This is a genomic window from Flagellimonas alvinocaridis (assembly GCF_004916895.1).
Lineage (GTDB): Bacteria > Bacteroidota > Bacteroidia > Flavobacteriales > Flavobacteriaceae > Flagellimonas > Flagellimonas alvinocaridis.
The window spans coordinates 1-461,373 of the sequence record NZ_SNTZ01000001.1; the positions used below are offsets into that span (position 1 = coordinate 1).

At 42.7% G+C, this 461,373-nt stretch carries 405 protein-coding genes, 5 tRNA genes and 4 pseudogenes (1 of these 414 only partly in view); 240 read left to right on the forward strand and 174 right to left on the reverse strand.

Annotated elements, in window-relative coordinates:
* Positions 1-257: 257 nt before the first annotated feature.
* Positions 258-899, reverse strand: coding sequence for an N-acetylmuramoyl-L-alanine amidase family protein (locus tag EZV76_RS00005; protein ID WP_308419840.1), 642 nt, complete (start codon positions 897-899; stop codon positions 258-260).
* A gap of 183 nt (positions 900-1,082) precedes the next feature.
* Here EZV76_RS00005 and EZV76_RS00010 point away from each other — a divergent pair, with 183 nt between their 5' ends.
* Genes EZV76_RS00010 through EZV76_RS00050 form a run of 9 tightly spaced genes read left to right on the forward strand, consistent with a single transcriptional unit; the run spans position 1,083 to position 8,192 of the window.
* The gene (locus tag EZV76_RS00010) at positions 1,083-1,370 is read left to right on the forward strand and encodes a hypothetical protein (RefSeq protein WP_136564557.1); all 288 of its coding nucleotides are present in this window, start codon (positions 1,083-1,085) and stop codon (positions 1,368-1,370) included.
* 1 nt (position 1,371) lies between these two features.
* Positions 1,372-1,656, forward strand: coding sequence for a hypothetical protein (locus EZV76_RS00015; RefSeq protein WP_136564558.1), 285 nt, complete (start codon positions 1,372-1,374; stop codon positions 1,654-1,656).
* A complete protein-coding gene (locus EZV76_RS00020) occupies positions 1,643-4,048 on the forward strand; it encodes a TraG family conjugative transposon ATPase (protein WP_136564559.1) in 2,406 nt (801 codons plus the stop codon). Before EZV76_RS00015 ends, EZV76_RS00020 begins: the two co-directional genes overlap by 14 nt.
* 2 nt (positions 4,049-4,050) lie before the next feature.
* The gene (locus EZV76_RS00025; protein WP_136564560.1) at positions 4,051-4,638 is read left to right on the forward strand and encodes a conjugal transfer protein; all 588 of its coding nucleotides are present in this window, start codon (positions 4,051-4,053) and stop codon (positions 4,636-4,638) included.
* Between the two features lie 2 nt (positions 4,639-4,640).
* Positions 4,641-5,483, forward strand: a complete 843-nt coding sequence (locus EZV76_RS00030; protein ID WP_136564561.1) for a hypothetical protein — start codon at positions 4,641-4,643, stop codon at positions 5,481-5,483.
* A 10-nt stretch (positions 5,484-5,493) separates the two neighbouring features.
* Positions 5,494-6,123, forward strand: a complete 630-nt coding sequence (locus tag EZV76_RS00035) for a conjugal transfer protein TraK (RefSeq protein WP_136564562.1) — start codon at positions 5,494-5,496, stop codon at positions 6,121-6,123.
* A gap of 22 nt (positions 6,124-6,145) precedes the next feature.
* On the forward strand, positions 6,146-7,087 hold the full coding sequence (gene traM / locus EZV76_RS00040; RefSeq protein ID WP_136564563.1) for a conjugative transposon protein TraM: 942 nt from the start codon (positions 6,146-6,148) through the stop codon (positions 7,085-7,087).
* Between the two features lie 16 nt (positions 7,088-7,103).
* Complete coding sequence (locus EZV76_RS00045; RefSeq protein WP_136564564.1) at positions 7,104-7,928, forward strand: DUF4138 domain-containing protein; 825 nt, start codon at positions 7,104-7,106, stop codon at positions 7,926-7,928.
* 6 nt (positions 7,929-7,934) lie between these two features.
* Positions 7,935-8,192: a hypothetical protein gene (locus tag EZV76_RS00050; protein ID WP_229660168.1), complete on the forward strand. Its 258-nt coding sequence runs from the start codon at positions 7,935-7,937 to the stop codon at positions 8,190-8,192.
* A gap of 170 nt (positions 8,193-8,362) precedes the next feature.
* On the opposite strand, the gene EZV76_RS00055 is transcribed toward EZV76_RS00050, so the two are convergent.
* From EZV76_RS00055 to EZV76_RS00110, 12 genes and pseudogenes are all read right to left on the reverse strand, one after another.
* Positions 8,363-8,833 (reverse strand): Dps family protein, encoded by a 471-nt coding sequence (locus EZV76_RS00055; protein ID WP_136564565.1) that lies wholly within the window; start codon positions 8,831-8,833, stop codon positions 8,363-8,365.
* A gap of 17 nt (positions 8,834-8,850) precedes the next feature.
* On the reverse strand, positions 8,851-9,543 hold the full coding sequence (locus EZV76_RS00060; protein WP_136564566.1) for an alpha/beta hydrolase: 693 nt from the start codon (positions 9,541-9,543) through the stop codon (positions 8,851-8,853).
* A 65-nt stretch (positions 9,544-9,608) separates the two neighbouring features.
* On the reverse strand, positions 9,609-10,184 hold the full coding sequence (locus EZV76_RS00065) for a Crp/Fnr family transcriptional regulator (RefSeq protein ID WP_229660169.1): 576 nt from the start codon (positions 10,182-10,184) through the stop codon (positions 9,609-9,611).
* A 107-nt stretch (positions 10,185-10,291) separates the two neighbouring features.
* Complete coding sequence (locus EZV76_RS00070) at positions 10,292-11,542, reverse strand: type II toxin-antitoxin system HipA family toxin (RefSeq protein WP_136564568.1); 1,251 nt, start codon at positions 11,540-11,542, stop codon at positions 10,292-10,294.
* Positions 11,543-11,547: 5 nt separating this feature from the next.
* A complete protein-coding gene (locus EZV76_RS00075) occupies positions 11,548-11,835 on the reverse strand; it encodes a helix-turn-helix domain-containing protein (RefSeq protein ID WP_136564569.1) in 288 nt (95 codons plus the stop codon).
* Between the two features lie 75 nt (positions 11,836-11,910).
* Positions 11,911-13,491 carry a type IV secretory system conjugative DNA transfer family protein gene (locus EZV76_RS00080; protein WP_136564570.1) on the reverse strand — a complete coding sequence of 527 codons (1,581 nt, stop codon included), beginning with the start codon at positions 13,489-13,491 and terminating at the stop codon, positions 11,911-11,913.
* 1 nt (position 13,492) lies between these two features.
* Positions 13,493-14,524 (reverse strand): MobB family relaxase, encoded by a 1,032-nt coding sequence (mobB, locus tag EZV76_RS00085; protein WP_136564571.1) that lies wholly within the window; start codon positions 14,522-14,524, stop codon positions 13,493-13,495.
* Positions 14,525-14,535: 11 nt separating this feature from the next.
* Positions 14,536-14,916, reverse strand: coding sequence for a BfmA/BtgA family mobilization protein (locus EZV76_RS00090; protein WP_136564572.1), 381 nt, complete (start codon positions 14,914-14,916; stop codon positions 14,536-14,538).
* Between the two features lie 420 nt (positions 14,917-15,336).
* Positions 15,337-15,533: pseudogene (locus EZV76_RS00095) on the reverse strand (hypothetical protein).
* Positions 15,534-15,670: 137 nt separating this feature from the next.
* Positions 15,671-16,120 carry a JAB domain-containing protein gene (locus EZV76_RS00100; protein ID WP_136564573.1) on the reverse strand — a complete coding sequence of 150 codons (450 nt, stop codon included), beginning with the start codon at positions 16,118-16,120 and terminating at the stop codon, positions 15,671-15,673.
* Between the two features lie 84 nt (positions 16,121-16,204).
* Positions 16,205-16,549 (reverse strand): single-stranded DNA-binding protein, encoded by a 345-nt coding sequence (locus tag EZV76_RS00105; protein ID WP_136564574.1) that lies wholly within the window; start codon positions 16,547-16,549, stop codon positions 16,205-16,207.
* 450 nt (positions 16,550-16,999) lie between these two features.
* Positions 17,000-17,311, reverse strand: coding sequence for a hypothetical protein (locus tag EZV76_RS00110; RefSeq protein WP_136564575.1), 312 nt, complete (start codon positions 17,309-17,311; stop codon positions 17,000-17,002).
* Between the two features lie 577 nt (positions 17,312-17,888).
* Here EZV76_RS00110 and EZV76_RS00115 point away from each other — a divergent pair.
* Entirely contained in the window at positions 17,889-18,977 is a 1,089-nt protein-coding gene (locus EZV76_RS00115) for an adenylate/guanylate cyclase domain-containing protein (protein WP_136564576.1), read from the forward strand.
* 294 nt (positions 18,978-19,271) lie between these two features.
* On the opposite strand, the gene EZV76_RS00120 is transcribed toward EZV76_RS00115, so the two are convergent.
* From EZV76_RS00120 to EZV76_RS00140, 5 genes are all read right to left on the reverse strand, one after another.
* Positions 19,272-22,391 (reverse strand): efflux RND transporter permease subunit, encoded by a 3,120-nt coding sequence (locus EZV76_RS00120; protein ID WP_136564577.1) that lies wholly within the window; start codon positions 22,389-22,391, stop codon positions 19,272-19,274.
* A 16-nt stretch (positions 22,392-22,407) separates the two neighbouring features.
* Positions 22,408-23,493, reverse strand: coding sequence for an efflux RND transporter periplasmic adaptor subunit (locus EZV76_RS00125; RefSeq protein ID WP_136564578.1), 1,086 nt, complete (start codon positions 23,491-23,493; stop codon positions 22,408-22,410).
* 14 nt (positions 23,494-23,507) lie between these two features.
* Positions 23,508-25,850 carry a TolC family protein gene (locus tag EZV76_RS00130; protein WP_136564579.1) on the reverse strand — a complete coding sequence of 781 codons (2,343 nt, stop codon included), beginning with the start codon at positions 25,848-25,850 and terminating at the stop codon, positions 23,508-23,510.
* Between the two features lie 309 nt (positions 25,851-26,159).
* The gene (locus EZV76_RS00135) at positions 26,160-27,947 is read right to left on the reverse strand and encodes a ParB/RepB/Spo0J family partition protein (RefSeq protein WP_136564580.1); all 1,788 of its coding nucleotides are present in this window, start codon (positions 27,945-27,947) and stop codon (positions 26,160-26,162) included.
* Positions 27,948-28,342: 395 nt separating this feature from the next.
* A tRNA-Leu gene (locus tag EZV76_RS00140) sits at positions 28,343-28,424 on the reverse strand.
* Between the two features lie 173 nt (positions 28,425-28,597).
* Here EZV76_RS00140 and EZV76_RS00145 point away from each other — a divergent pair.
* On the forward strand, positions 28,598-29,986 hold the full coding sequence (locus tag EZV76_RS00145) for a dipeptidase (protein ID WP_136564581.1): 1,389 nt from the start codon (positions 28,598-28,600) through the stop codon (positions 29,984-29,986).
* Here the strand turns inward: EZV76_RS00145 and EZV76_RS00150 are convergent.
* Complete coding sequence (locus EZV76_RS00150) at positions 29,983-30,561, reverse strand: PhnA domain-containing protein (protein WP_136564582.1); 579 nt, start codon at positions 30,559-30,561, stop codon at positions 29,983-29,985. The genes EZV76_RS00145 and EZV76_RS00150 overlap by 4 nt on opposite strands.
* Positions 30,562-30,700: 139 nt before the next feature.
* Here EZV76_RS00150 and EZV76_RS00155 point away from each other — a divergent pair, with 139 nt between their 5' ends.
* The gene (locus EZV76_RS00155; RefSeq protein WP_136564583.1) at positions 30,701-31,801 is read left to right on the forward strand and encodes a DUF4407 domain-containing protein; all 1,101 of its coding nucleotides are present in this window, start codon (positions 30,701-30,703) and stop codon (positions 31,799-31,801) included.
* On the opposite strand, the gene EZV76_RS00160 is transcribed toward EZV76_RS00155, so the two are convergent.
* From EZV76_RS00160 to EZV76_RS00215, 12 genes are all read right to left on the reverse strand, one after another.
* The gene (locus tag EZV76_RS00160; protein ID WP_136564584.1) at positions 31,798-33,567 is read right to left on the reverse strand and encodes a MutS-related protein; all 1,770 of its coding nucleotides are present in this window, start codon (positions 33,565-33,567) and stop codon (positions 31,798-31,800) included. The two genes, EZV76_RS00155 and EZV76_RS00160, sit on opposite strands and share 4 nt — an antisense overlap.
* A 7-nt stretch (positions 33,568-33,574) precedes the next feature.
* Entirely contained in the window at positions 33,575-33,934 is a 360-nt protein-coding gene (locus tag EZV76_RS00165; protein WP_136564585.1) for an MmcQ/YjbR family DNA-binding protein, read from the reverse strand.
* Complete coding sequence (locus EZV76_RS00170; protein ID WP_136564586.1) at positions 33,931-34,332, reverse strand: Dabb family protein; 402 nt, start codon at positions 34,330-34,332, stop codon at positions 33,931-33,933. Before EZV76_RS00170 ends, EZV76_RS00165 begins: the two co-directional genes overlap by 4 nt.
* Positions 34,333-34,336: 4 nt before the next feature.
* On the reverse strand, positions 34,337-34,960 hold the full coding sequence (locus tag EZV76_RS00175) for a DUF4230 domain-containing protein (protein WP_136564587.1): 624 nt from the start codon (positions 34,958-34,960) through the stop codon (positions 34,337-34,339).
* Positions 34,953-35,312, reverse strand: a complete 360-nt coding sequence (locus EZV76_RS00180; RefSeq protein WP_136564588.1) for a DUF4260 domain-containing protein — start codon at positions 35,310-35,312, stop codon at positions 34,953-34,955. The genes EZV76_RS00175 and EZV76_RS00180 overlap by 8 nt, the downstream gene beginning before the upstream one ends.
* The gene (locus EZV76_RS00185; protein WP_136564589.1) at positions 35,312-36,061 is read right to left on the reverse strand and encodes a cyclase family protein; all 750 of its coding nucleotides are present in this window, start codon (positions 36,059-36,061) and stop codon (positions 35,312-35,314) included. Before EZV76_RS00185 ends, EZV76_RS00180 begins: the two co-directional genes overlap by 1 nt.
* On the reverse strand, positions 36,058-37,209 hold the full coding sequence (gene hemW / locus EZV76_RS00190) for a radical SAM family heme chaperone HemW (protein WP_136564590.1): 1,152 nt from the start codon (positions 37,207-37,209) through the stop codon (positions 36,058-36,060). The genes EZV76_RS00185 and hemW overlap by 4 nt, the downstream gene beginning before the upstream one ends.
* Before the next feature lie 34 nt (positions 37,210-37,243).
* The gene (locus tag EZV76_RS00195; protein ID WP_136564591.1) at positions 37,244-37,600 is read right to left on the reverse strand and encodes a four helix bundle protein; all 357 of its coding nucleotides are present in this window, start codon (positions 37,598-37,600) and stop codon (positions 37,244-37,246) included.
* A 44-nt stretch (positions 37,601-37,644) separates the two neighbouring features.
* Positions 37,645-38,196: a crossover junction endodeoxyribonuclease RuvC gene (gene ruvC / locus EZV76_RS00200; protein WP_136564592.1), complete on the reverse strand. Its 552-nt coding sequence runs from the start codon at positions 38,194-38,196 to the stop codon at positions 37,645-37,647.
* A 4-nt stretch (positions 38,197-38,200) separates the two neighbouring features.
* Positions 38,201-38,677: a hypothetical protein gene (locus EZV76_RS00205; RefSeq protein ID WP_116217105.1), complete on the reverse strand. Its 477-nt coding sequence runs from the start codon at positions 38,675-38,677 to the stop codon at positions 38,201-38,203.
* Between the two features lie 111 nt (positions 38,678-38,788).
* Positions 38,789-41,014, reverse strand: a complete 2,226-nt coding sequence (locus EZV76_RS00210) for a TonB-dependent receptor (RefSeq protein ID WP_136564593.1) — start codon at positions 41,012-41,014, stop codon at positions 38,789-38,791.
* A 109-nt stretch (positions 41,015-41,123) separates the two neighbouring features.
* On the reverse strand, positions 41,124-41,588 hold the full coding sequence (locus EZV76_RS00215; RefSeq protein ID WP_136564594.1) for a hypothetical protein: 465 nt from the start codon (positions 41,586-41,588) through the stop codon (positions 41,124-41,126).
* Between the two features lie 108 nt (positions 41,589-41,696).
* Between EZV76_RS00215 and EZV76_RS00220 the strand changes: the two genes are divergently transcribed.
* Positions 41,697-42,209, forward strand: coding sequence for a DUF456 domain-containing protein (locus EZV76_RS00220; protein WP_136564595.1), 513 nt, complete (start codon positions 41,697-41,699; stop codon positions 42,207-42,209).
* On the opposite strand, the gene EZV76_RS00225 is transcribed toward EZV76_RS00220, so the two are convergent.
* A complete protein-coding gene (locus tag EZV76_RS00225) occupies positions 42,206-42,760 on the reverse strand; it encodes a nitroreductase family protein (RefSeq protein ID WP_136564596.1) in 555 nt (184 codons plus the stop codon). The genes EZV76_RS00220 and EZV76_RS00225 overlap by 4 nt on opposite strands.
* Before the next feature lie 182 nt (positions 42,761-42,942).
* Positions 42,943-43,830 carry a LysR substrate-binding domain-containing protein gene (locus EZV76_RS00230; protein ID WP_136564597.1) on the reverse strand — a complete coding sequence of 296 codons (888 nt, stop codon included), beginning with the start codon at positions 43,828-43,830 and terminating at the stop codon, positions 42,943-42,945.
* A gap of 218 nt (positions 43,831-44,048) precedes the next feature.
* Here EZV76_RS00230 and hutH point away from each other — a divergent pair, with 218 nt between their 5' ends.
* The 8 genes from hutH to EZV76_RS00270 all read left to right on the forward strand — a co-directional run bounded on the left by hutH (position 44,049) and on the right by EZV76_RS00270 (position 57,524).
* Positions 44,049-45,626: a histidine ammonia-lyase gene (gene hutH, locus EZV76_RS00235; RefSeq protein ID WP_136564598.1), complete on the forward strand. Its 1,578-nt coding sequence runs from the start codon at positions 44,049-44,051 to the stop codon at positions 45,624-45,626.
* 1 nt (position 45,627) lies between these two features.
* Entirely contained in the window at positions 45,628-46,854 is a 1,227-nt protein-coding gene (gene hutI / locus EZV76_RS00240; RefSeq protein ID WP_136564599.1) for an imidazolonepropionase, read from the forward strand.
* A gap of 10 nt (positions 46,855-46,864) precedes the next feature.
* Entirely contained in the window at positions 46,865-48,868 is a 2,004-nt protein-coding gene (gene hutU / locus EZV76_RS00245) for a urocanate hydratase (protein ID WP_136564600.1), read from the forward strand.
* Positions 48,869-48,872: 4 nt separating this feature from the next.
* A complete protein-coding gene (gene hutG / locus EZV76_RS00250; protein WP_136564601.1) occupies positions 48,873-49,838 on the forward strand; it encodes a formimidoylglutamase in 966 nt (321 codons plus the stop codon).
* Positions 49,839-50,463: 625 nt separating this feature from the next.
* Positions 50,464-51,678, forward strand: a complete 1,215-nt coding sequence (gene dinB / locus EZV76_RS00255) for a DNA polymerase IV (RefSeq protein WP_136564602.1) — start codon at positions 50,464-50,466, stop codon at positions 51,676-51,678.
* A gap of 130 nt (positions 51,679-51,808) precedes the next feature.
* Positions 51,809-54,808, forward strand: a complete 3,000-nt coding sequence (locus tag EZV76_RS00260; protein WP_136564603.1) for a DNA polymerase III subunit alpha — start codon at positions 51,809-51,811, stop codon at positions 54,806-54,808.
* A gap of 43 nt (positions 54,809-54,851) precedes the next feature.
* Complete coding sequence (locus EZV76_RS00265; protein WP_136564604.1) at positions 54,852-55,220, forward strand: DUF7009 family protein; 369 nt, start codon at positions 54,852-54,854, stop codon at positions 55,218-55,220.
* 6 nt (positions 55,221-55,226) lie between these two features.
* The gene (locus EZV76_RS00270) at positions 55,227-57,524 is read left to right on the forward strand and encodes an FdhF/YdeP family oxidoreductase (RefSeq protein WP_136564605.1); all 2,298 of its coding nucleotides are present in this window, start codon (positions 55,227-55,229) and stop codon (positions 57,522-57,524) included.
* Positions 57,525-57,530: 6 nt separating this feature from the next.
* Here the strand turns inward: EZV76_RS00270 and EZV76_RS00275 are convergent, their stop codons facing one another.
* Complete coding sequence (locus tag EZV76_RS00275) at positions 57,531-58,709, reverse strand: acyl-CoA dehydrogenase family protein (protein ID WP_136564606.1); 1,179 nt, start codon at positions 58,707-58,709, stop codon at positions 57,531-57,533.
* Between the two features lie 50 nt (positions 58,710-58,759).
* A complete protein-coding gene (locus tag EZV76_RS00280) occupies positions 58,760-59,476 on the reverse strand; it encodes a tRNA1(Val) (adenine(37)-N6)-methyltransferase (protein ID WP_136564607.1) in 717 nt (238 codons plus the stop codon).
* Positions 59,477-59,698: 222 nt separating this feature from the next.
* Here EZV76_RS00280 and EZV76_RS00285 point away from each other — a divergent pair, with 222 nt between their 5' ends.
* A complete protein-coding gene (locus tag EZV76_RS00285) occupies positions 59,699-60,274 on the forward strand; it encodes a hypothetical protein (RefSeq protein ID WP_136564608.1) in 576 nt (191 codons plus the stop codon).
* Positions 60,275-60,351: 77 nt separating this feature from the next.
* Here the strand turns inward: EZV76_RS00285 and EZV76_RS00290 are convergent, their stop codons facing one another.
* The 4 genes from EZV76_RS00290 to EZV76_RS00305 form a co-directional block, all read right to left on the reverse strand.
* Positions 60,352-61,782 carry a sulfatase family protein gene (locus tag EZV76_RS00290; RefSeq protein WP_136564609.1) on the reverse strand — a complete coding sequence of 477 codons (1,431 nt, stop codon included), beginning with the start codon at positions 61,780-61,782 and terminating at the stop codon, positions 60,352-60,354.
* A 47-nt stretch (positions 61,783-61,829) separates the two neighbouring features.
* Complete coding sequence (gene rimM, locus EZV76_RS00295; RefSeq protein ID WP_136564610.1) at positions 61,830-62,360, reverse strand: ribosome maturation factor RimM; 531 nt, start codon at positions 62,358-62,360, stop codon at positions 61,830-61,832.
* An 11-nt stretch (positions 62,361-62,371) separates the two neighbouring features.
* Positions 62,372-62,941, reverse strand: a complete 570-nt coding sequence (locus EZV76_RS00300) for a 30S ribosomal protein S16 (protein WP_136564611.1) — start codon at positions 62,939-62,941, stop codon at positions 62,372-62,374.
* A 117-nt stretch (positions 62,942-63,058) separates the two neighbouring features.
* The gene (locus tag EZV76_RS00305) at positions 63,059-64,483 is read right to left on the reverse strand and encodes a sulfatase family protein (RefSeq protein WP_136564612.1); all 1,425 of its coding nucleotides are present in this window, start codon (positions 64,481-64,483) and stop codon (positions 63,059-63,061) included.
* Positions 64,484-64,636: 153 nt separating this feature from the next.
* On the opposite strand from EZV76_RS00305, the gene dnaE reads away from it, so the two are divergent.
* From dnaE to EZV76_RS00420, 23 genes are all read left to right on the forward strand, one after another.
* Positions 64,637-69,022, forward strand: a complete 4,386-nt coding sequence (dnaE, locus tag EZV76_RS00310) for a DNA polymerase III subunit alpha (protein ID WP_136564613.1) — start codon at positions 64,637-64,639, stop codon at positions 69,020-69,022.
* 103 nt (positions 69,023-69,125) lie between these two features.
* Positions 69,126-69,443, forward strand: a complete 318-nt coding sequence (gene trxA, locus EZV76_RS00315) for a thioredoxin (RefSeq protein WP_136564614.1) — start codon at positions 69,126-69,128, stop codon at positions 69,441-69,443.
* An 82-nt stretch (positions 69,444-69,525) separates the two neighbouring features.
* Positions 69,526-70,455 carry a DUF58 domain-containing protein gene (locus EZV76_RS00320; RefSeq protein ID WP_136564615.1) on the forward strand — a complete coding sequence of 310 codons (930 nt, stop codon included), beginning with the start codon at positions 69,526-69,528 and terminating at the stop codon, positions 70,453-70,455.
* Between the two features lie 125 nt (positions 70,456-70,580).
* Positions 70,581-70,657 (forward strand) — tRNA-Asp (locus EZV76_RS00325).
* 211 nt (positions 70,658-70,868) lie between these two features.
* Positions 70,869-71,138, forward strand: coding sequence for a helix-turn-helix domain-containing protein (locus EZV76_RS00330; RefSeq protein WP_136564616.1), 270 nt, complete (start codon positions 70,869-70,871; stop codon positions 71,136-71,138).
* A gap of 2 nt (positions 71,139-71,140) precedes the next feature.
* Positions 71,141-71,410: a hypothetical protein gene (locus EZV76_RS00335; protein WP_136564617.1), complete on the forward strand. Its 270-nt coding sequence runs from the start codon at positions 71,141-71,143 to the stop codon at positions 71,408-71,410.
* A 129-nt stretch (positions 71,411-71,539) separates the two neighbouring features.
* The gene (locus tag EZV76_RS00340; protein WP_136564618.1) at positions 71,540-72,331 is read left to right on the forward strand and encodes a type IV toxin-antitoxin system AbiEi family antitoxin domain-containing protein; all 792 of its coding nucleotides are present in this window, start codon (positions 71,540-71,542) and stop codon (positions 72,329-72,331) included.
* On the forward strand, positions 72,328-73,119 hold the full coding sequence (locus EZV76_RS00345; protein ID WP_136564619.1) for a nucleotidyl transferase AbiEii/AbiGii toxin family protein: 792 nt from the start codon (positions 72,328-72,330) through the stop codon (positions 73,117-73,119). The genes EZV76_RS00340 and EZV76_RS00345 overlap by 4 nt, the downstream gene beginning before the upstream one ends.
* 14 nt (positions 73,120-73,133) lie before the next feature.
* On the forward strand, positions 73,134-74,171 hold the full coding sequence (locus tag EZV76_RS00350) for a helix-turn-helix transcriptional regulator (protein ID WP_136564620.1): 1,038 nt from the start codon (positions 73,134-73,136) through the stop codon (positions 74,169-74,171).
* Between the two features lie 57 nt (positions 74,172-74,228).
* Complete coding sequence (locus EZV76_RS00355; protein ID WP_136564621.1) at positions 74,229-75,488, forward strand: DUF2130 domain-containing protein; 1,260 nt, start codon at positions 74,229-74,231, stop codon at positions 75,486-75,488.
* Between the two features lie 139 nt (positions 75,489-75,627).
* Positions 75,628-75,840, forward strand: coding sequence for a helix-turn-helix domain-containing protein (locus tag EZV76_RS00360; protein ID WP_201741801.1), 213 nt, complete (start codon positions 75,628-75,630; stop codon positions 75,838-75,840).
* Complete coding sequence (locus tag EZV76_RS00365; RefSeq protein WP_136564622.1) at positions 75,840-76,448, forward strand: DUF1819 family protein; 609 nt, start codon at positions 75,840-75,842, stop codon at positions 76,446-76,448. The genes EZV76_RS00360 and EZV76_RS00365 overlap by 1 nt, the downstream gene beginning before the upstream one ends.
* Complete coding sequence (locus EZV76_RS00370; RefSeq protein ID WP_136564623.1) at positions 76,445-77,029, forward strand: DUF1788 domain-containing protein; 585 nt, start codon at positions 76,445-76,447, stop codon at positions 77,027-77,029. The genes EZV76_RS00365 and EZV76_RS00370 overlap by 4 nt, the downstream gene beginning before the upstream one ends.
* Entirely contained in the window at positions 77,026-80,520 is a 3,495-nt protein-coding gene (gene brxC / locus EZV76_RS00375) for a BREX system P-loop protein BrxC (RefSeq protein ID WP_136564624.1), read from the forward strand. The genes EZV76_RS00370 and brxC overlap by 4 nt, the downstream gene beginning before the upstream one ends.
* On the forward strand, positions 80,521-83,928 hold the full coding sequence (gene pglX / locus EZV76_RS00380; RefSeq protein ID WP_136564625.1) for a BREX-1 system adenine-specific DNA-methyltransferase PglX: 3,408 nt from the start codon (positions 80,521-80,523) through the stop codon (positions 83,926-83,928).
* A gap of 4 nt (positions 83,929-83,932) precedes the next feature.
* Positions 83,933-85,042: a phospholipase D-like domain-containing protein gene (locus EZV76_RS00385; RefSeq protein ID WP_136564626.1), complete on the forward strand. Its 1,110-nt coding sequence runs from the start codon at positions 83,933-83,935 to the stop codon at positions 85,040-85,042.
* A 5-nt stretch (positions 85,043-85,047) separates the two neighbouring features.
* Positions 85,048-87,990: a hypothetical protein gene (locus EZV76_RS00390; protein ID WP_136564627.1), complete on the forward strand. Its 2,943-nt coding sequence runs from the start codon at positions 85,048-85,050 to the stop codon at positions 87,988-87,990.
* On the forward strand, positions 87,983-89,506 hold the full coding sequence (locus EZV76_RS00395; RefSeq protein ID WP_136564628.1) for a S1 RNA-binding domain-containing protein: 1,524 nt from the start codon (positions 87,983-87,985) through the stop codon (positions 89,504-89,506). Before EZV76_RS00390 ends, EZV76_RS00395 begins: the two co-directional genes overlap by 8 nt.
* Positions 89,507-89,509: 3 nt before the next feature.
* On the forward strand, positions 89,510-92,005 hold the full coding sequence (gene pglZ / locus EZV76_RS00400) for a BREX-1 system phosphatase PglZ type A (protein WP_136564629.1): 2,496 nt from the start codon (positions 89,510-89,512) through the stop codon (positions 92,003-92,005).
* A 5-nt stretch (positions 92,006-92,010) separates the two neighbouring features.
* Positions 92,011-94,029, forward strand: coding sequence for a BREX system Lon protease-like protein BrxL (gene brxL / locus EZV76_RS00405; RefSeq protein ID WP_136564630.1), 2,019 nt, complete (start codon positions 92,011-92,013; stop codon positions 94,027-94,029).
* A gap of 295 nt (positions 94,030-94,324) precedes the next feature.
* Positions 94,325-94,942, forward strand: coding sequence for a Cap15 family cyclic dinucleotide receptor domain-containing protein (locus tag EZV76_RS00410; RefSeq protein WP_136564631.1), 618 nt, complete (start codon positions 94,325-94,327; stop codon positions 94,940-94,942).
* 12 nt (positions 94,943-94,954) lie between these two features.
* A complete protein-coding gene (locus EZV76_RS00415; RefSeq protein WP_136564632.1) occupies positions 94,955-95,962 on the forward strand; it encodes a CBASS cGAMP synthase in 1,008 nt (335 codons plus the stop codon).
* Positions 95,952-96,605, forward strand: coding sequence for a hypothetical protein (locus tag EZV76_RS00420; protein WP_136564633.1), 654 nt, complete (start codon positions 95,952-95,954; stop codon positions 96,603-96,605). The genes EZV76_RS00415 and EZV76_RS00420 overlap by 11 nt, the downstream gene beginning before the upstream one ends.
* A 106-nt stretch (positions 96,606-96,711) precedes the next feature.
* Here EZV76_RS00420 and EZV76_RS00425 read toward each other — a convergent pair whose 3' ends face one another.
* The gene (locus EZV76_RS00425; protein ID WP_136564634.1) at positions 96,712-97,266 is read right to left on the reverse strand and encodes a hypothetical protein; all 555 of its coding nucleotides are present in this window, start codon (positions 97,264-97,266) and stop codon (positions 96,712-96,714) included.
* Between the two features lie 544 nt (positions 97,267-97,810).
* Here EZV76_RS00425 and EZV76_RS00430 point away from each other — a divergent pair.
* Together EZV76_RS00430 and EZV76_RS00435 are read left to right on the forward strand one after the other, a co-directional pair.
* Positions 97,811-98,197 carry a hypothetical protein gene (locus tag EZV76_RS00430; RefSeq protein ID WP_136564635.1) on the forward strand — a complete coding sequence of 129 codons (387 nt, stop codon included), beginning with the start codon at positions 97,811-97,813 and terminating at the stop codon, positions 98,195-98,197.
* Positions 98,194-100,500: a relaxase/mobilization nuclease domain-containing protein gene (locus tag EZV76_RS00435; RefSeq protein WP_136564636.1), complete on the forward strand. Its 2,307-nt coding sequence runs from the start codon at positions 98,194-98,196 to the stop codon at positions 100,498-100,500. Before EZV76_RS00430 ends, EZV76_RS00435 begins: the two co-directional genes overlap by 4 nt.
* A gap of 197 nt (positions 100,501-100,697) precedes the next feature.
* On the opposite strand, the gene EZV76_RS00440 is transcribed toward EZV76_RS00435, so the two are convergent.
* Positions 100,698-101,918, reverse strand: a complete 1,221-nt coding sequence (locus EZV76_RS00440) for a site-specific integrase (protein WP_136564637.1) — start codon at positions 101,916-101,918, stop codon at positions 100,698-100,700.
* Between the two features lie 286 nt (positions 101,919-102,204).
* Between EZV76_RS00440 and EZV76_RS00445 the strand changes: the two genes are divergently transcribed.
* The 4 genes from EZV76_RS00445 to EZV76_RS00460 are packed head-to-tail and all read left to right on the forward strand — an operon-like array spanning position 102,205 to position 104,705.
* Entirely contained in the window at positions 102,205-102,828 is a 624-nt protein-coding gene (locus tag EZV76_RS00445) for a Crp/Fnr family transcriptional regulator (protein ID WP_136564638.1), read from the forward strand.
* A 35-nt stretch (positions 102,829-102,863) separates the two neighbouring features.
* Positions 102,864-103,313, forward strand: coding sequence for a DMT family transporter (locus tag EZV76_RS00450; protein WP_136564639.1), 450 nt, complete (start codon positions 102,864-102,866; stop codon positions 103,311-103,313).
* Positions 103,310-104,041 (forward strand): GNAT family N-acetyltransferase, encoded by a 732-nt coding sequence (locus EZV76_RS00455; protein ID WP_136564640.1) that lies wholly within the window; start codon positions 103,310-103,312, stop codon positions 104,039-104,041. Before EZV76_RS00450 ends, EZV76_RS00455 begins: the two co-directional genes overlap by 4 nt.
* A gap of 1 nt (position 104,042) precedes the next feature.
* The gene (locus EZV76_RS00460) at positions 104,043-104,705 is read left to right on the forward strand and encodes an NAD(P)H-dependent oxidoreductase (protein WP_236640817.1); all 663 of its coding nucleotides are present in this window, start codon (positions 104,043-104,045) and stop codon (positions 104,703-104,705) included.
* 70 nt (positions 104,706-104,775) lie between these two features.
* Here the strand turns inward: EZV76_RS00460 and nagB are convergent, their stop codons facing one another.
* The 6 genes from nagB to EZV76_RS00490 all read right to left on the reverse strand — a co-directional run bounded on the left by nagB (position 104,776) and on the right by EZV76_RS00490 (position 117,132).
* Positions 104,776-106,698: a glucosamine-6-phosphate deaminase gene (gene nagB / locus EZV76_RS00465; protein WP_136564641.1), complete on the reverse strand. Its 1,923-nt coding sequence runs from the start codon at positions 106,696-106,698 to the stop codon at positions 104,776-104,778.
* Between the two features lie 189 nt (positions 106,699-106,887).
* A complete protein-coding gene (locus EZV76_RS00470) occupies positions 106,888-110,229 on the reverse strand; it encodes a VCBS repeat-containing protein (RefSeq protein ID WP_136564642.1) in 3,342 nt (1,113 codons plus the stop codon).
* 134 nt (positions 110,230-110,363) lie between these two features.
* Positions 110,364-111,884 (reverse strand): SusD/RagB family nutrient-binding outer membrane lipoprotein, encoded by a 1,521-nt coding sequence (locus tag EZV76_RS00475; protein WP_136564643.1) that lies wholly within the window; start codon positions 111,882-111,884, stop codon positions 110,364-110,366.
* An 11-nt stretch (positions 111,885-111,895) separates the two neighbouring features.
* Positions 111,896-115,018, reverse strand: a complete 3,123-nt coding sequence (locus tag EZV76_RS00480) for a SusC/RagA family TonB-linked outer membrane protein (protein ID WP_136564644.1) — start codon at positions 115,016-115,018, stop codon at positions 111,896-111,898.
* Between the two features lie 586 nt (positions 115,019-115,604).
* Positions 115,605-116,063, reverse strand: a complete 459-nt coding sequence (locus EZV76_RS00485; RefSeq protein ID WP_161594375.1) for a glycoside hydrolase family 20 zincin-like fold domain-containing protein — start codon at positions 116,061-116,063, stop codon at positions 115,605-115,607.
* 7 nt (positions 116,064-116,070) lie between these two features.
* Positions 116,071-117,132, reverse strand: coding sequence for a carbohydrate-binding family 9-like protein (locus tag EZV76_RS00490; protein WP_136564646.1), 1,062 nt, complete (start codon positions 117,130-117,132; stop codon positions 116,071-116,073).
* Positions 117,133-117,628: 496 nt separating this feature from the next.
* On the opposite strand from EZV76_RS00490, the gene EZV76_RS00495 reads away from it, so the two are divergent.
* Together EZV76_RS00495 and EZV76_RS00500 are read left to right on the forward strand one after the other, a co-directional pair.
* Positions 117,629-118,453 (forward strand): sensor histidine kinase, encoded by an 825-nt coding sequence (locus tag EZV76_RS00495; protein ID WP_313790937.1) that lies wholly within the window; start codon positions 117,629-117,631, stop codon positions 118,451-118,453.
* The gene (locus tag EZV76_RS00500; RefSeq protein WP_136564648.1) at positions 118,450-119,184 is read left to right on the forward strand and encodes a LytR/AlgR family response regulator transcription factor; all 735 of its coding nucleotides are present in this window, start codon (positions 118,450-118,452) and stop codon (positions 119,182-119,184) included. Before EZV76_RS00495 ends, EZV76_RS00500 begins: the two co-directional genes overlap by 4 nt.
* A gap of 29 nt (positions 119,185-119,213) precedes the next feature.
* On the opposite strand, the gene EZV76_RS00505 is transcribed toward EZV76_RS00500, so the two are convergent.
* The 3 genes from EZV76_RS00505 to EZV76_RS00515 form a co-directional block, all read right to left on the reverse strand.
* On the reverse strand, positions 119,214-120,245 hold the full coding sequence (locus EZV76_RS00505) for a sialidase family protein (RefSeq protein ID WP_236640818.1): 1,032 nt from the start codon (positions 120,243-120,245) through the stop codon (positions 119,214-119,216).
* 68 nt (positions 120,246-120,313) lie between these two features.
* Complete coding sequence (locus EZV76_RS00510; protein WP_136564650.1) at positions 120,314-121,027, reverse strand: gluconate 2-dehydrogenase subunit 3 family protein; 714 nt, start codon at positions 121,025-121,027, stop codon at positions 120,314-120,316.
* A gap of 3 nt (positions 121,028-121,030) precedes the next feature.
* On the reverse strand, positions 121,031-122,752 hold the full coding sequence (locus EZV76_RS00515; RefSeq protein WP_136564651.1) for a GMC family oxidoreductase: 1,722 nt from the start codon (positions 122,750-122,752) through the stop codon (positions 121,031-121,033).
* A 363-nt stretch (positions 122,753-123,115) separates the two neighbouring features.
* On the opposite strand from EZV76_RS00515, the gene EZV76_RS00520 reads away from it, so the two are divergent.
* The 32 genes from EZV76_RS00520 (at position 123,116) to EZV76_RS00675 (ending at position 162,798) form a co-directional block, all read left to right on the forward strand.
* Complete coding sequence (locus EZV76_RS00520) at positions 123,116-123,985, forward strand: AraC family transcriptional regulator (RefSeq protein ID WP_136564652.1); 870 nt, start codon at positions 123,116-123,118, stop codon at positions 123,983-123,985.
* Between the two features lie 103 nt (positions 123,986-124,088).
* Positions 124,089-125,405, forward strand: coding sequence for an L-fuconate dehydratase (locus tag EZV76_RS00525; RefSeq protein ID WP_136564653.1), 1,317 nt, complete (start codon positions 124,089-124,091; stop codon positions 125,403-125,405).
* The gene (locus tag EZV76_RS00530) at positions 125,402-126,742 is read left to right on the forward strand and encodes an alpha-L-fucosidase (protein ID WP_136564654.1); all 1,341 of its coding nucleotides are present in this window, start codon (positions 125,402-125,404) and stop codon (positions 126,740-126,742) included. Before EZV76_RS00525 ends, EZV76_RS00530 begins: the two co-directional genes overlap by 4 nt.
* A 47-nt stretch (positions 126,743-126,789) precedes the next feature.
* Complete coding sequence (locus tag EZV76_RS00535) at positions 126,790-128,346, forward strand: sulfatase family protein (RefSeq protein WP_136564655.1); 1,557 nt, start codon at positions 126,790-126,792, stop codon at positions 128,344-128,346.
* Positions 128,347-128,358: 12 nt separating this feature from the next.
* The gene (locus tag EZV76_RS00540; RefSeq protein ID WP_136564656.1) at positions 128,359-129,129 is read left to right on the forward strand and encodes an SDR family NAD(P)-dependent oxidoreductase; all 771 of its coding nucleotides are present in this window, start codon (positions 128,359-128,361) and stop codon (positions 129,127-129,129) included.
* An 11-nt stretch (positions 129,130-129,140) separates the two neighbouring features.
* Positions 129,141-130,616 (forward strand): alpha-L-fucosidase, encoded by a 1,476-nt coding sequence (locus EZV76_RS00545; RefSeq protein WP_236640819.1) that lies wholly within the window; start codon positions 129,141-129,143, stop codon positions 130,614-130,616.
* 24 nt (positions 130,617-130,640) lie between these two features.
* A complete protein-coding gene (locus EZV76_RS00550) occupies positions 130,641-131,498 on the forward strand; it encodes a fumarylacetoacetate hydrolase family protein (protein WP_136564657.1) in 858 nt (285 codons plus the stop codon).
* A 24-nt stretch (positions 131,499-131,522) separates the two neighbouring features.
* Positions 131,523-132,995, forward strand: a complete 1,473-nt coding sequence (locus EZV76_RS00555; RefSeq protein WP_136564658.1) for a sulfatase family protein — start codon at positions 131,523-131,525, stop codon at positions 132,993-132,995.
* 11 nt (positions 132,996-133,006) lie between these two features.
* The gene (locus EZV76_RS00560) at positions 133,007-133,834 is read left to right on the forward strand and encodes an amidohydrolase family protein (protein WP_136564659.1); all 828 of its coding nucleotides are present in this window, start codon (positions 133,007-133,009) and stop codon (positions 133,832-133,834) included.
* Entirely contained in the window at positions 133,831-136,239 is a 2,409-nt protein-coding gene (locus tag EZV76_RS00565) for a glycoside hydrolase family 95 protein (protein ID WP_236640820.1), read from the forward strand. Before EZV76_RS00560 ends, EZV76_RS00565 begins: the two co-directional genes overlap by 4 nt.
* Positions 136,236-137,630 (forward strand): alpha-L-fucosidase, encoded by a 1,395-nt coding sequence (locus tag EZV76_RS00570; RefSeq protein ID WP_236640821.1) that lies wholly within the window; start codon positions 136,236-136,238, stop codon positions 137,628-137,630. Before EZV76_RS00565 ends, EZV76_RS00570 begins: the two co-directional genes overlap by 4 nt.
* Before the next feature lies 1 nt (position 137,631).
* On the forward strand, positions 137,632-139,182 hold the full coding sequence (locus tag EZV76_RS00575) for a sulfatase (protein WP_136564660.1): 1,551 nt from the start codon (positions 137,632-137,634) through the stop codon (positions 139,180-139,182).
* Positions 139,182-141,335 (forward strand): glycoside hydrolase family 36 N-terminal domain-containing protein, encoded by a 2,154-nt coding sequence (locus EZV76_RS00580; protein WP_136564661.1) that lies wholly within the window; start codon positions 139,182-139,184, stop codon positions 141,333-141,335. Before EZV76_RS00575 ends, EZV76_RS00580 begins: the two co-directional genes overlap by 1 nt.
* A gap of 10 nt (positions 141,336-141,345) precedes the next feature.
* Complete coding sequence (locus EZV76_RS00585; protein ID WP_136564662.1) at positions 141,346-143,442, forward strand: alpha-L-fucosidase; 2,097 nt, start codon at positions 141,346-141,348, stop codon at positions 143,440-143,442.
* A gap of 3 nt (positions 143,443-143,445) precedes the next feature.
* Positions 143,446-144,225 (forward strand): L-fucose dehydrogenase, encoded by a 780-nt coding sequence (locus EZV76_RS00590; protein ID WP_136564663.1) that lies wholly within the window; start codon positions 143,446-143,448, stop codon positions 144,223-144,225.
* 10 nt (positions 144,226-144,235) lie between these two features.
* Complete coding sequence (gene fucP / locus EZV76_RS00595; RefSeq protein WP_129655777.1) at positions 144,236-145,543, forward strand: L-fucose:H+ symporter permease; 1,308 nt, start codon at positions 144,236-144,238, stop codon at positions 145,541-145,543.
* Complete coding sequence (locus EZV76_RS00600) at positions 145,540-145,869, forward strand: L-rhamnose mutarotase (RefSeq protein WP_136565511.1); 330 nt, start codon at positions 145,540-145,542, stop codon at positions 145,867-145,869. Before fucP ends, EZV76_RS00600 begins: the two co-directional genes overlap by 4 nt.
* 11 nt (positions 145,870-145,880) lie before the next feature.
* Entirely contained in the window at positions 145,881-147,578 is a 1,698-nt protein-coding gene (locus EZV76_RS00605; RefSeq protein ID WP_201741802.1) for a beta-N-acetylhexosaminidase, read from the forward strand.
* A 47-nt stretch (positions 147,579-147,625) separates the two neighbouring features.
* Entirely contained in the window at positions 147,626-148,783 is a 1,158-nt protein-coding gene (locus tag EZV76_RS00610) for an alpha-hydroxy acid oxidase (RefSeq protein WP_136564664.1), read from the forward strand.
* 347 nt (positions 148,784-149,130) lie between these two features.
* A complete protein-coding gene (locus tag EZV76_RS00615; protein WP_136564665.1) occupies positions 149,131-149,574 on the forward strand; it encodes a GNAT family N-acetyltransferase in 444 nt (147 codons plus the stop codon).
* An 8-nt stretch (positions 149,575-149,582) separates the two neighbouring features.
* Positions 149,583-149,777: a 30S ribosomal protein S21 gene (rpsU, locus tag EZV76_RS00620; protein ID WP_116217044.1), complete on the forward strand. Its 195-nt coding sequence runs from the start codon at positions 149,583-149,585 to the stop codon at positions 149,775-149,777.
* A 22-nt stretch (positions 149,778-149,799) separates the two neighbouring features.
* Complete coding sequence (locus EZV76_RS00625) at positions 149,800-149,991, forward strand: hypothetical protein (protein WP_116217043.1); 192 nt, start codon at positions 149,800-149,802, stop codon at positions 149,989-149,991.
* Positions 149,992-150,018: 27 nt separating this feature from the next.
* Entirely contained in the window at positions 150,019-150,825 is an 807-nt protein-coding gene (gene proC, locus EZV76_RS00630; protein WP_136564666.1) for a pyrroline-5-carboxylate reductase, read from the forward strand.
* 3 nt (positions 150,826-150,828) lie between these two features.
* The gene (gene proB / locus EZV76_RS00635) at positions 150,829-151,599 is read left to right on the forward strand and encodes a glutamate 5-kinase (RefSeq protein ID WP_136564667.1); all 771 of its coding nucleotides are present in this window, start codon (positions 150,829-150,831) and stop codon (positions 151,597-151,599) included.
* Positions 151,600-151,608: 9 nt separating this feature from the next.
* Positions 151,609-152,808 carry a glutamate-5-semialdehyde dehydrogenase gene (locus EZV76_RS00640; protein WP_136564668.1) on the forward strand — a complete coding sequence of 400 codons (1,200 nt, stop codon included), beginning with the start codon at positions 151,609-151,611 and terminating at the stop codon, positions 152,806-152,808.
* A 147-nt stretch (positions 152,809-152,955) separates the two neighbouring features.
* Positions 152,956-153,285: a YegP family protein gene (locus EZV76_RS00645; protein WP_136564669.1), complete on the forward strand. Its 330-nt coding sequence runs from the start codon at positions 152,956-152,958 to the stop codon at positions 153,283-153,285.
* A gap of 731 nt (positions 153,286-154,016) precedes the next feature.
* The gene (locus EZV76_RS00650) at positions 154,017-157,604 is read left to right on the forward strand and encodes a T9SS type B sorting domain-containing protein (protein ID WP_136564670.1); all 3,588 of its coding nucleotides are present in this window, start codon (positions 154,017-154,019) and stop codon (positions 157,602-157,604) included.
* Positions 157,605-157,612: 8 nt separating this feature from the next.
* A complete protein-coding gene (locus tag EZV76_RS00655; protein ID WP_136565513.1) occupies positions 157,613-158,563 on the forward strand; it encodes a PorP/SprF family type IX secretion system membrane protein in 951 nt (316 codons plus the stop codon).
* Positions 158,564-158,585: 22 nt separating this feature from the next.
* The gene (locus EZV76_RS00660; protein ID WP_136564671.1) at positions 158,586-159,593 is read left to right on the forward strand and encodes a dienelactone hydrolase family protein; all 1,008 of its coding nucleotides are present in this window, start codon (positions 158,586-158,588) and stop codon (positions 159,591-159,593) included.
* A gap of 231 nt (positions 159,594-159,824) precedes the next feature.
* A complete protein-coding gene (locus tag EZV76_RS00665) occupies positions 159,825-160,202 on the forward strand; it encodes a hypothetical protein (protein WP_136564672.1) in 378 nt (125 codons plus the stop codon).
* A 249-nt stretch (positions 160,203-160,451) separates the two neighbouring features.
* Positions 160,452-161,117, forward strand: a complete 666-nt coding sequence (locus EZV76_RS00670) for a hypothetical protein (RefSeq protein WP_136564673.1) — start codon at positions 160,452-160,454, stop codon at positions 161,115-161,117.
* A 928-nt stretch (positions 161,118-162,045) separates the two neighbouring features.
* Entirely contained in the window at positions 162,046-162,798 is a 753-nt protein-coding gene (locus EZV76_RS00675; protein ID WP_136564674.1) for a LytR/AlgR family response regulator transcription factor, read from the forward strand.
* Positions 162,799-162,805: 7 nt separating this feature from the next.
* On the opposite strand, the gene EZV76_RS00680 is transcribed toward EZV76_RS00675, so the two are convergent.
* From EZV76_RS00680 to EZV76_RS00725, 10 genes are all read right to left on the reverse strand, one after another.
* Positions 162,806-163,408, reverse strand: a complete 603-nt coding sequence (locus EZV76_RS00680; protein WP_136564675.1) for a precorrin-2 dehydrogenase/sirohydrochlorin ferrochelatase family protein — start codon at positions 163,406-163,408, stop codon at positions 162,806-162,808.
* Between the two features lie 51 nt (positions 163,409-163,459).
* Complete coding sequence (locus EZV76_RS00685) at positions 163,460-164,293, reverse strand: GIN domain-containing protein (protein ID WP_161594376.1); 834 nt, start codon at positions 164,291-164,293, stop codon at positions 163,460-163,462.
* Between the two features lie 39 nt (positions 164,294-164,332).
* The gene (locus EZV76_RS00690) at positions 164,333-164,515 is read right to left on the reverse strand and encodes a hypothetical protein (protein WP_136564677.1); all 183 of its coding nucleotides are present in this window, start codon (positions 164,513-164,515) and stop codon (positions 164,333-164,335) included.
* The gene (locus EZV76_RS00695; protein WP_136564678.1) at positions 164,505-165,161 is read right to left on the reverse strand and encodes a hypothetical protein; all 657 of its coding nucleotides are present in this window, start codon (positions 165,159-165,161) and stop codon (positions 164,505-164,507) included. Before EZV76_RS00695 ends, EZV76_RS00690 begins: the two co-directional genes overlap by 11 nt.
* A gap of 76 nt (positions 165,162-165,237) precedes the next feature.
* Positions 165,238-166,326, reverse strand: a complete 1,089-nt coding sequence (locus EZV76_RS00700) for a hypothetical protein (RefSeq protein WP_136564679.1) — start codon at positions 166,324-166,326, stop codon at positions 165,238-165,240.
* The gene (locus EZV76_RS00705) at positions 166,307-166,852 is read right to left on the reverse strand and encodes a hypothetical protein (RefSeq protein WP_136564680.1); all 546 of its coding nucleotides are present in this window, start codon (positions 166,850-166,852) and stop codon (positions 166,307-166,309) included. The genes EZV76_RS00700 and EZV76_RS00705 overlap by 20 nt, the downstream gene beginning before the upstream one ends.
* Entirely contained in the window at positions 166,849-167,388 is a 540-nt protein-coding gene (locus tag EZV76_RS00710; RefSeq protein WP_236640822.1) for an RNA polymerase sigma factor, read from the reverse strand. The genes EZV76_RS00705 and EZV76_RS00710 overlap by 4 nt, the downstream gene beginning before the upstream one ends.
* A 164-nt stretch (positions 167,389-167,552) precedes the next feature.
* The gene (locus EZV76_RS00715; protein WP_136564681.1) at positions 167,553-168,482 is read right to left on the reverse strand and encodes a PorP/SprF family type IX secretion system membrane protein; all 930 of its coding nucleotides are present in this window, start codon (positions 168,480-168,482) and stop codon (positions 167,553-167,555) included.
* A 36-nt stretch (positions 168,483-168,518) separates the two neighbouring features.
* Positions 168,519-172,622 (reverse strand): T9SS type B sorting domain-containing protein, encoded by a 4,104-nt coding sequence (locus EZV76_RS00720; RefSeq protein WP_161594377.1) that lies wholly within the window; start codon positions 172,620-172,622, stop codon positions 168,519-168,521.
* 412 nt (positions 172,623-173,034) lie between these two features.
* Positions 173,035-173,409, reverse strand: coding sequence for a Fur family transcriptional regulator (locus EZV76_RS00725; protein WP_136564683.1), 375 nt, complete (start codon positions 173,407-173,409; stop codon positions 173,035-173,037).
* A gap of 78 nt (positions 173,410-173,487) precedes the next feature.
* On the opposite strand from EZV76_RS00725, the gene EZV76_RS00730 reads away from it, so the two are divergent.
* Entirely contained in the window at positions 173,488-174,396 is a 909-nt protein-coding gene (locus EZV76_RS00730; protein WP_136564684.1) for an NAD(P)/FAD-dependent oxidoreductase, read from the forward strand.
* Between the two features lie 10 nt (positions 174,397-174,406).
* Positions 174,407-174,731, forward strand: a pseudogene (locus EZV76_RS17270) (DUF4625 domain-containing protein).
* A gap of 10 nt (positions 174,732-174,741) precedes the next feature.
* On the opposite strand, the gene EZV76_RS00745 reads toward EZV76_RS17270, so the two are convergent.
* From EZV76_RS00745 to EZV76_RS00755, 3 genes are all read right to left on the reverse strand, one after another.
* Positions 174,742-175,437, reverse strand: a complete 696-nt coding sequence (locus tag EZV76_RS00745) for an LrgB family protein (RefSeq protein WP_136564687.1) — start codon at positions 175,435-175,437, stop codon at positions 174,742-174,744.
* Entirely contained in the window at positions 175,434-175,769 is a 336-nt protein-coding gene (locus EZV76_RS00750; RefSeq protein ID WP_136564688.1) for a CidA/LrgA family protein, read from the reverse strand. Before EZV76_RS00750 ends, EZV76_RS00745 begins: the two co-directional genes overlap by 4 nt.
* Before the next feature lie 122 nt (positions 175,770-175,891).
* Positions 175,892-175,973, reverse strand: a tRNA-Leu gene (locus EZV76_RS00755).
* A 160-nt stretch (positions 175,974-176,133) separates the two neighbouring features.
* Between EZV76_RS00755 and EZV76_RS00760 the strand changes: the two genes are divergently transcribed.
* The 3 genes from EZV76_RS00760 to pth all read left to right on the forward strand — a co-directional run bounded on the left by EZV76_RS00760 (position 176,134) and on the right by pth (position 178,461).
* Positions 176,134-177,075: a ribose-phosphate pyrophosphokinase gene (locus tag EZV76_RS00760; protein ID WP_136564689.1), complete on the forward strand. Its 942-nt coding sequence runs from the start codon at positions 176,134-176,136 to the stop codon at positions 177,073-177,075.
* 19 nt (positions 177,076-177,094) lie between these two features.
* A complete protein-coding gene (locus EZV76_RS00765) occupies positions 177,095-177,739 on the forward strand; it encodes a 50S ribosomal protein L25/general stress protein Ctc (RefSeq protein ID WP_136564690.1) in 645 nt (214 codons plus the stop codon).
* Between the two features lie 92 nt (positions 177,740-177,831).
* Entirely contained in the window at positions 177,832-178,461 is a 630-nt protein-coding gene (pth, locus tag EZV76_RS00770; protein WP_136564691.1) for an aminoacyl-tRNA hydrolase, read from the forward strand.
* On the opposite strand, the gene EZV76_RS00775 is transcribed toward pth, so the two are convergent.
* Together EZV76_RS00775 and EZV76_RS00780 are read right to left on the reverse strand one after the other, a co-directional pair.
* The gene (locus tag EZV76_RS00775) at positions 178,462-179,148 is read right to left on the reverse strand and encodes a hypothetical protein (RefSeq protein ID WP_136564692.1); all 687 of its coding nucleotides are present in this window, start codon (positions 179,146-179,148) and stop codon (positions 178,462-178,464) included.
* On the reverse strand, positions 179,145-182,921 hold the full coding sequence (locus tag EZV76_RS00780; protein WP_136564693.1) for a zinc-dependent metalloprotease: 3,777 nt from the start codon (positions 182,919-182,921) through the stop codon (positions 179,145-179,147). The genes EZV76_RS00775 and EZV76_RS00780 overlap by 4 nt, the downstream gene beginning before the upstream one ends.
* Before the next feature lie 56 nt (positions 182,922-182,977).
* Here EZV76_RS00780 and EZV76_RS00785 point away from each other — a divergent pair, with 56 nt between their 5' ends.
* The 19 genes from EZV76_RS00785 (at position 182,978) to EZV76_RS00875 (ending at position 196,884) form a co-directional block, all read left to right on the forward strand.
* Complete coding sequence (locus EZV76_RS00785) at positions 182,978-183,910, forward strand: bifunctional riboflavin kinase/FAD synthetase (protein WP_136564694.1); 933 nt, start codon at positions 182,978-182,980, stop codon at positions 183,908-183,910.
* Complete coding sequence (locus EZV76_RS00790; protein WP_136564695.1) at positions 183,911-185,227, forward strand: HTTM domain-containing protein; 1,317 nt, start codon at positions 183,911-183,913, stop codon at positions 185,225-185,227.
* Positions 185,228-185,278: 51 nt separating this feature from the next.
* Positions 185,279-186,550, forward strand: coding sequence for a serine--tRNA ligase (gene serS / locus EZV76_RS00795; RefSeq protein ID WP_136564696.1), 1,272 nt, complete (start codon positions 185,279-185,281; stop codon positions 186,548-186,550).
* A 76-nt stretch (positions 186,551-186,626) separates the two neighbouring features.
* Positions 186,627-188,414: a tetratricopeptide repeat protein gene (locus EZV76_RS00800; RefSeq protein WP_201741803.1), complete on the forward strand. Its 1,788-nt coding sequence runs from the start codon at positions 186,627-186,629 to the stop codon at positions 188,412-188,414.
* Positions 188,415-188,446: 32 nt separating this feature from the next.
* Positions 188,447-188,764: a DUF4286 family protein gene (locus EZV76_RS00805; RefSeq protein WP_136564697.1), complete on the forward strand. Its 318-nt coding sequence runs from the start codon at positions 188,447-188,449 to the stop codon at positions 188,762-188,764.
* 3 nt (positions 188,765-188,767) lie between these two features.
* Positions 188,768-189,076, forward strand: a complete 309-nt coding sequence (locus EZV76_RS00810) for a gamma-glutamylcyclotransferase family protein (protein WP_136564698.1) — start codon at positions 188,768-188,770, stop codon at positions 189,074-189,076.
* The gene (rsmA, locus tag EZV76_RS00815) at positions 189,057-189,965 is read left to right on the forward strand and encodes a 16S rRNA (adenine(1518)-N(6)/adenine(1519)-N(6))-dimethyltransferase RsmA (protein WP_136564699.1); all 909 of its coding nucleotides are present in this window, start codon (positions 189,057-189,059) and stop codon (positions 189,963-189,965) included. Before EZV76_RS00810 ends, rsmA begins: the two co-directional genes overlap by 20 nt.
* Complete coding sequence (mgtE, locus tag EZV76_RS00820; RefSeq protein ID WP_136564700.1) at positions 189,952-191,304, forward strand: magnesium transporter; 1,353 nt, start codon at positions 189,952-189,954, stop codon at positions 191,302-191,304. The genes rsmA and mgtE overlap by 14 nt, the downstream gene beginning before the upstream one ends.
* A gap of 9 nt (positions 191,305-191,313) precedes the next feature.
* On the forward strand, positions 191,314-191,679 hold the full coding sequence (locus EZV76_RS00825) for a cupin domain-containing protein (protein WP_136564701.1): 366 nt from the start codon (positions 191,314-191,316) through the stop codon (positions 191,677-191,679).
* 18 nt (positions 191,680-191,697) lie between these two features.
* On the forward strand, positions 191,698-192,630 hold the full coding sequence (locus EZV76_RS00830; protein ID WP_136564702.1) for a 2-hydroxyacid dehydrogenase: 933 nt from the start codon (positions 191,698-191,700) through the stop codon (positions 192,628-192,630).
* Between the two features lie 9 nt (positions 192,631-192,639).
* Positions 192,640-193,056, forward strand: coding sequence for a response regulator transcription factor (locus EZV76_RS17425; RefSeq protein ID WP_136564703.1), 417 nt, complete (start codon positions 192,640-192,642; stop codon positions 193,054-193,056).
* A gap of 100 nt (positions 193,057-193,156) precedes the next feature.
* A complete protein-coding gene (locus EZV76_RS00840; RefSeq protein WP_136564704.1) occupies positions 193,157-193,663 on the forward strand; it encodes a DUF4199 domain-containing protein in 507 nt (168 codons plus the stop codon).
* A 7-nt stretch (positions 193,664-193,670) separates the two neighbouring features.
* Positions 193,671-194,129 (forward strand): iron chaperone, encoded by a 459-nt coding sequence (locus EZV76_RS00845; protein ID WP_136564705.1) that lies wholly within the window; start codon positions 193,671-193,673, stop codon positions 194,127-194,129.
* Positions 194,126-194,512, forward strand: coding sequence for a VOC family protein (locus EZV76_RS00850; RefSeq protein WP_136564706.1), 387 nt, complete (start codon positions 194,126-194,128; stop codon positions 194,510-194,512). Before EZV76_RS00845 ends, EZV76_RS00850 begins: the two co-directional genes overlap by 4 nt.
* 53 nt (positions 194,513-194,565) lie before the next feature.
* Positions 194,566-195,006, forward strand: a complete 441-nt coding sequence (locus tag EZV76_RS17280) for a YtxH domain-containing protein (RefSeq protein WP_236640823.1) — start codon at positions 194,566-194,568, stop codon at positions 195,004-195,006.
* Between the two features lie 104 nt (positions 195,007-195,110).
* Entirely contained in the window at positions 195,111-195,434 is a 324-nt protein-coding gene (locus EZV76_RS00860) for an ArsR/SmtB family transcription factor (RefSeq protein WP_136564707.1), read from the forward strand.
* Between the two features lies 1 nt (position 195,435).
* Positions 195,436-195,933, forward strand: coding sequence for a DUF6428 family protein (locus EZV76_RS00865; protein WP_236640824.1), 498 nt, complete (start codon positions 195,436-195,438; stop codon positions 195,931-195,933).
* A gap of 10 nt (positions 195,934-195,943) precedes the next feature.
* Entirely contained in the window at positions 195,944-196,435 is a 492-nt protein-coding gene (locus tag EZV76_RS00870; RefSeq protein ID WP_136564708.1) for a GNAT family N-acetyltransferase, read from the forward strand.
* 26 nt (positions 196,436-196,461) lie between these two features.
* Positions 196,462-196,884, forward strand: a complete 423-nt coding sequence (locus tag EZV76_RS00875; RefSeq protein WP_136564709.1) for an arsenate reductase ArsC — start codon at positions 196,462-196,464, stop codon at positions 196,882-196,884.
* Here EZV76_RS00875 and EZV76_RS00880 read toward each other — a convergent pair.
* The 3 genes from EZV76_RS00880 to EZV76_RS00890 form a co-directional block, all read right to left on the reverse strand.
* A complete protein-coding gene (locus tag EZV76_RS00880; protein WP_136564710.1) occupies positions 196,881-198,701 on the reverse strand; it encodes a GNAT family N-acyltransferase in 1,821 nt (606 codons plus the stop codon). The genes EZV76_RS00875 and EZV76_RS00880 overlap by 4 nt on opposite strands.
* A gap of 84 nt (positions 198,702-198,785) precedes the next feature.
* Positions 198,786-200,036, reverse strand: a complete 1,251-nt coding sequence (locus EZV76_RS00885) for an aspartate kinase (RefSeq protein ID WP_136564711.1) — start codon at positions 200,034-200,036, stop codon at positions 198,786-198,788.
* Positions 200,037-200,060: 24 nt separating this feature from the next.
* Complete coding sequence (locus EZV76_RS00890; RefSeq protein ID WP_136564712.1) at positions 200,061-200,543, reverse strand: GNAT family N-acetyltransferase; 483 nt, start codon at positions 200,541-200,543, stop codon at positions 200,061-200,063.
* A gap of 109 nt (positions 200,544-200,652) precedes the next feature.
* Between EZV76_RS00890 and fbp the strand changes: the two genes are divergently transcribed.
* Positions 200,653-201,660: a class 1 fructose-bisphosphatase gene (fbp, locus tag EZV76_RS00895; protein ID WP_136564713.1), complete on the forward strand. Its 1,008-nt coding sequence runs from the start codon at positions 200,653-200,655 to the stop codon at positions 201,658-201,660.
* Here fbp and EZV76_RS00900 read toward each other — a convergent pair whose 3' ends face one another.
* A complete protein-coding gene (locus EZV76_RS00900) occupies positions 201,661-202,086 on the reverse strand; it encodes a tellurite resistance TerB family protein (protein WP_136564714.1) in 426 nt (141 codons plus the stop codon).
* A 111-nt stretch (positions 202,087-202,197) separates the two neighbouring features.
* Here EZV76_RS00900 and EZV76_RS00905 point away from each other — a divergent pair, with 111 nt between their 5' ends.
* The 4 genes from EZV76_RS00905 (at position 202,198) to EZV76_RS00925 (ending at position 210,140) form a co-directional block, all read left to right on the forward strand.
* Positions 202,198-204,660: a ligase-associated DNA damage response DEXH box helicase gene (locus EZV76_RS00905; RefSeq protein WP_136564715.1), complete on the forward strand. Its 2,463-nt coding sequence runs from the start codon at positions 202,198-202,200 to the stop codon at positions 204,658-204,660.
* A gap of 281 nt (positions 204,661-204,941) precedes the next feature.
* Positions 204,942-205,574, forward strand: coding sequence for a ligase-associated DNA damage response endonuclease PdeM (gene pdeM / locus EZV76_RS00910; RefSeq protein WP_136564716.1), 633 nt, complete (start codon positions 204,942-204,944; stop codon positions 205,572-205,574).
* Between the two features lie 427 nt (positions 205,575-206,001).
* Positions 206,002-209,421, forward strand: coding sequence for a transcription-repair coupling factor (gene mfd / locus EZV76_RS00920; RefSeq protein ID WP_136564718.1), 3,420 nt, complete (start codon positions 206,002-206,004; stop codon positions 209,419-209,421).
* A gap of 14 nt (positions 209,422-209,435) precedes the next feature.
* Positions 209,436-210,140 carry a Dph6-related ATP pyrophosphatase gene (locus tag EZV76_RS00925; protein WP_136564719.1) on the forward strand — a complete coding sequence of 235 codons (705 nt, stop codon included), beginning with the start codon at positions 209,436-209,438 and terminating at the stop codon, positions 210,138-210,140.
* An 8-nt stretch (positions 210,141-210,148) separates the two neighbouring features.
* Here the strand turns inward: EZV76_RS00925 and EZV76_RS00930 are convergent, their stop codons facing one another.
* Positions 210,149-211,303: a serine hydrolase domain-containing protein gene (locus EZV76_RS00930; RefSeq protein ID WP_136564720.1), complete on the reverse strand. Its 1,155-nt coding sequence runs from the start codon at positions 211,301-211,303 to the stop codon at positions 210,149-210,151.
* Positions 211,304-211,388: 85 nt separating this feature from the next.
* On the opposite strand from EZV76_RS00930, the gene EZV76_RS00935 reads away from it, so the two are divergent.
* Positions 211,389-211,889 (forward strand): VOC family protein, encoded by a 501-nt coding sequence (locus EZV76_RS00935; protein WP_136564721.1) that lies wholly within the window; start codon positions 211,389-211,391, stop codon positions 211,887-211,889.
* On the opposite strand, the gene EZV76_RS00940 is transcribed toward EZV76_RS00935, so the two are convergent.
* A complete protein-coding gene (locus EZV76_RS00940; RefSeq protein WP_136564722.1) occupies positions 211,886-212,545 on the reverse strand; it encodes an aspartate kinase in 660 nt (219 codons plus the stop codon). The genes EZV76_RS00935 and EZV76_RS00940 overlap by 4 nt on opposite strands.
* A gap of 61 nt (positions 212,546-212,606) precedes the next feature.
* The gene (locus EZV76_RS00945) at positions 212,607-212,966 is read right to left on the reverse strand and encodes a YraN family protein (RefSeq protein ID WP_136564723.1); all 360 of its coding nucleotides are present in this window, start codon (positions 212,964-212,966) and stop codon (positions 212,607-212,609) included.
* 169 nt (positions 212,967-213,135) lie between these two features.
* Between EZV76_RS00945 and EZV76_RS00950 the strand changes: the two genes are divergently transcribed.
* The 6 genes from EZV76_RS00950 to EZV76_RS00975 all read left to right on the forward strand — a co-directional run bounded on the left by EZV76_RS00950 (position 213,136) and on the right by EZV76_RS00975 (position 222,662).
* The gene (locus EZV76_RS00950; protein WP_136564724.1) at positions 213,136-214,650 is read left to right on the forward strand and encodes a DUF1800 domain-containing protein; all 1,515 of its coding nucleotides are present in this window, start codon (positions 213,136-213,138) and stop codon (positions 214,648-214,650) included.
* Positions 214,651-214,660: 10 nt separating this feature from the next.
* The gene (locus tag EZV76_RS00955) at positions 214,661-216,382 is read left to right on the forward strand and encodes a DUF1501 domain-containing protein (protein WP_136564725.1); all 1,722 of its coding nucleotides are present in this window, start codon (positions 214,661-214,663) and stop codon (positions 216,380-216,382) included.
* Positions 216,383-216,540: 158 nt separating this feature from the next.
* Positions 216,541-218,646 (forward strand): methionine--tRNA ligase, encoded by a 2,106-nt coding sequence (metG, locus tag EZV76_RS00960; RefSeq protein ID WP_136564726.1) that lies wholly within the window; start codon positions 216,541-216,543, stop codon positions 218,644-218,646.
* A 109-nt stretch (positions 218,647-218,755) separates the two neighbouring features.
* The gene (locus EZV76_RS00965; protein WP_136564727.1) at positions 218,756-220,879 is read left to right on the forward strand and encodes a Tex family protein; all 2,124 of its coding nucleotides are present in this window, start codon (positions 218,756-218,758) and stop codon (positions 220,877-220,879) included.
* Positions 220,880-220,888: 9 nt separating this feature from the next.
* Entirely contained in the window at positions 220,889-221,791 is a 903-nt protein-coding gene (locus EZV76_RS00970) for a histone deacetylase family protein (RefSeq protein ID WP_136564728.1), read from the forward strand.
* A gap of 31 nt (positions 221,792-221,822) precedes the next feature.
* Positions 221,823-222,662, forward strand: coding sequence for a phosphatase PAP2 family protein (locus EZV76_RS00975; RefSeq protein WP_136564729.1), 840 nt, complete (start codon positions 221,823-221,825; stop codon positions 222,660-222,662).
* 275 nt (positions 222,663-222,937) lie between these two features.
* On the opposite strand, the gene EZV76_RS00980 is transcribed toward EZV76_RS00975, so the two are convergent.
* Together EZV76_RS00980 and EZV76_RS00985 are read right to left on the reverse strand one after the other, a co-directional pair.
* Positions 222,938-223,354 carry a hypothetical protein gene (locus tag EZV76_RS00980; RefSeq protein WP_136564730.1) on the reverse strand — a complete coding sequence of 139 codons (417 nt, stop codon included), beginning with the start codon at positions 223,352-223,354 and terminating at the stop codon, positions 222,938-222,940.
* 134 nt (positions 223,355-223,488) lie between these two features.
* Positions 223,489-223,821 carry a single-stranded DNA-binding protein gene (locus tag EZV76_RS00985; protein ID WP_136564731.1) on the reverse strand — a complete coding sequence of 111 codons (333 nt, stop codon included), beginning with the start codon at positions 223,819-223,821 and terminating at the stop codon, positions 223,489-223,491.
* Between the two features lie 216 nt (positions 223,822-224,037).
* Here EZV76_RS00985 and EZV76_RS00990 point away from each other — a divergent pair, with 216 nt between their 5' ends.
* The 4 genes from EZV76_RS00990 to EZV76_RS01005 all read left to right on the forward strand — a co-directional run bounded on the left by EZV76_RS00990 (position 224,038) and on the right by EZV76_RS01005 (position 226,311).
* Positions 224,038-224,286, forward strand: a complete 249-nt coding sequence (locus EZV76_RS00990; RefSeq protein WP_136564732.1) for a hypothetical protein — start codon at positions 224,038-224,040, stop codon at positions 224,284-224,286.
* Between the two features lie 283 nt (positions 224,287-224,569).
* Complete coding sequence (locus EZV76_RS00995; protein ID WP_136564733.1) at positions 224,570-225,064, forward strand: Dps family protein; 495 nt, start codon at positions 224,570-224,572, stop codon at positions 225,062-225,064.
* A 51-nt stretch (positions 225,065-225,115) separates the two neighbouring features.
* Positions 225,116-225,583 (forward strand): hypothetical protein, encoded by a 468-nt coding sequence (locus EZV76_RS01000; protein WP_136564734.1) that lies wholly within the window; start codon positions 225,116-225,118, stop codon positions 225,581-225,583.
* 122 nt (positions 225,584-225,705) lie between these two features.
* Entirely contained in the window at positions 225,706-226,311 is a 606-nt protein-coding gene (locus EZV76_RS01005; RefSeq protein WP_136564735.1) for a GNAT family N-acetyltransferase, read from the forward strand.
* Here the strand turns inward: EZV76_RS01005 and EZV76_RS01010 are convergent, their stop codons facing one another.
* A complete protein-coding gene (locus EZV76_RS01010; RefSeq protein WP_136564736.1) occupies positions 226,312-227,448 on the reverse strand; it encodes a glycerate kinase in 1,137 nt (378 codons plus the stop codon). It lies immediately after the preceding gene.
* A gap of 131 nt (positions 227,449-227,579) precedes the next feature.
* On the opposite strand from EZV76_RS01010, the gene EZV76_RS01015 reads away from it, so the two are divergent.
* Both EZV76_RS01015 and EZV76_RS01020 read left to right on the forward strand, forming a co-directional pair.
* Positions 227,580-228,281, forward strand: a complete 702-nt coding sequence (locus EZV76_RS01015; protein WP_136564737.1) for an SIMPL domain-containing protein — start codon at positions 227,580-227,582, stop codon at positions 228,279-228,281.
* Between the two features lie 33 nt (positions 228,282-228,314).
* Positions 228,315-228,806 (forward strand): DUF6265 family protein, encoded by a 492-nt coding sequence (locus tag EZV76_RS01020; RefSeq protein WP_136564738.1) that lies wholly within the window; start codon positions 228,315-228,317, stop codon positions 228,804-228,806.
* A gap of 6 nt (positions 228,807-228,812) precedes the next feature.
* Here EZV76_RS01020 and EZV76_RS01025 read toward each other — a convergent pair whose 3' ends face one another.
* Together EZV76_RS01025 and EZV76_RS01030 are read right to left on the reverse strand one after the other, a co-directional pair.
* Positions 228,813-229,394 (reverse strand): TetR/AcrR family transcriptional regulator, encoded by a 582-nt coding sequence (locus EZV76_RS01025; protein ID WP_161594378.1) that lies wholly within the window; start codon positions 229,392-229,394, stop codon positions 228,813-228,815.
* A 37-nt stretch (positions 229,395-229,431) separates the two neighbouring features.
* A complete protein-coding gene (locus tag EZV76_RS01030; protein ID WP_136564740.1) occupies positions 229,432-230,181 on the reverse strand; it encodes an SDR family NAD(P)-dependent oxidoreductase in 750 nt (249 codons plus the stop codon).
* A 186-nt stretch (positions 230,182-230,367) separates the two neighbouring features.
* On the opposite strand from EZV76_RS01030, the gene EZV76_RS01035 reads away from it, so the two are divergent.
* Positions 230,368-230,940: a pentapeptide repeat-containing protein gene (locus tag EZV76_RS01035; RefSeq protein ID WP_136564741.1), complete on the forward strand. Its 573-nt coding sequence runs from the start codon at positions 230,368-230,370 to the stop codon at positions 230,938-230,940.
* A gap of 10 nt (positions 230,941-230,950) precedes the next feature.
* The gene (locus EZV76_RS01040; protein WP_136564742.1) at positions 230,951-231,304 is read left to right on the forward strand and encodes a hypothetical protein; all 354 of its coding nucleotides are present in this window, start codon (positions 230,951-230,953) and stop codon (positions 231,302-231,304) included.
* Positions 231,305-231,311: 7 nt separating this feature from the next.
* On the opposite strand, the gene EZV76_RS01045 is transcribed toward EZV76_RS01040, so the two are convergent.
* Positions 231,312-231,782 (reverse strand): CBS domain-containing protein, encoded by a 471-nt coding sequence (locus EZV76_RS01045; protein ID WP_136564743.1) that lies wholly within the window; start codon positions 231,780-231,782, stop codon positions 231,312-231,314.
* Between the two features lie 100 nt (positions 231,783-231,882).
* Here EZV76_RS01045 and EZV76_RS01050 point away from each other — a divergent pair, with 100 nt between their 5' ends.
* The 3 genes from EZV76_RS01050 (at position 231,883) to EZV76_RS01060 (ending at position 235,764) form a co-directional block, all read left to right on the forward strand.
* The gene (locus tag EZV76_RS01050; protein ID WP_236640825.1) at positions 231,883-234,183 is read left to right on the forward strand and encodes a M20/M25/M40 family metallo-hydrolase; all 2,301 of its coding nucleotides are present in this window, start codon (positions 231,883-231,885) and stop codon (positions 234,181-234,183) included.
* Positions 234,176-234,985 (forward strand): NAD-dependent epimerase/dehydratase family protein, encoded by an 810-nt coding sequence (locus tag EZV76_RS01055; protein WP_136564745.1) that lies wholly within the window; start codon positions 234,176-234,178, stop codon positions 234,983-234,985. Before EZV76_RS01050 ends, EZV76_RS01055 begins: the two co-directional genes overlap by 8 nt.
* An 83-nt stretch (positions 234,986-235,068) precedes the next feature.
* On the forward strand, positions 235,069-235,764 hold the full coding sequence (locus EZV76_RS01060; RefSeq protein WP_136564746.1) for a tetratricopeptide repeat protein: 696 nt from the start codon (positions 235,069-235,071) through the stop codon (positions 235,762-235,764).
* Here EZV76_RS01060 and EZV76_RS01065 read toward each other — a convergent pair.
* Positions 235,761-236,261, reverse strand: coding sequence for a nuclear transport factor 2 family protein (locus EZV76_RS01065; protein ID WP_136564747.1), 501 nt, complete (start codon positions 236,259-236,261; stop codon positions 235,761-235,763). The genes EZV76_RS01060 and EZV76_RS01065 overlap by 4 nt on opposite strands.
* Positions 236,251-236,748 carry a hypothetical protein gene (locus tag EZV76_RS01070; protein ID WP_136564748.1) on the reverse strand — a complete coding sequence of 166 codons (498 nt, stop codon included), beginning with the start codon at positions 236,746-236,748 and terminating at the stop codon, positions 236,251-236,253. The genes EZV76_RS01065 and EZV76_RS01070 overlap by 11 nt, the downstream gene beginning before the upstream one ends.
* Before the next feature lie 64 nt (positions 236,749-236,812).
* Between EZV76_RS01070 and EZV76_RS01075 the strand changes: the two genes are divergently transcribed.
* Positions 236,813-237,757 carry an NAD-dependent epimerase/dehydratase family protein gene (locus EZV76_RS01075; protein WP_136564749.1) on the forward strand — a complete coding sequence of 315 codons (945 nt, stop codon included), beginning with the start codon at positions 236,813-236,815 and terminating at the stop codon, positions 237,755-237,757.
* A gap of 2 nt (positions 237,758-237,759) precedes the next feature.
* On the opposite strand, the gene EZV76_RS01080 is transcribed toward EZV76_RS01075, so the two are convergent.
* The 3 genes from EZV76_RS01080 to EZV76_RS01090 all read right to left on the reverse strand — a co-directional run bounded on the left by EZV76_RS01080 (position 237,760) and on the right by EZV76_RS01090 (position 239,033).
* Positions 237,760-238,086 (reverse strand): hypothetical protein, encoded by a 327-nt coding sequence (locus EZV76_RS01080; RefSeq protein ID WP_136564750.1) that lies wholly within the window; start codon positions 238,084-238,086, stop codon positions 237,760-237,762.
* Between the two features lie 74 nt (positions 238,087-238,160).
* Positions 238,161-238,589, reverse strand: coding sequence for a cyclic pyranopterin monophosphate synthase MoaC (gene moaC, locus EZV76_RS01085; protein WP_136564751.1), 429 nt, complete (start codon positions 238,587-238,589; stop codon positions 238,161-238,163).
* Positions 238,590-238,592: 3 nt separating this feature from the next.
* Positions 238,593-239,033 (reverse strand): molybdenum cofactor biosynthesis protein MoaE, encoded by a 441-nt coding sequence (locus EZV76_RS01090; protein WP_136564752.1) that lies wholly within the window; start codon positions 239,031-239,033, stop codon positions 238,593-238,595.
* A 144-nt stretch (positions 239,034-239,177) separates the two neighbouring features.
* Between EZV76_RS01090 and EZV76_RS01095 the strand changes: the two genes are divergently transcribed.
* The 3 genes from EZV76_RS01095 (at position 239,178) to EZV76_RS01105 (ending at position 243,768) form a co-directional block, all read left to right on the forward strand.
* Positions 239,178-241,874 (forward strand): glycoside hydrolase family 3 C-terminal domain-containing protein, encoded by a 2,697-nt coding sequence (locus EZV76_RS01095; protein ID WP_236640826.1) that lies wholly within the window; start codon positions 239,178-239,180, stop codon positions 241,872-241,874.
* A gap of 51 nt (positions 241,875-241,925) precedes the next feature.
* Positions 241,926-242,150 (forward strand): helix-turn-helix domain-containing protein, encoded by a 225-nt coding sequence (locus EZV76_RS01100; RefSeq protein WP_136564753.1) that lies wholly within the window; start codon positions 241,926-241,928, stop codon positions 242,148-242,150.
* An 88-nt stretch (positions 242,151-242,238) separates the two neighbouring features.
* Positions 242,239-243,768, forward strand: a complete 1,530-nt coding sequence (locus EZV76_RS01105; RefSeq protein ID WP_136564754.1) for a sulfatase family protein — start codon at positions 242,239-242,241, stop codon at positions 243,766-243,768.
* 43 nt (positions 243,769-243,811) lie between these two features.
* Here the strand turns inward: EZV76_RS01105 and EZV76_RS01110 are convergent, their stop codons facing one another.
* A complete protein-coding gene (locus tag EZV76_RS01110; RefSeq protein ID WP_136564755.1) occupies positions 243,812-244,138 on the reverse strand; it encodes a DMT family transporter in 327 nt (108 codons plus the stop codon).
* 112 nt (positions 244,139-244,250) lie between these two features.
* Here EZV76_RS01110 and EZV76_RS01115 point away from each other — a divergent pair, with 112 nt between their 5' ends.
* The 4 genes from EZV76_RS01115 (at position 244,251) to EZV76_RS01130 (ending at position 251,033) form a co-directional block, all read left to right on the forward strand.
* Positions 244,251-244,583, forward strand: a complete 333-nt coding sequence (locus tag EZV76_RS01115; RefSeq protein ID WP_136564756.1) for a hypothetical protein — start codon at positions 244,251-244,253, stop codon at positions 244,581-244,583.
* Positions 244,584-244,658: 75 nt separating this feature from the next.
* On the forward strand, positions 244,659-246,836 hold the full coding sequence (locus EZV76_RS01120) for a TonB-dependent receptor (RefSeq protein ID WP_136564757.1): 2,178 nt from the start codon (positions 244,659-244,661) through the stop codon (positions 246,834-246,836).
* Positions 246,837-247,306: 470 nt separating this feature from the next.
* Positions 247,307-248,209, forward strand: coding sequence for a serine hydrolase (locus EZV76_RS01125; protein ID WP_136564758.1), 903 nt, complete (start codon positions 247,307-247,309; stop codon positions 248,207-248,209).
* 88 nt (positions 248,210-248,297) lie between these two features.
* Positions 248,298-251,033, forward strand: a complete 2,736-nt coding sequence (locus tag EZV76_RS01130) for an MFS transporter (RefSeq protein WP_136564759.1) — start codon at positions 248,298-248,300, stop codon at positions 251,031-251,033.
* Here EZV76_RS01130 and EZV76_RS01135 read toward each other — a convergent pair.
* Positions 251,020-252,285 carry a serine hydrolase gene (locus EZV76_RS01135; protein ID WP_136564760.1) on the reverse strand — a complete coding sequence of 422 codons (1,266 nt, stop codon included), beginning with the start codon at positions 252,283-252,285 and terminating at the stop codon, positions 251,020-251,022. The genes EZV76_RS01130 and EZV76_RS01135 overlap by 14 nt on opposite strands.
* A complete protein-coding gene (locus EZV76_RS01140) occupies positions 252,286-255,195 on the reverse strand; it encodes a PEP/pyruvate-binding domain-containing protein (protein WP_136564761.1) in 2,910 nt (969 codons plus the stop codon). It abuts the gene before it with no gap.
* 598 nt (positions 255,196-255,793) lie between these two features.
* Between EZV76_RS01140 and EZV76_RS17495 the strand changes: the two are divergent.
* The 4 genes and pseudogenes from EZV76_RS17495 to EZV76_RS01160 all read left to right on the forward strand — a co-directional run.
* A pseudogene (locus tag EZV76_RS17495) lies at positions 255,794-255,853 on the forward strand (RagB/SusD family nutrient uptake outer membrane protein); the annotation flags it as partial.
* 2 nt (positions 255,854-255,855) lie between these two features.
* Entirely contained in the window at positions 255,856-257,463 is a 1,608-nt protein-coding gene (locus tag EZV76_RS01150; protein WP_136564762.1) for an aminotransferase class V-fold PLP-dependent enzyme, read from the forward strand.
* A gap of 63 nt (positions 257,464-257,526) precedes the next feature.
* Positions 257,527-258,768: an amidohydrolase/deacetylase family metallohydrolase gene (locus EZV76_RS01155; protein ID WP_136564763.1), complete on the forward strand. Its 1,242-nt coding sequence runs from the start codon at positions 257,527-257,529 to the stop codon at positions 258,766-258,768.
* Positions 258,769-258,807: 39 nt separating this feature from the next.
* Positions 258,808-260,430, forward strand: coding sequence for an L-lactate permease (locus EZV76_RS01160; RefSeq protein ID WP_136564764.1), 1,623 nt, complete (start codon positions 258,808-258,810; stop codon positions 260,428-260,430).
* A 492-nt stretch (positions 260,431-260,922) separates the two neighbouring features.
* Here EZV76_RS01160 and pafA read toward each other — a convergent pair whose 3' ends face one another.
* Positions 260,923-262,572 (reverse strand): alkaline phosphatase PafA, encoded by a 1,650-nt coding sequence (gene pafA, locus EZV76_RS01165; RefSeq protein WP_136564765.1) that lies wholly within the window; start codon positions 262,570-262,572, stop codon positions 260,923-260,925.
* Positions 262,573-262,880: 308 nt separating this feature from the next.
* On the opposite strand from pafA, the gene EZV76_RS01170 reads away from it, so the two are divergent.
* A complete protein-coding gene (locus tag EZV76_RS01170; RefSeq protein ID WP_136564766.1) occupies positions 262,881-263,642 on the forward strand; it encodes a DeoR/GlpR family DNA-binding transcription regulator in 762 nt (253 codons plus the stop codon).
* Positions 263,643-263,754: 112 nt separating this feature from the next.
* Complete coding sequence (locus EZV76_RS01175; protein WP_201741805.1) at positions 263,755-264,435, forward strand: GDSL-type esterase/lipase family protein; 681 nt, start codon at positions 263,755-263,757, stop codon at positions 264,433-264,435.
* Between the two features lie 41 nt (positions 264,436-264,476).
* On the opposite strand, the gene EZV76_RS01180 is transcribed toward EZV76_RS01175, so the two are convergent.
* The 5 genes from EZV76_RS01180 to EZV76_RS01200 all read right to left on the reverse strand — a co-directional run bounded on the left by EZV76_RS01180 (position 264,477) and on the right by EZV76_RS01200 (position 273,487).
* Positions 264,477-265,193 (reverse strand): glycerophosphodiester phosphodiesterase, encoded by a 717-nt coding sequence (locus EZV76_RS01180; protein WP_236640827.1) that lies wholly within the window; start codon positions 265,191-265,193, stop codon positions 264,477-264,479.
* Positions 265,194-265,334: 141 nt separating this feature from the next.
* Positions 265,335-267,302, reverse strand: a complete 1,968-nt coding sequence (locus EZV76_RS01185; protein WP_236640828.1) for a calcineurin-like phosphoesterase C-terminal domain-containing protein — start codon at positions 267,300-267,302, stop codon at positions 265,335-265,337.
* A gap of 33 nt (positions 267,303-267,335) precedes the next feature.
* Positions 267,336-268,565 carry a BACON domain-containing protein gene (locus tag EZV76_RS01190; RefSeq protein ID WP_136564770.1) on the reverse strand — a complete coding sequence of 410 codons (1,230 nt, stop codon included), beginning with the start codon at positions 268,563-268,565 and terminating at the stop codon, positions 267,336-267,338.
* 44 nt (positions 268,566-268,609) lie between these two features.
* A complete protein-coding gene (locus EZV76_RS01195; protein WP_136564771.1) occupies positions 268,610-270,175 on the reverse strand; it encodes a SusD/RagB family nutrient-binding outer membrane lipoprotein in 1,566 nt (521 codons plus the stop codon).
* Positions 270,176-270,184: 9 nt separating this feature from the next.
* On the reverse strand, positions 270,185-273,487 hold the full coding sequence (locus EZV76_RS01200; RefSeq protein ID WP_136564772.1) for a SusC/RagA family TonB-linked outer membrane protein: 3,303 nt from the start codon (positions 273,485-273,487) through the stop codon (positions 270,185-270,187).
* Positions 273,488-273,671: 184 nt separating this feature from the next.
* Between EZV76_RS01200 and EZV76_RS01205 the strand changes: the two genes are divergently transcribed.
* Genes EZV76_RS01205 through EZV76_RS01215 form a run of 3 tightly spaced genes read left to right on the forward strand, consistent with a single transcriptional unit; the run spans position 273,672 to position 277,572 of the window.
* Positions 273,672-275,312 carry a glycerol-3-phosphate dehydrogenase/oxidase gene (locus EZV76_RS01205; protein ID WP_136564773.1) on the forward strand — a complete coding sequence of 547 codons (1,641 nt, stop codon included), beginning with the start codon at positions 273,672-273,674 and terminating at the stop codon, positions 275,310-275,312.
* Between the two features lie 20 nt (positions 275,313-275,332).
* On the forward strand, positions 275,333-276,826 hold the full coding sequence (gene glpK, locus EZV76_RS01210) for a glycerol kinase GlpK (protein WP_136564774.1): 1,494 nt from the start codon (positions 275,333-275,335) through the stop codon (positions 276,824-276,826).
* A gap of 11 nt (positions 276,827-276,837) precedes the next feature.
* A complete protein-coding gene (locus tag EZV76_RS01215; RefSeq protein ID WP_136564775.1) occupies positions 276,838-277,572 on the forward strand; it encodes an MIP/aquaporin family protein in 735 nt (244 codons plus the stop codon).
* 367 nt (positions 277,573-277,939) lie between these two features.
* On the opposite strand, the gene EZV76_RS01220 is transcribed toward EZV76_RS01215, so the two are convergent.
* The 5 genes from EZV76_RS01220 to EZV76_RS01240 form a co-directional block, all read right to left on the reverse strand.
* Positions 277,940-278,596, reverse strand: a complete 657-nt coding sequence (locus tag EZV76_RS01220; RefSeq protein WP_136564776.1) for a response regulator — start codon at positions 278,594-278,596, stop codon at positions 277,940-277,942.
* A gap of 29 nt (positions 278,597-278,625) precedes the next feature.
* Positions 278,626-280,584 (reverse strand): tetratricopeptide repeat-containing sensor histidine kinase, encoded by a 1,959-nt coding sequence (locus EZV76_RS01225; protein WP_136564777.1) that lies wholly within the window; start codon positions 280,582-280,584, stop codon positions 278,626-278,628.
* Positions 280,585-280,653: 69 nt separating this feature from the next.
* A complete protein-coding gene (locus EZV76_RS01230; RefSeq protein ID WP_136564778.1) occupies positions 280,654-281,664 on the reverse strand; it encodes a hypothetical protein in 1,011 nt (336 codons plus the stop codon).
* A gap of 97 nt (positions 281,665-281,761) precedes the next feature.
* On the reverse strand, positions 281,762-282,100 hold the full coding sequence (locus EZV76_RS01235) for a hypothetical protein (RefSeq protein ID WP_136564779.1): 339 nt from the start codon (positions 282,098-282,100) through the stop codon (positions 281,762-281,764).
* A gap of 9 nt (positions 282,101-282,109) precedes the next feature.
* Entirely contained in the window at positions 282,110-283,120 is a 1,011-nt protein-coding gene (locus EZV76_RS01240) for a hypothetical protein (RefSeq protein ID WP_136564780.1), read from the reverse strand.
* A gap of 123 nt (positions 283,121-283,243) precedes the next feature.
* Between EZV76_RS01240 and EZV76_RS01245 the strand changes: the two genes are divergently transcribed.
* Complete coding sequence (locus tag EZV76_RS01245) at positions 283,244-284,905, forward strand: MORN repeat-containing protein (RefSeq protein ID WP_136564781.1); 1,662 nt, start codon at positions 283,244-283,246, stop codon at positions 284,903-284,905.
* Positions 284,906-285,562: 657 nt separating this feature from the next.
* Here the strand turns inward: EZV76_RS01245 and EZV76_RS01250 are convergent.
* The 12 genes from EZV76_RS01250 to EZV76_RS01300 form a co-directional block, all read right to left on the reverse strand.
* Entirely contained in the window at positions 285,563-286,831 is a 1,269-nt protein-coding gene (locus EZV76_RS01250; RefSeq protein ID WP_136564782.1) for a site-specific integrase, read from the reverse strand.
* A gap of 231 nt (positions 286,832-287,062) precedes the next feature.
* A tRNA-Arg gene (locus EZV76_RS01255) sits at positions 287,063-287,134 on the reverse strand.
* 97 nt (positions 287,135-287,231) lie between these two features.
* Complete coding sequence (locus tag EZV76_RS01260; RefSeq protein ID WP_136564783.1) at positions 287,232-287,639, reverse strand: response regulator; 408 nt, start codon at positions 287,637-287,639, stop codon at positions 287,232-287,234.
* Positions 287,640-287,742: 103 nt separating this feature from the next.
* On the reverse strand, positions 287,743-288,156 hold the full coding sequence (locus EZV76_RS01265; RefSeq protein WP_136564784.1) for a DUF6691 family protein: 414 nt from the start codon (positions 288,154-288,156) through the stop codon (positions 287,743-287,745).
* On the reverse strand, positions 288,153-288,710 hold the full coding sequence (locus EZV76_RS01270; protein ID WP_136564785.1) for a YeeE/YedE family protein: 558 nt from the start codon (positions 288,708-288,710) through the stop codon (positions 288,153-288,155). The genes EZV76_RS01265 and EZV76_RS01270 overlap by 4 nt, the downstream gene beginning before the upstream one ends.
* A 56-nt stretch (positions 288,711-288,766) precedes the next feature.
* A complete protein-coding gene (locus tag EZV76_RS01275; RefSeq protein WP_136564786.1) occupies positions 288,767-288,970 on the reverse strand; it encodes a YgaP family membrane protein in 204 nt (67 codons plus the stop codon).
* Positions 288,971-288,980: 10 nt separating this feature from the next.
* Positions 288,981-289,286: a hypothetical protein gene (locus EZV76_RS01280; RefSeq protein WP_136564787.1), complete on the reverse strand. Its 306-nt coding sequence runs from the start codon at positions 289,284-289,286 to the stop codon at positions 288,981-288,983.
* A gap of 34 nt (positions 289,287-289,320) precedes the next feature.
* Positions 289,321-292,518 carry an efflux RND transporter permease subunit gene (locus EZV76_RS01285; protein ID WP_136564788.1) on the reverse strand — a complete coding sequence of 1,066 codons (3,198 nt, stop codon included), beginning with the start codon at positions 292,516-292,518 and terminating at the stop codon, positions 289,321-289,323.
* Positions 292,519-292,534: 16 nt separating this feature from the next.
* Entirely contained in the window at positions 292,535-293,623 is a 1,089-nt protein-coding gene (locus EZV76_RS01290; protein WP_136564789.1) for an efflux RND transporter periplasmic adaptor subunit, read from the reverse strand.
* A gap of 7 nt (positions 293,624-293,630) precedes the next feature.
* Entirely contained in the window at positions 293,631-294,935 is a 1,305-nt protein-coding gene (locus EZV76_RS01295) for a TolC family protein (protein WP_136564790.1), read from the reverse strand.
* A 216-nt stretch (positions 294,936-295,151) separates the two neighbouring features.
* Positions 295,152-295,280, reverse strand: a complete 129-nt coding sequence (locus EZV76_RS17385) for a hypothetical protein (RefSeq protein ID WP_262709742.1) — start codon at positions 295,278-295,280, stop codon at positions 295,152-295,154.
* Between the two features lie 151 nt (positions 295,281-295,431).
* A complete protein-coding gene (locus EZV76_RS01300) occupies positions 295,432-295,638 on the reverse strand; it encodes a YgaP family membrane protein (RefSeq protein WP_136564791.1) in 207 nt (68 codons plus the stop codon).
* Between the two features lie 162 nt (positions 295,639-295,800).
* Here EZV76_RS01300 and EZV76_RS01305 point away from each other — a divergent pair, with 162 nt between their 5' ends.
* The 3 genes from EZV76_RS01305 to EZV76_RS01315 are packed head-to-tail and all read left to right on the forward strand — an operon-like array spanning position 295,801 to position 298,360.
* The gene (locus EZV76_RS01305) at positions 295,801-297,021 is read left to right on the forward strand and encodes a sulfite oxidase (protein ID WP_136564792.1); all 1,221 of its coding nucleotides are present in this window, start codon (positions 295,801-295,803) and stop codon (positions 297,019-297,021) included.
* 2 nt (positions 297,022-297,023) lie between these two features.
* Positions 297,024-297,476, forward strand: a complete 453-nt coding sequence (locus tag EZV76_RS01310; protein ID WP_313790939.1) for a monoheme cytochrome C — start codon at positions 297,024-297,026, stop codon at positions 297,474-297,476.
* A gap of 2 nt (positions 297,477-297,478) precedes the next feature.
* Positions 297,479-298,360, forward strand: coding sequence for a sterol desaturase family protein (locus EZV76_RS01315; protein WP_136564794.1), 882 nt, complete (start codon positions 297,479-297,481; stop codon positions 298,358-298,360).
* 16 nt (positions 298,361-298,376) lie between these two features.
* Here EZV76_RS01315 and EZV76_RS01320 read toward each other — a convergent pair whose 3' ends face one another.
* The 12 genes from EZV76_RS01320 to EZV76_RS01375 form a co-directional block, all read right to left on the reverse strand.
* Positions 298,377-298,715 (reverse strand): rhodanese-like domain-containing protein, encoded by a 339-nt coding sequence (locus EZV76_RS01320; RefSeq protein WP_136564795.1) that lies wholly within the window; start codon positions 298,713-298,715, stop codon positions 298,377-298,379.
* Between the two features lie 77 nt (positions 298,716-298,792).
* Positions 298,793-299,176 (reverse strand): rhodanese-like domain-containing protein, encoded by a 384-nt coding sequence (locus tag EZV76_RS01325; RefSeq protein ID WP_136564796.1) that lies wholly within the window; start codon positions 299,174-299,176, stop codon positions 298,793-298,795.
* A gap of 4 nt (positions 299,177-299,180) precedes the next feature.
* Positions 299,181-300,590, reverse strand: a complete 1,410-nt coding sequence (locus EZV76_RS01330; RefSeq protein ID WP_136564797.1) for an MBL fold metallo-hydrolase — start codon at positions 300,588-300,590, stop codon at positions 299,181-299,183.
* Between the two features lie 57 nt (positions 300,591-300,647).
* A complete protein-coding gene (locus EZV76_RS01335; RefSeq protein WP_136564798.1) occupies positions 300,648-302,381 on the reverse strand; it encodes a SulP family inorganic anion transporter in 1,734 nt (577 codons plus the stop codon).
* A 63-nt stretch (positions 302,382-302,444) separates the two neighbouring features.
* Positions 302,445-303,077: a Crp/Fnr family transcriptional regulator gene (locus EZV76_RS01340; RefSeq protein ID WP_116216910.1), complete on the reverse strand. Its 633-nt coding sequence runs from the start codon at positions 303,075-303,077 to the stop codon at positions 302,445-302,447.
* A gap of 151 nt (positions 303,078-303,228) precedes the next feature.
* Complete coding sequence (locus tag EZV76_RS01345) at positions 303,229-304,302, reverse strand: sulfatase-like hydrolase/transferase (protein ID WP_136564799.1); 1,074 nt, start codon at positions 304,300-304,302, stop codon at positions 303,229-303,231.
* Positions 304,303-304,305: 3 nt separating this feature from the next.
* Positions 304,306-305,895, reverse strand: a complete 1,590-nt coding sequence (locus EZV76_RS01350) for a fibronectin type III domain-containing protein (protein WP_136564800.1) — start codon at positions 305,893-305,895, stop codon at positions 304,306-304,308.
* The gene (gene pbfA, locus EZV76_RS01355) at positions 305,895-307,265 is read right to left on the reverse strand and encodes a (R)-1-hydroxy-2-aminoethylphosphonate ammonia-lyase (protein WP_136564801.1); all 1,371 of its coding nucleotides are present in this window, start codon (positions 307,263-307,265) and stop codon (positions 305,895-305,897) included. The genes EZV76_RS01350 and pbfA overlap by 1 nt, the downstream gene beginning before the upstream one ends.
* Positions 307,243-308,481: a ComEC/Rec2 family competence protein gene (locus EZV76_RS01360; protein ID WP_236640862.1), complete on the reverse strand. Its 1,239-nt coding sequence runs from the start codon at positions 308,479-308,481 to the stop codon at positions 307,243-307,245. Before EZV76_RS01360 ends, pbfA begins: the two co-directional genes overlap by 23 nt.
* Positions 308,482-308,517: 36 nt before the next feature.
* Positions 308,518-310,173: an alkaline phosphatase family protein gene (locus EZV76_RS01365; protein WP_136564803.1), complete on the reverse strand. Its 1,656-nt coding sequence runs from the start codon at positions 310,171-310,173 to the stop codon at positions 308,518-308,520.
* A 78-nt stretch (positions 310,174-310,251) separates the two neighbouring features.
* Positions 310,252-311,700, reverse strand: a complete 1,449-nt coding sequence (locus EZV76_RS01370; protein WP_136564804.1) for a SusD/RagB family nutrient-binding outer membrane lipoprotein — start codon at positions 311,698-311,700, stop codon at positions 310,252-310,254.
* 20 nt (positions 311,701-311,720) lie between these two features.
* Positions 311,721-314,930 carry a SusC/RagA family TonB-linked outer membrane protein gene (locus tag EZV76_RS01375; RefSeq protein WP_136564805.1) on the reverse strand — a complete coding sequence of 1,070 codons (3,210 nt, stop codon included), beginning with the start codon at positions 314,928-314,930 and terminating at the stop codon, positions 311,721-311,723.
* A 280-nt stretch (positions 314,931-315,210) separates the two neighbouring features.
* Here EZV76_RS01375 and EZV76_RS01380 point away from each other — a divergent pair, with 280 nt between their 5' ends.
* On the forward strand, positions 315,211-315,777 hold the full coding sequence (locus EZV76_RS01380; protein WP_129655114.1) for a helix-turn-helix domain-containing protein: 567 nt from the start codon (positions 315,211-315,213) through the stop codon (positions 315,775-315,777).
* On the opposite strand, the gene EZV76_RS01385 is transcribed toward EZV76_RS01380, so the two are convergent.
* Genes EZV76_RS01385 through EZV76_RS01395 form a run of 3 tightly spaced genes read right to left on the reverse strand, consistent with a single transcriptional unit; the run spans position 315,774 to position 318,813 of the window.
* Positions 315,774-316,448, reverse strand: a complete 675-nt coding sequence (locus EZV76_RS01385) for a phosphonatase-like hydrolase (protein ID WP_136564806.1) — start codon at positions 316,446-316,448, stop codon at positions 315,774-315,776. The genes EZV76_RS01380 and EZV76_RS01385 overlap by 4 nt on opposite strands.
* A 9-nt stretch (positions 316,449-316,457) precedes the next feature.
* Positions 316,458-317,615: a TIGR03364 family FAD-dependent oxidoreductase gene (locus EZV76_RS01390; protein WP_136564807.1), complete on the reverse strand. Its 1,158-nt coding sequence runs from the start codon at positions 317,613-317,615 to the stop codon at positions 316,458-316,460.
* Positions 317,605-318,813: a DUF5690 family protein gene (locus tag EZV76_RS01395; RefSeq protein ID WP_236640829.1), complete on the reverse strand. Its 1,209-nt coding sequence runs from the start codon at positions 318,811-318,813 to the stop codon at positions 317,605-317,607. Before EZV76_RS01395 ends, EZV76_RS01390 begins: the two co-directional genes overlap by 11 nt.
* Before the next feature lie 280 nt (positions 318,814-319,093).
* Between EZV76_RS01395 and EZV76_RS01400 the strand changes: the two genes are divergently transcribed.
* From EZV76_RS01400 to EZV76_RS01410, 3 genes are read left to right on the forward strand one after another with little or no spacing between them, the layout of a single operon-like run.
* Complete coding sequence (locus tag EZV76_RS01400; RefSeq protein ID WP_136564809.1) at positions 319,094-320,584, forward strand: xylulokinase; 1,491 nt, start codon at positions 319,094-319,096, stop codon at positions 320,582-320,584.
* A 13-nt stretch (positions 320,585-320,597) separates the two neighbouring features.
* On the forward strand, positions 320,598-321,923 hold the full coding sequence (xylA, locus tag EZV76_RS01405; RefSeq protein WP_136564810.1) for a xylose isomerase: 1,326 nt from the start codon (positions 320,598-320,600) through the stop codon (positions 321,921-321,923).
* 34 nt (positions 321,924-321,957) lie between these two features.
* Entirely contained in the window at positions 321,958-323,610 is a 1,653-nt protein-coding gene (locus EZV76_RS01410) for a sodium:solute symporter (protein ID WP_136564811.1), read from the forward strand.
* Positions 323,611-323,682: 72 nt separating this feature from the next.
* Here EZV76_RS01410 and EZV76_RS01415 read toward each other — a convergent pair whose 3' ends face one another.
* Together EZV76_RS01415 and EZV76_RS01420 are read right to left on the reverse strand one after the other, a co-directional pair.
* Positions 323,683-324,378, reverse strand: coding sequence for a LytR/AlgR family response regulator transcription factor (locus tag EZV76_RS01415; RefSeq protein WP_136564812.1), 696 nt, complete (start codon positions 324,376-324,378; stop codon positions 323,683-323,685).
* A 3-nt stretch (positions 324,379-324,381) separates the two neighbouring features.
* A complete protein-coding gene (locus EZV76_RS01420) occupies positions 324,382-325,380 on the reverse strand; it encodes a sensor histidine kinase (RefSeq protein WP_136564813.1) in 999 nt (332 codons plus the stop codon).
* Between the two features lie 47 nt (positions 325,381-325,427).
* Here EZV76_RS01420 and EZV76_RS17390 point away from each other — a divergent pair, with 47 nt between their 5' ends.
* From EZV76_RS17390 to EZV76_RS01440, 5 genes are all read left to right on the forward strand, one after another.
* Complete coding sequence (locus EZV76_RS17390) at positions 325,428-325,556, forward strand: hypothetical protein (protein ID WP_262709743.1); 129 nt, start codon at positions 325,428-325,430, stop codon at positions 325,554-325,556.
* Between the two features lie 67 nt (positions 325,557-325,623).
* A complete protein-coding gene (locus EZV76_RS01425; protein WP_136564814.1) occupies positions 325,624-326,184 on the forward strand; it encodes a YceI family protein in 561 nt (186 codons plus the stop codon).
* 44 nt (positions 326,185-326,228) lie between these two features.
* The gene (locus tag EZV76_RS01430) at positions 326,229-326,738 is read left to right on the forward strand and encodes a PepSY domain-containing protein (protein WP_136564815.1); all 510 of its coding nucleotides are present in this window, start codon (positions 326,229-326,231) and stop codon (positions 326,736-326,738) included.
* Positions 326,739-327,023: 285 nt separating this feature from the next.
* Complete coding sequence (locus EZV76_RS01435; RefSeq protein ID WP_201741806.1) at positions 327,024-328,037, forward strand: transporter family protein; 1,014 nt, start codon at positions 327,024-327,026, stop codon at positions 328,035-328,037.
* Positions 328,024-329,568 (forward strand): vanadium-dependent haloperoxidase, encoded by a 1,545-nt coding sequence (locus EZV76_RS01440; protein ID WP_236640830.1) that lies wholly within the window; start codon positions 328,024-328,026, stop codon positions 329,566-329,568. The genes EZV76_RS01435 and EZV76_RS01440 overlap by 14 nt, the downstream gene beginning before the upstream one ends.
* 131 nt (positions 329,569-329,699) lie before the next feature.
* On the opposite strand, the gene EZV76_RS01445 is transcribed toward EZV76_RS01440, so the two are convergent.
* Positions 329,700-330,140 (reverse strand): hypothetical protein, encoded by a 441-nt coding sequence (locus EZV76_RS01445; protein ID WP_136564816.1) that lies wholly within the window; start codon positions 330,138-330,140, stop codon positions 329,700-329,702.
* A gap of 119 nt (positions 330,141-330,259) precedes the next feature.
* Here EZV76_RS01445 and EZV76_RS01450 point away from each other — a divergent pair, with 119 nt between their 5' ends.
* From EZV76_RS01450 to EZV76_RS01465, 4 genes are read left to right on the forward strand one after another with little or no spacing between them, the layout of a single operon-like run.
* The gene (locus tag EZV76_RS01450) at positions 330,260-330,499 is read left to right on the forward strand and encodes a helix-turn-helix domain-containing protein (protein WP_236640831.1); all 240 of its coding nucleotides are present in this window, start codon (positions 330,260-330,262) and stop codon (positions 330,497-330,499) included.
* Between the two features lie 4 nt (positions 330,500-330,503).
* Positions 330,504-330,737 (forward strand): helix-turn-helix domain-containing protein, encoded by a 234-nt coding sequence (locus EZV76_RS01455; RefSeq protein WP_129655086.1) that lies wholly within the window; start codon positions 330,504-330,506, stop codon positions 330,735-330,737.
* A gap of 10 nt (positions 330,738-330,747) precedes the next feature.
* Positions 330,748-330,999: a helix-turn-helix domain-containing protein gene (locus EZV76_RS01460; RefSeq protein ID WP_136564817.1), complete on the forward strand. Its 252-nt coding sequence runs from the start codon at positions 330,748-330,750 to the stop codon at positions 330,997-330,999.
* Positions 331,000-331,003: 4 nt separating this feature from the next.
* Entirely contained in the window at positions 331,004-331,405 is a 402-nt protein-coding gene (locus tag EZV76_RS01465) for a hypothetical protein (protein ID WP_136564818.1), read from the forward strand.
* Positions 331,406-331,472: 67 nt separating this feature from the next.
* On the opposite strand, the gene EZV76_RS01470 is transcribed toward EZV76_RS01465, so the two are convergent.
* On the reverse strand, positions 331,473-332,576 hold the full coding sequence (locus EZV76_RS01470; RefSeq protein ID WP_136564819.1) for an acyltransferase family protein: 1,104 nt from the start codon (positions 332,574-332,576) through the stop codon (positions 331,473-331,475).
* A gap of 139 nt (positions 332,577-332,715) precedes the next feature.
* Between EZV76_RS01470 and EZV76_RS01475 the strand changes: the two genes are divergently transcribed.
* From EZV76_RS01475 to EZV76_RS01485, 3 genes are read left to right on the forward strand one after another with little or no spacing between them, the layout of a single operon-like run.
* A complete protein-coding gene (locus tag EZV76_RS01475) occupies positions 332,716-334,113 on the forward strand; it encodes a sulfatase (protein WP_236640832.1) in 1,398 nt (465 codons plus the stop codon).
* A 6-nt stretch (positions 334,114-334,119) separates the two neighbouring features.
* Entirely contained in the window at positions 334,120-334,527 is a 408-nt protein-coding gene (locus tag EZV76_RS01480) for a VOC family protein (protein ID WP_136564820.1), read from the forward strand.
* A gap of 58 nt (positions 334,528-334,585) precedes the next feature.
* Positions 334,586-335,611: a serine hydrolase domain-containing protein gene (locus EZV76_RS01485; RefSeq protein ID WP_136564821.1), complete on the forward strand. Its 1,026-nt coding sequence runs from the start codon at positions 334,586-334,588 to the stop codon at positions 335,609-335,611.
* A 186-nt stretch (positions 335,612-335,797) separates the two neighbouring features.
* On the opposite strand, the gene EZV76_RS01490 is transcribed toward EZV76_RS01485, so the two are convergent.
* Both EZV76_RS01490 and rseP read right to left on the reverse strand, forming a co-directional pair.
* A tRNA-Asn gene (locus EZV76_RS01490) sits at positions 335,798-335,871 on the reverse strand.
* A 69-nt stretch (positions 335,872-335,940) separates the two neighbouring features.
* Positions 335,941-337,296, reverse strand: a complete 1,356-nt coding sequence (rseP, locus tag EZV76_RS01495; RefSeq protein WP_136564822.1) for an RIP metalloprotease RseP — start codon at positions 337,294-337,296, stop codon at positions 335,941-335,943.
* 151 nt (positions 337,297-337,447) lie between these two features.
* On the opposite strand from rseP, the gene EZV76_RS01500 reads away from it, so the two are divergent.
* The 11 genes from EZV76_RS01500 to EZV76_RS01545 all read left to right on the forward strand — a co-directional run bounded on the left by EZV76_RS01500 (position 337,448) and on the right by EZV76_RS01545 (position 344,743).
* Positions 337,448-338,122 (forward strand): SCO family protein, encoded by a 675-nt coding sequence (locus tag EZV76_RS01500; RefSeq protein WP_136565522.1) that lies wholly within the window; start codon positions 337,448-337,450, stop codon positions 338,120-338,122.
* An 88-nt stretch (positions 338,123-338,210) separates the two neighbouring features.
* Positions 338,211-338,453, forward strand: a complete 243-nt coding sequence (locus tag EZV76_RS01505; RefSeq protein WP_136564823.1) for a FeoA family protein — start codon at positions 338,211-338,213, stop codon at positions 338,451-338,453.
* A complete protein-coding gene (feoB, locus tag EZV76_RS01510; protein ID WP_136564824.1) occupies positions 338,450-340,672 on the forward strand; it encodes a ferrous iron transport protein B in 2,223 nt (740 codons plus the stop codon). The genes EZV76_RS01505 and feoB overlap by 4 nt, the downstream gene beginning before the upstream one ends.
* Positions 340,672-340,818 (forward strand): hypothetical protein, encoded by a 147-nt coding sequence (locus EZV76_RS17165; RefSeq protein WP_201741807.1) that lies wholly within the window; start codon positions 340,672-340,674, stop codon positions 340,816-340,818. Before feoB ends, EZV76_RS17165 begins: the two co-directional genes overlap by 1 nt.
* A 78-nt stretch (positions 340,819-340,896) precedes the next feature.
* Positions 340,897-341,298 (forward strand): TonB-dependent receptor, encoded by a 402-nt coding sequence (locus tag EZV76_RS01515; RefSeq protein ID WP_136564825.1) that lies wholly within the window; start codon positions 340,897-340,899, stop codon positions 341,296-341,298.
* Between the two features lie 92 nt (positions 341,299-341,390).
* Positions 341,391-341,909, forward strand: a complete 519-nt coding sequence (locus tag EZV76_RS01520) for an RNA polymerase sigma factor (RefSeq protein WP_136564826.1) — start codon at positions 341,391-341,393, stop codon at positions 341,907-341,909.
* Between the two features lie 2 nt (positions 341,910-341,911).
* The gene (locus EZV76_RS01525; protein WP_136565523.1) at positions 341,912-342,700 is read left to right on the forward strand and encodes a HEAT repeat domain-containing protein; all 789 of its coding nucleotides are present in this window, start codon (positions 341,912-341,914) and stop codon (positions 342,698-342,700) included.
* 19 nt (positions 342,701-342,719) lie between these two features.
* Entirely contained in the window at positions 342,720-343,472 is a 753-nt protein-coding gene (locus EZV76_RS01530; protein ID WP_136564827.1) for a DUF4097 family beta strand repeat-containing protein, read from the forward strand.
* A gap of 30 nt (positions 343,473-343,502) precedes the next feature.
* The gene (locus EZV76_RS01535) at positions 343,503-344,216 is read left to right on the forward strand and encodes a DUF4097 family beta strand repeat-containing protein (protein WP_136564828.1); all 714 of its coding nucleotides are present in this window, start codon (positions 343,503-343,505) and stop codon (positions 344,214-344,216) included.
* 3 nt (positions 344,217-344,219) lie between these two features.
* Positions 344,220-344,480, forward strand: coding sequence for a Cif family virulence factor (locus EZV76_RS01540; protein ID WP_136564829.1), 261 nt, complete (start codon positions 344,220-344,222; stop codon positions 344,478-344,480).
* Complete coding sequence (locus EZV76_RS01545; RefSeq protein WP_136564830.1) at positions 344,477-344,743, forward strand: hypothetical protein; 267 nt, start codon at positions 344,477-344,479, stop codon at positions 344,741-344,743. Before EZV76_RS01540 ends, EZV76_RS01545 begins: the two co-directional genes overlap by 4 nt.
* A gap of 4 nt (positions 344,744-344,747) precedes the next feature.
* Here the strand turns inward: EZV76_RS01545 and EZV76_RS01550 are convergent, their stop codons facing one another.
* Genes EZV76_RS01550 through EZV76_RS01570 form a run of 5 tightly spaced genes read right to left on the reverse strand, consistent with a single transcriptional unit; the run spans position 344,748 to position 350,140 of the window.
* On the reverse strand, positions 344,748-345,140 hold the full coding sequence (locus EZV76_RS01550; protein WP_136564831.1) for a DUF423 domain-containing protein: 393 nt from the start codon (positions 345,138-345,140) through the stop codon (positions 344,748-344,750).
* A gap of 15 nt (positions 345,141-345,155) precedes the next feature.
* Positions 345,156-345,563, reverse strand: a complete 408-nt coding sequence (locus EZV76_RS01555) for a DUF2141 domain-containing protein (protein ID WP_136564832.1) — start codon at positions 345,561-345,563, stop codon at positions 345,156-345,158.
* A gap of 49 nt (positions 345,564-345,612) precedes the next feature.
* Complete coding sequence (locus EZV76_RS01560) at positions 345,613-346,047, reverse strand: hypothetical protein (RefSeq protein ID WP_136564833.1); 435 nt, start codon at positions 346,045-346,047, stop codon at positions 345,613-345,615.
* Positions 346,040-348,082 (reverse strand): S9 family peptidase, encoded by a 2,043-nt coding sequence (locus EZV76_RS01565; protein ID WP_136564834.1) that lies wholly within the window; start codon positions 348,080-348,082, stop codon positions 346,040-346,042. The genes EZV76_RS01560 and EZV76_RS01565 overlap by 8 nt, the downstream gene beginning before the upstream one ends.
* 54 nt (positions 348,083-348,136) lie before the next feature.
* Positions 348,137-350,140 carry a tetratricopeptide repeat-containing sensor histidine kinase gene (locus tag EZV76_RS01570; protein WP_136564835.1) on the reverse strand — a complete coding sequence of 668 codons (2,004 nt, stop codon included), beginning with the start codon at positions 350,138-350,140 and terminating at the stop codon, positions 348,137-348,139.
* On the opposite strand from EZV76_RS01570, the gene EZV76_RS01575 reads away from it, so the two are divergent.
* From EZV76_RS01575 to EZV76_RS01600, 6 genes are all read left to right on the forward strand, one after another.
* On the forward strand, positions 350,131-350,973 hold the full coding sequence (locus tag EZV76_RS01575; RefSeq protein ID WP_236640833.1) for an SDR family NAD(P)-dependent oxidoreductase: 843 nt from the start codon (positions 350,131-350,133) through the stop codon (positions 350,971-350,973). The two genes, EZV76_RS01570 and EZV76_RS01575, sit on opposite strands and share 10 nt — an antisense overlap.
* Positions 350,974-350,977: 4 nt before the next feature.
* Positions 350,978-351,448, forward strand: coding sequence for a hypothetical protein (locus tag EZV76_RS01580; protein ID WP_136564836.1), 471 nt, complete (start codon positions 350,978-350,980; stop codon positions 351,446-351,448).
* An 81-nt stretch (positions 351,449-351,529) separates the two neighbouring features.
* Positions 351,530-354,637: a VPS10 domain-containing protein gene (locus EZV76_RS01585; protein WP_136564837.1), complete on the forward strand. Its 3,108-nt coding sequence runs from the start codon at positions 351,530-351,532 to the stop codon at positions 354,635-354,637.
* Positions 354,638-354,730: 93 nt separating this feature from the next.
* Positions 354,731-355,129: a hypothetical protein gene (locus tag EZV76_RS01590; protein ID WP_136564838.1), complete on the forward strand. Its 399-nt coding sequence runs from the start codon at positions 354,731-354,733 to the stop codon at positions 355,127-355,129.
* Positions 355,130-355,207: 78 nt separating this feature from the next.
* Entirely contained in the window at positions 355,208-359,545 is a 4,338-nt protein-coding gene (locus EZV76_RS01595; protein WP_136564839.1) for a CusA/CzcA family heavy metal efflux RND transporter, read from the forward strand.
* A gap of 4 nt (positions 359,546-359,549) precedes the next feature.
* On the forward strand, positions 359,550-360,683 hold the full coding sequence (locus EZV76_RS01600) for an efflux RND transporter periplasmic adaptor subunit (RefSeq protein ID WP_136564840.1): 1,134 nt from the start codon (positions 359,550-359,552) through the stop codon (positions 360,681-360,683).
* A gap of 2 nt (positions 360,684-360,685) precedes the next feature.
* Here the strand turns inward: EZV76_RS01600 and EZV76_RS01605 are convergent, their stop codons facing one another.
* Both EZV76_RS01605 and EZV76_RS01610 read right to left on the reverse strand, forming a co-directional pair.
* The gene (locus tag EZV76_RS01605; RefSeq protein ID WP_136564841.1) at positions 360,686-361,507 is read right to left on the reverse strand and encodes a ZIP family metal transporter; all 822 of its coding nucleotides are present in this window, start codon (positions 361,505-361,507) and stop codon (positions 360,686-360,688) included.
* Positions 361,507-362,163, reverse strand: coding sequence for a metal-dependent transcriptional regulator (locus EZV76_RS01610; protein WP_136565525.1), 657 nt, complete (start codon positions 362,161-362,163; stop codon positions 361,507-361,509). The genes EZV76_RS01605 and EZV76_RS01610 overlap by 1 nt, the downstream gene beginning before the upstream one ends.
* Before the next feature lie 79 nt (positions 362,164-362,242).
* Between EZV76_RS01610 and EZV76_RS01615 the strand changes: the two genes are divergently transcribed.
* From EZV76_RS01615 to EZV76_RS01635, 5 genes are all read left to right on the forward strand, one after another.
* The gene (locus EZV76_RS01615) at positions 362,243-364,513 is read left to right on the forward strand and encodes a TonB-dependent receptor (protein ID WP_439107286.1); all 2,271 of its coding nucleotides are present in this window, start codon (positions 362,243-362,245) and stop codon (positions 364,511-364,513) included.
* A gap of 119 nt (positions 364,514-364,632) precedes the next feature.
* Entirely contained in the window at positions 364,633-365,499 is an 867-nt protein-coding gene (locus tag EZV76_RS01620; protein WP_136564842.1) for an inositol oxygenase family protein, read from the forward strand.
* A 3-nt stretch (positions 365,500-365,502) separates the two neighbouring features.
* Positions 365,503-367,107, forward strand: coding sequence for a solute:sodium symporter family transporter (locus EZV76_RS01625; RefSeq protein WP_136564843.1), 1,605 nt, complete (start codon positions 365,503-365,505; stop codon positions 367,105-367,107).
* A 77-nt stretch (positions 367,108-367,184) separates the two neighbouring features.
* On the forward strand, positions 367,185-367,541 hold the full coding sequence (locus EZV76_RS01630; protein WP_136564844.1) for a nuclear transport factor 2 family protein: 357 nt from the start codon (positions 367,185-367,187) through the stop codon (positions 367,539-367,541).
* 34 nt (positions 367,542-367,575) lie between these two features.
* The gene (locus tag EZV76_RS01635; RefSeq protein WP_136564845.1) at positions 367,576-368,718 is read left to right on the forward strand and encodes a lycopene cyclase family protein; all 1,143 of its coding nucleotides are present in this window, start codon (positions 367,576-367,578) and stop codon (positions 368,716-368,718) included.
* Here EZV76_RS01635 and EZV76_RS01640 read toward each other — a convergent pair.
* Positions 368,715-369,698, reverse strand: a complete 984-nt coding sequence (locus EZV76_RS01640; protein WP_136564846.1) for a polyprenyl synthetase family protein — start codon at positions 369,696-369,698, stop codon at positions 368,715-368,717. The genes EZV76_RS01635 and EZV76_RS01640 overlap by 4 nt on opposite strands.
* A gap of 168 nt (positions 369,699-369,866) precedes the next feature.
* Between EZV76_RS01640 and EZV76_RS01645 the strand changes: the two genes are divergently transcribed.
* From EZV76_RS01645 to EZV76_RS01670, 6 genes are all read left to right on the forward strand, one after another.
* Positions 369,867-370,412, forward strand: coding sequence for an RNA polymerase sigma factor (locus EZV76_RS01645; RefSeq protein WP_136564847.1), 546 nt, complete (start codon positions 369,867-369,869; stop codon positions 370,410-370,412).
* Between the two features lie 2 nt (positions 370,413-370,414).
* Positions 370,415-370,843: a hypothetical protein gene (locus tag EZV76_RS01650; RefSeq protein ID WP_136564848.1), complete on the forward strand. Its 429-nt coding sequence runs from the start codon at positions 370,415-370,417 to the stop codon at positions 370,841-370,843.
* Between the two features lie 220 nt (positions 370,844-371,063).
* Positions 371,064-371,669, forward strand: a complete 606-nt coding sequence (locus tag EZV76_RS01655; protein WP_136565527.1) for a TetR/AcrR family transcriptional regulator — start codon at positions 371,064-371,066, stop codon at positions 371,667-371,669.
* Positions 371,670-373,001 carry a TolC family protein gene (locus EZV76_RS01660; RefSeq protein ID WP_136564849.1) on the forward strand — a complete coding sequence of 444 codons (1,332 nt, stop codon included), beginning with the start codon at positions 371,670-371,672 and terminating at the stop codon, positions 372,999-373,001.
* Between the two features lie 23 nt (positions 373,002-373,024).
* On the forward strand, positions 373,025-374,200 hold the full coding sequence (locus EZV76_RS01665; RefSeq protein ID WP_136564850.1) for an efflux RND transporter periplasmic adaptor subunit: 1,176 nt from the start codon (positions 373,025-373,027) through the stop codon (positions 374,198-374,200).
* Positions 374,201-374,210: 10 nt separating this feature from the next.
* On the forward strand, positions 374,211-377,720 hold the full coding sequence (locus tag EZV76_RS01670; protein WP_136564851.1) for an efflux RND transporter permease subunit: 3,510 nt from the start codon (positions 374,211-374,213) through the stop codon (positions 377,718-377,720).
* Positions 377,721-377,775: 55 nt separating this feature from the next.
* On the opposite strand, the gene EZV76_RS01675 is transcribed toward EZV76_RS01670, so the two are convergent.
* Entirely contained in the window at positions 377,776-378,126 is a 351-nt protein-coding gene (locus tag EZV76_RS01675; RefSeq protein WP_136564852.1) for a toxin-antitoxin system YwqK family antitoxin, read from the reverse strand.
* Positions 378,127-378,461: 335 nt separating this feature from the next.
* Between EZV76_RS01675 and aspS the strand changes: the two genes are divergently transcribed.
* From aspS to EZV76_RS01705, 6 genes are all read left to right on the forward strand, one after another.
* Complete coding sequence (gene aspS, locus EZV76_RS01680; protein ID WP_136564853.1) at positions 378,462-380,210, forward strand: aspartate--tRNA ligase; 1,749 nt, start codon at positions 378,462-378,464, stop codon at positions 380,208-380,210.
* Positions 380,211-380,288: 78 nt separating this feature from the next.
* Complete coding sequence (locus EZV76_RS01685) at positions 380,289-380,837, forward strand: hypothetical protein (protein WP_136564854.1); 549 nt, start codon at positions 380,289-380,291, stop codon at positions 380,835-380,837.
* Positions 380,809-381,645, forward strand: coding sequence for a tetratricopeptide repeat protein (locus EZV76_RS01690; protein WP_136565528.1), 837 nt, complete (start codon positions 380,809-380,811; stop codon positions 381,643-381,645). The genes EZV76_RS01685 and EZV76_RS01690 overlap by 29 nt, the downstream gene beginning before the upstream one ends.
* An 83-nt stretch (positions 381,646-381,728) precedes the next feature.
* Positions 381,729-383,429, forward strand: a complete 1,701-nt coding sequence (locus EZV76_RS01695) for a chloride channel protein (RefSeq protein WP_439107538.1) — start codon at positions 381,729-381,731, stop codon at positions 383,427-383,429.
* Positions 383,426-383,689 carry a hypothetical protein gene (locus EZV76_RS01700; protein ID WP_136564856.1) on the forward strand — a complete coding sequence of 88 codons (264 nt, stop codon included), beginning with the start codon at positions 383,426-383,428 and terminating at the stop codon, positions 383,687-383,689. Before EZV76_RS01695 ends, EZV76_RS01700 begins: the two co-directional genes overlap by 4 nt.
* A gap of 81 nt (positions 383,690-383,770) precedes the next feature.
* A complete protein-coding gene (locus EZV76_RS01705) occupies positions 383,771-383,965 on the forward strand; it encodes a cold-shock protein (protein ID WP_116216857.1) in 195 nt (64 codons plus the stop codon).
* Positions 383,966-384,019: 54 nt separating this feature from the next.
* On the opposite strand, the gene EZV76_RS01710 is transcribed toward EZV76_RS01705, so the two are convergent.
* Entirely contained in the window at positions 384,020-384,469 is a 450-nt protein-coding gene (locus EZV76_RS01710) for a nucleoside deaminase (protein WP_136564857.1), read from the reverse strand.
* Positions 384,470-384,520: 51 nt separating this feature from the next.
* On the opposite strand from EZV76_RS01710, the gene dxs reads away from it, so the two are divergent.
* Positions 384,521-386,332 carry a 1-deoxy-D-xylulose-5-phosphate synthase gene (dxs, locus tag EZV76_RS01715; protein ID WP_136564858.1) on the forward strand — a complete coding sequence of 604 codons (1,812 nt, stop codon included), beginning with the start codon at positions 384,521-384,523 and terminating at the stop codon, positions 386,330-386,332.
* Positions 386,323-387,381, forward strand: a complete 1,059-nt coding sequence (locus tag EZV76_RS01720; RefSeq protein WP_136564859.1) for a DUF3078 domain-containing protein — start codon at positions 386,323-386,325, stop codon at positions 387,379-387,381. Before dxs ends, EZV76_RS01720 begins: the two co-directional genes overlap by 10 nt.
* On the opposite strand, the gene dgt is transcribed toward EZV76_RS01720, so the two are convergent.
* Positions 387,378-388,736, reverse strand: a complete 1,359-nt coding sequence (dgt, locus tag EZV76_RS01725; RefSeq protein ID WP_136564860.1) for a dGTP triphosphohydrolase — start codon at positions 388,734-388,736, stop codon at positions 387,378-387,380. The two genes, EZV76_RS01720 and dgt, sit on opposite strands and share 4 nt — an antisense overlap.
* Before the next feature lie 335 nt (positions 388,737-389,071).
* Here dgt and EZV76_RS01730 point away from each other — a divergent pair, with 335 nt between their 5' ends.
* The 3 genes from EZV76_RS01730 to EZV76_RS01740 all read left to right on the forward strand — a co-directional run bounded on the left by EZV76_RS01730 (position 389,072) and on the right by EZV76_RS01740 (position 393,439).
* The gene (locus EZV76_RS01730) at positions 389,072-390,286 is read left to right on the forward strand and encodes a porin (RefSeq protein WP_136564861.1); all 1,215 of its coding nucleotides are present in this window, start codon (positions 389,072-389,074) and stop codon (positions 390,284-390,286) included.
* Positions 390,287-390,362: 76 nt separating this feature from the next.
* Positions 390,363-392,660 carry an inorganic phosphate transporter gene (locus EZV76_RS01735; RefSeq protein ID WP_136564862.1) on the forward strand — a complete coding sequence of 766 codons (2,298 nt, stop codon included), beginning with the start codon at positions 390,363-390,365 and terminating at the stop codon, positions 392,658-392,660.
* Between the two features lie 23 nt (positions 392,661-392,683).
* On the forward strand, positions 392,684-393,439 hold the full coding sequence (locus tag EZV76_RS01740) for a DUF6503 family protein (RefSeq protein WP_236640834.1): 756 nt from the start codon (positions 392,684-392,686) through the stop codon (positions 393,437-393,439).
* Between the two features lie 16 nt (positions 393,440-393,455).
* Here the strand turns inward: EZV76_RS01740 and nadD are convergent, their stop codons facing one another.
* The 6 genes from nadD to EZV76_RS01770 all read right to left on the reverse strand — a co-directional run bounded on the left by nadD (position 393,456) and on the right by EZV76_RS01770 (position 398,129).
* Positions 393,456-394,040 carry a nicotinate (nicotinamide) nucleotide adenylyltransferase gene (gene nadD, locus EZV76_RS01745; protein WP_136564863.1) on the reverse strand — a complete coding sequence of 195 codons (585 nt, stop codon included), beginning with the start codon at positions 394,038-394,040 and terminating at the stop codon, positions 393,456-393,458.
* A gap of 3 nt (positions 394,041-394,043) precedes the next feature.
* Entirely contained in the window at positions 394,044-394,643 is a 600-nt protein-coding gene (gene gmk / locus EZV76_RS01750; RefSeq protein WP_136564864.1) for a guanylate kinase, read from the reverse strand.
* Positions 394,640-395,497: a YicC/YloC family endoribonuclease gene (locus EZV76_RS01755; protein ID WP_136564865.1), complete on the reverse strand. Its 858-nt coding sequence runs from the start codon at positions 395,495-395,497 to the stop codon at positions 394,640-394,642. The genes gmk and EZV76_RS01755 overlap by 4 nt, the downstream gene beginning before the upstream one ends.
* Before the next feature lie 84 nt (positions 395,498-395,581).
* A complete protein-coding gene (locus EZV76_RS01760; protein ID WP_136565530.1) occupies positions 395,582-396,334 on the reverse strand; it encodes a 3-keto-disaccharide hydrolase in 753 nt (250 codons plus the stop codon).
* Positions 396,335-396,336: 2 nt separating this feature from the next.
* On the reverse strand, positions 396,337-397,080 hold the full coding sequence (locus EZV76_RS01765; protein WP_136564866.1) for a 3-keto-disaccharide hydrolase: 744 nt from the start codon (positions 397,078-397,080) through the stop codon (positions 396,337-396,339).
* On the reverse strand, positions 397,077-398,129 hold the full coding sequence (locus EZV76_RS01770; protein WP_136564867.1) for a sugar phosphate isomerase/epimerase family protein: 1,053 nt from the start codon (positions 398,127-398,129) through the stop codon (positions 397,077-397,079). Before EZV76_RS01770 ends, EZV76_RS01765 begins: the two co-directional genes overlap by 4 nt.
* Positions 398,130-398,272: 143 nt before the next feature.
* Between EZV76_RS01770 and EZV76_RS01775 the strand changes: the two genes are divergently transcribed.
* Positions 398,273-399,976 (forward strand): GMC oxidoreductase, encoded by a 1,704-nt coding sequence (locus EZV76_RS01775; RefSeq protein WP_136564868.1) that lies wholly within the window; start codon positions 398,273-398,275, stop codon positions 399,974-399,976.
* A gap of 9 nt (positions 399,977-399,985) precedes the next feature.
* Complete coding sequence (locus tag EZV76_RS01780; RefSeq protein ID WP_136564869.1) at positions 399,986-400,450, forward strand: ASCH domain-containing protein; 465 nt, start codon at positions 399,986-399,988, stop codon at positions 400,448-400,450.
* A gap of 47 nt (positions 400,451-400,497) precedes the next feature.
* On the opposite strand, the gene EZV76_RS01785 is transcribed toward EZV76_RS01780, so the two are convergent.
* From EZV76_RS01785 to EZV76_RS01800, 4 genes are read right to left on the reverse strand one after another with little or no spacing between them, the layout of a single operon-like run.
* Positions 400,498-401,634 carry a Gfo/Idh/MocA family protein gene (locus EZV76_RS01785; protein WP_136564870.1) on the reverse strand — a complete coding sequence of 379 codons (1,137 nt, stop codon included), beginning with the start codon at positions 401,632-401,634 and terminating at the stop codon, positions 400,498-400,500.
* 12 nt (positions 401,635-401,646) lie between these two features.
* Positions 401,647-402,876, reverse strand: a complete 1,230-nt coding sequence (locus EZV76_RS01790; RefSeq protein ID WP_136564871.1) for a nucleoside permease — start codon at positions 402,874-402,876, stop codon at positions 401,647-401,649.
* A gap of 15 nt (positions 402,877-402,891) precedes the next feature.
* Positions 402,892-403,335, reverse strand: a complete 444-nt coding sequence (locus tag EZV76_RS01795) for a DinB family protein (RefSeq protein WP_136564872.1) — start codon at positions 403,333-403,335, stop codon at positions 402,892-402,894.
* A 24-nt stretch (positions 403,336-403,359) separates the two neighbouring features.
* Positions 403,360-404,358 carry a sugar phosphate isomerase/epimerase family protein gene (locus tag EZV76_RS01800; RefSeq protein ID WP_136564873.1) on the reverse strand — a complete coding sequence of 333 codons (999 nt, stop codon included), beginning with the start codon at positions 404,356-404,358 and terminating at the stop codon, positions 403,360-403,362.
* A gap of 136 nt (positions 404,359-404,494) precedes the next feature.
* Here EZV76_RS01800 and EZV76_RS01805 point away from each other — a divergent pair, with 136 nt between their 5' ends.
* Together EZV76_RS01805 and EZV76_RS01810 are read left to right on the forward strand one after the other, a co-directional pair.
* A complete protein-coding gene (locus EZV76_RS01805; RefSeq protein WP_136564874.1) occupies positions 404,495-406,213 on the forward strand; it encodes a GMC oxidoreductase in 1,719 nt (572 codons plus the stop codon).
* Entirely contained in the window at positions 406,213-406,866 is a 654-nt protein-coding gene (locus EZV76_RS01810; RefSeq protein WP_136564875.1) for a gluconate 2-dehydrogenase subunit 3 family protein, read from the forward strand. Before EZV76_RS01805 ends, EZV76_RS01810 begins: the two co-directional genes overlap by 1 nt.
* 171 nt (positions 406,867-407,037) lie before the next feature.
* Here the strand turns inward: EZV76_RS01810 and EZV76_RS01815 are convergent, their stop codons facing one another.
* The 3 genes from EZV76_RS01815 to EZV76_RS01825 all read right to left on the reverse strand — a co-directional run bounded on the left by EZV76_RS01815 (position 407,038) and on the right by EZV76_RS01825 (position 411,357).
* Positions 407,038-409,506: a ribonucleoside-diphosphate reductase subunit alpha gene (locus tag EZV76_RS01815; protein WP_136564876.1), complete on the reverse strand. Its 2,469-nt coding sequence runs from the start codon at positions 409,504-409,506 to the stop codon at positions 407,038-407,040.
* A gap of 132 nt (positions 409,507-409,638) precedes the next feature.
* Entirely contained in the window at positions 409,639-410,625 is a 987-nt protein-coding gene (locus EZV76_RS01820) for a ribonucleotide-diphosphate reductase subunit beta (protein ID WP_136564877.1), read from the reverse strand.
* A 486-nt stretch (positions 410,626-411,111) separates the two neighbouring features.
* Complete coding sequence (locus tag EZV76_RS01825) at positions 411,112-411,357, reverse strand: hypothetical protein (protein WP_136564878.1); 246 nt, start codon at positions 411,355-411,357, stop codon at positions 411,112-411,114.
* Between the two features lie 166 nt (positions 411,358-411,523).
* Here EZV76_RS01825 and EZV76_RS01830 point away from each other — a divergent pair, with 166 nt between their 5' ends.
* Positions 411,524-412,258: a LytR/AlgR family response regulator transcription factor gene (locus tag EZV76_RS01830; protein WP_136564879.1), complete on the forward strand. Its 735-nt coding sequence runs from the start codon at positions 411,524-411,526 to the stop codon at positions 412,256-412,258.
* 13 nt (positions 412,259-412,271) lie between these two features.
* Positions 412,272-414,239 carry a tetratricopeptide repeat-containing sensor histidine kinase gene (locus EZV76_RS01835; RefSeq protein ID WP_236640835.1) on the forward strand — a complete coding sequence of 656 codons (1,968 nt, stop codon included), beginning with the start codon at positions 412,272-412,274 and terminating at the stop codon, positions 414,237-414,239.
* Here EZV76_RS01835 and EZV76_RS01840 read toward each other — a convergent pair.
* On the reverse strand, positions 414,229-414,807 hold the full coding sequence (locus tag EZV76_RS01840; RefSeq protein WP_136564881.1) for a DUF3109 family protein: 579 nt from the start codon (positions 414,805-414,807) through the stop codon (positions 414,229-414,231). The two genes, EZV76_RS01835 and EZV76_RS01840, sit on opposite strands and share 11 nt — an antisense overlap.
* Before the next feature lie 121 nt (positions 414,808-414,928).
* Between EZV76_RS01840 and EZV76_RS01845 the strand changes: the two genes are divergently transcribed.
* A complete protein-coding gene (locus EZV76_RS01845) occupies positions 414,929-415,513 on the forward strand; it encodes a MarC family protein (protein WP_136564882.1) in 585 nt (194 codons plus the stop codon).
* A gap of 8 nt (positions 415,514-415,521) precedes the next feature.
* The gene (locus tag EZV76_RS01850; protein WP_136564883.1) at positions 415,522-415,725 is read left to right on the forward strand and encodes a hypothetical protein; all 204 of its coding nucleotides are present in this window, start codon (positions 415,522-415,524) and stop codon (positions 415,723-415,725) included.
* On the opposite strand, the gene EZV76_RS01855 is transcribed toward EZV76_RS01850, so the two are convergent.
* The 4 genes from EZV76_RS01855 to EZV76_RS01870 all read right to left on the reverse strand — a co-directional run bounded on the left by EZV76_RS01855 (position 415,722) and on the right by EZV76_RS01870 (position 419,283).
* Entirely contained in the window at positions 415,722-417,353 is a 1,632-nt protein-coding gene (locus EZV76_RS01855; RefSeq protein ID WP_136564884.1) for a S41 family peptidase, read from the reverse strand. The genes EZV76_RS01850 and EZV76_RS01855 overlap by 4 nt on opposite strands.
* A gap of 18 nt (positions 417,354-417,371) precedes the next feature.
* A complete protein-coding gene (locus EZV76_RS01860; protein ID WP_136564885.1) occupies positions 417,372-417,809 on the reverse strand; it encodes a deoxycytidylate deaminase in 438 nt (145 codons plus the stop codon).
* 87 nt (positions 417,810-417,896) lie between these two features.
* On the reverse strand, positions 417,897-418,481 hold the full coding sequence (locus EZV76_RS01865; RefSeq protein WP_136564886.1) for a HupE/UreJ family protein: 585 nt from the start codon (positions 418,479-418,481) through the stop codon (positions 417,897-417,899).
* Positions 418,482-418,545: 64 nt separating this feature from the next.
* Positions 418,546-419,283 carry a TerB family tellurite resistance protein gene (locus EZV76_RS01870; RefSeq protein WP_136564887.1) on the reverse strand — a complete coding sequence of 246 codons (738 nt, stop codon included), beginning with the start codon at positions 419,281-419,283 and terminating at the stop codon, positions 418,546-418,548.
* A gap of 123 nt (positions 419,284-419,406) precedes the next feature.
* Here EZV76_RS01870 and EZV76_RS01875 point away from each other — a divergent pair, with 123 nt between their 5' ends.
* From EZV76_RS01875 to EZV76_RS01895, 5 genes are all read left to right on the forward strand, one after another.
* Positions 419,407-419,817: a BrxA/BrxB family bacilliredoxin gene (locus EZV76_RS01875; protein WP_136564888.1), complete on the forward strand. Its 411-nt coding sequence runs from the start codon at positions 419,407-419,409 to the stop codon at positions 419,815-419,817.
* Between the two features lie 90 nt (positions 419,818-419,907).
* Positions 419,908-420,645, forward strand: a complete 738-nt coding sequence (locus tag EZV76_RS01880) for a lysophospholipid acyltransferase family protein (protein ID WP_136565531.1) — start codon at positions 419,908-419,910, stop codon at positions 420,643-420,645.
* Positions 420,642-421,301 carry an HD domain-containing protein gene (locus EZV76_RS01885; protein WP_136564889.1) on the forward strand — a complete coding sequence of 220 codons (660 nt, stop codon included), beginning with the start codon at positions 420,642-420,644 and terminating at the stop codon, positions 421,299-421,301. Before EZV76_RS01880 ends, EZV76_RS01885 begins: the two co-directional genes overlap by 4 nt.
* 55 nt (positions 421,302-421,356) lie before the next feature.
* Positions 421,357-422,781, forward strand: coding sequence for a Gfo/Idh/MocA family protein (locus EZV76_RS01890; RefSeq protein WP_136564890.1), 1,425 nt, complete (start codon positions 421,357-421,359; stop codon positions 422,779-422,781).
* A gap of 89 nt (positions 422,782-422,870) precedes the next feature.
* Complete coding sequence (locus EZV76_RS01895) at positions 422,871-424,346, forward strand: vanadium-dependent haloperoxidase (protein WP_136564891.1); 1,476 nt, start codon at positions 422,871-422,873, stop codon at positions 424,344-424,346.
* A gap of 18 nt (positions 424,347-424,364) precedes the next feature.
* Here the strand turns inward: EZV76_RS01895 and EZV76_RS01900 are convergent, their stop codons facing one another.
* The 9 genes from EZV76_RS01900 to EZV76_RS01940 form a co-directional block, all read right to left on the reverse strand.
* Positions 424,365-425,612 carry an RNA polymerase sigma factor gene (locus EZV76_RS01900; protein ID WP_136564892.1) on the reverse strand — a complete coding sequence of 416 codons (1,248 nt, stop codon included), beginning with the start codon at positions 425,610-425,612 and terminating at the stop codon, positions 424,365-424,367.
* Positions 425,613-425,740: 128 nt separating this feature from the next.
* A complete protein-coding gene (locus tag EZV76_RS01905; RefSeq protein WP_136564893.1) occupies positions 425,741-426,091 on the reverse strand; it encodes a YciI family protein in 351 nt (116 codons plus the stop codon).
* Positions 426,092-426,235: 144 nt separating this feature from the next.
* Positions 426,236-427,309, reverse strand: a complete 1,074-nt coding sequence (locus EZV76_RS01910; protein WP_136564894.1) for a PA0069 family radical SAM protein — start codon at positions 427,307-427,309, stop codon at positions 426,236-426,238.
* A 1,318-nt stretch (positions 427,310-428,627) separates the two neighbouring features.
* Positions 428,628-429,716: a hypothetical protein gene (locus EZV76_RS17170; protein ID WP_201741809.1), complete on the reverse strand. Its 1,089-nt coding sequence runs from the start codon at positions 429,714-429,716 to the stop codon at positions 428,628-428,630.
* Between the two features lie 160 nt (positions 429,717-429,876).
* Entirely contained in the window at positions 429,877-431,427 is a 1,551-nt protein-coding gene (locus EZV76_RS01920) for a hypothetical protein (protein ID WP_136564895.1), read from the reverse strand.
* A gap of 27 nt (positions 431,428-431,454) precedes the next feature.
* Complete coding sequence (locus EZV76_RS01925) at positions 431,455-432,237, reverse strand: enoyl-CoA hydratase/isomerase family protein (RefSeq protein ID WP_136564896.1); 783 nt, start codon at positions 432,235-432,237, stop codon at positions 431,455-431,457.
* A gap of 44 nt (positions 432,238-432,281) precedes the next feature.
* Positions 432,282-433,691: a sensor histidine kinase gene (locus tag EZV76_RS01930; protein WP_136565532.1), complete on the reverse strand. Its 1,410-nt coding sequence runs from the start codon at positions 433,689-433,691 to the stop codon at positions 432,282-432,284.
* Between the two features lie 170 nt (positions 433,692-433,861).
* Entirely contained in the window at positions 433,862-434,407 is a 546-nt protein-coding gene (locus EZV76_RS01935) for a CopD family protein (protein ID WP_136564897.1), read from the reverse strand.
* Between the two features lie 203 nt (positions 434,408-434,610).
* Positions 434,611-437,745 carry a VPS10 domain-containing protein gene (locus EZV76_RS01940; protein WP_136564898.1) on the reverse strand — a complete coding sequence of 1,045 codons (3,135 nt, stop codon included), beginning with the start codon at positions 437,743-437,745 and terminating at the stop codon, positions 434,611-434,613.
* A 105-nt stretch (positions 437,746-437,850) separates the two neighbouring features.
* On the opposite strand from EZV76_RS01940, the gene EZV76_RS01945 reads away from it, so the two are divergent.
* The 9 genes from EZV76_RS01945 (at position 437,851) to EZV76_RS01985 (ending at position 446,510) form a co-directional block, all read left to right on the forward strand.
* Complete coding sequence (locus EZV76_RS01945) at positions 437,851-438,639, forward strand: 3-keto-disaccharide hydrolase (protein ID WP_136564899.1); 789 nt, start codon at positions 437,851-437,853, stop codon at positions 438,637-438,639.
* A 17-nt stretch (positions 438,640-438,656) separates the two neighbouring features.
* Positions 438,657-440,084, forward strand: a complete 1,428-nt coding sequence (locus EZV76_RS01950; protein WP_136564900.1) for a Gfo/Idh/MocA family protein — start codon at positions 438,657-438,659, stop codon at positions 440,082-440,084.
* Between the two features lie 12 nt (positions 440,085-440,096).
* Positions 440,097-441,215 (forward strand): DmpA family aminopeptidase, encoded by a 1,119-nt coding sequence (locus EZV76_RS01955; protein WP_136564901.1) that lies wholly within the window; start codon positions 440,097-440,099, stop codon positions 441,213-441,215.
* A gap of 125 nt (positions 441,216-441,340) precedes the next feature.
* Positions 441,341-442,480 (forward strand): SPFH domain-containing protein, encoded by a 1,140-nt coding sequence (locus tag EZV76_RS01960; RefSeq protein WP_136564902.1) that lies wholly within the window; start codon positions 441,341-441,343, stop codon positions 442,478-442,480.
* Between the two features lie 145 nt (positions 442,481-442,625).
* On the forward strand, positions 442,626-443,717 hold the full coding sequence (locus EZV76_RS01965; RefSeq protein ID WP_136564903.1) for a TFIIB-type zinc ribbon-containing protein: 1,092 nt from the start codon (positions 442,626-442,628) through the stop codon (positions 443,715-443,717).
* 45 nt (positions 443,718-443,762) lie between these two features.
* Positions 443,763-444,527, forward strand: a complete 765-nt coding sequence (locus EZV76_RS01970) for a LytR/AlgR family response regulator transcription factor (RefSeq protein ID WP_136564904.1) — start codon at positions 443,763-443,765, stop codon at positions 444,525-444,527.
* A 90-nt stretch (positions 444,528-444,617) separates the two neighbouring features.
* Complete coding sequence (locus EZV76_RS01975; RefSeq protein ID WP_161594379.1) at positions 444,618-445,082, forward strand: DUF4440 domain-containing protein; 465 nt, start codon at positions 444,618-444,620, stop codon at positions 445,080-445,082.
* A gap of 71 nt (positions 445,083-445,153) precedes the next feature.
* Positions 445,154-446,086, forward strand: coding sequence for an SMP-30/gluconolactonase/LRE family protein (locus tag EZV76_RS01980; RefSeq protein ID WP_136564906.1), 933 nt, complete (start codon positions 445,154-445,156; stop codon positions 446,084-446,086).
* A 7-nt stretch (positions 446,087-446,093) separates the two neighbouring features.
* Entirely contained in the window at positions 446,094-446,510 is a 417-nt protein-coding gene (locus EZV76_RS01985) for a hypothetical protein (protein ID WP_136564907.1), read from the forward strand.
* A gap of 7 nt (positions 446,511-446,517) precedes the next feature.
* On the opposite strand, the gene EZV76_RS01990 is transcribed toward EZV76_RS01985, so the two are convergent.
* The 4 genes and pseudogenes from EZV76_RS01990 to hemH all read right to left on the reverse strand — a co-directional run bounded on the left by EZV76_RS01990 (position 446,518) and on the right by hemH (position 450,972).
* Complete coding sequence (locus EZV76_RS01990; RefSeq protein ID WP_136564908.1) at positions 446,518-447,630, reverse strand: lactonase family protein; 1,113 nt, start codon at positions 447,628-447,630, stop codon at positions 446,518-446,520.
* A gap of 35 nt (positions 447,631-447,665) precedes the next feature.
* On the reverse strand, positions 447,666-449,054 hold the full coding sequence (locus tag EZV76_RS01995; protein ID WP_136564909.1) for an MATE family efflux transporter: 1,389 nt from the start codon (positions 449,052-449,054) through the stop codon (positions 447,666-447,668).
* 54 nt (positions 449,055-449,108) lie between these two features.
* Positions 449,109-449,899 (reverse strand): annotated as a pseudogene (locus EZV76_RS17500) (DUF3050 domain-containing protein).
* Between the two features lie 26 nt (positions 449,900-449,925).
* A complete protein-coding gene (gene hemH / locus EZV76_RS02005; protein ID WP_136564910.1) occupies positions 449,926-450,972 on the reverse strand; it encodes a ferrochelatase in 1,047 nt (348 codons plus the stop codon).
* Between the two features lie 203 nt (positions 450,973-451,175).
* Here hemH and EZV76_RS02010 point away from each other — a divergent pair, with 203 nt between their 5' ends.
* Positions 451,176-452,027, forward strand: coding sequence for an N-acetylmuramoyl-L-alanine amidase-like domain-containing protein (locus EZV76_RS02010; protein ID WP_136564911.1), 852 nt, complete (start codon positions 451,176-451,178; stop codon positions 452,025-452,027).
* Here the strand turns inward: EZV76_RS02010 and EZV76_RS02015 are convergent.
* Positions 452,013-452,765 carry a ThuA domain-containing protein gene (locus tag EZV76_RS02015; RefSeq protein WP_136564912.1) on the reverse strand — a complete coding sequence of 251 codons (753 nt, stop codon included), beginning with the start codon at positions 452,763-452,765 and terminating at the stop codon, positions 452,013-452,015. The two genes, EZV76_RS02010 and EZV76_RS02015, sit on opposite strands and share 15 nt — an antisense overlap.
* Before the next feature lie 10 nt (positions 452,766-452,775).
* Entirely contained in the window at positions 452,776-453,654 is an 879-nt protein-coding gene (locus EZV76_RS02020) for a helix-turn-helix domain-containing protein (protein ID WP_136564913.1), read from the reverse strand.
* 210 nt (positions 453,655-453,864) lie between these two features.
* Here EZV76_RS02020 and hemA point away from each other — a divergent pair, with 210 nt between their 5' ends.
* From hemA to EZV76_RS02065, 9 genes are all read left to right on the forward strand, one after another.
* The gene (gene hemA, locus EZV76_RS02025; RefSeq protein WP_136564914.1) at positions 453,865-455,121 is read left to right on the forward strand and encodes a glutamyl-tRNA reductase; all 1,257 of its coding nucleotides are present in this window, start codon (positions 453,865-453,867) and stop codon (positions 455,119-455,121) included.
* The gene (gene hemC / locus EZV76_RS02030; protein ID WP_136564915.1) at positions 455,118-456,044 is read left to right on the forward strand and encodes a hydroxymethylbilane synthase; all 927 of its coding nucleotides are present in this window, start codon (positions 455,118-455,120) and stop codon (positions 456,042-456,044) included. Before hemA ends, hemC begins: the two co-directional genes overlap by 4 nt.
* Positions 456,022-456,687: a uroporphyrinogen-III synthase gene (locus EZV76_RS02035; protein ID WP_136564916.1), complete on the forward strand. Its 666-nt coding sequence runs from the start codon at positions 456,022-456,024 to the stop codon at positions 456,685-456,687. The genes hemC and EZV76_RS02035 overlap by 23 nt, the downstream gene beginning before the upstream one ends.
* Positions 456,680-457,705 (forward strand): uroporphyrinogen decarboxylase, encoded by a 1,026-nt coding sequence (gene hemE, locus EZV76_RS02040; protein WP_136564917.1) that lies wholly within the window; start codon positions 456,680-456,682, stop codon positions 457,703-457,705. Before EZV76_RS02035 ends, hemE begins: the two co-directional genes overlap by 8 nt.
* Positions 457,706-457,767: 62 nt before the next feature.
* Positions 457,768-458,193, forward strand: a complete 426-nt coding sequence (locus tag EZV76_RS02045) for a DUF6973 domain-containing protein (protein WP_136564918.1) — start codon at positions 457,768-457,770, stop codon at positions 458,191-458,193.
* Positions 458,190-459,092: an oxygen-dependent coproporphyrinogen oxidase gene (gene hemF / locus EZV76_RS02050; protein WP_136564919.1), complete on the forward strand. Its 903-nt coding sequence runs from the start codon at positions 458,190-458,192 to the stop codon at positions 459,090-459,092. The genes EZV76_RS02045 and hemF overlap by 4 nt, the downstream gene beginning before the upstream one ends.
* A gap of 27 nt (positions 459,093-459,119) precedes the next feature.
* Positions 459,120-459,908 (forward strand): PhzF family phenazine biosynthesis protein, encoded by a 789-nt coding sequence (locus EZV76_RS02055; protein ID WP_136564920.1) that lies wholly within the window; start codon positions 459,120-459,122, stop codon positions 459,906-459,908.
* An 8-nt stretch (positions 459,909-459,916) separates the two neighbouring features.
* Entirely contained in the window at positions 459,917-460,906 is a 990-nt protein-coding gene (gene hemB / locus EZV76_RS02060) for a porphobilinogen synthase (protein ID WP_136564921.1), read from the forward strand.
* 34 nt (positions 460,907-460,940) lie between these two features.
* Positions 460,941-461,373: the 5' end (the start) of a serine hydrolase domain-containing protein gene (locus EZV76_RS02065; RefSeq protein ID WP_136564922.1), read on the forward strand. 866 nt of this gene lie beyond the right edge of the window; only the first 433 of its 1,299 coding nucleotides appear in the window; the start codon lies at positions 460,941-460,943; its stop codon lies beyond the right edge, outside the window.

Genomic DNA, 461,373 nt, shown 5'->3' on the forward strand with positions numbered 1-461,373 from the left:
ACAGAATAGATATAAAAGGAGAATCGATGAGAAGAAAATTAAAAAATAAAAACTAAGTTTAACCCAAGGATAGATCAAATCTGGGCAGTTCGTTTGCTATGGTCAGTTTTATCCGGCGAAGGTGGGTCAGTTTACCCGGCTTATCCAATAAGAGGAAGTGATTCAGCTTTTGAACGATTTGTACAGTAAGATAATTTCTGAAACAAATTCAATTATAATCGCTTTCAAACTCTTTACCAGCTCCAAAAATAATTCCTTCATAGCATTGATTTTAATGTTGTTAAAATGAGGTTGGCCACAAGCCGTAGATTCTTTGAATCCGAATAATAATTTTCCTCATCCCCATTACTCAAAAAACCCAATTCCACCAATACAGAGGGCAAATAACCTATCGTTTCCCTTAGCACCTGAAAATTGGCAAACTTTACGCCCCTACTCTCAAAACCCATCTTCTTATTAAGGTTCGCTTGTAAATTAAAGGCAAGCCAAGTAGCATTATCGGAATACTGGGTTTGTTGACTTCCCACGTAAACTTCAATACCCCTTGCATAGGGATTATCGGAATGGTTGCAATGCAACGACACGAACAAATCAACTTTTAAGGTTTTGGCCAGCTTGGTTCTATCGGACAAATAAATTAATGTATCGTTATATCGTGTCAAATAGATTTCCATTGGCGATTTTGACTTTTCGTTAAGCTCTAAAATGGCCTTGGCAATATTCAAAACAACCTCTTTTTCCTGTACGCTATTTTCACCGATTGCACCCGAATCTTTTCCACCGTGTCCGGGGTCGATCACAACTACTTTTTTTGCATCCAAATCCTGCCCCGAAAGCAAGCAACTTTTGAAGAGCAAAATGGCAAAACTGACGTTTTTGAGCAGATTTTTCATTTTCATTTTTCGGGTTATCAACAGTCGGGTTTCAAAATCGCATAGAATTTGATGCCAAATAATAGCAACGGAAACCAAACAATATCAAATAATATTTTATTCACAATTAATTGATTTACAATATTTTACCCTCAAATATATGTAAATTTCCCATAACGAAAACAATACAAATTTTTAAACTTATTCGTTATGAAAAAATCACATTATTTGGCAGGCGTTCTTTCGTTATTGACCACATCCCTTTTTGCCCAAATCGGTGGCATCGAGGATTCGGTCAATGACGTTTCCGATACCATCCGAACCATTTTCCCCATCATCCTTGGGGTCATCTTCCTTATTGGCTTCCTCTTCAATGCCGGACACTTTTTTGGTGAAAACGCCGACCTCAAAAAAGGCATTACCCGTGTACTGGTCTTTGTGCTTATCGCCGGGGCGGTTGTGGGCATCTTTACTTATTTAATTGGCATCGTAGTTTAAAATGAAGAAGTACGAGGTCTATAGAAATATGCGGAAAGGGGCGGTCATTTTTGGCCTGCCCATTTCTTTGTTCGCCTTGATGATGGTTTCCATTTTGGGATCCTTGCTCATCATCATCTTTTCTTTTGGTTTTGGTATCATCATAGGACTATTGCTGTTCAATGCCGTTCTCTATATCGCCCTGATACGGATGGCCAACAACCCACAACTCTTTCAAATGGGAAACCCCTTCCCGAAAATCATCAGTAACAAGCGTAACTCAGGATTTGATTATGAACAAGATTAACCTTTCGGCATATCGACCTATTGCGGATATTCAAGATAATATCGTCTTTGCCAACAATGGCAATGTGGTATTGTGCTTTAAGGGCAATCTACCTGAAATCTATTCGCTTTCCGAAAAGGACTTTGAGGATATGCACGGGGCTTGGTTCCAGGCTTTAAAGTCTCTACCCGTGGGTACTGTAGTCCATAAACAGGATATTTATTTAAAGAAAACCTATTCCTCGGAACAACTGCCGAACAGCACCTTTTTAGAAAAGGCCACGCACGACCATTTTAAAGGTCGAGAATATATCGAACATCAATGCTATCTGTTCTTTATCCTTACCAAGAACAAGGCACTCAACAATCCAAAATACGTCAACCCCTTCCGAAAGGTGTCCAAAAGTATCGTTCAGGAAATGGACGATAACGTAAAGGGCTTCGCCAATGCGGTCAATGATTCGGTTTCCTATATCAGCAACAGTCGCAGGGTGTCCCTGAGACCATTAAAAGAGACGGAAATAATGGAGTTTACCCGAAATTATTTCAATGGGTTCAGTGAGGGATTTGACACCGACATCTTATTGGAAAAGAAAAACGTCGCCATTGGCGACAACCATTTTGATGCCCTGGCCATTAACAGCGAACTGTGCTTTGGCGAAAGTGTACAGAGCAGCAAGACCAATGAGAAATTCACTTCGGACGATTTTGTATTTCATCAGGGGTTTATCGATGGCTTAGGGCTTACGCTCTACGAAAACCATATCGTCAACCAAATCCTATATCTTGACGACAAGCAAAAGTGGCGCAAACTGCTCGACAAAAAAGTGGAGGAACTGAACAAAAGCTCCAATTTCGGTTCTCAGAACAAAGTGGTGCTTGGTAAAATCCAGCACATCCTTGACCAAATCAATGCCGACGACAATGCTCGGATTATTCGTGGTCATCTCAATGTAGTGTATTGGGCAAAAGACAAAAAGGGTCTTGATTCGATTACCTCAAAAATCAAGACCGAGTTTAAGGAACTCGATATCATCCCATACTACCCAAGAGGCGAAGAACGAAAAAATTACATTCTAAATAGCTTCTGCTGTTTCTCATCCAACTTTTCAAACAACGACTTGTATGTCACCGATTTAAAGCACGCCCTTTGCCTGTTCATCAACAATACCAACTACAAATCGGATGCAACCGGAATCATCTTCAATGACCGAGAGCATAACATTCCTGTTTTAAAAGATGTTTGGGACGAACGCAAAAAGCGCATCAAGGCACGGAACTTCGCCATATTCGCCCCAACGGGCGAGGGCAAATCCTTTTTGGCCAATAACATCCTGCGCCAATATTTTGAAAACGGTGTCCGTCTGGTCATTATCGATTTGGGCGGTTCGTATACGAAATTCGCCAAGCTCTATCCCGAAAAATACACCGTGCTACGTTATGAAAGCGGAAAAAATCTGGGTATCAATCCATTTTACATCAGCGACCAAAACGACCTGACACCGGAACGTCTGGAGGATTTGTCCGTGTTCCTTTTTGAACTCTTCGCTTCGGATTTAAAGGTAACCAAGGCACAATCCGTTTCTGTCAAGAAGATTCTGAGCCATTATTACGATAGCGTTTCGGAAAACCATTCCCTTGACGGGTTCTACCATTTTATAGAAAGGCACCATAAGGATATTCTGAACGACCTAAAAATCCATCCCGACTACTTTAATGTAACGAGCTTTTTGCACGTAATGTCAGAGTACGTCGGCGATGGTCTATATAGTTTTTTGTTCGAGGTCAGCGAAGACCAGACCTATAAAATAGAGGACAAACGGTTGATTGTTTTTGAGCTTGATGAAGTGAAGGACAACAAGGAAATCCTGTCCGTGATGCTCAAGCTCATCAAATCCTCCATCCAACGCACCATTTGGCGGAACCGTGCCGAAAAAGGCATCATCCTATTCGATGAGTTTGCCAAACAGTTGAAGTTTGAAAACGTGTTGGAAAGTGTGGAGTTCTACTATCAGGCCATTCGAAAGCAGAACGGTGCCATAGGAATTATTTTACAGTCCATCAACCAATTGCCGAACAATTCCACATCGGCAAGCATCCTCGAAAACACCCAGGTCATCTATAGCCTGAACAATGAAAAGGGCTATGAGGAACTGGTCAAACGGTTGAACCTATCCAGTCACGACCTGAACCAGTTAAAATCCATCAAGAACAACCTTTCAGGGCCGAGAAAGTACACCGAAATGTTCATCAAAATTGGCAAGGAAAGCAACATTTTCCGATTGGAAGTCCCCAAGGAAGTCTATGCGGCTTACCTAACGGACGGAACAGAAAACGAGGTCATAATGGCCATTTATAACAGAACAAACAATATGGAACAGGCCATAAAAGAATTCACATCTAAATCACAATAATTATGAAGACAAAAATCAAAATTTATTCAATCGGGATATTCCTTGCAATTTCCCTTTTAATGCCCGGTCGTGCCACCGCCCAGGGGATGCCCGTTTATGACAACACCAATTTCATCAGCTTGGTAAAACAGCTTTTGGAATCAGGAAAGCAGACCGCACAGCTCATCAAATCCGTGAAGTTTTTAAAAGATGCCAAAGAAAGCATCGAGAAGGTATCAAACGTGGTACAACAACTTAGAGCTGTTCAGGAAATTGCCAGCAACAACCAACGCCTTATCCAAATAATGCAGGACGATATGCAGGACATTCTCAATTCACCCTATATCAAGCCGGAAGAGGTCAGTCGTGTGGTGGAATCCTTTGAGGCCATTGTTCAAAACTCCTTGGACACGGTGGATTTTATTGATGAAGTACTATCCAGTGACTACCTCAAAATGAGCGATGCTGAACGTGCGGCCATTTTAAAGGCCAAAGAAATAGAATCTAAGGAAATGGTGTCAGCTGTTAACACCAAAACCCGAAGGTATCGGGATATTATTTCCTTCAGGAAAATGCAGGATAAGGTCAATAACCGCGAAACTAATTATTAACGATGACCACCACCATCATTTTAGGGATTGGTCTCGAATACGTCGATACCATTTTTCAGACCATACAGAACAGCGCATTCTCGCAATACACCATTGCCGGGATGAAAACGCTTGCCGTGCTGTTCTTTTTGGTCAACATCCTTAAAAAATATAACGAAGGCGTGGCTGATAGGGATGGCTATTCCTGGGGATTGAGTCCGGGCGAGCTGGCCAAGAATTTTGCCATTGTTCTTTTGGTCATTTTCTCTACGCAAATTTTAGGTTTTTTTGACGATATTTTGGTGGCCATAGAAGGTCAATACAGGGGAACGGCACCTGCCTTGTTACCATTGCAAATGCAGGATATTCCCATTGAAGAGGAAATCGGGTTTGTACAGGCCGCACAAGCGGCAATGGCATTGTTGTACGAAGCATTGGTAACACCGTTGTACGGTTTCAAGATATTTGCATTCATCGTCAGTATTATTCTGTGGATTTTGGATTTGTTCATTTATCCACTTTTCCTTGCTGAACGCTTTTTCTTGTTAGGCATAATGCAGGCATTCTTTCCTTTGGTCATCAGCTTGGCGGTCTTTGAAAAATTCCGGTCGCTTGCGTACAACTTCTTCAAACTGTATGCAGCCGTTTATATGCTCGTGCCGGCTTTCTTTTTGGTCAACGTCTTTATCAATGCCATCTACAACGAAATCAATACCAATTTCTGGACCAATCTATTCGGTACGGATGTTGGCCAAGGCTTTTTTGCCCCTGTGGTGCAATTAGGCTCCGTTGTGTTCATTGTGTTCCTAAAGTTTAAGTTATATAGGCGTGCCACCTCATTTACCCTCAGATTGTTCAGCAACTAAACCTATCAAAATGAAAACACCGTACAAAAACATTTATGCCGTCCTAAAAACAAATCGGTTCATCGTGCTTGCCGTGGTTATCTCTGCGGCATTGTCGAGCTTCTTTTCGGTTTGGATGGCTCATACCATTAACAAAAGGGCATTAAACAGTGCCTTTGCCGTCAACACCGATGGTTCGGTGATTCCATTAACGTTGGTCGTGCAACAAGAAAATTTTAAGGTCGAGGCCTTGTCGCACTTGCAACTGTTCCACACCTATTTCTATAACATCGATGCGAGCAATTATGAAAAAAATCTGGAAAAGGCACTTTGGTTGGGCAACAGTTCTGTAGATAACCTCTATCGTCAGAAAAAAGCGGACGGGGTCTATAACCGATTGCTGCAATATTCCCTGGTTCAAAAAGTGTTGAGTATCGATTCCCAAATCGAGAAACGGGATGACACCTATGCATTCAGAACGGTAACCATTTTTGAAATCAACCGTGGTTCTACCATTGACACCTACGAATTGGTCTCTATTGGAAACCTGATTACCGTTGATAGGAACTTTCCCAACAATCCGCACGGGCTGCTCATCACCGAATATTTCGAGAACTCATTAAGAAAAATTGAGCCGACCAGCCTGCCGTCGGGCAGGTAATCGGCAATTAAAAACTACTATTATGAAAGTTAAAGTTGAAAAGAACAAAATAGTATTTGCCATTGTCCTGGCCACGCTGCTCATTTTCCTTATTTCCTATTCGGTTATGGTTATGGGCGATGACGAAAGCGACAATGAAAATCTGGAACAGACCTTGGTGCCCGAGCTGGAAGAAGAACAAAAGGAATATGATTCCAAACTGGATGCCATCAATGATTTAAAAGAAGTACGGGAAACCAATGCACCAAGCATTTATGATGAAAAGCTGTTGGATTCTACCGGACTTTACAATCCCGACCTACCCGAATTGGAAAAACAGCGCATCGTGGACAGTATCTATAAATCCAACAGGATTAACTATTCCGAAAGGACGTATCGGAATATCGGAACAAAAAGGGTTGTCCAAAAAACCGAACAGAAAATTGATTCTTCCGAAATCATTGCCGAACAAAAAATCAAGGCCAAGGAACTCGGTCTAGAACATCAATTGTTCTTTGCCTCGGATCCAAAGCGAAATGAAATTTCTGTGCTTGGTGCAACGGATGATGTTATTTATGTCGTGGTCAATGGCGACCAGACCGTTATGGTCAATTCCCGTTTACGGATGCGTTTGATGCAGGATGCGACCATTAACGGCAAGCGCATTCCGAAAAATACCGATGTCTTTGGTTTTATAAGCTTTCAGCCTAATCGTGCCCTTATCGAAATAGAAAATATCGACCATCATCCCACAAGCCTAAAGGCAATTGATTTTCAGGATGGCAGCGAGGGCATCTATGTACAGAATAGTTTCAGGGCAGAGGCCACGGGCGAAGTGCTGGACGATATTATTCAGGACATCAACGTGCCTGGTGTTCCCCAAGTCGGCGGTGTCAGTAAAGTGCTTCGCCGAAGAAACCGAAACGTAAAGGTGACAGTGCTCAATAATTACAAACTCATTTTAAAATCCGACAATCGGCAATAATTTAATTCCTATCACAATGAAAACTTACATCCTATCACTGCTATTGATTTGCCCAATCTTTATAACGGCACAACAAACCCTGGACACCATATATGCCAATGACCAAAAGAACGTTGCCCTGTTCTTTCCAGAACCAATTCGTCAGGGCATCACAGGTTCAGAGAATTTTGTCTTTACCTATAACCGGGAAAAGGAACAATATTTTGGCTTGTTGCAGGCCAAGCCCGGAAAGGAAAGTAATCTGCTAGTAATCAACCGAAATGGCGCCATTTTTTCGTATATTGTATGTTACAGAGAGCAGCTTGAAAAGCTGAATTATTTTATCCCGATGGATAGCAGTATAGGCAATGAAAGGCCTGTATTTATTGAAAACGAGGGGCAGCTAAACCCTGTAAGGGAAATTGGAAATCGGACTTATTATTATCAAAAATTCTGTTCCTATCTGCTGACCCGAAAACATCGCATCGGAAGGATAAAAAAACGAAGCGAGGGCATTGTTCTGAGCATCGAAAATATTGTTTTTGACAGAGAGGAACTGTACTTCGTGATTCGCATTGAGAACAAATCCACATTGGATTACGATTTGAATTTTTTGAACTTTTCGGTCGAGACCCGACAAAAGGGAAGGAAAAAATCCTTGCAAAGCCTGCATCAAGAACCGCTCTTTGTCCACGACCGACCTAGCAAAATAGCTGAAGGCGAAACCTCCAGATTGGTTTATGTGATGCCTAAATTTTCGTTGAGCGATGACCGCAGGGTGATTCTGGAACTGAACGAAAACAATGGCGAACGCAACCTGAAATTGAAGGTGTCCCATAATTTTATCAATAACCCAAATTAGAATATTATGAAAAGATTGGTCATTTATGCGTTGGTTCTGCTGCTTTTTGCCTGTGCAGAACAAAAGGAACTTTCCCCTGTCGAAACGGCTCAAATTGTTGCTGAAAGTTTTTACACTAAAGACAACACAACCCTAAAAAACCATACGACAAAAGAAGGCTATGACGGTATGGTGAGCATCCAGAATTTTGTGCCGGATGGAAATTCAAACGATTCAGATTTTAAGATATTGAATGAGAAAACCGATGGTGAAATTGCCTGGTAAAATTCTCTACTTCTTACGATTCAAAACCTGAAACCTTCAAGCTGGTCAAACAAGATGGGCAATGGAAAGTTACACAGCAAGGTGTTAGGGAAAAAACGCCTTTTTAAACTTTCTCAATAGAAATGGCGACTCGGTTTTAAAAGCTCAAATCGCCATTTTTCATTTTCCGTTTATAGATGGGAACGCAGCATCCACGCCATTTTTTCGTGTTCTTCCAATAGTCCTCCCAACATTCCGGCAGAGCCCTCGTCCTTATACTTGTCGCTACATTGCCCTATGTTTTTACGGATTTCAACGATGATACTTTCGTGGTCTGATAGCAATGTTTTGATAAAGTCTTTTGATGTCGTGCCCTCTTCGTACTTTTCGGTCAACTGGGTCAATTCCAACATTTCCTTTAAGGATGAAGGTGGGAAATGCCCCAACGAGCGAATTCGTTCTGCCAAATCGTCCACAAATCCGTCAATTTGGTCGAACTGTTCCTCAAAAAATTCGTGCATCGGTTTAAAATCGCTTCCTTGAACGTTCCAATGCGCCTTTTTTGTCTTTAGGAAAAGTGCAAATTCGTCCGCCAAGATTTTGCCCAATATGTCCGAGACCTCTTGTCTGTTTTCTGCGGAAATGCCAATGTTAACTTTCATTTTCAGATTGTTATTTGTTATGACAACGACTCTGCTGCTTCAAGAATCAATTTCGATATTTCGTCTGCCTTTGAAGCCAATGAAGCGTGGCTTGCATCCAGTTCAATCGTTTTTTTCGGGTTCATCCTTGCGCTCATTTCACGTTGCGTGTCGGGATGTATCATTTTGTCCCGGGTGGAAACTTGGTACCAAACGGGCTTTTTATTCCACGCAGGATTTTCCATTTCGTCCCCAAAACATTGTCCGCTAATCGCCTTTTGCGATAATGACATTACCAGAGCATCTTCATCGTTTACATCGGGACAGAATTCTCTTTGGAACTCATCATATTTTATCCATAAAAAGCCTTTGTCGTCAGGGGCAATGCTTCCACCACCAGAGGTTGGGCGCTTTGCCAAAAGTCCGCCCAAACTTTCGCCTTTGTCGGGCGCAAATGCAGCTATATAGACCAATCCGGTTACCTTGTCGTTGTTTCCAGCACCGGTTATCACGGCACCCCCGTAGGAATGACCGACCAACAGCACTTTGCCGTCCTGAGCATTTACCAGGTCGGTCGTTTTTTGCACATCGTCCGCCAACGAGGTCAGAGGGTTTTGTACCGCACGAACTTTGTAACCCGCCTTTGCGAGTTTTGGGATTACGCCTTTCCAATGTGAACCGTCACCCCAGGCACCGTGTACCAATACGATTGTTATGTTTTTTGTTGCCATAGTATAAATGTTTTTAGTTAAGACATTAAGGTAGGATATACTGGACAGAATTTCGTTACCTTAAGTTAAGTTTTTTGCAGTCGCCTTCTAATCCTGCTCAAAGACTGTGGGGTGATGCCCAAATAGCTTGCAATGTGCTTTTGAGGCACGTTCCGGAAGATTTCGGGGCTTTCTTCCAGAAGGTTGATATACCTTTTTTCGGCCGAAAAATAAAGTAGGTTCTCGATTCTTTTTATGGCATCCAGATAAATCCGTTCCGCCATTTTGCGCCCAAATTCCTGCCAATAGGCTTCTTTAAGATAAAGTTTTTGTAAATCGTTTTTGTGCAATAAAAGCATTTCTGTTTTGCGCAATGCCTGAATATTGAGTTTGGAAGTTTTATTGTTCAGTATGCTTTCGTAATCCGTGAAAAATTGGTTTTTTGAGTGGATGTTGAAACTTTGATCCTCACCACTTTCATTGATGTAGAAACTTCGCAATGTTCCACTTTTCACAAATCCGAGGTGTTTGCATTTTTTTCCCTGTTTTAGGAAGAACTCCGACTTTTTGAGCGTTCTTTCCTTTAACAATCCGTAGAATTCATCGAAATGTTCAAGGTCCACTTGGAATAGGTCGCCATATTTTTGAAAATTGTCGTTCACTTTGTCTTTTTGGAATTGTACTTCGATAGGTTCATAATTTTAGTTCGCATCCGTTTTATATTTTCATTTTAAATGAAGTCCATTCGATATTTGGAATCTTATTTTTTTTACCATTTAAAAGCTACTTCCATCAATTCCATTTCCGCATTTTTTATTCCCAATTCTTTGGCTACTATTTTCCAATCTTTGACCACTGAAAGCACTTCATCCAGAATAGTATTCATCTCTTCTTCGCTCAGGCGAAAATATTCGCCCACGCTTTTCACCAAATCAAAGTCCAGAGCATTATCGTCCATATCGATATTTAGTGACAAGCCGTCCTTTTCTATGGATGGGTTTAAATCATAAGCTGGTGACAATACCCAGCCCTTATCCGTCAAAATAAACCCGTGATTTCGCAAGTGGTCGTCTGTGTTGGAAATCGCAATATTGAACACGATGCGCCGCCAAAGTTGGTGCAAGTTCGCTTCAACATCAACACCATAATTTTCAATAAACTCGACAATCTCAAGATAGCTTGGTGAGGCATTCTTTATTGAATCTTCGGTATTGCCGGTCATCGTCATTGCCGAGGCAAAGTGTATCCGTTTTTCAACTTTTCTATCGAATCGTTTGGTCAAGAAGGTATGGTATTGTCCGCTAATTTTTTCAACTTTGGATGCTGCCATATCGATGCCGGCAGCTATGGCCAATCGATAAGCCAAAAACTCCCAAAGGGCTTTGTCAATGGTATCGGCTTTTGATGGAAACTTGGCAATCCACAGATTTTTTTGTGCGTCGAAAATATTGGCTTTGGGTCTGGCTCCACCCAAGGATGAACCAGGTGCTATTAAAACCGCAATCCATTTTCTGATGGCCTCACTTTGGTCATCACTTTCCAGTTGTTTAGCGGCTTCCTGTAAATCGCCTAACGATGACCAAGGCGGTGTTGGGGCTTGGGCATCGTTATCCAAAAAAGGACCGTCCAAATCTGTTTTAAAGCGTAAGGCCCCCATTCGGCTTTCATCGAACACACCAAGCAAATAATCCAGTTCATAAAGATTTTTTGGTTTTTCATTGTTTGCCCTTGCGTCTTGTGCTGCTTTTCGCTTCATCAAGGTCTTGCCCCAAGTGTCCGGCATACTATCAAGGAAGATTCCAAAATTCTCTTTGTTGGCAGGAAACTGTGGCCCGGAATAAAACTTAATATCAGGGTCAAGCAAACGTTGTGCATCTGTTTTTAACCAATCTTTGTCATATTCAAAACTGAAGGCTTTCTTTCCTTTGGCAAAATGTGCGGATAACGTACCTATGAGGGTCGGACCTTCCAAGCCCCCCCAGTCAGCAAAAACGTATATGTCAAATTTTCCTTCTGCCATCTTTATTATAATAAATCCAGATCTTGTAGTTTTCTGCCAAAGGCATCGTCATTGGCAAGCTTCAAGAAATCATCTTGAAGATTCAGTACCCTGAGCACATTAAAATACAGGCCAATGGCCACGGCCGGGTCTCCCTTTTCTATGCGATAAAGGGTAGCCCTGTGAATGCCCGCACGTTCGGAAACTTGCTCTGTCGTGAGCTTTCTTCGCTTTCGTGCCAGTTTGATGTTTTCACCGATCTGGTCAAAAATCTTCTGGTATTTGGGAAGCAATATGGTTTTCTTAGAATTCATAATGTTGCTCTTTAACGACAAAAATACATTTTATGTTGTAAATAAGCAACTTTTTAAAATGATACAGACGTGCTTTCAACCAAATATCGACCTAGCCTCATCATAAATCCGCTCAAAATTGGCTTCCAAATCCGAACTTGAATATTGCTTTTTCGGATTAGGAAGTTTCTTTTGGATTTTAGCCAGTTTGAAATGTACTTTCTTATCCTTCCCATCGGCGTAGGTAATAAACTCGCCCTGTTTTAATCGGAAGAACACATCTGCCCGAATCTTCGGAATTTCCTTTTCGCCCGTAGTAATCCGGGTATCAAAATCGAGGTTATGGCCACGACTGATGCTTTTAGTCGGGTCTTTGATGATTTCAAAAAAGCGTTCGTAATATTTTGCCGTGTCCGGGTCGTTTACCTTTCCAAAGAATTGATAGGACAGATTGCTCAAAATCGCCCGGCTTGCCTTATCACCGTACATCATATCGTTTTGGATTTTGTCTTGCATCACATAGATTGTGGCGATATCATAGCTTCTCAATGTTGCCGGAATCCGGTGCATATTTAATAAACGAATGGTGGGTGCTTCCTCCATCAACAAAAAAGACGGTCGGGAATTGCGAACGCTCATCTGTTTGGTGATGGTGTGGACGATGGTGGCAATAACCGGTGCATAAGATGTCTCGTATTTGGGATTGTTCACCACCGAAATAACCCCTGGATTTTCTTCGCTATTGATATTTAACGGTACTTCATCTGCGGACAATGCCATAAATATGCGTTGGGTGCTGATGCGTTTTAGCGCATTGGCCAAGGTACTTTTTACACCTGCCGTTTGCCGTTCGGAATCTTTGCCACTAATGAACGCATCCGCCATAGCCCGAGACGTGGTATTGGTTTCCAAAAATTGGATGAGGCTGTCAGTGTCCAACAATTGATAAATGGCAATCAAATGGGGCAGGGTGCAATATCTAGGGTAATCGGTTTTCAGCTTCCATATCAGTCCACCGACCAAGCCCTCGGCGGCATCGTTAAAGAATTTTGTCGTTCCAGTCGAACCACTTTCCCGTTGCTCCAAAAGGTTTTCAATCAACACCCTAGAAACCTCGTTTACACTTTCCTCGTTCTCCAGATAACGAGGTGCAATCGGGTTTACCCTGTGGATGATACGGTCAAAGGAAATGACCTTAAAGGGAATGTCGCCATCCTTAAAAAGCGGATAGGCCATTTCGGTAAGTTCAAAATCCTTGTAATCGTGGATGATGCCACAGAACCGATGTTTTTGGAAGTGTTTCAGAAACCCATAGACCACACTTTCCGTCTTTCCGCTTCCCGCAGAACCGATGACCGAAGCCCCTCGTTTAATGTTGTGGAGTTTGAATTGGCCTTTGGTCGTAGCAAAACTTACACTAAAACTTTCATTTCCATTGTTGAGTTCATTCGGACTATGCAGAAATACATAGAACACTGTATTGATAAGCAATAACGGACAGCCATAATACAAGGAAGCCAATGGCCATCCCAATTCCTTTGAAACATAAAAAACCAGTAAACCGATTAGCAAGATATTCAGGGCAAAGGCATATTTGACCACCCGAAAACAGCCGTAAAAAACAATACTCAGACTGCCAACTATTATTAGAATCGATATAAGGTTGTCCGTTTGCATATTAGATTCCGATTGAACTTGATTTGATGGCGATTTCCGCACCACGCTGCAACCGTTTAAAGGCACGAAGTGCCAATTGTGCTTTGTTGGTGGGAATGTTGGGCAGCATCGGAACGCCCGATTTTCCGATGATTTTAAAGGCCAATGCCTTTTCGTTGGCTGGCAGTTTCATCAAGGCGGCAAAGTAGCCTTTCGGATTCTTTACAAATTCCTTTTTGGCCTTGTAGGTCTCTGCAAAGTTGCGCTGATAACCGAAAGTTTTGTCAAAGGTCTTTTCGGCTCGTTCAAAGAATTGGTCTCGGTCAAACCCCCGATTTACGGTCTTGCCGTGCATCTCCACTTTGGATGCCTTGTGCTTGCTTCCAGGGGAAAGGCTGAACGAATTGGAGGCATCCTTTCGGCTGATGATGATATGAATATGACTTTGGTTGCCAGCTTTTTTCATTCCTTGGACGATGCGCTTGCCGTTCTGTTGGTGCGGTGCTTCCTTTTTGAGTTTGGCTATTTCCTTTTGTCGTTTTTTGATTTTGCCTTCCATCGTTCCTCTTTGAATGTTCCGGATTTCGGTTTTAAGCTGAAGAATCTTTGTGGCATAAGGTTGGTTTTCTCGAATCTCCCTGTCCGTTCCCTTAAAGCTGCGTTGGTGCTCGATTTTTGCAAAATATTTGATGTCATCGACCGAAACTGGGCGACCGTCTATTTCCCTGTTGAAACTTGCCACATAGTCCTTCATCAGCTCACGGGTGTACCGTTTCAAATCCTCGCTGTTGTCCTGAAGTCTCCGTAGCTCGGATTTGGACGGGCTGACCGTGATGGAATAGAACTTGGGTTCGTCCCGTTTGAGCTTGGCGGTATTGCCATCGATTTCGCGTACCACTTCGGCTGCGGAAATCTCATCGCCATACTGGTTGAAAAAATGCTCCATATCCTCTTGTTCCAAACCTTGGTTTTCCTTTTCCAGATACTTCACGAAATCCGCCGAGCTTTGCGAGTAGTTCTTCCCCAAATTCTGTGCTGTGATGGTGATGTACATTGTTTAAAATTTTAAAGTTCGTTGGTGGTGTTTTTCTTCTCCCTGAATTTGACCTCTTGCTTTTCTTCGGCATATTTCTTTTCTAGAATGAGCGGTTTCTTTTTAGGCTCATCAACCTCAAACAGGGATTGCAGCATGGCGACCGTGGGCTTGGTCTGGGTCTTTTCCACATCACGCATTATGGCGATAACGGCATTGATTCGCTTTAACAATTTGGCCTCAATGGTACGTCCCGTTGGCCCAAAATTTTCCTTTGGGGAAATCTCGTTGTAGTGGAAAAAATCGAGAATGGTTTCCATTGCCTCGGTGTGAGTTTTGAAATGGGTGCGTGAGAATGCCTGGAAACGCTTTGCGGTTTCCTTTTTGAACCTGATACCGATGAATGAGTCCATATTTCGCCGATTTGTCGCAAAATCTTCCCTGAAAATGGGCGTTTGGAGGCCGTTTGTCGCAAATCGTTGAAACCCAATACAATTCAATAATTTTCAACTACCTAAAAACCAATTAATTGCACTAAAAACGGAATACGTAACATCGCTCCGCGTGTTACCCTCTTGCTATTCCATTTCGTCCCGCTCGCGGGACAAAATTCCATACAATCTGCTTCCCATCCAGATTGCCATTTCAGGGAAAATAATTTTCCGATATGTTATTTTCCGATGTAAAGGATTATCGGCGAAAGTCAAAAATTGGATAATCCCTTTTAAAAATTTGATGCTGGATTTCAGCGAAGTAAAGATACGGTTTTCAATCTTTTGAGCATAGAAAAAGCCCTCATTTAATAAGGGCTGTTTTGGTTCGTTTTAGTGTTCCTAAATATTGAATACAAAGGTATAGGAGTATAAATTCCGTATCGCTTCCTCTTCCAAAAGGGTATCGTAATTCATGTAATGTTTCTGAGTATATCCTTTATCTGTTCCCCGAACCGCTTTTCCACATCCTTTCTTGACATGGCAAGCAGTCGGCTCTGTGTCTCGTCATCGAGATTGTTATAATTGAGGTAAATCATTGTTCAAGATGTTTATAGGTCGTACAAATCGGGGTCAAAACCAAGGGGGTAATCCCCTTGGTCATGTTGTTCGTCCGACCAGAATTCTAAATCGGTATGGCGACTTTCTTTTTCCTTGCTTTCCATAATGTCGGTTTTTATAAATCGCCATTATCGGCAAAACTGTAATAGTCACCATTTGGTGTTATTATCAAATGGTCGAGCAACCTCACGTCAAAAAGCTGTGCCGCCTTTTTAATTTTTTTGGTCAGGGTCAAATCCGCTTCACTTGGTCGGGTCTTATAACTTGGATGGTTATGTGCAAGCAAAATCCCAACGGAAAGTGTCTTTAGCACAATAGCAAAAAGAATCCTCACATCGACCACCGTACCCGTTAGACCTCCCGTGGACAATGGAAAAACCCCTTTGACCTTATTGGAATTGTTCAACAACAGGATTTTAAAGGTCTCGTGCAAGCCTATCGTGTTCTTGTCCCAATGCTCGTAGAGCAATCTTGCTGCATCTTGGGAACTATTTATAGGTTCTGATTTCAAGGTTGAAATCTTTTCCCGGTAACTTATCTGAATTTCGTTAACTTTACTCTTCATTATTCTAAATTTTAAAGTGGATAATGAAAAGAGGGCACGCACTAATTGAAAACTGGTTTAAGTGCCCTCTTTCTTTTTTTGGTTTTACTTATCGCCTTTGTTTCCAAGCAATAGGATTTCATCGGCTACTACTTCGGTTACGTAGCGTTGGTTGCCGTCTTCGGTGGTGTAGGTTCTTGTTTTCAATTTCCCCGTAATGCCCACTTCCTTGCCTTTTTCTACATACTTTTCAACAATTTCGGCGGTCTTTCCCCAAGCGACAATCGTATGCCAATTGGTGTCCGTTTGTTTTTCGCCCTTGCCGTCCTTGTAATACTCGTTGGACGCCAATGAAAAGCGGGCTACTTTCTTTCCGCTTTCAAGGTTCGTAATGGTTGGTTCTTGCCCAACATTTCCGATTAACTGTACGTGATTTTTAATGGTACTCATAACTAAAAGATTTAAAAGATTAATAATTTCCCTTTTCAATTCAACTTAAATTTTAAGGGGTGTTTGTTTGATTTCTTTCGTGCGCAGCACAATGGATAAAGTGGGTTTTGTCAAGACTTTCGGTGAAAAATCAGGAGTGTCTGCGACGTAGTAAAATGCTCGCATTTTCAAGGAAGTAGAAACCTTATTTTTTGCCGGAACCTGCCTTGGTCTTGACAAGTTCCATAAGGGCATTAGCAATTCTTTTAAACCATTTGCAAGGAAGCGTACAGGCAGTTAAGCGCGTGCGGCAAATAGGGTTTAAATTAGAATTGGTTATGCACTGCCTGCTTTTCGACGCCCCGAAAAGCAATACAGGCTTTATCCATTATAAACCCCTTAAAATGTGTAAGACAGCGGTTCGTTTTTTAGGGATTTTCGAGCAAGGGCTCAAGAAGAACTTGCCGAATATCACGTTGGGAAAACCGAAGCGGTGGCTTTCCGTTGGCAAGCGGACTCCATCCCCTTTTTGGCTCGGGAATGCAGTGTCCCTGTCCAGTCCCGATAGCTATCGGGACGGACAGGGGTAACGGAATGGAAAGCCAAAAACGGGGATGGTGTCCAAGATGTTTTTGAGTGAAGCGCTTTTCCCGAAGTGGAGTGGCTATCCGTCTTTTTGCGGAAAGCCGCGGAACGTAGGGGAATGTGCTGAACGTCTGAAAAAATAAGGTATACTCTTTCTGTCAGGATTTTACTACTGGAACTGTAAAATCTGTTCCTCAATTTCTGTATTAAGCCATCCCGAGTTAGTCTTTAGGTTATTTTATCATGTTGGGTTTAAATATTGAATTTCAGATTATCGAACTGAATCTAAACAAGTCCAATCACAATTAAATTCCATGAGCAAACTTATAAATGATGCGAACCATTTTCACTCAGTATACTCTCTACATAAATGATAATTTTTCTCTTATTTTTTTGTAAATTATAGAGCGAAAACGTTTAGTCTTCCCTGTTCATTCTATCAATGCATATGAACCGTCAGGTAAGGCACAATTGTGGGCAATCATGTATAAATTAGATGTATTTAAAACTCATTAGACCAAAGCTTTATACTAAAAAATAGATGAAAGTTGAAAAAGTCAAATTGGGTGAATTTTACAACAAAAGTGTCATCTCTATTAATGGCATGATTAAATTACATGAATATGAGAGTTTTATGAAATCCCTCATGCAATAAATTTTTGAAACAAATAATATAATTGTGCTTTATAACCAGCTAAGGATTCATCTATATTTGAATTTAGGGCATAAAACTAATAAAGTAAACTGAGGTAATGACCAGCTGGGTTTAATCCATATGAATAGAGAATTAAAAAAATACTTAATTATCCTCATAAAATCATTGCTATTTTGGACAATAGCAATGTGTCTGCATGTATTTATAAGATACCTCGGTGTATATGACGAACCTGGCATTCATGTAAATTTTGAATACGAATTGTCTTTGATAGATAATCTAAAATATGGATTTCTTTCAGGAATGCTAATTGGATTTTTTTTATCGCTTGTTGAATATGTGTTCGAAAAATATTTGGCTTACAGAATTCCTATGTGGTTGTATTTTATTTTCGAGACCATTGCGTATTTTATCGTTTTGGCTTTTGTTTTAATTATCGCCTTCTTCTTTTTTAACAAAGAAAACAATACAAATTATTTCACGAAAGAGTATCTGCGATTGGACAATAAAGTTTATTGGGCTTATTTAATTTATGCATTATATATATCCATAGGTTTGTCATTTATACGAATTTCCACTGAATTTTTAGGAGGTAATACTTTTTGGAAAATTCTTCAAGGCAAATATCAAACTCCAAAAGAAGAAACGCGCATATTTATGTTCCTTGATTTAAAATCTTCAACAACCATAGCTGAGAAATTAGGGCATTTTAAACATAGCAAATTAATTAAAGACTGTTTTTTTGATTTGAATGAAATATTATTGAATTTTAAAGGCGAAATCTATCAATACGTTGGAGATGAAGCAGTTATTACATGGATTTACACTTTAGGAATTCAGAATAATAATTGTACAGAATTATTTTTTTCATTTAGGGACAGATTAAAAAACAGGAGTCCCTATTACCTAAAGAATTACGGTATAATACCTGAATTTAAGGCTGGTATACATGGCGGGAAAATAATAACTGTAGAGGTAGGAACAATAAAAAAAGAAATAGCCTATCACGGCGACACCATAAATACTGCAGCACGTATTCAATCAAAATGTTCTGAATACCAACAACAGGTTATTATATCAAAAGAATTGTTCGAGGCTCTAAATAAGGACAATAGCTATAAAACTATTGACCTTGGTTCAATTCTGCTTAGGGGCAAGGAAGTTCAACTGAACTTACTCGGCTTGAAAAAGTATCATAATAAAAAGTGACCTACCGTACAATTTGGCAAACTCCCAGTTACTGACTACTACAGATTGAGTTGGAAACTTTAAGTGAAAAAAGCTGTATGCGTTACCGTAGTCTCCAGATTCTCTTCAATTTTTATATAACCCATAGAAAAAGACAAAATACTACATACGGTAAAAACCTGATTCAAAATCTCATTTGTAACATAACCAAGGTCGTATTTATCCATCTAAAGTATGTGAAGAAAAAAACAACAAATCAAATAAGAGGTGTTTTCAATTTGATAAATTGTGTACTCACAATTTTAGCACCACTTGCTATTCTTCTATAAGTTTTTCATTGAACTCATAGCTCTTATAATCCACTTTAAAAAGCGCACTGTATACAGTAGGAATAAACAATAGTGTTATAACGGTCCCAAACAATAAACCCACCATGATTCCTATAGCCATTCCTTCCCACATTTCTCCTCCAGAGATATATAGCGGCAATAAACCGAGTACTGTTGTAAATGTTGCTAAAAGTATAGGTCTGAATCGTTGCAAGCAAGCGGCGATTATGGCATCTTGTTCTGTTCTTCCCAAATCACGCTGTTCAATTTCCATTCTATCAATAAGAACAATGGCATTGTTAATTACAATTCCTGCAAGGGATATTAAACCTAGAAAAGGCATAAATCCAAAGGCTTCACCAAATACTAATAAGCCAATCACCACACCAATGATACCTAAAGGAATAGTCATCACTACCATGGCCATTTTTCTAAAAGAATTGAATTGAATAATCAATAGCAGCACAATTATAAATCCTGATAATGGCAAATACCCAATGACGGATCCCATATTCTCTTCAGATTGCTTAGCCTCTCCGCCAAACTCATAACTATAATCAGAGGGCCAATTCTTTCTTTGCTCTTCCAGCCATGGTATAATTTCATTGATTATATCAGAAGAATTACCTTCAGGGCGTAAATCACTAGATATGATTACAGTTCTTACCAAATTAAAACGCTTAATTTTTGAGTATTGCCACATAGGGACTATAGATGCTACTTGTAACAATGGCACAGTCCTCCCAGTTGTCTGCGAATAAACATTTAGTGTTTCAAGCGAAGCCAAAGATTGTTGCTGATTGTCATCACTACGCATAACTATTGGTATGGATTTATCATCCTCTCTATACTCTCCCGTCTGAAAACCATCTAAAACGGTAAGCAATGAAGTTGCGATATCCAAGCTTGTGATTCCTGCTGATTGAGCTCTGTTTTGGTCTATTTCAATAATAAATTTCTTGCTTTTAGGGCCCCAATCGTCCTTGACATTTTTTGTGCCACTAATGCTGGACAATTTTAATTTTACTGCCTGACTAATCTGAGACAATTCATCAAAATTATTGCCAGAAACTTTAATCTCAATAGGTATGCCGCCGCCACCAGCAGATAAAGCCCCGACTTTAATATCAGCATTAGGAAAGTTTTTGAATGCAAAATCATCAATTTTGGCAATCATCTTATTATTTTCATTGAAAGATGATGTATTTATGAGAATGTGGGCATAGTTTGAATTAGCTTCATCAGGTGTATATCCTAAATCATATGATTCTGGCCCTTCTCCTATGTAAGAAGACCAATCTAAAATTCCAGTCAATCGTTTGTTATTTACCTGCAATGAATCTGCTATATAGCTTTCAATTCGTTCCACAACCTCAGAAGTTCGCTCAATTTTGTTACCTTCTGGTAAGTTGATATCAACTGTGATCATATTACGGTCACTATCTGGAAAAAACACGAAAGGTATTTTAGTGAATCCATATAGAGAAGCTAAAAAAATAAGAAAAATGCCAATTATCACTTTCCATTTGTTCTGTAGCGCAGTCAATATCATGTCTTTATAATAAATCTTCAACTTGTTAATGACAACATCTATGAATCCTGGCTTCTTTTCCGTTTTTGGAGACACCTTTAAAAATAGGTAACAAAACAATGTTATAACTGTGAGTGCAATAATCCAAGACGACAAAAGAGCAATGGTAATTACAACAAAAATTGGACCTACAATATCTCCCATAGCTGTAGGTGATAGGTAAAATGCCAAAAATGCTGCCGATGTTGTTAATGTTGAAATCAATAAAGGCATCCATAATTCTGAAAATGCTTCTACCGTAGCTTTTTTTCTTTCTATGCCTTCCTCCATTTTTACCATAATGGTTTCTGCCACTACAATAGCATTATCAACAAGCATCCCTAGCGCCATAATCAAAGCTGCTAGGGTCACCTGGTTTAAGCCCATATTAATTACCCCCATAACCATTAATGTCATAATGGTTACTATTGGTATTAAACTAGCAATAACAAAACCTGTTCTAATACCTAAGAAAATAAGCATGACGAGCAAAACAATCGCAATAGATTGCATCAGGTTTACAATGAAATCGTTTACCTTAAAATCTATATAATTATCTAATGACGACACTCTTATCAGTTCTAATCCAACAGGCAACTTTTCTTGCCAATGATCAACCACCTTGTTAACTTCTTCACCCAACGCTATTACATTGGCATTTTCTTTTAGGTTCACGTGTAATGAAATAGCATTTTTACCATTGATACGTACTTCTTGAGAAGGTGGGTCTATATAGCCTTTTTTTACCGTTGTTATATCACCTAGTTTAATAAGCTGAGAACTGTTCTCGTTCCCTACGGAAATTAGCATGTTATCAATATCCTTTACAGAATTAAAATTTCCCGTTGGTTCCAAAATTATACGCTCATCACCTAAATTAACTTGCCCGCCAGAGTTCAGAATATTAGTAGCAGCAATAGCCTGCTGAAGTTTGGAGGCCGACAAACCATATTCTTTTAATCGCGAATTTTCAAACTCTACAAAAACCCGTTCTTCTTGCTCACCACCAATTTCCACTTTGGCTGCATCCGGTAAGCTTATTAGTGCATCCTTTATATCATCAGCGTATTCTTTCATCTCTGCATAAGAATATCCATCAGATGTTAAACCAACCACAATGCCATAAACATCACCAATACCGTCATCGTTCAAAAAGGGAACTACTCCTTCAGGTAAACCTTCCAATACATTTAATTTCCTACGCAATCTATCCCAAACAGATTGCATTTTCGTTGGAGGCACTTCATCCTTTAAGGTTACGCTTACCACAGACAATCCTGTTCTTGAGATACTGCTTACCTCTTTAAGTTCAGGTAATTCTTGAGCCGCTTTCTCAATTTTGTCTGTAACCAATTGCTCAACGCGTTCAGGGCTTGCCCCAGGAAATTCAGAAACAACAGTGGCTAAACGTACAGTATAAGGAGGCATGCTATCTCGGGACAAACCCGAATACATTACTAAACCCATGAGCACGATTGTTGTCAATACCATGAAGATTATTCTGTTTTTGTCTATAGAAAATTGTGCTAGATTCATTTGGGTCGGGTTTTAATTACTTCAACTTCACTTCTTGGCCGTCTAATAATATTTGTAAACCTGCTGTAGCAATTTTTTGTCCCGCTTCTAATCCGGAAACAATCTCAAAACCCTCAGTGTTTAAGTTGCCAATCTTTATTGGATGTTTTTTGACAATAGTTCTATTTTCATGTTCTACAATCAAGAATACAAATCGTCCATTACTATCTTCTCCAACCGCATTTGCAGGCACAACTAAAATATTGTCATATGTACCACTCTCCTTAAAATCGAAAGTTACATTAGCCGCCATGCCACTTTTTATTTCTTCACTAGTATTTACTAAGCGAATACGGATAGGGTATGTTGCTGTATTTATATCAACGGAAGGGGATATTTCTGTCACCTTGGCTTTAAAAACTTTACTTGGCAAAGAAGAAAAGTTCACAAGAACTTCCATATCTTGTTTTACACCGTTAATTATACTTTCAGGTATTCCCAAGACTATTTCCATATCCACTCCTGCATTAAGGATTGCAATGGTCTGACCTGGGCCAACATTTTCATCCATTTCGGCATTAACTGCTGAAATCACACCATCTGATGGTGCATATAGAAACCCAAAACGCACTTGTTCACGCTGAATGTCCACACCTCTTTGTGCAGATTGATAGCTTTCTTGGGCTGTTCTATAGGCATTTTTTGCGGATTCAAAATCACTTAAAGAAGAACTTCCTTTTTCATACAATGAACGTATTCGGTTCAGGCTTAACTTTGCTGTATTCATTTGTGATTCTGCACTATTCAATTGTGTTAATGCTTGCTCATAAGCTAAGCGAGACTGCACATTGTCCAACTTTGCAATTAATTGTCCTTTTTTTACTTTTTGCCCAAGCTTGATATCAAACAACGTTATTATTCCACTGTTCCTAAAACTTAAATTAATGACTTTGTCCGTTTGAGCTGTCCCACTAAACGTCCTTATTTTCTCCCCTCCCGAATAGCCTATTTCCTGATACTTTACAGGTCGCACAGGCTTTTGTGTTTCTTGTTTCTTTTCTGAACAAGAAATGAGTCCAATTGCAAACAATGCAATCCAAAATGTATAGATTGTGTATTTCATCTTAATATGATGTTTTATTCCTTATTATTTAAAAATTCTAAAAAGCGCTGCTCAAATTTCTCATTGTCATCGTCTGAATTAAGTATAAAATAATAACCTAAAAAACGTTCCAAATGCAAAGAGCTAATTAAAAAACTGTATACAGCAGTCGTTCTTGCCAATTGTGCGTTTAAATAATTATTTTGAGCATCGATTAATTGGACTATATTGACAGCACCACTTGAATATCCGGTTTGTGTAAGTTCTAGAGCCTCTTTTGCAGCTTCTTCTGATACTTTTGACAACTTAATGTTTGCCATTTCATTTATAACATTTAACACTGCCTTTCTCACATTGGCGGCAATTTCCAATTCAGTATTTTCCCTATTGATTTGTAGTTGGTCTTTTTGAATTGTTGCTGTTTGCTTATCAATATTATTTTTATTTTGGTTAAAAATGGGAACCGAAATATTTACGCCTACATTATAGTTCTCGTCTAACAAAGAAAAACCTTGAATTGGTGTACTACCTGCCCCGCTCCGGCTAAAGATTCTATTGAATTGCCCCTGCAAACCTACGGTTGGCAAAAAGCGGCCTAAGCCACTTAGCTTGATACTTCTATCTATGGCTTCCATATTATAGTTAATGGATTTAAGCTCGGGGGCATTTTTTTTTGCTTCTATAACAAGAAATTCTATAAAATGTTCCCTGATATTAGGGCTATCTAAGAAATTGGAAAAATGCTCATAATTGTATTTTTGGAAGACTCCTTCATTCAAGGCCACTTCTTCAATTCCAACTTTGTCACCAATATTATTGTTTAAAAGCTGGTTGACATTGACAAATCCTTCCTCTAAACTATTTATTGCCTTAATCAACTCTAATCTGTTTTGCGCCATCTCACTTTGAAAACGCAACATATCAGACTTTCCTGCTTCCCCTGCATTATAGTTTTGTTCTGCTATCTGAAGATTCTTTTTAGTGAGTTCTAAATTGCTTACTTGAATTTGCTTATTTGCATTTAAAATCAAAATTGTAAAGTAATTACTTGAAGCACTAAAAATGGCATCTAATTGTGCCGCATTAAAGTTTTCTTGTTGGGCTTTCTGCAATTTTTTTTGAATAGCGATGTTTGCACTTGCTCTTGCAGAAAAAATTGTTTGATTCAAAGTGATATTTCCAGTTGTAGAATACTCTGCGTTTTGGCCAAAGCTATTTTCTGCCATGTCGGGATCCACGTAAGTACCCATTCCTCCAATCGTTAAATTAGGCAGATAATCACTTTTTGCCTTTTTCACCTCCTGCTGACTTAATTCTATTTCCTTTTGATTTGATTGCAAGAAAAGATTGTTTTCAAGCACCTCATCTATAAGTTCAAATAAATTGTATTTTTCCTTTGATGATAGATTCTTAAACCCTCCCACAAAATGCGCATCAGCCATCAAGCTGTATTTAATAGGGACATCAATTAAATCAGCTGTATCGAAATTAATACTTAACTGATTTGTAAAATCAATATAAATTGGCATATCCTCCAACGGTGTTCCATTTATATAAGTTTCAATAGTTAGTGAGATTCTCCGAAAAAATTGATCGAAATTATCCTGATTTTGATAAGTAGCCATTAAGCCACCTTCAACTTGTTGTACGTCATTCAATGTAAAGGAAGGTATTTTTTTATCTATTAAAACCTGTGCTAGGGTACCAACTTCTTCATTGGAAAGAAAAAACCCACCAGCAAGGTATAAAGCATCTACATTGTCTAAATTAGATGTAATATCATCGATTGTTGTGAAGGGAATAATTTGGTATTGAGACTTTAATTCTCGCAAAGCATCATCGAAGATTTTTTCGAATGGAAGAGTTGAAACGACCTCTTTGTCCAAGGCAATTCCAACTTTACTGAAACCACTTATCTCATGCAACATTTTCAAATCATCTCTGTATGATTCTTTTTCAACTAGATACGCAAGGTTTTTAATACCAGAGGTTTTGTTTGTTAAATCAACATTTAACAAATCGCTATTGACCGCCCCAAAGACAATTGTAGGTTTTATGAATGACTCTATCTGGCTTATAAATTGATTGTTGATAATGCCAAATACTAAAATAATATCTGTTTCATTTTCAAGGATTTTTTTATAATTCAATTCTGCCAGCTCGAAATTAAATTCATTAGCTAGAATATTTTTTTCTAAAAAATGAATGTTAGCATCCTCACCGACAACAGCTTTGACTTCATCCTCTAAACGTTCAAGCAGTGAATTGATTTTTTTGTTTCTATTATCTAAAAGGATACCAATGTTATAGTCCCGTTTAATTTGAGAATTGCCAATTCCATAGAAAATGAGAAAGAAAATTATTATTAGTTTTTTCATTTGGTTTTTTATTTAGAAAAACGAAACATTTATAACTAGCACAATAATGAACATATGCTATTATTGTAACTTTTTCGATTGGTAATTTAACAAAATTTTTGGAAAAACAAATTAAAATATTTGCCCATTTCTTTACTTAAACTATCAATTTGAAACCAATTGACGCGATTTCCTTTAGATACATATTTAGCAACAAATAATTTAAAATGTTATGCGCAAGGTGTACCCTTCATAAAATAAACAATGTAAACTACCCCATTTAAATCATAAAAGTTGAAAATCTTTTTTGGTTTTTCATGTGAGCAAAAGCTAATCGTTTAATTCTTGAATTTTCTTTTCAAGAACAGCGATACGCTCTTTCAAACGTGTTTCACGCTTGTCCCGTTTTTCGGTATATTCCTTTTCAATTACTGCAATCTTCGATTTGAAGTATCCCTGAATGGCATTATAGAATGAAATGTTCGTCAGGTTATTAACGTGATTGCTTTCACCAAAATGCACTTGCTTTGTAAGCAGGTACCGTATTAGCTTATGAAAAACATCTTTCTTGAAATTTTTCTTGAAATGTTCAACAGTTTCCACTTCTGTCATCTTTGAAGTACCCGTCAGCAGTTTGGAAAAATACTTCTGACGACCCATATAATCCACATTGTTTTCAAAAAGTGAGATTGAAAAGGCGACCATTTCATCCACAGACAGTGCTTTCTTGGTATTGATATAATCGGTTTCACGAATCATCTGTACCACTTCTTCAAACTGCTTGTTGTTCTCAATCTGTTTTTTGCGGATTTCTCGCTCATTAATTTTGATGATTTGTTCTTGGGGTGTACAATCTGCCATTTTCCTGTTGGCCAATGGTGCAGAATATTCAGTGGAATCGTTCTCTGTCTCCTCAATAACTTTTACGAAAGCATTTTTGTGTTGGTAGGTTTCAGTATTGAAAACGATACCATTCACGAAGCCGTTGTCCTTGGCTGAATTGTACATTTCCAGGTCATCTTTATAGCTCTGTATAGCTTCGTCCAATTCTGCTTTCAGTTCATCCTCGGAATAATCATAATGCTGGTATTCAACCTTTATGGCATCCATTGTTGGTTCAGTAGGACATTCTATGATTTCGACATCATCCAGCAAATAGACTTTCAATCCATTACTTTCAAGTTGGGAAATGACCAGTTGGTTGTTTTCTTCATCTGCCCAATACTGTCGTATTCCAGGAATCAACAGAACGCTTTCTTTCTTGGATTTTTCAATGAGGTTCAAGAACGATTTGGACTTTTTCGTTTCAAAACAAGCCGATTTGGTGCAGACCATTTTACCTTCGCCAAAAAGATTCCCTTGATTTGCGGCATTGAACGGACATTCTACACAGGTACCAGATTTTAAAACCAAGGTTTTATCTGCAACATCAAAAGGTGCTTTTTCTAAATCGTAGGTCTGGTTGTTTATCATTCGGTTTATCTGATGTGCGTTGAATTCTTCGCCCATCGTTTCCAGCATCATCTGCTGCTCTTCTGGCTCAAAGAGCGCAACGCCAACACCTAATGAAATGGTCATTTCACCGCTGCGAACAAAGTGTTTGAAGCCATCAATCAATCCGGAAAGCTTTAAGCGTTGTCGAATAAAATTGTCTGTTCTTCCCAAACGCTTCGCGATTTCTGACGGGGAATACTTCTCGTTTAAATAGGCTATTGCATCAGCTTCTTCTGTAGGTTCAACATCCTGTCGTTGTAGGTTTTCGATAATTTGAACTTCGAGAACCTCATTGTTCTCATAGGTTCTCACGATACAGGGAATAGTTTTCTTTTTGGCCAGCATACATGCTCTGTAACGACGTTCGCCCATTACGATTATAAAATCCCTTCCAGATTTTCTTACCGTTATGGGCTGTAATACACCGTGCGCTTTGATGCTTTCTGAAAGTTGGCTCAGCAATTTTTCATCAAAGGTTTTTCTTGGCTGGTCTGGGTCTGGCTTGATTTTGCCAATGTCCAGGTTCTGGATTTGAATTGTTTGTACTTTCTTTCCATTCACTTCTTTGTTCGCTGTAGTCGTTTTACTTCTACGCATTCTTGTGGTACTCGCTTTTGTTGTCATAATACTCAAATTTTAGATTAAACAATATTTGAGCAGAAACCAAACTGAAGATAAAATCTTGGCTCAAAAGGAAACGGAATAAATTAGTAAAGGCAGAAGTGATGGCTTTATGCCGTAGTCTTTTGATGCAAATATTTTACGAGTTTAACTTGCGGGGATATTGCACAAATAAATACATTTCATATCGCGGATATAAAGAAGAGAACTAGTAAAAAATATTATTTCGAGCATAAGTAAAATAATATTTTCTACCAATTGAAAGCATATAACATTAATCAAAATGGGAAGAGAAAAAAAGTAAAATGTTGTACCTATGTTGTACCTGAAGAGAAATTTAGCAACAAAAACCACTCTATTTAAAATAAAAAAGCCGAAGATTTCTCCTCGGCTTTTCGTGCGGGCGAAGGGACTCGAACCCCCACACCTTGCGGCATCAGATCCTAAGTCTGACGTGTCTACCAATTCCACCACGCCCGCATTTTAACAATATTTTAAGAACCTATACTTGGTTAAATCCTAAGTCTAGCGTGTCTACCAATTCCACCACACCCGCGGAAAGGAGTGCAAATATAGCCCAATTTTCCGATTTGCAAATGGACTACATGCAAAAACTTGTTTTTTGTACTTTTAGGGCACTTTTTAAATGAAATATGGAACAAATCAATACCTACATCAATACCCACAAAGACCGATTCATCAATGAGCTCAACGACCTGCTACGACTTCCTTCCATTAGTGCCGACCCGGCCTATGCCGAGGATGTTCTGGCAACCGCAAAAGCCGTTGAGTCATCACTTATAGCTGCTGGTTGTGAAAATACCGAAATCTGCGAGACCAAAGGTTATCCTGTTGTTTATGCCGAGAAAATGATAGACCCCAACCTGCCAACTGTATTGGTTTACGGACACTACGATGTACAACCACCGGACCCTATGGACCTTTGGGACTCCCCGCCATTTGAACCGGTGATCAAACCCACCAAACTACACCCCGATGGCGCCATTTTTGCCAGAGGTGCCTGCGACGACAAAGGACAATTCTTTATGCACGTAAAGGCTGTGGAGTTCATGATCAAAAACAACCAATTGCCCTGCAATGTCAAATTTATGATCGAAGGTGAGGAAGAAGTGGGCAGCGATAGTTTGGGTGATTTCCTAAAGAAAAACCGTGAGAAATTAAAGAACGACATTATTCTTATTTCCGACACGGGAATGATTGCCAATGATGTTCCTTCCATTACCACAGGACTTCGGGGACTCAGTTATGTGGAAGTGGAAGTGACCGGGGCCAACCGCGACCTACATTCTGGCATTTACGGAGGCGCAGCGCCCAACCCCATTAATGTACTGGCCAAAATGATCGCCACCTTACACGACGAGAACAACCACATCACCATTCCAGGTTTTTATGATAAGGTTGAAATCATTTCCGATGAGGAGCGTGCCGAGATGGCCAAAGCCCCTTTTGACCTTGAAGAATATAAAAAAGCCTTGGATATTGGCGATGTACATGGTGAAAAAGGCTATACCACCACAGAACGTTTCGGCATTCGCCCTACATTGGATGTCAATGGTATTTGGGGTGGCTACACTGGAGAAGGGGCCAAAACCGTGATTGCCAGCAAAGCCTACGCCAAAATCTCCATGCGCTTGGTTCCTGATCAGGATTGGCATGAAATCACAGACCTCTTCACCAAATATTTTGAATCCATTGCCCCAAAAAGTGTCAAGGTAAAGGTAAAACCGCACCACGGCGGTCAAGCTTATGTGACTCCGATAGACAGCATAGGATACCAAGCCGCCGCCAAGGCCATGGAAACCACTTTTGGAAAAACCCCTGTACCCCAACGTACCGGTGGAAGTATTCCCATTGTGGCCCTTTTTGAAAAAGTATTGGAAAGCAAGACCATTTTGCTGGGGTTTGGGTTGGACAGTGATGCCATACACTCCCCCAACGAACATTTTGGTGTTTGGAATTTTCTAAAGGGAATTGAGACCATCCCTTACTTTTATAAGTACTTTACAGAAATGAACGCCTAGAGCTTCTTTACATATTTGGTGATGATCACTATGTGCTGACCATCCACTTTGCCTTCAATATATTCGGCATTATCGCGATCCAGGGAAATCCGTCTTACGGCGGTTCCCTGTTTGGCGACCATGCTGGAACCCTTTACTTTTAGATCCTTCACCAATACCACATTGTCCCCGTTTTCCAGAACAACCCCGTTCACATCTCGGTGGATGACATGTTCACTCTCTTCCTCACCTTCACCGGTAGCTTTGGCCCACTCCAAAACCTCATCTTCCAGATACATCATATCCAAAAGGTCTTGTGGCCATCCTTCGGACTTTAAACGGTTCAGCATACGCCATACCACCACCTTTACGGCATCATGCTCACTCCACATACTGTCGTTCAAACAGCGCCAATGGTTGGCATCTGTGGTTTCCGGGTTTTCTATTTGGTTTTTGCATGTGGCACTTATCAAAATGCTACCATCCAATCCTCCTGTGGATACGGGCGAAACTTCATAAATAACCAAGTCATCGGTAGCACCACTTAGTTCACATACGCCCCCACTTCTTTGTTGCAAATCCTCAAAAAGACCCATTTCATTTTGTTTAAGAGGCGTAAAATTAGGTTTTTAAAATGACCTCAACCAGAGGTTCACGCTCAATTTCCCGGCTATTCATGTAACAAATTACCACAAATTGCGTTCTAATACTCTATCAATCAAAGAGAACACAATCATGTTGCAACGTTTTTTTATTTTCTGCTCTGGGGCAGATACAGACCTTCTATCCACTTGTTCCAATGGGGAACGAAACAAATATGCCGGAATTGGCGCCACCGTATTCTTTACCGCCGTCATGGCATTCATCGCCAGTGGGTATGCTCTTTACACCGTTTTTGACAATATCTACACTTCCCTATTCTTCGGATTGATCTGGGGACTGTTGATTTTCAACCTGGACCGATACATTGTATCGACCATAAAAAAGCGGGACAATATCAAAAGTGAACTGCTCCAAGCCACCCCACGAATCCTTTTGGCGATTATCATTGCCGTGGTGATTTCGAAGCCTTTGGAGATGAAGATTTTTGAGAAAGAAATCAATCAAGTGTTGTTGGAAGAAAAAAACGCCATGACCTTGAACAACAAGGAACAATTGGCCCTTCAATACACTCCAAAAATAGAGGCACTCCAACAAGAGATAGCAGCCCTTAAATCCGAAATTGTCCAGAAAGAAACTGAAACCAATGCACTGTACGACACCTACATTTCCGAAGCGGAAGGTACGGCAGGAACCGGTCTATTGGGCAAAGGCCCCGTATACCAAGAGAAACGCGAAAAGCACGATGCCTATTTGGCGGAACTCAACACATTGAAGGAAACCAATGCCTCCAAAATTGAAGATATAGAAGCCCAAATTGCGGCTTTGGAAACCGATTACAATACAGCGGTCTCCAATTCACAACCCATTATTGATGGTTTTGATGGTTTGATGGCCCGCATCAATGCCTTGGGCAAATTACCTTGGTTTCCCTCGTTCTTTATTTTCCTGTTGTTCCTCGCGATTGAAACGGCCCCTATCATTGCCAAATTATTGGCCCCAAGAGGCGAGTACGATTACAAATTTGAGGAGCAGGAAAGTGTAGTGGCCACATGGGTGACCCAAAAAGTGGAACACCGAAAGCTACTGTTGGCAACGGATGGTGAAATCAATGAAAGCATCTATGCCGATATCAAGAATGAGGAAGAACTATACCGCTACAAAAAGGAAAAAGCAGAGGAACTGCTCCGGTTACAGGCCGATTCTTTTCACAAAGTACAGGTAAAAGGACTTTAATCCACTATTCTCATATTTTTGAGCAGGAAAGACGCATTCATATTTTGGCAAATACCCTCTTTAAACTTGTAGTCGAAGTAGAGTTCGCCATCTACAATCTGAGCATCAAAATATTTGTTTTCCACTTGTGAAAGTTGGTCGGACAATGTGCAAAGGCTTAAATCGTGGGTGGCGACCAAACCTGTGGCTCCAATCCGAACCAAACGCTCCACAAACTTTTTGGAGCCTTCGGCCTTGTCCACACTATTGGTCCCTTTCAAAATTTCATCGAGCACCACAAAGCAATTCCCCTTCTCCAATTCTTCCACAATAAACTTTAAGCGCTTAAGCTCAGCATAAAAATAGGAGGTTTCATCCGCCAACGAATCCGAAGAACGCATGCTCGTCAACAAACGGACGGGCGCATATTTTACCTCTTTTCCTTTTACGGGCAACCCCATGTTTGCCATAACAATTTGCAAGGCAACAGCTCTTAAAAAAGTACTCTTCCCCGCCATATTGGCTCCGGTAACGATACAAAAACGCCCTTTTCCTATTTCGAAATCGTTAAGTACGTTCTTTTTTGGGTCTACCAGCGGATGTCCCACAGCTTTGGCGGTTAAAACAGTATCGCCTTCCACCAGATCAGGATAGGTGTGGTCGGGATGGTTAAAGGCGTAATTTCCAAGGCTGATATACGCATCAAATTGTGCAATGGCAGAAAACCAATCCTCGATATCCTTGCCGTATTTTTCTATCCAAGCTTCAACCTTATAGGTGTAGTAGAGACTCCATAAACCAAGGCCTTGCGCAAACATTGCAATGAGCAAATTTTGCTGCTGTTCCAACATCATCATATCTTGGTAGAAGCGTTTTACGATTTTGGAGGTCTTCTCCCCTTCTACCTCCAACTTTTTTTGAAGTTCCTGCAAAAGTTCCGAAGTAAATTGTTGCCCTTCCAGTTCGGAAATCAGCCTTTGATGTTGCTGAATGGTTTCCTGTGCCTCCGAAACCTTTGTTGCAAAGCTTAGAATCTTCTTGGCGTATCGCATCACAATTCCCAATCCCAAAAAATACCATACCAGCACCAAACTTTCGGGCACTTTTCCCAAGAAGGCCAAGATGATCCATAAAATGGAGAGCAGTACAAAGATCGGGGCCACTATCCCAACCCATTTTGACGTGAATGTTTTGTGGTCTTTCATCCATTTGGAAACCACATTAGGGTCAATTTTAGGCTTTGTTTCCCCGGCCAAGGCCAAAAAATGTTGCCTCCATTCAGGAAGCTTTGCCAATTCCTTGATGGCTTCCTGTTTTTTGAGAATATCCTTGGGTTTATCATCCAATAACAGTTGGGCCAGCACGCCGCTCCCCTGTTTCAAAACGGTTCGGTTGCCATACTGATAGAAAGACCCCCTACCGAACAAATCCAAATCTTGTGCGTAGGGATGCTCGGGTTGTAAAAACTCCTTTCCATCTGGCAAATGGTGAAATTTACGGTCCAACACCTTCAATTCCGTCTCATTGAGGGCCACCAACCGTTCCAAATAGGCTTTTTCCCTTTTCAGGTTGACAAACCGGGCCACGAGATATAAAAACAATGTGGTGCCAAACACAAAAATTCCAACTACAGCGGATTGCCCCCAAAAGAAATAGATGCCTACCACTAGGGCCAAAAAAACAGAAAGTCGGATAGTAGCCAAAAGGCCCAATCGCTTTTTTACTTGTTGAAGATGGGTAGTATGTTTATCCCGTTGTTGGGTATAGAACTGTTTTACTTTGCTCATTCAAAAATCAATCTAAATCCTCCAATTCCTGTCTTATTTTTTTGGTAAGACTGGCCACCACCAAATCATAGGAATGGTCCAACAATTCTTTAATCAACTGTGGCGGAAGATTGTCCAAAAACAAGGTATTCCAATGCTTTTTACTCATGTGGTAGCCCGGAATAATGGCCCCATCGTGTTCTTCCCGAAGTTCAATGGCCCTTTCCGGGTCGCATTTTAGGTTGCACTGCGCCGGAAGACGTTCCAAGGCCACCAAGGCAAACATTTTGCCCATCACCTTGAATACCAATGTGCTCTCATCAAAAGGAAATTCTTCGGTAATCCCTTTTTTATTCAGGCACAGGTTGCGAAACTCCTCAATGTTCATGGTCTCACGCCTTCGGAATCATACACAATCACCTTTTCCCACAAGTCTTTGCACTCCTCAATAAAAATCAGATGAGCCTCCTCTTCCTGATAGGCTTCTTGGGCCTCTGCAGATTCAAAAGTCACGATAAGGGAATAGGTAAAGGAATCGTCCACCACATCCCTGACCGCTTTGGGCGGAGTGCCCATAAAATTGGTCTTCGCGTATTTGGAGTTGTCCAAAAACTTCTGCAACGAAGCTTCAAACTTGGTCCTCTCCGCATGACTGTCCGGATTCTTGAACCAGAAGTAAACGGTGTGTGCAAAAGCGTGGTCAAAATTTTCCTCGCCGTTTTTGATCTGTACGCAACTCGTTGCAAATACCCCAACCAAAAGCAGGGTCAAAATTTTTGTTTTCATACTGTTATTCTTCTAAAAAGTGTTTTTCCCTATTGGAGATTTCCAAAGCGGAGTAGTCCAATCTCCATCCGATGGTCTCCACAATTTTTTCCACCAAAAGAACGGCCTGCAACGCTTCTTTGCGAGCGGTATCCATCAATCCACTTTCCGGAATTTTCTGTTTGATGTGTTCCTTGGCCTCTTGATTGAGTTTGGTAAGATCATCTGGCGAAAAGCTGTTGAACAATCCATTTTTAATGTCATAAAACTGCAGGTCCGGCTCAATGGAAAGCACTTCGGGCTCTGGAAAATTATTTAAAATGATGCGCTTCTTCTCCGTATCGGCCTTCAGGTCCAATTTGGTCAAATCGTACCCAATATGTGCCTTTGCCTTGACCACGATCAGTGCCTTTTTTTTGCTTCGCAACAGGCTCATGAATCGGTCTTTGGTGTTTTCGTAATGGTAGATTTCGGCGAAATCCCCTTCCACAGAAACCAGTTTGCAGACGCTCCTAATCTTGTCCAGCAACACGGTGGACTGCTGTTTGGTGAGTTCTTTACTTCTCTTCTTCCGGAATAGCGAGAACAGCCAATACATGAGTATGGCTCCCAGTATCAATCCAAGAAATACGTCGATGATATCACCCATTCTTTTTCCCTATTTCACCCAAATGGGTAAACTTAAACCCCTTTTCATATTTTAATCCGTAGCCCAAGGCCCTGTCCAAGGCAGAGTGGGAAAACAAGATGATCCCGATGAGCTGGCATAAAGGTATTGAAAAGTAACTTCCCAGCAGATATACCAAAACGGCCACTCCCTTATGGTGAAAGAAATTGTACGCAAACGCCCCTACCTTGTTCCCAAAAAGGTAGCCCAGCGCACCAATGTCCGGGGCCAAGATCAAGACCAGGAACCACCACCAAGCGTAATCCAAGAGACTGAAAAGATAGATGCCCAAAATGAACATCATCACCTCTTCCAATTTTAAGGTTGTTCTCACTAGTCTTCAATTTTATATAAAATGGGCCTGCTGGGGCTGGCATCATTCTCGAAAGGGGCCACCTGAAGGTCCAAAAAATAGGTGCCGTCCAATACGGTGTTGGGCACATAGATGAACTCGGTAATGGTTGCCGATTTTCTCTGCTTCCCATTCACATTCCAAAAGGCTTTGTGCGCCAATAATTCTCCATTGTCCCGTTCCTTGTCCACCGAGGGAAGGTCCACCAACAGATGGTACACTCCCTTTTTCACCAAATACTGCACCGCTTCTTCCAAAAGGTATGGCGGGTTGGTATCTGAATATTGTTTGGAACGCTTATCCCCAAGATTGGGCAGGGTACGAATGACCAGCGCTTCCCTTTTCTTGTTGCCCAAGGCGTATTGGAGCTGCTTTTCGGAAATGACAAAATCGTCTCCCTGCTGTTCCGGGGCCACCGTGATGACTTCGGCCAGAAAGAAAAACCTTTTAAGCTTTTGATTGATGGAATGGAACGCTTCGGTGATATGGCCCAAACACTCGGTATGGGTAATATGGGAATGCGGGTTGAACCAGATATCGTTAAAGTTTACCGGTGCCCCTTGGGCCACACTCCCCACAAAATCCCCTTCTTGATGGGCCTCGATCTTGGGCGGACCCAAATACCATGCGTTCACATTGGTTTTCTTCCCGGTCAGGGGAATGGAAATATCCAAGGGGTTGGCCAAATCTATCTTGTAATTCTTGGAATTGTATTTTATGGTTGCAATCATTTTTCCAAGTTAACCATAAAAAGATCGGACGCAATCCCATCCACCAAAAACTTTCCTTTTTTAGTAGCCAGCAGTTTTCCATCTGCTATTTGTAACAAGCCTTGCTCAATGTATTTCTGGGCTTGTTGATTAAGGTAGTCCAAGTAGTCAGGCCCGAATTCTTTTTCAATATTCTCCAAAGAAACACCCCAAATGGTGCGCAGGCCTGTCATCACAGCCTCGTTGTACCTGTCGGTTTGGGAAAGGGTCTCGATTTCTAGGGGCAATATCCCTTCGGTAATTTTTTTAATATAGATAGGGTTGTTTTGGATGTTCCAACTTCGGTTTTTGCCATCAAACGAGTGGGCAGACGGACCTACCCCCACATAGGTTTTCCCCAACCAGTACGCTGTATTGTTTTTGGAGAAGAAACCGGGTTTTCCAAAATTGGAAATTTCGTAGTTCACAAAACCGTGGGCTTCCAAGGTATCCACCAAAATATAAAACTGTTCTTGGGCCTGTTCATCGTCTACATTGGGCACCACGCCTTTTTCTATAAACTTTTGGAGGGCGGTCCGTGGCTCCACCGTCAATGCATAGCTGGAAATATGAGGCAATCCAAAATCGAGGGCTTTTTGGATGTTGGCCTTCCATCGGTCATTATCCATTCCCGGAATGCCGTAAATCAGGTCGATGGTGATGTTGTCAAAATATTCAGTGGCCTCTTGAATGCATTTTTCGGCTTCGGAGGCATTGTGGGCCCGGTTCATCAGTTTCAGGTCTTCATCAAAAAAAGATTGTATGCCGATGCTGAGGCGATTGACCCCCGACTTTTTATATGTTGAAAAGAAATCTCTCGACTGCGCTCGAGATGACACCAAATCATCCGGATTGGCTTCCAAGGTGATTTCGGGCTGGTCCATTACTTTGTAATGGTCGTATACGGTTTGGATCAGAAATTCAATCTCTTCATTGGAAAGCACCGAGGGGGTACCTCCTCCAAAATAGATGGTCTCCACGACATCATCGACCTCCGATTTCCGCAACACCAATTCCTTGGCAATGGCCTGTACCATGGCTTCCTTTTTTCCCAATTGGGTAGAAAAATGGAAATCACAGTAATGGCATGCTTGTTTACAAAAAGGTATGTGAAGATATATCCCGGACATCAATTGTCAATTAACAATAAACAATTTACAATGATCATTTCGCCCTTTTTGTGGTTTTTAGGATGGAGAACATGATTTTCGATAGTTCATCAGCTTGCGCAATCAATATATTGGCATTTGTTTTAGTAACGTAATCGGCATCTTTTAAGAGGGACAACCAATATTTCACTTCCAAACTTTCTTTATAGGCTATTGAAATCTTCGCCGAAAAATCAGCGGTGGAAATGGCCCCATTGGCTTCACTGATATTTGCTCCAATGGATGTTCCAGAACGCAGCATTTGCTTGGACAGCACAAACTCTTTTTTTGATGCTACTATGCGCTTGTACAAACTGACCGTCTGCAAGGCAAAATCATAAGATTTTTCCAATAAAGGATTTTCGTTTTTCATAAAGTAAGTCCATTTGGGTATTATTAATTGGTCATTGTAGACTGTTACTTAATTTTATCTGGATTTTGTTTGATGAAAGCCTCCCAGCCTGTATAACTTTTCCCAACGTCCACCCTACCTTCGTTGTAAAAATGACAGACAGCCGCGGCCAAACCATCGGTACTGTCCAAGTTTTTGGGAAGTGATTTTAATTTTAAGACACTTTGAAGCATTCGCGCTACTTGCTCCTTACTGGCGTTTCCGTTTCCGGTAATGGCCATTTTTATCTTCTTGGGCATGTACTCGGTGATAGGGACCTGTCGGGAAAGCCCAGCGGCCATGGCCACACCCTGTGCACGGCCCAATTTGAGCATGGACTGTACGTTCTTTCCATAAAATGGGGCTTCAATGGCTATTTCATCGGGGTGGTAGGTGTCGATGAGTTCCAAGGTGCGTTCAAAAATCAGTTTGAGTTTGGTGTAGGGATCGTCATATTTTTTGAGCATCAACTCGTTCATCTGCACAAAGTGCATCTGTTTGTTGACGACCTTGATGATCCCGAACCCCATGATGGTGGTTCCCGGGTCTATCCCTAAAATGATTTTTTCTGTTGCCAAATCGTTATTGGGTATTTAGTACCAAAGGTAGCCTAAATCGAAGACCAACTGGATTTCCCTGTTTTAGGGCCGGTGCCACGGTGGTCAAATCGTTCAAGCGTTCGGAGACCCGTAAGTTAAAATCCGATATTTCATTGAGCACGGTGTTCTTTTCCTCCACGTTCAACACGGAGATAAAACCGTGTTCATCAATGAGAAAATCAATGTAGACCGTATCGTTCATATCGTTATCCACCTGAAATTCCAAACCGGAGAGCGCTTCGGAAAAATAGTCCAACATCACACTTTGAAAGCAATCCCGCTGGACAGGTTTTGTGGCCATTTCATCACAATCTTCGAAAAGAGGGTATTGGTCCACATCGTTCCAGTCTATGGCCAGTAGTTTTTCATTGACCACTTTCTGGGTCTGTTCTTCCTTGGACATAAAGAGTTCACAGGAAACCAGCAAACCAAAAAAGGATAACAACATGTACTTCTGCATAACAGCCCCGAGAATTTGGCTGAAATTACGACTTTTTAACGAAGGACGGTAAAATGCGAAAGCCCTGAAATTCATTTCAGGGCTTCTCCCTATTATTCTTTTAAACAGATTTTAAAAAGCCAGACTCACCTTCCCTCGAAGATAAAAAGGCATTCCCGGGGTAAAATGTATTTCTTCCACGGGGCTAGGTTCACTGAACAGTCTACTCTCAGTAGCAAATTGGGTTTCGTTCCATTCTGAGTCAAACAGGTTTTCCACAATTATACTGAACGTCCAATTATTGAGACCGTAGTTCAGGGTGGCATCGGTCACAAAATAGCCTTCGGCCACAATGGAATTGTCCTCGTTTGCGGGTCTGTCGTCCACAAATCTGTAGTTGAGCCCCCCTGAAAACCCTTGGTCCATTCCTGCTGTAAATCCACCTGCCACGGTAAAATCCGGGGCCAAGGGAATATAATCTTCCCCATCGGCCTCTTCCGTACTTCTGGCATGGGTATAGTTGGCATCGGTATAGAGATAGAGTCCCTCAAAAGGTTGGTATCTGGCCCCCACTTCCAATCCCAATCGACGGGTCTTGCCACTGGGTTCCACCACACCGGCATCGCCCACGTATACAAACTCTTGATCTAAGAACAAACTCCAAACTGTAGCGTTCAATACTAGCCTGTCCACAGGCTTTAGGATGGTTCCCAAATCCACGCCATAGGCCGTGGGAAGAATATCTTCGCCTTCATTGGCCACTACGACCCTGGCATCGTTGGAATGGAACCCCATTCCTGTTTTGAGGAAGAACTGGGTGTTTGCCGTTGGGCTAAAAATAGTATTGAACTTGGGACTGAAGGCCACTTTTTCCTCACTTCGGTTATCATACAGCTCACTGAGCTTGTTCACATAATCGAACTTGAAATAATCCAACCGTAAGGCAGGTTCGAATGTAAATTTCCCGGATTTGAATGCTGCCCCGGCAAACGCATAGGTATTTACTTCATCCACATCACCATAGGCCAAACGCTCCAAAAGCTCTTGCCGGTTCAAGGTGTGCGAAAGTTCATTGTCATCCACATTGTAGTACCGAAATCCTACTCCTGCCTGATACTTGAAATTGGTGGACCCTAATTGCGCCGTATTATTTTTAAATATGGTCCTGGCCCCCAACATCATGCGGTCTTCATATTGTTTGATTTGATCTCCATTCACTGGGTCGTCCAAGAAAAAGGTAAAGTTGGAGTACAGTTCAAAATCGTAGTGCGACAAAAAAGCCATGGTGTTGAACGATTTCCCATCGTTTAGATTTTTATTGTGATTCACCACAAAATTGGTCCGGCTGGTCTGTCCGCCTTCGGTATCGTCAATGGAGCCAAAACGACTTATCAATCCTTGATCAACGGCTCGCTGCGGAATCTGTCCCGAGGCATCCCACTTGCTTTGAAAATGTGAAGCGGTCAACAACAACTCCTGATCGCCGGGTAGGGCGTAGCGGTATCTTCCCAAAATATTAAGGCGATTAAAATTCTGTGGCGATTCCACCGGGCCATTGGTCAGATACAGCTCGGAGGCCAAATAGGCACTGCTATTCCCTTGCTCCAAAATATTGAACATCCCCAGAAACCGTCGCGTATCAAACTGTCCCACTTCGGTGGACACCATACTCTTTGATAAACTTTTTCTCAACCGTAAATCCACATAACCGGCCGTGTTGAAATCACCTTGCTCCATATAATATGGCCCCTTGCCAAAGTTGACATTTTCAATGGTTTCGGGAATTACAAAGTGAAGGTCGGCATACCCCTGACCATGGGCATGCGAGACCATGTTCACGGGCATCCCGTCCACATTGATGGCCACATCGGTCCCGTGATCCACGTCAAAACCGCGCAAGAAAATTTGCTCGGCCTTACCACCACCGGCATGTTGCCCTATGATCAGTCCAGGGACTTTTCGCAGGATTTCTTGGGATGATTTCACGGGGTCGGTCTTTACATCCACATCCACCAAACGGCTCAAGGCATTTACCTCCGAAACCAAAACCACTTGGTCCAAGGAGATGGAACTTTCATTGAGCACGATCCGAACGGGTTGCTGTAAATCTTGAGCATTCACTACCCTAGTTTGGGTGGCATAACCCAAACGCGAAAAATAAATGGTGTCGTTCACCGAGGTGCGGTCCAGAACAAAATGTCCGGTACTATCAGTGTGGCTGTGTTGGCCATTGGTCTTATTGAATATGCCCGCATCTTCCAACGGGGAGCCATCGTCAGTTACCAATTGACCCTTATAATCTTGCGCGGCAATTGCCCCCATGACAAATAGGGAACATACCGCCATAAAATATTTCATGTCGTTGTCTTTTTAATTTGATTTATATAAATAGATCTGAACTATGGAAACACTAGACCCGTTCCAAAGAAGATTGGAACCTGTTCTCAAAAATTTGGCCTAGCCTTTTTCAGCAATATTTAGGAGGAGGCGTAATCACACTTTGGCGCCAAAAAGAAGTTATGCCCTGATACGCCCAATCTCTATCATTGACTTGCAGCGTATTTATTTCCGATGTAATACGGGCTTCTTCAACAAAATGTTTATCCAATTTAAAAAGGACTTCATCTTTCGACTTTTGTTCATCAGGCTGATTGGCCTCCAATAAATCCTTTAAGGCCTCCAAAGCTTCGTGAGAGTGGCCCGCCATGGCCTCCAAGGACGAATAGTCAATGGTTTGATGATTTGCAAAAAAGCTATGGTGTTCCTCATTCCCATGTTGATGGGTGCCGGCATCCAGAGCATGGGATGCTTCGTGCAATACTTCAATTACGAGTCCATTAAAAAGTCCCACCAAATAAAAAAGGCATAGTGTAAGGCAGCTTGCTCGTGTGAGTCTGGATTTGGAATATGTCGGTATCGGTTTCAAAAGCATTGCTTTCTGGGTTTCAAATCTACTTACGAAATCTTTACCAAGTCGGTTTTATTCCATTTTCTTTGTAACAATTGTGCCCTACATTTGTCTAACCATAAACACCATACCATGGATATTGTCTTATTGATTTTGGGGTTTGTTCTGATGCTGGTTGGGATATTGGGCAGCTTTTTGCCTGTGCTCCCCGGTCCTCCTGTTAGTTGGGTTGGACTATTGTTATTATATCTAACCAAGGCTGTCCCCGATAATTGGTGGATACTTGGAGTTACTTTTGTCATAGCCATCACCATTACCGTATTGGACTACGTGATTCCTGCCATGGGAACCAAAAAATTTGGCGGTAGTAAGGCAGGTATGTGGGGTACCATTGTTGGATTGTTGGTAGCCATCGTTTTTCCCGTTTTTGGCCCATTCGGAATCATTATCTGGCCCTTTATCGGTGCTTTGGTGGGTGAATTGTTGAACAAGGCCAACCAAAAAACCGCCCTTAAGGCGGCATTTGGTTCGTTTTTGGGATTTTTAACGGGCACCTTTATGAAACTGGTCTTGACTGTTTTCTACGCCATATTCTATGTCTACATTGCCGTAAAATATGCGGGTGATATTTTCACTTTCAGTTAATCCAACCACTCCACTTTTTCTGTAATTGGAGTTCTACCGGAAGGTTCCACATCTCCTTCATAATGGCCCATATAGAAAAAGCCCAAACATTGTTCTCCGTCATTCAAATTGAAGAATTCATCCATGTATTTAATAAGTCCGGGAGAAGACCAATAACAGCCAATGCCCAATTCGGTGCAACACAACCACATGTTTTGGACGGCCATGGCTACGGAGGCAATCTCTTCCCACTCGGGCAAACTCTCCTTGGGATCTCGTTGCATACAAATGGCAATCACCGCTCCCGAATTGGATGGATTGAATTGCAACTTTTTAATTTTTATTTGCTTTGGATTTGGGTCCGTTTCTTCATATTTATTGGAAAGAAAAATACCCAACTCTTGCTTCTTATCCCCTGTCAATACCTTAAAGCGCCACGGTTCTGTTTTCTTATGCGTAGGCGCCCAATTGGCAGCTTCCAAGATTTTTTCCAGGGTTTCTTTGGGAATGGGCTTATCAATATATTGTGGAGGGAAAATACTCCTTCTCTGTTTGATCAAATCAAAAATCATGTTTATAAAAATTAAATCCTTCTTCTTTTCAAAACTTTAAGTCAGTTCGAGTTTTTCCTTTAGGAAAAGTATCGAGAACTGGGTTTCAATACCAATTACAATTCTCGATACAATTTTCTTCGTTTCACTCCAAAAATCACTCGAATTGACGAATTTCAAATTTACGTTCCAAATTGTTCCCATCATAATTTCATAAGTAAATCCATGCATTTTTGAAGTGCAGGATTTCTATTATCGGTCTTCCAGACCATGCTCAATATGGCTCGTTGCTTTATGTTCTTCATTTCTATGAACTTCACCTTCATTTGAAAACCATGCTGAAGCGTTGTGGGCACAATGGCAATCCCCAATTTATTCTCCACCAGTTTAAAAATGGTCTGCGCATGCACCGATTTATGGGAAACATGGGGCACAAACCCACTATCCTCGCAAATACTCAGTACCGTATCGTAGTACATAGGACTATAATCTTGGGAAAAAAGAATAAAATCCTCATCGGCTACTTGATCAATATTCTTGAAACTCGATTCATCCAAAGAATGGTCCTCAGGCAACACCAAAGAAAAGGTATCCTCAAAAACCGGTTTTACATCCAGCCCCTTGGGCACGCGTGACAATCGTACAAAACCTAAATCCAATCGATCGGCCAATATCGCATTGATTTGCGCCCGGTTGGAAAGTTCTTCCAAGGTGGTATGTACGGTAGGATACTTTTCTTTCAGCCCCAATAATAAGTTCGGCACCACATTTTGCATGGCGGAACCCAAAAAACCGATGCGAACCTCTCCCAATTGTCCATCCCCAATGAGTTTTACCTGTTTTTTGGTTTGTTCCAGATGATTGAGGATAAATTCAACCTCTTTTTTTAAAAACTCCCCTGCCTGGGTCAAACTCACCTTTTTCTTGTCCCTCACAAAAAGTTGGGTGTCCAATATCCCCTCCATTTGTTTGATTTGCGTGCTCAAACCTGGCTGGGAGATAAACAACCGTTCCGCCGCTTTTCTGTAGTGGAGTTCTTCGGCCACAGCCAAAAAATAAATGAAATGTCGAAGTTCTATTTGATAATTCATACTTATTGATTATTACAAAAATAAGTATTGGTAATTATTAAACCTAATTTATACTTTTGAATAACAATGATGTATCATGTAAACAAAAAGTTGTCAGGTCGAGCGCAGTCGAGACCTCACTTTTAAGACATTGGGTCCTATAACTTCTCGACTGCGCTCGAAGTGACACTTCACCATTAACAATTGCAGACAATCTGTTAGTAAACCAATTTAAAAACATGGCGATAGACCGAACATTTCAATTTGGTGAGGACCATTTAACCGCAAGCATAGCTTTGGGTTTGGCTCATGGCACTATTACAGGTATTTTCTCCGAAGTATGCCTAAAAAATGTGAACGCAAGCTACGAGCGGGTACAGCGTATTGTGGAAAAGGGTGATACAGTGTACGGCATCAACACGGGGTTTGGTCCTTTGTGCAACACCAAGATATCCAAAGCCGACACCAAAATCCTACAGTCCAATATACTCCAGAGTCATAGTGTTGGTGTCGGCGAACCCATCTCCAAAGAATTGGCTAAAATTATGCTGATCCTTAAAATCCATGCCTTGGCCAAAGGGTTTTCAGGCATTGCCGAAACCACCTTGCAACGGATGCTTTGGCATTTGGAAAACGATGCCATTCCCGTGGTTCCCTCCCAAGGTTCGGTTGGGGCTTCCGGAGATTTGGCCCCACTTTCCCATTTATTTTTGCCATTGATAGGCTTGGGCAAGGTGGAATACCAAGGAAGGACCATCTCCACCCAAGAACTTTTTAAACAAACGGGATTAAAACCCCTCGATTTGGGTCCAAAAGAAGGACTTGCCTTAATCAACGGAACCCAATTTATTGCCGCGCATGGGGTAATGGTGGTATATAAATTGCAACATTGTTTACGACATGCCGATATTATCGGCGCCATGATGCTTGAGGGGCTACAAGGTTCCATGAAACCATTTTTCAAAGAATTGCATGAGTTACGTCCTTTTAAAGGCAACCAACATGTGGCGGGTAGAATCCGAACCTTACTTCAAGGCTCCGAGATTTTGGAAGACCATATTGACTGTGAACGAGTGCAAGATCCTTACTCACTTCGTTGCATGCCACAGGTGCATGGAGCATCACGAAATGCTTGGTTACACCTGAAAGAATTATTGGAAGTCGAACTCAATTCGGTTACCGACAATCCTGTCATCATTAATGATGAACTCACCATCAGCGGTGGGAATTTCCATGGGCAGCCTTTGGCCATGGCTTTGGATTATGCCGCTCTGGCCGCCTCGGAAATTGGAAATATCTCAGACCGACGCATCTATTTGGCCCTTGAGGGCAACAGTCCCGGAGTTCCCAAATTGTTGATGAACGATACGGGTATAAACTCCGGCTATATGATCTTGCAGTACACTACTGCTGCCTTGGCCAGTGAGAACAAAAGTTTGTGTTTCCCCGCCAGTTCCGATAGCATTCCCACCTCTTTGGGACAGGAAGACCATGTGAGTATGGGGTCTATCAGTGGTAGAAAAGCGCTCAATATTATTAACAACGTCGAAAAAATCCTTGCCATAGAATTATTGACCTCTGCCCAAGCATTCGAGTACAGAAAACCCTTAAAATCGGGGATTGTGTTGGATGAAATCCACACATTCCTTAGAACCAAGGTCGCTTTTGCCGAAAACGACCGCGTTTTTGCAGATGACATCGAAAAAGGAATCGAAATTATCCAAAACCACGAAATCATTGATTTGGTAGAGTCGGTGATGAAAGAAAAAGAACTGACTTGGGACGCACCACATCTCGACGAATTTGAAACATACTAAAATGAACAGACCACTATTAATAGGACCCTTTGCCCAATTGCTACCCATGACAGGACTCCCTTTAAAGGGAGCACTCAAAGACGAGCAACTGCCCATCATCGAAAATGGGGGTATTTTGGTTGCTGATGGGAAAATCCTCGAGGTTGGGGCTTTTGATGACTTAAAATCTGGTGATGTCGATGTGCACCACATCGAAGGTGACCATGTTTGCTTACCAGGGTTTGTGGATTCCCACACCCATATTTGCTTTGGTGGAACCCGTGCACGAGACTATGCCTACCGAAATGCCGGAAAAACCTATTTGGAAATTGCCAAAGCAGGCGGTGGTATTTGGGACACGGTGACCCAAACCCGAAAAGCATCACAGGCAGAGTTAGTGAAAGACATCATTTCCAGAAGTAAAAAGCACCTCAAAAACGGAATCACAACCATCGAGGTTAAAAGCGGTTACGGTCTTTCTGTTGATGAAGAACTAAAAATGCTACGTGCCATCAAACAGGCCAATGAAACCTCCAACGCTACTTTGGTCCCAACTTGTTTGGCGGCGCACATGAAGCCGAAAGATTGGAATCAAGACAAAGATTATCTGGACGTAATCATCAACGAATTGTTCCCCATCATCAAAGCAGAAAACTTGGCCCATCGGGTAGACGCCTTTGTAGAAGAAAGTGCTTTTTCTCCGGAGGAAATCAAACCCTATTTTCAAAAAGCGAAGGAAATGGGATTCGATATCACAGTACATGCGGACCAATTCACCGTAGGAGGTAGTCAAGTAGCCGTAGATTTTGATGCCGTGAGTGCCGATCATTTGGAAGCCAGCACCGAAAAAGAAATCCAATTATTGGCCAAGAGCAATACCATTGCGACAGCTTTGCCCGGGGCATCCATCGGTTTGGGATGTGCCTATACGCCTGCTCGCAGAATTTTGGATGCAGGTGGTGCTTTGTCCATTGCTAGCGATCACAATCCAGGCTCTGCCCCAATGGGCGACCTGTTGACCCAAGCCAGTATTTTGGGGACGTTTGAAAAACTATCGAACACCGAAGTGCTTTCCGGAATCACCTTTAGGGCGGCCGCGGCATTACGAATGGCGGACCGAGGAAAACTCGAACCGGGTGCACAGGCAGATTTTGTGGTTTTCCCGACGGACAACTATCAAGAAATCACCTATCACCAAGGGCAATTGAGACCTAGCGAAGTCTGGAAAAAAGGAACACCCATCCACTAAAATTTGAATCATGACTGAATTTCAGCAACAGATATTACAAGGGATCCCTGAGCAACTTCCAGCTAAAAAACCATATCCCAAAAACGGGAATCCAGCTCCAAAACGGAAAGATATTCTGTCCAAGGAGGAGAAAAAACTGGCTGTTCAAAATGCGTTACGTTATTTTCCCGAGGCATGGCAAAAGGAACTCGCATCCGAATTTGCCGAAGAACTAAAAACCTATGGCCGCATTTACATGCATCGGTTCAAACCCGATTATACAATGCATGCGCGACCTATTTCAGAATATCCAGCGAAAACTCATCAGGCAGCAGCCATTATGTTGATGATCCAAAACAATTTAGATCCAGCCGTGGCTCAGCACCCCGAGGAACTCATCACGTACGGAGGAAATGGAGCGGTTTTCCAAAACTGGGCACAGTACCTGCTTACCATGAAATATTTGGCGGAAATGACTGAAGAACAGACCTTGAACATGTATTCTGGGCATCCGATGGGACTTTTTCCATCATCCAAAGAAGCACCAAGAGTCGTGGTCACCAATGGGATGATGATTCCGAACTACTCCAAACCTGACGATTGGGAACGCTTCAACGCACTTGGGGTCACTCAATACGGGCAAATGACGGCTGGCTCCTATATGTATATTGGTCCACAAGGCATTGTCCATGGAACGGCTATTACAGTCATGAATGCTTTCCGAAAAGTATTGGAGAAAAACGAATCCCCCGAAGGCAAGATTTTCTTGACTGCTGGATTGGGCGGCATGAGTGGTGCACAACCTAAAGCCGGAAATATTGCAGGTGGAATTACCATTTGTGCGGAAGTCAACCCCGAAGCTGCCAAGAAACGTCACAATCAAGGTTGGGTAGATGAATTGTTGGTGGATTTGGATTTATTGGTGGTTCGCACCAAAGAAGCTGTAAAAAATAAAGAGGTGGTTTCTTTGGCTTACATCGGTAATGTGGTAGATGTTTGGGAGCGTTTTTACGAAGAGGACATTTTCATTCATTTAGGTTCAGACCAAACCTCCTTACACAATCCTTGGGCGGGTGGTTATTATCCCGTTGGACTTTCTTTTGAGGAATCCAACACCTTAATGGTAGACAATCCCGAAGCATTCAAGGAAAAAGTACAGGAATCGCTACGCCGACAAATCAATGCCATTAACAAACACACCGCCAAAGGCACTTACTTTTTTGACTATGGCAATGCCTTTTTGTTGGAAGTTTCCCGAGCGGGCGGTGATGTGATGGCTGAAAACAACATCGACTTTAGGTATCCGTCCTACGTGCAGGATATTTTGGGACCCATGTGTTTCGATTACGGATTTGGCCCATTCCGTTGGGTGTGTACCTCGTGCAATCCAAAGGATCTTCAAAAAACTGATGCCATTGCCCTTGAGGTGATGCAAAAGATAAAATCCGAAGCTCCCGAAGAAATCCAACAGCAGATGCAGGACAACATCAAATGGATCTCGGAAGCGGAACAGAATAAATTGGTGGTCGGTTCTCAAGCGCGAATCCTTTATGCTGATGCCGAGGGACGAAGCAAAATTGCCGATGCATTCAACACGGCTATTGCCAATGGGGAAATCAGTGCTCCCGTGGTATTGGGTCGCGACCATCACGATGTCAGTGGAACCGATTCTCCCTTTAGGGAGACCAGCAATATTTACGACGGCAGCAAGTTCACCGCCGACATGGCCATTCAAAATGTAATCGGCGACAGTTTCAGAGGCGCTACTTGGGTTTCCATCCATAACGGCGGAGGCGTTGGTTGGGGCGAAGTCATCAACGGTGGGTTCGGAATGGTGCTCGATGGTTCCGAAGAAGCTTCCATCCGCTTGAAGAAAATGTTGTTTTTTGATGTGAACAATGGGATTTCCCGCAGAAGTTGGGCCAGAAACAAAGAAGCAAGATTTGCCATTGAACGAGAAATGAAACGAACTCCAAATTTAAAAGTAACTTTACCCCATCTGGTTCAACCGGATATTTTGGACCATCTTTTTTAATGCGATGAAGTACTACGACTCCCCGAAAATAGATCTTTGGACAGGCAGGGTTTCCAACAAATGGTTGTACCTACATGAAAAGGTACATTGCACTCCCTTGACCGAACTTTCGGAACCCCATAAAAAATCGATTGCCCTTTTGGGCTACGCCTGTGATGAAGGAATCCGTCGTAATCAAGGTAGGGTTGGCGCAGTGAACGGTCCAGATACCATTAAAAGTAGTTTTGGCAAAATGCCCAATCATCTGGCCAGTCATGTATTATTGCAGGATGTAGGTTCCATCAGCTGTACCGATGGTGATATGGAGGCTGCGCAAGAAGCCCTCTCCAATGTCGTCACTTCCCTTTTGACAAAAAAACAGTTCCCCATTGTTTTGGGAGGTGGTCACGATATGGCTTATGGACATTACAAGGGCATCAAAAACCATTTGGATGCAAAGGGTGGGAACCAAACCATTGGCATTATCAACTTTGATGCGCATTTTGACCTTCGAAAGAACACGGAGCAAAACAATTCGGGGACTCCTTTTTACCAGATTGCCAAGGATTGCCAAAAGGAAGATATTGATTTCAACTATCTCTGTTTGGGCATTCGCAAGGACGCAAACGACCGTATCCTATTTGAAACCGCTCGCGACCTTAAGGCCAATTACATTCTTATTGACACCTTCCAAATCCCATTTTTGGAGGAAATCACCACATGGATCAATGCCTTCGTTAAAAATGTGGACCATGTGTACGTGACCATTGATCTGGACGGGTTTTCATCGGCCTATGCACCAGGGGTAAGTGCTGCCTCTCCCATGGGCTTTACCCCCCATATTGTTTTGGAATGTTTAAAAACGATCATAGGTTCTGGAAAGTTGATCAGTCTGGACATTGCCGAAATGAACCCTACCTACGACATTGATGGACAAACGGCTAAACTGGCCGCTTCCTTGATGCACTATGTAGCCCACAATATTTATTGAAAGGCATTATCCGGAATTCTCATTTTGAGTAGTGTGAAAGTTTGACACGAAAATTGCACAAATTTTCACTAACAGGTTATCATCTGTGGGGGCGAGCGAAGTCGTGCCCCTAAGCGAATACCTTTTTGGACATTTCTCACACTCTCTTTGGTCGGTTTGTAATAACTCCATCATTATAAAAATGAGCCGCATGTCATTTCGAAATGAGGAGCATAGTGACGATTGAGAAATCCAATTGTCATTCAGAACTACGTAAAGAATCTTTATCAGGATAATAGTTCGACACGAATTGCACAAATCAGCACAAACAGGTTATCATCTGTGGGCTAGCAAAGTCGTGACCGTAGACAGTAAGACCTCTCGACTGCGCTCGAGGTGACATCTATACCTGTCTTTTCCTCACCGCAAACAAAAAAAGCCTTCCAAACGGAAAGCCTTTCATTGGCGAGCATCGGCTGATGCTTCAACCTGATTCCAATCATCGCGACTGGAATCCAACACAACAGGACAAAGATATGTGATTTTTCTAAAAAAATAGCCGCTGGAGTTGTTCATATTTATTTTATGGATTATATCCATTTTATAGTAATATTTCCATAAATTAGCTTTCCTCTTCAACTAAACAATGAAAAAGACCATTTTACACTTGGACTTGGACACATTTTATGTTTCCGTGGAGCGACTTATCAATTCAGAGCTCAAAAACAAACCACTTTTGGTGGGTGGCACCAGTGACCGTGGCGTGGTAGCCGCTTGCAGTTACGAGACCCGGGGTTTTGGGGTACATTCGGGCATGCCCATGAAAATGGCAAAGGAACTTTGCCCGGAGGCCGTGGTGATTCGAGGCAACGCAGGCACCTATAGCAAGTATTCGGATGTGGTCACCGACATTATCAAAGAACATGTTCCGCTTTTTGAAAAATCCAGCATTGATGAATTCTATGCCGACCTATCGGGGATGGATCGCTTCTTTGGCTGCTACAAATACGCCACGGAAATGCGACAGAAAATCATTCGGGAAACGGGCTTGCCCATTTCGTTTGGATTATCGGTGAACAAAGTGGTTTCCAAAGTGGCCACCAATGAGGCCAAGCCCAACAATCAGCTAAAAATCGATTTTGGCCTGGAAAAATCTTTTTTAGCCCCGCTTTCCATCAAAAAGATTCCGATGGTGGGTGATAAAACCTATCAAACCCTCAGAAATTTGGGCATACGACAGGTGAAGACCATCCAAGAAATGCCCATGGACATTATGCAACGTGTATTGGGCGCCAACGGTCAAGTCATCTGGAAACGGGCCAACGGTATTGACAACACCCCCGTGATTCCTTTTCATGATAGAAAATCCATCTCCACGGAACGGACTTTTGACCGGGACACCATTGATGTCATCAAATTGAGGGGCATTTTGCTGGCCATGACCGAAAATTTGGCCTATCAGTTACGTCGTGGGGATAAATTGACGGCCTGTATTGCCGTAAAAATCCGGTATTCCGATTTTAACACCTATTCCAAGCAGCTCCGTATCCCCTATACCAGTGCCGACCACGTGCTCATCCCAAAGATTTTGGATTTGTTCAATGGTCTGTACAACAAGCGGATGTTGGTGCGACTCATCGGGATTCGATTCAGTCATCTGGTATCCGGGAATTACCAAATCAATCTGTTTGAGGACACCGAAGAGACCTTGAACCTCTACCATGCCATGGACTATGTCCGAAACCGGTTTGGAAGCCGAAGTGTGTTGCGTGCTTCCGCTATGGGCGCCAAGACTATTGGAAGCATGCACAATCCCTTTAATGGGGAACCCCCTGTGGTTTTGGCACATCGGAAACAGTAATTTCTTGTCACCTCGAGCGCAGTCGAGAGGTCATTTGAATTCAAAACTCACATGTCGGTCTCACATCTTGACTGCGCTCGATATGACAGCTCGACCTCATAGTTGAACATTGATAATTGATAACTGACGATTGTATTTAAACTGCCATTCATATTACAGTCTACGGTTCGGGACTTTCTCGGAGGTGGAGCTATTGCAATTGGCCCAGCAAAACCATGTGACCCAATTGGTGCTCACCGACATCAACAACACCTCCGCATGCTTAAATTTTGTTCGGAAAGCACCCGAGTTTGGGGTCCGACCCATTTTGGGCATCGATTTTAGGAATGGTGTCAATCCTTGTTTTATTGGGATTGCCCAAAACAATGAAGGATACCTGGAACTCAACAACTTTCTATCGCACCACCTTCATCACCAATTGAAAATCCCGCAACAGGCTCCCTCTTTTAAAAATGCTCTGGTCATCTATCCTTTTGAGCAAGTTTTGTTGCATGACTTGGACGATTTTTCGGAGCATGAATTTGTGGGGATTTCCATCAAAGACCTTCGCCGATTGCCCTTTTCCAGGTTGGTCAACCTAAAGCATAAACTGGTGGTGCAGCAGCCCGTCACCTTCAGGAATAAACAGGATTTCAATGCCCACCGATTGCTTCGGGCCATTGACAACAATGTGTTGTTGAGCATGCTCTCCAAAGAGGAAGAGGCCAACGAGGATGAAAAAATGTATCCCATCCAAAATTTGGCAGCCGCCTTTTCCGAAGTTTCCTTTATTCTGGAGAACACGGAAAAAATCCTCAGCAGTTGTAGCATTCATTTTGATTTTTCAAAGGGAAGGAAGCCCCAAAATCTGAAAACGTTTTTGGGGAGTGTGGAAGAAGATGAACAGCTCTTGGAGAACCTCTGTGCCGAAGGCCTTCCGTATCGCTATGAAAATGTGGATGATTCCATCAAGACCCGATTGGAAAAAGAATTGCAGCTCATCAAAAAAATGGGCTTTGTCTCCTATTTTTTGATCAATTGGGACATTGTTTCCGAAGCACGCCGAAGGGGATTCTACTACGTGGGCCGTGGTAGTGGTGCCAACAGTATAGTGGCCTATCTGCTTCACATCACCGATGTGGACCCCATGGAACTCGACCTCTATTTTGAACGTTTCATCAACCTGTACCGGGCCAATCCACCTGATTTTGACATCGATTTTTCATGGAAGGACCGCCCAGCCATGACCGAATATATTTTTGGGCGATTCAAGCATGTCGCCCTGCTCGGCACCTACGTTACCTTTAAGGAACGGGGGGTGATTCGGGAGTTGGGAAAGGTCTTCGGACTTCCACCCCATGAGATTGATTTTCTTTCAGAAGGCAGGTACAACTATGACGAGCTGGACAGCATTTCCAAATTAGTCCTCAAGTATGGATTGCTCCTAAAAGGAAAACCCAATTATCTGAGCATTCATGCCGGAGGAATCCTGATCAGTGAAAAGCCATTGCATTGGTTTTCGGCCACCCATCTTCCCCCAAAAGGATTCCCCACTACACAATACGATATGGTCATCGCCGAGGATGTGGGCCTGTACAAGTTTGACATTTTGGGTCAGCGTGGATTGGGGAAAATCAAAGAGGCCTTGGAAATTATCGCCTACAATCAACCGGAAAAACACCAAGAAATCGACATCCACGACATCAAGGGTTTTAAGGCCGATGCAACCATCAACAACCTCATTAAAACTGCCCAGTGCATGGGTTGCTTTTATGTGGAATCGCCCGCCATGCGCATGTTGCTCAAAAAACTGGAAGTAGACAATTACTTGGGGTTGGTGGCGGCCAGTTCCATCATTCGCCCCGGGGTGGCCAAAAGTGGCATGATGCGGGAATATATTCTTCGTCATCGCAACAAAGGACGTGCCGAGGAAAAAGCGCACCCCGTGATGCTGAACATTATGCCGGACACCTATGGTGTTATGGTCTATCAGGAAGATGTAATCAAAGTGGCCCACCATTTTGCGGATTTGGATTTGGGTGAGGCCGATGTCCTCCGCAGGGGGATGAGCGGTAAATTTCGTTCACGGGAAGAGTTCCAAAAAGTAAAGGACAAGTTCATTTCCAACTGCAGAAAAAAAGGCTATTCGGACATAATCATTTTTGAGGTATGGAACCAAGTGGCCAGTTTTGCAGGCTATGCCTTCGCCAAGGGACACTCTGCCTCCTATGCCGTGGAGAGTTACCAAAGCCTATTTTTAAGGGCCTACTACCCTTTGGAGTATTCGGTGGCCGTGCTCAACAATGGAGGAGGGTTCTACCGCCCTGAATTTTACATCCATGATGCCCGCATGATGGGCGCCACCATACACCCTCCTTGCGTGAACAACAGCGTGGCGGTCAACCGAATCTATGGGAGTCACATTTATCTGGGAATGATGTATCTCCGGGATCTGGAAAACAGGGTCATGGAGCGCATCATTAAGGAACGATACAAAAATGGGGGATTTGCTTCATTGGAAGATTTTCTGGACCGTGTCTTTATTTCGATGGAACAATTGGCCATCCTTATTCGGATTGATGCCTTTCGTTTTACGGAAATCAACAAACACGAACTGCTATGGAAGGCCCATTTGATGCTGTCCAAAAATGACCGATTGGAACACCCGAAGCTTTTTCCGCCCCGTCATCAGGGATTTCAAATTCCAAAATTGCATACCACATCCTTGGAAGCTGCCTTTGACCAGTTGGAACTCTTGGGATTCTGTTTGTGCAGTCCGTTTGACCTATTAGCGGAACCTCCCAAAAATACCAATGGACAAAAAGATCTGCATCGTTACCTCAACAAGCACATCGACATTTATGGGTATCTGGTCACCGTAAAAAATACATCCACCCATAATGGCAAACGCATGCATTTTGCCACCTTGGTAGATCAACACGGTGAAGTGTTCGACACGTTGCTCTTCCCCCCTGTTGCCGCCAAATACTTTTTTAGGGGCAAAGGAATCTACCGATTCTATGGCAAGGTGGTGGAAGAATTTGGCTTTCCGAGTATTGAAGTCATCAAAATGCAAAAAGAAAGCTATATCCCCGATCCCAGATATGCCGATATGAAAACCAGCAAAAAACTTTTCAGTCCCAACAAATAAATAGGAATACCGTACCTTAGGGAAACCAATAGGCCAGAAATCCATGAAAATTCGCATCAAAGGAAATTCCGTACGGTTCCGGTTGACACAGTCTGAAGTAAAGCAACTGTCCGAAACAGGTTCGGTAATGGAAACCACCGAATTTGAGCAGACCACTTTTGTCTACGAAGTACAATTGGAACCAACAATCACGGAATTACAGGCAAGCTTTTTTGAGAACACCATCATCATGAAGGTACCCAAAGATATGGGCATCCATTGGTTTGATTCCGATACCGTTGGATTTGAAAACCGGGTTGTTCTTACCAATGGAAATCAGCTTCACTTACTATTGGAAAAAGATTTCACCTGCTTGGAAAACACTTCAGAAGACCAATCAGACAATTATCCGAATCCAAAATTGCAGTGCTAAGCAACTATGGAAAAAGAATTCAAACGAAACATTTCACTTACGGGGAATATCCAATTTACAGGATTGCGCCTTAAGGAACCCATGCATACCGCTGCCGGTTTTTTGGGGGTAAAAGAAGCCCTAAGGCACGGTTTTAAGGAAATGGGCATTGTACGCTCCATGAAGGCATTGCTAGAGATGAACCAAGAAGACGGTTTTCGTTGCCCCAGCTGTGCGTGGCCCGTTCCCGAACATCCCTCCAAGGTTGCGGAATATTGCGAAAACGGGGCCAAGGCGTTGGCCGACGAAGCCACCCATGAACATATAGGTGCCGAGTTTTTCAGTAAGCACTCGGTAGAGGAACTATCCCAACTAAGCGATTATGAACTCAACAAGTTGGGTCGAATCATAGAGCCCATGGTCCTTAAACCGGGAAAAGTACATTACGAGCCTATCGCATGGCAGGAGGCTTTTGATTTACTATCTGATGAACTCCATCAGTTGAACGACCCCAACGAGGCCATTTTTTATACTTCGGGGCGATCTAGCAACGAAGCCGCTTATTTGTATGGCATGTTTGCCCGTGCCCTAGGCACCAACAACATGCCCGATTGTTCCAATATGTGCCATGAGTCATCTGGTGTGGCACTATCCGAAACCCTGGGTATTGGAAAAGGTTCAGTAACCTTGGATGACCTCTATGGTGCCGAAGTTATTTTGGTCGTGGGCCAAAACCCGGGCACCAACCACCCCAGAATGCTCTCTGCCCTTGAAAAATGCAAAAAGAACGGAGGAAAGGTCATCAGCATCAATCCCTTGGCGGAAACAGGACTGGCGAACTTTAAAAACCCGCAAAACGTATCGGACATGTTGGGCGGTGGACAGCCCATTGCGGACCTGCACCTTCCTGTTCGAATCAACGAGGATATTGCACTCGCCAAATTGATCTTAAAGAAACTGGTTGCCCTCGATGCCAAAAACAGCAATGTTCTGGACCATGAGTTCATTGTGGAATATGTGGACGGCTATGATGAACTACTCGAAGATTTAAAACGCTACGATTACGAAACACTTCAGCGGAGAATTGGGGTTTCTATGCGAAAAATTGACAAGACCGTCCGGTTATTGGCCGAAAACTCCAAAATTGTTATCTGCTGGGCGATGGGTATCACCCAACACAAGAATGCCGTGGAATGCATCCAGGAATATGTGAACATTTTACTGCTGAAAGGAGCCATTGGGAAACCATTTGCGGGCACTTGTCCCGTTCGGGGGCATAGCAATGTGCAAGGGGACCGCTCGGTGGGCATCCACCACTTTGTCAATGAAGGATTGAACCACCGAATTCGGGAACATCTTGGTTTTGAGCCTCCTGCCCAACGAGGATACGATGTTGTGGAGGCCATCCATGCCATGCACGAAAACAAGGCCAAGGTCTTTGTCTGTTTGGGCGGGAATTTTGCCATGGCCGCCTCGGATACGGCATACACGGCCAAAGCGCTTCAGAACTGTAGTTTAACGGTACAAATCAGCACCAAACTCAACCGCAGCCATTTGATTACGGGCAAAACTGCACTGTTGCTTCCCACTTTTGGTCGCTCGGAGAAAGATGAAAAGAACGGCTCCCTTCAGTTTCTGACCATGGAGAGCAGCACAGGAAAAGTACGTCAAAGCAAAGGTTTGCTGAAACCTGCTTCGGAGCATATCAAAAGTGAACCGGAAATCATCGCATTATTGGCCCACACCTATTTTAAAGGGAAACACCCGATGGACTGGAAGGCTTTAGGAGCGGATTACAATCTTATCCGAAGTTTAATCGATAAAACGGTAAAAGGATTCAAAAACACCAGTGAACAGTCCAAAGGTTTTGGATATTACCTGCCCAACAATGTACGGAATCGGGATTTTAGAATGTTGCCCAACGGCATGGCGCAGCTTACCATCAATACATTGCCGGACCATGGCCTAAAGATGAATGAATTCTTGTTGATGACCATTCGGTCCCACGACCAGTTTAACACCACCATTTATGGTTTGAATGACCGCTATCGAGGTGTTCACAATGAGCGTCGCGTGGTGTTCATGAACCAAGATGATATGGAACAACACCAATTGAAAAAACTGGATGTTGTAAATCTACATAGTGAATATGATGGTATCCAACGGACCGCAGAACAATTTTTGGTCATTCCTTATGAAATTCCCAAAGGGAACATGGCCGCTTATTTTCCAGAAACCAATCTGCTGGTACCCCACAACCATTTTGCGGACAAGAGCCAAACCCCTATCAGCAAATCCATCAAGGTAACGGTTGAAAAAATATAGTGTCGATTATTTAAACGCTGGAATTCCGGTAATATCAGCCCCAGTGATCAACAAATGAATATCATGGGTGCCTTCGTAGGTAATCACGCTTTCCAAATTCATCATGTGGCGCATGATGCTATACTCCCCGGTGATTCCCATTCCACCCAACACCTGTCTGGCTTCGCGGGCAATCTTTAAGGCCATGTCCACATTATTACGTTTGGCCATAGAAATTTGGGCCGTGGTAGCACGTCCCTCATTTTTTAATTGTCCCAAACGAAAGGCCAACAGCTGGGCTTTGGTGATCTCGGTGATCATTTCGGCCAATTTCTTTTGCTGTAACTGATAGGCCGCAATGGGTTTCCCAAATTGGATGCGCTCCTTGGCATATCGCAAGGCTGTATCATAGCAATCCATAGCAGCTCCGATAGCGCCCCAGGCAATACCATATCGGGCGGAATCCAAACAGCCCAACGGGGCACCCAACCCACTTTTACCGGGCAACAGGTTTCCTTTGGGCACCTTTACATTGTCAAAAATAAGTTCCCCCGTGGCCGAGGCTCGAAGTGACCATTTGTTGTGGGTTTCCGGAGTGGAAAAACCTTCCATGTTCCTTTCCACGATCAAACCATGGATACGGCCTTCTTCATTCTTGGCCCAAACTACGGCAACATCGGCAAAAGGGGAATTGGAAATCCACAATTTGGCCCCGTTCAATACATAATGATCACCTGCATCCTTGAATTTGGTTTCCATACCCCCTGGGTTTGAACCGTGGTTGGGTTCCGTTAAACCAAAACAGCCCATCCATTCACCCGTGGCCAGTTTTGGCAAGTATTTTTTACGCTGTTCCTCCGATCCGTAGGCAAAAATGGGATACATGACCAAGGAAGACTGTACCGAAGCCGTGGAACGCACCCCGCTATCCCCCCGTTCAATCTCCTGCATAATCAATCCATAGCTTATCTGATCTAAGCCCGCCCCTCCATATTCTTCCGGAATGTATGGCCCAAAAGCGCCTATCTCCGCCAAACCATGGATGATTTGTTTGGGGAACTCCGCCTTTTGGGCATATTCCTCTATGATGGGGGAAATATCCCGCTTTACCCACTGACGGGCAGCATCCCTCACCAACTTATGCTCCTGAGATAGAAGGTCATCAAGGTTATAGTAATCCGGTGCTTCAAATAGATCAGGCTTCATTCGGAAAAAATTTATCTAGAAGTTATGCCGAAATTTAACAATTTAATCCTTCACTGTTGCATTTTCAAATAAAATGATTTGGTCAGATCTATATACTGCTCGGTGTATTGGTGCCGTTCGGTTTCAATAATGAGCTCATCAACCAAAGTGTTGGTTTCTGAACATCCAAACTCCAACAAACTCCTCTTGAAATTTGCTTTTGGGTTTCCCTTTACCCTAGTAATCCTGTTGGCGAACAATCCGGACTCCTTGGCCATGGCAACAAACCCTTTCTCTTCCTTAAAAGGAACAATAACTGAAAAAACACCCGTATCGGAAAGAAGTTTTGCCGCTCCTTCAATAAGTTCATCAAAGGGCAATGAGCTATTTTGTCGGGCTTGATCTCGTGAAGCATCCCCACTGGACACATTCTCCGAATAGAACGGTGGATTGGAAACTATCAAATCGTATTGATTATCAATCTCATCCACGAATTCATCCAAACCGGCATGATAACAGAACAGCCGGTCTGACCATGGAGAGGCCTCGAAATTAGCAACACATTGCTCGTAAGCGGCTTCATCCAACTCAATGGCATCAATAAGTTCGGCAGGGGAACGTTGCGCCATCTGTAAGGCAATCAATCCCGTCCCCGCTCCAATATCCAGAATGGAATAGGGCTGGTGCTCCAAAGAGGTCCATGCCCCAAGCAAAACACCATCTGTGCCCACTTTCATGGCACATCGGTCTTGGTGTACCGTGAATTCTTTAAAAACAAATGGCTTCATGCAATCAAAAATAAATGTATAATCCGTAGCAAAAAAACTGTATCGTATGTAAACGAATCCAGTATACGCCTTACACACGTCAATCCAAACAATGAATTGATCAATTCATATGCCCCAACGGTCAATTCTACCCTTTTCATTCTGACCAAACACAGTTACTTGGCACCTTGTGAGCTAGGAAAAGCTTCACTCTAAAATCATTACCAATTTTAATTTTTAACTATGAAAAAAGCTTTTTATGCTATTATTGTCTTAATGTCAATGAGCCAATTAACCTTTGGGCAAGAACAAGGAAAGTTCCGTGTAGGACTTGATTTAGGTTACGCCATGCCAGATGGCGGTGGAGGTATTTTAGCTTCCCTTGAACCCAAATACAACGTTGCGGACAACATGAACATTGGTTTAAGAATTGAATCAGCAGCTATGGCCAAAACCATTTCTGCAGATGGGGTATCCCTTGAAGCCAGTTTGGCCGCAAGCATATCTTATTCAGGTACTTTTGACTATTACTTCAATTCAGGAAGTTCTTCATTTGCGCCTTTTATGGGTGCTGGTGTAGGATACAATTCCTTAGCCAATGTTGGACTTGACATAGAAGGGTTTGATTCCAGTGATGAAGTAGAAGTAGACGGTAAATTTGGCGGGCTTATCAGAGCTGGTTTTGAAGCTGGAAAGTTTCGTGTAGCTGCCACATATAATCTCGTAGGAAAAACAGAAATAGAAGATTCTGAAATCAAAAACTCTTACTTTGGTATTTCCCTTGGCTTTTATGTAGGAGGCGGCAAGTGGAATAAATAGTCACACGAATAAATAGATTCCATTGAACAAAAAGGGAAACCCTAGGGTTTCCCTTTTTTGTTCAAGTATCATCTCGCCTATTCATCCACTCTGCCTGGCTCCCGGGTTTCAGAACCTTCCTGTTCCATGAGTGAATCTCCCAAACGCTGTCTCATGTTATCCGCCAACACCTTTATCTCGGCCACAATTTCAGGATGCGCTTCGGCAACATTGCTGGTCTCACTGACATCGTTCACTACGTCATAGAGTTCAATTTCCTCCATATCAACATATCTGTAGTTTCCTGGCTGTCCATCCTTGCCCGGTTCCTGACCATCCATGGTCCGGTAGCGATGCGGGAAATACATTTTCCATTTTCCGTACCGTACCCCGAACATTTCGTTCACCCGATAGTAGAAAAAGTAGGCATCCTGTACGGGCTCTGTACGCTCACCCGTTAAAATGGACCATGCATTTTTACCATCGATCACTTGTTCCGGCAATTTGGATTCGGTGACATGGGCAATGGTAGGCAAAATGTCGATGGCCATCATGGGCACATCCACTGTTCTCCCTGGTTTGAGCTTTTTGGGGTATTTCATAATAAATGGCTCTCGTTGCCCCCCTTCCCAAGCGGTACCCTTTCCTTCCCGAAGGGGGAGGGCACTTCCGGCATGGTTTCCATAGGAAAGCCAAGGCCCATTGTCCGAGGTAAATATGACCATGGTATCCTCTTCAAGCCCATTATCCTTAAGCGCCTGTATGATCTGACCCACAGACCAGTCAATCTCCATGATCACATCACCATAGAGCCCTCTTTCCGACTTACCCTTAAACTTGTCCGAAACGAACAGTGGCACATGTGGCTGCGGATGGGGTACATACAAAAAGAAGGGTTTATCCTTGTTTCTCTTGATAAAATCCACACTTCGCTCTGTAATCTGTGTGGTCAATTGGGACTGCTCCACCAAAGTATCGATTACGGTCTCATTTTCATAGAGTGGGAGGTCCGGGAAATTAAAAATAGGTCCCTGTTGGGGATGATAGGGCCACATATCATTGGAATATGGAATTCCGAACCACTCATCGAACCCATGACGTGTGGGCAAAAACTTTTTGTGGTGTCCCAAGTGCCATTTCCCATAGATGGCCGTTGCATATCCCTTCTCCTTCAACATTTCGGCAAGGGTAGTCTCTGTGTCATTGATGCCATGGGTGTTATCGGGGCCCAAAGCATTATGGATGCCAATCCGATTGGGATAACAACCGGTTAAAATTCCAGCTCTGGAAGCAGAACATACGGCTTGGGCCGCATAGTAGTGGGTCATTCTTACCCCATCTGCTGCCATTTGGTCCAGATTGGGAGTTTTGATATTCGGCGAACCATAAACGCCAACATCTTGGTAGCCTTGATCATCCGTAAAAATCAATACTATATTGGGTGAACGCTCTTCCTCCTTGACGGGAGCCTTCTTTTCTCCACAAGAAATCAGTCCTAAAACAAGAAATACAAAGAAATATCGAAGCATATCGTAAAATAAAAGGTTGCCCTAAATATAGGCCAAAACCGCATATCTTACGAATCCAAGTACAATTCCACGAGACCTTCTGGTGTTCTTACATGGATTTCCTTCTTTTCCCGATCTACTTTTTTTATGATGTCATCGGTGATGGGAATCAGAAGTTCCTTCCCATCCTTTTCAGCTTCAAACAGTTCCTGCGAAGCGCTATCGTTTATGGAGACTATGGTCCCGATATTCCCATGGACCTCATCCATCAATGCAAACCCAATGACTTCATGGAAATAAAACTTATTTCCGGTAAGCGGCGGAAGCATTTCCAACGGAAGGTATAACTCCGAACCTATAATCTTATCCGCGGTGGCCTCATCCTTGACCTCTTCAAAATCGATGCGGAGCAGGTTGGATTTGTGCAATCGACAACGGTCAATAAAAAATGGAATCAGATTGTTTCCCAATGAAACAAAAACTGATTCCATGTTTTCGTAGATTTCGGGTTCATCAGTGTCCAATTTTACCAACACCTCACCCTTAAAACTATATTTTGAAACGACTTTGCCCAGGTAGAAGCAATCTTCCTTGTGCATCGCCTTCTCTTCTATTCTTCTTCTTTGGCAGCTTCCTCAGCGGCAGAAGCCTCCTCAGCAGGAGCTTCAGCAGCAACTTCTTCGGTAGCGGCCTCGGCAGTCTCTTCGGCAACTTCTTCAGCTACTTCCTCTTCCGGCAAGGCGGCAGCGGCTCTTTTCTCGTTTACTTCCTTCTCTGCTTCCAAAGCCTTTGCCTTGGCTTCAGCTTCAGCTTTGCTCAATCCATCTTTCTTGGCTTGGATAGCACCTTCTTTTTCTTCCAACCAAGCTTTGAATTTCTCCTCAACTTGCTCTTCCGTCAAAGCGCCTTTGCGAACACCGCCCAACAAGTGGTGCTTCAACAAAACTCCTTTGTAAGAAAGAATGGCTCTGGCAGTATCGGTAGGCTGCGCACCATTCTGTAACCATTTTACAGATCCGTCAACATCCAAATCGATAGTGGCAGGATTGGTGTTTGGGTTATAAGTACCCAATTTTTCCAAGAATTTACCGTCTCTTTTTGCTCTGGAATCTGCGGCAACCACCCAATAAAATGGTTTACCTTTTTTACCGTGTCTCTGAAGTCTAATTTTTACTGGCATATCACATTAATTTGTAGGGTGCCCGACCCTTGTTATTAATTCTTTTTAATCGCTTGTCTCTTAAGCGGGTGCAAATATACTTGATTTCTTTTAATGCACAATGTTTGTGCAAACTTTCTATTCCCTTTCAGCCAATTGGTCCTTGCCCCTTACCAATTTTGTTTGATGCTCGCGGACCACCGTATTGATTTGCTGGATGATGGCATCATTTCCTTCTGCAATATTGAATTGTTCAGCCGCATCATGGTTCAGATTAAAGAGCAAAGGTGTTGCATGTTCTGTTCGCTCTCCGAATTGCCCATAGGCACCTTGGGTAATAAAATGCGCTTTGTAATCTCCTAATCGAGCCGCGTACAGATCAGTACCCCGATAATATAAGACACTTTTCCTAGGGCTTGGATTTTTATAGAGCAAGGTTTCACTCAAATCCACACCATCCATGATGCGGTCTTTCGGAATTTCCACCCCGGCCATCTTGCTAAATGTGGTGAAGAGGTCCATCGTAGAACCCAAATCCGGGACCAATCCCGGCTTGATGTACCCTGGTCCCCAAAAAATGGTGGGTTCCCGCATTCCGCCTTCCCATGTGGTTCCTTTCCCGGCTTTTAACAAGCCGGCACTACCCCCATTGGTTTTAAAAGGCAACCAAGGTCCATTATCAGAAGTAAAGACCACGATGGTATTTTCAGTCAACCCTTTCAACTCAAGGGCCTTCAAAATTTTTCCGACACCGTCATCAATCTCTTCCACCACATCGCCATACAGTCCACGCTTGCTCTTGCCCATCGCTTCTTGGGAAGCAAACAAGGGAATATGGGGTAAATTATGGGCCAAATACACAAAAAATGGCTTGTTTTTATTCTCCTTGATGTAAGAAATGGTCTCTTCCGTGTATCGTTTGGTAATGGTATTCTGATTGGCAGGCCTTTCTATGATTTCTGTCCCACGCATCAAAGGCACATTGAAATGCTCGGTTTTGATATCCTCATTCTGCTGATTCCAATAGCCTCCTTGGGGATAGTCCGCAACCCGGTCCATGTCATTGGAATAGGGGATTCCAAAATAATAATCGAATCCATTGTTGGTGGGCAAATACTGTTCTTTATGCCCCAGATGCCATTTTCCGATACAGGCAGTGGCATACCCCGCCTTTTTTAATTGCTCAGCCAAAGTGATCTCGCTGCCGGGCAACCCATTTTTCGAATCCGGGAAGAGCACCCGGTACTTATTGCCGGCCATACCGCTTCTAACCGGGAGTCTTCCTGTAAGCAATGCCGCCCTACTGGGGGTACAGACACTGGCACCCACATAAAAATTGGTCCATTTTTGTCCCTCAAAGGCCATTTGATCCAAATGGGGCGTATGGATGGTCGGATTTCCAAATACACTTAAATCCCCGTACCCAAGGTCATCAGCAAAAATAATGATGAAATTTGGAGGGCGTTCCGGACTTTCTTGGGCATTACCACTAAAAAAGCTTCCCAAAAAGATACAGTGAAAAGCAAGTATTATTGACAACGACAACTTGATGGATATTTTCATTCAAACGGACTTTATTCCTTAAATATAGGGAATGCCATTATAAAATGCGAGACCCAAAGATTAGTTGATAAATCTTAAAAACTACATTTTCTAAAACCTGCATGTTTGTATATTTTTAGACATTGATTTTTCCACCTCGAAAACGGCAAGCACATGTACCTAATATTTGATACCGAGACCACAGGATTGCCCAAGCGCTGGGACGCCCCCATCACCGATACGGATAATTGGCCGAGGTGTGTTCAGATTGCATGGCAACTGCACGATGAAATGGGCAATGTGGTGGAGCATCAAGACTTTTTGGTACGGCCCGATGGGTTCAACATTCCTTATGAAGCAGAACAGGTACACGGTATCTCCACAGCCTTGGCCGAACAAGATGGGGAATCATTGGAATTTGTTCTGGAAGCTTTCAACAAAGCATTGGCCCAAGCAAAATTTGTTGTTGGACAAAATGTAGGTTTCGATGTGAATATCATGGGATGTGAATTCCACAGAAAAGGGGTGGATAGCCTCTTGACCGAACTCCCTGTTCTGGACACCTGTACCGAACATACCGCGGAACTCTGTAAAATTCCCGGGGGCCGTGGGGGTAAATTCAAGCTGCCCACGCTTACCGAGCTTCACGAATTTCTTTTTGGGGAGCCTTTTGCCGAGGCCCACAATGCCACCGCCGATGTTGAAGCCACCACAAGATGTTTTCTGGAATTGGTTCGAAAAAAACAGTTCACCGCCCAGGAACTGGATGTTCAACCCGACTATTCTGAACGTTTTTCAGAGGCCAATCCACAGGAAATCCAACTCATTGGATTAAAGCACATCAACCTAAAAGCGGCATCCAAAAAAATTGCTGATGCCCTTTGGGCACAAGATACCGGTGACATTTCCGAGGCTGAAATCCAAGAGAACATAGAAACCTTGGAAGATGCTCCTTTTGTGCATCTTCACAACCACTCCCAATTTTCGGTCCTCCAATCCACCATCAACATAAGGGATTTGGTGAAGGCCACCGCAGACCATCACATGCCCGCCGTTGCACTAACAGACCATGCCAATATGATGGGCGCCTTTCACTTTGTGAAAGAAATCATGACCCACAATAAAGGTGTCAAGGAACGAAATGCCGAACTGGAGGAAAAAGGAGAACCAGCCACCGAAAAGGAAATCACTCCGATTGTGGGATGCGAATTTTACGTTTGTGAAGACCACACCAATAAAAATGTAAAGGACTACGGCTATCAAATTGTGCTATTGGCCAAAAACAAGGCAGGTTACCAAAATCTGGCCAAAATGTCCTCCATTGCCTATACCAATGGGTTTTATTATGTGCCCCGTATCGACAAAAAGATTGTAGAACAGTACAAAGAAAATGTCATTGCCCTCACCGGAAACCTTTATGGTGAGGTGCCCAACAAAATATTGAACGTTGGTGAGAAGCAAGCCGAAGAAGCCCTGTTGTGGTGGAAGGAACAGTTTGGCGATGACCTCTACATAGAAATGATGCGCCACGGTCAGGAAGATGAAGACCGGGTGAACCAAGTTTTGGTGCAGATGGCCAAAGACCACAATGTAAAACTGGTGGCAACCAACAACACCTATTATTGTGATAAAAAAGATGCAGAGGCACACGATATCCTGCTCTGCGTAAAAGACGGTGAAAAACAGGCCACACCCATTGGTCGAGGTCGAGGATATCGCTACGGACTGCCTAATCAAGAGTACTACTTCAAATCTTCAGATGAGATGAAGGAACTCTTCAAGGACATTCCCGAAGCCATTCTGAACATCAAAGAAATTGTGGACAAAATAACTCCATATGACCTCGCCAGTGACATCCTTCTTCCCAAGTTTGAGATTCCAGAGGAATTCAAGGTCAAGGAAGATGAGGCAGACGGAGGAAAACGGGGTGAAAATGCCTATTTGAGGCATATCACCTATGAAGGGGCCAAGAAACGATATGGGGAAATCACCCCTGAAATCTCGGAACGTATCGATTTTGAGCTGGCCACCATTGAAAATTCGGGATATCCCGGATATTTCCTTATCGTGGAAGACTTTATCCGCGAAGCTCGGAACATGGGGGTTTCCGTTGGACCCGGAAGGGGTTCGGCAGCAGGTTCGGTTGTGGCCTACTGTTTGACTATTACCAACATTGACCCCATCAAATACGACCTCCTTTTTGAGCGTTTCCTGAATCCAGACAGGGTGTCCATGCCCGATATCGATATTGATTTTGATGATGAGGGCCGGGGAAGGGTCATGGATTATGTCATCAATAAATATGGAGCGAATCAGGTAGCACAGATCATCACTTATGGTACCATGGCAGCCAAATCTTCCATCCGGGATACGGCAAGGGTCTTGGATTTACCTTTGAATGATGCCGATCGCATTGCCAAGCTCATTCCCAACATGTCCAAATTGGGCAAAATATTTGGGGTTGATGAGGCCGATTTGCGTAAAAAGTTCAGATCGGATGAATTGGAAAAGGTCCATGAATTATTGAACATCTCCGAAGGGGATGATCTCGAAGGCCAGACGGTGAATATGGCCAGGGTTCTGGAAGGGTCCTTGCGAAACACCGGAATCCATGCTTGCGGGGTCATTATCACCCCAGATGATATTACCAACTTCGTTCCCGTATCCGTCGCCAAGGATTCGGACTTATATGTGACCCAGTTCGACAACTCCGTTGTGGAAAGTGCGGGACTCCTAAAAATGGATTTCTTGGGCCTCAAAACCTTGACCTTAATCAAGGATACGGTAAAAATCGTAAAGGCACGGACCGGAGTGCATTTGATCCCGGATGATTTTCCGTTGGACGATGAAAAGACGTATGAGCTTTTTCAGCGCGGGGATACGGTAGGGATATTCCAATACGAATCGCCCGGGATGCAAAAACACATGAAAAACCTGAAACCTACGGTTTTTGATGACCTTATCGCCATGAATGCCCTATACCGTCCGGGGCCCATGGAATATATCCCCAGCTTTATTGCCCGTAAGCATGGTGACGAGGAAATCACCTACGACCTTCCTGAAATGGAGGAGTACCTTCAGGAAACTTATGGCATCACGGTATACCAAGAGCAGGTGATGTTGCTTTCCCAAAAGCTGGCCGGTTTCTCCAAAGGTGATGCGGACGTACTACGTAAAGCAATGGGAAAAAAGATTTTCGCCCTGCTACAAAAATTGAAACCCCAATTCTTGGACGGTGGTGAGAAAAATGGACACCCCCGCGATATTCTGGAAAAAATTTGGAAGGACTGGGAAGCATTTGCCTCCTATGCGTTCAATAAAAGTCACTCCACCTGCTACGCCTATATTGCCTATCAAACGGCATATTTAAAGGCCCACTACCCGGCCGAATATATGGCCGCCGTACTGTCCAACAACATGAACGACATTAAACAGGTTACCTTCTTCATGGAGGAATGTAAGCGTATGGGCTTGGAAGTTTTGGGTCCGGATGTCAACGAATCCTATTACAAGTTTGCCGTGAACAAGGACAATGCCGTTCGTTTTGGCATGGGTGCCATTAAAGGTGTGGGACGTTCCGCAGTGGAAACCATTGTGGAACAAAGAAAAGAAGGTGGCCCCTATAAATCCGTATTTGATTTGGCCAAGCGGGTCGATTTAAGGGCTGCCAATAAAAAGGCTTTTGAAAACTTGGCCTTAGCCGGTGGGTTTGATTCATTTGGGGACACCCATAGGGCACAATATTTCCATCATGAAGGGGACGAGGTCACCTTTTTGGAAAAAGCCGTCAAGTATGGTGCAAAATTCCAGGAGAATGAAAATTCTTCCCAAGTAAGCCTTTTTGGGGATGCCAGTGAGGTACAGATTCCCGAACCTGTGGTACCACCTTGTGAGGATTGGGGCACCATGGAAAAGCTACGCAGGGAAAAAGAAGTGGTGGGCATCTATATTTCAGGCCATCCTTTGGATGATTTTAAAAAGGAAATCACCGCCTTTTGCAATAGCAGTGTTTCTGCATTTACCAACTTGGAAGAATATGTAAACAGAGAGCTATCCGTTGCTGGCGTCATTACGGATGTGCAACATCGGGTATCCAAAAACGGAAAAGGATGGGGCCTCTTTACCCTTGAAGACTACACCGACTCTCATGAATTCCGAATTTTTGGCGAAGAGTACCTCAAATTTCGCCATTTTTTAATGATCAACTCCTTTATCTATATCAAAGCCTATGTGCGTGAAGGTTGGGTAAACCGTGATACAGGCAAAAGAGGGGAACCTCGTTTACAGTTCAATGATTTTAAACAACTGCAAGATGTCATGGATGCCTATGCCAGAAAGCTGACCATTAAACTGGATATAGCCCGCTTGCAGGAAAAAAGGATTCAAGCACTGAAAGACACTTTACATTCCTACAAAGGAGATCATCCCCTTAATTTTGTGGTATACGAAATGCAGGATGAGATAAAACTGAACCTATCCAGCCGAAAACAGAAAGTAAAGATCAGTAGCGAACTACTATCCGCATTAGAAGAAAGTGAAATTCATTATAAGTTAAACTGAGCCCATAATTTAAGTTGATAGCACAATAACTAAAACGAATACTTTAACAGTAAGGATGATGCGTAATATTTGACTAACTTTGCGTAATAATAAAACAAGTGAGATGGCACTAGAAATAACAGATGCAACTTTTGACGAAGTAGTTTTAAAAAGCGACATACCTGTCGTAGTGGATTTTTGGGCAGCATGGTGCGGCCCTTGTAGAATGGTCGGACCGATCATCGAAGAGGTAAGCCAAGAATATGAAGGAAAGGCTGTAGTAGGAAAGGTAGATGTAGACGCCAATCAACAATTTGCCGCCAAATATGGTGTGCGTAACATTCCTACCGTTTTGGTATTTAAAAATGGTGAGATTGTAAACCGTCAAGTGGGCGTATCTCCCAAAAAAGTATATACTGACGCCATTGATGCGGCACTATAAAACAATATTCCTATTTGGATTTTAAAAAAGGTTTGGCAAATGCCAAACCTTTTTTGTTTTATATTGAGACCAGAATCTATTTATGGATATCCGATCAGAACTTCATAAGGCCCCCTTATTTAAAAACCTTGAACTTTTGGCCAACCAAATTGTTGAAGGTTTTATCAGTGGTATCCACAAAAGCCCGTTTCATGGGTTTTCTGCTGAATTTGCCGAGCATAAAATCTACAATCCCGGGGAAAGCACCAAACATTTGGACTGGAAGCTGTTTGCAAGAACAGACCGCCTCTACACCAAGCGATATGAGGATGAGACCAATCTCCGATGCCATATGATCTTGGACAATTCGGCCTCCATGTACTACCCAGAGACAAAAAATCCATCCATAGACAACCTCAACAAAATAGGTTTTGGGGTTCTGTCCATCGCCGCTTTGATGCAAATCTTAAAAAAACAGCGCGATGCCGTGGGCCTGAGTATATATTCGGACCATTATAATTTTTATGCAAACGAAAAAAGCAGTGAGCGTCATTTTCAGATGCTGTATTCCAAATTGAATGAGGTATTCAATACCAAGGATAAATCTCAGGTGACCAAGACCTATACCTTTCTACACCAAATTGCAGAAAAGATTCATCGCAGAAGCCTTATCTTTTTATTTTCCGATATGTTCCAAACCGAAACCGAGGAAGAGAAGTTATTTGAAGCGCTCCGCCATTTGAAGTACAACAAACATGCCGTGGTCCTCTTCCATCTTTTGGACCAGGAACATGAAATGGACTTTAATTTTGAGAACACCCCCAAACGTTTTGTGGATGTGGAAACCGGAGCCCACATAGATCTCTATGCCGAAAACATCAAAAAAAGCTACGCCCAAGAAGTACAAAACTACACAAATGCCTTACGGTTAAAGTGCGCCCAATACAAAATCAAATATGTGGGCGTGGATGTCCGTTCCAATTTCTCACAAGTATTGAATACCTTCATGGTGGAACGGCAAAAATTTGTTTAGTCATTATTTTTAAAAAATGTTTTGTTGAATACGAAATGAGAGTGTATATTTGCACTCGCTTTAAAAAAGCAAATGAACAAGATTTGAATCCCGCTGTTGCAGGAGTCTAACAAGATAAAATCATTGGTCTGGTAGTTCAGTTGGTTAGAATACCTGCCTGTCACGCAGGGGGTCGCGGGTTCGAGTCCCGTCCAGACCGCCAATAAAATCAAGCCCTCACAGATGTGGGGGCTTTTTTATTTTTTCGTTTATAAACTATTTATAAACATTCTTAAAGGATTTAAACGGCTTAATCTAAAGACGTGCTGCTTTTAGAAAATCTTTGCTTCTCAACGAATTTAACGAGTGATTTGTCGAAATCCAAAGCTCTAGGATAATAGAAAACATACCTTTTATGGGTTAAAACTATCACAATGGAGGTCGTCCTTTTAGAAAAAGAAGCTTTTTTTGCCTTGTTTCGTAAGGTAGTCGAACACGTTGAAGCCAATAGAAAGGATACTGAGGACAAATGGATCGATGGGGCGGAGGTGATGTCCGTACTTAGAATAAAGTCTACCACCACATTGCAAAAATTAAGGGACGAGGGAAAAATCAGGTATTCCCAACCTCAGAAAAAGATTATCCTTTACGATAGGGAATCTGTTATGGAATATATTGAGAAACACGCCCGAGAAACCTTTTAGTTATGGAAGAAGAAATTAGAGTAGACAAAGATTTTAAAAATGCTTTTAACTTAGGCTACTGTGTAGCGAAGGAGCTGAAGCTAAAAACCACAATTCTTAAGGATCAGGAAAAGCTGATGTCAAATAGTCCAATACATATGGGTATGCAGCAGTTTATTGATGAATCTAAACTTTCAAAAAACATCAAAAAGAAAGAATCTTTGAATCAAAGAGCGGGTGATAACCTAAAAAGGAAAAAAGGTAAATCTCGTGGCAAGGGGCCTAGCCTTTAGTTGTTATAAAATGTTGACCTTATCGATTCATTGGTAAAACCTGTAAGATAGGCACAAAAATTATCTATGTATTTAATATTTGTTTGCAATTAACTACATTTAATGTAAATTTACGCAAATAGATTTATTGTGATAGGCCAGGCCATATCAGACTATTTATACGAAATACAAGCTCAGGGCAGATATGCTGTTAGCCTACCTGAACTAAGGGAACGCATTGGTTCTAACGAAATGGCGATAACCCAAAAACTGCATCGTCTAAAAAAAGAGAACAAACTCGCCCAAGTACGGAAAGAGTTTTATGTAATTATCCCACCTCAATACTCTCATCAGGGCATATTGCCGACTACATATTATTTGGATGATATGATGAAATTCCTGAAAAGGGAATATTATCTAGGGCTATATTCTGCTGCTGCATTGCACGGAGCGGGACACCAACAACCCATGCAATCACAGATTGTCATTCAAAAGCCGCCCTTAAGGGATATAAAAACCAAGAACCAACATTTAAATTTTTTTACGAAAAGTTCATGGAACAACGACTGGTTGGAGAAAAAGAAGACGGATGCCGGATATGTTCAGGTCTCATCCCCAGAATTGACCGCCATGGATTTGGTGTATTATCACAAGCAAATAGGCGGATTGAATAGGGTCATCTCTGTTCTGGAAGAACTGGTTGAAAACTTGAAATCGTCAAAACTTACGGCAATTGCCGCAGCATCTTCCCTCCCAACTGTTCAACGATTGGGCTATATATTGGAGGGGCTTTCGGAAACGAAATTAGCGGAAGGGCTGTCAAAACTGTTGTCGACAAAAGAGACCAATACAGCCCCTTTGTCCTTATCCCATAAAAATAAAGAGGGATTCAAAGATGAAAAATGGAATCTAATTGTTAACGCTGAATTGGAATTTGCATGATACCAAGAAGATATATCACGGAATGGAAAGCGAACGCTCCGTGGCCGACCGATGCCCAAGTGGAACAGGATCTGGTCATAGAACGGGCTTTGATCGCTTTGTTTTCAGACCCTTTTTTAAAGGAGCATGTAGCTTTTCGTGGTGGAACGGCCTTGCATAAAATATATTTAAAACCGCAAGCTCGTTATTCTGAAGACATTGATTTGGTACAAATAAAAGAAGTCCCGATAAAGCCCATTTTACAGGCAATTAGAAAGCAGCTGGATTTTTTGGGAACCAAAAGAAACATCAAGCAGAATATAAACATGAATACGGCCTCCTACCGTTTTGAATCTGAAATTCCCCCAGTGGTCAATATGCGATTGAAAATTGAAATCAATACACGGGAACATTTTACCGTCATGGGGTATACCGAGTTGGAACATAGCATGGAAAACGGATGGTTCTCTGGGAGCTGCTCCATGAATTCCTTTTCTATTGAGGAATTATTGGCCACGAAACTACGGGCTTTATATCAACGAAGAAAGGGACGGGACTTATTTGACTTATTTCACGCCATGACCCAGCTTGATGTTAATACCCAGAAATTAGTGAATACTTATAGAGAGTATATGAACTTTTCCAGAGGACAATCACCTACCCAAAAACAGTTTTTGTTGAATATGGATGAAAAAATAGAAGATCCTGATTTTGGCGGTGATATTTATGCACTATTAAGGCCAGATGTAACCTATAATCAAAAAGAGGCGTATCAACTGATAAAATCTGAACTCCTTGAGCAAATTTAACGATATGCTAAATTATGCCGCCAAATAAAAATTTTCAAAGAAGGATAACAATTTTAGACGAGTGCTTCGCCAGTCGAACGGGTCTGTTTACATTAGAAAGATTAGGAGATATCTTATATGAAAGAATGGGCTTCACAATATCGAGAAGAACAATTCAAAATGATATAGATTATATAAGAGGAATTATTGAGGAAAACCTTAGCAAAACATCTAGTATTGATGAGTTCACGGTTTTTGTACCAAAGTTATTTGATGGTAAGAAAACGGCTTTTAGATATTCCGACGCAGATTATGCGTTGGGCAATCAATTGTTAAGCAAATCAGACCAGGAACAACTTGAAGAAACTTTAGCGATTCTCTCCAGATACCGTAATAGAGCAGATTTTGACTGGCTTGATGCCCTATTTCCTAGAATTGAAACTTCTTTTAATCTAGCTCATGAAGATTATAATGGTTTAATAAGTTACCAATCCAATAGAGATTATGTCGGCCAGCCTCTGGTAGGTAAACTTTATAATCAATTACTGAGAAAAAAAGTGCTCAAAATTTCGTACAAGCCTTTTGATAACCTTGACAGTTATTTAAGAATTATACATCCATATCATCTTAAACAATACAACAACAGATGGTTTCTCTTTGGCCTTCAAGACGATGAAAACTACAAGGGCATTACCAATTTGGCATTGGATAGAATCCAAGACTTTACCGAGACCAATGAAAACATTAAGAAAGACCAAATCGAGTGGGGCGACTATTTTGATGATATGATAGGCGTATCAAAGAATGAAGACGATAAACCAATACAAGTCAAATTAAAGTTTGATAAAAAAAGAATCAAATATGTCTTGACTAAACCAATTCATGGAGCCACACAAAAACTGGACGTTGCTGATTCGGATAAGAGTACGATTCTAATTGAAGTTGTTCCCAACCGAGAGCTGTATCAAACATTACTGTCTTTTGGTAAGGATGTAAGGGTGATTGAGCCCGACTTGGTCAAAGAAGAGATGAGAAAGCATGCGATGGTATTGATTGAGTACTATAAAATTTAGCTACGCAAATAGCTTGCACACCTTTAAACTATCTTTGTTATGTTAAAACAAAATATTATGAAAGACCATACAACGATACAATGCCCTGATTGCGGAAGCCAAATAAATGTAGATGACATACTGAAACATCAGTTGGAGGATAGCATACGCAAAGAATTTCAACAAGAAAAAGCTAAAACAGCAAAGGAATACCAACAAAAGTTGGAGTTGTTTAAAAAAGAAAAAGAAGCGTTTGAAGCTAAAAAAGAGCGTGAAAATGAATTGTTCAAAGAACGATTGGATAAAGAAAAAAAGGAAGCCGAAAAACGCATTGAAGAACGACTAAAAACCAAACTTGACGGAGAACAGAAGGATAAGAATGATGCCATGGAGAAGGAGCTGGCCGAAAAGTCGGAGAAAATAAAAGAGCTTTATAAGAAAGATGCTGAAATCGCTAAACTACAACGTCAAAATGATGAGATAAAGGTTGCCGCAGAGGCCGAGGCAGAAAAGAAAATCAATGCCCTCTTGACTATTGAAAGAGAAAAGATTCGTAAGCAGGAGGATGATAAAAACGAATTGAAGTTTAAAGAATTGGAGAAACAATTGGAAGACCAGAAGAAGCTGACCGAAGAAATGAAGCGTAAGCAAGAGCAAGGCTCCATGCAGTTGCAGGGTGAAGTTCAAGAACTTGCCATTGAAGAATGGTTGGCCGCTCAATTTCCACTTGACACGGTGGATGAGATAAAAAAAGGAGCAAATGGTGCAGACTGTTTGCAAATCGTAAATACGCGAGACAACCAGAATTGCGGTAAGATTTACTATGAGAGTAAACGGGCTAAAAACTTTTCCCCTTTATGGATTGAAAAGTTCAAGAATGATATTCGTGATAAGGGTGCACATATCGGTGTATTGGTCACAGAGGTCATGCCGTCAGGTATGGAGCGAATGGGACTTAATGAAGGTGTTTGGGTCTGTACCTATGAAGAGTTCAAAGGGCTTAGTGCGGTGTTGCGGCAATCCATTATACAGCAGAGTGCCGCAATTGCTACACAAGAGAATAAAGGAGACAAAATGGTTATGCTCTATGATTTTCTAACCAGCAATGAGTTTCGCTTACAAGTCGAAGGTATTGTTGAGGGCTTTACTCAAATGCAGCTGGCACTTATAACCGAAAAGAATGCTGCAAAACGTCATTGGAAGCAACGTGAAAAGCAGTTGGATAAAGTAATTACCAATACGGTGCATATGTATGGTTCTATAAAAGGAATCGCCGGTAATGCCATTCAAAATGTAAAGGCTTTAGAGTTAGAGGCAGCCACAGAGGTTGAAGATTAGAATCGCATACTACCAAAGAGAGGCCTCCTCACCGATCATACAAAAGTTGATTCTTAAATATCCTAAGTTCCCATCTATTTTTATTATGAAAAATAATCTGTTCTTATAACTAAGAAGCAAGTTTACTTCAATATATTTGATGCGAAGAGAAACTTTAATTTTTATTAAAGACATGATGCTAAAAGAACTTTTTAAATCAAAAGGAGTAAAACAAAAATGGCTAGCTAATAAAATTGGTGTTAGTGAAGTTACTGTGAGCAATTGGGTAATGAAAAAAACAGAACCGAGTCTTAAGAATTATCAAAAAATTAGTGAGGTTCTTGGAGTTCCACTTAAAGAATTGATGGAGTAATGGTGGCACCAAATACATATAAGTTTTCTTTCACTGCATCTTCTTTACGAACAAGGGATTTGGTAAAAGTAATCAGATACCAAGATACCAAAAGCGATGAAGAGCTCGAACTGATACTGGGTAATGGCAAGCAATCAACGGGAAGGCGTTTATTGCGCGAAATGAAAGGATGGAGTAAGTCACTCACTGATAGACAGAGAGAATTACTTCTCCACAGTAGCTTTAAAACTCAAAATGAAATTGCTTTCATTGCAGTTTGTAAATATTTTGATTTTATCAGGGATTTTGTGATTGAAGTAGTTCGTGAAAAGTATCTAGTGTATGACTATGTGATTTCCGATGGAGATTATTACTCGTTTTTTAGTCGAAAATGTGAATACCATCCGGAAATGGAATCGCTAACAACAGTCACCCGAAAGAAAGTAAGACAAGTACTTTTTAGAATGTTGGAACAGGCAGGATTGATAGATAGCGTCAAATCAAAGACAATACAACCACAATGGATTGATTTTGAAACACGAAAAGTTATTTTAGAGGATAATCCAGAGATGTTCAAAATCTTCTTATTTGGAGATGTTGATATTGAAATTATTAAAGAAAATAAATGAGTAACCTAACACAGAAATTTGAGCATCTCTTCAAGGTAATATCTTCATCGAATTTCTTGAATAAAGAATCTTTAGGAGGTGAGATTCCCTTTTTTATATCGGCCTATGATTGTAAGGAAGAAATAGCTTGCCGTGATGAAATAAGACTCTTGATACGAAAACTTGAAGATAATGGTGTTCACGTTTTAGAATTGAATCTTTACAGTCTGACTTGCGAAATTCTAGAGGATAAAGGCGGTATGGAGCGAATGTTCAAAGTTGAGCAAGCAAAACCAAAAGATAAGTTTCTCAATGCCTTACAGTCTTCCTTAAATATGCATCAGGTGTTGATGCCGTTGATAAAGGAAAAAATAAAAGCTGCCAATGCCAAGGTATATTTTTTAACCGGAATAGGTCTGGTATTTCCCTTTATCCGTTCTCATAACGTTTTAAATAATTTACAAAATATAGCTAAGGAGGCTCCTACGGTTGCTTTTTTTCCTGGGGATTACAATGGTCATACGCTCAACCTTTTTGGAATGTTGAAGGATGATAATTACTACCGTGCATTTAATATGGACAAAATTGAAGCCAAACTATGATAAAGAATTTTTTCGAAAAAAATATCAATCGTGATATTGAAACTGTTATTAAGGCCGATGATCGTGATAATATTTCGACAGAGGTAACCGAATATGTGATTACCGAAGAAATAGCAAAAAAGGCAAGGGATTTTTTCGATGCTTATAATGACTTTTCAGGAGCAAACGGAGTATGGATATCAGGTTTCTTTGGAAGCGGTAAATCACATTTGCTAAAGATTTTGTCCTATGTATTGGAAAACAAGGAATGTGATGGCTGGAAATCGGGAGAGTTATTTGCAGAAAAGGTAGATCATGATGAAATGTTAAAAGGGGACATCCTTAATGCGACACGCATACCCTCTGAGTCTGTGCTATTCAACATTGACCAACAGGCGCAAATAACAAGCAAAGAAGACGCTAACGCCATCCTCTCCGTATTCTATAAAGTTTTTTACGACCATCTTGGGTATTACGGTTTTCAACCTCATGTTTCCGAATTTGAAATGTGGCTAGAAAAACAGGGAATCTACGCTCAATTTATTGAGCTGTTCGATGCAACAAATAAACTGCCTTGGCAAAAGGCGCGCATTGATTACTTCGACCCCGCAGTTACCGATGATATCGCCAAAGTTTTGGGAGAAATCAATAATGCGAGTCCTAGCAAGTATGAAAGCATACTAGATGATATTGAAAATAAACAGAAACAGTCTATAGAAGATTTTTGTAACCGTGTGAACGATTACATCTTATTGAAACCAAAAGGTTTTAGACTCAATTTCTTTGTTGACGAAGTAGGTCAATACATTAGTGATAATACTAAGCTAATGCTCAATTTACAGACTATAGCAGAGACTTTGGCGACAAAAACCAAGGGAAACTCATGGATTTTGGTAACCTCGCAAGAAGACATGGAAACCGTCGTCGGTGATATGAACAAAAGCCAACAAAATGATTTTTCGCGTATTCAAGCCCGTTTTAAAATCAAAATTCCTCTTACTTCTGCAAATGTTGATGAAGTCATCGAAAAACGCTTGCTTGATAAAAAAGATGCTGCACAAAAAGAACTGGTCAGCGCTTATAAGAAGAATGGTACGCATCTGAAATCCTTATTATCGTTCTCCGAGGCAGGCGTTCAATTTAAGGCCTTTGATGGAGACGATGATTTTGCCAATAAATACCCATTTGTTCCTTACCAGTTTGATCTATTTCAGCAATGTAGAATTGCGTTATCAAAGCACAATGCCTTTCAGGGTAAACACGCTTCCGTAGGGGAGCGTTCTATGTTGGGAGTTTTCCAGCAGGTTATTAAGGCCATTGAAGATCGTGACAATAATGCCCTAGTAAGCTTTGATTTGATGTTCGAAGGCATACGCAATGAATTGCGTGGAGACATTCAGCAATCATTGATTTTAGCAGAACGTAATTTGACCAACCCTTTTGAAATAAAGGTTTTAAAAACGCTCTTTTTGGTTAAGTATTTCAACAATTTTAAGACGACCAAACGAAATATTTCGGTACTCTTGATTGATGATATCCATGTGGATTTAAAATCACATGAAGCCAAAATAGATGAGGCACTGAGAGTGCTGGAAGACCAAAGCTATATACAGCGTAGTGGTACTATTTACGAGTTTTTGACAGATGATGAAAAAGATATTGAGGAAGAAATCAAGCATACCGATATAGATGATCAAGCCATCACACATTTACTCAAGGAAATCTTGTTCGATGAAATCATTGGCGACAGCAGGATCAAGTATCTTGAAAATAAGCAAGATTACGAGTTTACCAGCAAATTAGACGGAACTTTCTTCGGAAGGGAAAAAGAACTGGAAATCGAAATTATTACGGATAATTATCAAGACTACGATAATGAATCATTTATTCAGTCCCAGACGATGGGTAGTACAGGCATGAAGTTGGTCTTGGCTCCGAATGCCACATTTATGCGCGATGTGCGTATGCATATAAAAACGGCAAAGTATGAGAAGCAGCATCGGGGTTCTGCGACAAGACCTCAAATAGCTCGAATTCTTCAAGAAAAGTCGATGCTCAATGTAACCAGAAAAAGAAATCTTATCGTTATGGCGGATAAGGCCTTGGGAGAAGCTAAGGTATATTTAAACGGCAGCAATTTGGAGATGCCCAACTCCAGCGATGGCAAAACCAAAGTGGTGAACGCTTTCCAAAAATTGGTTGCAGTAGTGTATCCGAATTTACGAATGCTAAAATCGGCTGCTTTTTCCGAAGACAGCATAAAAAGTATGGTACATAGCACTCCCGATGCATTGTTTGCAGAAGATGATGCTACTATTTCAGAAGCCGAAAGTGAGGTGTTAAATGAAATTTTAAGACGAAAAAAACGTAGTGACCGCACCACCCTGAACGACCTTAGGGCTGTTTTTACCAAAAAGCCATATGGTTGGCACCCTAATGCGATATGGACCGTGACTGCCAAACTTTTCAAACGAGGGAAGATCGAGGCGAAACAAGATTCCAATTTGTTGGAAAACAATGCCTTTTTAAATGCCTTGCTCGTCAGTTCAAATCATGGAAATACGTTACTGGTTCCTCAAACTTCTTTTGATGCCTCGGCAATCAAAAAATTGAAAGAGATTTACAAAGATGCTTTTGATCAAAGTTGCTCGCTTCGGGAAGCTAAAGATGTGGCTACCACTTTTAAGCAGAAACTTACCGAGATGAGTATAGAAGTGAATCAATTACTGGCTCAAAAACAAGGGTATCCTTTTTTAAGTAACCTCGAACCGTTTTCGGAAAAATTGTCCAAATGGTCGCAAAAGGATTACAGCTATTTTATCACAAGTTTTTCCGAATTTGAAGATGCTCTTTTAGATGCAAAAGAAGATATGCTCTCCCCAATAAAGCGCTTCATAAATGGGGAGCAGCGTAAAATCTATGATGATATTAAATCGTTGTTGGCATTGAATACGGCAAATTTCGATTTCATACAAAGCGATGAGCTGAGCACTTTAAGGGAATTGATGAAGAGTGATACCCCGTATAAAGGCAACCATATTAAAAATGCCAAGGCGGCAAAGGACACCTTAAAGGAGAAAGTGACCGTTCTAATAAAATCCGAAAAAGACGAATTTGAAAAAACTACCAACGAACTTATCACTGATATTAAGGGTCGAGAAGTATTTAAAGAACTTAGCGCTTCAGAACAAGCGGACGTACTAGGGGCCTTGGAATATCGAAAAACGAGTATAGCACAAGAGCGATACATTGCCAATATACGACAGGCCAAGCAAGAATTATCAGAAATGCATACCAATGCGCTTAACCGTATGGGCAACCTTATCGCCGAAAAAGAAAATAAAGGCCAAGTAAATGAACCTGCGGCCAAATACATCAAGCGTTCTAGCATTCACATCGAGTTCGACAAGAACGAACTTGTAACTGAAGATGATGTAAATGCCTATGTTGAAGCAGTCAGAACGGCTATGTTAAATCGAATTCATCAAAATCTGAAAATCAACTTGAAGTAAATGAACACCAACAGATTAAAGCATTTTGCGCAAGAAGCGCGTGTAAAGTTGTTAGACCAGATAGGTGCCAAGCTCGAAAAGGTACTGACTTCAGATAGTGCTGAGCTTCGCGAAAAAGCAGGACATCTGCAAAAACTGCAAGAAGCCATTAATAAAACCTCCAAGGAGCAAGTAATAGATACCGTGGCCTATACATGGTTCAATCGTTTTGCGGCTTTGCGATTTATGGATGTAAACGGATACGAACCTCTTGGCATTCCTGTAGTTTCTCCAATAGAAGGAGGGACTTTGCCAGCTTTGTTGCAAGAAGCTAAACAAGGTGCCATACCTGAAGAATTACCAGTAATGCACCAAAGCGTTTATGATGTGCTCGATGGTAAGATACCGAGTGCAGATGCTCAAAACGAGGCATACCGAGCATTGTTGGTGGGCGCATGTAACCATTTGAACAAAATGTTGCCTTTTTTGTTTGAACGTATTAACGATTATGCCGAGTTGTTGTTACCTGATGATTTGACCTCCCAATTCTCTATTCTACAAGATGTAAGAGATGGTATGCCTAAAGAAGATTGCAAGGAAGTAGAGATTTTAGGATGGTTGTATCAGTACTACATTTCTGAGAAAAAGGATGAATTGATCAACGCAAAAAAGAGATACAAGGCCGAGGAGATAGCACCGGTAACACAACTTTTTACCCCAAAGTGGATTGTGCAGTATATGGTGGACAACACATTAGGCCAACTGTGGAAGGAGGCCAAGCCAACCACTAACCTTACGAAAGATTTAGAGTTTTACATAGAACCCAACAATCAAGAGCTAATACCAGATAGAAATATTGCGACTATAGAGGACATTACCTTTTTTGACCCTTGCGTAGGTTCGGCACATGTATTATGCTATGCTTTCGACTTGTTTTATAAAATTTATGAAGAAGAGGGATACAATCCAACGGAGATTCCAGGGCTTATTATTTCAAAAAATCTGTATGGAATAGATATCGATGATAGGGCAGCGCAAATAGCGGGTTTTGCTTTGATGATGAAAGGCAGAAAGGCAAATCGTCGATTTTTCAAAAAACAGGTAGTACCCAATATAACAGCTTTTCAAAATATTGGAGCGCATCCAAAGTTTGAAAACGCCAAAGTGCTTGGGTCACTTATTAAGATTGATGAAAAAGAATTCAATGCCATTACGGTCGATAAATCTTCATTGTTTGCCTATGAAGAACTTCAATTAAAGAAACAGGCACATCTATTATCGACTACTTATGATATTGTAGTTACCAATCCACCATACCTGAACTCTTCCTATATGGAAGGTACTTTAAAGCAATATGTTGAAAAAGAGTACAAAGAAACAAAAACGGACCTATTTGCCTGTTTTTTGGTGCAAGCCTCAAACTTTGCCAAAGAGGATGGTTTAATCGGTTTTATCTGTCCTTATGTATGGATGTTCATAAAATCTTATGAATGGTTACGTCAATATGTGATTCAAAGTAAAACGATTTCAACATTGGTGCAATTGGAGTATAATGCTTTTGGACCTGCCGTAGTACCAATAGGAACATTCGTGTTGAGAAATGCCACTTATGAAGGTTATTCTGGGAGTTATATTCGACTTTCTGATTTTAAAGGCGTGGAAAACCAGAAACCTAAAACACTAGAAGCATTAAAAAATAGAAATTGTGGTTGGTTTTATCTAGCTTCTCAAGAAGATTTTACTGCTATTCCAGGATTCCCAATTGCTTATTTTGCCTCAAACTCAACCATAGAAATTTTTAATGGTTGCGAAAGTATGGATAGCGTAATTAAAGCCCGTCAGGGGATATCCACTGCAGATAATGAAAGATTCTTGAGAGCATGGCATGAGGTAAACTTTAATAAAAGCAGCTTGGTTTCGGAAGATGCTTGCTGGGTTCCTCATAACAAGGGCGGGACATTTAGGAAGTGGTATGGAAACCATGAATATTTTATTAATTGGGCAAATGATGGATTTGACATTAAGAACTTTTTTGATGCCAAAGGGAAACGAAGGTCAGTAATTCGAAATCCAAAATATTATTTCGAACCGTCAGTAAGCTGGAGTGATGTAACATCTAGTACCAATGCGTTCCGAGTTTTTCCAGAGGGATTTATACACAATGGATGTGCTCCTTCTGCATTTGGAGAAAATGAGGAATTTAGAAATTGTTTAGCTGCATTTGGGAACTTGAAATACACTGCCGATTTAGTACAGTTAATTAACCCAACCATGCATTTCTCTGAAGGATACTTTTCTAAGTTGCCATTCACAGAAAAATTCTGGAATAGAGAAGTTAGTTCTCTCTCGGAGTTGTGTATACAGATTTCAAAACAGCAATGGCACTCTAGCGAAATCTCATGGAATTTCCAACAAAATGAGCTTCTTCGTATTAACGGCCAAGATATGGAAGAGGCCTACGACAGTTATTGCCAGTATTGGCAAAAAAAGTTTTTTGAGCTACATACTAATGAAGAAGAATTGAACCGTCAATTTATTGAAATATATACGTTACAAGACGAGCTTACTCCAGTGGTTCCGTTAGAAGACATTACCATTCTCAAAGATGAGACCACCATTGAGAATGGACAATTGCATTTTCGGTCAAATGAGATTATGGCGCAGTTTATCAGTTATGCTGTAGGTTGTATGTTCGGCCGTTATAGCCTCGATAAACCCGGGTTGGTATTGGCCAATCAAGGAGAAACCTTAGAAGACTACCTAAAAGCTGTTAGCATAGATAAAGTAGATATATCATTTATGCCAGACGATGACAATATCATTCCCGTTCTAGACAATGAATGGTTCGAAGACGATATTGTAGGTCGCTTTTACGAGTTCTTAAAGGTCACTTTCGGCAAAAAAGACTTTGAAAAAAACATTGCCTTTGTTGAAGATGCCGTGGGTGATATCCGTAAATACTTTTTGAAGTCCTTCTATCCTGATCATATCAAGCGATATAAGAAGCGCCCTATTTATTGGATGTTTTCCTCGCCTTCAGGGGCTTTCAATGTGTTGGTCTATATGCATCGCTACACGCCTGATACCCTCAATACCATACTCAACGGCTACGTTAAAGAGTACCGTGAAAAGTTAAGTGCCCATAATGAACAATTGAATCACGTAAAAAGTGTAGGTACGGCACGTGAGCAGAACCAAGCGGCCAAAGAACAAGAGCGCATCAATAAAGTATTGTTAGAGCTTCAAGAATACGAACGCGACCTTTACAAACTGGCAACGGAGCGTATTGCCATTGATTTGGATGATGGGGTGTTGGTCAATTACAACAAGTTTGGGAGTGTGATAAAGACAGTATCAGGTTTAAACGATAAAAAAGCCAAAGCAAAGGTCAAAAAGTTTGATTGGATAGATGTAACCCAGATTCAATAACAGAATGAGTGTAGTAGTAACTAGTTTAAAAGATGGGTTAATTCAGGAACTTCAAAGTGCAGATGAAATCTGGATTGGGGTTGCTTTGATGACAAACAGCGCTTTTAATCTTATCCAACGTTATATATCCGCTGAGGTTAGGCAACATTATCTATTAGGCATTAGCCTGCCAACTGAACCACAAGTATTGCGTAAGTTATATAAACTTGAGGCAAAACCAAATATCGGAACACGACTATATGTTGAAAGGGAATTTTACCACCCAAAAGTATATATCATACGACGAGTTAAATCGTATGCAGCTTTTATAGGTTCTGCGAATTGCACAACTAGTGGCCTATCAAAAAATATTGAAGTTTCTTATAAGATCACAAATACAAAAGATTGTAAAGAACTAATTGGCTGGTTCAATACGTTAAATGAAAATTCCCTTTCGCTATCTTCTAAGTTTATAGATACCTATGAAAAACGCTTTCAAAAAAGACTTGATCGTAAAAGAGAAGATGAGCGGGAAGTACATGAACTTAAAGCCAAAATCCAGCAGGAGCATGTAGCCACCATGAAGGCCCGGGCAGAACTTTTGGAAGTTTTAAAATGGCATCGTAGACAACCGGAATACGATGAGGTCAAAAGAAAAAGAAAACGAAACGTATCTGAGTTAAGAGAAGCACTGGGCTATCCTTCTTATGAGAATATCAATGTGGACGCTTTTTTTGGAATATGGGATCTAGGACATTTAATTGCTATCGCAATTCCACCGATTAAAAGAGAAAAAAATAAGTTCCGTAATATTCTGACCTATCTATCTGATGATACCATAGATATAAGCGAAAGAGTTGACAGAGTGCTTTCCGGAGATTTAAAAATGAGGGGTGTAGGGGAAGCAACGGTCTCAAAAATTTTGACTATTCATGACCCCAAGAAATATGCGGTTCGTAATGATAGAATAGATAGTTTGTTGGTTTCATACGGAATTGAAACTCCGAGGGGTATATCTAAAGGTGCGCGTTACAAAGCGATAAATACCTTCCTAAATCACATTTGTAAAGAATCCGGCATGAACAATCTAGCTGTTTTGGATTACTACTTGTACCTGGAAGCAACTGAGGAATAAAGATTATGGCACTCGAAATTCTATTTAATAAAGCCGAACATCATCACGAAAATGTACAGTTTCGTCGTGTGGCGAACGGTTTGCTCAAACTTTTTGAAGAGCAAGGGTGGAATGGGTTATTAATAGGAAACCCCAGTAGCGAAGATTATTACCGATTTAGGGCGGATGCCATCTTGCTGTATGACAATGGTCTGGTAATCATAGATTTTAAAGATTATGAGGGCCAAATTGAAATGCCGTTACGTGACGAGGCATTTGAAAAAAAACCTTGGTTTTTGAATACTAAAAACGGCGAGCGTATCAAAATATATGGTGGTGAGCATTTTCCGAATCCTTTTAGGCAATTGAAATCGTACCGGCAGGTGATGTATGGGGTAATCAATGACGATTCTTTACTAAAATATGTTCTTGACCCCTCGCGAGTTTGTGCATTGAATATTTTTTCAGGACCAATAACCGCCAACCGTTCCACTTCAAGAAAAGTACCCTACTATCAACTGGTAGAAGAGGCCGATTTACATACCTTTTTGTACGACTATAGCAGTAAAAACAATTACGATGAAAGTATTGCAAGAAAACTCAAGTCTATCTTTCCTTCAGATGCCTGGCAGAACGATATTATTGTTCCAGTAGATCAGCCTATTGCACCCGAAGTTCATTTTAAGGATGGCGAACTAGAACCTGTACTTAAAGACTTTTTTGCGAGTGATGCGGCCGGTATTCTTGTGTTGGAATCAATGGACATAAACCTGCGTGACAAATGGATGAAAATAGTGAATACCTATGTGCAAGATAACATTGGTTCTGAAACGCACTTATGGTCACACTCCACCCGTATAGCAAGTCGTATCGCGAAACGGACGTTCTTACAAACTCAAAGCTTGTATGTAGCACTTTATAGCGGTAAGGAAAAAACGAAAGTTAAGGAAGATACTTTAGAGGGAGAGGAGGAGTTACAGGAGAATATTGAACAAGAAGTCATTGGCCTTCGAAGCGATGCCGATATTGATATTGCCGATGTATTCATTATACCTGACGCCCATTTGGTATCTCGAAGCCTACATCAATCCGATTTGATTCGCTTTGGTACAGGCAGATTGTTGGAGGATTTATTTAACTATTTAAAGCTGGATAAAACGCAGCGTAAACTTGTGTTGATTGGCGATCCATACATGTTATCGTATGGACGAACAGAGGATGCCGCACTTAATATTGAATTGTTGAATGAGCTTTTTGAAGATGGCAATATTATACCCTATCGTAGTAAGGCTGATGAGGCCTTTTCCGAAACACAATTATTTAAAACAAGAAATGGAATCGCAGCTTCCATTGATCATGACCTGTTCAATAGGCTAAATTATCAGTATGATGAGTCATTGGAAGAGGTGCAACAAGAACAGGCAAGTCAATTAATTACGAAATGGTTTTCAAATCTCATTGAAAGTGAACCCGGCAACGCTGTACTGTTTTATTCGAAGCTTGATGCTCGTAAGACCAATCTCTGGATCAAGGAGCACTTGCTAAAGAATGGAAGGGAACTAGCGGCAGGCGATTTGTTGCTTATCAACAACAACATAACTATCCCTGATTTGACAGGGCTTGGTCATCCGACGAATATCAGCAACGGTAGTTATTTGAGAGTTATAGAGGTCTATAGTGCAGAAAATCTGCCAATTTCTTCCAAATCTAAAGGATATTTGGCAACCTTAACCTTTCGTAAATTAAGAGTAAAACTTCTAAGTGCAATACAACAGCCTGTCGTTGATATCCTAATGCTTGAAAATTATTTTCAAAACTTGGAAGATCTGGGGCGGGAAGAACAAATAGCCATAAAGATTTTTACCAGTCAAAGACTTGGAGAACTCAGAAAGAAATATCCTTTTGAAAAAAGCAGTAAGTGCCAAGACTTACAATCGAACAGGGACTATATAGAGACCTCCAAACTGTTCGGCGAATTGGAATTGAAAAAAAGCACAGGTGAAAAGGTATTGAAAAAAGACCAAGAAGCATTCAAAGTAAAACGCAATAAGATAGAACGCTCTTATAAAAAGGACTACAATAGGTCATTGATGATGACCTTGCGTAAGCAAGATCCTTATGTAAATGCAGCGCACGTAAATTATGGCTGGGCTATTACGGTACACAAGTCGGTTGGTTCACAATTTGAAAACGTTCTATTTAAAACGCTGCAGTCGGAAGATGCAGGAATAGCAAACCAGAGTTACTTCAGATGGCTCTACAGCGGTCTTACGGCGGCAAATAATAAAGCCTTCATTATTCATCCACAATTGATAAATCCATTTTCGGAATGTGAGTTTATCGATGCTGTGGAAATCACGGAAGGGGTCGAAACCCACACGAATAATGAATTGTTGGATTATTCATCTGAGGAATTGAGCGACGAGAGCAAACATTGGTTTTCTGTAGGGTTTAATCATAATGCTGCCATGGCCATTGTAAAACTAATGGAGCGGCTTAGTGGATTGCAAATAAGTTCAGTTCGGAGATATTCTGATTTCTTGAACAAAGTAATTTTTTCTGACCAAGAGAAGCGTTCGGCGACCATAGCATTGAACAACAGAGGTAACTTAAAGATATCGTCTATTCGAATTGAGACCTGCCATTCAGACCTAAAAGATATAATTCAAAACGCTATAGATAGTCTTTATCAACTCTCTTCGGAAAACGCCTTCCCCAACGATTACAGAGGAGAAATATATCAAGATTGGCGGCATAAACTTTCAGTTATGGGGATTGAACTAGAGTTACTGGAAGAGCATAATAACGAAGATAGACTTCATTTAAAAAATGGCAACGACCAAGTTAAATTTAATCTGCGTTACACAAGTGGTGTAAGAAATCGTGGGCATTTTACTTCGACGACAATCACGAGAAAAACAAACCAAGATCTAGTTTTGGAACTTAAAAAGTTGTTGTCGCATGGATGATAAAAGCACCATACAAGAAGAGGCCCGACAAGTGGCCGATACCAATCCATTAAGGGCAATCGAATTGTACTTAGGTATTTGGAATAAATATGATTCGCAATTCAATAATTACGATGCTATAGCTTTACTAAAAGCGTTGAGAAAAGCGAAAAAACGGCACGTTACCCAGTTGCCAGAAATTCTTGAGCGTTATAAGGAGATGGAAATAGTCACAGGTCTAACAGGATGGTATCTTTTTGACTGTTACATCAAGGCAAGACAGCCCCAAGAAATTTTGAACGATGAAAATTGGATTGTCAAGCTCGTTCAACACATACCTCAAAAAGATACAAGGTCAAATGACAAGTACCCCTGTCCTCTTTTTCTGATTATAAAAGGTTTGGTAACCGCACATTCGAACAACCTTTTTAATGCAGGCATGGTATATCAACATCTATCTATGCTGAACCCTGATTTACTATCATTAGATTGTTCGGAATATACGGACAAGGACGGGAAAGCAAAAACCAACCCGTCGGCATGTGAAGAGTATTATCAAGGTTTTACCAAGGCTACTTTTAAGTTGGGAAAGTTTGAGGAGTGTATCGCGGCTGCCAAATCGGCTTTAACTGTGCTTAGAGACTTTCATTACGACAATGATCTTTGGTTTAAAATGAGAATCGCCCAAAGTGAATTTAACCTCAAAAATTTTGATGCTAGCGAACGTGTTTATCTAGAAATATTAAATTCCCGGACAGGGTCAAGCAAATGGTTTCTCTTCAAGCAGTATTCTGAATTGCTTTTTACTCAAGGGCGATATAAGGAAAGTTGGGAACAAAGCTTAAAAGCTGGTAGTTTAATATTCGACATTAAGTACAGTGCTTCACTATGCCTATTGCAAGCAAGAATTCTATTTCGCCTAGATCGAGGGAATGAAGGAGAGATATTTGCAAAAATGATTTCTATTGGAGCGAATGAGAATTTGTGGAATATTTCGCAGGAATATCAAAAGCTGATTGACTACTACACCTTTGATATAACAGATTTGGGCGCAAGTAGACACTTTCAAAGGCTACGTGATTTTTGGAATAAAGAAATGTATGATAATTTTCATGAGTACGAAGGTGCTATTGTTTTTGTTCATAACAACAACAAAGTAGGAAAGATAAAAACCGCAACTGAAACCATCAACTTCAAAAAGAGCAGTTTCTATCCACCCCAAAAGAATATTTCCAAGTTGGAAGGTAGTTTCGTGAAATTTGTAGTTGACCTAGATTACAATGGAAATAAACTGGCAAAAAATGTCAAAATCGTAAAAAGGAAAAACGTTGAATTTGTTGTTAACAAAACAATGAGGGGAAAGATTAAGAACATAGTTGATTTTGGGATTTTCGTGACTTTTGAAAATGCCAAAGACGGCCTGCTACATAAAACAAAGCTAAAAGATACTTTTAAGGATGATTTCGAAATAAACCAAATCATTGAAGTAGTGGTAGTTAAAGAGACCGATAAAGGGTTGGAATTAAATCTAGTTTAATACATGAGTTCTAAGATAAAGGAAGCATTGGATAAGAAGTTTCAGGAAAATGATGTGATTTTCTGGTATGATGAGCATGATGAACTCAAGGAAAGTTTTGATAAGCTACACATAAGCGGCGTTCAAAAATGTCATGTTCAAGATAACCAGTTTGAGATAAAATATAAACTAACCTCCAAAAATGAAAATGAAAAGTTTCTTGTTTATTTTAACACGCCCAAGCCTAAACCAAACGAAAACTGGCTCTTAGATTTAGAGTTGGCCTACCACGTTTTTCATACCGATCAAGAGGCCATAATTCTACAAGATTTAGGCCTTGACTTCGGATTTAAAAAATTGGTTGAAGAGCATATTGCATTTTTTAAATCAAAAGAACGTCAGGATAATCTAAAGGAACTTCTTGGTAAAGGAGATTCGCACAAAGATGTGCGCTATAAGATGATAGCCGTCGCCTTTAATACGGAATATGTAAACTTAAACACCTTCATTCATGCGCATGGAACGGCATTCGCAAATGGAAACGAAAAGCTTCAGCGCGATTTAGAGCGATTTGAATTAACCGATTTTTATTGGAAAGAAATTTCAGAAAAGTTCAACTACGACAGCGACACCCCCTCTATTTATGACTTTTTGGTTGAAGCATTTATGGATAACTTTCAGAATAACGGAAAATCTAAGCTATCAAAAGAAACTAGATTATTATTGTCATTATGGAAAGATACGATTACCTATCGGGATGGCTTTAACAAAATATCTCTTCAAATTTCCGATGATCTCCAGATTGAAAGTAAACTAAATCAGCTTTCTCTCGAAATGGTTGTAAATGATGAATTATTTAAGCTTACGGATAACAAAATTCTGCACGATTTGGTGCAAAGGTTATTAAATAGTGAAATATCCGACGACACTCTGCAAGTTTTTATAAAGCAAAGAGAAAATAAATTTTGGTATTCGAAATTTGAATCTTATTACCAGAGTATCTCTTTTGCATCAAAACTGAAAAATCAAATAATTTCCTTATCAGTCAATTTTAAATCTTTTGAAGATGGGTTGAGGCTTTACACGACTAAACTCTACAGAGTGGATTTTCTATATCGCAAGTTTATTTTGAACTTCCGAAAAACGAATCAGGATAATGTGCTTTCTGAATTGGCAAAAAGTATCGATAAATTATATTCCAATGACTGGTTGTTAAATCAAAATGACAATTGGCAGAAGGTAATCGACAGCACTGAGATATGGCCAACGAAGGAAAATTTCTGTCAAAGAAGATTTTTTGATCAACACATAAGACCGTTTACTGAAAAAAACCAACGTGTTTTTGTGGTCATATCGGATGCCTTGCGCTATGAATGCGGTACTGAATTAAATCAACTATTGACCAAGGAAAACAGATATGACAGCGAAATTGATGGTTTAGTTTCTTCTTTACCGTCATATACTCAATTGGGAATGGCCTCTTTACTTCCGCATGATACTTTGTCAATGAAAAAAGGCAGTGACCAAGTCCTAGTTAATGATATGTCCTCAGTCGGAGTGGTGGCAAGGTCTAAGATATTGTCTGCCAACACTGGTGCAAGGGCCACGGCAATTCTTGCCGAAGATTTTATGAAGTTTAGTGTCCATGGCGACGGAAGGGAGTTTGTTAAGAATTATGATGTTATTTATATCTATCATAATGTTATTGATGATACAGGCGACGACACCACTTCACAAGATAGAATTTTCGATGCGGTGGAGGGCGAACTATCTTTCTTAATGGAGCTGCTTAAAAAGATAGCTAATATGAATGGTAATAATATGATTGTTACATCTGACCATGGATTTTTATATCAATATGAAGAATTAGAAGACAGTGATTTTACAAACGCCGAGGTACAGGGGGATGTTGATAAACAAAATCGAAGATTTGTAATCGGGAAAAATATCACTGGTAATGCTTCAGTTAAAACATTTACGTATCAGCAATTAGGCTTGACAGGCGAGGGTAATATACTAATACCAAAATCAATCAATAGGCTTCGGGTAAAGGGAGCAGGTTCTAAGTTTATACACGGTGGTGCATCTCTTCAGGAAATTGTCGTACCTGTTATTAAGGTAAACAAGAAGCGAAAAGACACAACCACCCAAGTTGAAATAGACATAATAAAATCGACGGATAAAATCACTACAAACTTATTGCCCGTTTCTTTTATTCAAACCTTGGCGACAAATAAGACCAGAATAGCTCGAAGAATTCGGGCATCGATTATGGCAGCGGATGGAACGGTTTTGAGTGACCAATTCAGTTATAATTTTGATAGCAAAGAAGACAGTCAAAGGCAAAGAGAGGTAAAGCATCGTTTTCAGCTACTTTCGCTGGCAAGTGGTAAATATAAGAACCAACGTGTTAAATTGGTTTTGGAGGAGCCTATGGATCGCGCAAACAAATGGAAAGCTTACAAAGAATACTATTATACATTGAGCATTTCTTTCACAAACGATTTTGATGAAATTTAATTGATATGAACGAACTAAATCAGAAAATAAATGAGCACTTTGCCGGCAAAGTCGTGCGCAAAGATTTGACGAAGCTCGTTAAAGGCAATGCAATTGTACCCACCTATGTATTGGAATACCTTTTAGGGCAGTATTGTGCAACAGACGATATTGAAACCATTGAGCAGGGTGTTGAAACGGTTAAGAATATAATAGCGAAACACTTTGTGCATCGTGATGAATCCCAAATCATTAAATCAAAAATTAGGGAAAAAGGTTCTCATAGAATCATTGATAAGGTAGCGGTCCAACTTAATGATAGGCAAGACAGATACGAAGCTAATTTTGCTAATTTAGGGTTAAATCGGGTTCCAATTTCAGATGCAATTGTTAAAGAACATCAAAAATTACTATCAAGTGGTGTTTGGTGCATATTAACTTTGGCCTATATCTCCTCTGATGAAAGAGATAATACACCTTGGATGGTAGAAACCTTAAAACCAATCCAAGTTTCGAATGTAGATATAGACGAGTACAAAAATGTGAGGAAATACTTCGGCAAGGAGGAGTGGATAGATGTTCTTTTACAATCCATAGGTTTGAATCCAGAGGAGTTTACCTTTCGTTCAAAATTAATCCAATTGACTAGACTTGTGCCATTTGTTGAAAATAATTTCAATCTCATCGAATTGGGTCCTAAGGGCACAGGAAAGTCCCATATTTATTCAGAAATGTCTCCACATGGCATACTTATCTCTGGAGGTGAGGTTTCAAAAGCCAAGCTGTTTGTTAATAATAGTTCAGGAGAAATCGGTTTGGTTGGTTATTGGGATGTAGTGGCCTACGACGAATTTGCCGGTAAAACAAAAAGAGTAGATAGAGGTTTGGTAGATATAATGAAGAACTATATGGCTAATAAATCCTTTTCAAGAGGAACACAGGTTTATGGTGCATCGGCTTCAATGGTTTTTGTTGGGAATACGGATCATTCAGTATCTTATATGATGAAACACAGTGACTTATTCGATGCATTGCCTAAAGACTATTATGACACAGCATTTTTGGATAGAATGCATTGTTATCTACCTGGGTGGGAAGTACAAAAGTTAAGAAATGAAATGTTTACATCTGAATATGGGTTTATTGTAGATTACTTGGCTGAAATACTAAAAAATCTGAGAAAAGAAGATAGAACTCATGACTATTCAAAATATTTCGAACTTTCCAGTACGATTACAACGAGGGATAAAACCTCAATTGCAAAGACATATGCTGGATTGGTAAAAGTAATCTATCCTGATGATGACTACGGCGAAGAAGATGCCAAAGAAATTTTGAATTTTGCCATCGAAAATAGAAAAAGAGTTAAGGATCAGCTGCAGAAAATGGATGAAACTTTTTTAGAGGATCTGGTCGAGTTTAGTTATACTAGCAAGACCACAGGAGAAAACATTACAATTGTAACCCTGGAAGAAATTGAGAATACCATTAAAACAGTCTCTCCTTCGGAAGTGGAGACTGATGAAAAGACTTCAACACCAAAAGTAACAGCCAAAAATTTAGAGACAGGTCAAAAAATTATTATTGACAATCAATCTGGTATTTCGTACGAAAATTTATTTGGTGACTATCTACTCAGTGCCACGGATATCAAGATTACGGATCCTTATATTCGGTTACCATACCAATTGCGAAATCTCATGGAACTTGCCAAGCTGATTAGTGAAAAGAAAGAACAGGAAGAAGAAGTACGACTACATCTAATTACCAGTAATAACGAGGATTTTATTGAAAATGCTAGGGGAGCATTTGAACAGATGAGGTATTCATTAGAATCGATGGATATACTATTTTCATATGAGTTTGATGAAAATATTCACGATCGGTCAATCGTTATGAACAATGGTTGGAAAGTTGTTTTAGGGAGAGGTTTGGATATTTGGCAAAAAACTGGAGGTTGGTACGATATAAATGAATATGTCCAAGAGAAACGACTTTGCAAGGCATGCGAAATTACCTATTTGAAGGTCGCAAACACCAAATAGATTTTTTTTAATTTATTTTTTGATTGAGACATTTATGTACAGAGCATTGTCGTTCCAACTTGGATTGCCAGTCATTTAAATTCAAGTAAAAAAGTTTAGAACTACCAATAGGCTTACCACAAAAAGCATGTCTTTTTAAGCCATTAAATTAACTTCTTCCATTTGGCTAGACAAATCCATTTTTAAAATATAAGACGAATTTCGATAACATGTAGAATTCATTTTACAGATATGCAAATACATTGCATAGTTGTGTTTCATATTTGCAGTATTAATCTTAATACAGAATGTAAATATGGAAAAAGACTATTTGAAATATTATCATCCCAAATTTTTAATAGGCATGGTCATACTCGGCTTTGCCCTAATTTATCTAGCTAATCAATCGTTCGGTTGGTCAGTATCAATTTTCAGCTTTCTCACAATTCTCATTACGGTAATTACTAGATACCTATGGAAGTATGCACCGTTTAAATGGCTTTTTTGGGTCGATGATTTTTCCGGTAGATACGAAGGTAAATTGATTTATCAGTTCCAAGATGATAATGGTAAAATTCAAACAGGTGAATTGGAACACGTTAAGATTGTAACTCAGACAGGTAGTAATATCAACGTTTCGTCATTCACAAAGAAAATCGACGGTTCATTATCCTCTCCTTCTACAAACAAGGGAATGTATGTAGAACATACACAAGACGGCCAACATTACAATTTGATCTATAACTACCTAAACGAAGGCAGTTCTGAACAAGGTTTTCCACCACATCATGGTACTGAGGTTGTGAAGTTTATCAAAGACGGTGACAATAAAAGATTATCTGGCGGGTATTATACAAATAGGTCGCCTTTTCAAACTAAAGGTGAGTTCAAGGATTTAAAATGGGTCAGTAACAACAAAAAACATGATTTTTAAAAACTAGATATTATGGCAGTATTAAATAAAGAATATAACAATTTTGACAAGGATGTAAGATTGAACAAATCACGAAAAGAGTCATTGGCAAAAAGCAGAAAAGATCTCCGAAAAAAAATTAAAAAGTGGTTTAAGGAAAATAAGCCGGATGAGATTCAACCTAAATCTCACGCACAAGGATCGTCTGAAATGAATACTACGATTAATCCAATTGTAGAATATGATGAAGGTGGAAATATTCTTCGCAAGTATGATTCCGACGATGGTGTATATTTCATCAAAACTGACGAGGATGATAAGAAACAATCCATTAGTACATGGCACGATTGGGTTTTTAAGGCTACAGAAAATCACACTGGAAAAGACTCAATTAAGAAGACAACGTGTGTTAGGGTAGTATTCGTTGATGGACATCATATTGATTTACCTATTTATTATAAAGAAGGCGAGGTTATTAAACTGGCTCATAAATCGAAAGATTGGATTGAAAGTGACCCCAAAGCTTTTTATGAATGGTTTAATAAGAAGAAGAGTACCAGATTCAGGCTTGAGGCTATTGTACGTATTTTGAAAGCGTGGAAAAATTATAGGGAAAATAAGAATACCATGCTTAAACTCCCTAGCGGTTTTGAGTTAACGATTCTTGCCACAAATAACTACGTCGATGCAGACAATTTAGATGAAGCTTTCAGGAAAACTATCAATGCTATGGATAGTGAACTTAATAAAGAGGGGGGATTTAAATGTTTCAGACCTACGATCCCTTCAGACGAGGACGTCTTTGAAAGTTATAGTGAGACTAGAAAAGTAAATTTTCTTTCTGCTCTTAAAAGCCTTAAAGAGGATTGTGCTAGGGCCTCAGATGAAAAGAACTTCAAAAAGGCTTCTGAATTCCTTCGAGATAATCAATTTGGGACACGTTTCCCTCTGGGCGAAGACAAGGATGAAGAAACCAAGTCAAAAGCTTTGAGCGCTTCATTAGGTGCGGCCATTATAAAACCGAAGCCATATGCCAATTAGCCATGAGATTAATGCCGTCCTGACGAATTATAGTGGTTTAAAACAAATAAACGAAAATTTGGTTTGTGGCACTATTGGACTTTCTGACGGCGACAGTTATGAAATTGAAGCAAACTTAAGTCAATACCCAAAATTTTTTCCTTCGGTCAAAGAGGTTGGAGGAAGAATTCCGGTCAAAATGGATAGGCATGTTTATCCCAGCTCAGGTAATTGTTGTTTTACTACAAGAGCAAAATCCCAAATACTCCTGAAGACCAAGGTTAAATCTCTATTACAATTTTTCGATTGGATTCTAGTTCCTTTCTTCGAGAATAATTCATTTTATGAGATACATTCCCATTATTTTGGCGAAGAATATTCACATGGCGAAAACGGTATAATTGAAAGTTACAAGGATATATTAAAAATTGATGATACCCTAATCACGGCAAAAACTATGATTCAGGCGACCAAGAGCAAATTTTTTAAGGAACATCAAAACTGCTATTGTGGTTCTGGTAGAAGACTGCGAAAGTGTGCAAATGGAAAGCATATAAACTATTTGCGACACCTGTATTTAGTTGATAAAGATGTTATTCAATCAGATTTAAATAGTTTCAAAGATTCAATCGATGAGTTTTTGGAAAGTAGGCAAGGATATTAACAAACTGACTGGCCTAAATCCACTAGTTTGAAAATTTAAAATGCTAGATTTCCAGTGATGGGATATGACTTAAATAGAGCATTAGGTATGTGAACATAATATTAAGCTAGAAAACAGGTATAGAATTATTTGATGATAAGCAGTATAAGTCAATTATTTCAATAATATGCTCATAGGTATATTCATCCACTAGCGATAAATCGAACTCACCAGCAAAATTACATAGAAGCACTTTGAGCTCTTCCATGGTTTCTTCTTCCAGACCGCTATTATTCGGTTCGTAGATTTTATAGGCCAAAGACCTGCCAAATTCCCAGTCGAATTCCTTATCGGAATACGTGTCATCACCATATTCGAAATCTTCCAGATAATGCAAATATTTCTGGTTGACACCCCAAAAATATAAAGCGGTAAGCTCTTCTTTGTCCAGATTATTTTTAAAACGCCGTAGCCTTTCAAATAGGGCAAGTTCAATTTCATAAGGCAGGTCAAAACCATAATAGTTAACACTTTTGAACAAGTCGGTAATAGCCCTGTTATTTGATTGCGGTCCGAAGGAAAAGTCCATCAATGATTTGCGAAGTACTATCTTTTTGAAATAGGCTATGGTAGCCAAATTGACCTCTTTAGTGATGAACATTTTGTCGCTGATACTGATCAAAAGGCTTTAAAGTTTGAAGTTGTTTGGAGAATAAAATCTTGAGATTTTCCAAAGATACCGAGTAAAGAATTTATCCGAGGATACTATTCACAATTTAACTTTTGTATCCTATCGTATTTTCCCCAAGCCGCTGCGGAAGTAGCGCAAAAATTCCACTCCAATCCTCCCGAGCGGGCGACCTTCGCCCGCCCACTTCCGGTCGTCTTTCCGTTCCAGTTTTGCCCAACCCCCTCGCGGCCGCGCAAAAGCCCAAGCGGCTAAATAGCCGCTTGCCCTTTTCTCCCCCTACCCACAAAAAGATTGAACATTTCCGTATTTCATTCTATTTTTTCAACACCATATTAGACCGGATAAATCTACTAGCTGTACCCATTTATATTGATATGGTCTTATATGATATATCAAGTTAAATAACTGATTATAAGTTAGTTGAAATCAAATATGATTATCTATATTTATCCGTGAAACGGATAGCGAGGTGCATTCTGAGTAACTCAGAATTGTCTACTTCTTGCGAAGTGTTTTGCCTTGAAAAGCAATAAAAATGAAAGAACGGAAAAGAGGCCGAAAACGATTGGGAAACAAGAAGCGTTACCATAACATAATGCTGCGGTTCAACGATACGGAATATGATAAATTGAGGCAACTATGCCAATCCTATAATCTGGATATTTCGCAAAGGGGAACGATAAGTCCGCTTTTAAGAAGATTGGTTTTGCAAAGTGAATCCGAAGAAAAGGATATGCTCCCGGACACCTCTAACCTTGCCTACCATATCAATAAAATTGGCAACAATATCAACCAACTGGTAAAGATTGCGCACCACAAGAACCTAAGAAGTCCGAACAGTAGTTTGCAAAACGAGATACAAAGAACAAACGAATTGCTTTATGCACTTTTGGAAATTACGAGGGAAGATAAATCGAGATGATAGCGAAAATCATTTACGGCGAAACCTGTACCGGAACATTGAACTATGTCCTCGGCAAGGAAGGTATGCAAGTACTCGGTTACGGCAATACGTTTTCCCAAAGTATATCGCCAAAGTTCTTCGGGAGCGTTCTGTATTTTCAGGGACAGCGCAACGCCACCAAGAACCGCTATGCACATATCAGCCTGAACCTTCCGCACGGGGAACATCTGGACGATAAGACCTTTTATAAGGTTTCCAAGGAATATATGGAAAATATGGGCTTTGGGCATCAACCCTATGTAGTGGTACGGCACACGGATACGAAACACGAACACGTCCATATAATAACGACCACAGTAAAGGAAGATGGCAAAGTACTCGGAATCTTCAATAGCCATAGAAGGAGCATGGCGACACGGCAACATCTCGAAAAGAAATATGGCCTGACACCTGCTCCTACAACTAGACGAAAGGAACAGATACAGATACACAGATTGCCCGAACTAAAAGTAGGTACGGACGCAACGCAAGGAACGCGGTATTATTTACAGGATGTGCTCAACAGTATCAACCAAAAATACAAGGTGCGTAGTTTCGAGGAACTGGCAAGACTGGTCAGACCCTATCATATTGAAGTAAAGACCGCCAAAACCGAATCGGGAAGGATAGGCCTAAAATATGGACTGGACAATCAAAAAGGATATCGAACGAGTTTCATCAACGGCTCCGAGGTGCACCGTAACCTGAGCGGCCCGAAACTACAAAAGGTGTTCGACATCCATTCCAACTCGAAGCTGTTGCCCATGCACCGCAAACGCCTGTTGAAGCAGATAGAAACTACCTACGATCTTTTCCAAACCATCCATCCGTATGAACTGGAAGAAGTCTTAAAGGACTATCAGGACATCGACATCAAACTGGACAAGAACGAAAATGTCATCGAAGGATATACCGTCTATGACAAATCGATGTATGTTTTCAGGTCAAGAGAACTTTCCCAAAAAACCCGAATGCAGAACCGTTTGGACATATTCGGGAACGGCAACGAACCCACACGAATCGATACAGAAAGCAAGCAGTTTAAACTGGAAGTGCAGAAACTGATAAAGGAAGCGTTCACAACATCCTATCTGAAATTCCCAAAACAAACAGGACTGTTATCGGAACATATCATGACCAAGAATTTCGGAGATATTGGTCCCGTTCTTATAGCTTCCAAAAAATATAGTTTCTTGGAGCGATATATTCCAAAGAGTCAGCAAAAAGAATTCAGGACGGCATTACTTGCCGCCTTTCCCATGATAAGAAAGAAATTATTTGAAATTGAGACCAAAAAGGAAAAGACCGCCCTGCAAAATAAGTTCGACCTGATAGGAAAGGTATTGAAAAACAAGATTTTCGATGTCGGCACGGAGAATGGAAGCGTTCGTCTTTTGTTCCAGTCTTTAGGCGTAAAATATCACGATAACAACTTGTTCTTTACGAATTCGAACAGGCATACGGTTCCGGTAGAATTAGGAAAACTGTCTTTTCCGGAAAATATGGAAAACTATGTGTCCTCCGGATTCGTCCATCAGAACCATCTGATGCTCGAAGCATTGTCCGAAAAGTCTTCCGAAAACAGTACTAAGCTAACGGCAATTGCCATGTTCCTGCCGATGATATTCCCGAAGCTGTATAAAAGAATGAACTCCGAACACAAAAAGTTATATGAAAGTTTGGCGTTAAGCGCTTATCTGAAAAATGCAGAACGAACACATGCACCTTTTGAGAAATCCCCAAAGGACTATATCGCTTTTTTCAATGCAAAGGGATTCTATTTTACGCGAGGCGAGAAAGGGTTCAAAATCAAATCCATTTATACGGGCAACGAATCGAGTCATGCACTTTCCAAAAGAACAAGTCTCTATTTGAGTTCGATTCCCAATTTAAATGCTGTTTTAAATGAACAAAGGCCTGTCATCAAAAATCTATTGGAAGAGGGCAGGAACGATCTGAAAAATCTCTGGGCAGGACATCTTTTGGAAAAAGGATTATATGACAATGTCACTTATATGCTAACGGCGGAAAATGTGCGACCAAACTTGCACCGCGAGGTAATTCAGCATCATATGGATAATGGGCTACAACAATGTCTTGTTCAAGTGTCCCAGAGACAATCCAGTTTTAAACGGAACCGTGCGCTCAGAAAAGGAGTTTATGCCATTGGCAATTGGATAGGTGGTAGCAGCTATAAAGAGGAAGAACTGTTCAATGGGTTCAAGGATGAGTTTACGGATTTTACAAAATTCAAGGGCAATGGTAAGGGGTTATCTTTTTAGTCTAAATAAAAGGCTTTTGACACAAAATTTAGCGCCCTAACGGGCGCTTTTTGTGTGGATAGGGAGAAGAAGAAAAACGCAAAAAAAATGAGTCCTTTCAAATATTTGTTAGAGAAAATAGGCGCATTCCATGAAAAATGAGCGCAAATATCTATTACACAGGAAAAACGAGTGCAATAACGAATTTATGACCTCTATTACATAATCTGAGCATCATAATCGTCGATGACAGTAGTTTCGAATGAATTCAGATAGGTTTGGGTCATAGCTTCGGTCGTATGCCCTAAACTATCCTGTATGACATTACTTGGAGCACCGCTACGCTTTAAGATATTGGCATAGGTGTGTCTGGCAGTATATATGGTTACTCTTGGAAGCTTCAATCTTTCCGATAACCGCTTTAGATAAATATTCTGCCTTTTTCTTTTGTTCTTAATGGTTTCATGCATTTGATTTTGGGTCACATTCTTCGAAAGGATAGGTAAGACAAAATCATCTTTCTCTATTGTACCATCATTAAAGGAGAGAAGTATTTGCTTCAAGGCAGGGGTAATTTTAACGGAGAACATTTTATTTCTTGTTTTGGCCCGGATGTACATTATCCGTTCGAGATTCCCATGAATGTTGTCGCCTTTCAACAAGGCCATATCCATCCAATTCATGCCCCTAAGGTAAAAGGAGACCATATAAAGGTCTCGGGCTTTTGCTAAATGTGGCTCTTCAATAGAAGCATTCTTTAAGGTCTCTAGCTGCTCCCTATTTAAAAACTCTCTTTTAGGCGTTCCATTTTTTATAGAATAATCATTAAAGGGGTTATGGTTTTCTTTGGCAATCCCATGTTTGATAGCCTTTTTGTAAACGGACCTTAAGGTTCGTAGGTACACGCTTAAACCGCCTGCCGTGTTTCCGGCAGCGTAGTGTTGAGTCTCCAATTTCTTCACAAAGGTGTAATTGATTTGACGAAAGGGAAGGGAAGGTTTTCCATGAAATTTCTCTATTTTGCCACGAAGGTTCTTATAGATTTCCGCATTCCCGAATTTCCCTGCTTTTTTTAAATCGTTTATTACAGAATCGATGAAATCGAAAAAGTCCATGTTGCCAACGGATTTGCCCTCTATTTCTTTTTTGAGGGACGACATAGACAGACTGTCTATTTTACCCTCTTCCTCTAGTTGGGTAACCGTATCATAAATCTTTTTCAGTTTTTCTTGTATGCCATTGTTAAGACGGGTAATATTGGAAGCTATTTTACTAGATGGTCTTATCCGTTGATTCTTGGCATCGAAGTCTTTTTCAGCCAGATTGTAACCTAGAGGCAGATAAATTGATTTCCTGTTATAGGTAATGCGTATGACCAATGGAAATGTTCCATCCTGTTTTTGGCGGACTTTGTTCAGTAGGACTTTTGTAGTGAGCATGTGTTTATAAATTTATAAACTATTTATAAACAAATATAGGTATAAAATGGTTTAATATGGTTCAATAAAATTTTTAATTTACTGAAAAACAGTATTTTATATATTTTTAAAATCAAATAAAACCAAAAAAAATGTGCCTGTCACGCAGGGGGTCGCGGGTTCGAGTCCCGTCCAGACCGCAAAAAGCTCCGATTTCTCGGAGCTTTTTTGGTTTTTAATATTCTGTAAATTCCACTCTTTCCTATTTCTATAAGAAAACTGTAACTTGATTCCTTATTAAGCTCAAATGGAGGACAATCCAATAGAAACGTACAGGGAATTTATCATAGAGGTGTTCAACCGGTACAGCCCAATCAGTGAGGCGTCCATTTCCTTATTGATTTCAATGGGGAAGATCCAGCATCTGGACAAAGGCTCCATATTACTTTCCATTGGGGAAACATCGAGGCATATCCACATTCTGTACCAAGGGGCCATTGTTTCCTATTATTTGAACAAGGAGGGCGATATGTACCACAAGAACATTTTCCTGGAGGGCAACATTGTAGGTTCCATGGTCTCAGCCCTAAAAAATAAACCCTCCCATTTTGCGCTTGAGGTGGTTGAAAAGTCAACCCTCATCAGTTTTGACTACAGAAAATATAGAGAACTGATAGACTCCCAATCGGACCTCAAGAATTTTTACATTTCCTACCTTGAAAAGAACTGGGTCATCGATAAAGAAAAAAGGGAAGTCGAAATTGTATTGAAAGAGGCCAAGGAGCGTTATCTTGACTTTATAACCCTTCACCCAAACATTGAAGCCCGGATTCCACTACAATTTATCGCTTCGCATTTGGGCATCACCCCTACCCAATTGAGCCGTATTCGAAAAAAAATCAAAGAAAAAAGCTCCAATCAACATATGTAAAGACAAAAGTCCGTTTCCTTACTGACCTTTGTCCCATGAAATTGATTTTTCTTTACGTATTGGCATTCACAGGCGGTATTTTTCTTGCCATACAGGCTGGTTTCAATACCCAATTGGGGGCTTTGGCCAAACACCCCGTTGTGGCGGTGGTATCCACTTCCATTGCCAGTGCTATTTTCGGGAGCTGTTTTATATTTTTCACGAATAAAGGGGAAGTATCGGCACAGATGGTATATGAAGTACCTTGGTATTTGTGGTTTGTGGGCGGATTGTTCAGTATGATCGGTATTTCGCTGTATTTCTATACCATCCCCAAATTGGGAATTTCCAAAATGATTGCTTTGGGACTATGTGGACAACTGCTCTTTTCCCTTTTGGCGGGTAAGTTTGGTTGGCTGAACCTTCCTATTGAACCCATTACACCCAAAAAATTAATTGGCGTTTTTGCCATGATCACAGGAATATTTTTAATCAATTCAAAATGAACACTGCGCTATTAAATATTGACAACTTGACCCAACTGTGGAGCATGGCAGGGGAAACGTTTCATGGCTATAAAAATCATGAGGGTATCCATACCTCAATCATAGAAAATTCCCAGTGGCCCAATCGTGTTTGGACCGATGCCGTCCTTTCCGAAAAAACGCTACAAAAAATTGAAGCTCAAATGGGGAGCAATAAGGGTATGACTTTTTCAAACTTCAACTTGGATTCCACAAAGAATCCATCAATAACCGAAACGGGCCTTTCCCTTAAATCCATACAATATGGGATGAGCCTTCCGCTCGAGACAAAGTTTGAAACCGAGAAAAAAGTTGAATTTGTCCGCGTAACCCTTGATTTGGAAGCAGAACTATGGAGTAACATTTTTTTTAAAGCCTTCAATTATAAGATAAGCGCGGAAACCATCCTAAAAACCGCCAATGATATTCTCTTTTTCTTGGTCTATCATGAAGAAGAACCAGTTGGCACCGTTATTATGTACACTACTGGAACTATCTTGGGAGTACACGCTCTGGGCATTGATCCCGACCACCGCAAACAAGGCTATGCCACTGAAATTATGCGCCATGTTTTGAATATGGGCCTTGCCCAAGGAGCATCAATGGCAACTTTACAAGCCTCAGGAATGGCCAAGAACATGTATCTAAAAATGGGATTTTCACATGACTTTTTAATGGAAAACTACCACTTGAAAACACAAAATAACTGATATGCAACCTAGTACAACCCCTAAAATCGCAGAAATGGAATTCATCAAAAAACAAGAATGGCGGTATGCCACCAAAAAGTTCGACCCTCACCAAAAAGTATCCGAAGAAAATCTTGAAATCATAAAACGGGCCGTGCAGCTGTCCACATCCTCATATGGACTGCAACTGTACAAAGTATTGATCATAGAAGACCCCAAGACCCGTGAAAAATTGCTACCAGCATCATGGAACCAGAGTCAGATCGTGGATGCCTCACACCTATTTGTTTTCTGTAATTACGCTGAAGTGAAGCCGCATCATATTGACAAGTATATTGATCTTACAGCAAAAACAAGGCAACTCAATGTGGAAGATCTGAAGGGCTATGGAGATTTCATGAAGTTGAAAATTGGGGAGCAATCCAACGAGACCCAAGCTTCATGGACCAAACATCAAACTTATTTGGCCTTGGGTAATTTATTGGCCGTGTGCGCCGATCTACAAATTGATGCCTGTCCCATGGAAGGCTTTGACGTCGAAAAATACAATGAGATATTGGGATTGACCGAAAAAGGCCTTAATGCTTCCTTAGTGGCCCCCATTGGCTATAGAAGTCCGGACGACAACACGCAGAACTTGCCAAAGGTGAGAAAACCCTTAGAACTCCTATTTGAATCCATTTAAATTCTTGAAAGCAGAAATTAAAAGGCCCATAACATAGTTATGGGCCTTTTTGCTATATAAATTCTAGTTTTTAGTAGTGATACCTCACAAAGGCCTCCATGGCCGCATAGCTTGCCAATCCCAAAGACTGGTATTTTTGTGCAGTTTCTTTGTTCCTATCTTCAGCTCTTACCCAAAACTCCCTTAGGTCTTCTCCTTGGAACATAACTCCGTCTTTTTGAGTTTGGTGATAAAAAATGGCTTTTCGCTTTCTTAATACCTGTGCAGGGCTCATGGGCACAGCCATCTCAATCTCATGGATTTCCCACTCATGCCATGCACCGCGGTATAACCATACCCAGCAATCTTTCATAAAAGATTTGCTTTTTAACTGCCCCAATGAAGCAAACAAGGCTTCAAGGCATACCCGGTGTGTGCCATGGGGGTCTGCCAAATCGCCCGCTGCATAAATTTGATGGGGTTTTACCTTCTCGATAATATCGTTCATGATATTGATATCCTCTTCTCCTAATGGTTTTTTACGGATTGCTCCGGTTTCATAAAAGGGGAGATCCAAAAAGTGTACCTGACTGTCTGGGATTCCCATATAACGGGTAGCACCATAACTTTCACTTCTTCTGATGTTGCCTTTGATCTTTCTTACCAATTCTGAATCAAAGTCTTCCTCGGTTTTACCATTCAGGTCTTCAATGACTTTTGAGAATGTATCTGTTTTGGTAATAGAGTTGGCCACTTCGGCTATCTTCAATGCTTCATGATCTGCCACGGCAATGTTCCCTGAAGTTTGATATGCAATATGCACCTCATGTCCTTGGGAAACCAAGCGATCAAAAGTACCCCCCATTGAAATTACATCATCATCCGGGTGCGGACTGAATATGATCACACGTTTCTTTTCCGGTGTAGCCCGTTCTGGACGGTTGGTGTCATCCGCATTGGGTTTACCACCTGGCCATCCGGTAATGGTATGTTGCAAACGGTTAAAGGTCCTAATATTGATTTCGTAAGAGGATTGTTCCGTACTCAACAAATCGGACATTCCAGAATCATTGTAATCCTTATCCGTTAATTGCAATACAGGTTTTTCTTTTTGCAAGCTGAGCCAAACCACTGCTTTATGGGTAAGATCTTTGGTCCAGTCACAAGTGCGTACCAACCAAGGTGTATCTATACGTGTAAGGTGCGCTGCAGCCTCTTTATCCAATACAAAGGTAGCATTGGAGTGTTCCTGAAGATATGTTGCGGGCACTTCGGAGCTTATCTCCCCTTCAATGGTTTCCCGAACAATCTCTGATTTGTTCTGACCCCAAGCCAAAAGAACAATCCGCTTTGCTTTTCTAATGGTACCAATACCCATGGTAACCGCTTTTCTAGGCACATTTTCAAGGCCTTTGAAAGCGGGAGCTGCATCCACACGGGTAATGTGGTCTAGTGTTATATCCCGTGTAGCCGAATTAAAGTGGGAACCCGGTTCGTTAAAACCAATATGCCCGGTTCGGCCTATCCCCAATAATTGAAAGTCCAATCCTCCAGCCTTTTCAATCTGGCTTTCATAACTGCGACAATATTTTTGTAGTTTATCAGGTGATACGGTACCATCTGGGATGTTTACGTTTGCCGGATCTATATCCACGTGATCGAACAAATGCTGGTGCATAAAGTAATGGTAGCTTTGAATATTGTTCCGTTCCATGGGATAATATTCATCCAAATTGAAGGTTACCACATTTTTAAAACTAAGTCCCTCTTCCTTGTGCATACGCACCAACTCTTCATAGACTTTTATGGGTGATGACCCCGTTGCCAATCCCAATACACATTTTTTGCCTGCTTCCTGCTTTTTCCGAATCAGCTTTGCAATTTCCTTGGCCACTTCGAACGAACCTGTTTTGGAATCGTTGAAAATAACATTGTGGATTTTCTCAAAGCGGGTATCTTCAAATTGACCCGCAGGTTGGTACTGGATTGATTTTGGTTCTATGGCTACTTCCATAACAGTTGCTTATAGTGTTAATTGACAAAGATACTTCAATTTTTCCCCAAGTCCTTATCAAAACAAGGTGAAATAGGTTATGATAATGCTATGTTTTTATGCCATTTGTTGTATCTCAAATTCTTAAGTTTATCTTGATTAAAAGTTAACCTCAAAATCACAAGGGTCATCTTTCGACCTCTGATCTAACTATTCTGGGTTCATCTCAAAAACTTGCAATGGTCCATCATTGTTTACCACGATTACAAAGTTGCGGTCCAATATTTTCATTGCCGTCATTTTTCTGGCATCGGCATTATTAAAGAATCCGCTTTCATTTCCCATCAGTGCTTTAAAAGTCCCTTGGCCATCTCCCAACAATAAAGCACCAGTACCGGCATCGTTTCTTGGGGTTTCTATTTCCGAAACAAAAAGGTTCCCTACTACCAATGCATCCAGATTACCGTCTCCATTAAAATCCTTGACCAAAATATCATTGATGTTGGACAACTGGGCCATTCTGGGCAGTTGATGTATCTTAAAGTCACCATTCCCCAAATTTTCAACATAAGAGGAAGCAAAAGTACTTGCTGTATAGTGCAATGCGCTTTTTAGATTTTGATTTCCATACACCTCATCCAATTCCAAAGCGGCAAATACATTGTACTTCTTAAATTTTTCCTTGAGCATGGGCACCTGCTCTGACGAACAAGAAAATCCTCGCAAGGGATAATGCTTGTCATCATTGTAGTATCCCAAAACTATGTCATACTTCTCATTGCCATCAAAATCATTATAATAGATGTCAAAGGGTTTTTCCTTGGAAGTTTTGTACTTGTAGTTGAGCCCTAAGTTTCCGGCAATGTAATCCATATCACCATCATGATCAAAATCACCCTGTTCAATACTAAACCACCACCCCGAAGATTCCATTAAACCATTTGCGGTAACTTTACTCAAATGACCATTTTCGTTGTTAAAGATTGTAATGGGCATCCATTCGCCAACGAGGGTAAGGTCCAAATCCCCATCTGCATCATAATCACTCCAAACCGCATCGGTCACCATACCAAGATTTTCCAATTCAGGAGCCACTTGTCTGGTCACATTCACCAATTGGCCATTATTGTTCTGAAGAAGCATGCTACTGGCAGGTAACGGATATTGATGGGGCCAAAGCCTACCTCCCACAAAAAGATCTATATCCCCATCCATGTCATAATCGGAAGCTTTCACCACAGATCCGCTATCCCTTCCAATGTTGGGGATTGCCGCTTTTGAAAAATTTCCCTTGCCATCATTCATGTAAAGGCGATCTACATAGCGAAAATCGTTCACTGGATATTCATTGCCTCCACTTACCACATATAAATCCAAATGCCCATCACCATTGATATCAACAAAAAGTGCATCGACATCCTCAAAAGGTTTTTCCTTATCCCAAAGTGTCTCGTTACTTTTTATAAAGTTTCCATTGCTTTGCTGGACAAATAAATTTGCAGGAAGCCCTGTGGCACCACCCACAAAGACATCATCCAAACCATCTCCATTTACATCTCCCTTGGCCAGAGAAGGGCCAAACTGGGACATTTTATGGGGCAACAGCACTTGTATATCATAATCATCAAACTTGTTTTCTTCGTGCTGATATTGCAATCCCACTATCTCACTTCCATCACTAAAGATTGGTACTTTTTCCTTATCTTTTATTGTATATGGTTTTCCTTCATCCATGGAAAGCTCCAATACTGAATTGGCCTTAACGTTGTACAAGAGAGTTTTGGTACCATTGGGCCATAGAACTGAAACGCTGTCCACCTGGGCATGATTACCTACTCCAAAATGCACATAGGGTTCACTGGTGGAGTAAATCCCCCTCACATTGGTTGTTTCCCCCAATTGGGATTCATTACCCAAATACACATTGACCTTGGCCCCAAAAACCGACTTATGGTCTTTGTCCTTTAACTTAATCCTGATGTAATTGGAGTTGCCCAATGACTCTGAATTGTTTCGATATACAAATGCTATTTCATTGATATTGTTGACCACCAAATCCAAGTCTCCATCATTATCAAAATCGGCGTATGCCGCTCCGTTGGAAAAGGATTCTTGGCTTAAACCCCATTCCTCCCTGACTTTCTCGAACTGTAAGTTTCCCTTGTTTTTAAAAGCGTAGTTTTTTAGAGGTTGTGATGGAATTGGTTCAAGCGCCTTTTTAAGATCGATAATATCAAAGATTGAGGCCAAATTTCCTCCATCAGGATGGTTTTTAATCCAATCTGCCCTTGTCTTTGCAATATATTCCGCTACTTTTTTATCTGCATCTGTGTTCCGTATTTCGCGTAGCAGACCATTGGTAACAAAGGCGTCTTTTAGACCATCATTATCAAAATCGGCAATAAGGTTTGACCAGCTCCAATCGGTTGCCTCCATTCCCGTTATCTGTGCCACATCGCTGAATGTTCCATTCCCATTGTTCAGCTGAAGACTGTTGTACATGTATTGATAGTAACCACCATCGTTATACACATCCCAAAAAGAGTTGCGATCCATGCCGCTCATATTGGATTTCAGCCTATAATTGTCTTCAGAAACCATGTCCACCACAAAGATGTCCAAAAGGTTGTCGTTATTGATATCTGCAATATCCACTCCCATACTGAAGTATGAGATATGGTTCATGGCATTTTCTAGAGCATTTGTGAACGTACCATCTTGGTTATTGATGAACAAAAAGTCCGGGGCATAGAAATCATTGGCCACATAAAGATCAGTCCATCCATCATTGTTTATGTCACCCGCACAAACTCCATTGGGAAACCCAACCATATCCAAACCTGCAGAAGCGGTAACATCCTCAAATTTATCATCTCCAAGGTTCCGATAGAATTTGAGATTGTATTGCTCTTGTAAGAGTGTTGTTCCCTTATAATCGGATAAGCTACCGGGATTGGGCGGTTGGATCAAAAGAAAAAGGTCTAACCATCCATCTTTGTCATAATCCAAAAAAGTGGCATGCCTAGTGCGCTGGTCATTGTCCACGCCAAACTTTTTGGCACTCTCCTCAAAAGTGCCATCCCCTTTGTTGATATAAAGAAGATTGGTACGCCATTTTGGTTTATCATCATAGAGTTCTCGGCTTACATAGATATCCAAATGGCCATCATTGTTTACATCTGCAACGGTAACACCTGTGGACCAGCCACCGTCATCCTTTATTCCAGATTGCTCCGTGACATCCTTAAACTTTAAATTTCCTTGGTTAAGGTAAAGTTTGTCTGGAACCATGTTTCCAGCAAAATACAGGTCTTGGAGGCCATCATTGTTAAAATCCCCAACCCCCACACCAGCACCTCCATAAAAATTGGCATAGCGAAGAATATTGTGCTCTTTAAGATCTCTTACCTCGTTAGAAAAAGATATTCCCGTGTATTCGGAATCCATCAATGTAAAACGAGGCGAATCTTTCTTTTCCTGTGCAATGGCCACCCAAAAAGGGATAGCTGCCAGAGTCACCGTAAAAAACTGGCAAAGAGATAGCTTTAGCATTGATCAAATGAATTTATTTCCTTGAAAATATAGCAAAAATAAAGGGAAGTTTCCTTCCCTTTATCAACTACTAACTCAGCTTAAAATTAACTTGAAAATTAAACTTAAAGTTTATAAAAACTACTGATTGGTTCCTACTGAGCATCCCACCAAACACGAGTGGTCAAGACGTCTGGTCCTTGACGTGAAATGGCCTCGTTATAGTTTTCAGGGTTGTTTACCTGCTCACTTTCCGAATAGGTCAACCTTCTTGGAATGGTACCATTGGTAACATTACCAGGATAGTTTACGGGAACCAAAACTGGGAAACCAGTTCTTCTCCAGTTGGAGAATGATTCGTACTCATTCAAGAAAGTGGCGGCCCAATACTGTGTATTGATTTGCTCCAAGGCATTACCAGCATCATAAGGGTTATTAGCCAAATAGTCATCAATGTCGGCAGAGGCAATTTCACCTCCAGGTCCGTACATGGCCAACATTTCCATAGCAGCCCTAACGCCATTGTTGTAATGGGTCTCGGCATCACCAGCAAGTCCCCATCTTACATTGGCCTCAGCCAACATAAACTCAACTTCGGCATAGGTTTGGAAGAACATTGGAGCATCAACTCCTGTAATTAACAACCTATTAGGCTCTGAATATGCTTGAACATTGGTTTCTCCTGTAAGATCTTCCAACAATCCAGCATCCAATCCATTAGGAAGTCCTTTTTGCGCTGCAGGATCTAAACGCTCAGCATCAGTCCTTTCTGTATCATCACCAACACTTAGAGGCAAGGATCCCAAAACGGTCAGTCTAGGATCACCGTTGTTGATCATAAAATCAACAAATGTCTTACTTAGACGTGGATTTCCATCAGCAAGGAAAACTTCTCCGTTTCCATTTTGGTTGATTCCCTCTGGACCATTGGAATGAGGCACATAAAAAATATCTGCGTTAGACTCCATAACCCCACCATTGATAGCTTTGGTTACCCAAGCTTGGGCACCGGCAGGATCTACTTTGATCAAACGGAATCCCAATCGTAACATTAGGGAATTTGCCAAACGCTTCCATTTGCCTTGATCCCCATTATAAATTACATCTGCCGAACCAAAACCTGAAGTTCCAGACCCTAAGGCAGCAGCAGACTCTTCCAATTCTTTTAGCATGTCTGCATAAATTTCACTCTGCGGATCATATTTAGGCTGCACAATCTGTCCAATTACAGCCTTACCTGCTTCGCTGTAAGGGATGTCTCCGTAAAGGTCTGTCAATCTGGAAAAAGCAAAAACTCGCAAAATACGTGTAATGGCTTTCATTTCATCAGGACTACTTTCGGTATCCAATTGAAGCAACATATCTTCAACTTGCTTCACTACCCCAGTATAATATCTGTCCATTAGAGAGGAAGCATATCCTCTGTTCCAAGTATACTTATCACCACTCCAGTACCCAGCCGTTGTAGCAATGTGCTGCATCATGGTGGATTGGTATATTAAGTTGGCCCTCCAGTTGTCGTAACGCTCACTGGACGCCAACAATATTGCCGCTGTAAGTTTATTGGCAACATCTACCTGGACCGGTTTCGTTGGATTAACGTTCACGTCTTCAAAGCCCTCGTCACATGCTCCGAGCAAGAAGACAAACAATATGATATAAATTGATCTTTTCATAATTCTTTTTTTTAAAACTTAATGTTGCAACTTACTCCATAGCTTCTAGACGAAGGAACACCAAAATATTCAAGACCTTGTGAATTTCCAGAGTTATAAGCACTTTCTGGATCCACATTATCTATACTTCTCTTGATGTAAAATAGGTTCTGACCTATTAAACTCACATTAACACTGCTCAAGAACGTCTTATCCAATATTTTGCTTGGAAGTGAATAGCCTAAGCTTATTTGTCTAAACTTGATATAATCTGAATCTTCCACGAAATACTCAGCAATATCGTTTACACGACCGTAGTAAGTTTCCAAATTCGCTGGAGTTACGGTAGTCGTAAAGGAAGTTCCCGTACCAGTATCCGCATTGAAAGTAGAACCATCGATTCCCGTAACGCTCAAGCCATTTTCCCTACCATTAAGAGTCTCTTTATGAAGTCCAGCCCCATAAGCAACAGTATTGGTACCTGAGAACAATTGACCTCCAAACTTACCATCAATCAAGAAACTTAAACTTAAGTTCTTATATCGGAATGTATTGGTAAAACCTACTTGCCAAGGTGGAACACCTTGACCCAAGATTTTTCTTTCTCCTTGTCTTGGGATTGGAACACCATCTCCATCCAAATCATATACAATGTTTCCGTCGTTATCCCTAACAAAAGAAGTTCCGAATATTACACCGTAGCGCTCCCCAACAACATGGGAAATGTTCACGTTCTGCGTACGTGGCTCATCCAAGGTCACATTTCCGTTCTCTGGGTTGGTTGCCGTTACCAAACCTTCGTTGAATGAAGCGTTTACAGAAGTATTCCACTCAAAGTTGGCATTACGTATTGGAGTACCGGAAAGCAACACTTCCACACCTTTGTTCTCAATCTTACCAAGGTTTGCAGTTGCATTGTTGTACCCTGAAGCTATGGAAGTTGTAACATTTACAATATCATCTGTAGTTTCATTGGTATAGTACGCCAAATCCAAGGACAGTCTGTTTCCAAAGAAGCGAGCATCAACACCTACTTCCACTTCACTCTTATTCCATGGCACCAAATTGGCATTTGGAACAGTACCACCAGTAACCCTACCTAGAGGCTGACCCAAGTGCCCTTGACCAAATATCTCATAAGTCAAGGCCAACTGATAGGCCGAATCAGCTCCACCAGCTGTTTGCGCATAACCACCACGTAACTTCAAGAAATCTATGGCAGTTGGCATTTCAAACATGTCCGAAAGAATCAAACTGGCATTCACCGAAGAGTAAAAATCATTGTTTGGTGTGGTCTTGCCTGGGAAAGAAAGTGTGGAGAACCAGTCATTTCTTCCTGTGAAGGTCAAGAACGCATAGTCTTTATATGAGAATTCAACAGACCCGTAAAGCGACCCTATTTCTCTTTCGCTATACTCCCTACTTCTTCCTTGATTGGTCAAGTTTGCAACATCTTCCAAACCAGGAACGATGAATTGGGAACCATCCAGTCTAAGTCTTTCAAACTCAATAGAGTTTTTGTTGGCACCAAAAAATGCAGAAACACCAAATGCATCTGTGATATCCTTATCAATACCCAACATCAAGTCAGAATCTATCTGGGAATATATACGTTCTTCTTCGTTCATGGCTCCAAGAGGAGTATAAGCTGTTCCCCAAGGCTCCACACCTGTAGACTTTCTTGTATAGTGGTCAATACCAACCCTACCTGTTAAATATAACCAGTCTAAGATGTCGTAACGAAGCGACGTAGAAGCAATAATCCTGTTCTTGGTATCCTCATTCCTAAAATTATAGGCGGCCCAATATGGGTTTTGGGAGAATGTATTATCAGAATATGACCTTTCCCTACCATCTTCATCCGCACCAGGATTCATAAACCTTACATCCACGTTGGGAGAAAGAAGTCCCACAGTATAGTTGGCATTACCAGGTGCATCTGAAAGTCTTGGTCTGTTCATTACATCTTCCACGATGTATTTGGCATTGATCTGCGCAGTAAGTTTTTCATTCAATACTGCCCCGGCATTCAAGGAGAATGTTTTTCTGTTCAAACCAGAATTGGGAACAACATCATCATTGGAAAGATCAGAGGCCGAAAACCTAAAGTTCAAATCTTCCGATCCACTGGACAATGCCACAGTGTTAATAAAGGTAGAACCTGTCCTGTAGAAGTGATCGTAGTTGCTTCCCACATATGAATATGGTCTTTCAACACCATCCCACTGCACCACAGAGGACCCATCCAATCTAGAACCCCAAGCGGAGTTACCAAAAGCCAAAGCTTCAGCTTGGGAAGTAGGCGCTTCACCAAATCTACCTTGACCATACTCGGTCTGAAAATCAACAAGACTGGTGTTGACCTTATCAAACTGGACTGAGGTACTGAATTCAACCCCAAAACCTTTTTGATCTCTACCACTCTTTGTAGTAATCAAGATTACACCGTTACCACCCCTAGATCCGTAGAGTGCAGTAGCCGAACCACCTTTTAGCACAGATACCGACTCGATATCATCTGGGTTGATACTGGAGATACCGTCACCTCCATCATTACCTCCCCACAAACTTGCGGCTCCGTTGTTGTCGTTTCCAATAGGAATACCATCAACAACATACAATGGCTGGTTGTTTCCTGTAAGAGTACTGTTACCCCTAATGATAACCCTACTGGAACCTGCGGCCCCTGTTGAGTTTTGGGTAATGTTCACCCCCGCAATCTTACCTTGAAGCGCATTGATCGCGTTTGGGGTTTTGATCGAAGAAATTTCTTCGCCCCCAACTTCAGTAAGGGAGTACCCCAATGCCTTGGTTTCTTTCCTGATACCCAAAGCGGTCACCACCACTTCACCAAGTTGCTCTGCATCTTCCTGCATAGTCAGGTTGATTGAGGTTCTTCCGTTCGCCGGAACCTCAACAGTTCGCATTCCCAATGAAGAAAACACCAAGGTTGCATTTCCGCCTGATACGGTTATGCTGTAGTTTCCATCAAAATCCGATGATACACCATTACTGGTTCCTTTTTCAACAATGTTGACTCCAGGAAGCGGAACCCCCGCTTCATCAGAAACCGTTCCGGTAATTGTTTGCGCCAAAGCCCCCTGTATAGAGAACAACACCGCAAAAACAAGTACATACTTTAGTTTTTGAATCATGTTAGTTTTTTTTGTTTGATTGTTAGATAATAGTCGAGTTTAATTAACTTAAAGTTAACACAAAAAGTGAAAATCCCCAATACTTGGAGATTCCTGAAAAATTTTCGACCAACAACGGAGGTGAAAGGCCGAATGGCATATTTATTTCTTAAAATGACAAATGATTAGTTTTTAAAATGGCAATGCCCTAAAATAAGCGTTTACAAATTGCATTTTTATTAATGCGTCTTTTAAGGTAGAACCACGCAATATCCCTACCAAGACCCAAACCCCTTAAGATTATGACCATTAGGCAAAAGCTTTCGCCAAACAATTATTTTACATTGCAGAGACCACACAAAATAAGACCGGCCAACTTAAAAAGTTGGCCGGTCTTTAGGCAATTAACTAAAACTAAAGTATTCATACTGATTACTAGTCTTAAAAGTGCTACAATAGAATCTAGTGGAGAAAAAATTTAGACCAACGACTACGCTTGATAGCTCAACATCAAGGACCTAGATTACAAAAAGATTCCCGAACAGGTTTAATCCGGTAACTCCCTCAATTTTAATTGATAATAAAAAACATGTGGATTCTCTACCTATTAGCGATAGCTTTCCTGAATTTCAATTGCAGGTACTTTCCAAACCATTTCCTTGGTTTCTGGTATATTGGAAAGCAAGGTTGCCAGCTTTTCCTGCGCATGTTCAAACCCTTCCCGGGAAGAGGATTCCATGATAATACGATTGGATGTTACGGACAAAAGGTAAGCCCCTTCTTCCAACTCAGGGTTCATTTTAAGCAAAACATAGTTCTTCTCGGGCTCTTGCGCTGCAATTTTTGGCTCCCATCCCATCACTTCTTGAAACATGGGCTTCAGCACAAACAAAGAAGTGTCATCGGTTTGGGAGTCAAACACAAAATAGGTTTCCCTTGTAAGCTCAAATTGCTGTTTGCTTCCATTTTCTTTAGCCTGAACATGTCTTGGTGGTGCCCCTATATTATCCAAACAAGATAAGGCCAAAAGAGCTACAAGAAACGCAATAACCACTTGTTTGTTCATAAGCATGTTATTTTATGGGATAATATTTACCATCTTCAGTAATGATATATGACTTGCCTGTAAATGGACTTTTGGCTTGTATGGACCATCCAACCCTATGCACCTCCATATCCAATTCAACTTTTGTCCCATCCTCCAATACTGGCCTTGAATCAAGTTCAGCCAAATCCGTAGCCCATTTCCCATTCTTTGAACGATGTTCTTTCTGTGCCCTGTATAATTTGTACAGCAGCCATCTGATTTGCTCGTCTCGTGGAATAACAAAGGAATCCTCATCACCTGCAACATTTGGGGAAAAATAGGCATATCCCCAATGTTCTGGCTCGTGCATGTTGATTACCCCTTGTGGGGACCACACCCAATTATATTCCCTGAGAAACTTCCCATTGACATCCTTTTTTCTACCATATTTCCCATTCGTCAACTCAAAGTCCCAGTTAACCCTGGAAAAGTTTACCCGCCAAAACTCACCTTCCGGTATTTTGTTACCTCCACTGGCCTCTGTAAGGACAGACCAAGGCATGGCCACCTCCACGCTCCAACCTTTGTCCATATCACTTGGATCATTAAGGGAGCCATCAATATGTACCGCCGATTTAAGACCAAGAATTTCCCAACTATCCACTACGGGGCTATGCTCCCTGTAAGGCTTGGTCAGATAAAGATCCCAAACCGTGTTGAGGGCATTCATTTCAAATTCATAATAATTATGGGTGTCTCCATCTGGGTCAATAAATATCTCAAAATCGTTGTTGTAAAAAATAACCGTATCCCTTTGTTTCAGGTTTGCCCATACATGGGGCTCCTTAAGCTCGGCAAAGAAGTACATATAATTTTCATCCCACAACATGCGCACGTTAGTTTGGTAGGCAGGTGATTTAACACCTTCGATATCTATGAAGTTTTCGGAGACTTGGGCTTTTTCCCATGCCATCTCTTTGGCTTGCCCATCTATGGTAAGAGGTTCTTCAGCTTTATACACTACTATGGACCGGGGTTCTTTTATTCCCTGACCCAAGCCTATTGCATACCCACACATTACCAAAATAAAAAAAAGCCTTTGAGCCATGCCCTTCATTTATCCACTATTGTTTTCGCATCTAGTATTACATTGATTGCAAACACATTATGACCGGGACTCCTTCAATGAAAATAAATTCCTTTCTTTGCCAAAAATGGAACCTTGGGCCAAAATGGTGTTTGAATCATGGTAAAAATTCCTAATTTAATCTGTATTTACAGTTCTTTATTAGACCAATGACAGCTGACCGAGGACAAATGTTTAAAAAAAGTAACCTTTTGTTTTAATGTATCTTCAAAAACAAATCAAGAATAAATTTTTAGTGAACGCCGTGGCAGAATACAAAATCACGGCATGGCATCATGTTGTGTTCTGGGCCATTTATTTCACTTTTAATTTTCTGAGGTGGGGGAGCTATTTTAACGATTACCTGTATTCTTTCAAGTCGAATCTCTTAGGGTTTCCGATTCATATTTTCCTTACATATTTTACCATTTATTATTTAATCCCAAAGTTCATATTTAAACGGAAGTTCTTCACTTTCATGATCATTCTCATATCGAGTATTTTTCTGATGGTGTTCCTTAAATATCTTCTTACCTATAGCCTGATAAGCTACAACGTTTGGCCAGAAGGCCCTGAAACCCATAGCCTTACATTTAATTACGCCATAGTAATGATGCTCGGCGAACTCTATGTAATCACTTTTGTAGCTTCCATAAAACTGACCATTGATTGGTTGCGTGAGACAGGGCGGGTTGCCAAACTTGAAAAAGAGCAACTGGAGACCGAGCTTCGATTTCTACGGGCACAAATATCCCCACACTTCTTTTTCAACACGCTCAACAACATTTACTCCCTTAGTCTTGAAAAGTCGGACAAAACCCCTGAGACCATCATAAAATTGTCTGATCTTATGCGATACGTACTGTACGAGACAAAGGATAAGGACCAAAGCCTGGCCAAGGAAATTGTTTTCATAAAGAATTATCTAGATCTGGAGAAAATAAGATACACCCAGAACCTTCAACTTGATTTCAATGTTATTGGAAATCCAAAAGGCAAAAGAATCGCCCCTATGTTGCTGGTCCAGTTCATTGAAAATGCTTTTAAGCATGGCGCCAATCAGAATATTGGGAAAGTCAAAATAAGCATCGAGATAAAAATCGAAGAAAAATTCCTATACTTTAGAATTAGCAACACAAAACCCAAAAACCATATCTTGCCGACCAAAAAGAAAACGGGCGGCATAGGACTTTCCAATGTGGAGAAAAGATTAAAACTGCGTTATGGAGATGAAGAATACCGTTTGGGTATCTATGAGGAATCAGACGAATATGTTGTAAACTTAAAGCTCAAGCTCAGATGAAGTTAAAATGTGTGATTATTGATGATGAGCCCTTGGCAGTAAAGGTCATTCAAAACTATATTTCCCAAGTAAAGGAACTGGAAGAAATAAAGGCTTTTAACAATGCTATTGACAGCCTTCCCTTTATCAGGGAACACAAACCTGATTTGCTTTTCTTGGACATAAACATGCCCATTATTGACGGTTTTAGTTTCTTGGACAGTTTGGACACCAAGCCCATGGTAGTCATTACATCGGCCCATGCGGAATACGCGGCAAAAGGTTTTGACTTGGAGGTGTTGGACTATTTGGTAAAGCCCATAGCCTTGCCCCGATTTATAAAGGCTGTGAACAAAGCCATGACACATGCACAAAAACATCAAACATCCGCAACTGTACGGGAACATGTCTTTGTAAAGGTGGACAAGAAAAAAATGAAGAAAATCCATTTGGATGAAATCATTCTAGTGGAAAGCCTTAAGGATTACATTAAGATCATAACTGCCAATGGCAACTATGTTGTGCACAAAACTTTAAGTGCCTTTACCGAAGAGATCTCCAATGAAAAGTTTATCCGCATACATAGATCCTATACGGTTTCTTTGGACAAAATTGAGGCTTTGGAAGGGAACAGTGTAGAGATTGCTGGCAAAAGATACGTTATAGGTCGTAGCTATTTAGAAGATGTTAAAGCCAGTATATTAGATCGTTCCATATCCCATACTGGAAGCAAATCCGATTCAACCGAATAGAAAAGCCAACACTTTTGCGCAATCTTATCTTAATCAAGCGCTATTTTTAGATATTTAATCTTAGACCTATCGTAGGTATAGGTTATATGGACAGTACCTTGAGTATCTTGAATAATGGCCGGATAGCTAAATTCTCCTTTTTCATGATCCTCCAACTTCAAAATATCGTGCCAAAGATTGCCATCACTACTATATGCCAAATTTAATTTTTCCCTGCCATTGGACCAATCCTCCCCACTGACTCCAGGATTGTACACGAGCAAATACCCGCCTTTCTTCAAGGAAACTGCATCTATGCCACTATTAGGATTGGGAACAGAAGTTGTAGACGCCTTGGACCACGTTAATCCAGAATCACTACTCACACTTTCCATAATCACATCTTGATTACTCCGCAACAGCGCCTTTATATTTCCATTCGGGAGGTGTAACAATGTAGGTTGAATTGTTTTAATGCCTTCCCCTGAGGGGATATGGGACTTGGTCCATGTAGTTCCACCATCAGCGGATATTTCCACATGGGATTTCCAAATGGCGCCATCTTCAATTTCTACGCTGGAGGGACTCAAAACAAGCTCATCACCAATTTGTATGGGCTTATTTTTGATTGGACCCAATATTCCATCAGGTAATCGACGGGATTCAGACCAAACTTTTTTATTATCATCCATAATAGAGTACATACCCCACCATGTGGAAGGAGAAGGTCCTACCTTGTAGAACATTACAACTTGATCTCGATTGTTTGCAAACAGTACGGGATTCCAACAGGGATATCTTAGGGTATCACTGACCACTCCATTGGCAATCAATCTTGGGGCACTCCAATTCCCAGAGGTATTAGAGCTTGCATAAATGGCCACGTCGGGATGTCTTTCGTGGGTTCCCCCAAACCAAGCCGCCATGACCGAGCCATCCGCCATCCCAACCAAAGTGGAGGCATGGCATTGGGCAAACGGAGCTTCTTCAAAAATAAATTCTTCCGAAAGAAGCTTTACTTTCGGAACAAGAGGATTTTGGGAAAAACCAAAGGCCCAGAACAGACAAACAAATGTCCACATACAGGGCCTTATCATTTTATATATTCCTGCACTGGACAGGATCAATGAACTATTTTTTAAAGACAAAATCAGCTAATGAGGTTACCGTCCTCGTCCCATTCTGCTACAATGTTCCGCTTGCTCTGGTCCACACATTTGGCCAACCACTCCGGCTCGTAGGACACCCCATGCTGATCAAGGACATCTTGGGGAACACCATCCCATACATTGGGCATATTTCCTTTGTAACCCAGTTCCTCTATCCCAATTTTTGAGGTATAGAAACCTGTCATGGTATGGTTCCTGACCAAAGAGAAGAAGTTCACCTCAAAGGGTCTTTCGCTTGAAGGCACATCTGGATCGTAATAGGCAATCCCGTCCAGAATACTTTTTTGCTGTTCTTCCGTAGCTGATTTGAACTCGGTTCCAAATTCGGTATTGCTCTTATGGTCCAACCACATCAATCCACCCCTAAGATCCACCTGCATTTGCGGTAGGTCCTTAGCCATGAATTCTATAAAAGGTACCACCTCAGCATCGGAAGCACTCTTGAACTCCGCACCTCCCGGTAAGATCAAATCACAAAGCACGGTCATGGTGGCCGCCTCATGGTCATTGAAAAAACGTTCCCGTTCCAATTCGGCCACATGTTCATTTTCCCTATCGGTGCGCCATTTTACAGCAGTGGGGTCCAAAGCGACCTCTTCAACCGGGGTTTCCGCTCCAGGCTTACATCCATTGATGGCCAGACCTCCGGCCACGGAACCCAATACAATCGATTTTAAACTTTTCCTTCTATCCATGACCTACAGGTTTTGTTTTTTCAATTGGTCCACTATATATTCTGAGGCCCTCCATGAGAGTGCCAAAATTGTCCATGTACAGTTTTTGTCGGCCTGGGACACAAATGGCCCTGCATCAACTACAAATACATTGTCCGCATCGTGCAATTGCTGATACTTATTGGTAACCGATGTCTTAGGATCATCTCCCATACGGGTAGTTCCCACTTCGTGAATGATTCGCCCGGGAGTATGCAGACCGTAATCTGCCTCTTTTCCGGGCTTGCTTCCGAGCACTTCACCACCAAGATTGGTAAGTATTTGCTCAAAGGTATCGTGCATGTGAATGGCTTGCTTATGCTCATATTCGGACCATTTGTAATGGAAACGCAATACAGGGATACCCCATTCATCGACCGTGTTGGGGTCTATTTCACAATAGTTGTCCTTATAGGCAATAGACTCTCCCCGTCCACTTAGCCCCACCAAGGCCCCATAATATTTTTTGGCATCGCTACGTAGCACATCTCCATAACCGCCGACCTTGGTTCCGAAGAATTTATTGAACTCGTTGACATTAAAGCCAAAACCGTAGCTTGGCATACCCATACCGCCCCATATTTCAATATGGTAGCCTCGTGGGAAATCCAGTTTGGAGTTATCGCCCCACCAAGGTGAATACACATGCATTCCGCCTACCCCATCTTCATTGTATGACACCTTTCGGTTCATCAAATCGGGAACGAAGGCCATTCTGTCCGCCCCAGTGGAATCATGGAGATATTTACCCACAATATCACTACTGTTCCCCAATCCATTGGGGTGTTGTGGACTCTTGGAATTCATCAGAATCCTAGCGGTACTACAGGCAGATGCACCCAATACCACTACTTTGCCCTTGAGCTTATATTCTTTTCTGTCTTCTTTATTGATATAGGAAACTCCGGTTGCCTTACCTTCATCATCAACCGTTACTTCACGAACCACACAGTTCACGAACAAATCCACTTGACCCCTACTCTTCTGGGCCGGGAAAATCAAACAGGTCCCTGCTGAAAAATCAGCATATACCTGACAGGCACGGCTACACTGTCCACAATAGAAACAGACCCCTCTGTCATTGTTGATCCGCTTGGTAAGCATGGACATCCGCGATGGATATACCGGAACTCCGGTTTTTCTCGCTCCCTTGATATAGAAAAGCTCATGCAGCCTTGGTTTTGGGGGAGGAAGGAAAAATCCATCTGGATTATTGTGGATGTTCTCCTTGGTTCCAAACACCCCTATCATTTTGTCCACCTTGTCGTAGTATGGCTTTACGTCATCGTAGCTTATGGGCCAATCATCCCCGTGGCCATCAATACTTTTGTGCTTAAAATCGTCCGGACCAAAACGCAAAGAGATACGCCCCCAGTGGTTGGTACGCCCTCCCAACATGTGGGAACGAAACCAATCGAACTTGGTGCCATCCTTGTGTGTATAGGGCTCCCCTTCAATCTCCCAACCTCCGTAGGCAGAATCAAAATCTCCAAAGGGTCTTACTGTGCCAGCCCCTCTTCTGGGCGACTCGTAGGGCCACCTTAATTGTGTTTTCTGTTCTGGATCGGCTGGATCAAAGAACGGACCTGCCTCCACCACGGCCACTTTCAGGCCTGCATCGGCCAGTACTTTTGTGGCCATACCTCCTCCTGCTCCAGAGCCTACAACTATGGCATCATATACCGTTGAATCTTCTATTATCTGCATTGCGACTTTTAATTCTTTCTATTATACATTAAAGCGGGTTAGCTCCCAAAGATGAAAAATAGGGGTAAAAATTTAATACAACAATAAATCTGTATCAAATTCTTAACTTTTGATAGCCAAACCAACACTTTCTTGACATATCGTTAATATTCTTACTTTTCCGCATAGCATTTTAAATTTTTTAGACCAACGACGAATCCAAATAGATTAATGTACCAAGAGAACTTCCCCAACACTCAATGGTTTTATCTTGACCAATACAGCATTTACTATCAAAACAAATTCACTTAAGCGTACTATTTATACCTTTTTAAAGAGGTTTTAATAAAATCTGTACATTTATGCACACTGAATTGTGCAATCATGAAACTTCATTTGCTAAATCGGAGAAGCAACACCGGCTCTTCTTTTACCATTACCCATAATTGCCATCCTCATTTTTTAAAAATTTGGCACTATCATGCCGAACTCGAACTGGTATTGATTAAAAAAAGTACCGGCACACGGTTTATTGGAGACAGTATTCAAAAATTTCAAGTTGGCGAAGTAGTACTTTTAGGGAAGAACCTACCCCATATGTGGTTAAATGATGAATCTTATTTTGAAGAAGATATTCCCGACGCGGCCGAAGCCATATCCATCCATTTTACCGAAGATTTTTTGGGGGAGCATTTTTTCAAATCTGCCGAATTTTCACATATTGGCCTTATGCTGCGCACAGCATTGAGAGGCATTAAATTCCATTCCATCCCTCCTGTCTTATACGAGTCTTTCGAAAACATGCTCTCCATGAACGCCTTCTCCAAAGCAATAGCTTTGATTGAACTATTGAACCAATTGGCCAGACATAAAGAATATGAACTGTTGTCCAGCATTGGATATGTGAACAGCTTTGGGCAAATTGAAAATGAAAGACTTCGCAAGGTATATGAATACATTTTTGACAACTTCAAGAGTGATGTCAACCTAAACAATGTAGCAGAATTGGTAGGGATGAATCCATCAGCCTTTAGTAGATTCTTTAAAAGAATACACCGAAAACCATTTACGCGATATCTCAACGAGATACGCATTGGGTATGCTTGCAAACTGTTGCTTGAAAGCGAAAACAGCATTGCAGGAGCAGCTTATGAATCAGGGTTTAATAACATTTCCAACTTTAACAGACAGTTCAAGGCCATTAAAGCTACATCCCCTACTGATTACATCAAATCATACAAAAAATCCGGGTGATTTTGCATTAAGGCAAAAAAAGTATTGAATTCGGTACTTTTTTAGGTAGTGTATAAGCACCAACACTTCTAATTTTGGTAAGATTCACACTAGTATAATCTTTATGCCTACAATAACAGCACTAGAAGTGCGCGACATCCGCTTCCCCACAAGCCAATCGTTGGATGGTTCGGATGCCATGAATCCTGACCCCGATTATTCGGCGGCTTATGTTATTCTTAAAACCGATCATCCAAAAAATCTTGAAGGCCATGGGCTCACTTTTACCATTGGTCGAGGTAACGAAATTTGCGCAGCTGCCATTAAAGCCATGTCCCACTTAGTAGTGGGTAAAAGCTTGGAAAGTTTTACGGCCAACATGGGGGAATTTTGGAAAATGGTCACAGGCGACAGCCAATTGAGATGGTTGGGGCCGGAAAAAGGAGTCATACACTTGGCAACCGGGGCCTTGGTCAATGCCGTTTGGGACCTGTATGCCAAAATCGAGGGGAAACCACTTTGGAAACTCATAGCAGATATGAGCCCAGAAGAACTACTCTCCTGCGTTGATTTCACATACATTACCGATGCCATTACGCCTACAGAGGCCTTGGAGATCCTTAAAAAGCAAGAATCCACCAAAAAGGAACGCATTGATGCCCTATTGAGCAACGGTTACCCTGCCTACACCACCTCAGCAGGTTGGTTGGGCTATTCCGATGAAAAAGTAAGACGCCTATGCCGTGAAGCCAAAGAGGAAGGCTTTACCCATATGAAGATGAAAGTGGGTTCCGACCTGCAGGATGACATGCGAAGGGCTGCTCTTATCCGGGAGGAAATTGGCAATGATCTTAAATTGATGATGGATGCCAATCAAAAATGGGATGTACAGGAAGCTATCGATAATATGGCCCAACTGAAAAAGTTCAACCCATATTGGATCGAGGAGCCTACAAGCCCAGATGATATCTTGGGACATGCCAAAATAGCCAAGGCCGTTGCCCCCATCAAAGTAGCCACTGGAGAACACTGTCAAAACCGGGTCATTTTTAAACAATTCATGCAAGCTGGGTCTTTTGAGATTTGTCAGATAGACAGCTGCAGGGTTGGTGGTGTCAATGAAAACTTGGCCATATTGCTCATGGCCGCCAAATTCAATATTCCCGTATGCCCCCATGCCGGGGGAGTGGGGCTATGCGAGTATGTACAGCACCTCTCCATGATAGACTACATCTGTATAAGTGGTAGCATGGAAGGCCGGGTCATTGAATATGTGGACCACCTCCACGAGCATTTTCTGGACCCAGTGGTCATCAAAAATGGGGCCTATATGCCCCCGAACATGCCTGGGTATAGCATCCAGATGAAAGAACAATCTTTGGAAGACCACGCCTTCCCAAGTGGAAAAGTGTGGAACACCCTTCAAACCTCAACGATATGAAACCTCTAACAAAAATCTGTACTGCCCTAATTCTTTTTTGCAGCCTATTGGTCCAAGGCCAAGGCCAAAAAAACTATCAACCCTCTCCCGAGAACCTTGAGGCCAGGCAATGGTTCCAAGATGCCAAATTTGGGTTGTTCGTGCACTGGGGAGTCTACAGCATTCTAGGCGATGGCGAATGGGTCATGAACAACCAGAACATTCCCGTTGACGCTTATGAGAAATTGCCCGCATTTTTCAATCCCATCGATTTTGATGCCGAAGAATGGGTTAAAATGGTAAAGGATGCCGGGATGAAATATATAACCATCACCAGCAGACACCATGACGGTTTTTCCATGTTCGATACCAAGGCTAGCGATTACAATATTGTGGATAGCACTCCCTATGGGAAAGATGTATTGAAGCAATTGGCCGATGCTTGCAAAAAAGAGGACATCAAACTATTTTTCTATTACTCTCTGTTGGATTGGAACCGGGACGATTACTATCCAAGGGGAAGAACAGGAACAGGCATTCCTGGGAGAGGAGAAGGAGAATGGAAAAACTATATTGAATTCATGAAGACCCAGCTCACCGAGCTTTTGACCAATTATGGAGATATCGCCGGAATTTGGTTTGATGGCCATTGGGACCAAAAAGAATGGGATGGCAAAAAATTTGGAAAATTGAAGGTAGATTGGCATTATAACGAAATCTATAAACTGATCCACGACCTTCAGCCCCAATGTCTGATTGGGAACAACCACCACATTGCCCCAATTGAAGGGGAAGATTTTCAGATGTTCGAAAAAGACCTTCCCGGAAGAAATACAACAGGCTTTGGCACCTCGGAATCCGACATAGGCCAACTGCCGTTTGAAGTTTGTGAGACCATCAATGGATCGTGGGGTTTCAACCTTCAAGATAGAAAACATAAATCCGAAAAAGAGCTGGTACAGTACATTGTAAAAGCCGCCGGCTATGGCAGCAACCTATTACTGAACGTAGGACCAATGCCCAATGGAAAAATTCAGGACGAACACAAGGAATCCCTGAAACAAATGGGAGATTGGTTGCGTAAAAATGGAGAGACCATCTACGGGACCAAAGCGGGACCTTCGGGCCCAACCGATGAATATGCCACCACCCAAAAAGGGAAAACGATCTACGTACATCTGTTGCAGAACAAGGACGTGGTTTTTATTGAAGGATTCAACCAGCGGATCAAGCAGATAACCTATTACGGCACCCAGCAAAAAGTGACCCATGAATTCAACGATTATGGCCTATTGCTGAAAATTCAGGAAGACCGACAAGACCCTATAGACACCATTATAGAAATTACCCTCAGGTGATCGCGTATGGCAAACATATAATCACACTACTGATACTGGCCTTACCTATGTTGGGCTGCAAAAAGACCGCACAGGAAAGCAGTCAAGTTGAGGTACACCCCAATATCATCTATGTATTGGCGGATGATTTGGGCTATGGGGATATTGGGGCCTTTAACCAGCATGGGAAAATAAAGACCCCGGCCATAGATCAACTGGCCGCAGAGGGAATGAGGTTCACCGATGCCCACACTTCATCAGCGGTATGCACACCAACCCGTTATGGCATTCTCACTGGCCGATACAACTGGCGAAGCCCATTAAAAAGCGGTGTACTCACCGGGGCTTCAAAAGCACTCATTCCAAAGGAGAGGACCACTGTGGCTTCTTTGCTCAAAAAGCAGGGCTACCACACCGCATTCATCGGAAAATGGCATTTGGGTTGGGACTGGGCACTTCAATCAACCGATAGTACTCTTGGGGAAGGATGGAACCACGAAGATTTCAATAACATCGATTTTTCCAAACCCGTTTCAAACGGCCCCAACACCCTTGGTTTTGATTATGCCTATGGTCATTCGGGCTCTTTGGACATGGCTCCCTATGTCTATGTTGAAAATGGAAAGGCCACCATGGTTCCGGATTCCATCACGGAAGATACTGGAAAGTACACGTGGTGGCGCAAGGGCCCTACCTCCAAGGATTTTATCCATGAAGATGTGACCCCCAACTTTTTCAGAAAGTCTTTCGCCCACATCAAGGAAAGGGCCAACAAAGAAGAACCCTTCTTTTTATATCTAGCCTTGCCCTCACCGCATACGCCCATCCTACCCACTGAGGAATGGCAAGGAAAGAGCGACATAAATCCCTACGCGGATTTTATGATGATGATCGATGATTATATGGGGCAACTGACCGAAGTTTTAAAGGAAGCCGGGATTGAAGAGGAAACCATGGTCATCTTTACCAGCGACAATGGGTGTTCCCCCCAGGCGGATTTTGCCGTTTTGGCTGAAAAAGGACACGACCCCAGCTATGTGTTCCGAGGACACAAAGCTGATATCTATGAAGGAGGACATCGGGTTCCCTTTATCGTGAAATGGCCTAAAAAAGTACAGCCGGGCAGCTCTTCGGACCAGACCATCTGCACCACGGATTTCTTTGCAACTGCTGCAGAAATCACTGGGACTCAACTTCAGGAAAATGAAGGCGAGGATAGTTTTTCCATGCTTCCTCTACTGTTGGATTCCTCCACATCCAGCTATGGACGTACTTCAATCGTCCATCATTCCATAAATGGCAGTTTTGCCCTGCGGAAAGGAAAATGGAAATTGATTTTCGCTCCGGGTTCCGGAGGATGGAGTTCTCCCAAACCAAATTCTGAGGAAGAGAAAGGCCTTCCGTCGTATCAATTATATGACCTGACCACCGACATATCAGAGCAAGAAAACCTTCAGGAAAAATATCCCGAGGTTGTGGAAGAACTAAAAACGGAGATGGCATCTTTGATCCGCAATGGACGAAGCACTCCGGGCCACACCCAATCCAATGAAATGCCTTTGAATGGGCAGGCATGGATGCAGATAGCACAATTTACCGACGAGAACAGTTCGGCTTCAAACTAAAACCGATTATAGATGAGTGCATTCAATTTAAAAGGAAAAATAGCTTTGATCACCGGTGGCGCCAGTGGTATTGGAAAAGCCATTTCCCTAAAGTTTGCCGGAAATGGGGCTACGGTCCACCTCTTGGAATATAACAGTGAAGAAGGAGAGAAAACCGCCCAAGAAATACAGGATTTGGGAGGCACTGCCCATTTTCACCAATGCGATGTTTCCAATCACCAACAGGTAAAACAAGTGATCGACGGGATTCCCAAAGTGGACATTTTGGTCAACAATGCCGGAATAGCCCATGTGGGAAATATAGAGGGCACTTCGGAAGCTGATATGGACCGACTGTACCAAGTGAACATCAAAGGAGTCTACAACTGCATCCATGCTGTTATTGGCAAAATGAAGGAACAAGGTTCTGGGATTATCCTAAACATGGCCTCAATCGCTTCATCAGTTGGGATTCCGGATAGGTTTGCCTATTCCATGACCAAGGGAGCCGTACTCACCATGACCTATTCCGTGGCAAAGGATTATGTGGAACAAGGCATCCGATGCAACTGTATATCCCCGGCCCGGGTGCATACGCCTTTTGTGGATGGTTTCTTGGCCAAGAACTATCCAGGCAAGGAAAAGGAAATGTTTGAAAAATTGTCCAAGACCCAACCCATTGGCCGTATGGGAAAACCTGAGGAAGTGGCCAATCTTGCCCTTTACCTATGTTCCGACGAAGCCTCGTTCATTACGGGCACGGATTTTCCCATTGATGGTGGTTTTATCAAATTGAACGCATAATACACAACAATATGACCCAACTAAAAACTATAGCTACCCTTTGTCTCTTGATGATTATCGGAGAACTTTCCGCCCAAGCCGTTTATGAAGATGAGCGCTACGTACCCGAGACCGACCCCTTGGTCCTAAAAAAACTGGACGAATGGCAAGATTTGAAATTCGGACTGCTGATGCACTGGGGACCGTATAGCCAATGGGGCATTGTAGAATCTTGGTCTATCTGCCCGGAAGAATACGGCTGGTGTGAACGAAAAAAAGGTGACAATCCCGATAATTACTTTGCCTACAAGAAAGAATACGAAGGCCTTCAGACCACCTTCAATCCTGTAAAATTCAACCCAGAAAAGTGGGCCAATGCCGCCAAGAACGCCGGGATGAAATATGTGGTGTTCACCACGAAGCACCACGATGGTTTCAGTATGTTCGATTCAAAATACACGGATTATAAAGTCACCGATTCCAAAACCCCATTCAGTACCCACCCCAAGGCGAATATCACCAAGGAAATTTTTAATGCGTTCCGTGGTGAAGGACTCTGGGCCGGGGCCTATTTTTCAAAACCGGATTGGCACCACCCCAGCTATTGGGACCCCTATTATCCGCCAAGGGACCGAAACGTGAACTATGAACCCGAAGCCAATCCTGAAAAATGGAATCAATTTATTGATTTCACCCACAACCAAATTTTGGAATTGCTCACGGATTATGGGAAAGTGGACATTTTATGGCTCGATGGCGGATGGGTGGCAAAGACCCCAAAATCCCAAATCAACAGTTGGTACGACCAACAGTTGGTGAACAATGACAATGGCTATCTGAAGCATCGAATCGTAAACCAGGACATCCGCATGGATGAATTGGTGGAGAAAGCCCGGGAAAAACAACCCGGCCTCATTGTGGTGGACAGGGCCGTTCATGGAAAAAACCAAAACTACCTCACTCCCGAAAATAGGGTTCCGGAAAAAGCATTGCCCTATCCATGGGAATCCTGCATCATCGCTGGGGGCGGATGGTCCTATGCCTTCAATGCGAAATACATGACCACAAACAAAGCGGTTCACACCTTGGTGGATATTGTCGCCAAAGGGGGCAACCTATTGTTGAACATTGCCCCAAGTCCAGAAGGCGAATGGGACCAAGGCGCCTACGACCTGCTCCAAGGGATTGGGGGTTGGATGGATGTCAACAACGAGGCCATCTATGGCACCGAGGCTATTGCCCCATACAAGTTTGAGAAGGTGTGCCTCACCTCCAAACCGGATGGAAGTCTGTATCTGATCTATTTAATGGACGAAAATGAAGAAGTGCTCCCGGACACCGTGGTGTTTAAAGACCTTCCTATGGAAAAAATTCGAAAAGCAACGATTTTGGGGGTCAATGGCAGGGTGAAATGGCAGAAAAATGGGGACAATACCGTCTTTACCATTCCATCTTCAGCCAAAACCAGCCTAAAGGGAACCGTTGCCTTTACAATCAAGTTAAAATAAAACACAAATAAAGAACACTTATCTATGAAACTGATACGATTTGGTGAAGAAGGAAAAGAGAAACCCGGTGTACAGACCGAAGATGGCAAATGGTTGGATGTTTCAGCCTTTGGCCAAGATTACAACGAAGATTTTTTTGGAGGTGACGGCCTGGCCAGATTAACCGATTGGCTTAAGGAAAATGGTTCCAATTGCCCAGAGGTTTCAAAGGAGACCCGCTTGGGAGCTCCGTTGCGCAGACCATCCAAAATGGTTTGCGTAGGACTAAATTATGCCAAGCATGCCGCCGAAGGTGGTATGGCTGTGCCCAAAGAACCTGTGCTGTTCTTCAAGGCCACCTCGGCCATTGTCGGACCCAACGATGATTTGGTCATCCCCAAGAACAGTGAAAAGACGGATTGGGAAGTGGAACTTGCCATTGTCATCGGCAAAAAAGCATCCTATGTTTCCAAAGAACAGGCCTTGGACCATGTGGCCGGTTATGTATTGCACAACGATTACAGCGAACGTGCATTTCAGTTGGAACGTGAAGGTCAGTGGGTAAAAGGAAAAAGCTGTGACACCTTTGCTCCTCTTGGTCCTTTCATTGCCACTCCCGATGAAATCAAAGACCCTCATGCACTTCGCCTCTGGCTCAAGCTGAATGGGAAGATGATGCAGGACAGCAGCACTTCCGATTTCATTTTTGACATTCCAACGCAAATCAGTTACATCAGTCAATTTATGACCCTGTTGCCCGGCGATGTCATCTCAACAGGAACTCCATTTGGAGTGGGACTGGGCTTAAAGCCCCCTACTTACTTGAAACCGGGTGATGTAGTGGAATTGGGCATTGATGGACTGGGAAGTTCAACGCAAACGGCGAAAGCCTACGGACAATAATTATTTCAACCGTAAAATGAAAAAATGAATTGGCCCAAACCAACATACACACTTTTAATCAGCACTTTAGTTTTTTTGGGATGCAAGAACACTCCCAAGGATAGTGCGGATACCACTTTGGAAAAGCCCAATATCATTTTTCTGTTTACGGACGATCAAAGTTATCGCGACCTCCATGCCCTTGGTAATTTGGAGGTCCGCACCCCGGCCATGGACCAATTGGTGGAAGAAGGCACCACATTTACCCACGCCTACAATATGGGAGGTTGGAACGGTGCCATCTGTGTGGCCTCAAGGGCCATGATCATTAGTGGACGGTCGGTTTGGCGCGCCCAAGAGGTTTCCAAATCCTTTGCCCAAAACAAGGAATTTGACAAGACTTGGCCCCAGTTGCTGAAAACCGTGGGCTATGAAACCTATATGACGGGCAAGTGGCATATCTCGGCCCCTGCCGATAGTATTTTTGACCATGTGGCACGTTCGCTCCGAGGCATGCCTTTTGACACCCCGGAAGGTTACAATAGACCGCTAAGTGTAAACGACACCCTTTGGCAACCATGGGACACGGATAGAGGAGGATACTGGCAGGGCGGAAAGCATTGGTCCGAACTGGTTCGGGACGATGCCCTCGGTTTTATTGACACGGCGGCCAATGCCCCTGAACCGTTTTTCATGTACATCGCCTTTAATGCTCCGCATGACCCGCGACAATCACCCCGGGAATATGTGGAAAGCTATGATGTTGAGGATATTGCCCTTCCCGAGTCGTTTTTACCCAAATACCCCTATGCAGAAGCCATGGGAGCAGGGCCAAACCTGCGGGACGAAAAACTGGCGCCTTTTCCACGTACCGAGTATGCCATAAAAAAGAATCGTCAGGAATACTACGCCATCACCACCCACTTGGATGATCAAATTGCCATGATCCTTTCCAAACTGAAAGAGAAAGGGCTCGACAAAAACACCTATATCTTTTTTACGGCTGATCATGGACTTTCTGTGGGTGAGCACGGCCTACTGGGAAAACAGAACATGTACGACCATAGTGTACGGGTACCCTTGATGGTAGTAGGCCCAAACATTCCCAAAGGGAAAAAAGTGGAAAACGATGTATACCTACAGGATATTATGGCCACAACCTTGCAATTGGCAGGAGTTGAAAAACCCAATTATGTTGAGTTCAATAGTCTGTTGCCCCAAATCAATCAGGACACCGAAGGGCTGGCAGAGGTATATGGGTGTTATGAAAAAGGATCACAGCGTATGATCCGAAAAGACGGTTGGAAACTTATTGTTTATCCTCGGGCCGCAAAACTGCGCTTGTACGATCTAACAAACGACCCCAATGAGCTGTCGGATGTATCGGAACATCCTGACCAGCAGGAAAAAGTGAAGACATTATTTACCGACTTGGTAAAACTCCAACAAAAAATGGGCGACACTTTACAACTTGATTCAAATACATATCCACAAACCAAGGAAATGAAAACACTATAAGATCGGAGCGGATGAAAATTGACAGCCATCAACATTTTTGGAGATATAACCCCAGCAGCCATGCTTGGATAGATTCCACCATGGGAGTCCTTAAAAAGGACTTTTTGCCCGAGGACTTGGAACCCTTGCTCCAAAACCATGAATTGGAGGGTTGTGTTGCCGTGCAGGCCGATCAATCCGATGCCGAAACCGATTTCCTGTTGAAATGCGCCGAGGAGCACCCCTTTATCAAGGGAGTAGTAGGATGGTTGGATCTCTGTGCCGAAGACATCGAGGAAAAACTACAACTGTATTCAAAAAACCCTTTGTTGAAGGGATTAAGACATATTGTCCAGGATGAACCGGACGACTATTTTATGCTTCGCCCAGAATTCTTGAGAGGTATTTCCCTTCTGGAAAAATACGGGCTTACGTACGACATCCTCATATTCCCAAAACATTTATCCTCTGCCTTGGAACTCGTAAAATTGTTTCCCAATCAACCTTTTGTGGTAGACCATATTGCCAAACCCAAAATAAATGGCAAAATAGAACCCTGTTGGGAACACTACATGAACCAACTTGGCCAACAAGACCATGTATATTGCAAGGCTTCCGGCATGGTCACCGAGGCCAAATGGGGCAAATGGTCCAAAAGTGATTTCATCCCCTATTTGGATGTGGTGTTCCAGTCCTTTGGCGCTGAGCGAATCATGTTTGGTTCGGATTGGCCCGTTTGTCTGCTTTCGGCCGAATACAAGCAGGTAAATTGTATTTTGACCCAATATCTGACCAAATACCCAAGGGAATCTCGAAAACAAGTCATGGGATTAACCGCTGAAAAGTTTTATAAGCTATGATGACCAAATCCTTTTCTTTTGTACCGAAGAACCCCATCACATTAAAATTGACATTGGGGCTGGTTTTTATTTTGACCAGTATCCTATCTACATTGAATGCCCAAGATTCCGAGGATATTTTATGGTACTCCAGTCCCGCCGAAGAATGGATGCAGGCCCTTCCCATTGGCAATGGCCGTTTAGGCGCTATGGTTTTTGGAGACCCTCTCAAGGAGCGCCTTCAACTGAACGAGGATTCCATGTGGGCCGGAGGACCCGATTGGGAAGACGCGCAGGGAACCCCAGAAGATCTCGAAATGTTGCGGCAATTGTTGCGTGAGGGTAAAACTGCAGAAGTGGACAGCTTGATTGTTGAAAAATTCTCCAAAAAGACCGTCCTACGCTCACACCAAACCATGGGCGACCTTTTCATTGATTTTAAAGAAACCGGCGAAATCAGTGACTACCGAAGAGAATTGGATCTCAACCAAGCATTGGCCTCCACCTCCTATATGTTAAACGGCAACCAATACACCCAAAAAGTGTTCGCCTCCCAGCCCGATGATGCCATGGTGATGGAACTTACCACCACCTCCCCGAAAGGTTTGAATCTGGAACTTTCCCTCAATAGACCTGAGGATCATGGCAAAGCCACAGTACGTGTTTCCAACCCTTCCCAAAATCAAATCAGTATGTCGGGTCAAGTGACCCAATATGGCGGAAAGCGGTTCTCCAAACCCTTGCCCATTGATCATGGGGTGCGTTTTGAGGTGCGGTTACAAGTGGTAGCCCCTGATGGAAAAGTCACTGCCAGAGATGGCAAGGTTTCTGTAAAAGGAGCCCAAAAAGCCCTGATCTTTATCGTGGGCAATACCTCTTTCTATCACGGGGACAACTATATTGGAAAAAATGACAAGACCCTTGCAAGCATCACACAGAAGCCCTTTAAATCGCTTTTGGAACAACATGTTTCGGACTACCAAAAACTTTACAACAGGGTCAGTTTTGAATTGGAAGAAAACAATTTGGACCACGTTCCTACCGATGAACGCTTAAAACGCTGCAAGGATGGAAACACTGATTTGGGGTTGCAATCCTTGCTTTTTCAGTATGGAAGGTACTTGTTGATTTCCTCTTCGCGACCCAACACCAATCCGGCCAATTTACAGGGAATTTGGAACGAACACCTTGAAGCACCTTGGAATGCCGATTACCACCTCAACATCAACCTGCAAATGAATTATTGGCCCGCGGAGGTCACCAATCTCAGTGAACTCCATCAACCTTTTTTCAACCTTATCGACAGGGTGCTGGAACGAGGTCGAAAAACCGCCAAGGAACAATACGGGATTACCAGAGGCACCATGGCCCACCATACCACAGACCTTTGGGCCACCCCGTTTATGCGAGCCGAAAGAGCCTATTGGGGGTCGTGGATCCATGGAGGTGGATGGTGCGCACAGCATTATTGGGAACATTATCAATTTACCCAAGACAAGGATTTTTTACGTAATCGGGCCTACCCTGTCCTTAAGGACATTGCCTCTTTTTACTTGGATTGGCTGACTTGGGACCCCAAAAGCGAAAAATGGATTTCCACTCCGGAAACCTCCCCGGAAAATTCCTATTACAACCCAAACGGAAAATCGGCCGCAGTTTCCATGGGAAGCGCCATGGGACATCAAATCATCGGGGAAGTGTTTGATAATTTTCTGGAAACGGCCCAGATTTTGAACATCGAAGACGAGCTTGTGGAAGAGGTAAAAACCAAGAGAGCTGATCTACATCCCGGAGTGATCGTTGGAAAGGATGGACGCATCTTGGAATGGAACGAACCCTATGATGAACCTGAAAAAGGACATCGGCACATGTCCCACCTCTATGCCCTTCACCCTGGGGACGACATTACGGAAAACAATCCCGAAGCTTTTGCCGCTGCGCAAAAAACCATTGATTACCGATTGGAACATGGTGGTGCGGGAACCGGCTGGAGTCGCGTCTGGATGATCAATTTGAATGCCCGCTTGTTGGATGGTGCCTCGGCTGGGGAAAACATCCAAAAATTCTTTGAGGTCTCTTTGGCAAACAATATGTTCGATATGCACCCCCCTTTCCAGATTGATGGTAATTTTGGATATACCGCCGGGGTGGCGGAACTGCTGATCCAGTCGCATGAAGGATTTATTCGATTGCTGCCGGCCCTCCCTCCCAACTGGAAGGATGGAAAAATAACCGGCCTAAAGGCCAGAGGCAATATTGAGGTGGATATAAGCTGGAAGAATGGCACCTTGGAGGAAGTTGCTTTTCGTTCCCCATCCGACACGAACATCGCCGTAAAATATGGCTCGTCCGTGGTTGACCTACCAATAAAGGCCAACGAAGAAATCAAACTAAATACAAACCTTACAAGACAAACGATTAAATGACCCTATATAAAATGACATCACCATTGCGAAAGAACACTATCCGGATAGTCCTTGAAAAGGTGACTCTATTGGGTATTCTAACCTTGCTCTTTTTGACATCACTTCCCGGACATGCACAGAACAATACACATCTGGAAGAAGAGAAAATGCAGTGGTTCCAAGATGCCAAGCTGGGTATTTTTATCCACTGGGGGCTATATGCCGTAAACGGCATTGATGAGTCTTGGTCTTTTTTTAACGGGTATATTTCGCACAACGATTACCTGAAACAGACCAATGGATTCACCGCCAAAAACTATGACCCCGTGGCTTGGGCCGACCTCATCAAAAAGAGTGGGGCGCGTTACTCGGTCATCACCTCCAAACACCATGATGGGTTTGCCCTTTGGGACAGCAAGTTTGGTGATTTTAACGCCAAAAAGGCTTCAGCGGCCAAAAGGGATGTGCTCTCCCCTTTTGTGAGTGCTTTGAGAAAGGAAGGATTAAAAGTGGGCATCTATTATTCACTTCCAGATTGGTCCTATCAAGACTACACCCACCACACTAGGGACTCCATGCGATATAAACCAGCAGATGACCCCAAACGATGGAACACCTTTTTAAACTATTACCAAGGACAGCTCAAGGAACTTTCAAAAACCTACAATCCCGACCTGTGGTGGTTTGATGGGGATTGGGAGCACAGTTCCGCGGAGTGGGAAGCCCCCAAGGTGCGACAAATGCTGCTAGATCAAAATCCCGGCACCATTATCAATTCCAGATTGCAGGGGCACGGGGATTACGCCACTCCCGAGCAGGGTATGCCCGTTACCCGTCCCAAGGACAATTATTGGGAACTCTGCATGACCATGAACAATTCGTGGGGGTATCAAAAAAATGACCATGACTATAAAAGTCTGGACCAATTGATAGGCATTTTTACCGATGTGATTTCATCAGGTGGAAACTTGTTGTTGGATATCGGCCCCAAAGGGGATGGTTCCATCCCAAAAGAGCAGGAAGAACTCTTGACAGGTTTGGGACGTTGGACCCAAAAACACAAAGAGGCCATTTTTGGCACCGTTGCAGGCATATCTAAAGATCACTTTTATGGCCCCACTACACTTTCAAAAGATAAAAGCATCCTGTATCTGTTCGTAAAAGGAAATCCGAACGGGGAAATTGTACTGCGGGGAATAAAGAACAAGATCAACCGCATATGGGTTGTGGGTGATGGCACCAAACTGTCCCACAAGGTGGTAGGTAAAATCTATTGGAGCCATTATCCGGGCATCAAATACATCCAAGTCCCTGATTATGTGTTGGACGAAAACATGACCGTTCTGGCCGTACTCTTGGATGGTAAAATAGACTTGTACCGCGAAGACGGTTCTGTAATTGAAAGCAATTAAGATGAAAACTTCACTACAAAACTTTGCCTTTATCCTACTCTTTGGAGCGCTACTTTTAGGCTGTAAGGAGCAAGTAAAGGAACAAGAAACTTCACAACCCAATATTGTCCTCTTTTTGGTGGATGACATGGGGTGGCAGGACACCTCCGTACCTTTTTGGAACAAAAGAACTCCTTTCAATGACCTATATCGTACCCCGAACATGGAGCGTTTGGCCGCCGAGGGGATGAAATTCACCCAGGCCTACGCCACTCCGGTCTGTTCCCCTACTAGGATAAGCCTTATCACCGGTATGAATGCCGCCCGACATAGGGTCACCAACTGGACCTTGCACAAAAATGCCATCCAGCCCATGGAGAACAACCATCAAACCTTGGGCTTTCCAAAGTGGAACACGAACGGCATCAACCCGCAAAACAATAGGGATTCACTAGCGGTATACGCCACCCCATTCCCGCAAATTTTAAAGGATGCCGGGTATTTCACCGTCCATACAGGAAAAGCACATTTTGGAGCTATTGGAACCCCTGGGGAAAACCCCTTGAATCTAGGTTTTGATGTGAATATTGCCGGACATGCCGCAGGGGCACCGGAAAGCTATTACGGGATGCAAAACTTCGGAAATGGAAAAAAAGGCAAGGAAATTTGGGCGGTACCTGGATTGGAGAAATACCATGGTAAGGACATTTTCCTCACCGAAGCATTGACTCAAGAAGCCTTGCAAAAATTGGATTCCAAACCGGACCAAAAGCCTTTTTTCCTATACATGGCACACTATGCCGTACACACCCCCATCATGGGCGACCCAAGGTTCGTTCAAGGATATTTGGACAAGGGTTTGGACAGCACTGAGGCCAAATACGCTTCCATGGTGGAAGGAATGGACAAAAGCTTGGGGGACATCATGGACTATCTGGAGGAAAAGCAGCTTACAGAAAATACCATTATTCTCTTCATGTCGGACAATGGGGGATTGAGTGCCGTGGCACGAGGCGGGGAACCCCACACCCACAACAAACCTCTGGCCAGTGGAAAAGGATCTATCTACGAAGGGGGAATCCGAGAGCCCATGTTGGTGAAGTGGCCCGGAAAGACCACTCCCGGTTCTGTGACCAATACTCCGGTTATCATAGAGGATTTCTTCCCTACCATTTTGGAAATGGCCGGTGTTGAAAATCCAGAAGTCGTGCAAATGGTGGATGGACAAAGTTTCACCTCTCTATTGCAAGGTGACGACATCTCTGCCGATAACCGACCTTTCTTCTGGCACTACCCCAATGAATGGGGACCGGAGGGACCTGGAATCGATGCGTTCAGCGCCATCCGATTGGGAGATTGGAAGTTGATTTATTTCCACAAAAACCAACAGATGGAACTCTATAACATCAAGGAAGATATTGGGGAAACCCAAAACAAAGTGGGGGAACATCCTGAAAAAGTTGAGGAATTGGCCAACATCCTCATGGAACACTTGAATGCAGTTGACGCCCAAATGCCTTTTGACAAAGCAACTGGGGAACAAATTCCCTGGCCCAATGCAACACAACCCTGATGAAGTTGAACCAAAGAAATAGTGCCCTTTTCCTCATACTACTTTGTAGTATGGTTTCCTTTGCCCAAAACCAAACAGATTGGCTTTTGCAACCGGATACCTATAAAGCGGAAATAACGGAATCGGAAAATACCATTTCACTGACCAATGGATTGGTCCTTCGGAAAATACAGTTACTGCCCAATGCGGCGACGGTAGAGTTTAAAAACCTTACCACACAGGAAACCATGCTCCGCAGCATCAAACCAGAAGCGGAGGTCACTTTGAACGACAGTGTCTATAACATTGGCGGCTTATACGGGTTGAAAGAGCATGGCTATTTCAAGGAATCATGGTTAAATGACCTTGAAGCCCAGACTTCCGATTTTCAATACACCAGCCATACCATTGAAGATATAGAACCACGGATAGCATGGAACCCTAAGCAACGATACAACACTGCAAAAAGTTCCTTTGCCACTGGAAAGCGCCTCACCTTAAAGTTTAACCACGAATCCAAAGAATTGCAAGGAATAGAAATTTTGGTCCATTACGAAGTTTTTGATGGGATGCCATTGATCTCAAAATGGATTTCTGTGGAAAATTATGGAAAGAACACCATCACCCTAAACCGATTTAAAAGTGAACTGTTGGCCTTTCCAGAGGTTGAAAACCCCGTGGAGACTCCCAACACATGGCGAAAACCCAACTTACATGTGGAGAGCAATTACGCTTTCGGCGGGTTTACCGCGGGCGAATCTACCGTAACCACATTTTGGGAACAAGACCCGGAATACACCTCCCAAGTCAACTGGAAAATGGAGACCCCATGCCTATTGGTAAGTCAACTCCCTGTAGGTCCCAACCTTGACCTAAAACCCGGAAGCGCTTTTGAGAGTTTCAGGACTTACGAATTATTACTGGAGGAGCGGGGCAATCGCGAACAAACCGCACTCAGCCTCCGTAAAATGTATCGAAAACTGGCCCCATGGGTTACGGAAAACCCTATTTTCATGCATTTGACCACCACGGACGAAAAAGAAGTGAAAGCCGCCATAGACCAATGTGTGGACACAGGCTACGAGATGGTCATCCTTAGCTTTGGAAGTGGATTGAACATGGAGGACAATTCCCTGGAAAACATCAAAAAATATAAGAAGTTGGCCGATTATGCCCATAGCAAAGGTATCGCCTTGGGCGGCTACTCCCTATTTTCTAGCCGAAGCATCAACGAATCCATGGATGTCATCAATAAGGAAACCGGAAAACCGGGCGGCACCAAGTTTGGAAATGCCCCTTGCTTGGCCAGCGAATGGGGGAAGGACTATTTGGAGAAACTCAAGTTTTTCTTGAAAAACACAGGTTTTGACCTCTTGGAACATGACGGGCCCTACCCGGGTGATCACTGTGCATCCACCTCACACAAATACCACAAAGGGTATGAGGATTCGCAATGGGTCCAATGGAACATGTCCGTGGATTTCTACCATTGGTTGCGGGAAAACGGAATCTACCTTAACGCTCCTGACTTCTACTTTTTGGAAGGCTCCAACAAATGTGGTATTGGGTATAGGGAAGTCAACTGGTCGCTTCCGAGGGAACAACAGATAGTACTGGGGCGACAAAACATCTATGACGGCACTTGGGAAAAAACACCCTCAATGGCTTGGACCTTTGTTCCGCTTACAGAATATCATGGAGGAGGAAAAGCAGCCACTTTGGAGCCGCTAAAGGACCATTTGGACTCCTATGAAGCCCATATGGCACAAAACTATGGTTCCGGGGTGCAGGCCTGTTACCGTGGTCCCCGCTTGTACGATGCCAAGGAAACCAAAGATTTGGTGATATCACAGATTGAGCATTATAAACAGTACAGGGATATCCTAAACTCAGACATCATCCACCTAAAAAGACCCGATGGAAGGTCTTGGGACGGGTTTATGCATGTCAATCCGGATTTAGACAACAAGGGCTTGGTAATGTTGTTCAACCCCACGGATAAAACCATCACGGAAACCTTGGAAATCCCCATGTACTATACGGATGTCCATACTATTGCCCAGATATCCCATGAAGGAACAAATACAAAAGAATATACTGTCAATAGAGATTATACCATTCCGCTCCAAGTGGAAATTGCCCCAAACGGCTACACCTGGTATCTCATAAAATAAAACCTTGAAAATGATTCGAAAAGCCCACATTCTAACCCTATCCCTGATCCTTTTACTGATGGCATGCCAAACCGTGGAGCCCCCAAAACCTGTTGGTCCCACCCCTTCGCAGCGCCAAATGGACTGGCATGAGCTCCAATACTATGCCTTTATCCATTTCAACATGAACACCTTTACCAATATGGAATGGGGTACAGGAGGGGAATCTGTAGATCTCTTCAACCCTACTCAATTGGATACCCGCCAATGGGCCAAGGTTGCCAAAGAGGCCGGAATGAAGGGAATCATTTTGACCGCCAAGCACCACGACGGATTCTGTTTGTGGCCCACCAAGACCACCGAGCATTCCGTTAAAAACTCGCCTTGGAAGGATGGAAAAGGCGATGTGGTCCAAGAATTGGCCGATGCCTGCAAGGAATATGGCCTAAAATTAGGGTTATACCTGTCACCTTGGGATCGCAACAACGAGCACTACGGCCAACCTGAATATGTGGAAATCTTCCACGAACAATTGCGGGAACTACTGACCAATTATGGGGAACTCTTTGAGGTGTGGTTTGATGGTGCCAATGGAGGTTCTGGATACTACGGCGGTGCCAACAAAACCAGAAAAATAGACAACAAAACTTATTACGAATGGGAAAAAACCACCGAAATGATCAGGGAATTACAGCCCAATGCGGTCATTTTCAGTGATGGTGGACCAGACATACGCTGGGTGGGTAACGAGGAAGGTTGGGCCAATGAGACCAACTGGAGCGTGATGCGCAGGGATGAGATCCATCCCGGATGGCCACGGTATGTGGAATTGCGTTCTGGCCATGAAGACGGAACACATTGGCTGCCAGCAGAAGTAAACACTTCCATCCGTCCGGGGTGGTACTATCATCCAGGTGAGGACCATCAGGTAAAAACCTTGCCACGTTTGGTGCGAACGTATTACGAATCCATTGGTAGGAACGGGAACTTTTTGTTGAACCTTCCCGTGGATGACAGAGGCCTGGTGCATGAAACCGATGTACAACAATTGATGGCGCTCAAAACACAAATCGATAAGGATTTTGCACAAGAATTGGCCCAGGAAAGTATTGTCGAAGCCTCCAATGTCCGTTGTAACAGTTCCACCTTCAATGCAGAAAAGGCCATTGATGGAAACTTTGATACCTATTGGGCCACTGATGACGGGACAACTCAGGCTTCCATTACCATACGTTTTGATGAGCCCACCAAAGTCAATCGCATACTCCTCCAAGAGTATATCCCTTTGGGGCAACGTATCAAAAAATTCAAAGTCAGTGCCGAAGTCGATGGCACATGGCAGGTTTTGGACGAACAGACCACTGTGGGCTACAAACGTATCCTTAGGTTTGAAACCGTTACCGCTTCCCAAGTAAAAGTGGATATCTTGGATGCCAAAGGCCCCATCACCCTCTCCACTTTGGAACTTTACAATGCCCCTCCATTTTTGGTCGATCCCAAAATCACCAGAAACAGAGAGGGAATGGTCTCCATTGAAGTACCCGATGACGAAGTAGATCTCTATGTGACCACCAATGGGGATGACCCAACCACAGCTTCACAGAAATATGAGGGCCCTTTTCCTGTTTTGACACCAGCCACCGTAAAGGCCATTGCCGTGAATCCAAACAATGGACAACAAACCCAAGCGGTGAGCCAATATTTTGACTTGGCCAAAAAAGATTGGAAAGTCGTTGGTGCTTTAGAAAACAATGCGGATGTTGTTAAACTCATGGATGAAGACCCCTATACGTTTTGGGCCACGGATAAGGACGCATCCGATATCAACGAAATCACCATCGATTTGGGAGCATCCCATACCCTTACCGGATTTAGCTACTGGCCCATCCAAGAACGTTATCCATTTGGAATGATCACCAAATACGAATTTTTGGTCAGTCCAGATAACCGCACATGGAAATCCGCAACAAAAGGAGAATTTGGCAATGTGTTCAACAATCGCATTGAACAAAAGGTTAAATTCGAGCCGGTTTCGGGCAGATACATTAAATTACGTGCTTTGGAAAAGCACAATGGGGATACCCGGACTTCCTTTGCGGAAATAGGGGTATTTACCACAAATCAATAATACATGGACTTAGGATTGAAGGATAAGGTGATTGTGGTCACCGGAGGTGACAAGGGCATTGGCAATGGTATTTGCCAAGTGCTCGCCCATGAAGGGGCCATCCCGGTAATTATTGGACGGAAGGAAAGTGATGTACTGGCTGCTGTGGAAGAAATCGCCAAAACCGGCGGTAAGGCATTTTATGCCATCGCGGAACTCACCGACCCCCAACAATGCAAAAATGCCATTGAGAAAACCATCCAAGAGTTTGGAAGAATCGATGGATTGGTGAACAATGCCGGGGTCAATGACGGAGTGGGGCTTGAAAATGGCAATTATGATGATTTCAAGCGTTCCTTGGAGCGCAATGTTGGCCATTATTATGTGATGGCCCACCATGCCTTGCCCCTGTTGAAAAAAAGCAAAGGCAGCATTGTAAACATAGGTTCCAAAACTTCTGTGACCGGCCAAGGGAATACCTCTGGTTATGCGGCCGCAAACGGGGCCCGGAATTCACTTACCCGGGAATGGGCCGTAGAGCTGCTCCCCTATTCCATTCGGGTGAACGCCGTAATTGTTGCCGAATCATTTACCCCATTATATAAAAGATGGATAAATTCGTTTGACAACCCAGAAGAAAAACTCAAAGAAATCACGGACAACATCCCTTTGGAAAAAAGAATGACTACCCCAGAAGAAATTGCGAATACCGTAGCCTTTCTTCTTTCGGAAAAATCAAGTCACACCACCGGCCAACTGATCTATGTGGATGGTGGCTATACCCATTTGGACCGTTCGCTTTAAAATATCAACCATGACCAAACCAAAAATTGTATCCAAAAAAGTTCTCTTACCCTTTATCCTGATCACTTCGCTCTTTGCGCTCTGGGGTTTTGCCAATGCGGTGACGGACCCCATGGTCCAAGCCTTTAAAAAAGTATTGGAGTTGTCTAACTCCCAAGCAGCATGGGTACAGATGGCTTTTTATGGCGGGTATTTCTGTATGGCCTTGCCAGCGGCATTGTTCGTCCGAAAGTATTCCTATAAAGTTGGGGTACTGATAGGCTTGGCCTTATATGCCGCCGGAGCCTTGATGTTCTACCCCGCAGCCATCACCGAAAAGTTTTGGTTTTTCTGCCTCGGGCTGTACGTCCTTACCTTTGGACTTGCCTTTTTGGAAACTACGGCCAATCCATACATTTTGGCCATGGGCGATAAGGAAACAGCCACCCAACGTTTAAACCTTGCCCAAGTCTTTAATCCTGTGGGATTGATTTTGGGTCTGCTTATTGCCCAGCAATTCGTTCTTAAAAAATTACAATCCGATGACATCGCGGATTATTCCTCCTTGGATGAAGCCAAAAAAGCCTTGATCCGCACATCGGACCTTATGGTCATTAGAGACCCCTATGTTATCCTTGGATTGGTGATCTTGGCGGTCTTTGTATTGATCTTGGTGAGCAAGATGCCCCAAGCCAAAGGTGATGGCACTATTCCTTCGCTCCAAGAAACCGGAAAAGCATTGTTCCATAGACCTAAATACATCTTGGGCGTATTGGCCCAAGTACTGTATGTGGGCGCACAGATCATGTGCTGGACCTATATCTATCAATATGCCGAAGCCATAGGTATGGCCAGCGATGTGGCCGCCAATTATCAATTTGTGGCGTTCATTGTCTTTTTGGTGGGAAGGGCCATTGGCACCTATATGCTCCGTTTTATCAGTTCGGGAAAACTGTTGATGTGGTTTGCCGTGCTGGCGGGAGCTTGTGCCGCGGGAACCATTTTTATTGAAGGACATTTGGGATTGTACTGCCTAGTGGGTGTTTCTTTCTTTATGTCGCTCATGTTCCCTACCATTTATGGCATTGCCCTAAACGGGCTCACCGAGGAGGAATCCAAATTGGGTGCTGCCGGATTGGTTATGGCCATCGTTGGAGGGGCCTTGATGCCCAAACTACAAGGTATGATCATTGATGTTGGCGGAAATGGTGTGGCCGACACCAAAATGATGGGTGTTTCAGAAGTGAACTTCTCCTTTATACTACCGCTCTGCTGTTTTGTTTACATTGCATGGTTTGGTTTCAAAACCTTTAAAAATGAACACATATGGGAGATTTGAGAAGATTTTGCCTCGCCTTGGACCTTGTGGACAATGAAGAAAGCATTCGAGCCTACGAAGACCATCATAAAAAAGTATGGCCTGAAATCTTGGAGAGCATCACCGATTCAGGAATCCAAAATATGGAAATCTACCGAATCGAAAATCGCCTGTTCATGATCATGGAGGTCGATGCTTCCTTTTCGTTTGAAGCAAAACAACAGGCCGATGCTGAAAATCCCAAAGTACAGGAATGGGAAAAACTGATGTGGAACTACCAACAAGCATTACCCTCGGCCAAACCCGGGGAAAAATGGTTGTTGACCAAAAAAATATTTGAATTATAATTTGTAACCCTATGAAGAAAGTGATTATTGCCGTAGGGGCCATTTTTATAATGGCCTGTACCGGAAAGTACGACAACGTTCAAAACACAGCGGAAGACTATCAAGTGATTCCAAAGCCTGCGGAGTTGACCATGCAGGTTGGGAAGTTTGTGATAGATGGGAGCACCTCCATCAGTGCTACCGAAGGACTTAAGGAAGAAGCTACGTTTCTTGCCGAGTCCATTCAACAGTTGACCCAAGTAAGTCCATCCGTTACAGACCAAAAGGCCAGCATCGTTCTGACGCTGAACGATCAAATTGAAAATGAAGAAGGATACACGCTTGAGGTGACCCCTGACCAAATCAACATTTCGGGAAAGAACGCCAAAGGTGTTTTTTATGGTATCCAGTCCCTTGTACAATTGATCAGCCTCCCCGAAGAAGGGTCATCCATTACCGATATTACTGTACCTGCTGTCTCCATCAAAGATCAACCCCGATTCATTTACAGGGGAATGCACTTGGATGTTGCGCGCCATTTCTTCGATGTGGATTTTGTGAAAAAGTACATCGATATGATTGCCATGCACAAAATGAACACCTTTCACTGGCATTTGACCGAGGATCAAGGATGGCGTATAGAAATCAAAAAATATCCTGAACTCACCAAGGTTGGGGCCTACCGAAATGGAACCATAACAGGTCACTATCCAGGAGAAACCAATGACAATGAGCGTTATGGTGGCTTCTACACCCAAGATGACATAAAGGAGGTTTTGGCTTATGCCCAAAAGCGCCATGTTGAGGTCATTCCAGAAATTGAACTTCCCGGTCACAGTCAAGCTGCCATTGCTTCTTATCCGTATTTGAGCTGCTTCCCTGAGGAGCCTACTGAAGTGCCCAACGGTCTAATGTCCGAAGCTTCAAAGGAACAACAGAAAAATGGCCAACCCAAGGTAGTTCAAGAGTCATGGGGGGTATACAATGATGTATACTGTGCCGGAAAAGAAGAGACCTTTGCCTTTTTGGAAGGGGTATTGGACGAGGTAACCGCCCTTTTCCCATCCAAATACATCCATATTGGAGGGGATGAGTGCCCCAAGAAAAACTGGGAGCGCTGCCCCAATTGCCAAAAAAGAATCAAAGAAGAAGGTCTTGAGGATGAACACGCCCTACAGAGTTACTTTGTAACCCGAATGGAAAAATACCTCAATAGTAAAGGCAAGCAGATCATTGGATGGGATGAAATCTTGGAAGGTGGTTTGGCCCCCAATGCAACGGTTATGTCCTGGAGAGGTGTAAAAGGAGGCATTGAAGCGGCAAAACAAGACCACAATGTGATCATGACTCCAAATTCCCACTGTTATTTTGATCACTATCAGTCCAAGGACACCGACAATGAGCCTTTGTCCATTGGTGGTTTCTTACCGGTTGAAAAAGTATATAGCTACGAGCCTGTTCCGGAGGAATTATCGGCAGATCAACAGCACTATATCTTGGGAGCTCAAGGGAACATTTGGTCCGAGTATATCCCAACGGATGAGCATATGGAATATATGGCCTTGCCTAGGGCCACTGCACTATCTGAAGTGGTTTGGTCCCAAAAAGAGGATAAGGATTTTGAAGATTTCAAATCTAGATTGAACCATATGCGAAAACTGTACGAAACCAAAGGCTACAACTACGCCAAACACGTTTTTGATACAGCGGAAAGCGCTCCATCGGAGTAATTTTATAAAAATTGGAACCACGCAGATAGAAGAAACACACAGCAGATATGGCCCGGTATACCCCAAAATTCAATCCTAGATATCCCTCCATTGAGGACCTCCGAGAAGGGGCCCGCAAGCGCATTCCCAGATTTGCCTTTGAATATTTGGATAGCGGATGCAACGAAGAGGTGAATCTGCGAAAGAACACCCGGGAAATTAGAGAGGTTGAGTTGTTACCCAGGTATTTGGATGCCTACAAAGAGGCCAACATGACCACCAAAATCTTTGGGCAGGAGTATGATGCCCCTTTTGGGATATCCCCCATAGGGCTTCAAGGGTTGATGTGGCCCAATTCGCCTGAAATTTTGGCCAAGGCCGCCTTTCAGCATAACATCCCCTTTATTCTGAGTACGGTGACCACATCGAGCATAGAACGCATCAGTGAGATTACCGAAGGTAAAGCGTGGTTCCAATTATACCATCCCACGGAGAAATCGGTCCGTGACGATTTAATTCAACGTGCCGAGGCAGCCGGCTGCCCCGTATTGGTCCTTTTGTGTGATACCCCCGTTTTTGGATTTCGTGCCAAGGAAATCAAAAATGGGCTATCCATGCCCCCAAAAATGAATATTGCCAATATTCTACAAGTATTGGGCAAACCCAAATGGGCCTTTGAAACCCTAAAGCATGGCCAACCCAATTTTGAGGTGTTGCGACCCTATATGCCCAAAGGACTCAACTTAAAACAACTGGGATTGTTCATGGACCAGACCTTTAGCAAGCGTATGGACATGGATAAAATTGCCCAAATCAGAGACTTATGGAAAGGAAAATTGGTATTAAAAGGAGTGGCCACGGAAGCTGATACAGAAAAAGCCATATCCTTGGGATTGGACGGTATTATTGTATCCAATCACGGAGGCAGGCAATTGGATGCCGGGGAATCCACCATAAAACCCTTGACTCGGATAGCGGCAAAATATGGAGATCAGCTCACCGTGATGATGGACAGTGGTGTGCGCTCTGGACCCGATATTGCCAGAACCTTGGCCAGTGGGGCACAATTTGCATTTTTGGGCCGTTCCTTTATGTATGGAGCTGCAGCTTTAGGGAAATCCGGCGGGGACCATACCGCTATGTTGTTAAAGACCCAATTGAAGCAAGTAATGGAGCAAATCGGGTGCCCAGATGTTTCCCAATTGCCCAATTTTAAAAACCTATAGTCCCTTAGACCATAGCTCCAAAAACTGTTAAAACAAGCGTGAAACAAACGTTATAAAAAGCATAAAACCCAGTATAATTGGCATATACCGTTTGCATTGGCTACCTTTGCAGCGATGAAGATCAAACTCCACGAAAGGAAAAATTGCAGGATCCTGAGCTTTCAATATCTGGTTTTTAGAAACCAACCGGATAAATTCATCCCCCCTACGCTTTAATTTTTGGACCACTTCAGTGGTGATTTTTGCGATGTAACATTGTGGAAAAACCCCGCAATGGCCTGCATCGTTCCTATGCAATTGTACGTACCCTAAACTATCAAAAAAACATTTTAGACAAGCATCAAAGCATGGTGATTAAAACCTATGACGCTTATACACGGCTTTCCACCATGGAAACCGCCCGATTGACCAATTTTATATTTGACCACCAAGATGGAAAAAAAGCATCAAAAAATGCCATCCGCAAAGCCATTCAGTATTCGGCAAAGGAAATACCGGGCTTGGGTGGATATGTATTTGTCATTGAGGAACGGGAAAAAATCCTTGGTCTGGCCGTGGTCAACAAAACAGGGATGGGCGATTATATCCCCGAGAACTTCATGGTCTTTTTTGTGGTGCACCGGGAGCATCGCGGCAAAGACATTGAGCCAAAGCTCTTGGAATACACCCTCCAATACTGTAAAGGTGACGTAGCCGTCCATATCACCAACGAAAACCAATATCCGAAAGAAGCGTTTTTTAAAGAGAATGGGTTTGACGTGACCCACACAGAAATGAGATTGAACAGATAAATCAAAATATGCTCAAAATAGAAGTAAAATCAGGTGAAAGTATAGAACGTGCCCTAAAACGCTACAAGAGAAAGTATAGAAATACCAAACGATTGGAGCAAATCAGGGACCGTCAGGAATACACCAAAAAATCGGTACGGCGAAGAAAGACTATCAAAACGGCCGAATACCGGGAAAAATACCTAAACAGGGAAAACGAATAGTCATCAACACATGGACCATATCATGAAACTCACAAAAATCAAGCGGAAGACCAAGTACGAAAAACGGTATAGTGTTAAAATGGGGGAACTCACTACCCAGGTCACCTATATCAAAGAGTATATTTTCGGCCTTCCTTTTCGCACGCTGCACAGATACCGTGAAACCTATTACGGAGAAGTAAAAGACTGTAAGGATTGCAATGTATCCGCTTAAAAACATTCTAACCCTTTATATAAAACAATGAAAGTATTGGTTATTGGCGCAGGTAACATGGGACTTACCTACGCCACAGGTATGTCCAAGTCCAAGCTATTGAAAAAGCGCAACATCATGGTGTTGGACAAATCAAAGGAAAAAATGGAAGAGGTCGATAAAATCGCCCATTTTGATGCCATAGATCGTTTGGAGGACTGTGTTCCCCAAGCAGATATCATCTTTTTGGCCGTCAAACCCTTCCATGCCGAAGAACTATTTGAACGTATGAAAAAATTGGTGAACCCAGAACAACTGTTTATTTCCATAATGGCCGGGGTCACCATCAGCTTTATCCAAGAATCGCTCGGTATTAAAAAAGTGGTACGGGCCATGCCCAATTTGCCCGCTCAGGTGGGTAAGGGTTTGACCAGCTATGTTTCTTCCGACGAAGTTTCCCGTCTGGAACTTTTTATGGTGGAAGGACTGTTGGACACCACTGGAAAATCCCTCCGCGTAAAAAATGAAAAATTTATTGATGCCTCTACAGGCATTTCGGGGAGTGGTCCCGCATATGTTTTTTACTTTATGCAAAGTATGATGGAGGCCGCCCTACAAATGGGCTTTTCCGAAAATGTTTCCAAAGTATTGGTGAGCCAAACTTTTACTGGGGCCGTGGAACTGTTCAACCAGAACAACCTTAATCCAGACACTTGGATGGAAAGAGTGGCCTCCAAAGGAGGAACTACCAGGGCCGCCTTGGACTCCATGGAAGATAACAATGTAAATGAATTGATAAAAGAAGCGGCCTTTGCCGCCTTTAACCGCGCCGTGGAACTCGGCGAAGAATATTAAACCATGTATAAAGAACTCGTGGTCATTAAGGTAGGAACCAATGTAATGACCAACAAGGACAATAGAATTGTAAGACCTGTACTCAATAGTTTGGTGCAACAGATCGCCGAACTCTACGAACGCGACATCATGACCATTTTGGTCTCCTCTGGCTCCGTAATCGCGGGAAAAGAGGTATTGGGAAAATCCAAAATAAAGGACAAGACCCAACGCAGACAGGTTTATTCTGCGATAGGACAACCCAGAATGATGCGGCATTACTACAACATTTTCAGTGATTATGGGATGAAATGTGCCCAAGTACTCCCCACAAAACGGGATTTTAACCCCGGGGTACACCGGGACAATATGATCAATTGCATAGAAGGTCTTTTGTCCGAAGGTGTAGTGCCCATTGCCAATGAAGACGACGCCGTTTCGGTAGCCATGTCCATGTTTTCGGACAATGATGAATTGGCCACGTTGATTGCCCAATTGATGAATGCAGACAAGCTGATCCTCATGACCGACATTGATGGCTTGTACAACGGACATCCTGAAAAGGAGGATTCCGAGGTCATCCAAAAAGTCGCACCCAAAGAAGATCTGGACAAGTATATTGAAGAGGGCAACAAAGCCGAAGGTGAAGGCCGTGGCGGAATGGGCTCTAAATTGAACTTTGCTCAAATAGCGGCGGCCAACAACATTCCATCCTATATTGTGAACGGGAAGAAAGAGAACATCATTATAGACATTGTTGAAGGAAAAAAAGTGGGGACCAAAGTTTCCCTTTAAAAAACGACTATGAAATTATTGAACACAGACATAAAGAATAAAGTATTGGCAGACATGGAGCGTATCCTGGACAAAAACCGGGAAGAGCTCCTCCAAGCCAACCAAAAAGATTTGGATGCCTTTGATCGGGACGATCAAGCCCTCTATGACCGTTTGGTGGTAGATCAGAAAAAGGTAGATCAAATGATTCAGGCCGTAAAGGAAGTGCGGTTGCAATCGGACCCTGTAAATCAGGAAATATCTACCCGACATTTGGACAATGGATTAAAAATCATCAACAAAACGGCTCCGTTCGGGACCATCATGATCATTTATGAATCCCGTCCGGATGTAACGGTGGAAGCTGCGGTACTGGCTTTTAAGGCCAATAACAAAATATTGTTGAAAGGCGGTAAAGAAGCCTATCACAGTAACAAAGCACTGGTAAAGTTCTGGCATCAGGCCTTGACGGAGAACAATCTCCCTTCCAATTTCATCCAGTTCTTGGAAATGGACCGTACCCAGACCCAAGAATTTTTGAAAACCCCGGACCAAGACCTAGATCTGATTGTCCCACGTGGTGGTGAACGATTGATCGCTTTTGTGAAAGAACATGCCAAATGTGCCGTTCTGGTCAGTGGTCGAGGGAACAATTTCCTCTATGTACACCCGGAAGCGGATTGGGAAAAAAGCTTGGAGGTCATCATCAATGCCAAGACCCATAAGATTTCGGCCTGTAATGCCTTGGACAAAATACTGATCGATACAAGGATTGAAGGTTATGAAGATAAGCTCAAAGAGTTAAGACAACTATTGACTGACAAAGGCGTATCGATTTTGGTCGATAAAAAGGTGAAAACCATCTTATCTGAAGAGAATGTCATTACTGACCCATCGGTTTGGGAAGAGGAGTTCTTGGCCATGAAATGTGTGATTGGGGCCGTGGACAATTTGGATGAGGCCATTGAAAAGATCAATACCCATTCCGGAGGGCACTCAGCCAGCATCATGACCGAAAACAATGCCGTGGCCCAGACCTTCATGGAAAATGTGGATTGCGCGGCGGTATATCAAAATGCTTCCACCCGTTTCACGGATGGTGGACAGATGGGTGTGGGTGCAGAGCTCGCCATCAGTACCGATAAATTGCACCATCGGGGGCCCTTGGGACTAAAACAATTGGTAACCAACAAATACTATGTATTTGGGGATGGGCAAATACGTGTGTAACCTATCTTTTGCTGTTCCGTACTGGCATTGATCGGTTCAAGTATTGTGCAAAAGGCCATTATCTGTTAGCTTAATGGTAATTTTACACCTATTTATTGGTCATTTTTTAAGAAAATATCTAGATTTAAGACACAAAATATATTCAGTATGGGAAAATTTGAAATCAAAACAGATAAATCTGGTCAGTTCAGGTTTAATTTAAAGGCCAACAATGGCCAAGTGATCTTAAGCAGTGAAGCGTATACCACCAAAGCCGCCTGCGAGAACGGAATTGAATCTGTCCGAAAAAATTCTCAAGACGATGGCAGGTTCGACAGAAAGACTGCCAAGGACGGCAGCCCTTACTTTAATCTGAAGGCTTCCAACGGTCAGGTAATCGGTAACAGTGAAATGTATTCCAGCACTTCTGCCATGGAAAATGGGATTGCTTCCGTAAAAACCAATGCTCCAAGTGCATCAGTCGATGACAATTCATGATTCTTGGAAACATCCAATTTTGGAAATAAATATAGCAGCCCTTTTAAGGGCTGTTTTTTTTTTGACATACTTCTTTTTTTTTACCCCATAAATTTTATTCCCATCAATTGAACTACCCCATTCGTTGGATCAAACAGGGCATCCATAAATTGGGAGGTCTTTGAAAAAACATAACGCACTATGTTTGTCGTGCAAGTAAGCGTTAAGCCAATTGAAAAGCAAGATCAATTTTAACGCATGCACATATAGCAATGCACTTTTCAGGACCAAAGGTCACAAAAGTGTTTAGTTTAGTTGAGGTTTCCGTTACGCCAAGGAATTTATTAAAATTCCTTGGTTGTAATGGTTTTTAAAGCCTCCTCTTTTTTAAAATTAAAGAGTTCTTTAAACTGAACTCAAATTTAAATAGAACACCAACAACCAAAACAACTATTGGGTCCATAATTCAACTGAGAATGTAAGGTTTGGTTATCTCATTTCTTTTGGACATATCAATAGTAAAGCCGTCAGTTCTCTTGACGGCTTTTTTTCGCCCTCGATAAAATGTTCTCAAAAAACTCTAATTATCAGGATTGTCGATAATTTTCATCAATTCATTTAGCCCTTTCGTCAATTCTAAACACCCATTGGTTAATTGACCTCCCTCTATAAACAGGAAAGCACTTTATTTTATAGTACCAAATCCATTTCTTGATTTTAACCCAACAAGAAACATCATAAACCTACTTGTTATGACAAAACTTTTACTACACTCAGCCCTCTCAAGGACAGCGGCAAAAAAATTGTCATTCCCAGATCTTACTAAAAAGGCATCTCAATATGCCTTAATTCTATGGATGGTCTTTTTGGCCACTCCAATATGCGGCCAACATGTAGACACATGGTTCACTGCAGACAGAGCCGTAAATATTTCACCCACTCCTGTGGGTCAATTTCATTTATTTACTCCTTTACCTCCTGCAGATGGGACTTCGGTGACCACTTGGTACGATTTTATAGATGGTAGTTCGCAAGATGCTATTCAGCACCCAACACCCCTACTCTATCCTCTTGCATATCCTGATGGATTTGGGCATTTTCAAACGGATGGTGTAACTCCTTTTGGTTCTCCCGCTTTCCTTGATCCTGTAGGGCCAATTCCTGGAGTTCCTATCCTCCGCAGAAATGACATGAACTTTAATCCATCCATTGAATTTGATGGTAGTGGAGTTGGCAATGCTTTGCACTTTCGTTCCGAATCAAGGGAAGAAATTACTGTTTTCATAGTCTTCAAAGCCCGTGGAATGGGAAACACTGCAGAAAGTCAACGCCTATTGTTTGGTGGTGACATAGACACTCACCATAGTTCCACTACCAACCTTTCTATTGGTATTTCTGATGGCAATAGATTTTCCATTGGAAGAACTTGGACCACATGGAGCGATTTTGAGAGTGGCAGTATTGATCTTCAGGGATTGCCCACTATTGGGGTTCTGGTAAGACAAGTAGATACTAATATAATATTGGAGGATGAAGTGCTGAACACTCAAGTCAATGGTTTACCTGACATTAGCATCATGAAAAACCATCCTGGTATAGAAAGGGACCTATACCTATTCAATAAACTGGGAAAACATTTCAACAGTAACGACTCCAATCGAAACCTCACAGGAAACATTGCCGAAATCTTATTGGCTGATGGTCCGTTGGACACCAACTCCATTCAAAGGGTGGAAAGCTATTTGGCTATTAAATATGGTATCACTCTAAATAATATCGGTGGACAACTAGGCAGTATGGTTGGAAACCAAGGTTATACCTATTTGGCGGCTGATGGAACTCCCATTTGGCAACCAGACCCTACATATTTATATGACATCGCCGGTCTGGGAAGAGATCGCTATGATGACTTTGAATCAGGTCTTCCCAATGATATTGGCGATTTAAAACTTAGATACAACCTACACCAGCGTATTGCCAAAAGTGAAAATATCGAAGCAATCGTAACCATGTCCACCAATAGCGATTTCATAAATGATAATTTGGACACATCCAGGCCAATAATAGACAATACAACTGCCAATAGTGTCTCAACCACCACCACATCTGTCCTTCACAATTATCTCTTATGGGGAAATGACCATGGTGACATCAACCAAACCGCAATTGAACTTCCTGCCAACTATAGTACAAGAATGGGCAGGGAATGGAAAATTCAAAAAACAGTATCCCCTGGTGGTGTGGATTCTATCAATGGTGTAAGTGTACGCATAGATCTCTCAAGTTCGAATATTTTGAACAATGGGAATTGTGGCGATTTAGTTCTTATAATTGATACCGATGGTGATGGTAATTTTCTTACAGGAACACAAACCGAAATCGCTGCAACCAGCGTAGATGGTTCACAGAATGCTTACTTCGACAATATAGATTTTGAACATCAAGATGTTTTCACCATTGCCTTTAGGGACAATACACCTCCCACAGCAAGCAATCCTTCGACCATAACAGTTTGCGACTCTACTCCTATACCAGACCCAAGCGTAGTCACTGATGAAGCAGACAACTGCGCGGTGGATACCGTCACCCATATTGGTGATATTTCAGATGGTCTAATCAATCCGGAAACCATAACCCGTATTTATAGAATAACGGACATCTATAACAACTATCTAGATGTTCAACAAACTATTTATGTATACGTCACACCTAATATAAATGATATTCCCGACCAAGAAGCATGCGACTCTTATCAACTTCCACCCATAACGGGAAGCAACCTTACAGGCAACGAAGCCTACTACGATTTACCCGGAGGACCGTTGGGCGGCGGCAACATATATACTGAAGGAGATGTCATCAATTCAAATTTAACCTTATACATATATGACGAAATAGGAGGAGTTTCAGGAGCTTGTTATGATGAAGAAAGCTTCACTATTACTATCGCACCACAGCCCGATGCCGGGACAGACGCCAACATCAACATCTGTGAGGRCACCGTACTGACCGATGCGGACCTTTTCGCACAGCTCGGGGGAACACCCGACGCAGGGGGCGCATGGAGCCCCGCATTCGCAGGCCCGGGCGTCTACACCTATACCGTGGCCGCAACCGCGCCCTGCACCACCGACGCAACGGCAACCGTGAGCGTCACAGAACAACCACAGCCCGATGCACCTTTGGATGTCGAGAGCTGTGACGCCTACATCCTACCCGCCCTGGCCAACGGCAACTATTTCGATGCACCGGGCGGGGGAGGCAATGCCCTCTCCGCGGGCGACGTGATCACCACCACGACCACACTCTACGTCTTCAGCCCCGGCAACGGGTCCTGCACCGACATGGAGAACTCCTTTGAGGTGGACATCACTGGATTTGAGATATCCACCAATATAGAGAATGAGACTTGTTGGCAAAGCCAAGATGGTATCGTACATGTAAATGTTTTCAATACAAATCTGCCTCTTACCGTTCAATTGGATTCAATGCCATCCACAATCTTTAACCAGAATGCTTTTTCCTTTGATAATCTAGCTGCTGGAAACCATACGTTGACCGTGATAGACCAAAATGGTTGTCAATCTGAAGTCAACTTTGAAATCTTGGCTGGTGGGCCCAATCTTGATGCATCCATAGAACCCATCTATTTATGTGATTCCGGATTGCCTTCCAATACTATTGCGGTCACACTGTCCGACCCATCCATCGGCAATGCTGTTCTCTACGCCCTGGATTCTACAAGCCCCAATGATTTTATCATGACTCCTAATTTTGGGAATATTGCTCCAGGTAACCACTCACTATCTATATTGCATACCAATGGTTGTCTTCAGGAAATTCCTTTTAACATAGGCCAAGTAGAACCATTAAGCCTGTCGTTGGCCAATATTAATGTAAATGAGATAACGGCAACTGCCATCGGAGGGTTTCCTCCATACACCTATTATTTTGAAGATAATCCCGGAACCCCTTCCCATACCTTCTCAATAGATCGGAGTGGAACTTTTATAGTTAGGGTTATGGACCGTAATGGCTGTGAAACTTCGGAGACCATTACCCTAAATCTTATTGAAATTTCGATCCCAAATTTCTTCACGCCAAACAATGATGGGCAGAATGATTATTGGAGACCAAGAAACATGGAGTGGTTCCCAGGTGTACAGACTTACATCTTTGATCGTTACGGAAGAAAAATCAAAATTATAGGGGCTTTTGACTATGGATGGGATGGCCAATATGAGTCCAAGCCTATGCCTTCGGGCGACTACTGGTATATCGTTAAACTAAACGACGGATCAGGGCGTGAGTTTGTAGGTCACTTTACATTATACAGATAAATTAGATGATGAGGAAAATTGCTGGATTATTATTGTTGATTACTCTGTTCATGGGGAGTGGAAACGCACAAGAGTTAACTATTCCCCAATTGTCGCAATATTTATCGGACAACCCCTTTTTAATGTCGGCCTCTTATGCCGGTATTGGCAACTTCGTAAAGGTTAGAATGAACGGTCTTACGCAATGGGTAGGCGTTAAAGATGCTCCTGACACCCAATCCCTTTCAGCAGATGTCCGCTTAGGAAACAGGTCGGGCATTGGAATGGTACTATACAATGATTCCAACGGGGAGACCAAACAGCGTGGAGGTAAAATTTCTTTTGCGCATCATTTGACCTTCAACAAGTATGAGTCTCATTACTTTTCATTTGCCATGTCCTTTAATCTTAACCAATTCAGGATAGATATTGAGAATTTTAAAAACAATGACGATCAAGCTGTGATAGATGATCGCGCATCCAGCAACCCTAATTTTGATTTAGGCACCTTGTACCGAAAGGGTAGTTTTTATTTAAGCTTGAACGTTGCCAATATTCTAAACAAAGATTTCAAAAAATTCAATCCCATCTTTGAGCCAAACACTCTAAGAAACTACTACCTCTATTCTGGTTATACCTATAGAAAAAGTAAACGATCGGACTACGAAATTGAGCCTTCTGTATTTCTTCAATATTTTGAAAATGACAATCGGTCGGTGACCGATGTAAACCTTAGGGTAAAAAAATATGATTTTCTTGATTATTACTACGTTGGGCTGACATATCGTTTTTTGAACGACCAATTTGGCTCTCCACTCTATGTTGCACCAATAATGGGACTCAAGAAGGGGGATTTTTATTTTGGGTATTCCTATCAACTCATCATGAATGAAATATTGGGGTATTCCACTGGAACCCATGTACTGACCCTAGGCATTGATTTGTTCCAAGGTATTTCCAATTGCACATGTACTTATTAACCACTATTAATACTATTTGTTTATGAAGTCACTTCCCAAATCATTCAAACTACTTAACCTCCCAATATTTTTTAGCTGTATTTTGTTTTTCTCATCGTGTAATAATGACGATGGTGTTTTTGATTCCGAAATACGGGAAATTGTTGTTGATTCGTCTATAGAAGATACTATTGTTTATGTCCCGGTACATAATGTAAAGGTTCCTGTGTATCTCTCCTTTCCACATGGCTGCACTGACAACTCCCCTTTACCTGCTGTTGTGGTGCTACATGGTTCTGGTGGGATGTGGAAAGATGACGACCCAGATGGCAGGGTCATGAGCAGTCAATTCCGTGAATGGAAGGAGTTGCTTAACAACAACTGCATTGTTGGAGCTTTCGTGGATAGTTTTTCGGGACGGGGCGCTGTCGAAAAATCCGGAAAATGGGAAACACCGCCAGAAAATTTTAAAATCAGTTCCCAATTTATTAGATCAAGAGATGCCAATGCGGTCTTAACACAACTCAAAAAACTTAAGCTCGAAGATGGGAATTCCATGATCAGCCCCGCTAACATAGCCCTACTTGGATTTTCCGATGGTGGAACATCGGTGATATCAACACTCTATGACACCAACTCCACCCCTCTTGACTGGGAGTGGACGCAAAGTTTTAATGGTAAGGAATATGATACTTCTTCTGGGGTAATGCCTCCAGAACCAAAACCCCAACAAGGGTTTTCTGGTGGGGTGTTCTATTATGGAGGGTCTGGCGGGTACAATTACTGGGGATCCAGTACATGCAATTCCAATGCCCTTGAAAAAAATATTTACCAAAATTATGCCCCCATCTTATTTCAAATACCTGTTGATGATTCTCTATCCGAAGGCAGCATCTGTTTGGCAAACTTATTGGCAGAGAAAGGACGCCCTGTGGAACTGAACATTTATAACGGAGTTGGCCATGGATTTGATACTGATGACAATAGTCAGAGCAAAATAGCAAGGGACAAGACCATTGATTGGCTTAGAAAAATATTGCATATGGATTAATCCAATAGAATTCCCTAGCATTCTTGCATTGTGTCCGTTCTTCAACCTCCTCCCACAATGCTCATCAAACCAAAATGTTGAACACCTTCAATTAACCACCTGCAAAAAATTGAAACAAGCGATCACTAAAAAATAAAGAATGGTCTATACAGAACCATTAAAAGTGTACAAAAATCAAAACTATTAAAGACCAAATCCCAAATCAGAACACCGAAACAAAATTTAACCGAAATGAAAGAAAATTTTCTTGAAAAATGGATTCTAGACCTTGTGAAAACAGAGTATGAACACGGAAAAATCCCTAAACAAGCAACCTATAAGCTTAAGGAACGAATGGACAACTTTATTGAGGTGACCATTGAGTGGATAGATGAGCAAAACGACAGTTACAAGATTGTGTACCATGCAAGGTCTTATGGCAAAAGAACGCTAAGAGAAAGTCCAGAATTGATCAAAGATTCGATATTTGAGCTCGAAAATTACTATACCCTTGAAATACATACCTATGTAAACCACATTAAAAGGAATTACAGCACCCAAAAAATTGCCAATTATGATGTTATGAAAATTGTTGGTCAATTGGAGGAAGTAAAGGGCAAGGAAAACTGAGAGGGAATAAAGTAAAGAGATTATTCCATACCTACGGATTGCTGGTGGCCTGTTAAATGTTCTATTACAGCTTTAGCTTAAAACATCGATGTATTTCATCGGTAAAAAATGCATTTCATCAGACTGTTCTCATTCGTCAATTCAGAAGGGGCATCCATATATTAGGGGTAAAGTGATTGAAACCTTATTTGTTACTTAGAGTATGTTTTGAGAAAGTTCCCAAATTTTTTAAATAAAAAACATACACCTATGCAACTGTTTACCATAATCTGGACCCTAGTCTGCGCTGCAATAATAATTGGATATCCGCTATACCTTTTTAACAGGCCTTCGTCATTAGCCAATTTTAGTAAAGAAAATACATCAGGGCTTTTCAATACTGTTGAGTTATTATCTTTTGATGTTACCAAGCAGTTGCCTGGATGGTCCTTTACTCTGGACGTTCCACAAATTACCGAGGAAGTTCTTAGTAACAATCCCATTCTTTTCTATCTGGAGTCCAAGGATACCTGTCTTAAGCTCCCATTCAATAATGCAGATATGGGTTATACCGCCAATGTTTATAAAAATATAGGCAAGGTCTATGTAACCTTTAAATCTCTGAATGATGGAGTTTCCAATTTCTATGTTCCGTATAACCACCTAAGTAAGGTTAAAATTCTCATTATCAAATCCAAAGACCAAAGAATTAACGGGGATTGGGGGGCAAAACCTGAGAAATCCCCGATTCATAGAAGGCTTAGGAGAGCGGGTATCAACTGGAATAGTTATGAGGACATACTTGGCTATTTCAGTAATATCGCAGTGATAGACTTTAAAGGTCATTTTGTTTCCCAAGCACCAAAAAGAACAGGATTAAAGACCAAGTCTTCAATTTTACAATCCAATAAGAACAGACTCTATTATACTGGGTAGACATGTTCAACTAAATTTTTAGTGTTCATTATTATATGTTCAAATGGGATTTCTGAATTTGTGAAATCCCATTTTTCCAACCTATTGTCAATTTACAACTACAAACATTATTGCTTTCATAAATTCAAACGTACAATCCATGAACTCAAAACGTACTTACGTCAAGTCAACACAAGAAAATATAAACAAGGCAAGTAGATTTACCCTAAACAAATAAAATAAAGAAACTGGGCCGCACGTAGACATAAAACTCTAATCTTCAGTTCTGGCGATGAAGGTTGTGTGGCCCAACGGATTTAAAAATAATAGATTCTAAACACTGTTCATTGAACCAATAAAATGAGCTCACCATTAGTAGTTCCTTTAAAAAGTGCTAAAAGCAAGTATGGGGTTATGCTGCGCAACAGCGATATAGAGGAAAGAAAGTGGTGAGTTTTTTTTATTGAAAAAGAGCAATCAAAATTGATTATAGATGCTAACAACCTTGCTTTAATCTTTAGCAACGTTACCATACGAATGAACAGATGGAAAATCATACCTTGACAAACTAGCCCACACCACCCATCTTAGCATATTACCAGCCTACTTTTTCTTGGACGATGTTCATAAATTCATTAGAAATTAGAGAAGCTCTATAAAACAAATTACAGCTTATTCTAAACAAAATGTTTTAAAAAAATTCTGTGAAGCACTAATACACCCAATCAAAGACAAAAATTATTCATACCTTAAATCCATTGGGGACGATTTAAGGCATAATAACATTAAGCTGTTTAGGAAAAGATTCAGAACGAACCTGTTCCCAATATCGGCAATATACAAAAAATATTAATATTCCTTAAAAATTGAAGGAAAATACATCAAAAAATATACAGGACTAACAAAAATCATATTATAAAATTAGACAACCACAAAATTAGCCAGTCAAATGACCTTAAAAGTAGTAATCATTGAAGATGAAAAACATAGTAGGGAGACCTTAAAATCCATGCTTGAAGAGTTCTGCAAAGATGTTAAAGTTATCGCGACAGCCAGTTCCGTTTCCGAGGGAGTAAAAGTGCTTTCAATTTATAGTCCGGATGTTGTATTTCTAGACATAGAACTACAATCTGGTTTGGGATTTGACGTACTCACACAAATAAAAGATCCAACGTTTGAAGTCATCTTTACCACCGCATTTGAAAAATACGCCATTAAAGCCATTAAATTTAGTTCCCTTGACTATTTGTTAAAGCCCATTGACCTTAGTGAGCTTCAAGACGCCGTTGAAAAGGCAAGGAACAGGATGGACACCAATGTTTACCGCCAACAAATAGATACTCTAATGCAGAGTTTGGCCAAAGAAAACCACAAACAAGAAAAAATTTGCCTGGCCACTACTGCCGGTATGGAGTTCATTGCCATTGAAGATATTGTGATTTGCAAGGCGGATGGATCATACACTTCATTCGTCCTAAAAAACAAAAACACTCTCATGGTCAGCAAACACCTGAAAGAATATGAGAATCTTTTGGGGGACTACCAGTTTATGAGGGTTCACAACAGTTACGTTATTAATCTCAATGAAGTAAAGAAATATGTAAAATCGGATGGCGGGTATATCATTATGAGCAACGATATGCATGTTAGCATATCTCCAAGGAAAAAGGATGAGCTCATGGAAGCCATGAAACGGCTTTAGAAAAAACCTATTTTTTAGTTTGTCCTTTGTTGGGCTCGCCATCCAACAATCCCTTGGTAAACTCGTTCAGGGTCTCCACTTTTTCCTCAAAATTGCCCTTTAAGGTCTTACGGTATTCATTAAGGTTCTTGACCAAGTCGTCTATGTTATCCGGAATTACATCTTCAAAAAATTGACGCAACCGCTTGGCTGTGGTCGGTGATTTTCCATTGGTGGAAATGGCCACTTTTACATTTCCCTTGGTAACGATACCTCCCATATAAAAATCACAATAAGGTGGATTATCGGCCACATTCACCAAAATGCTTCGCTCCCGACAGTCATGATACACTTGCTCGTTCACTCCCACTTTGTCTGTACAGGCCACCACCATATGCTTGCCATTCAAAAAGCTCTGATCATATAGTGCCATGGTAATCTCTACCTTATGCCTATTGGCCAATTCCAAGGTCTCAGGCAAAAATTTTGGAGCCACCATCTGTACATTGGCATTGGGGCTGGACTTTAATAGGAAAGTCAATTTTTCCAAACCCACATTGCCCCCTCCCACAATGAGTATATTCAAGTGGGAGGCCTTTAAAAAAATGGGGTATAGCTCGTTCTGTTCCATCACATATCCTTAAAAATCCCTTCAAGGGAAACCAAGGATATAAAGATAGGGCTATTTCTTGATGACTCTTCCATCACTGGACAACACTTGCCGGATAATCTCCGCATCTCCCTTGTAATATAACCGACTATCTGAGTTGGCCGTAACATCAATGGTGCCGGTAACCGTTAAGAAGGCATCACTGTCCGATGTGAGGTCTATTCGCAAATCCTGTACTTCAAGTCCATAATCCTTCAACTCACTATCCGACGACATAATGGCATCCAGGCTCTCAATGGTTCCGATCATATCCACTTCGGCATCTGAAGCAAGTCTGATTTTGGCATCTTTTATATTGGACTCGCCTTGCAGTCTGGAACTTGATGAAAGATCCAGATACGCATCCTCCACATCGAGATACATCTCGGCCTCACTGTCCGAAGCCATATGGAGTTCCAAGTCATCTGCCGTGATATCCCCTTCAAAATAAGCATCGGAACTCAGTTCAATGGAAACATTATTGGTGTTAATTGGACTTTCCATAAAGATGGCCGCATCTGCCGAAGCCTTGAACTTGGAAATGTTCTTGGTAGTCACATAAAGTTCCATGGTCTCCTTTCCCCTAACCCGAACATTGTTCTCCAGTTTAACCACTAGTTTACTCCCTTCCATATAAGCATCTATCCTTCTGAACAGATTATCATTGGCCTTAATGGAAACCTTTTCCTCCGTGTCCGAAAAAGTAACGTAGGCCCTAAAATCAGATGATACTTGTAGTGCCCTTATGTTGTCAAAGTCATATTCGCGGGTGGATACCTCCTCCGAAACCCATATGCTTTCCTGGACACAAGATGTCACTGTAAAACCCAAAAATAGGGCAATAGCAATCCTTTGAATTGATTTCATACCATTCATTTTTTGATGTGATTAGATTAAGAAAAACTGTTATGAGCCGAGTTCCCGTTCCAATTTTAATACGGGCATCCAATAAAAGTTTATGGCGGACCACTCGTTCATTTCAAGGTTTTGGGCGCTTCTCAAGAACACGGTTCCATTTTGTGAGAACACGTGTCTGGCCACTACTGCCTGACGCAATGATTGTCTGTTATTTTTTGATTTACTGGCCATTGCGCAGGTGTTTTTTATACCGATTACGTCCCATATTAAAAACGCCGACTTTGAGCCCTATCCCTCCGGAAAATCCATTGATGTTACGAAGGGGGCTGGCATCCAATTCCAGCTTGCTGGAAAAACGATATTTGACCCCCGCTTCCAATTGCAGGTATCTGGAAATATTGAACAAAAGGCTTACCCCTGGTTCGGCCACAAAAATGGCATCGATATCATCTTCGTCAATATCGCCAATACGGTCGTCAAAATCGTTCCCAAGATAGCCTACTCCCCCGGCCCCAATAAGCAAGGGGAAAGAAAGGTTCACCACCGACTTGCTAAAAAGTATGGGCTCCAAGTGAAGTCCTCCGTATGCTCCTATCAAATCTTCATTGATGGTTCTGGGATTGTCCTGTTCAGAGTACAAAAAGTTTCCAACAAATCCCACTTCAAATTGTCGGTTGGCCACATAGGCCACCTTAAGTCCACCCAAATAGGTAGATTTACCCTTAATCTCGCCATAATAGGTGGTAAGACCCAAGTACACCCCGTGCACCACATTCTTGCGGTCGTTGAATTCAATGTAGTCTACTTCCTCTTGGGCTTGTCCCATGGCCATACATCCGAAAAGAAGTATGGGAAGTATTGGTTTCAGTCGTATCATGTTTCGTTTTTTGGTTTTCGTTTTAAAGACATTCAAATTTTTAAAGGGTTGCATCCTCAGCAACTTTTATGTTGCATCAATCGGTAAGGACGATTACTCCTTTGATTCCATTGATGGTGAATTTTCCCTTGGTCCCGTTGCCATAGCTTGCCGTGATATCGCGGATCTTGCTTCCTTCATTGGTCACATTGGTCTTAATGTTTGTAAAGGTCTTGGGCACCCGCAGCAGGCCTTGCTCCAAGGTCGCGCCAAAGTCAAAGACCATTCCTGAAACGTTCATATTGATCTCGGAGGATTCCTGTACAATATTGATGTCCGCATCGGGCTTAGACACTTTTTTGATGTCTACATCCGCTATTCTTAGTGTGAGGAACATGCCATTTGTTACATCGGCAATGTCAACATTTGAAAATTTAAAATCCCCCCGAAGACTGCCCACCATCGCCAATTCTACCTCATCTTTACTGGAATAGAGTTCCAAATCTGCCACTTGGTCCAAAGTTATCTCACTTCCACTACTTAAGATTTTCAACTTTTGGGCATGTTCAATGTCAATGGAACCATTATCCATTTTAATATTTCCGTACCCCATGTTCCGGGCATTGAATTTCCCAAAGCGTATATCCGCCTTGGCCGTTGATATATCGCTATTGATCCAGATATCCCCATGCTGGAGATCCGTTTCCAAATCCCCTTCCCATGCCTCTATGATAATGTCTCCAAACTTATTGTTGATATTGAGCTCCGCATTGATGGGCAGGAATACTTCATAATCTATCTGCACATTGGATTTATCAAAATCGAACGGATTGGCCTTGCTAAAATATTTGGCAAAAAGATTGGCATCACGATCCTTTATTTCAGAAATGAATTGGATGAAATTTCCAGCTTGGATTGCTTTGGGCTGAATCCGTTCCAGTAGTTTTTCCGCGCTCTCATCCTTCCTGTGGTTCACTTGAATGGAAACGGACACCTTGACTTGGTCCCTGCCCCATCCGTTGATAACCACATTCCCATACTTATTTTCAATATGCACCTTGCCCGTAGGGGATAGGTCATAGGTCTTGTTCCATTGCTTGCTGTGTTCGCTTTGTGCGAGGGTGGCAACGGTCCAGAAAGACACCAGCAGTGCCGTAATCATGGTTTTATAGTGTATATCCCTCATAATCCATTTCTTTTTTTGAAGCGTTAATCTGTTTCAACAAATTCTCTATCAACTCAATACGCTTTTTATAGTTGTTCACAATAGCTTCGAGTACCCGTTCATTGTCCAGATTGTCCCGCATTTCCAATTTTAGTTGCATATATTCCTCGTCCAGCTCATCCATGAAGGATAAAAACTCTTCTTTGTCCATAGCAGAAAGTTTTGGGTTTTCCTGTATCAACAATACCTGTTGATGGACTAGATGCTGATAATGCATATCTATTTCCAAAAGTTCCTCACTGGCATATCCCTCCATATTTTGGCCTGGGGCATTCATCGTTACAAATGCCGTGAGCGAAAGTCCCACCAGCAACACAATGGAAGCCGCCACCTTAAACCCTCTCGATTTCCAAAGTGGGATGACCTTGGGTTCTGCTTTCTCTTCCAATTGGGAGGCAATGCCTTTCCAAAGCTTGTCCCTGTCCACCTTGTGAACATCAAAAGCCTCTTTATTTTCCCTAATACGTTTTTCAAAATTGTCCATCATAACTCCTTTACAATTTGAATTAGTTTCTTTTTAGCACGGTGGTATTGCGACTTTGATGTAGAGGTGGTAATCTGCAAAATTTCTCCAATCTCAACATGGTCATACCCTTCAATCAGATATAAGGTGATGATTTGTCTGTATCCCTCTGGCAATTGGGCCAGACCGGTTTTTATCTTTTCCATTTCAAAATCATCATCTTCTATTTTTTCGTCTTCTTCTACCGGCTCCCCTTCATTTTCCATGGAAGCGAACAGTAACCGTTTTGCCTTTAGGTGATTGATGCTCCTATTGATCACAATTCGTTTGAGCCATGCCCCGAAAGTGCTTTCAAACCGAAACGTGTCCAATTTTTTAAACGCCTCCACAAAGCTTTCCTGCAAGACATCCTCGGCATCTTCCCGAATGGTCAGTAACCGCATGGCAACATTGAACATGGCATCCACATACAATCCATACAACTGGTATTGTGCGTTCTGGTTTCCTTGTTTGCTCTGCTCCACCAAAGTTTGGTGCGTAAGACGTACGTTTGCTTCCAAAAATCCTGGACGATTATTCAATGACGCTAAAAATAATTCTATTTCATTCTATCCCAATGACAAATCAAAAATGAAATGGTTGCACGTTTTTATTTTTTTTCGAAAAAAAAAGCCTTCAACGTAAATTGAAGGCATGCTGCATGAGGTTAGGTTCTATGTTTGGTTTATTGTGTGGAAACGCGTCCTTGGGACCCGTCCGTCTTTTTCAGTTCTTTAAATTGGTATCGTAGGAACAATTCGTGGCTTCCTCCTGTATATCCCCCCAAATTGGAAGATGTTAGATCGTAAGCATAACCTGCATTAAGATTAGGGGTAATTTGAAGCCCCAATAAGGCAGAAAAGGAATCGTCCCATCTATATGCAGCACCAAAGGTGAAAGTTTCCCTGATGATGGCATTGGCCGAAACATCCAAAATAATCGGTGCCCCCGGGACCCACTTAATAAAAAAGGATGGTCGAAGCACCACCTCGGGGGTCACATCGAACATCTTTCCTCCAATAAAATAGTAATGGAGTCGCTCGGCTGCAATTTCCTGTTCTTCCCCATCATAATGCTTTTGCGAAAAGAAATTGGGCACGGCAAAGCCCAAATAACTATCCTTGGTCTGATAATATAGTCCCGCCCCAATGGTCGGGAAAAATTTGCTTTTGATATTGTTTTGAAAGGCTACATCGGGATTCTCGGTCAATCCTTTGGAGAAATCCACATCAAAAAGTCGTCCGCCAACCTTTAGTCCAAAGGACAATTTTCGATTGGTGCTGTCCAATTGAATGGTATAAGACACATTGCCATCCACAAAAATCTCTGAGGAAGGCCCCAATGCATCGTGGGCCAAAATACCGCCCACGCCCAATTTGTTTTCCAAAGGGGCATCCACGGCCAATACCTGTGTATTTGGCGCTCCGTTGATACCCACCCATTGGGAACGATGCAACAACAAGGCCGTAAGGTACCCTTGTGACCCCGCATAGGCAGGGTTTACACTCATAGTGTTGTACATGTATTGGGTAAATTGAGGGTCTTGTTGTGCCGAAACCGACAAACATCCCCATGCCAGGAACATAATGCCAATATGTTTAACCCTTTTTCTCATTTGCCGTATATGCTTTCCTACCCCCTTGCCCATTACCTATCTGTTTATGTATAGCCAATCTGTTTGTGGCTCGGAGCCATCACCCAAGTCCAAAATATAATAGTAGGTCCCAACGGGCAACTGGTCTTCTTTTTGTACAATGGCCCTTCCATTGGGTGTACCGTCCCAATCATTATTGTAGCTTCGTTTTTGATAGACAATATTCCCCCAACGGTTGTATACTTGGAGTTCGTTTTGGGGATATCTGGAGATGCAATCAATTTTAAAAAAGTCATTGACCCCATCTCCATTGGGTGAAAATTCGTTGTAGACCACCAAACAGGTAGGACTTACGAATGCTTCGTCCGTATCATTGTCTCCATTGATATCAATTTGGTCCACAAAAGCCAAAGCTGCCTGGTTTAGATAGTCTTCAATATCCAAAACTTCCACCGTGAGCTCAAGCTGGGCCGTTTCGCCAACTTCCAAAACATCCAACTCCCAAAAACCTGAGGTTTCATCAAACACACCCAATGATGATGAACTGGTCACCAATCTATATCCTTGCGGAAGCTGATCTTCCACACCAATGTTAGTGGCTGGTACAGTACCCAAATTGGTCAGTGTAATGGTAAAAACCACCTCATCACCAACATTTACCGAAGTATTGTCCACTTCTTTTGTCAAGGCCAAATCTGTGGTCTGTGGCACCACAAAGGTACTGGCTTCATCATCATCTTCAACTCCATCCGAAAAATCATCCACTAAAATTCCTTGTGCGGGATTGCTGTCCGGATCGGCAAAGTTGCTCCCTGTGATCTCGGCCACGTTTAAATATTCATCTGCTTCTCCGGTTGGGGCATTGACCCTGGCCAACACTTCCAATGTTTCTGTATTTTGATTGAAAATAGTACGGTTTACGTTCCATAAACCCGTATCTGGATTGTAAACCCCGGCTGTGGTCGTATGGGATTGATATATATAGCCTATCGGCATACGCTCTGATACTATTACTCCTGTAGCATCAGTAGGGCCGTTATTGGTAACGCTGATCGTAAATCGAACCACATCACCCACATTAGGCGTAGGGTTGTCCACAATTTTGACGAGTGACAAATCGGCCAAACCATCAGGCACAGGAACTACACTGGCCTGGTCATCTTCTGAGCTTAGGTTGTTGTTGGGTGTCGAATCAGGGTCATAGGTTTCCAGTGCGATCAACTCCGCAGTATTCCTATAATCCCCATTGGGCAATACCAAGGCGGTTAAGGTCAAGATTTCAGAACTACCGCTGGATATGTTTGGTAAACTCCAAGATCCAGCAATATTATCGTAAGTGCCCGAAGTTGCCACAGCACTGATATAGCTATACCCCGTTGCCAATTGATCTTCAATCACCAAACCTGTGGCATCATTGGGACCTGCATTGTTCACTGTAATGGTAAAAACAATTTCATCCCCAGCAGACGGACTCAAATCATCCGCTGTGTTTGTTATTGAAATATCTGTTACATGCCTAGGTGTTGTAGATTGTACATCTTGGTCATCTTCCGAAGCAACATTGTTACCCGGAGTGGAATCTGTATCCAACTGAATGGCAGCAACCACTTCCGCCCTATTGGTGTAATTTCCGGAAGGATTCACTTCCGCCAAAATGTTCAATGTTGTATTGGCTCCACTCGCTACGCTACCCAAATACCATAAACCGCTAAATGGGTCGTACAGACCACCAGAATCATCAGAAATATAGTTGTATCCAGATGGCAATAGGTCATCCACCACAATTCCGGAAGCATCACTTGGTCCTATATTGGATAGGGTTAGTGTGAATGTAATAGTGCTGGATACATCTGGAAACTCATTGTCCACGGTAAGGCTTAGCTCCAAATCTGCCGCAGGAATCGGGATGGTCCCTGCACTATCCTGATCATTTTCAAAAACATTATCGTTATTGGGTATGGAATTGGGGTCCACATTGTTGGAGGAAAATACTTCGGTCACATTAAAATAATCACCGGAAGCGTTGACCGTTGCCACAATATTCAAAGTCTCGGTGACCCCATTTGGCAATACATTGTTCAATTCCCAAATTCCTGTTGTGGCATTATAGGTTCCTGCGGTTCTACTGTTGGAAACATACGTATAACCCGAAGGGAGTACATCCATTATCTCTACACCGGTTACATCACTTGGACCCAAGTTAGAGATATTGATGTTGAAGATTACCTCTTCACCAACCACTGGACTAAGCTTATCCACCGACTTGCGCAATAGCAAATCGGATATTGCGATAGGAGTTGGTGTTATGGATACTTGATCATCTTCAGCGCCATTGTTGTTTCCCGGGGTCGAATCTACATCCATCTCGGTTAATCCCGTAAGTTCTGCAGTATTGCTGTAATCTCCGCTTGAAAGCACATTGGCCGTTACGGTAAGGGTTTCCGTATTGGAACTGTTTAAACTGCCAACATTCCAGACTCCGTTCACAGCATTATAACTTCCCGAAGAAGGTACTGCACTCACCAAGCCATACCCAGAAGCCAATAGATCGGTGACCACAACGTTAGTGGCATCACTTGGGCCATCATTTTGCACGGTTACCGTAAAAACAATTTGATCGCCCACATTAGGGGTTAGATTATCTGCTGTCTTGGTGATTGACAGGTCTACCAAAGGTTCAGGGATGACTACAACTTCGTCTTGATCGTCTTCCGCTGGAACATTATTGTTGGGTGTTGAATCAGCGTCAAATTGATCATGGTTGGTAACTTCTGCAATGTTGGTATATATTCCAGCGGGGTTTACGCTTGCCATAATGTTTAGGCTTTCCGAAGCCCCATTGGTCAAAGTGCCTACATTCCACAGACCCGAAATAGCATTGTAGCTACCTCCCCCATTATCCGAAATATAAGTGAATCCAGACGGAAGAAGGTCAGTTACCTCTACCGAGGTTGCCGTGTTTGGACCCGCATTGGAAATGGTCAACACAAACATGACATTGTCACTTACCAAGGGAGGGGATTTGCTAATCGTTTTGGTTAAAGAAAGATCTATGACTTCAACAGGGGTCAAGGAAACATCGCCTTGGTCATCTTCTGAAGAAACCCCATTGGCAGGGGTTGAATCCAAATCGTACCCATCCGAAGCAATGACCTGCGAGGTGTTCGTGTAATTTCCACTCGGGTTAACGGTAACATCAATCGTCAAGGTTTCCGATGCGCCATTGGCCAAAGTGCCCACCTGCCAAAATCCTGTGGCCGAACTATAGGTTCCGGCCGTGGCGGTGTACGACACAAAATTAAACCCAGAAAGAAGTTGATCTACCACGATTACATTGGTAGCATCATCTGGACCGTCATTGGTCAAGATTATTTCAAAACTGATCTGCTCACCAACTCCCGGTGCCAAATTATTGCCTACAACGGTTTTTATCAAAGATAAATCCGCTTGTTGTGGCGATGCGGTAAGGGCGTCTTCATCGTCCTCACTCTGATCACCATCATCATTGTTTGGCGTACTGTCCAAATCAATTTGATCACAAAAAGTAATCTGTGCAATATGTTCAAATTCGTTTGAAACTCCAGTAGGAGTTTGTACAGTTGCATTGAATGTAAGCGCCAAAGTATTGGTTCCCTGTGGAACAGTAAGCCCTGACCACACTACCGCCTGCGGCCCAATAAAAAAGGTTCCCCCATTGCTTATCGCAGTAATATTGCCATAGCCCGGAGGTATTAGGTTCTCAACAGCAACCCCTGTGGCATCCACATCTCCCAGATTGCTAAGATTGATTGTAAAATTGACTATATCCCCAACATCGGGGACAGTATTACTAGCCAAAGTTTCCACTTCAAGATCAACACCCAAAAAAGTAACTCCCACAGTATCTGACACTGTTATACAAGTAATATCGGATACCGTCCATTCAAAAATGTAAATCCCGGGTACCATACCAAATACTTGCGTGCCAGGATCGTTGTCATTGGCAAAACTCACCAAAGATGGGCCGGACAATTGTGTCCAAGTTCCCGTACCCAGAACAGGGGATACCGCATTTAAAAAAACTGATGTCGTTTGATTTTCGGTCTGATCTGGTCCAGCATCTGCCACGCACAACTGACCATATCCCATCTGAATTGAGATGAACATAAACAAAACAACCAAGCACTGGTTTTTTTTGTTCCAACAGTATTGAAATATGTTCATAGTTGAGGAAATGAGGTTGAGCTTAGGAGACTAAGCCTACCCAAACATATCAACAAACATTAACAAAACGGAAGTTATGTTGTATTTCACCGATCATTTGTTGTGAAATATCAGATATATGAGGAGAGCTCTTGAGTTAAGCTAATTACCTTTGACCAACAATACTTTTAAAGTATTGATAATCAATACGATATATTCTTCATTGCTTTACTTTGATACCATAACTTGGTAATGACTTTGAACATTTAGAAAAAATGAAGAATTTGCCTAGAGATAAATGATGCTGGCGGACACATCTTTTTTGGGAAAGCGGGAATAAAACTCAACTATAAAACGTATGCACTTGAGCCCTCAACCATTTTGCTCGGCTTTATGAGCAGTCAATACAAGTTCCGGTCAAAATACAGTTGACTCCCTCCACTGCATAGCCCACGGGCAACGAAAATTGTACTTCTTCCTTGAGGCACTCTATCGTCTGGCATTGGGTACACCTAAAATGAAAATGATGTGCCGGTATTTGATTTTCCCCACAGTTGATACAGAAAGCAAAATACTGTTTCCCGTCCTCGGCAACTATTCTGTGCACAATGCCATCCTCACAAAAATTATTAAGTACACGATAAATGGTTGCACGGTTTATATCGATGTCGATTTCCCGCTCAATGGCATCCTGGCTCATGGCCTTGCCTCTCCGTGATAACAAATCCAGTACCGCTTCTTTAGTGGGTGTGCTTCTTCGTTTCATAATTTATTAATGCGACTTTGTTGCAATAATAAAAATTCTTTCTAACTTTGGCAACCCAATTCCTCATAAAACCATAAAATGGAACAAAGTAGTGTTTTTGATGTGATCATAATCGGCGGCAGCTATGCTGGTTTATCAGCAGCCATGGCCCTAGGTAGATCTTTAAAAAAAGTCTTGGTGGTAGATTCGGGCGAACCCTGCAATAAACCCACGCCCCATTCCCATAACTTCCTTACCCAAGACGGGAAGACCCCTTCGGAAATTTCATCCATTGCCCAACAACAAGTGTCACAATACAAGACCGTTCATTTTTATACGGATGTTGTCATTGAAGGAAAAAAAACAGCAGAAGGTTTTGAAATCAGCACCCAATCCGGTGAAAGGTTTGAGGGCAAGAAGTTGATTTTTGCCACAGGAGTGAAGGATAACATTCCCAATATCCCAGGATTTTCTGAATGTTGGGGAAAAACAGTCATCCATTGTCCTTATTGCCATGGATATGAATTTAAAGGCAAAAAAACTGGTGTTTGGGGCCATGTGGAAAGGGCATTTCACTTGGCAGGTCTGGTCAACAACCTGACCGATGACCTTACCCTATTACCACATGGCGAAGACCAGCTTACCGTTGATCAAGCAAAAAAACTTCAACAACACAATATTAAAATTGAAGAAGGTGAAATCCATAAGATAGAACACAAAAATGGAAACATTACCCACATTGTCTTAAAAAATGGCAAGAAACTTCTCTTCGACGCCCTTTATGCCGCCATTCCTTTTGAGCAGCACTGTAAAACTCCAGAAACATTGGGTTGCGAGCTAACCGAGCAAGGATATCTTAAAATTGACGGGCTACAACGAACCACCGTTCAGGGCATATATGCCTGTGGGGACAACACAAGCCCTATGCGCTCGGTAGCCAATGCCGTACAACAGGGGAATTTTGCTGGGGCGGTGGTCAATAAGGAACTGACCGAAGAAACTTTTTGAATAAAAGTGTATGATTAGTATAAATTATAGCGGAGGGCTTCCACAGGCCTGCGAAGAGTTCCAAAGAAGACCGTCATATACGTTCTGGGCCATGGTCACCGATAATATGGGACTGGCAGCGTACTGTCTCAATATCCATCACAATTTTGAAAATCAAGTTCATGATTTTCATGGAAAACCACCCCATTGAAAATGGTGGGACTTCATTTGAAATCAACCTGATAGTCACCATCCCGGATGAAATTGACATGGGAGATTATCATTGTGCCTTTTCCGTGACCGATGTAAGCGTATGGCAGAGTAGGACTTCCATTGACATAAAAATTGTGGAATAAAACTACCTCCCTACGCAAAAATCCAATCTATGACCAAAGGGGTTACAATAGCGGTAACAAGGCCATTTACGCAAAGTGCCAACCCGCTATAAACCCCTGAAAGTTCACTTTCTTCCAAAGCGCGTGCAGTGCCTATGCCATGCGATGCAGTTCCCAGAGCCGTGCCTATGGCCGTTTTACTGGTAATGCCCAAAAACTTAAGGATATAGATTCCGAAGGCATTGCCAAAAATCCCAACGGCAATGACCACTCCTGCCGTGATGGATGGAACCCCACCGACTGACTTTGCAATTTCAATGGCTATGGGTGTAGTGACTGATTTTGGAGCCAAAGACCGCATCAATATTTCAGGAGCCTTAAGGGCCATCAGAATAAAAATTAAACTGAGTATACTACCAATACCTCCAACAAAAACGGCTATGCAAAAAGGCAACAAGTTGGATTTTATTTCATCCAACTTTTCATAAAATAGAACTCCAAGTGCCACCACTGAAGGCCCTAGAAAGAAACTGAGAAATTTTCCTCCACTGTCATAGGTCCCAAAATCCACATCAAAAACTGACAAGAGAAGTATAAGCACAAAAATGGTAACCAAAATAGGAGTTGTCAAAGCCCATTTCACCTTCTTATGTATACCTTGGGCTAAAAAATATATGGCCAAGGTCAAAAACACCCAGACTACTGGTAAGGACAGAAAGGTTTTCATTTCTTCTGCAGTTTTTCTTGAATAAATGCTGTGAGGTAAAGTGTTAGTATTGTACTTCCCAAAACCGCCAAACCAATGGAGAACCAATGTGCTTTAATGGTCTCAAAATGTACCATCAACCCTACACCATAAGGCACAAAAAACAGGACCAAATATTTCAGTAGTTTATCAGAAGCCGGTTTCACCATTTCCAACTTGATGAGTTTAAATTTCAATGCCAGAAATATCAATACCATTCCGATGATGTTCCCTGCTATGGGAACCTTAAAAATGTAATTCACAAATTCTCCAAGAATGAGAAAAAGAAAAATAATGGTTAAGGATTTGAGCATTCCATCATCGATTTAGGCTGAAATTTAAGGCTTCATGATGTAATCCTACATACAAAAGCAAAATTTTGTACTCCGGAATGAAAAAATCCCAGTAGACTTAAGTCTACTGGGATTTTGGGAAGTACCTTGGGTGGGAATCGAACCCACACGTCCGAAGACACTGGATTTTGAATCCAGCGCGTCTACCAGTTCCGCCACCAAGGCATTTGTGGTGTTTTTCAAAATGGACTGCAAAGCTAAAAAAATAATTTAATTCCCCACCAAAAAATACTTGTATTTATCCTTTAGCAACCCAAATTAATTTTTAAATTTGCACCTCTTTATCAGAAAGCATCGTTAAAAAGCTAGACAACAAGAGTTTGCAATGGCCTATCAAGTTCCTGAACCCAAAATTTTCGCATGTACCCAAAGTATTGAACTTGGCAGAAAAATAGCTGCTTCATACGGTGCTGATTTGGGAAAGATACAGTTTTCCAGATATAGCGATGGGGAATTCCAGCCTTCATTTGAGGAATCTATTCGTGGGGCACGTATTTTTATTATTGGTTCCACCAATCCTAGTTCGGAAAACTTAATGGAAATGTTGTTGATGTTGGATGCCGCCAAAAGAGCTTCCGCAAGACACATTACCGCAGTGATGCCTTATTTTGGTTGGGCCAGACAAGATAGAAAAGATAAGCCCAGAGTACCCATAGCCGCAAAGTTGGTGGCCAAGATGTTGGAAACGGCGGGAGCTACAAGGATCATTACCATGGACCTTCATGCAGACCAAATCCAAGGCTTTTTTGAAAAGCCCGTAGATCATCTGTTTGCTTCCACGCTATTCCTTCCTTATTTAAGGAGCCTCAATTTGGATAATCTTTGCATTGCTTCCCCAGATATGGGAGGATCCAAAAGGGCTTATGCTTATTCCAAGGCATTGGAGTGCGATGTAGTTATCTGTTACAAGCAGCGGGCCAAGGCCAATGTCATCTCCCACATGGAACTTATAGGGGATGTTCAGGGCAAAAATGTGGTTTTGGTAGATGATATGGTGGATACCGCTGGTACGCTTACCAAAGCAGCGGACCTTATGATAGAGCGTGGGGCCGAAAGTGTTCGTGCGGTTACCACACACGGATTGCTGTCCGGCAATGCTTACGAAAGAATAGAGAACTCAAAGTTGACGGAACTGATCATTACGGATTCAATTCCCGTTGACCATAAACAGAATAAAATAAAGGTATTGAGCTGTGCCGACCTTTTTGCAGACGTTATGCATAGAGTGCACCACAACACCTCAATATCTTCCAAGTTTTTAATGTAAATCAATTTAATATATTACAATGAAGTCAATTACAATCAAAGGATCCCAAAGAGAAAGCGTGGGCAAGGTATCTACCAAAGCCTTACGTAATGCTGGAAAGGTCCCTTGCGTGCTGTACGGAGGGGATACACCAATACACTTTTCAGCTGATGAAATTTCATTCAGAGATTTGGTCTATACACCCAATGCACACACTGCTGTGATTGAGTTGGAAAACGGCCAAAAATTTGACGCGGTATTGCAGGACATTCAATTTCACCCTGTAACCGATAAAATTTTGCACATCGATTTCTATCAATTGTTCAAGGACAAACCTGTTACCATGAACATCCCAGTTCGTTTGGAAGGAAATTCCCCTGGGGTACGAAATGGTGGACGTTTGTTGTTCAGAAAGAGAAAACTATCCATCAAGGCATTGCCAGAGTTGCTGCCTGATTTTATTACTGTGGATATTTCCAAACTAAGGATAGGTGGAACAATTGCGGTTGAAACCATCTTGAATGACGATTATTCCATCCTCCACCCAGATAGTACCGCAATTGTACAGGTGAAAGCATCCAGAACTTCAGTTGATGAAGTGGAAGATGAGGATGAAGAAACAGAAGAAGGCGCTGAAGCCGCAGCTGAAGGTGGCGACGCCCCAGAAGCTGAAGCTACAGAATAGTTTCTTATCCAATAATAGATTACAAAGCATCCCATTCGCGATTGAGCAAATAATGGGATGCTTTTGTATTTTTGGACAAACACATAATCTAGATGATCAGGTTTATAAAAACATGGTTTGCCAAAAAACAACCCCTGATACAAGAGACAGATTCCATGAAAAAATTCCTTATAGCCGGACTGGGAAACATTGGATCCGAATATGAAGAAACCCGTCACAACATTGGGTTCAAAGTGTTGGATTTTTTGGCTGAACAGGAAAGCTTCTCTTTTGAAAGTGCCAAATTAGGCGCTGTGGGTACATTTAAACACAAAGGAAAAAGTGTTCTGTGCCTTAAGCCTTCCACCTACATGAACTTAAGTGGAAAATCCGTAAACTACTGGATGGAAAAGGAGAAAATTCCTTTGGAAAATGTTCTCATTATTACTGACGACATCAATCTTCCCTTTGGTACCATCCGCCTAAAAACCAAAGGCAGCGATGGGGGGCATAACGGATTAAAAGATGTACAGAACACACTACAAACTTCCCAATACAACCGTTTCCGATTTGGGGTCGGGGCAGAATTCAGTAAGGGAAAACAAGTGGACTATGTTTTGGGCCAATGGAACGATGAAGAGCGCAAAGCTCTACCCGAACGTTTGAAGAAATCGGCCGAACTTGTACTTTCTTTTGTGTTTTCCGGAGTAAAAAACACCATGAACCAATTCAACGGCTCCTAATCAGTTCACCTTAAACTCAAACACTCCAGAATCCGAAGTATTTCCTTCTTCATCTGTGGTAATTATTTTCCAGTAATACGTAATCCCGGAGGTAACGCTTACATTAAATTCTGTGGTAGCTGTTTCAACTTCACCCAAAGAGGTGGTTGGCGGATTCTGGTCTGAGAAAAATACTTCAAAGGAAACAATATCTCCCTCCACGTCTGCACCTAACCATTCCAAAGTTACTTCGTTGGCGATATCCTTCAATACGGTTGAACCGGAAATAGGAGACACCGCTTGAGCCGGAAATGGCGCATAGGTTGTTTGGGAGCCCGCATTATAGAACAACCATGTTTCACTGCTTACCACTTGATCGGACTGGTTGTTCGTAGATGATACAGACCACGCAAAAGGTGTTCCCTTGGCTATTGATAAACTAGCTGATGTAGCAGCTGTTGATATGGTCTGGGGAACATTGGTCTCTAAGTTTACCACATTCAGGGTATAGCTACTAGTATTGGCCGAAGCCATCCATCGAAAGGTAACCTGACTTAGATTTTCACTGACACTCACTCCAGTTGTACATTCTGAGTTTTCATCAGGAAACACAAGTTCCGCCGCTTCCGGGATTGAAGGTCCATCATCACCTCCTCCACAGGAAACCAACAAAACAAGCATTGATATACCTATAAAAAGCCGCTTCATTTTTTTATCAATTTAAATCCTTCCTTAATCTCTTCTGCTTCAACTTGAAGATAGTATGTGCCACGAGGCAGTTCCGAGAAGTCCATTTCCAAGCTTCTACCGGTCGCATTTTTAATGTGACTCATCACCAACCTACCATTGGAGGAAAATACTTTTATGGATACGGAACCCACATACCCATTCAGGTATACCTGAGCCATACTTTCCACAGGATTTGGGAACAAAACAGGTTGTAGGGTATTCAATATGGTTTTCTCCACCACGCCTTGGCATGGAAGGTCCGTATATACCTTTAAGGTATTCCGGCCCTCCTTTAAGGGTAACTCAATTTTGGAATTTTCCGTTTGTGTGGCCAATCCGTTCAGTTCAACCGTGTAGAAATTGCCACCATCCATTGTAAGTTCCAAAAAGCCATTCTCTACAATGGCATCCACATCCAAAACATCAGGTTCGGATACAACAATAGTAAAACAAGCTTCCCTGTACGTAATGAGTCCACTGGTTCCGGTAATACAAAGCGAATACGTTCCAGCGCTTAAATTTTGAAAGGTATGGGTATCCGTAAAATCCATACTTACCGGAGTTCCACCTCCATCCAAAACAGCTGAATATGCTATCGCCGTATCCGTTGCGGTCACGACCACTGAGCCATCGTTATTGCTCCTACAGGTCTCACTTGTTATCTCAACTTCAAAATTATCAGCAGCAAAACGGTAGACTGCACACCCATTGGTATCTACCTCCACGCCTTTTGGCGTTCCCAAGCAAAGGTCATCCCCATCATCAAAAACCCCATCTTCGTCCTCGTCCGGTCTAAAGTTTCCTTCCACACAAATTTCCAAGGAAAAAGCAATAAGCTCACCCCCATCACTAGAAGCATTGTCTTTTACTTCCAATACCCATTCCCCTAAAATGGATTCCCCCTTGAGCGATGCCAAAGAACCCAATGGTGCTACCGTACCAGTGATTGCGGGATTACCAGCACATACAATAGGGACTCCATCGTCATCAAAAACTGCGTTGATATTATTCAATCCTCCACATGTACTGGAAATTAGTGCAACCCGAGTTCCTTCGGGCGATATCAGGGTCACCATTAAATCTTCCAAATAGGTATGGTTCAATTCTAAATTTACATTGATATCAGAAACGGGTAAATCCTCAAAAAACTGTATGGATGAAGTAACTGTTGGGGTACCTACATTGGAAATCTCCAAAGGCAGACCTTTTGATTCAAAGGTTTTACAATTTACTTGTGTTGTGGTAAAACTGAATGGTGTTCCAAACGTACCCACGCCACAATCGTTACTTGGGCGCACTCTCCAAAAATACTCGGTAAGCCCTTCTAAATTGGCTGGCTTGTAAAAATTAAAGGGACCCGATGCAGATTCGATCACGTTGGAAAATGCAACATCAGTGGCAATCTGCACATCATAATTGGCATACAAGGGGTTGGCCTGCCATTCCAATAGAGCGTTCAATGAAACATCGGCCTGGACATTGGATGGCGATACCAAAACAACATCCGCAAAAGTTGCATCCTCTATCGTAAGAGATAAAATTACATCCTTGGTCACCGATGTTGAAGTCGATGTAACTGTGATATCATAAACTCCTGGAGCAACACTCCCTGTGTTGGAAAGAGTTAAATCCACCGATGTGGCATCGGTACTTGTATTCGTTGGGGAAAAAACCGCTGTTAATCCCACGGGTACATCAGCAGAAAAGGTAGAATTCTCACTAAACCCCGAAAAAGTCCTGTAGGTGAAAGGAATTACTATATCATTAGGTTGGCATACCACATAAGACAATTCGGCAAAATCCAAAACCACTTCCGATTCTTCAATGGTAAAATTTGAAGCATTGACCGCAAAGAAAATATTATCACTGGCCTTTACCATGATACGGGCCGTTGAGGTTACGTTTCCGGGAAGAAGCACTTCCTCTACCCCATCATTAAGGACATCATTGGCCAAGGCAATAGGAAAAGTGACACCTCCATCCAAAGAAAGAAAGATGTCCACCGTCTGGGCATCAACAGGCAAAATATTGGTATTGGCGACATCCCAAGTAATTTCTTGGATAGATCCCGCAGCATATGTTTCAGCAGCGGCCTGTGAGGTTACCACAAAAGGGCCTGCAGCTTTGATCACATGAACATCCAAAACATCCGAGATAACCTGCCCCCCTCCAGATGCATTGTCCCGTACTGTACAAGCAAAGCTCAAGGTTCTTTCAATTTCTGATACCGTCTCCCAAGCTTCGTTTTCTGCCGGCATGGTCTGCGTAAGGTTACCTTGAATAACTTCGGATAACCGTGGAAAATATCTTTTTGGGTCTGGGGAAGGTGGTGAAGACCTAAAATTGGCCCCACTGGGGTTGGTTGGCCCAAAGGTATTGGTGGTTACCACACCATTGTTAATCTGCTCCCAAGTATAGGTAAGCACATCCCCAACATCTGGATCAGTGGCATTCCCTTCCAATACAAAAGCAGTACCTTTCGGAATTATAAAGTCATCTACAGGAGATAATACTGGAGGTGAATTGGTAAGCGCTGTTGTTTGGGCACAAGTTGTGGATTGCACATAATTCGATATTTGAAGAATGCTATAGTAATGAAAATAGTCGTCCCCATTGGGAGCTACATCGTTTCCATCAACAATGCCCGCATATCCCATAATGGTTGTTCCACTTGCAGGTTCTGCTTGAACACCTGTTCCCTCTGATTCAAAAGACCAAGTATGGTTGGCTCCAAATTGATGCCCCAATTCGTGCGAAACAAAATCCAAATCAAAAACATCTCCTTGTGGTTCAAAAGCTGAAGAAAATGCACTTCCCTTTTGATTATCCACACACACGGCTCCTATAAAACCAGCATTGCCATTGTTTTGTGCAACCGAAGACACCTTGTTGAACAAATGCCCAACATCATAATTGGCCTCGCCTATAATGGTGGTCAAGGTATTCTGTACTTGGGAATTTAGGTTCCCGTTATAGGGGTCCGATTCAGGGTCAGTGAAAATTACCAAATCATTATTGGGCACCAACTCCAAGGTAATGCCCAAATCTGTTTCGAAGACCTCATTTATCCGTGTCAGTGTTGCATTGATGGCTGCCAGGGCATCAACTACCGTACCGCCGTGATAGTTGGTATACTCTCCCGTTGCTGAAACAGCAATTCTATATTTTCTAAGAACTTGGTCGTCCACCAAGGGCACAATGGTCTTTGCTGTTAGGCTTTGCTGAATTTTCTGCGTTCCACAAATAAAGGCGTCCTTGGCCGAGCCACTCGTACCTTCTTTATATAGTACATAAGCATTGGGCTTGTTCAGGACCGGCTCCATGAAGTGCTTTTCCCGATTGCCTAAATTTACAACCATACTCTGGAGCCCCTTGTGCGAGCTACTGAGCTTTATTTTGTACTTACCATCTTGGCTCACCCCGGAAAAAGACCTGATGTTGGGATATTTTTTGGCCAAGTCTGGATGTAGAACCGGGGTTTCCGTAAGCAAAAAGGGAACTATTTCACCATTCCCATTGGGAAGATCCACAACAACGCTTTTGCCTTTGGAAACATGGGAGGGCTTGATCTTCTCCGAAAAAATACTTTTGTCCAAGGAAAATACGGCTTGGGCCTTTCCTATATCCTTTATTGATGGGCTTTTAAAGCCTGATTCCTTGGCAACCGATTTCCAATAAGCCTGCTGCCCAAATGCACAAAAGCAGCTAAAAAGTATGGTTATTGAAAAAACAAGGTGTAATTTAGCTTTCATACATAGTTTGGGCATAGGTCAATTTCAAAAATAAGCCTTTTTTATTTCTTGATTAGGTGGAAACAATCCAGGATATTTCTCTTTTTAAACGCAATACGCATCAAACGGCTATCACCATCGGCACTTTTGATGGAGTCCATATGGGACACCGCAAGATATTGGAACGCCTCATAAATAGTGCCAAAAATACAGGATTAAAGTCTACAGTACTCACTTTTTTCCCGCATCCCAGAATGGTTCTTCAAAAAGATACCGATATAAAACTGTTGAACACCATTGAGGAAAAAGCACAGATTCTGAATGCATTGAACTTGGATTATCTTATTATCCACCCATTCACGAAGCATTTTTCCAGACTTTCTGCAACGGAATTTGTTCGCGACATTTTGGTAAACAACCTGAAAGCCAAAAAAATTATCATTGGTTACGACCATAGATTCGGCAGAAATAGAAATGCAAATATCCAAGACCTTATTGCCTTTGGCAGCACCCTTGATTTTGATGTCGAGGAAATCCCTGCCCAAGAAATCGATGCTGTTTCTGTAAGCTCCACAAAAATTAGGAATGCACTTTTGGAAGGCGATATTGCCACAGCAAACAGCTATCTGAGCTACGCCTATATGCTTACCGGAATCATAAAAAAAGGAAAAGGACTTGGTAAAAAGTTCGGATTTCCCACGGCCAATCTACACATTCCCGAAACCTACAAACTCATCCCAAAAAATGGGGTATATGTAGTAAAGAGTACCATTAACGACAAGGAATATTTTGGGATGATGAACATTGGTTACAATCCAACCGTGTCTGGAGGATCCGAAAAAAGTATTGAAATCAACTTTTTTGAGTTCGAGGGCAACCTGTACGACAAAAAAATACAGGTAAGCATCTTACATCGCATCCGGGATGAGCACAAATTTGATTCTGTTGAGGAACTTCAACAACAATTGGCAAAAGATAAGGATTACTCGTTGGACCTAATTTCCAAATAAATGTTGTCCCAATTCCTTTTCAAAAAGATTGACAATGCCCAATTGGTGGTATTTCGAATATTTTATGGGCTTTTGGTCAGCGCAGAATGCTACGGCGCCATTGCTACTGGGTGGGTCCGGCGAACCTTGATCGAACCCAAATTCACATTCTCCTTTATTGGGTTTGAGTGGCTACAGCCGCTTCCAGGAAATGGCATGTACGTCTATTTTGGCATAATGGGCACTTTGGGAATCTTAATAACCATAGGTTATAAATACCGCTATAGCGCCTTGGCCTTTGCCCTAATGTGGACAGGGGTGTACTTGATGCAAAAGACATCCTACAACAACCATTACTATTTATTAATGCTTTTGGCCTTCATCATGGCATTCCTGCCTGCCCAAAAGGATGCCTCGTTGGATGCCAAATTAAATCCAAAGTTGCATTCCCATGCCATGCCTAACTGGGTAAGATGGACCATTATCCTTCAATTATTTATCGTCTACACCTATGCCTCAGTGGCCAAACTGTATGGAGATTGGTTGGATTTTAGCATCATAGAACTGTTGATGAAATCCAAATCCGATTATTTTTTGATCGGGGACCTTTTACAGGAAAAATGGGTACATAAGATCGTGGCATTTTTCGGAATATTTTTTGATTTGCTCATTGTGCCGGCCCTACTTTGGAAACCTTCCCGCAAAATCGCCTTTGTCTTGGCCATTTTTTTCCATTTGTTCAACAGTATAGTATTTCAAATTGGGATTTTCCCTTACCTATCCTTGGCATTTACGGTCTTCTTTTTTGAGCCCCAAACCATTAGAAATCTATTTTTAAAAACCAAAAAGGTAGTTGTTGAACAAACCCAAATACTGCCCAAAAATCGCAAATGGATATTGGGCATCTTGGGCGGATATTTTCTTGTGCAACTCATTCTCCCGTTGCGCCATCATGCCTTTCAAGATGATGTGTTATGGACCGAAGAAGGTCATAGGCTCAGTTGGCGGATGATGCTACGCAGCAGGTCCGGAACCATTCGGTATAGAGTGGTAAACAAAAAAACAGATAAAGTAACGTTTATTGACCTTGGGGATTACCTCACCAAAAAACAGCGTAGAAGAGTAGCCTGTTATCCTGATTTTGCATGGCAGTTTGCCCAACATTTGAAAAAGGACTACGCCAACAAAGGTGAAGATGTCCAAGTATTCGTTACCAACAAGGTAAAAATCAATCAAGGTGAGTACTATAAGTTTATAGACCCAAAGGTCGATTTAGCCAGCGTTCCTTGGAAACATTTTGCCCACAACGACTGGATCTTACCCTCTCAAAAAGAATAATTGTTTGGCACGTCTTCAGATTGAATTAAATTTGCGACTCAAAACTAGGCCATGCTTCAATTACAAACGATTCGGGAAAACAAGGAAAGCATCATTGTAGCTCTAAAAAAACGCAACATTGATGCCGAACCTATGCTGTCAAAAATCATCGAACTGGATGAAAAAAGACGTTCCATCCAAACTGAACTGGATGCGACCTTGGCCGAATCAAACAAACTTTCCAAAGAGATTGGCATGCTTTTCAAATCTGGAAAGGCACAGGAAGCCAATGCCCTTAAAGAGAAAACCGCTGGATTGAAAGAAACCTCAAAACAGTTGGGGGATGACTTGAATGCAGCAGCGGCCGCCTTACAGGAGCAGTTGTATCAAATTCCAAATGTCCCACACCAAACTGTTCCCGCGGGAAACACGGACGAGGATAATGAAGAAATTTTTAGGGAGGGCGATATCCCCTCTCTTGAAGAAGGTGCATTGCCCCACTGGGAATTGGCCAAAAAATATGACATCATCGATTTTGAGCTCGGCGTAAAGGTTTCCGGGGCTGGTTTCCCAGTTTATAAGGGAAAAGGTGCCCGTTTACAGCGCGCGCTCATTTCCTATTTCTTGGACAAAAACACCGAAGCCGGGTACACCGAAGTTCAGCCACCTCTCATGGTGAATGAGGCCTCTGGTTATGGAACAGGACAATTACCCGACAAAGAAGGGCAAATGTACCATGTTACCGCAGATGACCTGTACTTGATTCCCACGGCGGAAGTTCCCATTACCAATTTGCATAGGGATGATATTTTGGCTGAATCCGATTTCCCCATAAAATATACAGGCTACACTCCTTGTTTTAGGAGGGAGGCCGGAAGCTACGGCGCCCATGTACGCGGCCTTAACCGCCTACATCAGTTTGACAAGGTGGAAATCGTTCGTATGGAGCACCCCAACAATTCATACGCTGCTTTGGATGAAATGGTGGAACACGTCAAGGGCCTACTTCAGGATTTGAAATTACCCTATCGTATTCTTCGTCTATGTGGTGGCGATTTAGGCTTCACCTCTGCCCTAACCTATGACTTTGAGGTGTTCTCCACAGCTCAGGACCGTTGGTTGGAAATCAGTTCTGTTTCCAATTTTGAGACATTCCAAGCCAATCGTCTAAAGCTACGCTTTAAGGATGAAAATGGAAAAAGCCAGTTGGCCCACACCTTGAACGGAAGCGCTTTGGCCCTTCCAAGAGTTCTGGCCGGTATATTGGAAAACTATCAGACCAAAGATGGCATTAAAATCCCTGAGGTTTTGATCCCCTACTGCGGATTTGAGGTCATAGACTAAGGATTTCACCGATTATTGGGATTCGATTAACAGAATACCGCCCTTTTCTGCGTTATATTTGAAATAAAACCAGCTATTGAGGCTCCTTCTATTTCTCATATCATGCATTTTAGTGCAATCGCTTTCCTATGCTCAAGAGGACTTTCTGGCCAAGCAGTATTTTACCGATGGTGATTATGAAAAGGCCGTCGTCTTCTACGAAAAGTTGGTAGAGAAAAACCCAAGACGTACTGACTATGCCGAAGGTCTGGTGGCCTGCTACCAACAATTGGAACTGTATGAAGATGCCGAAATCTTTCTTTTGCAAAAAATAAAGGACACCTATGCCTTCCCCACCTTTTTTATTGAATTGGGCTACAACTATACATTGCAAGACCAAGCTGAAAGGGCAACCACCTATTATGACCAAGCTATCCAAAAAATAGAGGAAAACCCAAACTTCGGGTATAGTGTGGGATACCGATTTCAAAAATATGCCCTCTTGGAGTATGCCATAAAAGCCTATACCCGGGCCATGGCCTTAAAACCAGATTTGAACTATGATTTTCAATTGGCAAGAATTTATGGGGAACAAGGAAATATTGAAGCAATGTACCAATCCTATCTTAATCTCATTTGGGAAGGGAGAACCAGTCGAGCCAACGTCCTCCGAAATATAGATGATTTTATTTCGGAAGACCCATCAGATGCCAACAATGTACTGCTACGAAAAGTGTTGCTAAAAAATGCGCAAGAATCACCAGACATTCTCTGGAATGAACTATTGAGTTGGCTCTTCGTGCAACAAAAACAATACAACAGTGCATTCAGTCAAGAAAAAGCCATTTTTAAGCGTACCAATGAAGCCTCTGAAGATCGTTTGGAGAACCTGGGGCATATTGCCCTTGAAGACAACGATCTTGAAAATGCCGTGTCCATTTTTGAATACCTTGCGGAAAACAGTGCGGACCCTAACAGCAAATTGAATGCGCAACTCAACCTTATTGACATTGAATTAAAAAATCCAACGGATAGAGTTTTGGACCAGGTTGAAAAGAAATTTCAGGATTTGGTTGCCACATATGGCAATGAAAGCCGTACCCTACAACTGCAGATCGCATATGCCAATTTCTTGACTTTTAAAAGGGAACAACCCGAACCTGCCATTGCCATTCTCAAGGAAAGTCTTGAGCTTCCAATGGGGCGCACTATCACAGCTTATGTAAAATTGGCCTTGGGTGATATTTTGGTGTACGACCAAAAATTCAATCAGGCACTTATCTATTTTACCCAAGTGCAGAAGAGCCTCAAAAATGATGTCCTTGGCCAGAACGCCCGATTTAAAGTGGCCCAAACCAGTTTTTATAAAGGTGATTTTGATTGGGCACTTACCCAATTAAAAGTCCTCCGTGGTTCTACCTCACAGCTCATTGCCAACGATGCCATGCAACTGAGCCTTTTGATTTCGGACAACTCCTTGGAAGATTCTACCCAGACTGCATTGAAAAAATATGCCCGTGCCGACCTGTTGGCCTATCAAAATAAAAACGAAGAAGCCATTGAGGAACTGGAAGACATCCTTCAAAACCACAAAGGGGAAAAAATCGAAGATGAGGCACTATTGAGACAAGCCCAACTTTTGGAAGCACAAAAAGACTACGAAAGTGCAAGGTTCAACTACCAAAAAATAGTAGAGTTCTATGCCGATGGGATTTTGGCCGATGATGCACACTTTGCACTTGGGGAATTGTACAGAAACATCCTTGAAGAACCTGAAAAGGCCAAAAGTCATTATGAGAAAATCATTTACAACTATCAGGACAGTTATTATTTTCCACAGGCCCGAAAGAATTTTAGACGACTCCGTGGCGATGCCATTAATTAATAGTTCCCTACATTAGATTCAAAAAAAAACCTATGCTCATTTACAATGTTACCATCAACATAGATAAAAGTGTGCACGATGAATGGTTGTTGTGGATGCGTGACAAACACCTCCCGGACATGTTGGCAACCGGAAAATTTACCCATGCCAAAATGGTAAAAGTTTTGGTTGAAGAAGATATGGGCGGAGTTACCTATTCCATTCAATACACTACAAAGGACAGACAGACCTTGGAATTGTACTATAAAGAAGACGCTGAGCGATTACGGGGCGATGCCCAAAAATTATTTCCCAATAAGTTTGTGGCTTTCCGTACAGAACTTGAAGTCATCAGTCAGCAAATACCCTAAACCTTGACCTACCTTTTCACCTATGGTACCTTACAAGACCTGCAAGTACAGGAATTTGTATTTGGACGTACCATTGATGGACTACCTGACCATTTACTGGGATTCAAAAAACTTGAAAATGCAGTTTACGAAAGGTACCCATTGGTAGTTCAAACCCAAAACCCCCAGGATAAAGTAGAAGGTAAAGTTTACGAGGTTTCTGAAATCGACCTAAAAAAGGCCGATATTTATGAAACCCATGCCTACAAACGTCAAAAATTCCCTTTGGAATCTGGCAAAAAGGCATGGGTCTATGTCGAAAATTCCAAGTAACTTGCAAAAAAACCCCGTGTCCAAAAAGAACAAAAAAAAGTCTGGCAATGGTAGGCCCTATCGTAATGAAAATGAGCAGGGAAATGGTGCTGTAAAAGCCAAAAAACATTTGGGCCAACATTTCCTGAAAGACGAAACAGTTGCACAAAAAATAGCGGACACCCTTAGCCTTAATGGTTATACCAACGTTTTGGAAATAGGTCCGGGCATGGGTGTACTCACCAAGTATCTTTTACAACGCGATATAGAATTGGTGGCCATGGACCTGGATGAGGAATCTATTATCTACCTAAACCACAGTTTTCCGCTGGAACATGCAGAGATTTTAAAAAAGAACAATCGCCTTAACATTCTCGAAGCTGATTTTTTGAAATTCGATTTAAGGGACCTTTATGGCGATGAGCAATTTGCCATAACAGGCAACTTCCCATACAACATCTCGAGCCAGATTGTTTTTAAGATGTTGGAAATACGGCAACAGATTCCAGAGTTTTCGGGAATGTTCCAGAAAGAAGTTGCCCAACGTATTTGTGAAAAACCCGGTAGCAAAACGTATGGCATCCTATCAGTGTTGGTACAAGCCTTCTATGAGGCTGAATATTTGTTTTCCGTACCGCCTCAGGTTTTTGATCCGCCCCCAAAGGTACATTCGGGGGTTTTGCGACTTACCCGAAAACCAGGCCTAAAGTTACCTTGTGATGAACACCTTTTCTTTAAAGTGGTGAAAACCTCTTTCAACCAAAGACGGAAAACGCTTCGTAACAGCCTTAAAACCTTTGATCTTTCCGATAATCTCAAAGAAGATACTATCTTTGACCAACGCCCAGAACAGCTCAGTGTGGCAGATTTTGTAACGTTGACCCAAAAGATAGCCAATGACCCCGTTTAAACTTACAGACGAGCTTTTAGAAGAAATCCAGCAACTGATAGCGGAACATAAAAATGCCGCCCTCCAAGCCATGATGCAGGAGTTCCACTATGCGGATATTGCCGAAATAGCCGATGAACTCGATGTAGAGGAGGCCACCTATCTCATTAAGCTACTGGACAGTGAAAAAACATCGGATATCCTTGCTGAAATGCACGAGGACATCCGAGAGGCGGTATTAAAAAACCTTACTGCCAAGGAGATTGCTGGAGAGCTGGGGGAACTGGACACGGATGATGCTGCCGATATTATCAATGAGCTTCCCAAAGAGATGGTCCAAGAGGTCATCTCTGAAATCGAGGACAGAGAACACGCCAAGCACATTGTGGACCTGCTCCGCTATGATGAGGATAGCGCCGGTGGACTTATGGCCAAGGAATTGGTCATGGTAAACGAGAATTGGAACGTGCTCACCTGCGTCAAGGAAATGCGTGCCCAGGCCGAAAATGTTACAAGGGTACATTCCATATATGTGGTAGATGACGAAGGCAGGCTCAAGGGCAGGCTTTCATTAAAGGATCTGTTGACCACATCTACCAAAACCAACATCAAGGATGTATACATCCCAAAAGTGGATTCCGTAACGGTCAACGAAAAAGGGGAAGAAGTGGCAAAAATCATGTCTAAATACGACTTGGAAGCCATTCCCGTGGTTGATGAAGTAGGCAGATTGGTAGGCCGTATCACCATTGATGATATTGTGGATGTAATTAAAGAGGAAGCTGACAAAGATTACCAATTGGCTGCCGGTATATCTCAAGACGTGGAGGCTGATGACGATATCTGGGTCCTGACCCGTGCCCGATTGCCTTGGCTCATGTTAGGCCTTTTGGGTGGTTTGGGAGCTGCCGCGATTATGGGCGGATTTGAGGAAATGATATCCAAACATGCGGTTCTCTTCTTTTTCACTCCATTGATAGCGGCCATGGCGGGTAATGTTGGGGTACAGTCCAGTGCCATCATTGTGCAAGGTCTCGCCAATGATGATCTCAAAGGAAGTATTAGCAACAGGCTTGTCAAGGAAATGTTATTGGCACTCTTGAACGGACTCATTTTGGCTGTCTTACTTTTGTTTTTCACATGGTTTTGGAAAGGATCATTCAGCACGGCCTTGGCCATTTCCCTGTCACTCGTAGTGGTCATTGTTGTAGCAGGACTGATAGGCACCTTTATCCCACTCTTCCTTCATAAAAGGAACATAGATCCAGCTATAGCCACAGGACCATTTATTACTACTAGCAACGACATTTTTGGAATCCTGATTTATTTTTTGATCGCCAAACTCATCTTGGGCATTTAAGACACAACCATGAAATCCATCAATCTAAAGCAAAAACATGCCGAATTCACCAATCAATGGCACCCACACCAAATAGCTGTGGTAGATGATATGCAAGTGCTTTTGGCCAAGTTGCAAGGAGAATTTGTCTGGCATGCCCACGAACACGAAGATGAACTGTTCCAGGTCATCAAAGGCACCCTTTATATGCAATTTAGGGATCGGACCGAAGTGGTAAAGAAAGGAGAAATTATTGTGGTGCCCAAAGGAGTGGAGCACAATCCCATGACCAAAAATGGAGAGGAAGTGCATGTGCTCCTTTTTGAAAAATTGACCACGGCCCATACTGGCGATGTTCAACATGAAAAAACACAGACCGTTTATCCCAAAATCTAGGAATTGTATATTTAGCTTATGAAAGTTCTCCACCTGGACACCAATCACCCTTTACTTTTGGAACAATTTGCCCAATTGGGTTTTGAAAATCATGAAGATTATTCCTCTTCCAAAGAAGAAGTGGAGCAAAAAATACATGAGTTCGACGGTGTGATCATCCGTAGTAGATTTACTATAGATCAGCAATTTTTGGACAAGGCATCCAACTTAAAGTTTATTGGCCGTGTTGGTGCAGGATTGGAAAACATTGATGTGGAATATGCCAAACACAAGGAAGTTTTTCTTGCTTCGGCCCCTGAAGGTAACCGAAATGCCGTGGGTGAGCACACCTTGGGCATGCTTCTGTCTTTAATGAACCACATGGGAAAGGCCAACCGTGAAGTAAAAAAAGGAAAATGGGACCGCGAAGGGAACCGTGGCGTGGAATTGGATGGCAAAACCGTGGGCATAGTAGGCTACGGAAACATGGGCAAGGCATTTGCGAAAAAACTCAGGGGCTTTGATGTGGAAGTCATTTGCTATGATATTGTGGGAGGCGTTGGCGATGAAAATGCCCGCCAAGTCGGGATTATGGAGTTTCAACAAAAATCAGATGTGATAAGCCTTCATGTACCCCAGACCGAACTTACTGTGGGCATGGTCAATTCAGAGTTTATAAACGGATTCCATAAACCTTTTTGGTTGTTGAACACGGCCCGGGGAAAATGTGTGGTGACCAAGGACTTGGTCATTGGGCTAAAATCCGGAAAAGTATTGGGTGCCGGATTGGATGTGCTGGAATATGAAAAGAAGTCCTTTGAGAACATGTTCATCCAAAAACCCAAGGCCTTCAAATATCTTAGAAAGGCCAAAAACGTGTTACTGACTCCCCATGTGGCCGGATGGACCGTAGAAAGCAAGGAAAAGTTGGCCCAGACCATTGTGGATAAGGTGAAAGCAAGATTTTGCTAATTTAACAGGGTGAAAAAAACCATTTTTGTTTTTTCGGCATTGATCATTGCCCTGCTCTTTCTTTTCAAATTGGGCAAATATGCCTATTTCTCCGGCGACATTTCCATGGAGATTGGTATTGCTGTAATTGCCCTTGTATTTTTCTTTATTGGCATTTATATCAATAAAAAAGCACTTCAGAAAAAGAAACCCGAATCTCCTGTCGTTGACATAAAAAAAATTGAACAGCTGGGCATCAGTAAACGAGAATACGAAGTGTTGGTAGAGATTTCCAAAGGGCTGTCCAATAAGGAAATTGCACACACTCTTTTTGTTTCGGAAAGTACCATTAAAACCCATGTCTCCAACCTGCTGGTAAAGCTGGATGCCAAACGTCGCACCCAAGCCATCCAAAGAGCTATAGACCTTCAGATTTTATCCGTTTAAGACCTTTTTTACTCTAAAGTTCCATGGTTTTGGTACTTTAGTATGAGCTTCGATTCCCTCGGCACAACTACTTTTGGGTCAATTATATAACTAAAAAATCATGAAGAGAACAGTCTTGAAATTCGGTTTGTATGGAGCCTTTACCATTTGTATCCTTTTTTTGGTGAGTTGGTTTATCTTTGGCAATCTCCCATATTCCACCCAAGAAGTCCTGGGTTATGCATCCATGATTTTATCATTGGGATTTGTCTTTTTGGGCATTAAATATTATCGGGATAAAGAGAATGAAGGGAGAGTACGTTTTAAAACCGCCCTACTGATTGGGGTATTCATCAGTTTAATTACCGCTGTGGCCTTTGGTATTTTGGATGTCATCTACACCGAAGTGCTCAACCCAGATTTTATGACAGAATACTATGACCGTAGCGCCGATAGCTTAAAAGCATCCCTTCCCCCTGAACTTGTTGAACAAAAATTGATGGAGCTTGAAGCTCAACGGGAATTGTTTTCCAATCCATTGATGTCCTTTGCACTCATGGCCATGACGGTCTTTGTGATTGGGTTTATCATTTCCCTACTTTCGGCATTGATTCTACAACGAAAATAAACTTCTCATGACCCTAGATGCACAGACACCGGATGAATATATCAGTAAAGTACCTGAAGACCGTAGGGAAGCTGTTTCCAAATTAAGGGAAACTGTAAAGCAGCATCTACCCAAGGGTTTTCAGGAGTGTATCAGCTATAAAATGATTGGCTATGTGGTTCCTCATTCACTCTATCCGGATGGATATCATTGTGACCCGAGCTTACCCCTACCCTTTATCAACATTGCTTCGCAGAAAAATTTCATAGCCCTCTATCATTCCGGTATTTATGCCAACCCCAAACTTCACGATTGGTTTGTAAAGGAGTACCCAAAGTACGTATCTACTAAATTGGATATGGGCAAAAGCTGCATCCGTTTTAAAAACAGCAAGAATATTCCCTTTGAACTGATTGCCGAACTATGCCAAAAAATGACCCCTAAGGATTGGATCACTTTATACGAACAAAACATTAAAAAATCATGAAACAAAGAGTAACAGGAATCGGAGGGTTTTTCTTTAAAACCAAAGACCCCAATAAAATCAAGGATTGGTATAAGACCCATTTGGGCTTGAACACTGACCAATACGGTTGTTCCTTCTGGTGGAAAGACAAAGAAGGTAACGACTGTATGACCCAATGGAGCCCCTTTGCAGAAGACACCACCTATTTTCAACCCAGTGAAAAACAGTTCATGATGAACTTTAGGGTAGAGAATTTAGTGGAATTACTGGAAGCCCTAAAGAAAGAAGGGGTAACCGTTGTGGGTGAAATAGAGGAATACGACTACGGAAAATTTGGATGGATCATAGATCCTGAGGGCAATAAATTGGAGCTATGGGAACCTGTTGATAAAGCATTTCTTTAGATATTGAATTATTTGCTACATTTAGTAATCGTTTAACCAACACATTAAAAACCATGTCTGAAGAAAAAAAAGACTTAGGAGATAAAGCTGAAGAAGCTTTTGACAAAGCCAAAGATGCAGCAAAAGAAGCTGCGGAGGAAGCCAAGGAAGCCGCCAGTGATTTCAAGGAGGATGTAAAGGAAACCTTTGACCCCAAAAATCCTGACAGCGGTAAAACGGTTGCCCTTATTGCCCATTTGACTTTGATCGGATGGATCATAGCCATCATCATGAACAGCAGCAACAAAACCGAAATAGGTTCTTTTTATGTAAGACAGGTACTTGGGATTTTTCTGGTTGGGTTTGTTTTGGGAATTATCCCTGTGGTAAACCTTATTGGATGGATATTCCCAGTTATTCTTTGGGTGATTAGTTTGATCGGAGCCATAAACGGAACCCAAAAACCGGTATTTTTGGTGGGTGAACACTTCCAAAACTGGTTCAAGAGCCTATAAAACAGATACAAAAAGCCAGATTTTTTTCCTTCTGGCTTTTATTTTTATTTACTTTATCGTAATATTGCAATATAAAATAAAGATTCAAAGAAAAATACGCTCATATGGGAGCCTCCAAAACACATATATTTTCACCAACGCATAACGAATTGGCCCAAATAGCCAAGGTCATGGCGCACCCTGCGCGCGTGGCCATCCTGGAATACATTAGCAAACAGGATGCTTGTATATGCAATGACTTGGTGGATGTTATCGGTCTGGCCCAACCCACCATATCACAACATTTGAACGAAATCAAGAAAATTGGGTTGCTCAAAGGGACCTTTGAGGGGAAAAATCTTTGCTATTGTATTAACCAAGAACGCTGGGAAGAGCTTCAAGAGGCTTTTAACACCTTCTTTTCCAATATTAACCGTAATTGCTGTTAACATGAAAACATCAGAATTTTTATCCATCCTTCAACAACACCAAGACAAAAGTCTACTTTTTGAATACACAAAAGATCAGTTCGTTGGAGCCAATTATCATATTACCGAAGTAAAAAACATCACTGTGGATTCCGTTGACTGCGGCGCTGGTACAGATTTTTGGAAAGAGACCGTGGTACAACTTTGGGAAAGTCCCAAGGAAATTGGCAAAAGGGATTTCATGTCTGTCTACAAGGCCCTTTCCATTTTAAAAAAGGTGGACAGGATAAAACCCATGCAAAAAGATGCCGAAATCAAGTTTGAATATAGCAACGACAACTTTCATACTGCCCAGTTATATGTAGATGACTACACATTGGATGAAAAACAGCTCACATTAAAACTGTCTGTTGAGAAAACAGATTGCAAGGCCAAGGAAACCTGTGGGGTCGAACCAACATCAACCACCTCAGCGGTTGAAACCGAAGCTTGTTGCTCCCCTGAATCCGGTTGTTGCTAAAAAAGAGGTCATGTTGATCCGTAGCATGAAAGCTTCTGATTGGGAGCAGGTACAACAAATCTATACTGAAGGTATGGCCACTGGCTTTGCCACCTTCGAGACCAAGCCTCCCAGCTATGAAAATTGGAATCTGTCCCATGTGGACTCTTGTAGATTGGTTGCTGAGGAAAATGGCATTGTATTGGGTTGGACGGCATTGTCACCAGTTTCAAGTAGATGTGTTTATGGAGGTGTGGCCGAGGTAAGTGTATATATTGGCTCCAAAAGCCGTGGAAAAGGCGTTGGAAAACAGCTTATGCTACAGCTCATTACCGAAAGTGAAAAGGCTGGGTTTTGGACATTGCAATCCGGTATTTTTCCCGAAAATAAAGCAAGTGTAAAACTCCATGAAACAGTGGGTTTTCGCTATATTGGCAAGCGCGAACGCGTGGGCAAAATCCACGGGGTCTGGAAAGACAACCTTTTATTTGAAAAGCGTAGTAAAAAGGTAGGAATAGAATAATCATCACATCAAAAACCAAATAAAAAATGAAAAACGTATTGGTACTTTGTACCGGAAACTCCTGCAGAAGTCAAATGGCCCATGGCTACCTCAACTATTTTCAAGATAAGCTAGCCAACATCTATAGTGCAGGGATAGAAACCCACGGACTAAACCCTGGGGCTGTGGCCATCATGAAAGAAGACAGGGTGGACATTTCCAACCATACCTCCAACCATGTGGATGAATATGCTGGTATTGATTGGGACTATATCATCACTGTATGCGACCATGCCAAGGAAAACTGCCCTTTTATCCCGGCCAAAAATGCCATACGCATTCATCAAAACTTTTTTGATCCCTCTAAGGTCAAGGGTTCGGAAAAGGAAATCCACGATGCTTTTTTAAAGACTCGGGAAGAAATCAAGGAGTTTTGCCATGATTTTGTCAAGGAGGAGTTGAGAAGCTAATCCACATTGTGGGTAGCTGGACCTTCAGCCAGTTTTCGTTCCAATTCTGCTTGAAATTCTTCCATAACGGGCTTTACCGTACTTTCAGGTAGGTCCGCAATCCGTATGTACATGAGTCCGTCTACGGAATTATTAAATAGTGGATCCACATTAAAGGCCACCACCTTGGCGTTCTGTTTGATATATTTTTTGATCAAAACGGGCAAACGAAGGCTCCCTGGCTCTACTTCACTGATCAGTTTATCAAACTTATTGAGGTCGGCTTGGGTCTCATCAAAAACAAATTCTTTGTCCGCATCATTGAGCTTTACCTTAAACTCCTTTTTGGGACGGATATATTGTGCCACATAGGGATCCCAATAATTGGATTTCATGAATTCGATCATAAGGGACTTGGAGAAATTGGAAAACTGGTTGCTGATGCTTACCCCTCCTATCAAATATTTATGTTCTGGATGCCGCAATGTGGTATGCACAATTCCTTTCCACAATAGAAAAAGGGGCATGGGTTTTTGTTGATATTCCTTGATAATGTAGGCCCTTCCCATTTCGATGGATTTTTCCATCATTCCATAAAGTTCCGGCTCAAAACGGAAAAGATCCTGAAGGTAGAACCCATCTATCCCATATTGATTGAAGATTTCGGATCCCAATCCCATACGGTAAGCCCCAACAATTTTCTTATCCTCATCATCCCATAAAAAGAGATGGTGGTAGTAAGAGTCGAACTTATCCAAGTCAATGGCATTGTTAGTCCCCTCACCTACTTCCCTAAAGGTGATTTCCCGCTGCCTTCCTATTTCATTCAAGATAAAAGGAATATCTTTCTGTTGGGCCAGATACACCTCATAGTTCTTGCTCTGGAGCACCCTGCAGTCCTTTTCCCGTAATTTTTCTATCTCCCCTTCCAAAACTTTGGAATTGACCGGTGTGGCTATTTTTTTGGGCGGTTTGGGAATCTTTAATGTCGTCGGGACCTTATCGATCAAACGTTCCTTCTCGAACACATTGGCCAAAAGATACGTTTTCTTGCGTAGCAGCTCCGTGTAGGATTCCAAGGTCTCTTCTTCGTTTTGAGTAGCCACGGAAATGGGCTGACCTATACGCACCTTAATAGGTCTTCTGCTCTGCGATGTCAGTTCCGAGGGCAGCTTGGCCGTCCTAAAAACATCGTTCATTTTGGACAACCGATAAAAGAGTCGACTATTGCGGGCATGAAAGTAAATAGGCACCACAGGAACCTCGGCCTTACGAATCAGTTTAATGGCTGCTTCTTCCCATGGGCGGTCCACCACCAATTTGCCATCGCGATATGTGGACACTTCCCCTGCAGGAAAAATCCCCAATGGATGTCCCTCCTGTAAATGTTTGAGTGCATTCTTGAATCCCATAATACTGCTTTTGGCATCCTTATGGCTCTCAAAAGGATTTACGGGCATAATGTATGGTTTCAACGGTTCTATGCGGTGTAGCAAAAAGTTGGCTATGATTTTAAAGTCCTGACGTTCATTCAACATCAGTTTCAACAAAAGAACACCATCTATACCTCCCAAAGGATGATTACTGATGGTGATATATGGTCCTGTTTTGGGAAGTCGTTTTAAATCTTCCTCCGGAACTTCAAAATCAATTTCGTAATGTTCTAAAATGGCATCCAGAAATTCAGGTCCAGGGAGCTCCTTATTTCTGTTGTAAAATCGGTTTATGGTAGTAATCTTGGTAGCCACCATTAAAAGCCATCCAACAAAAGTGCCCAAAAAGCCATACTTGTCCAGATGAATCACCTTTGCTACCTCTTTCGCAGAAACCAGCCCCATGTATATTCGTATTGTTTAGGTAAACGTAAAGATAGAAAATTACGGGTATTGGGCTTGGTATTCCAAAAAAGTGCATCGCATCCGCTATTTTACCACTAACTGTACCGTTTCCTTGCCGCGTTGCTCCACAAGCACTGACTTTCCATTTTGAAGGGATTTTACGGCATTGTCATTGAAATGGCGGATGGTGTAAAGAGATACTTCTTCATGGCAGACCACTTTGAACTTTCTTTTCAACTCGTCCAACATGGATTGAAGCCCATTGAACTTATTGTCAAGACAGACCGAAAAGCTAATGGCAGAGTTCTGGATCAGGTCTACTTTTAATCGATGATCATGGAAGAGTTTAAATATTTCGCTGATGTTGTCTTCCACAATGAAAGAAAAATCCAAAGAAGAGAGCTTTAGAAGAACTTGGTCTTTTTTAACGATGAAACAGGGTACTTTGGGCACAATTCCAATGCCTTTGCCTACGGTTGTTCCTTTGTCCTTGGGGTTTACGAACGATTTTACATGCAAAGGTATTTCCTTTCTTTGTAAGGGTTGCAACGTTTTTGGATGTATCACAGAAGCTCCATAAAAAGCCAATTCTATGGCTTCTCGATAGGAGATCTGCTCCAATAGTTGGGTCTCTTTAAAATTTCTGGGGTCTGCATTCAATACGCCTGGTACATCTTTCCAAATGGTTACGGATTCTGCATTAAGGCAATAGGCCAAAATGGCGGCCGTGTAATCCGAACCCTCTCTACCTAAGGTGGTGGTGAAGTTATTATCATCACTTCCCAAAAATCCTTGGGTAATGTTCAACTTGGACATATCTACCTTTGCGGTCACCTCGCTTTGAGTACGATCCCAGTTGATCTGGGCATCCCGGTAATTGTTGTCGGTTTTGATCAAGGTACGAACATCCAACCATGTGCTGGCCATGCCCACCTCGTTAAGATATTCGCTAACAATAGTGGTCGAAACCAATTCTCCATACCCCACCACTTGATCATATACAAATGCATATTTTGGTGACTTGTTCCAAGTTAAAAAGCCTTTAACCTCTTCAAAAAGCAATTTGATCTTGGAATAAATTGGATGGGATGTGTTCTGGAACAGTTCTGCTAAAATGCCATCATGATAGTCCATGACCTCTTGTAGCATTCCCGCTACTGCGTCTTTGTCCTTAAAATAGGCCTCAACGACCTTTTCCATGGCATTGGTGGTTTTTCCCATTGCTGATATCACCACCAAAGTGTCTTTATGCCCCATTTGGTTAAGGACATTTACCACATTTTTAACCCCATCGGCATCTTTAACGGATGCACCTCCAAATTTAAAAACTCTCATGCTTAAATATTGTTGATTGGAAGCTTAGTTTAAACCTTCCATATAATTTTTAATACCTTTTTCATCCAACTGTACCACATCCCAATCCCGTAGTACGTTGGCTCCTTTCTTTTCATAGAACTCAATGGCCGGGTCGTTCCAATCCAATACTTCCCAGCAAATTCGTTTCACACCAAGTTCATGGCCATATTGCACTACCTTATCCAACAAGGCGGTTCCCAAGCCACTTCCCCTCATTTTTTTAGAAACAATAAGATCTTCTAAATGAATTACTGGACCTTTCCATGTGGAATATCTGGGATAGACCAAGGCTATGCCCATAATTTCATCTGCTACTTCGGCCACAAAACAATGGAACAACTTATTTTCCCCAAAACCGTCTTTTTCCAAGTCGGTTTGGGTAATCTCAACCGCATGGGGCTCTTTCTCAAAATCGGCAAGTTCCTGAACCAGCTTCAAGACTTGTCCCATATCATTTCTTCGGGCGTTTCGAATCAAGTATTCCATTTTGTTACAAATAAAACTCAAAGTTATAAATATCTAAAACTTAATCTAAACGAAATCGTTGTAGTTTCACAAAATGCACGATATTTGTCCTCAAATAAAACAGCCTTTCATGTTTGATAAGCAACATCGCACCCTAGGTGAATTTATCATTGCCAATCAAGATTCTTTTCAATATTCCTCCGGTGAGCTCTCAAGATTGCTCAACGGCATCCGTTTGGCCGCCAAGGTAGTCAATCACGAAGTGAACAAAGCCGGCCTTGTAGATATCATTGGTTCTGCCGGTGAAACCAACGTACAGGGGGAGAGTCAACAAAAATTGGACGTATTGGCCAATGAAAAGTTTATACAGACCCTTAAAAACAGGGAGATTGTTTGTGGAATTGCCTCAGAGGAAGAGGACGATTTCATTACTATCAATAGTTTTGACAAGCAGCACCAAAACAAATACGTAGTGCTCATTGACCCATTGGATGGCTCATCCAATATTGATGTGAATGTTTCCGTAGGGACTATTTTTTCCGTATACCGAAGGATTACACCTGTTGGCACTCCCGTTACCCTTGAAGATTTTCTTCAACCTGGAAAAAACCAGATTGCCGCTGGATATATTATCTACGGCACTTCCACTATGTTGGTCTATACCACTGGAAGCGGCGTTAATGGTTTTACGCTAAACCCGGCCTTGGGGACCTTTTATCTATCTCATCCCAACATGCAATACCCGGAAGATGGTAACATTTATTCCGTAAATGAAGGCAATTACATCCATTTTCCCCAGGGAGTCAAAGACTATATCAAGTATTGTCAAAAAGAAGAAGGCGACAGACCTTATACTTCAAGGTATATTGGATCTTTGGTTTCTGATTTTCATCGGAACATGATCAAAGGTGGAATTTACATGTACCCAAAGAGTAGTAAAGCCCACAAGGGAAAACTACGCTTGCTGTACGAATGTAATCCCATGGCGTTTATAGCCGAACAGGCCAATGGCAAGGCCAGTGACGGATTCCAACGGGTCATGGACATACAACCCACCGAACTCCATGAGCGAGTACCTTTTTTCTGTGGAAGTAAAAGAATGGTGGAAAAAGCAGAGGAGTTTATGGCAAATGCCTAGCTATCCTTTTTGCATAATCCTGTGGTAATCCTCAAAATCAATCCTACCCGTAAAAATGGCTATGGACTTTTCAATAATCTGAGAAGCTATATTTGGAGGAAACCCTAGACCAATGGCGTATTTTTCAACAATCTTTCGCTCTTGGGCATCAATCTCATGGTCTGAAAAGATAATTTGAAAAAACTCATACAGCCTTTGGTAGCGTTTTTCTCCACTATGAGGTGTTTCTATGGGATATTTGTTCTCCCTTTTCATCACTTCCTTATATTCTGCCTCAGTGATATCCAACTTAAAGGCAAATTTGTCCAAAATTGCTTTTTCCTCTGGGTTGATTTCTCCATCCACTGCCGCCAAAGTAGCCAAAGTGGCAAAGTGGGCCAGGTTTTTCCTGTGATCCCCGTGCTCGTATAAATCTAAAATGGGCATACTTGATTTTTTGTGGCACAAATATAAATCTTAAAGTAGAAAGGTTCATAAAAATGAGCCCAAAAGAAATTTGTAATTTTCATTCCTCCTTAAAATCCTAAATGTATTCCACTGAAAGAGTCCCAACTTTTTCATATTGCCGAAAATTGGTTCAGCCAGCAGAACTGGAAACCCTTTCCCTTTCAAAAAGAAACATGGAAAGCTTTTTTGATGGGAAAGCATGGTCTGTTAAACGCTCCAACAGGAAGTGGAAAAACCTATGCGCTTTGGTTTCCAATAGTACTCAACCACATTAAAAATAATCCTGATTATAAAATCAAACATAAGAAGGGGTTAAAAGCGATTTGGATCACCCCTCTCCGGGCCCTTTCCCAAGAGATAAAACAATCCGCGGAACGCATTACCGAAGATTTGGAAACCCAAATGACCGTGGGCATCCGAACCGGGGACACCTCTACCAAGGAACGGGCCAAGCAACGTACCACTATGCCCGATTTGTTGATTACCACTCCCGAAAGCCTACAATTGTTGTTGTCCTCAAAAGGATATGCCAAAATTTTCAAGGATTGTTCCGCCATTGTAGTGGACGAATGGCACGAACTGCTAGGTACCAAAAGAGGCATCCAGATGGAGTTGGGACTTTCCCGATTGAAAACGGTCTGTAAGAACCTTCGCATTTGGGGCATCTCGGCCACCATTGGTAATCTGGAACAGGCCCGCGAAGTACTGTTGGGGCCCACTTCCCCTGCCTTGGCGAACTCGGTTTTGGTCAAGGCCAAGCTCAACAAAAAAATCACCGTAAAGAGTATCATCCCCAAACAAATGGAAACCTTTCCGTGGCGGGGCCATTTGGGACTGCACTTGCTGGACGAGGTCGTACCCATTATCCGTAACAGCAAAACCACGCTCCTGTTCACCAACACCCGAAGCCAGTGCGAGATTTGGTTTCAAAAAATATTGGAAAAGTATCCAGAATTTGCCGGCGAAATGGCCATGCATCACGGCAGCATCAACAAGGATACCCGTCTTTGGGTGGAGCAGGCCATCCGAAATGAAAGCCTCAAGGCCGTGGTCTGTACCTCCAGTCTGGATTTGGGGGTAGATTTTGCCCCCGTGGAAACCGTTGTCCAAATTGGTGGCCCCAAAGGGGTGGCCCGCTTTTTACAACGTGCCGGAAGAAGTGGGCATCGCCCTGGAAAGGAAAGTGTCATTTACTTTTTACCTACCCATGCCATGGAACTCATAGAAGCTTCGGCCATGCAAAAAGCGGTGTTGAACAGTGCTGTGGAAGACCGTATCCCCTACCTGAACAGTTTTGACGTACTCATACAATACCTGAACACCTTAGCGGTTTCCGATGGATTCTTCCCCGAAAAAATCTATCCTGAAATCAAACAGACCTTCTGCTACCAAGCCATTACCGAGGAACAGTGGCAATGGCTACTCAATTTTTTGGTCATGGGCAGTCAAAGTCTAAAAAGTTATGATGAATATAAAAAGGTGGAGGTTGAGGAAGATGGCAGGTTTAAGGTGAACAGCAGAACGGTTGCCATGCGCCACCGATTTCAGATTGGGACCATTGTGGGCGATGCCAGTCTATCGGTCCGTTACCAAAAAGGAGGGTATATCGGGACCATTGAAGAATCGTTCATTTCAAAACTTACCTCTGGCGATGTGTTCACCTTTGCGGGAAGGAATCTGGAATTCATCCGAATCAAGGGCATGTCAGCACAAGTACGCAATTCTTCCAAACGCAGCAATAAAATTCCAAGTTGGATGGGCGGTCGACTCAGTTTTTCCGCAAAAATGTCCGAATTGTTACGGGAAGAACTGTATACCGCAGAATTACCCCTTTCCAAACAAGGCCCAGAAATTAAGGCACTTGCCCCTATGTTTGCAAAGCAACGTCAAGAAAGTATTGTGCCCTTGCCCCATCAGTTTTTGATCGAGACCTTCAAGTCCAATGACGGGTACCATCATATTTTTTATCCGTTTGAGGGCAGGGCCATCCATGAAGGCATGAGTAGTCTGCTGGCCTACCGCATCAGCTTATTGACCCCTATCACCTGCTCCTTGGCCTTTAACGATTATGGGTTTGAACTGTTGTCCGACAAGGAAATCAACATCCAGGATATTCTGGACAACAATCTATTCACTGCCAATTATATGCTCTCCGACCTTCAAAAAAGTTTGAACAGCAACGAAATGGCCCGAAGAAAATTTAGGGATATTGCCGTGATCAGTGGTATGGTCTTTACCGGCTACCCTGAAAAAGGCGTGAAAATGAAGCATCTGCAAAGCAGTTCCCAATTGCTGTTCGATGTGTTCAAGGATTTTGAGGATGACAACCTTCTCTACCAACAAGCCTTTACTGAAACCTTTGAACACCAATTGGAAGAGGGTCGTTTGCGCTTGGCTCTGGAACGCATTGCCCAACAGGACATGGTTTGGAAAAAATGCAGTCAGGCCACTCCATTTTCGTTTCCCATTATCACGGACCGTCTTCGGGAAAAGTTGTCCAATGAGAAATTGGCAGACCGCATTAAACGCATGACCGCAAAACTGACCCGATAGTCACTCCTTGTGCTTAACTTCATTTCGAAATGAGGAGCCGGCGACGATTGAGAAATCTTGTTTTGAATAGATTTCTCACACCCGCTTCGCTCGGTTCAAAATGACAACAGAACACTTGCAACAATTAGTGCCATTCGTGTCAAGAACTAAAAAGATTTCTCACACTCCCTTCGTTCGGTTCGAAATGACTATAGAATATTTGAAAAATTCGTGTCAATTTAAAAGATTTCCCATATCCGTTCGAAAGGACAATACCATTAAATTTGTACCAGCAAACTATCGTGACCCAAAACATAATCATACAAGACCAGGCGTTCCAATTGCACCCTTTGGGTGGGGTATTTTGGGTGGAAAAATCGCTATTGCTCATCAGCGATGTGCATCTGGGTAAAGTATCGCACTTTAGAAAGTTCGGGGCTGCCATTCCCCAAAAGGCTGTCCATAAAAATTATATGTTGTTGGACCAAATCGTGTCCGAACTTCAACCTTTCCAAATCTGTTTTTTGGGTGATCTTTTTCATTCTTCGCTCAATAAGGAATGGGAGCTGTTTGAAAATTGGGTGGCCAGAACCCCTGCGGAAATCATTCTGGTGACCGGGAACCACGATATCATTTCGCCCTTAAAATTTGAACAGCTCAACATTGCCATCTTCCCGGAACTCCTCATCGATGATTTCTTGTTGACCCATCATCCCGAAACACGAGTAGCCAAATTCACGTTTTGCGGCCACATCCATCCTGCCGTAAAGCTAAGGGGGTTGGGAAGGCAAAGCCTGAGACTCCCCTGCTTTTTCAAAACCAAAAACCAAATGATCCTACCCGCTTTTGGAGAGTTTACGGGCACCCACACCCTTAAGCCCACAAAAAAGGATGAAGTATTCGCCATTGTGGAGGATACTGTGGTCAAGGTTTAGATTTCCAAAAATGCCCCTTCAACTCCGCTCAGGGGTCTGGTTGAAAATACCACCGATTTGTCATTTCGATATGAGATGCGGAACATTGACTGAGAAATCCCACCAACTCATAATTTCTCACAGCTCCTTCGGCTACTCTCAGGACAGGGCTCGAAATGACAAAAAGAATTCGAAATAGTTCGTGTCCTAACTTTAGACCTTACAACCACCAATAGATTCTTCGCTCAGTTCAGAATGACAACTTGAAATGTTTGTGTCATTCGTGTCAAAAACCAAAAAAGTCTAGATTGCCCTTTTGACCAATTGCTTACCAACAGAACAAACCTCGGTGTTATTTCGAAATGAGGAACACAGGGACGATTGAGAAATCCAAAAAACACTTTTTATAAAAAACATTTCATTTTATCTTTGTCGCAAAGTTTTTGGATTGACCAAAGTCTCCATTTCACAACACTACACACAGTCTTCCCCACTGGGAAAACTGAGGGATACCATTGCCCAAAGCCCAGATTCGGGCATATCCGACACGTCGCAACCCTCCCCAAAAATCAACATCAAAGGCCTAGTAGGTTCATCCCTTTCCTTCGTACTTTCCGAAACCTTTAAATCGGTTGAGACACCTTTTCTATTGATTTTGAACGATAAGGAAGAGGCTGCCTACCACTTGAACGATTTGGAACAGTTGATCGGGGAAAAAGATGTGCTTTTTTACCCAGGCAGCTACCGTAGACCCTATCAAATTGAAGAGACGGACAATGCCAATGTGCTGCTGCGGGCCGAAGTCCTCAACCGCATCAACTCCAGAAAGAAACCGGCAATCATTGTCACCTATCCTGATGCCCTTTTTGAAAAAGTGGTCACCCGAAAGGAGCTGGACAAAAGCACCCTCAAGATAAAATTGGAAGACACCCTTTCGTTGGATTTTTTAAATGAGGTGCTTTTCGAATACCAATTCAAACGGGTGGATTTTGTGACCGAGCCTGGAGAATTTTCGGTACGTGGGGGTATTGTGGATGTATTTTCCTTTTCGCATGATGAGCCTTATCGGATTGAGTTTTTTGGGGACGAGGTGGACAGCATCCGTACGTTTGATGTAGAGACCCAGCTCTCCTTGGAAAAGGTGAAGAAAATCACCATTATACCCAATGTGGAGAACAAGTTTTTGCAGGAGAGCCGTGAGAGTTTCCTCAAGTACATTTCACCCAAAACGGTGGTTTTTGCCAAAAACCCAGCTTTGATCTATGACCGCATTGATTCATTTTTTGCCAAGGCGGAGGAAAGTTTCACCAAACTAAGCGAGGAAATCAAGCATGCGAAGCCCCAAGAGCTTTTTGTGGACTCCACTCTACTGAAATCCCAATTACAGGATTTTCTATGTGTTGAAATAGGAGCAACTGTCACTTCGAGCGCAGTCGAGAAGCAGACAGAGAACAATAATGTTGCTATTCTATTCAACACCAAACCTCAGCCTGCCTTCAATAAAAAATTCGACCTGCTTATTGAAAACCTCAATGAGAATCGGGAAGCGGGTTTCACCAATTATATATTCTGTTCCACCGAACAGCAGGCCAAGCGTCTTCACGATATTTTTGAGGAAGTAGATCAGACCGTACACTACCAAACCTTGGTTTTTCCTCTGTATCAAGGTTTCATTGATGTAGATCTAAAGCTGGCCTGTTACACCGATCATCAAATCTTTGAGCGCTACCACAAGTTTCACCTGAAAAATGGGTACGCCAAAAAACAGGCCATTACCCTAAAAGAACTCAACAAACTTGAAATTGGGGATTACGTAACCCATATTGACCATGGTATTGGCAAGTTCGGGGGACTGCAAAAAATAGATGTTGAGGGCAAGAAACAAGAAGCCATCAAATTGGTCTATGGCGATCGGGACATATTATATGTCAGCATCCATTCCCTGCACAAAATATCCAAATACAACGGTAAGGACGGGGCGCCCCCAAAAATATACAAGCTTGGTTCAGCAGCATGGAAAAACCTCAAACAAAAGACGAAGAGCCGGGTCAAGAAAATTGCTTTCAACCTCATTCAGGTTTATGCCAAAAGGAGGCTGGAAAAAGGGTTTCAATATACCCCGGACAGTTATTTGCAACACGAGTTGGAGGCTTCATTTTTGTATGAGGACACCCCCGATCAGGAAAAATCCACCCAGGATGTCAAAAGGGACATGGAGAGCGAACGTCCCATGGACCGACTCATCTGTGGGGATGTTGGTTTTGGAAAGACCGAGGTAGCCATCCGTGCGGCCTTCAAGGCCGTTGATAACGGCAAGCAAGTAGCTGTTCTGGTGCCCACCACCATCTTGGCATTCCAACACAGCAGAACCTTTCGGGAGCGTTTGAAGGATATGCCGGTAAGCGTGGATTACCTGAACCGTTTTAGGACCGCAAAGGAGAAAAAGGATGTTCTTGAACGTTTGGCGGCAGGCAAGATCGATATTATCATTGGAACCCATCAGTTGGTCAACAAAAATGTCCAGTTCAAGGAATTGGGATTATTGATTGTGGATGAAGAGCAAAAATTCGGGGTTTCAGTAAAAGAAAAACTTCGTTCCATCAAGCAAAATGTTGATGTGCTTACACTGACCGCCACACCTATCCCAAGAACCCTGCAATTTAGTTTGATGGCAGCCCGGGACCTATCCGTCATCAACACACCACCGCCCAACCGATACCCTATCGAAAGTCAGGTCATTCGGTTCAATGAAGAAATCATCCGTGATGCGGTTTCCTATGAAATCCAAAGAGGCGGGCAGGTATTTTTTATCCATAACCGCATTGAGAACATCAAGGAAGTAGCCGGAATGATCCAACGTCTGGTCCCCGATGCCAAAATTGGGATAGGCCATGGACAGATGGAGGGCAAAAAGCTGGAACAGTTGATGCTGGCCTTTATGAACGGGGAGTTTGATGTACTGGTTTCCACCACCATTGTGGAAAGTGGATTGGATGTGACCAACGCCAACACCATTTTCATCAACAATGCCAACAATTTTGGCTTGAGCGACCTGCATCAAATGCGGGGCCGTGTAGGCCGAAGCAACAAAAAGGCGTTCTGTTTCTTTATCACTCCTCCGTATGAGGTCATGACTCCCGACGCCCGAAAACGTATCGAGGCCTTGGAACAATTTACCGATTTGGGAAGTGGATTCAACATTGCCATGAAGGATTTGGAAATCCGTGGTGCCGGAGATCTGTTGGGCGGGGAACAGAGTGGTTTCATCAACGAAATTGGGTTTGAGACCTATCAAAAAATCTTGACCGAGGCCATAGAGGAGCTCAAGGAAAATGAGTTCAAGGAATTGTACGAGGAAGTGGAAGGCCACAAGGAAAAAGTTTTTGTGAAGGACATTCAACTGGATACGGATTTTGAACTGCTCTTCCCAGATGACTATATCAACAACATCACAGAGCGATTGAACCTCTACACCCAACTCAATGAAATCAAAGATGAGGAAGGGCTCGTAAAATATGAATCCGAGTTGGTCGACCGTTTTGGGGAACTGCCGCAACAGGCCGTGGACTTGTTGAATTCCATTCGGGTCAAATGGATCGCCACGCATATTGGTCTGGAAAAGGTCATCATGAAAAAAGGCAAATTCATGGGCTATTTCATCGCAGACCAACAATCGAAGTTTTACCAAACTGCCGCCTTCACCCAAGTATTGCAATATGTACAACACCATCCCCAACAAGCCAAACTCAAGGAAAAACAGACCCGAAATGGGCTACGATTATTGTTGGTATTCGACCGGGTAACCAGTGTGGAAAAGGCGTTAAAGGTTTTGGAACCCCTTAGCCCCCAGAAAGTAGCGGTATCATAGTCCAATTCCCTATTATGTCACAGAAACCAAAGACCTATTTCAACTGGAGTTCCGGCAAGGATTCCGCATTGGCACTCCACTATCTGTTGAAACAAGGCCATTATGATATTGACCGATTGCTGACTACGGTAAATGCGCATTACAACAGAGTTTCAATGCATGGCTTGCCCAGAAACGTTCTGGAAGCCCAGGCAGCATCTGTTGGGATTCCTTTGGAGGTCCTTGAAGTTCCTGAAAAACCTAGTATGGAACAATACAATGAGTTGATGCGGAACACAGTTACCCAATTACGGTCCGAAGGGTATACCCATACGGGCTTTGGGGACATCTTTCTGGAAGACCTAAAGCAATATCGGGAGGACATGCTTCAACCTTATGGATTGACCACACTTTTTCCATTATGGAAAAAAGACACCAAACAATTGATAGAAGAATTCTTGGGATTGGGGTTTCGGGCAGTGATTATTTGCATCAATAACTCAAAATTGGACGCATCCTTTTTGGGACAGGAATTGTCCCAAGAACTCCTAAACAAATTTCCATCAGATGTTGATCCTTGTGGTGAAAACGGGGAATACCATACGTTCTGTTTTGACGGACCTATTTTCAAGGCCCCTATCCCATTCAACATTGGAGAAAAGGTCTTAAAGACCTATGATAATCCATCAGACCCAGAAAATACCATTCAATTTGGGTTTTGTGATATCAACTTGGCATAAAAACACGTTTAAAATGCTTCGTACACCTGCTTTACAAACTCCCCGATTTTTGAAGGTTCCAGCCATCGGGTTACGATGAGCAATCCATTTTTTTGGTCCACCACAATAAAATTGCCTCCAAACCCAGCAGCATAGAACAAGTGCTCAGGCACCCCTTCCCAATGCCGTGGACCTTTTTGGTTGAGCCACCACATATATCCATAATTTACATTGGGCACTGAAGGCTGTGTGGCCTTTTTAATCCACTCCGGACTGACCAACTGTTGTTGGTCCCACTTACCATGGTTCAGAAACACCATTCCAAAACGGGCCATATCTTCGGTGGAGATAAATAAACCGGCACCTGAATGTCCGCCTCCCGTGACCGACTTCATCTGTAGCCCATCTATTTCGGTCCAAACATGATCATAGCCATACCAACGCCAAGTGGTGGTCGCCCCAATACGATCCATCAATTGCTCCTTTAAGACCATTGGCAAAGGCTTTCGCCACACATTGGTCAAGGAATAGGCCAAGACATTCACCCTTACATCATTGTATTCCATGACCGTACCCGGTTCGTTAAGCTTTCTAAATTTCCAGTCGTCCAGTCCCCCTTCATTGGGCGGACGGTCCGCCCAGTCCTTCAAACCCCAAAGCTCTCCGGACCAATCCGAATTTTGCTGTAATAGATGTTCCCAGGTTATTTTGGCGTTATGCTCCCCATCAAAAGTACCGTCCCAAACATAATTGGCCACTTTGTCCTTGGTATCCTGAATCAATCCAACATCTTCCGCCAATCCGGCAACGGTGGACAAAAAGCTCTTGGTAACGCTGAAGGTCATGTCTACCCGCTTAGTATCTCCCCATGAAGCAAGTACATAGCCATCCTTCAAAATAAGTCCCGCAGGGCCACCCCGCTTTTTGGTGGGGCCCAAAATTTCATGAAAGGGCTCTCGTTCAAAACCTTCCAGAATGGCACGGCGCAAATCCCGGGACCCGGAATATTCATTCGCCTTGGCAAACTCCACAGCCTTGTTCAATTGCTGTAGATCATATATAAATTGATTTTTTTCAGCCACTTTCCAAGGTTCATTTCGCTCGGGAAAATGCAAGTCTTGCGCCATTAAGGGTGTATAGCCCAATACACTTAAAAGTAACGTAAGCTTCAATATTGATTTCATATGGCAAATAAACTTAAAGATGGTTTGAAGTTAACAATTGTTATTGGAACGTTTTCAATCGTTATTTTTATAAAAAAGTGCTTTTATGAACAAGACAGCCGCCTATTCCATTCCATCCCAAACCCGAATTGGTCACATACACCTTAAAGTTTCGGATTTACAACGTGCCCTTGACTTTTATTGTGGGCTTTTGGGTTTTGAGTTGACCCAGACCTATGGAGACCAAGCTGCTTTTATTTCGGCAGGAGGGTACCATCACCACATTGGATTGAACACTTGGCAAAGCAAAAATGCGCCTCCTGCACCCAAGAATACTGTAGGATTGTTCCACACGGCCATTCTTTACCCAACCCGAAAGGATTTGGCCACTATTTTAAATCGTTTGTTGGAAGCAGATTACCCATTGACAGGTGCTGCAGACCATGGGGTTTCAGAAGCCCTATATCTGGATGATCCCGATGGAAACGGCGTTGAACTGTATTGGGACAAACCAAGGGAAATCTGGCCACAGAAAAATGATGGCACATTGGATATGTACACCAAGTCTCTGGATTTAAATTCCCTCTTGCAGGAATTAAAACATTAAAGGAGCTTCAGGTCTTTGATGGTCTTAAAGGCCACATCAACCTGCTCTTCATTGACTAAAATGGTAAACTCATTGGTCGTGGAGATCACTTCGTACAAAATGATGCCTTCCCAGGCCAATCGCTGGAAAATGAAGTAATAGATTCCAGGTACCGACACATTTTCCGATGGGAGCTTTACGGTAATCGAGGAAAGCCCCTCAACTTTTTGGGTACAACGCTCGCTTTTAAAATACTTTTCCACTACCCGATCCATAATATTGCTGATCACAATATTAATTTCATTGACCCCCCGTGACGACGTGTAGAACACATCTTGGTTGATATTCACTTCCTCCAAAAGTCGGGCCTGTTGTTCTAGAATGGTATCGGAGGCCAAAAAGGTATAATCTGTTAGATTGGAGCGTACGGTAATCTCCCCAATATTCTTGAGGACCTTTACAATTCTGTGCGTAGCCCGGAACTCGAGATCATCTGAAAGTCTTTTGAGAGCCATGACGATGGCCCCATCTTTTACATCCTTACCCAATTCATCGGCAATTTCGGGCTTGATCTGCCTCGAAAGAGACGTTAGGTTAATGATGCCCTGTGCAAGGGCAGTTTGCAAAAAAGGTTTCTTTTTAATGTAATGTTCAACTACCGCAGAGATTGTTTTCATTTTTTTGGTTTAGTTTGGCTTTGCTACAAAAATAACATGTTGTTACAAAACAAACAAATGGTTAAAAATAATAAAATGCATTTTCAAGATGCTCTATTTCAAAACCATTACCATTCTTAACTACTTTGACAATATCAAATCTAACCTCAACTTCTAAATCCCGATCTTGTACAAATTGATTGGCAGCAAGGGTGAGTAAACTTACTTTTTTACGGTTTACAGTATTGGAAATATCTTCTAAAAAGCCCATATTCCTTGACTTTACCTCTACAACAACCAGGGCATTTCCTTTTTGGGCGATGATGTCTATTTCTGCTTTGAGATATCGGTAGTTTCTGGCTAATATTTTATACCTATTATGCAACAAAAAATCAACTGCCAATTGCTCTCCCAGTCTTCCAAATTCGGTGTGTTTTGCCATCGAAATAGAAAATTAGTGAAAAAAACATGCATTTCATCGAAAAAATTGGTAGTTCATGGGATACAGAACGTTAAGATTGTAATTTGTTGGCCCAATTGAACCACATCCAACATTAGCATAAACATATAGTTGCCCCAAACTATGTACCAAATTAACGCCAGACTTTGCTATGGAGTACTTCATCAATTGTAACACCTCGACCTTAGCGCCGTACACTATTCCATTGGATGATTTACGGGCTGCGCATCTATATCGGAGACTGGGCTTTAGCGCCTCCGTACAAACTATTAATGCTGCCACAGGACAGACCGCAAACAATCTAGTGGACAGTTTAGTAGATCAAGCACTTGCAGCTCCAGTCATTCCAGCCCCTGAATGGGCGGATTGGACCGATGCCAATTATCCCGATGACGATGATTTGGCACGCCAAATGAGACGCGCCCAGCTAGAAGACTTTACCGCCGCCTACGGAAATGCCCTTATGGACAATGGCCTGCGAGACAGGTTGAGCTTTTTCTGGAGCAACCACTTTGTAACCCAGTTGGAAATCTATAATTGTACCCAATTTCTATACTACTATATCAATTGCCTTCAACGTAATTCATTGGGCAATTTTAAAACGTTCACCAGCGAGATTGGCCTTACCAGTGCCATGTTGTACTATTTGGATGGGGTTAGAAACCGAGGGAACAACCCCAACGAAAACTATGCTCGTGAACTTTACGAACTTTTTACGCTGGGGGATGGTAATGGGTATACCGAAGAGGACATCATTGAAACCTCAAAAGCACTATCAGGGTATACTGAAAGAGGAGAGGAAGGATGTACACAAGTAACCTTTAATGCCGAAGATTTTAGCACAGAGAACAAAACTATATTTGGGCAAACTGGCAATTGGGACTATGATGATGTCATTGATATCCTTTTCAACGAACGCCCCAACGAAATTGCATGGTTCATTTGTAAAAAACTTTACGAGTTTTTTGTGCATCCGGATTCCACAGGAGATGATGGCAATGGCATTGCACCTCAAATTATAGATGGCCTTGCACAAACTTTTATTGCAAACGATTTTGAGATTGCCCCCGTATTGCGACAGCTCTTTAAAAGTCAACACTTTTTTGATGAAACAGCAATTGGGGTCATAATAAAGAGTCCAGCAGATCTTTATTTCAATTTATTGAAGGAAACCAACTTTTCCTATGATGATATGACCATTATCAATATAATGGACTCATGCGCATTGATTGGTCAAGATTTCTTTGACCCACCCGAAGTGGAAGGTTGGCAACGGGACCGGCAGTGGATCAATACCAATTTTATTATTGGTCGTTGGTTGACATCGGAAGTGTTCTTGGAACGTTTTTTCCAAGCAGACCCGGAGCAATTTAGGACCCTGGCCATGGACGCCGTTGGTGCAGCCAACAGCAATACCAGCAACCCAGAGATCGTGGTCCGCGCCTTGGTGGACAAGTTTACACCGAAAGGCCTTTTAACAGATGCCGATTTTGAAAAGGCCATGGATGCCTTCAAAATAGACGATGTTCCGGAAGAGTACTATTCCCCTGACTACATTGCAGGCGGATTGAGCCTTTGGACACTTTCCGTAAGTATGGAAGTGCCTACACAAGTTTATGTGTTGCTAAGACACTTGTCCAGAGAACCCGAATTCCAACTAAAATAACCCTACTACCATGTGCGATTCTCATCACAACCATAATACATCATCACCATACAAGGGCCTCGAACATGATGGCCACGATTTGGAACATAAAAACTGGAGCAGGCGTTCCTTTATCCAAGCACTGGGCATCGCTGGGTCAGGATCCATGTTCTTGGGAAGCAACCTTATTTCCGCCTCTGCCCCTTCTCCCCTTTCTGCTGCCATTGCTGCAGCCGAAACGGACAATATTCTGGTACTTATTAGATTATCTGGGGGAAATGATGGCTTAAGCACGGTAATTCCCATTCAACAATACGACACCTATGCAAATGCTAGGCCCAATATCTACATCCCGGAAAGTAAAATCCTAAAACTTACCGATGATTTTGGGGTCCCCACTTATATGAACGCTCTGGAATCTCTTTGGGGCGATGGCCAGTTCAAGGCCGTTCATGGGGTTGGGTACCAAAACCAAAGTCTATCCCATTTTACCGGGTCCGATATTTTTGCCAATACCGACCTAAACACCACAGGTTTTAGTGGAGAACCCACTGGCTGGATGGGCAGGCACTTTGAAGAACTGTATCCAGATTATTTGATCAATCCACCCGAGGCGCCTGCAGCCATACAAATTGGCAACTTGGCCAATTTGGTCTTCCAAGGTGACGAAACCAATTACGCATTTGTAACCAACAATGTGGAGCAATTGGAACAAATTGCCGAAACCGGTTACTTCTATGATATTCAAAATGCTCCATTTGATGACTGTATGTACGGTGATCAATTACGTTTTTTGCGTGGTGTGGCCAATACCACCTATGAGTATGCAGGCAAAATCCATGAGGCATACGAACGTGGTGATGCACTCCGATGTGTAGAGTATCAAGACAATGGTTTTGCCAGACAATTGTCGCTTTTGGCCAAATTGATCAAAGGCGGACTTGGCACTAAAGTGTACATGATTTCCATGGGCGGGTTTGACACCCACGGCAATCAGCCAATTGCACATGAACGGTTGATGTCCACACTTTCTATAGCCATCAACAATTTTTATGAAGATTTGGCCTGTACCGAACAAGATGATAAGGTATTGAGTATGACCTTCTCCGAGTTTGGCCGAAGGATTTTTGAAAATGGTTCCAACGGTACCGACCACGGTAAGGCCGCCCCCACACTTTTCTTTGGTTCTGGATTAAGCGGTAGCGCCTTTGTAGGGGACCACCCTTCGCTGGACAGTCCAAATAGTAGAGGAAATCTGGAATATACTATGGATTTCAGGGACCTTTATGGTACTGTTTTAGCCGAATGGCTTTGTGTGCCAAGAGCATCCGTGGAACAACACTTATTGGGGTATCAGTACCGGGCCATTGACCTTGGGTTCAACTGTAGTGGTGAAGAGTTTGACGATATTGCCATGGACAACGACCCACCAACCTTCCCGGAAACACCCCCAAGTGAAGATGGTACAGATCCAAACCCAGATTTGTTGAACAATATTGTACATACCCCCTACTACCCAAACCAAAGGGCACCGCATATTCATTTGGAGATGCCTTTTGCTGCGCATGTGGATATTGAGCTTTTTAATATTCTTGGGCAAAAAGTGGGAACGGTCTTCAATGAGATGATGTTGGAAGGTTCCACCGAAATCAATATTAGGGAGCGTATGAGAGATAGTCTTTCCACTGGGAAATACATTTATAGAATATCCGTTGCGGATCAACGAATGAGCAAATCCGTAATGATCATGTAAAAAAGCGGGATACTTAATCATTTATTCAAAAAAGCCTCTTGTTGTGCAACCCCACACCCCAATTTTGGGCTGCACAATTTGGAGGTTTTGCTTTTTCGTCGCAAGGCATTTTAGGCTTCTTCCAAAATGAGTATTTTTGAGGCCTAATTACACAATACATGCCCAAGACAACGTCTCCTTCAAGATACACCATTACAGCTGCGCTACCCTACACCAATGGCCCCATTCACATTGGCCATTTGGCGGGGGTGTACGTTCCAGCCGATATCTATTCACGCTACCTTAGACTAAAAGGACAGGATGTTGCCTTTATCTGCGGTAGTGACGAACACGGTGTGGCCATCCCTATGAAGGCCAAAAAAGAAGGGGTCTCCCCAAAAGAGATTATAGACAAGTACCACGGCATCATAAAAAAATCGTTTGCCGAATTCGGGATTTCTTTTGATAACTATTCCCGAACATCTGCTAAGGTACACCATCAGACTGCATCGGATTTCTTCAAAAAACTGTACGAGCAAGATGATTTTATCGAAGAGGAGACCGAGCAATTGTTTGATGAGGAAGCTCAACAGTTTTTGGCAGATAGATTTGTGGTGGGTACTTGCCCTCGATGTGGTCATGAGGAAGCCTATGGTGATCAATGTGAAAACTGCGGTTCGTCCTTGAATGCCACAGATCTTATCAACCCAAAATCAACCATAACCGGTGGAGTTCCAGTGCTTAAAAAGACCAAACACTGGTTCTTACCCTTGGACCGCTATGAAGATTTTCTCAAAGAGTGGATTCTGGAAGGCCATAAATCCGACTGGAAACCCAACGTTTACGGTCAATGCAAATCATGGATAGACGATGGACTAAAGCCCCGCGCTGTGACCCGTGACCTGGATTGGGGAATACCCGTTCCCGTGGAAGGTGGCGAAGGGAAAGTGCTCTACGTCTGGTTCGATGCGCCCATCGGATATATTTCCTCCACCAAGGAATGGGCCGAACGTGAAGGAAAGGATTGGAAATCCTATTGGATGGACAAGGATACCAAGCTGGTCCATTTTATAGGCAAGGACAATATTGTGTTCCACTGCATCATCTTCCCGAGCATGCTTAAGGCACATGGCGATTTTGTTTTGCCGGAAAATGTACCCGCCAATGAATTCTTGAACTTGGAGGGCAACAAGCTTTCCACTTCAAAGAATTGGGCCGTTTGGCTGCACGAATACTTGGAAGAATTTCCGGATATGCAAGATGTGCTTCGCTACGCATTGACCGCCAACGCCCCAGAGACCAAGGACAACGATTTTACTTGGAAGGATTTTCAAGCTCGCAACAACAATGAGTTGGTGGCCATTTTCGGGAATTTCGTGAACCGTGTGGCGGTATTGACCCATAAATATTACAATGGTGTTGTGCCTACACCCAACACCTTCACCGATTTGGACAAGCAAACCCTACAAGCCCTTAAGGGCTTTCCAGAAATATTGTCCAACTCCTTGGAGCGGTATCGCTTTCGGGAAGGCAGTCAGGAGCTGATGAATTTGGCCCGATTGGGCAACAAATACTTGGCCGATGAAGAGCCATGGAAGTTGATAAAGACCGATGAGGAACGGGTAAAGACCATTATGTACGTTGCGCTTCAGATTGCTACAGGATTGGCCATTCTCAGTGAACCCTTTTTGCCCTTCACTTCAGATAAATTGAAAAAGATTCTTCGCGTTGTTCAGAATGACAAAAACGAAGTCATTTCGAACGAAAGTGAGAAATCTATTGGCTGGAGCAATATGAGTTCCGAGGAAACTTTACTCCCTGCAGGACACACTATAAATCAAAGTGAACTCCTCTTCAGAAAAATTGAAGATGCGGAGATCCAACAACAATTGGACAAACTGGAAGCTACCAAAAAAGTAAATGCACAAATGGACAAAGCCGTGACCCCTGAAAAAGACACCATCACTTTTGACGATTTCACCAAACTGGATATGCGGGTGGGTACCATTGTAGAAGCCGAAAAAATGCCCAAGGCCAACAAGCTCTTGGTGTTGAAAGTAGATACCGGATTGGACACCCGAACCATTGTATCCGGAATCGCCGAAAGTTTTAAGCCTGAAGATATCGTAGGAAAAAAAGTAACCGTTTTGGTGAATCTTGCCCCTAGAAAATTGCGCGGCGTAGAAAGTCAAGGGATGATCTTGATGACCGAAAACCAAGAGGGAAAACTGGTGTTCGTCAACCCAGATGAAGATGGAGTTGGGAATGGGGAAGGTATAAGTTAATTCACATTCAAAGAAACTATCCGGTCGAGCGCAGTCGAGACCTTCCTTGAAAATTTGGATTATAAGACTTCTCGACTACGCTCGAAGTGACAACTACTAAACAAACATCATGCAACTTGTTCCTTATATCGTGCACCACACCCAGCTTTCGGAAAAGAGTGTGGAAAATACCGTGGCCTTGTTGAACGAAGATTGTACCGTTCCCTTTATTTCCCGTTATCGAAAAGAACGTACCGGCAATCTGGATGAAGTCCAAATTGGGGCCATTGTACAGTATAAAACCCAGTTTGAGGCTCTGGAAAAGCGGAAATCCGCCATTATCAAAGCCGTAGAGGAACAGGGCGAACTCACTCCGGAGTTGAAGGCAAAGTTCCAGAACTGTACCGACCTTACCAGCCTGGAAGATCTTTACCTCCCTTTCAAGAAAAGTAAAAAGACCAAAGCCGAAACCGCCCGAAAAAATGGGTTGAAACCCTTGGCAAAAATTATCATGGCCCAGCGGAGTGATGAGATTGAATTCATCGCCTCCAAATATTTGGGCAAGGACGTCAACAATGAAGATGAGGCTCTGGAAGGCGCCCGCCACATCATTGCTGAATGGATCAATGAACGTTCAGATATCCGTAACCAGCTGCGCAACCAGTTGGAACGCCATGCTTTCATCACCACCAAGGTCATCAAAACCAAAAAAGAGGACGAAAAAGCCCAAAAGTTCCGTGACTATTTCGATTGGAGCGAGCCACTGGACCGTTGCCCCTCCCACCGCTTTTTAGCCATCATGCGAGCAGAAAAGGAAGGGTTTATCCGGGTTAAGATTGAAATTGATGATGATAGGGCACTTGATATGATGGAAAGGCGCGTCATCAAATCAAACAACGCCTGTTCACAACAGATTGAACTGGCCATAGCGGATGCCTACAAACGACTTTTGTTCCCCTCACTTTCCAACGAGCTGTTAAAGGCTGCCAAAGAAAAAGCGGATACTTCTGCCATACAGGTATTCTCCAAAAACCTAAAACAATTGTTGTTGGGTTCCCCTTTGGGTGAAAAAAGGATTCTAGCCATAGACCCGGGTTTCAGAACAGGTTGCAAAGTGGTTTGTTTGGATTCTCATGGCGAGCTAAAACATAATGAGACGATTTACCCCCATCCACCCCAACGGGACAGTGCAGGGGCCATCAAAAAGATAAGTTCCTTGGTCGATGCGTACAAAATTGAGGCCATTGCCATTGGTAATGGCACCGCATCACGAGAGACGGAACAACTGGTAAAACGTATTGCATTTAAAAACCCCATTGAGGTTTTTGTGGTCAGTGAAGCAGGAGCTTCCATCTATTCGGCCTCCAAAATTGCCAGGGATGAATTCCCAAACTACGATGTTACTGTCCGAGGGGCAGTTTCCATTGGGCGCCGTTTGGCAGACCCCTTGGCCGAATTGGTGAAAATAGATGCCAAATCCATTGGGGTGGGCCAATACCAACACGATGTGGACCAAACCCAATTGAAAACCTCCTTGGACACCGTGGTGGAGAGTTGTGTCAATTCCGTCGGGGTCAACATCAATACCGCCAGTGTGCCCCTCCTCAGTTATGTATCGGGCATTGGTCCGAAACTGGCTGAAAACATTGTCACCTATCGCAATGAACATGGGACCTTTACCAGCAGGGACCAAATTAAAAAAGTACCCCGGCTTGGTGGAAAGGCCTTTGAGCAAAGTGCCGGATTCCTGCGTATCAAAGAGGGTGAAAATCCATTGGACGACTCGGCTGTTCACCCAGAAAGTTATGGCATAGTTGAAAAAATGGTGAAAGACCAAGGCATTTCCTTGAAAGAGATTGTTGGCAATAAATCCATCCTGCATAACATCGACCTAACATCTTATTGTACGGATGATATTGGGCTTCCTACTTTGAAGGATATTCTAGGAGAATTGGAAAAACCTGGTTTGGACCGCAGGGAAAAAGCCAAGGTGTTTACCTTTAATCAAAACATCAAGGAAATAACCGATTTAAGAGAAGGACAATTATTGCCGGGCATTGTAAACAATATTACCAATTTTGGTTGTTTTGTGGACATCGGTATCAAGGAAAGTGGACTCATCCATATTTCCAATCTTTCAGATACTTTCGTGAAGGACGTCAATGAGCACGTAAGCTTACATCAGCAAGTAGTGGTCAAGGTGTTGGATGTGGATGTTTCTAGAAAACGTATTCAACTGGCTCTTCACAAATAAGGGAATTCAATGCTAAAAATAGCCTACCATTCCATTTACAGGCATCCATTACCGGAAGGGCATCGGTTTCCCATGATCAAGTATGAGTTGTTGCCCCAACAGCTTCTTCATGAAGGTACCTGCGGCAAAGAAAACTTCTTTGAACCCTCTTTTCCTGATGTCAAATCTATTTTGGCTGTTCATACCGAAGCATATTATGAGGATTTGATTAACCTACATCTAGATAAACGTGCCATTCGAAAAATAGGTTTTCCCTTAAGTGACGAATTGGTGAAACGTGAACAGATTATTGCAGATGGCACAATCAAGGGTTGTGAATTTGCACTTGAACATGGTATTGCCATGAATATCGCAGGAGGAACCCATCATGCATATTCCAACAGAGGCGAAGCTTTTTGCCTATTGAACGACCAAGCCATAGCGGCCAGATATCTTCAAAAAAAAGACTTGGTCAAGAACATTTTAATTATTGACTTAGATGTACACCAAGGCAACGGTACTGCCGAAATTTTTCAGGACGACCCCACTATTTTTACGTTTTCCATGCATGGAAGGGGCAATTATCCCTTCAAAAAGGAAACTTCGGACTTGGATATCCCTCTGGAAAAAGGTACCACGGACCAAGCGTACCTTTCCATTTTAAAGCACACCTTACCCGGCCTTTTGGATAAAGTACAACCGGATTTCATCTTCTATCTCTGCGGTGTGGACGTACTGGCCTCCGACAAATTGGGCACCTTGGCCATGAGTTTGGAGGGATGCAGAGAACGTGACCGCTATGTGCTGGAAATGTGTTATGATGCAAAAATTCCAGTACAATGCTGTATGGGAGGAGGGTATTCTCCCGACATTAAGGTTATTGTAGAAGCCCATGCCAATACCTTTAGATTGGCGCAGGACATTTATGCGTAATTTTATCGCCTAATTTTTATTTTCAATCGCCATGAAATTGTTCAAATACTTCATTATTATCTTAATTGTGATTCCCGTAGCAGGTCAAGAATTACAACCAACAAAAGAGAAAAACCTCTGGAACAACTTCACCTATGATGTTGGAAACATTTTAGGCGGGGTTGGCCATGCCTATTCACGGCCATTTCATTGGCAAGGAAACGATTGGGCCAATTTTGGATATCTGACTGGAGGCACCTTGCTTCTTTTTACCGTGGATGACGAGCTCAACGATTGGAAAAACGGTTTTCGCAAAGACATTCCTGATTTTGTGATTGACTATGGACATGAGTATGGCAGTCCTGAAAACAATTATATGCTCACAGGAGGAGTATATTTGGCCGGACTCTTTACCAAAAATGAAAAACTGAGACGGACCGGGGTGCTCCTGATTTCGTCTGCCACCGCAGGTGGGTTTTTACAACAAGTGAGCAAGCGTATCATAGGTAGGGCAAGACCAAAAAGTGGAGCCAGTTCCAGTACGTTTGACCCATTGCACTTGGACCGTGTATATGATTATGACTCCTTCCCATCTGGCCATGCCATGTTGGCTTTTAGCAACGCATATGCCATTGCCAAGCAATTTAAAAGTCCTTGGGTGAAAGCAGGATTATATACCGTTGGCATGATTCCCGGTATGGTCCGGGTTGTGGATGATTTCCATTGGGTTTCTGATGTTGCTTTTAGCACTGTACTGAGCATTTTTATTGTAGAATCCATAGACAAGTACTTGGATTCCAAATACGATGAGAAATACAATGACAACCAATCAAAATTAAGCTGGAACCTTTCCTTTGGCCCAAATACCATGGGAGTTGCCCTTCGTTTTTAGCTTGGGAGTCAAACAATTGTTAATAATTTTTTATTTAGATTGATTTAAAATAATTATTTTTGCCCATCCACTGTGTTGATAGATGGGAAAGAAGAAGAAAAAAGAAGAAAAAAAACAGAAAAAGGCCTTGTTGAAAGAACTTCAGGTTACTAACTGCAAGACCAAGTGCTGTAAAAAATATAAAAAGGGAGAAAACAAGCGTTGCAAGCGCTGTCCTTGTTTTGACCTTTTAAAGAAAGTTGCGTAAAATCCACCAATTGGTGGATTTTTTAGTCTTATTGGTTTCTTTTTGGGGAAGTGTTCAAGACCATTCCATTTTCCATTAGCTGTTTTAAGTATTCCGTATCCGAAGAAGAAAGATACTCATGGGCCCTTTCAAAAAAACGTCTGCTATGGATACAGCCTTCCGTACAATTTTGTAGGTGCCGTTGATAGGCCTCCTTTTTGCTTTTCATGTATACCAGATAGGCCGTAAAGTTTTCTGTTCCCAATTGGCGCTCATAATTATGCTGGTCCGTCCAATAATCCAGTTCATCCTGTAGGTCCATGGCTTCCAATTTCTGCTCATATTGCGCATCACGAAGGGCTAGATCCTCATAAAATCTAAAGTTTTGAGGTACAATACTCTCCTGTTGGGCCAATAACAATGGTCCAAAGCAAAGGAACAATATGAAGGGGATCATAGCTTTCATGGCAATCTTTTTTTAGTAAGACGAACAAGTACCCCAAAGCTTGCATCTATTTACTTTAAGATATCATGAAGTCATAGTAAACAAAAAGAAAGGGGACAAACTGCCCCCTTTCTCGTTCACATGTAGGAATCGTCTTATTTACCTATCATTAAAAGCTCATTGCATTTAATTTCAGTGACATACCGTTTCTCACCTTCCTTGGTTTCATAGGCACGGGACATCAACTTCCCTTCAATGATGACTTCCTTTCCCTTGACAAGATAACTCTCGGCTATCTCAGCCATTTTCCCCCAAGCAACAACATTGTGCCATTGCGTATCGGTTACTTTTTCCCCATCTCCATTTTTGTAGGATTCATTAGTGGCCACAGAGAACTTGGCCAGTTTGTTTCCATTTTCCATAGTGATGATTTCTGGGTCGTTCCCCAGGTTACCAATTAACTGTACTTTGTTTCGTAGTGAATTCATGATTTAAGATTTAAGCGTTAAACAGTTACTACTATCGAATAGGTTTTGTTCGACAGGGCAAACTTAGCAGCCGTTCAAAGCAATAATCGGTTTGAAATCATTTGTTTTCGTTTGTAAACGTATGTAAATGATTGAAATTTGATATAGGCGCCGATTGATTAAATCAAGCAACAATCAAAAGGAGAGTGACCAAATACATCCAAAGAGTGTCTTAAGATGAAACTCAACCAAACAACACAAATGATCATACGGTGCATCCACAAATACACAGTAGTAAAACGCTTTAGTCTTGGAAAACGATTATATGATAAAATGGAAACCATCTACATCCAAGAGCATGACAATCAAAATGGAGAGTCCCAAAAAGTCTTTAATAGCGACAAAGAGTATGTCATTGATATTTCTGCCGATATATACGTTGCTCTCAACAAGGATTTTATTGTGCGAAGTCGTGACAACGAATAAAATACTATCTCAAAACTGTTAATAGAGTGTTTAGAGACGTTAAACCATGTTAAATACTTGATTTTCTGAAATATACTTCTATATTTATAGTATGGATAACATAAAAACAGACTTCAATCCTATTGCCTTCTAGGTCGAGCAATTGACCCTTATATCCATATTGGGGAATCTTCTTTTCCCACAACCCAGCGTACAAAAATGCATTTCTTATTACGTCCGATTTATGGACCAAATAGGGTATGCATCAAATTAAACACAAAGTCGAATCAGAAAAACACAAAAAATGGAAACTGTAAAAACAAAAAACAAGACATTTAAAAAATTAGGTTTTACCTATTTGGAGACTGCCGAAATTGTAGTCACCCTAAATACTCTACTTGCCAACTATCAGGTATTCTACAATAAACTGAGAAATTTTCATTGGAATATTGAAGGTCCAGAATTTTTTGAACTCCATGAAGTATTTGAAAAAGAATACAACACCACCAAGGAAAACATTGATACTGTAGCAGAGCGCATTCGCGTCTTTGGTGTAAAACCCAACTTCACCCTAAAGAAAACCATTGAGCTTTCTACCATAAAGGAACCTGAAAAAGAACTGTCCGCCATAGAAATGGTGCGGGAAGTACTAAACAATTATGAAATACTACATAACAATATGCTAGACGGCATCAATGCCGCCTTGGAAAGTGGTGATGTGGCCACGGAGCAAATCCTCACCGATTTCCTTATGCACATGGAAAAAAGAAATTGGATGTTCACTTCTTATCTCAAATAATTCTTGACCATCCCTCGAGAAAGAAATATATATCATTCAAAACAGTTACACATGAAAACCCTAACAACATTCTTATCAATTTTTATACTAACCGGTATGGCAGGATATGCCCAAAGCCAAGACTCTGGTCATATGAACGCCACCATCCATAAAACTTTTTCAATTGAAAAAGATGGCACCGAGGTTCCATACAACCTTAAGGTCATGGAGCATAGAAATTACCCCATGGTCTTGAAACAAAAAGAGATGAGTCAAGTTAATCAAAATAGAAAAGAGAAACCGGCAGTAGTTACCAAACTCATTGCCGTGGACAAAGACAATGATCAAAATTATGATCACTATATGGTCTTAAAATACAGACGGTCCGTAACCGATAGTTTTAAGGTAGTTCCCACAAAAAAGGGATTTGCCGTCAAGGTAGACGACAAAACCATGCAGTATTTTGTAACGAAAGGTATTTACTTTATTGACAATACCGATAAAGACTTTTTCTCTGTAGAGGAATTCAGGGAAATATAATTTCCTTTTTCAGATTTCGTTTTTTGATTGACAAATGGGCCGGGAGCATATCCCGGCTTTTTTGTTGTGTAAAATTGAGCCAAGCATAATACCTTTGGTAAAATCAACATTAAATAAATTCTATGGCACCTTGGTTGCAACCCATTACGCTGGAAGGAGAGTTGGTAAAGCTGGTCCCTATGCTAGCGGAACACAGAGACGCTTTGGTCTCCGCAGCTTCAGATGGTAAACTGTGGGAGTTGTGGTATACTTCCGTTCCATCCGCCGACACCATTGACACTTATATGGGTATTGCCTTTTCGGAACAAAAAGCGGACAGGGCACTTCCATTCGCTATCATCGATAAAAAAACCAATACCGTTGTAGGCAGTACCCGCTATCTGAATGCCGATGCCCAACACAGAAGGGTTGAAATCGGGGCCACTTGGTACGCTGAACGGGTACAGCGAACCGGGGTCAATACCGAATGCAAGTATCTACTCTTGAAACACGCTTTTGAAGTGTTGGATTGCATAGCGGTAGAGTTCAAGACCCATTTTCATAATTTTCCTTCTCGCAATGCCATTCTCCGTTTGGGGGCCAAACAAGAAGGCATCTTAAGAAACCATCGAATTGATGAAAAGGGAGTTATTCGGGATACGGTGCTCTTTTCCATTTTGGACAGCGAATGGAAAGCCGTAAAAACTTCGTTGGAATTTAAGATGATGCGAGGGAAGTCCAACTCTTAATTAAACTTGAGTCTGTTTCAAAAGACTGGCAAAATTGTAACTGGCCAATTCCAAATTCCGATAACTTTTGATTTTGGCATCCTCCAAATTGCCCACGTGGTTTAAAATGGAAACTCCATACTGAAGTCCCATCTTCTGCATGTCTTCTATGGAAACATCCATGGAACCGCAAAAAGCGGCAACTGGAATATTTTTTGCCCGGGCCGAGCGCACTACCCCATTGATGGTTTTTCCAGAAAAGGTCTGACCATCCATTTGTCCTTCGCCAGTGATGACCCAATCAGCATTTTCCAAAGCATCATCAAAACGGGCCAATTGCATCACCAAATCCACCCCAGGCGTTAAATCGGCATTCAAGAAAACAAGGGTCCCAGCTCCCATACCCCCTGCGGCACCAGCTCCTGGAATTTGCTGTACGTCCACCTCAAAAACAGTGCGCAGCACTTGGGCAAAACTTTCCAATCCTTGGTCCAAAAAAACGACCTCATCTGGAGAAGCTCCCTTCTGGGGACCATATATATGGGCCGCGCCTTGTTTGCCATACAAGGGATTATTGACATCACAGGCCACCTGAACATTGATTTCAGATAATTTCCCGTGAACTTTTTCCTTGCTGATGTGTTTTACATGGATAAGATTCCTCCCCACAGGTTCCAAAATTTGTCCGTCCTTGTCCAAAAATTCATATCCCAAAGCCATGGCTATCCCCATGCCTCCGTCATTGGTAGCACTGCCCCCAATACCAAGAACAATGTTCTTCGCCCCTTTTTCCATCGCATCCACGATCATTTCACCTGTTCCCAAAGAAGTGGTGTGCATGCAGTTCATTTCCGATTTGGCCAATAATTTATAGCCCGAAGCCTCGGACATTTCAATGAATGCCGTTTTCCCATCCCCCGAAAGCAGATAAGCCGACTCTATCTCACGAAAAAGAGGATCATTTACTTTAACGGAAACCATTTCTGCATGAAGATAATCCATCACAACTTCAATGGTACCATCTCCACCATCGGCCAAGGGCTTTTTGACGATATCAGCAGTAGGAAAAACTTTTTTTATCCCACTTTCGACAGCATCGCAAAATTGCCGCCCAGTGAGCGAACCTTTATATTTATCTGGTGCCAGAACAAATTTCATACTTACAATTTACTTAAGAATATTGGAGAATCCCCCAGTTTTTTATGTTTTGAAATTTTATGGATCATAAAACGGCACAGGTTTTGCTCCTTGGGGGGAAGTATTTACCTTTAAATAAAAAATCAAAACGCATGAAAAAAGTAATCATTCCCATTATCGGGCTATTGTTCTCAACAGCAATTTTTTCACAATCAAAGAGTTTCTTGGATGTTCCCTATTTGGAAACCTCTGCCCAAGTGGACACTTTGGTCACCCCAGATAAAATTTACCTCAACATCACCATTCAGGAAAAGGACTCCAAAGGCCGAAATTCCGTCGAAGAGCAGGAAAACAAAATGGCCCAACGCCTAAAAGCCCTTGGTGTGGATTTGGACAAGCAATTAGTGATCAAGGACCTTAGCAGTAACTTTCAAAAATATTTTTTACGCGGAAAAGAAGTGCTAAAAAGCAAGCAATATTCCCTTTTGGTATACTCTGGAAAACAGGCCGGTGAAGTATTGATGGCCTTGGAGCAGTTAGATATTGCCAATGCCTTTTTGGAAAAAACGGAATATTCCAAAATGGATGAACTTGAGCTAGAACTGAAGACTAGGGCCGTAAAAAAGGCCAAGCAAAAGGCTAATGCGCTCACCAAACCGTTGGGTCAAAAAGTGGGTCTTGCCCTTCATATTGCGGATAACTCGCAACCGTACTACCCAAGATACAACCAAGCTCCAATGATGGAGATGAAGGCGGTGAGTGCCGATATGGGTCAAGCACAACCCTTGGACATCGATTTTGAAAAAATAAGAGTGGAGACCACGGTAAATGTAAAATTCGCATTGTCCAATTAATAGCTGGCCGTTCGTCTTACCATAAAACATCGTATGAGAACTGCAATTATCCTGTTCCTATTCCATGTGGGAATGGTTTCAGCACAAGAAACCCTACAATTGACTGATGGGCAACAATCCCCAAGTGCCACATTGGAGGATGTGTCTTGGATATCTGGGCATTGGCAAGGCGAAGCTTTTGGCGGCATTGCAGAAGAAATCTGGAGTCCCCCACTCGGGGACTCCATGATGTTTGTCTTTAAACTGGTAAAGGACAACAAAGTTTCTTTTTATGAAATAGGACACATCCAACAAGTGGAGAACACCATGATCCTACAGTTGAAACACTTTCAGGGAGACCTCAAGGGATGGGAGGAAAAAGATGCAACCGTTGATTTTAAGTTGGTAAAGGTTGAGAAAAACAAAGTCTTTTTTGAAGGATTCACTATGGAACTGGTGAATGAAAATGAGATGAACATTTATGTTCTCATTGAAGATGGTGATTCTGCTGAAGAAGTGCTATTCGCCTACAAACGGGTTCCTTAGCAGTTCTCAATCCAAGATGGAAAGTCCTGCGGCCGCCATTTTTTTAAGACTTTCCGAAGTAGGGTCCACTTTGGCCAAAACCCTGAGTCCATTGTATAGACCAAAAAACATCAGCCCAATATCCTGGGCGCTTTTGGAGGCATCGATTTGGCCCTTGTCGATTCCCTTTTGGATATAATCCACAAAAACTGCCTCCATGTTCTCCCTGTTCTTTTGGAGCATTTCCTGAATGGCCTCATCCCCTGGAATGAGCTCCGTGGTGGTATTGACCACAAAACACCCCTTTTTGGACAAATCACAAAGAGATTCGTTAATGGCCATATCAAAAAGCTTCTTAAGCCCAACCCGGACATCATTTTCTTTTTCAAAAAGGTTTCGCATACAGCTACCACTCACCTCAATATAATGCTCCACCGCGTTCTGGAAAAGGATTTCTTTGCAGCCAAAGGTATCATATAAACTAGCCCTGTTGATGCCCAAATGGGACACCAAATCCTGCATTGAAGTGGCATGGAACCCTTTTTCCCAAAAGAGTTCCATAGCCTTGTTCAATATCTCCGTTTCATCAAACTGCTTTACCCTTGGCATGTGTTTCGAAATAATTCTTTCGAAAGTATTCAAAAAATTACACTTGCGCCAATCCTCCATCCACGGGAATCTCCGCCCCAGTGATATAACTACTGTCCGAAGACCCCAAGAATACGGCTGTGGTGGCAATCTCATCCACAGTCCCAAACCTGCCTTGGGGTATCATTGAAGGAAGGTTGGACGCCATCTGGTCCACATTCTCCTGAGGCGCATTGTGTTTGATGTAAATAGGAGTGTCAATAGGTCCTGGCGCAATAGCATTTACCCGGATTCCCTTAGGCCCCAATTCGGCAGCCAATGTACGGGTCAATGAGCGCAATGCCGCTTTACTAGATCCGTAGGCAGACATGCCCGAAAAGCCTTTTACGTTTACAATGGAGGTGTTGAAAATGATACTGGCTCCCTCGTTCAAGTATTCATAAGCGGCCTTTACGGTGAACAACGGACCTCGCACGTTCACATCGTACACTTCGTCAAAAATCTGCTCGGTCAGATGTTCCAAAGGCTCAATTCTAAAGACTCCTGCGTTCAGAAACAGGATATCAATCTTCCCAAACCGCTCCACGGTCTGGGCCACAAGGGCCGCACTGTCCGAGACACTGGATGCTTCGGCCCTGACCAATAAATACTCTCCAGAGAGTTGGTCCTCTATGGCGTTCAACTTACCCTGACTTCTACCGGTAAGGACCACTTTGGCCCCCTCCTCAAGATACTTTTTGGCCGTTTCCAGACCCATTCCACTTGTTGCCCCGGTAATGATGGCTACTTTTCCCAATAGTTTTTTCATGGTGTAATTGTTTTATGTTTTTATTTTGGAATGAATGTTCCAGTACAAACATATTTATTTTAGAACGATTGTTCCAAATAAAATTCAAGGTTTATCCTTTTCTTAACAATCCCCATCAGTTTTTGTAACTTACCTTGCATTGGGCATGACCCCGAAAACGGTTTAATTTCATTGGAAACATATCATATGGCACAATCATTTTGGCTGGACAAAGAGTTTATCAAACAGGATTTTACGCAAACCAAGTTGCCCAAAGGGGATTATGAAAATTGTCGTTTTGTGGATTGCTTGTTCACCAAGGGGTTTTTGGACAACCAAAACTTTGTGGAGTGCACTTTTGAAGATTGTGATTTGACCAATGCCAATATAGCCCATACCACTTTTAACGAGGTGGAATTCATTAATTGCAAAATGGTGGGGCTTCAGTTTGACAGCTGTAATCCCATGCTGTTATCATTTCAATTTGACGGATGTAATCTTTCGGTGGCTTCTTTTTATGATTTGGAAATTCCCCAGACCCGGTTTGTGAATTGCAAGTTGCACCAGACCGACTTTTCCAACACCTCCCTAAAAGGGAGTTCCTTTTCAGGTTCTGACCTGAAGAATGCTATTTTTGAGAATACCGATCTGGAGGGGACGGATTTTGAAACTGCCTTCGGATTTTCCATCGACCCCACTAGAAACTCCCTCAAAAAAAGTAAGTTCAGCAGAGAGGGTCTTATAGGTTTGTTGAAAAAGTATGATATTGTAGTCACCTAAATCTTATCCTATGTCCGAAAGAAAATGTTTGGAATGTGGGGCAAAGCTCTTGGGCAGGATTGACCAGAAATACTGTTCCGACCACTGTAGAAATGCCTATAACAATCGCCTGAACAAAGACAGCAAAAACTTGGTGCGCAACATCAATAACAAACTGCGCAAAAACTATCGTATCCTGGACAGTTTTCCATTAAAAGAAGGGAAAACCACCACTACAAAGATGCGATTATTGGATAAAGGCTTCGATTTTGAATACATCACCAACCTTTACACTACCAAAAAAGGCAGCACCTACTATTTCGTTTATGACCTTGGGTACTTACCTTTGGACAACGATTATTATATGATTGTAAAACGGGAGTGATAAAATTTTACTTCCAATTCTGTGCATTGAGCTTTAGGGCTGCCACTACAATGTCTTTGCGGCTTATCTGGCCCACCAGAATATCCTTTTTCATTACCGGCAACCTCCTACGGTTATGTCGATCAAAGACACCGGCCGCATCAAAAATGCTCATGTCATGCGGAATGGTCTCCACCTCCTTGGTCATATACCGTTCCACACTTTTGTCCAATATAGGCTGATTGAAATACCTACTTTCAGAGATCTGCTTCATACAGTCCGCTTCGGAAATGATGCCTACCAAAAATCCATTGTTATCCATAACTGGCCCCCCAGATATGTGATACTTGGCAAATGCTTCCATTACTTCCAAAATAGATTGTTCGGGTGAAAAAGTAATCAGTTTTTTGGTCATGTAATCCTCAACCAAAATAGGAGCGTCGTACTTTTTTTTAGACTCCTCCTTAGATCGTACGCCTTGAAAACTCTTGATTGCCATAAGGTTAAATTTAAGGTTGAATATTAAATATAGCTTTTTTTAACGAATTATCTAACTTTTTATATCCAAATATGAGAACCTTTCATAATTTCATATTTTTATGACCAAACAACGTAAAACCATGAAGTTCTCCCGAACCCTTGCCCTTTTCCTTCTCTTAGCCGCTGTATTTTGGAGCTATAAAGCCTTGACGCCAACGTACGGTCCAGATATGGATGCATCTCCACAGATTTTTTCCACGGACAGGGCCTTGGTTCATGTTAAAAATCTATCCGTAGAGCCTCATGCCGTTGGATTTCCAGGGCATGCACGGGCCAGAAGCTATATTATTTCCGAGCTTAAGAAAATGGGATTGGAAACCTCTACCCAAGAGGGATATACCGCTGGGGACTGGGCCAATCTCAGCAAAGCCACCAATATTTTGGCAAGGATAAAGGGTACGTCAGAAGGAAAAGCACTTTTGTTGTTGTCCCATTATGATAGCAATCCGCATTCATCACACGGCGCAAGTGATGCCGCAAGTGGCGTAGCCACAATTTTAGAAGGAGTTAGGGCTTTTTTGGAAGAAAACCAAAACCCGAAAAACGATATTATCATACTTATCACCGATGCTGAAGAATTGGGTCTCAATGGAGCTGATTTATTTGTAAACAAACATCCATGGGCAAAAGATGTTGGTTTGGTACTCAATTTTGAGGCGCGTGGAAGCGGAGGCCCTAGTTATATGCTCATTGAGACCAATAGGGGCAATGGAACCCTTATCAAGGAATTTTCCGAAGCCCACCCAGAGTATCCCGTAGCCAATTCCTTGGCCTACAGCATCTATAAAATGTTGCCCAACGATACGGATTTGACTGTCTTTAGGGAAGATGGCGATATTGATGGCTTTAACTTTGCCTTTATTGATGACCATTTTGATTACCATACTGCGCTGGACACTTATGAGCGTTTGGACAGAAAAACATTGGCTCATCAGGGCAGTTACCTAATGCCATTGCTCAAACATTTCAGTGAATCGGATTTGGGGAATCTTAAAAGCTTAAATGATTATATCTACTTTAATCTCCCTTTTTTCAATCTGGTTTCTTATCCCTTTGAATGGATTTGGCCCATGTTCGGGTTTGCCCTATTGACCTTTGTTATTTTATTGATTGTAGGCTTCAAAAAGAAAAGATTACATCTAAAAGATATTCTAAGAGGGTTCTTGCCTTTACTGTTCACTCTCGTGGTCAATGGAGCAATCGGCTATTTTTGCTGGACCACAATTACTTGGTGGTATCCCGACTTTAAGGATATGTTACATGGGTTCACCTATAATGGCCATTTATACATCGTGGTCTATGTCATGATTTCTTTGGCCGTATGTTTTTGGACCTATCATAAATTTCGAAAAACAGGCACGCCCAATCTTTTGGTTGCGCCGATTTTTGTATGGTTGGTTATCTGTGGTCTTGTTGCACAATATTTATCTGGTGCAAGCTTTTTTGTGATTCCTCTTTTTGGGCTTTTGGCCGCTTTTATGGTAACCCTGAACCAAGATGAGCCCAATCCTTTTTTGATGGTCTTTTTAGGATTACCGGCAGTTTTTATTTATTCACCTTTCATTAAAATGTTTCCTGTTGGATTAGGCTTGAAGATGATGGTGGCGGCAACAGTATTCACCACCCTCCTATTTGTTTTGATGTTACCATTTTTTGGACAACTAAAAAACAAAGATCGTTTGGCCTATCTTTTTTTGTTCCTGTTCATGGTGTTTGGCATATCGTCCCATATTAATTCAGATTTTAATGCAGAAAGACCCAAACCAAGTAGCCTCCTTTACGTTTACAACGCAGATACGGACACTGCTACTTGGGCCACGTATGACAATAGCCCAATTGATTGGAACAATCAATTTTTGGGAGATACTAAACACAAACCCAGTACTGAGGAATATGAGACATTATCCAGCAAATACCGAACCCAGCTCACTTACATTGCCGATGCACCGAAAAAAAACATTATACTTCCATGGATTGATACGGTGAACGACACCATTATAGGTGATACTAGAGTTCTAGAGCTTTGCATCACTCCAAAACGGGATGTTAACCGTCTGGATGTGTACACCAACCCCATCACTTTGCAAAAAGCAAAAGTGAATAGAATCCCATTGTCAGAACATTTTTTGGAAACTCGAAACTCGAAACTTGTAACGCATTACATAACCAATAATGACTTTACCGAGCTTGAATTGACCTTTCCAAAAGACTCGGTGTTGGAACTGTCTTTTTACGAGGCTTCCAATGATTTGCTTACCCATCCGGACTTTAGCATTCCCAAAAGACCCGAGTCCAGCATTCCCATGCCCTTTGTGTTGAACGATGCCATATTGACCATTAAGACATTGCGATTTGAATAAAAAAATTGGTGTTTTAGGGTGTGGATGGTTAGGGTTTCCCTTGGCCAGACAATTGGCAAAGAATTCTTATGATGTGCATGGCTCCACAACATCAAAAGATAAGATGGATGCCCTCCAAATGGATGGGATAACACCTTTTCAAATTGAGTTGTCCGAAACGGGTATCAAAGGCGACATTCAAAAATTCTTATCCAACATTTCCATTTTAATTATAAATATACCTCCAAGATTAAGGAGTAAAAATGCCGAAAGCTATATTGAAAAGGTAAAACTGCTCCATGCCGAAATCAGAAAGAGTGGAGTCTCAAAAATTATCTTTGTAAGCAGCACATCGGTATATGGTGATGTGAAAGGTAATGTTACCGAATTAACTCCTCCAATACCCAATACAGAATCTGGAAAACAATTACTGGCCTGTGAAAATCTTTTGATGGGAGACACTACCCTGCACACCACTGTAATTCGCTTTGGCGGATTGATTGGACCTCAACGACACCCCGTAACCATGCTCTCCGGAAAACAAAACCTCACCAATGGCGATGACCCGGTAAACTTAATTCATCTGGATGATTGCATCCTCATGATTTCCACCATCATCCAAAATGAGTATTGGGGTGAAATTTTTAATGGCGTTTATCCATTGCACCCAAAAAAAAGGGATTACTATGTGGATGAAGCCAAAAAAAGAGAGATTCCCCCACCACACTACCAGAACAATGCTTTGGAAGAAAAAAATAAGGTGGTGCTGAGCATCCTTTTTCTGGGCAAAGGGCATAGCTTCACAACTTCTATTACCACATAAAGGGCTTAATATTCCATATGGCATTTTCTTAACAGCTTTATACCAATAATTTTTTTAGTTTTGGCGCACTAAATTGAAGATCAATGAAAAAGACATTACCCCTATTACTTTTACTCATCGGTTTTAGTGCGATGGCCCAGAGCAAAAATGAACTTTTGGAGCACTATCAAGCATACTATGATGAAATGCGCTTGCAAGGTGACATTACTGGTGTTATTGGAGCATTGACTCATTTAAACGTACTTGCCCCCTCCCAAGAGAGGAGAGACACCTTGTCCTTTATCTATATGAACAATGGCCAACACCTACAAGCTTTGAACACCATTGGGATTGAAAAGGATGATGCCGATTCTGATTTGGCCGTTCAGGTAAAGGCCGTATGTTTGAAGGCACTGAACCAACCCAAAAGGGCTTTGGAACAGTTTGAGGTACTTTTTAAAAGAGACCCATCTGCTTATTTGGCATATGAATTGGCCGACCTAAAAATCCAGACTGGGGATAATGCTGGAGCTTCCACCAATATAGAGTATGGTATTGCCAATGCCCAGGACGATATGAAGTATGCTTTTTATGAGAGACAGCAACCTTATGAAGTTCATTTAAAGTCCGCCTTTTACCACTTAAAGGGCCTTTTGACCTTCAATATGGACAGGAACAATATCGATGCAGCCATAGCTACCATTGATGAAGCCCTAAAATTGGATCCCAATTTTAATTTGGCGAGTTTAAGCAAACAGGCGTTGGAATCTAGAAAAGAGAAACCAGAGGGAGGAAATTAATCCTGTTGTTTTTTCAATTCGAGCAACAACTGGTCATCTTTTTGTTCCTTCATTTGAATCAGTTCGTCAACATTTTCATTGGGCACGGCTATTGAAAGTACATAATGGGCAATCTTCCATTGCCCATTTTCTTTTTTGAGCACCCCGGAACCCCTACACAGTTTCATCTGGGTATCCAACAATTCATCAAACCAAGCAAAATCCTTGGCTTTATTGAGGTATATATTACGTTGGACCGCGGTAAAACTCCAAGCTTTTCCACGATCAAAATAAGGTTTTGAAAACGCTTTGAATTCCTCATTTTGCCAATTTTCGGTGGCATCCGTACCAATGAAGATCCCGTCATGGGTCATTTTTGCAAAATAAGCATCATAATCGGCATTGGAAGCCGCTAAGTGCCAACTATCCAATAAAGTGTCGATTCTTTCCTTTTCCGTGGTCTGTGCGCTGGCTACCATAACGGTAAGCGCCAACAAACTAAATATCTTATTCTTCATCCAAAATCAATTTTTTGTCCAACTGACTGTTTACGATAACATTTAACTGTTTACGTATCGCATTGTACGCTTCCACCATTTCTATAGTGGGCTCTGTGGTTTCTTGATTTTCCAAAACCTTGGATTTAACCTTATACAAATACGTTTTAAGTACCTGTTGTCTACTTTTCACCTGAAAACTATCAAAAAGCTCGGGATAGGTTCCTTTTTCTAAAAGTTTTTCCTTTTCAATAAGGTCATCAATGGCCAAACTCAAATCTTCATTGTTGGTTGCCTTGTACAAAACATCTATGCTTCCTGACAAAGCCTTAAACTCCTCCCAAGTTTCTACAATGGCACTTGCTTCTGGATTCAAGGCCAATTTGGAAGGTAATTTTTGATAATTGAATACGAGCTCTACGGCCTCGGTTTCTTCGGAAGCATTTTCTGCATTTTTACAGCTCCAAAGAGCAGCAAAGGCCATCAGTGTAACTATCAATTTTCGCATAAGCGAATGTACAAATTTTAATAAAGGCTATATTTATCCTTAAACGCAATTAACTTCAAATTAGATGCAAAAGCCTATTCTCATTTTAGGGGCATGCGGACAAATTGGTACCGAGCTCACCGTTGAACTCAGAAAAAAGTATGGTTCCGAATGTGTTATTGCCAGCGACATACGGGAAGGAAATAATGATCTAGTGAAATCTGGCCCGTTTGAACTTTTGGATGCCACAAGTTATGGTGCCATTGAAGATGTGGTAATGCATTATGAAATTGATGAAGTCTACTTAATGGCCGCAATGCTCAGTGCTACTGCAGAAAAGTTTCCTATGAGGGCCTGGAACTTGAACATGGGCTCCCTTTTCAATATATTGAATTTAGCTAGGGAAGGAAAGTTATCCAAGGTATTTTGGCCTTCCAGCATAGCTGTTTTTGGCCCCAATACCCCAAAGGAAGATACCCCACAAAACACCATTATGGAACCAAGCACCGTATATGGCATAAGCAAACAGGCTGGGGAACGTTGGTGCGAATATTACTTTAAAAAATTTGGGGTTGATGTGCGTAGTGTGCGCTACCCAGGATTGATCAGTTGGAAGACCATGCCAGGCGGCGGAACTACCGACTATGCCGTTGAGATATACCATGAAGCCTTAAAGAATGGCAACTACCAATGTTTCCTGAATGAAGAAACCAAACTCCCCATGATGTATATGGACGATGCCATCCGGGCCACCATCAGCTTAATGGAAAGCCCTGCTGAAAACCTCACCATACGATCTTCCTACAATTTGGGCAGCATGAGTTTTACCCCGAGTGAAGTGGCTAAAAGTATCCAAAAACACATTCCTGATTTCTCCATAAGCTACGCCCCAGATTTTAGACAGCAAATAGCCGATTCATGGCCTAGTAGCATTGACGATACCCTGGCCAGAAAGGATTGGGGATGGCAACCCAACTTTAATTTGGATCAGACCACGGTTGAAATGTTGGAAAATCTAAAACGGGATTGAGATTATTCTTCCTCTTCGGAATCTGAAAAATCATCGTCATCATCTGGCATCTTGTCCATATCATCAGTATCCAAATCTGATGTGTCTTCATCGTCATCGTCATCGTCATCAAAGTTCGCCATGGTATGCTCTAACTTGGAACTTATCTTTACCAAATATTTGGTGTCTTCCGTGGATACCTCAACAGCCTCAATCAACTCACCTTTCAAATTTCTAAAGTTGATCACATCGTTATCTCCATAGCCATCGGGGTATTTTTCCACAAGTAATTTCAATACTTCTGGGGTTAGCTTTTTGTAATCGACAATTACACGTTTGAGGTTGTTCATGGTGCTGGGGTTATTTTCTAATCAACCTAAAATTAGAATAAAAGTGTTTGGTTGGGGAAAAAAAATTGAAAAAATTACAACTTATCAATATCTGACTTGCCGCCTGTCTTTTTCAATAATTTTATGTGGTGGATTTCCACACTTTTGTCAATGGGTTTTAGCATATCGTACATGGTAAGGGCCACTACACTGGCACCATGCATGGCCTCTACCTCCACCCCGGTTTTATAGAAGGTCTTTACAGTGATGATGATCTTGATCTCCAGTCCATCCATTTCATATTCAATACCGCAATACTCCACAGGGAGAGGATGACAATCGGGAAGCAGGTCTGAAGTTTTTTTCACCCCTAAAAAGCCGGCAGCTTTGCTCATGGAAAGCACATCGCCCTTGGGGACCGTTCCGTTTTTAATCGCCTCAATCGTGGCCATATCCCCAACTTTTACGACCGCCTGTGCCACAGCAGTTCTATGGGTGGATTGTTTTTGGGTTATATCGACCATTGGCTATGTATTGACTTTCCATTGATAGGAATCATCCTCAAACAGTTCCTTTCCAAATACGGGGACGTGTGCCTTGATTTCCTCGACCACGTACTCCAAAGCTTCAAATGCTACCCGCCTGTGAGGGGAGGACACAAATACAAAAAGACAAATTTCCCCTGCATTTACTTTGCCCTTGCTATGATAAATATGCATGCAGGTAATTTCAAATTTTGAAAAAGTACTCTCCCGGATTTCATGGAATTTTTGATTGGCCATACCCTCATAGGCCGAGTAATCAATGGCCGAAACGGTTTTTCCATCAATCTCATCGGCACGTACCTGTCCCAAAAAAATATCATGTGCCCCAATCTGCGTCTTCGACTGGTGTTTTGCTATGGACTGAGCGATGAACTCTGGGGAAATAGCCCCGTCCCTAAACACATTCTTGACTTTGGTCTCCATACTCTGGAAGTTTTGACTAAGGTAAGGAAGAAATAAGAAAGGGCCATGGACAAACACCTTCAACCCATTCCCAGAAAATACCCTACATTTATGACCAAAGAAGCAGTCTATGACTTCTCTTCTAAACTAAACCAAACCCTTTAAATGAAAGCAATAGTGCTCCCCTGCAAAACCCTGTGCATGGCCATGGTGGTTTTATCCGTTCTCCTCCTTTCGTGCCAAAAAGAAGACCAATTGGATTACAAAAATCCAGATTTGCCCATAGAAGAAAGGGTGGACGACCTATTGCCCAGGATGACCTTGGAAGAAAAATTCTGGCAGTTGTTCATGATTCCCGGAGATCTATCCGATGGCAAGGAACGCTACAAGCATGGCATCTTTGGGTTTCAGGTAGCCACCAAGGGAAAATCTGGGAATGAGGCAGAGCAGTTGTTGGATTATTCCGGCGGGGGAACCGCAGAACAAACCGCCGTTTTGATCAATGAAATCCAGAAATACTTTGTGGAGGAAACCCGATTGGGCATTCCCATCATTGCTTTTGATGAAGCCTTGCACGGTTTGGTTCGGGAAGGTGCCACTGCATTTCCCCAATCCATTGCCTTGGCAGCCACTTGGGATACCCTCCTTGTTGCCGATGTAGGCAAAGCCATTACCATGGAAACCAAGACCAGGGGGATTCGGCAAATCTTGTCCCCCGTGCTCAATATAGCCCGCGATGTTCGCTGGGGAAGAACCGAGGAAACCTATGGCGAGGACCCATTCCTGACCACACAGATGGGAGTCTCCTTCATTTCACAATTTGAAAGGGCCGGTGTGCTCACCACTCCTAAGCATTTTGTGGCCAATGTGGGTGACGGTGGACGCGATAGTTACCCCATTCATTTTAATGAAAGACTTATGGAGGAAATTTATTTTCCTGCTTTTAAGGCCAGTTTCCAAAAGGCCAATGCATGGTCCGTGATGACTTCTTACAATTCCTTTGATGGAAGGCAGTGCACTGCCAACGACTGGTTGCTCAACCAAAAACTGAAAAAGGAATGGGGCTTTGATGGTTTTGTGATTTCTGATGCCGGGGCCACAGGTGGGTCCAATGTGCTTCATTTTACCGCAAAGGATTATGCGGAATCCACCCAACAGGCCATTGAAAATGGATTGGATGTGATTTTTCAAACCTCATACGACCACTACACCCTATTTTACGAAGCCTTTGAAAAAGGAATGATCAATGAAGCGGCCATAGATGAAGCCGTCAGAAGGGTGCTTCGGGCCAAGTTTAAATTGGGATTGTTTGAAAACCCATATGTAGACCCGCAAGAAGCCAGCAAATGGAACGGCACAAAAGAAAATCGGGAGTTGGCCAAGAAAGCTTCCTTGGAGTCTATGGTCCTGTTGAAAAATGATGACCAAACCCTTCCTCTCTCCAAAACCGTCAAATCTGTGGCCATCATCGGTACGGATGCCGAAGAAGCAAGATTGGGGGGCTACTCGGGACCCGGAAACAAGCCCGTGAGCATTTTGGAAGGCCTCAAGACCAAGTTGGGTGAAAACGTGACAATTAACTATGCGGCTGGCCCTGGAAGGGAATCCACCAACTATGTGACCATCCCTAGGGAACAATTGTACCATTACGAAGGTGGGGAGCAAAAGGCAGGGTTACAGGCAGAATATTTCAACAACATTACCCTTGAAGGCGAACCTGCACTTACTCGGATTGACCCGGTGATTGATTTTAGATGGACCTTGTTTTCCCCCGATCAGGAGAAAATCAATTATGATTTCTATTCCGCCCGATGGACGGGAAAACTCAAAGCCCCTGAGACCGGTACCTTTAAAATTGGTATCAAAGGCAACGATGGATATCGGGTATACATCAATGGCGAACTGGTGGTGGACAATTGGACCAAGCAAACTGTCAGGACCATTACCCAAGACTATTCGTTTGAAAAAGGAAAGGAATATGATCTCAAGGTTGAATTTTTTGAGACCGTGGGCAATGTGTGGTTCAAACTGTTGTGGGACGTGGGCGTTGAAAATGATTGGAAACAACAGATACAACAAGCCGTGGCCACTGCCCAAAAAAGCGATGTGGCCATTGTAACCGTGGGTATTGAGGAAGGAGAGTTCAGGGACAGGGCCTATTTATCTTTGCCCGGTCATCAGGAAGAATTGATTCAAAGCGTGGCCAAGACCGGAAAACCCATGGTGGTGGTTTTGGTAGGCGGAAGCGCCATAACCATGGACCGTTGGATTGATGATGTCCCCTCCATTCTGGATGTATGGTATCCCGGCGACGCTGGGGGCGATGCCATTGCCGATGTGCTTTTTGGCGACTACAATCCCGCTGGAAGGCTGCCCATTACCTTCCCGGTACATGAAGCGCAGCTACCGCTCTACTACAACCATAAACCCACCGGAAGGGGGGACGACTATATCAACCTGACGGGAAAACCACTTTTCCCATTTGGATATGGTCTAAGCTATACCACCTTTTCCTATGATGACATACAAATTGATGCCCCGAGCATTTCCAAGGACCAGACCACAACCGTCCGGTTTAAGGTCACCAATACCGGAGAATTTGATGGTGACGAGGTGGTGCAATTCTATCTCAGGGACATTTTGGCCTCCGTGGCCCGTCCGATCATGGAATTGAAAGGGTTTCAACGTGTCCATTTGAAAAAAGGGGAAACCAAGGAACTGTTCTTTGAAATAACTCCAGAAATGTTGACCATGTTGAACGAAGGTATGGACCGCGTGGTGGAACCGGGCGACTTTAGAATAATGATCGGAAGTTCCTCCAATGACATTAGACTAAGGGCCATATTGACTGTGGAACCATAACATGATCAAGGAATTGGAATCCCTATATTGTTACAAATATGGATTTGTAAAATGGAAGAAAGCAAAGAGCAATTGCTTGTAAATCTGGCAAAAAGGGTCAAAGAGTTAAGAGGAATCAAAGGAGTTACACAAGAAGAAGCCCTACATGATACGGGAATTCAATTTTCAAGAATTGAACAGGGCAAGCGAGACATTCAACTTTCAACCCTAAAAAAGCTCTGTCAGTATTTTGAAATATCCCTAGGTGATTTTTTCAATGCTTCTTTCGAGGATTGACACAATTCCGCAATTGTCCAAATGCTCCCCTAAAAATTGCACTCTTTTCCTTAGATTGCAATTCCATCAACCCAACAAAACCACTATAATGCACATTGCCAGAACCCTTTTTTTTGCACTGACCCTATTGTTTTTTGCCTGCAAGACCGAAAAGAAAGAGCAGACCGATCCGGAGGAGCAAGCTGCTCTTCCCAATATCGTAATCATCTATGCGGATGATTTGGGCTATGGAGAATTGGGAGCGTATGGCGCCACCGAACTGAAAACACCCAATCTAGATCATTTGGCCAACAATGGGATGCGATTTACGAACGGGTATGCCACTTCGGCCACCTGTACCCCCAGCCGATATGCCCTGTTGACCGGGTCCTATCCGTGGCGCAACAAAAGCGCCAAGATATTGCCGGGCACCGCCCCCTTGATCATTGATACCGCCCAAACCACCCTTCCCAAAGTATTGAAACAACAAGGCTACACTACGGGAATCGTTGGAAAATGGCATTTGGGACTTGGCAGCGGACATGTGGATTGGAACCAAGCCATCAGCCCCGGTCCCAACGAGGTAGGCTTTGACCATAGTTACATCATGGCAGCTACCCAAGATCGGGTACCCACAGTGTACATTGAAAATGGAAAGGTGGACAATCTTGACCCCAACGACCCTATTCAAATTGATTACCAAAAAAACTTCCCGGGCGAACCCACGGGCAAGGACAACCCAGAGTTGTTGAAAATGAAATGGCACCACGGGCATGACAACAGTATTGTGAACGGCATTTCCCGAATCGGTTTCATGAAAGGCGGCGAAGCTGCCAAATGGGTGGACGAGGATATGGCCGATACTTTTTTGGCTGAAGCCAAACGATTTGTAAAAGAGAAGAAAGACCAACCCTTTTTCCTGTATTATGCCCTTCAACAACCCCATGTGCCCAGAACCCCACATCCTCGTTTTGTGGGATCTAGTGGTATGGGACCCCGAGGCGATGTGATCGTAGAGGCCGATTGGTGCGTGGGCGAGTTTATAAAGACCTTGGAAGAAGAAGGCTTGCTGGAGAACACCTTGATTGTGTTTTCAAGCGACAATGGCCCAGTGGTCAACGATGGGTATTATGATGATTCCGTGGAAAAGTTGGGCAACCATAAACCTGCAGGTCCGCTTCGAGGCGGAAAATACAGCTTGTTCGAGGCAGGTACTCGTGTACCCTTTATCACCTACTGGAAAGGAAAGATTACCCCCGGCACTTCGGATGCGATGGTAAGCCAAGTAGATCTTTTGGCTTCCCTTGCGGCATTGGTGAACAGTGATGCCACGACCCAGGACAGTCAAGATTTGTTGGATGTGTTGTTGGGAAAAAGCACTAACGGTCGGAATGAACTCATTATAGAGGCCTCCACCCGAACCGCATTCCGTAAAGGGGACTGGGCCATGATTCCCCCTTATGACGGACCGGCCATCATCAAAACCGTGAACATTGAAATAGGGAATGACCCGGAATATCAATTGTACAACCTGAAGGAAGACTTGGGCCAGCAGAACAACTTGGCCAAAAGCCATCCCGAAAAATTGGCCGAGATGAAAGCGGCTTATACAAAAATCAGAGGGATTGCCGAAGAATAGGGGGGAAAATTAACGCCGGACCGTTCATGTAACCCATAAAGTTCTAGTGAGAAACTATTTTTAAACCAACAATTGAGATTACTAAAGTGGTAATAAAAAACAACCTCCAAAAAGTTGTGGGCTCTTTAAATAGTAGGATTCCAACCAAAACCGTCCCAACGGCACCAATGCCTGTCCAAACGGCATAGGCAGTTCCAATGGGCAAATGTTTGGTTACTTTTACCAACAATAACATACTAATGGCCAAGCAAATTAAGAAGGCAATATACCAATAGTTTGCTTCGGCTCCTGAAGCGTTTTTGGCCTTTCCAAGACAAGCGGCAAAAGCCACTTCAAAAAGCCCTGCGACAAGCAATAAAATCCAGTTCATCCTAACTCTTTTTTCAAATTCCATAAAGATACAACCAACAATTTCAAAAAGGATATATTCCAAATCATTTACAAAAAGAAGTGACCCTGGAGTAAATCCTTATCTTTGTGATATGAAGTTCCTCACTGTGATTTTATCATTGCTCACGATTGTTCTGTCATCATACCCATGTTGTCAAGAAACAGATTCATGTTTTGAAACTTCTACCGCATCCCATTGCGCTGATGGAGATCACAATACTGAAAATGAACAACATGACAAGGAAACGCCCTGTTCCCCTTTTTTTACTTGTGGAAGGTGTCCAGGATTTACAACCAATCATGTGTCCTTGGAGCTTGTTCCCTTTGAGCTTGAAGAAAAAATACAACCCATTGTCTATATTGAGCCGCTTCCCAAGGAAGTGTATTTCTTTTCCCTTAAACCGCCTCGGATTTTTGAAGTATAAGCTGGTTTAAACCAGATTCACTTTGGTCGGCACCGTTCTGACCATGATTCTATATACGTCAAAAATTTAAATTACATGAAAACGAGATTATTATTGCTGCTGTCCCTGTTTGGGACGGTATCCGTTCTTGCACAGAACACTTTGGACATTGTTGTAAAAGATTCCATTAGTGCCGAACCATTGATTGGGGTCACTGCCCTATTGAAACCCATTGACAAAGGAGCCATTTCAAACGAAACGGGGAAAATATATATTGATGATATCCCCGATGGCACATTTGAATTACAATTGAGCTATTTGGGATATACCTCTGTTAATCGCAACCTAACCTTTCCCTTGGATGAAGCTGTATTGGGTGGAACCATTTTCCTTACTCCCCATACCGAGGAAATGGAAGAGATTACCTTGGTTTCTACACGGAGCTCACGGACCATTGCGGACATTCCTACCCGAGTTGAGGTAATTGCTGGCGAGGAACTCTCCGAAAAAGGGAATATGAAACCCGGTGATATTCGCATGCTCCTCAATGAGAGCACTGGTATCAGGACCCAACAGACATCGGCCACCAGCTATAATTCCAGTATCCGCATACAGGGCTTGGATGGTAAGTATACCCAATTGCTTCGTGATGGTTTTCCATTATATTCAGGGTTTGCCAGTGGACTGAGTCTGATGCAGATTGCACCTTTGGACCTAAAACAGGTAGAGGTTATAAAAGGGTCTAGCTCTACCCTTTACGGTGGTGGTGCGATTGCAGGGTTGGTGAACCTTATTTCCAAATCACCGGAAGATGTTCCAGAACTAAGTTTTATGGTCAATGGCACCTCGGCCCTAGGTTTGGATTTAAGTGGATTTTATTCCCAAAAGTTCAAAACACTGGGGACAACAGTATTTGCCTCCTATAATCTGGGAACCCCTTATGATCCAGCGGACATTGGTTTGACCGCCATTCCGGAATTTGATCGTTTTACCTTAAATCCAAAACTTTATTGGTACTTGAACGACCAAACCGAGTTGTTGATCGGCCTCAATGCCATTTGGGAAGACCGCCTAGGGGGAAATATGGACCATGTAAAAGGCAAAACTGTACAAGACCCCTACTTTGAATCCAATGAAACCGAGCGGTTCTCTACCCAACTAGGGTTCAAGCATGCTTTTGATGCCCAAAATCGGCTAGAGCTAAAAAACAGTTTCAGTTTTTATGATAGAACCATTCAAATTCCTGATTTCACCTTTTCGGGATACCAACGTTCTTCATTCAGTGAAATAAACTTTTCCAATGCTTCTGAAGGCGGACTGGAATGGGTTCTCGGGGCAAACCTTTGGACAGAATATTTCAATGATGTCCGAAACGATCAAGATGGGGCATTGGACCAATCCTACGAGATTTTTGGGTTATTTGCACAAAATGTATGGCCTATAAATGATATTTTATCACTTGAAACAGGGTTCCGTGCAGATTTTCATTCAGATTATGGTGCAATGGCCTTACCAAGGATATCCATACTGTACGAGCCAAATGAAGCTCTAACATTTCGCCTAGGCGGAGGTATGGGATATAAAACCCCAACCGTGTTCACCGAAGATGCTGAAAGACTCCAATTTAGGAATGTACTGCCCATTGACGTGGATGAAACTGACCTTGAACATTCCATAGGGGGTAATTTTGACATCAACTACAAATGGATCCCATTTCCAGGAGTAACCATGTCTGTAAACACGTTGCTATTCTACACCAAGATCAACGACCCCATGATGCTGACCCCAAACGGTAATGGTTTCTATTTGTTTGAGCAATCCAATGGGTATGTGGATACTAAGGGCACCGAAATCAACCTAAAGGTTAAATATGGAGATTTAAAACTGTTCACCGGATACACGCATGCCAACGTGAAACAACACGAAGATGGAATGAAATCAGACTTTCCTTTGGTAGCCAAACATCGGTTGAACAATGTGTTGATGTATGAAAAAGAAGAGAATTTTTGGATTGGTTTGGAAGCCTATTATTACAGTCCACAGGAATTAAGTTCGGGAACAACCAGTGAATCTTATTGGGTTTTGGGCTTAATGAGCGAAAAAAAGCTAGGGGAGAATTTCTCCATCTTCCTGAATTTTGAAAATTTTCTAGATACAAGACAGTCCCGTTTTGGAGCCATTTATTCTGGAGATTTAAGCAATCCTCAGTTTTTGGACATTTATGCCCCTGTAGATGGCTTTGTGGCCAATGGCGGTTTTAAATTGCGTCTTTGACTACCCTCGGGAAGATTTACCTAGCCATATCATGAGCACTAGGGATGCCGAGCTGGCAAGTACAGCGGCATCCCTCTTTGGATTTGGTTTATCTTCATAATTTTTTAAAAGCTTTGTAATTATGCAGCTTTTGATATCCATTTAAAATTCCCCATTAATAATGCTTTATACTTATTTAATGTTCATGTGAGCAAGGTTAATCTCAAAGAAACTAATTGAACAAGTGAAAATTAAATAGCCATTGTATCGTACTCCTTGAACCTAAACCACCCCACTCTAAAATTAATATCCCTTTCAACGCTCTTTTTAATCTTAATTATCAGAACACATTTTAACATATTTTGAAGAAGAAAGAATTGGCAAGCCTTATGAATCCTCATTGTTTCAATTCATCTAAAAAGTGATTTTTAACATATTGTGTATCTTAGGATTATATACTTTTGACACGTATTTTACACCATAACTTACACATGAGAAATACCTTTTTTGCGTTACTAGTTTTTTCCATTTGTTTTTCCATTTCAGGTCAACAAGCATTGCCTTTGAAAATGGACAATAAAAACATTAAACCCTTAACCAAACTGGTAGATACTTCACTTCAAAACAATCTTGAAGAGGAGATTTTAAGCAATCCAACATGGTCACATTTAATTTCCCAAAAAAAGATGGCCGTGGGCATTGTGGATCTGAGCAATCCAGAAAAGGTCAGGTTCGCTCGAATAAATGGCAACCATATGATGTATGCCGCCAGTCTTCCCAAGATTGCCATTCTATTATCTGCCATGGATGCTATTGAAAAAGGAGAACTTGTTGAAACACCTGAGATCAAAAAAGATATGCGATTAATGATCAGCAAATCGGACAATGCTGCCTCTACCCGAATGATAGATCGAATTGGGTATGCTAAGATAGAAGCTGTCATGACGGATCCCAAATATACCTTTTATGATGAAGGCAATGGTGGGGGACTTTGGGTAGGAAAGCGCTATGGAGGTGGTGGCGATACCAATAGAGAGCCTTTAAAGCAACTTAGCCATGCCGCTTCGGTAACCCAAGTTTGCCGATTTTATTATTTGCTTGCCAATGGAAAACTGGTCAATGAAAAAAGGTCCAAGCAAATGTTGAGCATTATGGAAAATCCTGAGCTTCACCATAAGTTTGTGAACACGCTGGAAATCATTGCCCCATCTGCCAGACTGTTCCGGAAGTCCGGATCATGGAAAACATATCACTCCGATTCCATTTTGGTCTGGGGAAGAGATGCTAATCGGAGGTACATCTTGGTTGCATTGATTGATGACCCCGAAGGGGAACAAATCATTCGAAATCTGGTCAAACCAGTAGAAAAAGTATTGAAAAAAACCGAAATTTAGTCATTGGATAGTTCAACGACCAATGCTCTACAAACTAGCAAATAACTTTTTTGACATTAGAAAAGGGGAATACAAAATCTCCTTTTTCATGTTTTGCTACATCTTTCTGATCATATCAGTTCTTTTGATCATAAAGCCCACGATCAATGCACTATTTCTCTCGGAACTCGGTGCCGAAAAATTGTCTGTTGCTTATGTATTGGTCGCTCTCACAGCAGTACTCAGCTCCCTATTCTATACCCGAATTCTGGTAAAATTTGAGTTGAACCACATCATAAAAACTACCCTAACAACTTCAATTGTTGTTTTAGTGGCCTTGGGAAGTCTATTGAAATTGGGACTGATGAACACTTATCTGCTCTTCTTTTTCTATATATGGGTGGCCATTTATGCCGTACTGTCTGCTTCCCAATTTTGGGTCCTTGCCAATTTGGTTTTCAACGTGCGGGATGCAAAACGACTTTTTGGCTTTATAGGCTCAGGCGCTATTTTAGGAGGAATCATAGGGGGCTATCTAACCTCCATTTTTGCACCGCTTCTTGGGAATGCCGTTATGATATTTATCGCAGCCGTATTACTTATTGGGTGTTTTCCGTTACTTCGATTTATTTGGAAACTTCGGGTAAACAAACTAGATGAGCTACAACAAAAAAAACGAATCTCATTAACAGATGGTCATCCTTATACGTTGATCAAAAAATCCCGTCACCTTACGTATATGGCCTTAACCGTGGCCGTTGGCGTTTTGGTGGCTAAATTGGTGGATTATTTGTTTAGTGATTTTGCTGCCAAGTCCATTGAAGACCCAGAAGAGCTTTCCGCATTTCTTGCATTTTGGTTCTCTACGTTCAATTTATTGTCGCTGGCAGTACAACTCTTCCTCACCCAACGTATAGTGGGCATTTGGGGCGTTGGATTTTCCTTGCTTTTATTGCCCTTGGGCATCCTGTTTGGGGCTGTTTTTTTCTTGATAATCCCAGAATTATCTGCCATTGTGGCCATAAAGGCAATGGATGGGGTATTGAAGCAATCCATCAACAAAAGTGCTTCTGAATTGTTGGCGCTACCCCTGCCCTTCGAACTAAAAAATCGTACAAAATCCTTCATAGATGTAGTTGTTGATAGCATTGCCACAGGATTTGCCGGACTGTTATTGATTTTCTTTGTTATTGGTCTTAATCTAGGAACAACCAGTATTACGCTACTGATTATTGGTTTGGTTCTTGTCTGGATTTTTTTTGTGGCTGTTTTGCGCAAAGAATATTACACCACCTTTAAAAAGAACTTAGAAAATGTAACTACAAAAGCCACAAACACATCTATTGCCAAGGTGAAGAACGTATCCGTGGTGGAAGGAATGAAGAGCGTTTTTTCCTCCGGAACCGAGGAACAAATCCTTTTTATGCTGAACAAATTGATGGAAATAAATGATAGGAGATTCTCCGAGGACGTTTTGAAATTGCTGGATCACCCTTCCCTAAAAGTAAAAGCTGCAGCAATGCGCAATCTTTATTTTTTAAACAGCACTGCCATGGTAGCCAATATCAGTGAACTTTTGGGGTATAACGAGGAAGAATTGACCTTGGCCACTTTTGAATATCTATTGCTTCATTCTGATCAAAATGAAGCCTATATTTTCGACCAATTCTTGGATTCTGACAACTCATTGACCAGAGATACTGCCCTCTATTGTTTGGCAAGGGAAAGTGCCGGAAACATTACCTTGAAATCAAGGCATGATTTAATTGGAAGGTTGGAAAAGCGTTTGGCGCAAAAGGGATCCCCCGCAAATCCACTTGTTTTAAAAACCATTGGCGCTTCTGGGCATCCGCAATATTATCCAGTAATCATGGAAGCCTTGGAGGATAAAGATGACTCTTTAAAACAAGCTGCCATAGTTGCAGCAGGCTTCAGTATGCGACCAATATTCATCAATAAGCTCCTGCATTTGCTCCCTCATAAAGCAATGAGGCCCTTTGTTATTACGGCGCTGAACAATTACGGACCAGGGGTTCTTCCCATTTTGGTTTCACATGTAAAAACCCGGACAGTAACCCTCGAAATTTGCCGATTTGTGCCCTTGGTAATCAAGTCATTCATGTCCAAGGAAGCCGTTTATTCTTTGTTTCAACTTTTTGATGATGTTGATCTCAGTATTCGGTTGGAAGTGGTACGTGCCCTTAGCGACATCAGAAAAGAAAGACCCACATTACAATTCAATCGGTTTAAAATAGTGGCCAAGATTTTTGAGGAATGCAAATTGTACCATCAAACGCTTTCGGCCATGCACACCCAGATTATCATTTCCTACAGAAACCGGAAAAAATCAGGAGCAAATATCGATTCGGAGGAGCGAGATGCCCGTGCCTCGTTATTGGAATTGTTGGAACGAAGATTGGATTCGGGCTTGGAACGGATATTCAAGCTTTTAGGGCTAAAGTATGTACAAGAAGATGTACAAAATGCCTATTTGGGACTTTTAAGTCCTAAAGAAGAATCAAGGAACAAGGCCATTGAGTTTTTGGACAACCTACTCACAGGCAACCTTAAACAAAAATTATTGCCCATTATTGAGGAAGCCACCATGGATTTTTCATCGGAGGAAGCTATCCAAAAAATCAAACATACCATTCCCAGTGAAATGGAATGTTTTGAGCAATTGTTAAATGTCCCGGATGTAAATTTGAGACTGGCCGTAATTTATCTGATAGGAAAACAAAAAGACCTGCGTTTTAAACCCTTATTGGAAAAGTTGGTTACGGATGACAATCCAAAAATCAAGGATTTTGCCATCAAAGCCTTGGGAGACATTAACCCTTCCTAACGATTTTGTCTATGGCCGAAGCCAAATACATATGGTCTGAAGCAGAATTCTTCCGCAGCACGTTGGTCATGAGCACTACCATATATCTACAGTTGTCCGGGTGTTCCACAATAATCACGGAGTTCATGAAGTTTTGCACATTGCCCATGTATTTTCCGCATTCCTCCCCTTTGCTACGATCACATTTGTAAAGGCTTCCGGATTTAAAATAAACGGCTGCTTCTTTAAGGGAAGGAGATTGCGCATAACGAATTCTTCTATCTGTCATGTACATCAGGCGTTTCATTTCCAGACTACTCGCCTCGTCAATGACCTTGCCCTGCTCTAATTGCACCAAAAACTTCATCAGTCCATAAGGTGTACCAATGCTGCCACCTTTGTCTCCAACATAGGTATTGGCACCAGAGGTGAAAAAACTTCCCAATCGCCATTCATCAGTGGTAATTCCCAAACTTCGAAGTGGCAGATTAACTACGTCATTGGCCAAATCCGTCAACTCCTTCTTAGGGGTTTCCTTAAAATAGGCCATGGCTTCTTCTTCGGTAAGTTCGGGATATTTTTGACCGAAAGCAGCCATTAAAAGTGCCTCGCGCCAGACAATACTTGCTGCTCCATTGTTGCTAACGGAAAGCATATGATCGGCCCATTCATAAAGACTGAACACATCACTGGCAATCACCTGACGTTTGACCAAGGTATTCTTCTCTATATTGAAGATAGGGACGGTATGTTCATCTGTAAGGCCCCATACCCCTGCTTTTACCACTTTGTTCTTCAACAATTGGGTACGCATTTCAAAGGAATCAGGGTAAATCTTGTCCAGTTGTTCAAAAAGTGCCACAAGCACGGCCAATTTACCCACACTGCCCGGCTGATAGCCCAATGCTTTGTTCCTTTCCGCATAGCGTATACTATCAGGGTCTGAAATATCCAAAATGGTCAAGGAATAACTTTTATCGAGCCCTCGGAACAAGGCTCCAATATCTTTTTGAAATGATTCGTCCACCACAAAAAAGCTTCCCACACTATCCGCTTTTCTGGAAAGCAGGTTTAATTGTATATCATTCCAGGATTTCTTGGCACCTTCCGGCAAGGGAGAAGACGTTTCTTTGAGTTCCCCATTCTTTATCATTTCAAGCCGCTTTAGCCGTTTTATCCCTGTACGTTCATAACCATCTATGGGATATTCCACAAATTCTGTGAATCCCAATCCCATCAACCCCAAAATTCCTAAAGCAAGTATTTTTTTCATCTACAATTTTTTAGAAAGTGAAATACGTTTGGTAAGGTCGATCTTAGGTGTGATGGATTCCAAATATGTGGAACCCAGCGCCTTTTTGTTCTCCACGAACGGACGAATCTGGAACAACCAAAGCTTATTATCTTTGAAGCCCAACTCCACATCGTAAGCGTCTTGATAATCGGAATGTGTCTCTTTAGGCACACGGTCTCGAATTGTACGGGCCAACTCCCGAATCTCATTGATGTTTTTTTCATTGAGGACTCGATCTTGGAAGGTTGCTTTTTTCTTCTCTGTACCACCAGTTTTGGGCAAACCGTTATAAAAACGTTCCCTTGCAGGAGCCAACAAGGTATATCCGCCTTCATCCATAATCAGGTATTGTTCTGCGGCCTGTCCATCTACAGCTCCACCAGCTCCCCTGCTGAATGCCACCGTAAGATCTTTATCTGTCCCAGCACTGATTCCCTTCGTAATCAAAACGCCAGAATAGTCCACATCCACACTAGGAATCACCAAAATGGACGGAAAAACGTTCTCAGGATTCAACAAGTATTTTTGACGCCATTTAAAACTCCGTTCCGTATAAGGCGATGCCCAGACATCCTTAATGCCCTGTAAAATTTTGTCCTTATCTACGGAGTTGAAAATAGTAAGGTTTAACCCTGCTCCTGTGAAATCCTTCAAATCCTCCATATTGGTGTCACTGCGAAGAAAAACCGGAACGGAACCCAATTCGGAACCCAAAACTTCTTTAAATCCCTTCTCCAACTGATTTACAAAGCTGTCCTCAAGGGGTATTTTTTTGATGGCATCCCGTAAAATCCCCAATTCGCGTAGCTGATAATTTTCCACCTCTTTTTCGGAAATCCCTGAAGCCAACATGCTATTGGCTTCCTCGAACATTTTGGTCAAAAACTGCCAATAGGAAATCTTCTCTCCGGGCATGCTTTGGTCCATGTGCGTCCTAAAAATTCCAAAAGGAATCACCAAGCCTTCAACGACTTTTTCAGGGAACATTTTTTTGAGTTGACCCAAATTTGCAGCCTTGGGGCCACACAATTTACCCGAATCGTCCGCATCAACATTTCGCATGTTTAAAACATTGTTTTCATCCAACCGTATCTGTGAAATGGGAACCTCAATGCGTTCTTCCTTACGTTCTTTTTTGGAAAAAAGTGCCATTTCCTCTGTAGACATTTGGCTTTCAAGTTTAAGAATAACGTTCCCTTTGTTCGAAACCGCATAGAAAACCTTTGCTCCATTATACTGTTGAAGATCCTGAAGGTTCTCATCCGACAAGGCGGCATTTGGAATCCCAAGGTTACGTGCCAACAATTGAACATGGGAAACCATATTCCCTTCTGCCACTGTGGCAATACCTGCAACAGGTTTTAGATCTGATGGTGGACGTTGAAACACATAGATTTTGTCCGATGACACCTCAATATCATCAGAGCTTCCTCCTACAACTACCAACTCCCCAAACGCATATCCGGGATTGAGGCCTCGGATTGTACTTTGATTTTGTAGGCCCATTACTTTGTTCGCCAGCTGGGACTCTGTTGAAATTAGATTTCCTAAATCACCTACACTTTGCCCCAAATGCAATGCCACGGAACCACGAATCTTGTCATCTACAAAACCTGCCGTAAGCGGCTCAAAAGCAACATATTCTCTTACTATGGCATCATAATTGGCCTTGACCATGGCTGCACTCCATTCCACTGCAGCCCTTGCCCGATTTAATACTTCAGTAAGTTCACCAAGTGATCGTTCCTCAGATTCATAACTGGTAAGATTACTGGCCAGCTGTTCCCATTCCCATTGTTCCAAATATCCCGATCCAGTGACGGCCATGCCCAAATAACAGATTTTATGCAAGAGCTCTTTCAAGGTTTCCGGTTGATAGTTGGACGAACTTTTAAACACAATTTCTTCCAGTTTTAGAGAAACATCAAGGAGTTGTAGTCTGGCCGTGGGTCTTTTCTCTTCCAAAAGACCGTTCCTGATATCGAACAAAAGCTGTGAAGCTTGTTCCAGTAATAACTTTTCGTTATTTACCAATGCTGAATTGGAGGCAAAACTTTCTATTTTCCCGCCTAAATCTGTTCCTACCGCGAGAGAGGCTATTTTAGGCAACGCAACAATATCCACCGGCTTATGGAATTCCTTCATGGTAGCCACCAACTGATCTATTTTTCTGGAAATGTCCGATGTCAACTTAGCGGTGTGTGCTTGTTTGAACCCAACTACTTTTTGAATGTCACTTTCTTCGGGTTGACTATGAATTTTAACCCGAAGATCCATAAAAGGCAAATACAAATCGGATATGACCTTGGATTCGCTCCGCATCTTTTGGGCCACATTGTCATCCCCATTGTGGGGTATATCCTTTAAAGATTGGCGAACCAAGAAATATTCCTTCTGCAAAACCTCGTCGCTCTCCAACAGCCATTGATAAAACTCCATGCCCCATGCCTGTTCATCTTCAGCTTGAATAGCCCCTCGGTAAAATTGCCCTTTTTGGTTAATCCAGCCGTTGTCGACACTTTTAAGATATTTATCAAGTTGATATTGTTTTAAGCGGGAATGATCATTTTCTTCATCCCAAAACGAGTCAACATCTGTATACGCCAATATTTGACCAAGGAAAATATGGTTGGATTTTCCCAATGCCCCCACAAGATCTTTATAACGGGCATGCTGCACTCCTGGACCAATATCATCTGGACATGGATCCTTTGGAGCTCGAATACTTCCATCGGTACAGAACCACCGGATATCCTTGTAGGGGCCCCGAATATCATTTTTAAAGGTATTGATCAATGCCGTAATTTCCTTGGGTTCCAATTTTTGGGCCTGGATAAAAAATGGTAGAGCCAAGAGAAAGAGTAAAGCTATCTTACAAAAACGTTTCATAGCAATCACGTTTTAAGAAGGATTTCTTGGAACAATATGTTTGCAACATAAAATCCTTTGTAGTAAATATATTCAAATAACCTCAGAAATTGATACTGCCGTTTTCGATAGTTTGTTATTTACCATACCATGAAAAAAACTCTATTTAAAAAGTTTCTTGGGTTGTAATAAATATGCTTATTCAAGTTGGTTCGTTCAAAAAGTTGTTCTCGCAAAAATTCAAGACTTTAATCCCGTATAACAATTACTGGGCTTTAATTTATATAGAAACTCCCAACCATATATTTGGCCATATCATAATCTCATTTCAATCCAATTTATAGTCAAGAATTACCCTACGGCAATTATGAATGCCAAGGTATACCTCTTAATACAATCTATAAGATTCTTGATTAACACACTATTTTCATAAATGTCACAAAAAACTTAGCTATTTTTGATTTAAATGTTAAAATGATAAGGTTATAAAAATATTTTTTAAAAAAAGTTAAGGTATTGAAAATTCAATCTGTTGATATTTCTAAGGGAAGTACGTTTATGTCATTCGTACAACTTCACTTAAATCAATCATGATTCTTGATGTAAAGCGAGGCGGCCTCCAATACCTCAACAAGAATTGGATAACAGCCCTAATTTAACCCAAAACCCAGGATATTAATTATGAAAAGAAGAACATTGATTAGAAAGTTGGGTGTACTTCCCTTAACTGGGGCAATAGCTCAATTAATCCCCTCCAGCTTATATGCAGGAAGACAAACTGAAACGGCCAAGACCCTAAAAGGACTGGCATTTGAGGCTGAAAAAGGAAAGAACATCTATGAAAAAATAGGTGTACGCCCCGTAATCAATGGAAGAGGAACTATTACCGTCATCGGTGGTTGCCGGATATTGCCCGAAGTTGAGCAGGCAATGGAAGAGGCTACTCACCATTATGTTGAATTTGATGAATTGATGGATGGCGTTGGTCAGCGTTTGGCAGCGTTGACCGGAACGGAATATGGTGTGGTCACAACCGGAGCCACGGGAGCGCTCATTATCGCCACAACAGGAATTGTCACTGGCGGAGATCCAGATAAGCTCTGGCAACTCCCTAACCTGGAAGGCATGAAGGACGAGGTCATTATTCCCAAATACTCATGGACCGCTTACGAATCTTCAGTTAGAGGGGTTGGGGTAAAAATGATCACGGTGGACAGCAAGGAAGAGCTGAAAGCTGCCCTAGGACCGCGAACTGCAATGGTACTTGTATTGGCAGGATCAAAATCCATGAACGGACCACTTTCCGTAAAAGAAATTGCCAGTGTCACCAAACCGCTGGATGTACCCATCTTGGTCGATGCTGCAGCAGAAGGGCTCCCAGTGCCCAACCCTCATATAGGGCAGGGCGCCGATTTGGTTGCCTACAGCGGTGGAAAATATTTAGGTGGACCCCAATGTGCTGGATTGTTATTGGGCCGTAAAGATTTGATCAAAGCAGCTTGGGTGACCAGCGCACCGCACCATGGGTTCGGTCGTGGATATAAGGTGGGTCGGGAAGAAATCATGGGAATGCTTGCCGCAGTGGAAATGTGGATGAAGAGAGATCATGTTGGAGAAAGGCAAGTATGGACCAATAGGTTGGAATATATCGCCAATAAACTGAATAAGATCCCCGGTTTGGAAACTTCCATAAGACAACCCCCACCGGAACAGCTATCCAACCCAAGTCCATCACTTCGGGTAAAATGGGATATGGAAAAAATACCACTGACAGGGCATGAAGTTGAACAGATTTTGTGGAACCAAACGCCTCGAGTGGCTGTAAGCGGGGCCGGGAGTTTTTTACCTTTTCCGCCCAATACCAGCCCAACCATTGGCATAAACACGTCGCAATTAAAAGATGGTGAAGAAAAAATAATCGCCGATCGCGTTTTTGAGGTTTTGTCAAACCCGCCAAAAATTGAGAAGAATTTAGCACCTGCCTCTTTTAATTTAAGCGGGGAGTGGGAAGTTACAATGTGGTTTGCAGCAACATCATCAGATCAAACCTTTGTGATTGTACAGAAAGATAAAGACATCAAGGGAACGCATTATGGCAGCTATGCATCCAGAGGGTTAATGGGCAACATTCATGGAGACGAGGTGCTGATCCGTAGTTCACATACCGAAGACGGGGTTCGACTAAACTTCACTTTTAAAGGAAAAGTACATAACGCACAAAACATGGGTGGCGATGTTAGTTTTAGCGAGTATGGCAATGGAAAATGGGAAGCTAAACGGAAATATTGATTCTTGACACCTACATATTAGGTGAAAAATAGTTTACCATGAATAACAAAAAATCAACCTAAAATGAAACAAAAAATTATTGCACTAGTGTTTTTTTGCCTTTATGTGGGATATGGATTAAATGCCCAAGAATTTGATATTGCCATCATAGGTGGTCACGTAATCGACCCTAAAAATGATATTAATGAACCACTTGATGTAGCCATAAAAGACGGAAAGGTGGCGCTAATCTCCAAAAAAATCAATAAGAAAAGGGCCAATAGAATTGTTGATGCCAAGGGGCTATATGTGGTGCCAGGATTGGTAGATATGCATGCACATGGCTTTTTTGGGGTGGAAGACGGTCATTATTTAAGAAATAGTTTTTACGCCGTTCCTCCCGATGGGTTTACTTTTCGGAATGGGGTTACCACACTTGTTGATGCCGGAAGTGCAGGATGGAAGTCTTTCCAGACATTCAAGGAGCAGACCATTGACCGGTCCCATACGCGAATTCTATCGTTCCTCAATATAGTAGGCGAAGGAATGAAGGGAGGAGTTTGGGAGCAGGATACCAGCGACATGGATGCAAAATTGAGTGCCCAGGTGGCCCGGAGGTACTCAGACCTGATCGTAGGTTTCAAGGTTGCACACTTTAGAGGTGAGGGGGAAGACTATTATGTCCCCATTGATCGCGCAATAGAAGCGGGCAACATGGCTGGGACCATACCGGTAATGTTGGATGGCAAATTGGAGGACGCCATTCTTAAACGTTTTAGGCCTGGGGATATTTTTACACATGTTTATGGAAGACCCATAATAGATACCGTAACCAATAAGGTTAAACCATTTGTCCTTGAAGCGCGCAAAAGAGGTCTTATTTATGATGTTGGTTATGGAGGGGCAAGCTTCAAGTACGCCAATGCCATTCCAGGCACCAAGGATGGATTCTACCCAGATGTCATCAGTACGGACCTGCATGGAGGAAGTATGAACGCTGCCATGAAGGATATCTTGAGCATAATGTCAAAATTCATGGCTATGGGTATGGGTCTAGAGGATATAATAACCGCTGTAACCTGGCATCCGGCAAAAACCATAAAAAGAGAAGAATTGGGAAATCTTTCCGTGGGATCGGAAGGAGATGTTACCGTCCTCAGCCTCCGCGATGGAAAATTTGGATTTTATGACCAGCAGGGCACCAAAATGTCTGGCACCAAAAAGTTTGAATGCCAAGTGACCATCAAAGGAGGGCGGGTGTTCTACGATTTAAATGGACTTACAGCCCCACTTCCAAGGGTGATCAGTGGGCTTCCATCCATGTAAACTCAAACAACAAGGATACTAACCTATATTTTGAATTTGATGACCTGGAACCAAATTGTAGATCCCTTAGGCAATATCTATTTGTCTTTATTGATTGCCCTTGTTCCCATTGCCACTATCTTTTGGGCCTTGGCTATCAAAAAAATGAAAGGCCATAAGGCCAGTTTGTATGCTGCATTGGCAGCCCTACTTGTAGCTGTGTTGATATATGGCATGCCCATAAAATTGGCTCTATTGTCTTTTACCCACGGTGCTTTGTATGGGCTGTTTCCCATATGCTGGATTGTAGTGACCACTATTTACTTGTTTAACATTATCGTTAAAAGCGGAAAGTTTGAGATTATTAAACATTCCATGGCATCCATTACCTCGGACCGTAGGCTGCAAGCATTGTTGATAGCCTTTGCGTTTGGATCATTTTTAGAAGGAACGGCAGGGTTTGGAGCACCAGTCGCCATTACGGCAGCTATGCTGGTAAGTTTGGGGTTCAATGCATTTTATGCAGCAGGTATTTGCTTGATAGCAAATACAGCACCCGTTGCCTTTGGGGCCATCGGTATACCCATTACCGTAGCTTCTCAAGTATCGGGAATACCTGAAATGGCCATTTCCCAACTGGTAGGACGTACCTTGCCCATTTTGTCTGTGGTACTTCCGTTTTATTTGACCATATTGATATGTGGCTACAAAAAATCATTGGAAGTGTTTCCCGCCATACTGGTCTGTGGTATATCCTTTGCCTCTTTACAATGGTTTTCATCCAATTTTCTTGGGCCGGAACTTCCTGATATCATTGCCGGATTGGGATCCATCATTTGTCTCATTATTTTTTTAAAATTCTGGAAACCGAAAAACATATGGAGGTTCGAGAACGAGGAAGCTCCTTCTGAAGTGGAAAAAATGGCCTATACCAAAAAGCAAATAGCCATTGCTTGGTGCCCCTTTGTGATTTTAGCCGTGTTGATAATTGTTTGGGGGTTGGCACCTGTAAAAGAAAAGCTCGACTTGATAGGTACGTTCAAGTTTGACATCAAAGGACTGCACAATGTTATTTTGGATAGACAGGGCGAACCCATTCCCCATGGGTATAAATTAAATATGCTTTCTGCAGCTGGAACGGCCATTCTGATAACAGCACTTTTGTCCATCCCTATTTCTGGGATGAAATATAGAGAAGGTTTTGCTTTATTTTTTTCAACCTTAAAACAACTAAAGTTCCCCATAATTACAGTTTCGGCCATTTTGGGATTTGCTTATGTGGTAAACGATTCAGGAATAGTAATCACCATTGCCTTGGTATTGGCCAATACTGGGTTTTTGTATCCATTTGTTGCCCCTATTTTGGGTTGGCTTGGTGTTTTCGTAACTGGCTCGGACACCTCATCAAATGCCCTTTTTGGGAAACTTCAATTTGAAACAGCTAAATCGATTGGAGTTGATCCCTTGGTGACCGTAGCTTCGAATACTTCAGGTGGTGTGGTCGGAAAAATGATATCTCCCCAATCCATTGCTGTAGGCACTGCTGCGGTGGGGTTGATTGGCAAGGAAGCACAACTTTTTAGATATACCTTAAAACATAGTTTGATCATGCTCTTATTGATTTGTTTGATCACTTTGGCCCAAGCGTACATAATACCATGGATAGTCCCTATATGGAATTGAGTTAACGTTTTTTGAGTTTGTTTGATTGTAGTAAATCGCAGTCTTTAGCAATAGGGCCTGCGATTTCTGCATGAAAAAAGGTATGGCCTATTCAAACTTTTCACTTGAGTGCCAATTAATAAAGCCAAATAACATCCTACCAAAACAGGATAACAAACGATTTATGCACCTTTAATAGCACATTAAAGGAGAATATATTCATATAGTATGGTTTATTGAATCCTTTGGAAGTAAAAAAAGTAGCCCCCGGCAAGAATCGAACTTTTCCCCCAGACCCCTTATTTTATTGGGGGTTCCACTTTTTTATTTTAAAATGTTGACGATTTCTGAACTTTTGTGATTGATTTATCTTTCGCAACATCAAATACAAACTAATCTCTGCATCCATATTCATTGTAATCAAGAGATGCAACGGCGACATAAATATCCATATGAGCATGCTATAATAAATTGAAATTATAGAACTCGTAAACATGTGAAGGTTTGACCTAACTATTTGAACAATTCCTCAATTGGTTTCACATCTGAAGCGTTGGGCAAGGGAATATCCAAGAGCATTGACAATGTTGGTGCTATTTGTGTAATAGTATGTGGAGCAACACTCAATCCTTTACTTACTCCCCATCCATACCATAGCATAGGAACATGAGTATCTGGGGTATAGGCGGTTCCATGGGTGGTTCCATAATCTCTTTGGTCCATCCATCCCGGGAGAGAATGTAGCAGTATATCCCCTGAATTTTTGGAATTGTATGCATTGCGCACAAACTCTCCAATAGCACTATTTCCCAAATTCCAATCATGCAAGGCAGGCACAAAGACCTCTTTGATGTTGTTTGCCCCTTCCAGATATAGGGCCGCTTTTCCAAGAAGTTCCCTGTTGGTCCTTATTTCTAAGGATAAATAAACTTGGGTATTATCAATGAATGAGACACAATTCTCAAAACCCGATTCTTTGGAAAGATATTCATTGAGTTCCTGTCCCAATTTTTTAGGATCATAACTCCTACCAGGAAGCTGTTTTTGTTCCAAGAAACCGGGATGATCGCTAGCGGCATGATCGGCCGTAAGGAAAATCAAATAGTTCCCCTCGCCCAAGGTCCTATCCAAATGAGCAAGTAATCTGGCAAGTTCCCTATCCAACCGCACATAAGTATCTTCCAGTTCTTTGGAACGAATCCCAAAATAATGGCCCACATAGTCAGTACTTGAGTAACTCAATGCAAGAAAATCTATATCATCTCCTTTCCCCAATTCTTCTCCTTCAATAGTGGCCATGGCCATTTCCGTCACTATAGTATTTCCAAAGGGTACTTCTGTGAGCATGGCAAAATCGCCATTTTGCTTTCTCAGCTTTTTCAAATTATAAGGAAAAACACTTTCTTCATTTCCCTTATAGATTTTTTCAAAGGGGGAGTCATCGGGATTGCTGTTCCGATAGCGTTCCATTGGCAAAAAAGGAGCCCATGTTTCGTTCAATAGGGAATCGGACAACTTCCTTTGGTTAAATGCAACAAGCCAATCCGGCAATTCCTTCCCATAATATGAACTACTGATGAAGTTACCGTTCCCTGAATGATACCAAAAGGCATGATCGGCCATATGGCCAGAAGGGAAAATGGCGGAGCGATCCTTTAGAGAAACCCCCACCACCTTGGACCTACCATTAGAGACAAGTTTAAGTTCATCAGTAATGGTATTGGCCATTAGATTCTTAGGAGATCTAGAATAGTTTTCTTTGTTATTGGAGTCCATGGTGACTGGGTCGTCTACAAGTGAAACCCCCATATCCTGGGCACAATAAACGGTTTTACCCTCTACACGGCTGAACCAATTGTTGTTTACGATACCGTGTCGGGCGGGCGTTGTCCCAGTATAAATGGAAGAGTGCCCCGCACCAGTAGTGGTAGGAATGTAGTTATAATGCATGTTCTTTACATTGAAACCTTCACTCATCAAGCGTTTAAAGCCATCCTCAGTAAAATTCTCTTGAAAACGGTATAGGTACTCAGCCCTCATTTGATCTACCACTATACCCACGACCAATTTTGGTCTGGGTTGTTGTGCGGATGCCATGCCCAGAAAGCATATAGATAGGAAAAATACGTTAGACCAATTTATCAATCTGAGAAAAATTTTCATTTGTTTGGATTTTATAAAATAAAATTGATTTGGGATTAATCGAGGAATTTCGAGCTTATTATATATGCTAATATACCACCTGCATCACTTTCAAACAATATCTTTTTGTTTCTTTTTGTTATTTTATAGACAATAATTCCGATTAAGGAAATCCAAAAGCTTTTCTCAAATAACTGAACACAAAACGCTTTTGTAGAAGAAAACACAAAATGATTGTAAGGCAGAACAGGAAGACATCGCATTTGTTCCAAAATTTATACCTTTAAGCCATTCAGTTATTTCTCAGACGCAAACTAACCATCCAGTAAATGAACACTGTAGAAAGACATAAACATATCCTTGAAAAAATTCAACAAGAGGGGCAGATAAAGGTTCAATATATCTGTGAGGCCATGGATATTTCACCGGTAACTGCAAGAAAGGATCTTAAGTTTTTGGAGGAAAAAGGTCTCGTCTATCGAGTGCATGGTGGAGCAACATTGATCAACCCATATACCATTGACAAGCATGTCAACGAGAAGGAAAAAATTCATTACGATGAAAAAACCAAAATCGGAGCTGCTGCCGCAAAATTGATCACTCCCAACGACTCCATCTTGATTGCTTCGGGAACAACTGTATTGGCCCTAGCCAAAAAAATAGTGCCACAAGAAAATTTAACGGTCATCACATCAGCACTGAATGTAGCATTGGAACTGAACAACCATTTGGAAATAGAGGTGATACAATTGGGAGGAGTGCTCCGAAAACGATCTTCATCCGTTACAGGACTGTATGCCGAGTCTATTTTACCAGATTTTTCATGCAGTAAATTTTACCTGGGCGTGGATGGCATTGACCTTGATTTTGGACTGACCACCGCCAATGTAATGGAGGCACACCTAAATAGGGAAATGATCAAGGTTTCCCAGAAAACCATTGTTCTGGCCGACTCCACCAAATTCAGCAAACGTGGCTTCGGCCGCATCTGTGGTTTTGAGCATATTGATGAGATCATCACCGATCACGGTATCTCCAAGTTTACCCAAAATGCCCTAGAAGAGTATGGAATAAAGGTGACCATCGTTTAAATTTCATGAATAGTAAATGCAGCTGAGCAGGTTTTCAAATTTACAAAAATTCCCTTACTTGAGTTCCGATTAATTTCCTTATATTTCGATTTCTTTCTATAATTCGATGAAAATGAGATTTCCCATTTCCAAAGTGATTCTATATACAACCTTTTTGAGTACCATGAGTGTTGCAGCACAAACTGATAAAATTAACAGGGATTACCGTCCCCGCACCTATGATGTTCAAGTACGTCAATTTGAAATTTATCCAGACTCGACCAATGACATTATTTTTTTAGGCAACAGCATTACGGCTCGTGCCCAGTGGAATGAGCTCCTACGGCTTCCCCAAGCTAGGAATCGAGGGATTTCAGGGGATACCACTTTCGGTATCTTGGAACGCCTGGATGAAGTGACGAAAGGGCGGCCATCGCAAATTTTCCTATTGATCGGCATTAACGATATTTCACGGAATTTCCCAGATGATGAGATTATACGAAATTACGAGACCATCATCACCCGCATACAAAAGGAATCACCTAAAACCAGATTAGTGGTACAGACTATTCTCCCCGTCAACAGTAGTTTTGGTGAATATGAAAGACATTACAACAAGGATGAACACATAGTCAAAGTGAATACAGGTATCAAGCGATTAGCTAAGAAGTATGAATTGACATTGATAGACCTTCATCCCTTGTTCTTGGACAGTTCAGGAAGTTTGAACGCCAAATATACGGATGAGGGCCTGCATCTTAATGAAAAAGGGTATTTGTATTGGGCAGAAATCCTACATCCTTATTTGCACTAAAAAGATGGGAATTCTACCCAAATTCAAATCAGAATTGTGAACTATTTTTGTGAAGACAAAAGGACAAAGAGCCTCTCGGGCTCATTGGTCGTTATAAAATCCACCTTTTTTTGAATCATGTCGATCATATCTTCCTCCGTATTCACAGTCCACACATTGACAGTCATATTTTCCTTATGCGCCTCTTCAATCCATTCAGGATGCTTGCGATAAACCTTGATGTTGTAATCGATACTGGTGTATCCCGATTTCTTGACCTCGGAAGGAGTCATGTCTCCATTAAGGTAAGCCACTTCTGACCCAGGTGCCAATTGACTGACCCGTACTCCAGCGTCAAAATCGAAGGTAATGTACTCTACGAGATCTTCCCCGCCAAGTTGCTTTACAAGGGCCACGGCTTTTTCGGTCAACAGCAAAGTATGCTCCTTGCCAGAGGGAGCTTTTTTAATTTCAAGTATTAACCGTGTTCTATCTTGCCTGAGCCCTTCCTTAAGGTAAGCTTCCAGAGTAGGTATTTTTTCTCCGTTTGGAAGAGAAGCCGATAATAGGTCAGTATAGTTGGTACGCTCAATGTCCATGCCCATAAAATCCGGGTCATGGTTTACCACCGGAATACTGTCCATGGTCATATGGACATCAAACTCAGCACCATAACAACCCAATTCAATGGCATGTTTCAATGCCGCGATTGAGTTTTCAGGAAGCTCCTGCGTTTTCCAAGCCCCTCGATGTGCAATGACGCGGGTACTGGTGTCCATCTTTTCTGAACAGGAAAGGTTTGAGAACAGGAGGGGGAGTATTAAAAATACCCCCCGTCTTGCCAATTGAGAACAAATAACTGAAAAATTCATAGTGATTATAGAAATGTCAATGATTTTATAAATGATACTGAATTAAGATTAAGTTATGGCTGTTGAAAAAGCCTTGGGCCGCTGCATGCTCTCGGTATACACTCTTCCAAACCGGTCAGTCACCTTAATTTCCAATGTGGAATCTGGCGCCGATGCCGTTACCTTGAACAGATGGGCCGTTTCATTGGTTGCAAAAGAGCCCGTGGGTTGGGCCCCAACGTTCAATCTCTTGGCCTCATAGGAAATAATATGTAAGGGATCCATCATTTTGACCCGAGAGATATCCAGGAGCTGTCCATTCTCACTTACTTCAATCTGCCATTGTTCATCGTAGCCCCAAATATTGATCAAGACCTCGTTGTTGAGGTTGGGCAAGGCATATGGCCCGGCATATTGTTCCATATCCCCTTCCGAAGCGTTAGGAGCAAACTCGGCCGCTGTGATATGGACCGTGTTCAAATCGTAGGCCCGGAACTGATAATCAGTTTCAAAACCAATACTTTTATACTGCCACTGCATACTGGCGCCGTTGATTTCCCAAATTCCATATCCTCCTGGGCTACCATCCTTACAAATGTGGTTCCCGGCATAGCCCTCACGACCTGTCCACCACCAAGTGGCACATATGGCCGCAGTATTGTGTTCCATAATACCAGGGTCTTCCTCCACCGTATAATTGATATGGGTATGGCCCGTAAGAATGTGTACTGTTGAAAACTCCTGAAGGCAGGCCATAAGATCCGGTGCATTGTCCAATTTATAGGAATCGACCTGATCCCCACTCCCGTCCAGTGAAGGATTGGCATACACAGGGGTATGGGTTGCAATGACAATAGGCGTGCTCTTATCCGTAATCATGGCCAAATCTTTTTTGAGCCATTCCAATTGCTCGGTAGCCAAACGCTCCCTATAATTACGACTTCCAACAGTTCCTTGTGACCCCCCTGTGTTTAAATATTCCACATCGTCGAGTACCACATAATGGATTTGGCCCAGATTAAAAGAATAGTACGTTGGCCCCAAAATATTCCTGTAACGATCTTCCGCCAAACGATCATTGGCGAAGTAGGGATCATAATCGTGGTTACCGATTACATTGAACACCGGGGAGTGTAACTGGTTCATGTATGGGATATAGTCGTTAAGACCAAAACCATTACTGTACCAATAAAGGTCCCAGGTCATATCCCCAAGAGTGAGGACATACACTTTGGTACCTGCCGCAGCATAAGAATCAATCATGGCATTTACATCAGGTAATACCATATTCTGGAACTGCTCCAAATCGTTGTTTCGGTTGGCCAAGTGCCAGTCTGCCATGGTCAACACCACATGTTCCATATTATCGGCTTCTATCAATGAGAAATCATGCTGTTCCACCGTTTCAACGCTAGCACTAAGTCGTTTGAAGAATTGAGGAGCGTTACCATTGGTAGGCACCTCATAATTTCCAGGCACAGATATATACACAAATCCAGACTCCTTGCCAGAGGGCAGATAATAAATACCATCTTCATTGGTTGTGGTAACTTCATGACCATCGGAAACCACCACCCCGGCCACTCCAACTCCACTACTGAAAACGACACCCTTGATGGTCATCCCTTCAATATCCGGCACATCAGAATCAGCCACTATGTTCAATTGAACCGACCCCATTGCCAAAGTTTCCCCATTTCGGGATAGTACCAAACGGTAACCGCCAGAAGGAATTTCAGTCGGCAACACCAAAGTAACGGACGTTTCAGTTGTAGAGCCTATTGAGGACAAGAACTTTTTGGAGTCATCCGAGGTGGAAATCCATTCGATTTGGTCACCTGTCTTGAATCCTTTTCCATTTAGGATGAACTCACTCCCTGCCGAGGCATTGATAACCGGAGGTACGGAGACCCCGGTGATGCCCAAACCATTGTCCAGCGGAACGTCATTATTACCATCAGAACTGCAGGAAATTAATCCAAAAAAGGGAATATTGAAGGTGGTCACCGAGGCGAGGCCTCCGATACCTGTCTTCATAAATTTTCTACGGGTATGCTTCATTGGACGTGCCTAGTTGATGATTTCTACTTTAATATCGTCAATAAAGATCCTGTTTTTGCCTGCCCCTACACCATTTAGGTCAAAAGCCCCGCCAAGAAAACGAACCTGGGTCTCAGAGGTAGCTCCTGTAATGGTAAAAGTGTAAGTGCTACTCTCGTCTTCCCAAATCAGGACACAATCTGGATCGGCTTCATAGTCAGGATAATTGCTTACGGTAAATGAAGGGACGCTAGTAGTCCCTGGACCTACAACCCCTACCACGAGATTATTATCATCCTGGGTCCCACCTGCCGTCTTATAAGGAACGGCTTTGAACGTCACCTGTACATTGGTCGGCCCATCGAGTTCCGCAAGGGGCGGGGAAATAAGATCGCCACCATAGTTGGTCTTACCCAATTTTACAAAACCGGTTCTGGCATAGACCACCATTTGGTTGTTCGTAAAGGTATTTTCGGTGCTTGTCCAACCACGGGACATTTCCTCATCAGTCCAGTTGTCCATTCTCGTTTCACCGGAAGTTGTATAGAAAATGGTGCTACCGTAGGTAAGCCAACTGAAGTCCTCTTCCAAGATAACATTGCCAGCTGACTGGGTTATCTCTACCTCTTCGGTAAGCCCATTGGTGGTTGATTGGATGGTTAAAGTGGTACTTCGTTCCAAACCAGTATTTTTTTCTGCGTTCAAGACCAAAGAGTTATCGGTTTGTTCTACCCCGGTTATCCAACTTTCATCTCCCAATACATAGGTCCATTCCACATTGGTTTCCAGTGAAACGTTCACATCCCCTCCTGCAGATGGCACAGAAATACCATCTTCTCCATCAACAATGGTAATGTATGGAACGTTGGCCTCCTGGTCGATTCTAAAAAGAACCGGTTGTTCTTCTCCACCAACCACAAATGCAAAGTTCACGGTCCGGCTTTCAAAAGAATCATTGGGATCCACATCAAAACTAAAAATACCATCTTCATCACCTTCATCAGGAAAGGCTTTTACCCAATCGACGCTCGACTGGGCCACCACTTTCCAATCCCTATTGGAACGCACGACATATTTTTGACTAATACCTTCAACACTCACCGTCAGGGAAGTTGGGTCATCTTCGATCATAAAATAGGGGTCGCCTGTATTTCCATCTCCATTGTCGTCATTACAGGATACAGCAACAAAGCAAGATATCATCAACGCCCAAAAGAACTTTGGATACGATTTTATTGTTAAAATTCCTTTACTATACATATTCTTGAGATTTTTATCAAAATGTTTGGGTTTGGCTTCTTTGTTTATTCAATGGCTTCCTTGCTCCACCATACAGGGGTCTTCATATTGTTCTCCCCGCCCATGCGGCTAAGCGCCTCTTGAGCATTTTCCCCATTAGTGGCCATGGTCGTATTTGGATAGGCAAATCGAGTGGGTAGTATAAAATCGTTATATATAGCCCCATCCCCTATTGTAAGCTCGGGGTAACCGGTGCGCCTGTATTCATGGTATGCCTCCATTCCCACCCAGAAAAGGGCAAGGAATTTTTGGTTGCCGATAAGCTCTTCCTTATTGTCCAAACTATCCCATGCCGCTAGATCCGAAGCCAAGAAAGCAGAGATGTCCTCACTGGAAATGACCACAGGTGTTTCACTGTATTGTCCCAAGGGAGCCCATTTTTCAATGGAAGCCGCAACTGCCGACTCATAATATTGACGCGCAGCGGATTCCCCTCCCGGAATCAACCCCTTTAAGGCAGCTTCCGCAAAGATGAACTGTACTTCGGCAAAATCCATGAAAAACCCAGGGGCATCGGCTCGGCAGAAAACCGCCGCATTGAGCCATGAGGTCCCCCTATCCACATCACTCTGCTCAGATTCGGTGCATCCGGCCACAGTACCCTTCCACACAAGTGGAAGATTAGGGTCTGTATTTGGATTTTTCTTGCCATATATGGCCAGTCGAGGGTCTTCATAGATTTGTTCATCACTTTCATTGGTCAGGACGGTCATCTTGATGAGCTGCTCCGTAAGTTTTCTCCCTGAACTGGTAAAACTTCCTTCATTGGTATTATCAAATTGACTTCGATAAGGATCATTTCCCGAAAATACCACGGTCGCATTATCCTCATTGGACGTGAATACGGGGTATTTTGATGGATTGTTCAACATCTCGGTCATTTTGTCTCCAGAGTTCATAGAGCTTCGTCCACTAACACGGTTAAGCAAGCGCAGGTAGAGGGAGTTATTGAATTTACGCCACTGATCCATGGAACCACCATACATACCATCCAAAGAAGGTTTAATGAATATGGGATTTGTGGCATAGATGTTATTGGCTTCCTCTAGATCAGCAAACATTTGTCGGTATACCTCTTCCTGCGAATCAAATCTAGGTTTCACTACCCCTTCTTCCGAGAGGGCCAAAAAGGCCTCGGAGTAGGGAATGTCCCCGAACATATCTGTCAAGTTTGATAGGTAAAGGACTTTTAATGTAATGGAAATGGCTTCCAACGAGGGGTCTTCCTGCTCAATGCTCAAATTATGCATATGCAAAGCATTATTGGCATATCTGGCATAAAAGTTCCAAACACTCTGCCAATTGGCATCACTGATAAAATAACGATGCTCCTGACGGGTAGTCCCGCCGGTGAAGGCAGTGAATTGGATAAGTTCGTTGTTCCAAAACCAAGTATAATTCTGCCAAGCATTGGCTCCGTTGTACAAAAGCGGTTCAAACATGCCGCTCGCCTGTATATCCCCTACTATGGTTCTGTTGGGGTCTGTATTGGTTTCTTCAAAATTGTCGGTACATGCCCAGGTAAGTACCATGATTCCTATAATAAGTGCTATTTTTTTCAACGTTTTCATGCTTTATGGTTAGAATGAAAGTTTAACATTTAGACCGTATGTACGTGTCATTGGGAAGGTTACGGACTCAATCCCCATCATGATATTCGAACCGTTCAACATTCCCGTTTCGGGATCGTACTGAGGGAAATCGGTCAAACAAAATACATTGGTTGCAAAAACTCCAAAACTCATGTCTTGGAAAATGCCAGTACTTTCCATTATTTTACGCGGCATTTGATAATCCAATCGTAGTTCCCTCAACTTCAAGAAGTCCGTGCTAAAGGTATTCATCTCTGTATTGTTCCTGTTCCAGATATAGGCATTGTAGTAGGTTTGGACGTTTTCCGTTACGGTTGTATTCTTGGTATAGGTAACAGTACCATCCGTATTTTCTACTGCATTGACTCCTTCGTGTACCAATCCATCATAACGCCCCTCCAAAGAGTTTTTAAGTTTTCCTTGATACGAAAGGGCAAAATTGGTCACAGAATAGGCACTCCCCCCCATTTGTGCAGAAAATGCCGCAGATAGGGAGAGGTTCTTGTATCTAAAACGCTGCGTCATACCCCCTCTCCAATCTGGGTTTACTTTTGCAATCTCGCGGTCGGGGGACTCATCCAGGACCGGATACCCTTGGGAGTTTACAATATGCATTCCAGAAGCATCAATCGTCTCTCCATTTTCGTCAATATAGGTGGCACCTTCTGGTGCCCTTTGGAATCCACGTCCATAAATATTGTGCATCTCCCCACCCAAATAAGAGTAGACATAGACCCTTCCCCCTATGGTAGTACCCATATCAGTCTGTAGGGGTTCCTCCGGATCCCAGCCTTCTTGTAGGCTCACCAAGGTATTGTTGTTCTTGGACCAATTGGCATCAAATGACCATTCAAAATCTTTGGTTCTTATTGGCACAAACCCAGCAGCAATTTCAATACCTTCATTGGTGATTTCCCCAGCATTGACTATCCTACCTGTTGCTCCAGTAATTTGATCTACATTCACCGAAACGATTTGATCGGTAGTTGAAGAATAATACTTAGTGATGTCAAACGACAATCGATTTTTGAAAAACTTAGCCTCAAGACCCACTTCCCAACTTTCAATATTTTCTGGTTTGATCAATGGATTCCTAATGGTTCCTGGAAGTACATAACCTCCAGGGAACGAAGTATTTCCATAGGGCTGTGACAACGAATAGGCACCTGTGTCATTACCGACATTGGCCCAGGAAAAACGTAGCTTGGTAAAATCGACCCAGGAAGCGTTGGTCTGGAAATCAAATACTTTATCAAGTAGTACACTTGCAGCAACTGATGGATAAAAGAATGACCAGTTGCTACGGGCAAGCGTACTGGACCAATCGTTACGTGCAGTAACATCCAAAAAGTAAGTATCATCCCAACCCAACGATAACATTCCGTACAAACTGTTGACAATCTTTTTGCTTCTATAATTATAATTGTCCGGATTGACTCCTGTAGGCAAGTTGGTGGTATGGTAGATTCCCTCTTCCCCCAATTGCTCCAAGGTGATTCTACTGTTATAATACTCATTCACTCTGTTGTTTCCACCAACAAATGCAGAAAGCGTAAATCGGCCATCGGCTATATCATTGTTCTCGTAACGTAACATAAAGTCGTTATTGTTCTCCAAATAACGAACCGTCTGTTCCCTATAAAAACCATTCTGGTAATCCGTTGTGTAATAAGGCCTTCGTTGTGTCCTAAATTCCGTGGACCAGTCCAAACCGGAACGTAAGTCCAAAGACAAGCCATGACCAAGGTCAAAGTTCAATCCAATATTTCCAAACACCCTATTCTTATCGTGAGCGCTAAGGGCCTCGTACAAAGTACGATATGGGTTGAATGAGTTTGCCGAAGGAAACACCAGTCCCTGTCCGTTCTCCCCTTGTGCAGACCAATTCAAGAAATTGTACCTCCCTTCAAAATACTCATTTTTCCAATCCTCCATACTGTTTACATTAAAACCCCAAATCAAGGCATACATAGGGTTGGACTCATCATACCCCCCTCCTGGCATATTGTCGCTTTTCTTACGGTAATAATTCACCTTGGAGTTAAGGGAAATCCAATCATTGATAGGTGTATTGAACGCCAGGGACACCGATTGGCGATTAAACCCAGTGTTGGGCATTATCCAATCGTTTTTGTAATCAGTAATCGATAATCTACTTGAAGTGCCCTCACCATTGTTTCCATTGATACTTACCGTATTGATCGTGGTGACCCCTGTTCGAAACAAACCTGTATACCAATCATCTTGATATACCCAAGGCAATTTGGAGAATTCCCCAGTCTCCCAGTTTTTTGAAGCATACAGATAACGCATTTTGTTGGAATCGAACCGCTCCCCAAAAGTGTATCTAGAGTAATGTCTGTTGGTTGCCACTCCATCGGGAGCCATGTCTTCCGTCAACTCCCAAAGGGAATATGGTTGCTCACCCCTGTCGGAACCGTTCCCATACTCCGTTTGAAAATCAGGAAAGAACCCAGCCTGCTCAAAACTCACAGTGGTGTTCACAGTAACACCCAAACCCTTACCTTTCTTACCAGATTTCGTCGTAATCATTATAGCTCCATTGGCCGCCCTAGAACCATAAAGAGCAGCGGCGGCAGGACCTTTTAAAACCGATACTGATTCTATGTCTTCAGGGTTGATGTCACTCAAACCATCACCAAAATCCACCGGAGCATCGGCTTGCGCATAATTGCTCACTGCCCGCGTAGCTGTCATACCTGAACTAATAGGGACACCATCCACAACTATAAGCGCCTCATTGCTTCCATAATTCAACGACTGATCACCTCTAAGAGTCACGCGGATGGAACCGCTGGGTCCAGAGCCGGCTTGGGCAAAAAAGAGACCCGGAACTTTTCCCGACATACCGTTCAACCAATTTCCCGACACGGATTTGGTCACTTCTTCCCCTTCAACCTTGGCAACGGCATAACCTAAGGATTTTTCCTCACGGGTAATATTGAGAGCTGTGACAACCACTTCGTCCAGTTCACTGGCATCCTCTTGCATGATAACATCTTGAAAAGACCCTGATTTAGCGGAAACCTCCAGTGTCGTATAACCCACATAAGAAATTACAAGGACTACTGTTCCCTTGGAAGGGGTTAAACCAAACTGTCCGTCAAAATCAGAAACCACACCATTCGAAGTTCCCTTTTCAACAATGGACGCCCCAGGAAGAGGAACACCTGCTTGGTCGGTGATCGCCCCCCTAATCATATTATCTTGTGACCAAGCAGAGAAAGAGAGCAAACTGCACAAGAACAAATACACATAACTTTTTTTCATTGGATTCCTAAAATTTAGTTTTAGTAGTTGGTTTTAAAAAAATACAATTTTTAATAATTACGAAAGTAACAAAAAAAAATAAAAACAAATACCGTTTTGACATTTTATAGAACTTTTTTTTGTTTTTATGTTATTCTACGGTTGTATTTATATTATATTTGCTTCGTTTTATTTCTAATAATGCATGAAAAAAGAACAAAAAGAAACCGTATTTAGTCGTGAACAGTTGTTGCGAAAAATTGAAACAGAACATCAAGTTTGGGATATTCTGGTCATTGGTGGAGGTGCCACAGGACTTGGTGTGGCATTAGATTCGAGTTCAAGAGGTTTAAAAACAGTGCTCTTTGAGCAGTCCGATTTTGCCAAAGGCACCTCTAGCCGCAGCACCAAGTTGGCACATGGAGGTGTACGATACTTGGCCCAAGGAAACATTAAACTGGTTTTTGAGGCGTTACGGGAAAGAGGAATAATGCTGGAAAACGCACCTCACTTGGTCAATTCACTTTCCTTTATTATCCCCAGCTATCGCTGGTGGGAAAAATATTTTTATGGTATTGGCTTGAAAATTTACGATTGGATGGCACAAAAATTCAGAATGGGAAATACCTCCCTACTAAAACGCATTACCGTACTTAAACAGATGGGTAATCTAAATCCTAAGAAACTCAATGGCGGTGTGCAATATTATGATGGACAATTTGATGATGCCCGCTTGGCCATCAATTTGGCCCAGACCAGTATTGAACAAGGAGGGAATCTACTTAATTACATGAAGGTAAATGAGTTGAATAAAGATTTCAATGGCAAAGTGACCGGAGTGCAGGTAACTGATATGGAAACAGGAAAAGCCTATAGTGTACAGGCAAAAGTGGTCATCAATGCCACTGGGGTCTTTGTAGATGATGTCCTTAAAATGGACAATCCGGATGCCAATACTTTATTAAAGGTAAGCCAAGGAATTCATTTAGTTCTACCCAAATCCTTCCTCGATAGCGAGCATGCACTTATGATACCAGCCACCACTGACGGTCGGGTACTTTTTGCCGTTCCATGGCATAATCATCTTTTAGTAGGCACTACCGATACACCTTTAGATCATCATCAATTGGAGCCAAAACCCCTGAAGCAAGAAATAAATTTCATTTTGGATACCTTAAAAGATTATCTGAAAATTGTCCCCAAGGAAAAAGATGTACTAAGCGTATTCGTAGGTCTCAGACCTCTCGTACTACCTGAAAACAAGGAAGTGGGCACCAAAGAAATATCCAGGGACCATAAGCTTAAAGTCACCGCATCCAAATTGATCACCATTACAGGAGGCAAATGGACCACCTACAGGAAGATGGCAGAAGATACGGTGGACCAAGCTATAGAAGTTGGTAGTTTATCAGCCGGCCCATGTCAAACACAGACCTTAAAAATCCATGGATATACAACAGGGAACATAGCGGACGGAGCGCTTGAGTTTTATGGAGCAGATGCCATAGGGATTGCTCAGCTTAAAAGACACCATCCTGATTGGAACCACCCGCTCCATCCTAAATTTCCGTTTACCGTTGCCGAGGTAATCTGGGCGGTCCGCCATGAAATGGCCCGTACGGTTGACGACATACTGGCTCGCCGATTGCGCATTCTATTCCTGAACGCCAGAGCGGCTATTGAACTGGCTCCAAAAGTAGCGGAAATTATGGCTGGAGAAATGGGTAAAGATCAGGAATGGATAAATACTCAGATAAAAGATTTTCAGAACATCGCAAAAAATTACCTTGTCAATCCAGTATTGGGCGAGGTATTGATATCCGGTGAATTACAAAAGATAGAATAAAACAAAAAATAATAACCAACATGTCAAAATATATTCTTGCCCTTGACCAAGGCACCACTAGTTCCCGCGCTTTGATTTTTGATCAGAATGGAAAGGCCATCAACATAGCCCAAAAAGAGTTTAGGCAACTATTTCCAAAACCGGGATGGGTCGAGCATGATGCCAATGAGATTTTGTCTTCCCAAATTGGGGTTGCCGCAGAAGCGGTTTCAATGTCCAAACTAAAATCAGAGGATATAGCTGCAATAGGCATCACAAACCAAAGGGAAACCACCGTGGTTTGGGATAAAGAAACGGGGGAACCCGTCTACAATGCCATAGTTTGGCAAGATAGGCGCACCTCTGACTATTGTGATGAACTCATTGCCCAAGGTCATGAACCGATGATCCGCGAAAAAACAGGCTTGGTCATCGATGCCTATTTTGTAGCAACCAAGGTTCGTTGGATACTAGACAATGTGGAAGGCGCACGTGAAAAGGCTGAAGCAGGTCAATTAGCTCTCGGAACAGTTGATTCGTGGTTGATATGGAACCTTTCAGAAGGTGAAAAGCACATTACAGATAGTACCAACGCTTCAAGATATCTTTTATATAACATCCATACGCTCTCTTGGGACGATGAGTTATTAGAACTTTTCGGCATACCAAAAAAAATGTTGCCAGAAGTATGTGATTCCAGCGGGGACTTGGCCACAACATCAGGGGCTATATTTGCAAAGAAAATCCCTATTACAGGAATTGCAGGGGACCAACATGCCGCTTTGTTCGGGCAAATGTGTACAGAACCAGGAATGGTAAAGAATACGTATGGCACCGGTTGTTTCATGCTCATGAATATTGGAAGCAAGCCCATTATTTCCAAAAACAAATTGCTCACCACACTAGCATGGAAGATTGGTGATGAGGTGGTTTACGCTTTGGAAGGCAGCATCTTTATTGCTGGGGCGGTTGTACAATGGTTACGGGATGGACTTGGCATTATTCATTCCGCACCAGAAATCGAAGAACTAATAAACAGTACCGATGATAATGGCGGGGTAAGTTTTGTTCCTGCATTTACCGGGTTGGGAGCCCCCCACTGGAACCAACATGCTCGTGGAACCATTGTGGGCATTACTCGTGGAACCACTGCAGGGCACATTGCCCGAGCAGCTCTGGAGAGCATTGCCTTTCAAACCTATGATGTACTCAAGGCCATGGAAGCAGATGCAGATATTGAAATCAAAGAGTTAAGGGTTGATGGTGGGGCCACTACCAACAATTTTTTGATGCAGTTTCAATCCGATGTGCTTCAATCCGGCATAATCAAACCGGAAACTACAGAGATTACAGCATTGGGAGCGGCCTACCTCGCAGGACTTGGCATTGGTATATGGAGTGATGTAGAACAAATCAAGAGGCAATGGAAAGTAAAAACGGAATATAGTCCGAATGGTGATTTTCAGGTGGAAGAAAGAGTAGGACAATGGCACAAAGCCACCAACACCACCAGTTATTGGTCTAACCATAAATAAACTATACTCAAATGACAGCATTTATAGCAGAAATTATCGGAACCTTCTTTCTCATCCTCATGGGGAATGGCGTAGTGGCCAATGTGGTCCTGAACAAAACCAAAGGGAATAACAGTGGATGGATCGTAATCACCACTGGTTGGGCACTGGCTGTATTTATTGGTGTGGTCGTGGCAGGCCCATATAGTGGGGCTCACCTCAATCCTGCCGTTTCCATTGGTTTGGCCATAGTGGGTAAATTTTCATGGGAACTCGTGCCAACATATGCAATGGCACAAATGTTTGGGGCCATGTTGGGCAGTTTAACTGTTTGGGCATTGTATCGCAACCATTATCGGCTTACAGATGACCCAGATGCCATAAGAGCTACTTTCTGCACCTCTCCAGCTATCAGAGATTGGCCTTCAAACCTATTAAGTGAGGTCATCGGGACATTTTCCCTCATCTTCGTTATCTTCTATTTTAGCGACCCTCTTTTGGGTGAAGGCAACACCCAAGCCCCAATAGGCATGGGGTCTTTGGGTGCGGTACCTGTATCTCTCCTAGTATTTGTCATAGGTCTTGCCCTTGGTGGAACCACTGGCTATGCCATAAATCCGGCACGAGATTTTGGCCCAAGAATCATGCATGCCTTACTCCCCATTAAAAAGAAAGAAGGAAGTGATTGGAACTACTCATCTATTCCCATAGCAGGTCCCATTATCGGTAGTATTTTGGCTGCTTTATTTTACCTTCTCTTATCGTGATAAGTTCAAACCATAAAGAATGAACATTATCCACATGATGACAACCATATGTCTTATGAGAGCTGAATTGGGGAGCAGAGATGATATACTGACTCTTTTGGAAATCAAAAAGTAGCCCCGACAAGAATCACCGTATCTGGGTACGGCATAAACTTCGATTCCAAAGCTTCGCTTTGCACACTTTGCGTGTTTGCGCGCCTACTTTGTAGCCCCGGCAAGAATCGAACTTTTCTCTCGGACCCCTTGTTTTATTAGGGTTTTCGATTTTTGATTTCAAAATGTTGACGATTTGTGAACTTTTGTGATTGATTTGTCTTTCGTCATTTCAAATATACTTAAAGCAATATAAATTACACTTTTTGAAGTACTATATTAAACTTTGTCTTCTTGCCTTTTGCACGGCCTCTAACTTGTTGTGGACCTGAAGCTTCTTATAAATATTCTCGATATGTTTTCTAACCGTACTTGGTGAGAGAAAGAGATTTTTGGCAATCAGGGTATAGCTTAACCCCTCGGCCAGTTGCTCCAGCACCTCCTTTTCGCGGTCGCTGAGCAAAATTTCTTCCTCTTGCACGGACAGTGATTCCTGTCTTTCGGGATAGCGTAATAATTTTAGGGTCTTTACCGCTATCGAAGGGCTCATGGCCGCACCCCCGCCAATGGTCTCAACAATGGCATTGTGCAACTTTGGCCCTTCAATCTCTTTGAGCAAATAACCATCGGCACCGGCCTGGATGGCATTGAAGATATTTTCATCATTGTCAAAAACGGTAAGCATGAGCACTTTAATGTGGGGATATTTCTGTTTTATGATACGAACAGTTTCTATCCCATCCAAAATGGGCATTTCTATATCCATTAACACCAAATCCAGATTATGGCTTTTTTCCAGTTTAGCAAGCAGCTCGCTACCATTAAAAACCATGTACTTGATGTCCAATTCCTCAAAATCGACCAATTTTTCTTTGATGGCCCTAGCTAAGAACGTATTGTCATCCACAATGGCCAATTTGATTTTGCTCATGGTCTTGTATTTTTTTTGTGCTGAAAGAATTATGCCTTAACCTGTAATGTTACCTTGGTGCTTTTACCGATTATACTTTCTTGTTTGAAATCAATCCCGGCTTTTTCGGCCCTGTTCTTCATAATTTGAAGTCCGTTGCCATTTGATGACTGCAATGTGTCAAACCCCTGGCCAAAGTCCTCTATTTCAATTTGTACTTTTTTATCAATATCGGTAAACCTGACTTGAATCTGTTCACTCCCGGAATGTTTTACGGCATTGTTCACGGATTCTTGAATAATTCTGAAAAGATTCATCCCTACAAAGGCATTGAGCACCTTATGATCCGGCCTCCCTTCAACCTTCATCCTGACTTTATCATCCGTGGCTTCATGAACGGTCGCGGCCAATTGCTGGGTTCTTTCTTTGATATCTTCCAAACTGATCTCATCCTTGTTCATGGCCCAAATGGTATCCCGAAGCTCGGATATGGTTACCAGTGAAAACTGTTTCATTTGGGTGAGCTTTTCCATCAAGAACACCTCTCCCTTGTCTATGCCCCTTTTAGCGGAATCGGTTATGGAGGTAAGATATGTGAGCTGCGAACCTATATTATCGTGCAGGTCGCGGGCAATCCGTAAACGTTGTTCCTTTAGGTTTTCTTGTGCCCGAGCCTCGGCCATAGCCTTCTCCAAAGCGGTTTCCCTTGCAAAATTCTTCGCCTTAACCTTTTGCTCACGAAAAATCACAAAACCGACAATAAGCAGAATGGCCAAAAGAGCCCCACTGCCCATAAGCATATTGTTCCTATTTTTTAGAGCAAGCTCGCCTTCGACCAGTTCGTTCTTTTGACGGAGTATCTCATTTTCCTTTTGTTCCGACTCGTACTTTTCCTTTAGGTTAAACATTTCCTTGGCCTTTTCTGTAAAGTATAAGCTATCTCTTGCTGCCTTATGTTTTTGATGATAAACATAGGCCTTTTTAAAATCGGGTTTTTGTTCGTAAATCAAGGACAGCGTCTTGGAAAGTGCATCAATACCTGGAAGGTAATCTATAGAATCTGCTTCTCGATATGTGGTCAGCGCCAATTTTTCGGCACGATTCGTTTTTCCCTGATTAAGATATATATTGGCCAAGTCATTTTTTAGGGAAATCAGGGCCAAACGCTCTCCCTTTTTTTCCTGAAGGGCTATGGCCTCATTATAATAAAGTTCCGCTTCATCATATTTACCAAGTGCCCAACTGGCTAAGGCCAAATTCGTCAAAGGATATGCGAGCTCTAAAACAGCTCCTACATCTTTATTGGTGTCGTACGATTTTTTGGCATATTCAATGGCCTTGTTATACTGTTTGTTTTCTAAATAGGCCACGGCCAAACTGTTATAACACATCGCCATAAAATAGTTGTTCCCGATTCTTTCGTACAAATCCAATGCTTTGAGATAATATTCCATGGATAGACCAGGTTCTTGAATCAACTTATATCTATTCCCCAAATTCAAATAGGATCCTGCTATCCAAAGGGTATCCTTTCCTTCCGTAAAGCTTTCCAAAGCTTTAAACTGAAAATCTACCGCCTTATCAAACTCAGATAGTGCTTCGTACGTATTGGCTAAATTGGTATAGAGACTTCCCAAAACAAAATAATCTTTGGAGTTTTCCAAAATAGGTTTAGCCTTCAAATGAAAACTCAATGCTTCTTTGGGTCTGCCCTCGTCCCAAGAGAGAATCCCGTACACAATCCATATTCTGGCCCTGTAATAATCGTCATCCAAAGCTTCTGCTTCATTAAATGCCAATTCTGTATAATATCTGGCACTGTCCATATCTATGGAACGAAACTTCATTGCGATATCTTTCAATACTAGAATCCTATCCTCACCTTCCTTGACTTCCAAGGTATCTTTCAACACATTGATGGCTTGTTGAATATCCTGCGCCTCAACAGTATGCAAAGACATTAGGCCGAAAAGGAAAATGGGGATCAGGGTCTTCTGAAAAACGGTCATTAGAGAAAAAAATGGTTGGTGCTTAAAACTAATCCAATTGATTATATAATTTAAGTTTTTGCAGAAAAATTAATTCGCTTTGTCCACCAACTTCTCGATAGTGGCATCCAAAAAAGATGTAATGGCCAGTTCTGCACCTTTCTTATACGTTTCTGGGTCACATTTAACGACTGAGACATTTATGTCTTCCTTGTCCTCTACACGCCAGACGTGAAACACCCCAGCATCCATTCCTCTTCTGTCCACATCTGCCCCTTGGGAAGCATCAAACTTTTGCTTTTCAAGAACCCCTTCTACCTCTACACCACGATTGGAAACCATCATGCCTATATTAAACTTATTGTAACTTTTTGAATCAATCTTAAAATCGGTCTCTGCCTTTACCTGTGCATATCCGGCATGTCTGTTCAAGGCTCGTGTAGTTTCGCTCAATGCATTATCGAAAGCCAGTACGTTCAACACTACCTTATTGAATATAAAATCAGTTTTTTGGTTGGATACCTTCATTTCGACTTGCTCTTCATAATTGGCTATTTTCAAGGGACCGGTCTTCTTATTTTCCATGGATTGCTTGTTCACAATAAATTTTTGACCGGTAGGACGCATCACGATGGCCCCGAACTCATCTCCTTTTTCCCCACCTTGACCTGACCTTAAATCCCATCGTTTCTCACGGTTTTTTTGATAGGTGCTATGGTTCCATAACTCTTCAATGGGAGCTATCTCAAATCCTTTGGAAACAAGGTCTGCCTTATATTGTTCAAAGAGCTTATCGGTTAGTTGCTGCAGCTCGTCCATATTGAGCCCATCCAACACCAAGGTCAAAGATGCCTTGGCATCACCTTTTATTCCACCTCTCCACAGTTTTCCGCCTTTTTTCTTGTCCTCTAATTGAAGTGCTGTTTGGAAATTGACTTGAAAATCGGAAATAACAATTCTCTTTGGGCTCTTTCTAAAATTCAAATTAGCGGGCCCCAACATTTTGATTTTAAAATCCTTGACATTTTGGGCATTGACCTCTGGCAAGACACACATTAGGATCAATAAAAAAGAAAATACAGATAAATTGATACGTTTCATACTATTGGTTTAAAGTTTTGAACAAACCTAGTCTCCCAGTATCTTGGTTTCAATAGGGCAATTGTCGTAAAATGAAGGAAAACCGACAGTTTTCATCTTAAATATCAAAATAAAGGAAGCTTACAAACCCCATCAATATTGTAGCCATTAACAAGGCGGTATTTATTTGTATCAACTTCGGGTTCAGATTTTTGCGGACAGTATAAAGATGTAGTGCAAGTGCAAGAAGGAATACGGGCAAACTCAAATAGAGGTTAAACAGATAAAACCATAACCAACTTGTAAAAAAGGACCAAGCTGAAAGCGCCGATACTATTGCCGGAACCCATTGATCAAATCCATTGACATTCTCAACGGGAAAAAGATAATGTAGAAAAGTTGCCAAGAGTACCATAGGCCCTATCATCGCAATCAATAACAACACACTGCCGAGCATAACTAGCTTTTAGAGAAGATGGATTTCTTCACCATTGGGAAGCACTAAACTTAACGGTATATTGCCATATTGGGTTTTATATAAAATTACCTTATCACGAACAGAAAGTTTATCGTACAAGACCGTACTTACCAATAGTGACCCTGTTGTAAGTACGATCCGATTATTATTTGAATGTCGGTTAGAGGTATGGATAAATTTATCTTCCACTATCGCGGGCACGCCACGTTTATATGACCTATTCTTGTTCTTATTATAATTTCGGTAAACTGCGTAAAGTCTATATCCTTGATAAAGGGGTACGGCCCATAGCGGAAAAAGAACAACTACAAAACTCCAAAATCCATTTATGATCAATAGAAATCCGATGGCTAGAAAAGGGCTGGATTTGACCAGACGATTTTTTATTTCAGCTTTCCATTTACGATTCAAAACCTCATGATCTTTTGGTGTATATCTAGCGTGGGGTACGTGCTTCTCCAAATGCTTTTCCTCTTCATCTTCTTTTGGAATACCATTGGTTTCATCAGCCTGCCGCACCACTTGAAAATCTAATGTAATTCCTGATTTGGGGGCACGGTCCAACTGCACCTCTGTACCTACCCTAGCTTTCGAGTAACAAGAGTAGTCCACTGCAAACTCATCATTATCAATATAGATATAATATGAACTTGTGGTTTTTGTCCTATTTCTATGACCATGAACAGGTCTATCACTAACAGTGGACTTGTGCAGCCTCTTATCCGTAATCTTTCCAGAAATCCGTGTTTTAACCCTTCTTTTTAAATCGATTGCTGTAGATGCAATGATATAGGCTATGACGCCAAAAAATAAAACCAAGAATGCCATCATCATATAAATGCCAAAGGCATCATTGGCAAAACTGGAATTGAACATAATAGAAAGGAACGACCAGAATATTCCAATCACGACTACCGGAAATAGCAACATGCCATATAACTGACGCCTAAGCTTAGTTTTATCTCCATGTTCTAAGGGCAATATTTCTAAAGTGGGCATGAGTCAGTTATTTTACAAACCCAAAATTAGAACCTGTACAAATCCATACAATAGGGCAATTGTCCTATTGCACTACAGGTGGGGTTTCCGGTAGTTTTGCTGGGAACCAATCCATCAAAACAGATGAATTCCAAAACCATTGTCAAAAAAGTCTCCACTGCCGTACTTATAATTCTTGCACACTTTTTTCATTACAACGGATCTGCTCAAAACCTGCACCTTAGCAATTTTGACATCAAGGATGGACAGGTAAAAGCAATGTCCATCACCAAATATCATGTTATTGGAGCCCATTTATATAGTGAAAAGAATGAACTTCTGTTCGACTCCAATGGGTATTTGATAGAGGATAAACTTTACTTGGACAACAATTATGAAACACGTATCTCCTATAATTACTTGGCCGATAGTTCAAAAGCCATTATGAAGAAGTTCAACTCATCGGGAAAACAAGAAGGCCTCGACAAAACACTTTACATCTACAAAACACCCATTGGTATAATTTCGGATGACTTACCGGAAACCATAAAAAATGATGAAGGGCAATATATTGTTCTGGGTGGTTTAAAATATGGGGCCATCTTTAAATATCAAAAATATGTGATCGTTTATGAACTTGCCGAATCCAGCAATGGTAAGGCCACGGTTTTCTATACGAGCAATTATTCCTACGATGGATTAAAATTACATGAATCATATAACCAAGATGACATACGCTACTTTCGGTACAATGACCAAAACCATTTGGAGGAAGAATTGGGGATGTCCAATATATGGGAAAGCATTTTATACGATTATGTGTATGATGAATATGGCAATTGGATCAAAAGAACAAAATTCAAAGCATCTAACTATTCGGGAAGTAAGTATCAATGGAATATTGACGAAGTAAAATACAGGACCATCACCTACATTAACGGCACCATTAGCGGTAACGGTACACCAACAACTCCAGAATTGGCTTATTCATCCAATCAGGGGAAATTACAAGACCTGCCAAAACTCAGCGACCCCATTTTAATGTCTAAATCCATGAAATTTCTTCAAGACATTACCAGGCTCAGAAATGACACTAAACAAGGGAAGGCTGAAGCGACCAAAAACGAGGTCACCACAACATGTTTAAATGGTGACTGTTCCAATGGCTTTGGGAAAGCAGATTTTGGGACCTACACTATTGAAGGCTTTTTTAGCAATGGAAAGGCAAATGGGCAAGGAACTTTATTTTACAAGGACAATTCAGGATACTATCAGGGAAACTTTGTTGATGGATTTAGAGATGGATTTGGCATATACACATGGATAGACAGTAAGAACTATTACATTGGACAATGGGCAAAAGGGTATCAGAATGGCTATGGCTATATTAAAAACGGAGGTGAAATATTGCAGGCAGGCAAATACGAAAAAGGAAAGTTGGTTCAGGATTTCCTTACCGATGATTACAAGAAGAAAATTGCACGGGGAAACTGTGTAGGTGACTGTCAGAATGGATTTGGGTACTACAAGTTTGACAATGGAGATAGCTATGTTGGATTTTTTACCAATGGTAAAAGAGATCATGTAGGTGCTTATTCTTGGAAATCTGGAATGGCGCATATCGGAACAATTGTAAATGAACAGCATAACGGTTACGGTCAAGAATTCTATAGACCTAGCGGACAATATTATCTTGGTGATTTTTCACAAGGAAAACGCACTGGACTTGGCATTTTTTATAACAATGAGCATAAAATACTACAAAAAGGTATTTGGGGTGATGGACAATTGACAGATGAGTTCTAGAAAACTTGATTTTATGAAAAGCTTGCGCTACCCAAGATTCATTTAGTATTAAAAATCAAAATTTAGCGAGCGTAACGCAGTGAAGTGCTGCAAGCGTCCCAAAACTTACCCTTAACTAATACTACTGAGCGAGGTAATTTTATCCATTAATCCGATATACTCTTCTCATCATTTGAGGTAATCCAACGGTCTGTTAGCCTCAATTTTATATTGTTCCAATCTCCATTCCGTTATTTTAAGCTTTAGACTGCTTCCATAGGCCATTTTGTTTTTTCATCAAATTGTGTCAATTTTTTCGTCAAAAATTTCCAGGGCTTACAGGGCTTCCCAAAGGGTTTACTGTAGATTTAGGAAAAGTTTACTGTAGCCCCGATCTTTGTGAAGTATTACAAAATCAGGTCAATCAACTGGTTTTCAACTTGTTGAAGACCCGAAAACAACCATGATGGCGCAATCTGCGCATCACCCTCTTGCTATTCCTTTTTTCACGCAAGCGTGAAAACCGAAATACCTTTCTTTGGTGTATAGAGTAACAATAAATTCAGTGGTTTTTGTTTATTAGAAGCTGTTGAATGAATTTATCTTCCCGAACACTACAAAAACTCGATAGGAACCAAGCGCAAAAGTCTGGGTAAGATTGGGACTTGCAACACTACGTTACCCTTGGTTCGCTTTCTTCTTTAAATCTGATTCGGTTGCTACTTCTAATTTGCTTCTCAAAATCTCCATATCCTCACCAACCTTCCTTTCCAACACCTTTGCATAAATCTGGGTGGTGGTAAGTTTTCGATGTCCCAACATTTTTGAAATGGTTTCTATGGGTACACCATTGGTCAGGGTAACTGTCGTGGCGAACGTATGCCTTGCCATGTGAAATGTAAGATTCTTTTTAATTTTTGCTTCACTTGCAATCTCTTTCAAATAGGCGTTCATCTTTTGATTTGATATTCTTGGGAACAGCGTATTATTTATTACTGATCTGGAATCTTGTTTATACCGTTCAATCAAATCCATAGCTTTTTTTAAAAGTGGTATTTTAACAGGGTTATGGGTTTTCTGCCTTTTAGTGATTATCCAATATTTTTTATCCAACCCCATTATTACGTTATCTTCGGTCAGAAGCATTAAATCAGTATAGCATATACCGGTATAGCAACTGAATACAAAAAGATCTCTAACAGTTTTTAATCGCTTGGTTTGAAGCTCCAATTCTTCAATCGCTTGAAGTTCCTCGGAACCTAAATATTCTCTGTTCGTAGGGGTCAACCTTTGTTTAAACTGCCTAAACGGGTCTTTATCTATCCACTCCAGTCGATAGGCCAGAGAGACCATTTTCCTCAGTCTTTGAATATGCTTCATTACAGCATTGTTACCAATTTGCTTCTGATAGTGATTAGGTTTATGCTTGCGAAGAAAATTTTCAAAGTCAAGGATAAACTTATAATTCAGTTCATCAAGTCTGATGTCTTCCAATTTTAATTTTGTTTTCAAGAATAAAAAGATATACTTCTGGCTTGTCAGGTAGAGTCTCGAGGTATTTCCGTGGAGCTTGGGAAACATATTGGAATTATGGTAGGACACTAAGTCCTTCATGGTAAAATGTTGATTCTCCACTTCCTCATCCAGAAACCTGGCCTTTACACTCTTAGGAGTGATATGTTTACCCTCTATTCGTAATTGTTGGAATGAATGAAACAAACCAGAGTAGAACCCATCAAGATATTGGTTGATGGATTTGGCATGTATGGAAGAATTTTTTACACGCTGTTTATTTGAATCCCATTCATTGATTGGAATCCTTCGCTTTAAACTGATGTTGAGCTTTTTTCCATTTACAGAAATCCTGGCATAAATGGGAGCTTTGCCATTTTTAGACCTACTGGAATAAAGCCAAAACAGGACGGAAAAAGTGGAATTTGACCTCATAATTGTCTTCTTTTAGTTAAATGTTTACGAAGACGAAAGTCAAATCAAATCGAGTATAACAACTAAATTACTGAATTTTAATTACTTATCTTAAAACAGCAACCTGAAAAATGTTGACGATTTGTGAACTCTAAAAGCCAAAATCAAAGGAATTCAATTAAAATCAAAAAATATTAAATATCTGATTTTCATTCATTTAATGATTTATTGAATCATTCAGAAGTCAAAAAGTAGCCCCGGCAAGAATCGAACTTGCATCTAAAGTTTAGGAAACTTCTATTCTATCCATTGAACTACGGGGCCATCCTTAAAAATGGAATGCAAAAATATGTTTTTTTGAAAAACATTATGCAATTGCAGCAATCTAATTAGATTCTTTTCATCAGGAACAGGATAGGAACTAAACAACACGCTTTTTCTCCTCTTCTTTCAAGATTTTTTCCAAATAGGAACGGGACAAAGGTTTATCAATATAACCAGCAATCAGACCGTGACCTTTGGCTATCGCTCGGTCCTTGGCATTGGTAAAGGCTGAAAGCACATAAACACTTGGCAGTTCATGTTTTTTGAATAGTGTCTGCAAATTTTCTAGAAAGTCCCAACCGTTCATCCCATCCATTACAAGGTCCAAAAAAATAATATCGGGCAATCTGTCGTGCTCCTCAATAGAACTCAAACAGGCGTTTATGCCTTCCTCTCCGCTGGAGCAAGTAACAATGTCAAAATTACCATGGGATTGTTGTATGCAATACCGGGTCGCAAACTGCGACACCAAGTCATCGTCAATAATAAACGTGGTTAGCTTCATGCAGGGTTAATTACGTAAGTTTTGGGACAGACAAAGAAAGAGGCTTGCGAGCAACAAACCATTCATAATCGTTGTTTGGCCCAAATATACCGTTCAATCAACCTTAGTGCGGTAATTTATTCCTTAATACACCATAGGTAAAAGCTCCTAAAATGGCTCCAATCAGCACGATAATGATAGACCAATAACCAGCGCCCACCAAAATATAAATGGGTCCTGGACAAGCTCCGGCCAATGCCCAGCCTAATCCAAAAAGGGTTCCGCCCACAATATATCGGGCAAAAGATTTTTCCTTGTCGGGTATGCTAATGGGTTCTCCTGAAAAGGATTTCACTTTTGATTTTTTAATCCATAAGACCAAAACAACCCCTAGGGCCAAAGCAGAACCGATTATGCCGTACATGTGGAATGAATCAAATTGGAACATCTCATAAATTCTGAACCAAGAGGCCGCTTCCGATTTGTAAAGGACAATTCCCAAAAAAGTACCGATAAAAATATATGCCAAGTTCTTCATGATCCAAAAATTAGGGGAAACAACAAGTGAACCATGATCAGTCCACCTATAAAAAATCCGATAACTGCAATGAGTGATGGTCGCTGTAAATTACTCAAGCCTGAAATAGCATGTCCAGAAGTGCACCCACCGGCATAACGGGTTCCGAAGCCCACCAAAAAACCTGCAATCAACAGAATGATCCAAACCTTAGGATCGGACAACGATTCCAAACTAAAAAGCTCCGTGGGCAAATAGGCTTTCCCAGCACTATCAAAGCCCAATTCTTGAAGTTTGGTTACGGTTTTGGGTGAAATATCCACGGTAGGATTGGGCGACAACCAATGTGCTCCCAAAAATCCTCCAATAACGGAGCCTAGAACCACCAATAGGTTCCAGCGTTTGGATTTTATATCAACTTTGAAGTAATCCGTGAATTTTCCTGCGCCTCCGATGGAACAAAACGTCTCGAGATTGGAGGACATTCCAAAGCGTTTGCCCATTAAAATGAGCAATGCCATAAGGATGGCAATAAGGGGCCCGGCTACATACCAAGGCCAAGGTTGATAAAGCATTTTCTCCAATTTATGACAAAGGTGGAGAAAATGCCTTAAATATCAAACCTACGGTTTCAACAGCAACTCTTGTCCGAGTCGGAAACACCAAACTTTTTCAGGATATCTTCCAACAAACACCACTTGGTGAGGGAAGATTGCAACAAGTTGGCTCCTACAAATGCAGTGAACCAAAGCCAGTTGATATTCACATAAATGGCAAAGATCAAACTGATCAATATAAAGCTCCCTGCTACTCCTCTTACAATTCTATTTCTCATTTTAAGTATTTCAAACGGTTCTTTCAATAGGGATTTCCACCGCCTTTATGGGATTGGTGGTCTCGCTCTCCTCATTAAACTGTTTCAAGAGTTTGAACAGTTCGGTTACTTTTTCCTCTTCGGTGAACGAGAAAAACATATTGGATGCGGCCCCACCTTTTTCACTGGGGAACCAACTGCTGGTATACATCAATGGGGCGGCTCCTTTGTATCCATCGATATCGGAACCGCTAAAGCTTTCAACACCTGCCTTTTTAAAAATCTTCAAGACATCCTTTTTGTATTCTTCCACCGTGGTAACAATGATCATTTTCATGTGTTTACTTTTATCGTTTTGCAAAGGTTCCATGCTAGTTGTAATTTTTTCGTTCAATCATATAATACACTAAGGGCACCACTAAGAGTGTCAATACGGTAGACACTATGGTTCCTCCCATAAGTGATATGGCCAACCCTTGGAAAATAGGGTCGAACAAGATCACAAAAGCTCCAATAACCACGGTTCCCGCGGTCAACAAAATAGGTGTGGTACGTACGGCACCTGCTTCAATTACGGCTTGCTTTAGGGGAATTCCCTCATTCAACCGTAGGTTGATGAAGTCGATGAGCAATACCGAGTTCCGCACCATGATTCCCGCAAGGGCAATCATCCCGATAAAGGAGGTTGCGGTAAAAAATGCACCCAACATCCAGTGCCCCAACACAATCCCGATCAAGGAAAGTGGAATGGCCACCATCATTACCATTGGCGCTTTAAAGTTTTGGAACCATCCTACGATCAACATGTAAATGATCACAATTACACCGAGGAACGCAATCCCCAGATCACGGAACACCTCAAGGGTTATTTGCCATTCCCCATCCCATTTTACCGTATAGTCATCTTCATACTGGGGTTGCTCCATGTAGAGCTCATTAATGGAATAACCTTGGGGCAATTCCAATTGATTTAACTTATCCGTCATGCCCAAAATGGCGTACACTGGGCTTTCCAATTCACCTGCCATATCGGACATCACATAAACCACTCGCTTTTGGTTTTTTCTATAGATGCTCTTGGCCTTTGTCCCCTCTTTAATGGAAACCAAATCACCAACGGACACCATATTCCCTTGTTGGGATGTTATTTTTAATTGTTGAATCTGATCCAAGTTCGATTTGTCTTTTTCACTAACGGATAGCACAATTCCGATTTGGTCAAATGCTTCTTCGCGATAAATATGGGAAACTGGCTGCTCACGGAAGGCCATGGCCATCACCTGTACAATTTGTTGTGGCGTTACGCCATAAAGCATAGCTTTCTCTTTATCCACCACAAAATCGTATTCCACTTGGTCGTCCTCAACCATCCAATCCACATCCACAACATCGGTGGTATTGTTCAAGATGCCTTTTACATCATCGGCCAATGCAATTTGCTTGTCGTAATCGGGCCCGTACACCTCAGCAACAATGGTGGACAATACAGGAGGTCCTGGTGGTACTTCAACAATCTTGATGTTTGCATTGTACTTTTTGCCCAACTCCTGGATTTTAGGTCGCAACAACTTAGCAATATCGTGGCTTTGTTCGCTACGGTCGTGCTTGTCGGTAAGGTTTACTTGGATATCGGCCATGTTGCTTCCGCCACGTAGGTCATAGTGTCTCACCAATCCGTTGAACGTAATAGGTGCTGATGTGCCCACGTAGGTTTGATAGTTCACCACCTCAGGTCTTGTGGACAAGTAGGCCCCTACTTCTTTAGCGACTGCTGAAGTACGTTCCAGAGTAGATCCCTCAGGGAGGTCAATCACCACTTGAAATTCGTTTTTGTTATCAAAAGGAAGCATTTTTACGGCTACCGATTTGGTAAAGAACATTCCAACTGAAGCAAATAACAACACCACAGTAATGCCAATAAAAACCCATCGCTTCTTTCTACTTTCAATCAGTGGTTTTTCGAAACGTTCGTAGGCTTTATAAATAAAAGTGTCCTGAATTTCGACCGCCTCTTTTTCCTTTTTGTTCTTCTTTTTGTCCTTTTCTCTCAAGAAGATGAATCCCAAATAAGGGGTAATGGTCAAGGCCACAAACAAGGACAACAACATGGCAATGGATGCTCCGATGGGCATTGGGGACATATAAGGTCCCATCAAACCAGATACAAACGCCATGGGCAATACCGATGCGATTACCGTAAAGGTGGCCAAGATGGTCGGGTTTCCTACCTCATTGATGGCATAGAGTGCCGCATCCTTGAACGGCAGACGTTTCATCTTAAAGTGGCGGTGCATGTTCTCCGCAATAATAATGGAGTCGTCCACCACAATACCAGTTACAAACACCAAAGCAAACAAAGTGATTCGGTTCAAAGTGTAATCGAGCATGTAATAGCTCAATAAGGTCAAAGCAAATGTGATCGGTACGGAAAGAAACACTACCAATCCACCCCTCCAACCCATGGCCAACATGACCACAAAGGTTACGGCGATGATTGCCCCGATCAAGTGCATCAACAATTCGGATACTTTTTGCGAAGCTGTTTGACCGTAGTTACGGGTTACCTCAACATGTACATCATCGGGAATCAAATTTGATTTTAAATGCTCCACTTTGTCCAACACCACATCGGCAATCTTCATGGCATCGGCGCCTTTTCTTTTGGCAATGGAAATGGTTACCGCTGGGTATTCAGATTTAAAAGTTTCTGACTTCTCGCTTGCAGCTCCAAATCCAAGGGAAACATAATTTTTAGGCAATTCAGGCCCATCCAAAACGGTTGCTACCTGTTTTAGATAAATAGGTTGATTTTGTTTAGTGCCAACGATCAGATTTTCCAGATCTTCCTTACTTTCCAAAAAGTTCCCTGTGCTGATGTGGAACTCAGTATCGTTGGAAAGGAAATTCCCAGCATCCATTTGTTGGTTGTTGGCCTGAATCATTTGGGCCACGGCCAACATATCGATACCTGATTCGGCCATTTTATCCTTATCCACAACCACCCTAAGCTGACGGTTTCTTCCTCCAATTTTTTTGGTAATGGAAACCCCGTTTACTTTTTCAACCTCATTGATCAACTCTCCAGAAATCTCTCGTAATTGAAAGTCATCATATTCATCGCTCCATAACGTTAGAGCAAGCATAGGCACATCATCAATAGCTCGGGTTTTTACCAACGGCATGGTAACCCCGTTGGGTATTTGGTCCATGTGCTTATTTATCTCATCATACAAACGCACCAATGATCTTTCGATATCTTCCCCAACATAGAACTGTACAATGGCCATCCCCTGCTCCTGCATGGAAGTGGTGTACACGTACTCTACGCCTTTAATGTTGGATATGATTTTTTCAAGCGGTTTTGTGATCCTGGATTCCACCTCTGTTGGGCTGGCCCCAGGGTATCCCACAAAAATATCCGCCATGGGCACATCAATCTGTGGCTCCTCTTCCCTTGGGATCAAAAAAGAACTGTACACCCCAATGACCATGAACACGATCATTAAGAGCACCGTTAGTTTGGAGCTGATAAACCCTTTGGCTATTTTTCCTGCTAGTCCGTCTTTCATTGTTAGCTTTTTAGGGTTATTGAATGCTTACTTTAACGCCATTGTACAGCTTTCCTTCGGCTGATACGATGTATTGATCTCCTTTGGATAAACCGGACAATACTTCTACTTCCTCTCCATAATTCTCACCCAAACGCAACCAGCGAAGCAAGGCCACATTATCTTGTCCCAAGGTATACACCCCGGTCAATTGACCTTTATGCACCAGGGCCTTCGACGGAACCACAACCATGTCATTCCCATAACCTTTTTGTTCCGTCTCCAGCCTTATGGTTGCATACATGCCTGACAAAATCTTGGCTTCTGTCTTGTCCAATGCCACCTTCATTATATATTGTCCTCCAGTATTTTGTGCCGAAGCACTCAGTTCGGATACTTCACCTGTAAGGGTGGTATCCAACGCTTTTACCAAAACTTGGGCTGTTGTACCTACTTTAATGGCAGAAATATTGTTTTCGGCTACTTTGGCCTCTACCTCAAAACCACCAGGGGATTCCACTGAAACCAAGGGAACACCTGGGTTGGCCATGGCCCCCTCATCGATATAGGTATTGGTGACCACCCCATTAAAAGGCGCCCTAATGTTGGCATAGGCGAACTGGGAATTCACCTCGTTCTTCATTTGATTGGCTGCTTCCAATCTGGCTTTGGCCATTTCGTAGCGCGCAGTCATATCATCCAATTCCTTTTGTGTGGCGCTGCTTTCCTTGAAAAGGTTCTGGAATCTTTCGTAATCTTTCTTTGCATTGTTGAAGGCTACCGTAGCCTCGGTAATAGAAGCTTCCACTTGTGCTTTTTTGGCCCGCAGATCCACATTGTTGATAGAAATAAGAAGGTCTCCCTTGTTTACTTTCTGACCAATTTTTACAGGTAATGACTCCACATAGCCCATCATTCGGGTACTCAAGGTTGCGCTGTTCACAGCTTTAATCTGACCACTTCCTGCCAAAATGGTGGAGCTATCTCCTGTATCCACATCGGCAACGGTTACCGGTACTGCTGCGGTTGTATCCGCAGTTTGCTTTTTATCACTTCCACAGCCCATTAGGGTAAGACCCAAGGATGCAGTTAAAATGAAACTTTTATATATCGTAGTGTTTTTCATGTTACAATTATTCTTTGGTTAAAAATGTGAGTAGGGATTGGGCTTGATTGTATTCAAAAATGGTCTGATAGTAGGCCAATTGCTTTTCGGCATAAGTGGCCTCGGCCATTAATAAATCGGTTGTTTTTTCCAAGCCTTCCCCAAATCGGTTGGTACGTATCCTCAATGATTCTTCGGACTGTTCCATAGCCAATTTTGAGGTCTGGAGCCTGCTTTGCGCATCTTCGACCATCCGTTTGGTGCGTTGTAGCTCCATAGTGCTTTTGGCGACGTACTGTTCGTATTCTTGTTTTGCTTTTTCATAGTTTGTTTTGCTTTTTCCTGCTTTGGCAAATCGTTGGGAACCTTTGAACACGTCCCAGCTCAAACTTGCCCCGACTATGTATCCTTTGGCGTCTGCCTGAAAAATCTGGTCGTCGTACATTTCGTAACTGGCAAATGCATTGAGCCTAGGCAAAAAGGTCATATTATCTGCCCTCATGTTTGCTTTATAGGCTTCGGACACCAAATCCATGGCTTTTACATCGGCCCTGTTTTCCAAGGAAACATGCATGTTTTCATCAAGGTTATCCGGAACCAGTTCTTCGGAGGGTTCATAGACCACGTTTCCCTGTTCGTTCATCAAGAAAGCCAAATAGTCCGATGCGTTTTGGACATTGCTCCTTGCCGTTTTCAGCTGATCGGAAACTTCGGTCACCCGCACTTTCACTTCCAATAAATCTGCTTTTTGAAGCAATCCCTGATCATAACTGTTCTGTGCCATATTCAAGTTGGCATTTGCCGCTTCATATGCTTTTTGCAGCACCGCCACGGCACGATGGGCCAATTGCAGTTGTCCATAGGCTTTCTGGGCCTCAAAATCCAAATAATCCCGGGTTCTCATCGCCTGGAGCTCTTTGGCTTCCATGGTAGTTTTGGCCGCTTTGCGCTGGTAAAACCCATCCAGGTTGATCAAGGGTTGTTGCACCGATACCACGGTTGCATAGTTTTTGATCTCATCGGGGTCGTTCAGTAAAGCTGGATTGAAATCTGCCTGGGTCAAAACCTCTTGGTTTAATTTAGAACCAAAAGCCATCAATGGATTCGTGGTTGCCATTCCCGTGTGTGATACCGCAATCTGTGGCAAATAGATGGAATTGGAGAACCTATAATCGTATTTGGCCATTTTAGCATCCTGTTCAGATAACTTAATACTGGTATTGGATTCCTGTACTCTTATTAGGACATCTTCCAAGGAAATCTTGACTTGCTCTTGGGCAAAAAATTGACCTTGAGCAAAAAAGAATATCATTAAAACATATAATCGCTTCATATCTCAGTTGATTTGAAGCAAAATTAGGATGGCGTAATTCCTCCCACAGTAACATTGGTTACCATTATCCTGTCACTGCTGTGTTGGAAAAAGAAAAGAAAACAGACGCATAGAGTTGCGTCCAAGAAAAGCTGGGTCATCTTTCCAAAACATGACTTGTTACGAACAAACCTATTTTGAAAGGGGATCCATATGAAGAAAAATAAGATTGAAAAATTACTTTTTCCCGCTGTTCATCATCATTAGAACTGCCAGCACCAAAGCAACCACCACTGCACCAAATACAGCGATCATGATAATACCGTTGTCCCAGGAAACTAAGGGTAGAGCTAATAAAGTTTTCATAGTTGCGTATTTTATATCCGCAAATATAGCGGCCTTATTAACCTTAAAGTATGACAATTCTCATAAAACAAGAATTCGGATAGCTATACCTCGATGCACAAAAAAGCCACCCAAAAAGGGTGGCTTTGTCATCAACCAATCAAGAAAAAACCTAATCCTTTGTTTTACATGTCTTAATTCCAAAAGGGACATACAAAGGACAAAAACCTACAAAACTTGTTAGAACAAATATGGCGGCCAATGCCATTAGGACATAGGCTAAAGTACCTGATATGACCCCAAAATAATAAAGGGAAAATACCACTAGCGCCACAACCAATCTTATTATGCGGTCCGAACCGCCCATGTTCTTTTTCATATAAATATGTTTTATGTGTCACCCAGAAAAACGCCGGATTCAGCAGTCTTTCAAAAACTATTATTCATTCAATATCAAAGATATAGCACATCTAAAAAGAATTCGGTAACATGGGTTACACAGTTCTATTTATTTTTATCATAGATTTAGGATTGGTTTTTTATGGAAAGAAGAAAGTTCACTCAAAAATTATCATTGGCCACCATGGCAGGCATTCTGGGAACCGAAGTGGTCTTTGGTCACAAAATGCCCCAAAACTATTTCCCAGTGGGGCTCCAAGATCCAGACCCGTTTAAACTTTTCAACAAGGACAAGGAAATGGTTGTCCTGAATGACAAACCATGGAACATGGAGGCCAAGGCCCATTTGTTGAATGACGACATCACCCCCAACAAATACATGTTCATCCGAAACAATGGGAAAATCCCAGAGAACATAGATGTTTCCACATGGGCTTTGACCATAGATGGGGAATCTGTGAAAAACCCAAAAACGTATACCTTGGATGAACTCAAACAACGATTTACAAAGCATACCTATCAACTCACCTTGGAATGTGGTGGAAATGGGCGAAGCGAGTTCAATCCACCCGCAAAGGGAAACCAATGGACCGTTGGGGCCGTCTCTTGTGCCGAATGGACCGGGGTACGACTTCGGGATGTACTTGAAGATGTGGGCATAAACCCAGATGCGGTATACATTGGGTACCATGCGGCCGACACCCATTTAAGTGGTGACCCAAGAAAAGAACCTATTTCCAGAGGGGTTCCTATAGCAAAAGCAATGCAGAACGAAACGCTTTTGGCGTTTTCCATGAATGGCGAGGACATTCCATTGGCGCACGGATTTCCACTTCGGTTGGTGTGTGGTGGATGGCCAGCCTCCACATCGGGAAAATGGCTGACCCGTATCAGTGTGCGAAACAAGGTACATGATGGTGAAAAAATGGGAGGAAGTTCTTACCGGGTTCCTTGTGAGACGGTTGCTCCCGGTACCAAAGTGGATGATGAAAATATGTGTATTATTGAATCCATGCCCGTAAAATCCCTGATTACCTTTCCCAAGAGCGGGGCACTCATAAAAAATGGGCAGAACCTACAAATTAATGGTCATGCCTGGGCCGGGGAACTGGAGGTCTCCAAAATGGAATATTCCATAGATTTTGGAAGCACTTGGCACAACTGCTCTTTGAAAGAGTCTTCAAATCGACTTGCTTGGCAGCATTTCAAGGCTTCAATATCATTTCCAAAAAAAGGCTATTACGAAGTTTGGGCAAGAGCCACGGATTCCCAAGGGCAATCCCAACCCATGGTTTTGCCCGGTTGGAACCCCAAGGGATACCTCAACAACGCCTGTCATAGAATAGCTGTTAAAATGGTATGAGCATGAAGCCTAATTTTGAAGAACAGATAAAGGCATTTGTATCGGTTTTAGCCATCTTTCTATTACTGATGTTGGTCTTGTTCGGGGGACTCTTCTATGTTGCCAACAGGAAACCCAAATCGCATGTTGAAGAAGTTCCGGTAGAAGATTCCGTTGAGGATTTCGACAAAGTGGAAAACGGCATCCATGTGGCCACTGGTTTTATTGATGATGAAGGAATGCAGGTTACCGTTCAAAATTGTACCGCCTGTCATTCCGCAAAATTGGTCACCCAAAACCGAATGAGCCGGGAGGGCTGGAAAGCCACCATTGTATGGATGCAAGAAACCCAAAACCTATGGGATTTGGGTGTAAATGAAGAGCTTATTTTAAATTATCTGTCCAAAAACTACGCCCCTACCGACAAGGGAAGGCGGCAGAATTTGGAAGTTGCCGAATGGTATGAATTAAATTGATCATGGGAGAATATCTGGATGCTTTGCTGAACGGATTTTTGGGGACAGCTCAATGGACATGGAAATCCATTTTGTTCCAAGTGCCCTGGTACACCAACTATTTTTGGGGCCTCATTGCCATCTCACTTTTGGTATGGGCACTGGAAATCCTTTTCCCATGGCGGAAAGAACAGTCCGTTTTCAGAAAGGACTTTTGGTTGGACGCCTTTTACATGTTCTTCAACTTTTTCATTTTTGCCATCGTCATCAGTGGGGTGTACAAAGTGCTCGGGGTGCTCTTTTTGGATATGGGAATCGGCTCCAAAAGTCTGGCCCTAGTAGATGTGACCCTATGGCCCCAATGGGTCCAATTGCTGGTTTTCTTTGTTGTGCTCGATTTTGTGCAGTGGTTCACCCATGTTCTCCTGCATAGGGTGCCGGCCTTTTGGGAATTCCACAAGGTACACCACAGTGTCAAGGAAATGGGGTTTGCCGCGCATCTGCGCTACCATTGGATGGAAAACATCCTCTACAAACCCTTAAAGACCATAGGGGTCATGGTTCTTGGTGGATTTGAACCTGAGCAGGCTTATATTGTGCATTTTGTGGCCATCGCCATTGGGCATTTCAACCACTCCAACATAAAACTGACCTGGGGACCGTTGAAATATATTTTGAACAATCCCGTGATGCATTTATACCATCATGCCTATGATCTTCCCAAAGAGCATCCCTATGGGATGAATTTTGGAATAAGCCTCAGTCTTTGGGATTATATTTTCCGTACCAGTTATGTTCCGGAAAGTGGTGGAAAGATACGGTTGGGGTTCCCTAGTGACGAAACCCTGCCCAAAGGGTTTTGGGGACAGCTAGTCCATGGATTTACAAAATCAAAAAGAAAATAGATAGTGATCAATGTAATTACCACATGCGATAACCCCCTCTTAGGTCATACACCTCACTGAAACCCATATCCACAAGTTTACGAGCCGCTTTTTGGCTTCTATTCCCAGACTGACAGTACAGGTATATGGGTTCATCCTTCTTCATTTTTGAAAAGGCTTCACCAAACGCCGAAGATTTAAAATAGTCCACGTTACGGGCACCTTTAATATGCCCTGACCTGAACTCCCCAGCTGTTCTCACATCAATCAATTGTACCTTGGCTTTGGAAATGGCATTTTTATAGGCATCCCTATCCAAAATTTGGATGGCATCGGATTGATTTCCCTTTGGGAACAAAAAACTAAATATTGACATTTTATCCTGATTTATGCCATCAAAAATACAGGGGATAAAAGCTATGGTCAGTAACGCGGGTTACACAACGTAAAGGGCTAGTCTTCTTTCTTCCAGTCGTCATACCCGCCGGAATAGTCATAAATCTGAGTGAATCCTTTGGTCTTGAGAATTTCCACAGCCTTATTGCTCCGTGCCCCTTTTTTGCAATAGACATACACAGGTTTCTCCTTGTCCAATCCCTCCAATTGGAAAGCAAAGGTTTCCGCATTGCTGATATCGAAGTTTACCGCATCATCTATGTGTCCCTCTTGATATTCCATTGGGGTCCTGACATCCACCAACTGAACATCCTTACCTATCACTTCAGCCTGCATGGTGGCCTTATCTATTTTTTTAACCAATTCCTTTTGTTGGGGAAGACAAGACATCATCCACAAAAAACTAAAAGTAAAGAGGGTAAATTTTAGTGCTTTTCGCATGTTGTTATTTTAAAGTAGTTGGACAAACGTAATCCGTTACAGGAATCCCTGCTGTTTTCATGGCACCAAAACCACCGGCCACATCAATAAGATTATGTATTCCCCTACTCTTCAGGATAGAGGCCGCAATCATACTCCTATACCCTCCTGCACAGTGAATATAGAAGGTTTCATTCTCTGGATATTCTGCCAGATGGTCGTTTAAAAAGTCTAATGGGGTCAGTATGACATTCTCCGCATGTTCAGCCTGATATTCCGTTTCCTTTCTAACATCAAATACAGGGACTTTTTCTTCCATGGCCTTTTTTAATTCATCAGCAGAAACACTTTTTACCGTATCCACTTCCTTGCCTGCTGCTTCCCACGCTTTCAATCCACCTTTCAAATATCCCAAAGTACCATCGAACCCAACCCTGGAGAGACGGGTAATGGTCTCTTCTTCCCTGCCTTCCGGGACTACTAAAAGAATAGGTTGTTCCACATCTGCGATCAAAGCACCCACCCACGGAGCAAAACTTCCATCCAGTCCAATAAAAATAGATCGTGGCACATGTGCCTTAGCGAAATCGGCTTGGTGACGCACATCCAAAACCACAGCACCTGTTTCATTGGCTGCTGCTTCAAATGCATCTGGACCTAAGGCTTGGGTTCCTCTTTTTAGAACAGTATCTATATCCTCATACCCTTCCTTGTTCATTTTCACGTTCAATGGGAAATATTGGGGAGGAGGCAAAAGACCATCGGTGACTTCCTTGACGAATTCCTCCTTGGTCATATCTGCCCGTAAGGCATAGTTCATTTTCTTCTGATTGCCCAGAGTATCCACGGTTTCTTTCATCATGTTCTTTCCACAGGCAGAACCTGCACCGTGTGCCGGGTACACAATAACGTCATCTGCCAAAGGCATGATTTTGTCTCTGAGGCTGTCAAACAACGTTCCTGCCAACTCTTCTTGGGTCATATGGGCAGCTTTTTGTGCCAAATCCGGACGTCCCACGTCGCCCAAGAACAGTGTATCGCCACTAAAAATGGCATGGTCCTTTCCATTTGCATCTCTTAACAAATAGGTGGTACTCTCCATGGTATGTCCCGGAGTGTGTAGCGCTTTAATGATAATCTTACCGAGTTTAAACTCTTGGCCATCTTTGGCAATAATGGCATCAAAAGAAGGTTGGGCGGTAGGGCCATAAACAATGGGAGCCCCGGTCTCTTTCGACAAGGTCACGTGACCACTTACAAAATCGGCATGGAAATGGGTCTCAAAAATATATTTTATGGTTGCCCCTCGGGCCTTGGCCTTTTTAATATAGGGGCTTACCTCCCTTAGAGGGTCCACAATGGCCACTTCGCCTTCACTTTCTATATAATATGCCCCTTGGGCCAAACATCCGGTATATATTTGTTCTATTTTCATCTCATTTAGGTTTTTGCCAAAAATACAGTTCTGTAATCAACCATACAGTCACCAAAGTTACAAACTCTTTGTTTTGGATTGTAGCGAGACCCTTCTCTGAACTCCGGTTCTTTCCTTGTGATCGGAGCAGTAATCCACGGCCTCAAAGGTTTGGACAAAAAGGTTTTCCTCCCCAATAATATCGATAAGTCCACTGTGGTACAAAATGTCCCTTGTTGGACCAATGGCTCCTGTTATCAACAATTGGATCCCCTTTTCCCGTAAATCCAAAATGATGCGTTCCAAAAGGGTCGTCGCACTACTATCAATATAATTGATGGCCTCCGCATTAAGGATGATATACTTCAACCCACTTCCCTTTTTTTCTATTTGTTGATAAAGCTGTTTTTTGAAATAATCCTTGTTGCCAAAATACAGTTGGGCATCAAATCGAATGATGAGCTTGTCAGTCTCTACCTCCACTTCTTCCGGAAACCGGTTCACATTCTTAAAATAATCAGTGCCCTTTATCCGTCCCAAAACGGCAATATGGGGATTGGAAATTCGGTATACCAACAACAACAAGGAAAGCAACACGCCCAAAAGGATTCCTTCGATCAACCCTATGAAAAGGGTCAATAAAAAGGTAGCGACCAACAACATGAACTCATCCTTTCTGCTCTTGAAAAGCATTGCGGGATATTTTAAATCTATCAGTCCAAAAACCGATACAATAATGATTGCTCCCAATGCTGCCGCTGGCAAATCATGGAACAAGGGTGTTAAAAACAAAAGGACACCAGCAATCAACAGGGCACTAAAAATAAGTGCCATTCCTGTTTTCGCCCCGGCCTGATCATTGACCGCAGTACGTGAAAAACTTCCTGAAACGGGAAAAGACTGAAAAAAAGAGCCTATGAGATTGGAAAAACCCAAGGCACGAAGTTCTTGGTTGGCATCCAGCTCATATTCCGTATGTTTTTCTTCGATGGTCTTGGCAATAGAAATGGATTCCATGAACCCGAATAGGGCCACCGTAATGGCTATGGGCAATAATTGTCCTATTAGTTCCCATTGCAATACTGGCATTTGAAAATTGGGCAATCCTTTGGGGACTTCTCCCACCACCTGAATTCCTTTGGTCTCCAAACTCAAAAATAATACTGCCAAAATTCCCATAATTACAATGACCAACGGAGTAGGTATTTTTTTGCTTACTCGGTTCATGATCAAGATTAGGATGATAGCCACAATGCCCAATATCAATGTGTACGAATTAATCTGTCCCAAATTGTCAAAAATATTCCCGAGCAGAAGGTGAATTTTGCTGGACTGCGTTATCTGAACCCCAAAAATATGCTTCAGTTGGCCCAATCCAATCAAAATGGCCGCAGCAGAAGTAAATCCGCTAATGACGGGTTTGGACAAAAAATTGACAAAAAATCCCATTCTAAAAAAACCCAATACCAATTGAACACCCCCTATAAGAAGAGCTAAAAGAAGTACGGCTGCAATATAATCTTGGGTGTTGGCAAGTTGTAAAGCGCCTACTCCTGCCGCCACCAATAGGGAATCCATGGCCACCGGACCCACTGCCAACTGGCGTGATGTACCTGTCAACGCATAAACAATCTGCGGAACCAGTGCAGCGTAAAGTCCATAAATGGGTGGCATTCCGGCAATCATGGCATAGGCCATCCCTTGAGGCACCAACATGACCCCCAAGGTGAGTCCCGCAATGAGATCCCCATAAAGGAGTGAACGATTATAGGTCTTCAACCACGATAAAAAGGGAAAAAACCGTTTAAGCATAGGGTTGGTTTTGAACAAAAATACGGTTCTGTGTATTGCTTTACAGTAACCAAAAGCACAGACCTATAGATCTAAAATCTGGATATAGTTCCGGTGAAGGACCAATTTCTTCATTTTCTCGAGCTTTTTCAACAAGCGTGATATCACTACCCTCGAGGTGTGCAGGTCATAGGCAATCTCTTGATGGGTACTTCGTATCTGATTGTCGTTGGTCACCTCAATCTTCTTTTTGAGATAGTCCACCAAACGTTGATCTAAATTTTTAAAGGCAATACTGTCCACCGTCTGCAACAGTTCATTCAATCGGTTATGATAGCTTTCGAACACATAATTGCGCCATCCTTTGTACTTGGCCATCCATTCTTCCATTTTTTGGACGGGCACCATCATAATTTTGGCATCGGTCTCGGCAATGGCCCTAATCTCACTTTGGGTGTGACCCATACAACAGGCCATGGTCACGGAACAGGTCTCCCCTTGTTCCAGATAGTAAAGCAACAATTCATCGCCCTCATCATCTTCCCGCAATACTTTAATGGCTCCGGAAAGCAGCAATGGAATACTTCTGATATAGTTTCCGATATCCATGATGGTCTCGCCAGCAGGGACTTCCATGCACTTGCCCACTTCAATAATCTCATCAATAAGGGGTTGCTCAAAATGGGAACTGAATATTCCTAAAAGTTCTTCTTTCATATGATAGTTATACCCCTCTAAGGTAACCATTTTAGGTAAAAACACCCATGACCGGGCCAAGATGAAAATCCATAAAAAGCAAGGGCCCGCACTTTGTGCGGGCCCTGACAAACTAACTCAAACTAATTAACTGAAAATAAAACTGACGTTCTTATAATTTTAAAGGACTCCCCTTGATTTCTTTTACCATAGGAATATCCAAGAGCTGTAGCACCGTGGGGGCAATCTGATTGGAGTATAACTGTTCATTTTCCATCTCTCCCAATGCTCTGACATCTTTTCCAAAGGCAATCAACCAAACTTGGCCTGCCCCATTGATCTTACTTCCATGACTTCTCCAAGTATCCAAGGGTTGGGTGCCCCTACCATGATCGGTGGTGATCAAAAAGACGGTTTGGCCCTTATAGAATTCATCTTCTTGGGCAAACTCCCAAAGTTCCTTGATCAGGGCATCGGTGTTGTGGGCCGATTTCAAATAGGACTGATAGTCCCCATCATGCGCAAAATCGTCGGTTTCCCCGTAGGAAATGTAGACCAGATTGGGATGCTCTTTTTTCATATGTTCCAAGGCATAATGGTGGGTAAAGGCATCCAACCGAACACTGCCCCAAGGGCTGGGAATCTGTTCCTGCAATTGGTTAAGGAATTTTTCGCGCTCATTCAAATTTTTGGTGGCTGACTCAAAACCGGCATTTACCGGAATCCCTGATCGTTCTTCGTTGATGATGTACGGAAACACATCCCAACTCCCAAATGCGGCAACCTTTCCCTTCCCTTTGGGCGAATTGTGGTACCGTTCCAAAATGGTGGTATTGGGATTGTTCATCTTATCGTTACTGGTGATTCTGGCATCGTCCGCGGTACCGGTAAGTATCTCGTTATAGCCTGGATAGGAGAACCACATGGTATTGGTAAGGTTCACTTTACTATCCAAATTCCGGTTGCCGTGCAATTGGCCCATTTTGGACACTTGGCCCCATACAAATGGTAAAAGCACCTCTCTCCGCTCTTTTGGGGTGTCCCTCCAGTAGGTATTCTTCAACATATCCGGATTGTGGACATACTCCTTGTTCGTCACCAAAAGGGAGTCTGCACCCGTAAAGAGTTCTTGCCAACGGAACCCATCCAACGTAATTAAAATTACCTTGGTGTTGTTCGAGTCTTGGGCATTCCCTATTTGCATCGCCACCAATGCCATAATCAAAAGCAAAATCCTGTTCTTCATGTTTTATTTGGTTTTAAAGGATGTTATTTGGGACCAGTCGCTCCAATTCAGGTTTTGGTCCCGGTATCTTACTCGCCAAAAATACGTGGTATTTGGTTTTAGACGCCTGGTCTTTTCATCCGTAAGATCATCATCTTTTTGTCTGTTTTCCTTATAGTACCAGTTTTCATGCTGCTTCCAGCTCTCAAAGGCCAACTTTTCGAAGTCCTTGGCTTCTGAAACCTGCCAATGCGATGCCGCATGGAATGTTCCCTGATGGCTACTTTCAAACGCTCCGGCTTTAAGTGTGGTCCCTTCAATACTTACCACTTCATCTTCTTTTGGGGTCAAAGGCATGGGTGCAGCTGGCTTCCGTTCCTTTCTCCAGATGGTAATGCTATCGCGAAGCTCATTATTCCTAAAATCTTCTTCATTTCCCCTACTGATGCGTTTAATGGTAAATCTGGGGTCTTCCCGGTCACCATCCACTTCAACCATTACAAATCCGTATTCGTCCTGGGTCACGGTAAACTCATCATAATCCCTACCTTCAAACTCGCCCCAGTTGTCTATGGCTCCACCTGCCGATGCCACATTGACCCACAAATGCTTATGGTTGCGGGACTGTCCCCGGGAATAGCCGTGTGTATGTCCAAAAAAGTGGATGCTGGGTTTTCCGGTCTTGGTGGAAAACGCTTCCAACATCTTCACCACTTTTCCGGTTGATTCTTCCTCTCCGGGAATCCAAAGTTCCGATTTATGGGGATGGTGCAGTTGGGCAAAAACAAAGTCAATGGCATCATTTTTCTCGGTTTCGGTCAAGAGGTTTTCCAACCATTCATACTGCTCTCTCAAATCCCGATAGCCTTCATTGGAGTTCAATCCAATGACCCGAGTATTGCCGTAGTCCTTATACCACCAATGTTCGGCATAGGCCGGTGTACCATTCTCAGGAAGACTAAAGTATTTGAAATAGAACACTGAGTTCCGCTCATGGTTGCCCAGAACGGGATATACGGGAACCTGTGCAAAAAGTTTTTGGGCCGGATCAAAGAAGTGGTTCTTCCACTGGCTGTAATTGCTTCCTGTGGCCACCAAATCCCCGGGAATCATCACCAAGGCCAAATTTTCGGGCAACTTGCCTTCAAATTCCTGTTCCAAGTACTGTATCACCCCTTCATTCACCATTTCGGAAAACTTGTTGGGGTTTTGACTATCATACTGCATATCGCTCATGGCCACAATGTTGAACGATTCTTGGTCGCTAGCAAAAGGCGGGGTCTTAAACTGGAAAATATCCGATTTCACCTTGCCCGTCTTTACCCGATAATAGTATTCGGTAAACCGTTGCAGACCGGTCAACTTTACCTCATGGATCCTCGTATCCGAAAAGTTGACATCATAGGCTATCCCTTGGGTCTTCTTGCCCAATTTTTCCGTGGTTCCCCATTCCACAATGCTCTCCTCACCGCTACTGGTCTCCCATTTGATGATGATGGAGTTGGGTTGCGCATCCTGTAGATAGGGCTGCACCAAAATTTGGGGCTGTTCCTGGGCCACGGCTAGGACCGTACCCGCAAAAAAATAGAATAAAAGTTGGTTGATTTTTTTCATTAGACGATTGCGTTGGTTTTAAGAAAAGCTTCATTCAATATTTCCAAGGCTTTTTCCAATTCTTCTTGTGATATGGTCAATGGGGGTGACAATTGCAGAACGTTTCCTTTGGAAACCTTAAAGCTCAATCCCATTTTTAGACATTCGTACATGATCTCCTCGGCCTCCACAACGGCTTTTTCCTTGGTGGTCCTGTTGGTGACCAATTCTATACCCCAAAGTAGGCCCATGCCCCTTACATCCCCGATCAAGGAATATTTACGGTGCAATTTGTAGAGTGCATTTTTCAGAAAGGCTTCATGGGTCTTTACCTTGTCCAAAAGGTTCTCTTCTTCGATAATATCAAGAACCGTCAAGCCTGCCATGGCCCCCAATGGGCTTTTCTCGTGGGTGTAATGCCCCAAGGAGATATGCCCAAAAGTGTTGTATTCATCCCGGGTTACGATAGCAGCTTGGGGAATGATCCCTCCTCCCAATCCCTTGCCAAGACAAAGAATGTCAGGTTCAATACCATAGTGTTCAAAAGCGAACATTTTCCCGGTCCTTCCCAAGGCGATTGGGATTTCATCCAAAATCAATAACACCCCATGCTTGGTACAGAGCTCCCGCGCCCCTTTCCAAAATTTTTCCGAAGGAATCTGCACATCGGTATTCCTGATGGTCTCCGCCAACAAGGCCCCTATCTGGTTGTCCTTGGAAAGGACATACTCCAAATACTCCAAAGCCTTATCCTCATTCCCCTCAAAAATGCCCCGATAGGTAATGGGGGGTGGAATGCGTTCCACACCGGGCATCAAAGGACCCATGTGCTCCCTAAAAACCGATTCGCCCCCTACGCTGATCGCATCCAGTGAAGCCCCATGGAAGGAATCCCAAAATGAAACCACCTTGTGCTTTCCCGTAACGGCCCGTGCCAATTTCAAGGCAATGCCAATGGCTGAGCTTCCGTTTGGGGTGAGCAACACCCTATTGAGTCCTTTTGGACAGACCGAGACCAACTTTTCAGCAAATTGTATGGCCACCTCATTGGTGTACCTTCGGGTAGAAAAGGTCAATCCTTGTAATTGTTCCGTCAACCGACCCACCAATTTGGGGTTGGAAAACCCAATTTGATGCACATTGTTTCCGTGGAAGTCGAGGTATTTTTTACCTGAAATGCTTTCAATATATGAGCCTTCGCAGTTTTTCAACACATCCAAACAGGGTGTGGACATGGACTGATGCAAAAAGTACTTGGCGTCCTTTTCCAATAGTTCCTTGGTTTGTTCGTTCACATCGCCTTCTACCCACTTCCCTCTCGCGGAGGTTAGGTTGATGTCTCCTTCCACAACATATTCCCCGCTGTGCTTATCTTGCTTTGTATGGTCCATATTTTGCTCGTATTTTACGTTCTTCGGATGTATCGTCCAGTACATAAATATCGTACATGTTTCCGTTATCGTACACCCGAACCACAATGTGTCCTTCCTGACTCTTATATTGATCTACTCTGCCTCCTATGACATCCTTGGTACCCTGAAGCATAATGGTGGAGAAAATATCCCTCTCTCCAGGGTAAAGTCGTTTTGAGGTGATTCTTCGCAGTACCTCCTCCCCCGGATGGTCCGCCGTCCAGTTTTGTTGGATCCAAACCCGCGGCCTAATGGTACGAACATAATAGGGGTTCTGGGAATCCCGGTTGCCATGATGATTCAACGTGGCCACATCCACCGGGCCAATGACGGGCGCCACATGCGATTCAAGGGCGTTGATATCCGTTTGCCCAAACCCATCGATTCCCGCAATATCCCCTCCGGCAAAATAGTTGAATTTCCCATAATCTATCCTGATGCAATTGCTCAAAGGGTTTTCGCCGGGGTACTCACCTACTTTAAAAAGAGAATGGGTTTTAGTATCCTCTCCAGTCCAGATCACCCCATTGGAGGCAATGTTCCGAACGAAAAAATCAGGATAATCCTTTGGATTATGTTTCAAAACGATTTGGTTCACGGCTCCCACTTTCAAGGCTTCATTTTCCAATCCGTTTTCTTTGGATTGATAGGCAATAAACTTCCAGTATTCCTTCAAGGTTGGAACCAGGCCGTATGTATCCTTGGAGAAACGTTCCCTGGATTGCACCTTGGCATCCTTTAAATCCAAGGGGAAATCAAATCCGCGATCAATCAGTTTTTTGATGGGCAACAACGAACCCACCTCCATAATCCCAGTCAACTGATACCCTCCAGATGCCTTTCTTCGCAGGGAGTCCACCTCACCAAAGTGATCATCGTGGTAATGGGTGATCAAGGCATAATCCAACTGCCCATTTTGGTTTTTGGGTATGAATTGATCTATGTAATCCACAATCCATTCAGGGGCAGTTTTTGACCGGTTGGGAACCAACTTGGCATTTCTACTTGATGTGGTCCTTGGGTGGGTTTCGGACATATCGCCGGCGTCCACCAAGAATGTTGTCCCATCCGGAAACACCATGAAAGCGGCATCTCCCCTACCCGTGTTGATGTGGTGGATATCCAAAAAACCAGGCTTCCAATCAGGTAATTGCGTGTCCTGTCCATGTGAAATCCAAACAGACAGGGCAAACATCAAAAAACCCAATTTTTTAAGGTTGAGGAACATCTATTACTTGACTCTGTATAATTTATTTGCAGGCATAATCTGCTTGGGAACATCTTTCCCTTGATACTTTACATCCAAATGGTAGCCGCCACCGCCATTGAAGAACTCCACACGTACCTCATGACGTCCCTTGGCCAATTCCAAGGTTCCGCTACGTTCCATAACGCCATGGTCCCCATCGTTGTCCACTACCAATATCCCATCCACATAGAGTTTGCTACCATCATCACTATTGGTGAAGAAGCGATACTTTCCTTCCTCTTCGATTTCCAAATAGCTTATCAACACCAAGGCCACCTGATCTTGTTGAATGTCCGGACTCAAGGCCTGCTTATGGGAGAACTCCGTTACATACCCCTCCTTGACAGGTTTTAGGGTTGAGAAATCCGGAAGCTTTTCCATTTTTTCCCCATAGAATATCTGAAACTTTACGGGGTCCTCCTTGCTTTTTGGGACAATTCTAAAATTGGCCTCGGCCATGGTGCTTGCCATGGCTCCATTTTGAAAAACAGCAGCTTTCAACACCGCCGTTTCCTTCAGATAGAAGGTGTCTTGGTACACCGAGCTGTTGGCTGCCGTTGGCACCTCACCCCCCAACACATAGCGAATTTCCCCACTATTGTTCGGGTTTTGTATCACCACTGCTACGGAATCGGCCTTGAAAACTCCGCCTGCCGGCTCATAATGGCCCGCATCGGGAAGAATCTTAGGTTGGGTAATCTGCTCTTTTCGCTTGTAGGTCAGTTTGGGTTTTTTATTTCCTATAAAAGCCCCTTTTACAGGTCTGCCAATCCATGCTTGTGGTGTTTGCAGTCCCATGGCGTAGGCCACCGTGGGGGCATTGTCGTATTGGTATACGGTTTCTTCAATTTCATAGCCCTTCTTCACCCCGGCTCCGTACATGATGAAGGGAATAGTCATTTCGGCCAAACTCTCCCCACCATGTCCGTAACCCAATCCTCCATGATCCGCAGATACAATGAAAAGGGTCTTTTCAAACATCCCGGCATCTTTGGTGGCTTTTACGATCTCAGTGATCAAGGAATCCGCTTTTGCCACAGAAGTGTAGTACTCCGGACTGCCATGGCCCATACTGTGCCCAGCATGATCCACATGGTCCAGATGCACAAACGTAAACTTGGGCGTGTGTTCCTTGATGTAGGTTATTGCATCTGTGGTAGTCCCGTCTTCGTGGTCGCCATTGATATCAAAGTCAACATCGTCCTTTTCAAACAATCGTCCAAAACCGTCCCAATCGTAAATGGCACCCACATGGGCTTCTGGTTGTTGGTCCTTGAACAAAGTGAAAATGGTAGGGAAAGTACCGTTCTTGGTGGCCACGACCGGGGGCAATTGATGGTCAAATTTTTCCCATCCGTTGGAAGTGATCCCATGCTGCTCCGTATCGGCACCCATGATCATACTGGCCCAATTGGGACTGGAACTTGAAGGGAGGACCGACCTTGCTTGCATGGTTGCGGCTCCATTTTGAACCATGGAATCCAACATAGGAGTGCTGGCTTTTCGGATACCATCCGGACTCATCCCATCCACTCCAATCACAACCACGTGATCTATGGCGAATTCTTTTTTATCCGTTTTGTCACAGGCAAAAACCAAGACGGTCAACAGAGCCAAACTAAGTACTTTTTTTATCATGATCATAACTCTTAAATAGCAAAGGCTGCCCCGTTCAAAGGGCAACCGTTTGCTCGCTGAAATGAATGAATTCTTCTACTAATACCGGGTTCCGGTTTCCCACCAGCCTTTGGTATTTATGTTGTCTCCCGCTCCGCCCATGGCACTTACGGCACCGTCATAATTGGCCTTGTTCAGGGTTTGTTCCGATGAAGGATAAAGGAAACGAACGGGATACAATCCTCCGTTCAAATCGTCTTGACCTGTTTCCAATGCAGGCATGCCTGTTCTTCTGTAATCCATCCAACCTTGATAGTCCACATTCCAAAGGGCAATGGTCTTTTGGGTCAACAGAAGTTCCAAGGTGCCATCATATTGTACTTCGGATTCCAACAAATAGGCTTCAATGTCGGCATCATCAACACCCCAATAGGAAAGGCTTGCCCTAATACCTTCATTGTAATAGCTCTCCGCACTTCCAGTAATGATGCCTCTTTCGGCAGCTTCCGCCAAAATAAATTGTACTTCTGAGTTTTTCATGATGAAAGCTTCGGCTTGAGTGGCAGAAAAGTAAAACAACTCCACATCCAACCTGCTTGGACTAAACTCGTCATCATAGGCACGGGCATTGTCCTGGTTCAGGCCAATAGGGATACCTACCCAATCACCATCGCTGTTTCTATCGAACCAAATGTCCAAACGTGGGTCATTAAAACGTTCAAAATAATCCAACAAGGTGGTGCACAAGCTTTTTTCATCAAAGCCTCCGATACGGCCAGTACTCTCGGGCCAAGAATCGGTGTTGGAAGTTCCGCTGTACACCAATGTAGCATTGTCCTCATTGGAATCGATATAGTTTCCTGCATTGACAATGGACTGCATGTCGGCAGAAACATCCCTACGTTTTGAAATCCGCATTAAATAGCGCAGTCTCAATGAGTTTGCCAACCTTCTCCATTTGGTGGCATCCCCATTATAAATCACATCTCCTGAAGAACCTGCAATTGCCTCTCCTTTTGCCAGTGCAGCATCTGCGTCGGCCAAATCTTGCAACACCCCATTATATACGGTCTCTTGATCATCATATACTGGAGTAAATATTCCATCAGACTTACCGGACATGGCTTCGGAGTAAGGAACATGTCCGTACAAGTCGGTCAGGTTGGCAAAACTAAGGGCCCTCATGGTAAGGGCTATCCCTTCATAGGTTGCATTTTGGGTGCCCTCTGCCCTGGATATTTCCAAAATATCGTTGATTTCCGGCAAGTAATTGTAGAAGAAATTCCACATGCCTTGATCTCCCCAATCAAATTGGCTAAACCCAGGAAAGTTGTTCTTGGCCATCAATTGGGTAATGGTGTTTCCATCGCTGTAGCCCTCTTGTGTAAGTGTTCTGGTAATTTCCGAGGTCACGGTGGATACCAGTAAGTTGGCACTTACCTGCTCCGGGGCATTGGGGTTCATATTGATTTCTTCAAAGTTTTCGGTACAGGACACCATTAGGGTTCCCGCTAGAAATATTGACGCTATGATGTTTGATGTCTTCATCTTTTTTTCGTCTTGACTATTTAAAATTCTACATTAAGGTTCAGTCCAAAACTTCTGGTACTGGGCAGGGCCATGTCTTCTACACCGGGCACAATATTGCCTCCGGAGAAAGAAATGGTCTCAGGATCTACGTGGTCATTTTCTGTCCACAAAGCAAGGTTTCGGCCAACCAGTGAAATGGTAGCTGACCTAATTGGGGTTCTTTCCAACAATTTACTTGGGAAGGTATATCCCAACTTCACTTCACGAAGTTTCACATAGGTTGCATCGAACATTGAGCTTTGCTCATTGCCTCTGTTATACACATGGGAATAGTAGTTGGATGCAGCCACACTCTGCGTATTGGGCGTATAGCTTCCATTACCATTATCAATTACACCTTGTGCAACGATACCAGTCTCACGTCCTGGCACTGTAAAATCCAACATCCCAGTTGTACCTCCAATGGCAACGGTCCTTGAGTGGTACACCCCACCTTGTCTCCAATCGAAAAGGAATCCGAACCTGAAGTTCTTATACTGGAAACTGTTTTGGAAACCTACCATGAAATCTGGATTGTAGTTTCCAAGATTGCGTAGTTCATTGCTTCGGATAGGCAAGCCTGAACCCTCATCAATGATCCACTGTCCATAGTAGGGGCTGCTCTTATCGGTTACCTGCTCAAATCCAGTCCCGTATAAATCTCCCATTCGCTCACCCACTTCGGCCACCACTTGCAGGTAGTTCTCTTTTACCAAATAGCTGGTAAGTCCATCGGTAAGTTCCTTTACTTCACCACGGTTGGCGGTAAAGTTGATATTGGTATCCCAGCTAAAGCTATCGGTCTTTACAGGAGTTGCGCTCAATGTAACCTCAATACCTTTATTCTCCACCTCACCGGCGTTGATGATCCTTGACCCATATCCTGAAGTGTTGGAGACTGGAAGGGAAAGAATCTGGTTATCGGTAACAGATTTGTAAGCAGCAACATCCAAGCCTAGACGACTTTGGAAGAATCGCAGATCGGCACCCACTTCAAAGGAGTTGGTTCTTTCCGGTTTTAGGTCTGCCAATTTCAATTCTGAAGGTGAATACGCCCTAGAGAATCCATTAAAGGTATTTCCAAATCCATAGGTGGCAGCCAAGTTGTAAGGATCGGTATCGTTCCCCACGGTGGCCCATCCTCCTCGGATTTTGGCAAAACTGATGGCTTTTGGCATCTCAAACATATCGGAAAGGATAAAACTCATTCCAACCGAAGGGTAGAAATAGCTATTGTTTCCATCAGGCAAAGTGGACGACCAATCGTTACGGGCCGTTACATCCAAGAAGGCATAGTCCTTATAGGAAACGTTCGAAAAGGCATAGAGACTGTTCACCGTAAACTTGCTATCGTAATCGCTCTGTGTCAAAGGCTCGGCGGCATTACCAAAATTGTAGATGTCGGGAATGGACAATGAGTTGGCGCTTATGCGCTGATATCTGTTCTTTGCCGAACGATGGTTGGCCCCCATGGAGATCCCAAAGTCAAAATCCTCGTTCAACTCCTTGTTATAGGCCAAAAGAAAATCTGTGTTCTGCTCATAAGCATAAATGTAGTCTTCACGATACTGCCCATTTGGGAATCGCTGGGTTGAAAAAGCCCTTTTACGCATATCCAGTTCATTGGAATAATCAAACCCGGAGCGCAACATAAAGCTCAAATCCTTGGTCAACTTCAAATCGGCCCGCAAGTTGGTAATCACACGGTCCTTGTTAAAGGCGTTTGTGTTTTCAAAAACCGTAAAGAACGGGTTGTCATGGTAGTTATAGTTGTAATTGTACTGTTGTACATTTTCCAAACCAGGCTGCCAGTAATCCCTTAGTCCGTTCATGTCTATATGACGACCGAACCAGATCCATAGGTACATTACGTTTTCCGTTCCATAAGAGTTGTTGGGACGGTTCCTTGAATTGGAATTGACGTAGTTCATAGATCCCGTCACCTTCAACCAATCAGTCAGGTTATAGGTTCCGTTCACTTGGTAGGAACGTCTTTTGAAGTTGGAGTTCGGAATAACGCTCTCGCTCTGCAAATCGGTGAAAGACACCCTGAAATTTCCATCCTCATTACCGCCGGTCAATGCAATGTTATTGCTCATGGTAAAGCCGGTTCTGAAGAAGTCATCAATATTACTTGAATGCGGTGAAAAAGGAGTCGCAATGATTTCATCCGCAAAAGTGCCATCAGGATTTCTAGGTCGTACATGCACATCCCCAGCACGCAATCCGCTAGTGGTTGGGCTATCGTGCTGTGGAATCAGTTGCCCATCCAAGGCAGGACCCCAGCTTTCATCCACATGGTCATTGATCCCTCCGGTCAAGGAACGGTTCTGACCTCCATCATTAAAGGCAAACTGTCCACCAGATCCCTGTCCGTATCTGTTTTGATACTTAGGCAAGGTCAACAAGTCCTCAAAAGTGGTGTTATTGGTATATGAAACCCCGATACCTCTTGCGCCTCTTCCTGATTTTGTAGTGATAAGGACAACCCCATTGGCTCCCCTTGAACCGTAAAGTGCGGTTGCATTGGGACCTTTCAATACGGTCATGGTCTCCACATCATCCGGGTTGATGTCCATGGCGCCATTACCGTAATCTACTTCCATGTTACCTTCGGAACCACGGCTGCTCACATTATTATTAATAGGAATACCATCCACCACAAATAAAGGAGAGTTGGCATTGGGGCTAGGATTCAATGAATTTTCCCCACGGATGATGATCTGAGAGGACGATCCCACACCAGAATTCCCTCCAGTGACCTGAACCCCCGCCATTTTACCGGCAAGTGAGTTCACCACGTTGGTTTCCTTTGCTTCAGAAATCTCTTCCCCGGAAACTTTTTGAACGGCATAGGCCAATTTTTTGGTTTCCCTTTTGATACCCAAAGCCGTAACCACTACTTCATCCAATTGCTGTGAATCGGGTTGGAGCATAATGGTTGCCATGGTCTTTCCGGAAGGATCAAATTCTTGGGCAATATACCCTATATAGGAAACCACCAAAATTCCACCTTCCTGGGGAATTCCAATTTCAAAGTTTCCATCAAAATCTGCAGCCACCCCTACGGTGCTACCTTTCACAACAACCGATGCCCCAGGCAACGGTACACTGTTTTCATCCACAACCGTACCTGAAAATGTGGTTTGGGAATAGCCGACAATACTTACGGTAAAGGCAAGTATAAACGCTACGAATGCTTTTTTCATTTGTTGAATATTTGTAAAATTTGGTTAATTATTTATCAACAAATATCCAACACAAGCGTTAAGGCACGCAGTTGAACAGATTAAAAAAAAGATATGGAAAGGTTAAAAGAATCGCCATAATGTTAGCTAAACATTATTTACAAATATTCAATTTTTATGGTATCTTGCACCAAGTGAACACCTTAATATATTACTGTTTAACAATAGGTTAAGAAACATACTTTATTTGTTCCTTTTTCCAAAATATTATAAATACTAAAATACACGAGGTTAAGTTATCATGGATGATTATCTGATAGGCATTGGCAAACGCATCAAGGAAATACGGAGAGGCAACAAAAAGACGATCAGCGATGTTGCCATCCAAGCTGGAGTTACCGCTGGGTTGATTTCACGCATAGAAAATGGCAGGACCATCCCTTCCTTACCCGTTTTTTTAAAAATCGTGGGGGCTTTGGAAACCGAGATGATCGATTTCTTTGATGGTATGCCCAAGGTCAACGGGCACAACTTTTTGGTGTCGCGGAAAGAAGAACAGACCATCATTGAAAAAGAGGACGAAGCCATTGGATTTACCTACAATTACATCTTTGGAAAACAATTGAACTCCGTTGGTTTTGAAAGTGTACTCTTGGAGGTGCAGCCCAACTCCGAACGGGAAAAAGTAATTACAGATGCCTTTGAGTTCAAATACATTCTAACCGGTGAGTGTGCATACGTCATTGGGGACCAAGAAGTACTTTTGAAGGAAGGAGATTCCATCTTTTTTGATGGGAGAATCCCCCATGTACCCATCAACAGGGGCAAAGTACCTTCAAAGATGTTGGTGGTCTACTTCTTTATCTAATCCTTGAACAGGATTTCTTTCAGGTCACTTAATGAGTCCAAGATATAGGTTGGCTCGGCTTTCTCCAACTGTACCCTGGTCTGTGCCCCGGTAAGGACCCCAACGGTAATCCCACAGTTGGCATTTTTTCCTTCCTCAATATCAATTTCAGAATCACCAGCTTTCAGCACTTGCTCTGGATCGGTAATATTGAATAGGGCCATGGCCTTATCGATCATTTCGGAAGAAGGCCTTCCAACTTCCACGTCATCTGCCGTGATCAAGGCATCTATTTGGTCGCCTGGTTTCCAACCCAATTTTTGCAACAATGATTGCGCCGTATTGGAATCGTACCCCGTGTTCAACACCACTTTGATTCCATGGGACCGCAAGGTTTCAAAAAGCTGTTCCACTCCTTCATAAGTGGTCACCTCCAACTCGGCATAAGCTTGTTTGAGCATTTCCTTGAAACAGGCATGTACTTCCTTGGCATCCACAGTGGCATTTACCTGTTCAACAATGTCCAGAATGGCTTGATATTTCTCCTTCCCAGCCCCATGTTCCAATACTTGGTCCAAGCTAACATCAACCCCCGCATTGTTCAGTGCCTTTTGTACTGTTTTGTAAACAACATTGTCCTCGTTCACCGTAGTTCCGGCCATATCAAACACAACTAGTTTCATATCTTTCATAAGCGATTTCTATCGATTTAAAATTTTGGCAATATTCTTTTTTGAAAACCCGGCACTCCCTGTCATGCCCTTGCCTCCAATACCGGTAACGATATGGATATCTTCATCAATGATCTTTTTGAAGATATCACTGGTCTTACATTGCGAATACATTCCGTACCACCTACGCTGAATTTCATAGTTGGGCAATTGAATGATCTTTTTGGCTTCCTGCACCATAAAATTATCAATATCCATATCAAGATCATAGCCTAGATCGTCCGCATGTGCAGCATCGGCGTACTGATGTGAATCTCCCAAGATCACCGAGCCATCCAAGGCTTGTTTGAACAAAATGTGCACGCCCCAATTTTTCTGCGGCGTATCCGGTAGTTCCTTGGCCTTTATTTCGTGATAGGATGGACACTCATAAAATGCCTCATACCTTCTGATAGACCATCCGGTTAAAATGGACCCTTTCAAGGTATAATTTTCTTGGGGTTTGGTCTGCATCATCTGAAGCTTGGAAACTTCCAAATCGCTTTGGGCAAACAATTCCGGATAAAGATTCTTAAAATCGCTGCCGTTGCAAATGATAACCTTTTTGCCAAAGATACTTTCACCCATTGAGCTCCGTACTTCTATCCCGCTCCCCGTTCTCTCACAGGAAGAAACCAAAAATCCTGTTTTGATCTCCAATCCTTTTTGGGCCACCAGATATTCCTGAAGCCTATGGATCATGGTCCTTGGCTCAACGGTCACCTCATCCGGAAAGAAAAGTCCGGCCTTTACATAATCCCTACGCAATCCGGGATACCGCTCCAAACATTCGCTCTTCGTCAACATCTTGGAACTATACTCATTATTGTTGTTGATGGCCCGCAGCTCTACCAACAATTGCTCCTCTTCTTCATTGGATGCCAGGTACACGGTTCCATTTTGACGAATGCTGATATCAAACTGGGATTGGATCTCTTTATAGATCCGAAGGCTTTCCCGCCCGTACTTTTGCCATTTGGTGTTCATCCCGGATGGAACTACCTGTCCAAAGTTTTGAGTGGTGGCGCCCTTGGGATAATTATCCTTTTCAACCAAACAGACCTTCATCCCCAATTCCATGGCATGATAGGCATGAAAAGTGCCCAAAATACCGCCTCCTACAACAACTACATCATATTTATTGTCCATAATCCAATTCCTGGTTCAATTTTCCTGATTTATACCTTGCCCCAAAATGGACAAAAAGCACCACTGATATACAAATACCGATTACGGCCACGGCGTATGTGCCATATACAAAGAAGTTGAGCCATGAAAGGTTGGCCTGACCAAAGTTTTTATAGAGAAGCACCAAAACACTGCCCACATATCCAAAAGCATCGGCAATGTAAATCAAGAACCCTGAATTACCCTTTATCTTGAATGCCGCAATGAAACGATCAAAGAACAAGCAGTTGAACGGCACATAGCAGATGTAGAGTCCAAAACCGGTACAGACCATCCAAACAAAGGGGTTCATCAAACCCATTTGGAACATGAGGGTGGAAACACCCAGCACCACGGTTCCCAATATCAACAGTAAATGATACGTCAACAATGCCCTAAAGTTATCCTTCACATAAAAAATGGAGCCTATGATCAAGAGCACAATAATGGCAATGATGATTTCCGATGTGGAAAAGACGGAAATATCGCCTTGATACCCCATACTATCCCACAATTCCCGGGCAAAATTGTCTCGGAAATCCCTAAACGCGGTCAAGAAGGTGTAAAAGATGACCACCAACAAAAGCGGGAAAAAGAATTTCTTCACAAGGGCTTTACGATCTTGCTTGGTCATGGGAACACGTTCGGTACGCTGCTCCATATCCAAAGCTGTGGGCGGGGGCACCCGTTGTAAAAAGTAGGAAGACAACAACAGGGGAAGTACAAAAAGTGCCCCGGTCACCGAAGGCATCCATAGCTCACTTACTCCCCAATTATTCATTACATAGAGCCCAACGGATTTTACCACACCGCTCGAGACAATAAAACTCGCACACAAGATCACCCCTAAAACATCGGTGAACCTTCTTCCCTCAACATAAGAAAATACAATGCCCCAAACCATTCCTAGGGGAATGCCGTTCAAAAACATAAAAATAATATTATAGGGGGCCGGCAGGGTTGCAAACCCGATCAATGCCATCTCGGCCAAAAAGATCAGGGAAATCAAGAGCAACAACCTTCGGTTGGGTTTTAGTTCAGAAATGACCTTGATGCCAATAAATTTGGAAAGGGCATATCCCAAAACCTGGGCAATGATCAACAATATTTTGTAATCCACCCCAAAGTAAGCCAGCCCGTCAAACGTAGCCACGGTGAAAGGCTTCCGAAAGGCATACATACAAAAGTATGTGCCAAAAGCAGCAAGGGAGGCATGCAGGACGAATACTAGGGAAGACCGTCTTTTATGGGTGTTTTGGGTTGACACAATGTTTACAAATAATAAAATAAAGTTTCAAATTACTCACTTTTTTTGGAAAACAATTCGCTTTTTTAGTTTAAATAATCGTTAGCAAAAAATTATTCCTGTTCCATCCTAAATTGCTCTTGATCATGATTCTTGGATGACATTTAATTTTTAATGCTATTTTAATTGAATATTTGAAGCGCTCGACAACAACATGGTTAAATATTGGTTAGGTTTTGATATTGGCAGTTCATCCATTAAGGCAGCCCTGATACAAAATGAAGATGGAAGAGTGGTGGATGTTGTACAACAACCCGAAAAGGAAATGCCCATCATGGCCCCAAATCCAGGATGGGGAGAGCAAGACCCTGAACTCTGGTGGAAACACCTTTGTACTACGGTACGTGAGTTGATTTCCAAAAATGGGATTTCCAAAGAAGACATCAAAGGCATAGGCATATCGTACCAAATGCACGGTTTGGTCGTGGTGGATAAGTCCCATAAACCTATCCGGCCATCTATAATTTGGTGCGATAGTAGAGCCGTGGAAACCGGGGAAGAGCTGTTCAACAAGGCCGGTAAAGAAAAGTGTGTGGAACATCTCCTCAACTCCCCCGGAAATTTCACACTTTCCAAACTAAAATGGGTCAAGGACCATGAACCTGAAATCTTTAAGAAGATCCATAAGTTCATGTTGCCCGGCGACTATATTGCCCTAAAACTATCCGGCTCCTGCGTTACCACACCATCCGGGCTTTCCGAAGGAATTTTATGGGATTTTAAAACCAATGAAGTGGCCACATGGTTATTGAAGGAAGCTGGTATAGACCCTTCCTTGGTCTCTGAAATACGTCCCACTTTTTCGGAACAGGGTTTTGTGAGCAAACAAGGTGCTTTGGAATCCGGACTTCCCGAAGGTATTCCAATTCTTTACCGATCTGGCGACCAACCCAACAACGCCCTATCCCTGAATGTCATGGAGCCCGGACAAATAGCGGCCACAGGAGGTACTTCAGGAGTGGTATATGCCCTATCCGATAAAGAAACTACCCAAGAACACACCCGCATCAATAGCTTTGCCCACGTTAACCATACGCCCAAGGACCCAAGAATCGGCAAATTACTTTGCATCAACGGTACGGGAATCCAATATAGCTGGATCAGGAACGAACTGACCCAAGGTCTTTCCTATCACCAAATGAACCAAATGGCGGCATCCATCCCCATTGGTGCCCAAGGGTTGAGCATTCTTCCCTTCGGGAATGGCACGGAACGTATGCTGAACAATTTTGGAAAAGGCTCACGAATCTTGAACCTTCGGTTTAACCTGCACAAAGCTCCCCATATTTTCAGGGCGGCCTTGGAAGGCATTGCATTCTCCTTTGTATACGGCATGGAAATCCTACAAAACGACGGGGTGGACATCACCTCCATCAAAGCAGGCAATGACAATCTCTTTCGGGCGGGTATATTTTCCAAGACCATTGCCTCACTGACCAACAGCCGTATTGATATTGTGGAGACCACCGGGGCCGTTGGCGCAGCTAGGGCGGCAGCTTATGCCCACGGGGATTTTGACAGTATCACTGAAGCTACGGCCACGGATGCCGTTCAGTTGACGTATGAACCGGACGCTAACACTGAAAACTATCAGGAAGCCTATCAGAACTGGAAAAAAGAACTAAAAACATATCTAGAACATTGAACATTATAAAATTATGATCACAAAAGGAGATACAGAGTTTTTCAAAGGAATTGGAAAAATACAGTTTGAAGGAAAGGAATCCCATAATCCCATGGCCTTTAAATATTATGATGAGAACAGATTAGTGGGAGGCAAGACCATGAAGGACCATTTTAAGTTTGCCATTGCCTATTGGCATACCTTCACCGGTGTAGGGGCCGATCCTTTCGGGGCGCCTACCCAAGAATTTCCTTGGTTGACCAGTGCAGACCCCATTCAACAGGCCAAGGACAAAATGGATGCCGCTTTTGAATTCATCACCAAAATTGGGGCTCCCTACTATTGTTTCCACGATTTTGACCTGATTGCCGAAGGGAATTCATTGACCGAATCTGAAAAACGATTGGAAATCATTACCGATTACGCCCAAGAAAAAATGAAGGCTTCCGGGGTAAAGCTATTGTGGGGAACCGCAAATTGCTTTAGCAACCCCAAATACATGAACGGGGCGGCCACCAATCCCGACTTTGATGTAGTGGCCCATGCCGGGGCACAAGTGAAAAACGCCTTGGATGCCACCATTAAACTAAATGGAGAAAATTATGTGTTCTGGGGAGGTCGTGAAGGGTATATGTCCCTATTGAACACCGATATGGGCCGCGAACAGGACCATATGGCCCGGTTCCTGCACATGGCCAAGGACTATGCCAGAAAACAAGGGTTCAAGGGAACTTTCTTTATTGAACCTAAACCCATGGAGCCTTCCAAACACCAATATGATTTTGATGCCGCCACGGTCATCGGTTTCCTAACCAAGTATGACCTTTTGGACGATTTCAAACTCAATATCGAAGTCAACCACGCCACCTTGGCCCTGCATACTTTCGAACATGAACTCCAGATTGCGGCAGACAATGGGATGTTAGGAAGCATCGATGCCAACCGGGGCGATTATCAAAACGGATGGGATACCGATCAGTTCCCCGTGGATGTGTATGAGCTGGCCCAAGCCATGCTGGTTATTCTACAAGCAGGTGGTTTTCAGGGCGGTGGAATCAATTTTGACGCAAAGATCCGAAGAAACTCGACCGACCTTGAGGACATCTTTCATGCCCACATCGGTGGAATGGATGCTTTTGCAAGAGCCTTATTGGCCGCCAACGACATATTGGAAAATTCCAATTATATTAGCATGAGGAGGGACCGATATAGCTCGTTTGATTCCGGCACCGGAAAAGCCTTTGAAGATGGTACGCTTTCCTTGATAGACCTATATGCACACGCTTCTAAAAACCCAGAAATCAAAAAGCGTAGTGGAAAACAGGAATTGTTTGAGAACATAATCAATCAGTACATATAAACTAACTTAACTAAGCAAACAAACCAATTTAATTATGGAATCAGTTTTAGAAAGGCCCGACTGGATTGTTCTGGGCATTTACTTCTTGGCCCTGATCGGAGTGGCCGTTTGGGTGGTGGCCCAGAAAAACAAAAACACCGAGGACTATTTTCTGGCAGGTAGAAATGTGGGGTGGTTCGTAATCGGCGCCTCGATTTTTGCATCAAACATAGGCTCGGAACACGTAGTTGGCTTGGCAGGAACCGGATTTGAATCGGGCACACCCATGGCCCATTATGAGCTTCATGCCTGGATTGTTCTACTGCTAGGGTGGCTGTTCCTTCCCTTTTATATACGTAGTGGAGCCTTTACCATGCCCGAGTTCCTCGAAAAACGTTTTGATAGCCGATCGCGCTGGTTCCTATCTATATTTTCATTGGTGGCCTATGTGCTCACCAAGGTTTCCGTGACCATTTATGCAGGAGGAATTGTGGTTTCCGAACTGCTTGGGATTCCATTTTGGTATGGGGCCATTGGAGTAGTGGTCTTTACCGGAATCTATACTGTTGTAGGTGGAATGAAAGCGGTGATCTACACGGAAACCCTACAGACCGTTATCCTGATTTTGGGTTCCTTGATCATTACCTATTTGGGGCTTCAGGAAGTTGGAGGCTGGGGACAGCTTCGGGAAACCGTGACCTCGGTTAGCCCAGACCACTTTAACATGTGGCGCCCCATGAGCGATCCAGATTTTCCGTGGACCGGTCTTTTGATCGGGGGAACCATTGTAGGAATCTGGTATTGGTGTACCGACCAATATATTGTACAGCGAACCTTAGCTGCCAACAACATTAAAATAGGTAGACGTGGGGCCATTTTTGGAGCCTATCTAAAATTGATGCCTATCCTGATTTTCTTGATACCCGGTATCATTGCCTTTGCCCTCACCATTCAAAACCCTGAAGTATTTAGTGTGGAACGTGCCGACAGGGCTTTCCCCATGTTGGTAAAGACCCTTCTACCAGTTGGGTTGAAGGGCTTGGTGGCTGGTGGGCTTATGGCCGCATTGATGAGTTCCCTGGCCTCTGTGTTCAATTCATGTTCCACCATTTTCACCATCGATATCTATAAAAAGCTTCGCCCAGAAAAATCAGAACGGGAACTACTCACCATTGGAAAAATCGCAACGGGCATCATCGTGGTGCTTGGTATTGTTTGGATTCCCATTATGGACAAAATCGGGGGTGGGGTCATGTACCAATACCTTCAAAATGTACAATCCTATATTGCACCTCCCGTAACCACAGTGTTCCTTTTGGGAATCATCTGGAAACGGGTCAATTCAAAGGCGGCCATCACCACACTTTTGGCAGGTCTGGTACTTTTGGTGCTCCGTTTGGGCTCCGAAATTTATTATCAGCCCCAAATCAACTCGGGTGAAGAAGTGTCGGGCTTCCTATTTCAATTCGCCACCGTGAACTTTGCCCACATGGCCATTTTTATGTTCATATTTTCGGTAGCCCTATGTATTGCGGTCACTCTGGCCACGGCCCCTCCAAATTACGCATTGATAAAGGGTCTTTCCTTTGGCACCTTGACTGCAGAGGACCGAGCCGCCACCAAGGGAAGCTATAGCACTGTGGATGTGGTGCTTTCTGTGCTCCTGGTAGTAATTGTGATTGCCATTTTATCCTATTTTACCGGGTAGGATTTAAAAATATCCAATAGGAAAGGCCCGAAAATTCGGGCCTTTTTATTTCAAGAGCAATGTTGTTCTGGATTACAATATGCTATTCAGAAAGTTTTCCTTGTAGGCACGTCCAATAGGGATTTTTGCTCCATTGGTCAAGTACACAAGATTACCGGAGATCTTATCAATTTTTTTGGTGTTGATGATGTGTGATTTGTGCACTTGAAAAAACTGTGGAGGCTCCAATACACTTACCCAATGGCGCAGGGGTTCGTTGGACAGTATCTTTCGGTGTTCCAATCGGATTTCAGTATAATCGGAATCAGACGAAATGGTCAGAATATCATCCACCGCGACCTTGATGTGTTCATGGCTGGACTTTACATAAATCTCTTGGACCGCACTTGATAAAGTTCCTCCATTCTTCAAATCCGTATCTGGTTTTTTGTTCACTTTGTTCACAGCTTGCAAAAAACGTTGGAAAGAAAACGGTTTTAGTAGATAGTCCACCACATTAAGATCATATCCTTCAAGCGCATATTCAGAAAATGCGGTGGTAAGTATCACATTGGGAGGGTCTTGGATACTTTTTAGAAAGTCGATTCCATTGATTTTGGGCAAATGGATATCCAAGAACATCAAATCCACAGATGCATTCTTTAAAAACTCCAGGGCCTGTAACCCATCAGAAAAAGTCCCTACCAGTTCAAGGGAATTTACATCCTTTATGAATTTCTGTAGGATGCGTTGGGCGGGTGGTTGGTCTTCAACAATAATACATCTCATACCCTATGCCTTTTCGAGTTCCAACCTCAAGTATACGTTATAACTTTTATTTTCTTCCTTTATTTCCAGACGATGTTTGTTCGGGTACAACAATTGCAATCTTTTTTGAACGTTTTGAAGCCCAATTCCCTTGGCAACCGTATCCAAGCTGGGCACTACTTCAAAATTGTTCTTACAACGAAACTCTAATACAGAGCCTTCCATTTTTATGGAAATATCTATCTCAATATCCGATGATTGTCCGGATTGACTATGCTTAAAAGCATTCTCTACGAACACAATCAAAATCAATGGAGCAATTCTATGGCCACCATTAATGTTGCTTGTCTTAAAATTAACGTGCCCTCTGGATTCAATCTGAAGCTTGTACAGTTTTATAAAATTGTCCAGATGTTCCAACTCTTTTTTGAGAGGGACAAACTGCTCCTTGGACTCATAGAGCATGTAACGCAATACCCCACTCATCTCTAAAATTATCTCCGGGGTCTTGGGAGAGTTCTGCAATGCATAGGAATATAGATTGTTCAAATTATTGAACAGAAAATGCGGATTGATCTGTGATCGCAAAAACTGAAGCTCGCTTTCTTGAATGGTACTCTGAAGCTCATCTATTTCGGCCTGTTTCTGCAAAGCGTCCCATCCAAATTTACATCCGGACAAAATGGTCATAACGGGCAATACCCCCAATAAGGATAGATACACGCCCGGGAAAGAGGTCCCCCGCTTGGTATTGGGAAACATCAGGGGTTCCAGCACCAATTCTTCCAACAAAATCACAACGGTAACAACAAGGCCAAAAGCAATAAAGAACTGCCAGTACTTCTTCTTGTATAGGTATTTGGGCATTAGAAAATAGGTGATAATGACCGTAGCCGCACTGTAAAACAACAGAAAGATGGCTCGATCTATATCAATACCACCCTCATGTTTGTCAAAAGAGAAAAACAAGAGCACAATAACGTGCAGTACAACCTGAAATAGAAGTTCCTTTCTTGAAATCAAGACGTTGTAATTTATTAAAGGTCAAAACTATGTATAATCCACATTTAATGGAAAATTGTTTTGCCAACAACAAAATTTACCCCTTGAACGACAGTTTAGTTAAAATTTTCATAAAACCTGCTGATGACATGCCCACTCCTACCGTTTACGGAAAAATCATAGAGGCACTCATTTGATTTGACCATATTAGTAGTTATCAATCTCAAAAACAAAAACATCACTAACATTCTAAATGAATCAATCATGAAAAAAACAGCACTGATTTTTTCCCTTCTTGTGGGATCTATGGTATCTGCACAGTCCACTTGGAAATCGGACGGCGCCCACTCCAAAGTTGGATTTGCCATTACCCACCTTATGATCTCTGAAGTGGAAGGCCATTTTGGCGATTTTGACATTACTGCCACTGCTACCGATACTTTTGACGAAGCTCAATTTTCGGTCGATATTAAAACCACCAGTATCGACACAGACAACACCAACCGGGACAACCATTTGCGAAGTGATGATTTTTTTGCCGCCGAGACCCATCCTGCCATCACCTTTAAAAGCAACACCTTTGAAAAGACGGGGGACAAAACCTTTAAACTTACAGGAGACCTTAGCATGCATGGCGTAACCAAGACGGTTACTCTTGATGGAAAGGTAAACGGAATCATTACGGACCAACGCAGCCAAAAGCTCAAAGCGGGACTTAAACTCACCGGCACCGTCAACCGATTGGATTTTGGTGTGGGCGGTGAAACGGCTTCCCTGGGCAATGAAGTTGACCTTACCATTAATCTGGAGATGGCGCAACAATAGACGTATATTTGGGCCCGAAAACAATTTAAAAACAGACCTCCTTCATGGGAAGAAAATCGGAAAACACGTTTCGGGAAATCCACAGATATCTTGGATTTTTCTTGGCCGGAATCATGGCAGTATATGCCATTAGTGGCATTGTACTTACGTTTAGAAATACGGACTACATGAAAAGTGACGTCCAGATCAGTACAACCTTGGAGCCCAACCTCAATGAGGAAACGCTCGGCGCTGCTTTGCGCAAAAGAGGATTCAAGGTAAACCGTACCGAAGGAGACCTATTCTATTTCAGCGGAGGCACTTACAACCAAAAAACAGGGGAAGCTTCCTATACCGAAAAACGTTTGCCCAAGATCCTGGACAACATGAACAAACTCCACAAAATGCACTCCGGCCATCCTTTGTTCTGGCTGGGCATTTTCTTTGGTGTGGCGCTTTTGTTCTTTGCCGTTTCTGCTTTTTTTATGTTTCGTCCCAAGGCCCCCATTTATAAAAACGGGCTGTACTTTGCCGCAGCAGGCTTTGTACTCACCGTGATATTGCTTTTTGTATAGAAAATCTGTACCACTTATATGGATTGGCCACCCTTTTGGGTGGCTTTTTTTATGAAATAGTATCGGTTATCCCGTGTTGCGTAACCTTTGATTATCCTTAATTTCCTCTTTTTAGGTGATTCTTAACCCTCTTAACCCTTCCTTAACCCTTCTTATTTTTCCTTAATCCGTTCGTTAGCGCCTTACTTCTATTTTAGCCCGCGGCATGACCAAACGACCATCATATCAATCATAAAATAGGTTCAGAGTCATTGCCTTGACCTTATTTCCAATCAAAACTAAATAATGATTCCATTAAACAACACTTCTAAAAAGGGTTCTACAGTTGGGTCCAGATTTTCTTGGCCTTATCTGGTGGTCACCCTAACGCTATTTTGCATCTGGTTCCCGAACCCGCTTCAGGCGCAGACCCCCAGTGATGCCTTGATGATGCCCTCCAAGAACATATGCGTCTTGTTTGCCTATGACATGGGCAGCTTTGACCGCTATTGGGAAGGCGGCTATCTACGGTCCAACGAGACCATCGCCACGGTAGACCGTAACACGGTATTGCCCATGGCGGCCATTGGTATTCTGGACGACCTCAACTTTTATATTGGCCTGCCCTTTATCAGTACGGATTCTTCGGAACCCAATGGAGGAAAGTTTACTGGGGCAAGAGGGTTTCAGGATATTGGCTTCGCCTTAAAGTATAGGGCCGTTCAAAAAACCTTGGGCAATGGGGAGCTATCCGTCTTGACCACGGCCGGATTTTCAACTCCCCTCACCAATTATCTGTCCGATTACAAACCCTACAGCATCGGTTCGGGCGCTCCGGAGTTTTCACTGCGGGCCATAAGCCAGTACCAATTGTCCAACGGTTGGTTCGTAAGAGGTTCCTTGGCCCATCTTTGGCGTGGGTATACCGAAGCCGAAAGGGATTACTATTACAACAACGGCAGCTACTATACCGCTTGGATGGATGTCCCCAACGCTTGGACCTATGAGGGTATCGTTGGAAAGTGGTTCTTTGACTACTCGTTCAAGTTGGAATTCAACTATACCGGATTGGATTCTACCAGCGGGGACGATATCAGGGCCTATAATGCCGCACAGCCCACCAATAAGGTAAAGTTTGACCGCATTGGGCTTTCGGCACAATACTATTTTAAATCCTTGAAGGGATTGGGCGTTGTGGCCTACCACAACAGGATCATTGATGGGCGAAACATGCCCAAACTTAGCAATACCGGCTTTGGTATTACCTATCAGTTCAACCCATTCAAAAAACCAATTGAAGTAACCGATGATGTACAATAAGATATCCACCCTACTTTGGGCCATCGCCCTTGTGGTTTTGGCCTCCTGCGAGAAAGACACCCCGCGCTACCTTCCCTATGAAAGTTATGCGTATTCCGAACTTGATGAAAACGGTGGGGACTGGACCCCTGTGCTCCATGATTCCGGGGCCTCGATACCCGTGGATGCGCCCGAGTCTTCCGATTCCCAAGCCTATCAAGCGGAGCTGGCAGACCTGAAAGCCGATATGCAAAGCATGACCTCTGAACAGAAAAAAGCCGTAAAGTATTGGACCAACAATCCGACCATTCGCTGGAACGAGGTTGCCTTGGAACTCATTGCCAAGTACAACCTCATCCCCGGTCCCAATGCCGATGGCACCTATACCCTGCCCAATCCATCCAACCCAGAAGGGCCACCGGCCTTTCCTTTTGCTCATCCACCTTATGCGTGTAGGGCATTGGCCTACATGTCCGTGGCTCAGTTTGATGGCCTCATCAGTGCATGGCATTACAAATACCAATACAACCGGGCAGCACCCTATCAGCAGGATGGGGACATCGATTTTGCGTATGAGGAGAATGCCATCCCTTCCTATCCCTCGGATGGAGCGGTGATCGCAAGGGCCTCACGGAACATCCTTACAGCCATGTTTCCTTTGGAAGCAGAGTATCTGCAAGGTTTGGAAGAAGAACATTTAGAAAGTCTCCGATTGTCCGGCGGACATGTGATGAGCGATGTCACCGCAGGCGTTGCCATTGGTGATGTGGTCTCGGCCACTGCCTTGGCACGGGCTTCCACCGACGGCATGAGCAAAGCGCAGACCCCAAAAGCCGTTTCCGATTCCATTAAACAAGCCGCCTATGACCGTTTTGGTTGGGCTTGGGACAACTTGGAAATACCAGTACGTCCTGTGGGGTTGACACCTCTTTTTGGAAAAGTGACCATGTGGAGCATTGACGATGTGGAAAGTGTACGCCCCATTGCACCGCCGCAACTGGACTCACAGGAATTTTTGGACGATGTGGAACTGCTTAAGGACTACGCCCGCAACATGACGGACGAACATCGCCGGATCGCCAACTTTTGGCAAGATGGACTGGGCACCTACACCCCTCCAGGGCACTGGAACCGCATTGCCAACGAATTTATCGTGGATTATAGATTGAATCCACTTCAGACCACCCGTACCCTAGCCTATATGAACATGGCCATTATGGACTCCGGGATCAGTTGTTGGGATGCCAAATACTATTACCATTATCCCAGACCCATCCAGATGATCGAAGGGTTTGAGACCATCGCCGGAACCCCCAACTTCCCCAGCTACACCTCGGGACACAGTGTGTTTTCGGCAGCGGCATCGGAAGTATTGGCCTATGTTTTCCCGGAAGAGGCCAGTAAGTTCAGGGGTTGGGCCGAAGAGGCCGCCATATCACGAGTGTACGGTGGAATCCATTGGAGTTTTGACGCCACCGTGGGTACCGACCAAGGCCGCGCAGTGGCACAGTATACCATTGATCGCGCCATGGCCGATGGTGCTGACCAATAAAATGGAAGACGCCCTGTAAGCCAAGGGGCAATCTTCCCGACCAACAACATCAGATCAAAACAATCTGAAAAACTAGCTTTACAGGAAAGAGCCCGCCGATATCGGTGGGCTTTTTTACTGCAAACAACCCTTTAGGGTTGGGCCACACCTTGCCGTTCCACCTGCTTTATATGTATAGGATTCACATAACAATGCTGTACCAAGATATGGAGTTTGGGGTCAGGGGCCTCAATGGTAAACTGTAGGTCCAGTTCATCGGTGTTGATCTGCAAAAAACCACGGGCCAAGGGCCTTGGCATGCCCAGTGCATTGCTCTCGAATGGGAATTTAGAAGTGGGTAGCCCAAACCAAAAGGAAAACTGAAACACCAGATGGTCCAACACCTCCATTTGGGGCATCCCAGGCGATGGTGGGGTGTGGATGCGAAGTTTGGCATTCTCTCGAACGATCCTGTTGAGCAACTTGTTCTCATTGAACAAATGGATGTCCAGATATGCGAAGGTAATTTCCAGGGAAGCATTGGGGCGTTGGTCCAAAAAATGTTGGATCTCCCCCAATAGATCAATAGACATGGCAAAGAGATTACAGTTCAGGGGGTTATGCCGGAATTTCTGTAACAATGATACGAAAAATAATTAAAATACCCCATCGAGGGTGTCAATATTTTATTAAACTATAGGCAACTTGGCATGTGCTCAATACCTACACACAAGAAGACAAGGAAATCATGAAGTCGGTTGGTCAGAGAATCCAACAACTTCGCAATGCGAAAGGGCTGACCCAATTCCAACTTTCCATAGAAGCAGATATCACCAAAAATCAGATTGGGAGAATTGAACGTGCAGAACGCAACACCAGTTTGGTTACCCTCAACCGAATTGCCAGTGCCTTGGGAGTTCCCTTGCACACCTTATTTTTGAAAGAGGGTTAGAATCATGCGAAGAAACTACACCCAAGAAGAGTTACAAATCTTAAAAGATTTTGGACTACGGGTTCGAGATTTAAGGGAAGCGGCCGGACTGTCCCAGGCTGCTTTGGAAACAGATGCGAAGATGTCCAAAAATCAGGTTGGGAGAATAGAACGTGGAGAGATCAGTACTTCCATTGTCAATCTCCATCTTTTGGCACAAGCACTGGATGTGCCGATAAAAGATTTTTTTCAATCATAATCCAACACAAATGGGATTTTATGAAAGCGAGCTTGAAAGGCAGGAAAACGAGTTCAAAAAACAGCTTGGTGAAAAAATCAAGGGTCATAGGTCCGCAATCGGGTTATCCCAACATCAATTGGCGTTGGAGGCCAACATCAGCAGAACCCAAATCAGTAGATTGGAGAATGGGGAGGTCAATACCAGTGTCATTAGTTTACTTAGGGTGGCTAGAGCACTTAACCTAAGTAAGGAGCAATTGTTGGATTTATTGGAAAGGTAAAAAAATGAAAAATCCATTTAGAAGAAAGAAAAAACCACAGGTGGAATTTCCGAACGATGAAGTTTTTTGGATTCCTGGAAATTGGAACGATAGAAGTGAAATAGTGGGGTCAATTGCAAAGAACAACATGAATGAATTTGTTTTCGCAGGATATATAATGTTGAATATGAACACTCAAGAATCATTTGGAATTCAAATTCTTGAAAAGTCAGATTTTGACAATTTAGATTTTTTTGGAAAGTTCAAGGATTCCGATTTTTTTATCAGAATGGATTTAACCGAAAGTGAATACAATCAACAAGAATCAATAATTAAAGCGGGAAACGCGATTCTAAAAGCCGGGGGACTCTCAATTTTTGCTGAAAAAAGCAGTTTAATCTATTCAGCAGAGTCTTGGAATACCTGAAAAACGTATGATGCTCTCCAACTTTGCATTTGATTTCTCTTCCTATTGGTTTTGTTCATAAACGTCCTTACACTTTAAAATAGACTTTCTTCCGGTCCAAGAAATAGGTGAGGTGCCAAAAGATAAAGAGCACGAGCAAGGCATTGATTACCATGATCCAATCTTGGGGCAGGCCGATCGGGGCCAAGAGCCCTTCGGTCCAAATCTTTCCAAAATCCTGAAACCATTGCACCCCCACGGTCTCCGCAAACAAATAGATAAAGATGGAGTTGGTGCCCACTACGGAGAATATTTTCAACCAATTGGCCTTATAACCCTTAACATCGATCCCCCAATAGAACAAGGCCAATACCAGAATGGCAATGCCCCCAGAGGCCAAGGTAAAGGAGGTGGTGGCAATCCTTTTGATCATCGGGGTGATGTCCAGCACGTCCATGGCCAGGCCAAGCACCAGAATCCCCAGTCCCCAAATGACGAATGCCTTTAGTTTTTCCTTCGCATCCCTATTGGAGAGCAAAACCTGTCCGCAGACCACGCCCCAAATGGTGTGGGCTGCCGTAGGGATAAAATTGATGAAGACCCAATAACCACTATTGGTCTTTCCCATTACCAGCATATCTACCCAAGAACCAAAACTTTCGCCTTGGTTGTATGGGTTTTCGGGATTGTAGGCCCGGTACAACACTTCGGTCAATACCAAAAGTGCTGCGGATATGGCGAGTTGAACTTTATGGGGAAGCTGCATGATGGCGTAGGCAATCAGTATGGTGAACGCCAACTGCACCAGAACGTTCCAAAGTTCCCAGACCAGTTTATGACTGTAGACACAGTGCAACAGCACCCCAAAACTGAACAGTAGGAAACACCTTTTCAAGATATGGCGGGTCACTGCGCGCTTGTCCCCGTTGGCCAGTCGCTTACGTTTTGAAAAAGGCATGGCCACTCCCACAATGAACATGAAAAAGGGCTGGATCAAGTCCCAAAACCGAAGCCCGTTCCAAGGGTGATGGTGTAATTGATGGGCAAGCCCTTCCAACCAAGTGCCTTCGGCCAAGGCTGAAAAATTAGCGTGAAATCCGGCAGCTTCGGCAATCAATAGGAACATGGTCAATCCCCGGAATACATCCAAGGAAAAAAGACGTTGGGAAACGTTGGTGGTAGATGGCGACATAGATGGTTGGTTGGATACTCGCTACAAGATAGCCCATTTGTCATACATCCCAATGGCACCAAAGCATGAACTAACCCACAAAATGACTTGCGAATTGTATCTTAGTAAGGTCATCAATGAAAAATCAAACCAAACCTTCATGAGGTCAACTCTCTGCATTGCTTTTGTTCTTCTGATACTTTGTATCAGTGCTTGCGATAACCCTTCCCCTACCGTGGAACGGCCTAACATCTTGATCATCAATGTGGATGATATGGGCTGGAAAGATGTGGGCTTTATGGGCAGCACCTATTACGAAACCCCACATATTGATGCGCTCTCGACCCAAGGCATGGTGTTCAGCAATGGCTATGCAGGTGCATCCAACTGTGCCCCGAGCAGGGCCAGTCTTCTTACAGGACAATGGACGCCCCGTCATGGCATCTATACCGTCAATTCCTCCGAGAGGGGTACATCGAAAGACCGAAAGCTCATTCCCATCCGAAACACGACCACACTGGCCCAGACCCATACCACCTTTTCCAAAATATTGCACAAGAACGGCTATGCTACCTGCCATTCGGGCAAATGGCACATCAGCGACAACCCCCTGGATTATGGTTTTGAACTGAACATTGGTGGCGGGCACAATGGGCATCCCAGCAGTTATTACCCGCCATATCAAAATGTAGATCTAAATACAGATGGCGATTGCTACCTTACCGATGTAATCATGGAAAAGACCCTAAAATTTGTGGACACCGTGACCCAACCCTTTCTCCTATATTATGCTCCTTATGCAGTGCACACTCCCATACAGCCTGTGGCAGATCTATTGGGAAAATACCAGCAAAAATCTGGCTCCAACGGACAACACAATGCCGAATATGCCACCATGGTGGAGAATTTGGACAGGAATATTGGGCTATTGATCTCAAAATTGAAGGAAAAGGGTGTTTTTGACCGTACGCTGATCGTTTTTACTTCGGACAATGGCGGACTCTACGGCATTACCCAACAACAACCACTACGGGCAGGTAAGGGAAGCTATTACGAAGGGGGTATCCGCGTACCCTTTTTCTTTGTGATGAAGGACAACATCCCCGCCCATTCCAAAAGCGATGTTCCCATCACCAACTTAGACCTTTTCCCGACCCTGATGCACTATGCCGGAATCCAAGAGGGCCAAAAGGAGTTGGATGGCCATGACCTCTCTCCTATTTTAGAGGGAAAAACCAGTTCATTGGACCGCGAGTTATATTGGCATTTCCCCATTTACTTGGAAGCCTACAATGCCTCAGACAATAAAAACAGGGATAGTTTGTTCCGAACAAGGCCAGGCTCCGTAATACGAAAAGGGGACTGGAAACTGCACTATTATTTTGAAAATGACGAAATTGAACTCTTTAATCTGACAACAGATCGTAGTGAAAGGAACAATTTGGCTTCGCAGGAGCCTGAAAAAAAGGAGGAGCTGCTCAAAGACCTTAAAACATGGTGGGAAGAAACAAAAGCTCCCATTCCTACAACACTGAACCCTGAATATGAAAACAAATAAGAACCTATGAAACCTAGAATCAGTATGGTCTCTTTGGGGGTCGCCGACCTAGGAAAATCCATTGAATTTTATCGCGATGGGCTGGGACTGCCCATGCTCCCCTCTCCTCCCGGCGTTGCCTTTTTTAACCTGAACGGTACATGGCTTGGGCTTTCGGAGCGTGAAAGTTTGGCAGCCGATGCCGGTGTTCCTCCCGAAGGGAGCGGATATACGGGAATAAATTTAGCCCATAACGTAGCTTCGGAAAACGAAGTTATCGAAGTCTTGGAACAGGCCATCAACGCAGGTGCCGTATTGGTGAAATCTGCCCAAAGAGCAGATTGGGGCGGTTTCCATGGCTATTTTAAAGACTTGGACGGTCACCTCTGGGAAGTGGCCCACAATCCGTTTGCTTGGGTGGGTCCCGAGGATTAAACTAGACTTGTAAGGTGATTTCAGTTCAAAGTAATCCTTATACCAACAACCAAGATAAATGACATCAAAAATCTGCATCCACCTTTTGGCCTCAATCTTGTTATTCCTCTTTTTTTCTTGCAAACAGAAAGAGAAACAAGTTTCTGCACAAATTTATACAGCGAACAATGTTTCTATAGAAAACAACTATAGCTATGCTATCTTGGTGTCCAAGAATGGGGAATTGGTTTTTGAAGAGTACTACAACCAAAAGACCAAGGACAGCTTGTGCAATGTGCAATCGTTGACAAAAGGCATTATGAGTGTCCTGATTGGCATAGCAGTTGACAAGGGCTATATAAAAAGTGTGGATGAGCCCATCGTAAACTACTTCCCAACAGAATTTGAAACACTTTCCGATTCCAATAAACGTTCCATCACCATTAAGCATGTATTAAACCAAACTTCAGGACTTGCATGGAAAGGTTATTTGGAACATGGGGCGTGGTTGCAAAGTGAAGACCCCATTGGTTTTGTCCTAAAAAAACCACTTCTGAATGCCCCGGGCACCACCTACAACTACAATTCTGGTGCTACGCATTTGCTGTCCGCGATCATTAGTAGAACTACTGGAATATCTACCGCTGCATTTGCAAATAAGGTACTGTTTACGCCTTTGCGCATAGATGAGGTTGATTGGCAGAGGAGAAATGATGGCCATTATGATGGTAGCGGTCTGGGCCTAAAAATGAAACCTATGGATCTTATGAAAATTGGCCTACTTTTGGAAAACAAGGGCAGACACAATGGGGTTTCCTTAATATCCGAAACTTGGGTGAATACCCTTTTTGATCCCATCGAGAAAAAGCCCACGCAATGGGGGTTAAAAAATTCCAGTCATGGGTATTGCTGGTATAAAGCAACCCTTAATGGTGACCTTATTGATTATGGTATGGGTTATGGGGGGCAGTTTATTATTATGGTCCCTGCCAAGAAGCTTATTGTTGTTTCTACCCACAACCATGACACACCTAACGGAATAGAACAACAAATTGAATTTTTAAATGTGCGTTTGCCCAAATTGATTGACAGATACGGTAGTTAGTATGGTTGCTTTGATTGGAATAGAATCTATTAAAGCTTGAGCAATCTCAAAAAACCAGTAATTTAGTACTTATCAGGCTTTTTCTTTTTTGTTACCATTCGGATTGGCCCAAGATAAAGTTATTGCAAAAGACAGTAGTGTAAAAATGAGAAAAGCCACACTTTCGTATGGCTTTCTTCGCTTTTGCTCCCCCTCTTGGGCTCGAACCAAGGACCCTCTGATTAACAGTCAGATGCTCTAACCAACTGAGCTAAGGAGGAATATTTTACCTTAAGCGGGTGCAAATATAGCAGATTCTTTAATACACTACAAAGAAAAAAACCGCTTTTCTATTTAAAAAGCCATTTGTACAAATCATTACCGTTCGCAAACAGCAATAAACCAATCAATAGGAAGAAGCCCACCATCTGGGCATACTCCAAAAACTTGTCGCTTGGCTTGCGCCCAGTGACCATTTCGTATAATAGGAATGCTACATGCCCCCCATCCAAAGCAGGTATGGGCAAGATGTTCATAAAGGCCAACATAATGGATATAAATGCTGTGGTGGACCAAAAGGTTGCCCAATTCCAGGTATCAGGAAATAGACTACCGATAGCTGCAAATCCTCCAACTCCTTTATATGCCCCAGTTTCTGGGTTAAATATTTTCTTGAGTTGTTTCACATAGCTGGACAAGGTATTTACACCCTTGTTTATACCAGCAGGTATCGCTTCGACAAAAGAATAGTTTTGGGTCTTTATGGAAAAATATCCTTCGTCTTCAAGGTCTTCCATGGTATAACCTCCAACTTCCAAGCCCAACATACCCTCATCATTTACTTGGGCGGTAACATCAGCCTTGGAGCCATCTTCCCTTTGTACCGTTACATTGATTTCCTGACCCTTGTTCTTCTCCAAGAAGTCAATCACTTCATCTCTATATTCGGCTGCTTGACCATTGACGGCCACGAACTTGTCCTTGGCACTAAAGCCAGCATCTTTGTTGTGCGAACTCTTGGGAACCTTATTTACTACAAAAGGAACCCTAAAACTCAAAAACCGTATTTTATCCTCATCTTCAAGCAAGGTGGCAATGAAATCCACTGGGATTTCTTTTTCAATCTGCTGACCATTGCGCTCAATGGTGATGTTGTTCCCATTGATCAACTCACCAAAAACCTTATCAAAAGATTCCAACTCCTTACCATCTACCGCAAGGATTTTGTCTCCTGTTTGTATGCCTAGTTTATCTCCAATACTCTTTTCGGTGACCCAAACCCCGTCCTTAAGGCTCTCCATGGGAATATACTGATCCCCATAGGAATAAGCCATTCCAATGTATATGATTACCGCTAGAATAAAGTTAACCGTGACCCCACCCAGCATTATGATCAGACGTTGCCACGCCGGTTTACTGCGAAATTCCCACGGTTTGGGCTCTTCCTTCATCTGCTCGGTGTCCATACTTTCATCGATCATCCCGGAAATTTTCACATAACCTCCTAAGGGCAGCCACCCAATACCATATACGGTCTCCCCAATTTTCTTCTTGAAAAGGGAAAACTTTACATCAAAAAAGAGGTAGAATTTTTCAACCCGGGTCTTAAAAATCTTAGCGGGAATAAAGTGCCCAAGCTCATGAAGTACAATGAGCAAGGATAAACTAAGAAAGAATTGTATGGTCTTTATAAGTATGGGACTCATCCGAAGTGTTTTGTTAAAACTCACAAAAGTAACCTTTTACCAAGTGATATAAAAACAGCTTTTTGGGCAGAGGTTTGTTTTAAGAAAGATTTAGCAACAAAAACTGGGTTTCACCTTGAAGAATCCTCTTGACAGCCGTAATTTTGCAGCTATGCTTTCCTTCTTTTCAAAATACAAGTTTTTTGGGGCAGTACTATTGATGCTTTCTTCGGTTATCATCTATCTGTTTTACAATGCGCTACAACCCCAAAAAATGCTTCCCGTTTACCAACCTTCCATGGTAGACCCTACCCTTGTTGACAGTACTCTGCACTACAAAAAGAAGTACCATAAGATTGCCGATTTTGAACTCACCAACCAAAACGGAAAAACTGTTACCCAAGAGAATTACAAAGATAAAATCTACGTGGCGGACTTTTTCTTTACCACCTGCCCCACCATTTGTCCTATCATGACAAAAAACATGGCCGAAATACAAGATGCCATTATGGACGATGATGAAGTTATGTTACTCTCCCATTCCGTGACGCCAGTGATAGACTCCGTACCCCAATTGAAAAAGTATGCTTTGGAAAAAGGAGTGGTGGATCGTAAATGGAATTTGGTCACTGGTGATAAAAAACAGATTTATGAGCTGGCCAGAAAATCCTATTTGGCTGTAAAAACGGATGGTGACGGAGGCGCATATGACATGATTCATACAGAAAACTTCATTCTTGTGGATAAAGAACGAAGAATCCGCGGATTTTACGATGGCACTAACAGGGAAGAGATCAACAAACTGCTCGAAGACCTCAAGACTTTAAAAGCCAGTTATGCAGAATAGTTCCAATGGGATCATTTCCTTTTGCATATTGTATTATGTCTTTTTTACGTATTTTTGACGCTAATTAAAATCAATCTAAATAAAAACAGTGGCAACAGTAGCGGATCTTGTACATGGGCAGAAAGGGGTAATCAAAGAGTTTTCCGAACATACCCTTCCCATAAAGCTTTTGGAATTGGGATGTTTGCCCGGCAATATTGTAGAATTGGTACAAGTTGCCCCGCTAAAAGACCCTATTTACATCAACCTGAGTGGAAGTCACATTGCCATTAGACGATCATTGGCCCGGTGTATTGAGTTGGACATTATTGAAGATACCTCGGCCATATGAGCAAGAACATAAATGTTGCCCTGATCGGCAATCCCAATACTGGAAAGACCTCTGTTTTTAATCAATTAACCGGTCTTAAACAAAAGGTCGGTAACTATCCCGGCATCACTGTGGAGAAAAAGGAGGGAATCTGTAAACTTCCTCGAGGTGTTAAAGCCCATATTCTTGATCTTCCAGGCACATACAGCCTTAATACCACCTCTTTGGATGAAAGTGTGGCTGTGGAATTGTTGCTCAACAAAAATAATAAGGACTATCCAGATGTTGCTGTGGTGATCAGCGATGTTGAAAACCTAAAAAGAAACCTCCTTCTTTTTACGCAGATCAAAGACCTTCGCATACCTACCATTCTTGCCATAAACATGGCCGATCGTATGTCACGAAAAGGAATTACCCTTGACATAGCGGCCTTGGAAGAAAAGCTGGACACTAAGATTGCCTTGGTAAGTACCAGAAAAGGGAATGGCATTGATCAGCTAAAGCAACATATTGCGGACTATAAAAGCTTATCCACCAAGCCTAATCTGGATACTACCCGTATAGCACCAGTCTATTTTGGTGGACTACAAAAGGCTTTCCCCAATGAAGACCTTTACAAATTATGGCTGGTCATTACACAGGACGTAAACTTTATGTCCATTGAAAAAAACCGAATAGAAGCCGCCACATCATTTTCCCTTAAATCCAAGGAAGAACTCAAAAGGCTCCAGCATAAGGAAACGGTATTGCGATATCAATTTATCAATAATGCCCTCAAGGAAACCTATAAAGTAGACTTCCAGAATGCCAAAGGGTTCCGAGGCTCCATAGATAAGGTTCTAACACACAAAGTTTTTGGATACTTGATATTTTTTGCCATTCTACTGCTCATATTCCAAGCTATTTTTGATTGGAGCAGCTATCCCATGGATTATATTGATGAACAATTTGCTGCTGGCAGTGAATGGTTAAAAAACACCTTGCCCCCTGGAGTGCTCACAGATTTGTTGGCGGAAGGTATTTTGGCCGGAATTGGGGGCATTGTCATCTTTATTCCTCAAATCGCTTTTTTGTTCCTTTTCATTTCCTTGCTTGAAGAGTCCGGATATATGAGTCGGGTTGTATTCTTGATGGACCGACTTATGCGCCCCTTTGGGCTAAGCGGGAAAAGTGTGGTCCCCCTGATTTCTGGAACGGCCTGCGCCATTCCTGCGGTAATGGCCACTAGGACCATTGAAAATTGGAAAGAACGCTTGATCACAATTTTGGTTACTCCATTTACCACTTGTTCAGCACGCTTACCCGTTTATCTTATTCTCATTGCCTTGGTGATTCCCGAAGGCTCCCTTTTGGGACTTAGTTATCAAGCTTTGACTTTAATGTTGCTTTACCTAATTGGTTTTGGTATGGCCATTTTTTCGGCCATGGTGTTGAACAAAATCATGAGAATAAAGAGTAGGTCACTTTTTCTGGTGGAAATGCCCACCTATCGGATTCCTCTTTTTAAAAATGTAGCCTATACCGTATTGGAAAAAACAAAAAGTTTTGTCTTTGGAGCTGGTAAAATCATCCTGGCCATCTCCATTGTACTTTGGTTTTTGGGATCCAATGGGTTCTCAGATGATTTTCATGATGCTGAAAACATTGTCAACAACCGGATTGAAGCGCAAGGTCTAACCACTTACAGCAAAAATTACATTCAGAACAACATCTCCGATTATACAACTGGCCTAACAGCTGAGCATGAGGGGATTTCCCAAGAAGCTGTACAAGATTCCATTCAGGTTCGTACCGCAGATTTAATTGAACGAGCCAAAGCCCAAGAAATAGCCAGCCATAAATTGGAACATTCATACATTGGCTATGCCGGAAAAGCATTTGAGCCCTTGGTAAGACCTTTGGGCTATGACTGGAAAATTGGAATTGCCGTTCTGACTTCCTTTGCGGCCCGTGAAGTGTTTGTAGGTACCCTTGCCACTATTTACAGTGTAGGTAGTGATGAGGAAGAGACCATAAAGAACCGCATGGCCGCTGAACTGAGTCCTTCGGGAAAACCTTTGTTCAATCTGGCCTCAGGGATCTCTTTAATGTTGTTCTATGCCTTTGCCATGCAGTGCATGAGCACCTTGGCCATTGTAAAACGGGAGACCAATTCATGGAAATGGCCGTTGCTCCAGCTCACTTTTATGAGCATATTTGCGTATCTTACTGCTATGATCGCCTATCAAATCCTCAGCTAATGGAAATTCAGCAACTATTGGTATATGTTATAGTGGCCGTAGCCATAGCCTACTTGGTCTGGAAATTTATATTGCCGAAATCCATGGCCTTTGGCAAAAAGAAAGGTTCCAAATCCTGTGGACAGGACAATTGTGGTTGCGGCTGAGATTTTTTAGTCCACTTTTCTTTTTAAAAATTACTTAGTTCGCTAAAAATTAATAGCTTGTAGGGTAATTGCACCACTATGAAACAGCTATTTACCCTCAGTATTTTGTTCCTTATTTTCTTCTTGGTTAGCTGTTCAGGAACCAAAAGCACAGGTTACAATCCAGAAATCGCCAAAGAGCTTGAGCAACGGAACAAAGGAAACATGAGTCTTCTGCAACGCATACGACAACTTCCGGGTGTAACCTTAAGAAATGGCGTGCCCTACTTTATTAAAGCCTCCAATCAAATTTATGGAGAAAAAGCAACGGAACCTTTGTATGTCCTCAACGGATATATTGTGGGCAACTCCTTTCGGTCCGTGGACCAACTCATCGACAGTTTCCTTGTTGAAAGCATTGAGGCCATCACAGGTGCTCAAGCCGCTGAGTATGGAGTAAGGGGATCTAGTGGGGTCATCAAGATCAAAACTATCCAATAAATGAAATGATATTATTCACATTTTTTTCTTCGTATGTGTAACCTTTTTCAATTTCCTGACTATATAGGATAAACACCAACTAAAAACAGCATTTGGAAGCGCTTTCAGATGAAATACTGATGCAAAAGGTGGCTGAGGGCAATTTGGATGTGCTCAAGGTCCTATTTGACCGACATCACAAACACGTGTACAATTTTTTGTACAAGATGTCCGGCGATAGCATGTTGAGTGAGGATTTGACACAAGATATTTTTTATAAGCTCATCAAATACAGAAGTTCCTATAACAATGGCTCGTTCGTTTCCTGGTTGTTCACCATAGCCCGGAATAGTCTAAAAAGTCATTTTACGAGAAATCACAAGTATCATGATGGTTTGGATGTCCTTGAATACAAATCCGATGGAGATGAAGGTGTGGAAGATTATTCCCAATTACAGCAAGCCCTTAACCAGTTGGACCCTGAAGATCGCGAGCTGATCATCCTAAACCGATTCAAGGAGATACGGTACGAAGAGCTAGCGGAAATCATGGGAAGTACCCCCGGAGCGATGAAGACCAAGGTCTGCCGTATCCTTAAAAAATTGAAGAAAATTTATTTAGAAAGTTTATAGCCATGAAGAATAATCACATTTCGGACTTAATTCCGGCCTATTTGGATGGCATTCTTGATGAAAATACCCTGAAAAAGGTAGAAGAGCATCTATCCCAATGCCCCAACTGTCAAAAAGAATTGGAAGAGATGAAAACGCTGTTCAAGGCTTTTGATGATGACGTTCCCCGTGTACCTACAGATCGACTCAGGAACAAATTTGAGGAAGCTTTGCATGCCGAAAAAGAAAATCTGGGAAAAGTGGTTCCGTTGGCGCCGAAGAAAAAATCCAATTGGGCCACCAATCTGCTCAAAGTTGCCGCCAGCATCGCTCTTTTAGTGGCTTCTTTTCAAATGGGAAGCCTCTTTCAACAAAAAAAGGTCGATGGGGACATTACCGCTTTAAAAGACGAAACCCTTCAAATGAAACAGACCGCCATGCTTTCCTTGATGGAAAACCAATCCGCCAGCAAACGCATACAAGGCGTCAATTATATTGAAGAGTTTGAACATCCGGATGAAGCCATCATACAGGCGTTGGCCAATCGTTTGCTCCATGATGAAAATGACAATGTGCGCCTTACCGCTTTTGAGGCCCTTTCAAAATTCAGCGCATCGGATACCGTAAAGAGTGTTTTCATCAAGGCCCTAGGGAAGGAAAAAAACCCAAGCATCCAGATTGGCATCATTGAGATGTTGGTACAGATACAGGAGAAAAAAGCGATCGCTCCCATGAAAAAACTGTTGGAGCAAGAAGATACGCAGCCTTTCATCAAAGAACAGATCAAAGCAGTATTACCCAAAATAACATAAACATCAAAAAACGAAAATCATGAAAAAAATGACATTTCTTTTCACGGCCCTTATCTTAAGTGCCATGGGCCATGCACAAAACGATTACACCAAATCCCTCAACGGGATAGAATGGGTGAAGATCGAGTCCAAGGCAGACATCACCGTTAGAACGTACGCGTCCAATGAGATTTTGATCAAAGCCGGTGACCGGCATGAGGTTTCAGAACGTGCGAAAGGGCTCCGCCTAGTGGGAGAAGGCGGAAACGACAATACCGAAGTCGGGTTTTATGTGGTACAGGATGGGAACACCTTGATCGTAAAAAACTTGAGGAAATCGGAAGGTGCCGAGATCTTTTTGCCCAAAAACCAAAATGTGGCCGTAAAGAGTACCTGGAACGGAAACATAGAAATTGATGGTTTCGCGGGCGAAATAGAGGCAGACGCCCAACTCAATGGCAGTATTGAAATTTTGGATGTGAACGGTCCTGTTACCGCCAACACCTTAAATGGCGAAGTCACCGTGGGGTTTGGAACCGTCAAGCAAAATTCCCCCATTTCCATTTATTCCACCAATGGCGCTGTGGACGTCACCATGCCTGGAAACACCCCTGCAGACCTTTCCCTAAGTTCGGTGAACGGGGACATCTACACCAATTTTGATCTAAAACGCGAAGAAAAGGATGGGCTTAAATCCGTTTCGGGCCGTAAAGTCAATGCAGCCATAAACAATGGCGGCGTGAACATCTCCCTAAAATCCACCAATGGCAACATCTACCTAAGAAAGCAATAATTGAATTCATCATCTTAAAAACGAATCCTCATGAAAAATGTAATGACCCTAGTATTGATGGGCCTCCTGTGTCTGTCCCTCAATGCGCAGAAAATCATTGAGAAAAACATTTCCTACACCAATCAATTCATAGAATTGGATGTGAAGTTTGCCTATAAAATCGAAGTCAAGACTTGGGAAAAGTCCTCGGTGTATTTTAAGGCGGACATCACTACGGAAGACGGAAAATATTTGGATAAATATAAATTGGACATTGATGAGAGTAACAGTTCCATTACCATCACCTCCAACCCGCAGGATGTTTTTGATGCCTTTCATGACGAGTGGAACAAAAACCGCCCGGAAGGGGAACGGCGCTATTACCATACGCATGAGACCTATCGGTTCAACTATGTGCTCTACGTTCCCAAGAATGCCATTTTCAAAGTGAGCAGCATCAATGGCGATCTAAATGCCGACCTTATCGAGGGAGACTTTACCGCCGACCTTATCAATGGGAATATTGAAATTAAAAAATATGCTGGTGATATGAACCTGAAGACCATCAATGGTGAAATTGACCTAGTCATGAAAAACTCCCGTCTGGTGGCCGAAACCATCCATGGAAATATTTATGCCGATGAACATCTGGAACTGCAAGTGACGGACCGGCATGTAGGTCAAAAAGTGGAAGGCAAATTTGACAACGCCACCCATCGGCTTCGTTTGAACACCATCAATGGAAATATGTACTTAAGGCTTTAGGTCATGAAGATTTTCTATTTGGGATTGCTATGGATTGGCGGAACGGTCCTATCCTGTCAAAATCAAAATGAAACTGTGCCTCTTACCAATACCCGTGAGCAGGATTCCTTGGAGTTGATCCAGATGGTTGCGGACCGGGAAACGGCTATGATCCAAAAAGACATGGCCTTGGCCATGGGTAGGTTCACGGAGGATGCCACTTGGATCAATTCGCAAGGGTATTATTTTGAAGGAAGGGAGGGCTTGAAAAGTTTCATGGCATGATGATGGGCAATGACTCCTTGGCGTACTACTATGAAATAGGAAAGCCCAAAATACGACTATTGGATTCCCAAAATGCGCTAGCCTATTATTCCTGGAAAATGTTCTGGCACAAAAAGGAAGTCCCTTCGGATACCACTTTTAAGGAGATTGGATTAATGACCTTGAACGCCCATAAAGAAAAAGAGGGTTGGAAATGGACCGCGGTGACCAATCAGCATACGCCATGGTTCTATCCGGAAATTACTCCCGTCACGGTTGACTGATACCTTAAAATATAGGCGAGACAAACTTGTAGAGCAGCAAGGCCCAGCCCACAACCAAGAGTAATCCCCCAATTGGGGTTACCGGACCCAAAAAGCGAAGCTTTTCTCCCTTAGCAGCACTCAGGCAGAGTGCATAAATGCTGAAGGAAAACAAAAGGGTGCCAAAAATAAAGCAATTGCTAATGGCCGAATCCAAGGGCTGGTCAAAGCCCAGATTAAAGCCCAAAACCAATAGCACAATGGCATGGTACATTTGATATTTGACCCCTGTCTCAAAACTATGGAGTAGTTCAGGGGTCAATTTCTTTTTAAGGGCATGGGCGCCAAAGGCACCAAAAACAACTGCCAATAATCCATAGAGCGCGCCCATAAGCTGTGTGAGAAAAATGGTTTCCATTTTAGAACATTTTGGTTAGAGATCAATACTGATCTCATAATCTGAAGTAACCTTAAAGGCACACTCCTTGTATTTTGGGGGGCCGAAAGCTTTCATCTTAGCTTTGGAAAAGGCCACTTTCTCCTTTGGAATGCCCAACCAGTTGGTATCCAGTTTCCCGTTGGCGTTTTCATCATGGAAGACGGCCAATGCGTATTCTCCCATGGGCAAATCCTGTATCTCCAAGCTTACCACCCCTTCATGGGCAGGTACCGTTTCGGTTTTAAGGACTTCATCAAACGATAAAAATGAATCATCTGAGTTGTACACCGCTACATTCACATGGCCTTTGGTGGAATCCACATTTTTAATGTGTACCGAAATCGTGTTTTGCGAAAAAAGGGATGCCGGGATTAACACGAACGCTAATAAAATCAGTTTCATAGTAAATTGGGACAATTATTGGGTTGCATACCCTGTACGATTAAAGAAATCATTTTGGTTCTTTGAGGTTGTCCATCAATTCTGATTGCAAAATAGTATATATTTTTTGGGTTTCCAGACTGTCCTGTAGGTTGAAATACATTTTCAGGGAATCATGGTGCACCAACCGGACTTTTTGCTGTCTCAGGTCATCCACAAACACATAGACCTTGGTCTGGGTAATGGAATCCTTGAACACTCCTTTCTCCTTTGCCATCCATGAAAAACCGGAAGAACGCTCCATTTCAGGCAATTTCTCCACCAACATGATGCTGTCCATATCGACAATTGGAATCTTCTGACGATAAATCCCTGAAAAAATACTGAACTCCCCCTCCTCGATTTTCTGCCAGTTCTTGTAATGAGCTACAAAGGCAAGGGTACAGGCCACCAAGGTAAGAACGATCAATATGTTCCAGAGCCAATGTCTTTTTTTACTACTCATTCTTTTTATCCGTTCTATACTTATCAAACCAAGCCACAATATGGGCCACTTTGGTCATGAGATTGCTTGGTTTTCCTGCAATGCCATGGCTTGCCCCGGGAACCTCGACTAAAACGGTCTCGATCTTGCGCAGTTTAAGCGCGTGATACAGTTGTTTGGCCTCACTGGGCGGTGTTCTTAAATCTTCCATCCCCACCATGACCATGGTAGGCGTCTGTACATTTCCAACGAGGGAAATGGGAGAAAATTTCCAGTAACCCTCAAAATTTTCCCAAGGCTGCCCCGGATATCGATGGTCGAAATAATAAAAATAATTGTCGGCAGTAAGGGTTTTACTAATCCAGTTCATCACGGGCTTAATCACCGCAGCGGCCTCAAAGCGATTGTTTTTGCCAATCATCCATGCCGACATAATTCCCCCGGCGCTTCCACCGGTCACAAACAGTTGGTCTTCGTGGGCAATTCCCTTTTGGATGCAATGATCTACACCATCCATCACATCATTATAATCCTCTCCAGGATAATTGTTGTACAGTAGATTCCCGAATTCCTCACCATAGCTGGTACTTCCTCTTGGGTTGGGATAAAAAACCACATAGCCGGCAGCCGCGAACAACTGCATTTCAGTAGAAAATCGGTCTCCATAATTAGCTATGGGTCCACCATGGTTCTCGACCATAAAAGGGTATTTCTTGTTTGGGTCGTAATTGGGAGGATACACCACCCATCCTTGAATATCCCGTCCATCCGCGGACGATTTGTACCAGACCCCTTCTACCCTTCCCAGCTCCCTGTAGTTGAGTAGGGCATCATTTAAACGGGTGACCCGGACAGGGTTCTTTGCCTTTGATCCCAGAATGGCCAAATCCGATGGATATTCTGGCCTAGTTTGGGTGTACGCAATGGTTCCGTTGTTGGAAACACTATATGATCCCCCGGAATAGGGTCGGCCCAAGGTAGTTCCACCAACATTGTCAACCAACTTGGTTATCTTTCCATTAAGGGAAATCAGACCAACCTTTCCATTTCCTTTATCGTCATAGTATACATAGACTCCATCTCCTTTGGCGTTCCATTGGATATCCGCAATAGATCGGTCGAAATCCTCTGCAACGACCCTTTTGTTATTGCCATCAATATCCATGATGTGCAATTTTCGGGTTTGATATGCTTGCACCTTATCTTCATACCCTACATAGGCAATGCTTTTTCCATCGGGAGATACTTGGGGATCATGGTCAGGGCCATCACGGTCGGTCAAGGCAGTTATCTCACCCGTTTCCACATTCACCGAATAGATTTCACTGTTTCGAAAACGGTACTCCCAATCGTCCACCCTATTGGCCGAAAAATAAATCGTTGACCCATCCTTTCCCCAGGACAGGTTACCCCTGTGATGCCAATCCCCAGAAGTAATCTGACGAGGAGCGCCTCCATTGGCGGGAATGGTAAAAATATGGTTGAAACCAGGTGCGATATAGCCTCTGCCATCCGCTTCATGGTAAACGCGATCCGTTATCCGAGGCGTATCTTGCCATTTGGCCCCTTTGGGTTTGGCTGGAATTTTGGCAATTACCGGAGGTGCTTGCGGCACATTCATGGAAAAGGCCAATTGTGTTCCGTCTGGCGACCAAGTCAGTGAACTGGGGCTAAAGGGCAATTGGGTAAGCTTCGCCACTCTTCCTGAAGCCACCCAATACATAAAGATCTCAGAACCCTCATCGGTGCTGCTTGCAAAAACAATACGGTCCCCACTGGGTGACCATCTAGGACTGCTTTCGTTCACTTCACGAGAAGTGAGTTTTTGGTTTTGGCTTCCATCGGCCTTGATCAACCAAAGGTTGCCCGTTTCGGCATCCTTCATAATGTCCAGGCCCATACGACGGTATACAACCCATTCCCCATCGGGAGAAATTTGCGGGTCGGATACATACTGAAGATCAAAGATATCGAGATAAGAAAAGCTTTGTTTTTGGGCTACAGTCACCTGAACAGCACATACCAAAAACAACAAACGGAAAAAAGTGTTCATCATGTTATTTTTTGAAGTTTTTAAAGATAACGCAATTCCTTGGAGAATTCAATGTGGCTACAGCCCTTGTTTTGGAATACGTATCTCTACAGTGGTCCCGGCCGATTTCCCTTGGTCATCAAAAAGATCCGTGTATTTGATTTCCGTTTCCAAGCCATACTTTTTAGCCAATAATGCTATCCGTTGTTGTGTCACCGAGATACCCCTAGATCGGGATTTTCCTTTTTTGTGGTCATTGATGCGTTTTGCGGCTTCCCGTCCAATCCCGTTATCGGTTATGGTACACTGAATGTGAGGCCCATTTTCTTGGATATCGATAGTCAGCTCTTTCTTTCCTTCCTTGGGCATAAGTCCATGTAAAATCGCATTTTCCACAAAGGGCTGTATGATCATACCAGGAATCTCATGGCTCTCAACATCAAGTTTTTCATCCACATGGATTTTGTATGAAAAGTTTTTCTCGAACCGAAGGGCCTCTAGTTCCAGATAGGTCTTGATCAGCTCCACCTCATCTTTCAAGACCATGTTTGTGTTGATGGAAGTTTCCAGTACCTGGCGGAGCATCTTGGAGAAAATGGATAGGTAATGCAACGCAGACTCTTTGTCATCTGTGTTGATCAGATACTGTATGGAACTTAATGAATTGAAAATAAAATGAGGGTTCATCTGGGCCCTGAGCATCCGTTTTTCCAATTGTAGGTTGATTTCCTCTATCTGTTCTTTCTGCTCAGTGATTACCCTGTTTTTAAACTCCAACACATTGGAATATCTGTGCCGTTCCTTATATTTTTGATAATATAGCAACCCTGCGATGAGCAGAAACAAGCTGGCCAAAAAAAGACTCCATTTCCAGCGGTTTTCCAACAAAACCCTCCCATTTAAAAATTCCACTTGCATGGCTTGGGTTTCCAATTGCTTGTCCTTTTCATGCACCTCCATCATTACCTGCTGGTTTTGATAGCTCTTGGTCTTGTTCTCATTAAAAATACTGTCCTGCCAAGAATTGTACTTTTTTAGGTGTTCCAATGAAGCTTCCAGATACCCTGCTTTTTCATACACGTCGGCTAGTAATTTCTCTGCCTCTGCTTTTTGATTGAAACTAGCCACAGAATCGGCAACTATCTTATTCCGTAGTGCCATGGTAACACTTTGCGTATGGTTACCTTGTTCTGATCGTATTTTGGATAAATATCGAAGCGCCGTGGATTGATTTTGAAGAAACCCCAACTCTTCGGCATCTTTCAAGGCCGATTTCAAAAATGATTCAGCCTTACTATATTCCTTTCGTTCATAATGAACTTGCCCTATATTGATTCGGGCCACAATGCTTTCTTTGGGCAAATCATAATTCTCCAAGGCCATTTTTAAATATTCCATGGCTTTGTTAAACTCTTTTTTCAACAAATAACCCTCTCCAATATTGTTCAGCGTAAGGGCCATTTTTTGTTTGTTATTTTGTGAACGATACCATCCCAAGGCTTTGTCATAATACTCCAAAGCCTTATCATGCTCTTCCATCATATTGGACAAAATCCCAAGATTTCCATAAATGTGGGCAAGCCCATTTTCATCCCCAATGGAATCATATAAAACCAATGCCTGGGTATAGTAAGAAATGCTGGTGGGGTATTCTCCCATGCGCTTGTAAACAATGCCCAGATTAATCAAGCTTGAGCCCTTATCATCCGCGTTATTGTTTTGTTGAGCCACCTGCAAGGCCTCTCTGAAATTAGAAATAGCCTCGGCATAATTGTCCTGCCTTCCGTAATTAATTCCCACGCCCAAAAGTGAAGTGCACAGCTTTTTTAAGTTGCCCAATGCCCTACCTAGCCCTATGGCTTCTTCAAAATAACTGGTCGATTTTTCAAGATCCATGCGCTGTAATCGTATGCCCATCTCGACCAAGGCATTCAAGTAAATGGTATCTTGCAAGGGCTTATGTTTTTCAAGAATCTGATAAAGACTATCCAACTCCTTATCTTTATCTTGAAAACCATGATCCTTTTGCGCAAATAAAAATGAGATTGAAAAGATGATGATCGATAAAAAAAATGTCCTCATTTTTTCAGTTGATTTGGTTAACGCATTTGCCGCAAGAATTTAATAATTTATTGGCTCATAACGACATGGACTCAAGCAATTTTCAGAAAAAAAATGTATTGATTACTGGCGCTTCCCGCGGAATTGGAAAAGCCACGGCCCTTGCCTTTGCCCAAAACGGAGCCAATGTGGGCATCAATTTTAGGACCAATAAGGAAGAAGCCTTACGGACCTTAGCGGAATTACCCGGGGATGGGCATCATCTTTTTCAACAAGATATTTCCAAAAAAGAGGGAGCAAAAGCCCTTATTGACCATTTTGTAGAGAAATATAGCCAATTGGATGTATTGGTGAACAATGCCGGTATTTCCATTTTTCATGAGATAGACCAAGTGGATTTTGACCACTGGACCCATGCCTGGGAAAAAACCTTTGAAACCAATCTTTTTGCTGCGGCCAATCTCTGTTACTGGGCTGCCCAATCCATGATGAAATCGGGTGGGGGGCATATCGTGAATGTTTCCTCGCGGGGCGCCTTTAGGGGCGAACCCACCAAACCGGCCTATGGGGCTAGCAAGGCTGCTTTGAATGCCATGAGTCAATCTTTGGCCAAAAAACTGGCTCCCCACAATATTTTTGTTGGGGTAGTGGCCCCAGGATTCACGGAAACCGAAATGGCCGCCAAGACCCTTACCCCTGAAGAAAGGGAAAATTTACTGCGCGAATCCCCGTTCAAAAGAATGGCCCAGCCTAAAGAAGTGGCCCATGCCATTTTGTTTTTGGCATCGGAGGGCGCAGCTTACACATCGGGTACCATAATAGACGTTAACGGAGCCTCTTACCTTAGAAGTTGATCTCATGAAGACCGCCACCATTGCCCAATTAAAAAAGGAACTCCAATACAGACCACAGGACGAAGTGTTACAGCTCTGTCTCCGATTGGCCCGGTTCAAAAAAGAGAACAAAGAATTGCTCACCTATCTTTTGTTTGAGGCCCATGATGAAAGTGGTTATGTGGAATCTATCAAACTAGAGGTTGATGAATTGTTTGCTGAAATCAACACAAAAAGTTTTTTCTACATCAAAAAAAGTGTCCGGAAAATCCTTCGGACCATCAAAAAATACAGTCGCTATTCCAATAAAAAAGAGACCGAGGTTGAGCTCTTTCTCTATTTTTGCGAAAAACTGAACACATTCTCGCCTTCCATACATCATAATACAGCATTGCACAACTTGTACAATAGGCAGCTGGAATACATCAATAAAAAATTACCCGCCCTCCATGAAGATTTGCAGTATGACTATGGATTGATCTTGGAAGATTTGTAACCCCGTAAAGTTAATTCATAGGGAATCAAAAAGTTTCAGTAAATTGGAAGTCGACTAATGTTTATTTCCCTAACTGACACTATGAAAATGCAACCAACCTCTTTGCGTACATGGGCAATTTTTGCCCTATTTATTCCTTCACTTTTTATTCAAGCACAAAACATGGCCGTTGACACCAGCTTCTACAGTGGGTTCAAATGGCGAAACATTGGCCCTGATAGAGGGGGTAGATCGTTGGGATGCGCTGGAAGTCCCACCCGGCCCAACGAATATTATTTCGGCGCTACGGGAGGTGGCTTATGGAAAACCATCGATGGAGGAAACACTTGGTCCTGTGTTACCGATGGTCAAGTGACCAGCTCTTCTGTTGGGGCCGTGGCCGTTGCAGAGACCAATCCGGATGTGGTCTATATTGGCATGGGAGAAACCCAGTTAAGGGGAAGCATCACCCAAGGGGATGGCGTCTACAAAACTACGGATGGTGGAAAAACATGGTCCCATTTGGGGCTATCCGAAACCCAGGCCATTTCCAGAATACGCATCCACCCTACCAACGAGAACATTGTCTACGTAGCCGCTTTAGGACATCCCTATGGAAACAATGAAGAACGCGGGGTTTTCAAAAGCACGGATGGAGGGGAAACTTGGAAAAAAGTATTATATGTAACCGATAAGGCGGGAGCCGCCGACTTGATCATAGACAGAAACAACCCCAACACACTATATGCCAGCACATGGCAAGTGTATCGTAAAGCATGGAAAATGTGGGGCGGAGGCCCGGATTGCAAACTTTGGAAATCCACGGATGGTGGAGAGACTTGGACCGACCTTACCAAAAACCCCGGAATGCCCAAAGGTCCTATCGGTAAAATTGGGGTGACGGTTTCCCCTGTGGATTCCAATAGGGTCTGGGCCATTGTTGAGGCAAATGAAGGCGGTGTTTTTCGGTCTGATGATGCAGGAAAAACATGGGAACTTACCAACAATGAACGTAAGCTAAGGCAACGGGCTTTTTATTATTCGCGAATTTATGCCGACCCCAAGGACAAGAATGTGGTGTATGGGTTGAATGTCGATTTTTTTAAATCTACCGACAGCGGAAAGACATTCGACATTGAAATTGAAGTGCCCCATGGCGATAACCATGATCTATGGATAGACCCCAACAACCCCGAACGTATGATCAGTTCCAACGATGGTGGTGGCAATGTTAGCATCAATGGTGGAAAAACATGGACAGAACAAGATTTCCCTACCTCACAGTTTTATCATGTCATGGCCACTAGCGATGTCCCTTATCATGTGGTGGGCGCACAACAGGACAATAGCACTTTGGCCATGCCCAGTGATGGTTGGGATTTCAAGCAAGCACGGGGGCCAAACCATGGGTGGTTCTATGCTGTAGGCGGTGGTGAAAGTGGATGGATTACCCAAAGCCCTACGAATCCGGATATCTTTTATGCTGGAAGTCAAGGTGCCTTGCTTACGAGATATGATCGTAGCAACGGTCATACCAGGGACATCCAAGTATATCCCCGATTCTTTTCCGGCGAACCTGCCAGTGAGCTTCCCGAGCGTTGGCAATGGACGTTCCCCATCATGTTTGCTCCCAAGGATTCCAATGTGATGTATACCTGCTCGCAACATGTCTGGAAAACCACCAATGATGGACAGACTTGGGAAAAAATCAGTCCAGATTTGACCTACGCAGACCCAGAAACCCTAGGAAAAACAGGAGGGGTTATAACTATGGATATGAATGGTCCTGAAATTTATGCCACAGTTTTTGCTTTAGCACCTTCCAACCATGACATTAATACCATTTGGGCAGGATCGGATGATGGAAAAATTCACATTACCCGCGATGGCGGAAAAAACTGGACGGATATCACACCTACTGAATTGCCCAAATATTCGAGAGTGAGTATCATTGATGAATCCATCCATAACCCAGGCACCCTTTATGTTGCCGCCAACCGATATCAAGTGGATGACCGTGAACCTTATGTCTTTAAAACACATGATTATGGAAAAACCTGGACCAAGATCATCAATGGCATTGCCCCCGGGCATTTTGCAAGAGCCATTCGCGAAGACCATCAAAAGGAGGGCTTGTTATTCCTGGCCACGGAACATGGGGTGTATTTTTCAATCAATGATGGGGCACAATGGCAATCGCTTCAATTGAATTTACCCGATACCCCAATCCGGGATTTAGTCATCAAGGACAACGATGTGGTTTTGGGATCCCATGGAAGAGGATTCTGGATTTTGGACGATATTCAACCTTTCCGTGAATACTCCAACGAATTAATCGCTAAAAAACAGGCACTTTTTAAGCCTACGGATGCCATTCGGGGAATTTATGATGCCAAGTTCCAATATTATCTGCAAGAAGAAGTGGATACGATCACTTTCGAAATCTTGGACAGCAATAATGCCTTAATCGATTCCTTTGGAGGAAACCAACCCAAATATGAGGAGAAGAAAAGTACTTCTTGGTGGGGAAGAAATGCCACTACAAAACCTACCACGGCCAAAGGTCTGAACAGTTTTACATGGAACCTCAGATATCCCGGCCCCACAACTTTTGATGGCATCATTATTTGGGGTGCCGCTGCGGATAGAGGACCTAAAGCTCCTCTGGGAGACTATACGGTTAGAATGAAAATTGGAGAGGAAGTGGTGCAAACGGCCTCATTCAAAATCACCATGGATCCCAACCTAAAAGGAATCACAGCAGAGGATTTACAAGAGCAGTTTCAATTGGCTTCCAAAATCACGCAAAAGGCCACTATGGCCAATGAAGCGGTTATACAAATCCGAAACATCAGAAAGCAACTTGATAGTCTGGGTAAAACCGTTTCCAGTAAAACATTCCAAAAACAATCCAAGGCATTTCTGGATGCTTTAACGGAGATTGAGGAAGATTTATATCAGGTAAAGAACCGTTCAGGGCAAGATCCCTTGAATTTCCCCATAAAATTAAATAATCGATTCAATGCCTTGCAGCGAAGCATCGAAACCGGGGATGCCAGGCCAACCGATGGGGCTTACCAAGTTTTTGATGAGCTTTCAAAAGAATTGGATGTTCATATGGCAAAACTGAACGAAACTGTAGAAAAGCAATTGCCAAAAATCAACGCAGCATTGCAAAAAAATGGGAAATCAACAATCAAATTCCCCTAGAACGAGAGGGCATGGACTTAAAATGAGATTAAGTCTAAATTAACAACGGGCAGTACATCAACCTTGTAAAAAGTCGTATTTTTAGGGCGCTTTATGTTACGGTTGTTTGCCATATCACTCTCTTCGCTCATTTTTATGCAGAGCATCAACCTCCACTTCAATGATTTGGTGGAGTTGGATGAACTTGTGGGACACTACCAGTTTCACAGTGATGAATATGGTGACAACTTTTTGATTTTTATCTCCAAACATTACGGGGCGCAGAAGACCACACACAGTCAACAGCATCAAGAAGAGCAGCAGGAGCATGAAAAACTTCCTTTTCAACATCAAACGCAGTGCTCCCAACTTTTGGTTTTTGTGGAAGACCACAAACCCATTCTGGAATCCCGCTCGGAAATCCCTGTTGCCCATTTGGATAATTTCCACTACCAAATGTCATACTCCACTATTTGGGGAGATGGCCCTTTTCAGCCTCCAAAACAGGCATAATTCATAGTCTCTCCAGCCACGCTGGACACTTTTTCGGAAGCTTTATCAAATCTATAACGCTATCTATTTCTATGAATCATGTTTTCAAACATCATAAACTTTAGCATTAAGAACAAATTCATTGTTCTGCTCTTTACTTTATTTATCATTGGTCTTGGATTGTTCTCTTTGTCCAAGATTCCCATAGGTGCCGTGCCTGACGTCACCAATAATCAAGTTCAGGTCATTACCACCTCAACCAGCCTTTCCACACAGGATATGGAACAGTTTATAACCTATCCTATTGAACTGGAAATGGCCAACCTTCCCGGGGTCAAGGAAATCCGTTCCATCTCAAAATTTGGTATCTCGGTGGTTACCATTGTTTTTGAGGATGATATGGGAACCTATCTCCCCAGACAATTGATTGCCGAAAAAATCATATCGGCCTCCAAACGAATCCCGGAGGGTTTTGGCACCCCGGAAATGGGGCCCATTACCACGGGTTTGGGTGAAATCTACCAATACACCTTGGATGTGGAGCCCGCCTATAAGGGTCAATATACCCCTACTCAATTGCGAACCATTCAGGATTGGGTTGTTAAGCGGCAGCTTTCCGGTATACCAGGCGTGGTGGAAGTAAATACTTGGGGAGGCTACCTCAAACAATATGAAGTGGCCATTGAAACCCAAAAGCTCAATGCGCTGAACATTTCAGCCAAGGAAGTCTTTAACGCCTTGGAAATGAACAACAGTGTTTCCGGTGGTGGGTATATCGAAAAGGTAAACCAAGCCTATTTTATCAGAGGGGAAGGCTTGGTTGAAAATTTGCGGGACATAGAAAATATTGTGGTGGCCCGGAGAAACAGCACTCCCATTTATGTTCGGGACATTGCCCAGGTAGGTTATGGAAGTGCTCCCCGTTTTGGAGCCATTACAGGCAACGGGGAAGGGGAAAAAGTTCTGGGCCAGATCATGATGCTAAAGGACGCCAACTCCAAAAAGGTCATTGACGCCGTGAAGGAAAGGGTTACGGAAATTTCAAAATCACTGCCCGAAGGGGTTTACATCAATCCTTTTTTGGATCGTAGCGAACTCATTGGACGAACCACCTTTACTGTGACCGAGAATCTGGTATTGGGCTGTTTGATTGTCATTTTTGTGGTGGTACTCCTCTTGGGCAATTGGCGTTCAGGATTGGTCGTAGCCTCTGTAATCCCTTTATGTCTGCTCTTTGCCCTCACTTTGATGTATGTTTTTGGGGTCGATGCCAACCTGCTGAGTTTGGGAGCAATAGATTTTGGAATCATTATAGACGGGGCCGTTATCATCGTGGAGTACATCGCCTTTCAAATTACGGCCAAGCACTCTGAACTGAATGCCCTTGACAAGGAACAAAGTCAGGCCGTTAAAGACGACATCACCCTAAAGGGTGCCTCCAAAATGATGAATTCCGCTGTTTTTGGGCAGCTTATCATTTTAATTGTTTTTATTCCCATACTGTCTTTGAGCGGGGTGGAAGGAAAAATGTTCAAACCCATGGCCATGACCTTCAGTTTTGCCCTTCTGGGTGCCATTATCTTGTGTTTTACCTATGTACCGGTTGCATCGGCCCTGTTTCTAAAGCCCAATAAAAATTCTGAAAAAGGAATTTCAGCCCGCTTGATACATTGGATCAACAAAAAATATGAGCCGATCATCCATTGGGCCATGGAAAGTAAAAAACTGGTGTTGTCCATCGCGACAGCCTTGCTCATTGGTGCCGTAATTTTATTTTCCAACATGGGAGGAGAATTTGTCCCCACCTTGGACGAAGGCGACTTTGTAATCCAGCCGGTACTCAAGACCGGAACTTCATTGGCGAAGACCGTGGAAACCACCACCAAAATGGAACAAATCCTTTTGGAGAATTTTCCAGAGGTAAAACAAGTGGTGAGCCGGATTGGGGCCGCAGAAGTACCTACAGATCCCATGTCCATGGAAGAAAGTGATGTGATCATTGTTCTAAAACCCAAATCGGAATGGGTTTCGGCCGAGTCCAAGGACGAATTGGCCGATAAGTTCAAAGAAGCCCTTTCGGTTCTACCGGGCATAGAGGTGGAGTTCACCCAACCTATAGAAATGCGTTTCAATGAGCTCATCACCGGGGTCAGGGCAGACATTGCCATCAAAATTTTTGGGGAAGACCTAGAAATACTTGCTGAAAAAGCCAATGAGGTAAGACAACTGATTGAACATGTGGAGGGAGCCTCAGACATCACTGTAGAAAAAGTGGAAGGCCTTCCGCAAATGAACGTTACCTATGATCGCGCCAAAGTGGCCCGACATGGCCTCAATATTGCCGATCTTAATGAAATGGTCTCCATGGGATTTGCCGGAAAGGTAGTGGGGAGTGTTTTTGAAGGGGAGCGGCAGTTTGATCTGGCAGTCCGATTAAATTCTGAAAACCGGAAAGACATTTCAAACTTAAAGAATTTGTATGTTGACATCCCTTCGGGAGGAAAGATTCCCCTCAGCGAATTGGCGGAAATCACCTATCAAAAAGGAGCTGCAAAAATCTCAAGGGATGATACCCGAAGACGTATTGTGGTAGGGATCAATGTACGGAACAGGGACCTCCAATCTGTGGTGGATGACGTACAGGGATTGGTGAACGCCAATCTGAAACTTCCAGCAGGCTATACCATCACCTATGGTGGACAGTTTGAAAACCTACAAAATGCCAAGGCCCGTTTGTTGATTGCCGTACCCATTGCCCTCTTGCTCATTTTTATCATGCTCTACTTTGCCTTTAAATCGGTAAAGGAAGCCTTACTGGTGTTTACCGCCATCCCACTTTCCGCCGTAGGTGGGGTTTTGCTCCTTTGGGTAAGGGAGATGCCGTTCAGTATCTCGGCCGGGGTTGGTTTTATTGCCCTTTTTGGTATTGCTGTGCTCAACGGGATTGTGCTCATTGAACATTTTAAAGAACTCAAGGGTTCGGATTTTGACTCCTTGGAAGATTTGATCAAGCAAGGGACCAAAGACCGATTGCGGGCCGTACTATTAACCGCATCTGCTGCAGCATTGGGCTTCTTGCCCATGGCCGTTTCCACCAATGCCGGGGCCGAGGTACAACGCCCCTTGGCCACTGTGGTCATTGGAGGATTGGTCACGGCCACCCTGTTGACTTTGGTGGTACTCCCTGTACTTTATGCCTATTCACATAATGTTCATTTTGGAAAAACCAGAAAAAGAAAAAAAATGTCCAAAAATACCTTATTGCTGATAGCTTTTTCCTTGCCCTTTCTTGGATTTTCACAAGTGCAATTGAGCTTGGAAGACCTCATGGCCCTTTCCTTGAAAAACAATAAAGGCATCCAGGCCAATGCGCTTCAGGTAGACAGGGCAGATGCCCTGAAGGGAACGGCGTTCCAGTTTGACAAGACGGAGGTGTACTATCAATATGATGAAAACAACCTGGCCCTGAACAATGAACCCTTAAAGGTATTTGGAGTACAGCAACAATTTGAGTTTCCGACCGTATATGGAGCCAAAAACAAACTCCAAAATGCCCAGTACGAAGTTCAGAAATCAGCGCTTGAAATCCGAAAAAAGGAACTGTTCAAATCGTTGAGTACTATGTATTACAAGTATCAAACCTTGTACCAAAAAGCATTGTTGTACAAAACCTTGGACAGCATCTACTCCCAGTTTTCCCACGCGGCAAACCGGCGATTTGAATTGGGTGAGACCAATTATTTGGAAAAGGTAACGGCCCAGGCCAAACTTCGTCAGATCACCAACACCTATTCCAAAATACAACAGGAATTGGCAACCACCTACACGGAAATTTTCAGTTTGGTACAGAGTACTGATACATTGGACATCAAGTTGGAGAAACCCGAAAAGCTGACGGTGGTCAACCCAGTGGGGTTAATGGAAACGGAAACGGCCTTTTTGGAATCCCTTCAAAATAGAAGCAACGCTGAAAAGCGATTGGAGGAAAACCGATTGCTCCCCGACCTTAACCTGGAATATTTCCAAGGGACCAACAAAGGTCTGGGCACATCGCTCTACGGAATACAATTGGGTCTAAAAATCCCCATTCTTTTCTTTGGGCATAGCAGCAGGTTGAAATCTTCCAAAATCAATGCACAGATCACGGCATTGGAAAACCAGCAGGTTACCATTGCCGCCAACCAGACTTATCAAGGTCTATTGAATCAATTGGAACAACAATCCAAGGAACTGGTGTACTATGAAAATGAAGGGCAGCAACTTTCGGAGCAGATCATTAAAGCTGCCATGGGAAATTTTCAGAACGGGGAAATCGATTTCTTCCAGTACATCCAAAGCCTTGAAAACGCCTACGAGATCCAATTGAGCCATTTGGATGTCCTCAGCCAATACAATACAACCGTACTCGCCATTAATTATTTGACCATAACATTATAAAATCATGAAAAATATAAGCTTCATTTATGCCTCATTTTTAGCCCTGCTGATTGCAGGATGCGGCAATCAAAAAAGCACGGAGAATTCCAACGAAGAATCGACCGAAACCTCCACCGTCATCGTGACCCAAGAACAGTTCAACAACAGTGGGTTTGCCTTGGGGAACATGGAGAAACTGACATTTCCCAATATGGTGGAAACCTCGGGAATGATTGATGTCCCTCCCAGCAACAATGCCATAATTACGGCATTTATGGGTGGTTTTGTAAAAAAGACCCCATTGCTGGTGGGTGACCGGGTAAAAAAGGGGCAACCTTTGATTACTTTGGAAAGTCAGGAGTTTGTAAAAATGCAACAGGAATATCTTGAGGTATTCAACCAACTTGATTTTTTAAAGGCCGAATACGACAGGAACAAGACGCTTTTTGAGGAAAAAATTGCTTCGCAAAAGAACTATTTGGAGGCCAAGAGCAATTATGAAACCTTCTTGGCCAAGAACGAAGGGCTTAGAAAGCAGTTGCAGATGCTCAATATTTCCCCTAAAAATGTGGAACAGCGCATCATCACCCCTGAAGCGACCATCTATTCCCCCATTGATGGAAGCATCACCAAAATGCACGTATCAACAGGGAGTTATGTTTCCCCTTCCATGGAAATTATGGAAATTGTGGACAATGAGCATGTGCATTTGGAATTGACCGTTTTTGAAAAGGATATTTTGAAAGTGAAAAAAGGACAGGGAATCCAGTTTAAGATTCCTGAGGCTTCCGAAGAAACCTTTGGGGCAGAAGTATATTTGGTAGGGTCTTCCATTGACGACGCCCAACGGACCATTAAAGTCCATGGCCATCTGGAAAAAGAGGATGGTGGTTTTCTTCCCGGGATGTTCGTAGATGCCAAAATCATGACCGATACCACCAAAGCTTGGGGACTACCTGAAGAAGCTGTTTTTAATGTGGAAGGCTCTTCCTATCTCCTAAAGTTGATATCGAAAGAAGGCGGAGACCTCCAATTTGAACGCGTTGGGGTTACCCTTGGCGATAGCTATGCGGGCCATGTGGAGATAACCTCCCAAGAAAAGCTCAATGATAACGACCAATTTTTGGTAAAGGGGGTCTATGATTTGTTTGGGAATTAGTTTTAACCCAACCCAACATCCAAAGTCATCATGATGATAAATCCGCCGATAAAGCCCATTGTGGCGATATCGGTGTATTTATCTTGTTGAGTCTCTGGGATAACCTCCTCGACCACCACAAAAATCATTGCCCCTGCAGCAAAAGAAAGTGCGTAGGGCAAAATGGGCTCAAAGGTCAAAACGGCCCAGGCACCCAAAACCCCTGCAATGGGTTCCACTATGGCAGACGCTTGACCGTACATCCAACTTTTCCTCCGGCTAAGACCATGTCGGCGTAAGGGCATGGCCACCGCAAAACCTTCCGGGAAATTCTGCAGTCCAATTCCCAAAGCCAGTGCCACAGCCCCTCCAATGGTAGCGCCATCAACTCCAGCGGCCACCCCACCAAAGAGTACGCCTACGGCTAGACCTTCAGGAATATTGTGCAAGGTTATGGCCAAGGTAAGCAAGGTAGTTCTGTGCCACGGGGTTTTTACTCCTTCGGCCTCGCTCATTTTAAAATTGATGTGTAGGTGAGGCAAAATTTTATCCAGACCAAAAATAAATGCGGCTCCAAGTAGAAACCCAACGGCAGCGGGAATCACCTTTACAAAACCTTCGCCTTGGCTCATTTCAATACCAGGCGCCAACAAACTCCAAAAACTGGCAGCAACCATGACCCCACCGGTAAATCCGAGCATTCCGTCCAATACGGCCCGGTTCGCGTTCTTAAAAAAGAAAACCAAGCCTGCTCCCAGAGCGGTCAATCCCCATGTGAACAATGTGGCATATAAGGCAGCCAAAATGGGGTCAATAGATTCAAAATAGGTAATTACTTGTTCCATTATTCGTTCTTTTTAACATAAAGATTGGATGCAATCTGATGTGAAATATGCAGTTCCCTGCCTTCCATGGCTATGTGCAAGGACTGGTCAAAATCTTCTATTTCCAAAACTTGGATGGTATGGCCCAAAGCGATTTTATTCTTGTCCAAAAACTTTAAGAAAGGTGCCGAAGAGTCCTTCACTCCCACACAAACTCCTTTGCCACCAATGGGCATTTCACTTAAAAGCTGTTTATCCCGCACCATGAACTTACCATCTTTGCTTGGAATGGGGTCCCCATGGGGATCAAACTTTGGAAACTCCAACAGTTCATCAATCTTATCTATGAGTTTTTCACTTTTGATATGCTCCAACTGCTCTGCCACTTCATGGACCTCATCCCAAGAAAAATCCAATTTCTTCACCAAAAAAACTTCCCACAGCCGATGTTTTCTAATGATGGAAAGTGCCGTTTTTGTGCCCTGATCCGTCAACGACACTCCTTGGTACTTTTTGTAGTTCACCAATCCTTTCTCCGCCAATTTTTTGGCCATATCGGTAACCGATGAGGGTTTGGTCTCCATTTGTTCGGCAATGGCGTTGGTGGTAATGGGGGTGGAATCACTCCCTCCCAAATGGAAAATAATTTTTAGATAGTTCTCTTCGGAACGGGTCATGAAAAAATATTTTTTCAAAAATACATTTTTATTTGTCAAAACCTATTTTTAGTTTTGTCTAAATTTAATTTTTTAGTAATTGAAATATTATTTTAATCATATCATCTTCATCGCTCTTTTGGGATACTTTACCAATTTGTTTCCCCAAGACGCTTCTATTTTGGGAAAGGTTACCGAAAACGGGGAGCCCCTACCCTTTGTGAACATCTTACTCAAAGGCACCCAAATCGGGAGCTCCACCAATGTAGACGGACAGTATCAACTTTCTAATATAACGACTGGAGACTATGTTCTTACGGCCACTTCAATTGGTTATATTTCATACCAGACCACTCTTACAATAAGAGAGGGTGAATCCAAAACGGTAAATATTGCTTTGGAAGCCTCTGCCCAAGCCTTGGATGAAACCGTGGTCACCGGCACCCTAAAACCCGTAAGTCGGCTGGAAAGTCCGGTTCCCGTGGAAGTCTATACGCCCACTTTCCTGAAAAAAAACCCAACGCCCAGTATTTTTGATGCACTACAAAACGTAAACGGGGTCCGTCCACAGATCAACTGTAACGTATGCAATACGGGCGACATCCATATCAATGGACTGGAAGGGCCATATACCTTGGTCTTAATTGACGGCATGCCTATTGTAAGTGGTCTGGGAACTGTTTATGGCCTTACTGGTATCCCTAATTCCTTAATTGATCAGATAGAAATTGTAAAGGGTCCCGCCTCTTCCCTTTATGGTAGCGAAGCGGTAGGCGGATTGATCAACATCATCACCAAAAATGCCATCACGGCCCCAGAATTTTTTGCAGATGGTTTTGTGACTGGTTGGGGTGAATACAATCTGGATGTGGGCAGTAAAATTCAGGTAGGCAAAAAAGCCAATATGCTCCTTGGGATTAACTATTTTAATTATGATGTCCCCATAGACAACAACGGGGACAACTTTACCGATGTTACTCTCCAGGATAGGATTTCCATCTTTCAAAAATGGGATTTTGAGCGGGATAATTCCCGAATCTTTTCCATAGCCGGTCGTTTTTTTTACGAAGACCGATGGGGTGGTGAAATGCAATGGACACCTGAATTTAGAGGAGGAGATGAAATTTATGGCGAAAGTATCTATACCCGCCGATGGGAAATTTTGGGCAAATATCAGTTGCCCATCCCAGAGAAAATGTTGCTTTCCCTATCGTACAACGACCATAACCAGAACTCGGTTTATGGCGATACACAATATTTGGCGGACCAACGCATCGGTTTTGCACAGCTAACTTGGGACAAATCGTCCGGCAACCACGATTTTCTGTTTGGAAGTGCCGTCCGATACAACTATTATGACGACAACACTCCGGCAACTGCCGAAGCGGACAATATTTGGATTCCAAGCATTTTTGCCCAAGATGAGATAAAACTTGCCCCAAGACACTCTTTCTTGGCAGGGTTGCGCTATGATTATGACAAACGGCACGGCAATATTTTTACCCCCCGTGCTGCCTATAAATGGAAAATTTCGGACAATGATATTTTTCGGATCAATGCAGGAACCGGATTTCGAGTGGTGAACCTTTTTACCGAAGATCATGCCGCCTTGACTGGAGCACGGGAAGTAATCATCACCGAAGAGCTTAAACCTGAGCGCTCCGTGAACGTCAACCTTAACTATTTGAAAAAAATCTACAGTGACAATGGCACTTTTGTCGGTATTGATGCCTCGGCATTTTACACCCATTTTTCGAATATCATTCTACCCGATTATGACACCAACCCCAATCAAATCATCTATGACAATCTGGATGGAAAATCGGTTTCCAAAGGAATCAGTGCCAATTTGGACGTGGTATTTCCCAATGGCATTAAATTTTTATTGGGAGCCACATGGCAGGACGTCAGCAATACCGAAAATGGCATTACCCAACAACAGATCCTTACCGAGAGCATTACCGGTACCTGGAACCTTTCCTACACTTTTAGAATGCTGGATTTAAGCGTGGATTATACTGGAAACCTTTACGGACCCATGCGATTACCCCTTTTGGGTGATTTGGACCCCAGACAGGAATATTCCCCTACTTGGAGCATACAGAACATTCAATTTACCTATAAGGGATGGAATAATTTTGAGGTGTACGGCGGCATCAAAAACCTATTGGACTGGACCCCGAACAAAGGCAATCCTTTTATCATTGCCCGTACCAACGATCCTTTTGACAAAAATGTGACCTTTGATGCCAACGGCAACGCGGTGGCCACTCCGGACAACCCCTATGCCCTAACTTTTGACCCAAGCTATGTGTATGCCCCCAACCAAGGGATTCGTGGCTTCTTTGGCATTAGGTATACGGTTTTTTAGGGCAATCCGAAACAGCATCCGACCTTGGGCATCCGCAAGCCTTTGTTTTTTAATGCTTAAACCGAAAAAAAACATTATTTTTAAAAGTGTTGGAATACTGTAAAGCCAATAAAAAAGCCATGAAATTAAGTGCAGACCAAAAAAAACAGGCCCATGACATGATGGAGCTTTGGGAGGATGATGTCTTGGAACGTTATCCTGAGAATCCCAATAAACCCAAGGAAGAATTCAGAAATTATGATAATCCCGCCCGGGATACGGTAAAAGAATTCTATCGAATGAACCACACTCATCAAACCTATGATTTTGTGTTGGAAAAGGAGAAAGAGTTCCTTTCCTTAAATCGTAGGGAAATGAGTCTCTGGGATGCAGTTGAATATTTGAACACCCTAGTGGATGATTCGGATCCCGATATTGATTTGGACCAGACCCAGCATCTACTGCAAACCTCTGAGGCCATCCGTGCCGATGGCCAACCGGATTGGTTTGTCTTGACCGGATTCCTCCATGATCTGGGCAAAGTGTTATGCCTTTTTGGGGAACCCCAATGGGCTGTTGTAGGCGATACTTTCCCTGTAGGCTGTCAATTTTCGGACAAAATTGTATACCCCGATTTTTTTAAGGCCAACCCAGATTATACGAACGAACGCTATAATACCAAGCTTGGTGTTTATCAGGAAAATTGTGGTCTACGTAATGTCCATATGTCTTGGGGGCATGATGAGTACCTCTATCATATTATGAAAGATCATTTGCCCGAAGAAGGTCTTTATATGATCCGATACCATAGCTTTTATGCCCAGCATCGCGAACATGCTTATGACCATTTGATGGACAAGCACGACCATGCTATGTTTAAATGGGTGGACAAGTTCAATCCATATGATCTGTACACCAAGGCTCCCGTTAAGCCCAATGTGAAAGAACTCCGCCCCTATTATGAAGATTTGGCGGCCAAATACCTCCCGGACACACTTCGGTTTTAGCGGATGATGCAATTCTTAAGCTTTTTTGTTTTTACAGCTTTTGTCGCAGCGTATTCCAGTTGGAAACTGAGAAAAGACCATCTTTCCACAAAAGATGGTTATTTTTTGGGTGGCCGTAGCTTGACTGGCGTTGTAATTGCCGGTTCGCTCTTGTTGACCAACATTTCAACAGAACATTTGGTGGGCATGAACGGGGATGCCTACAAACATGGGGCCATCATCATTGCGTGGGAGGTAACCTCGGCCTTGGCTTTGGTGGCCGCCGCCCTGTATTTTGCACCTCGCTACTTAAAGATGGGGCTGACCACTATTCCGGAATTCTTGGAAAAACGGTTTGATGGCCTGACCCGTACCATAATCGCCTTTTTATTGATTATCTCCTTTGTCTCCACACTTTTACCTATTGTCCTGTATTCTGGTGCCATCAGTATCGAACGTATTTTTGATATTTCCAGCCTACTGGGCATCAGTCAAAATGCGGGACTATGGTTAACAGTGGTGACAGTAGGCTGTATTGGGGCAGTCTATGCCATTTTCGGAGGACTGAAGATGGTAGCTTATACTGATACCATCAATGGTTTTGGCCTTTTGGTTGCCGGGATCTCGATTCCCGTTTTAGCACTTTGGGGCATTGGTAATGGAAATATTTTGGAAGGGTTACGACTTGTTTTTGAAAAAGCACCTGAAAAATTCAATGTAATCAGTGATGAGGTTTCCGTAGGTCCCGGTGCACGAGATTCCATTATGCCATTTGGGGTACTGTTTACCGGCTTGATCATTAACCAACTGTACTTCTGGACCATGCATCAATCCATTATTCAAAGGGCATTGGGTGCCGTAAGCTTAAAGGAAGCCCAAAAAGGGCTTTTGTACACAGGTTTGTTAAAAATCTTGGTGCCTTTGATCATTGTTCTCCCCGGAATCATTGCATTCTATTATTTTGATGACACTTTTTATGACAAAAAAGAATTGGTATACCCCAACTTGGTAAAACAAGTACTCCCATTTTGGATGACCGGGTTTTTTGTGGCCGTACTCATGGGTGCCATTTTAAGTACCTTCAATAGTGCTCTGAACAGTGCCGCTACCATTTTCAGTTTGGGCATCTACAAAAGATACATCAACAAAAATGCGCCAGAAAAACAATTGGTCCGTATTGGAAAGACCACTTCCGCCCTATTGGCTTTGTTCGCTATTGGCATTGCTCCCTTTATTGCCCATGCGCCGCGCGGACTCTACCAACTGCTGCAACAGCTCAATGGCATCTTTTTTATACCGATGGCCACCGTAATCTTGGCCGGGTTTTTCTTGCCAAAGGTATCTGCCATGGGCGCCAAAGCGGGGTTGTTGTTTGGTTTGTTGTTCTATATCACCACGAATTTTATTGCGCAGGTTGACCTACATTATGTGCATCTCTGGGGAATTGAATTTATCCTGAATGTTGGGGTAATGCTTTTGGTGTCCCGATGGTTCCCTAGAACCAATAATTTCAGTATAACAGATATTGGGATTGTGGATGTGACCGAATGGAAATATGCCAAGGGCTTTAGCTTGTTTTTGGTTCTCACCACCCTTGCTGTTTATGTACTTCTTGGAAATGTGAGCTAATGGACAGCGGAGTCAAAGAACAAAACTGAACCTCATTCTATATCTTTGAAATAGTTTCATTTATGAAATGACCCTACATGAATTCGGAGCAACTGATAAAAGAATGGTTCAATGCATGGGAAAAAGGAGATTTCCTCCATCTACCCATTTCCGATGATTTTAAGCACACCAGCCCTTTTGGAACCATTCATGGAAAAAAAGAATATCTCTCTTTGGTCAAAGAGAACAAGGATAAGTTTTTGGGGTATCGTTTTAAAATCCACGATGGAATCTACGATAAAAACAGCGCTTGTGTCCGATATACAGGAATCCAAGGGAATTTTCGGTTGGACGTAAGCGAATGGTATTATATTAAAAATGGAGTGATTTCCGAGATTGTGGCCTACTATCATATTGGGGACATTAGGAAAGACCGTGAACTTTCCAACACATAAAAAATGACTGACTTGCTTTCCGTATTTTTGGGCCATGTCCCAATATGACTACATCATCGTGGGTGCCGGAGCTGCCGGTATCTTGTTGGCCCACACCATGGGGAAGGATGCATTCTTTGCTTCCAAATCTATATTGGTATTGGATAAGGATGCCAAGAACGAAAACAATCGTACTTGGTGTTTTTGGGAAACAGGTACAGGAGATTTTGATGATTTGCTCTATAAAACATGGGACACCATTCATGTAGCGGGAAAAAAGCTTACCCTATCAACCCCAATAGCCCCTTACACCTATAAAATGCTCCGGGGAATAGATTTTTACTCCAAATATGTTCCCGAAATAAAAAGCTGCCCCAATATTACTTGGATACAGGATGAAGTCACCCATCTTCAGAAAATTAAAAAAGGAGCTATTGTACATACAAAGGGGGACACTTTTTTGGGCAAAATGGTTTTTTCCAGTCTTGTGGATTGGGATTCCATTTCACAACAAGACAAATTTCCAGTATTGCAGCAACACTTTTTGGGATGGTTCATTAAAGCAGGACACCCTATTTTCAATCCGGAAGAAGCCACATTTATGGATTTTTCCGTTCCGCAAAAGGGCAACACCCGATTTATGTACGTGCTTCCTACCTCAACCACCGAAGCTTTGGTGGAATACACCTTGTTTTCTGAACATCTTTTGGAAAAAAGTGAATATGAAGAAGCCATCAAAGAATATCTTCATGAAAAGTATGGCGTAACGGATTATTCCATTTCCCAAACGGAATTTGGCAGCATCCCCATGACGTGCTATCCGTTTCATCAACACAATTCAGATACCATTTTCCACATAGGCATTGCCGGTGGATGGGCAAAGCCCAGCACTGGGTTTACCTTTTACAATACGAGCAAGCAGATTATGGCTTTGGTAAACCATCTGAAACAAGAAAAACCTTTGGGCTCATTCCACAAAAAGACTCGGTTCCAGTTCTATGACTCGCTTCTCTTGGACATTCTCCATCGGGAAAATCATTTGGGACAATCCATATTTGAATCGCTGTTTGCCAAGCGAAAAGCTTCCGTAATTCTAAAGTTTTTGGGCAATGAGACTCATCTTGGCGAGGAATTGCAAATTGTAACTGCCCCAAAACCGCGGCCATTTCTCAAGGCACTGTTCCGAAGAATTTTCTAGACAGTCCGTTCCATCAAAGCTTCCCCAAACTTCCGTAACACTTGTTTGTTGGCCTCTGCAATGGTCAATTGCCCTAAAACATCAAACGCTTTCTGGGTATGGGACTTGATTTCTTCCTTGGTCAAATCCACTGCTCCGCTTTCCGTAAAAATTGCTTTCACGGCTTCCACTTTGGTGGAAGGATTTTCAGGCTTTATGGAATATAGATGCATTAAGCCCTCCTTTCGCTGTTTTGGAGCCATTTGCAATGCTTTCAGGTACAGAAAGGTTTTCTTGTTTTCCATAATGTCTCCACCAACCTGCTTCCCAAAGGTTTTGGGATCGCCAAAAGCATCCAGATAATCGTCCTGTAGCTGAAAGGCAATACCTAGATTTCGTCCAAACTCGTAAATGATTTCGGCATCTTTATCAGATGCATTGGCAATAATGGCCCCCATCTTCATGGCTGCTGCCACCAAAACTGAAGTTTTGTACTCAATCATTTTAAGGTATTCCGGAATGGTGACATCGTCCCGGGTCTCAAAGTCCACATCATATTGTTGTCCTTCGCAAACTTCTATGGCCGTCTTGCTAAAAAGCGCCGTGAGTTTTTTAAATGTCTCGGGCGGATACCCTTCAAAAAATTGGTAGGCCAGAATCAACATGGCATCCCCAGAAAGTATTCCTGTATTGAGGTCCCACTTTTCATGTACTGTTGTTCTCCCCCTGCGTAGTGGGGCATCGTCCATAATATCATCATGGACCAAGGAAAAATTATGGAACATTTCTATGGCCAAGGCAGCATCCATTGCCTCATCAGGGTCTCCACCGAAAAGCTCGGCGGTCATCAAAGTAAGAATTGGTCGGAGGCGTTTCCCCCCCAAGTCCAAGATATATCGAATGGGTTCGTATAGATTTTTGGGTTCCGTATACTCAATTCTTGTTTTAAGATGGTCTAAGAACTTGACCTTGTATTGATCCATAAATTTGAAATCTCCCATGGTTTCAAAAATACGTGCAAAAAATCAAAAAATACCCAGCCTTTGAATCCTTTGATTTTAAAGTTTGTGTGGCCAACTCTTTGGGTCATGAAAAAAAATGCCGAAAAAAATGCAATAGATTTGAAATACTTCGTCTTTACAGACAAAGCAAGCAATCCGTTTTTTTAAATGGCCGGCAAAACTGAGAACCGCAACAACCTAAATACTTTTTTCAATGATGAATATCAATCATTGCGAATGTATGTGCAGTCCAAAATCCGAAATACTTCGGAACGGGATGCCGAGGATATTGTGCAGGATGTGGCCTTACGGATTTATTCCCGGGCAGATGACCTGAACCCCATCAACAATATTGGAGGGTTTGTTTATAGCGCCATTCGCAATAGGATCATTGATATTATGCGTGGTAAAAAAGAACATACATATTCCACCGAGGAAATTGATCGGCAGTGGCAGGATTTTGCAGAGGCTTTTTACGGGGATGCGGACAACTCCTATTCTCCTGAATTGGAAGACGAGTTAAAAAAAGCAGTAGCGGAGTTGAAGCCCGCTTACCGCGATATCATCATAGCCATTGACTTTGAAGGGTATACCTACAAAGAAATAGCGGATAGAACCGGCATTCCCACGGGGACACTCATGTCCAGAAGGCACCGGGCCATGTCCGTATTGTTGAACAATCTGGAAAAAATTAAAGAATCTAAAAGCATATAGTCATGGAGTATAAACAAGACATTGAAAAAAGAGTGGAAAAGAAAGTGGAGTACTATGTAAAAAAGGTACTAAAAGTAATCGCAATGATCATTTTGGGCATCATTTTTCTATTGCTGGCCAATTATGTGTTGATGTGGTTATGGAACTGGTTGATGCCTGAAATTTTTGGACTGTCCACCATAACCTATTGGCAAGCCCTGGGCATCTTTGTCCTCGCCAAACTTATTTTCGGCTTTGGTTTTGGTGACGATAAGGGAGGCAAAAAGTCCCACCGCAAGAAAAAACATGGCTTCTCCAAAAAAAGATGTGGTTCGCTCCGAAGCGATTTTGACAAATGGAAACACTATGACCAGTTCTGGAAAGAAGAGGGAGAAACTGCTTTTAAAGCATATGTGGAACGAATCAAAAACGAAAATCATGATACCCAGTAAAAAGAACTTTATCCAAGAACGTTACAAACGTCATTACAAATCCTTTTTCTGGACTTTAAGGTCCAAATCCTCAACTCAGTCCAAAAGAGATACCCTATTTCGTCAACACATAGTAGGTTGGTCCCATTAAAAACCAATCATTAAGCACTCGTTAAAAAAATGTAAAACCTTGGAAACTTTTTTTGTTTTTAAAGTTTCCATGCCTATTTTTGCCCCCATTATGAGGGAAAAGATTATACAGAAGGCGACGGAACTTTTCATAAATCTGGGGTTTAAGAGTGTAACGATGGATGATTTGGCCAACGAGATGGGGATATCCAAAAAAACCATTTACTCCCATTTCAGAAATAAAAACGAGCTGGTGGAAGCGACTACAATGACCATGTGCGATTTTATTACTTGTGGGATAGATGACATTGTTTGCTTGCAGAAAAACCCCATTGAAGAACTCTATGAGATCAAAAAATTTGTCATGGTCCATTTAAAGAACGAGAAATCATCTCCCTTGTACCAATTGCAAAAATATTATCCCAAGATACATGTATCCTTAAAGGAAAAACAATACGAGTCTATGCACGGTTGTGTGCTGGAAAATGTGAAGCGTGGGATGGAAATGGAAATCTACAGGAGCAACCTCAATGTGGAATTTGTATCTAGAATCTATTTTTCCGGGGTCATGAGCTTAAAGGATGAAAATCTGTTTCCCTCCCAGACTTTTTCAAAACCTGACGTTTTGGACCAGTATCTGGAATACCATCTAAGGGGCATCGTCACCCCCAAAGGACGAAAAATCTTAAACTCAATCATCAATTCAAACCAAGAATAAATGCGAACAACCTTAATCATTTTATTATTTATATCACCATGGCTTTCGTCTGCCCAGGATACCATCCCAAATTTCAGTCTGGACGGGGCCATTCAATATGCTCTGGAGCATAACTACAGTGCACTTAATGCCACTAGGGATTTGGACGATGCCCAAAAGCAGAAATGGGAGACCATAGCAGACGGACTACCCCAAATTTCGGGAGCGGTAAGCTATCAAAACCAATTGATACAGCCTGTATCCCAGATACCTGCCGAGTTTTTTGGCGGTGAGCCGGGAACTTTTCAAGAAGTAGTTTTTGGCCAGCCACAATCCATGTCGGCTTCGGCCACATTACGGCAACAAATCTTTGATGGCTCCTATATTGTGGGTGTACAAGCCACCAAAACCTTTTTGAATTACAGCCAAAACAATAAGGAAAAAACGGATTTGGATGTAATAAAGGCCGTAGTGGAAGCCTATGGCAATGTACTTTTGGCCAAGGAAAGTGTATTGATCTCGGAAAACAATAAGGCCACACTGGAGAAAAATCTCTACGAGACCAAACGGATTTTTGAGAATGGATTGGGCGATGAGGAAAGCGTTGATCAATTGCAGATTACCCTTTCATCTGTCGACAATCAATTGAAAAATGCCAAGCGATTGGAAACCATAACGCTACAAATGTTGAACCTGGTCTTGGGGCTGCCCATCGAAACCCCTACAGAATTGACGGAGAGCTTGGACGACCTTACCCAACAGCAAATAGATTTGGGCTTATTGGATACTGAGTTCAATATAGAGAACAATGTAGACTATAAATTGGCGCTCAACCTTAGCGAACAACGTTTTTTGGAGCTGAAACTCGCCAAGAGCAGAGCTCTTCCCACCTTAAACGCCTTTGTGAGCTATGGTGGAAATTCCTTCAGTGATCGATTCAACTTCTTGAGCAGTGGACAACCTTGGTTCGAGTCTTCCATCTTAGGCGTGGACCTCAACATTCCCATTTTCAGTTCTTTGAAAAGAAGTGCCAGTACCCAACGGGCCAAGATTGCGTTGGAAAAGGCAAAAACACAACAAACCGAAGCTGAGGAACAAATTCGACTTCAACTGGAAAATGCCAAAAGCAATTATATCCTTGCCATTGAGGAGTATGGCACCTCCAAACAAAACTTGGAATTGGCAGAACGTATTGAAAACAAAAACCAAATTAAATATTCAGAAGGTTTGGCCACCAGCTTTGAGCTAAGACAGGCGCAAACCCAATTATATACCAGTCAACAGGAATACTTGCAGTCCATGGTGAACGTGATCAACAAGAAAACCGAACTGGAAACCATCATAAATCAATAAACAAAAGAGAAAACCGTACCATCATGAAAAAAGCAATATATATAGCATTTACAGCAGCATCTTTGGCGTCTTGTGGAGGCAGCAGCAAAAACTCGGTGGAGAGCGTTATAGAAAGTAACAATCTTGAGGCCATCAGAGCCAAGCATACAGAAATTTCGCAGCAGCACAAGGCCTTGGAAATGGAGCTGAAGACCTTGGATTCTGCCATTGCACAATTGGATGACAATGCCAAGCTTCCATTGGTGACCACCTTTGAGGTAAAACCTGAGAAGTTTGACCATTATCTGGAACTACAAGGTGATGTGACCACCAAACAGAACGTCCTTATCTATCCAGAAATGGCCGGTACACTCTACCGGGTATACGTTAAGGAAGGACAAAAAGTAGCCAAGGGCCAGGTGTTGGCTTCCATTGACGATGGTGGACTTTCCAGCCAATTGGCACAGGCAAAGACACAAGCCGAACTTAGCAGGACCACTTTTGAACGCCAGAAAAGGCTTTGGGAGCAGAATATTGGTTCCGAAATCCAATATTTGCAGGCCAAAACCACCTACGAAGCACAACAAAGTGCCGTAAAGCAATTGGAAAGCCAAGTGGGCAAGTCTACCATACGTGCTCCTTTTGCAGGCATCATAGACGATGTAATCAAAGATCAAGGTACCGTGGTAAGCCCCGGACCAGGCTCAGAGGTGTTCCGAATCGTCAACCTTTCCAACATGTACATTAAGGTAGAAGTGCCCGAAAGCCACCTACCCAACGTTACCCCAGGAAAAGATGTTCGGGTGTATTTCCCTGTATTGGGAGATAGCGTAGTTACTAAAATCCGTCAGACCGGGAATTTCATCAACCCAAGCAACAGGTCTTTCACCGCTGAAATCCCTGTACCAAGCCATGATGGGAAAGTAAAGCCCAACTTGACCGCCAAAGTAATGATCAACGATTACACCAATGAGAATGCCATTCTCATCCCACAAAGTATTGTCTCTGAAAATGCCGATGGGGAGCAATATGTGTTCTTGGTGGACGCCGATTCCATATCATCCGACCCCGTTGCCAAAAAAGTGGTCATTGAAACGGGTAAGACGCAAGGTGATTATGTTGAGGTACTATCGGGTATCAATAGTGGTGATGGCATCATAGACGAAGGGGCCCGTAGTGTAAAAGAAGGGCAAAAAGTAAAAATTAAGAACAACATATAGCCAGCCAGTTATGAGCAAACAAAAGAAAAGCGTAGATAAGGAATTTAGGCTGTCCTCATGGGCTATCGATAATAAAACGACCATGTACGTGCTGATAGCCGTCATCCTTTTTCTTGGAGCATCGGCCTATTTCAGTATGCCTAGGGAAAGCTTTCCGGAGATCAAGGAAACCAAAATCTATATCAGTTCCCTATATCCAGGAAATACCGCAGAGGACATTGAAAAACTCATCACGGACCCTATTGAGGATGAGTTGAAGACCGTAAGCAATGTGGTGGAAATCACCTCAACCTCACAGGAAGATTATTCCATGATCATTGTGGAGTTTGATGAGAACATTTCCGTTGAAGGTGCCCTTCAGAAAGTGAAGGATGAAGTGGATTCAAAGACCGCGGGGGAAGATTGGCCTACATTCAACGGTGCCAAGGTAGAACCCAATGTGTTCGATTTGAGCATGTCTGAGGAAATCCCAATTCTCAACATCAATATTTCGGGTGATTATCCCGTGGACAAACTCAAGGAATATGGTGAGTATCTTGAAGACGAGATTGAAGGTCTGCTTGAAATAAAACAGGTGGATATTCGTGGTGCCCAGGAAAAAGAAGTGGAAGTAGCCGTAGACATCTATAAAATGATGGCCGCCAAAGTGAGCTTCAACGACATCATCAATACCATCAGCAATGAGAACATGACCACTTCGGCGGGCAACCTCATTACCAGTGGGCAGCGTAGGACCATCCGTATTGTGGGTGAGATAGACCGACCCAATGAACTGGAAAATTTTGTGGTAAAGTCTGAAAATGGCAACCCCATTTACCTAAGGGATATTGCCAAAGTCACCTTCAAGGAAGAGGACAAGACTACCTATGCCCGCGAGTATGGTGCCCCGGTAGTGATGCTGGACGTTAAAAAACGTGCTGGAAAAAACATGGTGGCCGCAGCTGAGCAAATCCAAGTAATCGTGGACGACGCCGTTAAAAATGTATTCCCACAGGATTTAAAAGTGACCATTGCCAATGATCAATCTTCCAAGACCATTGGTCAGGTAGATGATTTGGTGAACAATATCATCTTCGGTATCATCTTGGTAGTGACCGTTCTGATGTTCTTCTTGGGCTTCAAAAATGCTTTGTTCGTTGGTTTTGCCATCCCGATGTCCATGTTCATGTCCCTAATGATTTTGAACACCTTGGGCTATACCATGAACACCATGATCCTCTTTGGATTAATCATGGGATTGGGTATGCTGGTGGATAACGGTATTGTGGTTGTGGAAAACGTATATCGCCTTATGGACGAAGAAGGTATGTCTCGTATTAAAGCGGCCAAAAAAGGGATTGGAGAAATCGCATTCCCCATTATCATTTCCACATTAACTACCGTGGCGGCCTTTGTACCCCTCGGATTATGGCCCGGGGTTATGGGACAGTTTATGATTTATTTCCCCGTTACCCTATCCGTGGTATTGGGATCATCCCTCTTTGTAGCCATCTTCTTCAACTCCGTACTGGTGTCGCGGTACATGACTACAGAGGACAAGGAAATGCCACTCAAACAGATTATCCGTATTACATCTATCATATCCGTGATCGGACTTTTGATCATTCTGTTTGGAGGTACTTACAGGGCTTTGGGATCTTTGATGGTACTGACAGCAATCATGCTTTGGATCTATAGGCTCTTTTTGAGAAATTGGGCCAATGGGTTCCAGAATAAGATTTTGCCTAGATGGGAACGATTCTATGAGCGGACTTTACGTTACACCTTATCAGGTAGAAAACCCATCTTTATTGCAATAGGGACTTTTGTTCTCCTTCTGATTGCTTTTATGGGCTTTGGGGCCTCCGTGGGAAGCCAAAGGACCAAAGTGGAATTCTTCCCGGACAACACCCCCAACCAGATTATCGTATACATTGAGTATCCGGAAGGAACCGATATAAAAAAGACCAATACCATTACCAAGGACATTGAGCAACGGGTATTTGATATTGTCAATGCAGACGCCTACACTCATGGCGATTACAATTTTTTGGTGGAAAGTGGGGTTTCCCAAGTGGGTGAAGGTGCAGGAAACCCTCAAACCGATGGAGGTTCTGCTGCCGAGATGCCCCACCGCGGTAAAATTACCGCTACCATGCGGGAATATAAGTTTAGGGAAGGTGCTGACAGTAATGATCTTTTAAGAAAAGTTCAGGAGGCCCTGAAAGATGTGTATCCGGGAGTAGCCATTTCTGTGGAGAAAGATGCTGTTGGTCCACCGGCAGGATATCCCATCAACATAGAATTGGAAGGGGATGATTATTCCGAATTGATCGTTGCCGCAGAGCAGATGCGAAATTTTATCAATGCAAGGAACATTCCTGGTATTGATGAGCTCAAAATCGATGTGAACAAATCCAAACCCTCCATGTTGGTTGCCGTGGATCGAAAAAAGGCTGGCGAATTGGGTGTAGCCACAGGACAAGTAGGACAACAGCTCCGTAACTCCATCTTTGGAGCCAAAGCTGGAATCTACAAGGAGGATGGTGAGGATTACGACATTTATGTCCGTTTCAATGAGGAAAACAGATACAACACCAGTGCCATCTTTAACCAACGCATCACATTTAGAGATCCTTCATCTGGACAGATAAAAGAGGTGCCCGTATCAGCGGTTGCCAAACAGGTGAACAGTACTGGTTTTAGTGCCATCAAACACCGGGACACCAGACGTGTGGTTACCGTGTATTCTGCCTTGGCTCCTGGTTTCACGGATGCTGGAGCCATCGTAGGCAAGATACAGGAAGAAATGAATGATTTTGAAGGCCTGCCTTCGGATATCAAGGTTGATTACACTGGTCAGATTGAGGAGCAGAACAAGCAAATGGCCTTTTTGATGGGTGCTTTCTTTACCGGTCTTGGTCTGATTTTCTTCATTTTGATCTTCCAGTTCAACTCGGTTTCCAAACCTGGTATCATCATGCTTGCCATTTTCTTGAGCTTGATCGGGGTATTTGGAGGTATCGTGGCCACAGGTAGTGCCTTTGTGATCATGATGACCATGATGGGTATCATCTCATTGGCGGGAATTGTGGTGAACAACGGTGTGGTACTTTTGGATTACACCCAACTCTTGATCGACAGGAAGAAAGTAGCCTTGGATTTGGATGAAGAAGATCTCTTGGCTCCCGAAGACTTTAAAGAAGCTGTGGTCAAAGGAGGTAAGGCAAGATTACGCCCTGTACTGCTAACGGCAATCACCACCATTTTGGGCTTGATTCCCTTGGCAACCGGGTTCAACATCAATTTCTTTACCCTGATGAGCGAGTTTAACCCACATATTTATTTTGGTGGGGACAACGTAATTTTTTGGGGACCCTTGGCCTGGACTGTGATTTATGGTCTCTTTGTGGCCACATTCTTGACACTGATAGTAGTTCCCATCCTGTTCACATTGGTATATAGACTCAAGTTAAGGATACAGAAAAACAAAATAAGAAGAGAGAAAAAGAAAAAGGAACAGTTGGATGTGGCCGCCTAAGGTCAAAAAAAAGCCCCTGCCAATGGCAGGGGCTTTTTAATTAAATCGTTTTACATTACTTGTCAATCGATACAATTTCCGATTGATTCCAGTTTTTTACACTGGCAATCCTATTGTCACTGAAATCTACTTCCCGTAACAAATCGCCTTCCCAAAAGAACCATTTACCAGCTCTTTCTCCATCGATGTACGTACCTGAGGCCATTTTCTTGCCTTCCGTGTTGTACATCAACCATTGACCGTGTAATTTTCCGTTTAGGTAATAGCCGGTCTGGGCTATTTCGCCGTTTTCGTGAAAATATGTTGCTTTTACCATTTTTCCCACTTTCTCAAAAGTCGGTTGGGTATCTTGCGGATACATATAAACCGAAAACATCAGCGCCATTAAAAATACTGCTTTCTTCATACTACATTGGGATTTAAAATCTTGAACTACTTGTACTAACGCTATAAATTTATTTAAATTTTACATTAAATAAAGATTTACATAACAATAAATTTACATTAAATTCATATTTAACTGGAATATAGATAGTTAACTTTTTTGTAAAATTGCATTTTATCCCGTTTATCGGTAAAAAAAGCACCCTTTTTGAATCAAACCTTTACGCTGGCCCATGATTGAATCGAGGTCAAAAGCTCTTTTATCAAAATCCTGTACCCATCATCAAGGAGAAAATCCATATATCTAGCAATAAATTTTGGCATTCCTATTAAATTTGCCGTCTCATAACAGACATTATGTATAGAAGTAATACCTGTGGTGCATTAAGGGCATCGCATATCGGTTCGGAAGTAGTTTTAAGTGGTTGGGTGCACAAGCTCCGTGACAAGGGCTTTGTAGTTTGGGTAGACCTCCGCGACCGCTATGGTATTACACAATTGGTGTTTGATGAAGACCGTACCCCAAAAGAGCTTTTGGAACAAGCCAGGGAATTGGGTCGCGAAACGGTGATTCAGGTCAAGGGAGAGGTTATTGAACGGGCCTCAAAAAACCCAAATATCCCAACTGGGGAAATCGAGGTATTGGTCAAGGAACTTACCATTCTCAACAAGTCCCTCTTGCCTCCCTTTACCATTGAGGATGAAACTGATGGTGGAGAGGATATCCGTATGAAATACCGCTACTTGGATATCCGAAGGAATCCGGTAAAGAACAAGCTTATTTTTAGGCATAAAGTGAGTATGGAGGTCCGAAAATACCTTTCAGAACAAGGATTTATCGACGTGGAAACCCCATATTTGATCAAGTCCACCCCTGAAGGGGCACGCGACTTTTTGGTTCCTAGCCGAATGAACGAGGGTCAGTTCTACGCCCTGCCACAGTCCCCACAGACATTCAAGCAATTGTTGATGGTCGGTGGATTGGACAAGTATTTTCAAATTGTAAAATGCTTTAGGGACGAAGACCTACGGGCAGACAGACAACCCGAATTCACCCAGATAGATTGCGAAATGGCCTTTGTGGAACAGGAGGATATCCTGAATACCTTTGAAGGCCTTACCAAACATTTGCTCAAGGAAATCAAAGGAGTGGAAATCGATGAATTTCCAAGAATGACCTTTGACGATGCCATGCGCCTGTATGGCAACGACAAGCCTGATATCCGGTTTGGAATGCGGTTTGGGGAGCTGAACGCTGTGGCCCAACATAAGGATTTTAATGTTTTTAACTCTGCCGAATTGGTTGTGGGCATCGCTGTCCCGGGAGCGGCGGAATACACCCGAAAAGAAATAGACGCCCTTATCGATTGGGTTAAACGACCCCAAGTAGGGGCCAAGGGCATGGTCTATGTAAAATGCAATGAGGATGGTTCTTACAAATCATCCGTGGATAAATTTTATGATCAAGATGATTTGGCCCAATGGGCCGATGTCACTGGTGCAAAACCAGGCGATCTTATTTGTGTCCTTTCCGGGAACACCAACGAAACCCGTGCACAGCTCAGCGCCCTTAGAATGGAATTGGCCGAAAGACTTGGTCTAAGAAAACCCGATGAGTTTGCTCCCTTGTGGGTCGTGGACTTCCCTTTGTTGGAATTGGATGAGGAAACCGGAACCTATCACGCCATGCACCACCCCTTCACTTCACCAAAACCCGGACAATTGCAATTGTTGGATACCAATCCTGGAGCTGTCAAGGCCAATGCCTATGATTTGGTGTTGAACGGCAATGAAATTGGCGGTGGATCTATCCGTATCCACGATAAACAAGTACAGGCAACCATGTTCAAGCACTTAGGATTTACTCCAGAAGAGGCCAAGGCCCAGTTCGGGTTTTTAATGGATGCCTTCCAATACGGTGCCCCTCCCCATGGTGGAATTGCATTTGGTTTGGACCGATTGGTGGCCATTTTAGGTGGACAGGAAACTATTCGTGACTTTATCGCTTTCCCAAAAAACAATAGCGGCAGGGATGTTATGATCGATGCTCCTGCCAAAATTGACGAAGAGCAATTGAAAGAGCTGCATTTAAAATTAAATATGTAGATTTATTGAGTTTGTTGCAACCTCGCAGTCATTTCGAATCGATATATAAGTATATAAACGTTATTCCCTTCTTCGAAAATGAAAAAGCAGGTCAAATCTACATTTGGATTATGTCTGGTAGCTACAGCATTTACATTGGTGGTTTCTGGTTATTTGTATTATAGTTACAATTGCGCACCAACACCGAAGAAAAATGAGTACTCAAATTATGTTGGTTATATCAGTCAAAATACCGCATTGCTTAATGATGTCTATGAACTTTGTGGGGGGAAAAGAATCTACTATGTCTATAATGGGGCCTCTTATAGGGCTTACAATAAAAACAAAGGTTTTTTCAGAAAGAATATTCTCAAGGAATATGAAAATAAAGGATATGACGACTCTGGTTATCTGAACTTTAGATTTCTGGTAAACTGCGAAGGAAATCCTGGTTGGTTTGAAATCATACAGACTGACCTAACGCTCCAAGAAACAGAGTTGGATGAGGATATGGTCTCCCAATTGTTACAGTTAACGTCAGACCCCAGATACTGGAATATTCTCCTTATAGAAGACGAGCCAATAAATTATTATATGTACATCTCATATCGAATTGAAAATGGAACGATTACTGAAATCTTACCTTAGCATATTTTTTACATTTACGGCAATTATTTCCTGCAATGATATTGGTGATGACGTGAATCAGGCAGAAAGTCGAAAATTAGCAGAAAAGATTTTCAAGGATGGAGCAAATCTTTTTCAAGGATCACCAGAGAGTATGTCCCGTATTGAAGAGGCATTGGCTGTAGATCCCACATATGCAGAAGCATGGCGAGAACTCTCTGTGGCCTATCTAAAACGTGGTATGCCCCAAAAGTGGAAACCCTTAATGGACAAAGCCGTGCAGTATGACCCTGAAACATGGGTACCATGGAGAGGATATTTATACCTTTATTTCTATAGAGACTATAAAAAGGCCATTGAGGATTTCAATGCATCAGACTCTTTGACCGAATATTTGGACTATCCGCAAGGGCACAGTGTAGATTTTTGGAGGGGAATTGCCTATTTGGGTCTCAATGATCATTCAAATTCCATAAAATATTGGGATAAACATATACATAAAGAAACAGAAGACGCTGGGGAGGATTGGGTTGAGTTAGAAGCCTTTTTATACAGGGGCATTGCACACTATGAATCCGGCAATATGGTTAGTGCTTTGGAAGACTTTGATAAAATACTACATTATTTCAAGCATTCGGCTGATGCAAAATATTACAAAGCAAAAACCCTACAACAGCTGGGCAAAAATATAGAGGCACTTGGCTACGCTAAAAAAGCGATGATGGATTATAAAAAAGGATTTTATAATAATTATCACTATGTTGAACTACTTCGCCAAATTTATCCTCAAGATATTGAAATGCTAGTTACAGAACTTTCAAAAGATTAATAGTGCCAAGCCAGAGCAACATTCTGAAAAAATTCTTGAAATGGCGATACAGAAACATCTCCAACAAGACTTTTGTACACCTCATGAGTCTGGTGGTGGGTTTATTGGCCGGTTTAGTGGCCGTCACCTTGAAAAACTTTACCTATTTTATTGAGTCCCTCCTTAAAATGGGAATCGTCCCTTCACAAAACCAACTCTATTTTATCCTACCCACCATTGGGTTGACGTTTGTGTATCTCTACGTGAAATTTGTACACAAAAAGCCGATTCAACACGCGGTATCGTCTATTATTTTTTCCCTCTCCAAAAAAGGAGGCCTGCTGTCGACAAAGGACATCTACACTCCATTGATCACGGCACCACTTACTGTTGGATTTGGGGGTTCGGTAGGGCTTTTGGGGCCGGCAGTAAAATCAGGTTCGGCCATAAGTTCCAACCTCAGCCGTTTGTTCCATATCGATGCCAAAACACGATCATTATTGGTGGCCTGTGCATCGGCGGGTGCCATTTCATCCATTTTCCAATCCCCCATTGCCGCCATCATCTTTGCAGTGGAAGTTTTTACCTTGGACTTTACCATGATGTCCATGCTCCCCCTACTTTTGGCATCAATTTCCGGAGTGCTCACCTCCTATTTCTTTTTGGGAAACGAAGTACTTTTTAGTTTTTCCCTTACAGAAGGATTCGAGTTAAAAGATACAGCATTTTATGTGCTATTGGGCGTGGGCACCGCCTTTGCTTCCATCTATTTTACCAAGATGTACTTTTCTATACTGACCTTTTTTAAACGGTTTAAAAGTCCAAAGTACAAGCTCTTGGTGGGCGGTATTGCGATTGGAATCATGCTTTATGCCATCCCTCCGCTCTACGGTGAAGGTTTCGGGTTCATCAACAATCTCTTGGATGGCGACCATTTAAAAGCCTTAGGGAAAACCCCGTTCGATGCTTATACAGACAACATTTGGGTAGTGATTGCCCTTCTGTTCGGTATTACTATTTTTAAGGCCATTGCCATGACGACCACCTTTGCTGCTGGAGGAGCTGGTGGAATTTTCATTCCCACCATGGTTATGGGCAGTGCCTTGGGAAATGTGGTGGCCAAGGTCATCAATAATCTGGGTTTTGGCTTTTCAGTTTCGGAAAGCAACTTTACACTTATTGGTATGGCAGGCCTGATTGCAGGAGTAATCCACGCGCCTTTGACTGCTATCTTCTTGATTGCTGAAATCACCGGAGGTTACGAGCTATTCGTTCCTTTGATGATTACCGCCTCCATCTCTTATCTTACCACCAAAAATGCATTGGACTATACCATTTACACCAAGGAATTGGCAAAAATTGGTGCTCTGCTATCACACAACAAAGACCAAATGGTGTTGGGTTTAATGGAAATGGACGATGTGATCGAGAAAAATTTTAAACCGGTACATCCAGAAATGTCTTTGGGCGAAATGCTCCACGAATCTGTCTCCAAATCCAAAAGGAACATTTTCCCAGTTCTGGACGATGACAAAAAATTAATGGGCATCATTGTTTTGGATGATATACGTCAATTTATGTTCGATACCGACCTTTACAATACGGTTTATGTTAAAAACTTGATGCATGCCCCACCAGAACATATCTTTTATGGAAAGGACACGATGAAACAGGTCATGAAAAAATTTCAGGATAGTGGAGCATGGAACCTGCCCGTTATAAAGGATGGCAAATACGAAGGGTTCATTTCAAAATCAAAATTATTGACGGCCTATCGCAGAAAACTCATCAACCATACCCAATGAAAATAAAACTAAAACATATTACCGTACTTTTTACTCTACTCTCATTGGGCTCCATCATATATGGTTTTATGTTAGAGCAAGAACAGTCCCAAACCGCCCAAAAATTCATTGGTTTGGGCACTATAGGTCTTTTTTTGGTAGCAATGCCCCTTTTTCTGTATAAGGAAAGTAAGGGCAAAAACATGAAAGATTATATGCTCACCAAGGACAACATTAAAAAAATGCAGGATCAAGAGAAGAAAAAAGCTGGTAAAGAATAATTTTCCTAAGATTTAATGGTTATTTCACTTGATTAGCAATAAAATATCCTACATTCGTGTTTTAACATTTATTTTTTTTTAATGACCGGTACAGTAAAATTTTTTAATGGATCCAAAGGTTATGGGTTCATTACCAACGACGACACAGGAAAGGACATCTTTGTTCATGTAACAGCATTGAACGGGGTGGAATTGAACGAAGGCGACAAAGTAGAATACCAAGAAGAAGAAGGAAGAAAAGGAAGGGTTGCTGCACAAGTGCAGGTAATCGGATAACCATATTTTATTTTGAAAATTTTCGAAGCCCTGGCCAATGCCGGGGCTTTTACTTTAGTTCAGGTTTCTCTTTTGGATGAAGAATCGCTTTAAAAGTTCCGAAGCTTCGTTTTCCATGATTCCGGCAACCACTTCGGTTTTGGGATGCAAATGCCCTCCCATCACACTAAATCCCCGCTCTAAATCTGCCGCTCCATAAACAATCTTGGAAATTTGACTCCAATACAGCGCTCCAGCACACATTTGGCAAGGCTCCAAGGTTACATAAAGTGTACACCCATGCAAGTACTTACCTCCCAAAAAATTAGAAGCCGCGGTAATAGCCTGCATTTCGGCGTGGGCGGTAACATCCATTAATCGTTCAGTAAGGTTATGGGCACGCCCAATAATCCGATTATCAACTGTAATAACCGCTCCAACAGGAACTTCCCCTCTTTCGTAAGCAATTTCCGCCTCCTGAAGGGCTTTTTTCATAAAATAGGTGTCATCAAACGGATTTTCCACAATTTTTCTTGAAATATTTCATGAAATGGCTAAGCTAAGCATAAAATAATTATGCCTATTATAGGTATTTTTGTCTTTTATTCTTTGGAAACCTATTTAACACATATCGATTCCCCGGCAGATCTAAAAAAACTGCATTTGGATGAGCTGCCCAAACTCGCCCAAGAACTTCGGGAATTTATTATTGACATTGTCTCCACCAAGGAAGGACATCTAGGGGCCAGCTTGGGCGTAGTGGAGCTTACCATTGCCCTGCATTATGTTTTTGACACCCCTGTTGACAAACTCATCTGGGATGTGGGACATCAGGCCTATGGACATAAAATACTGACCGGCAGAAAGGAGATTTTTGAAACCAACAGACAACTTGGAGGTATAAGTGGCTTTCCCAAACGTAGTGAAAGTCCATATGATGATTTTGGCACTGGACACAGTTCCACTGCAATATCGGCCATTTTGGGAATGGCCATGGCATCAAAATTACTAGGGGAAGATTCCAGACAGCACATTGCGGTTGTGGGGGATGCATCCATAGCCAGTGGTATGGCCTTTGAGGGATTGAACCATCTTGGGGTCACCGATGTAAATGCCCTCATTATCCTAAATGACAACGCCATTGGAATAGACCCCAGCGTAGGTGCACTTAAAAAATACCTCACTAATGTGAAAGCCGGCACAGCCAAGGATGAGAATATTTTTGAATGTTTGAACCTAGACTATACCGGGCCTGTGGATGGACACGATGTAAAAGGTCTGGTAAACGAATTGCAACGACTGAAAAAAGTGAAGGGTCCAAAGCTACTTCATATAATAACCACCAAAGGAAAAGGTCTAAAAAAGGCCGAGGAAGACCAGGTGGTCTACCACGCCCCGGGAAAATTTGATAAAGTTACTGGGGAACGTCTCAAGAAATCCCAAGTGGCCCAACCCCCAAAATACCAAGATGTGTTTGGCCATACGCTTGTGGAGTTGGCCGAGAAAAACAATAAGATAGTGGGCATCACCCCTGCCATGCCAACAGGAAGTTCCTTAAAATATATGATGGAGAAAATGCCCCATCGTGCTTTTGATGTAGGCATTGCAGAACAACATGCCGTAACATTGGCTGCGGGAATGGCCACACAGGGACTCGTCCCATTTTGTAACATCTATTCCACTTTTTTACAACGAGCCTATGATCAGGTCATTCACGATGTGGCCCTACAAAATCTCCCTGTCATCTTTTGTTTGGACAGGGCAGGATTGGTAGGCCAAGATGGCCCAACCCATCACGGTGTGTTTGATTTGGCATATTTAAGGTGTATCCCCAACCTTACCCTATTTTCCCCGATGAACGAGATGGAACTACGGAACATTATGTACACCACCCAATTGGGCATTGATGGTCCCATTGCCATTAGATATCCAAGAGGCCAGGGCATTACTATTGACTGGAAGAACGAGTTTGAAGCTATCCCAATGGGAACAGGCCGTTGTCTCAAAGAAGGTTCAAAGATAGCTGTACTAACCTTGGGACACATAGGCAATGAAATACACCAAATTTTAAATCTGCTTACCCAACCAAATGCTATTGGTCATTATGATATGCGTTTTGCAAAGCCTTTGGATGAAAGGTTGCTCCGCACCATTTTTGAAAAGTACGATCATATCGTCACTCTTGAAGATGGTTGTGAGATGGGCGGGTTTGGTTCCGCAGTATTGGAATTTGCCAATGCGGAACAACTTGCAAAACCTGTTACAATTTTTGGTATTCCGGATAGGTTTGTTGCTCATGGAACAATTCCAGAGACGCATAAACTGGCTGGCATAGATTTTGAAACCGTTCTTTCTTTTATACAATCAACCTTAGACCAATGCGAATAATCTGTTTTTTAACCCTTTTCCTTATTGTTTCCTTTTCTGCGAACGCCCAAATCAATCGTTTAAAAGTTTTTGAACCAGACAGTACTGAAGCCGGCTTTAAAGTGGTTAGGATAAAGGATGTCAAACTCAAGTATCTCACACGTAGTGCAAGATTAACAGATCCAAGAACCGTATTAAACCGCGTAAGGCCTCTAAAAAAATGGTATAAAAGGTTTGAACCTCATTCTTTCTGGGCCAAAAAGAACCTGTTTGGACTCAATATCAACGAAGTTTCCTTTGTGAACTGGAACGCGGGTGGAGACAATTCAGTATCCGCCTTGGCCAGTGCCGATTTTGAGCGAAATTATAAATTCCGATACTTGAACTGGAAGAATGAGGTGAAATTACGATACGGCCTCAATGCCCAAGAAGGAAGAAAACTAAGAAAAACAGATGACCAAATACGTCTATCGTCCACCATTGGTTTCAGGAAAGATACCATTACCAACTGGTATTATTCGGTAAAGGCAAATTTTAACACCCAGTTCTCCAACGGTTTCAAATATCCAGACAGGGAAAATCCTATTTCGAGGTTTATGTCGCCGGGTTATCTCTTTCTCGGTATCGGTACCTCATATATCCCACAAGATGAAAAATTTAACCTATACATTTCTCCAGCAACCTTGAAATCTACCTTTGTTTTGGACGAAACCCTATCAAGTCAAGGTGCGTTTGGTGTGGAAGAGGGGGAGAATCTCTTTTTGGAACTTGGTTTCCTTATTACCAATACATGGGAAAAAGAAATCGTAAAAAATGTTATGATGAACCATCGCGTCAATCTGTATACGGACTATGTCCGAAGTTTTGGAAATGTGGATGTGGATTGGGAAATGAATTTCAACCTGAAGGTCAACGATTATGTCAACGCCAATATTGGCACCCACGTTATCTATGACGATGACATAAAATTTGATGAAGTGGTCGCTGAGGACGGTACAGTTACCGATCCCGGGGTTCCCAGAATACAGTTTAAGCAAATTCTGGGAGTAGGACTTAGATACGCCTTTTAAATTTTTCTCCCCGTTAGCTTATCATGGATGTGTACCGCGGCACTGTCCGATAAGCTAGCCACAAAACAACTGGTGTCCAATAAGATTTTATATAGGGAGGCATCTACTTTTCTGTTGTTTTCAGGCAGACTCTTAATGAGCAAAAGATCGTAATTATTGGCTTTGTTCTCCTTCTCACGAACAAGGGCGGTAGTATACATATCCAATAGGTCCGCAATGATTCGGTACCCCGCCAATTCTTTATCGATTACATGCTTGGATTGATAGATTTTCTCAACACTTAACTTTATGATATCATCTATCTGTGCCTTATACCTACCCTTATCCAATAAAGCGGAGCTAAAATTTCCTGTCAAGATATCTTCTTCGTTGTTCACAAAAACATCCACTGCATCCTTGATCAAAGTATTAATGGCCAAAGCCCTTAAATAACTTAACCGGTCACTGGAACTGGACATGGCACCATACTTTTTGGTGTTGATGTTGTCCTTCACCAATTTTATAAGATACTCCAAGGCATATTCCTCGGAAATCAAGCCTAAATTAATTCCATCTTCAAAGTCTATGATGGTGTAACAAATATCGTCCGCAGCTTCCACCAAATAGGTCAAGGGATGGCGAAAATATCCCATATTGGGGTTATGTGGATTGGGGACAAGGCCAATTTCATCCACTACTTCTTTAAAAAAATCCCTTTCAGATTGAAAAAACCCGAACTTCTTGTCGGCAATATGTCTGGATGGTTTCTTGGGCAATGAGGCTTTAGGGTATTTCATAAATGCGCCCAAGGTGGCATAACTGAGTCGCAGTCCCCCAGGAACCCCATCCTTAGACTCGGTCAACAGTTTAAACCCATTGGCATTACCTTCAAAATCGATCAGATCTTGATACTCTACATCCGAAAGTTGCTCTTTGTACTTTCTTCCGTTGCCCTGTTCAAAATAATTTCCTATAGCTTTTTCACCACTATGCCCAAAAGGTGGATTACCTATATCATGCGCTAGTGCAGCCGCAGCCACTATGGCACCAAAATCATTGAAATGATATCCATGTACCTCTGACAAAAATGGATATTTGGACAAAATTTGTTGCCCAGCTATACGTCCCAAACTCCTTCCTACAACGGAAACCTCAAGACTATGCGTAAGTCGGGTGTGCACAAAATCCTTGTTGGATCCCACACTTATGGGCATGGGAATTACTTGGGTCTTGTCCTGTAGGCTTCGGAAAGCCGAGGAAAAAATAATCCGGTCGTAATCCACTTCAAACCCAAGGCGGGTCTCATTTTGTTCCTTCCGTAATCTTTTAGAGGTGTCACCGTGGCGCTTGAGCGAGAGTAGTTGTTCCCAGTTCATAGTAAACTATTGGTGCAATATACGCCGAACCATTGGTTTGCTCCAAGAAAAGCTTTGGACCAATACAGAAGACCGATTGACACAAAAGTTTAATGATTCCTTAATTTTTACATTACACTAAAGACATTCCATTGGAGCATTTTTGTCAGATTACAGCATTACAGCTAAGGTTTTCGTTACGGATATTAGTTTTTGTCGACTATTCTTCGAAATCCTAGGGCTACCTTTTCATTAAGGTAGCCTTTTTGTTTATACCCTATCTTTAATATAACATAGAGGAAACGTTAATTTAACATTACATACTGTTCTTTGCAGCGACAAAAACTAGTACTGTAATGAATTTCAAAAAGTTAGCCCTATTTGGGTCTTGCTTTCTCTTCCTATGTATCCATTTTTCCCATTCACAAGAGAATAATCCAGGTACCTTTGGCAAAGGACTTTTCAATATTGTTGGAAAGGACAGTACATGGAGTACCAAGATAGGGGCACGAATGCAGATGCTTGCCATTGCAAATTGGGATAACAATAAAACCCAAGGAGTGGGAAATCCTGAGCAAAACTTCTTGATAAGAAGAGCTCGATTGAAATTTGATGGGTTCGTATATACGCCAAAGCTCAGATATAAATTTGAGTTGGGGCTATCCAACAGGGACATCTCAGGAGGTTCTCAATTCACTCGCAATACACCTAGGTACATTTTTGATGCCGTTGTAAAATGGAACTTTCATGAGAATTTTGAACTTTGGTTTGGACAAACAAAACTTCCTGGCAACATAGAGCGAGTTATATCCTCCGGCGATCTTCAACAAGTAGATCGGTCTCTTCTGAACAGCAGGTTCAATATTGATAGGGATATGGGTTTTCAACTAAGACACCAAATAACTATTGGCAGGCAAGCATTGATCAAGGAAAAATTTGCTCTTTCCCAGGGAGAGGGAAGAAATGTTACCGAAGGTAACCTAGGAGGGCATCAGTATACTTCGCGTCTCGAATTTCTTCCTTTTGGAAAGTTCAAGTCTAAAGGTGATTATAAAGGCGCCGACCTAGAAAGGGAAGTCTCACCAAAACTCATGATAGGAGCCACATATGACATTAATAAAGATGCTGTAAAAACACGAAGTAACATGGGCACATATATGTTTACCGATACTGGGTTCCACAAAACTGACATTTCCACCTTCTTTGTTGATTTTATGTTCAAATACAGCGGATTCTCCTTAATGGGAGAATATGCGAACCGTGATGCAGACGAGCCCATTGCCCTAAACTCGGATGGCACGGAAACTGGGGATATTGTCCAAGTAGGCCGTGGACTAAACCTTCAGACTGGATATCTTTTCAGAAAAGATTGGGAAGTATCCGCAAGGTATACCAGCATTAAATTAAATGAGGGTATTACCGGAAAAAGTCCTGAGAAACAATACACTCTCGGACTATCAAAGTATATTGTTGGCCATAAACTAAAATTGCAAACAGATCTTAGTTATTTGACCGTTGACCAAGGAACTGATGAAATTATGTTCCGGCTACAGTTGGATGTACACCTGTAAAAGATAACCTTAACATAACCTAATCATAGGGCATTCTCTAGATATTTGAAAAATTTTTTGGACTTTTAATTACACTATGGACAGTATTTACTTTTTAATAATGGTTGCGTTGGCAGCCTTAGCTATAGCTGACCTTGTCGTTGGTGTCAGCAATGATGCTGTTAACTTTTTAAATTCCGCCATTGGATCAAAGGCGATTTCTTTTAGAACAATAATGATTGTGGCCAGTATTGGAATTGCCTGTGGGGCTATTTTCTCTAGTGGTCTTATGGAAGTTGCCCGTAAGGGAATTTTTAACCCGGGGGAATTTTATTTTGATGAAATCATGTTCATTTTTATGGCGGTGATGATCACGGACATTCTCCTGTTGGATTTTTTCAACACCTTGGGAATGCCCACATCTACCACAGTATCCATTGTATTTAACCTTTTGGGGGCCGCAGTGGCCATGGCTCTGATTAAAATTGGGGCACAAAACGGCAGTTTTACCGATGTCATCAACTACATTAATACTGACAAGGCCGTAGAAATTATTGTGGGGATTCTTTCCTCTGTTGTAATAGCCTTTACCATTGGTGCTTTTGTACAATGGATTTCAAGACTTTTGCTTTCCTATGACTTTCAGAAAAAACCAAAATGGACTGGAGCTATTTTTGGTGGTATTGCACTTTCAGCCATTACCTATTTTATTTTGATAAAGGGTATCAAGGGAACGCCTTTTGCCGATCAAACTTATGGGTTTATTGGAGGTATCACCATTAAGGATTTTCTTGAAACCAAGGTATATGAGGTAGTCTTGATAAATTTTGCCATTTGGGCTATTATCTCATATGTACTCATTCAGTTTGCCAAGACCAACATCTATAAATTAATTATTGGTGTGGGTACGTTTGCCTTGGCTTTGGCTTTTGCAGGAAATGACCTGGTTAACTTTATCGGTGTTCCTATTGCCGCTTGGCAATCTTATCAGGCTTGGATAGTTTCTGGAGTTCCTGCATCAGAATTTAGTATGGAGGTTCTTTCCTCTAAAGTGGAAACCCCAACCCTTCTTTTGTTTCTTTCGGGTATGATCATGGTTGCCACACTTTGGTGGTCCAAAAAAGCTAGATACGTTGCCGACACCGAAATTAATCTTTCACGTGAAGGTGAGGCCAAGGAAAGATTTCAACCGAACTATTTATCCAGAAGTCTTGTGCGTTATTCCATTGCCGTATCAGATTGGGTAGCCTCGGCGGTACCACCATCAATAAGAAATTCGGTAGACAAAAGATTCAAGAAACCAGTTATAAATCTATCCAAGGATAAAGTGCTTCACCTCCCCGCATTTGATATGATTAGGGCTTCTGTGAACCTTATGGTCGCTGGAATTTTAATTTCAGTAGCAACATCATACAAGCTCCCACTTTCCACAACCTATGTGACCTTTATGGTGGCCATGGGAACCTCATTGGCAGACCGTGCATGGGGCGCTGAAAGTGCTGTATATAGGGTTGCTGGTGTACTTAATGTCATTGCTGGATGGTTCAGTACCGCCATCATTGCTTTTATAGCCTCAGGCACCATTCTGGCCCTTATTAGTTTTGGTAAAGGAGCTGCCATAGCCATTCTCCTATTCGCTGCCGTCCTTCTTTTAGTTAGAAATTACATTTCATACAACAAAAAGACCAAGGAAATAAAGGTTGAAGATCGTTTGAGAAGAGCAGAAAGCAGGTCTATACAAGGCGTAATTGAAGAAAGTGCCGCCAATATTGCCAATGTAGTAAAACGCAGCAACAAGATCTATTCCAACTCTATCAATGGGCTTGCCAAACAGGATCTGAACTTTTTGAAAAAGAACAAAAAACAAAGCAGCAAGCTTGCCTTGGAAATCGAGGACTTAAGAGAGCACACCTTCTATTTCATCAAAAATTTGGAAGAAGCACACATAGGAGCCAGTAATTTCTATATCAATGCCATGGGCCATTTGACCGATATGTCCCAATCTCTGGAATATATCGGAAAGGTGAGTTTTAACCACGTATACAACAATCATAAAAAATTAAAATACAACCAGATAAAGGAACTAAAGGAGATTGATCAGAAACTGGAGGAAATATTTGATAAGACACAAATCGCTTTTGAAAAGAAATCTTTTGATCAAATTGACGCTATTTTAGACTCCAAACAGGAACTTTACGATTTGGTTCTACAAAAAATAGATCGGCAGGTCTCAAGAACAAGAACCGAAGAATCCAGCCCAAAGAATACAACCTTGTATTTCTCCTTGTTGTTGGAGACCCGGGATTTAATGACCGCAATGATGGACCTTTTGGAACAATATTATCAAGAATATGATAGTTCCGTTCCTCCTGCAAAGATTGAGCAAGAAAAATAAGAATCCTTACAAATTTCATCCATATGAGTTATCTTGTATGGATGAATTTTTCTTTTGCTATGATCAAACCACTTTTATATCCATTAGCGATTGTATTGTTTATGGTTTCGGTGGGATATTCCCAAGATTCCCGTAATGCCTCGGAAGTACTTCAAAAAGCTATAAAGTTTCACGATCCAAATAACAAATGGAGCTATTTTGATACTTCTTTTAAGGTCGTTATGGAAACTCCCAATGCACCAAAACGCACCAGTACCATAACTGCTGATTTTGTGAACCAACAGTTTGTATTGGCAGTAGAGCAGGGTGGAAATGCCTATACCTACAACATGAGTAAGGGAGATTGCTCCATTACCCTTAATGGAAATACTGAATTTACCGAAGCTGATGCAAAAAAATTTAGGCTGTCCTGCGATCGGGGCAAGACCATGAAGGATTACTACACCTACCTCTATGGCCTTCCCATGAAGCTGAAGGACCCTGGCACCCTACTAGACCAAAAAGTGGAAGTCCAGAAGTTTAAGGGGAAAGAATATCTTGTATTGAAGGTACGCTACGATGAAAATGTAGGCAGCGATACTTGGTATTTTTACTTCGACCCAAAGACTTATGCCATGGAAGTGTACCAATTCTACCATGATGAGAGCAAAAATGATGGGGAATACATCCTTTTGGATGGATTGGAAGACATCAACGGCATTAAAATGCCCAAAACCCGTGCGTGGTACATGAACAAAGACAACAAGTATCTGGGCACGGATATTCTTTTCAAGAATTAGTGAACCAATTAACCTTCTAACGGTAAAAGTTCATCTCATCCATATACTTCCAAACAGCACTTGGAAGCAATGGTCTTACATTCTTCCCATTTTTATGTTCCCTACGGATGAATGTGGAAGAAATTTCCATTATTGGTGCATCTACCCTATTTATCTTGGGGTGGCCTACAAACTTGTGTTCAATTTCTCCTTCCGAAATTCTGGGATACACATAAAGTGAATAATGCTCCAATATGGTTTCGTAGTTTTTCCACTTGTGGAAGCTTTTTAGATTGTCTTCTCCCATAATAAGTGAAAATTGATACGCTTTCCCATATTCCTCTCCCAAATGCGCCAGGGTATTGATGGTATAATTGGGCTGGGGCAAATCAAATTCTATTTTACTGGGTTTTAGCTTTGGATAATTTTCAACCGCCTCATATACCATTTGGTATCTGTGATGGTCATCCAATAAGGACATCTTGGTTTTAAAAGGGCTTTGGGGAGTGATCACAAACCAAACCTCATCCAAGTCTGAAAATTCCACAAGGTGGTTCGCAATGATCAAATGACCTATATGAATAGGATTGAATGTGCCAAAGAAGAGCCCTACCTGCTTCATGAGCTACTCATCTTTAACATCGGATACCTTGGCGCCCACATATTCCGCCACCAATTTATGGGCTTCTTTGAGTGCGGTGTCCAAATCGTAATTCTTGATGATTTTGTCAAATTGCGGGGCTGTTGCCAGTTCAACGGAAGCTTTGGCTACCCGCATATTGATTTTATCCTCACTCTCCGTGCTTCGTTTTTTCAACCTAATCTTAAGTTCATCCACACTGGGTGGTTTCACAAAAACGGCCAATGTCTGTTCAGGGAATTTCTTTTTGATACGAAGTCCCCCGACCACATCAATATCAAAAATAACATTCTTCCCTTCGGCCCATAAGCGCTCCACCTCACTTTTCAGGGTGCCGTAAAAATTATCCCGGTACACTTCTTCCCACTCCAAAAAATCACCTTCTTTTATATGTCTTTTGAATTCTGAAATGGACATGAAGTAATAATTCTCCCCATGTTTTTCCTTTCCCCGCCTTGGTCTGGAAGTAGCAGAAACCGAAAACGCCAAATTCAATTCGGGCTGTTCCAACAAATACTTAACAATGGTTGTTTTACCACTGCCCGATGGTGCCGAAAAAATAATAAGTTTCCCTCCTTTCGTCATAATACATTCAGCATTTGTTCCTTTATTTTTTCGAGTTCATCCTTCATCTGCACCACTATTTGTTGCATGGGCGCATAATTGGATTTGGAGCCAATGGTGTTGATCTCCCTGCCTATTTCTTGTGCTATGAACCCTAATTTTTTTCCATTGGAGTCGTCCGAATTAAGGGTTGTGTCAAAATAGTTCAAATGATTGTCCAACCGGACTTTCTCTTCAGTGATATCGTATTTTTCCAAGTAGTAGATAAGCTCCTGTTCAAAACGGTTGGCATCCACTTCCACTTTTAGATCGGATACGGCTCGTTCCAATCGTTCACGCACTGTGGCAATTCGTTCAGGATCCATGGACTTTACCTTATCCAATAAGCTTTTCAAATTTTCAATACGCTCCACAAAATCCTTTTCCAAAACCTTGCCTTCCTCATTTCTAAATCCTATGATCTTTGATAAGGCTTGGCCTATGGCCTCCTTTATGGCTTCGTACTCTTCAGGATCAATATCGTCCTTGTCCGTTTTTAAGGTGTCTGGCATTCTTAGTGCCAATTCCAAAAGCTTTATTTCATCTCCCGGGGCAATCTGTGCCAACTGCTCCATATAATTCCTTACCACGCCTTGGTTCACCTCTGCAGTGGTTTCCTCTCCCGTAATTTCCACATAAAGGCCCAAATCCACCTTTCCCCTCACTAAAGCATCTGCTATCATTTTTCTTAGCTCTAGTTCCTTCTCCCTGTAGGTTTGAGGAATCCGTGCATTGATGTCCAAGCTTTTACTGTTAAGTGACTTTAGCTCTACGGTGATTTTTTTTGATGGAAGTTGCACAACGTGCTTTCCAAAGCCGGTCATGGATTGAATCATAAAAAGCGATAAATTTTGCCAAAGGTAACCAAAATAGATATTGGCCTCTTAAACATGTTATTTGACCAGTAACGTGAGACCTACCTAATCCAGCTCCCGTACCCAGATGTTTCTGTAACTCACCCTACTATTGTCTTGGTGGTCCTGCAACATAAGCGGTCCTTTTCCATGGGGAGGATTCTTGGGCCAGCCAATGTAGGGTGTAGTACCCTTGATCTCTGCATGATCTTGGACCAACACCCCATTGTGGATGACCGTAAGTGTCCCCGACTTGGTTTTTTGACCTTTTTCAAACTCGGGGGCATGGTAAATGATGTCGTATACATTCCACTCCCCTGTCGGAACAGAGGCCATAGCCAAAGGCACATGTTGTTTATAAATAGACCCAACTTGTCCATTCACGTAGGTAGTATTGTCGTTGTTGTCCAATACTTGTACTTCATATAATCCCGACAAAAAGATTCCGCTATTGGCACGACTCTGCCCTTTACCATTTACTTGGGCAGGGGATTTCCATTCAATGTGCAGTTGGACGCTCCCAAAATTCTGTTTGGTCTGGATGTTCCCTGTTTTATCCTTGACGGTCATGCTCCCATCTTTGTTCAATGTCCATTTGGCCGCTGTGCTATCCGTAGTACTGATCCATCCGTTCAAACTGGAGCCATCAAAAAGAACAATGGCATCACTCGGTGGTGCACCATCTTTTCCCGGCTTCACTTTTGGGGGAACAGGTTCATAAATCTCGGTCTCTTCAGGTTGGGTTGGTTCTTTCTCTTGGCCAAAGGCAATAGCTCCCGTAAAGAAACAGAGGGCCAAAAGGGCATTTTTGTTTATCATCATTAAAGTTCCTTTATTTTGATATTTCTAAACGACACTATATTTCCGTGATCCTGTAAACCAATCTTTCCGGTTTGATAGGCCCCGAAACCTTCCCATCCATTAAACTTGGAGTTGGAGACCATTTCATCCCATTTCGGACCATGTACCGGGAACTCCACAACCTTTTTGCCATTTAAGACTACCTGTCCTTGATTGGTTTCATGATTGATGGTCAATTCCACTTGATTCCACTCTCCCGCAGGCTTAACAGCTTTTTCAGATGGGGCGATCATATCGTAGAGCGCACCGGCTTGATGCGTGGTTCCATTTTTGGCATCGGGATGCCTTTCATCATCCAACACTTGAATTTCCGGACCTGTTGCGTAGGGCGCTCCAAATTTCCCATCTTCAAATACTCCATAGAAAATTCCACTGTTTCCACCTTCAGAAATTTTCCATTCCAAGGATAATACAAAGTTGGTGTAATCCTTGTCCGTAACAATGTCGTACACCTCCCCTTTCTTTCTTTCCTTTGGTGGATAATAAACCATGGCCCCATCTTCCAGTTTCCAGGGTTCTCCTATCTCACCTCCGTTGTATACATGCCAACCGTCAAAAGAGGAACCATCAAACAAAACGGTCCATGTGGGTTCTTCCACAACCTGTTTCTCTTCTTTCGCAACTTCTTCAGTTGCATTTTCTTTGGCTTTTTCCTTGCAAGAGAATGCCGCTATAAGTACTGCCAATAAAGCTAATCGTTTCATAATCCTAGTATATTTTTAAGTTTGTTTGAATCTATTTCCGAACCTGCAAAATCATCAAAAGTCTTGGTCGTGGCCTCAATAATATGATCTTGAATAAACTTGGCCCCTTCACGAGCCCCTTGTTCAGGGCTTTTTATGCAACACTCCCACTCCATGACGGCCCAAACATCACATCCGTATTGGGTCAGTTTGGAAAATATGGTCTTAAAATCAATTTGTCCATCACCCAAAGAACGGTATCTCCCTGCTCTATCTCCCCAATCGTTGTAACCACCAAAAGCTCCTTTTTTTCCTGTTGGGTTAAACTCGGAATCCTTTACATGGAATGATTTAATAAATTCATGGTAATGGTCTATGTAGGCTATATAATCCAGTTGTTGCAAAACAAAATGACTTGGATCATAGAGAATATTGACTCTTTTATGATTGCCCGTAGCCTCCAAAAAGCGTTCAAAGGTATCTCCGTCATGCAAATCCTCCCCAGGGTGAATCTCATAGCACACATCCACACCTTCCTCATCGAAATGGTTCAATATGGGCATCCACCGTTTGGCAAGTTCCTCAAATCCCATTTCCACCAACCCTGCTGGTCTTTGCGGCCATGGGTGGGCTGTATGCCAAAGCAAAGCCCCGGAAAACGTGGCATGGGCTTTCAATCCCAACCTTCGACTGGCGGTTGCCGCCTTTTTAACGATCTCTATGGCCCACTGGGTACGCTCCTTTGGCTTGCCCTTAAGGGCATCGGGGGCAAAATTGTCGAACATGATGTCATACGCAGGATGCACCGCCACCAATTGTCCTTGTAAATGGGTGGACAATTCGGTAATTTCCAATCCGTATGAATTTATCTTTCCTTTAAGTTCATCGCAATAGTCCTGACTTTCGGCTGCCTTGTCCAAATCAATCAAAAAGGATTCCCAAGTAGGTATTTGAATCCCCTTGTATCCCAGTCCGGAAGCCCATTCGCAAAGACCATCCAAAGAATTGAATGGTGGCTGACTGTCCACAAATTGTGCTAAAAAAACAGCCGGTCCTTTAATTGTTTTCATTTAGGTTGAATTTTTGGAATTAATAAATCCACTCTACTTTTAGGATTTATCCTCTATATTTAAGAAAAAAATCATGGTATTCTTATTTCCCATGAACAAAGACCTAAATATAGGGATTAGCCAACAATTAAAACAGAAGAAAAGTGAATGATCCCAAAGTTTATGATGCCATTGTTGTAGGAACAGGGGTAAGCGGTGGCTGGGCTGCCAAAGAACTATGCGAAAATGGTTTAAACACTTTGGTGTTGGAACGTGGCCCCATGGTAAAACATGTAGAGGACTACAAAACCATGAACGACGACCCATGGGATTATCCATTTAAGGGCGAACTAAGCCGGGCCGACAAAGAAAAGTACCACAAACAGCTACGGGTAGGGTGGGCTCCCAGAGATGATGTAAAACATTTCTTTGTGAACGATTTGGAACATCCCTACCAAGAAACCAAACGTTTTGATTGGATACGAGGCTATCAGGTAGGTGGCCGTTCCCTGATTTGGGGGCGACAAAGTTATCGGTGGAGCGACATTGATTTTGAGGCCAATAAAAAGGAAGGTATCGCGGTGGATTGGCCTGTTCGTTACAAAGACATAACACCTTGGTATGATAAGGTAGAGTCCTATATTGGCGTAAGTGGCCAAGCATTAGGGCTTAAGCAATTGCCCGATGGGAAATTTCAACCTCCAATGGAATTGAATTGCGCGGAAAAAGAACTGCAACAAGCTTTGGCTACCAATTTTGAGGATGGTAGATTGTTGACCATTGGCAGAGTGGCCCACATTACAGAAAAAACAGCGGAATTTGAAGGTCGCGGACCTTGTCAATATAGAAACCGATGCTGGAGGGGATGTCCCTTTGGAGGCTATTTTAGTAGCAACTCCTCTACCCTTCCCGCTGCGGAACGGACCGGAAACATGACTCTAAGACCCAATTCAATTGTGCATGAAGTCATTTATGATGAGCAACAAAAAAAGGCCACTGGGGTCAGGGTCATCGATACTGTAACCCATGAGAAAATAGAGTTCAAAGCAAATATTGTGTTTCTATGTGCATCCTCCATGGCATCCGTGGGCATCTTGTTGCAATCCAAATCAAAGGCATTCCCCAATGGAATGGGTAACAACCACGACCAATTGGGACGCAACATTATGGACCATCATTACCAATTGGGTGCGTCGGCAAAGGTCGATGGCCATTTGGACAAGTATTATAAAGGAAGACGTCCCAATGGTTTTTATATCCCAAGGTTTGTCAATCTGGATGAAAAAACGCAACGGAAGGACTTTTTGCGCGGATTTGGATACCAAGGTGGTGCCAATAGGACCAACTGGTCTGAAATGGTCGCGGAAATGGGTTATGGCAAGGCACTTAAGGAAGCCATTCTAAAACCTGGTGGTTGGGAAATTGGGATGACCGGCTTTGGGGAAATGTTGCCCCATCATGACAATCGGGTTACCTTGAGCAAGGATAAAAAGGACCAATGGGGATTGCCCCAATTGGATTTTGATGTGGAATTCAAGGACAACGAATACAAAATGCGCGAAGCCATACTTGAAGAGGCCGCTGCCATGTTGAAAGCGGCAGGTTTTAGGGATATCTCTACCTATGATAACGAAACAGGTCCCGGTCTGGGCATCCATGAAATGGGGGGTGCACGAATGGGTCATGACCCCAAAACCTCAGTATTGAACAAGAACAATCAATTACACGATGTGCCCAATGTTTATGTTACCGATGGTGCTTTTATGACCTCAGCGAGTTGCGTAAACCCTTCTTTAACATACATGGCGTTTACGGCCAGGGCCGCCAATCATGCTGCAAATCAATTTAAACAACATAAATTCTCTTAAAACCTGCTTATGGAAAATGCTTCAGCCCGAAATCTATGGGGCGATTTTTTGGACGCCCATTTGGAATTTGCTTCTGAGGATGCACCTAAAGTTATCCACTTTTGTGACAATGAAAAGGATGCCGACACCTGTGCTGAATTGGCATGCAAAGAAATCAAAAGAGCTACATCCCATTCTTTAAAAGGTCTACAGCTTCGGAATGAAAAACTGCCTAAAATCGGTGATTTTTATGTGGTGACCGATTGGAAAGGCAATGCAAAATGTGTGATTCGCACTACTTCCGTGAAGTTGTTGCCCTATTTCAGTATTCGTGAAGAGCATGCCAGACTGGAAGGCGAAGGCGACAAAAGTCTTGACTATTGGAAAAAGACGCATTGGGATTATTATTCACGGGAACTTGCAGCATTTGGTGCAGTCCCCAAAGAAAGTATGATCGTGGTATTCGAGCAATTTGAAATGCTCTATAAAAGATAATGGCCACCAAACGGCAGCCATTATATCTAATTTACTAGGCCGAAATATTAATCCATGTCCACCCAAATGTTACCTTGTTTGTGTGAAGCTACGGTATTTTCTATGAAATTTAGTCCACGAACACCATCGGTCATGGTTGGGAATTCTCCGCTATTGTATTCCTCACCACGTATGGCCCTTGCCACTCCCAAATATATATTGGCCATGGCATCAAAAATTCCCTCAGGGTGACCAGGAGGCAACTTGGTGCCATCCAATGAAAGTTTTGAATTATAGGCATGGCCAGGTTTTAATACCTGTAATGGTTCTGGGTCGTTTAGTTTATAGAGATAATTGGGATTTTCCTGCTCCCATCGCAAACCTCCCTTTTCCCCATAAATGGCAATAGTAAGGTTGTTCTCTTCCCCAGTGGCCACCTGACTTGCACGAACAAGGCCTTTTACATGTTCTCCCATACGGACCAACACGGTTCCGTCCACATCCATTTGGTTGTCAGCATACAAGTAGTTGAAATCACACAGCAGGGATTTTACCTGAAGTCCGGTGGTATACTCAATCATATTAAAGGCATGGACACCAATATCTCCCATACAAGAACTGATTCCCGCTTTTTTGGGATCCAAGCGCCATACGGTTGACCGTTTTTCCTTATCGTGTATGATGGGGTTGATCCAGCCTTGGTAATACTGCGCATCCACTTTGTGGATTTTTCCCAAGGCACCCTCTTTGATCATCTCCCGCATTTGGCGTACCATGGGGTAGCCTGTATAGGTATGCGTAACCGCAAAAACAGTCCCGGCCTTGGCCAAGGTTTCCTGAAGGATTATGGCTTCATCATAGGTGGTGGTCATGGGCTTTTCACAGATGACGTGAAAACCGTTTTCCAACAACTTTTTGGCCATGGGAAAATGCAAGAAGTTGGGCGTAAGGATGGAGCATACTTGAATACGTTCATCCTCTGGAAGCTTCAACTCCTCCTCCACCAACGTATCAAAATCTTTATAGATGCGGTTGGTAGGAATGTCTATTTCCTTGGCAAAATCCACACTGTCCTCAAAATTGGGGTTGAAGACCGCCCCCACAATTTCATAGTTATCATTGATGAAAGAAGCTACTCTGTGCAATACCCCAATAAGGGAATCACCGCCTCCTCCAAGTATTCCTAATCTAATTTTTTTTGGCATGTTTTATTTAATTTACTCTTTGTATTCTATTTTTTCATTTTTGAACAACAAGGCAAAGATAATTGCCACAGCAAAAGCAAAAATAGCAGGAAAGCGCCAGATACTTGCCCAATCATGGCTGTTTTCTGAAATAAGATAGTTGTCCGTTATCTGTCCGGCTATCCAGAACCCGATGAGCATCCCCACCCCATAGGTGGCCAAGGTAATCAACCCTTGGGCAGCACTCTTGTATTTTTCACCAGCTTTGCTGTCGGTATAGATCTGTCCCGAAACAAAGAAGAAATCGTAACAAATGCCGTGCAGTGCAATCCCCAAGAGGAGCATAAATGTCAAGCTTCCCGCATCTCCATAAGCAAACAGCAAATACCTAGCAGTCCAAGCCAACATCCCTGCGATTATGGTTTTCTTGAATCCAAATTTGGTGAAGAAATACGGCAAAAGGAGCATAAACAATACTTCTGAAGCTTGACCAATGGTCATCTTTCCGGTTGGGTTCTCCATTCCAATTTCAGACAAAAACGGATTGGCGTTTTGATAATAGAATGCCAATGGAATACAGATCAAAATCGATGAGATAAAGAAAACCAGGAAGTTTCTATCCTTTAAAAGTTTCAAGGCATCCAACCCCAACATGTCGGCAACCGATACTTTTTCGTCCTTGTTAACGCTTGGAGGGGTCTTGGGCAAAGTGAAACTAAAAAGCCCCAAAACGGCGGAAGCGATACCTACCATCAAAAAGGTATTCTTCAGCATTCCTGCTTGAATACTTTCTGGGGAATCCCAAAAGAAAATATAACTAATGACCAATCCGGCAACGATCCATCCAATAGTCCCAAAAACGCGGATAGGCGAAAATTCCTTGGCTGGATCCTTCATTTGGCTGAAGGAAATGGAATTCACCAAGGCCAATGTGGGCATGTACAAAATCATATACCCCAGAATGTACGGATAAAATAACGCAAACTCATCAGCTTGGTACATTTGGTACATCAGGAAGGCCCCAACCAAATGCAGCACTCCCAAGATTCGTTCAGCATTAAAGTATCTATCGGCAATCAAACCAATAATGAAAGGAGCAATGATGGCTCCCCACGATTGTGTTGAGAAAGCTTGGGCAATCTCTCCCCCGGTTGCATTTAAATTGTTCCCCAGAAAAGTTCCTAGGGTCACAAACCATCCGCCCCAAATAAAAAATTCGAGGAACATCATAAAGGACAGTTGGAATTTGGTTTTAAAACTCATTTTAGTCAGTTTAGTTTATCGTTTATAAAAAATATAGTCCAGAGGTTCAGGGGCTGTGCCAGATGCACGCAAATCCATCATAATCTGGCCCCTATGGTGGGTAGAATGGTTCACCACGTGGAAAAGGATGTCTTTAACGTCATTGGCAAAAGTCCTTCCCTCACTGTTTTCATATTCCACCCTCTTGTTAAGATCATCGGTATTGGTAATGATTTCAAAGGATGTCCTTTGGTTATCGTAATGGATGTCTTCCCAGTTTTGCACAGGTTGTTCCTGCCAAACCGTAAAGTCCGGTTGCTTTTCCAATATCCTTTGGTTCCAGATGTGATGTGCATTCAGGATATGGCTAAAAAGGCGAATACAATTTTCAGGGACTTGTTCCATGGAATGGAGCTGCCCTATCAGCTTTTTATTGCAGTAGAAATTGTAATCGAAGAGCTGTTGCAAGAATCCCTTCATACCTCTTTACCTTATAGTGAACGTCTAACGCAGTTTGTCCAACAATTCTTTTGTTGCCAAAATACCTGCTTCCTCACTTAGTTCATTGCCTTCATATTCTACACCCACATAGCCTGAGTAACCAGCTTCCTTAACTATTTTGATCATCTCGGCATAGTCTATGGCAGTTTCGTTCCCCTCTTCATCAAAATTATAGGATTTGGCACTCACGGCCTTGGCATAAGGCATAAGTTCACGCACTCCTTGATATTTGTCATACTCCTCCAGGCATTTGGATTCGTAATAATCCCCTGCTTCCCTTTTGATGCAAAAATTGCCAAAGTCAGGCAAAGTACCACAATTGTCCATATTCACCTGCTTCATAACATCTACAAGCATGGCTGCATTAGATGAGGGCCCTCCGTGGTTCTCCACAATAATGTTGATGTTCTTACCCTTGGCGTAGGTAGATAATTGGGTCAGTCCATCAACAGAAGCTTCTGTCCAGGCTTCTGGCTCCATAAGACCATTGAGGTTAACCCTAATGGAATGACAGCCCAAAGCGGCAGCGGCATCTACCCATTTATAATGATTTTCAACAGCTTCTTTTCGCTCTTTTTCATCGGCAGCGGCCAAATCCCCTTGGCCGTCAATCATGATGATCAGGTTTTCCAATCCATATTTTTCACTTTCGGCCTTACTCTTCTCTACGAATTTTTTCATGGCTTCTTCGGAGAAGTTGTCTTTCTCCAGTTCTGGATAATATAACCCACTCACATACTCCAATCCTTCAAACCCCCATTCTTTGGCCTTTTCAGCAAAACGATAGGGATCCATTCCTTCTTCACGTATCATTTTGTGCATGGACCATTGGGCCAAGGAAATCTTCAACACGCTTTCATCAGTTGTTGCTGTTACCTCTTCGGCCACATCCTGGCTATCCGTTTCTTCCTTTTTTTGGTTTTGTTTGCAGGAAAACATTCCCAACATCACAAGCATTACTACAGCCAAAGTGCCATTCTTGGCAAAAAAATGTCTCTTCATAAGATTCTTTAATAAAATTTCACATGGAATACAAAAACTACAACGTTATAGTAGCGAATTCTCAATAAACATAGGGTTTAAATGTAGAAAATTAATTTAATAATTAATACATTTAGGAAATAAACAATCCGAATAAATGAGTAAATTTTATTACAACCAGGAGCAGGACTCCTATGATGCCATTGTGGTAGGCACAGGCATCAGTGGTGGTTGGGCTGCCAAGGAGCTTTGTGAAAATGGACTCAAGACTTTGGTCTTGGAGCGTGGTCCCATGGTAAAACACCGTGAGGACTATCCCACAGCCAACAAAGACCCCTGGGATTTTCCCCACGCTGGGCAACCCACAAGAGAAGAACTAAAACAACAAGAGAAACAGGCCAGAACCGGTTATACAGTTAGAGCAGAATCCAGGCACTGGTTTGTCAATGATTTGATACACCCATACAATGAGGTCAAGCGTTTTGATTGGATGCGGGGGTATCACGTAGGAGGTCGTTCCATTATGTGGGGACGCCATAGTTACCGTTGGAGTGACATTGATTTTGCCGCAAACAAGAATGAAGGCATTGCCGTGGATTGGCCGGTACGCTACAAAGATATTGCCCCTTGGTATGATAAAGTTGAAAGTTATATCGGGGTTTCTGGTGAAAACCTAGGGCTGCCACAATTGCCCGATGGGCAATTTGAGCCGATGATGGAACTCAACTGCGTTGAAGACCACGTAAGAGGCAAAGTGGCAGAACATTTTGGAGGTCGTGTGATTACGGCCGGTAGGGTGGCCCACATTAACAGTGACAAAAAATTTGAAGGTGATGGCCGTGTACGCTGCCAGTTTAGAAACCGTTGTGTTCGCGGGTGTCCGTTTGGCGCTTATTTCAGCAGCGTTTCATCTACATTACCCGCAGCAGAAAGAACAGGGAACATGACCCTTAGGCCTGATTCCATTGTGCATGAAATCATTTATGACCCCAATACCAAAAAAGCAACTGGGGTCAAAGTCATAGATAGAGAAACCAAGGAAGAGTTCGAGTTCAAGGCCAAAGTTATTTTCCTTTGCGCCTCTGCCATTGCTTCCACATCTATTTTGATGCAATCCAAATCGGACAGGTTTGAAAATGGATTGGGCAACGACTCCGGTGAACTGGGACACAACATCATGGACCACCATTTCTTGGCTGGTGCCAGTGGAAAATTTGATGGATTCGAAGACAAATACTACAAAGGCAGAAAGCCCAATGGCATTTATATTCCAAGGTTCCGAAATCTTGGTGGCGATTCCAATATGAAGGATTTTGTTCGTGGATATGGGTACCAAGGTGGTGCCGGTCGTGGCAATTATGAAGAAATGATCGCCGAAGCTGCCTTTGGAAAAGAATACAAGGACGCTGTTCTATCCCCAGGCGGATGGAACATGGGTATGACCGCTTTTGGAGAAATTCTTCCCTATCACGACAACAAAATGACCTTGGATTATGACAAAAAGGATCCATGGGGATTGCCTACCGTGACATTTGATGCCGAGATCAAGGAAAACGAATTGAACATGCGTAAGGACATGACAGACCAAGCGGTTAAAATGCTTGAGAAAGCAGGAGCAAGGGACATTACACCCTATGACAATCCTTATGCCATAGGATTGGGCATCCATGAAATGGGTACCGCACGTATGGGTCGTGATCCAAAAACTTCCGTGGTCAATGGAAACAACCAAGTACACGCCTGTAAGAATGTTTATGTTACTGATGGAGCGTTTATGACCTCAGCTAGTTGTGTAAACCCATCATTGACTTATATGGCATTTACTGCAAGAGCGGCAAACCATGCTGTTCAAGAACTTAAAAAAGGAAATATATAATGGAAAGAAGATCCGCACTTAAGAATATGGGTATGGCTTTTGGCTATGCCGTTGCCACTCCCACCCTTTTAGGGTTGCTTCAAAGCTGTAAGGACAAAGCGGCCTATGCAGAATGGATTCCTTCCTTTTTGGGCAAGGAACAGGGCTATGCCTTGGCTCAAACCTTGGATGTCATTCTTCCTAAGACAGACACTCCCTCCGCCACGGAGATGAACGTACATGTCTTTATTGATGCATACTTGAACGAGGTTTTACCTAAGGAGCAGCAGGATTTTGTAAAACTGAAAATGGGCAATTTCTTTGACAAGGTCTTGGCCGATTCAGGAAAAGAATCCCTATTGGATATTGAGTCCGCTGATATAGAACCTGCTTTGCAGACCTATCTCAAAAAACGCACCGATGAGGAAGAGGAAGCCCACTTTGAAGCCATAAACAGCTATATGGATGCGATTAAACAGGGTGGAGAAGCCTCCTTGGATGAAGACATCGCTAGCTTTTCCTTTGCCAACGATTTAAGAAACTTGGCTACTTGGGCCTATAAATCTTCTGAATTTGTTGGTGAAGAAGTTTTGGCTTATTTACCCATACCTGGTGAATATATTGCCTGTGGAGATTTGAATACACTGACGGGAGGCAAGGCCTGGTCATTGTAAGTTTTGTTCTTTATACTGATAAAAACCTCCTAAGCAGGAGGTTTTTTGTTTTTATCCCTGTACTTATTTCAAGTAAAAAAATACCTCGGAAGTTGTTCATGGTGGGGTGAACTTTTCCGAGGCATCTAATCAATAAACACTATCACATGTACTGTTTGAGTACAGTACAGACTATGATCCACACATTAAGCAGTCATCATCTGCTTGACCTGCTTTGGCGCGTGCAATCATTTCTTTCATTTCTTCCGGTGTAAGGGGCTGTATATCTACTTCCTGCTGATCCACAGATGTGGCCTCTACCTTGATAGTTTCCGCAGATACCGATTTGGCTTCCACTTCGGCCACAACACTGACAGGAGCTTCTTTTTTCTTGGTGTTATCCAATGTAAACTTAATGGCGTCCACTGCAGCCTTGGTTCGTAGGTAGTACATTCCTGTTTTCAAGCCACTTTTCCAGGCATAAAAATGCATCGAGGTCAACTTGGAATAATTGGCATTTTCCATGAATAGGTTCAAAGATTGGCTTTGATCAATAAAATAGCCACGTTGTCTACTCATATCGATGATATCCTTCATGCTAAGCTCCCAAACGGTCTTGTATAGCTCTTTGATGTCTTCCGGGATAACATCAATATCCTGAACAGAACCGTTGGCTCTCATCAACTCCTGCTTTAGGTTTTCATTCCATAGACCCAACTTCACCAAATCTTCCAATAGGTGCTTGTTTACTACAATAAATTCTCCTGAAAGCACCCTTCGGGTATAGATGTTTGAAGTATAGGGTTCAAAACATTCGTTGTTGCCCAAAATCTGCGAAGTAGATGCGGTTGGCATTGGTGCCACCAACAAGGAGTTACGTACTCCATGCTTTTTAACATCTTTTCTGAGTTTACCCCAATCCCATCTTCCTGAAAGCTCTTCATCTTTAATACCCCATAGGTTGTGTTGAAACTCACCTTTAGATATGGGCGAACCTTCGTAGGTTGAATAGGCGCCTTCTTCTTTGGCCTGTTCCATGGATGCGGTAACGGCAGCAAAGTATAGGGTCTCGAAAATCTCTTGGTTCAGGTTTTTGGCTTCATCACTGGTAAATGGCAATCTTAGCATGATAAAAGTGTCCGCCAGACCTTGCACACCCAAACCAATGGGTCTATGTCTCATATTGGAATTTTCCGCTTCCTTAACAGGGTAGAAATTTCGGTCTATGACCCTGTTCAGGTTTTTGGTTACCCTCTTGGTTACCCTGAATAGTTCCTTGTGATCAAATTCACCGTTCTTTATGAACATGGGCAACGCAATGGAGGCCAAGTTACATACGGCCACCTCATCTGGGGAAGTGTACTCCAAAATCTCAGTACAGAGATTGGAAGAACGGATAGTACCCAAGTTTTTTTGGTTGCTCTTTCGGTTGGCAGCATCCTTATATAACATGTAGGGCGTACCTGTTTCTATTTGGGATTCCAATATCTTTTCCCAAAGATCTCTGGCCTTAATGGTCTTCCTTCCTTTTCCTTCTGCCTCGTATTTGGTGTAAAGTGCTTCAAACTCTTCGCTGTGGCTGTTAAATAGACCTGGGCATTCATTAGGGCACATCAAGGTCCATTCACCGTCCGCTTCCACCCGTTTCATGAACAAGTCTGGTATCCACATGGCATAGAATAAATCCCGTGCCCTCATTTCTTCTTTACCGTGGTTCTTTTTAAGGTCTAAGAAATCATAGATATCCGCATGCCACGGTTCCACATAAATGGCAAAGCTGCCCTTTCTTTTTCCTCCACCTTGATCCACGTAGCGTGCAGTATCATTAAACACACGTAGCATGGGCACAATTCCGTTGGATGTTCCATTGGTTCCTGCAATGTAGGATCCTGTAGCCCTGACGTTATGAATGGATAGTCCAATCCCCCCCGCTGACTGTGAAATCTTTGCGGTTTGTTTTAGGGTGTCGTAAATCCCATCGATACTATCATCTTTCATGGCCAACAGGAAGCAGGATGACATCTGCGGTTTTGGTGTCCCTGAGTTGAATAGGGTTGGCGTAGCATGTGTAAAGTATTTTTTGGACATCAACTCATAGGTTTCCACTGCAGCTTCCATGTCATTTAAATGGATTCCCACGGCCACCCTCATAAGCATGTGCTGCGGTCGCTCTGCAATTTTACCGTTGATTTTCAGCAAATAAGAGCGCTCCAAGGTTTTAAAACCGAAATAATCGTAGCCAAAATCACGGTTATAGATTATGGTTGAATCCAAAGTATCTGCATTTTCAGAGATTACCTTGTACACTTCATCCGATAGCAATGGGGCCTTTTTTCCTGTTCTTGGATTCACATATTCGTAAAGGTCCTTCATGGTTTCCGAGAAGGACTTTTTGGTGTTCTTGTGCAGGTTGGAAACGGAAATCCTTGCCGCAAGTTTGGCATAATCTGGATGTGTCGTTGTCATGGTCGCCGCTATCTCTGCAGCCAAATTGTCCAGCTCCGAAGTAGTAACACCATCATATAAACCTTCAATAACCCTCATGGCTACTTTTACCGGGTCTACAAGGATGTTTAGTCCATAACAAAGTTTTCTAACTCTAGCCGTAATCTTGTCGAACATGATCGGCTCTTTTCTTCCGTCTCTTTTTACTACATACATGGTGCTACTAGTGTTTTAATTGATCTGTGTGTTTTGTCCAATTGCACTTGACAATGTTAAAATTTTAACATTTTTAGGTTAAGGTCTTGAAGACTTCCGGGGGCATTGGAAGTCAACAAAAAAATAGGCTAATTAAAAGTCCGCGTCGAAACTAATTTTTTGCGAATCTGAGTCCTTTTCCTTGTTTAAAACGCCAGCTTTCTGGTATTCGGAAACTCGTTTTTCAAAGAAATTGGTCTTTCCTTGGAGCGATATCATGTCCATGAAATCAAAAGGATTGGTGGCATTGTAGACTTTTTCACATTGCAGTTCCACCAACAATCTATCTGTAACAAACTCCAAGTATTGGGTCATTAGTTTTGCGTTCATTCCTATAAGGCTCACTGGAAGTGACTCGGTAATGAACTCTCTTTCTATGTTTAGGGCATCCACAATTATGTCCTTAATGCGTTCTTTGGGCACTTTGTTCACCAAATGGTGGTTGTGCAGGTGCACCGCATAATCACAATGCATTCCTTCATCCCTGGATATCAGTTCGTTGGAAAAGGTGAGCCCTGGCATCAACCCTCTTTTCTTCAACCAGAAAATAGAACAGAACGCACCGGAAAAGAAAATACCCTCTACGGCGGCAAAAGCGATCAAACGCTCAGCAAAACTTGGGGACTCTATCCACTTTAGGGCCCAATCCGCTTTCTTCTTGATTGCCGGGAAATTTTCTATGGCCTGAAACAGTATATTCTTCTCCTTTTCATCTTTCACATAAGTGTCAATGAGAAGGGAATAGGTTTCAGAGTGTATGTTCTCCATCATAATTTGGAAGCCATAAAAGAACTTGGCCTCAGAATATTGCACTTCATTTACAAAGTTTTCCGCCAAGTTTTCATTTACAATACCATCCGAAGCCGCAAAAAAGGCCAAAATATGTTTAATGAAATACCTCTCATCATCATTGAGCTTAGAATTCCAATCTGTCAAATCTTGGTGCAAATCAATTTCCTCCGCCGTCCAGAAACATGCTTCACATTTCTTGTACCAATCCCAAAGATCATGGTGCTTTATGGGAAAAATCACAAATCTATCCTTGTTTTCTTGCAATATGGGTTCAATGGCTGTCGACATAGTATCTCGTTAAAAAGTTTATAATCTGGAAGGAAATTTCCATGTGAATAGGGCTAACAAAGATTCAAAAATGTTATTAGATTGTAAAGTTGGATTTGTCAAAACAAGGGCAAAGTTTTTAACACAACCTGTTGAAATCTAGGGTCGCCAGCGATGTTCCTTGGGTTTGGGCCAAAAGCCAAAAAATGATAAGTTTTTAGAGCAGGACATTCTGAATGCAAAAAGACCAAAAAGTATATTTTACCATACTTTTTGGTCTTTCCTATTTATGAAGATTAAACTCAGAGGCTTAACCGAATATTACCAAACAGTACGGCCTCTTCAAGCCTTGCCAATGGAATCCTTGAAATTTTAGGTAGTTCCCCCGAAACCTAAAACCAATATGACACCGTGGCAGACCGAAGATTTAATTTTGCAAGCGGTTTCTATAATCAAGAGAATGGTTGCTTCGGCCGTACAATTATTGGCAATATGTGTATGAACTCCTTATTTGGGCAGGTGACTGTTCTTCACCGCCATCTGGTCCCAATTGGACTGTATCTTTAGTGCTTTCTTTTCGGAAACAGCAGCAAAAATCAAGGCTGCCACCAAAATCACAAACAACACAACACATTTTCTCATAGCAGTAAAACTAATTCCTCCAATTTTTGACAGAGCCAAGATAACGAACAAAAAACCTCCCTGCCAATGGGATGTATAAACGGTCATCTTTTGTGTATAATCGGTTTTCATGCTGTTGATGGTTTCATGAAATCAACGACATACAGGCCCAAAAGCGCAGCTTTTTCGCTTGATCTTGCATTTTTTACCGATTATACGTGTAATACATCCATTAGCACATAAATTAAGGAGGTGTTGGAAGAATAATCCTAAATTTGATTTACCTAATCCCCATTGGATGTTAGAAGCTGTAATTGTTGACGACGAAATAAAAGCACTACAAAGCTTAAGTTGGGAATTAACCAACCTGAGCGATGAAGTGGATATTGTTGCTTCCTTTACCGATGCCCATGAGGCACTGGCCTATTTGGAGCGCAATACCCCCGACTGTCTTTTTTTGGATATAGAAATGCCTGCCATGGATGGGTTTCAGTTTATTAAAAGCCTTAAGAACAAAGATTTTCCGGTTGTTATTACCACAGCGTATAACCAATATGCCCTGCAAGCCCTAAAGAACGAGGCCATAGACTATCTGCTTAAGCCCATTGATACCGACGATTTGCAAGTGACCATAGCGAAGATCAAAAAATTCAACGCTAAGAATTTGACCGTCAATAAATTAGAAAAAATCCTGTTGAACTTCAACTCGGAATCGCACAGTAAGAAAATTACAATTAACACTGATGGTAAATTGTTGTTCCTAAACAGTGATGATATCCTATATGCTGAATCGGATGGTAATTACAGTACCATATTTTTGAGTGATGGCCAAAAAATTCTGCTCACCAAAAAACTGAAGGAGGTAAATACACTTTTACCAAAAACCAGCTTTTTTAGGATTCATAATTCCTATATCATCAACCTGAACAAGATAAAAGAGTTTCTAAAAACAGACGGTTATGTGGTCTTGGAATCCAACCACAAAATTCCCGTCTCCCGGCAAAAGAAATCCGATTTTCTGGATATGCTGTAACCCCCTTTTTCCCGTGCTTAAAATAGAGTCCAAACACATCGAAAATCTAGATCGACTGCAAAGGGCAACGCTATTCTTAATTTTAGGCATTTTGTTTTTTAGTGTTTCCCATGCACAGGAAATCCCCGAAGAGTTTAAGGAGAAAGTGGAACGGGTGGTTCAGTTAATGCCAAAAACTTATTTGGCTTTGGATACAGAGCTTAAATCTGAAAAAAGGGACACAACCTTACTACGTTATTTCGCCCAAGAGTCTAAAAAGGCAGCCTACTTAGAGGGAGAGGCCTATGCCCTGAATCAACTTGGCATGAAATACAGAAACATCTCCCAATTTAAAAAATCAGTAGACCTCCACGAACAAGCATTGGAACTGTCTGAAAAAGCCAATAATACTGAATTAAGGGTATTCAGTTTAAACATGTTGGGAGTGGTCTACCGACGCACCGACGCCATTAAAACGGCCTTGGATTACAACCAAGAGGCCTTGGAGATGGCCGAACAGGTAGAAAACCCTTCGCACCATATTAAAAGAAGCATTAATGTTTCCCTGAACAGCATTGGGAACCTCTATCAAACTTTGGAGCAGTATGACTTGGCTATACTACAATTTAAAAGAGCCCTAAAACTAGAGGAGGAACTTGGCAACAAATTGGGGCTTGCCATCAACCACCAAAACATTGGGGACTGTTTGGAGCAAAAGGGCGATTTAGAGGCCGCTCTGGAAAACTATAGAAAATCTTTGGCCTACAATGAAGAAATAAATTCTGATATAGGTCGCGTCATATGCAAAAACAGTCTGGCACAAATTTATTTAAAACAAGGCATGCCCTATGCCGCTATTGTTCTTTTGGAACCACTGCACCAAGAGTCCAGAAACATTGGGGATTTTTCCATTACTTCCTACGTTTTTATAAACACCGGGTGGGCCCATACCAAATTGGGGCAGTACGACAAGGCCAATGCATTCCTCGAAGAAGGGTTGGAAATGGCTAAAAGTCGAAACATTCCCAGTAACATACTCTACGGGTATCAGAAGCTTACCGAACTTGAAGAGGCGCGGGGCGATTACCGAAAGGCCTATGAATATTTTAAAAAAGCCGAGGAATACAACGATCAGATTTCGAACGCCACCAATCTGAGATATATGAACGATGTCATTGTCAGGTATGAGGCAGACAAAAAGAACAATCAAATTTCTGTTCTTGCAAAGGAGAATGAAATTGTTCGCCTAAGGTTGCGAAAAAACCAGACTACCTTATTGGTAAGTGCACTGATCGTTGGGCTTATTTCTTCCATTCTCTATATTCTATATCGACAATATCAAAGTAAGAACGAGAAAAGAGTCCTTTCTTTGGAACAGAACATGCTTCGGAGCCAGATGAATCCCCATTTTCTGTTCAACTCATTGAATTCCATAAAACTTTACATCATCAACAACGAGCAAAAAAACGCCGTTCACTATTTGAATAAATTTTCCAAGTTGGTCCGTAAGATTTTGGAAGCCTCGTCCCAAAAAGAAATTACCCTCGCCGAGGAACTGGAGACGGTTGAACTGTATATGAACATTGAGAATATCCGGTTTTCCAACGAAATCGATTTTAGGATCAGTGTAGACGAAAATGTATGTCCCACCAGCATAAAAATGCCCTCCTTGGCTTTGCAGCCTTTTTTAGAAAACTCGTTATGGCATGGACTTTCCCCAAAAGAAGGTGAAAAGAAAATCCATGTGAACGTTAAACGAAAAAATCAAAGTCATGTCTCCATAGAAATAGTGGACAATGGTGTGGGTAGGGGCGCTGCTGAAGTGAACAAAGAAAATAGGGTGCTCAAAAGAAAATCGGTGGGAATCCGAATCACAAAAGAACGTTTGGCCAACTTTTCAAAGGATTACCAGAACAAGTTCGATGTGGATATTGTAGATCTTTTTGATGAAAGCGGCAATTCAATCGGTACCAAAGTCATTTTGGACATCCCTACGATTTAGTGGCTTGGTTTCCAGACGCCACTTCTTCCAACTCATTGTACCACTCCTCTCCAAATTTTCGAATCAGGGCTTCTTTGACAAATTTATATACCGGCACTTTTAACTCCTTTCCAAGACTACAGGCAGGGTCACAGATTTCCCATTTGTGATAGTTCACTGCCGTAAACTCTGAATATTCGCGGGTCCGCACGGGATAAAGATGGCAAGACACTGGTTTTTTCCATTTAGTGGCGCCATCTTCATAGGCCGCTTCTATGCCACATTTGGTAATACCATCCTCCGAAAAGATTACGTAGGCACATTCACTGTTATTTACCAACGGGGTCTCCCATTCCCCGTCTTCACCTTTCACAAAAGCACCTTGTTCCTCAATAGCCTTGATTCCCTCTGGTCTTAAATAAGGTTTTACCTCTTCGTAAATGTTAACCAAAATATCGGTTTCGGAATCCTCTACTGGAGCGCCATACTCCCCGCCCACACAACAAGCCCCTTTACAGGCATTCAGGTTGCAGACAAAATCGTTCTCCAGAATCTCTTCGGACACTATGGTTTTTCCTATTTGGAACATCTTATCCCCAGTTTTTTGGCAAAGGTACTCCAAAACCCAAAATTTGACATTTTCCAAACATTTTTATATCATCCAAAAGTCATTTTTACACGTACATTTGCAGATTGAAAAAAATACAGCCATGAATTTCAACTTTAAGGAAATCGTTACAGCCAGCATGATTCTATTTGCGGTCATAGATATTGTGGGTAGTATCCCTGTAATCATTGGACTGCGGAACAAGGTAGGACATATTCAATCCGAAAAAGCGTCCATTGTGGCCGCCTGTATCATGGTTGCTTTTCTTTTTGTAGGGGAAAGCATTCTAAAACTGATTGGCATAGATGTAAACTCCTTTGCCGTGGCTGGTTCATTTATCATCTTTTTCCTGGCCATTGAAATGATTTTGGGCATTACGCTGTACAAAGACGATGTGCCGGAAAGCGCCTCTATTGTCCCAATTGCATTTCCACTTATTGCCGGTGCCGGTACCATGACCTCACTTTTGTCCCTTAGGGCAGAATACTATGTGGAAAACATTATCGTGGCCATAGTTCTAAACATTATCTTTGTGTATCTGGTATTAAAATCCAGTGCCAAGATAGAGCGGGTGTTGGGCAAAAACGGTCTTAGCATTATCCGAAAAGTATTTGGTGTAATCCTATTGGCCATAGCGGTAAAGCTTTTTGCAGCAAACATCAACCAACTCTTTGAGCACGGACAATAAATTTGTTTATGAACAGAACATTCAGCATAATCCTTATCGTTTTGGCCTTGGGGCTGATTGCCTATAATGTAACTTTAGTGGATTTTGAAAACCCATTTCAAGGAGACAGTACCATTGCCTTGATCGGCATAGTGGCATCTTTGTGTGCGGTGGTGCTTCTTTTGATTTTTATGACTTCAAAGAAGATAGAGAAGAAGTTGAAGGACAACTAGTCTTGCATCTTAATGGTGGCCCCTACTTCGGGTTGTCCCAAAGTGGCCATATCCAATTCCAAGACTTTATTGAGCATGGAATCATGTTCCCCCTTGATTTCCGCAGATAAATTGGGAGAAAACAATTGTTCTGCAATATTGGCCTTTATGTAGGCTTTTATTTTCTCTTCTTGGGCATAGAAATCCAATTTGATTTTTCGATCCAGTACAAATTGGATGAACTCATCAAAAAGGATGTCATCCACACGGAATTCCTCCAAAAATTGATTCATATCATAAATGGCATAGCGGGTTCTATCCTCTTCCAAATGTTCAAAAACAAATCTGGAAAAGAATTGGTAGGTGTCATCCATACTTTCAATGGCTTCCTCCTCATTACTTCCGATAGGGACGAAAACATCGGGTATGATTCCACCTCCGCCATAGACAATTTTTCCTTTTGGCGTACGAAACTTTAGGGAATCTGCCACCTTAATGCTGTCTGCCGAAACCAGCTCCCCATTTCTATACCGTTCCATAAATTTTTGATAGTAGTCCCGATGTCCTTTTTTATAGGATTTTTGAATGGACCTACCTGTTGGGGTATAGTATCTGGATACGGTCAGGCGCACGGCGGAACCATCACCTAAATCCATTTCACGTTGTACCAATCCCTTACCAAAGGAACGTCTTCCCACAATGGTTCCTATGTCGTTATCCTGAAGCGCCCCTGCAATAATCTCACTTGCCGATGCAGAACGTTCATTGATCAATACATATACTGGTTTGTTCTCAAAATCCCCTTTGCTGGTTGCATAGGCCTTTTTTACTCTTCCCTTCTTGTTTTTAGTGAAGAGAATCAACTTATCATCTTCCAAAAACTCGTCTGCCAATTTCTCGGCAATACCCAGATAACCACCGGGATTGTCCCTAAGATCAAGTACCAATTTTTCCGCTCCTCGCAGTTTTAGTTTTTTTAGGGCATCCTTAAATTCTTTGAAGGTCGACTCAGCAAAGCGATTGATTTTGATGTACCCCATATCTTTGGTGAGCATATAATACGCATCCACACTTCGGATAGGCACATGGCCGCGGGTAACCGTGATATCCAGGGTTTTGTTTTCAGCTTTTCGGAAAACTTTAAGATCTACCTTGGTGCCAATCTTACCCTTGAGTTTGGAGACCACCTCACTATTGGGTACGCGTCTGCCAAAAAGAGTGTCGTTGTTTGCCGTTAAAATGCGATCCCCAGCTTTAATGCCGCTGATATGGCTTGGCCCATTTTTTATGGTCCGTATTACCGTGATGGTATCCTTGAACATATAAAAACTTACCCCAATACCGGCAAAGTCTCCTTTCATGTTTTCTGAAACTTCATCCATTTCACTTTTAGGGATGTATACCGAATGCGGATCTAACTTGCCCAAGATATTGTTCACGGTAACATCAACAATACTATCGGTATCTATTTCATCAACATACTCATAGTCTATATAATCTATAAGCCTGTTAAGTTTGTCTTTTTTGGAATTGGTTGAGAATAGCTTTTCGGGAGTATCATTAAAATGAAGTTTCCCACCTATAAAAATTCCTATGGCTACGGCAAGAGCAAGCAATGTGGGCCATATATATCCATTAATTTTCTTCATAATAGCAAGAGTTGAGGCTTACACCATTTCCTCCAGAATGGGCATGTGTACTATTTCAACACCGGCCCGTTCCAAAAATTTCAATCCTGAGTCATCTTTGTATGCAGTTTGGTACACCACACGTTTTATGCCAGACTGGTGCACCAATTTGCTGCACTCCCTACATGGAGACAAGGTAATGTACAAGGTAGCGCCCTCACAGGATTGGGTTGAGGAGGCCACCTTCAATATGGCATTGGCTTCAGCATGAAGCACATACCATTTGGTATACCCTTCATCGTCTTCACAGATATTTTCAAAGCCGGTGGGTGTTCCGTTGTACCCATCAGAAATGATCATTCTATTCTTTACGATAATGGCCCCTACTTGTCTTCTTTTGCAATAGGAAAGTTTTCCCCATTCCAAGGCCATCCGCAGATAAGCTTTGTCGTACTTTTCTTGTTTGCTCTCCTTCATAAAATCCATTAAATAAGTCGAGAATAATTAAATATACCCGCTTTGATAGACCCGTACAACCTTATTCGATTAATTTTAACGAAGGGCCTACATGGGAAACGTTGCAATGAGCAAGGGTATTGTAATGGCAATCACCAAAATAGAGGCGACGGCAATAAAAATGGCCCTTTTCACCTTCAGTACATCCAAAACCACAAATGCCAAGGTCAAAATCACCAAGATTATAGTGACTTGGGAAAGTTCTATTCCAGTTGCAAAGCCCAACAATGGGGTAATCTTGTCTTCCTCTTCCGCCATGAGCATTTTAAAATAGTTGGAAAACCCAAAACCATGGATCAATCCAAAAAAGGCTGTAGCCAAAAGGTGCAGATATAGTCCCACTTGCATTGCCTCTCTAAACACATAGGTAAAATTAAAGAGAGCGGTAAGCAAAATGGTAACGGGGATGAGAAACTCAATAAGGCTTACATCAACCGTAAAAACCTCGTATACCGAAAGTGCCAAAGACACACAATGGGCAATGGTAAATACAGTCGCCAAGATCACTACACGTTTCCAATGTTTAAATGTAAAGGGAATGGCCAAGGCCGATAAGAACAAAATATGGTCGTATGCCCCAAAGTCCAAAACGTGGTTAAGCCCCAATTTGATATAAAACAAGAATTCTTGCATACTTATCTATTTAAATTTTAAGCCAGCTTCGTCCTAACTCCTAACTCCTAACTCCTAACCAAACCTATGAAATCCCACGTTCCTTCTGAATGGTCTCATAGGCCTTTTGTACTTCCTTGAACTTCTCTTCGGCCCCTTTTTGAATGGCTTTATCTTCGGTCACTACACGATCCGGATGGTATTTTTTGGCCATGGTTCGATAGGCCTTTTTTACCTCCTCATCGGTAGCGCTCCTTTCTATCTCCAAAATCTTGTAGGCATTATCGGCAGATTTAATGAACATGGCCATGATACTTTCAAAATCATGCATCCCCACCCTAAGGTACCCGGCAATTTCCCGCAATTTGGAAGTCTCTGCCTGACTTACCTGCCCATCGGCCTGGGCGATCCCGAACAAAAAGTGTAGCAATTGTAACCGCACTTCGTAACGGGTACGTTGGACCATATAGGTACAAATCCGTTGGGCAGAGATTTCCCTTTTCTTGATCACTTCATTGAACGTTCTGAAAATAGCATTGGCCTTTTCCTTTCCGTAGGTGCTCAAAAAATATTGTCTAACATAGTCCAACTCACGTTGGCTCACCTGTCCATCGGCTTTAATGATAATGGAGCACAGAGAGAGTAGATTCAGTTCAAAATCGGCCGGGGAAACACTCTGGCGGGTAAAATCCTGAAAAACACTTCTTGATGATTTTGACGAGCCTCCAAGCCCATCCAATATACTGCCCACAAAAAATCCCAAGACCGCCCCAACGATTCCTCTAATAAAAAATCCAATTAAGGCCGCAACCCACTTGATCATCCTACAAAAAATTAAAGCCCAAATATAGGGCTTTGTGCAAGAAGCTATACCTTACACAATGTTAAGGAGCATGAAAATAAACCAACAAAACCGTATCTTTGAACTTTAATTAAAAAGTAGTCTATGTATCCTGAAGAATTGGTAAAACCTATGCGTGCAGACTTGGCAACCGCCGGGTTTGAAGAACTATATACAAGTGAAGCTGTTGAGAACGCCCTTAAGCAAGAGGGCACCACTTTGATCGTGGTCAATTCGGTTTGTGGTTGTGCCGCAGCCAATGCGAGACCAGCGGCCAAATTGAGCCTTCAGAATTCCAAAAGACCGGACCATTTGGCGACCGTATTTGCTGGAGTGGACACCGATGCCGTGAATACCGCAAGAAACCACATGGTTCCTTTCCCTCCATCATCGCCAAGTATGGCCCTGTTTAAAGATGGGGAGTTGGTTCACATGATCGAGCGACACCACATTGAAGGCAGACCTGCTGAGCTTATCGCTGAAAATTTGATGGAAGCGTATAACGAATTTTGTTAAATATCCCTTCTATCCAAAAAACAAGCCACCCTTAAAGGGTGGTTTTTTTATTTTTACACGCTACCACTAACTGAACATCCGAAAATGACCATTGTTAAATTGTTTTCCTATCTACTTACCTCACTATTCTTCATTTGTTTTGGATTGGTTTTGGTCATTTTTCATCCCATCCAATGGGTCTGCCTAAAGATTTTTGGGTACAATGCCCATAAAGCAAGTGTTTCCATCCTCAATTGGCTCATTATGCGATGCACCAACCTATTGGGCACCCAATATAACTTTGAAAACACCCACAATATTCCCACAAATAGACCTTTGATTGTGGTTTCCAACCATCAGAGCATGTACGATATCCCTCCTATTATTTGGTACATGCGAAAATATCATCCCAAATTTGTAAGCAAAATTGAACTAGGCAAAGGTATCCCAAGCGTCTCGTTTAACTTGAGGCATGGTGGTTCGGCATTGATTGATAGAAAAGACCCCAAACAGTCCATTGCCGAGTTGCAAAAATTGGGCAAGTATATTGAAAAGCACAACCGGAGCGCGGTGATTTTTCCTGAAGGAACCCGCAGCAGAAATGGTCTTCCCAAACCGTTCAGGACCACTGGACTGAAAGTGTTGATGAAAAATGCCCCTTCCGCCTTGATAGTACCCATCAGTATTAACAACTCTTGGAAATTGCTACGCTACGGAAAATTTCCCATGGGATTGGGCTCCCATCTCAAATTCAAAGTGCATCCGCCTGTAGAAAACAAAGGGAATATTGATGAGCTAATTGCTCAAGTTGAAGCCACCATCGCTTCTGGAATAACCAAGGAAAAATGAATCACGACCAACTTATACAAAACACTATTTCCTTCGTAAAAAAAGAATTGGAAAATGCAGAAGGAGGCCATGATTGGTTTCATATTCAACGTGTCTTCAACACAACTAGATTATTATCCAAATATGAGAAGGTAAATATCCTAGTTGTGGAACTCGCAGCATTGTTGCACGACATTGCCGACCCCAAATTCCATCAAGGGAATGAATCCATAGGCCCGGAATTGGCCAAAAAGTTTCTGCAATCCCAACAAGTGGACAAGTCCGTTATTGACCATGTGGTGAACATCATCCAGCATATGTCCTTTAAAAACAGCTTGGAGAAAAATAAGTCAACCTTCACCTCCAAAGAACTTGAAGTGGTCCAAGACGCCGATCGTCTGGACGCCATTGGCGCTATAGGTATTGCCCGAACCTTTAATTATGGAGGCTTTAAAAATAGGGCGATGTACGACCCCAACATTCCTCCCAATCTCAACATGACCAAAGAGGAATATAAGGCATCCAAAGCCCCGACCATTAACCATTTCTATGAAAAGCTACTACTGCTCAAGGACCGCATGAACACGGAAACTGGCAAAAAACTGGCATTACAGAGGCACCAATTCATGGAGGACTATCTAGATCAGTTTTTTGGTGAGTGGGGTGGCCATCGATAACACTTTTGTCTCTGACAGTTTTTTGTATCTTGTAATCGCAATCAAACCTAACAAAATGCAAAGAAGAAAATTCATTCAAAATGCCGCGGCGGCCTCCGCTGCGTTTTCCATTGTGCCCAGCCATGTTCTGGGCAAGACCCATGTTCCTCCCAGTGATACGCTTTATGTTGGTGCCTTTGGAGTTGGAGGTAGGGGAAGCGGAGTAATCGGTGGGTTAAATGAAACCGGCAAAGTAAAATTTGTGTCGTTCTGCGATGTAGATGATAGACGCGCCAAATCTACTTATGAGCGTTTCCCTGATGTAAAACGATACAAAGACTTTAGAAAAGTCTTCGATAAACATTTGAATGATATTGATGCCGTTATGGTAGCCACTCCCGATCATACCCATGCTGCCATAGCACTTCCATTTATGCGGGAGAAAAAACATGCCTATGTTGAAAAGCCCTTGACCCACAATATCCATGAAGCCCGCTTGATGACCCAAGTGGCCAAAGAGAATGGTATTGTTACCCAAATGGGCAACCAAGGAGCTTCCAGTGATGACAGCCGTATTGCTCGCGAGTGGGTAGAATCAGGAATTATTGGAAAGATCCATACCATTGATTGTTGGACCAACCGTCCTGTGTGGCCACAAGGAGTTGCCGTACCAACGGAAAAACAACAGGTGCCAAAGGAACTGGATTGGGATTTATGGTTAGGCCCTGCCGCCATGCGGGATTATAATGAAGCTTACCTGCCATTTAAATGGCGTGGTTGGTGGGATTTTGGAACAGGTGCTTTGGGCGATATGGGCTGCCATATCATGGAAACCCCTTTCAGCGTGCTTGATTTAGGATATCCTACTGAGGCAGAAGCGAGTTGTACTACGGTTTGGGTAGGCGATTTTGTGGAGGCTGATTATAGCCCTTCTTGCCCTCCCTCATCAAAAATACATTTGAAATTCGACCATGAATACCACGGAGATATTGCCTTGAACTGGTATGATGGTGGTTTAATGCCAGATTTACCAGACGAACTAAAGGATGGCGAAATGGTAGGCAACAGGGATGGTGGAACCATCATGTATGGCGAACGCGGTATTTTGGTTTGTGATACCTACTCGCAAAACGCACGCCTGCTGCCAACAGATATGATGGATCTTTACAAAACACCTAAAGCAAAATACCCAAGAGTACCAGGTAGTATGGGCGGTCATATTGCCAACTTTGTGGATGTATGCCTCAACGGCGGGTCCACTTCTTCAGACTTCTCAAAAGCAGGTCCTTTGACCGAAACTGTACTTATGGGCAACTTGGCTGTAAAAGCCTATCAATACAAAGTATTGAAAGAAGGTAAAAAGGTTGGTGATTGGGATCCATACGATTACCCTGGAAGACGTAAACTTTTCTGGGATGGTGAGAACATGAAAATCACCAATTACGACCAAGCCAACGAATGGGTCACTAGAGATTATCGTAAAGGTTGGGAATTATCATAATTTTCAAAATTACTACATTGCACGGTTGATATGGGCAACAAATAGCCCATATCTCTGTGATTTTCACTTAGCTAAACAACATATATGTGATGAAAAAAGCATTTTTATTGCTATTTGCTTTGGTAGTGGTTATTGCCTGTAAACAAAGCGCCAAAGAAAGCCAAAATACAGTGGAAGCGACCCAACCCTTGGGAGCTGAAAACCTTGCATACCAATGGAGCCAAATGGCCATCACGGCTACGGCCAACGACACTGAAAAATTCAAACCAAGACCAACCATAACCTCTAGGTTTTTGGGGTTGATATTTGTTTCCGTCTTTGACGCATGGTCCCGTTATGACGAAAAAGCCATTCCCGTTTATTTAGAAGGCGTGGAAAGGCGCCCAATAGATGAACAAACCTTAAAAAACAAGGAAATTGCCATTAGTTATGCCGCTTACAGGGCCATGAACGAATATTATTATTCGGACAAGGAACTCTTTACCGATTTTATGAAAGAGCTTGGCTTGGACCCCAACAATGAAAGTTTGGACCCCAATACCCCCGAAGGCATTGGAAATTTGGCAGCCAAGGCTGTCATTGAGGCCCGCAAAGGAGACGGCGCCAACCAATATGGTGAAGAGGAAGGCTCCAACGGGATACCCTACTTCAATTATGTGGGATATGAACCTATAAATTCCGTTGACAACAACGTGGATCCCAACCGCTGGCAGCCCAAATATTTTTCGGATGGAAAAGGAGGAAAATTTGCCCCAGGGTGCCTTACCCCTTTTTGGGACAGGGTAAAACCCATATCAATGAAATCCGGAGATCAGTTTCGACCTGGACCTCCTCCACAGATTGGCTCTGAACAACTTGAGAAAGAAGTGCAGGAAGTCATTGAAATGCAGGCCAACCTAACCGATGAACAAAAAGCCTTGGTGGAGTTCATGCGGGACGGGCCACAATCGGTACAACAAGCAGGACACTGGTTGAAGTTTGCCCAAGAAGTATCCATTAGGGACAACCACACCTTAGATCAAGATGTGAAAATGTTCTTTTACAACCAAGTGGTGGCCATGGATGCTTTCATTGCCTCATGGGACAGCAAAATGTTCTATGATTTTGCCCGACCTTTTGCTTTGGTGCATGAATATTACGACCAGCAGAAAATCAAAGCTTGGGGTGGAGTCGGAAAAGGGATGATCGAGATGGACGGCAACCAATGGCGCCCCTATTCTCCCGATACATTCTTGTGCCCACCATTCCCTAGTTACACCTCGGGCCATAGCACCATTAGTGGGGGTTGTGCCGAAGCATTGAAGCTTTGGACAGGCAGTGATGAGTTCGGCTCTGAAGTGGAACTCGTGGCCGGCTCCCTTACCGAACCAGAAAACCTTGGGGACACTGTAACCCTTAAGTTTCCCACGTTTACCAAAACAGCCGAAATGGCGGGAATTTCAAGAGTACTTGGCGGGTATCACATCCAAGCGGATAATATTGCCGGATTGGAACTGGGCCGCGATGTGGCACACGAGGCTTGGAAATTTTATAAAAAACATGTTGGGGAAGAAGAAGGTATGTAGCCTATGCCCTAAAGGGCGTTAAGCTTCCATTTTCTTCCAATAATGGTTTTTGACCAATTCATTTTCGGTGAGTGAAATGGCCTTTTCCAAAGCAGCTTTTTGTTGATCGGGTTTTCCTAAATCGGACCAAAGTTCGGCTTTGATGGCATGGAACAGTGCCTGATTGGCAAAATCGCTTTTTTGCTCCAATTGCTCCAGTTCTCCGAAAGCTTTTTCGGCACCATGGATTTTGGTAAAGGCAATTATACGATGTAGCGCCACCATGGGTGATGGCTCCAGTTTTAATTGTAGGTCATATAGATAAAGTATGTTCTTCCAATCGGTCTCACCAAATGTTTTGGACGTAGAATGATAGTACGATCGGGCCGCTTCCAAATGGTATTTGGAAGGGGTCCCATCTTTGGTTCCCGCATTTTCTAAATGTCTTATGCCTATTGTAATCAATTCTTGGTTGTATTTGCTGCGATCCTGATATTCCAAGGTCACCAACTCACCTTTATCATCCAATCGGGCATCAAAGCGGGAAGCATGAAAGCACATCAAAGCAATCAAAGCTTCCAAATTGGGGTGTTGACAATAGGTATTTTGCTGCATCAACAAGGCCAAACGCAAAGCCTCGTAGCAAATATCCCTTTTAATAATCAAGGTGCCCGAAGTGGCTGCATAGCCTTCCGAAAACAACAGATAAATAACCTGTAATACACGAAACAAGCGAGACTGTAACCCCATCTCCACAGGAATCTTGAGCATTTTAACCTCTTCCCGGAATTTTTTCTTGGCCCGAGTAAAGGATTTGGCTACCGCTTCCTCCTTTTTCAATAAGGCTTCTGCCAATTCCTTATTACTGAAACCGCCAATGAGTTTTAAACTCAACACTATTTGATGTTCTTGCGAAAGCGTGGGGTGGCAACAGGCGAATATCATTTTCAATTGACTGTCCGAAAGGGTAGCATCCAAAGTGGGATCGCCATTTTGCTCCGTACCGCTCAGTTGGGGCAATCGTTCCGTATCTTGAAGGTTCATTTTTTTGTCCCGCCGCAATACATCAATCAGCCGATTGCTCGCCACCCGGTACAACCATGCCGTGGGGTTATCTGGAACGGATTTGTAGGCCCACACTTGCATGGCTTTGATAAAGGTATCTTGGGTGGCATCCTCGATCTGTTCCAAATGGGAAGTACCAAACTTATGGGTCAATAGGGCCACCACTTTCCCATATTCCTGTCTAAAAAGGTGTTCTATGGTTTGATGGTGGTCGTGTGGCATTACTGTTCAATTGAGGCTACATTCTTCAATAAGTCATTTCGAAAGAATGTGGGAAATCTAAATGATAAAATTGCCATAAGAGATTTCTCGTTTCACTCGAAATGACCTGCTATTTTAATTTTTTAAAATCAGTGCTCCATGGAAAGGATTTCGCGAACCTCCACAAAGCTTCCCTCATAATCAAAAATGGGGCAGCCTTTGGAAATTTCCACCGCCTCGTCATAGTCCTTGGCAGATACGATCAAATATCCCCCCACCATTTCTGCTCCTTCCGCAAAGGGGCCATTAGTGACCACTTCACCTCTGTTGTGGACTACTTTTCCATCCTTTCCCAAAGGGAGTCCGTCCAACAGCTTTCCCTTTTCCTTTAAGCCTCCCATCCATGCGCCCCAAACTTCCATATGGGCTTGTTTTTCTTCTTGGGACAATTTGTCAAAGGCTTCATCCCCACCTCTGAATAGATACAAAAAATTACTCATGACATTTCGTTTTGTGTCCTTTTTCGGGACTGGTTATACATTGTCTTCATCCTAAGGACGAAAACGCAACCCCTATTTGGACAGTTCTTTAAAAATAGTTGAAAAATAGATTTCCCCGTCGCATACGACTTCGAAAAGACCACATCAAAATAATTTCATCTGCCCGTTCTTGTAGGGTTCGTGCAAATCGGTCCGCAATCTAGGAAACTGCCTGTTCTTAAAATATTTCTGACGGGCCAAGTGGGCCATATCGTGAATCTGTTGGGCAATTTTTCCCTCTCCCCTGCTTCGAATCCCAAACCGGCTATCGTTTATAGATCCTCCGTGACAGTCTTGAATCAGGTGTAAGACTTTTTCGGCCCGATCCGGTAGGGCTTTTTTGATCCAATCGGTAAAGATTTGTCCAATGGCACCATTCAACCGTACTACCGTAATGGCAAACGAACGGGCACCATGATCGGCCACGGCTTTGGCCAAAGGCAAAAGCTCATGACTGTTGATGCCCGGTATCATGGGCGCCAACATAGCATTGACTGGAATGTTGTTCTCGGATAGGACCTTAATGGTCTTCAACCTTTTTTGGATGGAAGCCGTCCTTGGTTCCAGTTTTCTTCGGGTTTTTTCCGAAAGGGAGGTCACCGAAACATTGACCCCCACCAATTGATGGGCATTGAGCTCCTTTAAAATATCCAAATCTCGAAGGACCAATGCGTTTTTAGTGATTATTCCCACTGGATGACGGTATTTTAGGAAGACTTCCAAGCATTTGCGTGTAATCTCGAACTTTTGCTCGGCGGGCTGGTAGCAATCCGTATTGCCCGAAAGCACAATGGTGCAGGCCTTCCAGTTTTTGTGTTTGATCTTGGCCTCCAACAGTTCCGGGGCCGCCTTTTTGACCAAAATCTTGCGTTCAAAATCCAAGCCCGCGCTATACCCCCAATACTCATGGGCATTGCGTGCATAGCAATAAATACAACCATGTTCGCAGCCTTGGTAAGGGTTCATGGAGTATAGCATCCCCACATCTGGGCTATCTACCTTGTTTACAATGGTCTTGGGAAAGATGGGTATATATTGGGTCTTGTTGCTCTCGGCCTCCTCTCCCTCCAAACGGCAGAACTCCAGAAAATCTTCCCGCATTTCATACACATGCTGTAAAAACTGATTGGGTGTATTTTTCTGGGCTCCTCTGCCCTTTTGGTATTCTTTGGGTTCCATGTTTTTGGATTTATTCCAAATTTATGGATTATTTCCTTTGATTGGCTTTGGGTGAATGTTAAAAGGGGAAGGGGGAAAGGGGTGATGGGTCAAAGGTGAAGGGTTGATAGTTGATAGTTAATGGTTGATGGTTAATGGTTGATAGTTGATGGTTAATAGTTAAAAGGCATAAAACTGTCATGCTGAACTTAGTTCAGCATCGCATTGAACTGTTTCCAAAAGGATGGGAACCTGAAAGGGATTCTTCGCTTCGCTCAGAATGATAAGGCCATAAGCGTTCTCGACTGCGCTCGAACTGACAAAGGTAACAGAAACTTAGATTGTAGAAGTATTCAAACCGTACTCAGGACAGCGTCAGAAATGGGATGGAGTCTTGACGTCATTTCGAGTGCAACGAGAAATCTCATCATATTTCACCAATAACTTTTAGATTTCTCACTCCCGACAACCATCGGGATGTTCGAAATGACTTGAGGTCCTGAATATTTGGATTTCCCACTTACGCCTTGGACTACCCTTCGGCTGCCCTTTCAGCTTCGCTCAGGATGAAAGCTCAAGGCAAGGGTCAGAAATGAGATGAGGTCTCGGCGTCATTTCGAGTGCAACGAGAAATCTCATCATATTTCACCGATAACTTTTAGATTTCTCACTCCCGACAACCATCGGGATGTTCGAAATGACTTGAGGTCCTGAATATTTTGATTTCCCACTTACGCCTTGGACTACCCTTTTGACTTCTCCTTCGGCTGCCCTTTCGGCTTCGCTCAAGGCAAGGCTCAGGACTGGGTTCTCGACTGCGCTCGAACTGACAAAGGTAACAGAAACTTAGATTGTAGAAGTATTCAAACCGTACTCAGGACAGCGTCAGAAATGGGATGGAGTCTTGATGTCATTTCGAGTGCAACGAGAAATCTCATCATATTTCACCGGTAACTTTTAGATTTCTCACATTCGTTCGAAATGACTTGAAGTCCTGAATATTTGGATTTCCCACTTACGCCTTGGACTACCCTTTCGACTTCTCCTTCGGCTTCGCTCAAGGCAAGACCCAGGACTGGGTTCTCGACTGCGCTCGAACTGACAAAGGTAACAGAAACTTAGATTGTAGAAGTATTCAAACCGTACTCAGGAAAGCGTCAGAAATGAGATGGAGTCTTGATGTCATTTCGAGTGCAACGAGAAATCTCATCATATTTCACTGGTAACTTTTAGATTTCTCACAGCTCCTTCGACTTTGCTCAGGACAGGGTTCGAAATGACACAAAAAGAAAGAGCCCCGGACGGGACTCTCTCATTAGGTATGTATGGAAAATTGAACCTAATTGGCTTCTTTGGCCGCAAAGTAACGGAACAAAGGTGCCATTTTTTCTTCGTAAGACATGTTGTCCCAGTCTTTGGCCTTGCTGCTTGGGGCCATCTTCGTAGTCGCAGGATTTGCCTCCGTGGTTTGCACTACCAATAAAGGCCTTAGATCTACATTGTCATGTTCGCTAGAAAAGAACGTAATTGAAGCTGATCCTGCGTTTGCTTCAGTTGTTAATCTCAACCGCATACCTTTATTAAGGTTATCTGGGTCGCCACAAATCCATTTGGTTACAAAATCACGTGGCAAAGGAATCGCAATCCAACCCATATTTTGAGAAGTCGTGGTGATTAAAGGCATGTAATGAGTGTAACCATCGGAACCAGGAAATGGATTTGTATCCCATAAACTTCCAGCTCCTGTTAAAAAACCCCAAGTATCAACTTGATTGGCAACAGTCCATGAAACATCGGCCTCCGAAAATAACGGGTCTCCATCTTCATAGAAACCAAGATGTATGTACCCTGGAATAGCACTGGAAGCAGTTGAACTTCCTGCATATAGATATAGTATAACTTGGTCTACCCTATAACTATCCCCACAATTGGTATTGTCGGTATCAAACGCAGTATTTACTTTATCGGAGATATCATCAAACCTCAGAAGAGAAAATCTCCTAAGATTCGGATTTTCCAAATCTTCACGAATAGCTAACGTCCCGTCATTGCCATCTGCTTCACCTAGGGGGCTGATTCGGGCATCCTGTGTCCCTGTATAGTTATTATACCCATTTTGAAAATAGAACTCCATATTGGGTTTGTCGCTACCGTCTTGGCCATCATTTCCCGGGGCGCCTTGGCAGTCCAAGGCATTTACTTCTCCATCGTTGTTAAAGTCTTCTGTATCGACATCGGCCATACCGTTGCCGTTAAGATCCCAACAAGCAAGACCGTCTTTCCCAGGATCCCCTTTGTCTCCTTTCCCTCCTGTAACACTATCACCCTTATCTCCCTTGGGTCCTGGTTCACCTTGGTCTCCTGTACAAGAGGCCATAATTATGGACATTCCCAAAAGAGCCATGCCCAGTACTTTCATTGATTTCATAATTTTTTTGTTTTACCGTTATTAGAAACCAAAAGTACGTGGGGCCATTGGGTATTTTAGGGCCTAGTTGATGCATGCCCCTTGCCAATTGACGGATGGGTCTTTAGAATTGATAGATGCGAAGTGCGTGTGCGAATTTTCGGATGGGACCTGTTGTAGATCAGTTAAAATCTACCTTGACCAGTTGCTTTTTGCTGCCGCGTTTGGCATAGAAGAGCATATTGTCCCCACTTAGGTTCTTTAAGGGTTTGGAGACCATTAAGGGCAAACGGGCCTCTTGTTGGTCTATGATCTTTTCATAGTCCATTACCCCGTTTTGGTCCAAAGAGATCATAAAGACATTACGGTTACGGCTAAACCCTTGCTTAAAGATCAGACGTTCGTTGCCAATAAGTTGTGGATTGTCCGCTGCGGTGCAAATAAAGAAGTAGGTGTTACCGTCCTTGCAATAGGAGCTATAAGAGGCATAGTCGCCATCACCTTGGGTAACCTCGGTCTTGTTAATGTTGCGTACCCAGTCCATTTCGCCATTGGGTTTTAATTTGGCGCTTACGATGTCGTTATGGTGAAACCGTTCTGTTTTAATGCGTTGTCCTGCACCGGTAACCTCCATGCCCGTGGTAACAAAGTACTCTTCGGCATTAAAGAAAATCTCTTCCTGAGAATTTACATGCACCCCCTTAAATACCAAATTCTTGACCACCTTGTCCTCTTCCCTACCAAACTTGTCTTCCATAAATTGTAGGGAAAATGAGTTGTACTTTTTGGAATTGATGTCGAGGGAAGTTGGATCCACATCAAAATAGGCAATTCCGTTGTAGCGATTGTCCTTTCTATCAGCATAAAACCCAATACAGACCAGTCTGTTTTTAAATCGGACAGGATATAATCCCTCGGGATACTTCCCAGCGTCCACAAATGACTGTGTACTGCTTCCACCACTGTTAACCCTTATAAGTTCGTATTGGAACTTGCGCTCATCAACCTGAAAACGCTTCTTTTTAAAATAGGCTTTGCCTACAATATATGCGGTCTGAAGGTCCTGTGAGAAGGCCACGTTCTCAAAGGCATAATTCTTTTCTTCGATCTCATGGGAGAAATCGAACTCAAACTTTTTGTTCAGGGCCGTATCAAACAAATGGATCATGTGTTTGTTGCTCTTGCCCCTTTTATGGTGGGTACTGATTACAAAACCTCTTTTCTGCTCATCAAAAAGGATGGCGGTGGTAAACCCCTTGGAGAAGTTTCTATTGTAGTAGTTTTTGCCAACAGGGTCGTGTACTTCTTCCGAAGCAATGGAAAGTAACTTCTTCTCCTTAAAATCAAAAGTGATAATTGGGCTGGAATGAACCCAATACTCATATTCGCCCCTACCTTGGTTATAATTGAGGAACATAAGGTTCAATTGGCCATTTTTAAGGAACCCATCTACAAAATCGAGTCCCTTGAGCTTGTAATTATATTCCGTGACCAGCTCTAAATTGCTATTGTAATGCTCTATGAGATAGCCTTTGGGTTTTAGGATAAGTCCTTGGTAGTAAGCTCTCACCAATATGTAACCCCCAGTACCATCGTCATCAATGGTCAACAGGTTGGAATAGCGGTAGCGATCATTATACTTTTCACCAAAATTGTAGGAAACGGGCATTTTCTGGGCAACGCCCACTATTCCTATCAGAAGAAGACCTAATAAGGCTATTTTTTTTTTCATTGTAATTTGGGTTGGTCGTGCCAACGGTCAAGACCCAGAAAAATCTGCCTTGCGCTTTTCCAAAAAAGCCGATGTTCCTTCCCTGAAATCATCGGTACCAAAACAATGGCCAAAGGCATCTATTTCTGCGGCATAACCATCAACATCATACTTAAAACCAGCATTTACCACTTTTATTGCCTGTTTTACGGCCACGGCGGAATTATTCGATATCCTGCTTGCTATTTTGATGCACAATGGCAATAGTTCTTCTGGGGAGACCACATGGTTCACCAAACCGAAGGAAAAGGCTTTATCCGCATCGATCATACCGGCAGTCATGATCATTTCCATGGCCCTTCCCTTGCCTACAAGCTGTGGTAAGCGTTGGGTGCCTCCATAACCCGGTATAACCCCTAGAGACACTTCGGGAAGACCCATTCGGGCATTGGTGCTCGCCACTCTAAAATGACAGGCCATGGCTAGCTCCAGTCCTCCGCCAAGTGCAAACCCGTTAACGGCCGCAATTACAGGGGTGGAAAGGTTTTCCACAAAATCGAACAACCTTTTTTGTCCCATAGCGGCTAATTGGCGCCCTTCTTTTACTGAAAAATGGGCAAATTCAGAAATGTCCGCACCAGCCACAAATGCCTTTTCCCCGCTACCTGTGACAATGATGACCTTGGTGTCGGCATCCTCGTCCAACTCCTTAAAAGCCACATGCAGCTCCTCAATGGTGCGCTTGTTAAGGGCATTTAGTTTTTTGGGGCGATTGATGGTAATTGTACCGATGTTGTTCTCTTCCTCAATGTAGATGTTCTCGTAGTCCATGTGTTGTTTATTATGAGGCTCGATTGCGCTCGACCTGACTATTTCTAGGATTCTTTAGGAAATCTGACGGTAAACACGGTTCCCTTACCCACTTGAGAAGTAAAGTTAATGGTTCCGCCGTAGTTTTCCACAATGTTCTTTACCATACCAAGGCCAAGGCCAGTTCCACTGGATTTGGTGGTAAACTTGGGTTCAAAGACCTTTTGCCTGAACTCGTCCGAAATGCCCACTCCATTGTCTGCCACGGAAATCTTAACATTTTGGCCCTCACTGGATACGGTGACCAATATTCTGGGAGACTCCACATCAGGAACAGCCTGAATGGCATTCTTTACCAAGTTGGTGATGACCCTGATCAATTGGGTTCGGTCCAATTTAGCAATGATTTCATCCTCATCCGCAATAAAATGAATGTAATCTTCCGTAAATATTTCAAGGGCAAGCTTTACAATTTTAACCACGTTCAAAGTTTCGTTCTGTTGAGCGGGCATGTTTGCAAAACTGGAAAAAGCTGTAGCTATATTGCTCATGGTATCTATTTGCTGCACCAAAGTTTTTGAAAATTCCTTGACCTTGGTTTGGATCTCCGGGTCGTTGGGATCAAATTTGCGTTCAAAATTCTGAACGGTAAGCCGGAGAGGAGTCAATGGGTTTTTAATTTCGTGGGCCACCTGTTTGGCCATTTCACGCCATGCCTGTTCACGTTCGCTCTTGGCCAATTTTACTGCACTTTCCTCCAATTCGTCAATCATTCTGTTGTATGAATCCACCAATTTCCCAATTTCCAGCCCAGGATTTTCAATATGGATCTTTTCATTCTGTCGGGTAAGGTTGGTCCGGTTGATCTTATCGGAAATGGTCTGGAGCGAGCGGGTAATGTATTTTGAAATAAAGTAGGCAAGAAAAATGGCAGAGAGTAGCATAATCAAGTAGACCCCTCCCAAACGGAAGAGAAATTCAGTAAGCTCTTTATTGTTGAAGGTATTGTCCTCAAAATACTGAAGGTTCACTATACCAATAGGCTTAAACCTTGTATCATTGATGTAGGTATAGGTAGCTTGGTAATTGTCTCCGGCCGCACGCTGCTCCTGCACATACCGTTTGTCATCGCTGTCACGAAGGCGGTTCAGTATTTGTGCATCCAAACAATTGGAAATGGAATCGGCCTCAAAACTCGGTCTTGAGCTCTTGACCAAATTCCCCTCAAGGTCGTATATATTAAAGTTGACGTTTTGTACATCGGCGATCTTATAGATTTCATCCATAAAGATCAATTGCAGATTTTCCGAATTTACAGGGTAAGTGGTCTCCCGTATGGTGTACGAAATGCTCTGGAGTACTTGCTCTTCCTTGCGTTCCACCCTGTCTTCATGGTAGTCCCTTCCCTGCTCATTATATTGGTAAATGGTAACCCCTGCAATCAAAATGGAGGCAATGACCACCAACATGATCATGCTGAAGAATATCCGGGATCTTAGGGACAGTTTACTGAACAAGCTTACTTGGTTTAAGGTAAAATTACACAATTATCAAGCCAAATGAGGCACAAGAGTAAGTACAAGTTCAAGCTCAAAATTAGGTTCCTACTAATTTAACTGAGCTTGAACTTGATATTTGAACTTTCTTAAGCATTGGGATTCTTGTCCCGGATACGTTTATAAAGTTTAATGCCCAACATCAAAAGAATACCCAGCACCACAATACCAATAACCCCATAGATCCAATTAAAGGCACTTTTTAAAATCACCAAGAAGACAATGGCGAAGAGAATCAGGGTGGCACCCTCGTTCCAAATGCGCATGAATTTGGATGTATATTTTACCTCATTACGCTGTAGTTGCTTAAAAATTTGATGGCATTTAAAATGATATGCGAAAAGCAACAGCACAAATCCCAGTTTTACATGCATCCAAGGCTGTTGCAGCCATGAGGGCATCAGAATAAGCATCCAAACCGCAAACAGGGTGCACAGAATGGCCGAAGGCCAAGTTATGATATACCACAACCTTTTGGTCATCAACTTCAACTGGTCGGTCAGGATTTCCCGCTCCGGGGAAGGCTTTTGCCACGCTTCAATATGATATATGAACAAACGTGGAATGTAGAATAGTCCTGCAAACCAAGTGACCACAAAAATGAGGTGCAAAGATTTAATGTAAGGGTAAATCAACAGTACGCTCTTTTAACGATTTCAACCGAAGTGCCAACACCCCTCTTCCCCAATGTCATTTGCTGGAAAAAGGCTGTCGGCAGTCATCAAAGTTACGGCTCTTTGTTTAAGTCCGATGCATTATTGTATTCAATTCCTGTATCCTCCATAAGCAATTGATTGAAGCAAGACACCTAAATCTCGCTCCAACCTAAACATGCTTTCTATTCCTCTACACTCAAATAATCCAATCCTAATTGGTTAAATTCATTATTGAACGCATCAATCTCTTTGTCCACCAAAGCATCAAAAGCATTCAATTGTTCTTTTATCTTTCCTGAAAGTTCATTTTTTACAGCCATATCCTGTTCTGTTGGAGGGAAATCGTCTATGGACACCAAGCTGTTCAGGTGGGCCAGTTTATTGGTCAACCGTATGGGAAAGTTCAAGGGGTCTTGGTTGCTTCGGTTTTGGGTCTGATAAAGCGCCTTTTCAATTTCCCCAAAGTCTTCCTTCATTTTTTCGGCCTTTTCCACCAAGGCCTTGGTAGCTTCATTGTCTTTGTACTGTTTTACAAAAGCATCCAGCTTTTCATTGATTTTCCGGATTTTTTTGATGGATTGATGGGCCCTATCCACCGTTTCATTGATGTCGGTAATAAAATCGAACTGCTTTTGCATATCGGTCACGGAAACTTCCGCCCTTGGATCGGGAAGAATCTTAAACTCCTGGGTCTGATCGGCACCATTCACATTCAAGTGCACTTTATAGCTTCCCGGAACTGCTTTGGCACCATCCAAATTGGCCCACCAAAGAATCATTCCTTCCAATTTTTCCGCTCCTTTTCCTCGGGTATCCCAAACATGGGTATTGCCCCCTTTCTTGGGGGTAAGTTTTTTGTCCTTGTTCTTGGCATAGGTGCTATAGGAGGCCAAAGTATCCCCATTCATTTTGGTGTAGGTCAAGGCCACGCTGTCTTTTTCCGAAAGATTTTTGAGGTAAAAATGGGTGACCACGCCATTGGGATGGTTCTGCCCCTCGATTTTGGACGGGGTCTTGGCCACTCCCCCCTTGGTACGATAACTGTCCTTGGGATGGAACAAAATGGCCTCCGCTGATTTTTTGGAGGCATCCAATTGATGTAAAACGGTAAGGTCATCAATAATCCAAAGGCTTCGCCCCTGGGTGGCCACGATAAGGTTGTTGTCCTTAATGGTCAAATCGGTAATGGGAACAATGGGTAGGTTCAATTGGAACTTCTCCCAATTTTGTCCATCATTGAAGGAAATGTACATCCCCGTTTCCGTACCCGCATACAACAATCCTTTTCTTTTTGGATCTTCACGTACCACACGGGTAAAATGTTCATTGTTAATGCCACTGGTAATCTTGGTCCATGTTTTTCCGTAATCCGTGGTTTTGTAGAGATAAGGAGTGAAATCCCCCAATTTGTAACGGGTGGCAGCCACGTAACAGGTCCCTTCATCAAAAGCGGAGGGTTCAATGCTGTTCACCATACTCCACTCGAGCATGATATTGGGTGTTACATTTTCCCATGTTTTTCCTCCATCTTGGGTCACATGGATGAGTCCATCATCACTTCCTACCCACAACAGGCCTTCTTTTAAAGGACTCTCATTGGCGGCAAAAATGGTACAATAATATTCCACACTGGTATTGTCCTGTGTTATGGGTCCACCACTGGACACCAATTTTGAAGGGTCGTTTCGGGTAAGATCATCGCTCAACAAAGTCCAACTTTGCCCTTCATTGGTACTCATATGCACATGGTTGGAAAAGGTATAGAGCTTTTTGGGATCATGCTTGCTGAATATGATCGGGAAGTTCCATTGAAAACGGTATTTCATTCCCTCGGCGCCGTAACCCATTGGGTTATCCGGCCAAACGTTGATGCCCCTAACAGTTTTGTTTTTGTGATTGACGCGAGTCAGGAATCCTCCATAACTACCTCCGTACACAATATCATCATTGGTAGGGTCTACTACAATGTGCGCGGATTCGCCTCCGGCAGTTTCTTCCCAGTCGTCCTCTCCTATGGAATTGTCATCACTCCGATGGTTGATACGCAAAGTGGAATTGTCTTGCTGTGCCACATAGATGCGGTACGGAAAGGCATTGTCCGTAGTGACCCTATAAAACTGGGCAGTAGGTTGATTGTAATAGGTACTCCATGTTTCCCCACCATCATAACTGATCTGTGCGCCACCATCGTCCCCAATGATCATCCGTTTTGAGTTCTCTGGAGCGATCCAAAGATCATGGTGGTCACCATGTGGTGCATTAAAGGTGTTGAAGGTTTTCCCGCCATCCGTACTTCTATGGTATTGGACATTGAGCACGTAGACCACGTCCTCATCTTCCGTATCGGCATAGACACGGGTGTAGTACCAAGCCCTTTGGCGCAGTTTGCGCTCCTCGTTTACGCGGGTCCATTTTTTTCCTCCATCATCTGAACGGTACAAGCCTCCTTTTTCCTTGTTTTCCACAATGGCCCATACCCTTTCACTGTTTTTGGGGGATACGGTCACGCCAATAATCCCCAAAGTATCTGTTGGGAAGCCATCATTCTTTGAAATCTCTGTCCAAGTCTCTCCGCTATCGGTACTTTTCCAAAGTGCAGAACCTTCGCCACCACTACTCAAGCTATATGGGGTACGTTGCACCCTCCATGTGGAAGCATACAATATTCTTGGGTTGTTGGGGTCAAAAGTCAAGTCTACAGCACCAGCATGTTCATTCACAAAAAGAATCTGTCTCCAAGTTTTACCGCCATCAGTAGTCTTATATATTCCGCGTTCTTTGGTGGGTTTATAAATATTGCCCATTACCGCGGCATAAACGATATCGTGGTTTGTGGGATGTACCTTTAATCTAGGGATATGCCTTGTGTTTTCAAGTCCCATGGATAACCATGTTTTTCCACCATCTTCAGTTTTCCAGACACCATATCCAGAAGACACATTCCCCCGAACTGTTTTTTCACCTCCCCCAACATAAATTACATTAGGGTCACTTTTGGCAACTTCAACCGCACCTATACTTCCTCCAAAATAACCATCGGAAATATTCTCCCATGATCGACCTCCATCCGTGGTCTTCCAAACCCCACCGCCAGTGGCACCAAAGTAAAAAAGGTTGGGTTCCCTGGGCACTCCTGTGACGGCAGCCGATCGACCGCCACGAAACGGACCGATCAATCGATATTCCAAACTGGAATAGATTTCCTCAGGATATTCTGGAGTGGTTTGGGTTTTCTTTTTTCGTTGGGATTGAACAGTAGCAACGCAGAGTGTGAAGGTAAGCAACAGCATACCCATTTTGGAAAAGCAAGTCTTCATTTTCAAAGTGTTAATTAGTCGTGTCTAAATGTAATGAAAAAGCAAGAAAAAAGGTTTCACAATATTTTGTAATTTAACTCCCTCATTTAAATCTCAACCCTCACTATGCGAAATTATTTTGGGCTCATCGTTCTTGTCGTTCTGATGGCAGCCTGCAAAAACCAATCAAAATCCCAAGAAGAACAAACAGCACAAACGCCAGAGCCAAAAGAGTCCGAATGGATTTATCTTTTTGATGGCACCAGCACCGAAGGCTGGCGCGGTTACAACATGGACTCCCTGCCTCCAGGCTGGATCATTAAGGACAGCACCCTGACCTTTGACACAGAGTTGGGTCTAGAACAAGACTATAAAGGTGGAAAAGACATTATTTATGGGGCCGAGGAGTTCGATAATTTTGAGCTCTATCTGGAATGGAAGCTTCCCGAAGGGGGCAACAGCGGTATTTTCTACCACGTTAAAGAAGGCTACGACGGTCCACCCGTAGTATCACCCGAATATCAGCTCATTGATGATGAAAACTATGCCCGCATCCATGACCTTACGGCCTACAACACCAGTCTGGGCTACACCGATAAACCTGAAGAGCTCAAGCCCTTGCAACAGACCGGGGCCGATTACGCCATGCACCCCCCGAAGGCCGATAAGACCCTACATCCCGTTGGGGAATGGAACAGCTCCAAGATCGTCTTCACCCCCGAAAAAGTAGAGCACTGGCTCAATGGCGAATTATTGTTGTCATTTGTTCCATGGGACGAGGCTTGGCATGAAAAGAAAAACTCGGACAAGTGGAAGAACAGTCCTGACTACGGAAAATTCAAGACAGGGTTCATTGCCTTGCAGGACCACTCCAGCCCAATTTGGTTCCGAAACATCAAAATAAAAAAATTATAATCAGCTAAAACCAACCCATGAATAAAAGAGAATTCATTAAAAAGAGTAGTGTAGGTGCCTTGGGCATCATGGTGGCCCCTTCGTTGTTGAAGGGAGCCCCTTTCAAGGAAAGATTACGAACTGCACACATCGGTGTGGGGAACATGGGTGCTGCAGACCTTAGCGCCATATCGTCCCACGGTTCCGTGGACGTGGTGGCCCTGTGCGATGTGGATGCCGTTAACCTCTCCGCTGCGCGCAAACTTCACCCAACGGCCCGGGTCTTCTTCGATTACCGTACCATGTTGAAGGAAATGGCCGATCAAATCGATGCCGTGATCGTGTCCACTCCGGACCATACCCATGCCCCGGCCTCCATGATGGCCATGGAAATGAACAAACCCGTCTACTGCCAAAAACCGTTGACGCACTATGTATCGGAATCCCGTGCCATGAAGAAGATGGCCGCCGAAAAGGGTCTTGTGACCCAGATGGGCATCCAGGTGCACTCCTTCTACGATTATAAACTGGCCACACTCTTGATCCAATCCGGGATCATAGGCAAGGTCCACACGGTACATGCCTGGTCCCCCAAGAACTGGGGGTATGATGGACCCCTTCCCCAAGGAGAGGACAAAGTCCCCGCACAGTTGGACTGGAACCTTTGGTTGGGGACCTCTGCCGAAAGGCCCTACAAAGAGGGAATGTACCATCCCGGCAACTGGAGAAAGTTGATGGATTACGGCTGTGGCACCTTAGGCGACATGGGCGTACACATCTTCGATACCCCGTACAACGCCCTCGAACTTGATGTACCCATGACCATAAAGACCGAATGCCGTCCCTCCAATGGGTTTGGATACCCAGAGAATAACGTTGTAACCTATGAGTTCCCGAGCACTCCTTATACCTCCAAGACCTTCAAATGGGTCTGGTACGATGGCCCCGGGGCACCCGATATGCACGAGGACTTAATTCTACCTGGTGCCAAGAACATGGCCGCTAAGAAATCAAATAAAGAGGAAAGTGTAGAGGACAAAATATCACTGGACGCCAAGGTGGCCGGAGAGGGCGAGCTGCCAGAACAAGGCGCTATGTTTGTGGGTGAAAAGGGACGACTTTTGTTGCCCCACTTCATGCAACTGCCCAAGAAAATTGTACGCGGCAAGTATGTGGACATTTCCAAGGAAATTGCCAAGTTGAACGAGAAGCACAATCTGGGTGAGCCCATCAGAAATTATGAGTCCGAAGGACCTAAGCACTACCACCAGTTCGTGGATGCTTGTTTGGGCAAGGCCGAGACCACGGCACCCTTTGAGTATGGGGCTAGGCTCACCGAGACCATACTGTTGGGCACCATTGCCGGAAGGTTCCCCGGGGAGACCCTCCACTGGGACGCACAGGCGGCAAAGTTCAAGGAGGAAAAGGCCAATGCCTATCTTTCAGGAGACTATAGGGATTTTTAGTACTCCCCTATCATGAATAGGTCCGTACTGACCCTCCTGATCTTATTGCCATTACTTTCGTTTTCGCAGAAGCGCATTCGAGATTATGGTGTTGGGATTGGAGTGCTCAGACCAGGACAATACAATGCAATTACCGACGTGCCTGGAGTACGGGTGGGACATGTTACCTTGATAAAAGGCGACAGCATCCGTACCGGGGTCACGGCGATTCTTCCCCATTCCGGGAATCTCTTCCAAGAAAAAGTTCCGGCCGCCATACATGTGGGCAACGGTTTTGGAAAACTGGCCGGCAGTACCCAAGTGAAAGAATTGGGCAATTTGGAAACCCCTATCATTCTGACCAATACCTTGAGTGTTCCCACAGCGGTCAATGCCGTTATCGGGTACACTTTACATCAAAAAGGCAACGAAACAGTGCGTTCGGTAAATGCCGTAGTGGGTGAAACCAATGATGGGTACTTAAACGACATTCGCGGTCGCCATGTCAGCGAAACGGATGTACTACAAGCCATTTCAAAAGCAAAAACAGGAGCAGTTCCTGAAGGCAATGTTGGTGCGGGTACGGGTGCCATTTGTTTTGGATTCAAGGGAGGGATAGGAACCTCTTCCCGTATACTTCCCAAAAAACTGGGAGGATACACAATAGGTGTATTGGTACAGACCAATTTTGGCGGTGTTTTGCAAATAGCCGGGGTGGATGTGGACAAGCAGCTTGATCGTTATTCTGAAACGCTCAAATATTCAGCAGATGGTTCCTGTATGATGGTGGTTCTGACCGATGCCCCATTGGATGCCCGTAATTTGGAGCGATTGGCCAAACGGGCCATGATGGGCTTGGCCAAAACCGGAGGGATTGCGAGTAACGGCAGTGGGGATTATGTGATTGCCGTTTCCGCGGCAGAGGAATGTAGAATCCCATATGAAAGTGAAAATCCCATTCAAACTGTACCGACCTTACGTAATGAGGCCATGACCCCACTTTTTCTGGCCACCATTGAAGCCACCGAAGAGGCCATCCTTAATTCTCTGTTCGCTGCGGAAACCATGATAGGACGTGATGGCCACACCATTGAGGCCCTCCCAAAGAAAAAGGTGCTTGAAATGCTCCAAGCGGCCCATAAAATGGACTAACACTTCATCCCATCCTCTTTTTCTTCGCGCGTTGCGTAACATTCCACTTGAATTTTACACTAACCTAATAGAAACTCTATAGTTTTTTTATAGTTTTAAAAGCATAATACCTAAAAAACACTACCATGGATATTTTTGGAAAGATCAAGGAAAAACTCACCAACGAGTTTATTGACATTATTGAATGGCTCGACTATACCGACGACACCATTGCCTATCGGTTTGAGCGTTATCAAAATGAAATAAAGAACGGCGCAAAGTTGATTGTTCGTGAAGGACAGACCGCCGTTTTTATCAACGAAGGTCAATTGGCCGATGTCTTTGAACCGGGCACTTACGACCTTACCACACAAAACCTACCGATTTTGGCTACTTTAAAAGGATGGAAATACGGGTTCAATTCCCCATTCAAGGCCGAAGTGTATTTTGTAAACACCCACTTGTTCACTGACGAGAAATGGGGCACCAAGAGTCCCATCACTTTAAGTGACGACCGATTTGGTTTGGTTGAAATTCGCGCTTTTGGAACCTATGCCTTTAAAATTTCGGATGCTGGCAAGTTTATCAAAGATATTGTAGGTACGGACAGCAACTTCACCAATTTTGAGATCAACGAGCACCTTAAAAGTTTGATTGCCACACGATTTACAAATACCGTGGGCCAAGCCAATTTGCCCATTGAATTGTATGCTGCCAATACCACCGAACTTTCAGACACCTGCCGCGAAGTCATGTCGCCTGAGTTTGAAAGTGTCGGCATTTCCTTGGAAAAATTCTATATCGAAAATGTATCCATGCCCGAAGACCTTAAAAAGGAAATCTTCGAGTACAGCCGTATCGACAAGCTTGATCTGGACAAATTGACCAAGTTCAAAACCGCCAAGGCTATTGAGGCCGCTGCCCAAAACGAAGGCGGGACCGCTGGAGCCGGAATGGGCATGGGTATGGGCTTTGTTCTGGCTCAACAAATGGGTGGAATGATGGGCGGAAACTCCCAAGCCTCACCACAACAAACCGCCCAGCCTGTTGGAGGCTCCGTTCCTCCACCAATGCCAACACAAACCCTATATTACTATGCCTCCAACGGGGTACAACATGGACCAGTGACCTTTGAGCAAATGCAATCCCTTTTTGCATCGCGGGCCATCAACCGAGATAGTTTGGTATGGAAGCAGGGAATGTCTGCATGGACTTCTTTAAAAGAAGTGGAAGAATTGAAATCGTTCTTGGGAGGCAACACGCCGCCGCCATTGCCAGGACAATAATTCTCATTTTGTCATTTCGAAATGAGTTGCAGGGCAACGATTGAGAAATCTAAATAATTACATTGAGATTTCTCAGTCGCTAGCTCCTTCGAAATGACAGCCTCTCAATTTTGACATGGATTTCCGCCTACACGGAAATGAAACTATGGAAGAACAAAAAATCCAAAAAACCGAGCTAAAAAAAGCCTGCACCAACTGTGGTGCCGAGCTAAAATACAAGCCTGGGACCACCAGTATAAATTGTGAATATTGTGGTCATGAGGAATCAATTGCTATAAACGAAAATGGTTTTCAGGAACTGGAGCTGTACCCCTACCTTAAAGAAATGGGCTCACAGAAACACAGTGAGGAAATCTCCATGTTGCACTGCAAAAATTGTGGTGCCAATCAACATGTCGAAGAAAACTATAAGTCGCTCCATTGCGTATACTGCGGCATGCCTCTGGTGATTGAAGATGCCTATAAGGAAGATTGGATCTTACCTGGCGCGGTGCTCCCCTTTCAGATTGATCAAAAGAAATCCTTTATCATTTTCAAGAATTGGGTAAACCGCTTGTGGTTTGCACCCAATAAACTGAAGAAGGCCGCTTTGGACCCTCAATTTACCAAAGGGCTGTATTTACCCTATTGGACCTTTGATGCCCAACTTGCGGCAAGTTATACGGGACAACGGGGCGAATATTATTACGAAACCCGAAGGGTCAGGAACTCCAACGGCAAAATGGTGACCCAACAGGTTCGCAAAACCCGATGGTATCCTGCTTCTGGGGAGATTTCTGGATTTGTGGATGATACCCTTATCAAGGCATCCCAACAAAAATCGGGGAGGATTCCCCAAAAAATCGCCCATTGGAACCTTCAAAAACTGCAACCATTCAATAGTGGTTTTCTTTCAGGCTTTGTCACCGAAAAATATACCATCCCGTTGAAGGAAGGGCACCTCCATTCCAAAGATGTGGCCCGTGACATTGCCATGCGATGGTGCCGACAGGATATTGGTGGGGACACCCAACGGGTGACCCATATGGACATGCAGCTCTCCGAAGAGACGTTCAAACATATCTTGTTGCCCGTGTATGTAAGTGCCTATCGCTATAAGGGCAAGGAGTACAATTTCTTTATCAATGGAGAAAATGGACAGATTTCCGGTACACGTCCGTACAGTGCTTGGAAGATTTTCTTTGCCGTCCTATTCGGGCTGACGGTCATTGCCCTTCTGGTCTACTTTGCAGGGTAATTTTCCTTGCTTGACTTCACAGTTGTAAAATCCGTATCTTTAAATATGGTCCGGCCCATTTCGCTGATATCGATTTTTGTGCTGCTCAATATGGGTATTGGGCGTATGTTCCAAGTAAGTTTAGGAGCAACCTGCTTTTCTGAATTGACCATTTTGGCCGTGACCAGTTTTGTTTTTTGGACCTTCTCTGCCCAACACATAAAAGTTTGGGCCCAAAACTGGGAGCAAAAACCTTTCGGAAAAACCTTGGCCCTTCAAGGAGGGTTGAGCATCACCGCCACGGCAATGAACATTCTTATTGGACAGGTTTTGGTAGTCTTTATGATGACCGTGGTATTTCGTTGCGCCTCTCCCAATTTCAATCTATTGCATGCAGGGCTCACCAACAATATCGCCGTTAACCTATTCTGCTATTTTGCACTCCTGTTTTACTTTGTAAACAAGGAACACAACCAAAAAATTGAAACTCCAATCGCACCCATTCCAGGAGCGAAAATTCAAATTGAAGTGTCCAGGAACGGCTCCCATTTTTTACTGATTCCGGAAGAAATCATCTATATTGAAACTAGCAATAACTGCATTGTGCTCCATACGGAAAGAGGGGTTTTTGTAAAATACCAAAGCCTTAGGTCAGTGGAGAAAATAATCGGCTCAAATACCTTTAAACGAGTGCATCGTTCCTATTTGGTCAATATGAATTTTATGGATTTCCATCAAAAAAACAGCAATGGTGATGGGGTGCTCCACTTAAAAAATGGGGACAAAATTAAATTCAGCAGGACCTACCGAAAGAACTTGGTGGAGGTTTAACGGCATCGACCTGCCCTTATTTTCCCGCAGCTTACCTAGTGTTGCTAAATGTCTTGCATCACTCCTGCTACATTTGGAAAAACTGAACACATGAAGACTTTTCTGAGTGTAACCATCGGATGTTTTATCCTATGGTCCTGTACCTCCAAAACGGAAGGTGAAACAGGACTAAACCATAGCACAGGGCAAGACCGCCAACTTCTGACCCAATTGAAAGAGGTAAAATGGCCCAAAGCCTATCGGGAACAGGACACTCTTTTGCTCGATTCTATCTTAGGAGACGATTTTCAAATGATCGACGATCAAGGGAACTGGTCCGATAAAAAAGGAGAACTCGACTGGATCAAGGAACATGCCAGCACCCACGATTCCTTTTTTTATGAAATAAAACGCTTGGACATCCTGCCAAACGGCACGGCCATGATCTGTGGGACCGGGCATATCTTCAACGACTCCATAAAAACCATTTATCAGTCCAGCAATGTCTTAATAAAAAGGGAAGGGCAATGGAAGGCGATTGCTTCCCATGTATCCGGCATCAAACAAGTACCCTAAACCTTAAAGTTCTGATAATGTCTCCCTAAACAAATCCATATTTTAGTATTTTCCCTAAAAATCCTCGTTCAATGAAAATGTTTGTGGGGCTTTTGCTGTTGGTCTGTACCCTTGCCGGCGCGCAAGAAACCCATTCCGTTCCTCTTACATTCAAAAAGGATTTGATTCCCGAAGGCATCGCCATTGACCCTTCCTCCAAAAAGGTATACCTCAACAGTTTAAAGAAGCAAAAAATTGTACGTTCTGATTTGGATGGGACCCATGCCGAAGACTTTATTGGAAGCAAGGAATATGGGTACCTCTCCGGTTTTGGGATGATCATTCAAGGAGACACCCTCTTCGCCTTGGGGAACAGCTTGCCCAAAAGCAACAACTCATCCGTTCTTCTTTTGATGAATCCTACTTCAGGGGAATTCATTGCGTCGTACACCCTAAACTCGGATGAGGTGATCTACCTGAATGATATTGCCACAACGCCAAATGGGGACGCCTACATCACCGATTCTGAAAGTGACACCCTCTATGCCCTAACCGGGGCTAAAAAGGCCTTGGAGGTCTTCTTTACCCATGAAGAGATCAAACATTCCAATGGCATCGCAGCATCCGATGATGGCAAGTACCTCTATTTGGCCACCTACACCTCCGGCATCCGCATTTTGGACATCGTATCAAAGAAGTTGTTGAACCCACCCAATGAGTTCAAGGGAATCGACGGATTGAAATTCCATAAGAACACGCTAATTGCCATAGTCAACGGGAAAAGGGACTTGTCTCAAAATGGGGTCTTTCAATTTGAGCTGAATCCGGAACGAACCGAAATCCAGTCCGAAAAGAAAATCATGTCGTTTTTAGACCCATCGGACATTCCAACGACATTTGCCACCTTTGATGACCACATGTACTTTGTTTCAGATTCCCAGTTGGACAACTTTGATCAGGAAAACAATACCATCATTCATCCCGATAAATTGCAGAACTACAGATTAATTCGCATTAAAATTTGATGCCACTATGATCAACAAAACTTCTCTTTCCTGCTTCTTTTTCAGTCTGGCATGCCAACTCTTCTACGCTCAAACTGAAGTAAAAAACACCGTCATTTCCAAAAACTATTGTACTGAAATAGGTCGGTTTGACCTCCTTATCGACAGCGATGAAGTCGCCGGAGCCTACTATCTAATACACAAAAACGCACTTGGAGGGGTTTGGGGCCGATTAAAGAATCAAGTAATGACCGGCAGGTGGCATGATGCTGATGGAAAAGGAGATATCATCATCACTTTTACTGATGATTTCAACTTTTTTACAGCGGATTATCGCAGTGATGATGACCAAGATAAATGGTACCGGGATTCTTGGCACGGCTCACTTCGTCCCAATGCATCCCCTTCCTTTGATAAAAAAGGCATAACCTACCGATGCGAATAACTTAAAACTAATTCAGAAAGGCTATACAAACCGGACTGCCCAAGTTTGTCTCGCTTAAGAATTGCAAGGTGCCTTTTTCGGCATCCCTTTTGAAAACGATGATGTTATCGCTCCTTTGATTGGCCACCAATAAAAATTCGCCTGTGGGGTCCAATGAGAAGTTCCGGGGCCAGTCACCACGAACCGACTCCCTGCCCACCAAGGTCAGTTTTCCGGATTCTTGATCCACGTCAAAGATTACGATGGTGTTCTCCCCACGGTTGGAGCCATACAAAAACTTGCCATCAGGGGATAAGTGGATGTCGGCACAATAGCTTTTTTCCGTATATCCTTCGGCCAATGTAGATTCTGTTTGAATTTCTTGGTAAGACCCTTGGCTGTCTTTTTCAAAAACGGAAACCGTGCTGTTCAACTCGTTGATTACATATAAGATACTCCCATCTTTACCAAAGGTAAAATGTCTGGGGCCAGCTCCAGCGGCCAAATCGATTGAGGCTTGGTCACCGACCACGTATTGGTCCCCTTTCCTTTTGTAACGCTTTATGCCATCCAATCCCAAATCCGCTACAAAAAGTCCGTCTTTGGTAAACTTTGCCATGTGCGCGCGGGAGGTTCGGGTGGTATCCAAAATCTTATGGTCGATTACTTGGGGTTCCCCGGCAAGCGACCCATCGTCATTCAATTGATAAAGGGCCACATTGCCCCCGCCATAATTAGCCGCGGCCAAATAGCCATCTTCTGATAAGGAAACATGGCAAGGGCCATTTCCTTGGGTTCCTTTACTATTCTGGACTTCCAAAGCACCATCTTTTAAGCGGAATGCGGTAACGCCTCCCCCCAAGCTATCAAAATCGCCGGTCTCTTGTATCGCATAGAGATTGTCCTTGTCCTCGGAAATCTTCAAATACGAAGGATTTTTCAATTTGGCGGCCAATTCTTGGGTACCAAGTGCACCTGTGGCCACATCCAAGGTGTATTTGTAGATTCCCTCACTGTCTCCATTGGTATACGTTCCAACAAATAGGGTGTGGGTGGTTTTCTCTTCTGATTTTTTCTCTGCTTTTTCCTTACAGGCAATTCCGGCCATTAGCACTAGACCGAGCAATAGTGTTTTCTTCATGGACGATTAAAATGTTTGTCCCAAATTAAGCAATCTTATGCAACTAATCCAGACAACTTTGTTTTAATCTCACGCACCAAATAAATCCCCGTGACCATGGTAGCAAGGACATCGGCTATGGGGAAGGACAGCCACACGCCCATCTCCCCCATAAATTGGGGCAGTAAAAGGATGAGCGGTATAAAAAAGAAGCCCTGTCGAGTAAGTGTGAGCAATAATGCTGGAATGGCCTTTCCCACCGCTTGAAAATACGCGGCACCTATCAATTGTAGGGCAATAATTGGCGTAGCTGCAAAGACCAACCGCATGGCCAAAGGGGAATGCTGCAACACAAATGCATTGGTGGCCAATTCCTCTGCCGGCAAATGGGGCTTGTTGCTCAGGAAAAGTGAGGCAATCTCAGCCGGAAAAACCATGAGGACCACAAAGACCAAGGTTGCCACCAAAGCGGCATACTTGATGGCCGTATATATGGATTCCTTGACCCGATCATATCGTGCTGCCCCATAATTGAAGCCCGCAATTGGCAGAAACCCTTGGGTGACCCCAAAAACAGGAAAAAGGGCAAACATGAGCATCCGGCCGATAATGGCATAAACCGCCACCATAGCCTCCCCTCCCAAATTAAAGAGGATATTGTTCATGAGCAGATAGGTGATACTGGTCACGGCCTGACGTGCCAAGGTCACAAATCCTAGGGAGCCAATTTCCTGAAGAATGGATCTGTCCAATCCAAAATGGGAAAGACCAATCTTCAGTTCGGAATTTTTTGATAGAAAAAAGTAGAGAATATACCCAAAACACATTAAATATCCTGCGGTAGTGGCCCAAGCAGCCCCGTGCATGCCCCAATCAAACACATAAATAAAAATGTAGTCCATGAGCAGGTTTCCCACCGAAGGGATGATCATGGCCACCATGGCAAATTTGGGTTTCCCTTCGGCCCTGATCACGGTATTTCCCATCATACAAAGCGCCAAGAACGGCACCCCGTACAGGATAATGGTATAGTAAATTTTGGCCGGGGCAAAAATGGAACCCTTGCCTCCAAAGGCCGGTATCAAGGTGTCCACAAAATAAAGTCCCAAGGCCACCATGACCACCGTAACCAAAAGAGTCAGCGTAATCTGGTTTCCAAAAGTCTTAAGGGCTTTTTCCTTGTTGTTGGCCCCCAAGGCACGGGACACAATACTGGAACCGCCAATACCAATGGCCATTCCCAAAGCTGCAATAAAGAAGGAAACAGGCAACACCACATTAATGGCTGCAATGGCAATGGAGCCAATCCAATTACCCACAAAGATGGAGTCGACCAACACGTTCAAGGACATCACCAGAATGCCAATGGATGCAGGTACGGCCTGTTTGATCAATAATTTTCCAATGGGTTCTTTCCCGAGTGCGTCAGAGGTTACTTTGGCCATGCCAATGGTGTTCTTTGGGTGTAAGGCTTTGTGTGTGGTAAATCTGAGCCAAATCTACAACGCCTCGATTAAATTACCTTTGTTCTCCCTTAGTTTTTTGGTGATGCTGTCCCATAAAGCCACTCTATGCTCCAAAGCTCTTTGGCTATACTCAGCGACATCGGTCCATTTTTGTTCATCTTGGCCACAGAGCATCTTCATCATTTTGACCGCCATGGGTCCGTGTTCATCCCCATCCAGTTCAATGTGCCGTTTTAGGTAATAGGAAAGCTTTGGATACTGCTCTGGCCCTTTTTTCCCAGATTGTTCTATAATACCCAAAAACATATCCGGAATCAATTCTTCCCTTCCAAAGGTAAAGGCCGCGGCAATGATATGCGGTTTTCGGGTATTGATGACCTCAAAAGTGAAGCTAAAAAGTTCCTTTCAGCCAGATTCAAATCCGCCTTTTTGATTTGCCCTGCGATTGCTTCAAGATTCCCAAAGTTTCCAATGACCCCCTTGACCTTGGAGGTATTGGCATTGACTTCCTCCATGGCATCCAGATACATTTCAAAATGGCTTTTGGCCACTCCTTCCTCATTGAAATCGCTTTCCTCCTCCAAAACAATCTCATTGATGAACCTTGCCACTGTGGTATCCGAAGCGGGTTTCCATGGTAGATCCGTACAGGTAAGCTCACGCTGCAGGGCCTTTAACAGCGACATAAAATCCCAAACGGCATACACATGGCTCTCCATAAAGGTCCTGATGTCCTCTACAGAATCCAGCTGTGCGTAGAGCTCATGGTTTTTGAGTTGTTCCCGTACTTCTTTGAGACTGTGCTCCAAGTTTTCAATGCTCATAGACTTGTTTTACTGTACTCCAAAAATTATTGGATGTTATATTCCGGCAGGGTTTGATTTGTTGACCAAGTATTGATCCACTGTGCCATAAGACTTGCCCAATCATCCCTATCGTTCAAACATGGGACATGGATGTAGTCTTTCCCGCCGGCCTCTACAAATTGTTCCTTGCCTTCCATGGCGATTTCTTCCAAAGTCTCCAGACAATCACTCACAAAGGCAGGGGTGATTACCGCCAAACGCTCAATCCCCTCTTTACCCAATCGTTCAAATTCATGGTCGGTGAAAGGCTGCAACCATGGGTCGCTTCCCAATCGGGATTGGAATGAGGTGCTCACTTTATCACTGGGCAATCCCAATTGTGCTATCACCAACTCGGTAGTATCGTAGCATTGATGCCTGTAACAGGTATGGTGTGCCACTGAATTGGCCTTGCAACAGGCCCCGTTCAATTGGCAATGGAATCTAGTGGGGTCCGATTTTTTAATGTGCCTCTCGGGAATCCCATGATAGGAGAAAAGAATATGGTCGTAATCAAAACCTTTTAGCCCTTCTGCAATACTATTGGACAATATTTTGATGTAATCCGGATTGCTATAAAAGGCAGGCAATGTGGTCAGCTGCATACTAGGGAAATACTCTTGCTGCACTTCCATGGCCTTCACCACTACCGTTTCGTATGATGACATGGCATAATGGGGATACAGGGGCACCAGCAACACCTCATCCACTCCTTTATCCTTCAACTCCTGTAAAGCGTTCTTAATGGTCATGGAACCATACCGCATACCCAAGGCAATGGGCAAGCTGGTCTGTTGGCTCACCTTTTCCATAAAACGTTCCGAGATGATAATCAAAGGAGAGCCTTCCTCCCACCAAATCTTGGAATAGGCTTCCGCCGAACGCTTTGGACGCGTGTTGAGGATAATTCCCCGTACAATGATATTTCGCAGAACGGGGTTTACGTCTATGACACGCTCGTCCATAAGAAACTCATCCAAATATGGTTTAACATCCTTTGCGGTAGGGCTGTCCGGCGAACCCAAATTGACCAATAAAACTCCTTTTGGCACAGCTTTTTGTTTTAGGTCCCCAAAAATACAACTTGGCACGGACTTGTTCTTTTCAGAACCCAATTACTTTTCTATGGTCCATAACTAAATTCAATCTATATTTCATTCGATATACCCAACCTTTATTCTTTTCTGCTTTATTTTTGTTGAAGATGCTTTTGATGGAGCATTTGTTTGGATTGAATAAAACACATTATATGGTGATGAAATATAAAACCCTCTTGCCCTTTCTATTTTTAGGGTTGATGGCATCCGCCCAGCAAATTACTTGTTCCCCAAAGGACAAATCCCTTTTTGAGGACAAAATCGCAGCCTTGCAGAATACCCAAGCTTCCTTTTTGGGCGATACGATTGTAGCGGTTGGGAAATCCTTCTTGGACACACCTTATGTGGAAAAAACCCTTGAAGTGGGTGAGACCGAAACCTTGGTAGTGAACTTACAAGGCTTGGACTGTACCACTTTTGTAGAAAATGTATTTGCCTTTGGAACCATGCTCAAGTCCAAACAAAACTCTTTTGAAGATTTCACCAAAACCTTGGAGACCATTCGGTATAGGGATGGTGATTTAAAAGGTTATCCTTCTCGTTTACATTACTTTACAGAGTGGATTCGGAATAATGAAAAGAAGGGGTTGGTCAAGGACATTACTTCGGATTTGGGAGGAGTTGAGCTCAACAAGCCTATCAATTTTATGGGAACACACCGTTCGTTGTATCCGTTTTTGAGCGATGACACCAACTTTGCCATCATTCAACAAGCGGAAAAAGAATTGGCCAAGCAAAATCTGTGCTACTTGCCCCAAGACCAGATTGAAAACAAGGAACAACAAATACAATCCGGGGACATCATTGCATTGGCAACTTCAATAAAAGGGTTGGACGTTACCCATACCGGCATAGCCATACATCAACCGGATGGGCGATTGCATTTACTTCATGCCTCAAGCAAAAATGGAAAAGTGGAAATCACCCAAGAGCCTTTGGTGGATTACCTAAAGAACATCAAAAGCAATATTGGTATTATTGTGGCTAGGCCCATTTTACTTTCGTTTTAGGCACCATTCAATGGCCCCCAAGAGGTGTTGTCTGAAATCAGGGTCATCATAAGCGGCATCGGTATGCCCCAAACCTGTATAAAAAGCACGGCCCCCATCATATTCATGGCACCAAGCAATGGGATGGTTGGCTCCGTTCTTGCCACCTTTATAACTGGTTTCATCAAGTTTCATCAAAACCGAAACGCTAGGATTCAATTCCTTAAAATTGTACCATTCATCAAAATGCATCCAAACATTGTTCAGGTGGGTTGTGGACGGATGGGATGTATCAACTATATCAATTTTGGCTTGCTGTTGTTCCGGATGGCTCTCAAAATAACCTCCTACCAACTTTCCATACCAAGGCCAGTCGTACTCGGTATCCGCTGCGGCATGGATTCCCAAATAACTGCCTCCATTTTTAATGTACCCTTCAAAAGCCTTCTGTTGGGCATCATCCAAGACCTCTTCGGTGGTGCTCATAAAGACCACCAATTTGTAGTTCCCCAGATTTTGAGGGTTAAAGTCCGTCCCTGAATCCGTCTGAAGTGCAATAAAACCATTCTTTCTTCCCAACTCCCGTAAGGTCTGCACCCCCTTTTCAATGGAAGCATGTCTATATCCTGTGGTTTTGGTGAAGACCAAGACTAGTTCGGGCATTTTTACATTTTGGGCTTCTTCTGGGTTCGGGGCATCTTGTGCGGAAATCTGCAACGCAAAGCCTATGGCAAAAAGGGACAGTACAAGAGTTTTCATTTTTTGATTTTTATGCGTTTGAAGTTAAGTATTTTTTGGGGGTGGTGCCATACTTCTTTTTGAAAGAAGCGATAAAGTGACTGGCGGTACTATATCCCACTTTCAAACCCACTTCATTGACGTTGTGCTTTCCGGTTTCTAACATTTTTCGGGCATACTCCATTTTGTAGTCGAACAAAAATCCGTAGACCGAATCCCCATAAATCTGTTTGAACCCTTCTTTCAGCTTTTTCAAACTCAATCCAATTTCTTGGGAAAGTTCGGCCAATGTAGGCGGCTCGGCCATTCGTGAAATCATGATTTCCTTGGCCATTCTTATACGTCGCACGTTGTCCTCATCGGCCAAAAAGGGACATTGCTCCAGATCGGCATCCTCGGTTTTATTAAAATAAAGGGATATCAGCTCATATACCTTTCCTTTGATATACAATTGTTTGATGGAAGGATGCAAATTGTAATTCATTAACTGACTGAGTACAACAGCAATGGCAGGTGATACCATTTCTTGGGAATAGTATTTTTTCTCCTTGTTCTCACCGCTCAAAAAAGGGATATACTCCGCCTCATTGGAAAAAAGGGAATGGAACTTTCGTATGGTCATTACCACAGACAGCAACCAAGAGTGGGGAGAAACTATGAGGTTCAAGGGCAAATCCTTTTGCGTATTGTAGAGCAGCAAAGAGTTTTCTTCCGTTACTTCCAAATGATAGTTTCCTTCATTAAAATTAAAACGGGTTTTGCCTTTCAAACAAAAATGGAACTGTATAAATGAGCTGTCGATTTCCCGCTCTACCGTTTGCAATTCTTGTGTATCGTTCTGAATCTTAAGGATATAAAACCCATCTTCTACTAGATTTTCATCATAGGAACCTTTGGCGATATTTTTCATGACCGAATCGAATTAAGTCTTTACCTTTTTTCAATTTAGAATGACTCTAAATTGTATTTTTACTTACCAAAGTAATCAATAAAACCAACGTTTTTCGTGGTTTTTTAAAAATTTTGACTTAAAAAATATCTCATGGGTCATTTATAGTACCGCTAGCGTTATTTTTTAAAACATAGCACCGTTATTTTTGTGCTGCGATTTTTATCCTTTATGAGGAATTACAACATTTCGAAACATAATTCCTTCTACGCCATTGGGCTGAGCTATAAGAAGGCAGATGCTGAGGTGCGGGGAAAGTTTAGTCTGGATGTTCCGGCCATAGACCATATTCTGGCAAAGGCCAAGGGACTTGGCATTGATGGCCTATTGGCTATTTCAACCTGTAATAGGACCGAGCTATATGGTTTTGCCCAACATCCCTATCAACTTATAAAATTGCTTTGCGACCAAACACAGGGAACTGTGGAAGAGTTTCAAGAAGTAGCCTATGTCTACAAAAACCATGAGGCCATTTCCCATATGTTCAAGGTTGGCACAGGGTTGGACAGCCAGATTTTGGGTGATTTTGAAATCATAAGTCAAATCAAACAAGGTTTTTATCGCGCCAAAAAACAAGACATGGCCAATCCTTTTTTGGAGCGGCTTTGCAATGCTGTCATCCAAGCCAGCAAACGAATCAAGACCGAAACCGAACTCTCCTCTGGAGCCACATCGGTCGCCTTTGCCTCGGTAAAGTATATTCTGGACAATGTTCCCGATATTTCGGAAAAGAACATTCTTCTTTTTGGAACGGGAAAAATCGGAAGGAATACCTGCGAAAACCTCATTAAACACTCCAACAACCACCATATTACCCTGATCAACAGGACTCGAGCAAAAGCGGAGGATATTGCCGGAAAGTTTCATTTGACCGTAAAGGACTATGGCGATCTCCAGACCGAAATACGAAAAGCGGACATCCTTGTGGTGGCCACTGGTGCACAGTTGCCCACCGTTTCCAAAGCATTGATCTATCCCAAGAAACCACTTCTGATCCTGGACCTTTCCGTACCCAAAAATGTTGCGGACGATGTTTTGGAACTGGATAATGTTTCCTTGGTACATTTGGACCAACTTTCCCAGATTACTGATGATGCCCTGGCCAAAAGGAAGGAATACGTGCCTAAAGCGGAAGCCATTATTGAACAGGTCAAAAAAGACTTTTTAAAGTGGTTGGAAACCCGAAAGTTTGCCCCTGTCATAAATGCGCTCAAGGAAAAGCTAAAAACCATGAAGGCCGAGGAAATTGACTTTCATTCCAAAAAAATAGATGACTTCAATCAAGATCAGGCCGAAATCATATCGGACAGGATTATCCAAAAAATCACCAAACAGTTTGCCAACCACCTGAAAAGTTCCGAAGTGGATACCGAGGACAGCCTGGAGCTTATCCAGAAAGTCTTTCAGCTAGAAATCGATTCAAAATGAGCAAGATCATACGAATTGGGACCCGCGATAGTGAATTGGCACTGTGGCAAGCCACCACTGTACAGCAAAAATTGGAAGAATTGGGGTACGACACCTCATTGGTCCCCATTAAATCCACAGGGGATGAAATACTGGACAAACCCCTTTACGAACTGGGAATCACCGGCATTTTTACCAAAACTTTGGATATTGCCCTATTGAAAGGGCAGATAGATATTGCCGTACACTCCATGAAGGATGTTCCCACCCAATTGCCAAAAGGTATAGTCCAGGTTGCCGTATTGAAGCGTGCCATTACCCACGATATTTTGGTGCACAAGGGATTGAATTTTTTGGAATCCGATGCCCCTGCCACCATTGCTACCGGCAGTTTGCGCAGAAAAGCCCAATGGTTGAACAAATACCCTCACCATACTGTGGTGGATTTACGGGGAAACGTAAATACCCGATTGTTGAAACTGATTGAGAACGACTGGAACGGTGCCATTTTTGCCCAGGCCGGATTGGAACGGATCAAATTGCTGCCCAAAGATGCCCTGCAATTGGATTGGATGATTCCTGCCCCAGCACAAGGCGCCATGGTGGTCGTGGCCAAAGAAGAGGACACCTTTTCAAGAGAAGCACTCACCAAACTAAATCATAAGGAATCTGAAGTGGCCACTACCATTGAACGGGAGTTTTTACGGACTCTGGAAGGAGGTTGCACCGCTCCTATTGGTGCCTTGGCACAAATAAAAGAACAAACGGTACATTTTGAAGGGGTTCTTTTTTCATTGGATGGAAAACAAAAAATCACCGTCAACAAAAGTGTTCCCTTGAACCAAGCCAATGGACTGGGAGAGCAATGTGCCAAAGAGGTCTTACAGCAAGGTGGAGATAAATTGATGCAGGAAATTAGAAATGAAAACAGTGCTCTCCACTAAAAAACTAAGCTCACCGCAAAAGGAATTGTTCCTCAATTCAGGTTTGGGGTTGGTGGAATACGATGCACTTCAAATTGAATTTTTGGATGTAAATATTCCTTTGGAATACACCCACTATATCCTTACCAGTAAAAATTCGGTCAAGGCTTTCGTTAAAAAAATTGAAAACCGGGACACCTCCAATTTTCAGGTCTTTTGTGTTGGTGAAAAAACCAAAGCCCTTTTGGAAGAAAATGGGCTGAGGGTGGTAAAAATGACCGAATACGCCTCGGAATTGGCCCAATATATTATAAAGGAGCATCACGATGATTCCTTTTTGTTTTTATCCGGAAATCAAAGAAGAGATACCCTACCAAAAGCACTGACTGAAAATAACATTCGGTATAAAGAGGTGGTGGTGTACAAAACCCATATAGTGCCAAGAGCATTTCAAAGGGATTTTGACGGCATACTATTCTTTAGTCCAAGTGGCATCAGAAGTTATCTTTTGGAAAACTCTATAAACAGCAGTACCCTGTTCTGCATTGGTACTACTACGGCAGCTGAGGCCAAAAAACATTCGGACAACATCATAATAGCCAATAAACCGACCGTGGAAAACGTGTTGGTCCAGGCCATAAACCATTTTACAAGACATGATTAAAAACGATTTGTTCCTAAGAGCTTTGAAGGGTGAAACTGTTGAGCGTCCACCCGTATGGATGATGCGCCAAGCTGGGCGTTACCTTCCTGAATTTATGGAACTCAAACATAAATACGATTTCTTTACCCGATGCCAGACGCCAGAGTTGGCTTCCGAAATTACCGTGCAGCCTATTCGACGCTACGGAATGGATGCAGCCATACTTTTCAGTGATATCTTGGTGATTCCACAAGCTATGGACATTGAGGTGGAGATGAAACCGAACTTTGGCCCCTACCTCCCAAACCCCATACGCTCCAAAGAAGATTTGGAAAAGGTTATCGTTCCTGATATTCAGGATACATTGGGTTATGTGATGGAGGCCATTACCCTGACCAAGGAAAAGTTGAATGATGAAATCCCTCTTATCGGTTTTGCCGGTTCTCCTTGGACCATTCTCTGCTATTGTGTGGAAGGTCAAGGAAGCAAAAGTTTCGATAAGGCCCGGGGACTCTGCTTTTCCCAACCGGAAGTGGCCCATCAACTGCTTCAAAAGATAACAGACACGACGATTGCCTACCTTAAGGCCAAAGTAGAAGCAGGTGTGAACGCTGTCCAAGTTTTCGATTCGTGGGGCGGCATGCTCTCCCCTACCGATTACGAAGAATTTTCCTGGCCGTACATTCAACAGATCGTTAATGCATTGAAAGATTTGGCCCCGGTCATTGTTTTTGGCAAAGGGTGTTGGTTTGCATTGAAAGAAATGGCGCAATCGGGAGCTTCTGCAGTTGGAGTGGATTGGACCTGCTCGGCGAAAAATGCACGCTACCTTACCGGAGGAAATATAACCCTGCAAGGAAATTTTGATCCTGCTCGTTTGCTTTCCCCTCCAGCTGAAATCAAAAAGAGGGTTACTCAAATGATCAATGAATTTGGGAAAGACAAATATATCGTCAACTTAGGGCATGGCATTCTTCCCAATATACCATTGGAAAATGCCAAAGCATTCATAGATGCCGTAAAAGAATATAAGGCGTGAACCCCATAGCGGTACTGAAACGGGTAGACTTTAAAAATATACTGAAAGTTATATTCATTGGGATGAGTCACCCGCTTTTCATTGTACCTACTATTCGAGCCACCAAGGATTGCATCCGCATATCAACGGACAACTATGGCCGATTGCATCATAAGAATGGTCCAGCCAATGCATTCAGACATGCGCTTTGGAACTATTTGATTGCCAAAAGATGTTTTCATGTTCGGCGAAATGTGGATTCTGTTCTGGGATGGGCCAAAAAAATTACGGATTGGCACGAACACGCCTTCCCAAATGCCGAATTGGCCAAAAAAATGGATTTCCATAATAATGCCGTGGGAAGATTGGTATTTCGGGAAAATCCTGAAAAAACGGAACGTGAAATCATTGAACTATTGAAATCCATGACCTTGGTTTCGGTCAAGGTTGATTCCAATACCGATTTTGAAAGCTTAATAACACAACTCATACATATACTCGATCAATGAAGGACACATTCTACGATTATATCCAAAAACTACAAGATACCATTACCGCAAAACTTGAAGAGGTGGATGGAAAGGCCAAATTTCAACAGGATATTTGGAAACGCCCTGAAGGCGGTGGTGGAAGGACCCGTGTCATTGAAAATGGAAATGTATTCGAAAAAGGTGGAGTGAATATTTCCAAGGTACATGGTGAACTTCCCAAAAGTATGCAGCAGTATTTTGGCGTGGAAGATGCTGATTTTTTTGCCTGCGGACTCAGTTTGGTCATCCATCCCAAGAGTCCCATGGTACCCACCGTACATGCTAACTGGCGATATTTTGAGATGTACAACAAAAATGGGGACATCGTGGACCAATGGTTTGGTGGCGGTCAGGACCTAACACCCTATTATCTGTTTGAGGAAGATGCCCAACATTTTCACCGAACCTGTAAAAATGCCTGTGACGCCCATAATCCAGAATTTTATCCCAATTACAAAAAGAGATGTGACGAGTATTTCTGGAATGCCCATCGCAATGAGGCCAGAGGAGTTGGCGGGCTCTTTTTTGACTATTGCAAAGCAACGGAAACCATGACCATGCAAGATTGGTACAATTATGTCACCGAGGTTGGGGATAGTTTTTTGGACGCATATATACCAATCGTCACAAAAAGAAAAGAGCTTCCTTATTCCCAAAAACAACGGGATTGGCAGGAAATTAGACGGGGAAGGTATGTGGAATTTAACTTGGTACACGATAAGGGAACCCTCTTCGGTCTGCGCACCAATGGCCGTATAGAGAGTATTTTGATGAGCCTCCCTCCCCATGTGCAATGGAGGTATGACCATCACCCCGAAAAAGGAAGTCCAGAAGAGCAATTAATTGAGGTGCTGCAACATCCAAAAAATTGGGTTTAATGTGTAGCTTTGTTTGAAACCAAACCCATGAAGCAGAAAATATATCAAGTCGACGCTTTTACCGATCGTCCTTTCGGCGGTAATCCTGCAGCAGTTTGCATTTTGGATGCGTGGCTCGATACTGCACTTATGCAAAGCATTGCGGAAGAAAACAATCTGGCCGAAACTGCATTTGCTGTTCAAAAAGGTGAGGTTTACGAATTACGTTGGTTTACTCCAGAAACTGAGGTCGATTTGTGTGGTCATGCCACCTTAGCCACGGCATATGTGTTGTTCAATTACTACAATCACAATGAAAAAACCATTCGGTTTTATTCTCCCAGAAGTGGGGAATTGACTGTGGAAAAAACGGCCAACGGTTGGATGACCTTGGATTTTCCCACCGACCCAATAGTAGCCATTCGGAACAATAGGGAATTGGACAATGCCATAGGGCTTACCCCTATCAAAACCTTTAAGGGAAAAACGGATTTTATGATGGTCTACAGCTCCCAACAAGAAGTGGAGGCCATTACCCCCAACCTGCATTTGTTGAACCAATTGGATTGTAGAGGCGTCATTGTTACAGCACCGGGCCAAGAGGTTGATTTTATCTCCAGATTCTTTGCCCCGCAATGTGGCATTCCTGAAGACCCTGTGACCGGCTCGGCACACACGTCCCTTACCCCGTATTGGTACGAAGTGTTGGGCAAAAGCAAAATGACCGCCAAGCAACTCTCCAAAAGAGGAGGGGACTTAATCTGTGAATATTTGGGAGACCGGATAAAAATTTCCGGCAAAGCAGCTCCCTACCTAACCGGTGAAATTGAAATTTAAGAATCTGTATGTATCCATTGATTAGAAATAGAAGACTACGCGCCTCCGAATCCATCCGAAGATTGGTTCGGGAAACCCTGGTGACCCCAGACGACTTTCTAGTGCCCCTTTTTGTGGTGGAAGGAAAAGGAATCAAAGAAGAAATTGCTTCCATGCCCAATTATTTTAGGTTGAGTTTGGACAATCTTGAAAAAGAAGTTAAAGAGCTTTGGAAAATGGGGCTTTGCTCCGTGTTGCTTTTTGTTAAGGTTGATGAAAAGCTCAAGGACAACAAAGGCACCGAGGCCATCAACCCAAATGGATTGATGCAAAGGGCGATAAAGACCGTCAAAAATGCCTGCCCACAGATGTTGGTGATGACCGATGTGGCGTTGGACCCATTTTCATCCTATGGCCATGATGGGATTGTGGCCGAAGGGCAGATCCTCAATGACGAAACTGCTGAGATATTGGCCGAGATGAGCGTCTCCCATGCGCAGGCCGGAGCCGATTTTGTGGCCCCCAGCGATATGATGGATGGACGCATCCTCACCATTCGGGAAGCCTTGGAAGATGAAGGGTTCCAAAATACGGGAATCATGAGCTATTCTGCCAAATATGCCAGTGCCTATTACGGTCCGTTCCGGGATGCCCTGGATTCAGCTCCTGTTGATATTGCCAACGTGCCCAAGGACAAAAAGACGTATCAAATGGATTTTGCCAATAGGCTGGAGGCTATCCGCGAAACCCAAATGGACATAGATGAAGGTGCCGATATTGTGATGGTAAAACCGGGTCTTCCCTATTTGGACATTGTTCGGGACATAAAAAATGAGGTGGATGTGCCCATTGCCGTCTATCAGGTATCCGGGGAATACGCCATGCTCAAAGCTGCCGCGGAAAAAGGGTGGCTAGACCATGATGCCGTGATGCTGGAACAATTGACCGCCATTAAACGGGCGGGGGCAAGCATCATTGCCAGTTATTTTGCTAAAGACTTTATCCGTACCTTGGGATGATTCAAAAAATACGTACAACCAACCCTACTAACTCATGAAAAACCTCTTTGTATTCTGTTTTTGTTTTATTTTCATTTCAACCAGCCTTTTTGCACAACAAAACTTGATTCATGCCCTTCCCTCAAAATTGGGATTGGATAAAGCCTACATCGACCAAAAAGTGGATTCTATCATGGAGCTTGGCATAAAAAACCAAGCCTTCCCAGGCGCCCAAGTATTGGTAGCCAAAAACGATACGGTAATCTTCCACAAAGCATATGGATTTCACACGTATGATAGTGTGCAGCCCGTTGCCCTGAACGACCTTTATGATTTGGCATCCGTTACTAAAATCTTGGGGCCATTGCCTGCTTTGATGAAATTGGTGGACGAAGGCAAACTTGATTTGGATGTCCCATTTAGCAACTACTGGCCTTCATGGAAAAAACATAAGGATAAAAAAGATCTGACCCTACGTGAAATTTTGA

Excerpts from the sequence above, each read along its gene's own strand:
- EZV76_RS00005 (WP_308419840.1), bottom strand. The coding sequence starts at position 899 with ATGAAAATGAAAAATCTGCTCAAAAACGTCAGTTTTGCCATTTTGCTC.
- EZV76_RS00010 (WP_136564557.1), top strand. The coding sequence starts at position 1,083 with ATGAAAAAATCACATTATTTGGCAGGCGTTCTTTCGTTATTGACCACA.
- EZV76_RS00015 (WP_136564558.1), top strand. The coding sequence starts at position 1,372 with ATGAAGAAGTACGAGGTCTATAGAAATATGCGGAAAGGGGCGGTCATT.
- EZV76_RS00020 (WP_136564559.1), top strand. The coding sequence starts at position 1,643 with ATGAACAAGATTAACCTTTCGGCATATCGACCTATTGCGGATATTCAA.
- EZV76_RS00025 (WP_136564560.1), top strand. The coding sequence starts at position 4,051 with ATGAAGACAAAAATCAAAATTTATTCAATCGGGATATTCCTTGCAATT.
- EZV76_RS00030 (WP_136564561.1), top strand. The coding sequence starts at position 4,641 with ATGACCACCACCATCATTTTAGGGATTGGTCTCGAATACGTCGATACC.
- EZV76_RS00035 (WP_136564562.1), top strand. The coding sequence starts at position 5,494 with ATGAAAACACCGTACAAAAACATTTATGCCGTCCTAAAAACAAATCGG.
- traM (WP_136564563.1), top strand. The coding sequence starts at position 6,146 with ATGAAAGTTAAAGTTGAAAAGAACAAAATAGTATTTGCCATTGTCCTG.
- EZV76_RS00045 (WP_136564564.1), top strand. The coding sequence starts at position 7,104 with ATGAAAACTTACATCCTATCACTGCTATTGATTTGCCCAATCTTTATA.
- EZV76_RS00050 (WP_229660168.1), top strand. The coding sequence starts at position 7,935 with ATGAAAAGATTGGTCATTTATGCGTTGGTTCTGCTGCTTTTTGCCTGT.
- EZV76_RS00055 (WP_136564565.1), bottom strand. The coding sequence starts at position 8,833 with ATGAAAGTTAACATTGGCATTTCCGCAGAAAACAGACAAGAGGTCTCG.
- EZV76_RS00060 (WP_136564566.1), bottom strand. The coding sequence starts at position 9,543 with ATGGCAACAAAAAACATAACAATCGTATTGGTACACGGTGCCTGGGGT.
- EZV76_RS00070 (WP_136564568.1), bottom strand. The coding sequence starts at position 11,542 with ATGGCAGAAGGAAAATTTGACATATACGTTTTTGCTGACTGGGGGGGC.
- EZV76_RS00075 (WP_136564569.1), bottom strand. The coding sequence starts at position 11,835 with ATGAATTCTAAGAAAACCATATTGCTTCCCAAATACCAGAAGATTTTT.
- EZV76_RS00080 (WP_136564570.1), bottom strand. The coding sequence starts at position 13,491 with ATGCAAACGGACAACCTTATATCGATTCTAATAATAGTTGGCAGTCTG.
- mobB (WP_136564571.1), bottom strand. The coding sequence starts at position 14,524 with ATGTACATCACCATCACAGCACAGAATTTGGGGAAGAACTACTCGCAA.
- EZV76_RS00090 (WP_136564572.1), bottom strand. The coding sequence starts at position 14,916 with ATGGACTCATTCATCGGTATCAGGTTCAAAAAGGAAACCGCAAAGCGT.
- EZV76_RS00100 (WP_136564573.1), bottom strand. The coding sequence starts at position 16,120 with ATGAAGAGTAAAGTTAACGAAATTCAGATAAGTTACCGGGAAAAGATT.
- EZV76_RS00105 (WP_136564574.1), bottom strand. The coding sequence starts at position 16,549 with ATGAGTACCATTAAAAATCACGTACAGTTAATCGGAAATGTTGGGCAA.
- EZV76_RS00115 (WP_136564576.1), top strand. The coding sequence starts at position 17,889 with ATGAATAGAGAATTAAAAAAATACTTAATTATCCTCATAAAATCATTG.
- EZV76_RS00120 (WP_136564577.1), bottom strand. The coding sequence starts at position 22,391 with ATGAATCTAGCACAATTTTCTATAGACAAAAACAGAATAATCTTCATG.
- EZV76_RS00125 (WP_136564578.1), bottom strand. The coding sequence starts at position 23,493 with ATGAAATACACAATCTATACATTTTGGATTGCATTGTTTGCAATTGGA.
- EZV76_RS00130 (WP_136564579.1), bottom strand. The coding sequence starts at position 25,850 with ATGAAAAAACTAATAATAATTTTCTTTCTCATTTTCTATGGAATTGGC.
- EZV76_RS00135 (WP_136564580.1), bottom strand. The coding sequence starts at position 27,947 with ATGACAACAAAAGCGAGTACCACAAGAATGCGTAGAAGTAAAACGACT.
- EZV76_RS00145 (WP_136564581.1), top strand. The coding sequence starts at position 28,598 with ATGGAACAAATCAATACCTACATCAATACCCACAAAGACCGATTCATC.
- EZV76_RS00150 (WP_136564582.1), bottom strand. The coding sequence starts at position 30,561 with ATGGGTCTTTTTGAGGATTTGCAACAAAGAAGTGGGGGCGTATGTGAA.
- EZV76_RS00155 (WP_136564583.1), top strand. The coding sequence starts at position 30,701 with ATGTTGCAACGTTTTTTTATTTTCTGCTCTGGGGCAGATACAGACCTT.
- EZV76_RS00160 (WP_136564584.1), bottom strand. The coding sequence starts at position 33,567 with ATGAGCAAAGTAAAACAGTTCTATACCCAACAACGGGATAAACATACT.
- EZV76_RS00165 (WP_136564585.1), bottom strand. The coding sequence starts at position 33,934 with ATGAACATTGAGGAGTTTCGCAACCTGTGCCTGAATAAAAAAGGGATT.
- EZV76_RS00170 (WP_136564586.1), bottom strand. The coding sequence starts at position 34,332 with ATGAAAACAAAAATTTTGACCCTGCTTTTGGTTGGGGTATTTGCAACG.
- EZV76_RS00175 (WP_136564587.1), bottom strand. The coding sequence starts at position 34,960 with ATGGGTGATATCATCGACGTATTTCTTGGATTGATACTGGGAGCCATA.
- EZV76_RS00185 (WP_136564589.1), bottom strand. The coding sequence starts at position 36,061 with ATGATTGCAACCATAAAATACAATTCCAAGAATTACAAGATAGATTTG.
- hemW (WP_136564590.1), bottom strand. The coding sequence starts at position 37,209 with ATGTCCGGGATATATCTTCACATACCTTTTTGTAAACAAGCATGCCAT.
- EZV76_RS00195 (WP_136564591.1), bottom strand. The coding sequence starts at position 37,600 with ATGAAAAACGAAAATCCTTTATTGGAAAAATCTTATGATTTTGCCTTG.
- EZV76_RS00205 (WP_116217105.1), bottom strand. The coding sequence starts at position 38,677 with ATGCAGAAGTACATGTTGTTATCCTTTTTTGGTTTGCTGGTTTCCTGT.
- EZV76_RS00210 (WP_136564593.1), bottom strand. The coding sequence starts at position 41,014 with ATGAAATATTTTATGGCGGTATGTTCCCTATTTGTCATGGGGGCAATT.
- EZV76_RS00215 (WP_136564594.1), bottom strand. The coding sequence starts at position 41,588 with ATGCTTTTGAAACCGATACCGACATATTCCAAATCCAGACTCACACGA.
- EZV76_RS00220 (WP_136564595.1), top strand. The coding sequence starts at position 41,697 with ATGGATATTGTCTTATTGATTTTGGGGTTTGTTCTGATGCTGGTTGGG.
- EZV76_RS00225 (WP_136564596.1), bottom strand. The coding sequence starts at position 42,760 with ATGATTTTTGATTTGATCAAACAGAGAAGGAGTATTTTCCCTCCACAA.
- EZV76_RS00230 (WP_136564597.1), bottom strand. The coding sequence starts at position 43,830 with ATGAATTATCAAATAGAACTTCGACATTTCATTTATTTTTTGGCTGTG.
- hutH (WP_136564598.1), top strand. The coding sequence starts at position 44,049 with ATGGCGATAGACCGAACATTTCAATTTGGTGAGGACCATTTAACCGCA.
- hutI (WP_136564599.1), top strand. The coding sequence starts at position 45,628 with ATGAACAGACCACTATTAATAGGACCCTTTGCCCAATTGCTACCCATG.
- hutU (WP_136564600.1), top strand. The coding sequence starts at position 46,865 with ATGACTGAATTTCAGCAACAGATATTACAAGGGATCCCTGAGCAACTT.
- hutG (WP_136564601.1), top strand. The coding sequence starts at position 48,873 with ATGAAGTACTACGACTCCCCGAAAATAGATCTTTGGACAGGCAGGGTT.
- dinB (WP_136564602.1), top strand. The coding sequence starts at position 50,464 with ATGAAAAAGACCATTTTACACTTGGACTTGGACACATTTTATGTTTCC.
- EZV76_RS00265 (WP_136564604.1), top strand. The coding sequence starts at position 54,852 with ATGAAAATTCGCATCAAAGGAAATTCCGTACGGTTCCGGTTGACACAG.
- EZV76_RS00270 (WP_136564605.1), top strand. The coding sequence starts at position 55,227 with ATGGAAAAAGAATTCAAACGAAACATTTCACTTACGGGGAATATCCAA.
- EZV76_RS00275 (WP_136564606.1), bottom strand. The coding sequence starts at position 58,709 with ATGAAGCCTGATCTATTTGAAGCACCGGATTACTATAACCTTGATGAC.
- EZV76_RS00280 (WP_136564607.1), bottom strand. The coding sequence starts at position 59,476 with ATGAAGCCATTTGTTTTTAAAGAATTCACGGTACACCAAGACCGATGT.
- EZV76_RS00285 (WP_136564608.1), top strand. The coding sequence starts at position 59,699 with ATGAAAAAAGCTTTTTATGCTATTATTGTCTTAATGTCAATGAGCCAA.
- EZV76_RS00290 (WP_136564609.1), bottom strand. The coding sequence starts at position 61,782 with ATGCTTCGATATTTCTTTGTATTTCTTGTTTTAGGACTGATTTCTTGT.
- rimM (WP_136564610.1), bottom strand. The coding sequence starts at position 62,360 with ATGCACAAGGAAGATTGCTTCTACCTGGGCAAAGTCGTTTCAAAATAT.
- EZV76_RS00300 (WP_136564611.1), bottom strand. The coding sequence starts at position 62,941 with ATGCCAGTAAAAATTAGACTTCAGAGACACGGTAAAAAAGGTAAACCA.
- EZV76_RS00305 (WP_136564612.1), bottom strand. The coding sequence starts at position 64,483 with ATGAAAATATCCATCAAGTTGTCGTTGTCAATAATACTTGCTTTTCAC.
- dnaE (WP_136564613.1), top strand. The coding sequence starts at position 64,637 with ATGTACCTAATATTTGATACCGAGACCACAGGATTGCCCAAGCGCTGG.
- trxA (WP_136564614.1), top strand. The coding sequence starts at position 69,126 with ATGGCACTAGAAATAACAGATGCAACTTTTGACGAAGTAGTTTTAAAA.
- EZV76_RS00320 (WP_136564615.1), top strand. The coding sequence starts at position 69,526 with ATGGATATCCGATCAGAACTTCATAAGGCCCCCTTATTTAAAAACCTT.
- EZV76_RS00330 (WP_136564616.1), top strand. The coding sequence starts at position 70,869 with ATGGAGGTCGTCCTTTTAGAAAAAGAAGCTTTTTTTGCCTTGTTTCGT.
- EZV76_RS00335 (WP_136564617.1), top strand. The coding sequence starts at position 71,141 with ATGGAAGAAGAAATTAGAGTAGACAAAGATTTTAAAAATGCTTTTAAC.
- EZV76_RS00345 (WP_136564619.1), top strand. The coding sequence starts at position 72,328 with ATGATACCAAGAAGATATATCACGGAATGGAAAGCGAACGCTCCGTGG.
- EZV76_RS00350 (WP_136564620.1), top strand. The coding sequence starts at position 73,134 with ATGCCGCCAAATAAAAATTTTCAAAGAAGGATAACAATTTTAGACGAG.
- EZV76_RS00355 (WP_136564621.1), top strand. The coding sequence starts at position 74,229 with ATGAAAGACCATACAACGATACAATGCCCTGATTGCGGAAGCCAAATA.
- EZV76_RS00360 (WP_201741801.1), top strand. The coding sequence starts at position 75,628 with ATGCGAAGAGAAACTTTAATTTTTATTAAAGACATGATGCTAAAAGAA.
- EZV76_RS00365 (WP_136564622.1), top strand. The coding sequence starts at position 75,840 with ATGGTGGCACCAAATACATATAAGTTTTCTTTCACTGCATCTTCTTTA.
- EZV76_RS00370 (WP_136564623.1), top strand. The coding sequence starts at position 76,445 with ATGAGTAACCTAACACAGAAATTTGAGCATCTCTTCAAGGTAATATCT.
- brxC (WP_136564624.1), top strand. The coding sequence starts at position 77,026 with ATGATAAAGAATTTTTTCGAAAAAAATATCAATCGTGATATTGAAACT.
- pglX (WP_136564625.1), top strand. The coding sequence starts at position 80,521 with ATGAACACCAACAGATTAAAGCATTTTGCGCAAGAAGCGCGTGTAAAG.
- EZV76_RS00385 (WP_136564626.1), top strand. The coding sequence starts at position 83,933 with ATGAGTGTAGTAGTAACTAGTTTAAAAGATGGGTTAATTCAGGAACTT.
- EZV76_RS00390 (WP_136564627.1), top strand. The coding sequence starts at position 85,048 with ATGGCACTCGAAATTCTATTTAATAAAGCCGAACATCATCACGAAAAT.
- EZV76_RS00395 (WP_136564628.1), top strand. The coding sequence starts at position 87,983 with ATGGATGATAAAAGCACCATACAAGAAGAGGCCCGACAAGTGGCCGAT.
- pglZ (WP_136564629.1), top strand. The coding sequence starts at position 89,510 with ATGAGTTCTAAGATAAAGGAAGCATTGGATAAGAAGTTTCAGGAAAAT.
- brxL (WP_136564630.1), top strand. The coding sequence starts at position 92,011 with ATGAACGAACTAAATCAGAAAATAAATGAGCACTTTGCCGGCAAAGTC.
- EZV76_RS00410 (WP_136564631.1), top strand. The coding sequence starts at position 94,325 with ATGGAAAAAGACTATTTGAAATATTATCATCCCAAATTTTTAATAGGC.
- EZV76_RS00415 (WP_136564632.1), top strand. The coding sequence starts at position 94,955 with ATGGCAGTATTAAATAAAGAATATAACAATTTTGACAAGGATGTAAGA.
- EZV76_RS00420 (WP_136564633.1), top strand. The coding sequence starts at position 95,952 with ATGCCAATTAGCCATGAGATTAATGCCGTCCTGACGAATTATAGTGGT.
- EZV76_RS00430 (WP_136564635.1), top strand. The coding sequence starts at position 97,811 with ATGAAAGAACGGAAAAGAGGCCGAAAACGATTGGGAAACAAGAAGCGT.
- EZV76_RS00435 (WP_136564636.1), top strand. The coding sequence starts at position 98,194 with ATGATAGCGAAAATCATTTACGGCGAAACCTGTACCGGAACATTGAAC.
- EZV76_RS00440 (WP_136564637.1), bottom strand. The coding sequence starts at position 101,918 with ATGCTCACTACAAAAGTCCTACTGAACAAAGTCCGCCAAAAACAGGAT.
- EZV76_RS00445 (WP_136564638.1), top strand. The coding sequence starts at position 102,205 with ATGGAGGACAATCCAATAGAAACGTACAGGGAATTTATCATAGAGGTG.
- EZV76_RS00450 (WP_136564639.1), top strand. The coding sequence starts at position 102,864 with ATGAAATTGATTTTTCTTTACGTATTGGCATTCACAGGCGGTATTTTT.
- EZV76_RS00455 (WP_136564640.1), top strand. The coding sequence starts at position 103,310 with ATGAACACTGCGCTATTAAATATTGACAACTTGACCCAACTGTGGAGC.
- EZV76_RS00460 (WP_236640817.1), top strand. The coding sequence starts at position 104,043 with ATGCAACCTAGTACAACCCCTAAAATCGCAGAAATGGAATTCATCAAA.
- nagB (WP_136564641.1), bottom strand. The coding sequence starts at position 106,698 with ATGGAAGTAGCCATAGAACCAAAATCAATCCAGTACCAACCTGCGGGT.
- EZV76_RS00470 (WP_136564642.1), bottom strand. The coding sequence starts at position 110,229 with ATGCTAAAGCTATCTCTTTGCCAGTTTTTTACGGTGACTCTGGCAGCT.
- EZV76_RS00475 (WP_136564643.1), bottom strand. The coding sequence starts at position 111,884 with ATGAAAAGATCAATTTATATCATATTGTTTGTCTTCTTGCTCGGAGCA.
- EZV76_RS00480 (WP_136564644.1), bottom strand. The coding sequence starts at position 115,018 with ATGATTCAAAAACTAAAGTATGTACTTGTTTTTGCGGTGTTGTTCTCT.
- EZV76_RS00485 (WP_161594375.1), bottom strand. The coding sequence starts at position 116,063 with ATGAACAAACAAGTGGTTATTGCGTTTCTTGTAGCTCTTTTGGCCTTA.
- EZV76_RS00490 (WP_136564646.1), bottom strand. The coding sequence starts at position 117,132 with ATGGCTCAAAGGCTTTTTTTTATTTTGGTAATGTGTGGGTATGCAATA.
- EZV76_RS00495 (WP_313790937.1), top strand. The coding sequence starts at position 117,629 with ATGATCATTCTCATATCGAGTATTTTTCTGATGGTGTTCCTTAAATAT.
- EZV76_RS00500 (WP_136564648.1), top strand. The coding sequence starts at position 118,450 with ATGAAGTTAAAATGTGTGATTATTGATGATGAGCCCTTGGCAGTAAAG.
- EZV76_RS00505 (WP_236640818.1), bottom strand. The coding sequence starts at position 120,245 with ATGTGGACATTTGTTTGTCTGTTCTGGGCCTTTGGTTTTTCCCAAAAT.
- EZV76_RS00510 (WP_136564650.1), bottom strand. The coding sequence starts at position 121,027 with ATGGATAGAAGGAAAAGTTTAAAATCGATTGTATTGGGTTCCGTGGCC.
- EZV76_RS00515 (WP_136564651.1), bottom strand. The coding sequence starts at position 122,752 with ATGCAGATAATAGAAGATTCAACGGTATATGATGCCATAGTTGTAGGC.
- EZV76_RS00520 (WP_136564652.1), top strand. The coding sequence starts at position 123,116 with ATGAAACTTCATTTGCTAAATCGGAGAAGCAACACCGGCTCTTCTTTT.
- EZV76_RS00525 (WP_136564653.1), top strand. The coding sequence starts at position 124,089 with ATGCCTACAATAACAGCACTAGAAGTGCGCGACATCCGCTTCCCCACA.
- EZV76_RS00530 (WP_136564654.1), top strand. The coding sequence starts at position 125,402 with ATGAAACCTCTAACAAAAATCTGTACTGCCCTAATTCTTTTTTGCAGC.
- EZV76_RS00535 (WP_136564655.1), top strand. The coding sequence starts at position 126,790 with ATGTTGGGCTGCAAAAAGACCGCACAGGAAAGCAGTCAAGTTGAGGTA.
- EZV76_RS00540 (WP_136564656.1), top strand. The coding sequence starts at position 128,359 with ATGAGTGCATTCAATTTAAAAGGAAAAATAGCTTTGATCACCGGTGGC.
- EZV76_RS00545 (WP_236640819.1), top strand. The coding sequence starts at position 129,141 with ATGACCCAACTAAAAACTATAGCTACCCTTTGTCTCTTGATGATTATC.
- EZV76_RS00550 (WP_136564657.1), top strand. The coding sequence starts at position 130,641 with ATGAAACTGATACGATTTGGTGAAGAAGGAAAAGAGAAACCCGGTGTA.
- EZV76_RS00555 (WP_136564658.1), top strand. The coding sequence starts at position 131,523 with ATGAATTGGCCCAAACCAACATACACACTTTTAATCAGCACTTTAGTT.
- EZV76_RS00560 (WP_136564659.1), top strand. The coding sequence starts at position 133,007 with ATGAAAATTGACAGCCATCAACATTTTTGGAGATATAACCCCAGCAGC.
- EZV76_RS00565 (WP_236640820.1), top strand. The coding sequence starts at position 133,831 with ATGATGACCAAATCCTTTTCTTTTGTACCGAAGAACCCCATCACATTA.
- EZV76_RS00570 (WP_236640821.1), top strand. The coding sequence starts at position 136,236 with ATGACCCTATATAAAATGACATCACCATTGCGAAAGAACACTATCCGG.
- EZV76_RS00575 (WP_136564660.1), top strand. The coding sequence starts at position 137,632 with ATGAAAACTTCACTACAAAACTTTGCCTTTATCCTACTCTTTGGAGCG.
- EZV76_RS00580 (WP_136564661.1), top strand. The coding sequence starts at position 139,182 with ATGAAGTTGAACCAAAGAAATAGTGCCCTTTTCCTCATACTACTTTGT.
- EZV76_RS00585 (WP_136564662.1), top strand. The coding sequence starts at position 141,346 with ATGATTCGAAAAGCCCACATTCTAACCCTATCCCTGATCCTTTTACTG.
- EZV76_RS00590 (WP_136564663.1), top strand. The coding sequence starts at position 143,446 with ATGGACTTAGGATTGAAGGATAAGGTGATTGTGGTCACCGGAGGTGAC.
- fucP (WP_129655777.1), top strand. The coding sequence starts at position 144,236 with ATGACCAAACCAAAAATTGTATCCAAAAAAGTTCTCTTACCCTTTATC.
- EZV76_RS00605 (WP_201741802.1), top strand. The coding sequence starts at position 145,881 with ATGAAGAAAGTGATTATTGCCGTAGGGGCCATTTTTATAATGGCCTGT.
- EZV76_RS00610 (WP_136564664.1), top strand. The coding sequence starts at position 147,626 with ATGGCCCGGTATACCCCAAAATTCAATCCTAGATATCCCTCCATTGAG.
- EZV76_RS00615 (WP_136564665.1), top strand. The coding sequence starts at position 149,131 with ATGGTGATTAAAACCTATGACGCTTATACACGGCTTTCCACCATGGAA.
- rpsU (WP_116217044.1), top strand. The coding sequence starts at position 149,583 with ATGCTCAAAATAGAAGTAAAATCAGGTGAAAGTATAGAACGTGCCCTA.
- EZV76_RS00625 (WP_116217043.1), top strand. The coding sequence starts at position 149,800 with ATGAAACTCACAAAAATCAAGCGGAAGACCAAGTACGAAAAACGGTAT.
- proC (WP_136564666.1), top strand. The coding sequence starts at position 150,019 with ATGAAAGTATTGGTTATTGGCGCAGGTAACATGGGACTTACCTACGCC.
- proB (WP_136564667.1), top strand. The coding sequence starts at position 150,829 with ATGTATAAAGAACTCGTGGTCATTAAGGTAGGAACCAATGTAATGACC.
- EZV76_RS00640 (WP_136564668.1), top strand. The coding sequence starts at position 151,609 with ATGAAATTATTGAACACAGACATAAAGAATAAAGTATTGGCAGACATG.
- EZV76_RS00645 (WP_136564669.1), top strand. The coding sequence starts at position 152,956 with ATGGGAAAATTTGAAATCAAAACAGATAAATCTGGTCAGTTCAGGTTT.
- EZV76_RS00655 (WP_136565513.1), top strand. The coding sequence starts at position 157,613 with ATGAGGAAAATTGCTGGATTATTATTGTTGATTACTCTGTTCATGGGG.
- EZV76_RS00660 (WP_136564671.1), top strand. The coding sequence starts at position 158,586 with ATGAAGTCACTTCCCAAATCATTCAAACTACTTAACCTCCCAATATTT.
- EZV76_RS00665 (WP_136564672.1), top strand. The coding sequence starts at position 159,825 with ATGAAAGAAAATTTTCTTGAAAAATGGATTCTAGACCTTGTGAAAACA.
- EZV76_RS00670 (WP_136564673.1), top strand. The coding sequence starts at position 160,452 with ATGCAACTGTTTACCATAATCTGGACCCTAGTCTGCGCTGCAATAATA.
- EZV76_RS00675 (WP_136564674.1), top strand. The coding sequence starts at position 162,046 with ATGACCTTAAAAGTAGTAATCATTGAAGATGAAAAACATAGTAGGGAG.
- EZV76_RS00680 (WP_136564675.1), bottom strand. The coding sequence starts at position 163,408 with ATGGAACAGAACGAGCTATACCCCATTTTTTTAAAGGCCTCCCACTTG.
- EZV76_RS00685 (WP_161594376.1), bottom strand. The coding sequence starts at position 164,293 with ATGAAATCAATTCAAAGGATTGCTATTGCCCTATTTTTGGGTTTTACA.
- EZV76_RS00690 (WP_136564677.1), bottom strand. The coding sequence starts at position 164,515 with ATGGCCAGTAAATCAAAAAATAACAGACAATCATTGCGTCAGGCAGTA.
- EZV76_RS00695 (WP_136564678.1), bottom strand. The coding sequence starts at position 165,161 with ATGATACGACTGAAACCAATACTTCCCATACTTCTTTTCGGATGTATG.
- EZV76_RS00700 (WP_136564679.1), bottom strand. The coding sequence starts at position 166,326 with ATGAGGGATATACACTATAAAACCATGATTACGGCACTGCTGGTGTCT.
- EZV76_RS00705 (WP_136564680.1), bottom strand. The coding sequence starts at position 166,852 with ATGATGGACAATTTTGAAAAACGTATTAGGGAAAATAAAGAGGCTTTT.
- EZV76_RS00715 (WP_136564681.1), bottom strand. The coding sequence starts at position 168,482 with ATGAGAAAAAGGGTTAAACATATTGGCATTATGTTCCTGGCATGGGGA.
- EZV76_RS00725 (WP_136564683.1), bottom strand. The coding sequence starts at position 173,409 with ATGAAACGAAGAAGCACACCCACTAAAGAAGCGGTACTGGATTTGTTA.
- EZV76_RS00730 (WP_136564684.1), top strand. The coding sequence starts at position 173,488 with ATGGAACAAAGTAGTGTTTTTGATGTGATCATAATCGGCGGCAGCTAT.
- EZV76_RS00745 (WP_136564687.1), bottom strand. The coding sequence starts at position 175,437 with ATGAAAACCTTTCTGTCCTTACCAGTAGTCTGGGTGTTTTTGACCTTG.
- EZV76_RS00750 (WP_136564688.1), bottom strand. The coding sequence starts at position 175,769 with ATGCTCAAATCCTTAACCATTATTTTTCTTTTTCTCATTCTTGGAGAA.
- EZV76_RS00760 (WP_136564689.1), top strand. The coding sequence starts at position 176,134 with ATGGCCTATCAAGTTCCTGAACCCAAAATTTTCGCATGTACCCAAAGT.
- EZV76_RS00765 (WP_136564690.1), top strand. The coding sequence starts at position 177,095 with ATGAAGTCAATTACAATCAAAGGATCCCAAAGAGAAAGCGTGGGCAAG.
- pth (WP_136564691.1), top strand. The coding sequence starts at position 177,832 with ATGATCAGGTTTATAAAAACATGGTTTGCCAAAAAACAACCCCTGATA.
- EZV76_RS00775 (WP_136564692.1), bottom strand. The coding sequence starts at position 179,148 with ATGAAGCGGCTTTTTATAGGTATATCAATGCTTGTTTTGTTGGTTTCC.
- EZV76_RS00780 (WP_136564693.1), bottom strand. The coding sequence starts at position 182,921 with ATGAAAGCTAAATTACACCTTGTTTTTTCAATAACCATACTTTTTAGC.
- EZV76_RS00790 (WP_136564695.1), top strand. The coding sequence starts at position 183,911 with ATGTTGTCCCAATTCCTTTTCAAAAAGATTGACAATGCCCAATTGGTG.
- serS (WP_136564696.1), top strand. The coding sequence starts at position 185,279 with ATGCTTCAATTACAAACGATTCGGGAAAACAAGGAAAGCATCATTGTA.
- EZV76_RS00805 (WP_136564697.1), top strand. The coding sequence starts at position 188,447 with ATGCTCATTTACAATGTTACCATCAACATAGATAAAAGTGTGCACGAT.
- rsmA (WP_136564699.1), top strand. The coding sequence starts at position 189,057 with ATGTCGAAAATTCCAAGTAACTTGCAAAAAAACCCCGTGTCCAAAAAG.
- mgtE (WP_136564700.1), top strand. The coding sequence starts at position 189,952 with ATGACCCCGTTTAAACTTACAGACGAGCTTTTAGAAGAAATCCAGCAA.
- EZV76_RS00825 (WP_136564701.1), top strand. The coding sequence starts at position 191,314 with ATGAAATCCATCAATCTAAAGCAAAAACATGCCGAATTCACCAATCAA.
- EZV76_RS00830 (WP_136564702.1), top strand. The coding sequence starts at position 191,698 with ATGAAAGTTCTCCACCTGGACACCAATCACCCTTTACTTTTGGAACAA.
- EZV76_RS00840 (WP_136564704.1), top strand. The coding sequence starts at position 193,157 with ATGAAGAGAACAGTCTTGAAATTCGGTTTGTATGGAGCCTTTACCATT.
- EZV76_RS00845 (WP_136564705.1), top strand. The coding sequence starts at position 193,671 with ATGACCCTAGATGCACAGACACCGGATGAATATATCAGTAAAGTACCT.
- EZV76_RS00850 (WP_136564706.1), top strand. The coding sequence starts at position 194,126 with ATGAAACAAAGAGTAACAGGAATCGGAGGGTTTTTCTTTAAAACCAAA.
- EZV76_RS17280 (WP_236640823.1), top strand. The coding sequence starts at position 194,566 with ATGTCTGAAGAAAAAAAAGACTTAGGAGATAAAGCTGAAGAAGCTTTT.
- EZV76_RS00860 (WP_136564707.1), top strand. The coding sequence starts at position 195,111 with ATGGGAGCCTCCAAAACACATATATTTTCACCAACGCATAACGAATTG.
- EZV76_RS00865 (WP_236640824.1), top strand. The coding sequence starts at position 195,436 with ATGAAAACATCAGAATTTTTATCCATCCTTCAACAACACCAAGACAAA.
- EZV76_RS00870 (WP_136564708.1), top strand. The coding sequence starts at position 195,944 with ATGTTGATCCGTAGCATGAAAGCTTCTGATTGGGAGCAGGTACAACAA.
- EZV76_RS00875 (WP_136564709.1), top strand. The coding sequence starts at position 196,462 with ATGAAAAACGTATTGGTACTTTGTACCGGAAACTCCTGCAGAAGTCAA.
- EZV76_RS00880 (WP_136564710.1), bottom strand. The coding sequence starts at position 198,701 with ATGGGGCTGGTTTCTGCGAAAGAGGTAGCAAAGGTGATTCATCTGGAC.
- EZV76_RS00885 (WP_136564711.1), bottom strand. The coding sequence starts at position 200,036 with ATGAGAGTTTTTAAATTTGGAGGTGCATCCGTTAAAGATGCCGATGGG.
- EZV76_RS00890 (WP_136564712.1), bottom strand. The coding sequence starts at position 200,543 with ATGGAATACTTGATTCGAAACGCCCGAAGAAATGATATGGGACAAGTC.
- fbp (WP_136564713.1), top strand. The coding sequence starts at position 200,653 with ATGTTTGATAAGCAACATCGCACCCTAGGTGAATTTATCATTGCCAAT.
- EZV76_RS00900 (WP_136564714.1), bottom strand. The coding sequence starts at position 202,086 with ATGCCCATTTTAGATTTATACGAGCACGGGGATCACAGGAAAAACCTG.
- EZV76_RS00925 (WP_136564719.1), top strand. The coding sequence starts at position 209,436 with ATGTCACAGAAACCAAAGACCTATTTCAACTGGAGTTCCGGCAAGGAT.
- EZV76_RS00930 (WP_136564720.1), bottom strand. The coding sequence starts at position 211,303 with ATGAAATCAATATTGAAGCTTACGTTACTTTTAAGTGTATTGGGCTAT.
- EZV76_RS00935 (WP_136564721.1), top strand. The coding sequence starts at position 211,389 with ATGAACAAGACAGCCGCCTATTCCATTCCATCCCAAACCCGAATTGGT.
- EZV76_RS00940 (WP_136564722.1), bottom strand. The coding sequence starts at position 212,545 with ATGAAAACAATCTCTGCGGTAGTTGAACATTACATTAAAAAGAAACCT.
- EZV76_RS00945 (WP_136564723.1), bottom strand. The coding sequence starts at position 212,966 with ATGGCAAAACACACCGAATTTGGAAGACTGGGAGAGCAATTGGCAGTT.
- EZV76_RS00950 (WP_136564724.1), top strand. The coding sequence starts at position 213,136 with ATGGAGTACTTCATCAATTGTAACACCTCGACCTTAGCGCCGTACACT.
- EZV76_RS00955 (WP_136564725.1), top strand. The coding sequence starts at position 214,661 with ATGTGCGATTCTCATCACAACCATAATACATCATCACCATACAAGGGC.
- metG (WP_136564726.1), top strand. The coding sequence starts at position 216,541 with ATGCCCAAGACAACGTCTCCTTCAAGATACACCATTACAGCTGCGCTA.
- EZV76_RS00965 (WP_136564727.1), top strand. The coding sequence starts at position 218,756 with ATGCAACTTGTTCCTTATATCGTGCACCACACCCAGCTTTCGGAAAAG.
- EZV76_RS00970 (WP_136564728.1), top strand. The coding sequence starts at position 220,889 with ATGCTAAAAATAGCCTACCATTCCATTTACAGGCATCCATTACCGGAA.
- EZV76_RS00975 (WP_136564729.1), top strand. The coding sequence starts at position 221,823 with ATGAAATTGTTCAAATACTTCATTATTATCTTAATTGTGATTCCCGTA.
- EZV76_RS00980 (WP_136564730.1), bottom strand. The coding sequence starts at position 223,354 with ATGAAAGCTATGATCCCCTTCATATTGTTCCTTTGCTTTGGACCATTG.
- EZV76_RS00985 (WP_136564731.1), bottom strand. The coding sequence starts at position 223,821 with ATGAATTCACTACGAAACAAAGTACAGTTAATTGGTAACCTGGGGAAC.
- EZV76_RS00990 (WP_136564732.1), top strand. The coding sequence starts at position 224,038 with ATGAAACTCAACCAAACAACACAAATGATCATACGGTGCATCCACAAA.
- EZV76_RS00995 (WP_136564733.1), top strand. The coding sequence starts at position 224,570 with ATGGAAACTGTAAAAACAAAAAACAAGACATTTAAAAAATTAGGTTTT.
- EZV76_RS01000 (WP_136564734.1), top strand. The coding sequence starts at position 225,116 with ATGAAAACCCTAACAACATTCTTATCAATTTTTATACTAACCGGTATG.
- EZV76_RS01005 (WP_136564735.1), top strand. The coding sequence starts at position 225,706 with ATGGCACCTTGGTTGCAACCCATTACGCTGGAAGGAGAGTTGGTAAAG.
- EZV76_RS01010 (WP_136564736.1), bottom strand. The coding sequence starts at position 227,448 with ATGAAATTTGTTCTGGCACCAGATAAATATAAAGGTTCGCTCACTGGG.
- EZV76_RS01015 (WP_136564737.1), top strand. The coding sequence starts at position 227,580 with ATGAAAAAAGTAATCATTCCCATTATCGGGCTATTGTTCTCAACAGCA.
- EZV76_RS01020 (WP_136564738.1), top strand. The coding sequence starts at position 228,315 with ATGAGAACTGCAATTATCCTGTTCCTATTCCATGTGGGAATGGTTTCA.
- EZV76_RS01025 (WP_161594378.1), bottom strand. The coding sequence starts at position 229,394 with ATGCCAAGGGTAAAGCAGTTTGATGAAACGGAGATATTGAACAAGGCT.
- EZV76_RS01030 (WP_136564740.1), bottom strand. The coding sequence starts at position 230,181 with ATGAAAAAACTATTGGGAAAAGTAGCCATCATTACCGGGGCAACAAGT.
- EZV76_RS01035 (WP_136564741.1), top strand. The coding sequence starts at position 230,368 with ATGGCACAATCATTTTGGCTGGACAAAGAGTTTATCAAACAGGATTTT.
- EZV76_RS01040 (WP_136564742.1), top strand. The coding sequence starts at position 230,951 with ATGTCCGAAAGAAAATGTTTGGAATGTGGGGCAAAGCTCTTGGGCAGG.
- EZV76_RS01045 (WP_136564743.1), bottom strand. The coding sequence starts at position 231,782 with ATGGCAATCAAGAGTTTTCAAGGCGTACGATCTAAGGAGGAGTCTAAA.
- EZV76_RS01050 (WP_236640825.1), top strand. The coding sequence starts at position 231,883 with ATGACCAAACAACGTAAAACCATGAAGTTCTCCCGAACCCTTGCCCTT.
- EZV76_RS01060 (WP_136564746.1), top strand. The coding sequence starts at position 235,069 with ATGAAAAAGACATTACCCCTATTACTTTTACTCATCGGTTTTAGTGCG.
- EZV76_RS01065 (WP_136564747.1), bottom strand. The coding sequence starts at position 236,261 with ATGAAGAATAAGATATTTAGTTTGTTGGCGCTTACCGTTATGGTAGCC.
- EZV76_RS01070 (WP_136564748.1), bottom strand. The coding sequence starts at position 236,748 with ATGCGAAAATTGATAGTTACACTGATGGCCTTTGCTGCTCTTTGGAGC.
- EZV76_RS01075 (WP_136564749.1), top strand. The coding sequence starts at position 236,813 with ATGCAAAAGCCTATTCTCATTTTAGGGGCATGCGGACAAATTGGTACC.
- EZV76_RS01080 (WP_136564750.1), bottom strand. The coding sequence starts at position 238,086 with ATGAACAACCTCAAACGTGTAATTGTCGATTACAAAAAGCTAACCCCA.
- moaC (WP_136564751.1), bottom strand. The coding sequence starts at position 238,589 with ATGGTCGATATAACCCAAAAACAATCCACCCATAGAACTGCTGTGGCA.
- EZV76_RS01090 (WP_136564752.1), bottom strand. The coding sequence starts at position 239,033 with ATGGAGACCAAAGTCAAGAATGTGTTTAGGGACGGGGCTATTTCCCCA.
- EZV76_RS01095 (WP_236640826.1), top strand. The coding sequence starts at position 239,178 with ATGAAAGCAATAGTGCTCCCCTGCAAAACCCTGTGCATGGCCATGGTG.
- EZV76_RS01100 (WP_136564753.1), top strand. The coding sequence starts at position 241,926 with ATGGAAGAAAGCAAAGAGCAATTGCTTGTAAATCTGGCAAAAAGGGTC.
- EZV76_RS01105 (WP_136564754.1), top strand. The coding sequence starts at position 242,239 with ATGCACATTGCCAGAACCCTTTTTTTTGCACTGACCCTATTGTTTTTT.
- EZV76_RS01110 (WP_136564755.1), bottom strand. The coding sequence starts at position 244,138 with ATGAACTGGATTTTATTGCTTGTCGCAGGGCTTTTTGAAGTGGCTTTT.
- EZV76_RS01115 (WP_136564756.1), top strand. The coding sequence starts at position 244,251 with ATGAAGTTCCTCACTGTGATTTTATCATTGCTCACGATTGTTCTGTCA.
- EZV76_RS01120 (WP_136564757.1), top strand. The coding sequence starts at position 244,659 with ATGAAAACGAGATTATTATTGCTGCTGTCCCTGTTTGGGACGGTATCC.
- EZV76_RS01125 (WP_136564758.1), top strand. The coding sequence starts at position 247,307 with ATGAGAAATACCTTTTTTGCGTTACTAGTTTTTTCCATTTGTTTTTCC.
- EZV76_RS01130 (WP_136564759.1), top strand. The coding sequence starts at position 248,298 with ATGTTTTGCTACATCTTTCTGATCATATCAGTTCTTTTGATCATAAAG.
- EZV76_RS01135 (WP_136564760.1), bottom strand. The coding sequence starts at position 252,285 with ATGAAAAAAATACTTGCTTTAGGAATTTTGGGGTTGATGGGATTGGGA.
- EZV76_RS01140 (WP_136564761.1), bottom strand. The coding sequence starts at position 255,195 with ATGAAACGTTTTTGTAAGATAGCTTTACTCTTTCTCTTGGCTCTACCA.
- EZV76_RS01150 (WP_136564762.1), top strand. The coding sequence starts at position 255,856 with ATGAAAAGAAGAACATTGATTAGAAAGTTGGGTGTACTTCCCTTAACT.
- EZV76_RS01155 (WP_136564763.1), top strand. The coding sequence starts at position 257,527 with ATGAAACAAAAAATTATTGCACTAGTGTTTTTTTGCCTTTATGTGGGA.
- EZV76_RS01160 (WP_136564764.1), top strand. The coding sequence starts at position 258,808 with ATGACCTGGAACCAAATTGTAGATCCCTTAGGCAATATCTATTTGTCT.
- pafA (WP_136564765.1), bottom strand. The coding sequence starts at position 262,572 with ATGAAAATTTTTCTCAGATTGATAAATTGGTCTAACGTATTTTTCCTA.
- EZV76_RS01170 (WP_136564766.1), top strand. The coding sequence starts at position 262,881 with ATGAACACTGTAGAAAGACATAAACATATCCTTGAAAAAATTCAACAA.
- EZV76_RS01175 (WP_201741805.1), top strand. The coding sequence starts at position 263,755 with ATGAGATTTCCCATTTCCAAAGTGATTCTATATACAACCTTTTTGAGT.
- EZV76_RS01180 (WP_236640827.1), bottom strand. The coding sequence starts at position 265,193 with ATGGACACCAGTACCCGCGTCATTGCACATCGAGGGGCTTGGAAAACG.
- EZV76_RS01185 (WP_236640828.1), bottom strand. The coding sequence starts at position 267,302 with ATGAAGACAGGTATCGGAGGCCTCGCCTCGGTGACCACCTTCAATATT.
- EZV76_RS01190 (WP_136564770.1), bottom strand. The coding sequence starts at position 268,565 with ATGTATAGTAAAGGAATTTTAACAATAAAATCGTATCCAAAGTTCTTT.
- EZV76_RS01195 (WP_136564771.1), bottom strand. The coding sequence starts at position 270,175 with ATGAAAACGTTGAAAAAAATAGCACTTATTATAGGAATCATGGTACTT.
- EZV76_RS01200 (WP_136564772.1), bottom strand. The coding sequence starts at position 273,487 with ATGAAAAAAAGTTATGTGTATTTGTTCTTGTGCAGTTTGCTCTCTTTC.
- EZV76_RS01205 (WP_136564773.1), top strand. The coding sequence starts at position 273,672 with ATGAAAAAAGAACAAAAAGAAACCGTATTTAGTCGTGAACAGTTGTTG.
- glpK (WP_136564774.1), top strand. The coding sequence starts at position 275,333 with ATGTCAAAATATATTCTTGCCCTTGACCAAGGCACCACTAGTTCCCGC.
- EZV76_RS01215 (WP_136564775.1), top strand. The coding sequence starts at position 276,838 with ATGACAGCATTTATAGCAGAAATTATCGGAACCTTCTTTCTCATCCTC.
- EZV76_RS01220 (WP_136564776.1), bottom strand. The coding sequence starts at position 278,596 with ATGAGCAAAATCAAATTGGCCATTGTGGATGACAATACGTTCTTAGCT.
- EZV76_RS01225 (WP_136564777.1), bottom strand. The coding sequence starts at position 280,584 with ATGACCGTTTTTCAGAAGACCCTGATCCCCATTTTCCTTTTCGGCCTA.
- EZV76_RS01230 (WP_136564778.1), bottom strand. The coding sequence starts at position 281,664 with ATGAAACGTATCAATTTATCTGTATTTTCTTTTTTATTGATCCTAATG.
- EZV76_RS01235 (WP_136564779.1), bottom strand. The coding sequence starts at position 282,100 with ATGCTCGGCAGTGTGTTGTTATTGATTGCGATGATAGGGCCTATGGTA.
- EZV76_RS01240 (WP_136564780.1), bottom strand. The coding sequence starts at position 283,120 with ATGCCCACTTTAGAAATATTGCCCTTAGAACATGGAGATAAAACTAAG.
- EZV76_RS01245 (WP_136564781.1), top strand. The coding sequence starts at position 283,244 with ATGAATTCCAAAACCATTGTCAAAAAAGTCTCCACTGCCGTACTTATA.
- EZV76_RS01250 (WP_136564782.1), bottom strand. The coding sequence starts at position 286,831 with ATGAGGTCAAATTCCACTTTTTCCGTCCTGTTTTGGCTTTATTCCAGT.
- EZV76_RS01260 (WP_136564783.1), bottom strand. The coding sequence starts at position 287,639 with ATGAAGCTAACCACGTTTATTATTGACGATGACTTGGTGTCGCAGTTT.
- EZV76_RS01265 (WP_136564784.1), bottom strand. The coding sequence starts at position 288,156 with ATGAAGAACTTGGCATATATTTTTATCGGTACTTTTTTGGGAATTGTC.
- EZV76_RS01270 (WP_136564785.1), bottom strand. The coding sequence starts at position 288,710 with ATGCTTTATCAACCTTGGCCTTGGTATGTAGCCGGGCCCCTTATTGCC.
- EZV76_RS01275 (WP_136564786.1), bottom strand. The coding sequence starts at position 288,970 with ATGAGAAATAGAATTGTAAGAGGAGTAGCAGGGAGCTTTATATTGATC.
- EZV76_RS01280 (WP_136564787.1), bottom strand. The coding sequence starts at position 289,286 with ATGAAAATGATCATTGTTACCACGGTGGAAGAATACAAAAAGGATGTC.
- EZV76_RS01285 (WP_136564788.1), bottom strand. The coding sequence starts at position 292,518 with ATGAAAGACGGACTAGCAGGAAAAATAGCCAAAGGGTTTATCAGCTCC.
- EZV76_RS01290 (WP_136564789.1), bottom strand. The coding sequence starts at position 293,623 with ATGAAAAACACTACGATATATAAAAGTTTCATTTTAACTGCATCCTTG.
- EZV76_RS01295 (WP_136564790.1), bottom strand. The coding sequence starts at position 294,935 with ATGAAGCGATTATATGTTTTAATGATATTCTTTTTTGCTCAAGGTCAA.
- EZV76_RS17385 (WP_262709742.1), bottom strand. The coding sequence starts at position 295,280 with ATGAAAACTTTATTAGCTCTACCCTTAGTTTCCTGGGACAACGGTATT.
- EZV76_RS01300 (WP_136564791.1), bottom strand. The coding sequence starts at position 295,638 with ATGAAAAAGAACATGGGCGGTTCGGACCGCATAATAAGATTGGTTGTG.
- EZV76_RS01305 (WP_136564792.1), top strand. The coding sequence starts at position 295,801 with ATGGAAAGAAGAAAGTTCACTCAAAAATTATCATTGGCCACCATGGCA.
- EZV76_RS01310 (WP_313790939.1), top strand. The coding sequence starts at position 297,024 with ATGAAGCCTAATTTTGAAGAACAGATAAAGGCATTTGTATCGGTTTTA.
- EZV76_RS01315 (WP_136564794.1), top strand. The coding sequence starts at position 297,479 with ATGGGAGAATATCTGGATGCTTTGCTGAACGGATTTTTGGGGACAGCT.
- EZV76_RS01320 (WP_136564795.1), bottom strand. The coding sequence starts at position 298,715 with ATGTCAATATTTAGTTTTTTGTTCCCAAAGGGAAATCAATCCGATGCC.
- EZV76_RS01325 (WP_136564796.1), bottom strand. The coding sequence starts at position 299,176 with ATGCGAAAAGCACTAAAATTTACCCTCTTTACTTTTAGTTTTTTGTGG.
- EZV76_RS01330 (WP_136564797.1), bottom strand. The coding sequence starts at position 300,590 with ATGAAAATAGAACAAATATATACCGGATGTTTGGCCCAAGGGGCATAT.
- EZV76_RS01335 (WP_136564798.1), bottom strand. The coding sequence starts at position 302,381 with ATGCTTAAACGGTTTTTTCCCTTTTTATCGTGGTTGAAGACCTATAAT.
- EZV76_RS01340 (WP_116216910.1), bottom strand. The coding sequence starts at position 303,077 with ATGAAAGAAGAACTTTTAGGAATATTCAGTTCCCATTTTGAGCAACCC.
- EZV76_RS01345 (WP_136564799.1), bottom strand. The coding sequence starts at position 304,302 with ATGAAGAACAGGATTTTGCTTTTGATTATGGCATTGGTGGCGATGCAA.
- EZV76_RS01350 (WP_136564800.1), bottom strand. The coding sequence starts at position 305,895 with ATGAAAAAAATCAACCAACTTTTATTCTATTTTTTTGCGGGTACGGTC.
- pbfA (WP_136564801.1), bottom strand. The coding sequence starts at position 307,265 with ATGGACCATACAAAGCAAGATAAGCACAGCGGGGAATATGTTGTGGAA.
- EZV76_RS01360 (WP_236640862.1), bottom strand. The coding sequence starts at position 308,481 with ATGTTTGCCCTGTCTGTTTGGATTTCACATGGACAGGACACGCAATTA.
- EZV76_RS01365 (WP_136564803.1), bottom strand. The coding sequence starts at position 310,173 with ATGATAAAAAAAGTACTTAGTTTGGCTCTGTTGACCGTCTTGGTTTTT.
- EZV76_RS01370 (WP_136564804.1), bottom strand. The coding sequence starts at position 311,700 with ATGAAGACATCAAACATCATAGCGTCAATATTTCTAGCGGGAACCCTA.
- EZV76_RS01375 (WP_136564805.1), bottom strand. The coding sequence starts at position 314,930 with ATGAAAAAAGCATTCGTAGCGTTTATACTTGCCTTTACCGTAAGTATT.
- EZV76_RS01380 (WP_129655114.1), top strand. The coding sequence starts at position 315,211 with ATGGATGATTATCTGATAGGCATTGGCAAACGCATCAAGGAAATACGG.
- EZV76_RS01385 (WP_136564806.1), bottom strand. The coding sequence starts at position 316,448 with ATGAAAGATATGAAACTAGTTGTGTTTGATATGGCCGGAACTACGGTG.
- EZV76_RS01390 (WP_136564807.1), bottom strand. The coding sequence starts at position 317,615 with ATGGACAATAAATATGATGTAGTTGTTGTAGGAGGCGGTATTTTGGGC.
- EZV76_RS01395 (WP_236640829.1), bottom strand. The coding sequence starts at position 318,813 with ATGTATGCCTTTCGGAAGCCTTTCACCGTGGCTACGTTTGACGGGCTG.
- EZV76_RS01400 (WP_136564809.1), top strand. The coding sequence starts at position 319,094 with ATGGTTAAATATTGGTTAGGTTTTGATATTGGCAGTTCATCCATTAAG.
- xylA (WP_136564810.1), top strand. The coding sequence starts at position 320,598 with ATGATCACAAAAGGAGATACAGAGTTTTTCAAAGGAATTGGAAAAATA.
- EZV76_RS01410 (WP_136564811.1), top strand. The coding sequence starts at position 321,958 with ATGGAATCAGTTTTAGAAAGGCCCGACTGGATTGTTCTGGGCATTTAC.
- EZV76_RS01415 (WP_136564812.1), bottom strand. The coding sequence starts at position 324,378 with ATGAGATGTATTATTGTTGAAGACCAACCACCCGCCCAACGCATCCTA.
- EZV76_RS17390 (WP_262709743.1), top strand. The coding sequence starts at position 325,428 with ATGGAAAATTGTTTTGCCAACAACAAAATTTACCCCTTGAACGACAGT.
- EZV76_RS01425 (WP_136564814.1), top strand. The coding sequence starts at position 325,624 with ATGAAAAAAACAGCACTGATTTTTTCCCTTCTTGTGGGATCTATGGTA.
- EZV76_RS01430 (WP_136564815.1), top strand. The coding sequence starts at position 326,229 with ATGGGAAGAAAATCGGAAAACACGTTTCGGGAAATCCACAGATATCTT.
- EZV76_RS01435 (WP_201741806.1), top strand. The coding sequence starts at position 327,024 with ATGATTCCATTAAACAACACTTCTAAAAAGGGTTCTACAGTTGGGTCC.
- EZV76_RS01440 (WP_236640830.1), top strand. The coding sequence starts at position 328,024 with ATGATGTACAATAAGATATCCACCCTACTTTGGGCCATCGCCCTTGTG.
- EZV76_RS01445 (WP_136564816.1), bottom strand. The coding sequence starts at position 330,140 with ATGTCTATTGATCTATTGGGGGAGATCCAACATTTTTTGGACCAACGC.
- EZV76_RS01455 (WP_129655086.1), top strand. The coding sequence starts at position 330,504 with ATGCGAAGAAACTACACCCAAGAAGAGTTACAAATCTTAAAAGATTTT.
- EZV76_RS01460 (WP_136564817.1), top strand. The coding sequence starts at position 330,748 with ATGGGATTTTATGAAAGCGAGCTTGAAAGGCAGGAAAACGAGTTCAAA.
- EZV76_RS01465 (WP_136564818.1), top strand. The coding sequence starts at position 331,004 with ATGAAAAATCCATTTAGAAGAAAGAAAAAACCACAGGTGGAATTTCCG.
- EZV76_RS01470 (WP_136564819.1), bottom strand. The coding sequence starts at position 332,576 with ATGTCGCCATCTACCACCAACGTTTCCCAACGTCTTTTTTCCTTGGAT.
- EZV76_RS01475 (WP_236640832.1), top strand. The coding sequence starts at position 332,716 with ATGAGGTCAACTCTCTGCATTGCTTTTGTTCTTCTGATACTTTGTATC.
- EZV76_RS01480 (WP_136564820.1), top strand. The coding sequence starts at position 334,120 with ATGAAACCTAGAATCAGTATGGTCTCTTTGGGGGTCGCCGACCTAGGA.
- EZV76_RS01485 (WP_136564821.1), top strand. The coding sequence starts at position 334,586 with ATGACATCAAAAATCTGCATCCACCTTTTGGCCTCAATCTTGTTATTC.
- rseP (WP_136564822.1), bottom strand. The coding sequence starts at position 337,296 with ATGAGTCCCATACTTATAAAGACCATACAATTCTTTCTTAGTTTATCC.
- EZV76_RS01500 (WP_136565522.1), top strand. The coding sequence starts at position 337,448 with ATGCTTTCCTTCTTTTCAAAATACAAGTTTTTTGGGGCAGTACTATTG.
- feoB (WP_136564824.1), top strand. The coding sequence starts at position 338,450 with ATGAGCAAGAACATAAATGTTGCCCTGATCGGCAATCCCAATACTGGA.
- EZV76_RS17165 (WP_201741807.1), top strand. The coding sequence starts at position 340,672 with ATGGAAATTCAGCAACTATTGGTATATGTTATAGTGGCCGTAGCCATA.
- EZV76_RS01515 (WP_136564825.1), top strand. The coding sequence starts at position 340,897 with ATGAAACAGCTATTTACCCTCAGTATTTTGTTCCTTATTTTCTTCTTG.
- EZV76_RS01525 (WP_136565523.1), top strand. The coding sequence starts at position 341,912 with ATGAAGAATAATCACATTTCGGACTTAATTCCGGCCTATTTGGATGGC.
- EZV76_RS01530 (WP_136564827.1), top strand. The coding sequence starts at position 342,720 with ATGAAAAAAATGACATTTCTTTTCACGGCCCTTATCTTAAGTGCCATG.
- EZV76_RS01535 (WP_136564828.1), top strand. The coding sequence starts at position 343,503 with ATGAAAAATGTAATGACCCTAGTATTGATGGGCCTCCTGTGTCTGTCC.
- EZV76_RS01540 (WP_136564829.1), top strand. The coding sequence starts at position 344,220 with ATGAAGATTTTCTATTTGGGATTGCTATGGATTGGCGGAACGGTCCTA.
- EZV76_RS01545 (WP_136564830.1), top strand. The coding sequence starts at position 344,477 with ATGATGATGGGCAATGACTCCTTGGCGTACTACTATGAAATAGGAAAG.
- EZV76_RS01550 (WP_136564831.1), bottom strand. The coding sequence starts at position 345,140 with ATGGAAACCATTTTTCTCACACAGCTTATGGGCGCGCTCTATGGATTA.
- EZV76_RS01555 (WP_136564832.1), bottom strand. The coding sequence starts at position 345,563 with ATGAAACTGATTTTATTAGCGTTCGTGTTAATCCCGGCATCCCTTTTT.
- EZV76_RS01560 (WP_136564833.1), bottom strand. The coding sequence starts at position 346,047 with ATGAGTAGTAAAAAAAGACATTGGCTCTGGAACATATTGATCGTTCTT.
- EZV76_RS01565 (WP_136564834.1), bottom strand. The coding sequence starts at position 348,082 with ATGATGAACACTTTTTTCCGTTTGTTGTTTTTGGTATGTGCTGTTCAG.
- EZV76_RS01575 (WP_236640833.1), top strand. The coding sequence starts at position 350,131 with ATGTCCTCATTTTTTCAGTTGATTTGGTTAACGCATTTGCCGCAAGAA.
- EZV76_RS01570 (WP_136564835.1), bottom strand. The coding sequence starts at position 350,140 with ATGAGGACATTTTTTTTATCGATCATCATCTTTTCAATCTCATTTTTA.
- EZV76_RS01580 (WP_136564836.1), top strand. The coding sequence starts at position 350,978 with ATGAAGACCGCCACCATTGCCCAATTAAAAAAGGAACTCCAATACAGA.
- EZV76_RS01585 (WP_136564837.1), top strand. The coding sequence starts at position 351,530 with ATGAAAATGCAACCAACCTCTTTGCGTACATGGGCAATTTTTGCCCTA.
- EZV76_RS01590 (WP_136564838.1), top strand. The coding sequence starts at position 354,731 with ATGTTACGGTTGTTTGCCATATCACTCTCTTCGCTCATTTTTATGCAG.
- EZV76_RS01595 (WP_136564839.1), top strand. The coding sequence starts at position 355,208 with ATGTTTTCAAACATCATAAACTTTAGCATTAAGAACAAATTCATTGTT.
- EZV76_RS01600 (WP_136564840.1), top strand. The coding sequence starts at position 359,550 with ATGAAAAATATAAGCTTCATTTATGCCTCATTTTTAGCCCTGCTGATT.
- EZV76_RS01605 (WP_136564841.1), bottom strand. The coding sequence starts at position 361,507 with ATGGAACAAGTAATTACCTATTTTGAATCTATTGACCCCATTTTGGCT.
- EZV76_RS01610 (WP_136565525.1), bottom strand. The coding sequence starts at position 362,163 with ATGACCCGTTCCGAAGAGAACTATCTAAAAATTATTTTCCATTTGGGA.
- EZV76_RS01620 (WP_136564842.1), top strand. The coding sequence starts at position 364,633 with ATGAAATTAAGTGCAGACCAAAAAAAACAGGCCCATGACATGATGGAG.
- EZV76_RS01625 (WP_136564843.1), top strand. The coding sequence starts at position 365,503 with ATGATGCAATTCTTAAGCTTTTTTGTTTTTACAGCTTTTGTCGCAGCG.
- EZV76_RS01630 (WP_136564844.1), top strand. The coding sequence starts at position 367,185 with ATGAATTCGGAGCAACTGATAAAAGAATGGTTCAATGCATGGGAAAAA.
- EZV76_RS01635 (WP_136564845.1), top strand. The coding sequence starts at position 367,576 with ATGTCCCAATATGACTACATCATCGTGGGTGCCGGAGCTGCCGGTATC.
- EZV76_RS01640 (WP_136564846.1), bottom strand. The coding sequence starts at position 369,698 with ATGGGAGATTTCAAATTTATGGATCAATACAAGGTCAAGTTCTTAGAC.
- EZV76_RS01645 (WP_136564847.1), top strand. The coding sequence starts at position 369,867 with ATGGCCGGCAAAACTGAGAACCGCAACAACCTAAATACTTTTTTCAAT.
- EZV76_RS01650 (WP_136564848.1), top strand. The coding sequence starts at position 370,415 with ATGGAGTATAAACAAGACATTGAAAAAAGAGTGGAAAAGAAAGTGGAG.
- EZV76_RS01655 (WP_136565527.1), top strand. The coding sequence starts at position 371,064 with ATGAGGGAAAAGATTATACAGAAGGCGACGGAACTTTTCATAAATCTG.
- EZV76_RS01660 (WP_136564849.1), top strand. The coding sequence starts at position 371,670 with ATGCGAACAACCTTAATCATTTTATTATTTATATCACCATGGCTTTCG.
- EZV76_RS01665 (WP_136564850.1), top strand. The coding sequence starts at position 373,025 with ATGAAAAAAGCAATATATATAGCATTTACAGCAGCATCTTTGGCGTCT.
- EZV76_RS01670 (WP_136564851.1), top strand. The coding sequence starts at position 374,211 with ATGAGCAAACAAAAGAAAAGCGTAGATAAGGAATTTAGGCTGTCCTCA.
- EZV76_RS01675 (WP_136564852.1), bottom strand. The coding sequence starts at position 378,126 with ATGAAGAAAGCAGTATTTTTAATGGCGCTGATGTTTTCGGTTTATATG.
- aspS (WP_136564853.1), top strand. The coding sequence starts at position 378,462 with ATGTATAGAAGTAATACCTGTGGTGCATTAAGGGCATCGCATATCGGT.
- EZV76_RS01685 (WP_136564854.1), top strand. The coding sequence starts at position 380,289 with ATGAAAAAGCAGGTCAAATCTACATTTGGATTATGTCTGGTAGCTACA.
- EZV76_RS01690 (WP_136565528.1), top strand. The coding sequence starts at position 380,809 with ATGGAACGATTACTGAAATCTTACCTTAGCATATTTTTTACATTTACG.
- EZV76_RS01695 (WP_439107538.1), top strand. The coding sequence starts at position 381,729 with ATGAGTCTGGTGGTGGGTTTATTGGCCGGTTTAGTGGCCGTCACCTTG.
- EZV76_RS01700 (WP_136564856.1), top strand. The coding sequence starts at position 383,426 with ATGAAAATAAAACTAAAACATATTACCGTACTTTTTACTCTACTCTCA.
- EZV76_RS01705 (WP_116216857.1), top strand. The coding sequence starts at position 383,771 with ATGACCGGTACAGTAAAATTTTTTAATGGATCCAAAGGTTATGGGTTC.
- dxs (WP_136564858.1), top strand. The coding sequence starts at position 384,521 with ATGCCTATTATAGGTATTTTTGTCTTTTATTCTTTGGAAACCTATTTA.
- EZV76_RS01720 (WP_136564859.1), top strand. The coding sequence starts at position 386,323 with ATGCGAATAATCTGTTTTTTAACCCTTTTCCTTATTGTTTCCTTTTCT.
- dgt (WP_136564860.1), bottom strand. The coding sequence starts at position 388,736 with ATGAACTGGGAACAACTACTCTCGCTCAAGCGCCACGGTGACACCTCT.
- EZV76_RS01730 (WP_136564861.1), top strand. The coding sequence starts at position 389,072 with ATGAATTTCAAAAAGTTAGCCCTATTTGGGTCTTGCTTTCTCTTCCTA.
- EZV76_RS01735 (WP_136564862.1), top strand. The coding sequence starts at position 390,363 with ATGGACAGTATTTACTTTTTAATAATGGTTGCGTTGGCAGCCTTAGCT.
- EZV76_RS01740 (WP_236640834.1), top strand. The coding sequence starts at position 392,684 with ATGAGTTATCTTGTATGGATGAATTTTTCTTTTGCTATGATCAAACCA.
- nadD (WP_136564863.1), bottom strand. The coding sequence starts at position 394,040 with ATGAAGCAGGTAGGGCTCTTCTTTGGCACATTCAATCCTATTCATATA.
- gmk (WP_136564864.1), bottom strand. The coding sequence starts at position 394,643 with ATGACGAAAGGAGGGAAACTTATTATTTTTTCGGCACCATCGGGCAGT.
- EZV76_RS01755 (WP_136564865.1), bottom strand. The coding sequence starts at position 395,497 with ATGATTCAATCCATGACCGGCTTTGGAAAGCACGTTGTGCAACTTCCA.
- EZV76_RS01760 (WP_136565530.1), bottom strand. The coding sequence starts at position 396,334 with ATGATAAACAAAAATGCCCTTTTGGCCCTCTGTTTCTTTACGGGAGCT.
- EZV76_RS01765 (WP_136564866.1), bottom strand. The coding sequence starts at position 397,080 with ATGAAACGATTAGCTTTATTGGCAGTACTTATAGCGGCATTCTCTTGC.
- EZV76_RS01770 (WP_136564867.1), bottom strand. The coding sequence starts at position 398,129 with ATGAAAACAATTAAAGGACCGGCTGTTTTTTTAGCACAATTTGTGGAC.
- EZV76_RS01780 (WP_136564869.1), top strand. The coding sequence starts at position 399,986 with ATGGAAAATGCTTCAGCCCGAAATCTATGGGGCGATTTTTTGGACGCC.
- EZV76_RS01785 (WP_136564870.1), bottom strand. The coding sequence starts at position 401,634 with ATGCCAAAAAAAATTAGATTAGGAATACTTGGAGGAGGCGGTGATTCC.
- EZV76_RS01790 (WP_136564871.1), bottom strand. The coding sequence starts at position 402,876 with ATGAGTTTTAAAACCAAATTCCAACTGTCCTTTATGATGTTCCTCGAA.
- EZV76_RS01795 (WP_136564872.1), bottom strand. The coding sequence starts at position 403,335 with ATGAAGGGATTCTTGCAACAGCTCTTCGATTACAATTTCTACTGCAAT.
- EZV76_RS01800 (WP_136564873.1), bottom strand. The coding sequence starts at position 404,358 with ATGAAGAGACATTTTTTTGCCAAGAATGGCACTTTGGCTGTAGTAATG.
- EZV76_RS01805 (WP_136564874.1), top strand. The coding sequence starts at position 404,495 with ATGAGTAAATTTTATTACAACCAGGAGCAGGACTCCTATGATGCCATT.
- EZV76_RS01810 (WP_136564875.1), top strand. The coding sequence starts at position 406,213 with ATGGAAAGAAGATCCGCACTTAAGAATATGGGTATGGCTTTTGGCTAT.
- EZV76_RS01815 (WP_136564876.1), bottom strand. The coding sequence starts at position 409,506 with ATGTATGTAGTAAAAAGAGACGGAAGAAAAGAGCCGATCATGTTCGAC.
- EZV76_RS01820 (WP_136564877.1), bottom strand. The coding sequence starts at position 410,625 with ATGTCGACAGCCATTGAACCCATATTGCAAGAAAACAAGGATAGATTT.
- EZV76_RS01825 (WP_136564878.1), bottom strand. The coding sequence starts at position 411,357 with ATGAAAACCGATTATACACAAAAGATGACCGTTTATACATCCCATTGG.
- EZV76_RS01830 (WP_136564879.1), top strand. The coding sequence starts at position 411,524 with ATGTTAGAAGCTGTAATTGTTGACGACGAAATAAAAGCACTACAAAGC.
- EZV76_RS01840 (WP_136564881.1), bottom strand. The coding sequence starts at position 414,807 with ATGTTCCAAATAGGAAAAACCATAGTGTCCGAAGAGATTCTGGAGAAC.
- EZV76_RS01845 (WP_136564882.1), top strand. The coding sequence starts at position 414,929 with ATGAATTTCAACTTTAAGGAAATCGTTACAGCCAGCATGATTCTATTT.
- EZV76_RS01850 (WP_136564883.1), top strand. The coding sequence starts at position 415,522 with ATGAACAGAACATTCAGCATAATCCTTATCGTTTTGGCCTTGGGGCTG.
- EZV76_RS01855 (WP_136564884.1), bottom strand. The coding sequence starts at position 417,353 with ATGAAGAAAATTAATGGATATATATGGCCCACATTGCTTGCTCTTGCC.
- EZV76_RS01860 (WP_136564885.1), bottom strand. The coding sequence starts at position 417,809 with ATGAAGGAGAGCAAACAAGAAAAGTACGACAAAGCTTATCTGCGGATG.
- EZV76_RS01865 (WP_136564886.1), bottom strand. The coding sequence starts at position 418,481 with ATGCAAGAATTCTTGTTTTATATCAAATTGGGGCTTAACCACGTTTTG.
- EZV76_RS01870 (WP_136564887.1), bottom strand. The coding sequence starts at position 419,283 with ATGATCAAGTGGGTTGCGGCCTTAATTGGATTTTTTATTAGAGGAATC.
- EZV76_RS01875 (WP_136564888.1), top strand. The coding sequence starts at position 419,407 with ATGTATCCTGAAGAATTGGTAAAACCTATGCGTGCAGACTTGGCAACC.
- EZV76_RS01885 (WP_136564889.1), top strand. The coding sequence starts at position 420,642 with ATGAATCACGACCAACTTATACAAAACACTATTTCCTTCGTAAAAAAA.
- EZV76_RS01890 (WP_136564890.1), top strand. The coding sequence starts at position 421,357 with ATGCAAAGAAGAAAATTCATTCAAAATGCCGCGGCGGCCTCCGCTGCG.
- EZV76_RS01895 (WP_136564891.1), top strand. The coding sequence starts at position 422,871 with ATGAAAAAAGCATTTTTATTGCTATTTGCTTTGGTAGTGGTTATTGCC.
- EZV76_RS01900 (WP_136564892.1), bottom strand. The coding sequence starts at position 425,612 with ATGCCACACGACCACCATCAAACCATAGAACACCTTTTTAGACAGGAA.
- EZV76_RS01905 (WP_136564893.1), bottom strand. The coding sequence starts at position 426,091 with ATGAGTAATTTTTTGTATCTATTCAGAGGTGGGGATGAAGCCTTTGAC.
- EZV76_RS01910 (WP_136564894.1), bottom strand. The coding sequence starts at position 427,309 with ATGGAACCCAAAGAATACCAAAAGGGCAGAGGAGCCCAGAAAAATACA.
- EZV76_RS17170 (WP_201741809.1), bottom strand. The coding sequence starts at position 429,716 with ATGAAATCAATGAAAGTACTGGGCATGGCTCTTTTGGGAATGTCCATA.
- EZV76_RS01920 (WP_136564895.1), bottom strand. The coding sequence starts at position 431,427 with ATGAAAAAAAAAATAGCCTTATTAGGTCTTCTTCTGATAGGAATAGTG.
- EZV76_RS01925 (WP_136564896.1), bottom strand. The coding sequence starts at position 432,237 with ATGGACTACGAGAACATCTACATTGAGGAAGAGAACAACATCGGTACA.
- EZV76_RS01930 (WP_136565532.1), bottom strand. The coding sequence starts at position 433,691 with ATGATCATGTTGGTGGTCATTGCCTCCATTTTGATTGCAGGGGTTACC.
- EZV76_RS01940 (WP_136564898.1), bottom strand. The coding sequence starts at position 437,745 with ATGAAGACTTGCTTTTCCAAAATGGGTATGCTGTTGCTTACCTTCACA.
- EZV76_RS01945 (WP_136564899.1), top strand. The coding sequence starts at position 437,851 with ATGCGAAATTATTTTGGGCTCATCGTTCTTGTCGTTCTGATGGCAGCC.
- EZV76_RS01950 (WP_136564900.1), top strand. The coding sequence starts at position 438,657 with ATGAATAAAAGAGAATTCATTAAAAAGAGTAGTGTAGGTGCCTTGGGC.
- EZV76_RS01955 (WP_136564901.1), top strand. The coding sequence starts at position 440,097 with ATGAATAGGTCCGTACTGACCCTCCTGATCTTATTGCCATTACTTTCG.
- EZV76_RS01960 (WP_136564902.1), top strand. The coding sequence starts at position 441,341 with ATGGATATTTTTGGAAAGATCAAGGAAAAACTCACCAACGAGTTTATT.
- EZV76_RS01965 (WP_136564903.1), top strand. The coding sequence starts at position 442,626 with ATGGAAGAACAAAAAATCCAAAAAACCGAGCTAAAAAAAGCCTGCACC.
- EZV76_RS01970 (WP_136564904.1), top strand. The coding sequence starts at position 443,763 with ATGGTCCGGCCCATTTCGCTGATATCGATTTTTGTGCTGCTCAATATG.
- EZV76_RS01975 (WP_161594379.1), top strand. The coding sequence starts at position 444,618 with ATGAAGACTTTTCTGAGTGTAACCATCGGATGTTTTATCCTATGGTCC.
- EZV76_RS01980 (WP_136564906.1), top strand. The coding sequence starts at position 445,154 with ATGAAAATGTTTGTGGGGCTTTTGCTGTTGGTCTGTACCCTTGCCGGC.
- EZV76_RS01985 (WP_136564907.1), top strand. The coding sequence starts at position 446,094 with ATGATCAACAAAACTTCTCTTTCCTGCTTCTTTTTCAGTCTGGCATGC.
- EZV76_RS01990 (WP_136564908.1), bottom strand. The coding sequence starts at position 447,630 with ATGAAGAAAACACTATTGCTCGGTCTAGTGCTAATGGCCGGAATTGCC.
- EZV76_RS01995 (WP_136564909.1), bottom strand. The coding sequence starts at position 449,054 with ATGGCCAAAGTAACCTCTGACGCACTCGGGAAAGAACCCATTGGAAAA.
- EZV76_RS02010 (WP_136564911.1), top strand. The coding sequence starts at position 451,176 with ATGAAATATAAAACCCTCTTGCCCTTTCTATTTTTAGGGTTGATGGCA.
- EZV76_RS02015 (WP_136564912.1), bottom strand. The coding sequence starts at position 452,765 with ATGAAAACTCTTGTACTGTCCCTTTTTGCCATAGGCTTTGCGTTGCAG.
- EZV76_RS02020 (WP_136564913.1), bottom strand. The coding sequence starts at position 453,654 with ATGAAAAATATCGCCAAAGGTTCCTATGATGAAAATCTAGTAGAAGAT.
- hemA (WP_136564914.1), top strand. The coding sequence starts at position 453,865 with ATGAGGAATTACAACATTTCGAAACATAATTCCTTCTACGCCATTGGG.
- hemC (WP_136564915.1), top strand. The coding sequence starts at position 455,118 with ATGAGCAAGATCATACGAATTGGGACCCGCGATAGTGAATTGGCACTG.
- EZV76_RS02035 (WP_136564916.1), top strand. The coding sequence starts at position 456,022 with ATGAAAACAGTGCTCTCCACTAAAAAACTAAGCTCACCGCAAAAGGAA.
- hemE (WP_136564917.1), top strand. The coding sequence starts at position 456,680 with ATGATTAAAAACGATTTGTTCCTAAGAGCTTTGAAGGGTGAAACTGTT.
- EZV76_RS02045 (WP_136564918.1), top strand. The coding sequence starts at position 457,768 with ATGAGTCACCCGCTTTTCATTGTACCTACTATTCGAGCCACCAAGGAT.
- hemF (WP_136564919.1), top strand. The coding sequence starts at position 458,190 with ATGAAGGACACATTCTACGATTATATCCAAAAACTACAAGATACCATT.
- EZV76_RS02055 (WP_136564920.1), top strand. The coding sequence starts at position 459,120 with ATGAAGCAGAAAATATATCAAGTCGACGCTTTTACCGATCGTCCTTTC.
- hemB (WP_136564921.1), top strand. The coding sequence starts at position 459,917 with ATGTATCCATTGATTAGAAATAGAAGACTACGCGCCTCCGAATCCATC.